Source organism: Jannaschia sp. S6380 (genome assembly GCF_023015695.1).
GTDB lineage: Bacteria > Pseudomonadota > Alphaproteobacteria > Rhodobacterales > Rhodobacteraceae > Jannaschia.
On the sequence record NZ_JALKAS010000001.1, the window covers coordinates 884,808 to 1,334,192 of the forward strand.

General features: G+C 67.5%; 444 protein-coding genes, 8 tRNA genes and 1 pseudogene (1 of these 453 cut by a window edge). 219 read left to right on the top strand and 234 right to left on the bottom strand.

Going from position 1 to position 449,385, the window contains the following annotated elements:
- Positions 1-167: 167 nt before the first annotated feature.
- Both aroB and MWU52_RS04595 read right to left on the bottom strand, forming a co-directional pair.
- Complete coding sequence (gene aroB, locus MWU52_RS04590; protein ID WP_246949912.1) at positions 168-1,262, bottom strand: 3-dehydroquinate synthase; 1,095 nt, start codon at positions 1,260-1,262, stop codon at positions 168-170.
- Positions 1,259-1,828, bottom strand: a complete 570-nt coding sequence (locus MWU52_RS04595; protein ID WP_246949913.1) for a shikimate kinase — start codon at positions 1,826-1,828, stop codon at positions 1,259-1,261. Before MWU52_RS04595 ends, aroB begins: the two co-directional genes overlap by 4 nt.
- Positions 1,829-1,913: 85 nt before the next feature.
- Here MWU52_RS04595 and MWU52_RS17940 point away from each other — a divergent pair, with 85 nt between their 5' ends.
- The 7 genes from MWU52_RS17940 to MWU52_RS04625 all read left to right on the top strand — a co-directional run bounded on the left by MWU52_RS17940 (position 1,914) and on the right by MWU52_RS04625 (position 7,676).
- Positions 1,914-2,042, top strand: a complete 129-nt coding sequence (locus tag MWU52_RS17940; RefSeq protein ID WP_281493904.1) for a hypothetical protein — start codon at positions 1,914-1,916, stop codon at positions 2,040-2,042.
- A complete protein-coding gene (locus MWU52_RS04600) occupies positions 2,032-3,537 on the top strand; it encodes a hypothetical protein (protein WP_246949914.1) in 1,506 nt (501 codons plus the stop codon). The genes MWU52_RS17940 and MWU52_RS04600 overlap by 11 nt, the downstream gene beginning before the upstream one ends.
- Positions 3,534-4,475 carry a tyrosine recombinase gene (locus MWU52_RS04605; RefSeq protein WP_246949915.1) on the top strand — a complete coding sequence of 314 codons (942 nt, stop codon included), beginning with the start codon at positions 3,534-3,536 and terminating at the stop codon, positions 4,473-4,475. Before MWU52_RS04600 ends, MWU52_RS04605 begins: the two co-directional genes overlap by 4 nt.
- A complete protein-coding gene (locus tag MWU52_RS04610) occupies positions 4,472-4,936 on the top strand; it encodes a YtoQ family protein (protein ID WP_246949916.1) in 465 nt (154 codons plus the stop codon). The genes MWU52_RS04605 and MWU52_RS04610 overlap by 4 nt, the downstream gene beginning before the upstream one ends.
- 62 nt (positions 4,937-4,998) lie before the next feature.
- Positions 4,999-6,312: an HlyC/CorC family transporter gene (locus tag MWU52_RS04615; protein ID WP_246949917.1), complete on the top strand. Its 1,314-nt coding sequence runs from the start codon at positions 4,999-5,001 to the stop codon at positions 6,310-6,312.
- A gap of 81 nt (positions 6,313-6,393) precedes the next feature.
- Positions 6,394-7,077, top strand: a complete 684-nt coding sequence (locus MWU52_RS04620) for a lysozyme inhibitor LprI family protein (RefSeq protein WP_246949918.1) — start codon at positions 6,394-6,396, stop codon at positions 7,075-7,077.
- The gene (locus MWU52_RS04625; protein ID WP_246949920.1) at positions 7,074-7,676 is read left to right on the top strand and encodes a hypothetical protein; all 603 of its coding nucleotides are present in this window, start codon (positions 7,074-7,076) and stop codon (positions 7,674-7,676) included. Before MWU52_RS04620 ends, MWU52_RS04625 begins: the two co-directional genes overlap by 4 nt.
- A 21-nt stretch (positions 7,677-7,697) precedes the next feature.
- Here the strand turns inward: MWU52_RS04625 and MWU52_RS04630 are convergent, their stop codons facing one another.
- Both MWU52_RS04630 and MWU52_RS04635 read right to left on the bottom strand, forming a co-directional pair.
- A complete protein-coding gene (locus MWU52_RS04630; RefSeq protein WP_246949922.1) occupies positions 7,698-8,801 on the bottom strand; it encodes a DUF2235 domain-containing protein in 1,104 nt (367 codons plus the stop codon).
- Positions 8,788-11,085 (bottom strand): xanthine dehydrogenase family protein molybdopterin-binding subunit, encoded by a 2,298-nt coding sequence (locus MWU52_RS04635; protein WP_246949924.1) that lies wholly within the window; start codon positions 11,083-11,085, stop codon positions 8,788-8,790. The genes MWU52_RS04630 and MWU52_RS04635 overlap by 14 nt, the downstream gene beginning before the upstream one ends.
- Before the next feature lie 138 nt (positions 11,086-11,223).
- On the opposite strand from MWU52_RS04635, the gene MWU52_RS04640 reads away from it, so the two are divergent.
- Both MWU52_RS04640 and MWU52_RS04645 read left to right on the top strand, forming a co-directional pair.
- Positions 11,224-14,346: a valine--tRNA ligase gene (locus tag MWU52_RS04640; protein WP_246949925.1), complete on the top strand. Its 3,123-nt coding sequence runs from the start codon at positions 11,224-11,226 to the stop codon at positions 14,344-14,346.
- The gene (locus tag MWU52_RS04645) at positions 14,343-15,332 is read left to right on the top strand and encodes a hypothetical protein (protein ID WP_246949926.1); all 990 of its coding nucleotides are present in this window, start codon (positions 14,343-14,345) and stop codon (positions 15,330-15,332) included. Before MWU52_RS04640 ends, MWU52_RS04645 begins: the two co-directional genes overlap by 4 nt.
- Before the next feature lie 3 nt (positions 15,333-15,335).
- Here MWU52_RS04645 and MWU52_RS04650 read toward each other — a convergent pair whose 3' ends face one another.
- Positions 15,336-16,046 carry a metalloregulator ArsR/SmtB family transcription factor gene (locus tag MWU52_RS04650; protein WP_246949927.1) on the bottom strand — a complete coding sequence of 237 codons (711 nt, stop codon included), beginning with the start codon at positions 16,044-16,046 and terminating at the stop codon, positions 15,336-15,338.
- Positions 16,047-16,241: 195 nt separating this feature from the next.
- Between MWU52_RS04650 and MWU52_RS04655 the strand changes: the two genes are divergently transcribed.
- Both MWU52_RS04655 and clpX read left to right on the top strand, forming a co-directional pair.
- Positions 16,242-16,883: an ATP-dependent Clp protease proteolytic subunit gene (locus MWU52_RS04655; protein ID WP_246949928.1), complete on the top strand. Its 642-nt coding sequence runs from the start codon at positions 16,242-16,244 to the stop codon at positions 16,881-16,883.
- Between the two features lie 201 nt (positions 16,884-17,084).
- Positions 17,085-18,353, top strand: coding sequence for an ATP-dependent Clp protease ATP-binding subunit ClpX (gene clpX, locus MWU52_RS04660; RefSeq protein ID WP_246949929.1), 1,269 nt, complete (start codon positions 17,085-17,087; stop codon positions 18,351-18,353).
- A gap of 328 nt (positions 18,354-18,681) precedes the next feature.
- Here the strand turns inward: clpX and MWU52_RS04665 are convergent, their stop codons facing one another.
- Positions 18,682-19,554 (bottom strand): AbaSI family restriction endonuclease, encoded by an 873-nt coding sequence (locus MWU52_RS04665; protein ID WP_246949930.1) that lies wholly within the window; start codon positions 19,552-19,554, stop codon positions 18,682-18,684.
- Between the two features lie 271 nt (positions 19,555-19,825).
- Between MWU52_RS04665 and MWU52_RS04670 the strand changes: the two genes are divergently transcribed.
- From MWU52_RS04670 to MWU52_RS04695, 6 genes are all read left to right on the top strand, one after another.
- Positions 19,826-21,031, top strand: a complete 1,206-nt coding sequence (locus MWU52_RS04670) for an FAD-binding domain-containing protein (RefSeq protein WP_246949932.1) — start codon at positions 19,826-19,828, stop codon at positions 21,029-21,031.
- A gap of 163 nt (positions 21,032-21,194) precedes the next feature.
- On the top strand, positions 21,195-22,253 hold the full coding sequence (locus tag MWU52_RS04675; protein WP_348645489.1) for an SPOR domain-containing protein: 1,059 nt from the start codon (positions 21,195-21,197) through the stop codon (positions 22,251-22,253).
- A 51-nt stretch (positions 22,254-22,304) separates the two neighbouring features.
- Positions 22,305-23,465, top strand: coding sequence for a D-alanyl-D-alanine carboxypeptidase family protein (locus tag MWU52_RS04680; protein WP_246949934.1), 1,161 nt, complete (start codon positions 22,305-22,307; stop codon positions 23,463-23,465).
- A 58-nt stretch (positions 23,466-23,523) separates the two neighbouring features.
- A complete protein-coding gene (tmk, locus tag MWU52_RS04685) occupies positions 23,524-24,120 on the top strand; it encodes a dTMP kinase (protein ID WP_246949936.1) in 597 nt (198 codons plus the stop codon).
- Positions 24,117-25,175 (top strand): DNA polymerase III subunit delta', encoded by a 1,059-nt coding sequence (locus MWU52_RS04690; RefSeq protein ID WP_246949937.1) that lies wholly within the window; start codon positions 24,117-24,119, stop codon positions 25,173-25,175. The genes tmk and MWU52_RS04690 overlap by 4 nt, the downstream gene beginning before the upstream one ends.
- 39 nt (positions 25,176-25,214) lie before the next feature.
- On the top strand, positions 25,215-25,997 hold the full coding sequence (locus tag MWU52_RS04695; RefSeq protein WP_246949939.1) for a TatD family hydrolase: 783 nt from the start codon (positions 25,215-25,217) through the stop codon (positions 25,995-25,997).
- Positions 25,998-26,001: 4 nt separating this feature from the next.
- On the opposite strand, the gene MWU52_RS04700 is transcribed toward MWU52_RS04695, so the two are convergent.
- The 5 genes from MWU52_RS04700 to MWU52_RS04720 form a co-directional block, all read right to left on the bottom strand.
- Positions 26,002-26,175: a hypothetical protein gene (locus MWU52_RS04700; RefSeq protein ID WP_246949940.1), complete on the bottom strand. Its 174-nt coding sequence runs from the start codon at positions 26,173-26,175 to the stop codon at positions 26,002-26,004.
- A gap of 155 nt (positions 26,176-26,330) precedes the next feature.
- Positions 26,331-27,044, bottom strand: a complete 714-nt coding sequence (locus MWU52_RS04705; RefSeq protein WP_246949941.1) for a YafY family protein — start codon at positions 27,042-27,044, stop codon at positions 26,331-26,333.
- Between the two features lie 4 nt (positions 27,045-27,048).
- Complete coding sequence (locus tag MWU52_RS04710; RefSeq protein ID WP_246949942.1) at positions 27,049-27,417, bottom strand: VOC family protein; 369 nt, start codon at positions 27,415-27,417, stop codon at positions 27,049-27,051.
- A 133-nt stretch (positions 27,418-27,550) separates the two neighbouring features.
- Positions 27,551-28,366 (bottom strand): cyclase family protein, encoded by an 816-nt coding sequence (locus MWU52_RS04715; protein WP_246949944.1) that lies wholly within the window; start codon positions 28,364-28,366, stop codon positions 27,551-27,553.
- A 113-nt stretch (positions 28,367-28,479) separates the two neighbouring features.
- On the bottom strand, positions 28,480-28,761 hold the full coding sequence (locus tag MWU52_RS04720; RefSeq protein WP_246949946.1) for an antifreeze protein: 282 nt from the start codon (positions 28,759-28,761) through the stop codon (positions 28,480-28,482).
- 121 nt (positions 28,762-28,882) lie between these two features.
- Here MWU52_RS04720 and pyrC point away from each other — a divergent pair, with 121 nt between their 5' ends.
- The 9 genes from pyrC (at position 28,883) to MWU52_RS04765 (ending at position 37,236) form a co-directional block, all read left to right on the top strand.
- On the top strand, positions 28,883-29,908 hold the full coding sequence (pyrC, locus tag MWU52_RS04725; RefSeq protein ID WP_246949948.1) for a dihydroorotase: 1,026 nt from the start codon (positions 28,883-28,885) through the stop codon (positions 29,906-29,908).
- Positions 29,905-30,585: an orotate phosphoribosyltransferase gene (locus MWU52_RS04730; protein WP_246949950.1), complete on the top strand. Its 681-nt coding sequence runs from the start codon at positions 29,905-29,907 to the stop codon at positions 30,583-30,585. The genes pyrC and MWU52_RS04730 overlap by 4 nt, the downstream gene beginning before the upstream one ends.
- Before the next feature lie 108 nt (positions 30,586-30,693).
- Positions 30,694-31,155, top strand: a complete 462-nt coding sequence (locus MWU52_RS04735) for a hypothetical protein (protein WP_246949951.1) — start codon at positions 30,694-30,696, stop codon at positions 31,153-31,155.
- Positions 31,156-31,259: 104 nt separating this feature from the next.
- Positions 31,260-31,817, top strand: coding sequence for an excalibur calcium-binding domain-containing protein (locus MWU52_RS04740; protein WP_246949952.1), 558 nt, complete (start codon positions 31,260-31,262; stop codon positions 31,815-31,817).
- Between the two features lie 102 nt (positions 31,818-31,919).
- Positions 31,920-33,398 (top strand): replicative DNA helicase, encoded by a 1,479-nt coding sequence (locus tag MWU52_RS04745; protein WP_246949953.1) that lies wholly within the window; start codon positions 31,920-31,922, stop codon positions 33,396-33,398.
- Positions 33,399-33,402: 4 nt separating this feature from the next.
- Complete coding sequence (locus tag MWU52_RS04750) at positions 33,403-33,807, top strand: RidA family protein (RefSeq protein ID WP_246949955.1); 405 nt, start codon at positions 33,403-33,405, stop codon at positions 33,805-33,807.
- Positions 33,808-33,839: 32 nt separating this feature from the next.
- Positions 33,840-35,192, top strand: coding sequence for a hypothetical protein (locus tag MWU52_RS04755; protein ID WP_246949956.1), 1,353 nt, complete (start codon positions 33,840-33,842; stop codon positions 35,190-35,192).
- A 32-nt stretch (positions 35,193-35,224) separates the two neighbouring features.
- Positions 35,225-36,274, top strand: coding sequence for an alanine racemase (gene alr / locus MWU52_RS04760; protein WP_246949957.1), 1,050 nt, complete (start codon positions 35,225-35,227; stop codon positions 36,272-36,274).
- A gap of 167 nt (positions 36,275-36,441) precedes the next feature.
- Positions 36,442-37,236, top strand: coding sequence for a DNA repair protein (locus MWU52_RS04765; RefSeq protein ID WP_246949958.1), 795 nt, complete (start codon positions 36,442-36,444; stop codon positions 37,234-37,236).
- 21 nt (positions 37,237-37,257) lie between these two features.
- Here MWU52_RS04765 and MWU52_RS04770 read toward each other — a convergent pair whose 3' ends face one another.
- The gene (locus MWU52_RS04770; RefSeq protein WP_246949959.1) at positions 37,258-37,662 is read right to left on the bottom strand and encodes a Rid family hydrolase; all 405 of its coding nucleotides are present in this window, start codon (positions 37,660-37,662) and stop codon (positions 37,258-37,260) included.
- 83 nt (positions 37,663-37,745) lie between these two features.
- On the opposite strand from MWU52_RS04770, the gene radA reads away from it, so the two are divergent.
- From radA to MWU52_RS04795, 5 genes are all read left to right on the top strand, one after another.
- A complete protein-coding gene (gene radA, locus MWU52_RS04775; RefSeq protein ID WP_246949960.1) occupies positions 37,746-39,113 on the top strand; it encodes a DNA repair protein RadA in 1,368 nt (455 codons plus the stop codon).
- A 24-nt stretch (positions 39,114-39,137) separates the two neighbouring features.
- Complete coding sequence (locus MWU52_RS04780) at positions 39,138-39,734, top strand: CvpA family protein (protein ID WP_246949961.1); 597 nt, start codon at positions 39,138-39,140, stop codon at positions 39,732-39,734.
- A 102-nt stretch (positions 39,735-39,836) separates the two neighbouring features.
- On the top strand, positions 39,837-41,309 hold the full coding sequence (gene purF, locus MWU52_RS04785; RefSeq protein WP_246949963.1) for an amidophosphoribosyltransferase: 1,473 nt from the start codon (positions 39,837-39,839) through the stop codon (positions 41,307-41,309).
- Between the two features lie 228 nt (positions 41,310-41,537).
- Entirely contained in the window at positions 41,538-42,722 is a 1,185-nt protein-coding gene (locus MWU52_RS04790) for a protein-S-isoprenylcysteine O-methyltransferase (protein WP_246949965.1), read from the top strand.
- A 4-nt stretch (positions 42,723-42,726) separates the two neighbouring features.
- The gene (locus tag MWU52_RS04795) at positions 42,727-43,245 is read left to right on the top strand and encodes a DUF1284 domain-containing protein (protein ID WP_246949967.1); all 519 of its coding nucleotides are present in this window, start codon (positions 42,727-42,729) and stop codon (positions 43,243-43,245) included.
- Positions 43,246-43,269: 24 nt separating this feature from the next.
- On the opposite strand, the gene MWU52_RS04800 is transcribed toward MWU52_RS04795, so the two are convergent.
- Positions 43,270-43,854, bottom strand: a complete 585-nt coding sequence (locus MWU52_RS04800) for a biotin transporter BioY (protein WP_246949969.1) — start codon at positions 43,852-43,854, stop codon at positions 43,270-43,272.
- Between the two features lie 101 nt (positions 43,855-43,955).
- On the opposite strand from MWU52_RS04800, the gene MWU52_RS04805 reads away from it, so the two are divergent.
- Positions 43,956-44,618, top strand: a complete 663-nt coding sequence (locus MWU52_RS04805; RefSeq protein WP_246949970.1) for an SDR family oxidoreductase — start codon at positions 43,956-43,958, stop codon at positions 44,616-44,618.
- Here the strand turns inward: MWU52_RS04805 and MWU52_RS04810 are convergent.
- Together MWU52_RS04810 and MWU52_RS04815 are read right to left on the bottom strand one after the other, a co-directional pair.
- Positions 44,615-45,007 carry a cell division protein ZapA gene (locus MWU52_RS04810; protein ID WP_246949971.1) on the bottom strand — a complete coding sequence of 131 codons (393 nt, stop codon included), beginning with the start codon at positions 45,005-45,007 and terminating at the stop codon, positions 44,615-44,617. The two genes, MWU52_RS04805 and MWU52_RS04810, sit on opposite strands and share 4 nt — an antisense overlap.
- Positions 45,000-45,371, bottom strand: a complete 372-nt coding sequence (locus tag MWU52_RS04815) for a hypothetical protein (protein WP_246949972.1) — start codon at positions 45,369-45,371, stop codon at positions 45,000-45,002. Before MWU52_RS04815 ends, MWU52_RS04810 begins: the two co-directional genes overlap by 8 nt.
- Before the next feature lie 133 nt (positions 45,372-45,504).
- Here MWU52_RS04815 and tkt point away from each other — a divergent pair, with 133 nt between their 5' ends.
- The gene (gene tkt, locus MWU52_RS04820) at positions 45,505-47,556 is read left to right on the top strand and encodes a transketolase (protein WP_246949973.1); all 2,052 of its coding nucleotides are present in this window, start codon (positions 45,505-45,507) and stop codon (positions 47,554-47,556) included.
- A 140-nt stretch (positions 47,557-47,696) separates the two neighbouring features.
- Positions 47,697-48,332 carry an NYN domain-containing protein gene (locus MWU52_RS04825; RefSeq protein ID WP_246949974.1) on the top strand — a complete coding sequence of 212 codons (636 nt, stop codon included), beginning with the start codon at positions 47,697-47,699 and terminating at the stop codon, positions 48,330-48,332.
- Here MWU52_RS04825 and MWU52_RS04830 read toward each other — a convergent pair.
- Positions 48,329-49,285 carry a DUF808 domain-containing protein gene (locus MWU52_RS04830; RefSeq protein ID WP_246949975.1) on the bottom strand — a complete coding sequence of 319 codons (957 nt, stop codon included), beginning with the start codon at positions 49,283-49,285 and terminating at the stop codon, positions 48,329-48,331. The genes MWU52_RS04825 and MWU52_RS04830 overlap by 4 nt on opposite strands.
- Before the next feature lie 197 nt (positions 49,286-49,482).
- Here MWU52_RS04830 and gap (MWU52_RS04835) point away from each other — a divergent pair, with 197 nt between their 5' ends.
- The 11 genes from gap (MWU52_RS04835) to MWU52_RS04885 all read left to right on the top strand — a co-directional run bounded on the left by gap (MWU52_RS04835) (position 49,483) and on the right by MWU52_RS04885 (position 60,242).
- A complete protein-coding gene (gap, locus tag MWU52_RS04835; RefSeq protein WP_246949977.1) occupies positions 49,483-50,481 on the top strand; it encodes a type I glyceraldehyde-3-phosphate dehydrogenase in 999 nt (332 codons plus the stop codon).
- A gap of 50 nt (positions 50,482-50,531) precedes the next feature.
- A complete protein-coding gene (locus tag MWU52_RS04840; protein WP_246949979.1) occupies positions 50,532-50,675 on the top strand; it encodes a hypothetical protein in 144 nt (47 codons plus the stop codon).
- 115 nt (positions 50,676-50,790) lie between these two features.
- Positions 50,791-51,789 carry a type I glyceraldehyde-3-phosphate dehydrogenase gene (gap, locus tag MWU52_RS04845; protein ID WP_246949980.1) on the top strand — a complete coding sequence of 333 codons (999 nt, stop codon included), beginning with the start codon at positions 50,791-50,793 and terminating at the stop codon, positions 51,787-51,789.
- A gap of 27 nt (positions 51,790-51,816) precedes the next feature.
- A complete protein-coding gene (locus MWU52_RS04850) occupies positions 51,817-52,995 on the top strand; it encodes a phosphoglycerate kinase (protein ID WP_246949982.1) in 1,179 nt (392 codons plus the stop codon).
- A gap of 64 nt (positions 52,996-53,059) precedes the next feature.
- Positions 53,060-54,607, top strand: a complete 1,548-nt coding sequence (locus MWU52_RS04855; protein WP_246949984.1) for a hypothetical protein — start codon at positions 53,060-53,062, stop codon at positions 54,605-54,607.
- Positions 54,608-54,680: 73 nt separating this feature from the next.
- Entirely contained in the window at positions 54,681-55,574 is an 894-nt protein-coding gene (locus tag MWU52_RS04860) for a fructose bisphosphate aldolase (RefSeq protein ID WP_246949986.1), read from the top strand.
- 130 nt (positions 55,575-55,704) lie between these two features.
- Positions 55,705-56,004: a septum formation initiator family protein gene (locus tag MWU52_RS04865; protein WP_246949987.1), complete on the top strand. Its 300-nt coding sequence runs from the start codon at positions 55,705-55,707 to the stop codon at positions 56,002-56,004.
- 102 nt (positions 56,005-56,106) lie between these two features.
- Positions 56,107-57,126: a pyruvate dehydrogenase (acetyl-transferring) E1 component subunit alpha gene (pdhA, locus tag MWU52_RS04870; protein ID WP_246949988.1), complete on the top strand. Its 1,020-nt coding sequence runs from the start codon at positions 56,107-56,109 to the stop codon at positions 57,124-57,126.
- Positions 57,126-57,515, top strand: a complete 390-nt coding sequence (locus tag MWU52_RS04875) for a hypothetical protein (protein ID WP_246949989.1) — start codon at positions 57,126-57,128, stop codon at positions 57,513-57,515. Before pdhA ends, MWU52_RS04875 begins: the two co-directional genes overlap by 1 nt.
- A 1-nt stretch (position 57,516) precedes the next feature.
- Entirely contained in the window at positions 57,517-58,893 is a 1,377-nt protein-coding gene (locus MWU52_RS04880; protein WP_246949990.1) for a pyruvate dehydrogenase complex E1 component subunit beta, read from the top strand.
- 11 nt (positions 58,894-58,904) lie between these two features.
- The gene (locus tag MWU52_RS04885; protein WP_246949991.1) at positions 58,905-60,242 is read left to right on the top strand and encodes a pyruvate dehydrogenase complex dihydrolipoamide acetyltransferase; all 1,338 of its coding nucleotides are present in this window, start codon (positions 58,905-58,907) and stop codon (positions 60,240-60,242) included.
- 21 nt (positions 60,243-60,263) lie between these two features.
- Here MWU52_RS04885 and cysE read toward each other — a convergent pair whose 3' ends face one another.
- The 20 genes from cysE to fabF all read right to left on the bottom strand — a co-directional run bounded on the left by cysE (position 60,264) and on the right by fabF (position 77,561).
- Positions 60,264-61,085 carry a serine O-acetyltransferase gene (gene cysE, locus MWU52_RS04890; RefSeq protein WP_246949992.1) on the bottom strand — a complete coding sequence of 274 codons (822 nt, stop codon included), beginning with the start codon at positions 61,083-61,085 and terminating at the stop codon, positions 60,264-60,266.
- Between the two features lie 66 nt (positions 61,086-61,151).
- Positions 61,152-65,012, bottom strand: a complete 3,861-nt coding sequence (locus tag MWU52_RS04895; RefSeq protein WP_246949994.1) for a glycoside hydrolase TIM-barrel-like domain-containing protein — start codon at positions 65,010-65,012, stop codon at positions 61,152-61,154.
- Between the two features lie 3 nt (positions 65,013-65,015).
- The gene (locus MWU52_RS04900) at positions 65,016-65,462 is read right to left on the bottom strand and encodes an NlpC/P60 family protein (protein WP_246949996.1); all 447 of its coding nucleotides are present in this window, start codon (positions 65,460-65,462) and stop codon (positions 65,016-65,018) included.
- Positions 65,459-66,328 carry a DUF2163 domain-containing protein gene (locus MWU52_RS04905; protein ID WP_246949998.1) on the bottom strand — a complete coding sequence of 290 codons (870 nt, stop codon included), beginning with the start codon at positions 66,326-66,328 and terminating at the stop codon, positions 65,459-65,461. Before MWU52_RS04905 ends, MWU52_RS04900 begins: the two co-directional genes overlap by 4 nt.
- On the bottom strand, positions 66,325-66,957 hold the full coding sequence (locus MWU52_RS04910; protein WP_246949999.1) for a DUF2460 domain-containing protein: 633 nt from the start codon (positions 66,955-66,957) through the stop codon (positions 66,325-66,327). Before MWU52_RS04910 ends, MWU52_RS04905 begins: the two co-directional genes overlap by 4 nt.
- Before the next feature lie 11 nt (positions 66,958-66,968).
- The gene (locus MWU52_RS04915; protein WP_246950000.1) at positions 66,969-67,619 is read right to left on the bottom strand and encodes a phage tail tape measure protein; all 651 of its coding nucleotides are present in this window, start codon (positions 67,617-67,619) and stop codon (positions 66,969-66,971) included.
- The gene (locus tag MWU52_RS04920; protein ID WP_246950001.1) at positions 67,612-67,815 is read right to left on the bottom strand and encodes a rcc01693 family protein; all 204 of its coding nucleotides are present in this window, start codon (positions 67,813-67,815) and stop codon (positions 67,612-67,614) included. The genes MWU52_RS04915 and MWU52_RS04920 overlap by 8 nt, the downstream gene beginning before the upstream one ends.
- Positions 67,812-68,132 carry a GTA-gp10 family protein gene (locus MWU52_RS04925; RefSeq protein WP_246950002.1) on the bottom strand — a complete coding sequence of 107 codons (321 nt, stop codon included), beginning with the start codon at positions 68,130-68,132 and terminating at the stop codon, positions 67,812-67,814. Before MWU52_RS04925 ends, MWU52_RS04920 begins: the two co-directional genes overlap by 4 nt.
- Positions 68,132-68,545, bottom strand: coding sequence for a phage major tail protein, TP901-1 family (locus MWU52_RS04930; RefSeq protein WP_246950003.1), 414 nt, complete (start codon positions 68,543-68,545; stop codon positions 68,132-68,134). Before MWU52_RS04930 ends, MWU52_RS04925 begins: the two co-directional genes overlap by 1 nt.
- A gap of 28 nt (positions 68,546-68,573) precedes the next feature.
- Positions 68,574-68,984 carry a DUF3168 domain-containing protein gene (locus tag MWU52_RS04935; RefSeq protein WP_246950004.1) on the bottom strand — a complete coding sequence of 137 codons (411 nt, stop codon included), beginning with the start codon at positions 68,982-68,984 and terminating at the stop codon, positions 68,574-68,576.
- A complete protein-coding gene (locus tag MWU52_RS04940; protein ID WP_246950006.1) occupies positions 68,981-69,319 on the bottom strand; it encodes a head-tail adaptor protein in 339 nt (112 codons plus the stop codon). The genes MWU52_RS04935 and MWU52_RS04940 overlap by 4 nt, the downstream gene beginning before the upstream one ends.
- Positions 69,319-69,867 (bottom strand): hypothetical protein, encoded by a 549-nt coding sequence (locus MWU52_RS04945; protein ID WP_246950008.1) that lies wholly within the window; start codon positions 69,865-69,867, stop codon positions 69,319-69,321. Before MWU52_RS04945 ends, MWU52_RS04940 begins: the two co-directional genes overlap by 1 nt.
- Before the next feature lie 162 nt (positions 69,868-70,029).
- A complete protein-coding gene (locus MWU52_RS04950) occupies positions 70,030-71,175 on the bottom strand; it encodes a phage major capsid protein (RefSeq protein WP_246950010.1) in 1,146 nt (381 codons plus the stop codon).
- Between the two features lie 30 nt (positions 71,176-71,205).
- Positions 71,206-71,733, bottom strand: a complete 528-nt coding sequence (locus MWU52_RS04955) for an HK97 family phage prohead protease (protein ID WP_246950012.1) — start codon at positions 71,731-71,733, stop codon at positions 71,206-71,208.
- 69 nt (positions 71,734-71,802) lie between these two features.
- Complete coding sequence (locus MWU52_RS04960; protein ID WP_246950014.1) at positions 71,803-72,105, bottom strand: hemolysin XhlA family protein; 303 nt, start codon at positions 72,103-72,105, stop codon at positions 71,803-71,805.
- Positions 72,102-73,265, bottom strand: a complete 1,164-nt coding sequence (locus MWU52_RS04965) for a phage portal protein (protein WP_246950016.1) — start codon at positions 73,263-73,265, stop codon at positions 72,102-72,104. Before MWU52_RS04965 ends, MWU52_RS04960 begins: the two co-directional genes overlap by 4 nt.
- A 36-nt stretch (positions 73,266-73,301) precedes the next feature.
- Positions 73,302-74,645, bottom strand: coding sequence for a terminase family protein (locus MWU52_RS04970; RefSeq protein ID WP_246952761.1), 1,344 nt, complete (start codon positions 74,643-74,645; stop codon positions 73,302-73,304).
- Positions 74,572-74,934 (bottom strand): hypothetical protein, encoded by a 363-nt coding sequence (locus MWU52_RS04975; protein WP_246950018.1) that lies wholly within the window; start codon positions 74,932-74,934, stop codon positions 74,572-74,574. The genes MWU52_RS04970 and MWU52_RS04975 overlap by 74 nt, the downstream gene beginning before the upstream one ends.
- A 189-nt stretch (positions 74,935-75,123) precedes the next feature.
- Positions 75,124-76,284 carry an endolytic transglycosylase MltG gene (gene mltG, locus MWU52_RS04980; RefSeq protein ID WP_246950020.1) on the bottom strand — a complete coding sequence of 387 codons (1,161 nt, stop codon included), beginning with the start codon at positions 76,282-76,284 and terminating at the stop codon, positions 75,124-75,126.
- Between the two features lie 20 nt (positions 76,285-76,304).
- Entirely contained in the window at positions 76,305-77,561 is a 1,257-nt protein-coding gene (gene fabF / locus MWU52_RS04985) for a beta-ketoacyl-ACP synthase II (RefSeq protein ID WP_246952763.1), read from the bottom strand.
- Positions 77,562-77,681: 120 nt separating this feature from the next.
- On the opposite strand from fabF, the gene MWU52_RS04990 reads away from it, so the two are divergent.
- Entirely contained in the window at positions 77,682-78,092 is a 411-nt protein-coding gene (locus MWU52_RS04990) for a hypothetical protein (RefSeq protein ID WP_246950022.1), read from the top strand.
- Positions 78,093-78,098: 6 nt separating this feature from the next.
- On the opposite strand, the gene MWU52_RS04995 is transcribed toward MWU52_RS04990, so the two are convergent.
- From MWU52_RS04995 to MWU52_RS05025, 7 genes are all read right to left on the bottom strand, one after another.
- Entirely contained in the window at positions 78,099-78,875 is a 777-nt protein-coding gene (locus MWU52_RS04995) for an enoyl-CoA hydratase-related protein (RefSeq protein ID WP_246950024.1), read from the bottom strand.
- Between the two features lie 66 nt (positions 78,876-78,941).
- Complete coding sequence (locus tag MWU52_RS05000) at positions 78,942-79,451, bottom strand: DUF2087 domain-containing protein (protein WP_246950026.1); 510 nt, start codon at positions 79,449-79,451, stop codon at positions 78,942-78,944.
- A gap of 163 nt (positions 79,452-79,614) precedes the next feature.
- Positions 79,615-80,067: a cytochrome c-type biogenesis protein gene (locus tag MWU52_RS05005; RefSeq protein ID WP_246950028.1), complete on the bottom strand. Its 453-nt coding sequence runs from the start codon at positions 80,065-80,067 to the stop codon at positions 79,615-79,617.
- Positions 80,064-82,031: a heme lyase CcmF/NrfE family subunit gene (locus tag MWU52_RS05010; RefSeq protein ID WP_246950030.1), complete on the bottom strand. Its 1,968-nt coding sequence runs from the start codon at positions 82,029-82,031 to the stop codon at positions 80,064-80,066. The genes MWU52_RS05005 and MWU52_RS05010 overlap by 4 nt, the downstream gene beginning before the upstream one ends.
- Before the next feature lie 70 nt (positions 82,032-82,101).
- Positions 82,102-82,608: a holin family protein gene (locus tag MWU52_RS05015; RefSeq protein ID WP_246950031.1), complete on the bottom strand. Its 507-nt coding sequence runs from the start codon at positions 82,606-82,608 to the stop codon at positions 82,102-82,104.
- The gene (locus tag MWU52_RS05020) at positions 82,599-83,210 is read right to left on the bottom strand and encodes a holin-associated N-acetylmuramidase (RefSeq protein ID WP_246950032.1); all 612 of its coding nucleotides are present in this window, start codon (positions 83,208-83,210) and stop codon (positions 82,599-82,601) included. The genes MWU52_RS05015 and MWU52_RS05020 overlap by 10 nt, the downstream gene beginning before the upstream one ends.
- 68 nt (positions 83,211-83,278) lie before the next feature.
- A complete protein-coding gene (locus MWU52_RS05025) occupies positions 83,279-84,487 on the bottom strand; it encodes a cytochrome b/b6 domain-containing protein (RefSeq protein WP_246950033.1) in 1,209 nt (402 codons plus the stop codon).
- A 136-nt stretch (positions 84,488-84,623) separates the two neighbouring features.
- On the opposite strand from MWU52_RS05025, the gene fabD reads away from it, so the two are divergent.
- The 14 genes from fabD to MWU52_RS05095 all read left to right on the top strand — a co-directional run bounded on the left by fabD (position 84,624) and on the right by MWU52_RS05095 (position 96,599).
- A complete protein-coding gene (gene fabD / locus MWU52_RS05030) occupies positions 84,624-85,583 on the top strand; it encodes an ACP S-malonyltransferase (RefSeq protein ID WP_246950034.1) in 960 nt (319 codons plus the stop codon).
- Positions 85,576-86,313 (top strand): 3-oxoacyl-[acyl-carrier-protein] reductase, encoded by a 738-nt coding sequence (fabG, locus tag MWU52_RS05035; RefSeq protein WP_246950035.1) that lies wholly within the window; start codon positions 85,576-85,578, stop codon positions 86,311-86,313. Before fabD ends, fabG begins: the two co-directional genes overlap by 8 nt.
- 167 nt (positions 86,314-86,480) lie before the next feature.
- Positions 86,481-86,717 (top strand): acyl carrier protein, encoded by a 237-nt coding sequence (locus MWU52_RS05040; protein ID WP_246950036.1) that lies wholly within the window; start codon positions 86,481-86,483, stop codon positions 86,715-86,717.
- 88 nt (positions 86,718-86,805) lie between these two features.
- Positions 86,806-87,678 (top strand): lysophospholipid acyltransferase family protein, encoded by an 873-nt coding sequence (locus MWU52_RS05045; protein ID WP_246950037.1) that lies wholly within the window; start codon positions 86,806-86,808, stop codon positions 87,676-87,678.
- A complete protein-coding gene (locus MWU52_RS05050; protein WP_246950038.1) occupies positions 87,675-88,484 on the top strand; it encodes an aspartate/glutamate racemase family protein in 810 nt (269 codons plus the stop codon). The genes MWU52_RS05045 and MWU52_RS05050 overlap by 4 nt, the downstream gene beginning before the upstream one ends.
- 11 nt (positions 88,485-88,495) lie before the next feature.
- Complete coding sequence (gene ccmE / locus MWU52_RS05055; protein ID WP_246950039.1) at positions 88,496-88,939, top strand: cytochrome c maturation protein CcmE; 444 nt, start codon at positions 88,496-88,498, stop codon at positions 88,937-88,939.
- A gap of 4 nt (positions 88,940-88,943) precedes the next feature.
- Positions 88,944-89,810, top strand: coding sequence for a DMT family transporter (locus MWU52_RS05060; protein WP_348645490.1), 867 nt, complete (start codon positions 88,944-88,946; stop codon positions 89,808-89,810).
- Positions 89,811-90,003: 193 nt separating this feature from the next.
- Positions 90,004-91,248, top strand: a complete 1,245-nt coding sequence (locus MWU52_RS05065; RefSeq protein WP_246950040.1) for a hypothetical protein — start codon at positions 90,004-90,006, stop codon at positions 91,246-91,248.
- A gap of 109 nt (positions 91,249-91,357) precedes the next feature.
- Entirely contained in the window at positions 91,358-92,275 is a 918-nt protein-coding gene (locus MWU52_RS05070; RefSeq protein WP_246950041.1) for a DMT family transporter, read from the top strand.
- Positions 92,272-93,144 (top strand): ATPase, encoded by an 873-nt coding sequence (locus MWU52_RS05075; protein ID WP_246950042.1) that lies wholly within the window; start codon positions 92,272-92,274, stop codon positions 93,142-93,144. Before MWU52_RS05070 ends, MWU52_RS05075 begins: the two co-directional genes overlap by 4 nt.
- A gap of 30 nt (positions 93,145-93,174) precedes the next feature.
- Complete coding sequence (gene metA / locus MWU52_RS05080; RefSeq protein ID WP_246950043.1) at positions 93,175-94,089, top strand: homoserine O-succinyltransferase; 915 nt, start codon at positions 93,175-93,177, stop codon at positions 94,087-94,089.
- Entirely contained in the window at positions 94,064-95,038 is a 975-nt protein-coding gene (locus tag MWU52_RS05085) for an alpha/beta hydrolase (protein ID WP_246950044.1), read from the top strand. Before metA ends, MWU52_RS05085 begins: the two co-directional genes overlap by 26 nt.
- Positions 95,039-95,112: 74 nt before the next feature.
- On the top strand, positions 95,113-95,985 hold the full coding sequence (ppk2, locus tag MWU52_RS05090) for a polyphosphate kinase 2 (RefSeq protein ID WP_246950045.1): 873 nt from the start codon (positions 95,113-95,115) through the stop codon (positions 95,983-95,985).
- Positions 95,982-96,599, top strand: a complete 618-nt coding sequence (locus MWU52_RS05095) for a TetR/AcrR family transcriptional regulator (protein WP_246950046.1) — start codon at positions 95,982-95,984, stop codon at positions 96,597-96,599. Before ppk2 ends, MWU52_RS05095 begins: the two co-directional genes overlap by 4 nt.
- A 26-nt stretch (positions 96,600-96,625) precedes the next feature.
- Here MWU52_RS05095 and MWU52_RS05100 read toward each other — a convergent pair whose 3' ends face one another.
- Positions 96,626-98,005: a M20/M25/M40 family metallo-hydrolase gene (locus tag MWU52_RS05100; protein WP_246950047.1), complete on the bottom strand. Its 1,380-nt coding sequence runs from the start codon at positions 98,003-98,005 to the stop codon at positions 96,626-96,628.
- A 114-nt stretch (positions 98,006-98,119) separates the two neighbouring features.
- On the opposite strand from MWU52_RS05100, the gene MWU52_RS05105 reads away from it, so the two are divergent.
- The 4 genes from MWU52_RS05105 (at position 98,120) to ispG (ending at position 102,722) form a co-directional block, all read left to right on the top strand.
- Positions 98,120-98,701 (top strand): 5-aminolevulic acid synthase, encoded by a 582-nt coding sequence (locus tag MWU52_RS05105; protein ID WP_246950049.1) that lies wholly within the window; start codon positions 98,120-98,122, stop codon positions 98,699-98,701.
- 108 nt (positions 98,702-98,809) lie between these two features.
- Positions 98,810-100,036 carry a 5-aminolevulinate synthase gene (hemA, locus tag MWU52_RS05110; protein ID WP_246950051.1) on the top strand — a complete coding sequence of 409 codons (1,227 nt, stop codon included), beginning with the start codon at positions 98,810-98,812 and terminating at the stop codon, positions 100,034-100,036.
- Between the two features lie 207 nt (positions 100,037-100,243).
- Positions 100,244-101,509, top strand: a complete 1,266-nt coding sequence (locus MWU52_RS05115) for a helix-turn-helix domain-containing protein (RefSeq protein ID WP_246950053.1) — start codon at positions 100,244-100,246, stop codon at positions 101,507-101,509.
- A gap of 73 nt (positions 101,510-101,582) precedes the next feature.
- Entirely contained in the window at positions 101,583-102,722 is a 1,140-nt protein-coding gene (gene ispG, locus MWU52_RS05120) for a flavodoxin-dependent (E)-4-hydroxy-3-methylbut-2-enyl-diphosphate synthase (protein WP_246950055.1), read from the top strand.
- A gap of 1 nt (position 102,723) precedes the next feature.
- On the opposite strand, the gene egtD is transcribed toward ispG, so the two are convergent.
- The 16 genes from egtD to MWU52_RS05200 all read right to left on the bottom strand — a co-directional run bounded on the left by egtD (position 102,724) and on the right by MWU52_RS05200 (position 118,198).
- Entirely contained in the window at positions 102,724-103,644 is a 921-nt protein-coding gene (egtD, locus tag MWU52_RS05125) for an L-histidine N(alpha)-methyltransferase (RefSeq protein ID WP_246950057.1), read from the bottom strand.
- Positions 103,645-103,648: 4 nt separating this feature from the next.
- On the bottom strand, positions 103,649-104,917 hold the full coding sequence (egtB, locus tag MWU52_RS05130) for an ergothioneine biosynthesis protein EgtB (RefSeq protein ID WP_246950059.1): 1,269 nt from the start codon (positions 104,915-104,917) through the stop codon (positions 103,649-103,651).
- 98 nt (positions 104,918-105,015) lie between these two features.
- Positions 105,016-106,335 (bottom strand): branched-chain amino acid ABC transporter permease, encoded by a 1,320-nt coding sequence (locus MWU52_RS05135; protein ID WP_246950060.1) that lies wholly within the window; start codon positions 106,333-106,335, stop codon positions 105,016-105,018.
- Positions 106,332-107,342, bottom strand: coding sequence for a branched-chain amino acid ABC transporter permease (locus tag MWU52_RS05140; RefSeq protein WP_246950062.1), 1,011 nt, complete (start codon positions 107,340-107,342; stop codon positions 106,332-106,334). The genes MWU52_RS05135 and MWU52_RS05140 overlap by 4 nt, the downstream gene beginning before the upstream one ends.
- 403 nt (positions 107,343-107,745) lie before the next feature.
- Positions 107,746-108,567: an ABC transporter ATP-binding protein gene (locus MWU52_RS05145; RefSeq protein WP_246950063.1), complete on the bottom strand. Its 822-nt coding sequence runs from the start codon at positions 108,565-108,567 to the stop codon at positions 107,746-107,748.
- A complete protein-coding gene (locus tag MWU52_RS05150; RefSeq protein ID WP_246950064.1) occupies positions 108,564-109,355 on the bottom strand; it encodes an ABC transporter ATP-binding protein in 792 nt (263 codons plus the stop codon). Before MWU52_RS05150 ends, MWU52_RS05145 begins: the two co-directional genes overlap by 4 nt.
- Before the next feature lie 69 nt (positions 109,356-109,424).
- Complete coding sequence (locus MWU52_RS05155) at positions 109,425-110,615, bottom strand: ABC transporter substrate-binding protein (protein WP_246950065.1); 1,191 nt, start codon at positions 110,613-110,615, stop codon at positions 109,425-109,427.
- A gap of 108 nt (positions 110,616-110,723) precedes the next feature.
- Positions 110,724-111,563: an ATP-binding protein gene (locus MWU52_RS05160; RefSeq protein ID WP_246950066.1), complete on the bottom strand. Its 840-nt coding sequence runs from the start codon at positions 111,561-111,563 to the stop codon at positions 110,724-110,726.
- Positions 111,560-112,408, bottom strand: a complete 849-nt coding sequence (gene tatC, locus MWU52_RS05165) for a twin-arginine translocase subunit TatC (RefSeq protein ID WP_246950067.1) — start codon at positions 112,406-112,408, stop codon at positions 111,560-111,562. Before tatC ends, MWU52_RS05160 begins: the two co-directional genes overlap by 4 nt.
- On the bottom strand, positions 112,405-112,890 hold the full coding sequence (gene tatB / locus MWU52_RS05170; protein ID WP_246950068.1) for a Sec-independent protein translocase protein TatB: 486 nt from the start codon (positions 112,888-112,890) through the stop codon (positions 112,405-112,407). The genes tatC and tatB overlap by 4 nt, the downstream gene beginning before the upstream one ends.
- A 24-nt stretch (positions 112,891-112,914) precedes the next feature.
- Positions 112,915-113,151, bottom strand: coding sequence for a twin-arginine translocase TatA/TatE family subunit (locus MWU52_RS05175; protein ID WP_246950069.1), 237 nt, complete (start codon positions 113,149-113,151; stop codon positions 112,915-112,917).
- A 54-nt stretch (positions 113,152-113,205) separates the two neighbouring features.
- Positions 113,206-114,723, bottom strand: a complete 1,518-nt coding sequence (locus MWU52_RS05180) for an NAD(P)/FAD-dependent oxidoreductase (RefSeq protein WP_246950070.1) — start codon at positions 114,721-114,723, stop codon at positions 113,206-113,208.
- Positions 114,720-115,886 (bottom strand): LysM peptidoglycan-binding domain-containing M23 family metallopeptidase, encoded by a 1,167-nt coding sequence (locus MWU52_RS05185; protein ID WP_246950072.1) that lies wholly within the window; start codon positions 115,884-115,886, stop codon positions 114,720-114,722. The genes MWU52_RS05180 and MWU52_RS05185 overlap by 4 nt, the downstream gene beginning before the upstream one ends.
- A gap of 43 nt (positions 115,887-115,929) precedes the next feature.
- Complete coding sequence (locus MWU52_RS05190) at positions 115,930-116,565, bottom strand: protein-L-isoaspartate(D-aspartate) O-methyltransferase (protein WP_348645491.1); 636 nt, start codon at positions 116,563-116,565, stop codon at positions 115,930-115,932.
- A gap of 9 nt (positions 116,566-116,574) precedes the next feature.
- Complete coding sequence (surE, locus tag MWU52_RS05195; RefSeq protein WP_246950076.1) at positions 116,575-117,366, bottom strand: 5'/3'-nucleotidase SurE; 792 nt, start codon at positions 117,364-117,366, stop codon at positions 116,575-116,577.
- Between the two features lie 46 nt (positions 117,367-117,412).
- Positions 117,413-118,198: an enoyl-CoA hydratase gene (locus tag MWU52_RS05200; protein WP_246950078.1), complete on the bottom strand. Its 786-nt coding sequence runs from the start codon at positions 118,196-118,198 to the stop codon at positions 117,413-117,415.
- 55 nt (positions 118,199-118,253) lie between these two features.
- Here MWU52_RS05200 and MWU52_RS05205 point away from each other — a divergent pair, with 55 nt between their 5' ends.
- Complete coding sequence (locus tag MWU52_RS05205; RefSeq protein ID WP_246950080.1) at positions 118,254-118,691, top strand: PaaI family thioesterase; 438 nt, start codon at positions 118,254-118,256, stop codon at positions 118,689-118,691.
- On the opposite strand, the gene MWU52_RS05210 is transcribed toward MWU52_RS05205, so the two are convergent.
- Together MWU52_RS05210 and MWU52_RS05215 are read right to left on the bottom strand one after the other, a co-directional pair.
- The gene (locus MWU52_RS05210) at positions 118,672-118,953 is read right to left on the bottom strand and encodes a hypothetical protein (protein ID WP_246950082.1); all 282 of its coding nucleotides are present in this window, start codon (positions 118,951-118,953) and stop codon (positions 118,672-118,674) included. The genes MWU52_RS05205 and MWU52_RS05210 overlap by 20 nt on opposite strands.
- Positions 118,954-119,082: 129 nt before the next feature.
- Positions 119,083-119,310, bottom strand: a complete 228-nt coding sequence (locus tag MWU52_RS05215; protein ID WP_246950083.1) for a hypothetical protein — start codon at positions 119,308-119,310, stop codon at positions 119,083-119,085.
- A gap of 111 nt (positions 119,311-119,421) precedes the next feature.
- On the opposite strand from MWU52_RS05215, the gene MWU52_RS05220 reads away from it, so the two are divergent.
- From MWU52_RS05220 to MWU52_RS05255, 8 genes are all read left to right on the top strand, one after another.
- The gene (locus tag MWU52_RS05220) at positions 119,422-120,855 is read left to right on the top strand and encodes a PLP-dependent aminotransferase family protein (RefSeq protein ID WP_246950084.1); all 1,434 of its coding nucleotides are present in this window, start codon (positions 119,422-119,424) and stop codon (positions 120,853-120,855) included.
- Positions 120,856-121,008: 153 nt separating this feature from the next.
- Positions 121,009-121,470 carry a 50S ribosomal protein L13 gene (gene rplM, locus MWU52_RS05225; protein WP_246950085.1) on the top strand — a complete coding sequence of 154 codons (462 nt, stop codon included), beginning with the start codon at positions 121,009-121,011 and terminating at the stop codon, positions 121,468-121,470.
- Positions 121,471-121,472: 2 nt separating this feature from the next.
- Positions 121,473-121,982, top strand: coding sequence for a 30S ribosomal protein S9 (gene rpsI / locus MWU52_RS05230; RefSeq protein WP_246950086.1), 510 nt, complete (start codon positions 121,473-121,475; stop codon positions 121,980-121,982).
- 164 nt (positions 121,983-122,146) lie between these two features.
- The gene (locus tag MWU52_RS05235; RefSeq protein WP_246950087.1) at positions 122,147-122,710 is read left to right on the top strand and encodes a hypothetical protein; all 564 of its coding nucleotides are present in this window, start codon (positions 122,147-122,149) and stop codon (positions 122,708-122,710) included.
- Positions 122,711-122,831: 121 nt separating this feature from the next.
- A complete protein-coding gene (locus MWU52_RS05240) occupies positions 122,832-123,689 on the top strand; it encodes an ABC transporter permease (RefSeq protein ID WP_348645492.1) in 858 nt (285 codons plus the stop codon).
- On the top strand, positions 123,689-124,486 hold the full coding sequence (locus tag MWU52_RS05245; RefSeq protein WP_246950089.1) for an ABC transporter permease: 798 nt from the start codon (positions 123,689-123,691) through the stop codon (positions 124,484-124,486). Before MWU52_RS05240 ends, MWU52_RS05245 begins: the two co-directional genes overlap by 1 nt.
- The gene (locus tag MWU52_RS05250; RefSeq protein ID WP_246950090.1) at positions 124,483-125,562 is read left to right on the top strand and encodes an ABC transporter ATP-binding protein; all 1,080 of its coding nucleotides are present in this window, start codon (positions 124,483-124,485) and stop codon (positions 125,560-125,562) included. Before MWU52_RS05245 ends, MWU52_RS05250 begins: the two co-directional genes overlap by 4 nt.
- A gap of 24 nt (positions 125,563-125,586) precedes the next feature.
- Positions 125,587-126,048 carry an SH3 domain-containing protein gene (locus MWU52_RS05255; protein WP_246950091.1) on the top strand — a complete coding sequence of 154 codons (462 nt, stop codon included), beginning with the start codon at positions 125,587-125,589 and terminating at the stop codon, positions 126,046-126,048.
- Here the strand turns inward: MWU52_RS05255 and rnd are convergent.
- The 4 genes from rnd to MWU52_RS05275 are packed head-to-tail and all read right to left on the bottom strand — an operon-like array spanning position 126,045 to position 129,414.
- The gene (gene rnd, locus MWU52_RS05260) at positions 126,045-127,202 is read right to left on the bottom strand and encodes a ribonuclease D (RefSeq protein WP_246952767.1); all 1,158 of its coding nucleotides are present in this window, start codon (positions 127,200-127,202) and stop codon (positions 126,045-126,047) included. The two genes, MWU52_RS05255 and rnd, sit on opposite strands and share 4 nt — an antisense overlap.
- 48 nt (positions 127,203-127,250) lie before the next feature.
- A complete protein-coding gene (gene purN, locus MWU52_RS05265; protein WP_348645493.1) occupies positions 127,251-127,868 on the bottom strand; it encodes a phosphoribosylglycinamide formyltransferase in 618 nt (205 codons plus the stop codon).
- Entirely contained in the window at positions 127,865-128,914 is a 1,050-nt protein-coding gene (purM, locus tag MWU52_RS05270) for a phosphoribosylformylglycinamidine cyclo-ligase (RefSeq protein WP_246950092.1), read from the bottom strand. The genes purN and purM overlap by 4 nt, the downstream gene beginning before the upstream one ends.
- Before the next feature lie 50 nt (positions 128,915-128,964).
- A complete protein-coding gene (locus MWU52_RS05275; protein WP_246950093.1) occupies positions 128,965-129,414 on the bottom strand; it encodes an ABZJ_00895 family protein in 450 nt (149 codons plus the stop codon).
- A gap of 56 nt (positions 129,415-129,470) precedes the next feature.
- Between MWU52_RS05275 and MWU52_RS05280 the strand changes: the two genes are divergently transcribed.
- Positions 129,471-129,547: transfer RNA gene (locus tag MWU52_RS05280), tRNA-Ile, on the top strand.
- A 19-nt stretch (positions 129,548-129,566) separates the two neighbouring features.
- On the opposite strand, the gene MWU52_RS05285 is transcribed toward MWU52_RS05280, so the two are convergent.
- Entirely contained in the window at positions 129,567-130,841 is a 1,275-nt protein-coding gene (locus MWU52_RS05285) for an ATP-binding protein (protein ID WP_246950094.1), read from the bottom strand.
- Here MWU52_RS05285 and MWU52_RS05290 point away from each other — a divergent pair.
- The 3 genes from MWU52_RS05290 to MWU52_RS05300 all read left to right on the top strand — a co-directional run bounded on the left by MWU52_RS05290 (position 130,840) and on the right by MWU52_RS05300 (position 134,080).
- Positions 130,840-131,724 carry an MBL fold metallo-hydrolase gene (locus MWU52_RS05290; RefSeq protein WP_246950095.1) on the top strand — a complete coding sequence of 295 codons (885 nt, stop codon included), beginning with the start codon at positions 130,840-130,842 and terminating at the stop codon, positions 131,722-131,724. The two genes, MWU52_RS05285 and MWU52_RS05290, sit on opposite strands and share 2 nt — an antisense overlap.
- 59 nt (positions 131,725-131,783) lie before the next feature.
- Positions 131,784-131,858, top strand: a tRNA-Asn gene (locus MWU52_RS05295).
- Positions 131,859-132,010: 152 nt separating this feature from the next.
- A complete protein-coding gene (locus MWU52_RS05300) occupies positions 132,011-134,080 on the top strand; it encodes a hypothetical protein (RefSeq protein ID WP_246950097.1) in 2,070 nt (689 codons plus the stop codon).
- 266 nt (positions 134,081-134,346) lie between these two features.
- Here MWU52_RS05300 and MWU52_RS05305 read toward each other — a convergent pair whose 3' ends face one another.
- Together MWU52_RS05305 and MWU52_RS05310 are read right to left on the bottom strand one after the other, a co-directional pair.
- Positions 134,347-134,637, bottom strand: a complete 291-nt coding sequence (locus MWU52_RS05305; protein ID WP_246950099.1) for a hypothetical protein — start codon at positions 134,635-134,637, stop codon at positions 134,347-134,349.
- An 840-nt stretch (positions 134,638-135,477) separates the two neighbouring features.
- Positions 135,478-135,780 carry a hypothetical protein gene (locus tag MWU52_RS05310; RefSeq protein WP_246950101.1) on the bottom strand — a complete coding sequence of 101 codons (303 nt, stop codon included), beginning with the start codon at positions 135,778-135,780 and terminating at the stop codon, positions 135,478-135,480.
- A 393-nt stretch (positions 135,781-136,173) separates the two neighbouring features.
- Between MWU52_RS05310 and MWU52_RS05315 the strand changes: the two genes are divergently transcribed.
- Genes MWU52_RS05315 through MWU52_RS05330 form a run of 4 tightly spaced genes read left to right on the top strand, consistent with a single transcriptional unit; the run spans position 136,174 to position 142,934 of the window.
- Positions 136,174-138,924, top strand: coding sequence for a DEAD/DEAH box helicase family protein (locus MWU52_RS05315; RefSeq protein WP_246950103.1), 2,751 nt, complete (start codon positions 136,174-136,176; stop codon positions 138,922-138,924).
- Complete coding sequence (locus tag MWU52_RS05320) at positions 138,921-140,471, top strand: restriction endonuclease subunit S (RefSeq protein WP_246950105.1); 1,551 nt, start codon at positions 138,921-138,923, stop codon at positions 140,469-140,471. Before MWU52_RS05315 ends, MWU52_RS05320 begins: the two co-directional genes overlap by 4 nt.
- Complete coding sequence (locus MWU52_RS05325) at positions 140,464-141,468, top strand: DUF4917 family protein (RefSeq protein ID WP_246950107.1); 1,005 nt, start codon at positions 140,464-140,466, stop codon at positions 141,466-141,468. The genes MWU52_RS05320 and MWU52_RS05325 overlap by 8 nt, the downstream gene beginning before the upstream one ends.
- Entirely contained in the window at positions 141,465-142,934 is a 1,470-nt protein-coding gene (locus MWU52_RS05330; protein ID WP_246950109.1) for a class I SAM-dependent DNA methyltransferase, read from the top strand. Before MWU52_RS05325 ends, MWU52_RS05330 begins: the two co-directional genes overlap by 4 nt.
- Before the next feature lie 317 nt (positions 142,935-143,251).
- Here MWU52_RS05330 and MWU52_RS05335 read toward each other — a convergent pair whose 3' ends face one another.
- The 5 genes from MWU52_RS05335 to MWU52_RS05355 all read right to left on the bottom strand — a co-directional run bounded on the left by MWU52_RS05335 (position 143,252) and on the right by MWU52_RS05355 (position 148,467).
- On the bottom strand, positions 143,252-144,697 hold the full coding sequence (locus tag MWU52_RS05335) for a hypothetical protein (RefSeq protein WP_246950110.1): 1,446 nt from the start codon (positions 144,695-144,697) through the stop codon (positions 143,252-143,254).
- Positions 144,697-145,989 (bottom strand): DUF4365 domain-containing protein, encoded by a 1,293-nt coding sequence (locus MWU52_RS05340; protein ID WP_246950111.1) that lies wholly within the window; start codon positions 145,987-145,989, stop codon positions 144,697-144,699. Before MWU52_RS05340 ends, MWU52_RS05335 begins: the two co-directional genes overlap by 1 nt.
- Positions 145,990-146,087: 98 nt before the next feature.
- Positions 146,088-147,707, bottom strand: coding sequence for an RNA-directed DNA polymerase (locus MWU52_RS05345; protein ID WP_246950112.1), 1,620 nt, complete (start codon positions 147,705-147,707; stop codon positions 146,088-146,090).
- On the bottom strand, positions 147,704-147,982 hold the full coding sequence (locus tag MWU52_RS05350) for a hypothetical protein (RefSeq protein ID WP_246950113.1): 279 nt from the start codon (positions 147,980-147,982) through the stop codon (positions 147,704-147,706). The genes MWU52_RS05345 and MWU52_RS05350 overlap by 4 nt, the downstream gene beginning before the upstream one ends.
- A gap of 302 nt (positions 147,983-148,284) precedes the next feature.
- Complete coding sequence (locus MWU52_RS05355; RefSeq protein WP_246950114.1) at positions 148,285-148,467, bottom strand: hypothetical protein; 183 nt, start codon at positions 148,465-148,467, stop codon at positions 148,285-148,287.
- A gap of 168 nt (positions 148,468-148,635) precedes the next feature.
- On the opposite strand from MWU52_RS05355, the gene MWU52_RS05360 reads away from it, so the two are divergent.
- A complete protein-coding gene (locus MWU52_RS05360; RefSeq protein WP_246950116.1) occupies positions 148,636-149,100 on the top strand; it encodes a hypothetical protein in 465 nt (154 codons plus the stop codon).
- Positions 149,101-149,181: 81 nt separating this feature from the next.
- Here the strand turns inward: MWU52_RS05360 and MWU52_RS05365 are convergent, their stop codons facing one another.
- Both MWU52_RS05365 and MWU52_RS05370 read right to left on the bottom strand, forming a co-directional pair.
- The gene (locus tag MWU52_RS05365; protein ID WP_246950118.1) at positions 149,182-149,382 is read right to left on the bottom strand and encodes a hypothetical protein; all 201 of its coding nucleotides are present in this window, start codon (positions 149,380-149,382) and stop codon (positions 149,182-149,184) included.
- Between the two features lie 180 nt (positions 149,383-149,562).
- The gene (locus tag MWU52_RS05370) at positions 149,563-150,138 is read right to left on the bottom strand and encodes a hypothetical protein (protein WP_246950120.1); all 576 of its coding nucleotides are present in this window, start codon (positions 150,136-150,138) and stop codon (positions 149,563-149,565) included.
- A gap of 322 nt (positions 150,139-150,460) precedes the next feature.
- Here MWU52_RS05370 and MWU52_RS05375 point away from each other — a divergent pair, with 322 nt between their 5' ends.
- The gene (locus MWU52_RS05375) at positions 150,461-152,437 is read left to right on the top strand and encodes an AAA family ATPase (protein WP_246950122.1); all 1,977 of its coding nucleotides are present in this window, start codon (positions 150,461-150,463) and stop codon (positions 152,435-152,437) included.
- Positions 152,437-152,850, top strand: a complete 414-nt coding sequence (locus MWU52_RS05380) for a DUF6634 family protein (protein ID WP_246950124.1) — start codon at positions 152,437-152,439, stop codon at positions 152,848-152,850. The genes MWU52_RS05375 and MWU52_RS05380 overlap by 1 nt, the downstream gene beginning before the upstream one ends.
- A gap of 445 nt (positions 152,851-153,295) precedes the next feature.
- Here the strand turns inward: MWU52_RS05380 and MWU52_RS05385 are convergent, their stop codons facing one another.
- Complete coding sequence (locus tag MWU52_RS05385) at positions 153,296-154,126, bottom strand: extensin family protein (RefSeq protein ID WP_246950126.1); 831 nt, start codon at positions 154,124-154,126, stop codon at positions 153,296-153,298.
- A complete protein-coding gene (locus MWU52_RS05390) occupies positions 154,123-155,079 on the bottom strand; it encodes a L,D-transpeptidase (protein ID WP_246950128.1) in 957 nt (318 codons plus the stop codon). The genes MWU52_RS05385 and MWU52_RS05390 overlap by 4 nt, the downstream gene beginning before the upstream one ends.
- A 101-nt stretch (positions 155,080-155,180) precedes the next feature.
- Here MWU52_RS05390 and MWU52_RS05395 point away from each other — a divergent pair.
- Both MWU52_RS05395 and MWU52_RS05400 read left to right on the top strand, forming a co-directional pair.
- Positions 155,181-155,254 (top strand) — tRNA-Gly (locus MWU52_RS05395).
- Positions 155,255-155,325: 71 nt separating this feature from the next.
- Positions 155,326-155,802, top strand: coding sequence for a thioesterase family protein (locus MWU52_RS05400; RefSeq protein ID WP_246950130.1), 477 nt, complete (start codon positions 155,326-155,328; stop codon positions 155,800-155,802).
- Between the two features lie 21 nt (positions 155,803-155,823).
- Here MWU52_RS05400 and pgi read toward each other — a convergent pair whose 3' ends face one another.
- The 4 genes from pgi to MWU52_RS05420 are packed head-to-tail and all read right to left on the bottom strand — an operon-like array spanning position 155,824 to position 160,762.
- Entirely contained in the window at positions 155,824-157,413 is a 1,590-nt protein-coding gene (gene pgi, locus MWU52_RS05405) for a glucose-6-phosphate isomerase (protein WP_246950132.1), read from the bottom strand.
- A 39-nt stretch (positions 157,414-157,452) separates the two neighbouring features.
- The gene (gene pgl / locus MWU52_RS05410) at positions 157,453-158,124 is read right to left on the bottom strand and encodes a 6-phosphogluconolactonase (protein ID WP_246950134.1); all 672 of its coding nucleotides are present in this window, start codon (positions 158,122-158,124) and stop codon (positions 157,453-157,455) included.
- Positions 158,125-158,126: 2 nt separating this feature from the next.
- Positions 158,127-159,578 (bottom strand): glucose-6-phosphate dehydrogenase, encoded by a 1,452-nt coding sequence (zwf, locus tag MWU52_RS05415; RefSeq protein ID WP_246950136.1) that lies wholly within the window; start codon positions 159,576-159,578, stop codon positions 158,127-158,129.
- A gap of 20 nt (positions 159,579-159,598) precedes the next feature.
- Positions 159,599-160,762: an anhydro-N-acetylmuramic acid kinase gene (locus MWU52_RS05420; protein WP_246950138.1), complete on the bottom strand. Its 1,164-nt coding sequence runs from the start codon at positions 160,760-160,762 to the stop codon at positions 159,599-159,601.
- Positions 160,763-160,810: 48 nt separating this feature from the next.
- Here MWU52_RS05420 and tyrS point away from each other — a divergent pair, with 48 nt between their 5' ends.
- On the top strand, positions 160,811-162,064 hold the full coding sequence (gene tyrS, locus MWU52_RS05425) for a tyrosine--tRNA ligase (RefSeq protein ID WP_246950140.1): 1,254 nt from the start codon (positions 160,811-160,813) through the stop codon (positions 162,062-162,064).
- 69 nt (positions 162,065-162,133) lie between these two features.
- Positions 162,134-162,328: a hypothetical protein gene (locus MWU52_RS05430; RefSeq protein WP_246950142.1), complete on the top strand. Its 195-nt coding sequence runs from the start codon at positions 162,134-162,136 to the stop codon at positions 162,326-162,328.
- Positions 162,329-162,401: 73 nt separating this feature from the next.
- Here the strand turns inward: MWU52_RS05430 and MWU52_RS05435 are convergent, their stop codons facing one another.
- The 6 genes from MWU52_RS05435 to MWU52_RS05460 form a co-directional block, all read right to left on the bottom strand.
- Complete coding sequence (locus tag MWU52_RS05435; protein WP_246950144.1) at positions 162,402-162,947, bottom strand: peptidylprolyl isomerase; 546 nt, start codon at positions 162,945-162,947, stop codon at positions 162,402-162,404.
- On the bottom strand, positions 162,940-163,440 hold the full coding sequence (locus MWU52_RS05440; RefSeq protein WP_246950146.1) for a peptidylprolyl isomerase: 501 nt from the start codon (positions 163,438-163,440) through the stop codon (positions 162,940-162,942). Before MWU52_RS05440 ends, MWU52_RS05435 begins: the two co-directional genes overlap by 8 nt.
- 103 nt (positions 163,441-163,543) lie before the next feature.
- Positions 163,544-164,269 (bottom strand): DUF533 domain-containing protein, encoded by a 726-nt coding sequence (locus tag MWU52_RS05445; RefSeq protein WP_246950148.1) that lies wholly within the window; start codon positions 164,267-164,269, stop codon positions 163,544-163,546.
- Between the two features lie 62 nt (positions 164,270-164,331).
- Positions 164,332-166,689 (bottom strand): TRAP transporter large permease subunit, encoded by a 2,358-nt coding sequence (locus MWU52_RS05450; RefSeq protein WP_246950150.1) that lies wholly within the window; start codon positions 166,687-166,689, stop codon positions 164,332-164,334.
- A 37-nt stretch (positions 166,690-166,726) separates the two neighbouring features.
- The gene (locus MWU52_RS05455) at positions 166,727-167,701 is read right to left on the bottom strand and encodes a TRAP transporter small permease subunit (RefSeq protein WP_246950152.1); all 975 of its coding nucleotides are present in this window, start codon (positions 167,699-167,701) and stop codon (positions 166,727-166,729) included.
- 110 nt (positions 167,702-167,811) lie between these two features.
- Complete coding sequence (locus MWU52_RS05460; RefSeq protein WP_246950153.1) at positions 167,812-168,897, bottom strand: TRAP transporter substrate-binding protein; 1,086 nt, start codon at positions 168,895-168,897, stop codon at positions 167,812-167,814.
- Between the two features lie 189 nt (positions 168,898-169,086).
- Between MWU52_RS05460 and MWU52_RS05465 the strand changes: the two genes are divergently transcribed.
- Both MWU52_RS05465 and MWU52_RS05470 read left to right on the top strand, forming a co-directional pair.
- A complete protein-coding gene (locus tag MWU52_RS05465; RefSeq protein ID WP_246950154.1) occupies positions 169,087-170,487 on the top strand; it encodes a cache domain-containing protein in 1,401 nt (466 codons plus the stop codon).
- A 17-nt stretch (positions 170,488-170,504) separates the two neighbouring features.
- Positions 170,505-171,146: a response regulator transcription factor gene (locus tag MWU52_RS05470; RefSeq protein WP_246950155.1), complete on the top strand. Its 642-nt coding sequence runs from the start codon at positions 170,505-170,507 to the stop codon at positions 171,144-171,146.
- Positions 171,147-171,155: 9 nt separating this feature from the next.
- Here the strand turns inward: MWU52_RS05470 and MWU52_RS05475 are convergent, their stop codons facing one another.
- Entirely contained in the window at positions 171,156-171,752 is a 597-nt protein-coding gene (locus MWU52_RS05475; protein ID WP_246950156.1) for a lytic transglycosylase domain-containing protein, read from the bottom strand.
- A 210-nt stretch (positions 171,753-171,962) separates the two neighbouring features.
- Here MWU52_RS05475 and MWU52_RS05480 point away from each other — a divergent pair, with 210 nt between their 5' ends.
- The 5 genes from MWU52_RS05480 to trpE are packed head-to-tail and all read left to right on the top strand — an operon-like array spanning position 171,963 to position 177,927.
- On the top strand, positions 171,963-172,472 hold the full coding sequence (locus MWU52_RS05480) for a single-stranded DNA-binding protein (protein ID WP_246950157.1): 510 nt from the start codon (positions 171,963-171,965) through the stop codon (positions 172,470-172,472).
- Between the two features lie 47 nt (positions 172,473-172,519).
- Positions 172,520-173,299, top strand: a complete 780-nt coding sequence (locus tag MWU52_RS05485) for a nucleotidyltransferase domain-containing protein (protein WP_246950158.1) — start codon at positions 172,520-172,522, stop codon at positions 173,297-173,299.
- Positions 173,300-173,324: 25 nt separating this feature from the next.
- Positions 173,325-174,518: an aminotransferase gene (locus tag MWU52_RS05490; protein WP_246950159.1), complete on the top strand. Its 1,194-nt coding sequence runs from the start codon at positions 173,325-173,327 to the stop codon at positions 174,516-174,518.
- 60 nt (positions 174,519-174,578) lie between these two features.
- The gene (locus MWU52_RS05495; protein ID WP_246950161.1) at positions 174,579-176,423 is read left to right on the top strand and encodes a peptidylprolyl isomerase; all 1,845 of its coding nucleotides are present in this window, start codon (positions 174,579-174,581) and stop codon (positions 176,421-176,423) included.
- Between the two features lies 1 nt (position 176,424).
- The gene (trpE, locus tag MWU52_RS05500; RefSeq protein WP_246950163.1) at positions 176,425-177,927 is read left to right on the top strand and encodes an anthranilate synthase component I; all 1,503 of its coding nucleotides are present in this window, start codon (positions 176,425-176,427) and stop codon (positions 177,925-177,927) included.
- Here the strand turns inward: trpE and MWU52_RS05505 are convergent.
- From MWU52_RS05505 to MWU52_RS05515, 3 genes are read right to left on the bottom strand one after another with little or no spacing between them, the layout of a single operon-like run.
- Positions 177,924-178,388: a DUF188 domain-containing protein gene (locus MWU52_RS05505; protein ID WP_246950165.1), complete on the bottom strand. Its 465-nt coding sequence runs from the start codon at positions 178,386-178,388 to the stop codon at positions 177,924-177,926. The two genes, trpE and MWU52_RS05505, sit on opposite strands and share 4 nt — an antisense overlap.
- On the bottom strand, positions 178,385-179,368 hold the full coding sequence (locus MWU52_RS05510; protein WP_246950167.1) for a hypothetical protein: 984 nt from the start codon (positions 179,366-179,368) through the stop codon (positions 178,385-178,387). The genes MWU52_RS05505 and MWU52_RS05510 overlap by 4 nt, the downstream gene beginning before the upstream one ends.
- A 2-nt stretch (positions 179,369-179,370) precedes the next feature.
- Positions 179,371-180,084: an aldolase/citrate lyase family protein gene (locus MWU52_RS05515; protein ID WP_246950169.1), complete on the bottom strand. Its 714-nt coding sequence runs from the start codon at positions 180,082-180,084 to the stop codon at positions 179,371-179,373.
- 118 nt (positions 180,085-180,202) lie between these two features.
- Between MWU52_RS05515 and MWU52_RS05520 the strand changes: the two genes are divergently transcribed.
- From MWU52_RS05520 to MWU52_RS05540, 5 genes are all read left to right on the top strand, one after another.
- Positions 180,203-181,210, top strand: coding sequence for a C4-dicarboxylate TRAP transporter substrate-binding protein (locus tag MWU52_RS05520; RefSeq protein ID WP_246950170.1), 1,008 nt, complete (start codon positions 180,203-180,205; stop codon positions 181,208-181,210).
- 95 nt (positions 181,211-181,305) lie between these two features.
- Positions 181,306-181,935 carry a TRAP transporter small permease gene (locus tag MWU52_RS05525; protein WP_246950171.1) on the top strand — a complete coding sequence of 210 codons (630 nt, stop codon included), beginning with the start codon at positions 181,306-181,308 and terminating at the stop codon, positions 181,933-181,935.
- The gene (locus MWU52_RS05530; RefSeq protein ID WP_246950172.1) at positions 181,936-183,354 is read left to right on the top strand and encodes a TRAP transporter large permease; all 1,419 of its coding nucleotides are present in this window, start codon (positions 181,936-181,938) and stop codon (positions 183,352-183,354) included. It abuts the gene before it with no gap.
- Positions 183,355-183,713: 359 nt separating this feature from the next.
- A complete protein-coding gene (locus MWU52_RS05535; protein WP_246950173.1) occupies positions 183,714-183,935 on the top strand; it encodes an EF-hand domain-containing protein in 222 nt (73 codons plus the stop codon).
- 347 nt (positions 183,936-184,282) lie between these two features.
- Positions 184,283-186,052, top strand: a complete 1,770-nt coding sequence (locus MWU52_RS05540; protein ID WP_246950174.1) for an acetolactate synthase 3 large subunit — start codon at positions 184,283-184,285, stop codon at positions 186,050-186,052.
- 58 nt (positions 186,053-186,110) lie between these two features.
- Here MWU52_RS05540 and MWU52_RS05545 read toward each other — a convergent pair whose 3' ends face one another.
- The 3 genes from MWU52_RS05545 to MWU52_RS05555 all read right to left on the bottom strand — a co-directional run bounded on the left by MWU52_RS05545 (position 186,111) and on the right by MWU52_RS05555 (position 187,786).
- Complete coding sequence (locus tag MWU52_RS05545; protein ID WP_246950175.1) at positions 186,111-186,488, bottom strand: hypothetical protein; 378 nt, start codon at positions 186,486-186,488, stop codon at positions 186,111-186,113.
- 261 nt (positions 186,489-186,749) lie between these two features.
- Positions 186,750-187,178 carry a hypothetical protein gene (locus tag MWU52_RS05550; protein ID WP_246950176.1) on the bottom strand — a complete coding sequence of 143 codons (429 nt, stop codon included), beginning with the start codon at positions 187,176-187,178 and terminating at the stop codon, positions 186,750-186,752.
- A 182-nt stretch (positions 187,179-187,360) separates the two neighbouring features.
- Positions 187,361-187,786 (bottom strand): hypothetical protein, encoded by a 426-nt coding sequence (locus MWU52_RS05555; RefSeq protein WP_246950178.1) that lies wholly within the window; start codon positions 187,784-187,786, stop codon positions 187,361-187,363.
- Between the two features lie 157 nt (positions 187,787-187,943).
- Here MWU52_RS05555 and ilvN point away from each other — a divergent pair, with 157 nt between their 5' ends.
- On the top strand, positions 187,944-188,507 hold the full coding sequence (gene ilvN, locus MWU52_RS05560; protein ID WP_246950180.1) for an acetolactate synthase small subunit: 564 nt from the start codon (positions 187,944-187,946) through the stop codon (positions 188,505-188,507).
- 55 nt (positions 188,508-188,562) lie between these two features.
- On the opposite strand, the gene coaD is transcribed toward ilvN, so the two are convergent.
- The 5 genes from coaD to MWU52_RS05585 all read right to left on the bottom strand — a co-directional run bounded on the left by coaD (position 188,563) and on the right by MWU52_RS05585 (position 191,270).
- A complete protein-coding gene (gene coaD / locus MWU52_RS05565; protein ID WP_246950182.1) occupies positions 188,563-189,057 on the bottom strand; it encodes a pantetheine-phosphate adenylyltransferase in 495 nt (164 codons plus the stop codon).
- A 54-nt stretch (positions 189,058-189,111) separates the two neighbouring features.
- Positions 189,112-189,435, bottom strand: coding sequence for a hypothetical protein (locus MWU52_RS05570; RefSeq protein ID WP_246950184.1), 324 nt, complete (start codon positions 189,433-189,435; stop codon positions 189,112-189,114).
- 1 nt (position 189,436) lies between these two features.
- Positions 189,437-189,874 (bottom strand): CBS domain-containing protein, encoded by a 438-nt coding sequence (locus MWU52_RS05575; RefSeq protein ID WP_246950185.1) that lies wholly within the window; start codon positions 189,872-189,874, stop codon positions 189,437-189,439.
- 126 nt (positions 189,875-190,000) lie between these two features.
- Positions 190,001-190,348 carry a hypothetical protein gene (locus MWU52_RS05580; RefSeq protein ID WP_246950186.1) on the bottom strand — a complete coding sequence of 116 codons (348 nt, stop codon included), beginning with the start codon at positions 190,346-190,348 and terminating at the stop codon, positions 190,001-190,003.
- 34 nt (positions 190,349-190,382) lie between these two features.
- Positions 190,383-191,270, bottom strand: coding sequence for a LysR family transcriptional regulator (locus MWU52_RS05585; RefSeq protein WP_246950187.1), 888 nt, complete (start codon positions 191,268-191,270; stop codon positions 190,383-190,385).
- A 105-nt stretch (positions 191,271-191,375) separates the two neighbouring features.
- Here MWU52_RS05585 and MWU52_RS05590 point away from each other — a divergent pair, with 105 nt between their 5' ends.
- On the top strand, positions 191,376-192,872 hold the full coding sequence (locus MWU52_RS05590) for a CoA-acylating methylmalonate-semialdehyde dehydrogenase (RefSeq protein ID WP_246950188.1): 1,497 nt from the start codon (positions 191,376-191,378) through the stop codon (positions 192,870-192,872).
- Positions 192,873-192,952: 80 nt separating this feature from the next.
- A complete protein-coding gene (locus MWU52_RS05595) occupies positions 192,953-193,285 on the top strand; it encodes a plastocyanin/azurin family copper-binding protein (RefSeq protein WP_246950189.1) in 333 nt (110 codons plus the stop codon).
- A 57-nt stretch (positions 193,286-193,342) separates the two neighbouring features.
- Here the strand turns inward: MWU52_RS05595 and MWU52_RS05600 are convergent, their stop codons facing one another.
- The gene (locus MWU52_RS05600) at positions 193,343-193,996 is read right to left on the bottom strand and encodes an FkbM family methyltransferase (RefSeq protein WP_246950190.1); all 654 of its coding nucleotides are present in this window, start codon (positions 193,994-193,996) and stop codon (positions 193,343-193,345) included.
- Between the two features lie 117 nt (positions 193,997-194,113).
- Between MWU52_RS05600 and MWU52_RS05605 the strand changes: the two genes are divergently transcribed.
- The 6 genes from MWU52_RS05605 to mmsB all read left to right on the top strand — a co-directional run bounded on the left by MWU52_RS05605 (position 194,114) and on the right by mmsB (position 200,398).
- The gene (locus MWU52_RS05605) at positions 194,114-195,304 is read left to right on the top strand and encodes a glycosyltransferase (RefSeq protein ID WP_246950192.1); all 1,191 of its coding nucleotides are present in this window, start codon (positions 194,114-194,116) and stop codon (positions 195,302-195,304) included.
- A gap of 115 nt (positions 195,305-195,419) precedes the next feature.
- Complete coding sequence (locus MWU52_RS05610; protein WP_246950194.1) at positions 195,420-196,001, top strand: L,D-transpeptidase; 582 nt, start codon at positions 195,420-195,422, stop codon at positions 195,999-196,001.
- A gap of 79 nt (positions 196,002-196,080) precedes the next feature.
- On the top strand, positions 196,081-197,223 hold the full coding sequence (locus tag MWU52_RS05615) for a carboxylate-amine ligase (RefSeq protein WP_246950195.1): 1,143 nt from the start codon (positions 196,081-196,083) through the stop codon (positions 197,221-197,223).
- A 58-nt stretch (positions 197,224-197,281) separates the two neighbouring features.
- Positions 197,282-198,421 (top strand): acyl-CoA dehydrogenase family protein, encoded by a 1,140-nt coding sequence (locus MWU52_RS05620; protein WP_246950196.1) that lies wholly within the window; start codon positions 197,282-197,284, stop codon positions 198,419-198,421.
- 64 nt (positions 198,422-198,485) lie between these two features.
- Entirely contained in the window at positions 198,486-199,529 is a 1,044-nt protein-coding gene (locus MWU52_RS05625; RefSeq protein ID WP_246950197.1) for an enoyl-CoA hydratase/isomerase family protein, read from the top strand.
- Positions 199,526-200,398 carry a 3-hydroxyisobutyrate dehydrogenase gene (gene mmsB / locus MWU52_RS05630; protein WP_246950198.1) on the top strand — a complete coding sequence of 291 codons (873 nt, stop codon included), beginning with the start codon at positions 199,526-199,528 and terminating at the stop codon, positions 200,396-200,398. Before MWU52_RS05625 ends, mmsB begins: the two co-directional genes overlap by 4 nt.
- On the opposite strand, the gene MWU52_RS05635 is transcribed toward mmsB, so the two are convergent.
- The 3 genes from MWU52_RS05635 to MWU52_RS05645 all read right to left on the bottom strand — a co-directional run bounded on the left by MWU52_RS05635 (position 200,395) and on the right by MWU52_RS05645 (position 201,111).
- Positions 200,395-200,850 carry a DUF2867 domain-containing protein gene (locus MWU52_RS05635; protein WP_246950199.1) on the bottom strand — a complete coding sequence of 152 codons (456 nt, stop codon included), beginning with the start codon at positions 200,848-200,850 and terminating at the stop codon, positions 200,395-200,397. The genes mmsB and MWU52_RS05635 overlap by 4 nt on opposite strands.
- Positions 200,851-200,931: 81 nt before the next feature.
- Positions 200,932-201,008, bottom strand: a tRNA-Asp gene (locus tag MWU52_RS05640).
- A 26-nt stretch (positions 201,009-201,034) separates the two neighbouring features.
- Positions 201,035-201,111, bottom strand: a tRNA-Asp gene (locus MWU52_RS05645).
- Between the two features lie 195 nt (positions 201,112-201,306).
- Between MWU52_RS05645 and MWU52_RS05650 the strand changes: the two genes are divergently transcribed.
- A complete protein-coding gene (locus MWU52_RS05650) occupies positions 201,307-202,056 on the top strand; it encodes an SDR family oxidoreductase (RefSeq protein WP_246950200.1) in 750 nt (249 codons plus the stop codon).
- A 26-nt stretch (positions 202,057-202,082) separates the two neighbouring features.
- On the opposite strand, the gene MWU52_RS05655 is transcribed toward MWU52_RS05650, so the two are convergent.
- The 3 genes from MWU52_RS05655 to MWU52_RS05665 form a co-directional block, all read right to left on the bottom strand.
- Positions 202,083-202,158: transfer RNA gene (locus MWU52_RS05655), tRNA-Val, on the bottom strand.
- Positions 202,159-202,189: 31 nt separating this feature from the next.
- The gene (locus tag MWU52_RS05660; RefSeq protein ID WP_246950201.1) at positions 202,190-202,798 is read right to left on the bottom strand and encodes a histidine phosphatase family protein; all 609 of its coding nucleotides are present in this window, start codon (positions 202,796-202,798) and stop codon (positions 202,190-202,192) included.
- A gap of 61 nt (positions 202,799-202,859) precedes the next feature.
- A tRNA-Val gene (locus MWU52_RS05665) sits at positions 202,860-202,934 on the bottom strand.
- A gap of 132 nt (positions 202,935-203,066) precedes the next feature.
- On the opposite strand from MWU52_RS05665, the gene MWU52_RS05670 reads away from it, so the two are divergent.
- A complete protein-coding gene (locus MWU52_RS05670) occupies positions 203,067-205,295 on the top strand; it encodes a fused MFS/spermidine synthase (protein ID WP_246950203.1) in 2,229 nt (742 codons plus the stop codon).
- Between the two features lie 78 nt (positions 205,296-205,373).
- Here the strand turns inward: MWU52_RS05670 and lon are convergent, their stop codons facing one another.
- The gene (lon, locus tag MWU52_RS05675) at positions 205,374-207,773 is read right to left on the bottom strand and encodes an endopeptidase La (RefSeq protein WP_246950204.1); all 2,400 of its coding nucleotides are present in this window, start codon (positions 207,771-207,773) and stop codon (positions 205,374-205,376) included.
- Between the two features lie 289 nt (positions 207,774-208,062).
- Here lon and MWU52_RS05680 point away from each other — a divergent pair, with 289 nt between their 5' ends.
- Positions 208,063-209,229 (top strand): sugar-transfer associated ATP-grasp domain-containing protein, encoded by a 1,167-nt coding sequence (locus MWU52_RS05680; protein ID WP_246950206.1) that lies wholly within the window; start codon positions 208,063-208,065, stop codon positions 209,227-209,229.
- 51 nt (positions 209,230-209,280) lie between these two features.
- Here the strand turns inward: MWU52_RS05680 and tgt are convergent, their stop codons facing one another.
- The gene (tgt, locus tag MWU52_RS05685; protein ID WP_246950208.1) at positions 209,281-210,411 is read right to left on the bottom strand and encodes a tRNA guanosine(34) transglycosylase Tgt; all 1,131 of its coding nucleotides are present in this window, start codon (positions 210,409-210,411) and stop codon (positions 209,281-209,283) included.
- A gap of 222 nt (positions 210,412-210,633) precedes the next feature.
- On the opposite strand from tgt, the gene MWU52_RS05690 reads away from it, so the two are divergent.
- From MWU52_RS05690 to MWU52_RS05700, 3 genes are all read left to right on the top strand, one after another.
- Positions 210,634-211,224: an outer membrane beta-barrel protein gene (locus MWU52_RS05690; protein ID WP_246950209.1), complete on the top strand. Its 591-nt coding sequence runs from the start codon at positions 210,634-210,636 to the stop codon at positions 211,222-211,224.
- A gap of 101 nt (positions 211,225-211,325) precedes the next feature.
- Entirely contained in the window at positions 211,326-211,691 is a 366-nt protein-coding gene (locus tag MWU52_RS05695) for an SUF system Fe-S cluster assembly protein (RefSeq protein ID WP_246950210.1), read from the top strand.
- Between the two features lie 64 nt (positions 211,692-211,755).
- Positions 211,756-213,426 (top strand): mechanosensitive ion channel domain-containing protein, encoded by a 1,671-nt coding sequence (locus MWU52_RS05700; RefSeq protein WP_246950211.1) that lies wholly within the window; start codon positions 211,756-211,758, stop codon positions 213,424-213,426.
- 52 nt (positions 213,427-213,478) lie between these two features.
- On the opposite strand, the gene MWU52_RS05705 is transcribed toward MWU52_RS05700, so the two are convergent.
- Positions 213,479-213,649, bottom strand: a complete 171-nt coding sequence (locus tag MWU52_RS05705; protein ID WP_246950212.1) for a hypothetical protein — start codon at positions 213,647-213,649, stop codon at positions 213,479-213,481.
- A gap of 90 nt (positions 213,650-213,739) precedes the next feature.
- Here MWU52_RS05705 and MWU52_RS05710 point away from each other — a divergent pair, with 90 nt between their 5' ends.
- From MWU52_RS05710 to tpiA, 3 genes are read left to right on the top strand one after another with little or no spacing between them, the layout of a single operon-like run.
- Positions 213,740-214,570 (top strand): LysR family transcriptional regulator, encoded by an 831-nt coding sequence (locus MWU52_RS05710; protein WP_246950213.1) that lies wholly within the window; start codon positions 213,740-213,742, stop codon positions 214,568-214,570.
- Between the two features lie 45 nt (positions 214,571-214,615).
- Positions 214,616-214,981: an iron-sulfur cluster assembly accessory protein gene (locus MWU52_RS05715; RefSeq protein WP_246950214.1), complete on the top strand. Its 366-nt coding sequence runs from the start codon at positions 214,616-214,618 to the stop codon at positions 214,979-214,981.
- Between the two features lie 51 nt (positions 214,982-215,032).
- On the top strand, positions 215,033-215,755 hold the full coding sequence (gene tpiA / locus MWU52_RS05720; protein WP_246950216.1) for a triose-phosphate isomerase: 723 nt from the start codon (positions 215,033-215,035) through the stop codon (positions 215,753-215,755).
- 23 nt (positions 215,756-215,778) lie between these two features.
- Here the strand turns inward: tpiA and MWU52_RS05725 are convergent, their stop codons facing one another.
- From MWU52_RS05725 to MWU52_RS05745, 5 genes are all read right to left on the bottom strand, one after another.
- Positions 215,779-217,221 (bottom strand): TRAP transporter large permease, encoded by a 1,443-nt coding sequence (locus MWU52_RS05725; protein ID WP_246950218.1) that lies wholly within the window; start codon positions 217,219-217,221, stop codon positions 215,779-215,781.
- A 3-nt stretch (positions 217,222-217,224) separates the two neighbouring features.
- The gene (locus MWU52_RS05730; RefSeq protein ID WP_246950220.1) at positions 217,225-217,977 is read right to left on the bottom strand and encodes a TRAP transporter small permease; all 753 of its coding nucleotides are present in this window, start codon (positions 217,975-217,977) and stop codon (positions 217,225-217,227) included.
- Positions 217,978-218,051: 74 nt separating this feature from the next.
- On the bottom strand, positions 218,052-219,053 hold the full coding sequence (locus tag MWU52_RS05735; protein ID WP_246950222.1) for a DctP family TRAP transporter solute-binding subunit: 1,002 nt from the start codon (positions 219,051-219,053) through the stop codon (positions 218,052-218,054).
- A gap of 202 nt (positions 219,054-219,255) precedes the next feature.
- The gene (locus tag MWU52_RS05740) at positions 219,256-220,473 is read right to left on the bottom strand and encodes a sigma-54 dependent transcriptional regulator (protein ID WP_246950223.1); all 1,218 of its coding nucleotides are present in this window, start codon (positions 220,471-220,473) and stop codon (positions 219,256-219,258) included.
- A gap of 16 nt (positions 220,474-220,489) precedes the next feature.
- Positions 220,490-222,163, bottom strand: coding sequence for an ATP-binding protein (locus tag MWU52_RS05745; RefSeq protein WP_246950224.1), 1,674 nt, complete (start codon positions 222,161-222,163; stop codon positions 220,490-220,492).
- An 80-nt stretch (positions 222,164-222,243) separates the two neighbouring features.
- On the opposite strand from MWU52_RS05745, the gene MWU52_RS05750 reads away from it, so the two are divergent.
- Positions 222,244-223,401, top strand: coding sequence for a cytochrome P450 (locus tag MWU52_RS05750; protein WP_246950226.1), 1,158 nt, complete (start codon positions 222,244-222,246; stop codon positions 223,399-223,401).
- 44 nt (positions 223,402-223,445) lie between these two features.
- Here the strand turns inward: MWU52_RS05750 and MWU52_RS05755 are convergent, their stop codons facing one another.
- From MWU52_RS05755 to MWU52_RS05765, 3 genes are all read right to left on the bottom strand, one after another.
- Positions 223,446-223,844, bottom strand: coding sequence for a hypothetical protein (locus MWU52_RS05755; RefSeq protein ID WP_246950228.1), 399 nt, complete (start codon positions 223,842-223,844; stop codon positions 223,446-223,448).
- 18 nt (positions 223,845-223,862) lie between these two features.
- Positions 223,863-226,769, bottom strand: coding sequence for an excinuclease ABC subunit UvrA (gene uvrA, locus MWU52_RS05760; protein ID WP_246950230.1), 2,907 nt, complete (start codon positions 226,767-226,769; stop codon positions 223,863-223,865).
- Positions 226,770-226,851: 82 nt separating this feature from the next.
- Entirely contained in the window at positions 226,852-228,003 is a 1,152-nt protein-coding gene (locus MWU52_RS05765; RefSeq protein ID WP_246950232.1) for an MFS transporter, read from the bottom strand.
- A 740-nt stretch (positions 228,004-228,743) separates the two neighbouring features.
- Between MWU52_RS05765 and MWU52_RS05770 the strand changes: the two genes are divergently transcribed.
- Positions 228,744-229,151 carry a hypothetical protein gene (locus tag MWU52_RS05770; RefSeq protein WP_246950234.1) on the top strand — a complete coding sequence of 136 codons (408 nt, stop codon included), beginning with the start codon at positions 228,744-228,746 and terminating at the stop codon, positions 229,149-229,151.
- 121 nt (positions 229,152-229,272) lie between these two features.
- Here MWU52_RS05770 and MWU52_RS05775 read toward each other — a convergent pair whose 3' ends face one another.
- Positions 229,273-229,422: a hypothetical protein gene (locus MWU52_RS05775; protein ID WP_246950236.1), complete on the bottom strand. Its 150-nt coding sequence runs from the start codon at positions 229,420-229,422 to the stop codon at positions 229,273-229,275.
- A 577-nt stretch (positions 229,423-229,999) separates the two neighbouring features.
- Between MWU52_RS05775 and MWU52_RS05780 the strand changes: the two genes are divergently transcribed.
- Positions 230,000-230,908, top strand: a complete 909-nt coding sequence (locus MWU52_RS05780) for a hypothetical protein (RefSeq protein WP_246950238.1) — start codon at positions 230,000-230,002, stop codon at positions 230,906-230,908.
- A 55-nt stretch (positions 230,909-230,963) separates the two neighbouring features.
- Here the strand turns inward: MWU52_RS05780 and MWU52_RS05785 are convergent, their stop codons facing one another.
- The 6 genes from MWU52_RS05785 to MWU52_RS05810 form a co-directional block, all read right to left on the bottom strand.
- Positions 230,964-231,929, bottom strand: a complete 966-nt coding sequence (locus MWU52_RS05785) for an IS1595 family transposase (RefSeq protein ID WP_246950240.1) — start codon at positions 231,927-231,929, stop codon at positions 230,964-230,966.
- Positions 231,930-231,997: 68 nt separating this feature from the next.
- Complete coding sequence (locus MWU52_RS05790) at positions 231,998-232,861, bottom strand: NAD(P)-dependent oxidoreductase (RefSeq protein WP_246950242.1); 864 nt, start codon at positions 232,859-232,861, stop codon at positions 231,998-232,000.
- Between the two features lie 134 nt (positions 232,862-232,995).
- On the bottom strand, positions 232,996-234,282 hold the full coding sequence (locus tag MWU52_RS05795) for a TRAP transporter large permease (RefSeq protein WP_348645494.1): 1,287 nt from the start codon (positions 234,280-234,282) through the stop codon (positions 232,996-232,998).
- Positions 234,279-234,824, bottom strand: a complete 546-nt coding sequence (locus MWU52_RS05800) for a TRAP transporter small permease subunit (protein WP_246950244.1) — start codon at positions 234,822-234,824, stop codon at positions 234,279-234,281. The genes MWU52_RS05795 and MWU52_RS05800 overlap by 4 nt, the downstream gene beginning before the upstream one ends.
- A gap of 97 nt (positions 234,825-234,921) precedes the next feature.
- Entirely contained in the window at positions 234,922-235,902 is a 981-nt protein-coding gene (locus MWU52_RS05805; protein ID WP_246950246.1) for a TRAP transporter substrate-binding protein, read from the bottom strand.
- A complete protein-coding gene (locus MWU52_RS05810; RefSeq protein ID WP_246950247.1) occupies positions 235,899-236,978 on the bottom strand; it encodes a 4-hydroxythreonine-4-phosphate dehydrogenase PdxA in 1,080 nt (359 codons plus the stop codon). The genes MWU52_RS05805 and MWU52_RS05810 overlap by 4 nt, the downstream gene beginning before the upstream one ends.
- A gap of 160 nt (positions 236,979-237,138) precedes the next feature.
- On the opposite strand from MWU52_RS05810, the gene MWU52_RS05815 reads away from it, so the two are divergent.
- The 3 genes from MWU52_RS05815 (at position 237,139) to MWU52_RS05825 (ending at position 240,569) form a co-directional block, all read left to right on the top strand.
- Positions 237,139-237,816, top strand: a complete 678-nt coding sequence (locus tag MWU52_RS05815; RefSeq protein ID WP_246950248.1) for a GntR family transcriptional regulator — start codon at positions 237,139-237,141, stop codon at positions 237,814-237,816.
- Between the two features lie 562 nt (positions 237,817-238,378).
- A complete protein-coding gene (locus MWU52_RS05820) occupies positions 238,379-239,965 on the top strand; it encodes a phage minor head protein (protein WP_246950249.1) in 1,587 nt (528 codons plus the stop codon).
- On the top strand, positions 239,958-240,569 hold the full coding sequence (locus MWU52_RS05825) for a contact-dependent growth inhibition system immunity protein (RefSeq protein WP_246950250.1): 612 nt from the start codon (positions 239,958-239,960) through the stop codon (positions 240,567-240,569). Before MWU52_RS05820 ends, MWU52_RS05825 begins: the two co-directional genes overlap by 8 nt.
- 274 nt (positions 240,570-240,843) lie before the next feature.
- Here MWU52_RS05825 and lpdA read toward each other — a convergent pair whose 3' ends face one another.
- The 4 genes from lpdA to MWU52_RS05845 all read right to left on the bottom strand — a co-directional run bounded on the left by lpdA (position 240,844) and on the right by MWU52_RS05845 (position 244,569).
- Positions 240,844-242,238 carry a dihydrolipoyl dehydrogenase gene (gene lpdA / locus MWU52_RS05830; RefSeq protein ID WP_246950251.1) on the bottom strand — a complete coding sequence of 465 codons (1,395 nt, stop codon included), beginning with the start codon at positions 242,236-242,238 and terminating at the stop codon, positions 240,844-240,846.
- A gap of 206 nt (positions 242,239-242,444) precedes the next feature.
- The gene (locus MWU52_RS05835) at positions 242,445-242,657 is read right to left on the bottom strand and encodes a hypothetical protein (RefSeq protein ID WP_246950252.1); all 213 of its coding nucleotides are present in this window, start codon (positions 242,655-242,657) and stop codon (positions 242,445-242,447) included.
- Positions 242,654-243,271: a DUF924 family protein gene (locus MWU52_RS05840; RefSeq protein WP_246950253.1), complete on the bottom strand. Its 618-nt coding sequence runs from the start codon at positions 243,269-243,271 to the stop codon at positions 242,654-242,656. The genes MWU52_RS05835 and MWU52_RS05840 overlap by 4 nt, the downstream gene beginning before the upstream one ends.
- 41 nt (positions 243,272-243,312) lie before the next feature.
- Entirely contained in the window at positions 243,313-244,569 is a 1,257-nt protein-coding gene (locus tag MWU52_RS05845) for an MFS transporter (protein ID WP_246950254.1), read from the bottom strand.
- Between the two features lie 206 nt (positions 244,570-244,775).
- Here MWU52_RS05845 and MWU52_RS05850 point away from each other — a divergent pair, with 206 nt between their 5' ends.
- Complete coding sequence (locus MWU52_RS05850; protein WP_246950256.1) at positions 244,776-245,621, top strand: PhzF family phenazine biosynthesis protein; 846 nt, start codon at positions 244,776-244,778, stop codon at positions 245,619-245,621.
- 8 nt (positions 245,622-245,629) lie between these two features.
- Here the strand turns inward: MWU52_RS05850 and queA are convergent, their stop codons facing one another.
- Positions 245,630-246,682, bottom strand: a complete 1,053-nt coding sequence (queA, locus tag MWU52_RS05855) for a tRNA preQ1(34) S-adenosylmethionine ribosyltransferase-isomerase QueA (protein ID WP_246950258.1) — start codon at positions 246,680-246,682, stop codon at positions 245,630-245,632.
- Between the two features lie 28 nt (positions 246,683-246,710).
- A complete protein-coding gene (locus MWU52_RS05860; protein ID WP_246950260.1) occupies positions 246,711-250,046 on the bottom strand; it encodes an AsmA-like C-terminal region-containing protein in 3,336 nt (1,111 codons plus the stop codon).
- Positions 250,047-250,108: 62 nt separating this feature from the next.
- On the opposite strand from MWU52_RS05860, the gene MWU52_RS05865 reads away from it, so the two are divergent.
- The 5 genes from MWU52_RS05865 (at position 250,109) to MWU52_RS05885 (ending at position 254,765) form a co-directional block, all read left to right on the top strand.
- Positions 250,109-250,576 (top strand): peroxiredoxin, encoded by a 468-nt coding sequence (locus MWU52_RS05865; RefSeq protein WP_246950262.1) that lies wholly within the window; start codon positions 250,109-250,111, stop codon positions 250,574-250,576.
- Positions 250,577-250,590: 14 nt separating this feature from the next.
- Positions 250,591-251,382: a ferritin-like domain-containing protein gene (locus MWU52_RS05870; RefSeq protein ID WP_246952773.1), complete on the top strand. Its 792-nt coding sequence runs from the start codon at positions 250,591-250,593 to the stop codon at positions 251,380-251,382.
- Between the two features lie 173 nt (positions 251,383-251,555).
- The gene (locus MWU52_RS05875) at positions 251,556-252,884 is read left to right on the top strand and encodes a M23 family metallopeptidase (RefSeq protein ID WP_246950263.1); all 1,329 of its coding nucleotides are present in this window, start codon (positions 251,556-251,558) and stop codon (positions 252,882-252,884) included.
- Positions 252,874-253,398 (top strand): polymer-forming cytoskeletal protein, encoded by a 525-nt coding sequence (locus MWU52_RS05880; protein ID WP_246950264.1) that lies wholly within the window; start codon positions 252,874-252,876, stop codon positions 253,396-253,398. The genes MWU52_RS05875 and MWU52_RS05880 overlap by 11 nt, the downstream gene beginning before the upstream one ends.
- An 11-nt stretch (positions 253,399-253,409) precedes the next feature.
- A complete protein-coding gene (locus tag MWU52_RS05885) occupies positions 253,410-254,765 on the top strand; it encodes a glycosyltransferase (RefSeq protein ID WP_246950265.1) in 1,356 nt (451 codons plus the stop codon).
- Here the strand turns inward: MWU52_RS05885 and prfB are convergent.
- From prfB to MWU52_RS05935, 10 genes are all read right to left on the bottom strand, one after another.
- On the bottom strand, positions 254,762-255,886 hold the full coding sequence (gene prfB / locus MWU52_RS05890) for a peptide chain release factor 2 (RefSeq protein WP_246950266.1): 1,125 nt from the start codon (positions 255,884-255,886) through the stop codon (positions 254,762-254,764). The two genes, MWU52_RS05885 and prfB, sit on opposite strands and share 4 nt — an antisense overlap.
- 74 nt (positions 255,887-255,960) lie before the next feature.
- Entirely contained in the window at positions 255,961-258,471 is a 2,511-nt protein-coding gene (locus tag MWU52_RS05895; protein ID WP_246952775.1) for a penicillin-binding protein 1A, read from the bottom strand.
- A 225-nt stretch (positions 258,472-258,696) separates the two neighbouring features.
- Entirely contained in the window at positions 258,697-259,872 is a 1,176-nt protein-coding gene (locus MWU52_RS05900) for an N-acetylmuramoyl-L-alanine amidase (protein WP_246950267.1), read from the bottom strand.
- Positions 259,869-261,020, bottom strand: coding sequence for an aminotransferase class I/II-fold pyridoxal phosphate-dependent enzyme (locus tag MWU52_RS05905; RefSeq protein WP_246950268.1), 1,152 nt, complete (start codon positions 261,018-261,020; stop codon positions 259,869-259,871). The genes MWU52_RS05900 and MWU52_RS05905 overlap by 4 nt, the downstream gene beginning before the upstream one ends.
- A 204-nt stretch (positions 261,021-261,224) precedes the next feature.
- The gene (locus MWU52_RS05910) at positions 261,225-264,197 is read right to left on the bottom strand and encodes a ribonuclease E/G (RefSeq protein WP_246950269.1); all 2,973 of its coding nucleotides are present in this window, start codon (positions 264,195-264,197) and stop codon (positions 261,225-261,227) included.
- A gap of 410 nt (positions 264,198-264,607) precedes the next feature.
- Positions 264,608-265,438 carry an endonuclease/exonuclease/phosphatase family protein gene (locus MWU52_RS05915; protein WP_246950270.1) on the bottom strand — a complete coding sequence of 277 codons (831 nt, stop codon included), beginning with the start codon at positions 265,436-265,438 and terminating at the stop codon, positions 264,608-264,610.
- A gap of 16 nt (positions 265,439-265,454) precedes the next feature.
- Complete coding sequence (locus tag MWU52_RS05920; protein WP_246950272.1) at positions 265,455-266,789, bottom strand: sigma-54 dependent transcriptional regulator; 1,335 nt, start codon at positions 266,787-266,789, stop codon at positions 265,455-265,457.
- A gap of 7 nt (positions 266,790-266,796) precedes the next feature.
- Positions 266,797-268,521, bottom strand: coding sequence for an ATP-binding protein (locus MWU52_RS05925; RefSeq protein ID WP_246952778.1), 1,725 nt, complete (start codon positions 268,519-268,521; stop codon positions 266,797-266,799).
- A 169-nt stretch (positions 268,522-268,690) separates the two neighbouring features.
- Positions 268,691-269,359 (bottom strand): phosphoribosylformylglycinamidine synthase subunit PurQ, encoded by a 669-nt coding sequence (gene purQ, locus MWU52_RS05930; protein ID WP_246950274.1) that lies wholly within the window; start codon positions 269,357-269,359, stop codon positions 268,691-268,693.
- Positions 269,360-269,368: 9 nt separating this feature from the next.
- Positions 269,369-270,403 carry an alcohol dehydrogenase catalytic domain-containing protein gene (locus MWU52_RS05935; RefSeq protein WP_246950276.1) on the bottom strand — a complete coding sequence of 345 codons (1,035 nt, stop codon included), beginning with the start codon at positions 270,401-270,403 and terminating at the stop codon, positions 269,369-269,371.
- Between the two features lie 102 nt (positions 270,404-270,505).
- Here MWU52_RS05935 and MWU52_RS05940 point away from each other — a divergent pair, with 102 nt between their 5' ends.
- Positions 270,506-270,955, top strand: coding sequence for a GNAT family N-acetyltransferase (locus tag MWU52_RS05940; protein ID WP_246950277.1), 450 nt, complete (start codon positions 270,506-270,508; stop codon positions 270,953-270,955).
- 57 nt (positions 270,956-271,012) lie between these two features.
- Here MWU52_RS05940 and MWU52_RS05945 read toward each other — a convergent pair whose 3' ends face one another.
- From MWU52_RS05945 to purC, 4 genes are all read right to left on the bottom strand, one after another.
- Positions 271,013-271,210 (bottom strand): CsbD family protein, encoded by a 198-nt coding sequence (locus MWU52_RS05945; protein ID WP_246950278.1) that lies wholly within the window; start codon positions 271,208-271,210, stop codon positions 271,013-271,015.
- A gap of 98 nt (positions 271,211-271,308) precedes the next feature.
- The gene (purS, locus tag MWU52_RS05950; protein ID WP_246950279.1) at positions 271,309-271,536 is read right to left on the bottom strand and encodes a phosphoribosylformylglycinamidine synthase subunit PurS; all 228 of its coding nucleotides are present in this window, start codon (positions 271,534-271,536) and stop codon (positions 271,309-271,311) included.
- Positions 271,537-271,557: 21 nt separating this feature from the next.
- Complete coding sequence (locus tag MWU52_RS05955) at positions 271,558-271,926, bottom strand: hypothetical protein (protein ID WP_246950280.1); 369 nt, start codon at positions 271,924-271,926, stop codon at positions 271,558-271,560.
- A gap of 96 nt (positions 271,927-272,022) precedes the next feature.
- Positions 272,023-272,784 (bottom strand): phosphoribosylaminoimidazolesuccinocarboxamide synthase, encoded by a 762-nt coding sequence (gene purC / locus MWU52_RS05960; protein WP_246950281.1) that lies wholly within the window; start codon positions 272,782-272,784, stop codon positions 272,023-272,025.
- A 131-nt stretch (positions 272,785-272,915) separates the two neighbouring features.
- On the opposite strand from purC, the gene MWU52_RS05965 reads away from it, so the two are divergent.
- From MWU52_RS05965 to MWU52_RS05975, 3 genes are all read left to right on the top strand, one after another.
- Positions 272,916-273,236, top strand: coding sequence for a DUF1476 domain-containing protein (locus tag MWU52_RS05965; RefSeq protein ID WP_246950282.1), 321 nt, complete (start codon positions 272,916-272,918; stop codon positions 273,234-273,236).
- Positions 273,237-273,383: 147 nt separating this feature from the next.
- Complete coding sequence (gene bmt, locus MWU52_RS05970) at positions 273,384-274,400, top strand: betaine--homocysteine S-methyltransferase (protein WP_246950283.1); 1,017 nt, start codon at positions 273,384-273,386, stop codon at positions 274,398-274,400.
- Positions 274,397-275,254 (top strand): endonuclease/exonuclease/phosphatase family protein, encoded by an 858-nt coding sequence (locus tag MWU52_RS05975; RefSeq protein WP_246950284.1) that lies wholly within the window; start codon positions 274,397-274,399, stop codon positions 275,252-275,254. Before bmt ends, MWU52_RS05975 begins: the two co-directional genes overlap by 4 nt.
- Positions 275,255-275,292: 38 nt before the next feature.
- Here MWU52_RS05975 and MWU52_RS05980 read toward each other — a convergent pair whose 3' ends face one another.
- Positions 275,293-276,339, bottom strand: a complete 1,047-nt coding sequence (locus MWU52_RS05980; RefSeq protein ID WP_246950286.1) for a PA0069 family radical SAM protein — start codon at positions 276,337-276,339, stop codon at positions 275,293-275,295.
- Positions 276,340-276,495: 156 nt separating this feature from the next.
- Here MWU52_RS05980 and MWU52_RS05985 point away from each other — a divergent pair, with 156 nt between their 5' ends.
- The 3 genes from MWU52_RS05985 (at position 276,496) to MWU52_RS05995 (ending at position 278,466) form a co-directional block, all read left to right on the top strand.
- Positions 276,496-277,197 (top strand): B12-binding domain-containing protein, encoded by a 702-nt coding sequence (locus tag MWU52_RS05985; RefSeq protein ID WP_246950288.1) that lies wholly within the window; start codon positions 276,496-276,498, stop codon positions 277,195-277,197.
- 79 nt (positions 277,198-277,276) lie between these two features.
- Entirely contained in the window at positions 277,277-277,888 is a 612-nt protein-coding gene (locus tag MWU52_RS05990) for a glutathione S-transferase family protein (RefSeq protein ID WP_246950290.1), read from the top strand.
- A gap of 74 nt (positions 277,889-277,962) precedes the next feature.
- Complete coding sequence (locus MWU52_RS05995; protein ID WP_246950291.1) at positions 277,963-278,466, top strand: superoxide dismutase family protein; 504 nt, start codon at positions 277,963-277,965, stop codon at positions 278,464-278,466.
- A gap of 3 nt (positions 278,467-278,469) precedes the next feature.
- Here MWU52_RS05995 and MWU52_RS06000 read toward each other — a convergent pair whose 3' ends face one another.
- Positions 278,470-278,973 (bottom strand): gluconokinase, encoded by a 504-nt coding sequence (locus MWU52_RS06000; RefSeq protein ID WP_246950292.1) that lies wholly within the window; start codon positions 278,971-278,973, stop codon positions 278,470-278,472.
- Positions 278,974-279,092: 119 nt separating this feature from the next.
- On the opposite strand from MWU52_RS06000, the gene MWU52_RS06005 reads away from it, so the two are divergent.
- The 8 genes from MWU52_RS06005 to grxD all read left to right on the top strand — a co-directional run bounded on the left by MWU52_RS06005 (position 279,093) and on the right by grxD (position 283,744).
- The gene (locus MWU52_RS06005; RefSeq protein WP_246950293.1) at positions 279,093-279,305 is read left to right on the top strand and encodes a hypothetical protein; all 213 of its coding nucleotides are present in this window, start codon (positions 279,093-279,095) and stop codon (positions 279,303-279,305) included.
- Position 279,306: 1 nt separating this feature from the next.
- Positions 279,307-279,633, top strand: a complete 327-nt coding sequence (locus MWU52_RS06010) for a YbjQ family protein (protein WP_246950294.1) — start codon at positions 279,307-279,309, stop codon at positions 279,631-279,633.
- Positions 279,633-280,262 (top strand): DUF1638 domain-containing protein, encoded by a 630-nt coding sequence (locus MWU52_RS06015; RefSeq protein ID WP_246950295.1) that lies wholly within the window; start codon positions 279,633-279,635, stop codon positions 280,260-280,262. The genes MWU52_RS06010 and MWU52_RS06015 overlap by 1 nt, the downstream gene beginning before the upstream one ends.
- A gap of 51 nt (positions 280,263-280,313) precedes the next feature.
- Positions 280,314-280,535 carry a hypothetical protein gene (locus MWU52_RS06020; RefSeq protein ID WP_246950296.1) on the top strand — a complete coding sequence of 74 codons (222 nt, stop codon included), beginning with the start codon at positions 280,314-280,316 and terminating at the stop codon, positions 280,533-280,535.
- Positions 280,536-280,608: 73 nt separating this feature from the next.
- The gene (purL, locus tag MWU52_RS06025; RefSeq protein WP_246950298.1) at positions 280,609-282,768 is read left to right on the top strand and encodes a phosphoribosylformylglycinamidine synthase subunit PurL; all 2,160 of its coding nucleotides are present in this window, start codon (positions 280,609-280,611) and stop codon (positions 282,766-282,768) included.
- A gap of 106 nt (positions 282,769-282,874) precedes the next feature.
- Positions 282,875-283,117, top strand: a complete 243-nt coding sequence (locus MWU52_RS06030) for a BolA family transcriptional regulator (protein ID WP_246950300.1) — start codon at positions 282,875-282,877, stop codon at positions 283,115-283,117.
- Positions 283,114-283,377 carry a hypothetical protein gene (locus MWU52_RS06035; protein ID WP_246950302.1) on the top strand — a complete coding sequence of 88 codons (264 nt, stop codon included), beginning with the start codon at positions 283,114-283,116 and terminating at the stop codon, positions 283,375-283,377. The genes MWU52_RS06030 and MWU52_RS06035 overlap by 4 nt, the downstream gene beginning before the upstream one ends.
- 4 nt (positions 283,378-283,381) lie before the next feature.
- Positions 283,382-283,744 carry a Grx4 family monothiol glutaredoxin gene (grxD, locus tag MWU52_RS06040; RefSeq protein ID WP_246950304.1) on the top strand — a complete coding sequence of 121 codons (363 nt, stop codon included), beginning with the start codon at positions 283,382-283,384 and terminating at the stop codon, positions 283,742-283,744.
- Between the two features lie 19 nt (positions 283,745-283,763).
- Here grxD and MWU52_RS06045 read toward each other — a convergent pair whose 3' ends face one another.
- The 4 genes from MWU52_RS06045 to MWU52_RS06060 all read right to left on the bottom strand — a co-directional run bounded on the left by MWU52_RS06045 (position 283,764) and on the right by MWU52_RS06060 (position 287,629).
- Positions 283,764-283,970 (bottom strand): hypothetical protein, encoded by a 207-nt coding sequence (locus tag MWU52_RS06045; RefSeq protein ID WP_246950306.1) that lies wholly within the window; start codon positions 283,968-283,970, stop codon positions 283,764-283,766.
- 109 nt (positions 283,971-284,079) lie between these two features.
- The gene (gene der / locus MWU52_RS06050; protein WP_246950308.1) at positions 284,080-285,543 is read right to left on the bottom strand and encodes a ribosome biogenesis GTPase Der; all 1,464 of its coding nucleotides are present in this window, start codon (positions 285,541-285,543) and stop codon (positions 284,080-284,082) included.
- Between the two features lie 50 nt (positions 285,544-285,593).
- Entirely contained in the window at positions 285,594-286,913 is a 1,320-nt protein-coding gene (locus MWU52_RS06055) for a PQQ-like beta-propeller repeat protein (RefSeq protein WP_246950310.1), read from the bottom strand.
- A 56-nt stretch (positions 286,914-286,969) separates the two neighbouring features.
- Positions 286,970-287,629: a hypothetical protein gene (locus MWU52_RS06060; protein WP_246950312.1), complete on the bottom strand. Its 660-nt coding sequence runs from the start codon at positions 287,627-287,629 to the stop codon at positions 286,970-286,972.
- A 184-nt stretch (positions 287,630-287,813) separates the two neighbouring features.
- Here MWU52_RS06060 and MWU52_RS06065 point away from each other — a divergent pair, with 184 nt between their 5' ends.
- The 3 genes from MWU52_RS06065 to MWU52_RS06075 all read left to right on the top strand — a co-directional run bounded on the left by MWU52_RS06065 (position 287,814) and on the right by MWU52_RS06075 (position 293,631).
- Positions 287,814-289,127, top strand: a complete 1,314-nt coding sequence (locus MWU52_RS06065; RefSeq protein WP_246950314.1) for an efflux RND transporter periplasmic adaptor subunit — start codon at positions 287,814-287,816, stop codon at positions 289,125-289,127.
- Positions 289,124-292,834 carry an efflux RND transporter permease subunit gene (locus MWU52_RS06070; protein WP_246950316.1) on the top strand — a complete coding sequence of 1,237 codons (3,711 nt, stop codon included), beginning with the start codon at positions 289,124-289,126 and terminating at the stop codon, positions 292,832-292,834. The genes MWU52_RS06065 and MWU52_RS06070 overlap by 4 nt, the downstream gene beginning before the upstream one ends.
- A gap of 467 nt (positions 292,835-293,301) precedes the next feature.
- Positions 293,302-293,631, top strand: coding sequence for a TfoX/Sxy family protein (locus MWU52_RS06075; protein ID WP_246950318.1), 330 nt, complete (start codon positions 293,302-293,304; stop codon positions 293,629-293,631).
- On the opposite strand, the gene MWU52_RS06080 is transcribed toward MWU52_RS06075, so the two are convergent.
- The 6 genes from MWU52_RS06080 to MWU52_RS06105 all read right to left on the bottom strand — a co-directional run bounded on the left by MWU52_RS06080 (position 293,628) and on the right by MWU52_RS06105 (position 298,999).
- Positions 293,628-294,395, bottom strand: coding sequence for a hypothetical protein (locus MWU52_RS06080; RefSeq protein ID WP_246950320.1), 768 nt, complete (start codon positions 294,393-294,395; stop codon positions 293,628-293,630). The two genes, MWU52_RS06075 and MWU52_RS06080, sit on opposite strands and share 4 nt — an antisense overlap.
- A 112-nt stretch (positions 294,396-294,507) precedes the next feature.
- Positions 294,508-295,137 carry a uracil phosphoribosyltransferase gene (gene upp, locus MWU52_RS06085; protein WP_246950322.1) on the bottom strand — a complete coding sequence of 210 codons (630 nt, stop codon included), beginning with the start codon at positions 295,135-295,137 and terminating at the stop codon, positions 294,508-294,510.
- Position 295,138: 1 nt separating this feature from the next.
- The gene (locus MWU52_RS06090; RefSeq protein WP_246950324.1) at positions 295,139-296,107 is read right to left on the bottom strand and encodes an adenosine deaminase; all 969 of its coding nucleotides are present in this window, start codon (positions 296,105-296,107) and stop codon (positions 295,139-295,141) included.
- Positions 296,104-297,291 carry a phosphopentomutase gene (locus MWU52_RS06095; RefSeq protein ID WP_246950326.1) on the bottom strand — a complete coding sequence of 396 codons (1,188 nt, stop codon included), beginning with the start codon at positions 297,289-297,291 and terminating at the stop codon, positions 296,104-296,106. Before MWU52_RS06095 ends, MWU52_RS06090 begins: the two co-directional genes overlap by 4 nt.
- Positions 297,288-298,604, bottom strand: a complete 1,317-nt coding sequence (locus MWU52_RS06100; protein WP_246950328.1) for a thymidine phosphorylase — start codon at positions 298,602-298,604, stop codon at positions 297,288-297,290. Before MWU52_RS06100 ends, MWU52_RS06095 begins: the two co-directional genes overlap by 4 nt.
- Positions 298,601-298,999, bottom strand: coding sequence for a cytidine deaminase (locus MWU52_RS06105; protein WP_246950330.1), 399 nt, complete (start codon positions 298,997-298,999; stop codon positions 298,601-298,603). Before MWU52_RS06105 ends, MWU52_RS06100 begins: the two co-directional genes overlap by 4 nt.
- 147 nt (positions 299,000-299,146) lie before the next feature.
- Here MWU52_RS06105 and MWU52_RS06110 point away from each other — a divergent pair, with 147 nt between their 5' ends.
- On the top strand, positions 299,147-299,620 hold the full coding sequence (locus MWU52_RS06110; RefSeq protein WP_246950332.1) for a YHS domain-containing (seleno)protein: 474 nt from the start codon (positions 299,147-299,149) through the stop codon (positions 299,618-299,620).
- 7 nt (positions 299,621-299,627) lie between these two features.
- On the opposite strand, the gene MWU52_RS06115 is transcribed toward MWU52_RS06110, so the two are convergent.
- Positions 299,628-300,542: an MBL fold metallo-hydrolase gene (locus tag MWU52_RS06115; RefSeq protein WP_246950335.1), complete on the bottom strand. Its 915-nt coding sequence runs from the start codon at positions 300,540-300,542 to the stop codon at positions 299,628-299,630.
- 125 nt (positions 300,543-300,667) lie between these two features.
- On the opposite strand from MWU52_RS06115, the gene gltX reads away from it, so the two are divergent.
- Together gltX and MWU52_RS06125 are read left to right on the top strand one after the other, a co-directional pair.
- The gene (gltX, locus tag MWU52_RS06120; protein WP_246950336.1) at positions 300,668-301,999 is read left to right on the top strand and encodes a glutamate--tRNA ligase; all 1,332 of its coding nucleotides are present in this window, start codon (positions 300,668-300,670) and stop codon (positions 301,997-301,999) included.
- 162 nt (positions 302,000-302,161) lie between these two features.
- Positions 302,162-303,391 carry a bifunctional alpha/beta hydrolase/OsmC family protein gene (locus MWU52_RS06125; protein WP_246950337.1) on the top strand — a complete coding sequence of 410 codons (1,230 nt, stop codon included), beginning with the start codon at positions 302,162-302,164 and terminating at the stop codon, positions 303,389-303,391.
- A gap of 6 nt (positions 303,392-303,397) precedes the next feature.
- Here the strand turns inward: MWU52_RS06125 and MWU52_RS06130 are convergent, their stop codons facing one another.
- Positions 303,398-304,870 carry a hybrid sensor histidine kinase/response regulator gene (locus MWU52_RS06130; protein WP_246950338.1) on the bottom strand — a complete coding sequence of 491 codons (1,473 nt, stop codon included), beginning with the start codon at positions 304,868-304,870 and terminating at the stop codon, positions 303,398-303,400.
- Positions 304,867-306,756 (bottom strand): AMP-binding protein, encoded by a 1,890-nt coding sequence (locus MWU52_RS06135; protein WP_246950339.1) that lies wholly within the window; start codon positions 306,754-306,756, stop codon positions 304,867-304,869. Before MWU52_RS06135 ends, MWU52_RS06130 begins: the two co-directional genes overlap by 4 nt.
- Positions 306,757-307,006: 250 nt before the next feature.
- Between MWU52_RS06135 and MWU52_RS06140 the strand changes: the two are divergent.
- The 5 genes and pseudogenes from MWU52_RS06140 to nthA all read left to right on the top strand — a co-directional run.
- A pseudogene (locus tag MWU52_RS06140) lies at positions 307,007-308,140 on the top strand (potassium transporter TrkG); the annotation flags it as partial.
- Positions 308,141-308,322: 182 nt separating this feature from the next.
- Complete coding sequence (locus MWU52_RS06145) at positions 308,323-308,751, top strand: TIGR01244 family sulfur transferase (RefSeq protein ID WP_246950340.1); 429 nt, start codon at positions 308,323-308,325, stop codon at positions 308,749-308,751.
- Positions 308,748-309,098: an SH3-like domain-containing protein gene (locus tag MWU52_RS17945; protein ID WP_281493910.1), complete on the top strand. Its 351-nt coding sequence runs from the start codon at positions 308,748-308,750 to the stop codon at positions 309,096-309,098. Before MWU52_RS06145 ends, MWU52_RS17945 begins: the two co-directional genes overlap by 4 nt.
- A complete protein-coding gene (locus MWU52_RS17950) occupies positions 309,085-309,360 on the top strand; it encodes an SH3-like domain-containing protein (RefSeq protein WP_281493911.1) in 276 nt (91 codons plus the stop codon). The genes MWU52_RS17945 and MWU52_RS17950 overlap by 14 nt, the downstream gene beginning before the upstream one ends.
- Complete coding sequence (gene nthA / locus MWU52_RS06155) at positions 309,360-309,995, top strand: nitrile hydratase subunit alpha (RefSeq protein WP_246950341.1); 636 nt, start codon at positions 309,360-309,362, stop codon at positions 309,993-309,995. The genes MWU52_RS17950 and nthA overlap by 1 nt, the downstream gene beginning before the upstream one ends.
- On the opposite strand, the gene MWU52_RS06160 is transcribed toward nthA, so the two are convergent.
- The 6 genes from MWU52_RS06160 to MWU52_RS06185 form a co-directional block, all read right to left on the bottom strand.
- Positions 309,992-310,969, bottom strand: a complete 978-nt coding sequence (locus MWU52_RS06160) for an ABC transporter permease (RefSeq protein WP_246950343.1) — start codon at positions 310,967-310,969, stop codon at positions 309,992-309,994. The genes nthA and MWU52_RS06160 overlap by 4 nt on opposite strands.
- The gene (locus tag MWU52_RS06165; RefSeq protein WP_246950344.1) at positions 310,962-311,969 is read right to left on the bottom strand and encodes an ABC transporter permease; all 1,008 of its coding nucleotides are present in this window, start codon (positions 311,967-311,969) and stop codon (positions 310,962-310,964) included. Before MWU52_RS06165 ends, MWU52_RS06160 begins: the two co-directional genes overlap by 8 nt.
- Before the next feature lie 13 nt (positions 311,970-311,982).
- Positions 311,983-312,411 carry a hypothetical protein gene (locus tag MWU52_RS06170; protein ID WP_246950345.1) on the bottom strand — a complete coding sequence of 143 codons (429 nt, stop codon included), beginning with the start codon at positions 312,409-312,411 and terminating at the stop codon, positions 311,983-311,985.
- An 81-nt stretch (positions 312,412-312,492) separates the two neighbouring features.
- Positions 312,493-314,208 carry a peptide ABC transporter substrate-binding protein gene (locus tag MWU52_RS06175; RefSeq protein WP_246950346.1) on the bottom strand — a complete coding sequence of 572 codons (1,716 nt, stop codon included), beginning with the start codon at positions 314,206-314,208 and terminating at the stop codon, positions 312,493-312,495.
- Positions 314,205-315,281 (bottom strand): oligopeptide/dipeptide ABC transporter ATP-binding protein, encoded by a 1,077-nt coding sequence (locus MWU52_RS06180; protein ID WP_281493912.1) that lies wholly within the window; start codon positions 315,279-315,281, stop codon positions 314,205-314,207. The genes MWU52_RS06175 and MWU52_RS06180 overlap by 4 nt, the downstream gene beginning before the upstream one ends.
- Positions 315,278-316,312 (bottom strand): ABC transporter ATP-binding protein, encoded by a 1,035-nt coding sequence (locus tag MWU52_RS06185; protein ID WP_246950347.1) that lies wholly within the window; start codon positions 316,310-316,312, stop codon positions 315,278-315,280. The genes MWU52_RS06180 and MWU52_RS06185 overlap by 4 nt, the downstream gene beginning before the upstream one ends.
- A gap of 206 nt (positions 316,313-316,518) precedes the next feature.
- Between MWU52_RS06185 and argE the strand changes: the two genes are divergently transcribed.
- From argE to MWU52_RS06200, 3 genes are read left to right on the top strand one after another with little or no spacing between them, the layout of a single operon-like run.
- A complete protein-coding gene (gene argE, locus MWU52_RS06190) occupies positions 316,519-317,691 on the top strand; it encodes an acetylornithine deacetylase (RefSeq protein WP_246950348.1) in 1,173 nt (390 codons plus the stop codon).
- Entirely contained in the window at positions 317,691-318,569 is an 879-nt protein-coding gene (locus tag MWU52_RS06195) for a mechanosensitive ion channel family protein (protein ID WP_246950349.1), read from the top strand. The genes argE and MWU52_RS06195 overlap by 1 nt, the downstream gene beginning before the upstream one ends.
- Positions 318,570-318,624: 55 nt before the next feature.
- The gene (locus MWU52_RS06200) at positions 318,625-319,785 is read left to right on the top strand and encodes a M20 aminoacylase family protein (RefSeq protein WP_246950351.1); all 1,161 of its coding nucleotides are present in this window, start codon (positions 318,625-318,627) and stop codon (positions 319,783-319,785) included.
- Between the two features lie 101 nt (positions 319,786-319,886).
- Here MWU52_RS06200 and MWU52_RS06205 read toward each other — a convergent pair whose 3' ends face one another.
- Both MWU52_RS06205 and MWU52_RS06210 read right to left on the bottom strand, forming a co-directional pair.
- The gene (locus tag MWU52_RS06205) at positions 319,887-321,449 is read right to left on the bottom strand and encodes an AMP-binding protein (protein WP_246950353.1); all 1,563 of its coding nucleotides are present in this window, start codon (positions 321,447-321,449) and stop codon (positions 319,887-319,889) included.
- Positions 321,449-321,928: a hypothetical protein gene (locus MWU52_RS06210; RefSeq protein ID WP_246950354.1), complete on the bottom strand. Its 480-nt coding sequence runs from the start codon at positions 321,926-321,928 to the stop codon at positions 321,449-321,451. The genes MWU52_RS06205 and MWU52_RS06210 overlap by 1 nt, the downstream gene beginning before the upstream one ends.
- Positions 321,929-322,030: 102 nt before the next feature.
- On the opposite strand from MWU52_RS06210, the gene moaA reads away from it, so the two are divergent.
- Together moaA and MWU52_RS06220 are read left to right on the top strand one after the other, a co-directional pair.
- Positions 322,031-323,032 carry a GTP 3',8-cyclase MoaA gene (moaA, locus tag MWU52_RS06215; RefSeq protein ID WP_246950356.1) on the top strand — a complete coding sequence of 334 codons (1,002 nt, stop codon included), beginning with the start codon at positions 322,031-322,033 and terminating at the stop codon, positions 323,030-323,032.
- Positions 323,032-323,505 carry a histidine phosphatase family protein gene (locus MWU52_RS06220; RefSeq protein ID WP_246950358.1) on the top strand — a complete coding sequence of 158 codons (474 nt, stop codon included), beginning with the start codon at positions 323,032-323,034 and terminating at the stop codon, positions 323,503-323,505. The genes moaA and MWU52_RS06220 overlap by 1 nt, the downstream gene beginning before the upstream one ends.
- A 3-nt stretch (positions 323,506-323,508) precedes the next feature.
- Here the strand turns inward: MWU52_RS06220 and MWU52_RS06225 are convergent, their stop codons facing one another.
- Positions 323,509-323,970, bottom strand: coding sequence for an Lrp/AsnC family transcriptional regulator (locus MWU52_RS06225; protein WP_246950360.1), 462 nt, complete (start codon positions 323,968-323,970; stop codon positions 323,509-323,511).
- Positions 323,971-324,107: 137 nt separating this feature from the next.
- On the opposite strand from MWU52_RS06225, the gene cysG reads away from it, so the two are divergent.
- The 6 genes from cysG to MWU52_RS06255 are packed head-to-tail and all read left to right on the top strand — an operon-like array spanning position 324,108 to position 329,506.
- Complete coding sequence (cysG, locus tag MWU52_RS06230; protein WP_246950362.1) at positions 324,108-325,490, top strand: siroheme synthase CysG; 1,383 nt, start codon at positions 324,108-324,110, stop codon at positions 325,488-325,490.
- Positions 325,487-325,807, top strand: coding sequence for a DUF2849 domain-containing protein (locus MWU52_RS06235; RefSeq protein ID WP_246950364.1), 321 nt, complete (start codon positions 325,487-325,489; stop codon positions 325,805-325,807). The genes cysG and MWU52_RS06235 overlap by 4 nt, the downstream gene beginning before the upstream one ends.
- A 1-nt stretch (position 325,808) precedes the next feature.
- The gene (locus MWU52_RS06240; RefSeq protein WP_246950365.1) at positions 325,809-327,461 is read left to right on the top strand and encodes a nitrite/sulfite reductase; all 1,653 of its coding nucleotides are present in this window, start codon (positions 325,809-325,811) and stop codon (positions 327,459-327,461) included.
- Complete coding sequence (locus MWU52_RS06245; protein ID WP_246950366.1) at positions 327,451-328,188, top strand: phosphoadenylyl-sulfate reductase; 738 nt, start codon at positions 327,451-327,453, stop codon at positions 328,186-328,188. Before MWU52_RS06240 ends, MWU52_RS06245 begins: the two co-directional genes overlap by 11 nt.
- Positions 328,189-328,192: 4 nt before the next feature.
- Positions 328,193-328,630, top strand: a complete 438-nt coding sequence (locus tag MWU52_RS06250) for a DUF934 domain-containing protein (RefSeq protein ID WP_246950367.1) — start codon at positions 328,193-328,195, stop codon at positions 328,628-328,630.
- A gap of 60 nt (positions 328,631-328,690) precedes the next feature.
- The gene (locus tag MWU52_RS06255) at positions 328,691-329,506 is read left to right on the top strand and encodes a ferredoxin--NADP reductase (RefSeq protein ID WP_246950368.1); all 816 of its coding nucleotides are present in this window, start codon (positions 328,691-328,693) and stop codon (positions 329,504-329,506) included.
- Positions 329,507-329,613: 107 nt separating this feature from the next.
- Here MWU52_RS06255 and MWU52_RS06260 read toward each other — a convergent pair whose 3' ends face one another.
- Entirely contained in the window at positions 329,614-330,558 is a 945-nt protein-coding gene (locus MWU52_RS06260) for a hypothetical protein (RefSeq protein ID WP_246950369.1), read from the bottom strand.
- 181 nt (positions 330,559-330,739) lie between these two features.
- Between MWU52_RS06260 and infC the strand changes: the two genes are divergently transcribed.
- Positions 330,740-331,285, top strand: coding sequence for a translation initiation factor IF-3 (gene infC / locus MWU52_RS06265; protein ID WP_246952781.1), 546 nt, complete (start codon positions 330,740-330,742; stop codon positions 331,283-331,285).
- A 104-nt stretch (positions 331,286-331,389) separates the two neighbouring features.
- Positions 331,390-331,833: a universal stress protein gene (locus MWU52_RS06270; RefSeq protein WP_246950370.1), complete on the top strand. Its 444-nt coding sequence runs from the start codon at positions 331,390-331,392 to the stop codon at positions 331,831-331,833.
- Between the two features lie 3 nt (positions 331,834-331,836).
- On the opposite strand, the gene MWU52_RS06275 is transcribed toward MWU52_RS06270, so the two are convergent.
- The 10 genes from MWU52_RS06275 to MWU52_RS06320 form a co-directional block, all read right to left on the bottom strand.
- Positions 331,837-332,631 (bottom strand): xanthine dehydrogenase family protein subunit M, encoded by a 795-nt coding sequence (locus MWU52_RS06275; protein ID WP_246950372.1) that lies wholly within the window; start codon positions 332,629-332,631, stop codon positions 331,837-331,839.
- Positions 332,632-332,642: 11 nt separating this feature from the next.
- Positions 332,643-335,087, bottom strand: coding sequence for a xanthine dehydrogenase family protein molybdopterin-binding subunit (locus MWU52_RS06280; RefSeq protein ID WP_246950373.1), 2,445 nt, complete (start codon positions 335,085-335,087; stop codon positions 332,643-332,645).
- Positions 335,088-335,207: 120 nt separating this feature from the next.
- A complete protein-coding gene (locus MWU52_RS06285) occupies positions 335,208-335,543 on the bottom strand; it encodes a VOC family protein (protein ID WP_246950374.1) in 336 nt (111 codons plus the stop codon).
- Between the two features lies 1 nt (position 335,544).
- Entirely contained in the window at positions 335,545-336,030 is a 486-nt protein-coding gene (locus MWU52_RS06290; protein WP_246950376.1) for a (2Fe-2S)-binding protein, read from the bottom strand.
- A gap of 58 nt (positions 336,031-336,088) precedes the next feature.
- Positions 336,089-337,087: a molybdopterin-binding protein gene (locus MWU52_RS06295; protein ID WP_246950377.1), complete on the bottom strand. Its 999-nt coding sequence runs from the start codon at positions 337,085-337,087 to the stop codon at positions 336,089-336,091.
- Positions 337,084-338,046 carry an XdhC family protein gene (locus tag MWU52_RS06300; protein WP_246950378.1) on the bottom strand — a complete coding sequence of 321 codons (963 nt, stop codon included), beginning with the start codon at positions 338,044-338,046 and terminating at the stop codon, positions 337,084-337,086. The genes MWU52_RS06295 and MWU52_RS06300 overlap by 4 nt, the downstream gene beginning before the upstream one ends.
- A 106-nt stretch (positions 338,047-338,152) precedes the next feature.
- Positions 338,153-340,324: an OmpA family protein gene (locus MWU52_RS06305; protein ID WP_246950379.1), complete on the bottom strand. Its 2,172-nt coding sequence runs from the start codon at positions 340,322-340,324 to the stop codon at positions 338,153-338,155.
- Between the two features lie 210 nt (positions 340,325-340,534).
- Positions 340,535-341,761: a VWA domain-containing protein gene (locus MWU52_RS06310; protein WP_246950381.1), complete on the bottom strand. Its 1,227-nt coding sequence runs from the start codon at positions 341,759-341,761 to the stop codon at positions 340,535-340,537.
- Between the two features lie 65 nt (positions 341,762-341,826).
- Positions 341,827-342,708, bottom strand: coding sequence for a MoxR family ATPase (locus MWU52_RS06315; RefSeq protein WP_246950383.1), 882 nt, complete (start codon positions 342,706-342,708; stop codon positions 341,827-341,829).
- 92 nt (positions 342,709-342,800) lie between these two features.
- On the bottom strand, positions 342,801-343,373 hold the full coding sequence (locus MWU52_RS06320; RefSeq protein WP_246950384.1) for a YceI family protein: 573 nt from the start codon (positions 343,371-343,373) through the stop codon (positions 342,801-342,803).
- Between the two features lie 226 nt (positions 343,374-343,599).
- On the opposite strand from MWU52_RS06320, the gene MWU52_RS06325 reads away from it, so the two are divergent.
- The 4 genes from MWU52_RS06325 to rplI all read left to right on the top strand — a co-directional run bounded on the left by MWU52_RS06325 (position 343,600) and on the right by rplI (position 345,525).
- Positions 343,600-344,046 carry a PRC-barrel domain-containing protein gene (locus MWU52_RS06325; protein WP_246950386.1) on the top strand — a complete coding sequence of 149 codons (447 nt, stop codon included), beginning with the start codon at positions 343,600-343,602 and terminating at the stop codon, positions 344,044-344,046.
- Between the two features lie 234 nt (positions 344,047-344,280).
- The gene (gene rpsF, locus MWU52_RS06330) at positions 344,281-344,634 is read left to right on the top strand and encodes a 30S ribosomal protein S6 (RefSeq protein ID WP_246950387.1); all 354 of its coding nucleotides are present in this window, start codon (positions 344,281-344,283) and stop codon (positions 344,632-344,634) included.
- Positions 344,635-344,646: 12 nt separating this feature from the next.
- Complete coding sequence (gene rpsR, locus MWU52_RS06335) at positions 344,647-344,874, top strand: 30S ribosomal protein S18 (protein ID WP_246950388.1); 228 nt, start codon at positions 344,647-344,649, stop codon at positions 344,872-344,874.
- A gap of 12 nt (positions 344,875-344,886) precedes the next feature.
- The gene (rplI, locus tag MWU52_RS06340; RefSeq protein ID WP_246950389.1) at positions 344,887-345,525 is read left to right on the top strand and encodes a 50S ribosomal protein L9; all 639 of its coding nucleotides are present in this window, start codon (positions 344,887-344,889) and stop codon (positions 345,523-345,525) included.
- Between the two features lie 74 nt (positions 345,526-345,599).
- On the opposite strand, the gene MWU52_RS06345 is transcribed toward rplI, so the two are convergent.
- Positions 345,600-345,986: a four-helix bundle copper-binding protein gene (locus MWU52_RS06345; RefSeq protein ID WP_246950390.1), complete on the bottom strand. Its 387-nt coding sequence runs from the start codon at positions 345,984-345,986 to the stop codon at positions 345,600-345,602.
- 148 nt (positions 345,987-346,134) lie between these two features.
- Between MWU52_RS06345 and MWU52_RS06350 the strand changes: the two genes are divergently transcribed.
- Together MWU52_RS06350 and MWU52_RS06355 are read left to right on the top strand one after the other, a co-directional pair.
- Positions 346,135-348,093 (top strand): bifunctional 2',3'-cyclic-nucleotide 2'-phosphodiesterase/3'-nucleotidase, encoded by a 1,959-nt coding sequence (locus tag MWU52_RS06350; protein WP_246950391.1) that lies wholly within the window; start codon positions 346,135-346,137, stop codon positions 348,091-348,093.
- Between the two features lie 86 nt (positions 348,094-348,179).
- The gene (locus MWU52_RS06355) at positions 348,180-349,370 is read left to right on the top strand and encodes a PQQ-dependent sugar dehydrogenase (RefSeq protein ID WP_246952784.1); all 1,191 of its coding nucleotides are present in this window, start codon (positions 348,180-348,182) and stop codon (positions 349,368-349,370) included.
- Positions 349,371-349,445: 75 nt separating this feature from the next.
- On the opposite strand, the gene tig is transcribed toward MWU52_RS06355, so the two are convergent.
- The 4 genes from tig to MWU52_RS06375 form a co-directional block, all read right to left on the bottom strand.
- A complete protein-coding gene (gene tig, locus MWU52_RS06360) occupies positions 349,446-350,771 on the bottom strand; it encodes a trigger factor (RefSeq protein ID WP_246950392.1) in 1,326 nt (441 codons plus the stop codon).
- Between the two features lie 175 nt (positions 350,772-350,946).
- On the bottom strand, positions 350,947-351,444 hold the full coding sequence (locus MWU52_RS06365; RefSeq protein ID WP_246950393.1) for a winged helix DNA-binding protein: 498 nt from the start codon (positions 351,442-351,444) through the stop codon (positions 350,947-350,949).
- Positions 351,445-351,533: 89 nt separating this feature from the next.
- On the bottom strand, positions 351,534-351,797 hold the full coding sequence (locus tag MWU52_RS06370) for a succinate dehydrogenase assembly factor 2 (protein WP_246950395.1): 264 nt from the start codon (positions 351,795-351,797) through the stop codon (positions 351,534-351,536).
- Positions 351,794-352,180, bottom strand: coding sequence for a helix-turn-helix transcriptional regulator (locus tag MWU52_RS06375; RefSeq protein WP_246950397.1), 387 nt, complete (start codon positions 352,178-352,180; stop codon positions 351,794-351,796). The genes MWU52_RS06370 and MWU52_RS06375 overlap by 4 nt, the downstream gene beginning before the upstream one ends.
- Before the next feature lie 75 nt (positions 352,181-352,255).
- Between MWU52_RS06375 and MWU52_RS06380 the strand changes: the two genes are divergently transcribed.
- From MWU52_RS06380 to MWU52_RS06395, 4 genes are read left to right on the top strand one after another with little or no spacing between them, the layout of a single operon-like run.
- On the top strand, positions 352,256-353,458 hold the full coding sequence (locus tag MWU52_RS06380) for a pyridoxal phosphate-dependent aminotransferase (protein ID WP_246950399.1): 1,203 nt from the start codon (positions 352,256-352,258) through the stop codon (positions 353,456-353,458).
- Between the two features lie 37 nt (positions 353,459-353,495).
- Positions 353,496-353,900, top strand: a complete 405-nt coding sequence (locus MWU52_RS06385) for a hypothetical protein (protein ID WP_246950401.1) — start codon at positions 353,496-353,498, stop codon at positions 353,898-353,900.
- A gap of 46 nt (positions 353,901-353,946) precedes the next feature.
- Positions 353,947-354,732 carry an exodeoxyribonuclease III gene (gene xth / locus MWU52_RS06390; RefSeq protein ID WP_246950403.1) on the top strand — a complete coding sequence of 262 codons (786 nt, stop codon included), beginning with the start codon at positions 353,947-353,949 and terminating at the stop codon, positions 354,730-354,732.
- A gap of 57 nt (positions 354,733-354,789) precedes the next feature.
- Positions 354,790-355,818: an aldo/keto reductase gene (locus MWU52_RS06395; protein WP_246950405.1), complete on the top strand. Its 1,029-nt coding sequence runs from the start codon at positions 354,790-354,792 to the stop codon at positions 355,816-355,818.
- 4 nt (positions 355,819-355,822) lie between these two features.
- On the opposite strand, the gene MWU52_RS06400 is transcribed toward MWU52_RS06395, so the two are convergent.
- The 3 genes from MWU52_RS06400 to MWU52_RS06410 all read right to left on the bottom strand — a co-directional run bounded on the left by MWU52_RS06400 (position 355,823) and on the right by MWU52_RS06410 (position 357,638).
- A complete protein-coding gene (locus MWU52_RS06400; RefSeq protein ID WP_246950407.1) occupies positions 355,823-356,275 on the bottom strand; it encodes a DUF1499 domain-containing protein in 453 nt (150 codons plus the stop codon).
- Between the two features lie 31 nt (positions 356,276-356,306).
- Complete coding sequence (locus MWU52_RS06405; protein ID WP_246950408.1) at positions 356,307-357,494, bottom strand: DUF4147 domain-containing protein; 1,188 nt, start codon at positions 357,492-357,494, stop codon at positions 356,307-356,309.
- Between the two features lie 59 nt (positions 357,495-357,553).
- Positions 357,554-357,638, bottom strand: a tRNA-Leu gene (locus MWU52_RS06410).
- A gap of 135 nt (positions 357,639-357,773) precedes the next feature.
- Here MWU52_RS06410 and MWU52_RS06415 point away from each other — a divergent pair.
- Positions 357,774-358,292 carry a Hint domain-containing protein gene (locus tag MWU52_RS06415; protein WP_246950411.1) on the top strand — a complete coding sequence of 173 codons (519 nt, stop codon included), beginning with the start codon at positions 357,774-357,776 and terminating at the stop codon, positions 358,290-358,292.
- Positions 358,293-358,501: 209 nt separating this feature from the next.
- Here MWU52_RS06415 and MWU52_RS06420 read toward each other — a convergent pair whose 3' ends face one another.
- Entirely contained in the window at positions 358,502-360,157 is a 1,656-nt protein-coding gene (locus tag MWU52_RS06420) for an NAD(P)H-hydrate dehydratase (RefSeq protein WP_246950412.1), read from the bottom strand.
- A gap of 154 nt (positions 360,158-360,311) precedes the next feature.
- Here MWU52_RS06420 and MWU52_RS06425 point away from each other — a divergent pair, with 154 nt between their 5' ends.
- Together MWU52_RS06425 and glnA are read left to right on the top strand one after the other, a co-directional pair.
- Entirely contained in the window at positions 360,312-360,650 is a 339-nt protein-coding gene (locus tag MWU52_RS06425; protein WP_246950414.1) for a P-II family nitrogen regulator, read from the top strand.
- A gap of 39 nt (positions 360,651-360,689) precedes the next feature.
- Complete coding sequence (glnA, locus tag MWU52_RS06430; protein WP_246950416.1) at positions 360,690-362,096, top strand: type I glutamate--ammonia ligase; 1,407 nt, start codon at positions 360,690-360,692, stop codon at positions 362,094-362,096.
- Positions 362,097-362,155: 59 nt separating this feature from the next.
- Here the strand turns inward: glnA and MWU52_RS06435 are convergent, their stop codons facing one another.
- From MWU52_RS06435 to MWU52_RS17955, 3 genes are all read right to left on the bottom strand, one after another.
- Entirely contained in the window at positions 362,156-364,600 is a 2,445-nt protein-coding gene (locus MWU52_RS06435; RefSeq protein WP_246950418.1) for an FAD-dependent oxidoreductase, read from the bottom strand.
- Complete coding sequence (locus MWU52_RS06440; protein ID WP_246950419.1) at positions 364,597-367,005, bottom strand: FAD-dependent oxidoreductase; 2,409 nt, start codon at positions 367,003-367,005, stop codon at positions 364,597-364,599. Before MWU52_RS06440 ends, MWU52_RS06435 begins: the two co-directional genes overlap by 4 nt.
- A 72-nt stretch (positions 367,006-367,077) precedes the next feature.
- Positions 367,078-367,200 (bottom strand): hypothetical protein, encoded by a 123-nt coding sequence (locus MWU52_RS17955; RefSeq protein ID WP_281493913.1) that lies wholly within the window; start codon positions 367,198-367,200, stop codon positions 367,078-367,080.
- Positions 367,201-367,330: 130 nt separating this feature from the next.
- On the opposite strand from MWU52_RS17955, the gene aroQ reads away from it, so the two are divergent.
- Positions 367,331-367,759, top strand: coding sequence for a type II 3-dehydroquinate dehydratase (gene aroQ / locus MWU52_RS06445; protein ID WP_246950420.1), 429 nt, complete (start codon positions 367,331-367,333; stop codon positions 367,757-367,759).
- Here the strand turns inward: aroQ and MWU52_RS06450 are convergent.
- Positions 367,744-368,898 (bottom strand): ROK family transcriptional regulator, encoded by a 1,155-nt coding sequence (locus MWU52_RS06450; protein ID WP_246950421.1) that lies wholly within the window; start codon positions 368,896-368,898, stop codon positions 367,744-367,746. The genes aroQ and MWU52_RS06450 overlap by 16 nt on opposite strands.
- Positions 368,899-369,043: 145 nt before the next feature.
- On the opposite strand from MWU52_RS06450, the gene MWU52_RS06455 reads away from it, so the two are divergent.
- The 4 genes from MWU52_RS06455 (at position 369,044) to MWU52_RS06470 (ending at position 372,649) form a co-directional block, all read left to right on the top strand.
- Positions 369,044-370,060, top strand: a complete 1,017-nt coding sequence (locus tag MWU52_RS06455) for a sugar ABC transporter substrate-binding protein (RefSeq protein ID WP_246950422.1) — start codon at positions 369,044-369,046, stop codon at positions 370,058-370,060.
- 128 nt (positions 370,061-370,188) lie between these two features.
- A complete protein-coding gene (locus MWU52_RS06460; protein ID WP_246950423.1) occupies positions 370,189-371,259 on the top strand; it encodes an ABC transporter permease in 1,071 nt (356 codons plus the stop codon).
- Positions 371,256-372,035 (top strand): ATP-binding cassette domain-containing protein, encoded by a 780-nt coding sequence (locus tag MWU52_RS06465; protein ID WP_246950424.1) that lies wholly within the window; start codon positions 371,256-371,258, stop codon positions 372,033-372,035. The genes MWU52_RS06460 and MWU52_RS06465 overlap by 4 nt, the downstream gene beginning before the upstream one ends.
- Entirely contained in the window at positions 372,032-372,649 is a 618-nt protein-coding gene (locus MWU52_RS06470) for a hypothetical protein (protein WP_246950426.1), read from the top strand. The genes MWU52_RS06465 and MWU52_RS06470 overlap by 4 nt, the downstream gene beginning before the upstream one ends.
- On the opposite strand, the gene MWU52_RS06475 is transcribed toward MWU52_RS06470, so the two are convergent.
- Both MWU52_RS06475 and MWU52_RS06480 read right to left on the bottom strand, forming a co-directional pair.
- The gene (locus MWU52_RS06475; RefSeq protein WP_246950427.1) at positions 372,646-373,935 is read right to left on the bottom strand and encodes a DUF2254 domain-containing protein; all 1,290 of its coding nucleotides are present in this window, start codon (positions 373,933-373,935) and stop codon (positions 372,646-372,648) included. The two genes, MWU52_RS06470 and MWU52_RS06475, sit on opposite strands and share 4 nt — an antisense overlap.
- Position 373,936: 1 nt before the next feature.
- Positions 373,937-374,665 (bottom strand): Crp/Fnr family transcriptional regulator, encoded by a 729-nt coding sequence (locus tag MWU52_RS06480; RefSeq protein WP_246950429.1) that lies wholly within the window; start codon positions 374,663-374,665, stop codon positions 373,937-373,939.
- 183 nt (positions 374,666-374,848) lie between these two features.
- On the opposite strand from MWU52_RS06480, the gene MWU52_RS06485 reads away from it, so the two are divergent.
- Entirely contained in the window at positions 374,849-375,013 is a 165-nt protein-coding gene (locus MWU52_RS06485) for a DUF1328 domain-containing protein (protein WP_246950431.1), read from the top strand.
- Positions 375,014-375,077: 64 nt separating this feature from the next.
- On the opposite strand, the gene MWU52_RS06490 is transcribed toward MWU52_RS06485, so the two are convergent.
- Positions 375,078-375,899, bottom strand: a complete 822-nt coding sequence (locus tag MWU52_RS06490; protein WP_246950434.1) for a response regulator — start codon at positions 375,897-375,899, stop codon at positions 375,078-375,080.
- A gap of 107 nt (positions 375,900-376,006) precedes the next feature.
- Here MWU52_RS06490 and MWU52_RS06495 point away from each other — a divergent pair, with 107 nt between their 5' ends.
- From MWU52_RS06495 to mnmH, 5 genes are all read left to right on the top strand, one after another.
- A complete protein-coding gene (locus MWU52_RS06495) occupies positions 376,007-376,171 on the top strand; it encodes a NepR family anti-sigma factor (RefSeq protein WP_246950437.1) in 165 nt (54 codons plus the stop codon).
- On the top strand, positions 376,168-376,737 hold the full coding sequence (locus MWU52_RS06500) for an RNA polymerase sigma factor (RefSeq protein ID WP_246950438.1): 570 nt from the start codon (positions 376,168-376,170) through the stop codon (positions 376,735-376,737). The genes MWU52_RS06495 and MWU52_RS06500 overlap by 4 nt, the downstream gene beginning before the upstream one ends.
- Positions 376,738-377,084: 347 nt before the next feature.
- Complete coding sequence (locus tag MWU52_RS06505) at positions 377,085-378,479, top strand: sensor histidine kinase (RefSeq protein WP_246950439.1); 1,395 nt, start codon at positions 377,085-377,087, stop codon at positions 378,477-378,479.
- Positions 378,479-380,023: a phospholipase D-like domain-containing protein gene (locus MWU52_RS06510; RefSeq protein WP_246950440.1), complete on the top strand. Its 1,545-nt coding sequence runs from the start codon at positions 378,479-378,481 to the stop codon at positions 380,021-380,023. Before MWU52_RS06505 ends, MWU52_RS06510 begins: the two co-directional genes overlap by 1 nt.
- A 287-nt stretch (positions 380,024-380,310) precedes the next feature.
- The gene (mnmH, locus tag MWU52_RS06515) at positions 380,311-381,351 is read left to right on the top strand and encodes a tRNA 2-selenouridine(34) synthase MnmH (RefSeq protein WP_246950441.1); all 1,041 of its coding nucleotides are present in this window, start codon (positions 380,311-380,313) and stop codon (positions 381,349-381,351) included.
- Here the strand turns inward: mnmH and selD are convergent.
- The 8 genes from selD to MWU52_RS06555 all read right to left on the bottom strand — a co-directional run bounded on the left by selD (position 381,348) and on the right by MWU52_RS06555 (position 391,496).
- Positions 381,348-383,516 carry a selenide, water dikinase SelD gene (gene selD / locus MWU52_RS06520; protein ID WP_246950443.1) on the bottom strand — a complete coding sequence of 723 codons (2,169 nt, stop codon included), beginning with the start codon at positions 383,514-383,516 and terminating at the stop codon, positions 381,348-381,350. The genes mnmH and selD overlap by 4 nt on opposite strands.
- Before the next feature lie 102 nt (positions 383,517-383,618).
- Entirely contained in the window at positions 383,619-384,647 is a 1,029-nt protein-coding gene (locus tag MWU52_RS06525; RefSeq protein ID WP_246950444.1) for a sodium:calcium antiporter, read from the bottom strand.
- Positions 384,648-385,005: 358 nt separating this feature from the next.
- On the bottom strand, positions 385,006-385,977 hold the full coding sequence (locus MWU52_RS06530) for an oligopeptide/dipeptide ABC transporter ATP-binding protein (protein ID WP_246950446.1): 972 nt from the start codon (positions 385,975-385,977) through the stop codon (positions 385,006-385,008).
- Entirely contained in the window at positions 385,974-386,957 is a 984-nt protein-coding gene (locus MWU52_RS06535) for an ABC transporter ATP-binding protein (protein ID WP_246950449.1), read from the bottom strand. The genes MWU52_RS06530 and MWU52_RS06535 overlap by 4 nt, the downstream gene beginning before the upstream one ends.
- On the bottom strand, positions 386,954-387,859 hold the full coding sequence (locus MWU52_RS06540) for an ABC transporter permease (RefSeq protein ID WP_281493914.1): 906 nt from the start codon (positions 387,857-387,859) through the stop codon (positions 386,954-386,956). The genes MWU52_RS06535 and MWU52_RS06540 overlap by 4 nt, the downstream gene beginning before the upstream one ends.
- The gene (locus MWU52_RS06545; RefSeq protein WP_246950452.1) at positions 387,856-388,830 is read right to left on the bottom strand and encodes an ABC transporter permease; all 975 of its coding nucleotides are present in this window, start codon (positions 388,828-388,830) and stop codon (positions 387,856-387,858) included. The genes MWU52_RS06540 and MWU52_RS06545 overlap by 4 nt, the downstream gene beginning before the upstream one ends.
- A 57-nt stretch (positions 388,831-388,887) precedes the next feature.
- Positions 388,888-390,453: an ABC transporter substrate-binding protein gene (locus MWU52_RS06550; RefSeq protein WP_246950454.1), complete on the bottom strand. Its 1,566-nt coding sequence runs from the start codon at positions 390,451-390,453 to the stop codon at positions 388,888-388,890.
- Between the two features lie 104 nt (positions 390,454-390,557).
- Positions 390,558-391,496, bottom strand: coding sequence for a LysR family transcriptional regulator (locus MWU52_RS06555; protein ID WP_246950457.1), 939 nt, complete (start codon positions 391,494-391,496; stop codon positions 390,558-390,560).
- Between the two features lie 99 nt (positions 391,497-391,595).
- Between MWU52_RS06555 and MWU52_RS06560 the strand changes: the two genes are divergently transcribed.
- Positions 391,596-393,230, top strand: coding sequence for an amidohydrolase (locus tag MWU52_RS06560; RefSeq protein WP_246950459.1), 1,635 nt, complete (start codon positions 391,596-391,598; stop codon positions 393,228-393,230).
- On the top strand, positions 393,227-394,051 hold the full coding sequence (locus MWU52_RS06565) for a CobW family GTP-binding protein (RefSeq protein ID WP_246950461.1): 825 nt from the start codon (positions 393,227-393,229) through the stop codon (positions 394,049-394,051). Before MWU52_RS06560 ends, MWU52_RS06565 begins: the two co-directional genes overlap by 4 nt.
- Before the next feature lie 63 nt (positions 394,052-394,114).
- Here MWU52_RS06565 and MWU52_RS06570 read toward each other — a convergent pair whose 3' ends face one another.
- From MWU52_RS06570 to MWU52_RS06585, 4 genes are all read right to left on the bottom strand, one after another.
- Positions 394,115-396,367, bottom strand: a complete 2,253-nt coding sequence (locus tag MWU52_RS06570) for a GH116 family glycosyl hydrolase (RefSeq protein ID WP_246950463.1) — start codon at positions 396,365-396,367, stop codon at positions 394,115-394,117.
- A 117-nt stretch (positions 396,368-396,484) separates the two neighbouring features.
- Positions 396,485-397,903, bottom strand: coding sequence for an FAD-binding oxidoreductase (locus MWU52_RS06575; protein ID WP_246950464.1), 1,419 nt, complete (start codon positions 397,901-397,903; stop codon positions 396,485-396,487).
- The gene (locus MWU52_RS06580) at positions 397,900-398,973 is read right to left on the bottom strand and encodes a 3-carboxy-cis,cis-muconate cycloisomerase (RefSeq protein WP_246950466.1); all 1,074 of its coding nucleotides are present in this window, start codon (positions 398,971-398,973) and stop codon (positions 397,900-397,902) included. Before MWU52_RS06580 ends, MWU52_RS06575 begins: the two co-directional genes overlap by 4 nt.
- Complete coding sequence (locus tag MWU52_RS06585) at positions 398,970-399,884, bottom strand: LysR family transcriptional regulator (RefSeq protein ID WP_246950468.1); 915 nt, start codon at positions 399,882-399,884, stop codon at positions 398,970-398,972. Before MWU52_RS06585 ends, MWU52_RS06580 begins: the two co-directional genes overlap by 4 nt.
- 133 nt (positions 399,885-400,017) lie before the next feature.
- On the opposite strand from MWU52_RS06585, the gene MWU52_RS06590 reads away from it, so the two are divergent.
- Genes MWU52_RS06590 through MWU52_RS06605 form a run of 4 tightly spaced genes read left to right on the top strand, consistent with a single transcriptional unit; the run spans position 400,018 to position 404,261 of the window.
- Positions 400,018-400,983 carry a tripartite tricarboxylate transporter substrate binding protein gene (locus MWU52_RS06590; protein ID WP_246950470.1) on the top strand — a complete coding sequence of 322 codons (966 nt, stop codon included), beginning with the start codon at positions 400,018-400,020 and terminating at the stop codon, positions 400,981-400,983.
- 55 nt (positions 400,984-401,038) lie between these two features.
- Positions 401,039-401,551, top strand: a complete 513-nt coding sequence (locus tag MWU52_RS06595) for a tripartite tricarboxylate transporter TctB family protein (protein WP_246950472.1) — start codon at positions 401,039-401,041, stop codon at positions 401,549-401,551.
- A gap of 5 nt (positions 401,552-401,556) precedes the next feature.
- Complete coding sequence (locus MWU52_RS06600) at positions 401,557-403,107, top strand: tripartite tricarboxylate transporter permease (protein WP_246950474.1); 1,551 nt, start codon at positions 401,557-401,559, stop codon at positions 403,105-403,107.
- Complete coding sequence (locus MWU52_RS06605) at positions 403,104-404,261, top strand: CoA transferase (RefSeq protein WP_246950475.1); 1,158 nt, start codon at positions 403,104-403,106, stop codon at positions 404,259-404,261. The genes MWU52_RS06600 and MWU52_RS06605 overlap by 4 nt, the downstream gene beginning before the upstream one ends.
- Here MWU52_RS06605 and tcuB read toward each other — a convergent pair.
- The 4 genes from tcuB to MWU52_RS06625 are packed head-to-tail and all read right to left on the bottom strand — an operon-like array spanning position 404,230 to position 409,776.
- Complete coding sequence (tcuB, locus tag MWU52_RS06610) at positions 404,230-405,396, bottom strand: tricarballylate utilization 4Fe-4S protein TcuB (RefSeq protein WP_246950476.1); 1,167 nt, start codon at positions 405,394-405,396, stop codon at positions 404,230-404,232. The two genes, MWU52_RS06605 and tcuB, sit on opposite strands and share 32 nt — an antisense overlap.
- A complete protein-coding gene (gene tcuA, locus MWU52_RS06615) occupies positions 405,393-406,808 on the bottom strand; it encodes an FAD-dependent tricarballylate dehydrogenase TcuA (RefSeq protein ID WP_246950478.1) in 1,416 nt (471 codons plus the stop codon). The genes tcuB and tcuA overlap by 4 nt, the downstream gene beginning before the upstream one ends.
- Positions 406,805-408,196, bottom strand: a complete 1,392-nt coding sequence (locus tag MWU52_RS06620; RefSeq protein ID WP_246950480.1) for an aldehyde dehydrogenase family protein — start codon at positions 408,194-408,196, stop codon at positions 406,805-406,807. Before MWU52_RS06620 ends, tcuA begins: the two co-directional genes overlap by 4 nt.
- Positions 408,196-409,776 carry a thiamine pyrophosphate-binding protein gene (locus tag MWU52_RS06625; protein ID WP_246950483.1) on the bottom strand — a complete coding sequence of 527 codons (1,581 nt, stop codon included), beginning with the start codon at positions 409,774-409,776 and terminating at the stop codon, positions 408,196-408,198. The genes MWU52_RS06620 and MWU52_RS06625 overlap by 1 nt, the downstream gene beginning before the upstream one ends.
- Before the next feature lie 126 nt (positions 409,777-409,902).
- On the opposite strand from MWU52_RS06625, the gene MWU52_RS06630 reads away from it, so the two are divergent.
- The gene (locus MWU52_RS06630; protein WP_246950485.1) at positions 409,903-410,583 is read left to right on the top strand and encodes a GntR family transcriptional regulator; all 681 of its coding nucleotides are present in this window, start codon (positions 409,903-409,905) and stop codon (positions 410,581-410,583) included.
- Here MWU52_RS06630 and MWU52_RS06635 read toward each other — a convergent pair.
- Complete coding sequence (locus tag MWU52_RS06635) at positions 410,565-411,347, bottom strand: alpha/beta fold hydrolase (RefSeq protein WP_246950488.1); 783 nt, start codon at positions 411,345-411,347, stop codon at positions 410,565-410,567. The genes MWU52_RS06630 and MWU52_RS06635 overlap by 19 nt on opposite strands.
- Before the next feature lie 38 nt (positions 411,348-411,385).
- On the opposite strand from MWU52_RS06635, the gene MWU52_RS06640 reads away from it, so the two are divergent.
- A complete protein-coding gene (locus MWU52_RS06640; RefSeq protein WP_246950491.1) occupies positions 411,386-412,144 on the top strand; it encodes a sulfite exporter TauE/SafE family protein in 759 nt (252 codons plus the stop codon).
- Positions 412,145-412,150: 6 nt separating this feature from the next.
- On the opposite strand, the gene MWU52_RS06645 is transcribed toward MWU52_RS06640, so the two are convergent.
- The 4 genes from MWU52_RS06645 to MWU52_RS06660 form a co-directional block, all read right to left on the bottom strand.
- On the bottom strand, positions 412,151-413,248 hold the full coding sequence (locus MWU52_RS06645; RefSeq protein ID WP_246950493.1) for a PrpF domain-containing protein: 1,098 nt from the start codon (positions 413,246-413,248) through the stop codon (positions 412,151-412,153).
- On the bottom strand, positions 413,248-414,003 hold the full coding sequence (locus MWU52_RS06650; RefSeq protein WP_246950496.1) for a hypothetical protein: 756 nt from the start codon (positions 414,001-414,003) through the stop codon (positions 413,248-413,250). The genes MWU52_RS06645 and MWU52_RS06650 overlap by 1 nt, the downstream gene beginning before the upstream one ends.
- Positions 414,000-415,274 (bottom strand): hypothetical protein, encoded by a 1,275-nt coding sequence (locus MWU52_RS06655; protein WP_246950497.1) that lies wholly within the window; start codon positions 415,272-415,274, stop codon positions 414,000-414,002. The genes MWU52_RS06650 and MWU52_RS06655 overlap by 4 nt, the downstream gene beginning before the upstream one ends.
- An 82-nt stretch (positions 415,275-415,356) precedes the next feature.
- Positions 415,357-416,229, bottom strand: a complete 873-nt coding sequence (locus MWU52_RS06660; protein ID WP_246950500.1) for a MurR/RpiR family transcriptional regulator — start codon at positions 416,227-416,229, stop codon at positions 415,357-415,359.
- Positions 416,230-416,350: 121 nt separating this feature from the next.
- On the opposite strand from MWU52_RS06660, the gene MWU52_RS06665 reads away from it, so the two are divergent.
- Genes MWU52_RS06665 through MWU52_RS06695 form a run of 7 tightly spaced genes read left to right on the top strand, consistent with a single transcriptional unit; the run spans position 416,351 to position 424,052 of the window.
- A complete protein-coding gene (locus MWU52_RS06665) occupies positions 416,351-417,127 on the top strand; it encodes an N-formylglutamate amidohydrolase (RefSeq protein ID WP_246950502.1) in 777 nt (258 codons plus the stop codon).
- Entirely contained in the window at positions 417,115-417,699 is a 585-nt protein-coding gene (locus MWU52_RS06670; RefSeq protein ID WP_246950504.1) for a TRAP transporter small permease subunit, read from the top strand. The genes MWU52_RS06665 and MWU52_RS06670 overlap by 13 nt, the downstream gene beginning before the upstream one ends.
- Positions 417,699-419,027, top strand: coding sequence for a TRAP transporter large permease subunit (locus MWU52_RS06675; protein ID WP_246950506.1), 1,329 nt, complete (start codon positions 417,699-417,701; stop codon positions 419,025-419,027). Before MWU52_RS06670 ends, MWU52_RS06675 begins: the two co-directional genes overlap by 1 nt.
- A 45-nt stretch (positions 419,028-419,072) precedes the next feature.
- Entirely contained in the window at positions 419,073-420,101 is a 1,029-nt protein-coding gene (locus MWU52_RS06680) for a TRAP transporter substrate-binding protein (protein WP_246950507.1), read from the top strand.
- A gap of 57 nt (positions 420,102-420,158) precedes the next feature.
- Positions 420,159-421,523, top strand: a complete 1,365-nt coding sequence (locus tag MWU52_RS06685; RefSeq protein ID WP_246952788.1) for a glutamine synthetase family protein — start codon at positions 420,159-420,161, stop codon at positions 421,521-421,523.
- 1 nt (position 421,524) lies between these two features.
- A complete protein-coding gene (locus MWU52_RS06690; RefSeq protein ID WP_246950509.1) occupies positions 421,525-422,907 on the top strand; it encodes an aldehyde dehydrogenase family protein in 1,383 nt (460 codons plus the stop codon).
- On the top strand, positions 422,904-424,052 hold the full coding sequence (locus MWU52_RS06695; RefSeq protein WP_246950512.1) for an iron-containing alcohol dehydrogenase: 1,149 nt from the start codon (positions 422,904-422,906) through the stop codon (positions 424,050-424,052). The genes MWU52_RS06690 and MWU52_RS06695 overlap by 4 nt, the downstream gene beginning before the upstream one ends.
- Positions 424,053-424,106: 54 nt before the next feature.
- Here MWU52_RS06695 and MWU52_RS06700 read toward each other — a convergent pair whose 3' ends face one another.
- On the bottom strand, positions 424,107-424,751 hold the full coding sequence (locus MWU52_RS06700) for a class I SAM-dependent methyltransferase (protein WP_246950514.1): 645 nt from the start codon (positions 424,749-424,751) through the stop codon (positions 424,107-424,109).
- 117 nt (positions 424,752-424,868) lie between these two features.
- Positions 424,869-426,122 (bottom strand): urate hydroxylase PuuD, encoded by a 1,254-nt coding sequence (locus tag MWU52_RS06705; RefSeq protein ID WP_246950516.1) that lies wholly within the window; start codon positions 426,120-426,122, stop codon positions 424,869-424,871.
- A gap of 102 nt (positions 426,123-426,224) precedes the next feature.
- On the opposite strand from MWU52_RS06705, the gene MWU52_RS06710 reads away from it, so the two are divergent.
- On the top strand, positions 426,225-427,190 hold the full coding sequence (locus MWU52_RS06710; protein ID WP_246950519.1) for a LysR family transcriptional regulator: 966 nt from the start codon (positions 426,225-426,227) through the stop codon (positions 427,188-427,190).
- On the opposite strand, the gene uraH is transcribed toward MWU52_RS06710, so the two are convergent.
- Positions 427,175-427,528, bottom strand: coding sequence for a hydroxyisourate hydrolase (gene uraH, locus MWU52_RS06715; protein ID WP_246950522.1), 354 nt, complete (start codon positions 427,526-427,528; stop codon positions 427,175-427,177). The two genes, MWU52_RS06710 and uraH, sit on opposite strands and share 16 nt — an antisense overlap.
- A gap of 149 nt (positions 427,529-427,677) precedes the next feature.
- Here uraH and puuE point away from each other — a divergent pair, with 149 nt between their 5' ends.
- Genes puuE through MWU52_RS06730 form a run of 3 tightly spaced genes read left to right on the top strand, consistent with a single transcriptional unit; the run spans position 427,678 to position 431,070 of the window.
- The gene (gene puuE / locus MWU52_RS06720) at positions 427,678-429,075 is read left to right on the top strand and encodes an allantoinase PuuE (RefSeq protein ID WP_246950525.1); all 1,398 of its coding nucleotides are present in this window, start codon (positions 427,678-427,680) and stop codon (positions 429,073-429,075) included.
- Complete coding sequence (locus MWU52_RS06725; protein WP_246950527.1) at positions 429,072-429,563, top strand: ureidoglycolate lyase; 492 nt, start codon at positions 429,072-429,074, stop codon at positions 429,561-429,563. Before puuE ends, MWU52_RS06725 begins: the two co-directional genes overlap by 4 nt.
- 52 nt (positions 429,564-429,615) lie before the next feature.
- Complete coding sequence (locus MWU52_RS06730) at positions 429,616-431,070, top strand: nucleobase:cation symporter-2 family protein (protein ID WP_246950530.1); 1,455 nt, start codon at positions 429,616-429,618, stop codon at positions 431,068-431,070.
- A gap of 112 nt (positions 431,071-431,182) precedes the next feature.
- Here MWU52_RS06730 and bhcD read toward each other — a convergent pair whose 3' ends face one another.
- From bhcD to bhcA, 4 genes are all read right to left on the bottom strand, one after another.
- On the bottom strand, positions 431,183-432,154 hold the full coding sequence (gene bhcD, locus MWU52_RS06735) for an iminosuccinate reductase BhcD (protein WP_246950532.1): 972 nt from the start codon (positions 432,152-432,154) through the stop codon (positions 431,183-431,185).
- A gap of 85 nt (positions 432,155-432,239) precedes the next feature.
- On the bottom strand, positions 432,240-433,400 hold the full coding sequence (bhcC, locus tag MWU52_RS06740; RefSeq protein ID WP_246950535.1) for a 3-hydroxy-D-aspartate aldolase BhcC: 1,161 nt from the start codon (positions 433,398-433,400) through the stop codon (positions 432,240-432,242).
- Between the two features lie 10 nt (positions 433,401-433,410).
- Entirely contained in the window at positions 433,411-434,397 is a 987-nt protein-coding gene (bhcB, locus tag MWU52_RS06745; protein ID WP_246952790.1) for a beta-hydroxyaspartate dehydratase BhcB, read from the bottom strand.
- Positions 434,397-435,575: an L-aspartate--glyoxylate aminotransferase BhcA gene (bhcA, locus tag MWU52_RS06750; RefSeq protein ID WP_246950538.1), complete on the bottom strand. Its 1,179-nt coding sequence runs from the start codon at positions 435,573-435,575 to the stop codon at positions 434,397-434,399. Before bhcA ends, bhcB begins: the two co-directional genes overlap by 1 nt.
- A gap of 152 nt (positions 435,576-435,727) precedes the next feature.
- Here bhcA and bhcR point away from each other — a divergent pair, with 152 nt between their 5' ends.
- The gene (gene bhcR / locus MWU52_RS06755; protein WP_246950541.1) at positions 435,728-436,582 is read left to right on the top strand and encodes an HTH-type transcriptional regulator BhcR; all 855 of its coding nucleotides are present in this window, start codon (positions 435,728-435,730) and stop codon (positions 436,580-436,582) included.
- On the opposite strand, the gene MWU52_RS06760 is transcribed toward bhcR, so the two are convergent.
- Together MWU52_RS06760 and MWU52_RS06765 are read right to left on the bottom strand one after the other, a co-directional pair.
- Positions 436,554-437,393 (bottom strand): bifunctional allantoicase/(S)-ureidoglycine aminohydrolase, encoded by an 840-nt coding sequence (locus MWU52_RS06760; RefSeq protein WP_246950543.1) that lies wholly within the window; start codon positions 437,391-437,393, stop codon positions 436,554-436,556. The two genes, bhcR and MWU52_RS06760, sit on opposite strands and share 29 nt — an antisense overlap.
- A gap of 149 nt (positions 437,394-437,542) precedes the next feature.
- Entirely contained in the window at positions 437,543-437,818 is a 276-nt protein-coding gene (locus tag MWU52_RS06765) for a DUF1289 domain-containing protein (protein WP_246950544.1), read from the bottom strand.
- 283 nt (positions 437,819-438,101) lie between these two features.
- Here MWU52_RS06765 and ugpB point away from each other — a divergent pair, with 283 nt between their 5' ends.
- From ugpB to MWU52_RS06785, 4 genes are all read left to right on the top strand, one after another.
- Entirely contained in the window at positions 438,102-439,412 is a 1,311-nt protein-coding gene (gene ugpB, locus MWU52_RS06770; RefSeq protein WP_246950547.1) for a sn-glycerol-3-phosphate ABC transporter substrate-binding protein UgpB, read from the top strand.
- A gap of 87 nt (positions 439,413-439,499) precedes the next feature.
- Positions 439,500-440,381: a sn-glycerol-3-phosphate ABC transporter permease UgpA gene (gene ugpA / locus MWU52_RS06775; RefSeq protein ID WP_246950549.1), complete on the top strand. Its 882-nt coding sequence runs from the start codon at positions 439,500-439,502 to the stop codon at positions 440,379-440,381.
- Positions 440,382-440,431: 50 nt separating this feature from the next.
- On the top strand, positions 440,432-441,268 hold the full coding sequence (ugpE, locus tag MWU52_RS06780; RefSeq protein WP_246952791.1) for a sn-glycerol-3-phosphate ABC transporter permease UgpE: 837 nt from the start codon (positions 440,432-440,434) through the stop codon (positions 441,266-441,268).
- Complete coding sequence (locus MWU52_RS06785) at positions 441,268-442,326, top strand: sn-glycerol-3-phosphate import ATP-binding protein UgpC (RefSeq protein ID WP_246950552.1); 1,059 nt, start codon at positions 441,268-441,270, stop codon at positions 442,324-442,326. Before ugpE ends, MWU52_RS06785 begins: the two co-directional genes overlap by 1 nt.
- A gap of 520 nt (positions 442,327-442,846) precedes the next feature.
- Here MWU52_RS06785 and MWU52_RS06790 read toward each other — a convergent pair.
- Positions 442,847-443,002 (bottom strand): hypothetical protein, encoded by a 156-nt coding sequence (locus MWU52_RS06790; protein WP_246950555.1) that lies wholly within the window; start codon positions 443,000-443,002, stop codon positions 442,847-442,849.
- A gap of 103 nt (positions 443,003-443,105) precedes the next feature.
- On the opposite strand from MWU52_RS06790, the gene MWU52_RS06795 reads away from it, so the two are divergent.
- Complete coding sequence (locus MWU52_RS06795) at positions 443,106-443,435, top strand: hypothetical protein (protein ID WP_246950556.1); 330 nt, start codon at positions 443,106-443,108, stop codon at positions 443,433-443,435.
- 236 nt (positions 443,436-443,671) lie between these two features.
- Positions 443,672-443,803, top strand: coding sequence for a hypothetical protein (locus tag MWU52_RS17960; protein WP_281493917.1), 132 nt, complete (start codon positions 443,672-443,674; stop codon positions 443,801-443,803).
- Positions 443,804-444,110: 307 nt separating this feature from the next.
- Here the strand turns inward: MWU52_RS17960 and MWU52_RS17965 are convergent, their stop codons facing one another.
- The 7 genes in view from MWU52_RS17965 to MWU52_RS06830 are tightly spaced (at most 21 nt apart) and all read right to left on the bottom strand, a layout consistent with a single transcriptional unit that may run on beyond the window.
- Positions 444,111-444,437, bottom strand: coding sequence for a PQQ-binding-like beta-propeller repeat protein (locus tag MWU52_RS17965; RefSeq protein WP_281494042.1), 327 nt, complete (start codon positions 444,435-444,437; stop codon positions 444,111-444,113).
- 6 nt (positions 444,438-444,443) lie between these two features.
- Complete coding sequence (locus MWU52_RS06805) at positions 444,444-445,886, bottom strand: PQQ-binding-like beta-propeller repeat protein (RefSeq protein ID WP_246950561.1); 1,443 nt, start codon at positions 445,884-445,886, stop codon at positions 444,444-444,446.
- 17 nt (positions 445,887-445,903) lie between these two features.
- Entirely contained in the window at positions 445,904-447,076 is a 1,173-nt protein-coding gene (locus tag MWU52_RS06810; protein WP_246950564.1) for an MFS transporter, read from the bottom strand.
- Complete coding sequence (locus MWU52_RS06815) at positions 447,073-447,777, bottom strand: hypothetical protein (protein WP_246950566.1); 705 nt, start codon at positions 447,775-447,777, stop codon at positions 447,073-447,075. Before MWU52_RS06815 ends, MWU52_RS06810 begins: the two co-directional genes overlap by 4 nt.
- A gap of 21 nt (positions 447,778-447,798) precedes the next feature.
- Entirely contained in the window at positions 447,799-448,422 is a 624-nt protein-coding gene (locus tag MWU52_RS06820; protein WP_246950568.1) for a glutathione S-transferase N-terminal domain-containing protein, read from the bottom strand.
- Position 448,423: 1 nt separating this feature from the next.
- A complete protein-coding gene (locus tag MWU52_RS06825) occupies positions 448,424-448,957 on the bottom strand; it encodes a nuclear transport factor 2 family protein (RefSeq protein ID WP_246950570.1) in 534 nt (177 codons plus the stop codon).
- Positions 448,958-448,975: 18 nt separating this feature from the next.
- Positions 448,976-449,385 carry the end of an amidohydrolase gene (locus MWU52_RS06830; protein ID WP_246950571.1) on the bottom strand. It continues 1,381 nt past the right edge of the window, so only the last 410 of its 1,791 coding nucleotides appear in the window; the start codon falls outside the window, past its right edge; the stop codon is at positions 448,976-448,978.

Consider the following 449,385-nt stretch of genomic DNA (forward strand, 5'->3'; position numbering starts at 1 on the left):
TACGCGCAATACTGGCAAGATTGGGGCCGCAATATGATAGGAACCGAACCAGCCAGACTTCATAGAGTCAGCTGGTGTTCTAATCGCGAACCGCAAACAGGGGTTCTTCACACCTTAGATTGACTTAACACGAAAGAATTTTGAAAAATAATGCTCCTGCCACGCCCTCAGGCCGACGCGCGCAGCGTTTCCAGAACAGCGTCCGCAGGCACCTTGTCGGTCACGAAGGCCTCGCCCAATCCGCGGGCCAACACGAATCGCAGCCGGCCGTCGATGACCTTCTTGTCCTGCCCCATCAGGGTCAGCAGCGTTTCCGCCCCGGGCAAATCGCCCGAGATGTCGCGAAGGTCGCGCATCATGTCCATCGACTGGAGGTGCGCGCGCACACGGCTTGGCGCTTCCTGCGCGCACAGGTCCAGCCGTGCCGAAAGATCGAAGGCCAAGGCGCACCCGATCGCCACGCCCTCGCCGTGCAGCAGGCGGTCGGAGTAGCCCGTCGCGGCCTCCAGCGCATGACAAAAGGTGTGGCCCAGGTTCAGAAGCGCGCGATCGCCCTGCTCGGTTTCGTCCCGTGCGACGATATCGGCCTTCATCTGCACCGAATGACGCACGGCTTCGGCACGCAGGTCGGGGTCGAATGCCAGGCGATCCGCGTGGCCCTCCAGCCAGGCGAAGAACTCGAGATCGCCCAGCAGGCCGTATTTCACCACCTCGCCATACCCGGCACGAAAGTCGCGCGGCGACAGCGTGTCCAGCACGTCGACATCAGCCAGCACCAGCACCGGTTGATGGAACGCGCCCACTAGGTTCTTGCCCTGCCGCGTGTTGATGCCGGTCTTTCCCCCAACCGACGAATCCACCTGTGCCAGCAAGGATGTGGGCACTTGGACGAAGCGCACGCCGCGCCGCAGGATGGCTGCCGCGAAACCGGCCAGATCGCCAATCACGCCGCCACCCAGCGCGACCACGACATCGCCCCGCTCGCAGCGCTGATCCAGCAGCCATTCGACGGTCTGCGTGAGACCGGCCCAACCCTTCGTCGCCTCCCCGGGCTCCAACAGCAGGGCCGAGGCGTCGATCGGTCCCAATCCCTCGCGCAGTCGATCGAGGTGCAGCCCCGCGACGCGCCTTTCCGTCACGACGAAGACGCGCGGTCGCCGCAACAGCGGGGCAATCCGGTCGCCGGCCTGACCCAGCAGATCGCGACCGATCAGCACGTCATACGCCCGATCGCCCAAGGGGACGTGCACGGTTCGGATCATCGCAGCACCTCCGCGCCGGCCAGCAGCGTGATCACGCGCCCGGCCATCTGGCCGATGGAGGCGGCCGCGTCGGCCTCCGCCACGAGATCGGCCTTTTCGTAATGCGGCGTCCGTACATCCAGCAACCGCAGCAGCGTTCCCTTCGGATCGTCGGTCATCAAGAGCGGGCGCGTCGTCTTGTGCCGCACCCGGTTCCACAGAAGCTCCGCATCCGCCTTCAGCCAGACCGACACGCCCGCCTCGGAAATAGCCGCACGGTTCTCGGGCCGCAGGAACGCCCCGCCCCCGGTCGACAGTATCCCCGGCCCTTCCGACAGAAGCCGGCGCAGCACCTCGGTCTCGCGGGCGCGAAAGAACGCCTCGCCGTCCCGCTCGAAGATTTCGGGAATGCTCATGCGCGCGGCGTCGACCATGGCAGCATCGGTGTCGCGAAACGGCACGTCCAGCATGTCCGCCAGGGCCGAGCCGACCGCCGTCTTGCCCGACCCCATCATTCCCACCATCACCACAGGTCGCGCCAGCCGCAGCTGCGTCCCGTCCGGCATCTTGTCGCCCATCGTTCGCATTGGGTTTGCATGCCCTGTCGGAAGACTGATTGCCAACTATATCTCGGCCCGCCACAATGGCGGCAACGATAACGCGCAGGCGAGCATGTTCCGGTTTCTAAAATACCTCCTGATCCTCCTGGCCCTCGGCACGCTGGGCCTCTGGGGGTATTCCTATCTCCTGGAACCCGAGATCGTACCGGTGAACGAGACGATCGAGATCGATGCGGGCTGACACACTGGCCCTCTGGCTGTTGCTGCCCGCGGTCGCGGCCTCGGCGCAAGACGGACCGGCCTCGGCGATTCCCTGGCTGTCGGACAGCCTGGCCGCCCCCCGCACCGCGCCGCGCGACGAACCCGCGGCGACCCCGCTGCGCGGAACGGATGTGACCGTGATGCCCCTCGGCGGCACGCGGCGCGATGCCGTCGGTCTTCTGGGCACTACGCTGACCGGCCTGCCGCGCGACACGTTCGCCGGCTCCGACCCCGCCCGGATCGCTCGCCTGATCGCGGATCAACCGGCCGAGGCGCTGCCGGCGATGCAGGACCTGGTGCAGATGCTGCTGCTGGCGGAACTCGACCCGCCGCGCGCGGCCAGCGACCCGGATGCGTTGTTCTTTGCACGGGTCGACGGCCTTCTGCGGCTGGGCGCGCTGGAACAGGCGCAGGCGCTGCTCGAGCGCGCCGGTGCCACGGACCCGGCGGCATTTCGGCGGTGGTGGGATGCCTCGCTGCTGACCGGATACGACGCGCGGGCCTGCGACGCGATGACGGCCAATCCGGGTGTGGCACCGACCCTGCCGGCGCGGATCTTCTGCCTGACGCGAACGGGCGACTGGGCGGCGGCGATGCTGACGCTCGACACCGGCCGTGCCCTAGGCGCCATTTCGGAGGAGGAGGATTTGCTGCTGGCGCATTTCCTCGACCCCGAATCCTTCGAGGGGGAGCCGCCCCCGATACCGCCGCGCCCGATGACGCCGCTGGCCTTCCGCTTGCTGGACGGCATCGGCGAGACGCCGTCGACATCCGGCCTGCCGCTGGCTTTCGCCGTCGCGGACCTGCGCGACACCGGCGGATGGAAGGCGCAGATCGCGGCGGCGGAACGCCTGGTACGGGTCCGCGCGCTCGACCCGAACCGGCTTCTGGCGCTCTATACCGAACGGCGGCCGGCGGCGTCGGGCGGGGTATGGGACCGGGCCACCGCGATCCGCGACCTGGATACGGCGCTGATGTCGGGGGATGCCGATGCGATCGGCAAGGCCCTTGGTCCCGCCGTGACCGCGATGGAGGCGGCAGGCCTTCTGGTGCCCTTCGCCACGCTCTACGGCGAACGGCTGGCCACGGTGGCGCCGCACGGCGCGGCTGCGGCGCAGGCCTTTCGCGTCGGTCTGCTGTCGCCCGCCTACGAACGCGTGGCCGGTGCGTCACCGCCGGACGACGCGGTGGCCCGGTTCGCGGCAGCCGTCGCCACCGGTCGGACCGACGCGCCCGTGCCGGACGATCCGTTGGCGCAGGCCGTGGCCGACGGCATGACCGGCACACCGCCCGAACATCTGACACGCCTGGCAGGCCAGGAACGGCTGGGCGAGGCCTTGCTCGAAGCGGCGCTGCTGCTGGCCGATGGCGCGGAGGCCGACAGGGGCGACATTGCCGACGCGCTCGCCTTCTTCCGCGCCGTGGGCCTGGTCGATGTCGCGCGCCGCGCGGCCCTGCAATTGCTGTTGGCATGACCTGGATCGACCGCTTCCTCGAGGCGCAGGCCGCCGAACGGGGCGCGGCGCTGAACTCCCTGCTGGCCTATCGCCGCGATCTGGAGGCGTTCGCCGACCATCTGCGGACGAAGGACCGGACCTTTGCCACCGCGACACGGGCCGCGATCGAGGATTATCTGATCGGTTGCGAGGCCGAAGGGCTGGCCCCGGCCACCCGCGCCCGGAGGTTGTCGGCGATCCGTGGCCTCTATCGTTTCGCGCATGAGGAAGGGTTGCGCGCCGATGACCCCGCGATCCGCATCCCGGGCCCCGCCAAACCGAAATCCCTGCCCAAGACCATGAGCAAGGCGGACGTTGAGGCGCTGCTGGAGGCCGCGGCGGAAATGGCGGACGATCATAGCGAACGCCTGCGCGATATCTGCCTGATGCAGCTCCTCTATGCGACCGGCATGCGTGTTACCGAACTCGTCGGTCTGCCCGTCGCGGCCGCACGGGGCGACCCGCGCATGCTGTTGGTGCGTGGCAAGGGCGGGAAGGAACGGATGGTCCCGCTTTCCCCCCCCGCGCGCATAGCCATGGCCGATTGGCTGGCGCACCGGGACGCGGCCGCCGCGCGCGACAAGGCCGAACGCGGTACCCCCGCGCCCACACATCTGTTCCCGTCGCGCGGCAAGGCCGGACATGTCACGCGGGTCTGGTTCCACGGTCGGCTCAAGCGGATGGCGGCCCATGCCGGTATCGCCCCCGACCGCGTCAGCCCGCATGTCCTGCGCCACGCCTTCGCCACGCACCTGCTGGCCGGGGGCGCGGACCTTCGGGCGATCCAGACGATGCTGGGCCATTCCGACATCTCGACGACCGAAATCTATACCCACGCCCTGGAAACGCGCCTGCGCGATCTGGTGCTGACGCATCATCCGCTGGCCCGGACGTCGAACGAAAGGCAGGTGCCATGACCCTTTCCGTCTATCTCTCCGGCGAGATCCATACCGATTGGCGCGATCGCATCATCGCGGGTGCGCGCGGGGCGGCGCTGGACGCGGCGTTCACCGCGCCCGTCACCGACCACGATGCCTCAGACGATTGCGGCGTGGCGATCATGGGGGCCGAGGTCGACAAGTTCTGGCACGACCACAAGGGCGCCAAGCTGAACGCCATCCGCACCCGCAAGGCCATCGCGGATGCCGACGTCGTGGTCGTGCGCTTCGGCGACAAGTACCGGCAGTGGAACGCGGCCTTCGACGCTGGCATGGCCGCCGCGATGGGCAAGTCGCTGATCGTGATGCACGGCCCCGACCATCAGCATCCACTCAAGGAGGTGGACGCCGTCGCGCTCGCCGTGGTCGAGACGTCCGAACAGGTGGTGCAGATCCTGACCTACGTCCAGACCGGCACCTTGCCGACAGCCGACGGTTAATTCCGCGCGCTGCGGACGGCGGCGGCTTGTCCGACCCGCCGCGGCGCCCCATAACCCCGCCCATGGAAAGCACCGTCGAGACGATCAACTGGGGGGCCACGCTGGGTACGGCGCTGGCGATCCTGTTCCTGCTGATGCTGTCGGCCTTTTTCTCGGGCTCCGAGACGGCGCTGACGGCGGCCAGCCGGGGCAAGCTGCGCAGCCAGGCCGACAAGGGCAGTACCGGCGCGACCCGCGCCCTGTCCGTGACCGAGGACAACGAACGCCTCATCGGCTCGGTCCTGCTGGGCAACAACATCGTCAATATCCTGGCCGCGTCGCTGGCGACCGCGCTTTTCACCGCGCTTTTCGGCGAGGGCGGCGTGGCGGTCGCGACGCTGGTGATGACGGCGCTGGTGCTGATCTTCGCCGAAGTGCTGCCCAAGACCTACGCCATCTCCAACCCCGAAACGGCCGCCGCCCGGGTCGCGCCCGTGATCGCCATCGTGGTGCGCATCTTCAGCCCCGTGGTCGGTGTCGTGCGGGCCCTGGTACGTGGGATCCTGCGGATCTTCGGCGTGGATATCGACCCCGACGCCGACATCATGTCAGCCCACGAAGAAATCGTGGGCGCCATCACCCTTGGCCATACAGAGGGCGGCGTCGAGAAAGAGGACCGCGATCGCCTTCTGGGCGCGCTCGACCTGGGCGATCGGTTCGTGGAGGAGATCATGCTCCACCGCTCGGGCATCGAGATGGTGGACGCGGCCACGCCGCCGGCCGAGATCCTCGACCAGGTCCTGTCCAGTCGCCACACCCGCCTGCCCGTCTATCGCGACGAGCCCGAGAACATCATCGGGGTGCTGCATTCCAAAGACCTGCTGCGGGCGATCGACCGGATGGTGCGCACCGATGCCGGCGGCATCGAGGCGGTCGCGCGCCTGGACGTGACCGGCGTGATGATGGAGCCGTATTTCATCCCCGAGACCACGACGCTGGATGACCAGATGCGCGAGTTCCTCAAACGGCACACGCATTTCGCGCTGGTGGTCGACGAGTACGGCGCGCTTCAGGGTCTCATCACGCTCGAGGACATTCTGGAGGAAATCGTGGGCGAGATCACCGACGAGTACGACCACCCCGAGGAGCCAGCCCTGGCCCCCGAAGCCGACGGCAGCTATCTGATCGACGGGGCCATGACGATCCGCGACCTGAACCGCGCCACCGACTGGGGCCTGCCCGACGACGAGGCGAACACGGTTGCCGGCCTCGTCATCCACGAGGCGCAGACGATCCCGACCACGGGTCAGGTCTTCAGCTTCCACAACTTCCGCTTCGAGGTCGCCGCGCGCGAAGCCAACCGGATCACCCAGCTGCGCATCCGCCCCCTGGGCTGAGGTAAGCCATACTTCGAACGGCGCCCCGCACGTGCTAGGGTGATCGGGACCTGCACCCGCATCCAGCACGAAGGTGCCCCCATGACCGGACGTATGGCCCTGGCCGCCCTCCTCGCCTGCCTTGCGGCACCGGCCGCGGCGCAGCAGCCCAGCTATGACTGCACCCGCGCCGGCACGCCCACCGAACACGCCGTCTGTGGCGACAGCGCGCTTGCCCGGCTGGACGTGCAGATGGCCGATCTCTACCGCGCGACCGCCCGACGGACCGAAGGGAACGCCCGGCGCGGATTGCGCGCAGAGCAGCTTCTCTGGCAGCAGTGGCGCAACACCTGCGGCGGCGACACGGCTTGTCTGGCACGCCGCTACCGCGAACGGATCGCCGATTTCGACCCCTCCGCCGCGGTCCAGCCGACGACGCCCGCACCGGGCGTCCGGCGCCTGCGCAATGGCCGGTGGGAGGTGGAAATGCCCGATGGCAGCATCCGCTGGACACCGCTCGACGGCGGCAGCGGCGGCATCATCTACCCCAATGGCAGCCAGCTTACGCTGCAATACGTGCAGGTTGACGTCGTTCCGGTGGAAATCCCGCCGCCGCCCACCGGTGGCGCCCCGTGGGTCGAGGCGATCGAGACGTTGCTCGTCCGGGTGGTCCGGGACTATCTGCCGCCGCAGGATCACCCGGCCTACGATGCGCTGCACGCCGGCTATCCACCGCCCGAACGTGTCGTGCGCCACATCGACGCCATCCGGATCCTGGGCCGATGACCACCCTTCTGCGCGCGCTCGCCGCCGTTCTGGTCCTGACGACGGGCGCCATCGCTCAGGACGACGTGGTCGACGTACCGGACGCCCAGGTCGATGCTTTCGAGGGCGAGCTGGATCCCGACATCCAGATTCCCGCCGAGAACATGAGCCTGATGGACGAGCTGGCCGAGGCCTTCGCCCCGCAGGATGAGCCGGTCCAGGTCGGCCCGGACGATTTCGACGACATGTCCTTCGGGGTTCCGATCTACGAGCCGGACCCCGAAACCGAGGCCGCCTACAACGAGGCCACGCGACGGCTCTACGAGTATCGGACGGCGCAGCTCGATCACCGGCTGACCGTCTTCCGCTGGCAACACATCTCCTCGCAGATCATCTTCTTCGTGGTGATCGGCGTGGTCGCCATGGGGCTCTACTTCTCGTGGATGCAGTTCCACGCCCCGCGCGAGGACGGACAGGCCGAGGCCATCACCACGATCGAGGCATCGAAGACCGGGGTGAAGCTTTCCTCACCGGTCCTGGGCGTCATCATCCTGGTGTTGTCGCTGGCATTCTTCTACCTCTACCTCGTCCACGTTTACCGGATCACCGAGATCGGATAGCACGCGGTGCAGGCCGCCGCGTCAGGCGGACGACCGGTCCATCTCCGGCGCGCCGTCCGCCTCGGCCGGCTGGGTCGGCGCATCGGCTGCGCCGCCCCAGGTCCGTACCGCCGATGCCGCACGGTGCGGCAAGGCCGAGGGGTGGATCGACTCGCTGGGGTCGACGCCCACCTTACGGCGCCGGCGCGACAGGAAGAACGGCCCGAACCCCCGCCAGTTGCCGACCGACGGCGCGCCCGCGTCGACAGGGAAACGGTCGCGCCACCCGTCGGGCAACGCCAGCCCCGTGTCTTCCAGCCGCGACAGCATCCAGACCAGCGGCACGTTCGCCAGCGGGCGCGACGCATCCTGTCCGTTCAACTGGCCGCCCAGATCGCCGTGCGTTCCGCGGAACCAGACCTGTTCCACGCTCCCCGTGCGCGTGCCATGCGTCCGCCAGCGGTCGAGCGTATAGGCGTTGCGGTTCTCGTCCAGCGCCATGGCGTGAAACCCGTGCAGCACCGACTGGCCGAGCCGGTGCGACCGGAAGGCATGAACATGCGGAAACAGACGCCACAGCAGGGGCCACCGGATGCCCACGGCCTGCACCGTGTCCAGCACGCCGACGGCGGTGATCTGCGCCCGGGTGTGGCAATGACGCGAGGCGAAGCTGCGGGCCGTGGGATGCGTCGGGTCGCTGCGATAATGCCAGTAGGCCTGATAGATCAGCGCCTCGGACGCGTATTCGGGCCGCAACAGGCCGACCCGGTCTATCATCCCGGCCAACGCCCGCACGGCATAGGCGCCGCGCGAATAGCCGATCAGGAACACACGGTCGCCGGGACGGTAGCGATGCGCGAGGAATTCGTAGGCGCGGCGGATCTGGTGGTTGATGCCGACCCCGGCCATCACCTCGGTCACGTGGCGCCAGCCGCGCCATTCGATCCCGGGTTCGTAATACAGGCAATGCGACGTCTCGCGATCCAGCAGGCGATAGATCAGGCCGACCGAGGTCTCGAACCCCGGCTGCAGCGACGAAAGCGTCCCGTCCAGCAGGACGACATGCGTCTGCGACTGCGGCGCGGGCCGGGTGATCGTCCCGTCGCCGCGCCGCCAGACGCGCCGTATCAGGTCATTCAGCCGCAATGGAACCCTTGGCGTCGTTCAGCATCGCCCAAACCCGCGACGGCGTGAACGGCATGTCCACCCGGCGCAGCCCCAGGTCCCACAGCGCATCCAGCGCGGCGTTCCCCACGGCCGCCATCGCACCCACGGTCCCGGCCTCGCCACAACCCTTCATGCCGAGGATGTTCGCCGTCGACGGCACCGGCTCGGAATGGAAGGCGATCATCGGCAACCCCTGGGCACGCGGCATTCCGTAGTCCATGAAGGACGCCGTCAGAAGCTGGCCGTCGGCATCGTAGACGACGCGTTCGCTGACGGCCTGACCGATGCCCTGGACGACGCCGCCATGCACCTGCCCTTCGGCCAGCATCGGGTTCATCAGGTTGCCGAAATCGTCGACCACGGTGTATTTCACAACCTCCAGGTTGCCGGTGTCGCGATCCACCTCGACCTCGCAGAGATGGCATCCGTTGGGATAGCTCCGCCCGGGCAGCTTCGTCGTCTCCCGCGTGCGCAGAAGTTCCGTCTCGCCCGCCGCGCGCGCCGCCGCTGCGGCTTCCAGCACCGTCATCACGCGGTTCGACTCCTTGGCGCGGAACGAGCCTTCCTCGAACGTGACCTCATCCACGTCCAGCAATCCGGCGACGAAGGGCGTGAACTTCTCAATCACGCGCATGGCCGTGCCCCGGTTCGCGGTGCCCTGCGTCGTGACCGATCGCGACCCGCCCGTGCCGCCGCCCTTGGCGATCCGGTCGCTGTCGCCCTGTACCACGTCGATCAGGTCGGGCGAGATGCCCAGATCGGTCGCGAGGAACTGTTTGTAGACCGTCTCGTGCCCCTGCCCGTTCGACTGCGTGCCGACATACAGCGTCACGCGCCCGTTTTCGGTGAATTCGATCTCCGCCGTCTCGTTCGGGTCGCCGAGGATCGATTCGATGTAGTAGCAGATGCCCAGCCCCCGCAACTTGCCCCGGGCCGCGCTGTCGGCCCTGCGCGCCTCGAACCCGGCCACGTCGCCCTCGGCCCGCGCGCGGTCCAGCACGCGGGGGAAGTCGCCCACGTCATAGGTCTCGCCCATGGCCGACATGTACGGAAACTGGTCCGGCTGGATGAAGCACTTGCGCCGCAGCTCGAACCGGTCAACGCCCAGCTCCTTGGCCGCGAAATCCATCGCGCGTTCCAGCACGTAGATCGCCTCGGGCCGCCCCGCGCCGCGATAGGCGTCGACCTGTGTGGTATTGGTGAAGATGCCGGTCGACGTCATGTAGCAGGCCTGCACGTCGTAGCAGCCCGGCATGACTTTCGAGAACAGCTCCGACTGGATGTGCTGGGCGTAACCGGAATTGTAGGCCCCCATGTTCGCCACGTTGTCCATCCGGTAGGCCACCAGCCGGTTTTCGTCGTCGAAGCCCAGCTTGGCGGTGCAGATCAGGTCGCGCCCGGCATTGTCCGACAGCATCGCCTCGGACCGGTCGGCCATCCAGCGAACCGGTCGGTCCAGCATGCGAGCGGCATGCGCCACCAGGATCGTCTCGGGGTAGTTCATCCCCTTCATCCCGAAACCGCCGCCCACGTCCGGGGTCGTCACCCGCACCGCGTCCGCCTCCAGCGACAGCGATCTGGCCACCTGGCCCTTGGTGCCCCAGACGCCCTGCCCGTTCACGCAGACATGCAGCCGCTCGCCTTCGGGCGCGGCCCAGGTGCCCCGCGGCTCCAGCGAGGCGCAGATGATGCGCGTGTCGTCCACCGTCAGCTCGACCACCCGAGCGGCGGCTGCCAGCGCCGCCTCGCAAGCGTCTTCGTCACCCTTGCCGTAGTCATAGACGACGTTGTCGTTCGCTTCCCCGTGCACGACCGGACCGCCCGGGGCCACGTCCAGCTTGACCGGCAGGTCGGCGAACTCCACCTCGATCGCCTCGGCCGCGTCACGCGCCTGTGCGAGGGAGTCGGCGATCACCGTCGCGATCCCCTCGCCCACGAACCGCACGCGTTCCTTGGCCAGCAGCGGGCGCTGCGGATCGGCCGCGCGCGATCCGTCACGGTTCTTGGCCACGGCGGTCGGCAGATGGTTCTCCACGCCGGCCTCGTCCAGCCGCGCGGCGGTCAGCACGGCCCGGACGCCGTCCATCTCCTCGGCTGCCTCGACATTCAGCGTCGTGATGTCCGCATGGGCGACGGGGGAGCGCAGGACATAGGCGTGCAACGCCCCCTCGGGCGCCGTGTCGTCGACATAGGCCCCGCCCCCGGTCAGCAGGCGCGGGTCCTCGGCGCGGCGGACGGACTGGCTTAGGCCGAACTTTTCCATGAGACGTCTCCGAAAGGCGGGCATGCGGGGTCGGACCGGACCTTAGCGCCCGGCGCCCCCGGCGCAAGGCGTGGCGCGCCCTTCCCCTGCCGGTCCCGTTTCGTTATCGCCTGCGGCAACAGACGAGAGGCCACCGAGATGGAAAAGACGTTCGACGCCAAGACAGCCGAGGCCCGCATCAGCCGGGAGTGGATCGATGGCGGCCATTTCCGGGCCGGCGCCAATGCCAAGCCCGGTGCCGAGACGTTTTCCATCGTCATTCCGCCGCCCAACGTCACCGGCGCGCTGCACATGGGCCACGCGTTCAACAACACGCTTCAGGACATTCTCGTCCGCTGGCACCGGATGCGCGGGCACGACACGCTTTGGCAGCCCGGCACCGACCATGCCGGCATCGCCACGCAGATGGTCACCGAGCGCGAGATGGCGAAGGAAACCGACATGACCCGCACCGAGATGGGGCGCGAGCAGTTCCTGGAACGCGTCTGGCAGCAGAAGACGAAATCGCGCGGCACCATCATCGGCCAGCTCCAGCGCCTCGGCGCTTCCTGCGACTGGGAGCGCGAGGCGTTCACCATGGGCGGTGCGCCCGGCGATCCGGGCGACACGCCCGGCGGCCAGGATTTCCACGGCGCCGTCATCAAGACCTTCGTCGACATGTACGAGAAGGGTCTGATCTATCGCGGCAAACGCCTCGTGAACTGGGACCCGCATTTCGAGACCGCCATCTCGGACCTGGAGGTCGAGAACGTCGAGACGCCGGGCCACATGTGGCATTTCAAGTACCCGCTCGCGGGCGGCGTCACCTATGAATATGTCGAACGTGACGAGGACGGCGCGGAGCTGTTTCGCGAGACGCGCGACTACATCGCGATCGCCACCACCCGCCCCGAGACGATGCTGGGCGACGGCGCCGTCGCGGTCCACCCGTCGGACGACCGCTATGCCGCCATCGTCGGTCAGCTGTGCGAGATCCCGGTCGGCCCGAAAGAGCATCGCCGCCTGATCCCGATCATCACCGACGACTACCCCGACCCCGCCTTCGGATCGGGCGCCGTCAAGATCACCGGCGCGCACGACTTCAACGACTATGCCGTCGCCAAGCGCGGCAACATTCCCTGCTACCGCCTGATGGACACGAAGGCCGCGATGCGGGCGGACGGTGCGCCCTATGCCGAAGCCGCCGAGATCGCCATGGCCGTCGCGAAGGGCGAGCGCACGCTGACCGAGGCCGAAACGGACGCCATCAACCTCGTCCCCGATCACCTGCGCGGGCTCGACCGGTTCGAGGCGCGGAAGGCCGTCGTGGACGAGATCACGACCGAGGGCCTCGCCGTCATGGTCCCCGCCACCGATCCGCGCCTCGGCAAGGGCGCCGCCTCCGCCGGCAGCCACGCCACGGGCGAGCCGCCGCTGGCCCCCGAGGAAGGCGGCGAGACCCGGACGGAGGCCGAAGAACTCGTGCCCCTGGTCGAGCCGAAGGCGATCATGCAGCCGCACGGCGACCGCTCCAAGGTGGTCATCGAGCCGATGCTGACGGATCAGTGGTTCGTCGACACCGACAAGATCGTCGGCCCCGCCATCGAGGCGGTCGAGAACAGCACGGTAAACATCCTCCCCGAAGCGGACAAGAAGGTCTACTTCCACTGGCTGCGCAATATCGAGCCGTGGTGCATCTCCCGCCAGCTCTGGTGGGGGCACCGGATCCCGGTTTGGTTCGGACCGCTGCGTCCCGACGAACATGCACGACAGGACTTCAGCAAGGGATCAAGGAGGTCGCTCACTTCGAAACAGTTTTGCGCTGAGACCGAAGAGGAAGCGCTCAAGCTCGCAAAGAGCTACTACGGATCAGATCGTGAAGTATTCATCACCGAAGGCCCCGGATGGCAGACCGTCGGTCGAGGGAAAGTCGGCATCGCCCGCGACCCCGACGTCCTCGACACCTGGTTCTCCTCCGGGCTCTGGCCGCTCGGCACGCTCGGCTGGCCCGACGACACCGAGGAACTGCGCCGCTACTTCCCCACCTCCGTCCTGATCACCGGCTTCGACATCCTCTTCTTCTGGGTCGCCCGGATGATGATGATGCAGACCTCCGTGTTGCCGGAAGAAAAGCCGCTCAAAGACCGCGTTCCCTTCAAGGACGTCTACGTCCATGCCCTCGTCCGTGACGAAAAGGGCAAGAAGATGTCGAAGTCGCTCGGCAACGTCCTCGACCCGCTCGACCTGATCGACGAATACGGCGCAGATGCCGTGCGCTTCACCCTCGCCGCGATGGCCGCGATGGGGCGCGACCTGAAGCTGTCGACCCAGCGAATCGCGGGCTATCGCAATTTCGGCACCAAGCTCTGGAACGCCGTCCGCTTCGCCGAGATGTACGAGGTCGATTTCGCGACCGGCAACCCGACGCAGGTCGCAGGCGGCGCACCGGTGCGCCAGACGGTGAACCGCTGGATAATGGGCGAGACCGCCCGCGTCCGCGAGGAGGTCGACGACGCCCTCGCCGCCTACCGGTTCGACGACGCCGCGAACGCGCTCTACCGCTTCGTCTGGAACGTCGTTTGTGACTGGTATGTCGAGTTCTCCAAGCCCGTCCTCCAAGGCGCGGACTCCGACGCCAAGGCGGAAACCCGGGCCGTCATGGGTTGGGTCCTGAACCGTTGCATGACGCTCCTGCATCCGTTCATGCCCTTCATCACCGAGGAGTTGTGGCGCGTCACGGGCCATGACGGCATGCTCGTCCACGGCGACTGGCCCGGAGACGAGGCAGCCGAAGCCGTCGATCCGCAGGCCGAAGCCGAGATTCGGTGGGTCATCGCCTTCATCGAGGCCATCCGTTCCGCCCGCGCGCAGATGAACGTCCCCGCCGGCGCCACGATCCCGGTCGTGGCCGTCGAATGGGACAACGACGCCCGGCAGGCCTTCGAAACCAATAAGGATATGATCGCAGCGCTTGCCCGCATCGAAGGATTAACCGAAGGGTCGTCGCCTAAGGGTTCCATCGCCGTGACCGCCAGCGGCGGCCGCTTCGCCCTGCCGTTGGAGGATGTGATCGATGTCGCCGCCGAACGCGCCCGGTTGGAGAAATCGCTGGGCAAGTTGCAGAAGGAGATCAAGGGGATGGAGGGTCGTGTGAACAACCCGAACTTCGCCGCCTCCGCCCCGCCCGAAGTGGTGGAGGAGACGCGCGCCAATCTCGCCGCGCGACAGGAGGACGCTGCCGCCGTACAGGCCGCCCTCGACAGCCTGGCCGAGCTGGGGTGACGTTCAACATACTGATCATAGGGCAGAAAGGTCGCCTCGCGCATGAGGCGGCCCTTTTCGCCGCGACCCTGCGACACAACGCGCCCAACTGGTCCGGTCGCCTGATCGTGGGCGAGCCGCAGCCGGGCGACCGCTGGCCCGACGACCCCCGCATCCCCGAGAGCCCGCAGCGCGATCTGCTGCGAAAGCTGGATGCGGAGATCGTGCCGTTCGAAAACCATCATTTCGGCGGCTACTACCCCAACGGCAACAAGATCGAGGGGCTGTCGGCCCTGCCGGACGACCCGTTCGTTTTCTTCGACACCGACACCGTGATCACGGGCGAACTGGACGGGCTGGCAATCGATTTCGATCGCCCCGCCGCGTCGATGAAGCGCGAGGATACCTGGCCGACAGTCGAACTTTATGGTCCAGGTTACAAGGAGATATGGGGCGTCCTTCACGCGCGCCTGGGCGGCGACCTGACTGAGACGCTGGATAAATCCTGGCCCGACGAGCACTGGCGGCGCTACCTCTACTTCAACGCGGGCTGGTTCCTCGGCGCCGACCCCGTCGCGTTTCACCGCGCGTTTCTCGACGCCGCGCTGATGATCCGCGACGATCCGCCCGAGGAGATCGCGTGCCAGGAACTCGATCCCTGGCTCGATCAGGCGGCGCTGCCGCTGGCCATCCACAAGTTGGGCGGCGGGCGGCCGGGCGCACGGGGTGGCATCGCCGACGGTGTGTTCGATGGAAGTCACAGCTTCCACTATCGTTTCGTGCCGCTGATGTACGCGACGGCGCCGGATCACGTGATCGCCGCGGTCGAGGCCGCCGTGGCCCCCAACGCCGTCAAGAAGGTCCTGAAGGACCACGAACCTTTCAAACGTTTCTTCTATCAGCCGAAGGGCACCAAGGCCCGGGCGCTGTTCGACCGCGAAGACCTGCCGCGCAAGGAGCAGGCGATCCGCAACCGCTTGCGACGCGAAGGTCTGTGGATCCGCTGATCCCTAGAAGTTCGACAGGCTGGACGCGGCGGCGGCGTTGAACCGCTCCAGCACGACATCCCACATCGCCTGCGTCGCATCCGTGTCGCGGTCATGGGCCACGATGACGCGGCTGCCGCCCGGCGCGGCCTGGAAATCGACGGTCACGCGGGATCCTTCGGGCGTGGCGAGGCGCCAGTCCATCACCAGCGTCTCGGGCGCGCGGGCCTGACGCACCACCGCCCAGTCGCCGCGCGTGCCGTCGTAGAGCACTTCGCGCAACGCGCCGCCGGTCACGGGGTCGAGGGCCACCACCTGCGGCAGGGCCCCCTCCGTCCGCGCGGAAAGCGAGACCCGCGCGACGGGCCACCAGATCGCCAGATCCTCGCAGAAGAGCTGCCACGCCTCGGCCGGGCTCAGCCGCGTGGTCAGGCTGCGGTTCAGGCCTTCCTGCCGTTCGGGCGCGGGTGCCTCCCGCGCGGACAACGCGCCCAGCCAATCGACCAGCGGCGCGGCCCCGCCCGGCGTCAGAGCATAGAGGTTGCGGGTGCCCCTGGCCTGGCGCGACACCAGGCCCGCATCGAGGAGCACGCGAAGATGCTGCGACACGGCGGGCCGCGAGACCGGCAATCCTTCCGCGATGCGGCCGACGGCGCAGGGCCCGTCGCGCAGTCGATCCAGCACCGCGCGGCGCGTCGGATCGGCCAGGGCCGTGAGGATCGCATCGTAAGCCATTGCGGACCCTATCCACCCGCCCGCGCGTCCGGTCAATCGCCGCGCGGCACCACGTTACGCTGCGGCATGCTTCCGCCCGCCCGGGCGCCGCGACTGCGCGAGACGGCGCCTTGAAGCCCCCGGCGGCGGCGCATAGGTTCGCCCCCGATGCCCGCCGCGACAGGCGCGGACAGGGCGGGACGCAAGGGACATCCGATGCACGATCCAGTCGACCATTTCCAGAACAACCTCGTGCCCATGGTGGTCGAGCAGACGAGCCGGGGCGAGCGTGCCTACGACATCTTCAGCCGTCTACTCAAGGAACGGATCGTTTTCATCAACGGTCCGATCCACAGCGGGATGACCCATCTCGTCGTCGCCCAGCTTCTCCACCTCGAAGCCGAGAACCCGACGAAGGAAATCAGCATGTACATCAACTGCCCGGGCGGCGAGGTGACGTCGGGCATGTCGATCTACGACACCATGCAGTACATCCGCCCGGCCGTTTCGACGCTGGTCTGCGGCATGGCCGCGTCGATGGGTTCCGTCATTGCGGTCGGCGGCGAGAAGGGCATGCGCTTCGCCCTGCCCAATGCCGAGATCATGATCCACCAGCCGTCCGGCGGGTCGCAGGGCGTGGCCGCCGACATCCTCATCTCGGCCCGCCATATCGAACAGACGCGGGAACGCCTCTATCAGCTCTACGTCAATCACACGGGCCAGGACTACGAAACGGTCCAGCAGGCGCTCGACCGGGACAAGTGGATGACCCCGCAGGAGGCCAAGGACTGGGGTCATATCGACGAGATCGTCGAGAACCGGGCCGATACGTCAACCCCGGACGATCCCAAGACCTGATCGCAATTTCGCATCGGGCCGCCGGCATCGTGAGCGGCGGCCCCGGCGCTTGCGCAAGGGCAGGATCGCGACGGGGATTTTGGCATTGTGGCCCCCCGTCGATCCGCCTAGGCTCGGGCGCAAATCGGATTTTAGCAGCGGGGACATCGGGCCCCGCGGTCGGTGGCAGCGGGCAGTGCCGCGCGGACCAAGGAGGCGACGATGGCCAGCAATTCCAGTTCCGGCGACGGCAAGAACACCCTCTATTGCAGCTTCTGCGGCAAGTCGCAGCACGAGGTGCGCAAGCTGATCGCGGGGCCGACGGTGTTCATCTGCGACGAATGCGTCGAGCTGTGCATGGACATCATCCGCGAGGAGACGAAGGCCCAGGGCCTGAAATCCACCGACGGCACGCCGACCCCGCGCGAGATCTGCGAGGTTCTGGACGACTACGTGATCGGCCAGGAACACGCCAAGCGGGTCCTCTCGGTGGCGGTGCACAACCATTACAAGCGCCTCGACAATTCCGGCAAATCCGACATCGAGCTGGCGAAGTCCAACATCCTGCTGATCGGTCCCACGGGCTGCGGCAAGACGCTGCTAGCGCAGACGTTGGCGCGGATCCTGGACGTGCCGTTCACCATGGCCGATGCCACCACGTTGACCGAAGCGGGTTACGTGGGCGAGGATGTCGAGAACATCATCCTGAAGCTGCTCCAAGCCTCCGAATACAACGTCGAGCGGGCGCAGCGCGGCATCGTCTACATCGACGAGGTCGACAAGATCACGCGCAAGTCGGACAATCCCTCGATCACCCGCGACGTCTCGGGCGAGGGCGTGCAGCAGGCGCTTCTGAAGATCATGGAAGGTACGGTCGCCTCCGTCCCGCCGCAGGGCGGGCGCAAGCACCCCCAGCAGGAATTCCTGCAGGTCGACACCACCAATATCCTGTTCGTCTGCGGCGGCGCCTTCGCCGGTCTGGACAAGATCATCGCACAGCGTGGCAAGGGCTCTTCCATGGGGTTCGGCGCCGAGGTGAAGGCCCCCGACGAGAAATCCGTCGGCGAATTCTTCAAGGATCTCGAGCCAGAGGATCTGCTGAAGTTCGGCCTGATCCCCGAATTCGTCGGCCGCCTGCCGGTGATCGCGACGCTGACCGATCTCGATCAGGACGCGCTGGTCATCATCCTGACCCAGCCGAAGAATGCGTTGGTCAAGCAGTATCAGCGCCTGTTCGAGCTGGAGGATGTGTCCCTCACCTTCACCGACGACGCCCTGACCGCCATCGCCAAGCGCGCCATCGAGCGCAAGACCGGCGCCCGCGGTCTGCGTTCGATCATGGAGGATATCCTGCTCGACACGATGTTCGAACTGCCGGGCATGGACACGGTCGAGGAGGTGGTGGTGAACGAAGAGGCTGTCCGCCGCGAAGTTAAGCCCCTGCTCATCCACTCCGACAAGGACACGAAAAAGCCGGCGACCGCGGGCTGAGGCACTGAGCCACGGCGCGTCGCGGTATTATCTTGCGCCTGCCTGGCCCGGTTCGATGCAGCAGATGGTCCGGTAGGGGCTGCCGCGATCCAAGGCGCGTGAGACCAAAGAGCACCAATTTCTGCGAAGCCTCCGAAAGCGTCTCGGGGGCCTATGTGTTACAGGTGCTAAAATGGGGATGTCCGCATAGCGGACGAAGCGCCAATTCGCGGCGGCTGCGCTAAAGTCGACCTTCGAGAAACCAAGATAGTCGGAGATGCAAGATAGTCGGAGATGATAGTGTCAGAATACACTAAAAAAGTATGAGCTTCGGTTCATCTTGCCCATGTCACCTCAGATCTATTCGATCTGCAACCTTGTAGTAGACAGCGCCCCCCTCACGTCGAGAAGCTTCAACATCAAACTTAAAAACTCCAACGAAGCGATAAAGCGTTCCGATCAGAGGTTCTTCGCGCCTTGCGAAAACTGCTCTGCGATGATCCTTCCAATTGCCATCTTTGCCAGACTGATATTGCGCATTACTACCTAGACGCTTTTCGACAATCATCGAACCATCGCTCGAAAGAGAGTTATCCCACTCACCATTTTGGTAAAGCCGAGGAAACCAAACCATCGCAAGTCCGGTCTCTTTTGGCGGTGTCCAGCCACTTCGCATGTGCGCTTTCAAGCTGACACCGAACAACTCGATTGCATCTGTGTGTTTGCGCAGCAAGACATCTTCTCTAGCGTCGATGTAGCCACGTTCCAGATGCGGTTTTGAGGTGAGTTCGTTATCGACATCCCAAGACTTCCAGCGACCTTGCTTTCGTTCTTCTTCAACTTTCGAAAGAATAAAACTGAGGAAATTATCAGTTTGACGCGCCAACTCAGCCAACGATATAAGTCTTCCATCTGAGCCCAAAACTCTGATCCGCGTCTCAATCAGATTGGTTTCCTCAACGATATCTCGCGATCTAAGATCATCTAGCCGTTTGTGGTTTTCACCTTCGTGTTGGGGCTCGTCTACCTCGAGAGACACATTGATCTGTGGAAAATACAAATCGAGCAAAGCCCGTCCGCTCGGACGCCGAACAAGCTGCTGAGACACAAGTTTAATATCGGTGCTACAAAGGTTGTGTATGATCCGGGAAACAACGAAGTGCTCGTATTGCTTGTGTTTTACCTTCGTTAACATGTTCAACAAATGTCGATCCTTGTTCATTTTTCTTTAATTCCTTAAGGTAGCTTGATGGAGGCTGTGGTGAGCTTCCTGTCATCCCTACGAGGTACCCAGATTTCGTGGTGCGGGCAACGTCGATTGCGGCCTGTCTAATTGGAGCAGACATTTGCTTGTCGTGCAGCGTCCGTCACTCTGGGCCCAAAGCCAACGTTCCCAGAACTCTACTGCACTTCCATAGCAGACGGCGGGGTTTTGGCCGCGTTCTTCCGTTTCGGCAGGGATATCTCGTGCCGCTGCGCTACTTTCGTCCGCCATGGATACCAGAACCACCCCCGTCTTCCCGCCAGACCGCATCAATGCGCTCTCTCGCCTAAAGGATTTCGTACCTCGCGCCGGCGCGGCCTATGCCCGTAACCGCGGCGATGACCTTCCTGGCCATTCCGCCGTTTCGACTCTGTCGCCCTACCTAAGTCACCGAATCCTCACCGAAGCCGAAGTGGCCCGCGCCATCCTCGACCGCCATTCGCGGACGGAGGCCGAGAAGTTCCTGTCGGAGCTTCTTTGGCGCGGCTACTTCGCCGGCTGGCTGGAGCGGCGGCCACGCATCTGGCCCGACTACCTGACCGGGTTGGATCGCGCCCGCGACCGGCTTGCCACCGAAGGCGGGCTGCGTGCCAGATGGGCGGCGGCCTGCGGCGGCGACACCGGCATCGCGCCGTTCGATCACTGGGCAGCCGAGCTGGTGCGGACGGGATACCTGCACAACCATGCCCGGATGTGGTTCGCGTCGATCTGGATGCACAGCCTGCAACTGCCATGGGAGCTGGGCGCCGATCTGTTCATGCGCCATCTGCTGGACGGCGATCCCGCGTCGAACACGTTGTCCTGGCGATGGGTCGCGGGGCTCCATACGGCGGGCAAGGTCTATGTCGCGGATGCGGAAAACATCGCGCGCAACACCGGTGGCCGGTTCATGGCGGCGCCCCTGCGCGCCGCGCTCGCCCGGCCCCCGATTGTCCCGCCCGAGGCACCGCCGCCGCCCGATCCCGCGCCTGCACCCGGCGGCGCCGACCTGCCTAGCCGGGGTCGGATCGGCTTGCTGCTGCACGAGGACGACCTCCATCCCGATTACCTTTTCACCCGCGGGCTGGCGCAGGCCGGAACGGCGGCCTTCCTCTCCACTGCCGCACGCTCGCCCGCCACGGTGGCCCCGGGCGTGCACGACTTCGCCCGGGCTCTCGCACAGGAGGCCGTGGCCCGCCACGCAGGCCAGGGCCCCGTGACCAGCGACCCCGAGGAGATCGCCCGCTGGGCTGCCGGCTTCGACCACATCGTGTCGCCATACGCGCGGATCGGCCCCGTCCGCGCTGCACTGGACGCATCCGGCATCGCGCCGATCCGGCCGATCCGCGCCTGGGACAGCGCGATCTGGCAGCACGCGGCACGCGGCTATTTCCGGGTGCGCAAGCGGATGCCCGACATATTGGCCACGATCGAACAGGATATGGGAAACGGATAGACGCAGGCTTCACAGGAAGTGTCAGTTGCGCTAACGTCACGCCAAGGCAGCACCGGTCAACGGCGCGCCAGGGCATGAGCAGAGCACGGGGCATAGGACAGTGCGACAGGCAACGAACCGCGGACCCGCGTCCGCATCCATTCCATTGATTTCCTCCGTCGCGTTGATCGGCCTCCTGGCCGGTTGTCAGTCCGGGCCGTTGGCCGGGGCGGGCGACGCGACGCGCGACGCGCCGATCTCGGGCAGCGTCCAGTTGATCGAGCGTGACGTGGAAGCGCCCGAAGTATTCAGCGCCGAGGACAGCGCGCTCTGGGACGGTCGCCCGTCGCTCGGCGGTGTCTGGGTCGCGGCCCCCGACGTGCGCGAGCCCGAACGGGTCATCATTCGCAACGCCGAGAACGGCAAGTTCGTCATCGGCGCCTTGTTCAAGCGGGAGCGTGACAACCCCGGCCCGGCCTTACAGCTTTCATCGGACGCGGCGGTCGCATTGGGCATCCTGGCCGGCGCGCCGACCACGATCGACGTCGTCGCCCTGCGGCGCGAGGAGGTGTCCGAGCCGACTGCGGCTCCGGCCTCCGTCGCGCCCAATGTGGCGACCGTTGCCGAGACGCCGCCGCTGAACGAGGAGATCGTCGAGGCGGAGACCCCGGTCGACACCGTTCCCGCGGGCGATGCCATCACCGCGGCCACCGCCGCGCTGGACGAGGTCGATGCGGCATCGGCCGAACCGGCGGCCGAGATCGCGGCCGGGCCGGGCCCCACGGCGGACGCCGCGCCCGAGCCGCGCCGTCGCGGCTTCTTCGGACGTCTCTTCAACCGCAACCGGGTGGAGCCGCCCGCCCCGCTGCCGGCCGCTGCGACCGCCGCGGTCGCGTTGCCGGCCGAACCCGTGGCCGAGAACGCCGCCGCGCCAGAGGTGACCGCGACCTCGCTGGACGCCGCGCCGGTGCAGACGGCCTCCGCCGCACCGGCGCGATCGGCGCCGGGCCTTGATCGCGCCTATGTCCAGATCGGCATCTTTTCGGTCGAGGAGAATGCGAACAACACGGCGACCGCCTTGTCGAACGCCGGCGTGCTTCCTACCGTGCTGGCCGAGGAAAGCCGTGGGCGGAAGTTCTGGCGCGTGATCGTGGGGCCGTCGACGACGTCGTCCGACCGGGCGGCGGTAATCCGCAAGGCCAAGGACCTGGGGTTCACGGACGCTTTCGCAATCAAGGGCTAGGGTCCATACGCCTGCCCTGAAATCGAGACCGTAAGCCACGGAGGCCCTGCCATGCTCCGCCCGTTGATCGCTGCCCTGCTGCTTGCGTCACCCACGCTGGCGCAGGAGTTCCAGACCCAGGCCGGGTCGGCCATCGTCGTCGACCACAACACCGGCCAGACGCTGCTGTCCAAGAACGCCGACGTGCCCCTGCCGCCGGCGTCGATGTCCAAGCTGATGACGCTGAACATGGTGTTCGAGGCGCTGGAGGACGGCCGCCTGTCGCTGGACACCGAACTGCCCGTCAGCGCGGAAGCGGCCAGCTACGGCGGGTCGACGATGTTCCTCGACCCGCGTGACCGCGTCACGGTCGAGGATCTTATCCGCGGCGTGGTCGTGCTGTCGGGCAATGATGCGACCGCCGTCCTGGCCGAGGCGCTGTCGCCCGACGGCACCGAGGAGGGTTTCGCCCAGATGATGTCGGAACGCGCCGTGGAGTTGGGTATGGAGAACTCCATGTTCCGCAATTCCAACGGCTGGCCGGCACCGGGGCATGTCATGTCCATGGCCGACCTGGCGATCCTTGCCGAACACATCATCACCGAATTCCCCCAGTACTATCCCTATTTCAACGAGCGGGAGTTCGCTTTCGATGGCCGTTCGCCGTCCAACCGGTTCAACCGCAACCCGCTGCTGCGCTTGGACATCGGTGCCGACGGCCTGAAGACGGGACACACGCAAGAGGCCGGGTACGGCCTTGTGGGAAGCGCCACGCAGGGGGACCGCCGGGTGACCTTCGTGCTGTCGGGTATGGAATCCGAGCAATCGCGCGCCGATGAGAGCGAGCGTCTGGTCAACTGGGCATTCCGTCAATTCGCCGAAGAGCGTTTGCTGGAAGGGGACGACACCCCCGTGATGACGGCCGAGGTGTTCATGGGGGAATCGCCCACGGTCCCACTCGCCCCCGAGGAAGGGTTGACCGTCCTCTTGCCGGTGACGGGCCGTCAGGCCGTGACCGGCGAGATCGCCTATGACGGCCCAATCGAAGCGCCGGTTAAGGCCGGCACGCGGCTGGCCACGCTGACGCTATCGCATCCGGGGATCGAGCCGATCGAGGTTCCGCTGATGGCGACCGAGGATGTGCCCCGCGCGGGCCCATTGCGCCGCGTCCAGATCGCCGGGGGCCTGGTCGCCGGCGATCTCCTGGGATCGGCACTAGCGCGGTTCGAATAGCACGGTTCGATGCTGTCGGCGGGTTGCGCGGCGCGGCGGCCCTGATAAGGCCATCGTCATGTTCATTTCGCTTGAAGGCATAGACGGGTCCGGAAAGTCGACCCAGGCCCGGCTCCTGGCGGACCGACTTGGCGCAGAGGGGCGCAAGGTCGTGCTGACCCGCGAACCCGGCGGCAGCCCCGGAGCCGAAGCTATTCGTCGTCTTCTGGTCGAAGGCGCCCCGGACCGCTGGTCGCCCGAGACCGAGATCCTGCTGTTCAACGCGGCCCGCCGGGACCATCTGGAACGTCTGATCCTGCCCGCCCTGGATCGCGGGGCCTGGGTCGTGTCGGACCGCTTCGCCGATTCGACGCGGGTGTATCAGGGCGCCACGCGCGGCGACCTGCGGGGGCTCGTCGACGGGCTGCATGACCTCGTGATCGGGCGGGAGCCGGACCTGACCGTCGTCATCGACATGGACCCCGAAATCGCCCTGCGGCGCGGCCTCGCGCGCGGCTCGGGCGAGGATCGGTTCGAGGAGTTCGGCCTGCCCTTCCAGCAGAAGCTGCGCACGGGGTTCCTGCGCCTAGCGCAGGACTTCCCCGACCGGATCCGCGTGATCGACGGAATGGCCCCGGCGGATGTCGTGGCCGAACGGGTCTGGGCCCTGATGTGAACGACGTTCCCGAACCCGACCGCCTGGGCGACGCGCCGCATCCCCGGCACACCGACCGCCTGTTCGGGCAGGAGGCGGCGGAGGCGACGTTCCTGCAGGCGTGGAACACCGGGCGGCTGCATCACGGGTGGCTTCTGACCGGCCCCCTAGGCGTCGGCAAGGCGACCCTTGCCTGGCGCATCGCCCGCTTTCTGCTGACCGATCCACCCGAACAGGCGACGTCGCTGGACCCGGTGGCGGATCACCCCGCCCTGCCCCGCATCCGCGCGCTTTCGGAACCGGGCCTCATGCTGCTGCGCCGCCCTTGGGACGAAAAGACCAAGAAGTTGCGCGCCGAGATCACGGTGGACGAGGCACGCAGGCTCGGCGGGTTCTTTGCAATGTCGGCGGGCGGGCGCCGGGTCGTCATCGTTGACGCGGCCGACGACCTGAACCGCAACGCCGCGAACGCGATCCTGAAGCTGCTGGAGGAGCCGCCGGCGCTGGCGACGCTGATCCTGGTCTCGCACCAGCCGGCGCGGCTGCTGCCGACGATCCGGTCGCGATGCCGCGTCCTGCGTCTGGGGCCGCTCGCGCCCGACGCGCTGGAGGCCGCCGTGGTGCAGGCGGGCGGCGCGCCGGAGGCGGCCTCGGCCCTGGCCGAGGGGTCCACGGGCGCCGCGTTGCTCCTGGCCGAAGGCGGTGCCGAGATCTACGAGACGCTGGTCGCGCTCTATACCCCCGGTCAAATGGATCGCGGCCGGGCCCGGCAACTGGCCGATGCCTGCGCCGGGCGCGCGGGGGCCGAACGCCTGGACGCCACGCTGGCGGCGATCGACCGGCTTTTGCATCGAACGGCCTGCGCGGGCCTGCTGGGCCCGCCGGACGATGCAACGGCCGCCGAAGCGGCCGTGCTGTCCCGCCTCGCCCCGCATGATGCCGCCGCGCGGGACTGGGCCGCGCTCTCGCAGCAGATCGCCGACAGGGCCGCCCACGCACGCGCCGTCAACGTGGATCCGGCAGCGATCGTCTGGGACGCGCTGGCGCGCATCGACGCGCAGGCGCGCCGCGTCTGAACCTTGCGCCGCCGCGCCGCCCGGCCTAGGTCGCGCGGCATGGAACCCAGGATCACCGACAGCCACTGCCATCTGGACTTTCCGCAGTTCGAGGGCGAGATTTCCGACCTTCTGGAACGGGCGGGGACCGCGGGCGTCCGCCGCATGGTCACGATCTGCACCAAGCTGCGCACCGCCCCGGCTGTCCGCGCCCTGGCCGACGCCCACGCCCCGGTCTTCTGGGCCGCCGGCACCCATCCCATGAGCGCCGCCGAAGAGCCGCTGGCCACGGTGGAGGATCTGGTCGAGCTGGCCGCGCATCCCAAGATGGTGGGGATCGGGGAGACGGGCCTCGACTATCACTACACGTCCGAGAGCAAGGCCATCCAGCAGGAGAGCCTGCGCATCCATATCGAGGCCGCGCGGCGAACCGGCCTGCCGCTCATCATCCATGCGCGCGACGCCGATGATGACATGGCCCGGATCCTGACGGAGGAGTATCGCGCCGGTGACTATTCCTGCGTGATGCACTGTTTCAGCAGCGGCCCGGATCTGGCCGCCGCCGCATTGGACCTGGGGTTCTACCTGTCGATGTCGGGCATCGCCGCCTTTCCCCGGTCGGGCGATCTGCGCGAGATCTTCGCGGCCGCCCCCCTCGACCGCATCTTGGTGGAAACGGACAGCCCCTATCTTGCGCCCCCGCCCCATCGGGGCAAACGCAACGAGCCCGCCTTCGTCAGTCACACCGCCCGCGCCGGAGCCGACGTGTTCGGCATCGACTATGCCGAGTTCGCCGCCGCGACGGAGGCGAATTTCGAGCGCCTTTTCTCGAAAGCGGTGTGAGCCGTCAGTGACAATGCAGCGGCTGGGAGCCGGCGTGGCAGCACTGGCCCGGTGGCGAGGATTTGCGGCACCCGCCGCCATGCGCGACGTCCCCGGCACTGGAAACGCCAGCCATCGGCACGGCCACCGAAACCTGCGGCAGCGTGGTCGCCAACATGGCGATCAACATGAACTTCATTACGCAACTCCCTGTATTCCGATCGCAACGTCATGATCGCGACCCGTTAACGGAGGTTAACGGCCCATTTCGACCGGATCATGGCGGGACGACGGCCGTCGTCACAAAGGCACCTTTTCATCCGTGGCGTTGCCAGACGCCGTGCGGAGCCGTGGTCAGCGATTGAATATATCGGGTGCCAGCGCGCATCCTTCCTCCTCGGCCAGTCGGGCCAGCAGGACGGGCAGTCCGCACGCGGGGGCGGGCGTGAACTGCTCCTTGGGTGTCAGGTCGCGAATGCGGTCGATGCGGAACATACGGAAATCGCCCCGCAGCTCGCACCAGGCGACCAGCGTCCAGGCCCGACCCCAGAACCACAGCGCCAATGGCTGCACGCGCCGTTCGGTCTGCCGGCCGACCTCATCGGCATAATCCAGCAGCAGCACCCGGCGGTCGCGGATCAGCGCGTCAACACGGTCCAGGCGTTCGCGCAACTCGGCGGATTGCCCCATCGACGGCGCGCCCAGGCGGTCCAACGCGGCGCGCAGCTCCTCGCGCCGGGGCACGACCGCCTCGATCTTGGCCAGGGCATCGCGGGCGCCGGCGGCCATTGCCGGCCCGCCCCATGCCACCGCCATTCGCGCGCCGAGGGCAAGGGCCGTGATCTCCGCTTCGGTGAACATCAGCGGCGGCAGGTCGTAGCCGGACCGCATGACGTATCCGACCCCGGCCGCCCCTTCGATCGGGACGCCCGAGGCCATCAGGTCGGCGATGTCGCGATAGATCGTGCGCTCGGAGACCTCCATCTCCTCGGCCAGGCGCGCCGCCGTGCGCAGCCGTCCGTCCCGCAGGATCTGAACGAGCCGGAAGAGGCGGTCGGCCCGGCGCATACGCTCAGCCCTCGAACAGGCCGATGGAGTTCCCGTCGAGATCCAGCGCATAGAAGAAGCGCCCCGCCGGGATCGGGATCGGGTCGCTCGTCACGCGCCCTCCGGCGTCGCGCACACGGTCCATGACCTCCTCCAGGGTGCCGGGCGCGGTGAGATGGATCGTGTTCCCCGTACCCTCCGGCGCGGGTTTGCCGGGATAGATATGGCCGGCCGCTCCGGCGTCGTTCATCCCGTCGCCCAGCGGCACCATCGGGTTCGGCCCGCTTTCGTCCATCTTCAACTCGCGGCCGAGAACGGCGGAATAGAAGGCGCGCGCGGCATTTAGATCGGTTGCCGGAATTTCGGTCCAGACGACCGTGTTCGCTTGTGTCATGTCGGTATCCTCGCTCTCAACGGCCCCGTCGATCGGGCCCGTGACGGCAGTATGGCATCCCCCTCCTGACAGCGTTCTGTCAGGAGTGTCGCGGTCGGGGCCGGCCCGGGCAAACCGGGCCGCCGAGCGTGGCTCAGATCATGGCGAAGATGCGTGCGGGGCCGCCCGTGCCGCCGCGATGCTTCGGCGCGCCGACCACCAGGGTCGCCCCGGCCGCCGGAACCTGCTCCAGCCCGGCCAGGCATTCGATGCCGTATCGCCCCGTCGGCAGCCAGGCGTAATGCGTGGCGAAATCGGACGACGGCCCGTGATCCAGCGACAGCGTGTCCACGGCCATCGCCGCAGCCGAGCTGCGCTCGAGCAGCAGGGCGGTCGCCTCGGGGTGAAAGCCGGGAAAGTGCATCGTGCCTTCGTCGTCGGCATTTCGGAACGCGTCGGTCGCGACCTTGTCGGCCCAGCCCGACAGCATCGCGACGCAGGCCCGGTCGGGGATGTCGCCATGTTCCGCGATCCACGCCTCAAGGTCATCGGGCGTGACCTGCGCATCGGCATCGGCGGCGGCCTTCTCGCGTATGTCGACCACACAGAGGGGCACGACCAGGTCGCCCACCTCCAACTCGTCCACCGAGCGGCCGTCGGCGGAGAAATGCAGCGGCGCGTCGATATGCGTGCCGGTGTGTTCGTTGAGCGAGAGCTGGAACAGGTTGAACCCGTTGTCAGCGAAGTTGAACGTCTGCTCCATCGCGATGCCGGGTTCGCCGAAATAGGTCGGAAAATCCGGCCCGTAGGCATGGGTCATGTCGAAGACGGACCCGTGCGCGTCGGCCCGCGCGGCCGTGCCCAGACCTGCGGCGGTCAGGCCCGCCCCGACGGCCAGCCCACCGCGGAACATGTCCCGCCGCGTCAGCATCCGTTCCTTGACCGAATTCATTACGCAAACATCGCACATGGCAATCTTCCCCCATTGCTTTGACCCTAGGTAAACCTCAGGCTGCTGTCCGGTGGGGCATCCTGTCAACTGCGTGCACGGGAATCTGCCCGGCGACCGGGGGGGCGCCCGCCTCAGCGCCGGTGCGCGAGGCGCCGGGAGTTGGCGCGCGTGGTGCGTCCGATCGGCGTCAGGGCCAGGCCGTAGGTCTGTGCAGGCGTCTTGCCCGAAAGCACCGCGCCCATCGCAGCCAGGCCCGACTGGGCGAAGGCCGTCTGCTTTTCGGTGATCATGCGCAGGTTCTCGCCCGGGGCGGCGGACCCGCCGGCCATCCCCATCACCCGCAGGCCGATCACCGTCTGTGCCTCGATCAGCATCTGGGTCGTCCGCATCTGAAGCCGTAACAGTTCGAGCATCCGCAATCTCCTGTGGTCGGGGGGGAACGCGCCGGGGGCGTCCCGGTTCATTCAAGGCCCTGCGACCGACGACCGACCTACGCCTCTGGTCAAGGCGGCACAAGCTGGGTAACCGGGCGTCATGGACAGCCTGACGATCCGCCGGCCCGACGATTGGCATCTGCACCTGCGCGACGGCGAAATGCTGCGACTGGTCGCGCCCGCGAGTCGCCATTTCGGTCGCGCGATCGTCATGCCGAACCTGGTGCCACCCGTGGTGACCGGCGACGATGCGCGGGCGTACCGCGACCGGGTGATCGCCGCGGGGTTCGCGAAACCGCTGATGACGCTGTATCTGACCGAGGGGACCGACCCCGACGACGTGGTGCGCGCGCATGCCGACGGGGTGATCCACGCGGTGAAGCTCTACCCCGCTGGGGCCACGACCAACTCCGCCTCGGGCGTGCGCGACATGGGTCGGGTCCGCCCCGTGCTGGCCGCGATGGAGGCGGCGGGCGTGCCGCTCTGCCTGCACGGCGAGGTGACGGCGGCGGAGGTGGACATCTTCGACCGGGAGGCCGCGTTCCTCGACCGGGTCCTGACGCCGCTGCGGGCCGCGCATCCCGGCCTGAAGCTGACGCTGGAGCATGTCACGACGTCGGACGCAGTCGACTGGGTCCGCGCACATCCCGGCGTGGGCGCGACGATCACGGTGCAGCACCTGATGGCGAACCGGAACGACATGCTGGCGGGCGGGATGCGGCCCCATTTCTATTGCCTGCCGATCCTGAAGCGCGACACGCATCAGGCAGTCCTGCGGCGGGCGGCGACGTCGGGCGAGGCGCAGTTCTTCCTCGGCACCGACAGCGCGCCGCATCCGACCCACGCGAAGGAGGCGAGCTGCTGCGCCGCCGGGTGCTTCACCGCGCCACATGCCTTGCCCCTACTGGCTCATGTGTTCGAGGCCGAAGGCGCGCTCGACCGGATGGAGGCGTTCGCGTCGCTGAATGGGCCCGCGCATTACGGCCTGCCGGCGAATGACGACACGATCACCCTGACCAAGGGCGAACCCCTGGACTTTCCCGAGCGGATCGAGGGGCATGGCCAGTCCGTCACCCTGTTCGATCCCGGCCATCCCGTCCACTGGCACGTCACGGAGCCCGCATGATCCCGACCAGTTTCCCCCCGAAGGAGGAGATCGCCCGCCTGACCGCCCGCGCCCTGTTGGAGGTCGAGGCCGTGCATTTCAACGCGCGCGAGCCCTTCACCCTCGCCTCCGGCCTGCCAAGTCCGACCTATATCGACTGCCGCAAGCTCATCTCCTACCCGCGCCTGCGCGCGACGCTGATGGATTTTCTGGCCGTCACCGTAATGCGCGACGCCGGGTTCGAGGCGTTCGACAATGTCGCCGGCGGCGAGACGGCGGGCATTCCCTTCGCCGCGTTCATGGCCGAGCGGCTGGCCCTGCCGATGACCTATGTGCGCAAGAAGCCCAAGGGCTACGGCCGCAACGCCCGGATCGAGGGTCTGATGATAGAAGGGCAGCGCATCCTGCTGGTGGAGGACATGACGACGGATGGCGGCAGCAAGCTGTCCTTCGTGGACGCGATCCGCGAGACGGGTGCTGTCTGCGCGCATACCGCCGTCATCTTCAGCTACGGCATCTTCCCCGAAATCACCGAAACGCTGGGCGATCACGGCGTGACGCTGCATGCGCTCGCGACTTGGTGGGACGTGCTGGCCGAGGCGAAGCGGCAGGGTCATTTCGATGCCGAGACGCTGGCCGGAGTCGAGGCGTTCCTGAACGATCCGCGCGGGTGGCAGGCGGCACGCGGCGGGGCCTGATCGCCCAACTCCGCCCATCGGACACCGCGCGCTTGACGCGAGGTCGGAAACCCGATTCCGTGGAGGTGCGGCGCGGCGTCGCGTCGGGTGACCATCGGGTGTCCAACAATGCGCGTCCTGTTGATCTGTATGCTCGTGTCGGGCCTTGCCGCGTGCGGGCCCCGCGGGGTTCCACCGCCCGAAGCCCGGATCGAGGCGCGGCGCATCAACGCCCTCGACGCGTCGGCCCTGTGGCGGATCCAGTCCAGCACCCGCGACCCGATCGAACTGGCGCAGGTCGAGGCCGAGCTGGGCAGCCGGGGTCAGTTCGCCTCCGGGTCGTCCTATCTGGGGCGTCGGACGCTGGCGGGCGCGGGCCGGGCGCGGTATCGCCGGCCGGCGCAGGACGATCCGTCGCTGGACGGCGTGAATTGCGACGATTTCCTGACCGATGCCGCTGCGCAAGCCGAGTTCCTGGGTTCGGGCGGGCCGCGCAACGACCGACACAAGCTCGATGACGACGGCGACGGTCTCGCTTGCGATTGGGCCGACGACCTGCGCCGCTCGGTGGTCGAGGCGCGGCGGCGCTGATCAGGGCAAGGGCAAGACGATCTTGACGGATCGATCCGCCACGCGCCGTGCGCGGTGACCGGGTCAATGATTGCAAATCAGGTGTCTATGGCCGAAGCTGTCATATGTCGTTCCGCCGTTCCGTCCTTGCCCTTCCGCTGATCCTGGCCGCTTGCGCCACGCCGCCCCCCGGCCCGGACGCCCCGGATCTGACGGCGCTGGACACGCGTTCGCTGTGGGCGATGCACGGGACGACGTCGGGCCTGGACCATCTCGCGGTTGAGGCGGAGCTGGGCGCGCGGGGTCAGACGATATCGGGCGCGTCGTATCTCGGTCAGCGGACGGCCGGCGGCGTCGGCCGTTCGAGCTATGCACGTGGCACGGTTTCGGGGACGGCGCAGGACAGGTTCAATTGCGGCGACTTCCTTTCGGCGGGAGCGGCGCAAGTAGCCTTTCTGCGGGCCGGCGGGCCGATGCGCGACCCGCACCGGCTGGACGCCGACGGCGATGGCTTCGCCTGCGAATGGGGAACGCGCGTTCGCACCGTGGCGCGAACCGCGACGCGCCCCGCGCGCATCATTGCCCGTCCACACAGCACGCCCTCATCCCGCTGCCATGTCGGACCGCGCGGCGGCACCTACACGATCACGTCGGGGGGCAACAAGAACTACGACGGCTGTTGACAGGGCGCCACCCGGACGATGTCCCCGCTTTCCACAGCCCCCGTGCGTTGCCCCGGACGGGATGTTGCCCTAGACCGACCCCGGGCAGAATGGGGCAGGCAGATGACGACGATCACACGACTGGACCAAGGCGTTCCCGCCTCGACGGACAGCAACCTGCCCCATAATATCGAGGCGGAACAGCAGCTTCTAGGCGCCCTTCTGTCGGACAACGACCTGTATGACCGGGCCGCGTCCATCGTCCGGTCGGAACATTTCTACGATCCGGTCCACGCCCGCATCTTCGATATCTGCGCCGCCCGCATCCAGAAGAACGCCCTGGCCTCGCCCGTCACGCTGAAGCCGTTCCTGGAGGAGGACGAGGGGCTGCGCGCGCTGGGCGGGCCGTCCTATCTGGTGACGCTGGCGGCCTCGGCCATCGCGGCCTATGCGGTGCGCGACTATGCGCAGATGATCTATGACCTGGCGATCAGGCGTGAACTGATCGCGTTGGGCCGCGACATCAGCGCCCAGGCCACCGACGTCACTGTCGAGCGCGAACCGTCCGACCAGATCACGGACGCCGAGTCGAAGCTCTACGCCTTGGCCGAACAGGGCCGCGCCGAAAGCGGCTTCCAATCGTTCCTGTCGGCGATCAAGCAGGCCGTCGACGTGGCCAATGCCGCCTATCAGCGGGACGGCGGGCTCGCCGGCATCTCCACCGGACTGATCGACATGGACAAGAAGCTGGGCGGCCTGCACCGCTCGGACCTTCTGATCCTCGCGGGGCGTCCGTCGATGGGCAAGACGTCGCTGGCGACGAACATCGCGTTCAACGTCGCCAAGGCATACCGCGCCGGCAAGACGTATGACGGCCGCGACGGCGCGGTCGAGGGTGGGGTCGTCGGGTTCTACTCGCTGGAGATGTCGGCGGAACAACTGGCGGCCCGTGTCCTGTCGGAGGCCGCCGAGGTGCCGTCCGAACAGATCCGGCGCGGCGACATGACGGAGGCCGAGTTCCGCCGCTTCGTCGAGGCGGCGAAGGCACTCGAATCCTGCCCGCTCTATATCGACGACACGCCCGCCTTGCCGATCGCGCAGCTCGCCGCCCGCGCGCGGCGGCAGAAGCGGACACACGGGCTGGACCTCTTGATCATCGACTACCTGCAACTTGTGACCGCGCCGGGCAAGGGCGACAGCCGCGTGAACGAAGTCTCGGCGATCACGCAAGGATTGAAGGCCATCGCCAAGGAGCTGGACATTCCCGTCATCGCCCTGTCGCAGCTTTCGCGCCAGGTCGAGAACCGGGAGGACAAGCGACCGCAGCTTTCGGATTTGCGCGAGTCCGGCTCCATCGAGCAGGACGCGGACGTCGTGATGTTCGTGTACCGCGAAGAATACTACAAGGAACGCGAGAAGCCGGGCGATCATCAGCTCGATAAGATGGCCGAGTGGCAGGCCGCGATGGAGGCCGTCCACGGCAAGGCCGAAGTCATCATCGGCAAGCAGCGCCACGGCCCCATCGGCACGGTGGACCTGGCGTTCGAGGGGCGGTTCACCCGGTTCGGCGACCTCGCGAGACCGTGGCAGGAAGGGCGCTGAGCCGATGCGAGTCGCCATCGTCCCGCCGTCGATGGGTGCCGTGACCTTGCCCCTTTCGCCGGCGATACGCTCGGGCGACCACCTGTTCCTGACCGGCATGACGGGCAGCGGCCCGGATGGTCGGATGGCGCCCGATCCGGAGATCCAGTTCCACGCGGCCTTCGACAAGATCGCCGAAACACTCGGCGCGGCTGGCCTGACCCTCGACGCCGTGGTCGAAATGACGAGCTATCACCTCGACCTCCGCACCCATTTCGACCTGTTCGAGGCGGTGTGCCGCGCGCGCTTCGCCGCCCCCTACCCGGCCTGGACCGCCGTCGAGGTCGCGGGCCTGCGCCGAGAAGGCGCGCTGGTGGAGGTCCGGGCGATCGCGCGGGCGACCGCCGACAGCAACCCGTCCGCGACTTGACGGACCGGCGGCGCGGGGCGTAGCGCCTCGGCATGCCAGAGAATTTCCCCACCATCGAATTCGTCAACCACGCCTCCGTCCTGATCCGGCACGGGTCCGTCGGCCTCCTCTCGGACCCGTGGTATTCCGGTCCGGCTTTTCACAAGGGCTGGCGCCTGCTGCACGAGACGCCGGAGGAAGCGGTGGCCGATCTGCTGACGCGGACGACGCATATCTGGATCAGCCACGAACACCCGGACCATTTCTCGGTCGGGTTCTTCAAACGCTGGGGCGACACGATCCGGTCCCGGGGAATCGCGCTTCTTTTTCAGAAGATCGACGACCAACGCGTGGCGGGCTTCCTGCGGGGGCAGGGCTTCGCGCTGACCGAGCTTCCGATGGGCCGCCCGCACGATCTGGGTGACATGACGGTCACCTGCCTCAAGGATGAGTTCTACGACAGCGCGCTGTCGGTGCGCGCCGGCGGTCGCCACATCCTGAACCTGAACGACTGCGCCGTGGGCGACCGCGATCGCGCGCAGGAGATCCGCGACGCGGTCGGACCGTGTGACATCCTGCTGACCCAATTCAGCTATGCCGCCTGGAAGGGCGGGCGCGACAACCGGGCCTGGCGGGTCGACGCCGCGCACGAGAAGCTGAACAACGTTCGCATCCAGGCCGAAGTGCTGGCGCCTTCGACGGTCATCCCCTTCGCGAGCTTCGTACGGTTCGCGCATGAGCGGAACCTGTACCTGAACGACGCCGCCAACACCGTAGCCGACGTCGAGACCGCCTTCGCCGATGCCGATTTCGACCTGCGCATCATGCGCCCGGGCGACGTGACGGACGGCACCGCCGATCCGGAGGCAAGCGCCGCCGCGCGCGACTGGTGGCTGGCGCAGTCCGACGAGCGCCCGCCGACGACCTATGACAGCGTGGACGAGGACCGCTTGCGCGCGTCCTTCGCCGGCTGGCGGCAGCGGGTCCATGCCAACAACAACGTCAACGCCATGCGGATCGCGCAGCGGCTCTCGCCCATACGTGTGCTCCAACCGGTAACGATCGCCTGCGACGACACGGGCGACACGTGGTGCGTCGATCCGGTGGCCGGGACGCTGGAGCGGACCGACGGGACCGCCGATCTGGCCATGCATTCCGAATCCCTCGATTTCCTGTTCTCCAACAGCTTCGGCTTCGACACGCTGACCGTGAACGGCACGTTCGAGGAAGCGTCGGAGGGCGGCTTCGCCCGCGTCGCACGGTCGCTGGCGATCGAGAACCTGAACAACTTGGGCCTGTCCTTCGGCCCGTCGCTGATCCTGCAGAAGCAGGTCCTCGCCGCGTTCTTCGACCGGATGCGCAAGGTTCGCCGCAAGATGCGCGCGAACCACGACGGAGCCGCTTGACGGCGCATTCGCCGCGTCCCATCACCCAGCCGATGGGAACGGGTACGCTGCATATCGATCTGGAGGCCATCGCCGCCAACTGGCGCGCGCTCGACGCCATGACCGGCGCAGATTGCGAGACAGCCGCGACCGTCAAGGCCAACGCCTATGGCCTGGGTGTGACGCAGGTCGCGCCGCGCCTGTTCCGCGAAGGGTGCCGCGCTTATTTCGTGGCGACCGCGGACGAGGGGCTGGAGCTGCGCCGCACCCTCGGCCCCGAGCCGCGGATTTATGCGTTCTACGGTCACATGCCAGGCGACACGGCCACGCTTCAGCGTGCGGACGTGGTTCCGATGATCTGCTCCCTCGATCAACTGGCCCGCCATCTCGAGGCGCTGCCGCGCCATCCCTTCGGCATCCAGCTCGACACCGGGATGAACCGCCTCGGCCTCAAGATGGCGGAATGGGCGGCGACGGCGGAACTGACGCTCAAGGCGCATCCGGTGCTGGTGATGTCGCACCTGTCGGACGGCGACGACCCCGAAAGCCCCCGCAACGCGGACCAGCTTGCCCGGTTTCACGAGATGACGGACGGAATCGAGGTTCCGCGCAGCCTGGCGGCGACCGGCGGTGTCCTGCTGGGGCCCGACTATCACTTCGACATGATCCGCCCCGGCGTGGGTCTCTACGGCGGGTTGCCCTTCGCCGCCGCCGAACCCGTCGTCACGCTGGAGGTGCCCGTGGTCACCTGCTTCGACATCGAACCGGGCGAGACGGTGGGCTATGGCGGCACCTGGAAGGCCCCCGCCCCGTCACGGGTCGCCACGATCGCGGCCGGCTATGCCGACGGCCTGCCCCGGACGCTGTCGTCGAACCTCGACGTGATGGCGGGGCCGGTGTCCTGCCCTGTCGTCGGCCGCGTCTCGATGGACCTGATCGGGGTCGACATCAGCCATCTGGACCGCGACCCCGAGCGGGTCACCGTCCTGGATGCGCATCGCGGGATCGATTCCCTGGCAGAGGCCGCGGGAACCATCGGATACGAGATCCTGACCGCCCTGGGCCGCCGATACGGCCGCCGATACCGTGGGCTGGACGCCTAGGGATAGGGGGTTGGCGGTATTCTGCCAGGCACATCTGGCTGGAAACACAGGGTTCACCGGAACTTGTTCGGAATTGGCCGCGTTTCATAGGCGGATTTCTGCTATGTCTGGAACATGGCTGTCAGGAACCCAAGACCCGACCGCCACCGCCACACGAGGGTTCGGCCATGAATGATACCTCTCGAAACGTCGCCATCGCGACGAGCTTGCTGCAGCAGGTCTGCAGTTTCCTTCTCATCCTCGCGGCGCTCGCGCTGACGGCGCTGACGGCGGCGGCGGCGGCGGGCATGATGCCGTGGCCCGACATTCCGGTCGCGCTCGGCGGGGCCGAGGTGGCGCAGGCGGGCATGTTCACGCAGATCGGCCTGACGCTGATCCTTCTTATCCTGGTGGGCTTCCTGCCGGCGAATTCGCGCATGCGGCGGCTGGAGCTGACCAATCGCGATTTTCACCTGTCCATGGACGACGTCACACGCGCCTACGCTGCCGTCCATGCGGCCGACCGCCAGAGTACCTTCCAGCTGAGCCGCGAATTCGACGCGATGCGCGACCGGATCGAATGGATGCGCAATCACCCGGAACTGGCCGATATGGAACACGACGTGCTGCAGGTGGCGGCCCAGATGTCGGTCGAGAGCCGCGACCTCGCGGAGATCTATTCCGACGAGAAGGTCGACCGCGCCCGGTCTTTCCTGCGCCAGCGGCAGCAGGAGGTCGAGGATTACCGCCAGCGGATCAGCATGGCGCAGGCCACCGTCCAGGAGATCAAGCGCTGGATGCAGGCCGTCTCGGTCGAGGAGGGGCTGGCCGAAAAACAGCTCGAACGCCTGCAGAAGGACTTGGCCGAGGTGACGGATGCCCTGAAGCTGACGGGCCACGACCGCGCCCAAAACGTGGTCGGCATCGAGCGGCCGCGTCGCAAAGGTCGCGCTGGCGAGGCGGTGGCGACCCCGGCAGAATAGACGTCCCGAACGGGGTGAGCGTCATCTGTCGCGGTCGGCGATGATGGCGTCCACCTCGATCTCGATCAGCCATTCCGGGTTCACGAACCGTGTCACGGCCATGATCGTGTCCACCGGGCGCGCATCCAGGCAGAAGGCCTTGCGCGCCTCGATCGCCTCCTTCCATCGTTCGATATCCGTCAGGATCAGGCGGGTCCGGACCACGTCCTCCAGACCTGCCCCCGCGGTCGCCAACACCTCCTGCGCAATCTCGAAGCAGCGCCGCGCCTGCGCATGCAGATCGCCTGGCCCGACCGTGCGGCCCTGAGCGTCGACGGGGGCCGTGCCGCCGACGGCCACATGTCGACCCACGCGGACAGCCCGGCTGAAACCGACGACGGCCTCCATCGGATTTCCGTTGCTGACGAGTTGGCGGTCGTAGGTCATGGTGTGATCCTCCGGCCCGCTTCCTGGCACGGACCACGCGGCCGGGACTTGCCTTCGCCACGCCCATGGACCAAACCGCGAACATGGCTAAACCCGTTACCCAGTTCGCCTGCACCGATTGCGGCGCCGTCCACAAGAAATGGACCGGCCGCTGCGACGGTTGCGGCGCGTGGAACACCATTCAGGAAGAAGTCCCGCTGTCGCAGGGGCCGTCCAGGAAATCGCTCGGCACGATGAAGGGCAAGCGCATGGCGCTGACCGATCTCGCGACCGAGGAAACGCCCCCGCCGCGCACGCTCTCGGGCCTGGCCGAGTTGGATCGCGTGCTCGGGGGTGGCCTGGTGCCGGCCTCGGCCACCCTGGTGGGCGGCGATCCGGGCATCGGCAAGTCCACCCTGCTGCTGCAGGCGGCCGCGGCTTTCGCGAAGTCGGGCCATTCGGTGGTCTATGTCTCAGGCGAGGAGGCGACGGCGCAGGTGCGGATGCGCGCGCAGCGGCTGGGCTTGGGCGACAGTGCCGTCCGGCTGGCCGCCGAGACGAACCTGCGCGACGTCCTGACCACGCTCGAAGCCGAGAAGCCCGACCTCTGCATCATCGACTCGATCCAGACGATGTGGGTCGATACGGTCGACAGCGCCCCGGGATCGGTCAGCCAGGTTCGCGCCTCGGCGCATGAGTTGACGAGCTTCGCCAAACGGTTCGGGACCAGCGTGATCCTGGTCGGACACGTCACGAAGGAGGGGCAGATCGCGGGCCCCCGCGTGGTGGAGCACATGGTCGACACGGTCCTCTATTTCGAGGGCGAGCGCGGGCATCAGTTCCGCATCCTGCGCGCGGTCAAGAACCGGTTCGGCCCCGCCGACGAGATCGGCGTGTTCGAGATGACGGGGATGGGGCTGGCGGAGGTCGCGAACCCGTCGGCCCTGTTCCTCGGCGACCGGGACGCGCCCGCCCCCGGATCCGTCGTCTTCGCGGGGATCGAGGGCACGCGTCCGGTGCTGGTCGAGATCCAGGCCCTCGTCGCCCCGTCCCAACTCAGCCAGCCCCGGCGCGCGGTGGTCGGATGGGACGGCAGCCGCCTGTCGATGATCCTGGCCGTGCTGGAGGCGCGGACGGGGATCAGCTTTCAGGGGCTCGACGTCTATCTGAACGTGGCCGGCGGCATCCGCATCTCGGAACCTGCCGCCGATCTGGCGGTTGCCTGCGCGCTCCTGTCGGCGCGCGAGGACGCGGCGATCCCGCCTGAGACGGTCGTTTTCGGCGAGCTGTCGCTGTCGGGGGCGCTCCGCCCGGTGGCGCAGGCCGAAAATCGGTTGAAAGAGGCCGCCAAACTTGGTTTTACCGCCGCCATGGCCCCCAAGGGGTGCAAGACGGGGGATGCGGGCGAGATGGGCCTGCGTCTGCTGCCGGATCTCACCACCCTCGTGGGCGAGGTCTTCGGGGCAGGCTGACACCCCCGCTGGCGAGGGAAGAGCATGGACGGATTTACCATCGTCGACGGCGCGGTCGCGGCCGTTATCCTGATTTCCGCCATCCTTGCCTATTCGCGCGGTCTCGTCCGGGAACTGATGGCCATCGTCGGCTGGATCGCGGCGGCGATCCTGGCCTTCACCTTCGCTGGCGCGGTCGAACCGCTGGTCAAGGAAATCCCGTATGTCGGCAACATCCTGGGCGACAGCTGCGAACTGGCTGTGATCGCGGCCTTTGCCGTGGTCTTCGCACTGGCCCTCGTCCTCATCAGCTTCTTCACGCCGCTTCTGTCGGGCGCGATCCGGGACTCGGTCCTCGGCCCGATCGATCAGGGGCTGGGCTTCCTGTTCGGCGTGTTGCGGGGCATACTGCTGGTCGCGGTGGCCTTCATCGTCTACGACCGGGTCAGCGTCGGCAACGATGTGCCCGCCGTCGACGAGAGCCGGTCGGCCGTGATTTTCGCCCGCGTTCGTGCCAATATCGAGGCGCAGATCCCCGAAGACGCGCCCGGCTGGATCCTGACCCGGTACGAGACGCTGGTGGGCGATTGCGGCGCGCCGGTCGAGGCGGACGGCCCGTCGCTCCCCCAGATCACCGAGTGACGCCGCGCCGGCGGTCATCACCTTGCGTGACAGATGGGTGACAGGCCCCGCGCGGCACCCTATGTCTGCGCCGAACGCCCGATCCCCGCAGGAGTCGCCCCGATGACCGATTGGCGCAGCACCCCGTTCGATCCCCTCTCCGACGGCGACAAGCTGAAGGAGGAATGCGGGGTCTTCGGTGTCATCGGCGTCTCGTCGGCCGCGAATTTCACCGCGCTGGGCCTGCACGCCCTCCAACATCGCGGCCAGGAGGCGGGCGGCATCGTCGTCCACGACCCCGACCACGGTTTCAATTCGGCCCGGCGCTTCGGCTACGTGCGCGACAGCTTCACCAGCCAGGACGTGATGGACACCCTACCCGGCCCCATCGGCATCGGGCATGTGCGGTATTCCACTTCCGGTTCCAAGGGGAACACGGCCATTCGCGACGTGCAGCCCTTCTTCGGCGAGTTCGCCATGGGCGGCGCGGCGATCGCGCATAACGGCAACATCACCAATGCCGACGCGCTGCGGAAGGAGTTGATCGAACGCGGCTCGATCTTCCAGTCGTCCAGCGATTCCGAGTGCATCATCCACCTGATGGCGCGGTCGCTGCAGCGCAACATTCCCGAACGGATGAAGGACGCCCTGCGTCGGGTCGAGGGTGCATTCAGCATCGTCGCCATGACGCGGACCAAGCTGATCGGCGTGCGCGATCCGCTTGGCGTGAGACCGCTGGTGCTGGGACGCGTGGGCGACGGCTGGTGCCTGGCCTCCGAGACCTGCGCGCTCGACATCATAGGGGCCGAGTTCCTGCGCGAGGTGGAGCCGGGCGAGATGGTCGTCATCACCGATGACAAGATCACCTCCCACCGACCGTTCGAGCCGCGCAAGTCCAGGTTCTGCATCTTCGAGCATGTCTATTTCAGCCGCCCCGACAGCATCCTGGGCGGTCAGTCCGTCTATTCCACGCGCGAGGCGATCGGGCGCGAGCTGGCCAAGGAAACGGCCGTCGAGGCCGACCTGGTCTGCCCCGTGCCCGACTCCGGCACGCCGGCGGCCATCGGCTATAGCCTCGGATCGGGCATTCCCTATGCGATGGGGATCATCCGCAACCAGTACATGGGCCGGACCTTCATCGAACCCAGCGAGTCGATCCGCAATATGGGCGTGCGGCTGAAGCTGAACGTGAACCGCGCGCTGGTGCGCGGCAAGCGGATTATCCTGGTCGACGATAGCGTGGTGCGTGGCACGACCAGTCGCAAGATCAAGGAGATGATCCTCGATGCCGGCGCGGCCGAGGTGCATTTCCGCATCGCCTCGCCGCCCACGGCCTGGCCCTGCTTCTACGGGGTCGACACGCCGCAGCGCGAGAAGCTTCTGGCCGCCACGATGACCGAGGAGGAGATGCGCCGCCATCTGGGTGTCGACTCGCTGCGGTTCATCTCGCTCGACGGGCTCTATCGTGCGGTGGGCGAAACGGGTGGCCGTGACCCGGACGCGCCGCAATATTGCGATGCCTGCTTCTCGGGCGATTATCCCGTGGAACCGGCCGACCAGCTGGAGCGCGGATTTCAATTGAAGGCCGCCGAATAGCGCCACCTCGGCCCGGTCTTTCCCTTTGCGGGCCATGATTTGGACAGGAAGCCCTGCGCAATCTCGCCCGAATGGCAGGATAGGCGGAGCTTGGGAAACACGGCCGACCGCCCTAGACATGAGGCGCGACGCATGACCCAACCTCCACGATCCGCAGTTGGTAACGGCACCGGCATCGCCGGTTCGATCGCGATCGCATCGTTGATCGCATGGGCGATGCGGACGGACATGCCCATCGCCATGGCCGCACTTGTGATCACCTTCGGCGGTGCGCTGGTGATGATCCTTTGGGACGTGCTGGTCGAAAAGGTCCATCTGCGCCCGTCGACGGGCATGGACTATTCCGCGCCCCGCGACACGCGCGAGATCCTTCCGATCGTGGGGGTCAAGGTACTCGGCCTGTATGCGACGCTGGGTCTGATCGCCCTGATCTACATGATCGTGCCGGTCTATTCCGACGAGAAGTTCGATCTGTACTTCCTGCTGTCCCGCTTCGTGATGCCGATGTTCCTGGCCCTGGCACCGCTCTACATCTTCCTCGTCACCCGCTACATGGTCGAGCCGCGCGACAAGCTCTGGCATTTCGGGCGCCTCCTCACGGGCGGACGGGCGGAGGTCGATCCGGCGCAAGTCAAGGACCACGCGCTTGGCTGGGCGATCAAGGGGTTCTTCCTCGCCTTTCTGGGCAGCATCGTGGTGCCGGTCTTCGGGATCGTCCTGATCCAGGACATCGAATCCGTAACCGAAGGGCTCGGGCCGTTTTTCCTCTTCGTCCTCAAGTTCATCCTGCTCTTCGACGTGGCGGTCGGGGGCCTGGGCTACCTGATGACGTTCCGCCCGCTCGACAGCCACATCCGTTCGGCCAATCCGCATCTTTCGGCCTGGGTGGTCGCGCTGATCTGCTACCCTCCGTTCGTCCTGATGGGAAAGGACGGCCCGCTGAACTACCACGAACACACGCTCAACTGGAGCGCCTGGCTGGAGGGCATGCCCACCCTCCTGGTCGTCTGGGGGCTGGCGCTGGCGGCGCTCACGTTCCTCTATTCCTGGGCCACGGTGATCTTCGGCATCCGCTTCTCGAACCTGACCCATCGCGGCATCGTCACGACTGGGCCCTACCGCTACTTCAAGCACCCCGCCTACCTCGCCAAGAACTCGTTCTGGTGGCTGATGGTCATGCCGTTCCTGACCACGGCCGACGATCCGATGATCGCGCTGCGCAACTGCATCCTGCTGGCGGCGGTGAACGCGGTCTACTACGCCCGGGCCCGGACGGAGGAGCTGCACCTGATGGCCGATCCGAATTATCGTGCCTATTCCGAATGGATCGCCGAGCACGGGCTGCTGCCGCGACTGCGCCGTCGCCTGACGGGTCGGGGCCCCAGGGACGACGTGCAGATCCCGGCGGAATAGGGTCGTGGACGACGCCGACCGGACAGCCCTGCCCGCATCACGTCTTGCCGATCAGGGCGGGTTGGGGCAGGTCGGGACGGCGATGACCCTACGCCTCCGCCGCCACCACATCCTGTGCTCCATCGGATTCGAAGGGGTGGGATACAGCGACGCCTTCACGGCGAACATGGGCCACATCGTCCACGGTCAGTTGCGCGCCGCGGATGGCGAGGCGGTCTCGATCCGCATCACCGACACCGCCGACTCGATCTGCGCGCCCTGCCCCAAGCGCCGCGGCCTGGGATGCGAGGGGCAGGACCTGATCGACCGGCTGGACGCCGCGCATGGGGCCGCACTGGACGTTCGGCCCGGGGATCGGCTGACCTGGGGCGCGTGCCTGGACCGCGTGCGGGCCCGCATCGTTCCCGGCGACCTCGACCGGATCTGCGAAGGGTGCAGCTGGCTCGAAGGCGGGATGTGCAAGCGTGCCGTTGCCAAGCTCCTCGCCGGAAGGAAGAAGGCCGCCCCCGAAGGGACGGCCTGACTTGCACGCCATGGCGCCGACCCTTTAGCCGCGCGAAGCCAGCAGACGGGCCCCGCCCCGCACGACCAGCGCGGCGAGGACGGCCTTGACCGCATCGCCGAGCAGGAACGGCAGCATGAAGGCCGACAGGACCGCGCCGAAGGACAGACCGGCCCACCCGGCCTCGATCCCCGCGGCTTGCGCAAGGCCGAGCGGCCAGGCCAGACCCGGCAGATAGAGTGCGGCCGACAGCGCCAGCGTCACAAGCGACAGACGCAGCGGGCCCGTCACCCCGCGATCGGTGGCGAGGCCGGCGAGGAACGCCATGGCGACGAACCCCAGCAGGAACCCCGCGGTCGGCCCGGCGAAGGCCGCGCCATTGGCGAAATTGGCGAGGACGGGCGCGCCCAGCATGGCCTGTCCCAGCCAAGTCAGAACGGTCAGCGCACCCAGGCGCGCGCCGTAGGCCAGGCCGATCGACAGGACGGCGAAGGTCTGCAGCGTCATCGGCACCGGGTAGAACGGCACGGTGATCTGGCTGGCGAGTGCGAGGATCGCGGTGCCGGCCAGCACCAGCGCCACCTGCTTGGGCAACGTCATGCGGCCGAATGCCATCGTGGTGAGCGTCATTTCGTGTTCCTTCGGAATGCCTGCGTCTGGGCCACCTTTTCCGCCGACGTCCCGGGGCTGTCAATCTTGATCCCGCCGCGGCACCGTGCCAACGGGGCGCCATGACGCAATTTCCCGAACTCGCCCTGGTCACCGGCGCCGCACGCGGACTGGGCGCCGCCATCGCCGAACATCTGGCCGCAAAAGGCTGCCACGTCGTCGCCGTCGCCCGAACCCAGGGCGCGTTGGAGGAACTGGACGACAGGATCCAGACCGCCGGCGGACAGGCGACGCTCGCCCCGATGGACGTGACCGATGCGGGCGCGATGCAGCATCTGTGCCGGGGGATCCACGACCGTTGGGGCGCGCTGCCGCTCTGGGTGCATACGGCCGTGCATGCACCGCCGCTGTCGCCGATGCCCATGGTCGACGAGAAAGACATGGCGAAGTCGGTGGACCTGAACGTCACCGCGCTCGCCCGTCTGATCGGATATGTCGGACCGCTTCTGCAGGCCGCGGGCGGCGGGCGGGCCGTGTTCTTCGACGACGACCGGCCGGCCAAGTTCGCCGGGGCCTACCTGGCGACGAAGGCAGCCCAGCGCGCGATGATCCGGTCGTGGCAGGCCGAGTCGACGACAGAGCGCGCGCCAAAGGTGGACCTGCTGACGCCGCGGCCGATGCCGACCGCCTTGCGCGCGCGCTTCCATCCCGGCGAGGATCGCGCCGCGTTGGCCGACATTCACCAGGAAGCGCGCCGGCTGATGGCCGAGATAGGGCTGGGCTAGCCGGTTTCGGCCAGGCCCCGCGCCTTGGCCGCGACCTCCTCGGCGCGGGCCGCCAGCGCGTCGATCCGGTCGAGCGCGGCCTGCGGCACCGCCTCGCGGATCTCGGGATCCGGTTTTGGATGGGCCTGCATCTCGTCGAGCAGCTGTGTCTGCTGGGCCAGCCGACGGTCCAGGGCGCGCAGTTCCTCCTCGGCCGAGATCGACTTGTCGGCCAACATCAGCCCGGCCATCAGCAGCATCCGGTCCTGCGTCAGCCGCGTGCCCGAGGCGGTCAGGACTTTCGCCTCCCGGTTCAGCAGTTCGGCCGCGGCGCTCAGGTATCCTTCCTCGCCGTCCTGGCAGGCAACGGTGAAGGATCGGCCCCCGATCTCGATGGTCATGTCAGGCATCGGTCGTCTCCAGGATGGGTTCCAGTTCGGCCAGCAGGGATTTCATCTCGGCCAGGTCCTGTGTGCGGGCGGCACGCAGCTCGGCGATCTCGGCCTGCAGCGCGGCGACGTCGGGGGCGTCGGCCTCCGCCGCCCGGTCGCTCTCGGCGCGCGCGACGGCATCGTCGAGGGCCTCCTCGCGGTCGCGGGCCTGCTGCTCCAGCGTGGCGATGGTCTGGCGCGCCTCCTGCAGTTCCGCCTCGGCGGCCTTCAGGTCGGCGCCGGCATCCGGGGCGGCCTGCACCGCGTCCAGCGCCTCCGACGCCGCGCCCAGCGCCGCCTCGAGCCGCGCGATCCGGGCGTCGAGTTCCGCTTGATCCGCCATATCCGCTCCGTTCCTTGCCGTTTCGTGCACAAGGGACCGCAATTGACCGCCGGTGTCAAAGCCCCCGCCGCATCGTCTTGCACGTTGGCCGGAGCCTGCTAGGACGGACGCGACAGCGACGGAGTGACATGACATGAGCGACCAGACCCCCGACCGGACCGATGCCGGCGTCGATCTCGATGCCCTCCGCGCCACCCACCCCGAGCATTGGCGCCGCGCCGCCGCCATCCGCACGCTGACCCTCGACGCCGTGGCCGCCGCGAAGTCGGGCCATACCGGGATGCCGCTCGGCATGGCCGACGTGGCGACCGTGCTGTGGGAAAAGCACCTGAAGTTCGACGCGAGCCGACCCGACTGGCCCGACCGCGACCGGTTCATCCTGTCGACGGGGCACGGCTCCATGTTGCTCTATTCGCTGCTGCACCTGACCGGATACCCCGAGATGACGCTGCAACAGCTGCGCGATTTCCGTCAGCTGGGCGGGATCACGGCCGGTCACCCGGAATACGGCCACGCGCCGGGGATCGAGATGACGACCGGGCCGCTGGGCCAGGGCATCGCCTCCTCGGTCGGCTTCGCCATCGCCGAGGAGATCCTGCGCGCCCGTTACGGCCGCAAGATCGTCGACCATCACACCTGGGTCATCGCCGGTGACGGCTGTCTAATGGAGGGGGTCAGCCAGGAAGCGATCACCCTTGCCGGCAAGCTGGAACTGTCCAAGCTGATCGTGCTGTTCGACGACAACGGCATCACCATCGACGGCAAGGTTTCGTTGTCGGACATCACCGACCAGCGGCAGCGCTTCAAATCGGCCGGCTGGGACGTGATCGAGATCGACGGACACGACCCCGTGGCGATCGACGCCGCGCTGACCCAGGCCAAGAAGGGCAAGAAGCCGACCATGGTGGCATGCCGCACGCATATCGCGCTCGGCTCCTCGGCACAGGACACGGCCAAGGGGCACGGCGCGTTGACCGATCCGGACGTGGTCGCGGCGACCAAGCGCGCCTACGGCTGGGACCAGGCGCCGTTCGAGATCCCGTCCGACCTCAAGACCGATTGGGAGTCGATCGGTGCCCGCGGCGCCAAGGACCGCGCCGAATGGGAGGTGCGGATGGCGGAACTCGGCGCGGGAAAGCGCGGTGAGTTCGAGCGTGCCTTGAAGGGCGAGCCGCCGCGCAAGCTGTCCGCGACGATCAAGGCATTGAAGCGCCAGATGGCCGAAAGCCAGCCCTCGGTCGCGACGCGCAAGTCGTCCGAGAAGGTGCTGGAGGTCGTGAATCCCATCATGGCCGAGACGGTGGGCGGATCGGCGGACCTGACAGGCTCGAACAACACGCTGACCGAGGGGTTGGGCATCTTCGACGCGGAGAACCGCGCGGGACGCTACATCTATTACGGCATCCGCGAGCACGGAATGGCCGCCTGCCTGAACGGCATGGCGCTGCACGGGGGCATCCGACCCTATGGCGGGACGTTCTTCTGCTTCACCGATTACGCGCGGCCGGCGATGCGGCTCTCGGCGTTGATGGGTTTGCCGGTCACCTATGTGATGACGCATGACAGCATCGGTCTGGGCGAGGACGGGCCCACGCACCAGCCGGTCGAACATCTGGCGATGTGCCGGGCCACCCCGAACACCCATGTCTTCCGCCCCTGCGACACCGTCGAGACAGCCGAGGCGTGGGAATTGGCGCTGACCTCGACCCGGACGCCATCGATCCTGTCGCTGACGCGGCAGAACCTTTCGACGCTGCGCAAGGATTACACCAACAAGAACATGGTGGCGCAAGGCGCCTACGTCCTGGCGGAGGCCGAGACCAAGCGCATGGTCATCCTGATCGCCACCGGGTCGGAGGTGGAGATCGCGATGAAGGCCCGCGACCTGTTGCAGGCCGACGGGATCGGCACGCGCGTCGTGTCCATGCCCTGTTGGGAGCTGTTCGAGCGTCAGGACGAGAAGTACCGCAAGAAGGTCCTGCCCGCCGGTCCCGTCCGCGTCGCCGTCGAGGCGGGCGCGCGCATGGGCTGGGATCGCTGGTTGACGGGCGAGCGGGGCAAGCGCGACAAGGGTGCCTTCGTCGGGATGGAGGGCTTCGGCGCCTCGGCCCCCTATGAGGAACTGTACGAGCATTTCGGGATCACACCCGATGCGGTGGCGAAGGCGGCGCGGGACCTGCTGTAGCGCCTGTTCGGGCAAGACCGTTTTTGCAGGCGGGTCGTGAAATGCGGCGCGCCTTTCGCGTCCACGGTCCGATTGTCGCCCAGATCGATTTCTATCCTCATTACATGAACGCGACCCTCGGACCCATCGCCCTGCCCCGAATGGCCGTCCTCGTGGAAGGCGAGAACCTGGGGAACGGTCACGCGCCCGTCGTGCGCGCTATCGCGAAACGACATGGCCGCCCCGACACACAGCGGGTCTATGGCAACATGGAACTGCTAAAGGGCTGGTCCGTCGAGCCCGGATTTCGAACGGTCCACTCCAAAACGGGCAAGAACTCGGCCGATATGATGCTTTGCCTCGACGCGATGGAGATGGCGCTGTCGGGCAAGTATCCGTCGATCATGATCGTCAGTTCGGACAGCGATTTTGAGCATCTGGCGCAAAGGCTCCGGGATTATGGCCTCCACGTGATCGGATTGGGCGAAGCGAAGGCCCCCGAGGGTTTCCAGATTGCGTGTTCGGAGTTCGAGACCCTGCCGCCTCGTGTGAAGCACGGCAGGGACGCATTGATAGATAGAGTGCGAAGGGTAGTGACCGACCTTTCCGGACCGAAGGAGGGGGCCAAGGTCACGGACGTGTCGGCCACGATGAACCAGCGCCATGACTTCAAGATCTCGAGCACGGAGGCGAGGAACTGGCATAGCTTCTTCCGCCACCATTCGGATCATTTTGACATCGACCCGCGCGGCACGGACGCGCGTGTTCGCCTGAAGCAGGCGGCATGCGACCGCTAATGCGCGGCCGCGTCCTTCTTGCCGGGCAGCAGCCCGACCAGCGGGATCAGGAGCAGCCCGATCGCCAGGCCAACGATCCCGTCCAGCACCGCCGTGACCAGCCATTCCACGAAGCCATGCGCGACCTGCACGGCGTCCGCCGTGGCGACGGCCACACCGTGGATGAAATCGTAGGGGCCGTGCCAGACGATCTCGCCCACGGCGTGGACGACGATATTGCCGCCGACCCAGATCATGGCCGCCGTGCCGATGATCGTCAGCACCTTGAGGAAGGTCGGCATGCCCCGCACGACGGCGCGGCCGATGGAACGGGTCGCTTCCAGCCGGGCGTTCTCGGCCAGGGCGAGGCCCACGTCGTCCGCCTTCACGATCAGGGCGACCGAGCCGTAGACGATCACGGTAATGACCGTCGCCGCGAGGCCGAGCACCGCCGCCTCGAACCAGATCGGAGAGCCGGGATCGATGGCGGCGAGGATGATGGTCATGATCTCGGCCGAGAGGATGAAGTCGGTCTTGATCGCGCCCTTGACGCGCTGCTCTTCCAGATGGGTGGCATCAAGCGTGGTCGTGGCCGGGTCGATATGGCTGAGGTCGTCATGCGGGACGAGCCAGTGATAAACCTTCTCCGCCCCCTCGAAGCAGAGATACAGCCCGCCCAGCAGAAGGAAGTAAGGGATCAGCCAGGGCGCGAACACCGATAGCAGCATCGCGATCGGCAACAGGATCACCAGCTTGTTGAAGATGCTGGCCCGCGCGATCTTCCAGACGATGGGCAATTCCCGTGCGGCCTGGAAACCGTGGACGTATTTGGGCGTGACGGCCGCGTCGTCGATCACCGCCCCCGCCGCCTTGGCGCCCGCCTTGGCCGCCTGCCCCGCGATGTCGTCGATCGAGGCCGAAGCGACCTTGGCGATGGCCGCCACGTCGTCGAGAAGTGCCAGAAGTCCGCTCATGCCGTCCGAATCCCAGTTTCAGTGCAGGACCACGATCTAGCCCGCGGCAGGCGGGGTCAACGCATCCGCGCGGCCCGGCGACCGGCATCCGTTAGCGCAACCGGTCGGGTTTATCGCTAACGCACGGAGCTTACGGGCCTTTTGCCCGTTGCCCATGCCGTTCCCGCCCCCTACGGCAGGAGAAAATGGGGGGGACCATGACGACCACCATCGGGATCAACGGCTTCGGCCGGATCGGACGCTGCACGCTGGCCCATATCGCCAGTGCCGGACGCAACGATGTCAGCGTGGTCCGCATCAACGCGACCGGGCCCATCGAAACGAATGCCCACCTGCTGCGCTACGACAGCGTGCATGGCCGCTTTCCGGGGCAGGTCCGTGTCGAACGCGACACGCTGGACCTGGGACACGGCCCGATCGAGGTCGCGTCGAGCTATGATCCGAAGACGCTGGACTGGTCCGGGGTCGATGTCGTGTTGGAATGCACGGGCCGGTTCAACGACCGCGATGCGGCCGCCGTCCACCTGACGCGGGGGGCCAAACGCGTGCTGGTCTCGGCACCTGCGAAACGCGCGGACTACACCGTCGTCTATGGCGTGAACCACCGCGGACTGCGTGGCGACCACCTGGTTGCGTCGAACGCGTCCTGCACGACGAACTGCCTCGCGCCATTGGCGAAGGTGCTGAACGATGCGATCGGGATCGAGAGCGGTGTGATGACGACGATCCATTCCTACACCGGCGACCAGCCGACGCTGGATCGACGGCATGACGACCTGTATCGCGCGCGGGCGGCCGCGATGGCGATGATCCCCACATCGACCGGCGCGGCCGAGGCCATCGGCGCCGTCGTGCCCGAACTGGCCGGCAAGCTTGCGGGAACGGCGCTGCGCGTGCCGACGCCGAACGTGTCGGCGGTTGACCTGACGTTCCAGGCATCGCGCGACATCTGCGCGGCCGACGTCAACGCCGTGGTGGCCGAGGCGGCGGCCGGGCATATGGGGGCCGTTCTGGCCTATGACCCCGAACCCAAGGTGTCGGTCGATTTCAACCACACCACCCATTCCTGCGTTTTCGCCCCCGACCAGACCAAGGTCGTCGGCCGGACCGTGCGGGTTCTGGCGTGGTATGACAACGAATGGGCGTTCTCCTGCCGCATGGCGGATGTGGCGGCGCATATGGGGCGGCTGATCTGACGGGCGGGGGCGGTTGCATCCGGCCCCGTCCACCCGCTAGCTGCGGCGCGATGCCGAACCTCGCGACTTTCCTGCCGGCGCTGTGCCTGATCGCCCTCGTCGCGGGCGACGTGCTGCTTTACGACGCGGCGCTGCTGACGTTCCTGGGGCGGCAACTGATCACGTTGACGGAGTATCTGGCCTTCTGGCGCTGAGACACCGTGCCGGCCCGCCGGTTGCGCCGCGACGTCCGCGCGTGCTAGCGCCGGAACCGTTAGCGATAACGACCCGTTGCCGCGAAATGTCACGTCACGTCCCCGGAGGATTTCCATGGTCAAGGTTGCAATCAACGGTTTCGGCCGCATCGGACGGAATGTCCTGCGGGGTATCGTGGAATCGGGTCGCGACGATATCGAGGTCGTGGCCATCAACGACCTGGGTCCGGTCGAGACCAACGCACATCTTCTGCAATACGACAGCGTCCATGGCCGTTTCCCGGTGGAGGTCACGACAGGCGACGACTGGATCGACGTAGGCCGCGGACGGATGCGCGTGACGGCCATGCGCAACCCTGCCGACCTGCCTTGGTCGGACGTGGATATCGTGATGGAATGCACCGGCATCTTCACCTCCAAGGAAAAGTGCCAGGCGCATCTGGAGAACGGCTCCTCCCGGGTCCTGATCTCAGCACCGGGCAGCGATGCCGACAAGACCATCGTCTATGGCGTGAACCACGACAGCCTGACGGCCGACGACGTCATCGTATCGAATGCCTCCTGCACGACGAACTGTCTGGCTCCGGTAGCGCATGTGCTGGACGACGCCATCGGGATCGAACGCGGGTTCATGACCACGATCCATTCCTATACCGGCGACCAGCCGACGCTGGATACGATGCACAAGGATCTATACCGGGCGCGCGCCGCGGCGCTCAGCATGATCCCGACCTCGACCGGGGCGGCCAAGGCCGTGGGGCTGGTCCTGCCGGGCCTGAACGGCAAGCTGGATGGCGTGGCGATCCGGGTGCCGACGCCCAACGTCTCGGTCGTCGACCTGACCTTCACCGCCGCGCGCGACACCACCCCCGAGGAGATCAACGACGCGATCCGCACCGCGGCCAACGGCAAGCTGAAGGGGGTGCTGGGGTTCACCGACAAGAAGCTCGTCAGTTCCGACTTCAACCACGACCCGCACAGCAGCATCTTCGCCACCGATCAGACCAAGGTCATGGACGGCCGGATGTGCCGCATCCTGTCGTGGTACGACAACGAATGGGGCTTCTCGAACCGGATGGCCGACACGGCCGTCGTCATGGGCAAGCTGATCTGATCACGCAAGGAACGGGGTGACGGCGGGATGACCTTCAAGACGCTGGACGACATGAATCTGCGGGGCAAGGTCGTCCTGACCCGTGTCGACGTGAACGTGCCGGTCGAGGATGGCCGCGTCACGGACACGACGCGGATCGACCGCATCGTCCCGACCATCCGCGATCTGCGGGCAGCGGGTGCCAGGACCGTCCTTCTCGCGCATTTCGGGCGGCCCAAGGGCAAGGTCGTTCCCGATATGTCGCTGCGCCAGATCGTGCCAGCCCTGAGCGAGGGTCTGGGCGTCGAGGTCGGGTTCGCCGATGGCGACTATGGCGACGCGGTCGGCAGGATGCAGGACGGGGACGTGCTGCTGTTCGAAAACGTGCGCTTCAACCCCGGCGAGGAGGCGGATGACGAGGGTTTCGCGCGCCGTCTCGCCTCGGTCGGGGATATCTACTGCAACGACGCGTTCTCGGCCGCGCATCGCGCGCATGCCACCACGCACGCGCTGGCCCGCCTGCTGCCATCCTGCGCCGGCCGCTCGATGGAGGCGGAGCTGACGGCATTGGAGGCGGCGCTCGGCACGCCCAAGCCGCCGGTCGCGGCCGTCGTGGGCGGGGCCAAGGTGTCCACCAAGCTGGACCTGCTGTCGAACCTGGTCACGCGGGTGCAGCACCTGATCATCGGCGGCGGCATGGCGAATACCTTCCTGGCGGCCCAGGGGATCGAGGTGCGCAAGTCGCTATGCGAACACGACCTGCTGGACACGGCGCGGCAGATCGCGGCCAAGGCCGAGACCGCCGGTTGCGCGATCCTGCTGCCCCGCGACGTGGTGGTCGCCGCCGAGTTCCGCGCCGACCCGCCGACGCGGACCGTCAAGGTGGAAGACGTGCCCGAGGGCCACATGATCCTCGATGCAGGCCCCGACAGCGTGGCCCATATCCGCACCGTTCTGGACGGCTGCGCGACGTTGGTCTGGAATGGGCCGCTCGGCGCGTTCGAGATGACGCCCTTCGATGCGGCCACGACCGCGGCGGCACGCCATGCGGCTGCGCTCACCCGGTCGGGCGACCTCATCTCGGTCGCGGGGGGCGGCGACACGGTCGCGGCCTTGCGGCACGCCGGCGTGGTCGACGACTTCACCTATATCTCCACCGCCGGCGGCGCCTTCCTGGAATGGATGGAAGGGAAGACCCTGCCCGGCGTCGCGGCCCTGTCGCAATAGGCCGTTGCGGGCCCTCCCACCCCTCCCCTAGGCTGGTGGCGAACGCCCTGCCCCGGAGATCGCCATGCGCCGCCTTCTGCTCTGCACCGCCCTTTCGGGCCTTGTCCCGCTGTCCGCTACCGCGCAGGAGCGGTCGTTGTGGGACTTCGTGAACCCCGACCGCATCGTCGCGCAGATGGTGCAGTACGGGCTGATCGCGGCGCGCACGCAGGTCGACCTGACCTATGGCGACCTGTCGGTCTCGCTGCTGGAAGGGCGCGCGGCGATCGAGGGGCTGGGGATGGTCCTGCCGCGCGAGATGACGGGCGCGGCCCCCTGCCCGATCGCATTCGGAACGGTGGAGATACTGGTGGACGATCCTATGTCGATCGACCGGGTCGCGGGGCGCATGTCGCTTCGCGATGTCGGGATCGGCGCGGAATGCATCCCGCCGCAGGCGATGCCGCTCCGCATGATGGCGACCGATGGACAGGTCCGCATCCCGGAAATCGAGGTCGAGTACGACTATGACGTGGGATCGGCCGGCCTGTTGGCCGCGATGCGCACGCGGGTGGAGGACATGGCCGCGCTGCAGCTGGACGTCGATTTCGACTACCTTTGGTTCCGGGGCGAGGAGCCGGACTTCGAGCCGGTCGGCCGCCTGCGCGCCGCAACGCTCATGGTGGAGAACCTTGGCGCGTGGGAAGTGCTGGCGCCGATCCTGCCACCGCCGCTCACGAACCCCGATGAGGCGGCCGCCTTCGTGACACGCATGGTCGGGAGCGCGCTCGAACAGCAGGCCGACGGTCCGCTGCCGAAGCCCGCCAAGGCCTTCGTGACGGAACTGGCCGAAGGCTGGGCGGCCTTCGCGACCGACCCCAAGCGGCTGGTGATCGAAAGCGGCTTTGCCCCCGACCAGCCCCGCCCCATCGACGGGGACCTGGTGGCAGCGATCGAGGACTCGCCGCTGGCCCTGATCGCACTTCTGGAGCCGCGTGTGGGCACCGACGCGGCGCGCGAACGGGATCTCATTGACCCCGGGCTGGTGCGTCGGGCCTGGACCGACGCGGCGGGGCTGAACATGTCCGAGCGTCGCGAGGTCGGACTGGCGCTTCTGTCCGGGGACCGCGCGCCGCGAAACCGCGCGCTGGCCCGCGACCTGCTGACCCCGTTGGCCGAGGCGGGCGATGGCGAGGTGGCGCTGCAGCTGGCGCGCGCGCTGGCCGAGACCGACCCCGAGGGAGCGTATGCGCAGGCCCTGGCCGCCGGTCCGACGGGCGCGCCGGGATTGCGCGGCCTGTTGGACCGGTTGGAAGCGGATCTGCCCTTTGCGACGCGGCTGCGCCTGCAATCGGCCGCGCCGGAGCCCGGGGCCCGCGACCTCGGCGCGCCCACGTCGGAGTTGCGGGCGCGCGCGGCCGCGCATCTGCGCGGTATCGGGGCTCCGCGCTCCCTGCGATCAGCACTGATCTATGCCAGCGTCGCGGCCGCGCGCGGCGACCGGACCGCCGCCGACCTGCTGGAACGTATCGACCGCGCGATCCCGTCCGACGGCATGGCGAACTGGGCCGATGTCGAGAGCGAAGCCGCCGCCATCGCCACCGAGGCTTGGCTCGCGCGCGAGACCCGTTAGCGCAACCAAGCTTGCCGCCACGCAACCGTCCAAATAGGCCGGATCCATCAGAACAGCCGAGCCGGAGACCGAGATGCCCGATCAGACCAAAGCCGCCAAGATCCGCGAAGGCCGGGGGTTCATCGCCGCGCTCGACCAGTCGGGCGGCTCCACGCCGAAGGCGCTCAAGCTCTACGGCGTGCCGGAAGATCGGTACGACGGCGAGGCCGAGATGTTCGACCTGATCCACGAGATGCGCGCCCGCATCGTCCGCTCGCCCGCGTTCAACGGCGACAACGTCATCGGCGCCATCCTGTTCGAGCAGACGATGGATCGCGCGTTCGAGGGCGAGCCTGCGTCCAGCTACCTGTGGGAACGGCGCGGCGTCGTGCCGTTTCTGAAGATCGACAAGGGCCTGCAGGACGCGTCGCAGGGCGTGAAGCTGATGAAGGACATCCCCGACCTGGATGCGACGCTGTCGCGCGCCAAGGCCGAGGGCGTCTTCGGCACCAAGGAACGCTCGGTGATCGACGCGGCCGATGCCGACGGGATCGAGGCGATCGTCGCCCAGCAGTTCGAGGTCGGCCGTCAGGTGCTGTCGCACGACATGGTTCCGATATTGGAGCCCGAGGTGACGATTTCGATCTCCGACAAGGCGGAGGCCGAGCGCTTGCTGCGCGAGGCGATCCTGCGTCATCTGGATGGCCTGTCGGATGGCGACCAGATCATGCTGAAGCTGACCCTGCCGGACGAAAGCAACTTCTACGCGCCCCTCGTCGATCATCCGCGCGTCCTGCGGGTCGTGGCACTGTCGGGCGGCTACAGCCGCGCCGAGGCGAATGCCCGCTTGGCCGAAAACCACGGCGTGGTGGCAAGCTTCAGTCGAGCCCTGACGGAAGGGTTGTCGGCCGACCAGGACGACGCGGCCTTCGAGGCGCGCCTGACGGACACGATCCAGAGCATCCGCGACGCGTCGGTCGCCGGCTGATCGGGGGCGTCGCATCCTTGCCGCACCCCGGCGCGCGGTTTCGCGCCCGGGCGGCAAGGTTGTTTATCCCCGCGCCGATTCCGACTAGGGTCGGGGGGAGCGCCCGGCAGAGGTGCGGATGAGGCAGAGCATGGCGATCCGACGCAAATTCAGAGGCTACGGCCTGATCCTTCCTCTCGGACTTCTCATCTTCGGGGGATATTTCGTCTTCGCCGCCGTGCAGGGGGAATACGGGGTTCTGCGCCGGGTCGAGCTGGAATCGGAGCGTGCCGTCCTCGAAGCCGAGTTGGCCCTGCTCGACGCGGAAGCCGAACGGATGCGCGAACGCACACGGCGCCTGTCCGACGACTATCTCGACCTCGACCTGCTGGACGAACGCGCGCGGCTTGTCCTCGGCTTGGCCCGCGCGGACGAGATTATCGTCGAATAGCGCGAAGCACCCTTCGTCCGGGTCGGGTCTTTCCCCCGCGGAACGTTTCCGATAGCGATAGTTTAACGTTGAACGATTCACCGATCGGAGGATCCGCACCAGATGGCCACCCGCAAACCTGCCGCCAAGGCGAAGCCGAACGTGTCCAAGGAAGACCTCGTTCAATACTACCGCGACATGCTGCTCATCCGCCGCTTCGAGGAGAAGGCCGGCCAACTCTACGGGATGGGTCTGATCGGCGGGTTCTGTCACCTCTATATCGGCCAGGAGGCCGTCGTGGTCGGGCTGGAGGCCGCGGCGAAGGAAGGCGACAAGCGCATCACCTCCTACCGCGACCATGGCCATATGCTCGCCTGCGGAATGGACCCGAAGGGCGTCATGGCGGAGCTGACCGGGCGCGAAGGCGGCTACTCCAAGGGCAAGGGCGGGAGCATGCACATGTTCTCGAAAGAGAAGCATTTCTACGGCGGCCACGGCATCGTGGCGGCGCAGGTGCCGATCGGGGCCGGGCTGGCGTTTTCCGACAAGTATCGCGGCAACGACAACGTCACCTTCACCTATTTCGGCGACGGCGCGGCCAACCAGGGGCAGGTCTACGAGGCCTACAACATGGCCGAACTCTGGGACCTGCCCTGCATCTTCGTGATCGAGAACAACCAATACGCCATGGGCACCTCGACCAAGCGGTCCACCAAGTCGCCCTCCTACTGGGAACGGGGTGCCGCCTACGGGATCGAGGGGGAGGAGGTCGACGGCATGGATGTCCTCGCCGTCAAGGATGCGGGCATGCGCGCGGTCGAATACTGCCGCGCTGGCAAGGGCCCGTACATCCTGGAGATCAAGACCTATCGCTACCGCGGCCATTCGATGTCGGATCCGGCCAAGTACCGCACCCGCGACGAGGTTCAGAAGATGCGCGAGGAACGCGACGCGATCGAGATGGTGCGGCAGATGCTGCTGACCGGCGATCACGCCACCGAGGATGACCTGAAGGCGATCGACAAGGAGATCAAGGAGATCGTCAACGAGAGCGCCGAGTTCGCCAAGGAAAGCCCCGAGCCCGCGGTCGAGGAACTCTGGACCGACATCTATGCCGAGGAAATTCCGCAGGAGGCCGTGTGATGCCGCGCTTCGAGATCCATGCGGGCGACGTTGCAGCGGCCAAGGCATTCTACGGCGGACTCTTCGACTGGTCATTCGAGCCCCTGCAGGGTGCATCCGACGATGTCGAATATTACGTGATCTCAGGCGGTGGCCTCTCCTCTAGCGGGGGCTTGTCCGGCGGTCTGCTGAAGCGGCCCGGCCCCGATCCCGCGCCGGGCGGCCCGATCCGCGGCAGCACGATGACGTTCGAGATCGAGGATTGCGACGCCAGCTACGCATGGGCTTTGAAGAATGGCGGAGGCCAAGCGCTTCCGCCGATGGGCTATCCGGACATTGGACGTGTCGCCTACGTGGAAGACGGTCAAGGCAACGTCGTTGGAATGGTCACGCCGGAAGGGGACAATTGATATGGCGACCGAAATCTTGATGCCCGCCCTTTCCCCCACCATGGAGGAAGGCACGCTCGCCAAATGGCTCGTCAAGGAGGGTGACACGGTGTCGTCCGGGGACATCCTGGCCGAAATCGAGACCGACAAGGCCACGATGGAATTCGAAGCCGTCGACGAGGGCACGATCGGCAAGATCATCGTCGCCGAGGGCACCGAAGGCGTGAAGGTGAATTCGCCGATCGCGGTTCTTCTGGACGAGGGCGAGAGCGCCGATGACGTCGACACGTCGAGCGCCCCGAAGGCCGAGGCCGAACCCGACAAGAAGACCGAGGCCCCTGCCCCCAAGCCGGCGGAGGCGAAGTCCGATGACGTTCCCAAGCCCGACCTGACCCCCGATTGGCCCGATGGCACCGAGATGGTCACGATGACCGTCCGGGAAGCCATCCGCGACGCAATGTCCGAGGAGATGCGTCGCGACGAGGACGTCTTCTTGATGGGGGAGGAGGTGGCCGAGTACCAAGGCGCCTACAAGATCAGCCAGGGGATGCTGGACGAGTTCGGCGACAAGCGCGTGATCGACACGCCGATCACCGAGCACGGCTTCACCGGCATCGCCGTCGGCGCGGCCTTCGGCGGGCTGAAGCCGATCGTGGAGTTCATGACCTTCAACTTCGCGATGCAGGCCATCGACCAAATCATCAACTCCGCGGCCAAAACGCTTTACATGTCCGGTGGCCAGATGGGCGCCCCGATGGTGTTCCGGGGGCCCAACGGCGCCGCCGCACGGGTCGGCGCCCAACACAGCCAAGACTATGCGGCATGGTACGCGTCCATTCCCGGGTTGAAGGTGGTGATGCCCTATTCGGCCGCCGACGCGAAGGGTCTGATGAAGACAGCGATCCGGGATGCGAACCCGGTCATCTTCCTCGAGAACGAGATCCTGTACGGGAAATCCTTCGAGGTCCCCAAACTGGATGACTTCACCGTGCCGTTCGGCAAGGCCAAGATTTGGCGCGAGGGAAAGGATGTCACCATCGTCAGTTGGGGCATCGGCATGACCTACGCGCTGCAGGCGGCGGACAAGCTGGCCGAAGACGGGATCGAGGCGGAGGTGATCGACCTGCGGACCCTGCGTCCGGTCGACTACGACGCGGTCATGGCTTCGGTGCAGAAGACCAATCGCTGCGTGCTGGTCGAGGAGGGGTTCCCCGTCGCCAGTTTCAGCGATCACATGGCCTCCACGATCATGCAGCGCGCATTCGACTATCTGGATGCGCCGGTCATCACCTGCACCGGCAAGGACGTGCCCATGCCCTATGCCGCGAACCTCGAGAAGCTTGCCCTCGTCACCACCGACGAGGTGGTCGAAGCGGTCAAGCAAGTCACCTACCGCTAGGGGATACTGTCATGGCAACTCAAATCCTGATGCCCGCCCTGTCCCCGACGATGGAGGAAGGCACGCTCGCGAAGTGGCTGGTCAAGGAGGGTGATACGGTCGCCTCCGGCGACCTTCTCGCCGAAATCGAGACCGACAAGGCCACGATGGAATTCGAAGCCGTCGACGAAGGGATCGTCGGCAAGATCATCGTTCCGGAAGGTACTGAAGGCGTGAAGGTGAACTCGCCGATCGCCGTTCTGGTCGAGGAAGGCGAAGACCCGGCAGGGATCGAGGACGCCGCGCCCGGCGGCTCGTCACATGCGGCACCGGCCGAACCTTCGCCGGCCACCGAACCCCAGAAGGGCTACGGCCGCGAAGAGGGCGGGGCTGACAAGGGCGCGGCCGAGAAGCCGTCCGCACCGGATCGTACCCAAGGTGATCGCGTCTTCGCCACGCCGCTCGCACGGCGCATCGCCAAGGACAAGGGGCTGGACCTGAGCGCCATCAAAGGCTCCGGCCCACGGGGACGGATCGTCAAGGCGGATGTCGAGAACGCCAAGCCGGATCAGACCAAGCCATCCGCCGCCGTCGAGACCGCCAGACCGGCCGATGGCCAGAAAACGGCGCTGCCCTCGGGCATGACGTCCGATCAGGTCGCCAAGATGTTCGAGGGTCGCGCTTTCGAAGAGATAAAGCTCGACGGCATGCGCAAGACCGTCGCCGCGCGCCTGACGGAAGCCAAGCAGACAATTCCGCATTTCTACCTGCGCCGCGACATCCAACTGGACGCCCTGCTGAAGTTCCGAAGCCAGCTGAACAAGCAACTCGAAAGTCGCAACATCAAGCTGTCAGTCAACGACTTCATCATCAAGGCCTGCGCCAACGCGCTTCAGCAGGTCCCGGACGCGAACGCCGTCTGGGCCGGCGACCGTATGCTGCGTCTGGAACCTTCGGACGTCGCAGTCGCGGTCGCCATCGAGGGCGGCCTGTTCACGCCTGTTCTCAAGGACGCGCATCAGAAATCGCTTTCGGCCCTGTCCGCCGAAATGAAGGACCTCGCCAGCCGGGCCCGCGAACGCAAGCTGGCCCCCCATGAATATCAGGGCGGCAGCTTCGCCATCTCCAATCTCGGGATGTTCGGTATCGACAACTTCGATGCCGTCATCAATCCGCCGCACGGTTCCATTCTCGCCGTCGGTGCGGGCGTGAAGAAACCAGTCATTGGCGCCGATGGCGAAATCACCGCCGCGACGGTCATGTCCGTCACGCTGAGCGTCGATCACCGGGTGATCGACGGCGCATTGGGCGCAGATTTCCTTAAGGCGATTGCCGAGAACCTCGAAAACCCGATGACGATGCTGGCCTGACGAAAGCGCGGGGCGCGGAAGCTAATCTTCCGCCCCCTTCACACCGACCAGCTGATCCATCGTGACCGAGGGCTGCGCGCATCCCGCCTCGCCGACGATGCGGGCGGGCACGCCGGCGACGGTCTTCATCGGCGGAATGTCCGCCAGCACGACCGAACCCGCCGCGATGCGCGAGCAATGGCCGATGCTGATGTTGCCCAGCACCTTCGCCCCGGCACCGATAAGGACGCCGTTCCCGATCTTCGGATGACGATCGTCGTCCTGCTTCCCCGTTCCGCCCAATGTCACGGAATGAAGCATCGACACGTTGTCCCCCACGACGGCCGTCTCGCCGATTACGATCGAATGCGCGTGGTCGATCATGATTCCACGTCCGATCCGCGCGCCCGGATGTATGTCGACGCCGTAGAGTTCGCTCACACGGGTCTGAACGAAATACGCCATGTCGCGCCGCCCGGCCAGCCAAAGCCAGTGACCCACGCGATACGCAAGAACCGCCTGGAACCCCTTGAAGAACAACATGGGCTGCAGCAGACGACTGCAGGCGGGATCCCTATCCAGGATCGCGACCATATCGGCCCGGGCCGCCTGGACGATCTCGGGATCAGCCGTAAAGGCCTTCTCTGCAAGCTCACGCAGAATCTGTTCGCTCATCTCGCTCGATGCCAATCGCTGCGCGAACCGATACGCCAACGCCTTCCCGATCGTATCGTGATGCAGGATGGACGTATGGATCATGCCACCCAGCAGGGGCTCCTCGCCGATGGCCTCACGGGCTTCGGCGACGACCTGTTCCCAGACCGGATCGAGCGATTGCACGGAATGTCTGTCAGCTGATCTCATCTGCAGGTCTCCTGTCGAAACTCGTCTTCGACACTATGCTTGCCTCCTCGGGATGACAAAGCGAAGTCACACCAAGGTGATCGACGCGAATTGTCCCACGCCGACCTCATCGGACATCTGCGCCACCCGTATCACGATCGGCTCGGTCTCGCCAATCGACGTGCGCAGCGCCGCAGCGTCGAACGCGAATGCCGGTTCTGCCACCGTCTCTTCCCTCAGGATTTCGCCCGCCTCTGTCTCCAATTGGACGAGATACCGCTCCTCGCGCTCGCCCAACGGAACATCATGCGCATTCCAGCCGTCTGTCCCGGTTCGCGAACGTCGGATCCAGCGCACCTGCACGTGATCACCCTCCTGCGATGTCCGCAAATGGACGGGCGAAAACGGGCGAAGGCCGTTCCCCTCCGCCGTCACGACGCGATGCTCGAAGGCTTCATGCCCTAGTGGAAGCGATGCCGGACCGATCCGAAGATGCCGATCCTGCCCCAGGGTTTCCAGAGGCAGGTCCATTTGCCGGACAGACCGATCAAGTATGACGACGCGGCTCCCGATCGGCCAGGTTCGCCCGGCCAGATGTTCCGTGCCCCGCTGACCACGAAGTCGTCGAGAAACGCTCCACAAGCCAGCGCCCACCGGCCGCGCGTGCCGAAACTGGACCACCTCCCATCCGGCAGGCTCACCCGAACCGATCGCCATCGCGTTCGCACCGGCCAGCATGGACCGATCGGATACCGACGAAAGTGACCCATCACCCATCTCGATCAAAAGCTCGGGTCCGTTGTCCCAGACCGATGGCGCCGCCGGCTCCAATACGCTGCGCGTGATGCCGATCTGCGAAGGTTCCTCCACCAGCAGGTTCAATTCGTAATCGCTGTCGTCGACCGCCATATGAACCGCGACCGTGCCCGGCCAGGGCCGCGCCGCCACCGCGACATAGGGTGCATGCGCGGTCCGCTCGACGCTCAGCGCAGGCAGGTCCAGGATCACGCTGTCGACCGGCAGCGGCGCGAAAGGTCGGAGCCGACCGGTGCCATCCTCCGCCTCGTCGCTGGGCTCGTAGAGGCCGCGTTCCGTCCGCACAGCCTTGACTCGACGGTCCGCACCATCCTCGATCCGGTCGACCCGCCAGAGATCCTCATGTCCCGCCAAACGCAGCAGATCGCCTGCCACGACATCTCTCCGCGACGGGGCGAGGGCGAATTCGACCGAGTCGCGCGATACATGCGTCTCGGACAGAAATCGCTCCGCGACGGCCTGCGCCTCCCCGCGGGTCAGCGACAAAGGAAGTTCCGTCTCAGACACCGGCAAGGTCTCGGTCCCGTGCAGAACTGCCTCCGCCACCCGCGTCTCGAAATCGCCGGCGGCGTCGATGTGGTGGACGACGACCCGCCGCGTCGTTTCGGCCTCCGGCCCACGCGCATATCGCAGGACATCCCCGTCGCCCCGAACCATCCGCTCGGCAGTCAACTCGACCTCACGCGCCTCGTCGCGCATCGAGAACACGATCCGCCCGCTCCGCTCCGACGCCTCGACGCCATGGGCCAGCAGCAGCGGCTGCAGATCAGCCCGGGCCGATTGGACTTCCGCCACGGAATAGCCACGCACCGACCCGCGAACCTTCGAGACGTCGAAGCGTTCCAGCCCGCTCGCCCGGCAAATCTCGGCGATCGCCGTCGACAACGGCTGCGTGGCGCTGCGCCCGGTCAGCCAATGCCCCCGCGCATGGTTCACCCCATCCGACCAGTAATCGCCAAGCTCCGGAAAATACGGCCACGGGCGCGTATCCCAGGCCCACGCCAGGCTATGCGCCATGTCGATCATGCGCCCGTCGAACTTCGGCGATTGCGGATTGCGCCTGGCATCGCCCCAGTAATCGACGAAGGCGCGAAGATACTGGATCTGCATCGTGTCGTCGCGCCGCCCGTTCGAATGGCGCGGCAAGGCGCTTTCGGACGATTTGGCATCAATGAACTTGTTCGGCTGGTTCGCCCCCTTGTCGATGGCCGCGCAGCCGTATTCGGTGAACCGGATCGGCTTCGACATTGGGATCCAGGCCGTCGGCATGGTACGCCGTTCCCCGTCGATCCGATCATGATGAGGTTCCGACCACCAGTTCCGCAAATCCTTGAACCGCCAAACCCAATCCTCGCCATGCGCGCCGTCGCGGATCGGCAAACGTCGCTGCGCGGCCCGCGCCTCCGGCGTGGGATAGTACCAATCGAAGCCTTCGCCCCCCTCGATATTCGACTGCAGGTAGTCCAGATCTTTGATCGATCCGAAGGCCGCATCCGCATGATCCCGGCCGTCGCGCCAATCGCCGAGCGGCATGTAGTTGTCGATACCGATGAAATCGATCGAGGGATCCGCCCAGAGCGGATCGAGGTGATAGTGCAGGTTTCCCGTATCCGCCGGGTGATATCCGAAATACTCCGACCAGTCCGCTGCGTAGCCGATCTTCGCATCCGGAAGGATCGCGCGAACGTCCCGTGCCAGCCGTTGCAGCGCGGCGACCGCCGGGAACGTGTTCCCAGGGCCCCGCACGCGCGTCAGGCTCCGCATCTCGGACCCGATGCAGAACGCCTCGACCCCCCCGGCTTCAGCGCACAGCGACGCGTAGTGCAGGATGAACCGGCGATAGTTCCAGTCCGAGTCCTCGCCGCCCGGGACCTCGCCGAAGAAACGCGCGACCTCGGCCTCCGCCGCCGCACTCCCATCCGTCGTCCCGTCCCGACCGGGGGCCAGCTCGCTGGTAATCCTGCCTCGCCATGGCAGGGCAGCCTGCTCCGCATTTCCCCATGGGTCGGGCAGCCCGTTCCCCGCCATCTGTTCCATCAGAATGAACGGGTAGAAGGTCACGTCGATATCGCGCGCATTCAGATCGCGGATTGCCTCGACTACCGATGCGTCGCTCGGCGTGCCGCCATAGACCGGGCGGCCATCCTTCAGCGGGACCTGTCCCGCCGCGTCCCGATCCAGACCCGCGACGCGCCAACGCTGCGGCTTGCCCTCGGCCGCCTTGTGCTCGACCCGCGGGTGAAGGCGGCACGCCCCGCACCGCAGATCTGTTCCGAACCACGAAACGATAAGCGACGTGGATTTCAGCTTCGGAAATTCTTCGGTCAGGTCACGCATTGCGACGCGGAAATCGGATACGCGTTGCGGCGTGTTGATGTTCGCCGACTCCTTCGCGCCATTTCCATGGTCATAATGAACCGACGTCGTGGCGAGCGCGAACTCCCCCGTTCCGGGCACCAAGGCGACGCCTTCGATCAGCTCGGACGGGGCCGGCACCTCCCCCTCGGCACGCGCGGCGCGCAGGACCTCGAAGGACAGGTTCGGCACCCGGTTGCCGTAGGGCGAGATATCCAGGTCCTCGATGACGACATAGGCCGTTCCCCGAAAGGCGGGCGCATGCCCTGCGCCCTCATGTGCCTCGATCAGGGCGTCGGGCAGCTGGGTGTCATCGCCCTTGTAGACCCGCATCTGGATGTCGTCCCGCGCGATCTCGCGCCCGTCCGCCCAGATACGTCCAACCCGCGTGATCTCCCCCTCGCAGAGCGCCACGGCCAGCGAAATCGAATAGCTAAAGCTCGTCTGTTTCGGTGCCTTCGGACCGCCCTTGCCCCCGCCACTCGACGAACTCCGATGCTCCTTGAAACGGGTGGCCCAGATGACCTGCCCGCCGATGCGGACGCGTCCCACGACACGGGGCAGGACGGCACCCTCGGACGCCCCGGTCAGGCGCAGGCGGTCGATGCGTCCGGTCTCGATCGCATCCGAGCCGCCGCCCATGATCGTCTGGTCGACGACCCGACCCAACGCGGCGCCCGCGGCACGGCCGATCACCGCGCCGCTCAGTCCCAGGAACGAGCCGCCCAAGCTGCCGCCGACCGCCGCACCCACGGCACCCAGTACGAGTGTGGCCATCTCTCAGCCCTCCTCAGATATCGTTTCGGGAAACCGGAAGCGCGCGGCGATCCGGCGCATCCAGGGCGTCGAGAGCGGGCTCTCCAGCACGCCATGTCCGCTGTAGGCATGTATGAAGGTCGGCACCGCGCCGATGCGCCCGACCAGGCCAAGATGTTTCGCGATCGATCCCTCGCGCATCCGAAACAACAACAGATCGCCGGGCCGCATCGGACAGCTGGCGGTCAGACGCGTCAGATGCCGATCGGCCGCCGCATGCAGGACCTCGTCCCCCTGTGGCTCGGCCCAATCCTGTGTGTAGGGCGGAACCGCCTGCGGCTCGGCACCATAGAGTTCGCGCCAGACCCCCCGCACGAGCCCGAGACAATCCGTCCCCGCCCCGCGCGCCGAAGCCTGGTGCACATAGGGCGTACCGATCCAGGTCCGCGCAATACTCACGACGCGGCTCATGATCGGCCCCCGTCGTTCCGACCGTCGCGCGTCGGATAGCTCATCAGCCAGTCATCACCGGGGATATGCGGGAAGCCGCGAAAATTCAGCATGTTGTCGAACTTCAGACGGCAGGTCTCGGCGCGCTTGTCGCAGCCGGCCTCCAGGCGCACCCGTGTCCCCGCGGCGACCTCGCAGCGCAAGGCCTGCCAAAGCGTGATCCGACGACCATCCTCGGCCCCGCGGTCCATCTTGACCCGCTCCGACATGCCCATTGCCGGACCGTCCAGAACTTCCAGGCGCCCGCGCTCGAACCATTTCGGCGCGAACTCCCGATGCGTGGCAAACCGATAGGTCGCATCGCGTTCCACCGTCTCGACAGTCGTCTCCAGAACGAAACTCGGTCCCAGCGCCTTGCGGCAGCGGCCATCGCCCAGCACCGCATCGCAACGACCCTGAAAGACGCGACCGCGCACGCGGTTCAACGCCTCCGCCAAACCACGCAGCTCGGCCGAGAACATCCCGCCGCCCCAGCTGATCTCGCCCAGCGACCCCTGGAACAGGATTTCCCGCATTTCGGTGTCTTCCCAGTTCACCAGCCAGGCCGTGACCTCCGCCGCGTCCCAGCGTCCGGCGCGCAGGTCCTCCTCGCGGATGACGTCGTGGCTCAGCGCGCCGTGCGCCTCGGCGTTGTCCACCGCCAGACCGGTTCCCGCCTGCAATGCGCCCGCCGCCAGACCCGACGACGCCCGGCATTCCACGCCGTCGATCCGGATAGGCGTGTCGTGATCGGTGAAGCCGAAGACCTGCCCGTCCCTGCGCTCTACCACCCAAGCGCGGCAGACGGTGCTTCCGCCGGCCGCCAGATGTTCGCCAAGCCCGGTCACAACCGCACCTCCAGAACCGGGACATCCGGTATCTCGCCGGCCTGGAAGCTCGCCACCGAAGTCAGAATCGAGTCTGTGTCGAAACGTACCGGCACATCGAACTCGAAACCGGCCGTGACATCCACGCCCAGATCGGGCGCCGTGGCGAAGATGACGCGCCCCGTGGTCGCGTCCACCTCGTAATGCACCGTGTCCTGCAGCTCGTCGTCCTCCAGTCCCACGCGCACGCTCCCTTCGACAGGCTTTACGATTGGGCGGACATAGGTCTCGACCCCCGAACGATAGGTCTTCGACAGCGCGAACACGGTGGTCGAGCCGTCCCCCTTGCCGATCAACTGATCGCGGAACGCGACCTCCCCCGACGGCCGGCATGATTTGAAATCAGCCCAGTCCTTCCAGCGGAACCCATGCAGGCGTCCCCTGCGCGCCTCGAAGAAGGCGATCATCTCGCCGACATCGTCCAGCGACCGCATCCCGACCCCGGCGTCATAGCGGCGGCGTGAATGCGCCCAGGGCGTGTTCCGCTCCTCGAACCCGTTGGCCAGCGTGACCACCTCGGTCAGGCGCTCGGGCCCGCCGATGGATCCCAGGGACATCCGGGGGGGAAATCGGATCTCGTGAAACGACATGTCTTGTTCCTTCAGCGGTTTCTGGATCCGCGCGACAGCGCGCGCGACATCTCGGCGGCGATCTGGCTGCGCGACCTGCGAAAGCCTTCGGCGTCGGGCGTGCTGATGTGCATCTGCACGTTCACCGACGACCCGCCCCCATGGGTCTGGACCCCCAGCCTGCCGTCGGGGCCCCGCGTCAGCGGCATGATGGCCTCGGGCCCGGCTTCGCCCATCAGGCCGGTGCCGCCGCGCATCGGAAACGTCGTCGGCCCGCCGATCACGCCGCCCTTGGCGAACGGCATCACCCGACCCTGGCTGAACGCCCCGCCCTCGGCGAAGGGCAGAACGCCCTCCAATCCGCTTGCAAGGGCGCCGCCAAGCGCCTGCCCGACCGGTCGCATCGCCGCGTTGTAGGTCGCGTTCAGCATCGAACGGGCCAGCCCCGACAGCGCGTCCGACAACTTTCGCCCATCGAAGACGACGCCATCGAACGCCCGCTTCAGCGACCCGCCGAACGACCGCGACAGACCCTGCACTTCCTTCTGGGTGTGCAGCATCTGCCCTTCCAGCGTGCCCAGTTCCGCCGTGAACCGCGCAACCACGGCCTCCGATCCGCCCAGGCGTGCCTCCAGCGCGTCAAGCGCGCCGTCGACACCGTCGAACTCGTCCCTGTCATCCATCGTCCATCTCCTGCTTGTCGGGGAACCGGGCGGCCAGCGCGTCCAGCCCCGCCCGATCCATCGGCAGACGTCCGTCGCCATGCCCCAAAAGAAAGGCCAGCTCCGCCGGCGTCAGCGCCCAGAACTCCGCGGGCCGCAGCCCCAGCCCGCGCATCCCGGCGGCCATCAGCGCGTTCCAGTCGAACCGCGCGCTCATGCCGGAAATGCGAAGGCCCGGCCGAGCAGAAGCGCCGCGACGCGCGTCGCCTCGACCGGACCGCCCTCGATCTCGGCGGACAGCAGGTCGCGGGCGTCGCCCTGCCACCCCCCGCCGCGCAGGCCGGCCAGCAACAGGCGCGCCACGTCGCGCGCCCGGAACCCGCCCGCCTCGAACCGGCCGACCAGCGCGACCAGGCTGTCGGCCTCCAGCTCGGCCTCCAACTCCGCCAGCGCCCCCAGCGTCAGCTTCAGCACCCGTCGTTCGCCATCCAGCACCAGGGCGACCTCGCCGGCGAACGGGTTCCCGCCCCCCATCAGAGCGGCGTGAAGATCATCTCGCCGGCCGAGGCCAGCGCGATTTCATAGGTGGCCTCACCGTCATGCGTGCCTCCGTATTCAAGCGAGGTGATCTGGAACGGCCCCTCCACGATGCCGAAATCGGGGATGATCACCTGGAACGCCGGCACCTCGCCGTCGAAGAACAGCTGCCGTGCCCGCGCATCCGTGTCCGCATCGCGAAAGATGCCCGATCCGCTGACCTGCGCCGATTTCACGCCGCCACCGCCCAGCAATTCGCGCCAGCCGCCCGCGCTTTCGGTCGACGTCACGTCGATCGACCCCGCATTGAACGTCAGCCGCGTCGCCCGCAGACCGGCCAGCGTCACGAATACGCCGGTGCCGTCCTGATCCACCTTCAGCAGAAGGTCCTTGCCCGCTTGCACACCCATCTCGTCTCTCCTTGAATTGAAGTCTCGCTCAGTTCCGGTCGTCCAGCCGCGCCCGGAACCACAGGTCGATCCGGCGCGTCCCCTCGCCCTCGTCGCGCTTGGCCTGCGCCTTCAGGAACCGCATCGACACCAGTCGCCCCCGGGCCAGCGGCATCGCCGCGCCCGACAGGATATCCGACACCCGCCCGGCCACCGCCTTGGCGGCCATGAATCCCTGGCGCCGGGTCACGACGCTAATGCGAACCTGATGGATGGCCCCACCGGCGGTCGCGTCCGAACGGTCGCTGGCCTTTTCCGGGCCCAGCGCCACGAACAGGTCGGGTGCGCGCTCAGGGACGGAATCGAACACCGCCCCCGCGACCAGCGCGTCCAGATCGGCATCGCCCGACAACCGGTCATAGACCGCCGATTGCAGGCTCTCGCTCATCGCATAGGTCATGCCTGTTCCTCCCGCGGGACTTCGCCCGCCAGGATCACCAGCTCATGCCGCGCGCCTTCGTGAACGGCCTGCACCTCGTAGGACCGCATCCCGTCCCGCAGACGGTCGCCCGGCTCCGGACGCATCGGGTCCCCTTCGGGCAGCCCATGCGTCACGATCCGCACCTGCAGGCGCGGCGTGCGCCCGAACTCCGTATGCCGCAGGGCGCCCGACCGCATGCGGACCGACGCCCAGAACGCACCGCGCACGACCCAGTCGCGCACGAACCCGCCGCCGCCATCGGCCGCGCGGGCCGGCACCACCAACGTCATGCGCCGCGTAAGGACCCGCCCCATCAGCGTGCCCCCCCGATGCGCAATGGCCGGAACGGCGCCATCATCGCCTCCGCCATCCGCCGCGCCTCGGCGTCGCCGCCCATGTCCAGCGCCTCCGCCAGCAACAGCGCCGCCTGACGCAACGGCCCCGGCACGTCGGACCAGACGCCATAGCCGGCCCGCACCCGCAACTGCAGGACCTCCCCGTCGCTCACCGCGCGCGCCAGAACGGCCTCCGTGCCCCGCGCTCCGGCCTCGACCGTCGCCGCATCCAGCGCGAACAGCGCGCCCGCGCGCGAAATCGCGGCCGACAATACCGCCTCGACCGGCGCAATGGGCAGCGGCACACGTCGCCCGCCCAAAACTTCGCCCGACAGCAGGAATTCGCGCGCGATCAGCGCCCGGCCCAACCGCCGTTCGACCGCCTCGATCCCGGCGCGAAGCCGCAGCCGCAGGCGATCCGCCTGACCGGGAACGACCTCGAACCCGTCCGCCAGTCGCATCTGCGCCGCCAGCTCCGCCAGCGGCAGCATTTCATCCGCGATCCCCTCGGAATCGATCACCGTCATCGTCATGGTCTCTCCGCCTGCATGTTCCTCGAAAGTCGACGGGGCCGGCACACATCGCGTGCGGACCAGGCCGGAAGCCCACCGGCCCCGCCTCCCCCCGCGCCGCCCGACCGGCGCGAAGGGGTCAGGGGCCGCCCCCCGCCAGGACGGCCCCCCTCCCCGTCAGACGACGGAGAACTTCAACAGCTTGATCGCGGCGAAGTCGGTCACGTCCCCACCCACGCGCTTGGTGGCGTAGAACAGGACATGCGGCTTGGCACTGAACGGGTCACGCAGGACGCGCAGATCGGGCCGCTCGGCCACGGTGTAGCCGGCCCCGAAATCGCCGAAGGCGACAGCGGTGGCATCCGCGCCGATATCGGGCATGTCCTCGGCGATCAGCACCGGATAACCCATCAGCTGCGCCGGCTGGCCCGCGGCCAGGCTGTCGGTCCACAGGAAGCGCCCATCGGCGTCCTTCATTTTGCGCACCGCACCCGCGGTCTTGGAGTTCATGACGAAGCTCGCGTTGGCGCGGTACTTCGCCCCCAGCGCATAGACCAGGTCCACCACGGCATCGGCCGGACGGCTCGCGTCGAAATCGCCCGAGGCGCCCGTCGCGACATAGCCCAGCAAGCCCCAGTTCCAGGACTGCTCCTCGACATGGCCATAGGTCAGGAAGCCCGTGGGTTTGTCGACGCCGTCGCCGTTGACGAAGGCCGCCGCCTCGGCGGTGGCGAAACGGTCGGCGATCCGACCGGCCAGCCAGCCCTCGATGTCGAACGCCGCGTCGTCCAGCAGGCGCTGCGACGCCTTGGGCATCGCCGACAGCTCGTGCAGCGGGATCGAGATGCGGTCGAACAGCGGGCTGTCGGTCTCGGCCGTGGCGCCGTTCTCGGTGGCCCAGCCGGCGCCGGTCTCGGTGCGGTCGACCAGCACGTCGAACGACGTGGCCTCGACGTTGACGACCGACGCGATCGACCGGATCGACGCCGACGACGTCAGGACCGACTTCACCGTCTCCGCGGTCTGCGGATCGACCAGGTATCCGCCCTCGGCCGACACGGCGGTGTTCATCGACTTGCCGTCCAGCGTCAGGGCACGCAGGCCGTCATCGTCGCCCGACCGCAGATAGGCGTCCATCGCCTTCTGATGCGGGGCCTCCACCATCTCGGCGGTGGAAAGCTGGGGACGTTGGCTTTGATAGGTCATGTTCAGGCGCTCTTCCTGTTGCTGCATCTTTTGGGTGATCTTCTGTTGGAAGCCTTTGAAATCGCTGACGAGCCCCGCCAGCGCTTCCGTGACTTCCCCGACGCCGTCATGGCTCATCGGGTTCTCCTTTGGATGGTTGCGGCGGCGTCAGTCGCGCGCCAGTTCCAGACGCGCGGACCGGATCGCCCGCGCCAATTCGCGCGAGGGGTCCGCCTTGGCCCCGACCCGCGCACTGGGCAGCATCGGGAACGTCACCAGCGACACTTCCCAAAGCTCCAGTTCCTTCAGAAGCCTGCGCCCCTGGTTGTCCTTGACGGCCCGCCGGACCGTATAGCCGATCGACAGCCCGTCCAGCGCGCCCGCCTCGATCAGTTCCGCCGCCTCGCGCGCCTTCTCCACGCCCGGCAGCAAGCGGCCCTTCACGAACAGGCCGCGCGCGTCCTCGCGGACCTCTTCCCAAACCCCGATCACGCAGGCCGGGTCGTGCTGCCACAGCATCTTGACGCGCCGCCCCTCGGCGCTGATCCGCGCCAGGCTGTCGCAATAGGCGCCCGCTTCGACCACGTCGCGGCCGGTATCCTCGACCCCGAACAGCGACGCGTAACCCGCGATGCGGGCACCTTCCTCCAGCCGCACGCCGGTCTCGGCGCGCGCGAACTTCCGTTCCACTTTCATGACTTTCTCCTCGTCCGGCCTGCCCCGCCAAGGGCAGCCGTGGCCCCGATTTGGTTCCCGTCGCCGCCCTCAGACGCCGACCGCATTCCCCTGCAACGCGACCGACACGAAGCCGCCGACGATCGCCGCCACGATCAGCCAGACCAGCCGCGAGATCAGCGCGTCGATGCGGTCCAGCCGGTTGTCGATCTGGTTGAACCGCGTCTCCAGCCGGATCTGCTTCTCGGCATCGACGGCGCGGTCCGTCTCCAACCGTGCGATCACCGTCTCGACACAGGCCAGCCGCTCCTCGGTCAGGCGGAACGCCGTCTCGGTGTCCTGAAACGGCGCGTACAGGAACCGCGATCCGCCGGTCCGTTCCGCCGCGCTCATGCGTCCGCGGGCGGCAGGCCCAGCATCCGCCGCTTCTCGTCCGCCGTCAGGAAGTCGGCGCCCGCGATCCGGGTCCATTCGGCATCCCGCTCCGCCTGCAACGCAGGCACCCGGTCGCGATCCGGCGCCAGCGCCATCGCCTCGCCCGAATGCTGGCCCAGCCAATGCGCCAGCGCCTCGCAGACCTTCGTCACCAGCGGCAGCACCGTCAGCCGATAGAACGCCCGGTTCGCCTCGACATAATTGGCATAGGTCGCGTCCCCCGGGATCCCCAGCAGCATCGGCGGCACCCCGAAGGCCATCGCGATCTCGCGCGCGGCGGCCTCCTTGGTCTGGCGAAACTCCATGTCCGACGGGCTGAACCCCATCGGCTTCCAGTCCAGGCCCCCGTCCAGCAGCATCGGCCGCCCCGCATTGCGCGCGCCCTGGTGATGCGCCTCCAACTCCATCGACAGCCGATCGAACTGATCGGGCGACATCTCCTCGCCGCCGTTGACGATCGCGCCCGATGGTCGCGCGGCGTTGTCCAGCAACCCCTTCGACCAGCGCGAGGCGGCGTTGTGCACGTCGATCGCCGCGGCCGCCGCCTGCATCGGCGACAACCCGTAATGGTCGTCCTGCGGATGGAACGCCCGCACGTGCAGCACGGGCGACACCTCGCCCACTTGGAACCGATGCTTGCGCCCCGACACGGTGTAGTCATACGCCACCGGCCAGCCATCGGTCCCAGGCACCACCGACATCCGGTCCGCGCGCAGCACGTGCAACTCGCGCGGCAGACCGCCCGGCCCCACCGCCTCGACGAAGGCGTTTCCCGACAGCAGGAACTGTCCGAACAGCGCCTCGAGGAACTCGCCGCGCCCCTGCGCCCCGTTGGGCCGCGACAACAGCGCCAGCAGCGGATGCACGTCCACCCGCCCCGCCGCGTCCGATGCCGCGACCGGAACCGCCGTCGCCGCCTCCGCGATCAGCTTCACCGCACGGAACCCGACCGGGTTCCCCGCGAACCCGACGCGCGTCAGCGTGCCTGCATCGCGCGGCGACCAGACCGCGCGCCCGGCCAATCCCATCGCCGCGACCCGACCCGTGGCCGAGGCCTTGGCCTCCGCCGGCCCGGCGTCCTTCCGCCCAAATCCGAACATTGCCCGTCCTTCCGTCATCCCAAAAAGAAAGGGCCCCGAAGGGCCCCCGTCATCTCAAAGCTGCCGAATGCTCGGCCCCGTCCGCTGCCCGTCCGGGTCCAGCATCGCCGCCCAAAGTGCCCAGACCAGCGCGTCTACCCGGTCCGGACTGCCCGAACCCCGGTATCCGCCGACCGTCATCCGGCACATCTGATCCTCCAGCGGCCCCAGCCCCCGCAGGTGCCGCACCCGGCCCTGCTCATAGAGCGCCGCCACCGGCTCCGCCCGCGCGCCCTTGGCCCGCCGCGCCGTCACCTTGCGATAGCTGACCAGCGGGGCCACCTGACGCAGCACCGCCTCGATCATGTCGCCGCCCTGGTTGCCCTCGGCCACCACGCGGTCCGCGCCCCAGCGGTCATAGGCCGCCGCCACCGCCATCGCCCATTCGCTGGGCGACGCCGCCGATACCGTCGCATCCTCCAGGACATAGGCCCGCCAATCCTTCGGCGGCCCCTGCGTCACCGCACCCACCACCACGATCCCGGTCTCGTCCGACGCGCCCGACGACGTCACCGCCGGGTCCACGCCCAAGATCACCCGGTCGAACGCCGGCACGTCCTCCACCCGCAGCGCGTCCAGCAGGCCGCTCGTCCAGAACGCCCCCTCGATATCCTCCAGCAACAGCCCTTCCAGCTCCTGCCGGCCCATCCGTGTGCCGCCATATCGCGCCATCACCTCGGCCAGGAACCCGCGCGCCAGGTTGGCGCGGTTGGCCTCGGTCGCGGCATGCGTGCTGACGGTGCCGGGCCGCCCCAGCATGTCCTTCAGCACGGGCACGTTCTTCGGCGTCGTCGTCACCACCGCCCGCGGGTTGTCCCCCAGCCGCAGACAGAACTGCAGCATGTCCCACGCCTCCTCGGCGCGCTTCCACTTGGCCAGCTCGTCGACCCAGGCCGCATCGAACTGCGGCCCCCGAAGCGCCTCGAAATCATGCGCCGAGAAAGCCTGCGCCTCCGCCCCGTTGGGCCAGATCAGCTTGCGATGCGTCGCCTTCCAGACCGGCCGCCGGTCGGGGGGCGAACATCTCAGGATGCCCGACTCCCCCTCGATCATCACGTCGCGGACCTGATCATACGTCTCGCCCACCAGCGCCACGCGCCGCGCGCGTCCTGCCTGCATGGCCCGCGCGCCCTCGACCTGCGCGCGCACCCATTCGGCCCCGGCGCGGGTCTTCCCCGCGCCGCGCCCTCCCAGAATCACCCAGGTCCGCCAATCCCCTTCGGGCGGCAACTGATGATCCAGGGCCCAGAAATCGAACAGATACGGCAGCGCCGCCGCCTCGTTGTCACTCAGTTCCCTCAGGAACGTCTCCCGCACCGCTCGCGGCGCGGATGCGATCGAGACGGCGCCCGATCTCAGCCCGCGCGGCGCAGAGGTCGATCCCCGCGCCCCCCCGTTCGATCCGTAGGGCATCCTTCACCTTTCCTTCCTCGGTCAGCACATTGCCGACCGCGCGGCCCAGATCCCGCTGGATCGCCTCCAGACCGGCCGCCTTGATTTCCTCGGGTGGCATGGCGTTGATCTGGCTGACCTTGCGTTCCACGGACACGCGAAGCGCCTCCATTCCGGCAAGGGCGGCCAGCACCCGCCCATATATCTTCGCGCCCATCGTTCCGACGACCGCGTCCCTCGTTCCCTCTTGTTCCATTCGGACAAGCTCCGTGCAGTTGGCATCATGGTCCGCACGACATCCGAAACGAGAGAGGCGGCCGGGGTTTCCCCCGCGCCGCCTCGCCCATTTCTTCCAGCTTGCCCTAAAGATGTTTTCGAGCGTTCGGTGGGTCAACAGGGTTTTTCACGCCCAACGCGAAAAACATGCAACCCACTGATACCGCGATTAATTCCCCGAGGTCGCCCCCCGCGCAGCCTCGATCGCGCGCCATTCGGCGACGTTCTCGTTATGCTCGGCCAGCGTCTCGGCGAAGGCATGCCCGCCGGTGCCGTCGGCCACGAAGAACAGGTAATCCGTCTCCTCGGGGTCCAGCGCCGCGCGGATGGCCTCGGCGCCCGGGTTGGCGATCGGCGTCGGTGGCAAACCGTCGATGCGATACGTGTTGTAGGGCGTCTCCCGCTCCAGCTCGCTCGCCCGGATGCCCCGGCCCAGCACACCCTGCCCGCCGGTGATGCCATAGATGACCGTCGGGTCCGTCTGCAGCCGCATGCCCTGCTCCAGGCGGTTGGTGAACACCGCCGCCACGCGCCGCCGTTCCTCGGGCACGCCGGTCTCTTTCTCGACGATCGACGCCAGGATCAGCGCCTCCTCGGGCGTCGTGATCGGCAGGCCCGGCGCGCGCTCGGCCCAGGCATCCGCCAGGATCCGCTCCTGCGCGACCCGCATCCGCTGGATCAGGTCGCCCATATCCGACCCGCGCGCCACCTCATAGGTGTCCGGCGCCAGCGACCCCTCGGGCGGCACCGGCACCTCGCCGGTCAGGAACTCAGCGCCCTTCAGGCCCTCGACCACGTCCCAGGACGTCAGGCCCGGCGCGACCGACACCCGCCAGGTGATCGGCACGTCCCGCTCCAGCAGCGCCTCGAAATCCTCGGGCACCGGCTCGTCCGGCGCGAAGGTCGCAATCTCGTTCGCTTCCGCCTGCCCCGGCACGCGTTCGCGCACCCGGATCTCGGGGCCCTGCGCGCGCAGCAGATAGGTCACCGAATACGGGAACACCGAAGGCCCACCCGCCGTCACGATCTCCAGCACCTCGGGCATCGAGGCCCCGGCCGGGATCTCGTAGGTCCCGAACTTCAGGTCGCCGGCCCGCTCGGCATAGCTGCTGCCGATGCGGAACAGGCTGCCCGACGACACGATCCCCGACTCTTCCAGACGTTCGCTCACACCGCGCAGCGACGCGCCCCGCGGCACCTCGAAAAAGGTCGCCTCGGCCAGCGGGCCCGGTTCGGCCCAGCGGCTCTTCCCGATCTGCACGATGGCGGCCAGACAGGCCACAAGGACCACGGCCATCGTCAGCGCGTTCGCGGCAATATGCTTCCACATCAGATGTTTGCGCCCCGAAGTTAAACCGCTCGGCCCATGACGAGCGATGCGTTCGTACCGCCGAACCCGAAGGAGTTCGACAGCACCGTCGCGATCTCCCGCTTCTCGGCGACCTTCGGCGCAAGCGACAGTTTCGACGGGGCCGCCGGCGTCTCCAGGTTCAGGGTCGGCGGCGCCACCTGGTCGCGCAGCGCCAGGACGCAGAAGATCGCCTCGACCGCGCCCGCCGCGCCCAGCAGGTGCCCGATGGCCGATTTCGTCGACGACATCGTGGCCTTCGACGCATGGTCCCCCATCATCCGCTCCACCGCGCCCAGCTCGATCGTGTCGGCCATGGTGCTGGTGCCATGCGCGTTGATGTAGTCGACTTGCCCCGGCTCCAGCCCCGCGTTCTTCAGCGCGGCACGCATCGACCGCTCGCCGCCCTCGCCGTCCTCGGACGGGGCGGTGATGTGATAGGCGTCGCCCGACAGGCCATAGCCCAGCACCTCGGCATAGATCTTCGCGCCCCGCGCCTTCGCGTGCTCGTACTCCTCCAGCACGACGACGCCCGCGCCCTCGCCCATGACAAAGCCGTCGCGATCCTCGGAATAGGGGCGCGACGCCTTCGTCGGGTCGTTGCCCCATTTCGTTGACAAAGCCTTGCATGCGTTAAAGCCGGCTATACCGATTTCCGAGATCGGGCTCTCGGCGCCGCCCGCGACCATCACGTCGGCATCGCCCAGCGCGATCAAGCGGGATGCGTCCCCGATGGCATGCGCGCCGGTGGAACAGGCCGTGACCACCGCATGGTTCGGCCCCTTGAAGCCGTAGCGAATGCTTACCTGTCCGCTAACGAGGTTAATCAAAGCCGAAGGGATGAAGAACGGCGACACCCGACGCGGGCCCCGCTCCTTCAACAGGACGGCCGTGTCCGCGATCGTCGACAGCCCGCCGATCCCCGAGCCGATCATCACGCCGGTGCGCAGCTTGCCCTCCTCGCCTGGCTGCCAGCCCGAATCCTCGACCGCCTGCACCGCCGCGGCCATGCCATACAGGATGAAATCGTCGACCTTGCGCTGCTCCTTCGGCTCCATCCAGTCGTCGGGATTGAACGTGCCGTCCGCGCCGTCCCCACGCGGGATCTCGCAGGCATAGGTCGTCGCCAGGTGCGACGCGTCGAACCGGGTGATCGGCCCCGCACCCGACTCCCCGTCGATCAGACGGCGCCACGTCTCCTCGACGCCGCTGGCCAGCGGCGTCACCATTCCCAGTCCCGTCACGACGACACGGCGCATCTGCATGGCCTTCTCCCCTTGCGTTCGTCCGGCCAATTACGCCGTCCGCGGACCAAGACGCAAGCCACGGGCCGTGCTAGTCTCGCCCCCACCCGCAATCCCGCCAACAGGGGGCATTCCATGATCCGCGTTTTCGCCTGCCTCGCTCTCGCGCTCGTCCCGCTCCTGCCGACGGCGGCACGGGCCGAAACCATCGTCAGCTACATGGCGACGATCGACGCCGCCGACCGGCGCAACTCGCGCGGTGCGCCGCTCGCCGATCCGGGCGCGATCCTCCAGCAGGACCGCGCGAACTATCACCGCTTCGGCATCCGCCAGTTCGGCGACCAGGACGACCCGTTCTTCGCCAACCGCGACCTGCGCGCGCAGATCCCCGGCCTCTATGCCCGCGGCCCTCGCGACAGCTGGTCCGACGGCGTCCTGACGGGGCCCTATGCCATAGACATCATCGTCTCGATCTGCGGTGCGCGCAGCCAGCCGACCCACCTCGTCGTGAACCCGGCCGATGCCGATGCCCACCCGGGCTGCTAGCCGGTCTCAGCGTCCCTCGAACCGGGCGGGCCGCTTCTCCAGGAAGGCCATCACGCCCTCCTTGAAATCGCGGCTGTTCCCCGCCTCGCCCTGCAGCTTGGCCTCCAGCATCAACTGCTCGGCCAGACCGTTCTCGAACGACTTGCGGATGGCGCGCTTGACGTTGCGATAGGCGAGGCTCGGCCCCGTCGCCAGTTGGCGCGCCCGATCGGCCCAATGCGCGGCAAACGCGTCGTCGGGCACCGCCTCCCAGATCATGCCCCAGTCGCTGGCCTGCCGTGCGCTCACCGGCTCCGCAAAAAGCGCCGCGCCCATCGCCTTGGCCATCCCCATCTGCCGGGGCAGCCAATAGGTCCCGCCCGCATCCGGGATCAGGCCGATCCGCGTGAACGCCTGCAGGAACACCGCCGATTCCGTCGCGATCACCACATCGCAGGCCAATGCCAGGTTCGCGCCCGCCCCCGCGGCGGCCCCGTTGACGGCGGCGATGGTCGGGATCGCGCAATCGAAGATCGCCATCAGCATCGGCTCGTACTCGTCGCGCAGCGTCCGCTCCATGTTGAGCGAGTTGACGTTCGCCCGGTCGCCCAGATCCTGCCCCGAACAGAACGCCCGCCCCTTGCCCGTCAGGACCAGCACGCGGGCCGAGCCCTCGGCCGTCTTGACGGCGTGCAGGATCTCGGCGCGCATCTGCGTGGACAGCGCGTTCATCACGTCGGGTCGCTCCAGCGTCAGGGTGGCGACACCCTCGCGCTCGCTCAGCCGGATCGTCTCGTATTCCATCGCCAGCCCCTTCCCTCTGTGCTCGCGGCGACCCTAGCAGAGCCGCCGCGCGGCGAAAGGGACACGTCACGGCACGATCAGGCGGATCAACGCGCGCTGCGTCGGGTCCGGCCGGCGATTGACCCGCCGATAGGCGCTGCCGTTGCGATTGCGCGTCAGCATCCCCTCGCCCACCATCTCGCGCCGGATGCCCGCTGCATCCCGGAACGTGCAGAGCGCATGGATCTCGGCGCTGATGGCGCGTTCGTCGCGCACCGCCCCCGGGTCCAGCCGCGCCCAGATCGGCCACAGGCACAAAAGGCGCAGGCTGCGCTTGGCGGGCCAGCCGATAAAGCGCCCCTGGGCATCGAACCGCGCCGCCGCACGCCGCACGCGCGCCAGGTCGGGCGGCGGCTCGCGCACGGTCTCGCCCCAGCCCGACGCGGCGCGAAGGTGCTGGAAATTGCGATAGCCCGCAGCGCGCGCGACGGCGTTCAGCATCGTCTGGTGCGACGGGGCCTCGGTCAGCTGGCCGCGCAGGGTGCGGGCGAACTGGTTCACGTCCTGCAGGACGAGCGGGATGGCATCCCTCGGCATGGTCTGTCTCCTGCCGCCATCGCTGCCCCTGTCGGGCCGGGGTGGCCGCCGATGCCCGCCGGATGGCGGAGAGAGGATCGACACATGATCCGTATCGTGCAGGTTCAGCATGCCCTTGCGGGTGGCGGCGCCTCGGTGAACTGCGGACCGTGGCGGGGCCGTATCACCGCTCGGACGTCTCGTCCAGCAGCGTGCGCAGCCGCGCCTCCTCGTCGGCGTCCAGCGTGGCCGCCCCGCCCCGTGCCTGCCGCGTGACCGCGACGACCGCCACCCCACCGCCGAGCAACAGCAGAAGCGCGGGCGCCAGCCACAGGATCAGGTTCGACCCGTCTGCCTGCGGCCGCAGCAGCACGTATTCGCCGTAACGGTCGACCAGATAGGCGATCACCTGCCCGTCCGTATCGCCCGCCATCAGCCGCTCGCGCACCAGCAGGCGCATATCGCGGGCCAGGTCGGCATTGCTCTCGTCGATGGACTCGTTTCGGCAGACAAGGCAGCGCAGCCCCTCCGACAGGTCGCGGGCGCGTGCCTCCAACGCGGGGTCGTCCAGCACCTCGTCGGGTTGCACCGCCCAGGCCGGCATCGCCAGGCAGAGCATCAGCGCAAGCCACCTCATTCGGCGGGGACCCCGCGCGGCAGCTTGCGCGCGCCGGCCGCCACGCGGTAGCGCCGGTCGCCCAGCGAGACGGCGCCCCCCAGCGCCATGATGATGGCCCCGCCCCAGATCCAGTTGGCGAACGGCTTGACATAGACCCGCACGGCCCACCCGCCGCCGGTCTGCGCGTCGCCGATCACGGCATAGACGTCGCGGGTGAAACCGCTGTCGATACCGGCCTCGGTCGTGGGCATACGCGCGACCGGATAGACCCGCTTCTCGGGGTAGAGGCGGCCCAGAGAACGCCCGCCCTCGGACGCATCCAGCGTAGCGCGCGTGGCGACGTAGTTCGGCCCGCGCACACGGTCGACGGCCTGCAACGTCACCTCGTAGCGCCCGACCGCCAGGCTGTCGCCGATGTCAAGGACGGCGATCTCCTCCTGCTGCCAGGCGGTCAGCGCGGCGACGCCGAAGATCGTGACGCCCAGGCCCCCATGGGCCAGCGCCTTGCCCCAATCCGCCCCCGGCAGGCGCGTCATCCGGCCCAGCCGCTCCGACCAGCGGCCCCGCCCGGTGCGCGTGGCCAGATCGACGCAGGCCCCCGCGACCAGCCAGACGCCAAGGGCCGCCCCCAGCGGACCGCCCAGGCTGCGCCCGGTCTGCATCGCCCAGACCAGGCCCAGCACCGCCAGCGCGAGGATCGCGACCGGGATCATCGGGCGCAGCGCGCGCGCGCGTCCACGTTTCCATGGCATGACCGAGCCCAGCGGCAGCAGCAGCCCCAGCGCGATGACGAAGGGCGTGAACGCCGCGTCGAAGAACGGCGGCCCGACCGACAGCGTCCGGTCGAAGGCCAGTTCCGCCACCAATGGCCAGACCGTTCCGACGAAGACTACGAAGCACGAGACCGCCAGCAGCAGGTTGTTCGCCACCAGCGCCGATTCGCGGCTGACCACGCCGAACACGCCGCGCGCCTGCATCACCGGCGCCCGGACCGCATAGAGCAGCAGCGCGCCCCCGGTGAAGAACGCGAGGATCGCCAGGATGAAGACGCCGCGTTCGGGATCGTTGGCGAAGGCATGCACGCTGGTCAGCACGCCCGAGCGGACGATGAACGTTCCGATCAGGCTGAACCCGAAGGCCAGGATCGCCAGCAGGATCGTCCAAGCCTTCAGCGCCTCGCGCTTCTCGACCACGATGGCGGAATGCAGCAACGCGGCGGCGATGAGCCACGGCATGAACGACGCGTTCTCGACCGGGTCCCAGAACCAAAAACCGCCCCAGCCCAGTTCGTAATAGGCCCACCATGAGCCCAGCGCGATGCCGATCGTCAGGAACAGCCACGCGGCCAGCGTCCAGGGCCGCACCCAGCGGCCCCAGGCGGCGTCCACCCGTCCCTCGATCAACGCGGCGACGGCGAAGCTGAAGGCCATGCTCAGGCCCACGTAACCCAGGTAGAGGAATGGCGGATGGAACGCCAAGCCCGGGTCCTGCAGCAGCGGATTGAGATCCTCGCCGTTGAAGGGCGGCGATTCGAGGCGCAGGAACGGGTTGGATGTGAACAGGATGAAGGCGTAGAACGCGACGCCCACGCTGGCCTGCACCGCGAGGACGCGGGCCCGGAGGGTCTGCGGCAACTGTCCCCCGAACCACGCCGCCGCCGCACCGAACAGCGCCAGGATCAGCACCCACAGCAGCAGCGAGCCCTCGTGGTTCCCCCAGACGCCCGACACCTTGTAGAGCATCGGCTTGTCGGTATGGCTGTTCAACACCACGAGGCGGAGAGAGAAATCCGACGTCACGAACGCATAGGTCAGCGCCGCGAAGGAGAACCCGACCAGCAGGACCTGGACGATCGCGGCGGGTGAAGCGACAGCCATCCATCCCGTCCAGCCACGCCACGCGCCCACCATCGGCACGACCGTCTGGACGAGGGCCACCGAAAAGGCGGCGATCAGGGCGAAATGGCCAAGTTCGGCGATCATGCCCCCCAGTTACGCGAACGCCCCGCCGCGGCCAATGGGGCGCGACGGGGCGTCACAGGTCAAATTCGCGTCAGTCGCGGTCGCCGCGCCAGTCGTGAAGCGCCGGATTGTCGATGGCCGCGGGCGGATCGGCATCCTCCTCCGGTGCGTGCCAGGCCGACATGCGCGGCGCCGGAAGCGGCGGCGGCGGCGTGGGACGGCGGACGTAGTGCATCTCACGCGCGCCGAAATAGAAGCCCACGATCGCGCCCAATAACCACCAGAGCGGCTCGGGCACGTGCGCCAGGCCCTGCATCCGCGCGGAAAACCCCGCCGGCTCGGACATGGCGTAGACGAACAGGCCCAACGTCCCCAGCGCCAGCATCGGCCGGGGCAACCGGTTCAGCCCATCGACGCAGCGGTCGAAAAGGCTCCTCCGTTCCAGCGCGAATTCGGCGCCCAACTGCTCCAGCGCAGCCCGTTGCGCGGCGTGTTCCAGGCGCTGACCCTTGGTCGCGTTGGGCACGAAGACCTCGCCGATGTCCCGTGCCGCCCGGCCCAGGGTGCCGATCGCGCCGATCCCGCGCATCAGTCCCATGCCGCCACTCGCGCGCGGTGCTCTGCGTCGGTCAGGTGATAGCGGGGCGAGATGAACTCCTCGGCGCGCCGGATCCAGCCGCCTTTGCCGCCATCGCGCCGCCGCGCGTATTTGCGCGAAGACGGGCGCCGGTCGGCCAGCGCATAGTACCAGTTGCGTCGTGCGATCCCATAGGCGTCGGCCAGATGGTCGGGGGCCGCGGCCACGGCGGCGCGGGCGGCGGCGGCCGTGCGCGGACCGATGACCCCGTCGACGGCCACGCGCTGCCCCATCTGGCCGAGCAGCCGCTGCAGGATGCGGATGGCGTTCGACCCGGCATTGACCTGCATGTCGAAGACCGACGGCTGCAGGCATGCGGGCAGCGAGTCGATCCGCACGCGATGGAAATAGTGGTCGACGAAAATGTCGACCGCCCGGCGCCGCGGCAGCGCCTGGACATCCACCGCATCGACATCGCCGTCGCGGTCGAGGTCCAGCCCCAGCGCGCGCATCGTGTGGATGGTGACGCCGTGATTGGTCGCCCCGCCCGGATCGTCCGGATCGTTGACGTAGCCACCCTCGCGGGCAACGATTTCTTCTGCGATGGCACGAACCGTAGGCATGGCCCGACCCTCCCATGCTCTCGGTTTCAGGAAGTCCCGAAAGCTGGGGAGGAGCGGTTAACGAGGTGTTACGAATCCGGCGCGCCGCGCGTCGCCGTCAGCGCGACATCGACCGTGACGCCGAAGCCCACGTTCGACTCGTCCGGATAGGCCGCGCCGATACCGAAATCGCGGCGGTCCAGGTCCACCTGCCCCGCCATCACGGCGCGGTCGCCCTCGATCTGCAAGGTGAACGGCAATGTCAACGGAACCGAAGCGTCGCGGATGACAAGATCCCCCTCGGCCAGGTAATCCGCGCCATCCGGCCGGATCACGGCGTCGAAACGGGCCGTCGGATGCGCTTCGGAGGCCAGAAACTCCCCCGAGATCGCCTGCGTCGTGACCGAACCGAGCGTGAGCGAGCCCGTCGCGATCGAAACCTCGACCGTGCCCAGCGTTCCGTCGTCCCGCGGCGTCTCGTCGAAGTCGATGGCGGCCTGCCAGTCGGCGAAGGACCCGGTGACCGCGCTTCCGATCTGCGTCACACTGATCGAAAGCGTCCCCCCCTCCACCGTCCAGTTCGAGGTGCCGGCCACGCTGGCCTGGCCGGGGGCGGCCACCGTCCCCTCGGGCACCAGGGCCAGGGCCACGACCAGCGTTCCGGCCCAGACGGCCAGCGCCGTCACCACCGGAAGGGCCTTGCCGCCCCGCGCCGGGACCTGGCCCGGATCGGCCCCGCGCCATATCCGCGCGAAGGTCAGGTCGCGGTCGATCAGGACATGCTTCAGGGTGCCCGCGATGTGCAGGACCAGTGCGCCGACCAGGACCTTGACGAAGGTCGTGTGCAGCGTCGCCAGGATCTTCGCCAATTCGGGGTCCTTGGGCACGAAGGGCAGATCCTGCCCGAACGGCCACCAGATGGGCGCGAAGCCCGTCGCGGCCGCATGTTCCGACCAGCCCAGCAGCGGCACCAGCACCAGCGACCCGTAGAGCAGCCAGTGCACGGCGGCCGCCGCGAACCCTTCCAGCCCGCCATGGAGCGGTCGCGGGCGCGGCTGCGACAGCGCCCAGCCAATCCGGGCCAGCGCCACCAAGAAGATCGTGACGCCGACCGTCTTGTGGAACGAAAACAGCCACGCCTTGCGGGCCAGCGCCGCGTCGGTATCGAAGCCCGCGTCATGCGCCAGCTTGCCCAACACCAGCGCCGTCAGGATCAAGACGGCGATGACCCAGTGAAAGGCCCGTTCCACCCAGCCATAGGTGGCGATCGTGTTCGTCGCTTCGCGTCTGCGCGTCATGGTGACCCCGTCTCTGTCCGCCCCATACCTAGCGCATGTGACGAAATCCTTAACCGCCCATTCGCGCACAGGGCCCGTGCAGGGTTCACAGCGCGGGATGCGACCGCTAGACCCGTCGAAAACCGGAAGGTGCACGATGAGCAGAGCATTCGTCTTCCCGGGCCAGGGCGCCCAGACCATCGGCATGGGCCGCGATCTCGCGCTGGCCTATCCCGCCGCGCTTCACGTGTTCGAGGCCGTGGACGAGGCGCTGGGCGAGGCGCTCTCGACCCTGATCTGGCAGGGGGAGGCGGACGCGCTGACACTGACGCGCAACGCGCAGCCCGCGCTGATGGCGACGTCGGTCGCGGCCCTTCGCGCGCTGGAGGCGGAGGGCCTGTCGGTCGCCGACCATGCCGCCTTCGTCGCCGGGCATTCGCTGGGCGAATACAGCGCGCTGGTCGCCGTCGGGTCGATCACGCTGGAGGATGCCGCCCGCCTGCTGCGCACGCGCGGCGAGGCGATGCAATCGGCCGTCCCGGTGGGCGAAGGCGCGATGGCGGCGCTGCTGGGCCTTGACTTCGATGCGGCGAAGGCGGTCGCGGACGAGGCCGCGCAGGGCCAGGTCTGCCAGGCCGCGAACGACAATGATCCGGGCCAGGTTGTCGTCTCCGGCCAACGCGAAGCGGTCGAACGCGCGCTGGACATCGCCAAGGGCAAGGGCGCCAAGCGCGCGATGCTGCTGCCCGTATCGGCCCCGTTCCACTGCGACCTGATGGCCCCCGCCGCGGGCGTCATGGCCGAGGCGCTGGACGACGTCGACATCCGCGACCCGTCGGTGCCGCTGATCGCCAACGTCACGGCCAGCCCCGTGACCGACGCCCGCGATATCCGCGCGCTGCTGGTCGATCAGGTCACCGGTTCCGTCCGCTGGCGCGAGAGCGTGATGCGCATGGCCGCCGAAGGCGTCACCGAGATTTGGGAGATCGGCGCGGGCAAGGCCTTGTCGGGCATGATCCGCCGCATCGACAGGACGCTGGAGACCCGCGCCGTCGGCACGCCCGAACAGGTGGCCGAGGCGGCGAAATCAGTTGAAGAAGGACCTGCAAATGTTTGACCTGACAGGGAAGTGCGCGCTGGTGACCGGCGCGTCGGGCGGTATCGGCGCGGCCATCGCGCGCGCGCTCCACGCGCAGGGCGCGACCGTCGGCCTGTCGGGCACGCGCGAGGATCCGCTGAACGCCCTGGCCGGCGAGCTGGGCGACCGCGCCCATGTGCTGCCCTGCAATCTGTCGGACGGCGACGCCGTGAACGCCCTGCCCAAACAGGCGGCCGAGGCGATGGGATCGGTCGACATCCTGGTCAACAATGCGGGCATCACCCGCGACAACCTGTTCATGCGCATGTCCGAGGAGGAATGGGCCGACGTCCTGAACGTCAACTTGACCAGCGCGTTCCGCCTGTCCAAGGGGGTGATGCGCGGCATGATGAAGGCCCGCTGGGGCCGCATCGTCAACGTCTCGTCGATCGTCGGCGCGACCGGCAATCCGGGACAGGCGAACTATGCCGCATCCAAGGCCGGCATGGTCGGCATGGGCAAGTCGCTGGCCTATGAAGTCGCGTCGCGGAACATCACCGTGAACACGGTGGCCCCCGGCTTCATCGCCACGCCGATGACCGACAAGCTGACCGACGACCAGAAGGCCAAGATCGACGCGCAGATCCCCGCCGGCCGCATGGGCCAGCCCACGGAGATCGCGGCCGCCGTGGCCTATCTCGCCTCGCCCGGCGCGGCCTACGTCACCGGCGCCACGATCCACGTGAACGGCGGCATGGCGATGCTTTGAAGGGCGCGAGACAAATAATTTGCCATCCCTTGCGCCCGTGATATAGGCGGCGCACATTATCCGGGGGGTGTCGCCGACACCCCTGTCCGATCCCTTCGGACGGCCCGGCATGGGGTCCGATCCGTGCCACAAGACGCCCCGCGCGGGCCACGACACGAGGTAGAGACATGAGCGACAACATCGAGGAGCGCGTCCGCAAGAAAGTGGTCGAGCATCTGGGCGTCGAAGAGGAAAAGGTGACGGAGAACGCTTCGTTCATTGACGATCTCGGCGCGGACTCGCTGGACACGGTCGAGCTCGTCATGGCGTTCGAGGAGGAGTTCGGCATCGAAATCCCCGACGATGCCGCCGAGTCGATCCAGACCTTCGGCGACGCCGTCAGCTTCATCAAAGCCAACTCGTAAGTCGCAGTCGCGGCCGAGACGTTCGAAGGGCGCCCCGCGGGGCGCCTTTTCACTTTCCGGTCACGTCGCCATTGATAGGATCGGGCGCATGATCCGCGACGCAACCCGCGACATCACCTATGCCCATTCCGCGCGCACCCGCCGCGGCCGCGCCGTGATCCGCGGGCTCGAGTCGCTGACGGGGCGGCCGGATCTGCTGCGGCGCGCACGCGGCTATGAACGCGCGGTGGCCGATGGTGCCGATTTCTGGGAAGAGATGTGCCGCCGTTACGGCCTGCGTCTCGAACTGGTTTCCGGCGGGCTGGACCTGATCCCGGCCGAGGGGCCGGTCGTGCTGGTGGCCAACCACCCCTACGGCATCCTCGACGGGTTGATGCTGGCGCTGATCCTTTCGCGGACACGGCCGGACGGGTTCCGCATCCTGGCCAACGACGTGTTCCTGCGCGCGCCGGACCTGGGGCGGACCCTGCTGCCGGTCAGCTTCGACGCGACGCGCGGCGGCCAGACGCGCAACCTGGCCATGCGAAAGGCGGCGATCGCCTTCCTGCGGGACGGCGGCGCCATCGGCGTCTTTCCCGGCGGCGCCGTCTCCACCGCGGCGCGCCCATTCGGCCCGGCGCGCGATCCCGAATGGGGCGGCTTCACGGCGAGGCTAATCCACGCCTCGGGCGCGACCGTCGTCCCGATCCATTTCGAAGGCGCGAATTCGCGCCTGTTCCACCTAGCCAGCCATGTCCATTCGACGCTGCGCCTGGGCCTTCTGCTGCGCGAATTCCGCGCCCGCACGGACGGACCCGTGCGCGTCACCGTCGGGCACCCCGTCCCCGCGCCGGAAATCGCGCGGCACGGCGGAAACCGGCGCGCGCTTATGGCCTTCCTGCGCGAACGGACCTACAGCACCGGTCGGGAAAGCCCGGATCCGGGGTTCGACTTCGAAACGCAAAAGGCGGGATGCACATGAGCGTCGGCATCTTCGACAGCGGCCTGGGCGGCCTGACCATCTGGGAGGCGGTGACCCGCCGCCTGCCCGATCTGCCCGTCACCTATTACGGTGACAATGCCCACGCCCCCTATGGCGTGCGCGAGGCCGGGGACATTCACGACCTGACCCGCGCCGCGGTCGAGGACATGTGGGACAAGGGTTGCGACCTGGTCGTGCTGGCCTGCAACACCGCTTCGGCCGCCGCACTGCGCCGGATGCAGGAGGCGGGCGTGCCCGACGGCAAGCGCGTCCTCGGCGTGTTCGTGCCCCTGATCGAGGCATTGACCGAGCGCGGATGGGGCGACAACTCCCCCCCGCGGGAGGTGGCGGTGGGCCAGGTCGCGCTCTTCGCCACCCCGGCCACGGTCGCCAGCCGCGCCTTCCAGCGCGAACTGGCCTTCCGCGCCATCGGCGTCGATGTCGAGGCGCAAGCCTGCGGCGGTGTCGTGGACGCGATCGAGGACGGCGACATGATCCTGGCCGAGGCGCTCGTGCGCAGTCATGTCGACGCGCTGCGCCGCAAGATGCCGCGCCCCGATGCGGCGGTCCTGGGATGCACGCATTATCCGTTGGTGACCGAAGCGTTCCAGCGCGCGTTGGGACCGGAGGTCAAGGTGTTCAGCCAGGCCGATATTGTCGCCGAGAGCCTGGCCCATTACCTGTCACGCAGGCCCGCCATGGCCGGCGACGGGCCGGGTCGGATGCTGACCACTGGCGATCCGGAACGCGTGTCGGCCCGCGCGACGCAGTTCCTGCGCCGTCCCCTGACGTTCGAGTCCGCCTGAGAGGTTCCGCCATGCGTTCGCTCAAGAAGACACGCCGCATCCAGGTCATCGCCATCGCCGCGGTGGCCCTGGCCGGATCCACCGCGCTGATGGGCTATGCCTTCCGCGACGGGATCAACTTCTTCCGCTCGCCCAGCCAGGTGGCGGAGGCGCCGCCGCCGCCCTCCGAGGTGTTCCGCATCGGCGGTCTGGTCGAGGACGGCAGCCTGATCCGCGGCGAGGGCACCGAGGTCAGCTTCCGTGTCACCGACGGCGGCGCGTCGATCCCCGTGACCTATGACGGCGTCCTGCCCGACCTCTTCGGCGAGGGCGAGGGGATGGTCGGCACCGGCCGCTATCTGGACGACACGTTCCAGGCGACCGAGATCCTGGCGCGCCATGACGAAACCTACATGCCCAAGGAGGTCATCGACGCCTTGAAGGAACAGGGCGTCTATCAGCCCCCCGAAAGCTGAGATCTTGACCCCCGACACGCTTCGCGCCCTCCTCTGGATGACGGGGGGCATCGCCAGCTTCACGACCATGGCCGTGGCCGGCCGCGCCGTCAGCGTGCAGCTCGACACGTTCGAGATCATGCTGTTCCGGTCCTGCACCGGGCTGGTGATCGTGTCGGTGCTGGCGGTCGCCACCGGACGGCTGGCCGAGATACGGACCGCCAACCTGGGCGCGCATACCGTGCGAAACATCGCCCATTTCACGGGCCAGAACCTGTGGTTCCTGGCGATCACGCTGGCGCCGCTGGCGCAGGTCTTCGCGTTGGAATTCACCTCGCCGCTCTGGGTGCTGTTGCTGGCGCCGTTGATCCTGGGCGAGCGCGTGCGCGGCATCCAGGTTGCGGTGGCCTGTCTGGGCTTCGCGGGGGTCCTTCTGGTGGCACGACCCTTCGGCGGGGCGATCTCGCCCGGGCTGGTCTGGGCCGGACTGGCGGCAGTGGCCTTCGCGCTGACGAACCTGCTGACGCGACGCCTGACACGGCACGAGACGGTGACCGGTATCCTGTTCTGGCTGACCGCGCTGCAACTGGTCTTCGGTCTGGTCTGCGCGGGCTTCGACGGCGACATCGCCCTGCCCCGCGGCACGGCGCTGACCTGGGTCGTCCTGATCGGGATCGCCGGGCTTTGCGCGCATTGGTGCCTGACGAATGCACTGCGCCTCGCGCCGGCCTCGACGATCATGCCGGTGGATTTCGCGCGGCTGCCCCTGATCGCGGTGATCGGGGCGCTGTTCTACGCCGAACCGCTGGAACCGCTGACCCTGATCGGGGGCGCGATCGTCTTCGCGGCGGCCTGGGCCAACCTCCGCCTCGCGACACGCCAAACCGGCTGAAGCTGTTGCGGCCGGGCCATAGTCGCGCGCGAAGGGGGGTGTCACGAACCCGTGACGTAGGGTCCGATTTGACCGAATCCCCCCATCTGCGCATCGCTCGGACATCACATGCCGCGATCGGGGGCGTACCCCGCCGATCCGGCGCCGCCCGTCAGGAGGAGATCGACGGGCCCCCAAAGGGATGAGGACACCCATGAACCGTTTCGCACTCGCCGTCGTCGCGACCTTCACCACCGCCGCCACCGCCCATGCCGGGGGTCTGGACCGGTCGGGCCAGGGCATCGACGCGCTGTTCGAGGAAGGCAACTATGCCGAGGTGACCTTCGGCTTCGTCGATCCTTCGGTCGACGGCACCGACGACATGGCGGGCTTTCTGTCCTCGGGCGGCCCGGCGGCCAACCCGTCCTTCGGCAGCGATACCGGCAACGTCGCCGACAGCTTCCTGACCGTCGGCGCGGCCTTCAAGTACCAGTTCAGCGAGGCGGTCTCCTTTGCGCTGATCGTGGACGAGCCCTACGGCTCCGACATCAGCTATCCGGAGAGCGGCAACACCGTGGCCTCGCTGGTCGTGCCCGGCGTTCAGGTCGAGGGCAGCGCCCTGGGCGGGACCGAGGCGGTGGTCGACAGCTACGCCGTCACCGCGCTGGGCCGCTACGAGTTCGGCAACGGCTTCAGCATGCATGGCGGCCTGCGCTACCAGGAAATCTCGGCCAATGTGACGCTCAGCGGCCTCGCCTATGGCGGGCTGAACGGCTACAACGCGGGCTTTTCCAGCGACGGGGCGTTCGGCTACGTCGTCGGCGGCGCCTACGAGCGGCCGGACATCGCGCTGCGCATCGCGCTGACCTACAACTCCAAGATCGACCATGAGCTGTCGACCAAGGAAAGCGTCAGCGGGATCCCCGTTTCTGTCCTGAGCGGCGGCGCGCTGGGCGAGACCAGCACCACCGACATCACCGCACCGGAAAGCCTGAACCTCGAGTTCCAGACCGGTGTGGCCAGGGATACGCTGGTCTTCGGCTCCATCCGCTATGCCCGCTACGAGGACACGATCGTCTCGCCGGTCTTCTTCGACCAGCAGGTCGAGGCGATTTCGGGCACGACGAACAACAGCCTGACCGACATCGAGAACTCCACCGATTTCGAGATCGGCGTCGGCCGTCGCTTCACCGACAAGTTTTCCGGCTCCATCGCCTTCGGCTATTCCAGCTCGGGCGATGACGACCTGGTTTCGCCGCTGGCCCCGACCAACGGCTCGCGCTCCATCGCGGTCGGCGGCTCCTACCAGGTCACCGACGCGGTCAAGCTGACCGGCGGCGTGCGCTACACCGACCTGCGCGACGCGCGCCCCGAAACCGGCACGCCCGACACGGCCCGCGCCGATTTCGACGGCAACGATGCCATCGCCGTCGGCCTGAAGATCGGCTACAGCTTCTGATACCGGCGATACTTCCCGCCTTCGACGCCCCGCCCGATCCGGCGGGGCGTTCTCGTTTGGCGCAGGTTCCGGGTGGCCCGCGGCGCAGCCGACGGCTAGCAATACCGTCATGAGCCATCGCGACATGCCCAACCGCGCCTGGGGCGAACTGATCCTGCTGTCCTTCATCTGGGGCGGCAGCTTCCTGTCGATCCGCATTGCCCTGGACGAGATCCCCTTCGTCACCAGCGTCGCGTTCCGCGTGGGCCTGGCCGCGCTGGTGCTGTGGGCATACGTCCTGCTGCGCCGCCTGCCCGTTCCCCGTGCGCCCCGCATCTGGCTGGCGCTGGGCGTCATGGGCCTGCTCAACAACGTGCTGCCCTTCTCGCTGATGGCCTGGGGGCAGTTGCATATCGAAACCGGCCTGACCTCGATCCTGAACGCGGGCACGGCCGTGTTCGGCGTTCTGGCCGCGGCGATCTTCTTGGCCGATGAACGGCTGACGACGCGCCGGGCGGTGGGCGTCCTGCTGGGGTTTCTGGGTGTGGCCACGGCCATCGGCCTCGACGCGCTGGCCAGCTTCGATTTGCGTTCCGCGGCGCAGCTGGCCGTCGTCGCCGGCACCATCAGCTATGCGTTGGCCGGCGTCTGGGCACGCACCCGGCTGCAGGGCCTGTCGCCACAGGTCGCGGCCGCGGGCATGCTGACGGGGTCAAGCCTGGTGATGATCCCGGTCGCACTCTGGATCGACGGGCCGATCCTGCCCACCCGGCCCGACACGATCCTGGCCATTGCCTATTACGCGGTAATCGCGACGGCCTGCGCGTACCTGCTCTATTTCCGGGTGCTGGCCATGGCCGGCGCCGGCAACCTGATGCTGTGCACGCTGCTCGTCGCGCCGGTCGCAATCCTGCTCGGCGCGTGGGTCCGGGACGAGGCGCTTGGCGCACAGGTCTATCTGGGTTTCGGGCTGCTGGCGCTGGGGCTGGTCATCCTGGACGGGCGCCTGTTGCGCACGCTGCGCGGGGCCGCTACCCGGAAGGCATGATCTACGCGACCGAACAGGATTGGCGGACCGCCCGCGACAAGCGCGTGACCTTCTTCGGCATGTCGGGCCTGGGCAAGACGCATATGGCGCGGATCCTGCGCGGGGCCGGCGACTGGTTCCACTACTCGATCGACTACCGCATCGGCACGGCCTACATGGGCGAGCACATCAACGACAACCTCAAGCGCGAGGCGATGCGCGTGCCGTTCCTGGCGGGGCTCCTGCGCTCGGACAGCATCTATATCGGCTCGAACATCACGTTCGAGAACCTCGACCCGCTGTCCACCTATCTGGGTCAGCCGGGCGACCCCGCGCAGGGTGGCCTGCCGATGCCGGAATACGAGCGACGACAGACGCTGCATGTGCGCGCCGAGATCAACGCGCTTCTGGACACGCCCCATTTCATCGAGCGCGCCCGCGACATCTATGGCTACGACCAGTTCGTCTGCGACACCGGCGGCTCCATCTGCGAGGTCGTGGACCCGCACGACCCCGCCGATCCCGCGCTCCGGGCGCTTCACGACACGACGCTGATGGTTTGGATCGAGGGCACCGAGGATCACGTGCAGACCCTGGTCGACCGCTTCTCGTCCGCGCCCAAGCCGATGTGCTATCGCCCGGAATTCCTGACCGAGCAGTGGCGGGATTACCTGCGCGTGTCCGGCGTGTCGGCCGACCGGGTCGACCCGAACGCCTTCGCGCGCCACGCCTATGCCGCCGCCATCACCGAACGGCATCCGCGCTATGCCGCGATGGCCGCGAACTGGGGCATCAGCGTCACCGCCGCCGAGGTCGCCGCCGTCCGCGATGCCGCCGACGTGATCGCGCTTGTGGGCGAGGCCCTTGGCAGGCACCGCGCCGCCGCCTAACTCTGCCCGGCCCGAGAAGACGGAACCCCGATGCCCATCATCCTGCCCCACGACCTGCCGGCCCATGACGTCCTGTCCACCGAGGGGGTCATGGTCATGTCCGAGGACGATGCCGTGCGTCAGGACATCCGCCCGCTGAAGATCGGCCTGCTGAACCTGATGCCGATGAAGATCACGACGGAGACGCAGTTCGCCCGCCTGATCGGCGCCACGCCGTTGCAGATCGACCTGACGCTGGTTCGCATGACCGAGCACCAGTCACGCCACACCGCGCCCGAGCATATGGAGACGTTCTACCGCTCCTTCCAGGAGGTCCGGGACCAGAAGTTCGACGGCTTTCTGATCACCGGCTCGCCCATCGAGCACCTGCCCTTCGAGGAGGTGACTTATTGGGACGAGTTGCGCGAAGTGATGGACTGGACGCAGACCAACGTGCATTCCATCTTCGGCATCTGCTGGGGCGGGATGGCGATGGCCTGGCATTTCCACGGGGTGCGGAAGCATATCCTGCCGCAAAAGGCGTTCGGCTGCTTCCGCGTGGGCAACGAGGCGCCCGCCTCGCCCTATCTGCGTGGGTTCTCGGACGATTGCGTCATCCCCGTCAGCCGCTGGACCGAGGTGCGCCGCGACGAAGTGGAGGCAGCGGGAATGAAGGTGCTGCTGGGCAGCGAGGAGACCGGCCCCTGCCTGATCGAGGACGCGGCCCACCGCGCGCTGCACATCTTCAACCATTTCGAGTACGACAGCGACACGCTGCAGGCCGAGTATCGGCGCGACGTGGCCAATGGCACGCCGATCAACGTCCCGGGCAATTACTTCCCCGATGACGATCCGTCGCGGCCGCCGCTGAACCGGTGGCGCAGCCATGGCCATCTCCTGTATGGCAACTGGATCAGTCAGATATACGAGACGACACCTTATGATTTCGCGCAGATCGGCCGTTAAGGGCGGGGTCGCGACGGCGCTCGCCGCGATCGGCGGCACAGCCATCGACCGGCGTGCCGCCGCCCGCGAGGCCGCGTTCGAGGCCGCCTTCCCGCCCGAGGGCGACATCCTCGACGTGGGCGGCGTCCCGGTGCACGCCGTCATCCGCGGCACGGGGCCGGACCTGGTGATGATCCACGGCGCCTCGGGCAACAACCGGGATTTCACCTTCGACCTGATCGACCGTCTGTCAGACCGCTATCGCTGCATCGCCTTCGACCGGCCGGGGCTGGGCTATACCGGCCATGTCGATCCGGCCTATCGCGCGGCCTTCGCCACCCAGGCGGAAACGCCGGCCGAGCAGGCCGCGCTGCTGGCGGGGGCCTATGGGCAAGTCGGACGCGGCGTACCGCTGGTTCTGGGTCACAGCTTCGGCGGCACGATCGCGCTGGCCTGGGGCCTGGATCACCCGGCCCGCGCGCTGATCCTTCTGGCCGCGGCGTCGAACCGGTGGAAGGGCGGGCTGGGGCCGATCTACGCGGTCAACGCCTCCGCCCCCGGCGGGGCCATCGCGGTGCCCTTGCTGACGGCCACGGTGGGCGACGATCGCCTGCGCCAGATTACCGAAGGTATCTTCGCCCCGGATCCGATGCCGGACGGGTATTTTCAGCATGTCGGCGCGCAACTGACGCTCCGGCGGGACAGTCTGCGCGCCAACGCCCGGCAGGTGAACGGCCTGAAGCCGCATATCGTCGGGATGGAAGGCCGCTACGACGCGCTTCGTCTGCCGATCGAGATGGTGCACGGCACCGCCGACACGATCGTGCCACCGGAGACCCACGCCCATCCGTTCAAGGCGATGGTGCCGCATGCGAACCTGACCATGCTGGACGGCGTCGGCCACATGCCGCATCACGCCGACCCCGAGGCGGTGATCGCCGCCATCGACCGGGCCGCCGCCGCGGGCTGATCCGCGCGGGCCAGGTCCGGGCTGGCCCCGGGGTCGCCGCGCGGCCTATATCTATGCGTCAGAGGAGAATTCCCATGCCCAAGCCCTTCGACGCCGCCATCACCAAGTTTTTCGAGAGCGAGGTCCCCAAGGACATCCGCAAGGCCATCGAAAAGGCCGGCAAGAAGGACATCGTGACCGATCCGTTTCCCTATGACGACTGGATGGACAAGGACGACTACGAGGAGCAGCTGCATGCGCTGCAGATCGAACTGGTCAAGTGCCAGTCCTGGGTCGCCGCCTCGGGCACGCGGGTGGCCGTCGTGTTCGAGGGGCGGGACGCGGCCGGCAAGGGCGGCACGATCAAGCGTTTCCGCGAGAACCTGAACCCCCGTGTCGCGCGCACCGTGGCGCTGTCCAAGCCGTCGGACCGCGAGGCGGGGCAGTGGTATTTCCAGCGCTACGTACAGCATCTGCCCACCGCCGGAGAGATCGTGCTGTTCGACCGATCCTGGTACAACCGCGCCGTGGTCGAGCATGTGTTCGACTTCTGCACGCCGGAACAGCGCCGGACGTTCTTCGCGCAGGTCCCCCGCTTCGAGGAGATGCTGGTCGAGGACGGCATCATCCTGGTCAAGCTGTGGCTGAACGTCGGACGGGCCGAGCAGTTGCGGCGTTTCCTCAAGCGCGAGGACGACCCGCTGAAGCAGTGGAAGCTCAGCTCGATCGACGTGAAGGGCCTGTCCCGCTGGGATGCCTATACCGATGCCATCTCCGAGACCTTCGAGCGCACCCATACCGACGCGGCACCTTGGTGCGTCGTCCGGTCCGACGACAAGCGGCGCGCGCGGCTGAACGCGATCCGCCTCGTGCTGTCGCGGATCGAATATGACGGTCGGGACGACAAGGCGCTGCGCATCGACGACCGGATCGCGGGCGGGCCCGAACTCTGGCTGCACGGCGCGTGACGAAGCGCGGCTATCACCACGGCAACCTGCGCCAGGCGCTGGTGGATGCCGCGCTGTCGCTGATCGAGGAGAAGGGCCCCACCGGCTTCACCCTGTCGGAAGCCGCCAAGTCGGCCGGGGTCACGCCCGCCGCCGTCTACCGTCATTTCGAGGGGCGCGAGGATCTGATCGTGGAATGCGCGCTGCAGGGTCATGCGATCTTCGGCGACCTGATGGAATTCGCCTACAAGGGCGGTCAGCCCTCGGCGCTGCAGGCGTTCGAGGCGACGGGCCGCGCCTATCTGGCCTTCGCGCGCAAGTATCCCGGCCACTACATGGCGATGTTCGAAAGCGGCCTGTCGCGCCATGCCACGCCCGAGCTGGCGCGCGCCGTCGCCCGGTCGCGCGGCATCCTGGAACAGGCGGCCGAACAGCTGTCCGAACACATCCCCGAGGATCGGCGCCCCCCCGCCACGATGTTCTCGTCCCATATCTGGGCGATGAGCCATGGCGTGGTCGAACTGTTCGCGCGCGGGAACCCGGGCGGCAACGTCCCCTTCCCGCCCGAGGACTTGCTGGAGGCCGGGATCGGCATCTACCTCCGCGGCCTGGGGCTGGTGGCGCCCGACAAGTAACGCATCGCTTTCAGGGCGGCCCGGGCCTAATCGGCCAGCCGGCCCAGGATCCGCGCCCAGCTGCGGATGCCTTTCCGAAAGCTTTCGACGTCGTATTTCTCGTTGGGCGAATGGATCTGGTCATCGTCCTTCGCGAACCCCGTCAGAAGCGACTCCATCCCCAGCACCGACTGGAAATACCCCGCGATCGGGATCGAGCCGCCCCCGCCGACGAAGGTCGCCTGCTGGCCCCACTCCTCGGTCAGTGCGGCCTGCGCGGCGGCGAAGACGGGTCCGTCCACCGACATGGCGGAGGCCGGCCCCGCGCCGTGGCCCTGAAACGTCACGTGGCAATCGGGCGGCATCTGCGCGATCACCCAGTCGCGGAACGCCTCGCGCAGGCGCAGCGGGTCCTGCCCGCCGACCAGCCGAAAGCTGACCTTGGCGTGTGCCTTCGACGGCAGGACGGTCTTGAACCCCTTGCCGGTATAGCCCGACCAGATGCCGTTGATCTCGGCCGTGGGGCGCGACCACAGCATCTCCAGCCCGCTGCGGCCGCGCTCGCCGGCGGCGTGGCTCAGCCCGACCTCACCCAGGAACGCCTCGGTCGAAAAGCCCAGATCGTCCCATCCGGCCTTCACGTCGTCCGGCAACTCACCCACGCCGTCATAGAATCCGGGAACCTGGACCCGGCCCTGGTCGTCATGCAACCGGCCCAGGATCCGCGTCAGCACGCGCGCGGGGTTCATCGCTGGGCCGCCGTATTGCCCGGAGTGGAGGTCGCGGTCCGGCCCCTCGATCGTCAGTTCCTCGCCCAGCAACCCGCGCAGCGTCGTCACGATGGCGGGGATCCGGTCGTCATGCAGGCCCGTGTCGCAAATCAGCGCGATCTCGGCCTTCAGCTCCTCCCGGTTGGCTTCCAGGAACGGGACGAGAGAGGGGGAGCCCGACTCCTCCTCGCCCTCGAACAGCACGCTGATCCGGCAGGGCAGCGCGCCGGTCTCGTCCTTCCAGGCGCGGCAGGCTTCCAGGAATGTCATCAGCTGGCCCTTGTCGTCGGACGCGCCCCGCGCCCGGATGACGGCACCGCGGGGGGTCTGATCGATCGCGGGGTCGAACGGATCGCGGTTCCACAGGCGGCGCGGGTCGACCGGCTGCACGTCGTAATGGCCGTAGAAGAGCACGTGCCGCGCGCCCGCGCCGCCATGCGCCACGACCATCGGATGGCCGGGCGTCGCGCGCTTGGACGCATCGAAGCCCAGATGCGTCAGCTCGGCCACGAGCCAGTCCGCCGCCGTCTCGCAATCGTCGGCATGGGCCGGATCGGTCGAGATCGACGGGATGCGCAGCAATTCCATCAGCCGGTCGAGCGCGCGGCCCTGTCCGGCGTCGATACGGTCGAGGATGGCGTCGATGGGATGGGACATGGGGCCTCCGGTGCGGACATGGGGTGATGCGCAGGTTGATCCGCCGCGCCAAGGCTGTCCAGTCCCGGACGGACCCGCTAAAAGCGGACGAACGCCCCTTGACGGAGATCGAAGATGATCCGCCCCGCCCTCCTCGCGCTGTCCCTTGCCCTGCTCGCGCCCCTGCAGGCCACTGCGCAGGCCGTCCCCGATCAGGCCACAGCCAGGCAGGCGCTGTTCGAGACGCGGAGCGCACAGATCGTGGTGCAGCGCCATCCGTTCCTGTCCGAGATCGACCTGGCCGCGCTGCAGGAAATGCCGAAGGTCGCGCAGTTGAAGTACTACGGCGCGCTGGCCGCCGCGCCCGACGCGGGTTTCCAGTCGGAGACGACGCGCGGCGCCTTCAACTTCCATTCCATCGACGCGGCCCGCGCCGCCGCCGTCGCCGGCTGCGACGCCGCGCGCCGGGGCGGCCGGCCTTGCGTCGTGGTGGCCGACATCCTGCCCCGCCGCTATGCGCCCGGGCGGCCCCTGACGCTGAGCCAGGATGCGTCCGCCACGGTCGTCGGGCGGGGGTTCCGCCGCGCGGGAACGGACGCCACGCTGGCCATCTCGCCCACGACGGGCGCATGGGGTCTGGGCGACGGGGCGCAGGCCGCCATCGCCAGCTGCGCGGCGGCGGGCGCGCGCGATTGTGAACTGGCCGTGACCCGCTAGGGACGCGACCTGCGCGACAAACTGTGATCTGGATCAATGTGCGCGGGGACGCTAGATGCGACGGATGCGGCAGGCACCGGACTGCCCCCGGGGGGAGAAGACGAGCATATGACGGATTACGGAGCGGCCCTGGACCGCGCGATCAGCACCCTGCACGAGGAAGGCCGCTACCGGACCTTCATCGACATCGAGCGCCGTCGCGGCCAGTTCCCCCACGCCATCTGGACCCGGCCGGACGGGTCTGAGACCGAAATCACCGTCTGGTGCGGTAACGACTACCTGGGCATGGGCCAGCATCCGGCCGTCCTCGCGGCGATACACGAGGCGGTGGACGCCGCCGGCGCCGGTTCGGGCGGCACGCGCAACATCAGCGGGACCACGATCTATCATAAGCGGCTGGAGGCGGAGTTGGCCTCGTTGCATGGCAAGGACGCCGCGCTGGTTTTCACCTCCGCCTACATCGCCAATGACGCAACGCTGTCGACGCTGCCCAAACTGTTCCCGGGCCTCATCATCTATTCCGATGCGCTCAACCACGCTTCCATGATCGAAGGCGTGCGACGCAACGGCGGTGCCAAGCGCATCTTCCGTCATAACGACCTGGCCCATCTGCGCGAATTGCTGGCCGCCGACGATCCCGCCGCCCCCAAGCTGATCGCGTTCGAGTCGATCTACTCGATGGACGGCGATTTCGCCCCGATCGCCGAGATCTGCGACCTGGCCGAGGAGTTCGGCGCGCTGACCTATCTCGACGAGGTCCACGCGGTCGGCATGTACGGCCCCCGCGGCGCCGGCGTGGCCGAACGCGATCGCTTGATGCACCGCATCGACATCGTCAACGGAACGCTGGCCAAGGCCTACGGCGTGATGGGCGGCTACATCGCCGCAAGCGCGCGGATGTGCGACGCGGTGCGGTCCTACGCGCCGGGCTTCATCTTCACCACGTCGCTGCCGCCGTCGATCGCGGCGGGTGCGGCGGCCTCGGTCGCGCATCTCAAGCGTGACCAGGCGCTGCGCGACCTGCATCAGGAACGGGCCGCGTCGCTCAAGCTGCGGCTCCGCGGGCTGGGCCTGCCCATCATCGACCATGGCAGCCATATCGTCCCCGTCCACGTGGGCGACCCCGTCAAGTGCAAGATGATCTCGGACCGGCTGCTGTCGGATCACGGGGTCTACGTGCAGCCGATCAACTTCCCGACCGTCCCGCGGGGGACCGAACGGCTGCGCTTCACGCCCTCGCCGGTTCACACGCCGCCCATGATCGACGCACTGGTCCGCGCGATGGACGATCTTTGGTCGCATTGTGCGCTGAATCGCGCGCAAGCCGTCGGCTGAGACTTGACGTGCATTGTCCGTGACATGCTGCTAGTCTAGCTATGGCAGCAGAGTACCGATGGGGAGTCGGGGCTCGGATCATAGGCGGAAACGCGCACGAGAACGAGGCGCGTCCACAGATTGCGGGGCAGGCCCATCATGTTCGGCCGGAAAGCGAAGTTCCTTTCGAAGGCAGAGACCCCGGAAAGGGGTTACGACAGTTTCCCCATGCGGCTCGGCGACGAGATGCGGGGCGAGCGGGCGACGCTCGGCAAGTCGCTCATGGACGTTCAGCGGGAGTTGCGGATCAAGGCGAGCTATATCGCCGCGATCGAGAACGCGGATCTCTCGGCCTTTGACTCGCTGTCTTTCGTGGCCGGCTATGTGCGCAGCTACGCGCGTTATCTCGACATGGACCCCGAAACCGTCTTCGCCCGCTTCTGCGAAGAGTCGGGCTTCGGCGGGTTCTCGGCGCTCAAGCCGATGGAGTCCGAGGTCGCGCGCCGTGCGGCGATCTTCGATCAGCCGATCTCGGCCAAGAAATTCGGGCGCAAGTCCAAGGGTCCGCAGCCGGTCCTCGTGCCCAAGGCGGTCGACCCGATCCTGGGCGCCAGCAACCCGTTTGCCAACAAGGCCACGCCGGTCTTCGCCGGCTTCGAACCCGGCGCGCTGGGGTCGCTGGCGGTACTGGCGCTGCTCGTGGGCGGGCTGGGCTATGGCGGCTGGACCGTCGTGAAGGAAATCCAGCGCGTTCAGGTCGCGCCGGTCGAACAGGCCCCCGAACTGATCGCCGAGCTTGATCCGCTTGCGCCGCAGAACCCCGTCCTCGCCTCGCCCGAGGAGAACGGAGTCCAGTCGCCCACGCAGGACGCGCTGGCGCGGCTGTATCGGCCGCAGGCCCTCGATGCGCCCATCCTGACCGCGCGCGACGCGCCGATTTCGACCATCGCGCCGGGCACCGTCGGCGCCCTCGCCACGGTCGAGCCGTCGGGCCTGCAGGGCCCGGATGCCACGCTGATCGCGGCGTCGGTGGCCAATTCGGTCGACCTCGCGCTGGCCGATGCGCTGGGCGAGCCGGACGCGTCCGACACCCCCGCCACGCCCCCCCGCGTTCTGGCCGAGGAGCCGGAGGCCGTGGTGCTGGTCGCCGTGCGTGCCGCCTGGGTCCGTGTGAAATCGGCCGAAGGCGATACGCTTTTCGAGAAGATCCTGGAGCCGGGCGAGACCTACGAGGTGCCGATCGCCGAAGCGCCCGCGACCTTGCGGACAGGCAATTCCGGCGCGGTCTACCTGTCCGTCGACGGCAACACCTACGGTCCCGTCGCGCCGGGCGTGCAGGTCGCGTCGAACATTCCGCTGACGGCAGAAGCCGTGCGCGCGGATTTCGCCATCGCCGACCTGGATGGCGACAGCGATTTGGCCCGCGTGGTGGCCGAGTTGGGCGCGACGCCGGAACTGCCCGGCGACGAAATTCCCGCGCCGCCGATCGAATAGGCGCCTCACCGCGCGGTTGCGCCCCGCGCGCCGCGGCCCTAGCTGTCAGGCGAACCCGATCCGAAGGTCTCGCATGTCCGACGCGCTCCATTCCATCCGTCCATGGCGGCAGATCGACCGGCGCGTCAGCCGCCGGATCATGGTGGGCGACGTCCCCGTGGGCGGAGGTGCCCCGATCACCGTCCAGACGATGACGAACACGCTGACCACCGACGTGGCCGCCACGGTGGCGCAGGTCCAGGCCGCGGCCGAGGCGGGTGCCGACATCGTCCGCATCTCCGTTCCCGACGAGGCGTCGTCGAAGGCCCTGCGCGAGATCGTGAACGAAAGCCCCGTCCCCATCGTGGCCGACATTCACTTCCACTACCGCCGCGGGATCGAGGCGGCGGCGGCAGGTGCGGCCTGCCTGCGGATCAATCCGGGCAATATCGGCAGCCCCGACCGCGTGCGCGAGGTGATCGCCGCGGCCCGTGATCACGGCTGCTCCATCCGCATCGGCGTCAATGCCGGTTCGCTGGAAAAGCACCTGCTGGAGAAATACGGAGAGCCCTGCCCCGACGCCATGATCGAGAGCGGCTTGGATCATATCCGCATCCTCGAGGACAACGACTTCCGCGAATACAAGATAAGCTGCAAGGCGTCCGACGTCTTCATGGCCGCCGCCGCCTATCAGGGCCTGGCCGAGCAGACCGACGCGCCGATCCATCTCGGCATCACCGAGGCGGGCGGGCTGACCTCCGGGACGATCAAGTCGGCCATCGGTCTTGGCAACCTTCTGTGGATGGGCATTGGCGACACGATCCGCGTGTCCCTCTCGGCCGATCCGGTCGAGGAGGTGAAGGTCGGCTACGAGATCCTTAAATCGCTGGGCCTGCGGCATCGGGGGGTCAACATCATCAGCTGCCCCAGTTGCGCGCGGCAGGGGTTCGACGTCATCAAGACGGTCGAGGCGCTGGAGAAGCGGCTGGAACACATCAAGACGCCCATGTCCCTGTCTATCATCGGATGCGTGGTGAACGGCCCGGGCGAGGCGCTGATGACCGATGTCGGCTTCACCGGCGGCGGCAGCGGGTCCGGCATGGTCTATTTGGCGGGCAAGCAGTCGCATAAGCTGTCGAACGCACAGATGATCGACCATATCGTCGAACAGGTCGAAAAGCGCGCCGCGGCGATCGAAGCCGAGACCGTGGCTACCGGCCAAGCCGCCGAATGACCTAGCGCGGCCGCAGGATCGCGACCGCGAACCGCTCGCGGTCGTCGGTCAGCATCCGCTCCACCCGCCAACCGGACTGCCCGGCCAGATGCGACAGGGATGCGGTCGTGTACTTGCGACAGCTTTCGGTGTGGATCGTCTCGCCCTTCGCGAACCGGATTTTCGTTCCGCCAAGCCTGACCCCCTGGTCGCACCGCGACACCAGATGCATCTCGATCCGATTCCGGTCGGCCTTCCAGCGGGCCTCGTGCCGGAACGCCGGCAGGTCGAAATCCGCATGAACTTCGGCGTTCAACCGACTGAGAATGTTCAGGTTGAATGCCGCCGTCACCCCTTGGGCATCGTCATAGGCCGCGATCAGTTCCGCCGGGTCCTTGACCAGATCGACGCCGAGGACGAAGGCACGGATGTCGGACCACCCCGCCGCGCCGCGAAGCAGGGCGACCGCTTGCTCCTCGCCTAGGTTGCCAATGGTGGAGCCGGGGAAGAACCCGACCTTCGCCAGACCGTCGACCGCCACCGGCAGGTCGAGCGGGCGGGTGAAATCGCCCACGACCGGGTGGACGGCAAGCGCCGGATAGCGGCGGCGCAGGTCGTCGGCCGTCGCGTGCAGGAACTCGGCCGAGATATCCATCGGAACATAGGCGCCAAAGTGACCGCCCGCATCCAGAAGGATCCGCGTCTTGACGCTGGCGCCCGACCCAAGCTCCACCAAGGCGCCACCGGGCGGGACGAGGCCCGCCAGGTCGGCGGCGTTGTCCCGCAGGATGGCCGCCTCGGTCCGGGTGGGGTAGTATTCGGGCAGTTCGGTGATCCGCTCGAACAGGTCACTGCCGCGCTGGTCGTAGAACCATTTGGGCGGCAACGACTTGTCCGGCGCCGAAAGCCCGGCGAGCGCGTCCTTCAACAGATCGGCATTCACGCGGTCAGACGTCCCGCGCGAGCCGGAGGCCCATCATCTGCCACCGCTGATGCGGATAGAAGAACGTCCGGTATGTCGCCCGCATCTGCCCCCGCGCGGTTGCGCAGGACCCGCCACGCAGGACGATCTGGTTGACCATGAACTTGCCGTTGTATTCGCCCAAGGCCCCTTCGGGCGGCCGGAAACCCGGATAGGGCGTAAAGGGCGACGCGGTCCATTCCCAGACATCGCCCCAGATGCCGGGCCCCGGCATCGGCCGCAGCTGTCCGTCATCCAGGAAATTTCCCGCGATCGGGACATCGCGGAACGCCACCTCGTGCTCGGCCTCCGTGGGCAGGCGCGCGCCCCGGTCCCATCGGGCGTCGGCCCAGCGGGCGAAGGCCGCCGCCTCATGATAGCTGACATGCACCACGGGGGCGTCCAGCGCGACCGGCTGCGGCCCGCGCAGGGTATAGGTCCACCAGTCACCGTCCTGACGCCACCAATAGAGGGGGTGCGCCCAATCTTCGCGCGTGGCGATGGCGTGGCCCTCCATGAACCAGTGCCGGGGGTCGGAATAACCGCCATCCTCCATGAAGGCGATCCAGTCGCGGTTGGTGACGGGCCTGTCCGCAATCTCATAGGGGTCCAGATGGATGCGGTGGCGGGCGCCTTCGCAATCATAGGCGAAGCCGGGGCCGTCATGGCCGATCCAGACGGATCCCCCCTCGTGCCGGGTGAAGGTCAGCGGCACCTCCGCAGTGACCGGCAAGGGGGCCGGGTCGCGATAGATCGGCATCAGCGGGTTGAAGGACAGGCCGTGCAGCAGGTCGGTTACGAGCAGTTCCTGATGCTGCATTTCATGGTGACAACCCAGTTCGACCAGACCCGCGATCCCTTCCCGATCGTCGCGTCCGCCGTCCAGAAGGTCCGCCAGGGCCGCGTCCACGTGCCGACGGTAGGCCGCGACCTCGGCGCAGTCCGGGCGCGAGATCATGCCCCGCCGGTCGCGTGCATGACGCGGACCGGCCTGGGTGTAGTAGCTGTTGAATAGGAACGCGAAACGGTCGTCGGGCGATGCGTAGTCCGGCTTGTGCGGCTTCAGGATGAACTCCTCGAAGAACCAGGTCGTGTGCGCCAGGTGCCATTTGACGGGCGAGGCGTCCTCCATCGACTGGAGCATCATGTCCTCGGGGCGCAGCGGCGCGGCCAATCGGTCCGTGCGCGCGCGTGTGGCCTGGAACAGCGAGAGCGCCTCGGGCGGTGCGAGCGGGGCCGGTGCGTGCTGCGGCATGTCTGGGCCTTCCTGCTGGCGATGCGTCAGATCACCAACCTAGCCCGGCACCCCCGGTTCCGTCGTCACCGTTGCGTGACATCCCGCATGTGCGCGGATCAACGCTCGGGCAGCAACCCCTTGGGCGAAAAGCGAAGCACCAGCAAAAGCACCACACCCATCAGCGCAAGACGCGTGTGCTGCGCAGCCTCCTGCAGGTGATCCTTGAGCCAGAACCCGTCCGGCATGCCCGCCGTCAGATAGGTCATGCCGAGAGGTCCGAAATATTCCACCTGCACCCAGAGCCACCAGATCAGGAAACCGCCGAGGACCGAGCCCCAGTTGTTGCCCGACCCGCCCACGATCACCATGACCCAGATCAGGAACGTATAGCGCAGCGGCTGATAGCTGGTCGGCGTCAACTGGCCATCGAACGTGATCATCATCGCGCCGGCCAGCCCCAGGACGGCCGAGCCCAGGACGAAGATCTGCAGATGCCGCGCGGTCACGTCCTTCCCCATCGCCTCGGCCGCGACCTCGTTGTCGCGGATGGCGCGCATCATGCGGCCCCAGGGCGAGGTCAGCGCCGCCTGCGTCAACCAGATCAGCAACAGCAGGACCAAGGCGAAGAAGCCCGCATAGGCCAGCTTGACGGCGATGGTCGATGCCGTGACCGGATCGAAGCCGAACTCGGTTGCCGCCTCGGTGAAGACTTCGGAGTTCTGAAGGTCGATTTCGTAGGGAACGGGACGCGGCAGGCCGATGACGTTCTTGACGCCCCGAGCCAGCCAATCCTCGTTCTTCATGACGGCGATGATGATCTCGGCGATGCCCAGCGTGGCGATGGCCAGATAGTCCGACCGCAGGCCCAGCGCCGTCTTGCCGATGATCCACGCCGCCCCCGCCGCCAGAACCGCGCCGGCCGGCCAGGACAACAGCGTGATCCAGCCGCAATCACGGTAGTCGGCGCAGAAGTTCAGCCCGCCGATATTGCCTGCGGAAGCGGGGTTCACCGCCTCGACCGCGATCACGCCGGGGTCGAGGATGGCGCGAAAGACGAAGAACCCAACCAGCAGCACCGCTGCCGTAATCCAGCCATGGTAGCGTCCGCCCCGGCGCCAGGCGTAGATCGCCGCCGCGACGACCGCGACGCCCGCCAGCAAGCCCAGCACGATGCGCCCGCCCCCGGCCGAGACCGCCTCGAAATTCGGGGGCATGGACACCAGAACGGCGCCCAGCCCGCCCAATGCGACGAACCCCATGACGCCCACGTTGAAAAGGCCGGCATAGCCCCACTGGATGTTCACGCCCAGTGCCATGATCGCGCTGATGAGGCCCATGTTGAAGATCGTCAGCGCCAGGTTCCAGGACTGGAACACCCCGGTGGCCACGAACAGCAGCGCGACCAGCGCAAACAGGAGGACGGCGCGCGTGTTCATACAGATTTCCCCGCAAACAGGCCCGTGGGACGGAACAGAAGGACGATGATGAGGATGACGAAGCTGACCGCGAACTTGTAGTCGGTCGACAGAAGCTGGACGAGGCCGTCGGGCTCCAATGCCTCGGGCAGGGCATAGCCCAGCACCTTCTTGAGCGGATAGGTGATCGTGACCTCGGCGAAGGCAATGACAAATCCGCCCGCGATGGCGCCCAGTGGCGAACCCAGGCCGCCCACGATGGCGGCGGCGAAGATCGGCAACAGAAGCTGGAAATAGGTGAACGGCTTGAACGACTTGTCGAGCCCGTAGAGCGTGCCCGCGATCGTCGCCAGCGCGGCGACCATCAACCATGTGTACATGACGACCCGTTCGGGATTGATGCCCGACAGCAAGGCCAGATCCTCGTTGTCGGAATAGGCGCGCATCGACTTGCCGGTGCGGGTGCGGTTCAGGAACCAGAACAGGATGGCGACCACCACGACGGCGACGACCACGGTGATGACCTGCGTCGTCTTGATGGCCAGCCCTTCATCCAGACCGGTCATCGTCTTGAAGTCGCGGGCCGAGATGACGAACCGTTCGCCGTCGGCGAAACGCTGGTCGTCGGGCCCGATGATGAAACGCACGACGCCGTTGTAGATGAACATCACGCCCAGGGACGCGATGACGAAGGTGACCGGCACGGCCTTCTTGGCGCGGTAGAAGCGATAGACCAGACGATCTGTGCCGAGCAACAGCAGCGCCGTGACCGCGATGCCGACCGGAAGCGCCAGCAGCGCCGTGGGCAATGGGCCCAGGCCGATGCCCGCCGCCTGCAAGCCCCAGGTGGCGAGGATGACGGACATCGTGCCGAAGGCCATCGTGTCGCCATGCGCGAAGTTCGAGAAACGCAGGATGCCATAGATCAGCGTCACGCCCAGCGCGCCCAGCGCAAGCTGCGAGCCATAGGCGGTCGCGGGGACGAGAACGAAGTTGGCGAAGGCCACGAGGGCGTTGAGCGGTTCCATCAGAAAAGTCCCTCGCATCGGTCGACATAGGTCCGTCGGCTACGCGGGTAGTCTACGTAGCGCCGCGGTATCTCAACGACGGACAATCGGACAACTTCCCCGTCGGTCACGATCGATCCATGGCTTTCGCCATCCCTGAACTGGATCGTCGGCCCGACCGTGCGCACTTCATAGGTCGCATCGCTCGTGCGAACGTGATCGACGACAGAGTTTCCCGGAAAGCGTCGCACTTTGAGTTTCCGTCCATCGATCGTGAGGAATTCCGATTCCGCATCCGACCATTCGATGCGTATCGGAACGCAGTCCCGCCCGTTCTCGCAAACTGCCGGCAAGGTGCACGACCCTGCCACGGCCATTCCCGGACCGATCAGCGCCGCCGCGACTATCGTCGAACCCAGAACTCTCATCCCCCCAGGAACGACCGACGGACTTCCTCGTCCGCCAGCAGTTCCTTCCCCGTACCGGTATGTGCGTTGCGGCCCTGCACCAGGACATAGCCGCGATCCGCGATCTCCAGCGCCTGACGCGCGTTCTGCTCGACCATCAGGATCGGGATGCCGGTGCGGCTGACCTCGATGATCCGGTCGAAGAGTTCGTCCATGACGATGGGGCTAACGCCCGCGGTGGGCTCATCCAGCATCAGTACCTTGGGCTTGGTCATCAGCGCGCGGCCGACGGCAACCTGCTGGCGCTGTCCACCCGACAACTCGCCCGCGGGCTGGCGGCGTTTCTCCTTGAGGATCGGGAACAAATCATAGACCTGCGCCATCGTGTCCCGAAAGTCGTCGCGGCGGATGAAGGCGCCCATCTCCAGGTTCTCCTCGACCGTCATCGAGGTGAAGATGTTCGACGTCTGCGGCACGAAACCCATGCCCTTGGCGACCCTGTCCTGCGGCGACAGCGCGGTGATGTCCTCGCCATCCAGACGCACGCTGCCCTTGTTGAGGTTCAGCATGCCGAAGACGGCCTTCATGCCGGTCGACTTGCCCGCCCCGTTGGGCCCCACGATCACCGCGATCTCGCCGGGGTCGACGGCGATGGTGCAGTCGTGCAGGATGTCCGGCCCGCTGCCATAGCCGCCCGACATGCTGTCGCCGATCAGGAAGGCGTTCGTCGTCTCGATCCGGTCGGCGGGGGCGGTGCCCTGCGACAGCGTCCCGCCGCCGGGCCGGGTGATCGACCGATCCTTGTTGCCCCGGTCGTCCTGCCAGGCGTTGCGGCTCATGCGCCCGTCTCCGCCAGCTGATCCTTGTTCTTCAGACCGGTGCCCAGATAGGCCTCGATGACCTGCTCGTTGGCCTTGATCTCGGCCAGCGTTCCTTCGGCCAGAACGTGCCCCTCGGCCATCACGATGACCGGGTCGCAGATGCGGCCGATGAAATCCATGTCGTGCTCGATCACGACGAAAGTGTATCCCCGCTCGCGGTTCAGGCGCAGGATCGCGTCGCCTATTGTGTTCAGGAGCGTCCGGTTCACGCCGGCGCCGACCTCGTCCAGGAAGACGATGCGGGCGTCGACCATCATCGTGCGCCCCAGCTCCAACAGTTTCTTCTGGCCGCCCGACAGGTTGCCGGCCTTCTCCTCGGCCAGGTGGCTGATGGTCAGGAAGTCCAGCACTTCGTCGGCCTTGGCGGCGAGGGCCTCGTCCTCCTCGCGGATGGCGCGGCGCTTGAACCATGCGTTCCAGAGCGTCTCCCCCAGCTGGTCGCCGGGCACCATCATCAGGTTCTCGCGCACCGTCATCGACGAGAATTCATGCGCGATCTGGAACGTGCGCAGCAGGCCCTTGTGGAACAGTTCGTGCGGGGGCAATCCGGTGATGTCCTCGCCCGCCATCGTGACCTTGCCGGAGGTGGGTTTCAGCACGCCCGCGATCACGTTGAAAAGGGTGGTCTTGCCCGCCCCGTTCGGACCGATCAAGCCGGTGATGGACCCTTCGGTGATGCGCAGCGTCGCGCCGTCCACGGCGCGGAAGCCGCCGAAATGGCGATGAAGGTCCGTGACCTCGATCATTCGACTCTGTCCCCCTTGCGAAACGGCCCCGGTCGTTGCCGGGGCCGCCCAGTCGTCATTCGGCGCGGATCAGCGGTAGCCGACCACCGCCAGCTTGCCGTCCTCGAACGTGATCTGGCGATAGTTGCCGGCGGACTCGCCCGGTCCGATCAACTCGACCGCCGAGGCGCCGACATAGTCGACATCGCCGCCATCGGCGATGATCTGGAGCGCCTTGCCCAGCTCGCCGGGCATGATCTCCTCTCCCGGGGCGTTGGCGACGTCCATGATATGCTGCTTGTAGGCCGCCGGATCGGTCGAACCCGCCGCCTGCATCGCCAGCATGATCAGGGCCGCGGCGTCATAGCTCTCGGCCGAGAAGGGCTGCGTGCCGTCGTAGCCGGCCTCGGTCGCCATGTCCTGATAGGCCTGCGCGCCGGGCGAATCGGTGCCCGGGTTGGCGCCCAGCGAGCCGTCGATCTCGGACCCGAAATTGTCCTCCAGCGCCTGGCTCACCATGCCGTCGGGGAAGTAGAACATGTCGAACGCGCCGGAATCCAGCGCCGCGCGCACGATGCCCGAACCGCCCTGGTCGACGTAGCCCGCAACGATCAGAAGATCACCGCCGGCAGCCGCCAGCGCACCCACTTCGGCCGAGTAGTCGGCCTTGCCGTCCTCATGCGCGGCGGAAATCGTGACGGTGCCGCCCGCCTCCTCGATATTGGCCTGGATCGCATCGGCCAGACCCTTGCCATAGTCGTTATTGGTATAGGTCAGCGCGACCTCGTCGATGTCGTTCTCCTGAAGGATGTCGGACACGATCACGCCCTGGCGTGCGTCCGAAGGCGCGGTGCGGAAGAACAGGCCGTTGTCCTCGGCCGTCGACAGGCCGGGCGACGTGGCCGAGGGCGACACCATCACGACGCCGTTGGGCAGTGCGACATTCGACAGCATCGCACCGGTCACGCCCGAGCAGTCGGCGCCGACAATGCCGGCGACGCCGTCGGTGGTGATCAGGCGTTCCGTGGCCGAGGTGGCGGCGGCGGCGTCGATGCAGGTGCTGTCGGCGCGAACCGGTTCGACCGCGGCGCCATCCAGCAGGTTGCCGGATTCGGTGACTTCCTCCATCGCCATCTCGGCGCCGGCGGCCATCGTGGGCGCGAGCGATTCAAGCGGGCCGGTGAAGCCCAGCACGACGCCCAGCTTGATGGGGGAATGGGCGTCGGCGAACGCGCCCGTCGCGGCGAGGGTCGCGGCCGAGGCCAGCAGAAACTTCTTCATCTTGATCTCCCTATTGGTGGCCCGATGCTGGGCCTTGCCGCTGGCGACCCTAAGACGTGGTATTTCGCTTGGAAAGGTCCGATCTGGCCTTACGAGGCAGAATCGACGTCAGACGCGAATGCCGTGGCGTCCGGCCAGATCGGTGAAGAACTGCCAGGCCACCCGACCGGACCGCGCACCGCGCGTGGCCTGCCATTCGATCGCCTCGGCCCGCAGGACATCGTCGGCGACGGTCAGGCCGAACGCGTCGCAATATCCCCGGATCATCGACAGATAGCTGTCCTGATCGCAGGCGTGGAACCCCAGCCAGAGGCCGAACCGGTCGGAGAGCGAGACCTTCTCCTCCACCGCCTCGGACGGGTTGATGGCGCTGCCGCGCTCGTTCTCGATCATGTCGCGCGGCATCAGGTGGCGGCGGTTCGACGTGGCGTAGAACAGCACGTTCTCGGGCCGCCCCTCGATCCCGCCGTCGAGCACTGCCTTGAGCGACTTGTAGGCCGCGTCGTCATGGCTGAAGCTCAGGTCGTCGCAATAGAGGACGAAACGGTGCGGCGCGTCCCGCAGCAGGTGCAGCAGACGGCCGACGCTTCCGATATCCTCGCGCTGCAACTCGACCAGCTTGAGGTCGGTCGCTTCAAGTTCACCGTGCACCGCCTTGACCAAGCTCGATTTTCCCATGCCCCGCGCCCCCCAGAGCAGGGCGTTGTTCGCCGGCAACCCGTCGGCGAAACGGCGCGTGTTGGCGAGCAGCGTGTCGCGGGCCCTGTCGATGCCCACCAGCAGGTCCAGGGGAATGCGGTTGACCGTCCCGACGGGCACGAGGCGGTCGGGATCGGCATCCCAGACATAGGCGGTGGCCGACCAATCGGGCGCGGGCGACGGCGCGGGGGCCAGACGTTCGAGCGCGTCCGCGATGCGGTGCAGCGACACGTCGGCGCCGTCCGTCAAAGGGCTTCGTCCTCGTCCAGCAACCCCTCTTCGCGCATCCGCTGCAGGCGCTGACGCTCAACCATCCGCACCAGCCAGATGGATACCTCGTAGAGGCCGTAAACCACCACGAAGAGGATCAGCTGGGTGATGACATCGGGCGGCGTCACCAGCGCGGCCACCAACAAGATGCCGACCACGGCATATTTACGCACCCCGCCCAACCCCTCGGCCGACACGAGACCCGCCTTGCCCATCAGCGTCAGTAGGACGGGTAGTTGGAAGCAGAGGCCGAAGGCGACGATCATCTTGAGCGAGATATCCAGCGACTCGTTCACCTTGCCTTGGAAGACGATGCCGATACCGCTTTCACTGACCCCCTCGACCCCGTCCGCGACCAACGCCGCCAGCAGCGACGCGGCATCCGCGAAGCCCAGGAAGAACTGCATCGCCAGCGGAACGACGATGTAGTGGGCAAACGACGCGCCCAGCAGGAACAGCAGCGGCGACGCAATCAGGAACGGCAGAAACGCGCTCTTTTCCTGCTTGTAGAGGCCCGGCGCCACGAAACGCCAAAGCTGATGCGCGATCACCGGGAACGACACCATCAGCGCGGCCACGACCGAAACACGGATCAGGGTGAAGAAATACTCCTGCGGGGCGGTGTAGATCATCGTCGGGTTCGGGTTGCCCAGCCGGCGCATCGTGTCCTCGATGGGCAGCAGCAGGAACTTGAGGATCGGCTCGGCCACGATGAAGCACAGCACCATCGCGGCCAGGAACGCCGCGACCGATCGGATCAGACGCGTCCGCAATTCCGCCAGATGCTCGATCAGCGGGGCGGAGCTGTCGTCGATCTCGCTCACGACTTGGCCTTCGCGGTCTCGGGCGCCGGATCGGACGTCAATTCGGGTTCGGGCGCGGCCGGGTCGGGTATCAGATCCGGCTCCTCGGACAGTTCCGCCGCCTCGGCGTCCCGGCGGGCCTGCGCCTTGGCGGCGGTCGACGCCTCGATCTTGGCCTTGGCCGCGGCGCGGTCGGGCGACAGGCCGGGCGTTCCGTCCGGCGCGTCCGGCGACCAGGCCGACAGATCGCCCGTTGCGTCCTTCAAGGCATCCATGCCGTATTTCTTGGGGTTCGTGACCTTGCGCAGATCGCCGGCGATGTCGCCCACGCCTGACTGGTCAGCGGCATCATTCATCGCTGTCTGGAACTCGCGCGCCATGCGCCGGGCCTTGCCGGTGAACTCGCCCAGCGTGCGGAACATGCGCGGCAGGTCCTTGGGGCCGACCACGATCAACGCGACGACCCCGATGACGAGAAGCTCACTCCAGCCGATATCGAACATGAGGTCCGCCCCCTGAAGCCAGGATCAGACCTTGTCCTTCTCGGCCGCCTCGGGCGTGACGTCGCGCGCGGCGGTGCCGTCGGCCAAGGCCGGATCGGCGGTCGAATCGTCGTCCTTGGATCCGTCGCTGACGCCCTTCTTGAAGGCGGTGATCCCCTTGCCGACCTCGCCCATGAGCGAGGAGATCTTGCCGCGTCCGAACAGCACCAGCACGACCACGGCGATGAGTAGAAGGCCCGGAAGGCCGATATTGTTGAGCATCTGAAAACTCCCTCAGGCACGGGGCCCAGGCCCCGGTCGCAACTCCGCCTTTACTTACGCGTTCAGGGGCGGAGTTGAAAGAACCCTCTCGGGATTTTGCACGGGCGCGCCGGCCCGACCGAAGGTCATCGCGTCGGTCACCGTCCCGGCACCCAGCAGGCGCCGGTCGACGATGTAGTTCTGCAGCATCCGCCAGGGCGCGCGGTCGGTCTGGCGCGGGATCCTGTCGCGGGCCCGTTCGAGGTAGCCAGACGACAGCTCGAACGTCGGTCGAACGGGCAGATCGGGCGGCGGCGCATCGGGCACCGCCCAGTCGAACCCGCCTTCGTCCATATGGTCCAGCAGACGTCGGGTATAGCGCGCGATCAGCTCGCATTTCAGCGTCCAGGACGCGTTGATATAGCCCAGCGCCATCGACAGGTTCGGCACGCCCGAATACATCACGCCCTTGTACGCGAAGGCCCGACCGATATCGATCGGCACGCCGTCGCGCGACAGTGTCGCGCCACCCGCGACCTGAAGGCGCAGGCCCGTGGCCAGGACGATCGCGTCCGCCGCGATATCGCGGCCCGACCGCGTGCGGCCCCCCCGCGCCGTCACCGCGTCGATCCGATCGGTCACGATCGCGGCGCGCCCGTCCCGCAAGGCGTGGAACAGATCGCCGTCGGGCACGATGCAGAGGCGCTGGTCCCAGGGGTCGTAGGCGGGCGTCAGATCCAGGTCCGGGTCGACGGCCGACCCGGCCGCCCGGGCCGCCGCGCGACGGATCAGCCGCGCGATCATGCCGGGCGCGCGGCGCGAGGCTTGGTAGAACCCCATCGTCAGCAGAATGTTCTTCCAGCGGGTCAGCGCATGCCCCCGGCGTTCGCCGAAGACGCGGCGCAGGCCGTTCGCCACGCGGTCCGTCGATGGCATCGCGACGATATGGGTGGGCGAACGCTGGAGCATCGTGACATGTGCCGCCGACCGCGCCAGTTCCGGCACCAGCGTCACCGCCGTCGCGCCGGAGCCGACGACGACGATCCGTCGGCCGGCCGGATCGAACCCTTCGGGCCAGTGTTGCGGATGCAGGACCGGGCCGGCGAAAGCGTCCAATCCTGGAATGTCCGGGCGGTGACCCCGCGCATAGTCATAGTATCCCGTGCAGAGATACAGCCAGCGACAGGTGACCTGCTGCGTCACCGTCTCGCCGGTGTCGCCCATTTCGAAGGTCAGGCGCCAGCGCGCGACATCCCCCTGCCAGTCGGCGGCGACCAGGCGGTGCCGGAACCGGATCTTGTCGTTCAGGCCAAGGTCGCGCGCCGTGTCGCGGACATAGGACAGGATGGCGGGGCCGTCGGCGATGGCCTTCTCGGAGGTCCAGGGACGGAAGCCGTAGCCCAGTGTCGCCATGTCGGAATCGGACCGGATGCCGGGATAGCGGAACAGGTCCCAGGTGCCGCCGATACCATCGCGCGCCTCGAACAGGGTGACGCTGCGGCGGGCGCCGTCCCGCGTCAGGTGATGGGCCGCGCAGATCCCCGAGAGGCCCGCGCCCACGATCGCGACGTCGCAGTCGACCTGTCCGCTCACCGCAGGAGGGGGGCCGGATCGACCGCGTCGAAGCCGCGGCGCACCTCGAAGTGCAGGAAGGACGGGTCGCCGCCGCCAACACTCGCGAGGCGTTGCCCGGCCGTGATCGAGTCGCCCTTCTCCACGGTGATGTCCTTGATGTTCGCATAGACCGTCAGCAACCCGTCGGCATGGCGCAGCACCAGGATCGGCACCTGATCGGTGTCGCGGGTGATCGCAGCCACAGTGCCCGCCGCGGCGGCCTGGACGGCCGTGCCCTCGGCGGCACGAAAATCCACGCCCTCGTTGCGGTCGGAGAACGGGCGCAGCACCTCGCCCGCGACCGGACGGCTCAGCCTCGTCGGACCGGAGGCCGCAGGCTGCGGCGCGGCCGGCGCGACCGGCTCGGCGGTGCCGCTGGCATCGGTACGGAACTGGTCGAGGTTCGGGCTGGGCGGGAGCGGCTCTGCCTCGACCGTCTCGGGCAGCGCGGAACTGGCCGAGGGCGGAACCGGCGTCGCCGTCCCCTGCCCCGGATCCGGCGCCGCAACCGCCGTGGCGCCGTCAGGCGCAATCACCAGCGGGATCAGCAGGTACTGCCCCTCGCGCACGGCGAGGTCGGGCCCGAGGCCGTTCCACTCCGCCAGCGACGACGGGCTGACACCGTAAAGGCGCGCGATGGAGAAGGCCGTCTCGCCCCGCGCGACGCGGTGGCGCACCGGCTCCTGCCCGGGCTGGACGGTAACGGCGGGCCGTGCGGCCCCAGGCGCGGCGCGATCTATCGCCGCGCCCGCGATGGTGGTGATGTCGGGCCGCCCACCCGGCGTGGACGCGCCCGTGACCCGGCGCGGCAGGGCCAGCACGGCATCCGCGTTCAGCCGCGCATCGGGCGTCAGGCCGTTGAACCGGGCCAGTTCCCCGGCGCCGATGCCGACGCGTCCGGCCACGTCCGCCACGGTGTCGCCGCGGCGTGCCACGGCGACCTGGTAGTTCGGATAGGTGATCAGCCCGCGCGCGTCGGGTTCGGGCCGCTCGGCCGGGCTGACCGTGACGCCGCCCGACGTGCCGGCATCGTCGCGCAGGTCGAAATCGAGGTTTCCCGATTGAAACTCCGAACACCCCGCAATGATCGTCGCGCCAAGAAGAATGCCCGCCCAGCGGGTCCGCTTGCCTGTCCCGGACATCGCTGTCCCCCTTGTCTGCCCCGTTTGCGGGATGCCACGCGCTTCAGTCGTGTTCCACCCCTTCGACCAGCGGCACGAAGCGCACCGGACTCAGTTCGTCGTATTCGTACCCGTCCGCGGTGCGCGTCACCTTGATCAGGGTCTGCACGTGATCGGACACCCCGACGGGCAGCACCATGCTACCGCCGATGCGAAGCTGTGCCAACAGCGGTCCGGGCGTGTCCTCGGCGGCGGCGGTAACCAGGATGCGGTCGAAGGGGGCCTGCTCCTCCAGACCGTGACTGCCGTCGCCGGTGATCTGGGTGATGTTGGTCAGGCCGAGTGCGGCGTGGTTCACGCGCGCCAGCCGCGTCAGGGCACGGTGACGTTCGACGGTATAGACGCGGCGGGCCAGCTTCGACAGGATCGCGGCCTGGTAGCCGGTGCCCGTACCGACCTCGAGAACCTTGTCGCGGGGCTGCGGGTCGAGCGCCTGCGTCATCAGGCCCACGACCGAAGGCTGGCTGATGGTCTGCCCCGACGCGACCGGCAGGGGCACGTCCTCGAACGCGCGCGCGGCGAAGGTGGGGCTGACGAAGCGGGCCCGGTCGACCTGCTCCATCGCGGTCAGGACGCGCATGTTCGTCACCCCGCGGGAGCGGAGCGCGACGAGAAGGCGCATGGTGTCCTCGGGCGTCATGCCTGTCCGTCATCCATAATCGTCGAGCACCCCTTGCAGATCCCCTAACGCGGCGCGGCAGGTCAGGTCGCAGCGCATCGGCGTGACCGACACCCACCCGTCGAGATTCGCGCGCACGTCGGTGCCGTCCTGCGTCGTCTCGCCCTGTGCGCTGCCACGGATCCAGAGGTATTCGCGCCCCGAGGGCGCGGTCTGCGGACTGACGCCCATGCGTCCGTCGCCACGATAGCCCTGCGCCACGGCGGCCAGTCCACGCACCTTGCCCGCCGCAACGGGGGGGAAATTCACGTTGTAGAACAGCTTGTAGTCGTCGCCGCCCCAGGGTGCGTCCTCCATCAGGCGCGTGACGCAGGCCGCGCCGTGGGTGGCGGCCGCTTCGAACGGATCGTCCAGATCGACATTGCCCGGGCCATAGAACTGCGACAGCGCGATGCCGCGGACGCCCTGCAGCGCCGCCTCCATCGCCGCGCCAACCGTGCCGGAATAAACGGTGTTCTCGCCCGCATTGTTGCCCCGGTTGACGCCGGACAGGACCAGATCGACCGGTCCGTCGACCAGATACCCAAGCCCGGCCAGCACGCAATCGGCGGGCGATCCCTCCAGCGCGAAACGCCGCGCCTCGAGCTTCGAGATCATCGATGGCTTGATGTAGTTGATGCAGTGGCCCACGCCCGACTGCTCGAACGCGGGCGCGACGGTCCAGACCTCGCCATCGGCGCCGGCGACGTTGCAGGCGATCTCGTGCAAGGTCGCCAGACCCGGGGCACCGATGCCGTCGTCGTTGGTGATCAGAATGCGCATGCGGTCTTTCCCTGCCCGGTCCTCGCAACGCATTACGGCGGGCGGGTCACTGCGTCCAGCGGGGGGCGCGCTTTTCGAGGAAGGCCTGTATCCCCTCTGCCGTATCGTCATCCGACAGATTGGCGACCATCGCGTCGCGGGCCAGTCGATAGGCGTCTTCGACCGGCATCTCGGCCTGGGCATGGAAGATGCTCTTGCCGACACGCACCGCACCCGGCAGCTTCTTCGCCAGATGCGTGGCGTAGTCGTCGATACATTCGTCCAGCGCGTCGGACGGCACGGCGCGGTTGACCAGCCCGGCCTGCACCGCCTCTTCGGCCGACAGGAACCGACCCATCGACAGCATCTCGAACGCGCGCTTGCGGCCGACGTTCCGCGTCAGCGCGACCATGGGGGTCGAGCAGAACAGACCGATATCCACCCCGTTCACGCCGAAACGCGCGTCGGCGGCGGCGACCGCAAGGTCACAGGTCGCGACGAGCTGGCAGCCCGCCGCCGTGGCAAGGCCATGGACACGCGCGATGACCGGCTGGGGCAGGTTGCGGATCTGCGCCATCACCGCGGCGCAACGGTCGAACAGGTCGGCGAAGGCGGCCGCGCCCCCGTCTTCGGCCTGACGCATCGCCTGCATCTCGCGCAGGTCGTGGCCGGCGCAGAAGGCCCGGCCCTCGGCGCGCAGGACAACGACCCGCGCGTCACCGGAGCCGATTTCCGACAAGGCGTCGCGCAGCGCGGCCAGCATGGCGTCCGACAGCGCGTTCAGCGAACCGGGTGCGTTCAGCGTCAACGTGGCGATCGGGCCGGTTTGCCGGTGTTGCAGGATGTCGGACATTTGCGATCCCCTTTGCGAACGGTAATCAGGGTGCGAGTCGCGACGGAGGAAAGCAATGCTCAAGATGGACGCGCCCGCGCTGGAGGCGTTCCTCGCCCGCGAATTTCCACAGGTGAACGGCGATTTCACCGTCGAGCGGGTCGACGACGACGGCGTCGCGGTGCGCTTGGCGGTCGGCGAGCGGCACCTGCGCCCCGGGGGCACGGTCTCGGGCCCGTCGATGTTCGCGCTGGCCGATGTCGCGATCTACCTGGCGATCCTGTCGCGACTGGGGCCCGTCGCGCTCGCGGTCACGACGAATTGCGCCATCGACTTCATGCGCAAGCCGGCCGCTGCGACCGACCTGATCTGCGACGCGCGCCTGCTGAAGCTGGGGCGGGTGCTTGCGATCGGGGATTGCCTCATTCGGTCCGAGGGGCGCGACGCCCCGGTCGCACGCGCGTCGCTGACCTATTCGATCCCGCCGGCGCCCGTCACTCCGACCGGCAGTTGATCGCCGCGATCCGGTCGATATCCGCCGGCTCGACGGTATTGAACACCGCGACCCCGGTTCCCGCACTGACGGTGGAATTGGCGATCGGATCGCCCGCGGCATCCTCGGCCAGGCAATACAGGACGCGGCCTTCGGATGGCGGCACGGCACATTCGATCCCCCCGTCCGTGGCGCGACAATCAAGCGCGTCATCGTCCTGCGCGAAGGCAGGCGCAGATGACAGGAAGGTAAGGAGGAGGGCGATCGGGGCAAGGCGGTGCATCGGAATCTCCGTATCTGGTGTGCAGGAGACGAACGCCCGACCGCGCATGACCGGTTCCCGATCAAAAAAGGGGCCGGGTGCGCGTCGCGCGACCCGGCCCAGGGGGGGAAGAGTTCGGATCGGCGGCCGTCAAGCGCGCCAGAATGGCTTGGTCGTCTCGTGCAGGACCTCGGCCGTGGTCAGCCCCAGATCGCCGTAGCGCAGGGGGTCGAGGTCACGCAGCACCTGACGCGTGCGGGCGCGCGTCTCCCACCGGGCGAGCGTGGCACCAGCATCCATCAGAAAGGTCGCGACGGGCGATGCCTGCATGGGGGCATGCACGTTCAGGGCGGGATGATCGAAGGCAGGGGCGGCCATGGCGGATCTCCTCTTGGGCGTAACCTTGCTGTTGTGTCGATACAATATTGATGCTACCGATACAGGACATAGATACAATTTCTGAGCATCTGGCGCCAGCGATACTTTGTTATGGATACAATCAACGACCGGAATGTCCTGCATGTCGATTTCGGCGGTGACGAGCGACCGAAATACGTGGTGCTCGAATCCGCCGTCAGGGCCGCCATTTCGCGCGGCGATCTGCCCTGCGGCACGCGCCTGCCACCGGTGCGCGAACTGGCCTGGCGGATCGGCGTGACGCCGGGCACGGTCGCGCGGGCCTATTCGCGGCTGACCGATGCCGGTCTCCTGCAGGCTGCCGTCGGTCGCGGAACGTTCGTGGCCGAACCCGACGCGCCGGCCCCCCTCTATCGCGAGTTCGAGGCACTGGCCGTCGATTCGCATCCGCACGGCACCGGTGGCGACGTGCACGCGGTGTCGATGCTGTCGCCGACGCTGCCATCGGTCGGGCAGGCGCGCCTGATCCGACGCCTGATGGGCGAGATCGCGGATGATCCGCCATCGGGCCTGATGCACTACCCGGTCCACGAGAACCTGCGGTCCGCCCGCCAGGCCGCGCGCGACTTTCTGGACCATCCCCTTCTCGGTCCGCTGGAGGTCGACGACGTCACGCTGACCCATGGCGGGCAGCAGGCGATCTCGCTCGTGCTGCAGGCGGTGCTGACCGGCCGCCGCCCGATCGTGCTGGTCGAGGAGTTGTCCTATCCGGGCTTCCGGCGCATGGCCGAGATGCTGCGCGCCGAGGTCGTGGCTGTGCCGATCGACGCGCAGGGCATCATACCCGAGGCATTGGCCGAACTGGCCCGCCCCGCCGACGCGCAGATCCTCTGCCTGTCGCCCGACGTCCAGAACCCGACCTGCACCACCATGCCCGAAGCCCGGCGGCGGGCGATCGCGGCGGTGGCGCGGGACTGCGACCTGCAGATCCTGGAGGACGACTGCTACATGATGGGTCCGCCGACCCTGCCCACCCTGCGCCTGATCGCGCCGGAGCGGACGTGGCACATCGCCTCCATCGCCAAGACGATCACCCCCTCGTTGCGCCTGGGCTTCGCCATCGCGCCGCCGGGCCGCCGGCTGGCGCTGCGACGGGCGGCGGAATACAACTCCTTCGGCGTCGGCACGCCCTTGGCGGACCTGACGGCGGCGCTTCTGCCGCACCCGGACCTGCCCGGCCTCATGACCCAGGCGCGCGAGGTGGTCGGCACCTATGTCCGCGCGGCGGTCCGCATCCTGGAGGGGCACGACCTGTCCTGGCGCGAGGATGTCTCGTTCCTGTGGCTGACCCTGCCCGATGGCTGGCGCGCCAGCGCCTTCGTGCGCGCCGCCGAGGAGGTGGGCGTCAAGCTGCGCGCAGCCGAGGAATACGCCGCGCGCGAGGCCAATGCCCCCCATGCCGTCCGCATCGCGGTCAACGCCGGCGTTAATCTTTCCAGCTTCGAGGCCGCGATCGGGCGGTTGCGCACGCTTCTGGACGGCCCGACGGAACGGATCGGGGTCTAATATTGGGGTAAAATATAACCCCATAGTCAAGTTGTTGATTTAGCTTGATAAATCTTGTCTAGCCGGCATTGACACCGCCGCGAAGCTAACTATAAGCCGCCCGATCCGGGGCGTGCCTGCCCCACCGTCATTCACGTCAGATAGGGCAAGGCAATGAAGACCTTCACCATGACCCCCGACGCGATCGACAAGAAGTGGATCCTGATCGACGCCGAAGGCATCGTTCTGGGACGCCTCGCCTCGATCGTCGCCACGCGCCTGCGTGGCAAGCACAAGCCGACCTTCACGCCGTCCATGGACATGGGCGACAACGTGATCGTGATCAACGCCGATAAGGTACAGATCACCGGCAACAAGCGCGAGAAGCCGAACTACTGGCACACCGGCCATCCCGGCGGCATCAAGTCGCGCACCACGCAGCAGATCCTCGACGGCAAGCACCCCGAGCGGGTCGTCATGCAGGCCGTCAAGCGCATGCTGCCCGGCAACAAGCTGTCGCGTCAGATCATGACGAACCTGCGCGTCTACGCCTCGGCCGACCACCCGCACGAGGCGCAGTCGCCCGAGGTGCTGGACGTCCGTTCGATGAATCCCAAGAACACCCGGAGCGCGTGATCATGGCCGAGCAAATCAACTCCCTCGAAGACCTCAAGGGCGCCGTCGACACCTCCGCCGCGCCGTCGGGCGAGGGTGAGGTCCTGCTGGACACCTCCGCCCCGCGCGAGCCCGTCCGCGACGAACTCGGCCGTTCCTACGCGACCGGCAAGCGCAAGGACGCGGTCGCTCGCGTCTGGATCAAGCCCGGCTCCGGCAAGGTCACGGTCAACGGCAAGGACATCAACAAGTACTTCGCCCGCCCCGTGCTGCAGATGATCCTGAAGCAGCCGTTCGAGATCACCGACCGCGAAGGCCAGTTCGACGTCATGGCGACCGTGAAGGGCGGCGGCCTGTCGGGTCAGGCCGGCGCGGTCAAGCACGGCGTCTCGAAGGCCCTGCAACTGTACGAACCCGGGTTGCGTGCGCCGCTCAAGGCGGCGGGCTTCCTGACCCGCGACAGCCGCGTGGTGGAGCGCAAGAAGTACGGCAAGGCCAAGGCCCGCAAGAGCTTCCAGTTCTCCAAGCGCTGACTGCCATACCGGACCCGTCCCGGGGACGGTGTCGAACAGGAAAGGCGTGCCCTAAAGGGCGCGCCTTTCTCGTTTTTTCGGCTGGGTCGTGGCGTCCGGACGATCGGAATGCCAATCACAGCGAAGGGGCCCCATGCCGGGGTCCGATAATGAAAGGTTCGACCATGAAGACCCCCGTGATTTCCGTAATTCTGCTTGCCCTGGTCGCGGGGTGTAACAGCAACGGGGATGATAACGGCCTAGACGACGTCGCGAACCTCGTCTCGGCGGACCTGGACTCCTATCGCGACGAAGGGGAGCGCCTTTCCGACGAGTACGAAGATGCGCGTGCCACGCCGATTGCGGACCTTCCGACCGGCTCCGCCACCTATACGGGCGTCGGTGTGATCGACACCAATCCGGATGGCTTCGACGACGAGGGCGTGATCGGCCGATCCGTCGTGCGCGCCGATTTCGATGACGGCACCGTCACCGCCGAACTTGGTGACTTCCTCGATATCGACGGTGACGATGTGGACGGCCGCGTCGAGATCGAGGATGGCGATCTGTCCAACGGCGTGATCACCGGCGCGCTGTCGGGTGATCTGGCCGGCGGCGACGTGAGTGGCTCCAGCCTCGGCGAGATTTCGGGCGCAAACGGCGAAGCGGTCGGAATTCTCATTAACGGACGGATCGACGGGGGCGATCTCGACGGCAATTTCGACGGGGCCATTATCGCCGACCGCTGATCGGGGGCCGCTCCACAGGGTTACCCCGGCCGATACACATGCCGGGGCCGCCCGGCGCGGCGGGGGCTTGCCCCCTGCCCCGCCATCGCGCAATCCTCGGGGCATCTTGCCGGGGGTGCCGTTGGACCAGGACAGAAAACGCGGGCTGACGCTGATCGCGCCGCCGCTGATCTATGCGCTGGCGCTTCTGGCCGGTCCCTTGCTGGCCATCCTGATGTTCAGCTTCTGGACGCAGGACTATCTGACCATCGACCGGACGCCGACGCTCGCCAACTACCGCGAGGCGCTGACCGATCCGATCTATCGCACGATCATGCTGCGCAGCCTGTGGATCAGCGGGGCCGTCACGCTGGTCACCGTGATCCTGGCATTCCCGGTCGCCTACTACGTCAGCTTCCGGGTGCGCCCCGATCGCAAGTCGCTCTGGCTGTTCCTGATCACCATCCCGTTCTGGACCAGCTATCTGCTTCGGATTTTCCTGTGGAAGGTGATTCTGGGCTACAACGGCGTGCTGAATTCCTCGCTCACCGGGCTGGGCCTGATCGACGAGCCGCTGACCTTCATCCTCTACAACGCGAACGCGGTCATCATCACGCTCAGCCACGCCTTCGCGCCCTTCGCGATCCTGCCGATCTTCGTCGCGCTGGAAAAGATCGACCGCAACCTGCTGGAAGCCGCCCGTGACCTGGGCTGTGGCGCGGTCACGACCTTCTTCCGCGTGACCCTGCCACTGGCGATGCCGGGCGTGGTCGCGGCGCTGCTGATCGTGTTCATCCCGACGGTGGGCGACTACGTCACGCCCGAACAGGTGGGCGGGTCGAACGGCAAGATGATCGCGAACATGATCCAGACGCAGTTCCTGGGCCTCAACAACGCGCCGATGGGGGCCACGCTGGCGGTGATCGCGATGATGATCGTCACCGTCATCTCGCTGGCGGTGGTGTGGTTCGCGCGGCGGCTGGCCGGGGGGCGGACCTGATGCTGCGAATCTACGTCATCGCCTTCATGGCGTTCCTTTACGCACCGATCCTGCTGCTGCCGGTCTTCGCGTTCAACGACGGCACGGTCATCGCGTTTCCGCTCGACGGGTTCACCACGGAATGGTTCGCCGCCCTGCGCACCAACCGGGAGCTGCATTCGGCGCTCTTCAATTCGCTGACGGTGGCGGTGTCGTCGTCGGTGCTGGCGGTCCTGCTGGGGCTGGCGGCGGCGCGGGCGAACGTGCGCTATCGCTTTCCGGGCAAGGCCGCGGCGATGGGCCTGATCATGCTGCCGCTGGTCCTGCCCGAGATCATCGTGGCCACGTCGCTGCTGGTCGTGGCGGTTCGGTTCTTCGGGTGGTCGCTCTCGCTCTGGACGGTGGTGGCGGCGCATGTCCTGATCTGCACGCCCTTCGCGATCGCGATCCTGAACGCCAGTTTCCAGGCCCTCGACCCCGCGATGGAGGAGGCGTCGATCGACCTGGGCGAGACGCGCGCCTCGACCTTCCGTCTGGTCACGCTGCCGCTGGTGATGCCGGGCATCGTCGCGGCGCTGCTGATCTGCTTCACCATCTCGCTGGACGAATTCATCATCGCCTTCTTCCTGACCGGGTCGGACACGACCCTGCCCGTCTATATCTGGTCGCTACTGCGCTTCCCGCGCGAGCTGCCGGTCATTATGGCGCTGGGCACGATCCTCGTGATCCTGTCGATCCTGATCCTGACGCTGGCCGAATGGAACCGACGCCGCGGGCTGCGCCGCGCCGGCGTGAAGGACACCGGAGGGTTCCTTTGACGACACCGACCGATCCCCTGATCCGCCTGCGCGGCATCCAGAAGTACTATGGCGACTATCACGCGCTTCGCGGGATCGACCTGGACATCCAGCCGGGCGAGTTCTTCAGCCTGCTGGGCCCCTCGGGTTGCGGCAAGACCACGCTCCTGCGCGTGATCGCGGGGTTCGAGGACGTGTCCGAGGGGACGGTGGTCCTTTCGGGGCAGGACATGACGGGAGTGTCGCCCAACAAGCGGCCGACGAACATGGTGTTCCAGTCCTACGCCATCTTTCCGCACCTGACGGTTGCCCAGAACGTGGCGTTCGGCCTGCGGAAGGCCCGGGCAAGCCGCGCGGAGAAGGCCGCGCGCGTGGAGGAAGCGTTGGCGATGGTCGGCCTTGCCGGCTATGGCGACCGCGCCGCGCATGCATTGTCCGGCGGCCAGCGGCAGCGCGTGGCCCTGGCGCGCGCGCTGGTCCTGCGGCCCAAGGTCCTGCTGCTGGACGAGCCGCTGAGCGCGCTGGACAAGAAGATGCGCGAACAGATGCAGGTGGAGTTGATCCGCCTGCAACGGCAGGTCGGCATCACCTTCATCCTTGTCACCCACGATCAGGAGGAGGCGCTGGTCATGTCGGACCGCATCGCCGTCATGTTCGAGGGCGAGATCGCGCAACTGGCCGAGGCGGAGGCGCTCTACCGCCGTCCCGAAAGCCGCCGGGTGGCCGAATTCATCGGCGTCATGAACTTTCTGCCGGCCTTCCTGGACGGGGACGACGTGGATGTCTCGGGTCTGGGCCGGATGCCGCTGGCGGAGATGCAATCGACGGCCGCGACCGATGGCAAGCCGGTCGCCGGCTTCCGCCCCGAGACGGCGACGCTGCTGTTTCCCGGCCAGGACGCCCCCGACCGGGTCGCCGAGGGAACCGTCGCCGAGGTGGTCTATTACGGCGACATGACCTATTACGACATGGTGCTGGACGGTTGTGACAAGCCGGTCCGGATTTCCATGCGCAACGTGTTCGGGCGCCCGGTCCTCGACCTGGGCACGCGGGCGCGGTTGGCCTGGTCGCCCGGTGCGGTCACCCTGTTCCGCTGACACGACATCCTGGACGGAGAAGAGATGCGACGAACGATCCTGCTGGCCCTGCTGCTGTTCCTGCCGATCTCTGCGACCGCGCAATCGCTCTATGTCCGCGAGACGGAGACAGGGTATCTGAACCTGCGCGACGGGCCCGGAACCCGCCACGACGTGTTGCGGCGCCTGTCCCCCGGCGACCGGGTCGAGGTCGAAGAGACGATGGGCCGCTGGGCGCGTGTCAGGGGCCCCTCCGGCAATCGCGGCTGGGTGTCGTCGGATTACCTGGAACGCGCACCGCGGGCCACGGGCGATCCGCTGTTCGTGGCGCTGCCGGGAGGTGGGCATCTGAACCTGCGGGCGGGCGCGGGAACGGGGCATCCGATCCTGCGTCGGATCTACGCGGGCGACCGGCTCGTCCCGCTGGGACGGCAGGGCGACTGGATCCGGGTGCGCCATGCCACCGGCGCGATCGGCTGGGTGCACGGCGCCTACGTGAGCCGCTAAAGCGGCACGATCCGCACGTTCTGTCCCTTGCAGGCAAGGGCGATGCGCCCTTCGCAAAGGCGCAGGGCATCGTCGCCGAACACCTCGCCCCGCCAGCCGCGGGCCCAATCGCCATCGCGCGCGCCCGCGGCGATGTCGTCCAGATCGGACGTGGTCGCGACCAGCTTGGAGGCCACGCCGGCCTGCTCCGTCTTGGCCTTCAGCAGCACGCGCAAAAGGTCCGCCAGCGCACCGTTGATCTGGTCGCGGGATTTCTGGCGCGGAACCTCGGGCAGGTCGTCCTTCTCGACTGCCAGACCGCGCGAGACCGCCGCCAGAATACCATCGGCGATCGGACCCTTGCGCGCCTCGCGCAGCAACAGGCGGGCCTTTCCCAACTCGCCCGCGTCATTGGGTTTCAGCGCCGCGATCTCCAGCAGCGCGTCGTCCTTGTAGACGCGGTTGCGGGGCACGTCGTTCGACTGCGCGTATTCCTCGCGGAAGGCGGCCAATTCGCGCGCGATGGCCAGATAGCGGGCGTTCGGATTGCGCGTCTTGAGGCGCTTGTAGGCCTCGCGCGGCTCCACCCGATAGGTCGCGGGGTCGCGCAGGACGTCCATCTCCTCTTCGACCCAGGCGGTGCGACCGGTCTTCTCCAACTCGGCGGCGAGAAATTCGTAGATCACCCGAAGATGCGTCACGTCGGCCAGCGCATAGGTCTTCTGCGCGTCCGACAGCGGCCGGCGCGACCAGTCGGTGAAACGGCTCGACTTGTCGATCTGGGCCCGCGCGACCTTGCGGGCCAACGTCTCGTATCCGACCTGCTCGCCGAAGCCGCAGACCATCGCCGCGACCTGGGTGTCGAACAGCGGCTGGGGGATCGTGTTGCCCTCGATCGCGAAGATCTCCAGATCCTGCCGGGCGGCGTGAAAGACCTTCACGACGCCCGGGTCGCGGAACAGCTCGTAGAGCGGCCCGAGGTCGATCCCTTGGGCCAGCGGGTCGACCAGGACGGCATCGTCCTCGCCATTGCCGGGATAGGCCAGTTGGACGAGGCACAGCTTGGAATAATAGGTCCGCTCGCGCAGGAATTCGGTGTCGACGGTGACATAGGGTGCCCGTGCGGCATCGGCGCAGAACGCGGCCAATGCTTCGGTCGTGGTCAGGGTCGTGATCTTGGATGCAGGAATTGTCTTGGCCTTTCGGACGGAATCCGCCCCCCTCTAGGCGATTCCGGCAGGCGGGGGAAGATCGACCAGCCGTCGGTCGCCCGCCGCAAAGCGCCGCAGCACCGCGGGGTAGAGACGATGCTCCTGCGCAAGCACGCGCGCGGCGAGCGTCTCGGCGGTGTCGTCCGCCCGGACCGGGACGCGCGCGCGCCCGAGGACGGGGCCGTCATCCAGCTCGGGCGTGACCTCATGCACGGTGCACCCGGCCTCGGCATCGCCGGCCGCGATGGCGCGGGCGTGGGTGTCCAGCCCGCGATACTTCGGCAGAAGCGAGGGATGGATGTTCAGCATCCGGCCCTGCCAGCGGCGCACGAACGGGGGCGTCAAGATCCGCATGAAGCCCGCCAGCGCGACGATATCGGGCGCCACCCCGTCCAGTACCTCCTGCAACGCCGCCTCGAACGCGGTCCGGTCAGGATGGGCCCGGTGGTCGACCACGGCGGTGGCCACGCCGCGTTCCACGGCCCGGGCCAACCCGCCCGCACCCGGGACGTTGGAGAGCACCAGGCAGGGCCGGGCCGGATGGTCGCCCGCCATGCTTTCGACCAGCCGCACCATGTTCGACCCGCCGCCCGAGATCAGGACCGCGACGCGTTTGGGCCGCTCGCTCACCAGGCGGGGTCGCCTTCGTAGCGCAGGCCGGCCCCGGCTGCGACCGTGCCGATACGCGCGACGCGTTCGCCCTGCCCCGCCAAAAGCTCCTGCAGCGCATCGGCCCGGTCCGGCGCGCAGATCACGACCATGCCGATGCCGCAGTTGAAGGTCTTCAGCATCTCATCCGGTGCGACCCCGCCCGCATGGGCCAGCCAGCCGAACACCGCAGGTGGCTGCCAGGCGCGCAGGTCGATCACGGCGCCCAGATCCTCCGGCAGCACGCGGGGCAGGTTCTCGGTCAGGCCGCCGCCGGTGATGTGGGCCAACGCATGCACACCGCCCGCGCGGATCGCCTCCAGGACCGGCAGCACGTAAAGGCGCGTGGGCGTCAGCAGGGCCCGGCCCAGAGCCATGTCGGCAAAGGGTGCGGGATCCGCCCAGTCGAGCCCCGCGCGCTCGGCCACGCGGCGCACGAGGCTGAAGCCGTTGGAATGGACGCCATCCGAGCCGAGGCCAAGCAACACGTCGCCTTCGGCCACGTCGCGGGGCAAGGCGCCGCCGCGTTCCATCGCACCGACCGCGAAGCCCGCCAGGTCGAAATCGCCCGCGTGATACATGCCCGGCATTTCGGCCGTCTCGCCACCGATCAGGGCACAACCCGACGCGGCGCAGCCTGACGCGATGCCCTCGATCACCTGCGCGGCCTCGTCTGTGACCAGTTTGGCCGTGGCGAAATAGTCCAGGAAGAACAGCGGTTCCGCCCCCTGGCAGATGAGGTCGTTGACGCACATCGCGACCAGATCGACGCCCGCGGTCGAAAGCTGCCCCGTGTCGATCGCCAGCCGCAGCTTGGTCCCGACCCCGTCCGTCGCGGCCACGAGGATCGGATCGTCGTAGCCCGCGGCCTTCAGGTCGAACAGCGCGCCGAACCCGCCCAGACCCGCCATCGTGCCGGGCCGTTCGGTGCCACGGGCCGCCGGCTTGATCCGGTCGACCAGCGCGTTTCCGGCATCGATGTCCACGCCCGCATCGGCATAGGTCAGGCCGGGCTTCGTGTCGGTCATGGCGGTCCCCTTGCTGCTTGCGCGCGGGCTATCAGGGCGGCGATACGGCATCAACGCCCCTTGAGTGCACCCCTCGCGCCCATGCCTATGAACCAGCGGTTCACGAGGCCTGCCACGATCGCCAGCACCAGCGAGAAGGCCAGGATGATCACCATTGCTTGCATCCCTGCGGGTTCGCCCACGGCAGCGCTGTAGGTGGCGAGGCCGAAGAACCCGATCCCAAGCTGGATCGCCCCGTAGAGCGCGCCGCCGACAAGGGCCAGACGCCAGGCCGCGCGCGCCTCTGGCGCGACACCGATCTTGTTTGCCCAGCGGTTGCCGGTGAGCAAGGCGGCGAGCATCGGCGGTATGATCGCCACCGCACCGGGCGGCAGGTCAAAGGCAAGCAAGCTGCCCATCGCCACGTCGAGCGCCATCAAACCAACCATCGCCAATATCAGGACCAGCAGATAGTGCCCGAGAAAGGGCGTACGGGCGGTCTTCGGGGTGATCGTGGTCATTCCGGTCTCCAGTCGGCTTGACCGCGGCGCGCGGTCTGGTATCGCCTAGACCACGGGGGCCTGTAGCTCAATTGGTTAGAGCAGGGCGCTCATAACGCCTTGGTTGCGGGTTCAAGTCCTGCCGGGCCTACCAAGACCCCCTGCCCCTCGTCTCAGCGCGGCACGACGATCTCGGCCTTCAGCCCGCCCAGGTCCGAGCGCCCCAGACGCAGCGCCCCGCCATGCGCGCGGGCCACGTCGCGCACGATGCTCAGCCCCAGACCCACATTGCCCGCCGTGTTCGACCGCGCATCGTCCAGGCGCGAGAACGGACGCATCGCGGCCTCATACGCGTTCTCCGGGATTCCGGGGCCGTCATCTTCTACCGCCACGACGATCGCGCCCGCCCCGGATTGCAACGACACCCGGACGCGGTCGCCGTAGCGGCCGGCATTCTTGACGAGGTTCGCGACCGCGCGGCGCATCCCCTCGGGGTAAATGTCCGCGTCCAGTTCGGGGCCCGTCAACTCGACCGGTCGGTTCGGCATCGCCATCTCGGCTGCATCGCGCAGCAGCGGTTTCAAGGCCACGCGCGCGCGTTCGTCGGTGGCGCTTTCACGTGCAAATTCTAGGAAGGTGTCGATGATCCGCTCCATCGCCTCGACGTCGCCGGCCAGTTCGGCCGATTGCGGCACGTCCATCATCGAGAGTTCCAGCTTCATGCGCGTCAGCGGCGTCCTCAGGTCGTGGCTCACGCCCGAGAGGAGGAGGGTGCGCTGTTCGATATGACGCTCGATCCGGGCGCGCATGTCCAGAAAGGCCGTGCCCGCCGCGCGCACTTCGGTCGCGCCGGTCGGGCGATAGTCGGCGTGCTGCCCGCGCCCGAACGCCTCGGCCGCGCGGGCCAGGCGCCGGATCGGCCGGATCTGGCCGCGCATGAACAGAAACGACACCGCCGTCATCAGGATCGCCGTCGCCACCATCAGCACCAGCAACTGATGCGGATTGGCCGCCGACACGTTGTGCCGGTCGAACCGCATCCCGGTCCCGTCCTCGAACCCCAGCGCCACGCGCTTGCGCACCGAAACCGTGTCCACCGCCACCAGGTCGGGGAAATCCTCGCGCAGCTGCTCGCGCATGGCGCGGGCCGACAGGTCCCAGAAACGGATGCGACTGGCGGCGGGCGGCGCGCCCAGGTCGATATCGAGCGCATCAGCCAGATCAGGGTGTTCGCGCGCCAATGCGATCTCGCGCGCCATGTTCGACGTCATCTGGACCGTGACATCCTCGTAGTGTCGTTGCAGGAACATGACCGCGACGGCCAGCTGGATCGTGACGACCGGCACGATCAGGATCAGCGCCGCGCGCGCATAGAAACTGCGCGGCAGCCAGCGGGGCGACGCACCGCGGGGCGGCCGATCGCGCAGGGCGGTGGGGGAGGCATCCATGGCACAAGGGTATCCCGGCCACGAAACGGGCGAAAGCGGGCTGATGCGCCTGCGCGCGCCCAATCCGTCGCCGATGACGGCCGATGGCACGAACAGCTACGTCCTGGGCCATGACGACGTCGCGATCATCGACCCCGGCCCGGCCATCGCGGACCATCTAGACCGGATCGTCGCGGCCGTCGGGGGCCGCCCGGTCGTGGGCATCTTCGTGACCCATTCGCATCTGGATCACTCGCCCGGCGCGCGCCCGCTGACGGAGCGGCTGCGCGCCCCGGTCATGGGATTCGGCCCCTCCGCGGCCGGCCGGTCGGCGATCATGGCGCGGCTGTCCGGTCTGGCGGGGGGCGAAGGCGTCGACGCGGATTTCGACCCGGAGGTCCGCCTTCGGGACGGCGAGCAGGTGGACGGCGACGGATGGAGCCTGCGGGCCCATTGGACGCCAGGTCACATGGGCAATCATCTGAGCTTCGAATGGTGCGAGGCGCGGGTCGTCTTTACCGGCGATACGGTGATGGGATGGGCCAGCACGATGATTTCGCCACCCGATGGCGATCTGGGGCAGTTCATGGCTTCGCTCGATCGGCTGGAAGCACTGGACGCCCGTCGTTTTCACTCCGGACACGGTGCCCCGATCGACACCCCTGCGGCACGATGCCGGGCCCTGCGCGCACACCGTCAGGGGCGCGAGGCGGCGATCCTCGACGCGATGGATGGACCCGTCCGTATCCCCGACCTCGTCGCCCGGATCTACGCAGACACGCCCCCGACGCTGCACGCGGCCGCAGCACGCAACGTGCTGGCCCACCTGATCCATCTGGCCGAACGGAACCATGTCAAGGCGACGCCCGCCCCGCTGCCCGAGGCGATCTGGCGGCGAACCTGAAAAAACCGCCCCGCCCCCTTGCGCGCCCGGCCCGCCTTGGCTAGTTCCGCCCTCGGTATTCCGGCGTAGCTCAGCGGTAGAGCAGTTGACTGTTAATCAATTGGTCGTAGGTTCGATCCCTACCGCCGGAGCCAATTTCCCATCAAGCTACTGAAAACGCGTGATTTTCGGATTTAGCTCCGAACGCCTTTTGAGGTTTCTGCGCTCTGCTGACACACAGATGTCACAACGCGCGCACTTCGAGTGAACAGGTCAGGCCATCGGTGTCCCTCTTCCGGAGGGCATCATGCGATCCCAAACCTACCTCTATCGTCAGGGCCGCCACTATCATTTTCGGCGGCGCGTTCCGGGGTTATCCACATCTATCCGTCCTGTGCGTATCGCCCTGGGGACGACAGATGAAAAAACGGCGCATACGTGGTCCCGAACGCTGATTACAGAGTTCGAAGCCATGCTGGACGCCTTTCTTTTCGTCATCGACCCGCTCCCCGAAGAGCTGATCGCGCATTACTTTGATGCGCGACTGAAGCAGGCTTTGGATACCTTGCGTCGGCAATCCCGGATGGAACGGATGTCGGAGCGGAAAGCCACCCTGGCTATGGCCGTTCCAATCCAACGTGTCGTTTTGACCAGCCTACTGACCGACGGTCTTGGCGATGCCCTTCCACCGTCGCATCTTGATGCGACCTGGTCTTCCCACGAAGTGAAGGCCGCGGTCGACCTCTACGCAAGGGAGGTTGCCGTCCTTCGGGATTCCGGGTCGCGCAAGGCCATCCTAGGAGAGTTCGAGGCTCTCACGAGATTGAAACCGAGATCTTCCGAGCACGAATACCAGGTTATCGAAGCCCATCTACATGCACGACTTGCAGCCCTCGGCGCGGAACACGAAGGTCAGAGTATCCGGGCAAAGGTTTTCGAAGACCGCGCAAAAGAGCTAACTTCTTCACAGGGACTCTTTCACCCGGTGGAAACGCGGCATCCTGAACCGCATCCGATGGTTGTCACTCATCCACCGGTACAAAACGCATCGCCTCCGCCCCTCGACACCCTTGCGGTTCCCGGCACGGAAGATGAGGAAACCGCATCGGCGTTTCAGCCTAGCCCACCCTTAACCGAAGGCGTTGCAGAGATTGAGGGTCCCATCACCGTCGAAAAACTCCGGGTACAGCTGACCCAAGCCGAACACATCGCCAAGGAGGGTGCGCCCAGACCGGACGGGGCTGATATTTCCAGCGTTTTCTGGCGTATGGCTCTTGTAGACGGCTTTACCAACCAGACTATCGACCAGCGAGTGACTGGTGTTCGATTGTTTTGCTTGGTTACTGGCCTTCAGCGCGTTGACCAAATTCGTCAGCACCACCTGTCCAGTTTCCGCGACGCTCTTGCCGAGTTCCCGTCTAACTTCTTGCGGTCCGAACATGATGCCAAGAAAACTTTCGAGGAGATCAGATACGAAGCCAGACATTCGTCGAAGCCAACCAAGGCACTGAGCGGAACGACACGCAAAAGGCACACCAAGACGATCGAACTGCTTTTGGAAAGAGCTGAGTCCGAAGGCCATCAGGTCGATCAAAACCTGAGCATCAAGAAAATCAAGCCCAAGCTGAAAGGCGCGGGCAAAAAGCACAATCGTCGCCCCGCGTTCAGGTTCCCGGAGCTTCAGAAGGTTTTCGATCACACTCTGTGGCAAGGTGCTAAAAGCAAAGGCCGTCGGCATTTTCCTGGCGATGTCATCACGAAGGACTGTCGATACTGGATTCCCTTGGTCTTAGCATACACTGGCGCGCGGCGCGCCGAAATCGCCGGTCTCCTCGCCTCAGATATCCAAAAGCGAGACGGGCACGATTGCATTGTTATTCAGGCAAACGAATACCGCGGCATCAAGGGTGAAGAGCCCGGCGAAACTGATCCCACGAAAAAGAAGACCAGGGTGGTTCCAGTGCATCCACACCTCATCGAACTTGGGTTTCTCGAGTTTTCGGAGAAGCAAAAGCGGGGGCGGAGTCCTCTTCTCTTTCCTGATGTCGTACCCAAGCCGCGAAAAGATTCGAAAAGAGCGCTCGCTCCTGATCCAGCCATGATGGTCGAAAAATTTGGCGAGTCGATTGATGATATGTGGCGGAACAGCCTCGAGAAGACATTGGATGGAAATCCACGGGGCTTGGTCATGCACTCGTTGCGCCATTACGTGAACAACGCGTTCCTTTTCGACAAGCACCTGAAGGCACCGGTGCGACTTGATTTGGTAGGCCACGTTGATGACGAAAAGGAAAATACGAACAGGGATGTCTACCGCGATGAGTCTCCGATGCAGCTGAAGGTGGAAGCCATTAATCTACTCCCGCGGATTTTCTAGTCATAGGTCCCCTGGAACTCGCGGACTATGATCATCGCCCTCGAGATGAACACCTTGCCGAGCACATCCCGTGGACGAACAAAATACCTCGATCAGTTCGGACAGGGGCCGTGACCGGTTGGCACCGTCCTCGATGAGACACGCTTCAGTCATGTCAATAATCAGTCTTTCGCCGTCTGAAACCGATACCATGAGGGCGGTTCCCCGATGGACGTGGCGGTGACGCACACGGACTCCACAACTACGAGCCACGGCATGTAACCGCATCACCCAGTCGTATCGCGTTCGGGGTCGCCCAAAAGGAAGGCGATCGATTGCTTCATCTGCTCCATCTCGCGACGGAGCTGGGACATCTCTAGGGTCAGCTCTTGAAAGGCTTTTGTCTGCTGTTCCATCGCCTCCTCGTTGCGGATCAACAAACCGATCAGGCGCTCGGCGAACTCCATTGTGACGTCCGTCTGCTCGGGATCGAGGAGCTGCAGGAGCGGGTGAAGCGTCCGCACGTCCTGCCGCGTCAGGTCGAGTTTGCGATGAGTGAGAGTGTGGTTGTCGAGCATTTCGGTCAAGGTCAGGTCCTTTATCGAGGTTCATGAGGTTTGGATTTTGTCGAAAGAGGTCGGCGGCACGCCGAAACAGGAGCGCTATACCCGCCAATCGCAGGCGGGCCGCCAGGACGAGCCGCCGCAAAATCATGGTCGATGCGAATGCGTGACCCGCGTCTCGAGGGTTCACGCCCCGTCCGGTCAAGATGTTGGACGGAACCAGAAAGCCTGGACGATCAGGAGACGGCTCAATCCGCCACGGCGATCTCCGAGCCTTCAGTGCCATGTTCAGATCTATCATAGTGGCGGGACGCGCGGTGTTCATCACGGCGTTTAGATCTGAGGCCAGCCATGCCGCCTGACCCGCATGCCGCTGAGACCGCTTGGTAACGTGTGCCGATAGGACCCGTTTCGGATCTGGCCTCCATTGTGGCTCGGGCAGCCCAAGTCGCTGGCATAGGTCCCTTTCGAGCGCGTCCGTCGAGCGAACCGACGTGGCGATCTCGAGGGGTCGACCGCTAAACGTCTGACGGGCAGATACGATATGAACGTGGTCACAGCGGGTGTCTTCACCACCCCACAAGGTCCAGGGAACCATTTCGGGTGGGAGCCCACTGCGCGTCAGGACAAAGCGCGCGACATCCGCCCAAGTTGAGTGGCTCAGTTCGGCACCCGCCGGCATCGAGAGCGTCATGTGAACGACGCCATTGCCGTCCGGACGCTCGAATGGCCTCAGCAGTCCGCGAGCCTGTCGCCAAGTCAGGACTGGCAATGAGCCGTATAAAATCTGACCATCTTTTGCGAGGTAACCATAGATCGAGGATACCTTATTATGAAACGTCGTGTACCTTCTCATTAAGCATTCCGATCAATGACAGATCTTAGAGCCGCTCGGGCTTCCCGACCAATCGCAAGGATATCTCGCCGCTTCAGCAGGTGGACGCGACCGGTCTCTGCACGGTTGAGCTGATGCAGCGCGAAGCTGATCCGGGCCAGTTCAGCCGCGATCACATCGTCTGTTTCGCCGTCGTGGTGGAGCGCGGCATATGTCATGAACTTTGCCCGTGTTCCGAAACCGTTCTTGCGGGCGATAGCATCTATCTGATCCGCAACTTCCTGCGGCTGGCGAACGGAATAGGATATGATCTTCTCGGACATGGCTCGAACCTCGTTGGTAGGACTTTGTTCTACCGGTTTGGTTCAGCTGAGTGAAAACGATGCGTGCCTCTGCAATTTCGACTGGCGCTAGGGAGGATGCCCAGTCGCCTTGTTTTTCAGGTTAAAATCAACCGAGCTATACAATCCCATTGCGAAATTAATTGCTTAGAGAAAGAGCTGCCTCTCAATTTCGGAAAATAAATTTCACGGGCGAAATGAGAAAATGACGCCACGCTTTAGGTTCTAAGATCAGGACTGACTGAGAGAACTTGTTAAACGATCACCTAAACCTCATCGGCCCGCTTGCTGATGCGTATTGTTAAACGACTTCCGATTGCACTCCTGAGGCGCAGGCGACATGATGGGGAAAAGCAATACCTTAGTGAGTTTTCCTTGAGCCACGACCTCAACCAAGATCCAGAACAGATTGCCCGAGACCGCATCGATGAACGCCTGCGCGCGGCGGGCTGGCAAGTCCAGGACAAGGGCGCGATCGACTTCTCCGCAGGCCTCGGTGTGGCTGTCCGGGAGTACCAGACGGACGTCGGTCCGGCGGACTACGTCTTGTTCGTCGATCGCCAGGCCGCAGGTGTAGTCGAGGCGAAGCAAGACGACCTGGGTGTGCGCCTAACATCCGTGGAAGAACAGTCTGAGGGGTACGCCAACGCCAAGCTGAAATGGATCCAGAACAGTGCGCCCTTGCCGTTTCTCTACGAGGCAACTGGAGAGATCACGCGCTTCACAAGCGGGCTAGATCCTGCCCCTCGCTCCCGGGAGGTCTTCACCTTCCATCGCCCTGAAACTCTGAAAGCATGGCTCGCCAACCCGGCATCTCTCCGCACCGGGATCACAGCCCTGCCAGAGTTGAAGACCGACGGTCTGCGGGCCTGTCAGATCACAGCGATCACCAACCTTCAGGCCTCACTTAAGGCAAACCAGCCCCGCGCTCTCGTCCAGATGGCAACTGGATCGGGCAAGACCTTCACCGCGATCACCCAGGTCTACCGCCTTCTGAAACACGCAGGCGCCAAGCGCATCCTGTTCCTGGTCGATACCAAAAACCTGGGCGAGCAGGCTGAGCAGGAATTCATGTCGTTCTTGCCCAACGACGACAACCGGAAGTTCACCGAGCTCTACAATGTCCAGCGCCTGACAAGCCCTTCCATCGCAGGCGACAGCCAGGTTGTGATCTCAACAATCCAACGGATGTATGCGACGCTCAAGGGCGAGGAACTGGCCGAGGGCGCAGAGGATGAAGGCGGCGCGGCGACGCCCAACTACCGCAAAAAGCCCCTGCCAGTCGTTTACAACCCGAAGCTCCCACCCGAGTACTTCGACGTCATCGTCATCGACGAATGTCACCGCTCCATCTACGGGCTCTGGCGGCAGGTCCTGGACTACTTCGATGCCTTCCAGATCGGCCTCACCGCGACCCCGGACAATCGCACCTTCGGTTTCTTCCAAAAGAACGTCGTCAGCGAATACACCCACGAGAAGGCCGTGGCGGACAAGGTTAACGTCGGCAACGAGATCTACCTGATCGAAACGCAGATCACCAAAGCCGGTGAGACCCTCAAGGCCAAGCAGCTGATCGAAAAACGCGAGCGAGACACCCGGGCCAAACGCTGGGAAAGCCAGGAGGATGAACAGGCCTACGCCGCCACCCAGCTTGACCGATCTGTCGTGAACCCCGACCAGATCCGCACGGTCATCCGCACCTACAAGAAAAACTGGCCCGACATCTTCCCGGGCCGCAAAGAGGTGCCCAAGACGCTGATCTTCGCCAAGACCGACAGCCACGCGGACGACATCATCCAGACCGTCCGGCAGGAGTTCGGCCAGGGCAACGACTTCTGCCGCAAGATAACCGGCGGGGCGAAGAACCCCAAGTCCTCGCTCGCGGCCTTCCGAAACAACTACGACCCGCGTATCGCCGTCACGGTGGACATGATAGCCACCGGGACGGACGTGAAGCCGCTGGAATGCCTGATCTTCATGCGGGACGTGAAATCCAAGAACTACTTCGAACAGATGAAGGGGCGCGGCACCCGGGTCGTGAAACCCGATGACCTGCGAAAGGTCTCCCCCTCCGCTGAGGCCAAGACACACTACGTGATCGTCGATGCCGTGGGCGTCACCAAATCGCTCAAGACCGCCAGCCAACCGCTCGACACCAAACCGTCGATCCCGTTCAAGGACCTCGCCATGGGGCTGATGATGGGCGACCGGTCGGAGGAGACGGTCAGCTCGCTGGCCGCCCGGCTGGCGCGGCTGGATCACAAGCTAGGAGCGGAGGAGCAAGCGCAGATCACAGAGGCCGCAGGCAAATCCCTAACGGCTATCGTGCGCGATCTGTTCGACGCCATCGACCCTGACAAGGTGGAGGCCGATGCCAAGGCCGCAGGCCATGCGGAGCCGGACGATGCCGCAATGAACGCCGCGCGGGACGAACGGGTGCGGCAAGCGGCCAATGTCTTCACCGGCCCGCTCATCACCACGCTGGAGACGATCCGCCGCGACACGGAACAGACCATCGACCATGACAACATGGACACTCTCCTGCGCGCGGAATGGGCGGGCGACGCGGATGAGAATGCAAAGACCATCCAGCAGGACTTCGAGACCTACCTGACCGAGAACCGCGATGAGATCGAGGCGCTGACCATCTATTTCAACACCCCTGCCCGGCGGTCCGAGGTGACGCTGTCCATGCTTAAGGACGTGCTGACCCGCTTGAGGCAGGACCAACCCCACCTCGCGCCGCTGACCGTCTGGCGCGCCTATGCGCATCTGGACGATTACAAGGGCGACGACCCGGCCAGCGATCTGACCGCGCTGGTGGCGCTGATCCGGCGGGTGACGGGGCTGGATCAGACCTTGACCCGCCATTCCGACCGGGTGCGGCGCAGCTTTCAGGATTGGGTGCTGAAGCGCCATGCGGGCAAGGGTGAGAAATTCTCTGACGCGCAGATGGACTGGCTGCGCATGATCCGCGACCACCTGACCGCCAGCTTCACCATCGAGCGCGACGACCTGGAGCTTGCACCCTTCGACACCCACGGCGGCATGGGGCAGATGTATGCGCTGTTCGGCGGTGAGATGGATGCGGTGATGGCTGAGATGAATGAGGCGCTTTCGGCATGAGGAAGTTGCCCTCTGATTGGTGCGCCACATCAGTTGCGGCGCTCTCAGAACCTTTACGTTATGGATACACGGCAAGCTCTAATGCCGAGGCCGACGGACCGAAGTTCTTACGGATTACAGACATTCAAGATGGACGCGTGATCTGGTCTGGTGTGCCGCGCTGCGAAATTGGAGACGACAAGCTCGAACAGTTTCTCTTATCTGCTGGTGATCTGGTTTTCGCACGGACTGGCGGCACCGTCGGTAAGAGCTTCCTGATCCGAGACACTCCAGAACCTGCTGTCTTCGCATCATATCTTATAAAGGTTTCCCCCGCCGCAGGTATCGAGCCAACCTATCTTTACTGGTTTTTCCAGTCTTTGAGCTATTGGGAGCAAATCGGCCTTAAGAAAGGCGGGCTTCAGGGCAATGTCAATGCAAAGACGCTAGGCTCAATCGAATTGCCACTTTGTCCGACCAACGAACAACGCCGCATCGTGGAGAAGATTGAGGCGCTGTATGAGGAGATCGACGCAGGCGTCGAGAGCCTCAGGACGGCGCGGGTCAAGCTGGGGCTGTATCGCAAATCCCTGCTGAAGTCCGCCTTCGAGGGCCGCCTCACCGCCGATTGGCGCGCGCGGAATACAGACAAGCTGGAGCCCCCCGAAACCCTCCTCGCCCGCATCCAGTCCGAACGCGACACCCGCTACAAGGCCGCCCTCGACGCCTGGCAAACCGCCCTCACCGACTGGCGCGCGAACGGAGAGCAAGAGAAGAAGCCCGCGAAGCCGAAGCGGTTGGCGGACGTGAAACCCCAGCACATTTCCGATGAGGTTTGCCCGACTTTTCCCGATGGATGGGGATCTAGCAGACTTGGCAACCTGAACGTCACAGTCTCGGATGGCCCATTCGGCTCGAATCTCAAGACAAGCGATTATACGGATTCAGGGGTACGCGTAATTCGCCTAGAAAACATCGGGCACGGCGAATTCCTCGAAGGAAAGCGATCATTTGTTTCTGAAGACAAGTATCAGACAATCAAGAAGCATTCGGTCTACCCGGGAACAATCGTCGTATCGTCCTTCGTCACAGAAGCCGTTCGTTCCTGTGTCGTTCCAAGCAGCATTCCTCTGGCCATAAACAAGGCTGACTGTTTTGCGGTCGTCATTGCAGGCCACGAAATCAGCATCGAGTATAGTGCTTACTACTTGCAAAGCCTTCAAGTTTTTAGGCAGGTCGAAGACCTCGTTCATGGAATTGGCAGGCCGAGGATCAACACCACTCAGTTGAAAGAGCTGCACTTTCCAATCTGCTCCCCCGCCGAACAAACTGAAATCGTCCGCATCCTCGACGAAAAGCTCTCCGCCGCCGACGCCATGGAGGCCGAGATCGACGCCGCCCTCACCCGCGCGGACGCCCTACGCCAATCCATCCTGAAAAAAGCCTTCTCCGGCAAACTCGTCCCCCAGGACCCAAACGACGAACCCGCCTCCACCCTCCTCGCCCGCATCCAAGCCGCCCGCGCCGCCGCGCCAAAGGCTAAGAAACGAAAGACCACCAATGCCTGACGTCGTCAGTTTTCAAGATGCCATTAAGGCGACAGAGGGCGACGACAAGGCGCTCCTGATCGGCAACGGCTTCTCGGCGCAATACTTCAACTACACTAACCTTCTGGCAGAGACCCAGTTGAAAGATGATAGCCCGATCAAGGCATTATTCGACCAGCTTGGCACGGTCGATTTCGAGGCTGTCATCCGCGCTCTCGAAGACGCCTCCGTGGTAGAACGGGCGTATGGCAATGCCGACCATGCAGACCAGCTGGTTGGGGACGCCCAGATTGTCCGAGAAGCCCTGGTCGCTGCGGTCAACGCGACACACCCGGCACATCGAGAAGACCTCGATTTTCAATACGAGAGCGCAGCCGCCTTCCTCAAGCATTTTTCGAAAGGCCAAGTCTTCACCCTGAACTACGATCTGTTGCTCTATTGGGTGAACCTTGAAAAAAGTCTTCTTACCGATGGGTTTGGCCTAGGTAGCTACGTCGAAGACGGTCGGTTCAAAGGGCCATTCAAAGAAGGAGCCTATTGCCGAACCTTCAACCTGCACGGAGGACTTCATCTTTTCCAAGATGAGATCGGCGAGGTCTACAAGGCTTTGAACTATGGTGATGGCGTTATTGCTAATATTACGCATGAAATCGCCGATAAAGGACGCCTGCCGCTCTACGTCGCCGAAGGATCTTCGAAGTCTAAGCTGCGGAAGATCAACTCCGTCGAGTATCTCCGCCATTGCTATCGTACACTGCAGGAGACCACCGGCTCCGTCTTCGTATTCGGACACAGCGCAGATTCTAACGACGCGCATGTCTATCACGCGATATTCGGCTCCAAAGCCAAACACGTCTATTTCGGCGTTTTCCAACCGAGTAACGACAAAGTCGCGTCCCTGGATGCGGAACTGGCCAGATATAAGAAGCTCGGAGGGGACGACGTCAACTATACCTTCTTTGATTCCGAGACCGCACACGTCTGGGATGGACCGCCAGCAGAAGAAGAAGCCTCATGAACACCTCAGCCATCGTCAGCCGCGTCATGTCCTTTCGCAACACCCTGCGCGATGACGGTGTTGGCGCGGGCGACTACCTGGAACAGCTAACCTACCTCATCTTCCTCAAGATGGCCGATGAGTACAGCAAGCCGCCCTATAACCGTGACGTCGGCGTGCCAGAGAACTTCGCCTGGCCCACCCTGACCGCCCGGCGCGGCGCTGAGCTGGAGGCGCATTACGTCCGCCTGCTGCGCGAGCTTGGCTTGTTGCCCGGGATGCTGGGGCAGATCTTCACTAAGTCCCAGAACAAGATCACCGACCCGGCCAAGCTGTTCCGCCTGATCGACATGGTAGACGGCGTGACCTGGGTCACCCTCGGCGCGGACCTCAAGGGCGACATGTATGAGGAAATCTTGGAGGCGGACGCGGCCGACAAGAAATCCGGCGCGGGCCAGTACTTCACTCCCCGCCCCCTGATCCGCACAATGGTCGAATGCGTCCGACCCGAACCTGGCAAGACGATCGCCGACCCGGCCTGCGGCACGGGTGGCTTCTTCCTGGCCGCGCAGGAGTTCCTGACCGATCCCGCACACCACGCTCTCGACCGAGACGAGAAGAACTTCCTGAAACATAGCACGTTCTTCGGAAATGAGATCGTGGCTGGAACGCGGCGTCTATGCCTGATGAACATGTTTCTGCACGGCATCGGCGACATCACTGGCGATAACCTGATTTCCCCGGCCGATGCGCTGATTTCGCCGTCGTCCGACACGGTCGACTACGTCCTCGCCAATCCGCCCTTCGGCAAGAAAAGCTCCATGAGCTTTACGAACGCCGAGGGGGAACAGGAAACCGATGATCTGACCTATAACCGTCAGGATTTCTGGGCCACCACGTCGAACAAGCAGCTGAACTTCGTCCAACACATCCGTACCATGCTGAAAACCACGGGCCGCGCCGCCATCGTGGTTCCGGACAACGTGCTGTTCGAAGGTGGCGCTGGCGAGACGATCCGGCGGCAGCTGATCCAGACAACTGATCTACACACCATCCTGCGCCTGCCGACCGGCATCTTCTATGCGCAAGGCGTCAAGGCCAACGTGATCTTCTTCGACAACCGCGCCGCCAGCCCAGATCCGCAGACATCGAAGATCTGGTACTACGACTACCGGACAAACGTGCATCACACCTTGAAGCAACGCCCGCTGACATATGCCCACCTCGAAGAGTTCGTGCGATGCTATAACCCGGACAACCGGCATGAAAGAGCGGCAACCTGGAGTGAACAGAACCCGGACGGGCGTTGGAGATCTTTTGACCGCGACGAAGTTCTCTCTCGCGACAAGGCAAGCCTCGATGTCTTCTGGCTGCGCGATGCCTCGATGACGGATCTGGACAACTTACCCGAACCCGAAATCCTCGCCGAGGAGATCATAGACAACCTGCGCGCCGCTCTTAATAGTTTTGAAGCTGCCAGGGTGTGAGGGCGGAAAGCCGACATTCGCTGCAGGCGCCAGAGTTCTAATCCGTATCTCCAAAACAGACATTCACGGGACAAGACCGTTGGCCAAAGTTGACGAGATGACGTCGCGAGTATGTACCCAATGCGAAATCCACGTGTCCGGTTCTCTGACGACACAAGCTTCCAAAGCTTTAGTTACGGCTTCGATTCCCGTTACCCGCTCCAACCGCAACATCGCGTAAACGCTACGATGTACCACTACTTGCAGCGAAGGAGGCCACGTGAGCGGTCGCGCCGGGGTTGCGATTTGGTTACAGATGCTCCGCCGCTGCAACCCGGCTACATGAAAAAGCTGTAGCGCGTCTGCACCCGGTCGTCCTCGCCCACGTACTTGAGAATCTTGCCGACCTTGCGCGACGCCGCGATGGTGATGGGGTCGCGGTTATCGAATTGCGTGTTGTTCCAGTTCATCTTGCTCAGGGCCAGTATCTCGGCGGCGTTGTGTGTCACAGGTTGCGAGGGGGCCTGCGAGCGGATCATCAACGGCTTGGGAATGTACATGCCGGTGTAGGTCTTGAAGAAGTCCACGCCGCCCCGGCTGTAGAGCACGGCGCGGTCGCGATCCAAGCGCAGCAGTGTGCCGCGCAGAGGCGGAAACTGCCCGTCGCGGAACAGGCGGAAGGCGCACGGGGCCACCGCCATGCAGTCCAGATTGTCGATACGGCATTCTTCCACGGCAGCGTCGAAGCCCGCCATCTCTTCGGGGTGGAAGGGCGATGTCTTGTGCAGCACCACCCGCGCTGGATACTGCGCGTGCTGGTCGTAGTATCGCTGCATCGAGCGAGACAGCAGGTCGTGCGCGTGGGCCTCGGTCATGTAGGGCCGCCGGTCGTCCGACAGCTTGGCAGCCCGCCCGCCGCGCAGGATCATGCCTTCGCCGCGCTCGTCGAACATCTGAGCGGTGCTGGTGTCCAGATACTCGCCGCTGTGCGACTCGTGGAAGCTGATGCCCACGAAGCAGGATCGCATCTGCCGGGAGTCCCGCGCCAGCCGCCACGGCAGGCCGCCCGCCTTGTAGTACAGCGCCGTGAACAGGTTCCACGCGCGGGTGGCGTCCTCCTGCACCTCGCGGAAACTGTCAGTTTTCGTCTTCCGAGGAATCTTGATCGTAGGGTCGTACAGCGTCGGCCAGAAGATCTGAATTGGCAGGCCGAAGTCCATCGCCGCGATCTTGAGACGCGCGCGAAAGTCCACGCCTGAAGGTGCCGCCCCGCTTTCCACCACCTCGTCGTCGTCGTCGGTCACATTCACTGCCGCTATCACGTCCAGCGGCAAGCCGATCAGCACGACGTCCGGCCAAGTGTTGCCCTCGGCCAATGCTCGCAACTCCGCGACGAACAGGTCGGCGTAACGGTCCGCAAGGTTTAGCGGGTTACTGTTCTTCAGCTTGTGCAGCGCTCGCGCCGGTATGGTGCGGGTGTCCTGCTCGTCGCAGGTGAACGCCACGCGGAAGGGGCCGTCAGCCGTGCAGCCGGGGAACGGCGGATACAGGTTGGTCAGGCGCGTGTCGGCCTTGCCCTCGATGCCAGCGGCGCAGCGGGCGAACCAGCCCTGCGTCCCCTCCACCGTCTCCGTGTCGCCTATAAGGCCGACCCGCACGGCGGTCGGCGCACCGGTCTGTCCCGCGTCGAGCGGGCCGTAGTCCATAAGTCCGAACCGGATGTCGATGTGGCGGTGGGCCTGCCCGAACTCCAATTCCGGTTCCGGCAGGTGGGACAGCTTCATCACAGCAGCAGCCCCTCCGTATCTGCCGGGGTGGCGCGCACGGGCTTCCATAGGTCGTCGGGAACGCCGAAGTCCGCCACTAGCTTGTCGGCGGGCGCGAACGTCAGATACGGGTACGGTTGCCGGAACATGTCTTCCTGCTCGTCGACGCACAGGTAGGCGCGCCACATGCCGAATTGCCCGCGCACGTCGGGGTTCCATTCCATGCGCTTGATCTTCGACAGGTGTTCGCCGCCGTAGCCGTCCTTCTCCCTGCCGTCGCGGGTGAAGTGATAGGTCGGCGTAATCTGCACGAACCAGTCGTCCGCGATGCGGATGAATTGCCACTTGAACGCCGAGTGCCGCCAGAACCCCTTGTACTGCTTCGCCACGAAGCGGTCGGCGTTCTTCTTTTCCGCGAAGTAGGTGATCTTGCGATCCCGCTTGCCGGGGTTCGGGCGGAAGTACATCGCGTAGTGGTCTCGGTCGTAGAGCATGTCGCGGCTGACCATCTGCTTCATGGCGCGATTCAGCAGGTCCACGAAGTCCCGTTCCCTGTCCGGGTCGTCTGACAGCGCCCACTCCGAAACGTCGAACTCTTCCATCGCGCCGGTGTCGCAGACCTCGCGCCACGGCGGAGCGTCCAGATTGCGGAACGAGAGTACCGCCCCTCCGCGCAGGATGGCCTCCCTCGGCGGATAGGGGTCGCGTTCCTTCAACCTGCGCCAGAATTCACCAACGCTCTTCGCGTCGGTCGGAGCCCAGTACAGCGTCGTGGCCATAGCAGATACGCGCAGCAGGTTGGTCGTCAGCTCTTCGCTCCGGCGCGGCGCGGAATAGTAGCTGCCGGGGCGCGCGGTCGCGGCCACCTCGCGCAGTGCCCGCGCGGCCTCGGCGGTGAACAGGTCGGCGGTCTTGTCGAACTGCACCTTGCGGCTGGCGCGGTTCTGCGGATCGGCGAACCACGTCCGCACGTCCTTCCAGTAGGCGCGATCTTTGGTCAGATCGACCACGATCAGCACCACGGGCGCGGTGCCGAACGTCCAGTAGTCGATGTCGCGCTCGTCGCAGGGCCAGTGGAAGCCCGCCTCGGAGTCTCCGGGCAGGCGGTTGCCGGTGGCCTTGCTCTGGAATTGGACGATCTGATTGGCCACCTCGCCCGTTTCCGGGTCGCGGATTTCGATAGAGCCGTCGATACCGGCCTCCACCCCGCCGGTCTCGTAGATCAGGTATTCCATAGCGGCCACGACCTTGCGGATGTGCGCGATGCCCTGTTCACCTTTTATCCCCGAACGGGAAATCTTCTTGGCCAATGCTCGAAACCACTAACTATTGATCGTTGGCTAGGAGCACATACTATAAGATGTGCCTGCTGTTCCTTCAACCACTCACAACGCCAGGAACGTACCGATTAGGACTTGGCCCACTTCGCAAGCACTTTGTCGAAAGCTCTTTCTTGCGGAAAACGTCCAAGAAAATACTTCTTCTCATCTGCGGGCAGCTCAGAGCAGGAATAGATAAACGCTCTTCGTTGCCAGATGTCCATTTGTGCAAAAGAATCTTTTAGTTCGCGAAGCCAGTCAACGCCTCCACCGTTTCTGGCGGCGAGGATGATCTCTCGCCTGATAAATGGGTCAGCATGCTGAAAAAGGCCAATCAGATCAGAGATGTGATTAAGCGTCGGATTGCGCGAAAACAAGCTCAGCAAGGAAAGGCGAAAATACTCATTCTCTCGAAATTCATCGTCTGTTACCAAGCCAAGCAAGTTCCGCCCGATACCCACCCAGTCCTCTTGTTCGACACTCTGTACGGATGCAAGGTAGTTACAGATTCCTGCGAGACACGGTGTTAGTTCAGAAATCCGCTCGATAGATACTTCGATGGCACCAGGATGGCCTATCTGGGCGAGCCGACGATAAAACCAGCGAAGACGAATGAAGTCGGTAGGTACAGTGTCGAGGTACTCGGATATGATTCCTGCGATATCCGACTTCCGTAGCTTGGACCAGTCTTCGGGCGAGACCGAATTGTACGAAATCGTCTTATATGGATTCCCGCCAGAGTACCTCTTTATAAGACTTAGAAGCCGCCGTTCATTTCGATTGATTGGCCGGTCCTCCACCATGCTGTTGCTTAGAGTGGCGAAATCCGCCGGGGCCATAAATCGGGTCTTGTGCCGCTGGAGTGTGAGACGCTGTTGTTGATCGAGCACTTTCGCAACAAGGTTCAACGCTTTGCGCGCCCTGCTATGTGAACTACAGAAAACAAGGATGTCGTCAGCGTATCGCAGAAATGATAAGCCCTGTGCGCTCAAACTGTTATCGACCGGAATCAGCGAGGCCTCGGCAAAGAGATGTATGGCGTGCGGGCCAACCGGGACACCTCGCGAGACGCCTGCGGTCGTACTTTCCAGTAGTTTGATCACCCATTTCGTTGCTTGGTTCGGAAAGCCAGACGCGATTAGCTGATTCTCCACAACGTGGTGGTAAATCTGGTTGTAGAAGTCGGCAATGTCGCAGTACAGAACCACACTACTTGTCGCGCTTAATTCCTTTGCTTTTGCCCAAAAATCATTCCAGCCAGATTGGCTTTGGTATAATCCATGTTCCTGAGTGGGCTGGAAGCGATAGCTGAACACTGTGTCTTCCGGCAGTCGCCTCTGCTCGATCCCGGCTCCAAATTGATGGGCGATGGCCGATAGGATTATCGCATCTTGCGGATCGAGTTGTGTAGCCTGCCGATACGATATTTCATCCTTTGGGACAATGAAGCGCCGCGAGGCGCTTGGTTCTAGCTGGTTCAAATCCTTTCCTGACAACGCGGAAACGAGTTCACCCTTCAGGCTTGTCGCGGCCCTCATTTCCAAAAGCTTCGGAAACAGATCGCCGTCGGAATGATCCGCAACAAAGTCGATTGCCCAGGTGACCGAACCTGCATCAATGGTCACAACGAGTCCTCTCAAAGCCCCTCTTCGACAAGTTGAGCGCAAAGGCTTTGGAGAAACAATGACTTTCTGGGTGGCGGGGATCACCGATAGGCCGCCAGCCGCAACAGGGGACAGTCCTCAAGCGACCGTTCCAGCCGCACGTAGATCGTAAGCGGGCCGAGGGACTCATGGCCGGATGGCAGCTGAATGTCGGGTAGGGTCAGTCCGTCTTTGGCGAGCGAGGGGATGCCACCGGCACACAGGGAATGGCCGCCCATCGCAGCGGGGTCCATGCTCAACTCCTGCGCCGCGCGCATTACCACTCGGTCCACTGCGCCGTCGCGCAGGCGGTTCGGGCGCACGTTGCCGTGACGGTCCAAGCCCCGAAACTGCGCCTCGCCGGGGGCCATGCCCGCCGCCTCCACTCACCTCTCCAAGACCAGCGCGGTGCAGAAACGCGGGGCGCTGCGCCGGTACCCGGCAGTGCCGGACGTTCGTCCCAAACGCAGCGAAGGCCCGGATTGTCCCGAACAGCCGCCTTCTGGCCGTCCGTAAAACTGCGGCCTGCATGACTGGCTGGTTTGGGGTAGCTGCTATGCGGCGTCCGCTCTCACGGCCAAGGTCTGCTTAGGGCCGGAAGCAGTGTAAACCTCTAAAAAGCCCTTGGTTGTCCGCTTTTGCTTCAGTCTATCCACTCTCGAACATCATAGCCCTGGTCGCGCAGGCTTTGCTTCAACACCCGCCGTACCATCTCAGGTCGAGAAGGCTGGTCGTCGGCTTTGTCTATCAGGTCATCAATTGCTTCAAGCGTGGCAGCATGAAGCCTTACCATGATCGCCTTGGTGTCTCTCTTCGGCGGTGCCATCTTACTATCCTTATTGATATCGATCTTGATAGCACGCCTACCACTACGTCGCGAGAAAATTCACAAAGGCTCTTGCGATACTAATATTAATATCATATACAGTATCAGGCGTGAGGGAGTTGCACCTCCCAACACGCCCTAACCATCAAGATCTATGAGGAGATCATTATGGCTGAGAACGTCTCTATCACGTCCCCCGGCACTACGAAACTCGATGCATCCGTGTCGGACCGCATCGCCCTTCATGTCACTAATGCGCTTTACGAAGAGGCGCTGAAGGCGGACTGGGCTTTTCACGCTTCGAAACTGTCACAGGATTCCGTTCAGGGCGCGGATCTTGGGCATGAAGCCGCATGTGCCTGGGCGAGCTGTATCGAAGCCTTGCGTGATCTGCAGGACATGTCCGAAGTCGATCCGCGGATTGCCGATGCCGCAGCCCATCTTGAAGCGATGATGCCGCCTGTCATCCCGGACATCGCTGAAATGGGAACGCGTTTCTCCTCATTGGTGGAAGAGGCAAAGTCTGTCCGGGAACGGCACCCCGAATTGGCAGAGGTGCTGCAGCAGACAGGCTGCCTGATCCATGTTCACGGTGCCAACTTGGAGCTCATGTCTTTGCGCCAAGCTGCCTGAACATACCTCCCTGATAGTGCGGTGACTACATCAGTCGGTCCGTCTTGGATCGACTGAACATCCTGCTGCACTTCCCTCTTTTTATGCACTGACGCCGCCCGCCTTGAGGATGGCGAACATTGCCAGCTGTCCGGAGTTCAAATGCCGACAACTAACGTACTCTATCCGTTCAAGATCGCCGGGGCGTACCCGCGGCTGTTCTGGGGCCCGATCCAAGACAACTGGCGCGAAGCAGCCCACCGCAAAGGCTTCATCTTGCTCGGCCGCGGCGGTGAAGGCCATCAAACGCTCGTTCTCGGCTGTCGAAACTGCGGCGAGCCACTCCTACGTCGGACCAATGTGGTGCTTCAGAGCGACATTCAGTGCCGTTCTTGCATCCGACGGCCCTACGACGAAGCTGCGGCCCGGTTCGGTGCCACAGTTCTCGGGCGGGACCCAAAGGGTGGGCGCCATGACCGCATCCTAGAATTGCGCTGTGGCCATACGAAAACCCTGCAGCGAAATCAGATCTTGAAGGTCGGCAGGGGCGAGGTCGATGTCGATTGCGAGATTTGTCGTCACAAACGTTACGACGATGAAGCCAAAGCAAATGGCTGGACGTTCGTCAGGCCTGCATCGGATCGTCAGAGCTATGCCCTCTACCGCCACAAGTGCGGCTTCGAACACGAAGCTCACATCGGAAACATGCGCGTTGGCCAATGCGCTTGTCCGGAATGCGGGCCCAAGGAAGGCCCGGTATTGTCCGGGATTTACATCTTCCGGATCGACCTGCCCGGACTCCCTGTTGTCAAACTCGGACACAGCCATCGGCACAATGATCGGCTTCGCCGCGACTTGAAGATCGCGGCCGATGTCCACACGGAAGTTCTTCGGTATCATCCCATGCGGACCAAATATCTTGCCCGGACGCAGGAAGAATCCGCGCATAATTTCCTGAAGGTTCGGCACCCGGAGTGGATCGTGCCGAAACGCCTCTTCGGTGACGCGATCGCCGTCAAATCCGAAATCTACCGCCCCGAAGCTTTGCCCACGATCCATCGTCTCCTAGACGAGATCGCACTCCGGCATCCGGCCCCGACTCCGGACACTTCCGGCCAGTCCTAACCATCTCCCATTCTCGGACCCTTCAACAATGTCTCCATCATCAATGAACATGCGCGCCAGCGCGCCCTCGTCGCACGCCCGGACACGGGCCCTTACTTACCGCCTCACGCGGGCGATCATGGATCGCCATCGTGAGAGCCACGGCGACGAGCTTTCCAAATCGTGGGGTGCGGACAACGCACCCCGCCCGTCACGGCTCCCGGACATCGCACGCTTGCTCGCAGTCTCCGGACAAGGCGTACCGACGGCGACCCAAATGTCGCCGGAGGAAATCACAGACGCGATCAAATCCGGCATCGATCCCTACGCCGACGCCATCGACGGCACAGCCGTACGTCAGGCCCTTCATCCGCCGCTCACGGACCTTCTCTGCGCGATCCATCTCGCGCGCTGGTTCTCGGACAGTGATCCGTTGATCGGGCCGTTTCCCCCTGGGCTGACGCTGATCCGGGTCGCAGATCTCGCGCTGCGGGATCGGCTCGAGGACGCGATGCAGCTCGTCCTACCGTTTGCGTGGGAAGCGCTAACGCCTGGACCGAAGTCATTCCCGGACAATGCCGTGCTCGTTACCCTCGAGAAGGCGAGCAGCTTCAGCAAGTCGGACCCGCGCGAGAAGTTCCGCGAGAGCCTGGACGACGCGCTCGCGAAGGGCCTTGGCGTCGTCGCCCTTGCTACGGAACCGTCGGACCTCTCCGAGGGCGGCCGCATGCTGCTTGTCCGGGATGTCACTTGGCCCGTGTTCGACGGCGGCGCCGTCATCGAACTCCTCCGCGCAACCCACAGTGCCACTGGCGAGGTTGCTGAGGCCGAACTCCGTGCGCGTTTGTCCGAGAATGGCAAAATTGCCAATCTGCCGTGGCCTGTCGTGAACCACGCATTTCACGCCAGGACGAGCTTAATCGTCGCAGACCGCCTCTCTGCAGCCCGGCTCCCGGCCAATCCGACGCCGCGGCGCACGCTGGACGATGTCTGTGGGCTGCCCGAGGTCACTGGCGAGCTACGGCACCTCGTCGAGGATGTCCGGGAATGGCAGGCCGACCAGCTCGATTGGTCCGACGTCTCCGCCAGCATCCTGCTCCATGGACCGCCCGGCACGGGCAAGACGATGATCGCGGAAGCCCTCGCCGGAAGTGCTGGAGCAACCTTCGTTTCCACGTCCTATGCCGAGGCGCAAAAAGCCGGACATCTGGGCGATTATCTCCGGACAATGGGGCAGCAGGTCGATAGCGCCATCGCCAACGCGCCGTCGGTCTTTTTTCTCGACGAACTCGACAGTTACCGTGCGCGCCATAAGTCCGGGAACCATTTCTCGAGCTATATGCATTCCGTGGTCAATGGACTGTTGGAGCAGTTGACGAAGCTCAACGAGGCCCCGGGCGTCATCGTCATCGCAGCAACCAACCACCCCAACATCATCGACCCAGCCCTGATCCGCGCAGGTCGTTTCGATAAGAAAATCGCCATCGGCTCCCCGAAAAAAGATGGTATCGAGGCCATCCTGTCCGGACATCTCGGAACAGACGCGATCCCCCTTGGCGACCTGTCGCTCCGTCTCGTCGGCCTGTCCGGTGCAGACGTCGCGGCCATTGCGCGCGCAGCGAAGGGAGCGGCGCGGCGAGCGCGGGAGCCCCTCGCGCTCTGCCACGTCCTCGCCGTCGTCGATCAACGCGTGTCAAACCCCGACCTGGAGCACATCCGCCGGAAGGCTATCCATGAGGCCGGTCACGCCGTGGTCGGCCATGTTCTCGGACTCAAGTCCGGACACCGCATCTTCGTGGCCGCCGTCGGCGGCGGCTACGACTCGCCCGTTCCTCCGGTCATGACCCCGGACATGGCCGATCGCGAATTGGCCATGCGGATGGGCGGCCGGGTCGCGGAAGTCACTTTCCTCGGATCGGTATCAACGGGATCGGGCGGCAGTGAACACTCCGACCTTGGCGGAGCCACTGACCTCGCAATCGACCTTGAGCAAGAGTACGGCTTCGGATCGTCTCTTCTCTACAGCCCAGTGGCCCCGGGGGATCGCCACCGGATGCCGGACGAACTGCGGGACCGTGTCGAACGGCGTTTGCGCGGGGCCGAGGAATGCGCACGCGCCGTTGTTGAAGCCAATCGGCACCTCGTTGAACGCGTCGCCGACGCGCTCATCGAACACCGCGAGCTCGACGGAGACGAGCTGCTCCGGCTCCTCACCCGCGACGAGGTAGATCGCCCCATCGAGGAGGCGTCTTGATGCTCGACCCGCGCCCGTTCCAAAACTACGGCCTTCTTGTCCGCATGCACGACTGGCTAACTGATCCTGTTCCGGAAGACCTGTCATCCGCGCCTAAACTGTCGGACTACACCATCGCGGTAGATGGCATGGGCCTGCTGCGCCTCGTCGCCCAAGTTTGCGGCCACCCACGGCTTGGCGACAGCTGGATCACCACCAGCCCAATCTGGCAGATCGACCCGCAAGGAATGTTCGCGAGGACATCCAGCCGTTGGTATCGACTGTCCGGAGGGTTCCGGGAAAGCATAGAAGCCAACGCAGACCCCAAGACTATAGCGATGGCCGAACAATTTCTGTCGACGACAGATGCTATCGCCCACTTGGGTTACATCCGATCAATAGTAGACAGGGAGCTTCGTAGACGAGCCAACTAGAGGCATCCGCTGCCCAGAGACCTTTGCATCAAGCCTGCACCGCGGATATCACTCCGATGGCACACCGCTGTCACAACACCAACTCAGGACACCGATACTGATCTAAAATATCCAGCGTTTTCAACGCGCTAAATTCGCGTGCGGAAACTAGCTCCGATCCCTACCGCCGGAGCCAATTCTCTGAAAATATTGAAAACGTCCGTGCCGCGACAGGTCGAGTTTTTGCGCAGAATTTCTCACCTACCTGCTTTTGGGCAACGGAACGGCAATTTTCGGACCACTGTTACCTTGCCGTAGGGTAATAATCCTACCCTAGTGATCCGCCTGCCCTTGTGTATCAAAGACCGAGGTGATCCCCGCCGGGGTCAAGGCAGGGTCCTCTTTCCATCTAGTGGGTTCCGGGGTCGCGCCGAGCGAGATCACGGGCGTCGGCGATATCTCCGGTTCAGTCCCCCTCGCCCGCGCCCTGTTCGCACAGGCGGAAGCCCGAGTTCCGTGCCTTGATGTCGATATGCAGGTGGTCATCGTGATAGGGGTCCGACCCCGGTCCCAGAACCGTGGCGAAATCCACGCAGGCGGCCGCGCGGACAGCGTCTTGGAACGACTCCTCCATGGTGCCGTCGCGGGCGCGCGGCACGATGGGCAACGGATCGCCGGCCGAGAAGGTGAACCCCATCAGGTCGAAGGCATTGCCGAACGCATGTTCCGACAGCTTGCCGTCGGGCTGGTTGTTGCGGCGCCGGCAGTTGTAGCCCGTACCGTTCTGCAGCGCCGTGACGGCTCCTCGGTTCAGGCGTTCGGCGGCGGGCAGGACGAAATCCTGCGTCCAATCGGCAAGGCTCCGGGCCGTCGGGCAGCGTACCGTAGCCGGCGGCTCGACCACGATACCAGGCAGGATCTCGGTCACCTCGATCGGCCGCAGGATTCCGCAATCGGCGTCCTCCTCGGGCACGATCGGCTCGACCTCGGAATAGACCGTACCCATCTCGTCGAGCGCGGCGAGGCAGGCCGCGTAGTCGGCATCGTCCAGCTTCAACGTCTCGCGGACGGAAGGACCCGCCTCTTCTGGCAGTCCCGGCAAGGCGTCTTCCGCCTCGGGGGCGGCATCGCCGTCCGCTTCGACCTCACCGGCAGCGTCTGTCTCAGTATCGGCACCTTCGTCCGGCGGTCGCTGCACCGGTTCGGGCGAGGTCTCGGGCGCCGAGTCCTGTGCCATCAACGGCGATCCGGCAAAGATCAGGAAGGCGGCGAGGCAGGAGAGCGGTTGTCGGATCATTCCATAAACTCCACTTGGGTTCCCTGTTCGACCAGATGGGCCAGTTCCTCGATGTCCCAGTTCGCGAAACGCACGCAGCCGTGGCTGCGGTGTTCGAACAGCTTGGCGGGCGTGTCCGTCCCGTGCAGGCCGTAGGTCGGTTTGGACAGATCCAACCAGACCGTTCCGACCGGCCCGTTCGGCCCCGGGGGCAATGTCAGCGCCTCGTCCACGCCGTCGGTCTTGAAATTCACGTCCGGGTCGTACGTATAGGTCGGATCCATCGCGGTCGCCGTGATCTCCATGGTGCCGCTGGGCGACGGCGTGCCGTCCGAGCCGATCGCGACGGGATAGCTGGTGATCATCTCGCCATCGGCGTCGAAGGCCACCGCGCGGCGGTCGGATTTGCGGATCTCGATCCGCGCGACGTCGGCCTCCAGCCGCGGGCCGGGTGCGGCGACGGTGATCGTCTCGCCGGGTTGGAAGGCGGCGTCCGGGTTCAGGGCGACCAGCACGTCCTCGTCCATATGGAACCGCTCGGCCAGCTTCTCTGACACGCGAACATATCCCAGTTTTTCCATCTCGGCCTTCTTCGCCACGTGGTCCGGGATCTCCGCCACGAGGCCGGACGCATCCTCCTCCGTCACCGTGTAAGGCTGGATCACCGGATCGGCAGACCCGCCGCCAAGGGCATCCCAGACCTCCGGGTCGAGGATACCGTCGACCTCAAACCCCTCCCGCGCCTCGAATGCCTTCAGGGCGCTTTCGCTCATCCCGCCCTTGTAGCCGTCGATGATCCCGGGCGAGATACCGGCGCGGTCCAGAAGGACCTGAACCTGGACCGTCAGCCCCGATTGCCCATCCGGCAGGTCGCCACCGCCATAGGTCGCGCCGCGGATGTCGTCGGGCGTCAAGGCGGCCGCAGGCAGGGCCAAGCAAACGGTGGCCAGAGTGGCGGCTAAACTGGTTCTCATGTCGTCCTCGATCGGTTGTGCATTCGGGGAACGCGCGGGACGGCCATCCGGTTCGCCCTTGAGGCCGTCGAGATCGTGTGGCATGACCCGCCGGACGGAGCGCGGGTATGGTGAAAAGGTATCACGCGAGCTTCCCAAGCTTAAGTTACGGGTTCGATTCCCGTTACCCGCTCCAGAATATTCAATGTCTTATCGGAAGTTCTTCATGTTGATCCGGGCGTTGCGGCGGCATCAGGGCGATCGGACATGACGCTGCCTTTCTTGACCCCGCTGGACGTGCCGACGCTGCGGGCACAAGGCGTGCCGGCGCCCTTCGTCTTCGGCCAGGCGGACCGCGTCCGCTTTCACGAGCTGGACGTCCTCGACCACGTCAACAACGCGCGATACCTGTCCTGGTTCGAAACGTTCCGCATCGCCTATCTGCGTGCCTACGGGATCAGCGATTACGCGGGCGAACGGCCGGTGCTGGTGCTCAAATCCGTGTCGGTGGACTACAATGCGCCGCTCCACCTCGACGATGCCTATATCGTCGCGGGACGAACCCGCGCCTTCCGAAACACGTCCTGGACGATGGAATACGGCGTGTTCGCCGGCGGGCGTCTATGCGCGTCGTCCGAGGCGGTGATCGTCCTCATGGAAAGCGATTTCGTGACCCGCAAGCGCCTGCCCGCGCGTTACACCCGCGCCTTCATCGATCGCGACGGCGCGCGGTTCGAAGGCTGAGCGGCCGCCGCCCGCCCGCGATCAGGATCGCCAGTCGCGGATCTGGCCGAGCAGGCGACGGGTGGACGCGTCCTTTCCGGACAGGTCCCCGTCCTCGACCAACGGCGCCAGGGACGTCGCCAGTTCCTTGCCCAATTCGACCCCCCATTGATCGAAGCTGTTGATGCCCAGCATCACCCCTTCCGCGAACACGCGATGCTCGTAGAGGGCGACGATACCGCCCAGCGTCTCCGGATCGAGGCGCGGATAGATCAGGGTGGTCGATGGACGGTTGCCGGCGAAGACGCGATGCGCGGCCTGACGCTCCAGCTCCGCCCCGTCGTATTTTCCGGCAAGGCCGGCGCGGGCCTCGGCATGGCTGCGCCCCTTGAGCAGGGCCTCGGACTGCGCAAGGCAATTCGCGATCAACAGGCGGTGGTGATGGTCCAGCGCCGGTTCATGCCCCTGCGCGGCCAGCAGGAATTCGCATGGGACGGGCTCCAGACCCTGATGGATCAACTGATAGAACGCGTGCTGTCCGTTTGTCCCCGGCTCGCCCCAGACCACGGGGCCCGCTGGGCCAGGCAGCGGGTCGCCCGCCATCGTCACGCCCTTGCCGTTCGACTCCATCTCCAGCTGCTGCAGATAGGCGGGCAGCCGTGCCAGCCGGTTGTCATAGGGCAGGATCGCGCGGGTCGGATAGCCGCAGACCTGATGATGCCACAGCCCCTGCAATGCCAGAAGGATCGGCAGGTTGTCGGCGGGCGGCGCGTCGCGGAAATGGTCGTCCATCGCCCGCGCGCCGCGCAGGAAGGCGTCGAAATTGCCCGGCCCTATGGCGATCATCAGCGACAGCCCGATCGGCCCCCAGACGGAGTAGCGCCCGCCCACCCAATCCTCGAACCCGAAGACCCGCGACGGATCGATCCCGAAGGCGGAGGTCTTGTCGGTGGCCGATGACAGCGCGGCGAACTGTGCGCCGGGGTCCGACACCGTCTCGGCCATCCAATCGCGCGCGGTCTCGGCATTGGTCAGCGTCTCGATCGTGGTGAAGGTCTTGGATGCGACGATGACGAGGGTCGTCGCCGGGTCCAGCCCCTTGACCGTTTCGGCCCAGTCGGCGCCATCGACATTCGACACGAAATGCGTCCGCGGCCCGTCGTGATAGGGCGCAAGCGCAAGCACCGCCATGGCCGGACCCAGGTCCGACCCGCCTATCCCGATATTGACGACGTCGGTGACCCGGCCGCCCGCCGCCTGGAACACGCCGGTACGGACATCGCCGGCAAAATCGCGCATCCGGTCCAGCGTCGTTCCGACCTCGGCCATGACATCGGCACCATCGACGGTCACCGACCGCTCACCGCGCAGCGCGGTGTGCAGGACAGCGCGACCCTCGGTCTCGTTGATACGGGCGCCGTCGAACATGGCGTCGCGCCGATCCGGCACGATGTCGGCCACCGAAAGCAGGCGGTCGAGGGCGGGCCCGGTGATCGACGTCTTGGACATGTCGAACAGGAACGGACCGCTCTGCCGGACCATGCGGTCGGTCCGGCTCTCGTCGGCCAGAAGATCGGCGATGCGGGCGCCGCGCATCCCGCGCAGATCGTCCAAGGCGGTCCAGATCGTCATTCGGCGCTCCTCCGGCTGGTCGTTTCAGGGGGCGGGCGGTCAGGGCGCCCAATGCACCGTCGCATCGCCCAGCAGCGCGGCGATGGGCATGTCCATCGGGTCGGCGTTCCGCGCCCGTTCCAGGACGTCCCGCTTCTCCGCGCCCATCACCAGCAGATGTGTGTCCATGGCATCTGCCAGCACAGGGCGCGTCAGGGTGATCCGCGGATCCTCGGCGCCTTCGGCGCGCATCGCCATCAGGACAGGCGCATCGTCGGCCATCGCCGCACGCAGGCGGTCGCCGTCGGGGAACAGGCTGGCCGTGTGGCCATCGGTGCCCATGCCGAGCAACAGCACGGAAATCGGAAGTTCCGCGTCGAAGGCGGGGGAGAGGTCCGGGATGCCGTCCTCAGGCGTGGGGGCGTCGTTGACCATGGGGACGTGCACCGCGGACGCGGCGCGGTCGGTCAGCAAAGTCCGTTTCAGCAAGCTGGTATTCGACCGCTCATGCCCCTCGGGCACCCAGCGTTCGTCGTTCAGGAAGACGTGCACCCGTTCCCATTCGAGGTCCACGCCCGAAAGCGTGCGGAACACCTCGCCGGGGCTGGAGCCGCCGGGCACGCAGAAGCTCGCATGGTCATGCGTCAGAAGGCAGTTCTTCAGCGCCGCCGCCAATTCGTCGGCCAGCCCCATGGCCAGCATCTCGCGGTCGGGATAGCTGCGGAAATCCATCGTCAATCCTCCAGGTCGCGCCAGCGGCGTCCATCGCGATGCATCAGCGCCAGCGCCTCCTCCGGGCCCGACGACCCCTGCGAATAGCTGGCGGGCTTGTCGCCCCGCGCCTCCCATCCGTCGATGATCGGGTCGGTCCAGGCCCAGGCCGCCTCGACCTCGTCGCCACGCATGAACAGCGTCTGGTTGCCCCGCATCACGTCCATGATCAGGCGCTCGTAGGCATCGGGGATCTCCTCGCCGTCGGGGCCCAGGGCGTCGGCGAACGTCATGTCCAGCGGCACGTTCACCAGACGCATCCCGCCCGGCCCCGGTTCCTTGATCGTCACCGACAGGTCCATCCCCTCGTCCGGTTGCAGCCGGATGGTCAGGGCGTTGGCCTTCGACGCGTCGTCCCGGTCGAAGATGGAATGCGAGGTTTCCTTGAACTGGATCACGATCTCGGACAGGCGCCGCGACATGCGCTTGCCGGTGCGCAGGTAGAACGGCACGTGCTTCCAACGCCAGTTGGAGATATTCACCTTCATGGCGACGAAGCTCTCGGTCTTCGACGCCGGGTTCTCGGCATCCTCGGCATAGGACGGATCGGCGCCGGCCTTGTACTGCCCGCGCACCACGTCGCGCGGGTCGACGGGATCCAGCGCGCGGATCACCTTCAACTTCTCATCGCGCAGCATGTCCGCGTCATAGCGGTTCGGCGGCTCCATGGCGGTCAGGCACAGAAGCTGCATCAGGTGGTTCTGCACCATGTCCCGCATCGCGCCCGACTTGTCGTAGTAGCTTCCCCGCCCGCCGACGCCCACCGTCTCGGCCACGGTGATCTGGACGTGGTCGATATAGCGTTCGTTCCAAAGCGGCTCGAACAGGACGTTGGCGAAGCGGACGGCCATCAGGTTCTGCACCGTCTCCTTTCCGAGGAAATGGTCGATGCGGTAGATCTGCGTCTCGGCGAAACTGGCGGCCAGATCGTCGTTCAGCTTGCGTGCCGTGTCCTGGTCGGTGCCGAACGGTTTCTCGACCACCAGGCGCGAGTTGTCGCAGGCGATCCCGTGGCCACGCAGCTTCTCGGCCAGGGGGCCGAACAGGCTGGGCCCGACCGAGAAGTAGAACGCCTTGACTACATCGTCGCGAACCGACGCCTTCAGCTCCTTCCAGCCGCCCTCGCCCTTCGCGTCGATGGGAATGTAGCTGCATTGGCCGCAGAAGGCGTCGATCATGGACGCGTCGTGCTTGTCCTTCGATACGAATTCGTCGATCGCGCCGCGCACCTCGTCACGGAACCCGTCATCCGACAGTTCGGACCGCGCTGCCCCGATGATCCGCGCGTCCTCGGGCATCTGGCCGGCCACGAACCGGCGGTAGAGCGAGGGGAGGATCTTGCGGGTCGCCAGGTCGCCCGTCGCCCCGAACAGGACGAGGTCGAACGTATCCACCGGTATCGTGCGCGAGACCATATAAGCCGCTCCTGTTATCGCTAACGGGCCTTCGCTATCCGCCCTCGTTCCCTGTGTCTAGCACTCGTGGGCAGATCGTCCACCGCGCCTTCGGGCCGGCTGACGATGCCGCCGCCGACGGCCGCGCCCACGCCCGTGGTGCCCGGAAAGCTTGTGGGCAACCCGCGCAGCACGCGGACCGCCAGGAACGCGAAGGCCTGCGCCTCCAGCATATCGCCGTCGAGGCCGACGGCCTCCACCGGCTCGGGGCGAACCGGCAGCGTGGCAAGTGCTTCCATGATTGCGGGGTTCCGGCGGCCGCCCCCGGTCACCCAGAGACGCGATGGCGGGATCGGGCATTGGGTCAACGCATGCCGGACGCTGGCCGCGATCACCGCGACCCAGGTGGCGGCGGCGTGGCTGGGCGGGAGGGCGTCGATCCGGGCACCCGCCTGGCGCCACGCATCGCGGTCCAGCGATTTTGGCGGCATGCGGAAGAAGAACGGATGGCGCAGGAAGGCGTCGACCAAGGCCATGTCCGCCTCCCCCTCCCGGGCCAGATGGCCGTCCCGGTCGAAGGGCTGTCCCAGCCAGTCCATGCACAGGTCGTCGATCGGCGCGTTGGCCGGGCCGGTGTCGAACGCCAGGAGCGCGCCCGGCTCGGCCATGCCCCGCCGCGGATCGGCCCAGGTCAGGTTGCCCACGCCGCCCAGATTCAGGATCGCGACCGGTTCGGCGGCGCCCACATGGCGCGCGCAGGCGTGATGGAATGCGGGCGCAAGCGGTGCCCCCTCCCCGCCCAAGGTCACGTCGGAGGTTCGGAAATCCCAGACCACCGGCCGGCCCAGCACCTCGGCCAGAAGCGCGCCGTCGCCCGTCTGATGCGTCCGGCGCCTCTCCGGGTCGTGGGCCAGGGTCTGGCCGTGGAAGCCCACCACCCGCGCCTCGGCAAAGCGCGACAGCAGCCGGGCATGCACGGTCTCGACCACCTCGGCGGCGGCGGGCACGTCGGGCCCGTCCTGCCACTGGCCGAGGGCCGCGCGCAGGCGGGCCCGCTCGGCCGCCGAATAGGGCAGATAGCCGGTCGCCCCGAACCCCTCGATCGTCTCGCCGTCGGTGATCAGCTCGGCCGCGTCGACCCCGTCGAGCGACGTGCCGGACATGGCCCCCAGCGCGCGGATCGCCTCCATCGTCTTTCCCTTCATTCCATCCCGCGCTAAGGCGGGTCACGCACCCGAAATACCGGAAGTCCCATGACCTACCACCCCAAATCAGACTTCATGCGCGTGATGATCGAGCGTGGCTTCCTGGCCGACTGCACCGATTATCAGGGCCTGGACGAGGCTTTCTCGGCTGACGTGGTGCCGGGCTATATCGGGTTCGACGCGACCGCGTCCTCGCTGCATGTCGGCTCGCTGATCCAGATCATGATGCTGCGCTGGCTGCAGAAATGCGGCGGCCAGCCGATCGTCCTGATGGGCGGGGGCACGACCAAGGTGGGCGACCCCAGCTTTCGCGCCGACGAACGCCCGCTGCTGACGCCCGACCAGATCGGGCGGAACGTCGCCGGCATCCGCGAAGTGTTCTCCCACTACGTCCGCTTCGGCGACGGCCCGACCGACGCCATCATGGCCAACAACGACACTTGGCTGGCCGATCTGAACTATCTCGACTTCCTGCGCGACGTGGGCCGGCATTTCAGCGTCAACCGGATGCTGTCCTTCGAGTCGGTCAAGTCCCGCCTCGACCGCGAACAGTCGCTGTCGTTTCTGGAATTCAACTACATGATCCTGCAGGCCTACGACTTCATGGAGCTGCACCGCCGGCATGGCTGTCTCCTCCAGATGGGCGGCAGCGACCAGTGGGGGAACATCGTCAACGGTATCGACCTGACGCGGCGCATCCTGGACGACCAGGTCTTCGGACTGACCTCGCCGCTTCTGACGACGTCGGACGGCAAGAAGATGGGCAAGTCGCAGAACGGCGCGGTCTGGCTGAACGCCGACCTGCTGTCGCCCTACGAATTCTGGCAATTCTGGCGCAATACGTCCGATGCCGATGTCGGCCGCTTCCTGAAGCTCTACACGGAGCTTCCGCTGGACGAATGCGACCGCCTCGCCGCGCTGGAAGGGTCGGCCATCAACGACGCCAAGATCCGCCTGGCCAACGAGGTCACGACCTTGTTGCACGGCCCCGAGGCCGCCGCCAACGCCGAAGCGACCGCCCGCGAGGTGTTCGAGCGGGGCGGCGCCGGCGACGACCTGCCGACCGTCACCCTGACCGACGAGGAGGTGACGCACGGCATCTCGGTCGTGCAGCTGATCGTGCGCGCGGGCCTCGCGAAATCCGGGAAGGAGGCGAAGCGCCTGATCGCCGAGGGCGGTGCCCGGATGAACGACACCGCGCTGACCGATCCGGGCCTGGTGCTGGACGCCGGCGCGCTGGCCGTGCCGACCAAGCTTTCGGCCGGACGCAAGCGGCATGCGCTGGTGCGTCTCGCCGACTGACGGAACCCCCGCCCCGCTGTCGGGGTTGGGTCTCCGACCGCCACAACCATGCCCGTGAGGAGCCCCGCCATGAGCGCACCCGAAACCAATGTCGAGAAACAGCGCCGCCGTCATGCGGGGCCGATCATCGGCATCACCGCCGGCCTGATCTTCGTCGCGATCATCCTAGTGGCCTATCTATTCTTCATCGCCAGCCCCGACGACGAGATCGTCGAGGGCACGCAGGCCGAAGACCCGGTCGTGGTCGCCCCCGCGGCCGACTGACGAGGAATTTCCCCACGAAAAAAGGGCCGCCCTTCGCCGGGCGGCCCTTGTCATGTCCGGCGTGGCGATCCGGTCACTCGGTGACACGAACATCGGTCATCACGTCGGGGTCGACGGTGACCGCGCCGTTGCCGCCCGTGCCGCGCCGGATCGCGTCGACCACATCCATGCCATCGGTCACCCGGCCGACGACCGTGTACTGGCCGTCCAGGTGCGGGGCGGGCCCGAACATGATGAAGAACTGGCTGTTGGCCGAGTTGGGGGCGGCCGAACGCGCCATGCCGATCACGCCACGCTCGAACGTCTCGTCCGAGAACTCGGCCGGCAGATCCGGACGGTCGCTGCTGCCGGTACCGGCCAGCGACAGGTTGCCGCCCTCGCGGCCATGCTGCACGTCGCCGGTCTGGGCCATGAACCCGTCGATCACCCGGTGGAACACGACGCCGTCATAGGCGCCGGCCTCGGCCAGCGCGGTGATCTGCGCGACGTGGGCCGGTGCCAGGTCTTCCAGCAGGTCGATAGTGATGGTGCCCTCGGCCTCGCCCGCGACGTCGATCTCCAGCCCGGCGGCAAAGGCGGGCGAGGCGGTGATCAGGAAAGCGGCGACCACATTACGCATCGGCGGCCACCTTGACGCTGATCATCTTGTCGGGGTTCGCGGGCGGCTCGCCCCGGGCGATCTTGTCGACATGCTCCATCCCCTCGATGACGCGGCCATAGACCGTGTACTGCCGGTTCAGGAAATGGTTGTCTGAAAAGTTGATGAAGAACTGGCTGTTGGCCGAATCCGGGTTCTGCGACCGGGCCGCGCCCAAGGTGCCGCGGTCATGCGGGATGCCGCTGAACTCAGCCTTCAGGTCCGGCTTGTCGCTGCCGCCGGTGCCGGCGCGCGACGTGTTCCCGCCGTCCTTGCCGTGCTCGACATCGCCGGTCTGCGCCATGAACCCGTCGATCACGCGATGGAACACCACGCCGTCATAGGCGCCTTCGCGGGCCAGTTCCTTCATGCGTTCGGCATGGCCCGGGGCCACATCCGGCAGCAGTTCGACGACGACGTTCCCATCCTTCAACTCGATGATGACGGTGTTCTCGGGGTCTTTGATCTCGGCCATCTGGGCCTCCTTTTTCGGTCCGCGTCAGAGCTAGGGCATCCCGGGCGGAAGGAAAAGACGTGGCGCGGCCCCGGCGCGCAGGCCGGCCGGGGGCCGCCCGCGATCAGACCGGCTTGCCTGCCGTATGGTGCAGGCGCGACACCTCCTGCGGGTCGAGCGCCAGGGCCGTGGCGAACCGGTGCAGGAAATCGCGCTCCGCCGGGTGGTCGGGGTCGATGGCCGTGAGTGCTGCGGCATACACCTCCGCCTCGTGGCCGCGCGGCACGTCGCGGGCCAGCGATTCCGGGTGCACGGGCTCGGACAGGGCCGCTTCCAGCGCGGCGCGATCCTCCTCGGTGTCGGCCTCGCCCAAGATCTCCCGCAGGACGGCGCGTTCCCCGTCGTCGATCTCTCCGTCGGCACGCACGGCCTGTCCGATGGCACGAACCATCGCGGCGGCCGTTGCCTCGTCCTGCGGGCCCTTGTCGGCCATTTGCGCTAGGTCGTCCGGATCGCGATCGCCCGCACCGCCCAGCGCCGCCGATCCGCCCGCCATCGCGGCCAAGCCGCCGAGCAGGCCGCCCATACCGCCCTGCGACGCACCACCGGTGCCCTGCCCCCCGGTCAGCGCGCCCAAGAGGCCGCCGAGACCACCGCCGGCACTGCCGCCCCCGCCCTGGAGCCCGGCCATCAGGCCACCGCCGGCGGCGCCCTGCGCCCCACCACCGCCGCCTTGCTGCGACAACATCTGCTTGACCCCTTGCAGCCCCCCGCGCGCGCGGAAGGCTTGGTAGCCCTTGGCTGCGGCGAAGGCGATGGCCATCTTCATGGCGGTGCGCTTGAGCGACATGACGAACTCTCCCTGTTTGGTGCCAGGAAGGATAGCGGTCCGCGCCCCGGGGGCAATCGCGGTCAGCCGGACGGCAGCAGGTTCGGCACGATGGTGACGATCGCCGGGAACATCCACAGGATCAAAAGGCCCAGGACCTGGATCAGGACGAAGGGCAGCACGCCGCGATAGATATGGCCCGTCGTGACCCCTGCGGGCGCCACCCCGCGCAGATAGAACAGCGCGAAGCCGAAGGGCGGCGTCAGGAAGGACGTCTGAAGGTTCACCGCGATCATGATCGTCACCCATTTCGGATCGAAGGTTCCGCCATAGATGACCGGCCCGACGATCGGCACGACGATGTAGATGATCTCCAGGAAGTCGAGGACGAAGCCCAGGACGAACAGGACCAGCATGACGATCAGGAACACCTTCAGCTCGCTGTCGAAGGAGCGCAGGAAGTCCTGGATGTAGTGTTCCCCGCCGAAGGAGATCAGCACGAGGTTGAGGAGCTGCGAACCGATCAGGATGGTGAACACCATCGACGTGACCTTGGCCGTCTCGCGCACGACGGGGCCCAGGATACCGGTTCGAAGCAGAACCCAGCTGGCATAGAGCAGGCCAAGGAACGCGGCGTGATAGGCCAACTGCGCGATGACCATCGCGATCACGTCGCCCGGGGTCGTCGTGTCCAGTCCGGTCCGCAGGTCGAAATTCACCCCGAAGAGGAGCATGACGACCAGCGCCAGCGAGGCGAGCAGGATCCAGGCGCCGCCCGACCCTTCCTCCTGCAGCTTGCGGTAGGCGGCCAGCATGATCGCGCCGCCGGCCCCCAGCGCCGCGGCGGGCGTGGGGTTGGTGATCCCGCCCAGGATCGAGCCCAGCACCGCCACGATCAGGACGAGCGGCGGGAAGACGACGCGCAGCAGCTCGTTCCGCGACAGGCGGGCGAAGGCCGGGACGACCCCGACCAAGGCGATCGCCAGCGGGATCGACATCACCAGGAACGTCGTCCCGGTCGAGGTGGTCGGCCCGATCAGCAGCGCGTCGATCACGAAGGCCAGCGCGACGCCCGCCGCGCCGATCAGCAGCGGACGCGCGTCGGCCAGCGGGTCCACGCCGCGTGCGACCGAAAGCACCAGCGCCAGCGCCAGGAACAGGACGGTGATGCCCACGCCGATGGGGGCGGCGCCCGCGATGGCGGCATTGCGCGCCTCGATCAGTTCCTCGGCCGAGAGTTCGCGCGCGAGTTGCACGCCGCCAGCGCCGTCGATGGTCGCCTGTTGGGCCAGCGCCAGATCCCAGGCGGCCTGGCCGTGCAGTTCGATCATGGCGGCCTGGCAGGCGGCCGAGACGTTGGTGCGCAGCGACGCAGTGTCGCCCGCCTCGCTAAAGCTGCTGACGGCGACGTCCTGCGCGCCGATCAGGCCGACCAGGCCCAGCCCGATCGCGCCCAGGATCAGGGCACCCGGAATCGCCAGGAACCACAGGAGCGAGTCGTTGCGCGTCATCGTGGTGCCGCGGACCTCCTCGAACGTGACGGCCGGCGCCTTGGATGGGTTCAGGAGCGCGAAGCCGAAGGCATAGGCGCCGTAGAGGAAGGCCAGGAAGATGCCCGGCAGCAGCGCCGCCTGGAACAGCGTACCGACGGAAACCACCGCCGGCTCGCCCAGATATGTCAGCGCATCGGAGCAGCCGACATTGGCCGCGCGGGCCTCCTGCGCGGTGGAATAGATGTCGCCGGCCAGCGTGCCAAGAAGGACGATGACGATGGAGGGCGGGATGATCTGTCCCAACGTGCCGGAGGCCGCGATCACGCCGGTCGCGAGTTCGGGCGAGTAGTTGTTGCGCAGCATCGTCGGCAGCGCCAGTAGGCCCATCGTCACGACGGTCGCGCCCACGATGCCGGTCGACGCGGCGAGGAACGCGCCCACGATCACGATTGACACGGCCAGGCCGCCCGGAAGCGGGCCGAAGACCCGCGCCATCGTGGTCAGCAGGTCGTTGGCGATCTTGGAGCGTTCCAGCGTGATGCCCATCATCACGAACATCAGGACCGCCAGCAGCGTCTCGATCGACGCGCCGGCAATGACGCGTTCGTTCATGCGGTTGACGATGAAGCCGATGTTGCGGTCGAGCGCGGTTTCCCAGCCCTGGGGGAACAGCGCCTCCTCCACCCGTGGAAGTTCGGGGAAGCGGAATACCGATATCGTGTCGCGCGCGACCCCGTCCGCGATCAGCGCGGCATATTCGGCCGATCCGGTATCGATGGCCTGGTGGATCAGGATGCCCGCGCTGTCCAGCGCGGCGATGATCGCGAAGCTGATCGTGCCGGCGCCCGCGATGGCGAAGGCAACCGGGAAGCCGGACATGATCCCGCCGAAGAGGCAGAGGAACACGATGATCAGGCCGATCTCGACCCCGTCCAGTCCGAAGAGCATTTGCGTCGTCCCCCAGGCGTTTCGCCGCCTCTAGTGCTTAGTGAATTTCCGCGACCCGCTGCGCGTCCTCGTCGCCGAGGATGTCGCGATCCAGATAACGGCCCGCGCTCAGCTCGCCCTCGCGCAGTTCCAGCCAGCTGCGCCAGAAGAACACGCAGGCCTGGGCGAAGGCGGTGGCGACGAAGGCCAGGATCAGGATCTTGAAGAGGAAATACGCGTCGAATCCGTTCGGGCTGAATCCGATCGTCTCAACGTTCCAGCGCATCGCCCGCGCCTTCATCAGCATCCGGTCCAGCGGATCGCTGGCCGACGTGGCCGGCGTGATCAGACTGCGCCACAGGAAGAACCACGAGTAGAGCCACATCAGGATCAGCGCGGGCATCATGAAGATCACGCTGCCGAACATGTCGATGATCCGCTTGGTTCGGTGGCCCACGGCCGAATAGACCAGATCCACGCGCACGTGGCCGCCCTGGATGAAGGTCCAGGCGACGCAGAGGCACACGATCATCGCGTTATAGAGCTTCAGTTCTTCGGAGTACCACGACAGGTCGCGGGTGAAGGTGGTGCCGAATGGTCCGACGCTGATCTCCGAGACGCGGAAGATGCGTTGCAGGAAGACGATCATGATCTGCTGCATGACCATCAGAAAGCCTGCCCAGGCCGCGATGCGGCCGGTCCAGTTCAGCACGAATTCCGACCCGCGGACGAGCCCCCAGCCGAAGCGGCGCGACAGTCCGACACCGATGGTCAGGGCACCGAATATGATCAGAAGGACGAAGAACAGCTCGACGCTGGCGCCGTAATAGACGAAGCGCAGAACCGCCTCGCCGTCGGACCAGTTCAGCCAGCTGCCGGGCGAGGCGAGCGCGAAGACCAGGTTGAACGGTGCCTCGAACAGGTTGCCCAGAAACCACTGGATCGGGCCGCCGGCCTCGAACGCGTCGAGACAGGATTGCGTGCCCTCGACCGTCGGCGCGAACAGCCCCGTGCATTCCGCGTCCTGCTCCATCACCGCTCCCCCGTGATAAGTTCGTCGTCATGGGCGCGACCGGGTCCCATGGCTCCGTCGCGCGCCCGAACCGGCCCCGCCCCGACAGTCCGGAGCGGGGCCGTCGGAGGTCAGCTCAGAATGCGGTCGCGCTGGGCGCGATAGGCGCTTTCGGAGGTCGAGATCCATTCCGACGACTTGCGCATCGAGTCCATCGCGCTGTCGTAGATCTTCTTGTAGAGTTCGTCGCCCATGTTCTCCTGGTGGACCTCCATCGAGGCGGCACCCATGGCTTCCCAGACATCGTCGGGGAACTGACGCAGCGTGACGCCGGCCGATTGCAGCCGCTCCAGCGCCGAGCCGTTCTCGGACAGGAACTGTGCGAGGTTCCACTGGTGGCACTCGGCAGCGGCGATCTCGATGATCTTCTGCTGCGCGGGGGTCAGGCTGTCATAGACGTCGCGGTTCGTGGCCACGGACAGACCGGCGCCCGGCTCGTGGAAGCCGGCGGTATAGTAGGTCTTGGTGATTTCCTGGAAGCCGGCCTTCTCGTCGGCCCAGGGGCCGATCCACTCGGTCCCGTCGATGGCACCGGAGGCCAGCGCCTGGTACACTTCGGAGCCGGGCAGGTTCTGGACCGAGGCACCCATCTTGCCGAGCGCCTGACCGCCGAGGCCGGGCATGCGGAACTTCAGCCCCTGGAAATCGGCGGCCGAGGTGATCTCGTTGCGGAACCAGCCGCCCGCCTGCGCGCCGGTGTTGCCGCCGAGGAAGGATTTCAGACCGAAGATCTGACCCAGCTCGTCATGCAGTTCCATGCCGCCCATGTGGTAGTACCAGTTGGCCAGCTCCTGCGCGGTCATGCCGAAGGGCACGGCGGTGAAGAAGGCATAGCCCGGATGCTGACCCACGAAGTAGTAGTCCGCCCCGTGATACATGTCGGCCTGACCGGAGGTCACGGCGTCGAAAACCTCGAACGCGCCGACCAGTTCGCCGGCGGCCTTGAGGTCGACGGTCAGCTGGCCGTCGGACATGGCGGTGATGCTGTCGGCCACGCGCTGGGCGCTGTCATGCACGCCGGCGAGGCCGCGGCCCCAGGTCGTGACCATGGTCAGCGTGCGATTGCCCTGCGCATAGGCGGGCGCGGCCAGTGCGGCGGCTCCGGCGGCGGCACCCGCACCGATCGTGGAATTCTTAAGGAATGAACGGCGGTCCATTATATTCCCCCCTGTTGGATTTCTTGGTCTTCCCACCCTCCCGGCAGGACGACGGCCCCCTTTGCGGGGCGTGCCGCGACGTTAGTGATCGACGGGACGGAGTCAAATACCCGAAAACACGTAGGCCCCCGCACCGGGCGCGCGCGATGCGCTGGCGCTCGGGGTGCGGTTGGGGTCTAATCGCATCCCATGCGCCTGCCCCGCCTGTCCTACGGCCAATCGCTCTTTGCGCTGGCGACCGTGCCACTGATCCTTGCGGCGGCGGCGATCGCCGCGATGGTCGCCATCCAGTCCGAGCGAACCGCCGCGCGCGAGATCGCCCAGCTGGAAGCGACCATGATCCAGGCCAAGCGGCGCGAGTTGCGCAACTACCTGCAACTAGCGCGGACGGCCTTCATCACCATCTACGGCAACGCCGCGCCCGACGATGCCGAGGCCAAGCTGCGCGTCACGCAGATCCTGTCGGCGATGGTCTATGGCCAGGACGGGTTCTTCTTCGTCTACGACTACGACGGCACCAACATCGTGGCCCCGCGCCAGACCTGGCTCATCGGGCGCGACTGGTCGGGCATGACGGATGCCGCCGGCGTGCCCGTGACCGACCGCCTGATCGAGCTGGCGCGGGCGGGATCCGGGTATCACACCTACGAATGGCGAAAGCCCTCCACCGGCGAGGAGGCGACGATCATGACCTATGTCATGGGCCTGCAGGACTGGCGCTGGGCGATCGGCACGGGTGTGTTTCTCGACGACGTGCTGGCGCAGGGGGCCATCGCGCGCGCCGAGGTACGGGCGCGGGTCACGACGCAGTTCATGTGGATCGGGGGCATCACACTCGCGGCGTTGCTGCTGGTCTTCGCGTCCGGTTGCCTGATCACGATCCGCGAGCGCCGGCTCGCGGACGCCAAGCTGAAGCAGCTGACGCAGCGCGTCCTCGACACGCAGGAGGAGGAACGCGGCCGCGTCGCGCGCGAGCTGCACGATTCGATCAGCCAGCTCCTCGTCGGCATCCGCTACAAGCTGGAACTGGCGCGCCGCCTGACCACGCGGGGCGAGCCGGCGGCCAGGGGCGCGCTCGACGGGGCCATCGCAGGGTTGCAAGGTGCCCTTGGCGAGGTTCGCCGGATCAGCCAGGACCTGCGCCCCGACGTCCTGGACGACCTCGGTCTCGGTCCGGCGCTCAAGTCGCTCTGCGAGGCATTCCAGACCCGGACCGGCATCGGGGTGGAGTTCCGCACCGTCGTCTTCCGCAACCGCCTCGACATCGAGGCGAAGACCGCCCTCTACCGCATCGCACAGGAGGCGCTGACCAATATCGAGCGGCACGCCGCCGCACGCCACGTCACCGTGCGGCTGTTCGGACATCGCCGGGGCGCAACCCTGCGCATCACCGATGACGGGCGCGGCATCGCACGCCGGACCGGCGGCCTGGGCCTGCGCAACATGGCCGAGCGGATCGAACAGCTCGACGGCATCCTCCGCATCGGTCCCGACGCGGATGGGCGCGGCACCGTGATCGAGGCGAGCGTTCCGCTGACCCACCTGCTGCCCCCCGACAGCGGCGAGGCGGTTCCCCACGCCGCCGAATGACGCTAGGAGGCGCGGCCATGTCAGATCCGATCCGCATCCTGATCGTCGACGACCACCCGATGGTCGCGGATGGCATCCGCGCGCTGCTGGAGACCTATGACGACATCCGCGTCGTGGGCACGCTGTCGAACGGGCGGGCGGCGATCGAGCAGGCGGACCGGCTGCGCCCCGATGTCATTCTGCTCGACCTCAACATGCCCGAGATGAACGGCCTGGCCGCGACCGAGATCCTGCGCGAACGCCACCCCGAGATCGCGGTCCTGATCCTGTCGATGCACGACGCGCCGGAATACGTGGCGACGGCCCTGCGCCACGGGGCCGCGGGCTATTGCCTCAAGGACCAGCCCACCGAGGAGATCCGCCGCGCGATCGACGTCGTCCGCGACGGCGGGCGGTACCTCTGCCCAGGGGCCGAGAGCGCCGTCCAGCCTGCCGCCGACGGATCGGAACCGCTGACCTCGCGCGAGCAGACCATCCTGCTGCTGTTGGCGCAGGGCCGGTCGAACAAGCAGGTGGCGCACGATCTCGACATCTCGGTTCGCACGGTCGAGACGCACCGCAAGAACCTCAAGCGCAAGCTGGGCATCTCGTCGACCGCCGGCCTGACGCGCTATGCGCTGGAACATGGCGTCCTGCAGGGCACCGGCCTGCTGCCTTGAAATGGCCCGTCAGCCGCGGCCCATGATGGCGCGGACGTAGCCCTGCGTCTCGCGATAGGGCGGGATGCCACCGTGACGTTCCACCGCGCCGGGTCCCGCGTTGTAGGCGGCCAGCGCCAGACGCCAGGTGCCGAACTTGCGATATTGCAGCGCAAGATAGCGCGCGCCCCCTTCCAGGTTCTGTCGCGGATCCCGCGGGTTGACGCCCAGCCGCGCGGCCGTGCCGGGCATGAGCTGCGCCAGACCCAGCGCGCCCTTGCGCGACACCGCCGCCGGGTTCCAGCCCGATTCCTGGCGGATCAGCCGCAGGAACAGATCCTCGGGGATGCCATGGCGGCGGGCCGCGTCGCGCGCCGGGCCGACATATTCGGACCGCTGGCTGCCGCGATAGCGCGGGATGGCCTCGCCCGCGGACGCGGTGGCCGCCTCGGGCGCGGTCGGCAGCAGACGTCGGGAATGGGCGTATTGCGACGAAAGGCGGCGATCCATGAGCGCGGTCTGGTTGGCGAAAAGGTCGGTCCGCGAGCGGGTCGAGAACGTCTGCGCCGCAACCAGGTCAGGCAGGAACACCGCGAGCGAAATCGCGCCGAGGCAAAAGAAACGCATACCGATCAACACCCTGTCCGTTCCATATCCCGTCGGCGCCCCTGTTGCCGGACCGTCCGCACGGGGAAATCGTTAACGGAGAATCGGTTCCGGGCCAAGCCTGGGGCCCGAAGGCGGGGGCGGGGTTTTCGCTTTTGCTTCGCCGACGACACCTTTAGTTAACCCCTCGGTGCTCAGGTGCGCCGAGGGAATCGAGAGACGAGGGGCGAGATGGCCGGCAGCGTGAACAAGGTAATCCTGATCGGCAATCTGGGCCGTGACCCCGAGGTGCGGACCTTCGGGAACGGCGGCAAGGTATGCAACCTGCGCATCGCCACGTCCGAGAGCTGGCGCGACAAGAACTCGGGCGAGCGCAAGGAGAAGACCGAATGGCATTCGGTCGCGATCTTCAACGAGGGGCTGGTGCGCATCGCCGAGCAGTACCTCAAGAAGGGCTCCAAGGTATATCTCGAAGGGCAGTTGCAGACCCGCAAGTGGCAGGACCAATCCGGCGCCGACCGCTATTCGACCGAGGTCGTGCTGCAGGGTTTCAACGGCACGCTGACCATGCTCGACGGCCGCGGCGAAGGCGGTGGCGGTGGCGGCGGCGGCGGATATGGCGGCGGCAGTGGCGGCGGCTATGACGACCGCGGCGGCAATTACGGCGGCGGCGGCGGATCGCAGGGCGGCTATGGCGGCGGCAGCGGCCCCTCGGACATGGATGACGAGATCCCGTTCTGAGCGGGGTGGACACGCACGCCGAGGGAGCCGCCCCGGTTTCGACGGGGATGCGCGCGAAGATCGCAGCCGAGATCGACCGGATCGAAAGGACGGAGGACGTTCGCGTCCTCCTCGCCGTCGAGTCGGGTTCCCGTGCCTGGGGCTTCCATTCTACCGACAGCGATTACGACGTGCGGTTTATCTATGTCCGCCCGGTCGACTGGCACCTGTCGCTCGCCCGGAAACGCGACGTGATCGAAGAACCGATCGACGATGAGCTTGACGTCCCGGGCTGGGACCTGGCCAAGACGATCGGCCTCGCGATGCGCTCCAACGCCGTGGTCGCGGAATGGCTGCAGTCGCCAATCGTCTACCGTGCCGATCCCGTGGCGGTCTCGGATCTCGAGAGCTTCTGCCGCGCGGCACTTTCGCGTCGCCCCGTCACTTGGCACTACCTGTCGCTGATGGAGCGGCAATTGTCGCGGCTGGCGGGACCGGCGGGTGGCATCCGCCTGAAGCGGTATTTCTATTGCTTGCGTCCGGCGCTCGCGCTGCGCTGGATGCGGCTGCGGGGCGAGGGAATGCCGCCGATGGACATGTCCAGCCTGGTGGCGGGATGCGACCTGTCGCGCGAAATCGCGCAGGCGACCGACATGCTCGCCCAGCGCAAGAAGACCATTTCCGAACGTGGCGAGACGGGCGAGCCGCAACCGCTGATCGACGCGCTGATCGTGGCCGAACGGCACGCGGCGCGCGACTGGCTGGCCCGGACCGACGAAACCGGCGCGCGGCCGGATTTGCTGGTCCGGGCCGACGAGATCCATCGCCGCCATGTCCGCGCGGCCTGACGAGTCCCCGCCGGAGGAGGCGACGATGCAAGTGACCCCGACCTTGGCCGCGACGCCCGCTCCGCCGGTGATGGAGGCGCGCCGCTGGATCGAGGGGGTGGCCTTCCCCGCGGACCGGCCGCTTCTGAACCTCAGCCAGGCCGCGCCCGCCGATCCCCCGCCGGAGCCGCTGCGCCGCGCCATCGCGGAGATCGCGTTGACGGACGCGGAGGCGCATCTTTACGGCCCGGTCCTGGGACTGCCGGAATTGCGGGCGCGCGTCGCCGCCGACTGGTCGCGCGCCTATTCCGGCGATGTCGCGCCCGCGCAGGTGGCGATCACGTCGGGCTGCAACCAGGCCTTCACCGCCGCCATCGCGACGCTGGCCGGCCCCGGCGACAACGTCATCCTGCCCGCGCCGTGGTACTTCAACCATCGCATGTGGCTGCAGATGTCCGGTGTCGCCCCCCGTGTACTGGAGGCCGGCGCGGACCTGTTGCCCGACGCGGAAGCGGCCGCCGCGCTGATCGACGACCGGACGCGGGCGATCGTGCTGGTCAGCCCGAACAATCCCGGCGGCGTGGAATATCCGGCCGCGACCCTGGCGGCGTTCCGCGACCTGGCCCGGTCGCGCGGCATCGCCCTGATCGTCGACGAGACCTATCGCGATTTCGACGCGCGCGACGGCGCCCCGCACGACCTGTTCGCCGATCCCGACTGGGACGACACCCTGATCCAGCTCTACTCCTTCTCGAAGGCGTACCGCCTGACCGGACATCGGGTCGGCGCGATCTGCGCTTCGCCCGCACGGCTGGCCGAGGTCGAGAAATGGCTCGACACGGTGACGATCTGTCCCAACAGCATCGGCCAGCGCGCGGCGCTCTGGGGGATGGAGAACCTGTCCGACTGGCTCGCCGGCGAACGGCGCGAGATCCTGGCCCGGCGTGCGGCGATGATCGACGGGTTTACGGCCCTGCCCGACTGGACGCTGCTGGGCTGCGGCGCCTATTTCGCCTATGTCCGCCACCCGTTCGACGCCCCGTCGGACGACGTTGCGCGCGATCTGGTCCGGCGGGCGTCGCTTCTGGTGCTGCCGGGCACGATGTTCGGACCGCTGCGCGCCGAGGGCGGGACGGGCCGTGCCGAGGCGACTTTGCGGATCGCCTTTGCCAACGCCGATCTGGCCGGCATCACGACGCTGTTCGACCGCTTGGCGGAGGTGTCGCGCGGCGCGCCTTGACCCCGCTTGCCCCCGTTCGGCACGCACCCTATCAACGCGCGGACCACCAAAGGGGGCATCATGGCCGAGCAACGTCGCAAGAAGAAGTCGAACGCCCTGGTCTGGGCGATCCTGGGCCTTCTGGTGCTGGCACTTGGCGGATTCGGGATCGGCGGCTTCGGCGGTTCGCTGACGAGCGTGGCGCGGGTCGGCGACCGCGAGATCACGGTCCAGGACTATGCCAACGCGATCCAGTCCGAACAGGCGCGCCTGCAACAGCAGACGGGCCAGCGCCTGACGCTGCAGCAGATGCAGATGTTCGGGCTCGACCGGCAGGTGATGGAGCGATTGCTGGCCGGCGCCGCGCTGGAGCACGAGGCGGACCGCGTGGGACTGTCGGTGGGCGATGCCGTCGTGGTGGAACGGATCCGGCAGAACCCCGCCTTCGGCGGTGTCGACGGGACGTTCGACCGCGAGGGCTACAGCTTCGCGCTGGACAACGCCAACCTGGACGAGGCCCGCTACGAGGCGCGCGTTCGCGACGAGATCGCCCGCGAGTTGCTGCAGGCGGCCGTCGTGGGGGGAACTGCGGTGCCCGACGCCTATGCCGACGCCATGGCCGCCTGGATCGCGGAGAGCCGGGACATCACCCTGGCCACGGTCACCGAGGCCGACCTGCCGGGCGGAACCGTGGCGCCCACGGAGGACGACCTTCGCGCCTTTCATGACGAGAACCCCGAGCGGTTCGAAACGCCGGAGCGGCGCGCGATCACCTATGCGTGGCTCGCACCCGACCGTCTGGCCGGCGAGATCGAGATGGACGAGGACGCGCTGCGCGACCTCTATGAGCAGGGCGCCGACGAATATCGTCAGCCCGCGCGCGTGCTGGCCGAGCGCCTGGCCTTCGCCGATGGGACCGAGGCGGCCGAGGCGCGCGCCGCGCTCGACGCGGGCGAGATCACGTTCGATGCGTTGGTGGCGGAGCGTGGGCTGACCCTCGATGATGTGGACCAGGGCGAACTGGCCCGCGACGACCTGGACGCCCCGCTGGGCGAGGCGCTGTTCGCGCTCGACGAGCCGGGCCTGGTCGGCCCGGTAGAGACGGATCTGGGTCCGGCGATCTACCGCGTGAACGCGGTTCTCGACGCGACGGAGATCCCGTTCGAGGATGTGCGCGACGACCTTGCCCGCAGCTTTGGCATGGAAGCCGCCCGCCGCCGCATCGCCGCCGCCCGCGAGGGGATCGACGACCTGCTGGCCGGCGGCGCCACGCTGGAGGAGCTGGGCGGCGAGACCGACATGATCGTCGGCAAGATGGAATGGGATCCCACGGTCTCGGACGGCATTGCGGGCTATGAGGCGTTCCGCGCCGCCGTGCAGTCCGTCGAGGCGGGCGACTTTCCCGAATTGCTGGAACTGGCCGATGGCGGCCTCTTCGCACTGCGTCTGGACGAGGTCATCGCGCCCACCACTCCCCCGCTGGAGGAGATCCGCGAGGAGGTGGAGCTGGCTTGGACGGCCGACACGCGCCGTTGGCGCCTGTTCGAGCAGGCGTCCGAACTGGCCCGGAACCCGACGCGCGACATCGCCGGCCCCCCCGAGGTTCTGACCGGCCTCGTGCGGGACGCGCCGCTCGAAGGCACGCCCCCTGCCCTTCTGGACCGCGTCTTCGCCGCCGAACCCGGCGAGGTCTTCGCCTTCGAGGGGGACGACCAGCGCGCCTATGTCGTGCGCGTCGACGCGGTGAACGCGGCCGATCTGAGCACGGGCGAGGCCGCCAACCTGCGCGAGGCCATCGTGTCGCAGACCCGCACCGAGATCGCGGGCGACCTGTTCGAAGGATACCGGCGCGCCATCCAGACCGAGGCGGGGTTCGAGATCGACGCGCAAGCCCTTGCCGCCATCCAGACGCAGCTGGGCGGCTGAGATGATCGCCCCCGATTTCGCGACCTTCGAGGCCGGCTTCGCATCGGGGGAAAACCAGATCCTCTGGATGCGTCTGCCCGCCGACCTCGACACGCCGGTCAGCCTGATGCTCAAGCTGGCCGAGGCGCAGCCGCATTCCTTCGTGCTGGAATCGGTCACGGGGGGCGAGGTACGCGGCCGCTATTCCATCGTCGGCATGCGCCCCGACCTGATTTGGGAATGCCGTGGCACGTCCAGCCGCGTGAACCGCGCTGCCCGATACGACCCCTCGGCTTGGGAGGATGCGGGCGAACCGCTGGAGGCGATCCGACGCCTGTTGGACGAAAGCCGGATCGCCCTGCCCGACGATCTGCCCGCGGCCTGTGCGGGGCTGTTCGGCTATCTGGGCTACGACATGATCCGGCTGGTCGAACGCCTGCCCGACGTGAACGCCGACCCGCTGGACCTGCCCGACGCGATGCTGATGCGTCCCTCGGTCGTGGCGGTTCTGGACGGGGTGAAGGGCGAGGTGATCCTGGTCGCGCCGGTCTGGAACCGGGGCGAGGGGACGGCCCGCGCGGCCTATGCCCGGGCCGCGGAACGGCTGCAGGACGCTTTGGCCGCGCTGGGCCGCGCCGTGCCCGAGCCGCGCGACATGGCCGAGCCGTTCGACCTGGGCGATCCGGTCTCGAATTTCACCAAGGTCGATTACAAGGCGGCCGTCGAGAGGGCGCGCGACTACATCGCCGCGGGCGACGTCTTCCAGGTCGTGCCCTCGCAACGCTGGACCTACGACTTTCCGCTGCCGCCGTTCTCGCTCTACCGGGCGCTGCGGCGGACGAACCCGTCGCCCTTCATGTTCCATTTCGACATGGGCGGGTTCCAGATCGTCGGGGCGAGCCCCGAGATCCTGGTCCGCGTCTTCGGCGAGGAGGTTACCATCCGCCCCATCGCCGGCACCCGGCCACGCGGCGCCACGCCCGATGCGGACCGCGCGCTGGAGACGGAACTGCTGGCCGACGAGAAGGAGCGGGCCGAGCATCTGATGCTGCTGGACCTGGGCCGAAACGACGTGGGACGGGTAGCCAAGACCGGCACCGTGCGCCCGACCGAGACTTTCGTGATCGAACGCTACAGCCACGTGATGCATATCGTCTCGAACGTGGTGGGTGAGCTTTCGGCCGATCACGACGCCCTGTCGGCGCTGCTGGCCGGTCTGCCGGCGGGGACGGTGTCGGGCGCGCCCAAGGTGCGGGCGATGGAGATCATCGACGAGCTGGAGCCCGAAAAGCGCGGCGTCTATGGCGGCGGTGTCGGCTATTTCTCGGCCGGGGGCGACATGGACATGTGCATTGCCCTGCGGACGGGCGTGGTGAAGGACGGTAAGCTTTACGTTCAGGCCGGCGGCGGCGTGGTCCATGACAGCGACCCCGACGCCGAATGGCAGGAGACGGTCAACAAGTCCCGCGCCCTGCAACTGGCCGCGTCAGAGGCCGGGCGCTTCGTGCCCCGCGGCAACCGCTAGGCCGGATCGCGCGCCATTCGCGTCAGGATCCGGTCAAGCGCATTCTTGAACGCCGCGCGGTCGCGCGGGCCGAACGGCCGCTGCCCGCCCCCCTGCCCGCCGGTCATGCCCTCCATCCCCGGCCGCAGCTCATGCATCAGGTCGCGGGTTGCCACAGTCTCGCCGATGCTCTCGGGCGTGAACTCCCGCCCCCGCGGATCCAGCGCCGCACCCCCGGCCTTCAGCACCCGCTCGGCCAGCAATATGTCGGCCGTGACGGTGACCGTGCCGGGCTTGGCCACAGCGGCGATGGCGTCATCGGCCGCGTCGAACCCCTCGCCGGCCACGAACAGGCGGATAAGCGGATTTTCGGTCAGGCGCAGATAGCTGCCGGCGACGAAGATCGCCTGGATGTTGCGGCGGAGCGCCGTTTCCGTAATCTCGCGTTTGACGGGGCAGGCATCGGCGTCGATCAGGATCATCGAAAATGTCCTTCGTCGAAGGGGATCATGCGTTCGCCCGCCGTCGTCGCGATGCACAGGCCGTCCGGCACCGGGGCCACGGAGCGCACATCGTGATGGCCCGGAAGCCGTAATATGGCATGCGGGATGACATGGCGCCCTTCCCGCAGCACCGTGGCCACGCCTTCGGCCGCGACCCGCGACCGACCGGACAGCGCGGTGGCGAAACCTTCGGCGCCGGCGCAGATACCGTCTTCGATGCCCAGCAGACCGTCCGATCCCGACCAGATGCCGCCGCGCGCACCGTTCGAGAACCACAGGTTCGTGACGGGCAACTGCTCCGCTCGGCGCAGCGTCAGGATCGTGTCGCCCTCGGCCTCGCGCCTGAGCGCCGTCCAACCGAGCCCGGGATCGGCGACAATGGTCGCGAAATCTTCGGCCTGGCCTTCGGGATAGGTGCGGACATCCCGGCCATCGACGATCCAGGCATCGGACCGTGCGTTCGGGGTCAGAAACGGGACCTCGGACGCGAAGGTCAACACCGCGCGCGGGGGTGGTGCGGATATCCGGCCGCCGCCGGCCAGGTGAAAGATCGGATGGTGGGCGAAAGTCACCGGCGCGGTCAGGTCCAGAACATGGGTTTGGTACAGCACCGGATGATCGTCGCGGACCGCGATAGTCGCCGTGATGTGCCCACGCGCGAAGGCGCAGGTCGCGCGAACGGCAGCGGGTCCGGCACGAAGCACGCGCCAGGGCCGGTTCGCCGGTGCCCCGTGCGGCGGTCCACCATCCACGTCGTCACGGCCGAACGGGGCGCAGACGAAGGTGCCACCCAATCGCCGGTCGACGAGTGGAATGCGCGCGTCGGATTGCACCTCCGGGTCCGCGCGCCATGGTGCGGCCCACAGGACAGGCGCGCCGCCGATCCGAAGCTCTGGCAGGTGCCCGGTCGCAACCTCCCACGTCGCGCGGATTCCGCGCGCGGCCAGCGTCCGCGCCATGGTCATAAAAGCGCGCGCATACCCTGCGCCAGGACGACGGCGTCCGACCCCATCGCGACCGCGCGGGCGCCCGCGCCGATCCAGCGGTCGGGGTCGGCGGCGAAGATGCCGGGCACGGGGCCCGCCGCCGCGATCCGGGTGATCGCATCCGTCAGCGCGGCATGCACCGCCGGATCCGCCGCGTCGGTGCCCATGTCGGCGGCCAGGTCGGCCGGTCCGAGGAACACGCAGTCGACGCCCGGCACGGCGCAGATCGCCTCCAGCGCGTCCAGCGCGGCCCGGCTCTCGGCCTGCACCCAGACCGAAACCTCCGCGTTCGCGCGCCCGGCATAGGCGGCATCGAGCGAATACATCCCCGCCCGCGCGACGAAGGCCCCCATGCCGCGCACGCCCTCGGGCGGATAGCGACAGGCCGCGACCGCGCGCGCCGCCGCCCCGGCGTCGTCGACCATCGGCACGAGGACGGTGCGCGCGCCGAGATCCAGCGCCTGCTTCAGCAGCCAGTCCTCGTTCGCCGGCACGCGCAGGATCGCATCAGGCGCCGCGATCAGGCGGCGGCGGATGTCGCCCGGATCCCAGGGCCCGTGCTCGCCATCGATGACGAGCCAGTCGAACCCGGCACGCGCCGCGATCTCGGCGGCCTCGGGGCCGGGCAGGTTCTGCCACAGGCCCCGCGTCACCGCCCCGGTCGCCAACTTTTCGCGCAAAGCATTCATCGCACGGGCGTCGCATGACGGGCGCGGTCCTTCAACCCTTGCCCGGTGCGCACCCCTGACCTAGCCTGCGCCGGGAACCGCGCGATTTGAACCGGCGCGGCACACGGGAGGACCCACTATGAAGTATCTGTCCACGGCGTCGATCGCCGCCTTGACCCTCGCCTTCGCATCCGAAGCCGTCGCGGTCGAATGGAACGTCTCGGTCTGGGGCAAACGTCGCGCCTTCACCGAACATATCGAGCGCATGGCCGAGATCGTGGCCGAGGAATCCGGCGGCGACTTCACCATGAACGTGAGTTATGGCGGCCTGTCCAACAACCGCGAGAACCTGGACGGCATCAGCATCGGCGCCTTCGAGATGGCGCAGTTCTGCGCGGGCTATCACCGCGACAAGAACCGCGCGATCACCGTGCTGGAGCTGCCCTTCCTGGGCGTCCAGAACCTGGAGCAGGAAGTCGCAGTCGCCCGCGCCGTCTACGACCACCCCGCCGTGCAGGACGAGATGGCGCAGTGGAACGCCCGCATCCTGATGACCAGCCCCATGCCGCAATACAACATCGTCGGCACCGGCGAGCCGCGCACCACCGTGGACAGCTTCGACGGCATGCGCGTGCGCGCCACCGGCGGCATCGGCGAGATCATGGAGAGCGTGGGCGCGGTGCCGACGTCGGTCACGGCGACGGAGGCCTACAACGCGATGGAATCGGGCGTGGTCGACGCGGTCGCCTTCGCCCAGCATGCGCATCTGTCCTTCGGCACGATCGACATCGCCGACTGGTGGACCGAGAACCTGAACCCCGGCACCGTGAACTGCCCCGTCGTGGTCAACACCGATGCCTACGAGGCGCTGTCGGACGAGCACAAGGCCATCCTGGCGAGTGCCGCCGAGCGGGCGATCGAGCACTATCTCGAGAACTACGCCGTGCTTCTGGAGGGATGGGAGGCGACACTGGCCGAGAAGGGCGTCGAGAAGGTCACCGTGGACGAGGCCGAGATCGCGCGCCTGCGCGAAGGCGCCCAGCCCATCCACGAGGCTTGGATCGAGGATGCGACGGCCAACGGCCTGCCCGGCCAGGAACTCTACGACCTGACCATTCAGGCCGTCGAGGCGAACGCGCCGAGCTGACCGCCCCCGGCAGGACCCGTACGCGACGGGTCAGGCCATAGATCCTGCGCGTCCCCGATAGCCCGGGGGCGCGCGCCCCACCCGCGCGAGGTTCCATGGCCACATCCTCCAACGTCCTGACGGACGACACGCGCCTGTCGCGCGGCGATCGGGCCCTGCTGCGCGTCGAGGCGGCGCTGAACCTCGCCTCTGGCGTCACGATCTTCGCGCTGGTGCTGCTGGCCATCGCCAACGTGCTGCTGCGCAAGCTTCTGAACATGCCGATCCCGGGCTATATCGACTGGACCGAGCAGTTCATGGCCGTCTTCGCCTTTCTCGGCCTGGCCTATGTGCAGCGCGAGGGCGGGCATATCCGGATGGACCTGATCGTCGGCCGGCTGCGGCGCCGGATGCTGTGGCTGTTCGAGTTCCTGTCGGTCGTGTTCATGCTTCTGGTCACGACCGCGCTCATCTACGGCACCTGGTTCCATTTCCTGCGCTCCTTCGACTGGAATGCGCCGAACTGGTCCACCGACAGTTCGATCGACATCGCGCTGCCGCTCTGGCCGGCCAAGATGGCGGTGCCAGTCGCGCTGGTGATCCTATGGCTGCGGCTGGCGCTGCAGATCTGGGCCTATGGGCGGGGACTCCGCACCGGGGCCGAGCGGATCGTGGCCGTGCCCCTGCCGCAGGACCCCGCCGAACTCGCCAGCCAGGAGGCGGCCTCGGTCGCCGGGGCCGACTGAATGGACCGGTTCGTGGACATGAAGGCGCTGTTGGTGGATGTCTCCATCTTCGAGCTGTCGCTGTGGCTGTCGGGCCTGCTGCTGGTGCTGGTCCTGATCGGCGTGCGCGTGGCCTTTGCCGCGGCCTTCATCGGCTTCATCGGCCTGTGTGCCTTCTTCATGCAGAAACAGGGCTTCGACCGGGGGCTGGTGACGGCGGCCAAGCTGACCGGGCAGATCCCCCATTCCAAGGCGACGTCCTATGCGCTGTCGCTGATCCCGACCTTCATCCTGATCGGCTACCTGGCCTATTACGCCGGGCTGACCCGCTACCTGTTCGAGGCCGCGAAACGCTGGATCGGCTGGACGCCGGGCGGCCTGGGCGTGGCCACCGTCTTCGCGACCGCGGGGTTCGCGGCCGTCTCGGGCGCGTCGGTCGCGACCTCGGCAGTCTTCGCCCGCATCGCCATCCCCGAAATGCTGCGCGAGGGCTACGACAAGCGTTTCGCGGCCGGCGTGGTCGCGGCGGGCGGCACGCTGGCCAGTCTGATCCCGCCCTCGGCGATCCTGGTCATCTACGCCATCATCGTCGAGCAATCGGTCGGCAAGCTGCTGCTGGCGGGGTTCCTGCCGGGCCTCGTCTCGGCCCTGATCTATGCCGGGCTGGTGATCGGCCTGGCGCGGCTGCGCCCGTCCCTCGGACCGGCGGTGGGCGGTTTCACCTGGGGTCAGCGGTTCGCCGCCCTGCCCGGCGCGCTGCCGATCCTGCTGGTGGTCTTCATCATCGTCTATTCGATCTATTTCGGCTGGGCCACGCCGACCGAGGCCGGCGCGCTGGGCGCGGGTGTGGTGCTGGCGATGGCCGTCTGGCAGGGCATGCGCTGGCGGCAGTTGCACGGCGCGCTGATGGAGGCGGCGAAGCTGACGGTGATGATCTTCGCGATGATCTGGGGCGTGCTGATCTATGTCCGCTTCCTGGGCTTCGCCAAGCTGCCCGAGGCATTCGCGGACTTCATCACCGGGCTGGACATGGGGCCGTACCAGATCCTGTTGATGATCCTTATGGCCTATGTCGTGCTGGGCATGTTCATGGATGCGATCGGCATGCTGATCCTGACGCTGCCGATCACCTTTCCCGCCGTCATGGCCCTGAACGGAGCGGTGGGCGACGCCCCCGGCGCGCTGGGCATGACGAACGAGGAGGCAGCGATCTGGTTCGGCATCATAGTCGTCAAGATGGCGGAGCTGTGTCTGATCACGCCGCCCATCGGCCTGAACTGCTTCGTCGTGGCCGGGGTGGCGCAGGATGCGAAGATGGACATCTCGGTCGAGGACGTCTTCCGCGGCGCATCGCCCTTCTTCGTCGCCGATGTCGCCACGGTCGCCGTCCTGATTGCGTTCCCGGGGATCGTCCTGTGGCTGCCGGGGCTGATGGGATAGATGCCGACGGTCCGTGCCCGGGCCAGCCGACAAGGGTCCGTGCGACCCATCGCATAAGCCAGTTCCCGCAGGTCGTGGCGCCCCGCTCGGCGGTCCCTCGCGCAGGTCCGATACGACTCGGAGGCAGGCCTCTCAGGCGGGGGCCTGCCGGTTGGGGGCATGGTCGGCGGAGCGTTCCCGCCAGTCCGGCCCGCGCCCGTTTGGCCGCGCGGATCGGTGCCGAAAGGCGATGGCCGAAGGGGCGGTGGCGCGCGCGAAAGCGCCCGGTCGCGACCCGCCCCTCACACCGGACAGCTCGGCATGGCCAACTCTCCCCGACGCGGAAATCGCGTCGAACCCAACCAACAGGGAGAAGACAGATGAACAAGCTTACCACGGTCACGGCCGCGCTTCTGCTGATGGGCGCCCCCGCCTTCGCGCAGGATGCGGACGGGGATGGCAACGTCTCGCTCGAGGAACTGCAGGCGGCCTATCCCGAGGTCACAGCCGACGCGTTCGCCAGCATGGACACCGACGCCGACGGCGTACTGAGTGCCGATGAGCTACAGGCGGCGATTGACGCGGGCATGCTCGAGACCTGACGCACATCCCCTGCCGGTCCGCGTCCTCTCCGCGGGCCGGCCCCTCCCCGGCGTGGCACCCCGCGTCGGGGATCTCCTGTCCGCCCTGACAACCCACGCGGGGATACCGACGTAATAAGTGCAAAAATTCGTTGTCTTACGCGAAATATTCTCCGCCCCTGTTGACGCCCCTGCGACGGTCGCTAAAAGTCGAACCCGTAACGGAGCCAACAGATGACCACGCTTCTCGTAATTCTTGGATCAGGGTGCATGGGTCGCACATAGCGGCATCCATAACTGGAACCATGCGCCCCCGGAGCTGACCCCTCCGGGGGTTTTTCGTGAAAGCGCCTGAGGGGAACAGGACGATGAACAAACAGATGTCGGGCAAGCAGATGACGGGCGCGCAGATGGTCGTGCGCGCGCTCAAGGATCAGGGGGTCGACGCGGTCTTCGGGTATCCGGGCGGGGCCGTCCTGCCGATCTATGACGAGATCTTTCAGCAGAACGAGATCCGGCATTTCCTCGTCCGCCATGAACAGGCCGCCGTGCACGCCGCCGAAGGCTATGCCCGCTCGACCGGCAAGATCGGCGTCGCGCTGGTCACTTCGGGCCCCGGGGCGACGAATGCCGTCACCGGCCTGACGGACGCACTGATGGATTCGATCCCGATCCTCGTTATCTCGGGCCAGGTTCCGACCTTCATGATCGGCTCGGACGCGTTCCAAGAGGCGGACACGGTCGGCATCACGCGCCCCTGCACCAAGCATAACTGGCTTGTGAAGGAGACCGACACCCTGGCCCCCGCCCTGCACGAGGCGTTCCACGTCGCCACCAGCGGGCGGCCCGGACCCGTGCTGGTCGACATCCCCAAGGACATCCAGTTCGCCAACGGCACCTATGTCGGCCCCAAGCAGATCGAGACGTCGCATTACCGCCCCCGGCTCAAAGGCGATCCGGACGAGATCGAGCGGATGGTCGAACTGATCGAGACGGCGGAACGCCCGGTCTTCTATACCGGCGGCGGCGTCATCAATTCGGGCCCCGCGGCCAGCCAGCTGTTGCGCGAACTGGTGCAGGGCACCGGCTTTCCGATCACCTCGACCCTGATGGGGCTGGGCGCCTATCCCGCCTCGGGCGAGGCGTGGCTGGGCATGCTCGGGATGCATGGGCTCTATCAGGCGAACATGGCGATGCATGGCTGCGACCTGATGATCAACATCGGCGCGCGCTTCGACGACCGGATCACCGGCCGGCTGGATGCATTCTCGCCGCACTCCCGCAAGGTCCATGTCGATATCGACCCCTCCTCCATTAACAAGGTGGTCAAGGCCGATGTCCCGATCCTGGGGGATGTGGGCCACGTGCTGGAGGACGCACTCAACCTGTGGAAGTCGCGCGGACGCAAGACGAACACGGCCGCCTTGCAGAAATGGTGGGCCCAGATCGAGCAGTGGCGCGCAGTCGATTGCCTGGCCTTCGAACAGACCGGCCCGACCATCCGCCCGCAGCACGCCGTCGCGCGGCTGGAGGCGCTGACCAAGGACCGCGATCGCTACATCACGACCGAGGTCGGCCAGCACCAGATGTGGGCCGCACAATACATGGGGTTCGAGGCGCCGAACCGCTGGATGACGTCCGGCGGCCTGGGCACCATGGGCTACGGCCAGCCGGCGGCGATGGGTGTGCAGGTGGCGCATCCCGACAGCCTTGTCATCAACGTCGCCGGCGAGGCGTCTTGGCTGATGAACATGCAGGAAATGGGCACGATGGTGCAGTACGGGCTGCCGGTGAAGCAGTTCATCCTGAACAACGAACGCCTGGGCATGGTCCGTCAGTGGCAGGAACTGCTCCATGGCGAGCGTTATTCCCAAAGCTGGTCCGAGGCCCTGCCCGATTTCGTCAAGCTGGCCGAGGCGTTCGGCGCCAAGGGCATCCAGTGCTCGGACCCCGCCGACCTGGACGATGCGATCATGGAGATGATCGACCATGACGGGCCCGTCCTGTTCGACTGCCTGGTCGAGAAGCACGAAAACTGCTTCCCGATGATCCCGTCCGGCAAGGCCCATAACGAGATGCTGATGGCCAACGCCGCGACGCAGGGGCAGATCACCGCCACGGGCGCGGTTCTGGTCTGAGCCAAGGGACGGGGCGCGCGCGGACGCGGCGCCCCGTTTCGTCTGGGTGGCTGCGGCGTCAGCGCGCCAGCATGCCGTCCTCGGCCATGTCGGCCTCGATCGCGGCGGTCTCGGCCGCCTCGATGGCACCGGACCCGTCCACGTCGTAGCGGTTGAACAGCAGGGCATTGTACTCCGCCTCGTCGACGCCGCCATCGCCGTTCAGGTCCATGTTGGCGTATTCCCCCACCGTGCCGAGGCCCGAGTCCCACTCCGCCGCGTCCAGCTGTCCGCTCTGGTCAAGATCGAAGGTGGCATAGGTGCCTTCGGCCGAGAAGCCGGTCACGAACTCCTCGGGCGTAAGGATCGTGTCGCCATCCACGTCCCAGGCCGTCTGGGCCAGGGCGGGCATGGCAAGGGCGGCGGCGATGGTGGTCAGGGTCATCATGCGTTTCATGCGTTCTCTCCTGTCGGGCCGGGACGTGATGCCCCGGCTGCACCGCAGATGTGCCCCCCGCCCGCCCGTCCCGCCACGGGTCGGGCCACCCGTCCACGGATCGGCCCCTTGCCTGCCGATGCCTCGGCGGCGAGGCGCGCGGAATGCGTCGTCTTTCCGCCGACCCCGCGCCGATCGGCACTGGCCCGCCCATTCCGACGGTTGGCCGCGCATGAAAAAGGGCGGCCCCGAAGGACCGCCCCATCATTCGCCACGACCGGCTTACAGGTCGAAGAGACCGTCTTCGCCCATGTCCTCATCGACATAGGTCATCTCGTTCTCGTCGAGCATGCCCGAGCCGTCGGCATCGTAGGTGTCGAACCAGCTCGTGTTGTACTCTTCCTCGTTCAGCAGGCCGTCACCATCGGCGTCATAGTCCGAGAACGCGCCCATTTCGTACTCGCGCTCCTCGAACACCGTCTCGCGGTCCGTGAATGCGGTGTCGTACTCCATCTCCGACAGGAAACCGTCACCGTCGCTGTCGTAGGTGGTGAACTTACCGCCTTCGGTGAAGCCGGTGTTGAACTCGTCAGCGGACAGCGCCGCATCGCCGTCCAGATCCCACTCGGGGGTCATCATCTGGGCCGCCGCCGGGCTGGCCATGGCAAGCGCCAAGGCGCCGGGGATAAGGAATTTCTCGATGGATTTCATCTGATCGTCTCCCTTGGTTCGCAGGTTTGAAGGGGCGAGACAGGCCCCGCCCTATCATGATCCATCAATGCTCGAACCCGGGGGGTATGTTCCGCCCACGTCGAGAAAAATTTTGTTGGTCGGCACCCAAGGAAAAGGGCGGCCCGATGGACCGCCCCGATCATTCGTGATGAGTGCTGGAATTACAGCCCGAAGACACCATCCGTACCGAAATCGGTCTCGATCTGCTGCAGCTCCTCGCCTTCGATCACGCCCGAGGCATCGGCGTCGTAAGTCAGCAGGAAGCCCTCGGCATACTCCTCCTCGGACACGAGGCCATCGGCGTTCAGGTCCCAGTCGGTATAGGTGAACCCGGTATAGCCCAGCTCGGCGAAATGGACCTCGGCATCGCCGAAGGCCGCGTCATACTCGCCCTGGCTGAGATAACCGTCCCCGTCCGTATCATAGGTCGCGAGCGTCGCGACATTGTCGAAAAGGTTGCGGAACTCCGCGCCCGTCAGTTCCCCGTCGCCATCGACGTCATAGCTCTGGAGAACGACCTGTGCGGTGGCCGGCGCGGCGAGCGAAAGGGCAAGGGCGGATGCGGTCAGAAACTTGGTGGCAGTCATGGAAGGACTCCTAAACTTCGATTGCAGGTTGGGCCGTCCGACATCGTCGGCGGCTCGTGACGACACAATGCACAGCCCCCGGGGGATGGTTCCGACGCCCTTTCCATGTTCGGCGAAAAGCTGCAGATACGATGGCGCGCACCATCAGGGGGAATCCATGTCGCCGCTCAAGCTGAAGAAAGGGTCGACCAGCCATTCGGCCTACAACCTGCGACCGACCTTTTCGGACACGCAGGAGCGGCACACGCTCGCCGTGATCGTCGACAACGAGGCCGGCGTGCTGGCGCGCGTCATCGGCCTGTTCTCGGGGCGCGGCTACAACATCGAAAGCCTGACCGTGGCCGAGGTGGACCATGAGGGGCACACGTCGCGTATCACGGTCGTTACTACCGGCACGCCCCAGGTGATCGAGCAGATCAAGGCCCAGCTTGGCCGGATCGTCCCCGTCCACGAGGTGCATGACCTCACGGTCGAGGGGCCCGCGGTCGAGCGGGAACTGGCGCTGTTCAAGGTGCACGGCACGGGCGACAAGCGGATCGAGGCGCTGCGCCTGGCCGAGATCTTCCGCGCCAACGTGGTCGACTCGACCCTCGACAGCTTCGTGTTCGAGATCACGGGCGATGTCGGCAAGATCGACGCCTTCGCCGAACTGATGCGCCCGATCGGCCTGGTCGAGATGGCCCGCACCGGCGTCGCCGCCCTGTCGCGCGGCAACGAATAACGCCTGTTGCGGCTCGCCCCGCCGGAAGCCGCGTGGATCAGTCGCGAAACCCCGATCAGCCGCCGAAATGACGGGAGAGCGCCGCCTCCACCGGGGGCGTGACGAAGCCGGACACATCGCCGCCCAGGCGTGCGATCTCCTTGACGAGCTTGGAGGCGATCGCCTGATGCTCGGCCTCGGCCATCAGGAACACGGTCTCGATCTGGTCATCGAGGATCCGGTTCATGCCGACCATCTGGTACTCGTATTCGAAATCGGCCACGGCGCGCAGCCCACGGACGATCATCTGGGCGCCGACATCGCGGGCGCAGTCGATCAGCAGGTTCTCGAACGGGTGTGCGACGATCTCGGTGCCGGTACGCGCCGACCAAAACGCCGCCTCCGCCTCGACCATCGCGACCCGTTCCTCCAGCGGGAAGAGCGGACCCTTGTCGCGATTGATCGCAACGCCGATGACAAGGCGGTCGACCAGGGTGCAGGCGCGTTTGATAATGTCGATATGGCCTTTGGTGATCGGATCGAACGTGCCGGGATAAAGGGCGGTGCGCATCGGGCCATCTCCGCAAGAAAGTTGCGCCACGCCTGACATGCGACGCCCGGCGGATCAAGCGCGTCGCGCGTATCGCCATCGGAGGCTCTGCTCGTTCAGTTGCCGCAGGTCGGCCTCCCCGGAAAGGACCGCTTCGCCCAGGGCGGTTGCGCGCGACAGAACCGCATCGGACGCGTAGGCATAGGCGGGCCGCCCTTCGATGGCGTCGTACCAGACGCCCCCGGTGGCATGGTCCAGCAGGATACGTTGAAAGCAGTGGTTGAACCGGACCGGCCAGTCCGAGCGCGCCGCCGTGGGCAATTCGCGGTCGGTCAGGTCGCGCCAGCGACGTTCCAGCCGCGCGCGCGCCGATCCATCCTCGGCCGGTGGGCCGGGCATGTCAGCCGTGGCCGGAGATCATCGCCTCCAGCGCGTCCTTTTCCATCGACACCTCGCTCAGCCGAGCTTTGACCACGTCACCCAGACTGATGAGGCCGACGAGGAGTCCGTCCTCCTCGACCGGCATGTGGCGGAAGCGCCCCTCGGTCATCGCCGACAGGATCTTCTGCGCATCGTCGCCGGGCGCGCAGGTTTTCAGATCACTGGTCATCAAATCGCTGACCTTGTGTTCCAGGATCTTGGTGCCGTCGGCATTCAATTCGCGAACGATGTCACGCTCCGACAGGATGCCGTCGGCATGCCGTCCGTCGCCGCTGACGACCAGCGCACCGATCCGCCGCGCCGAAAGTTCGGCCACCGCGTCGGCAATCGTCGCCGATGGGTCGATCGTCAGAACGCCCTTGTGGGCCTTGGAATTCAGGATCTGGGTGACAAACATTGCGGGCCTCCGTGCAAAGCGACCATGTGGGAAGCGTCGCGCCCCGCCCCGGACGTGTCAAGCGCGGTGAACCGGGGCGGCGGCTTCGGCGGGCATCCCAGGGCCGTCATGCCTGGTCACGCGCATCTACGGGATGATCTTTCCGCGCAGGGCCGCTGCGGGGCGGTTCACGCAATTTACCCCGGCCGCCGACACCGCCGCACGTCGCAGCCGCAGCCAGCCTTCGGCATCCACGGGGCGCGGCCAGTCGTAGATGCTGTCGATCTGGGCGAAATGCAGCGCGGGCAAGGCAGAGCCACGCCAGACTAGGCTGCGCTGTTCGGCCCGGGACTGACCATCCTGCCGGCCGTCGACGATGGCATGGGCCAGGGCCATCACCTCGGCGCAGGTAACGGGATCGGGTTTCGGAGCCGCGCGCCATGGCGCGCATCCGGCCAACACGATCAAGGAAAACAGGACGAGGGCGAACTTCATGCCCCCCAGATGGGCGACGAAGGTTGAGAATTCGTCAACCGGCCGCCGCTTCCAGGCGATCGACTTCGCGGCGCACGCCATCGGTGAGCAGATCTGCCGTCCGACGGACCAGCAACGTGTCCGCGTCGCGATGCCGGCACAGATGAAAACTGCGTCGCAAACCCACGGCCCCCGGAAGGACGCGCTGCAGTTCGGGCGCCGAGGGAAGCATGAAGTCATGGACCACGCCGATCCCGCCTCCGGCCCGGATAAGCCCCAGTTGCACGGCCGCCGAATTCGACGCGAGCCCCGGCGTGTCGGCCCCGACTTCGGCCAGGTAGTCCAGATCGGTGTCGAAGATCATGTCGGGGATGTATCCCACGATCGCGTGCCGGCCGAGGTCGGCGCGCAAGTGGATCGGCGGATGCGCGGCCAGGTAGTCCGCCTGCGCCGCCAGCCCCAGCCGATAGTCGCAAAGCTTGCGGACCATCAGCCGCCCGGCGGTGGGCGCGCTGACGGTGATGGCCAGATCCGCCTCCCGCCGGCCCAGGTCGAGGATCCTGGGAAGCGCCACCAGCTCCAGCGTCAGGTCGGGATGGGCCCGCCGCATGTCCGCAAGGACTTTCGGCAGGACGTGGTTGGCCACCCCGTCGGGCGCCCCGATCCGTACGCGCCCCCGTAACCGGTCGTCCTGCGCCAGGGCGGAGATGCCGGCGCGCGCCCGATCCTCCATGCCCTCGGCATGGGGCAGCAGGCGTTGGCCTGCGTCGGTCAACGCATAGCCGCGGGGCGACTTCAGGAACAGCGCCGCGCCGGCCTGCCGCTCCAGCCGCGCGGCACGGCGGCTGAGGGTGGCTGGATCGAGGCGAAGGCCCCGTGCGGCCTCGGCCAGCGACCCCGCACGCGCGATGCCGAGGAATATGCGCAAGTCATCCCAATCCATTCGACCCCATATACCGACAAAATCGCAAGACTACCCTGCCCGACTGCCCCTGTCGCGACAAGGCGTTAACGACTAGGTTGCGCGTGAAGCTGAGGGAGGCACGACATGCAGAATATCGGGCACTGGATCGACGGGGCGCAGGTCGACGGGTCGGGCCGCACGGCTGACGTCTACAACCCCGCCACGGGCGAGGTGCAGGCCAAGGTGGCGCTCGCGTCGTCGCAGGAAATGGACCGCGCGGTCGAGGTCGCCGCCGCCGCGCAGCCGGCCTGGGCGGCCGTGAACCCCCAGCGCCGCGCCCGCGTCCTGATGAAATTCGTCGAGCTGCTGAACCGCGATATGGACAAGCTGGCCGAGGCGCTGTCGCGCGAACACGGCAAGACCCTGCCCGACGCGAAGGGTGACGTCGTGCGTGGCCTGGAGGTCGTCGAGTTCTGCATCGGCGCACCGCATCACCTGAAGGGCGATTTCACCGACAGCGCGGGCCCCGGCATTGACATCTATTCCATGCGCCAGCCGCTGGGGGTGACCGCCGGCATCACGCCGTTCAACTTCCCCGCCATGATTCCGATGTGGATGTTCGCGCCCGCCATCGCCTGCGGCAACGCCTTCATCCTGAAGCCATCGGAGCGCGATCCGTCTGTTCCCATGATGCTGGCCGAACTGATGGAGGAGGCGGGCCTGCCCGAGGGCATCCTGCAGGTCGTCAACGGCGACAAGGAGGCGGTGGACGCGATCCTGGACCACCCGGTGATCCAGTCGGTGGGCTTCGTCGGCTCCACCCCGATCGCGGCCTATATCTACGAGCGTGCCTCCGCGAACGGTAAGCGCGCGCAGTGCTTCGGCGGCGCGAAGAACCACATGATCGTCATGCCCGACGCCGACATGGACCAGGCCGCCGACGCGCTGGTCGGGGCCGGCTATGGCGCGGCGGGCGAGCGGTGCATGGCCATCTCGGTCGCCGTTCCGGTGGGCGAGGCAACCGCCGACAAGCTGATCGAGAAGCTGGTGCCGCGGATCGAGAAGCTGAAGGTCGGGCCCTACACGGCGGGCGACGACGTCGATTTCGGCCCGGTGGTCACGGCGGCGGCCAAGGACAACATCCATCGGCTGATCCAGTCGGGCGTTGACGCGGGGGCCGAACTCGTCGTCGACGGGCGCGATTTCAAGCTGCAGGGCTACGAGGACGGGTTCTTCGTCGGGCCGCACCTGTTCGACCGGGTCACGAAGGACATGGAGATCTACACCAAGGAAATCTTCGGCCCCGTCCTGTCCTGCGTCCGCGCCGAGACCTACGAGGAGGCGCTAGGCCTCGCCATGGACCACGAATACGGCAACGGCACCGCGATCTTCACCCGTGACGGCGACGCCGCGCGCGACTTCGCCAAGCGGGTGAACGTGGGCATGGTGGGCGTGAACGTGCCGATCCCGGTGCCGCTGGCCTATCACACGTTCGGCGGCTGGAAGAAGTCGATGTTCGGTGACCTGAACCAGCACGGGCCGGACGCCTTCCGCTTCTACACGCGCACCAAGACCGTGACGGCGCGCTGGCCGTCGGGCATCAAGGAGGGCGGAGAGTTCTCGATCCCCGTGATGGAATAGATCACATTCGCGTAGACGGGATTGATCGTCAAATGACGCCACGTCATGTTGCGCGGGGACAGTGAGAGAGGACCCCGCACATGCCGATCACCCGCCGCGCGCTTCTGAGCGCCACCATCGCCACGCCTTTCGTCGCGACCTTCGCCACCCGCGCCCATGCCGCGGCGCACCAGGTCACGATTCAGAACTTCGCGTTCAATCCGGCTTCGCTGTCCGTCTCGCCCGGCGACACGGTCACGTTCACCAATGCCGACAGCGCGCCGCACACCGCGACGTCCACCCAGGACGGCGTCTTCGACACCGGCCGCCTGCGCGCCGGGCAATCGGCCACGATCACGATCGGCTTCACCGGTACGGCCAGCTACTTCTGCGAAGTCCATCCCAGGATGCGGGCGTCGATCACGTCCGGCTGAGGGCGGATCGGAGAGCGGGAACCCGTTATCCGCGGCATTCCCGGTCGCGGCGGGCACTCAGGGCCAATTGAAGTCGAAGCGATCCTGAAGGCCGAGGGCCGCGATCCGCGCCTCCACCCGGTCGCGTTCGGGGCGCAGCGCCGGGATCCGGTCCTCATGCGTTTCGACGTAGATTTTGTCGATCTGTCCGATCGCGGGTGTCTCGACCAGGTCGGCGATCACGCGGTACTCCGCCCCCTCGATATCCATCTTGACCAGCCGGACCCGCTTGCCCAGCCCGGTCACGAAATCCGCCAGCCGGATCGTCTCGACCTCGGCCCCTGTCTCGTAGGTCACGTTCGCCTTGTCCGTGACGAGCGTGGAGCCCTCGGTGAACTTCCCCTCGGCCGCGTCGTCGAAGAACAGCCGCGCGGTCCCGGTCTCGTCGGACACCGCCTTGTTCATCGTCTCGATTCGGGGATAGTTCCGGGTATTGTGACACAGCGCCCGGTATGTCTCGGGATGCGGCTCGAACGCATAGACCCGCCCGGCGCGTTGGGCGAATTCCTGGCTGACTTGGCCGATATGAGCGCCCAGGTCCAGCACGACGTCCGCCCGGGTCAACGTATCGGCCACGCCGCGCACGAACAGGTCCTCCTGCCGCAGGATTGCGCGCGGCATGCGCCAGCCGCGGTCGCGCGCGATGCGGCGGAGTGTGCGTTTCAGACCCATGCGTCATTCCCTTCGGTTCGCGCGGCGATAGCGCGTCCGGCCCCGCGCCGGCAAGTGACTTGCGGGAACCGCCGCCTCCGGCTATCGCCGGTTTCCGTGCGCACCGGGGGCGACGTGATGGACGAAATACCGACCAATCCCAGGACCTGCCTCTTCGTGGGCAGCCATCCGCTGCCCGGCCAGACCTTCGTGAACCGGCACATCGAACACATGTTCGGCGGCAACACCTGCATCATCTCGACCGACGCGTCCTCGGGCGAAAACCCTTACGGCAAGGCGATCCACGACATCGCGGCGTCGCGCACGCGGGGGCTGGCGAATATCCTGGGCATCGCACCACGCCTGCGCAACCAAAAGCTCTACGGCACCTCCCACGTGCCCTTCGGAAGCGGCAAGGCGGCGCTGGAGCGGTTCCTGATCGACGAGGGCGTCGAGATCATCCTGTGCGAGTTCGGCAGCCGCATCGCCAAGATCGCCCCGCTTGCGCATGAGATGGACATCCCGTGCTTTTCCTACTTCCGCGGGCGTGACGCGACGGAGGAGTTGCGCAAGCCCCGGCGTGCGCGCGGTTATGTCAACCTGCTGCCGATGCTGGACGGGATCTTCGCGGTCAGTCAGTACCTGCTGGATCAGCTGGAGGCGGCGGGCCTGCGCCATCCGAACGCCCATGTCATCCCCTCGGGCGTCGACATCCGCAAGTTCCGCCCCGCCGAAAAGGTCCCGCGCAGTTGCCTGGCCGTCGGGCGGATGGTCGAGAAGAAATCCCCCCTGACGACCCTGCGCGCCTTCGCCGACGCCACCCGCGACATTCCCGACGCGCATCTGCGGTTCATCGGCGACGGCCCCCTGCTGGCGCCCACGCGCAAGCTGGCGGCGGACCTTGGCGTGACCGACCGCGTCACCTTCGACGGCGCGCTGCCGCATGATCGGGTCCGCGAGGCGCTGGCGACGTCTAAAGTGTTCCTGCAACATTCCGTGGTCGGCCCCTCGGGCGATGCCGAGGGGCTGCCGACGGCGATACAGGAGGCACTGGCCTGCGGCTGCATCATCGTCTCCACCCGCCACGCCGGCATCCCCGAGGCGGTCGACCACGGCGTCAACGGCTGGATGTCCGAGGAACACGACCTGCCCGGCTTCACCGCCCTGATCCGCGAGGCGCTGAGCGGGGACCATTCCGACATGACGCAGGCCGCGCGGCGAACGGCGGAGGAACGCTTCGACAACGCGGTCCTCTTGCGGCAGGTCGAAGACGTGCTGCGCGACGGGCTGGCCGCGCACCGGATGAAACGGAACCCCGGCCGCGCGTGATCGGATGCGCGGCGAATTGCCGATCGGGCGCCGGACTGGCGCGAACGTGAACGCGCCGGCCCTTAACTCATGGACGCAGGGTTGATACCTCAGCGCAAAGCAAGGAGCAGTTTCGATGACCGATCGCCGTACCCTTTTGCTGACCGCCGCCGCAGCTCTGGCCGCGCCCGCGCTCGCCCGTGCGCAATATACCGCCGAGCAGTTCGGCGGCGAGGCGCAGCCGGATTTCAGCCGCCGCAACACCTCCAGCTTCCGCATGATCGACTGGCGCGACCATTTCGACACGCTGGGCGTGGCCACCATCATCGCCGACACCCGCTCGCGCGCGCTGCATTTCTGGTCGGGTGACGGGTCGGACTATCGTCTTTATCCGACCTCTGTCCCGATGTCCGAGGAACTGACCCGGCGCGGCTATTCCGAGATCGTGCGCAAGAAGGTCGCGCCGAGCTGGACACCCACCGCCAGCATGCGCGAACGCGACCCCGATCTGCCGGTCACCATCGAAGGCGGCGATCCCGGCAACCCGCTGGGCACGCATGCGATGTATCTGGACTGGCCCGCCTACCTGATCCACGGCACCCACGACACGCGCAAGATCGGACGGCGGTCGTCCTCGGGCTGCATCGGTCTCTATAACGAGAAGATCGCCGAGCTTTACGCGCTCACCCCGATCGGCGCGCAGGTCCGCCTGATCTGAGGCACCGGTCCCGCCGCGCCCCGACGGCTGGACATCCCCCCGCCGGCCGCTAACCTGCGGAGGATTGGGGGGTTTCCGCATGCGGGACGAGCCGGCCTTCACCATAGGGATCGAGGAGGAATACCTCCTCACCTCGGCCGAAACCGGGGCATTGGCCGCGGCGCCCGACGCGCTGATGGCGGCGTGCCGGGAGGCACTTGGCGACCAGGTGAGCCCCGAATTCCTGGACTGCCAGATCGAGGTCGGAACACGCGTCTGCGCCGACGTGACCGAGGCCCGCTCGGAGTTGCGCCGCCTGCGCCGGACCATCGCGACGTTGGCCGGCGAACACGGGTTGCGCCCGATCGCCGCGTCCTGCCATCCGTTCTCGGACTGGAAGGATCAGCATTTCACCGCGCAGCCCCGCTATCGAAAGCTTGCCCGCGACCTGCGCGTCGTCGCGCGCCGAATGCTGATCTGCGGCATGCACGTCCACGTCGGCATCGAGGATCGCGAGACGCGGATCGACCTGTGCAACCAGGCCACCTATTTCCTGCCGCATCTGCTGGCGCTGTCGGCCTCCTCGCCGTTCTGGCAGGGCGAGGATACGGGTCTGTCCTCCTATCGCCTGAGCGTGTTCGACAACATGCCCCGCACCGGCCTGCCCCCGCACCTGGACGGCTGGCGCGACTGGCAGGGCTCGGTCGATCTGCTGGTGGAACTAGGCGTGATCGAGGACGCCTCGAAGATATGGTGGGATTTACGGCCCTCGCACGCCTTTCCGACGGTCGAGTCGCGCATCTGCGACGTCTCGCCCCGGCTGGAAGACGCGCTGACGCTTGCGGCACTGACGCAGGCGCTGATGCGGGCGCTCTGGCGGCTCTCGAAATCGAACCGAAGCTGGCGGCGCTATGACCGGTTCCTGCTGGCCGAGAACCGCTGGCGGGCGCAGCGCTATGGCACGCGCGATGGGCTGATCGACTTCGGACGGGGCGAGATCGTGCCAATGGCGGATCTGGCGGAGGAACTCCTCGACCTCGTGGCCGAAGATGCCGACGCCCTGGGCGGCCTGCCCGAGGCGCGGCGGGCGGCCGATATCGTCGCGCGCGGCACCAGCGCGGCCCGGCAGCGCGCCGCCCATGCAAAGGCGCGCGAGGCCGGCGCCGATGATGCGGAGGCGATGCGCGCCGTGGTCGACCACCTCGCAATCGAGTTTCGCGAGGGACTGAACGGCTTGCCCTGACGCGCAAGCGGTCGCATAATTGAACGGTCGTTCGATTTCAGGCTGGGAGGGCCGACGGATGGATTTCGCACTTTCCGAGGAGTCGCAGGCGATCTTCGACATGGCCCGCGACGTCGGCCAGGCCGAGATCGCCCCCCACGCCCGCGCATGGGAGGCCGAAGGAGAAATCCCCAAGGACCTGTGGCCCAAGCTGGCGGAATTGGGGTTCGGCGCCCTTTACGTGTCGGAAGACCAGGGCGGAACGGACCTGACCCGTCTGGATGCCACCCTCGTGTTCGAGGCGTTGTCGATGGCTTGCCCATCGGTCGCGGCATTCCTGTCGATCCACAACATGTGTGCCAAGATGATCGACGCCTTCGGGTCCGACGACCTGAAGGGGCGGATCCTGCCGGATGCCGTCGCGATGAAGACCGTCCTGAGCTATTGCCTGACCGAACCCGGCAGCGGCTCGGACGCCGCCGCGCTCAAGACCCGCGCTGCCCGCACGAACGAGGGCTGGCGCCTGACCGGGACCAAGGCGTTCATTTCGGGCGCAGGGTATTCGGACGCCTATATCGTCATGGCCCGCTCGGGCGAGGACGGGCCGCGCGGCGTGTCGGCATTCGTGGTGCATGACGGGGCCGAGGGCCTGTCCTTCGGCGGGCTCGAGGACAAGATGGGCTGGCGGTCGCAGCCCACGCGCCAGGTGCAGCTCGACGACTGTGCCGTGCCGTCCGCCGATCTGCTGGGCGAGGAGGGGCACGGCTTCCGCTACGCCATGCAGGGCCTCGACGGCGGCCGCCTCAACATCGCCGCCTGCTCGCTGGGCGCGGCGCAACAGGCGCTGGACATGACGCTGGCCTACATGGCCGAGCGCCGCGCCTTCGGGAAGCCGATCGATCAGTTCCAGGCCCTGCAATTCCGCCTGGCCGACATGGAGATCGAGCTGCAGGCCGCCCGAATCTTCCTGCGCCAGGCCGCGTGGAAGCTGGACACCGGCGCGCCGGATGCGACGAAATTCTGCGCCATGGCCAAGAAGCACGTCACCGAAACCGGCAGTCGTGTCGTCGATCAGTGTCTGCAACTTCATGGCGGCTATGGCTACCTCGCCGATTACGGGATCGAAAAGCTCGTCCGCGACCTGCGCGTCCACCAGATCCTGGAAGGCACGAACGAGATTATGCGCCTGATCGTCGCGCGGGGGTTGATCGCGGCGTGAGGCGGGGCGAGGGGCCAGCCCCTCGCGCTCCCCGAGGTATTTTCGGCCAGAGGAAGCAGACACGGTGAACGACGACATCCACATCCGCACCGAAGGCCGGGCCGGGCGGATCACGTTGAACCGCCCGAAGGCCCTGAACGCGCTGACCTGGGAGATGTGCCTCGCCGTCGAAGAAGCGTTGGACGATTGGCGCTTGCGCGATGACGTTCATGTCGTCTTGATCGACGGGGCGGAGGGACGCGCCTTTTGCGCCGGCGGCGACATCGTGGCGATGTACGAGGCCGGCCGCGAAGCCCGCTGGGACTACGGCCAGCGGTTCTGGGCGGACGAGTACCGCATGAACGCCAAGCTGTTCCATTTTCCGAAGCCGGTGGTGACCTTCTTGCATGGCTTCACCATGGGGGGCGGCGTGGGTGTCGGCTGCCATGGGTCGCACCGGATCGTGCGCGACGACAGCCGGATCGCGATGCCCGAATGCGGCATCGGCCTGGTGCCGGATGTGGGCGGATCGCTTCTGCTGGCGCGGGCGCCGGGGCGTCTGGGCGAATACCTCGGGATGACGGGCGCGCGTATGGGCCCCGGGGATGCGATCCATGCCGGGTTCGCGGACCATTACATCCCGGAAGGATGGGATGCGCTGAGGGCGGATCTGATCGAGACGGGAGATGTGGCCGCGGTCGACGCCACCGCGCGCCCTGCCCCCGATGCGCCCTTGGCCGCCGACCGTTCGCGGATCGACACGCTATTCGCTGGCGAGACGCTGGGCGACATCGCGCGCGCCGTGGCGGATGCCGACGGTCCCGTCGGCGATGCCGCGCGCGGCGCGCTGGGACGCAACGCGCCGCTTTCCATGGCATGCGCAGTCGAGATCCTGCACCGGCTGGGCGACGACCCGACGATCGAGGCGGCGCTGGGACAGGAGGCGCGCTTCACCTTCCGCGCCGCCGAACATGGCGACTTCGTTGAGGGCATACGCGCCCAGATCATCGACAAGGATCGCGCGCCGCGCTGGCGGCACGACGGCCCGCAATCCGTCACCGGGGCCGATGTTTCGCGAATGCTTCGCCCGCTCGGCCCGCTGGCGCCAAACCTGGAGACATGGAAATGAAGATTGGATTCATCGGACTCGGCAACATGGGCGGCCCGATGGCCGCGAACCTCGCCACGGCCGGGCACGACGTGACGGGCTTCGACACGGCCGCGGCGGCGCCCGAGGGCGTAACGGTCGGACGATCCGCCGCCGAGGTCGCGGACGGGGCCGAGGTGGTGGTGACGATGCTGCCCAACGGCCAGATCTTGCGCGCCGTCGCCGAGGAGATCGTTCCGGTCATGGCGAACGGCGCGGTGTTCCTGGATTGCTCGACCGTCGACGTGGAGTCGGCCCGTGCGGTCGCGGAGATAGCGGCGGCACGGGGCCTTCTCGCGCTCGACGCGCCGGTGTCGGGTGGCGTGGGCGGGGCGGCTGCGGGCAGCCTGACCTTCATGGTCGGCGGATCAGACGCTGCGCTGGCCATCGCCGCCCCGCTTCTGGACACGATGGGTGCGCGTACGGTGCATTGCGGGCCGTCGGGCAACGGTCAGGCCGCGAAGATCTGCAACAACATGATCCTCGGCGCGACGATGGCCGTGACCTGCGAGGCCTTCGCATTGGCCGACAAACTGGGTCTGGATCGTCAGGCAATGTATGACGTTGCCTCCACCTCCTCGGGGCAGTCCTGGTCGCTGACCACCTATTGCCCGGCCCCCGGGGTCGGGCCGACCGCGCCGTCCGACAACGACTACAAGCCCGGCTTTGCCGCCGAGATGATGCTGAAGGACCTGCGCCTGTCGCAGCAGGCCGCCGAGGCGGCCGACGCGGCCACGCCGATCGGTGCCGTGGCGACGGAGCAATACGCCCAGTTCGTCGAGGCGGAGAATGGCAAAGGCCGTGATTTCAGCGCGCTTCTTCCTCGGTTGGAACGACGCGGCCGCGGCTAACCGGCGGCTGCGACGCGTGCCAATGCGTTGCGTGCGACCAGGATGTGGAACGGCATGACGGCCATCAGATACAACCGGCCGCCCGGATTGTGCGTATGTACCCAAGTGGCCAGATGGATCCGGCCACCCTCCGACAGCAGCGAGATGCGGAAATCGAGGTGTCTGTCGTCGAACCCGGCCACGAGCTCGCCGGCGTCCTCGCGCAGGACGGGAAACGGGCCCAGCATGTCGGGACCGGCCGGGCCGCTTTGCGACAGGCCGAATGGCGCGGTGAGCGCATGTCTTAGCCGCAAAAGCGCGTGAACCCAGGGCGGAAAGGCCACCACGATCTCGGCCGCCGGTCGCGGACCCAGCGTCGAGGCGACCGAATAGCAGTCGAGGAAATCCGCCGGCCCGCAGAGCGCATGAAGTTCGCTTCCCGCCGGCAATCGTGTCGCCATGACCTGGGACATCGAGGCATCCATCCTTTCGACGCCATGCTAGCAGCCGCCCGGGCGACACGCATCGGACAGGATGACGCGGAAAGGGACGGATGGCGCGGTTGACGGGGCTCGAACCCGCGACCCCCGGCGTGACAGGCCGGTACTCTAACCAACTGAGCTACAACCGCGCAGTGTCGGACCGTTGGGGCAGCGATGGCGCGGTTGACGGGGCTCGAACCCGCGACCCCCGGCGTGACAGGCCGGTACTCTAACCAACTGAGCTACAACCGCCCACTGCCCGCCGGTGGCCCGGCGTGAGCGCGGGTTTATGGTGCGTAATGCAGCGCGTCAAGCGGCTGCGGCGGATTTCGGGACCACGGGCGACAATACTTGGCAATGGGCCGAAATGCCCGCCGGATCGCAACGGCGACGCTTGTGCCGCCGCGGCCGAACCTGTCAACTCGGCACCGCCAGGGGAGGAATGTCATGCAAAAGACCGCCATCGTCACCGGAGCCGCCCGCGGCATCGGGCTTGCCACGACCAAGCTGTTCCTGGCCGAAGAGCGGCGCGTGGTCATGGTCGACAACGACGTGCCCGAATTGACCCGCGCGGCCGAGGGCCTGTCGAACGCGATCGCCCTGCCCTGCGACGTGTCGGACGCCGATGCGGTCGCCGGGCTGGTCGGAGAGGTCGAGCGCGCGATAGGCCGCGTCGATGCCCTGATCAACAACGCCGGCATCGCCGATTTTGGCCCGATCGAGGAGACGGGATTCGACCGCTGGCGCGCCGTCATGGCCACCAATCTGGACGGCGTGTTCCTTATGAGCCAGGCTTTCACGCCCGCGCTGAAAGCCACGCGCGGCGCCATCGTCAACATCGCGTCGATCAGCGCCCTGCGCGCCTCGACCCTGCGCGTGGCGTACGGAACCAGCAAGGCCGGCGTCGCGCACCTAACGCAGCAGCAGGCGGTGGAACTGGGCGAACACGGCATCCGCGCCAACTGCGTCTGCCCCGGCCCCGTTCGCACCAAGCTGGCCATGGCGGTCCACACGCAAGAAATCATCGACGCCTATCACGATGCGATCCCGTTGAACCGCTACGGCAACGAATCCGAGATCGCCGAGGCGATCGTCTGGCTCTGCTCGGACAAGGCGAGTTTCGTGACCGGGCAGCGGCTGGCCGTCGACGGCGGGTTCGAGGCGACCGGAATCGGGCTGCCGGCCCTGCGGGAATGACCGCCACGTCCGGAACATGGGGCGGTTGGTGGGTGGTGAGGGGCTCGAACCCCCGACATTCTCGGTGTAAACGAGACGCTCTACCAACTGAGCTAACCACCCGCGCGGGCCGCGGATACCGCGGCGGGACGGGTCAATCAAGCGTTGCCGCGGGGTCGGCCGCGTCTTCGCGTGCGGGGCGCAGGCAAGTTTCCGTTCCGCCTGCGATCCGCCACGCGATCCCTTGCCCGCCCGGGAGATCTGCGAAACTCGCACGTGGACGGCCGAGGGCGAGCGTGCGGATCATGCGCCCCGTGATGCCGTGGGTGACGAGGATCGTCGGCCGCGCGAGATTAAGAAGGAGCGGGGCGACGCGATCGAAGACCTGCGCGACGCGCTCTCCGTTCGGCGCGCGATCGTAGAGGTCGAAGCCGCCGGTCGCCGCCGGCAACCCGAGTTCGACGCGCAAGTCCGCCGGCCGACGCCCGGACCAGTCGCCGACGTCGATCTCGGCCAGTCGCGGATCGGTTGGCAGGTCGGCCCCGAAAGCCAGTTCCGCCGTGTGCCTGGCGCGCCGCTGCGGACTGACGAGGATATCATGTGTCCCGCGCCCGAGGCCAAGCCGGGCGCACATCGCACCGATCGCGCGGGCCTGGGCGCGACCCTCGGGCGTGAGCGGCGAATCGCGGGCGCCCTGCCAGATCCCCGCGAGGTTCCATTCGGTCTGTCCGTGACGGATGACGATGATCTCGGGGAACGACATGGCGCGAGTGATGCCGAGCCTCGCCCGGTCGCGCAAGCGTTCGTCATCGGAGGAGGGGGCGTGGTGGGTGATGAGGGATTTGAACCCCCGACATCTTCGATGTGAACGAAGCGCTCTACCACTGAGCTAATCACCCGTCGGCGCGGAGGTAGCTCAAACCCAAGATCGGTTCAACAAACAAATCTCAGCAAACTTGCGACCAACAATTGCCGCGATTGCGGATCATCAGGGCCGGAACGGAAACGCAATTCATCGATGGCAGGCCCCTGTGACCCATACGAGTATCGACCCCCCCGCACCGTCCCTTCTAGGGACCCGGCATGGCGCCCGCGCGATTGTCCTTTTCACCGGAACGATCCTGCTGAGCGCGTCGCTTCTGTTCTTCGTTCAGCCGCTCTTCGCCAAGATGGTCCTGCCGCGGCTGGGCGGGGCCCCGGCGGTTTGGACGACGGCGATGCTGTTCTTCCAGACCTGCCTGCTGATCGGGTACCTCTACGCACATCTCCTCATCCGCTTCGTCCCCCCGCGACGGCAGCTGATGATCCACGGCGCCTTCTGGATCGCGGCCCTGTTCTTCCTTCCGCTCTCGGTCGGGGAGGCCAGCGTCTCGTTCGAGGGCGGCGCGACGTCCTGGCAGGCACTCGCCATCTTCGCCACCGGCGTGGGCGTCCCGTTCACGATGCTCTCGGCGAATGCGCCGCTGATCCAGTCCTGGTACTCCCGCACCGGCGGGCCGTCGGCGGACGATCCCTATTTCCTCTACGGCGCCAGCAACGCTGGATCGCTGTTGGCCCTGCTGGGCTTTCCGCTTCTCGCCGAACCCCTGATGGGAACGGCCTCGATTTCGATCATGTGGAGCGCGGGGTTCGTACTCCTGGGTGGTCTCCTGCTCGGCAGCGGCCTGATGGCCGAAAACCGGACGGTCCAGACGTCGCACTCCGTCGCGTCGACGGACGCGCCGCGGCCCGGCGCGCGGACGGTCCTGTCATGGATGTTCCTTGCCTTCGTGCCCTCGTCGCTGATGCTGGTCGTCACCACGAAGATCAGCACTGACCTGGGATCGTTCCCCCTTGTCTGGGCGATCCCGTTGTCGATCTATATCCTGACGTTTATTCTGGCCTTCAGCAACCGACCGCTGATCTCGGATCGTGTCACGTTCTGGATGTTCCCGCCGGCCATCGCCGCCCTCGTGTTCGTGACGACGCGGTCCTTCAACCTTAACCTGTCGCTCCTCGCCATTCTCGGACTGTCCTTCGCACTCTTCGCCGGGGCGCTGCTGTGTCACCGCCGCCTCTATCGCATGCGGCCGGACGCGAGCCACCTGACGTTCTTCTATGTCATCGTGTCGATCGGTGGCGCTTTGGGCGGGTTCTTCAACCTGATCGTCGCGCCCCTGCTCTTCGATACGCTGGCCGAGGTGCAGGTCACCGTCGTGGCCGTCGCCGCCGCATGCTGCTTCGGCGTGGCCCGCGGCCCGATCCCCCGCATGGTGGCCCTGGCGGCCCTGGCGGCGACCGCCGTGCCGGCCACAATCTTCGGCGGCGTCGCGTTCGGGCTATCGCTCGACAGCAGCCGCGTTTTGGGCGCAATCGTGTTCTTCGTGATGCTGGTCGCACTGGCTTCGCGCCCGATTGTCCTTACGGGTTTTGTCGCGCTGCTTGTAATGGGTGACTACGTCATATTCGGCGACGCACCGCTGTTCCGCGATCGCAGCTTCTTCGGCCAACATGTGGTCGAGCAGCGCGACGACGGTCAGGTCATTTACCGGCACGGCACCACCATCCACGGCGCGCAAATGGCCGGCGAGACAGGCGTGCCCCGGGCGCTGACCTACTACAGCGAGGGCAGCCCGATGGCCCAACTGGTCAACGCGCCGATCAGCGGCCCCGGCGCCGGCATCGGGATCGTGGGCCTGGGCGTCGGGTCGCTCGCCTGCTATGCCACGCCCGGCCAGGACTGGCAGTTCTACGAGATCGACCCGATGGTCGTGCAGATCGCCACGAACCCGGCGCTGTTCACCTTCATGCAGACCTGCGCACCCGACGCCCCCATCCATATCGGGGACGCACGCACCGTGCTGGCGACGCAGACGCTGACCTACGATCTGCTGGTGCTCGACGCGTACAGCTCGGACGCGGTGCCGGTTCACCTGCTGACCCGTGAGGCGTTCGACATCTATCTGGATCGGACGACCGAGGGGGGCATCTTCGCGCTTCATATCTCGAACCGCTACTACGACCTGGCCGGCCCGATCGCCCGAATCGTGCGGGACATGGGGCTGACGGCGCGGATCGCCCACGACTACCCCGATGCGGACCGCGAGACGGCGGGGGCGACCGGCTCGGTCGTGGTGGCCGTCGCCCGCTCCGCCGAGGATCTGGAGCGCCTTCCGGGTGACGTCTGGCAAGCCCTGCCCGCCGACGACCGCACGGCCTGGACGGACGATCATGCGAACCTGCTGGGCGCCCTCGACGCATTGAACGGCTGGGAAGACTGAGATCGGCCCAATGGGCAAACGATACATGAAAAAGGGCCCCGCCAAGCGGGGCCCTTTCGGCATCCGGCGACCGATAGGTCAGTGCGCCGTGGCGCCGCGACCCGGCTGATCGGCCGATTTCGCGGCCAACGCCGCGGCTTCCTCGGCGGCCTCGTCCCATTCGATCCCTTCGGGCGTGGCGACCAGCGCCAGCTTCAGAACCTCGGACACGTGGGAAACCGGAACGATCTCGAGGCCGTCCTTCACGCTATCGGGCAACTCGGCGATGTCCTTCTCGTTCTCCTCGGGGATGAGAACGGTCTTGATCCCGCCCCGCAGTGCCGCCAGCAGCTTTTCCTTCAGGCCGCCGATCGGCATGGCATTGCCGCGAAGCGACACCTCGCCCGTCATGGCGATATCCTTGCGCACCGGAATCTGCGTCAGGGTCGAGACGATGGACGTCACCATCGCCAGACCCGCCGACGGTCCATCCTTGGGCGTCGCCCCGTCGGGCACGTGGACGTGGATATCCATCGTGTCGAACTTCGGCGGCTTGATCCCGATGCTGGGCGCAATCGACCTGACATAGCTGGATGCGGCGTCGATCGATTCCTTCATCACGTCGCCCAGCTTGCCGGTGGTCTTCATCCGACCCTTGCCCGGCAGCTTCAGCGCCTCGATCTGCAACAGGTCGCCGCCGACGCTGGTATAGGCCAGGCCGGTCACGACGCCGATCTGGTCCTCCTTCTCGGCAAGGCCGTAGCGATACTTCTTGACGCCCAGGAAATCGTCCAGGTTCTCGGTCGTCACATGGACCGAAGTCTCCTTCCTGCCGACGATCCGGGTGACCGCCTTCCGCGCGATCTTGGCCAGCTCCCGCTCCATGTTCCGCACGCCCGCCTCGCGGGTGTAGGTGCGGACCATTTCGTGCAGGACGGCGTCGTCGATCTCGAACTCGCCCTTGCGCAGGCCGTGGTTCTTGATCTGCTTGGGCAGCAGATGCTGCTTGGCGATCTCGACCTTCTCCTCCTCGGTATAGCCGGCGAGGCTAATAATCTCCATCCGGTCCAGAAGCGGCGACGGCATGTTGTAGGAGTTGGCCGTGGTCAGGAACATCACGTTCGACAGGTCGTACTCGACCTCCAGGTAGTGATCCACGAACGTGCCGTTCTGCTCGGGGTCCAGTACCTCCAGCATCGCGCTGGCCGGATCTCCGCGGAAATCCTGGCCCATCTTGTCGATCTCGTCGAGCAGGATCAGGGGGTTCGTCGTCTTGGCTTTCTTCAGCGCCTGGATGATCTTTCCGGGCATGGAGCCGATATAGGTCCGCCGGTGCCCGCGGATCTCGGACTCGTCGCGCACGCCGCCCAGCGAGATGCGGATGAACTCCCGCCCCGTGGCCTTGGCGACCGACTTGCCCAAGCTCGTCTTGCCCACGCCCGGCGGTCCGACGAGGCACAGGATCGGCCCCTTCAACTTGGCCGAGCGCGCCTGAACGGCCAGGTATTCCACGATCCGTTCCTTGACCTTCTCCAGGCCATAGTGATCGCGATCAAGGACTTGCTGGGCCTTGTTGATGTCCTTCTTGACCCGGGACTTGGTGCCCCACGGGATCGACAGCATCCAGTCCAGATAGTTGCGCACCACGGTCGCCTCGGCCGACATCGGAGACATGTTCTTGAGCTTCTTCAGCTCCGTCTCGGCCTTCTCGCGGGCTTCCTTCGACAGCTTGGTCGCCGCCACGCGCTCTTCCAGTTCGGCCACCTCGTTCTGGCCATCCTCGCCGTCGCCCAGCTCCTTCTGGATCGCCTTCATCTGCTCGTTGAGGTAGTACTCGCGCTGCGTCCGCTCCATCTGCGACTTCACGCGGGACTTGATGCGCTTCTCGACCTGCAGGACGCTCATCTCGCCCTGCATCATGCCGAACACCTTCTCCAGGCGCTCGGACACGGTCAGCATCTCGAGCAGTTCCTGCTTCTGCGCCACCTCGATACCCAGGTGACCGGAGACGAGGTCGACCAGCTTGGCCGGATCGCGCGACTCCGCGACGGCGCCCAGGGCCTCCTCGGGGATGTTCTTCTTGATCTTGGCGTAGCGCTCGAACTCCTCGCCCACGGACTTCATCAGCGCGTCGATCGTCGGCTCGTCGCCCCGGGTCTCCTCCAGCGGGGCGGCCTCGGCCTCGAAGAACGACTCGTTGTCGAGGAACCGCGTAATCTTCACGCGCGAACGCCCCTCGACCAGCACCTTGACCGTGCCGTCGGGCAGCTTGAGCAGTTGCAGCACGTTGGCCAGTACGCCGACACGATAGATGCCGTCGGCCTCCGGCTCGTCGATGGCGGGGTCGATCTGGCTGGAGAGCAGGATCTGCTTGTCGTCCTGCATCACTTCTTCAAGCGCGCGGACCGAGCGGTCGCGCCCAACGAACAGCGGCACGATCATGTGCGGAAACACCACGATGTCACGCAGCGGCAGCACGGGATGGGTGGAAGTCGTCATGTCTGTCTGTCCTTTCGCAAAGGTCCCCTGCCCCGGTCTCGGCGGCGTCGGGCGACCTTCCGTTGTCGGGATCAGATGTGGTGATGCGACAGCCGACCGTCAACGTGCAAGTTTTGTTCGCATCCCGACGCGGATCCCGCAGGGCACGCCGCCGCCATGCGGCGGCCTACCCCCGAATGGGTCGAGCGGAACCCGATTGGCGGGCAGGTCGCCATGAAAACGCCTCACTCTCACTCACGGAAAGACACGATCACGGCGGACAAGACGCACTGTATTTGCGGAGAGCCACATGTCTGTTCAGCCAAGTCCGACAGCTTTCACGATCGACCGGATGCCATCGGACGTGCCGACGTCGCTCGGCTACGGTCACCTGCTCAGACATGCGGCGCAGGCCTCTGGGCGTTCGGTTATCGAGATCACGAAGGAGTTCCGATCGCTTGAGAAAGGGCCCGGCAAGCTTACCCTCGCGGAATACGTGAGATACGGACTCCATCACGCGGACAGGTTCGATGACGAAGGACGCGCCGCGTTCATTCATGGGAACCTGCATTGGCCGGTCGCCCATGCCTGCAATGATCGCAAGTGGTTCGGGGCGGCAGAGGACAAGATCCTGACAGAGATGATCTTGCACGCGGGCGGCATACCGGTACCGCGCACGCTCGGCGTCTTCGACACCACGTCGAGACGCTATCCGGGACAGAAGGCCCTCCGGACGCCGGACGATCTTCGCGAGGTCATTCTTGCCAATGCAACCGATGGGGTGTTCTGCAAGCCGGTCGCCGGGATCATCAGCGCCGGTGCGTTCAGGGTGGAACAGGCGCTTCGAGATACGATAAGGCCGACGGGCGCCGATCCCATGGATTGGGACGGCTTCGCGACGAACTACCTTGGCGGGCACGCCTATCTCGTTCAGACGCAGCTTGAAAACGACGGGTCCATTCTTCCATGGACGTCGGCACTCGCGACTGTTCGGACGTCGACGATCATGATGCCGGACCGGACGCTGTCGCCATTCGCCCTTCTGAAGATTCCACAGGGAAAGAACGTCGCAGACAACTTCTGGCGCGCGGGGAATCTGGCTTGCGGCCTGGACGTCGATAGCGGTCGCGTTCAGAGGATCGTACGCGACGGCTCTCCGGAATTGGACCTCTTGCCCGATCATCCCGACATTCCGGGCCTGATGGGCCTGAAGATGCCCCACTGGGATGCCTTGCGCGATATCGTGGCCGAAGTCGCGCGACTGTTCGCGCCCCTTCGCTATCATTCCACCGATATCGCGCTGACGCCCGATGGCCCGGTCGTGGTCGAGGTGAATTACGGCGGCTCCATGGAGCTGGTTCAGACGGGATGCGGGAAAGGTTTCCTGACCCCCGAAGTGCGGGAGCTGTTCGAGTCTTGCAACGCGGTATCCGGCAAACCCAAGAGCCGCAGGTTCGGGTTCCTGCGCCGGCGCTGATCGCCATTCGAACAAGTATGGCGCCGGTCGATCCGAAGCTGGGTCCGTGCCTTACAGCGGCGCGATGTCGCCCGCCACTCGCGCCGCGTGGAATTCGACCTGCCATGACGCAAACGTTCCCGATGCGATCGCCTCGCGCATTCCGGCCATCAGGTCCTGATAGTAGTGCAGGTTGTGCCAGGTCATCAGCATCGATCCGATAATCTCTTTCGACCTTGAAACATGGTGCAGGTAGGCGCGGGAATAGCCGCGGCAGGCCGGACAGCCGCAGGCCTCGTCCAGCGGGCGCGGGTCGTTGGCGTGGCGCGCGTTGCGGATGTTGACCACCCCGTGCCGGGTGAAAGCCTGCCCCGTGCGGCCCGATCGGGACGGCAGCACGCAATCCATCATGTCGATCCCGCGCGCCACGGCGCCGACGATATCGTCCGGCTTGCCCACCCCCATGAGGTAACGGGGCCGATCCTCGGGCAGCTGGCCCGGGGCATAGTCCAGACAGTCGAACATGGCCGCCTGCCCCTCGCCCACGGCAAGTCCGCCGACCGCGTATCCGTCGAACCCGATCTCGCGCAGGCGCTCGGCGCTCTCGGCGCGCAGGTCCGGCTCCAGCCCGCCCTGCTGGATGCCGAACAGCGCGTGGCCAGGCCGGTCCCCGAACGCGGCCTTGGACCGCGCGGCCCAATCCATCGACAGGCGCATGGATGCCGCGATCCGGTCGCGGTCGGCGGGCAGGCTGGGGCATTCGTCGAAGCACATCACGATGTCGGAGCCCAAAAGCCGCTGGATCTCCATCGACCGCTCCGGCGTCAGGCGGTGCTTCGACCCGTCGATATGGCTCTTGAACGTCACCCCGTCCGCGTCGAGCTTGCGCAGCGCGCCCAGCGACATAACCTGGAACCCGCCCGAATCCGTCAGGATCGGCCCGTCCCAGTTCATGAACCGATGCAGCCCGCCCAGCCGGTCGATCCGCTCCGCCGTCGGGCGCAGCATCAGATGATAGGTATTGCCCAGCAGGATGTCGGCCCCCGTCGCGCGCACCGATCCGGGCAGCATCGCCTTGACCGTCGCCGCCGTGCCCACGGGCATGAAGGCCGGCGTGCGGATATTGCCGCGGGGCGTGCGGATAATGCCGGTCCGGGCGGACCCGTCGCTGGCACCGCGTTCGAATCGAAAGGCGTTCGCCATCTTGACCTCGGGCTGTCGGAACCGGGCGCCGCCCTAGCACCGCCGTGCCGCCGCCGCCAGCACCCGGCGACTGTCCGCCCGTTGTGATCGACCTTCGGCGACAACCGGCTGAAATTTCGCCCGGCGGGGAACAGACCCTGCCATTCGCCCGTTTCGCCGCCATGTGAACGACGCGGTTCGGCAACGACCGACCGCAACGGACCTGCAAGAAGGAGCATTCCGATGACACGCACCGTACTTACCCTCGCAGCCCTGACGCTGGCGACGCCCGCCCTGGCGGGCAACATCGCCCCCGCGCCGCTGGAGCCGGCCCCCGTCTTCGTCGAACCCGCCGCACCGCTCTACAACTGGGGTGGCGGCTATATCGGTGGCCAGGTCAGCTATGCCGACATCGACACCAGCGGTGACGTCGACACCGACGGCGACGGCGCCCTCTATGGCCTGCGCGCGGGCTACGACTACGATTTCGGCCGCGCCATCCTCGGTGGCCTGGTGCAGTATGACTTCGGCGAGATCGAACTGGACGACACCGATGTCGAGGTCGAGGACGTTCTGCGCCTCGGTGTCCGCGGCGGTTTCCACTCCGGCGCGAACCTCTTCTACGCCACGGGTGGCTATGCCGAAGCCGATACGAACGATCTGGGCAAGGCCGAAGGCTATTTCGCCGGACTCGGATATGAGCGCTTCGTGACCGAGAACGTGACCATCGGCGCCGAAGCGCTGTACCACGAGTTCGACGATTTCGACGATACGGACGCCGATATCGATGCCGACGCCACGACCGTCGGTCTGAACATCAACTATCGCTTCTGATCGCCCAATTGCCGGACAGGGGGCGCGTCCGCCGGGCGCGCCCCCTTTACGCTGCCCGGCATAATCCTTATCTTTTCGCTCGACCAATCACGGGACAACCCATGACCGCCGAGCCGACAGACCGACTGGAAGGCGCACCCCTGATCGCGCCCTCGACCACCGACCATCCGATGCATGAACCCATCGTCGATGCCTGCCGAAGCGTGTTCGACCCGGAAATCCCGGTGAACATCTATGATCTGGGCCTGGTCTATACGATCGACATAACCGCCGAGAACGACGTCCGCGTGATCATGACGCTGACCGCCCCCGGCTGCCCCGTCGCCGGCGAGATGCCGGGTTGGGTGGCCGATGCCGTGTCGGGCGTGCCGGGCGTGCGCACCGTCGATGTCGACCTGACGTGGGAGCCGCCCTGGGGCATGGAGATGATGTCCGACGAGGCGCGTCTCGAACTCGGGTTCATGTGACGCACGGTCCGACCCGGCGCCGCCCCGCCATGGAACCGCGCCCCCGCGCCGACGTTTGCCGGACATGATCCGCACCGCCCTGTTCGCCCTCGCCCTCGCGGCCTCCCTCGTGGCGGGCCTCGTTACGGCGGCCGAGGCCGAGGACCCGTTCTTCGAACTCGGGGCACTCAATGCCGGGCTGGACGATCCGCCCGACCGCATCGACCGGCGTACGCCCCGCGCGGCGATCGTCTCGCTCCTGCGGGCGGCGAAAGATGGCGACTGGGCGGCGGCCGCGCATCTGCTGGAGCTGACCGACATCCCCGAGGCGGAGCAATCCGTGACAGGCCCGGTCCTCGCCGCGCAACTCCATGCGATCATCGACCGGAAGGCCCTGCTGGACTGGGGCCGCCTGAACGCGCGGCCCGATGCGTTGCAGATCACCGGTGGCAAGACCGACGCCCAGGCCGGCGAGCCGCGACGCTCGCTCCTGTTGCGCGAACTGCCGCTGGACTATGCGCCCGCCTCGGTGCGGCTGAACCGCATCAAGGCCGGCGATGCCGATCCGGTCTGGGTCTTTCCGCGGGAAACCGTGGCCGACCTGCCGGACCTGTACCGCGTCTACGGCCCGTCGCGGCTGGAAAAGCTGTTACCGGCGCCGATGCGCGATGACGCCTTCTGGGGCCTGATGTGGTGGGAGTTGATCGGCGTGCCGCTGCTGCTGGTCGCGGCCGGGATGTTGGCCTGGGCACTGCATCGATCGCTGCGCGCCATCGGGCGCCACGCCACCCACCCGATGACGGCGGCGATATTCCGCGCCGTGCGTACGCCCGTAATGGTCGCGGGCGTTACGACACTGGTCTGGTATGTGACGCGGCACGTCTTCGTCTTCTCGGGCAACATCGACATTCTCATCTCGCCGCTGATCGCGATCGGCTTCGTCACCGCGCTGCTGATGCTGATCGTCAACGTGGTCGAGGTGGCGCTGGATACCCTGATCGCACCGGGCGAGGACGTCGACCTGACCCGCGCCGAACAGGCCGAGTCGCGGACGCTGGCCACGCGGCTGAACGCCGCGAAGCGCATCCTCGTCGTCGTCGTGTTCTTCATCGGGGCGGGCGTCGTGCTGTCGACGGCGAACTTCTTCCAGGGGATCGGCCTGTCGCTTCTGGCCTCGGCCGGGGCGCTGACGCTGATCCTGGGCTTCGCGGCCCGCGACGTGCTGGGCAACATCATGGCGTCGCTGCAGATCGCGTTGAACCAGTCCGCGCGGGTGGGCGACCGGGTCGTCTACAAGGGCGAGCTTTGCCACGTGGAGCGCATTCACCTGACCTTCGTGCAGCTGCGCGACTGGGACGGAACCCGACTGGTCGTCCCGGTCGAGGAGTTCGTCTCGGAGACGTTCTCGAACTGGTCGCTGCAGGATCCGGCGATGCTGCGGATCCTGAAGTTCAAGCTGGACCCGCGCGCCGATATCGACGCGCTGCGCGAAGCGTTCCGGGAGATCCTGGAGGAGGTGAGCGCCTCCGATCTGGGCGCGCAGCTCGGCGATCTGGAAGACGCGTCCGTCAACGTCGCCGGTCAGGACGTTTTCGGCATCGACGTCTGGTTCAGCACGCCCTGCACCGACCCCAACACCTCGTGGGAGGTCGCGTGCACCGTGCGCGAACGCCTTGTCGCGCGCGCCACCGAGATCGAGAAGTCGCGCGAAGATCCGATCTTCCCCACCGCCGTCGCCGCGGACGCGGCCGCCTGATGCGCCTTGCGCGAGGGAGCGGGGTTGCCCGGCCGCAGTCGACCGATGGGCCTCAGCCGAGGCGCCGACGGCCCGCCACCCGCAGGGCCAGCCAAAGCCGCCAGCGGGCGCGCGGCCGGGCCTGTAGCCGCAGGCGTTCCATGTCTGCCTTGCGGGCGGCGAAGATGGCCAGTTCGCGTTCGTATTCGGTCGTAGGCTCGGTCGGTCGGAATGCGGGGATCATGGGGCCTGCTCCTGTTTTCGATGTCTGATCCCAAGATGGCACCAAGCGGGCGGATTGCAGCCCGACATCGTCGCAACTAGCCTTTCATCCATGTCCGATCCCATTGCCTGGAACGATATCGCGCTCTTCGCCACCGTCGCGCGCACCGGCTCTCTCGCGCGGGCGGCCGCGCAGACGGGCGCCTCGACGGCCACGCTGTCGCGCCGGATGACGGCACTTGAATCGCGTATGGGACGGCGGCTTTTCCGGCATGGCGCGCAGGGCTACGCGCTGACCGAGGACGGACACGCGCTGCTCGACCGGGCCCAGCGAATGGAGGAGGCCGCGACCGACATCGCCAAATGGCGGGCCACGGCGACCGGTCCGGCCCGCATCCGTATCACAGCCGGCACCTGGACGTCACAGGCCCTCGCCGCCGGCGTTGCCGCCTATTGGTCGGTGGAGGCGGACTGGATCCCCGAATTCGTCCATTGCGACCGCGACCTCGACATCGCGCGGCGCGAGGTCGACATCGGCATTCGCAACCGCCGGCCCGAACAGCCATGGCTGGCCGGTCGGCGAACGGCGCGCGTGCGATATGCCGTATACGGCGACCCGGGAACCGACCGCTGGATCGGCCCCTCGCATGACAGCGCACAGACCCCTTCGGGCCGCTGGGTCCTGGAAACGCATGGCGGCGAGATCGCGACCACCGTCAATGATCCACGCTGGGCCCTGGCGCTGGCCCGGGCCGGGATGGGCCGGATCGTGCTGCCGATGTTCATCGGCGAGGAGAGTGGCCTTGCACGCCTGTCGAAGCCGATCGACGCGCTGGAGCACGAGGAATGGCTGGTCTCGCATCACGAGGCGCGGCATGACGCACCCATCCGGGCCGCGCTCGATGCATTGGCCGGGTTTCTGACGGCGCGCTTGCCCCCTTGAGACCGGCCGCCCGGCGCCATAACTTGGGGGTGAAGGAGCCCGCCCATGTTTTCCATCCCCGGCCAGTCCCCCGTGACCGTCACCGACGCCGCCGCCACGCAAATCGCGCGTCTGATGGCCCGGACCGACGCCGCCGGCCTGAAGATCGGGGTCAAGAAGGGCGGCTGCGCAGGCATGGAATACACGATGGATTACGTGTCCGAGGTCGATACCCATGACGAGGTGGTCGAGGTCGGCGACGCCCGCGTGATCATCGCGCCGATGGCGCAGATGTTCCTGTTCGGGACCGAGATCGATTACGAGACGTCGCTGCTGGAATCCGGATTCCGCTTTCGCAATCCGAACGTGGTGGATGCCTGTGGATGCGGCGAGTCGATCAAGTTTGACGCGAAACTGGACGGCGCCACCTAGGCAGCGCCGCCCCGCATGCTATCCCTTGCGCCGAAAGCAGGAGGATTTCGCATGCCGAAGAAGATCGCCGCCGGAAACTGGAAGATGAACGGGCTGGTCTCGGACCTGACCGAGGTGCTGGAGATCGACGGCGCGATAGACGGTCTGGATTGCACCACGATCATCTGCCTGCCCGCCACCCTGATCTATGCCGCCGATGGCGACCCGCGCAAACGTGTCGAGATCGGGGGCCAGCATTGCCACCCGTCGCCGTCGGGGGCCCATACCGGCGATGTCTCCGCGGAGATGTTGGCCGAGGCAGGCGCCGCCTATGTCATCACCGGGCATTCGGAACGGCGTGCGGACCACCGGGAGACGGACGCGGACATCCGCGCCCAGACCGAGGCCGCGTGGCGCGCGGGCCTGACCGCGATCCTCTGCATCGGCGAGACGCTGGAGCAGCGCGAGGCGGGCCGGACGCTGGACGTCTTGGGCGCACAGCTGAACGGATCGCTGCCCGAGGGCGCGACGCCCGAGAACGCGATCGTCGCCTACGAACCGGTCTGGGCCATCGGCACCGGCAAGGTCGCGAGCCCCGATCAGGTGGCCGAGGTCCACGATGCCCTCCGCGCGCAGGTCGGGCCGGAGATGTCGCTGCTCTACGGCGGATCGGTCAGGGCGAACAACGCGGCGGAGCTATTCGCCCTTGCGAACGTGGACGGCGCGCTCGTCGGCGGTGCCAGCCTGAAGGCCGCGGATTTCGTCCCCATCGTCGAGGCATTGGCCCGGAGTTGAGAAGGGGGCCGAAGCCCCCGACCCTATTGGATGATCAGTTCCGGACCCATGACCAGCGTGGGCAACCAGATGGAAATCGCCGGGATGTAGGTCACCAGCAGCAGAAACACGAAGAGCACCGCCAGGAAGGGCAGTGCCGCGCGGACAACCGCCATCATCGACATGCCCGCCACGCCGGACGTCACGAACAGGTTCAGACCGACGGGCGGTGTGATCATTCCGATCTCCATGTTGACGACCATGATGATACCCAGGTGGATCGGGTCGATGCCCAGCTCGATCGCGATCGGGAAGACCAACGGCGCCACGATGACGAGCAGGCCGGACGGTTCCATGAACTGGCCGCCGATCAGCAGGATCACGTTCACCACGATCAGGAAGGTGATCGGCCCCAGCCCCGCCGACAGCATGGCGTTGGCGATATGCTGGGGGATCTGCTCGTCCGTCAGAACGTGCTTCAGGATCAGCGCATTGGCGATGATGAACATCAGCGTGATCGTCAGCTTGCCCGCGTCCAGCAGCGTGTCCCGCGTGTCGCGGTGGAAGAACGCCGTCAACAGGGCATGCGGGTGCCGCAGCAGCGATTTCGGCGTCCCTATCGGTGCATGCAGCGGGCCGTCGACGATCGCCGCGCCGACCGACTGCGTGCGCCGTGGGGCCAACGGGCCGATGTCGCGATAGACGAACATCGCCACGATGAAGGCGTAGACGGAGGCGACGGCCGCGGCCTCGGTCGGGGTGAAGATGGCGCCGGTCACACCGGGAATGCCATAGATGCCCAGCATGATGATCGCAATCAGCATCAGGCCCCAGAACGCGTCGCGGAACGACGCCCCGACCTCGCCCCAGCCGGCGAAGTCGCCCTTGGGCATGTTCCGCTTCACCGCGATCACGTAGATTGTCACCATCAGCATGAAACCCGCCAGCAGGCCCGGGATCACGCCGGCCAGGAACATCCGCCCGACGGAGACGTCGGTGGCCGAGGCATAGACGACCATCACGATCGAGGGCGGGATCAGGATGCCGAGCGTGCCCGCGTTGCAGATCACGCCGGCGGCGAATTCCTTGGTGTAGCCGGCCTGCTTCATGGCCGCGATCACGATCGTGCCGATGGCGACCACGGTGGCGGGCGAGGAACCCGAGAGCGCCGCGAACATCATGCAGGCGAAGACGCCCGCGATGGCGAGCCCCCCGCGCAGGTGCCCCACGCAGGCGATCGAAAAGCGGATGATCCGCCGCGCCACACCGCCCGTCGACATGAACGACGAGGCCAGGATGAAGAACGGGATCGCCAACAGCGTGTAATGCCCGGCCATCGCCTGGTAGAAGCTCTGCGCGATGGACGCGAGCGAAGTGTCGGAGAACGTCAGCAGGAAGAAGATCGAGCTGAAACCCAGGCTGACCGCGATCGGCACGCCCAGCAGCAGCAGGCCGATGATCATCACGAAGAGGAGGACGACTTCCATGGCTCAGACCTTTCCGGTGCGGTTGGCGGTCGCAATATAGAGACCGGTGGCATCCTGCGGATCGACCGGATCGTCGCGCAGCGCGGCGGCGGCCTCCTCCACGTCCTCTTCAGCCTCGTGGCTCACGATGAGGGACGCACGGGTGCCGCGGACGATACCGACGGCCGCCTGTGTCGCCCGGAACAGGATCAGCGCTGACCCGATCGGAAGGATGATGTAGGGAATGACGCGAGGCAGCTTCTCGTATTCCTCGCCCTGATTGATCAGCGGCTCCAGCCAACCGAACAGCCAGCGCATCGGCGGCACCTGGTCGGTGACATACCAGGCCTGGTCGCGCGTCTCCTCGAACCCGGTCGGCAGCCATTCGTACGGGCCGGTGGTGCGATCCAGCGCGGCATAGGGCGCCCAGTAGTCCCACGACCCCTTCAGCAGCAGGAACGCGTAGATCAGCGTCACCGCCGCCGCCAGCAGGGCACAGAGGCGTTTGCCGCGACTTGGCAGGATGTTGGTCAGGGCGTCGACGCCCAGATGCGCGGTCACCTTGAAGGCATAGCTGACACCGAAGATGACCAGCCACGCGAACAGGATCAGGATCACCTCCAGCGACCAGATCACGGTCGCGCTGAAGACATAGCGCAGCACGACGTTGACGAATGTCAGAAGCGTCATCAGTCCCAGCAGGACCGCGATCGCGGTTTCCTCGAAGCCGTGGACCGCGCGGCCCAGGCGGCTCTCCGGCTCGTAGCGCTTCGCCATCGTGATGACCTCCCCCTGTCGGATACTCCGGGCCGACCGCAGGGGTGGCCCGGAGCGTTTGCGTTCGATCGAGATCAGCTGCCCGAGTTGTAGGTCAGCGCGGTGTCGATCACGTCCTGGCCGATGCCGTCGGCGAACTGCGCCCAGACGGGCTGCATCGCGTCGACCCAGGCTTGGCGCTGTTCGGGCGTCAGCTCCCGCACCTCGCCGCCGGCGTCGATGATGGCCTGCTTGGCCTCGGCGTTCACGGCTGTCGATTCCGCGTTCCGCGTGGCCGTGACCTCTTCGAGGATGGTCAGCATCTGGTCGCGGACCTCGGGCTCCAGGCTGTCGAGGAAGTCGACGCTGGTGACCACGAGGTAATCGAGGATCGCGTGGTTCGTCTCGGTCGAGCCGTCCTGAACCTCGAAGAACTTCTGACCGAAGATGTTCGACCAGGTGTTCTCCTGCCCGTCGACGACACCGGTCTGCAGCGCGCCGTAAACCTCCGAGAAGGCCATCGGCTGCGGCGACACGCCGAGTTGCTCCATATAGGCCACGATCACGTCCGAAGGCTGGACGCGGAATTTCAGACCGTCGACATCGCTCGGCATCTCGATCGGCACGTTGGCCGACATCTGCTTGAGGCCGTTATGCCAGAATGCCAGCCCCTGCAGGCCACGCCGCTGCATCGAGTCGAGCAGTTCGGCGCCATCCTCGGACTGCTGGAAGGCATCGACGGCGTCGACATCCTCGAACACGAAGGGCAGGTCGAACAGCTGGAAGACCTTCGTGAACGCCTCGAACTTCGACAGCGAGGGCGCGGCCATCTGCACATCGCCCTGCAGCATCGCCTCCAGCACCTGATCGTCGTTGTAGAGGGTCGAGTTCGGGAAGACCTCGACGCACATCGTGCCGTCCATCTCCTCGTTCACACGATCCTGGAACAGCGACGCGGCGATGCCCTTGGGATGCTTGTCGGTGTTGGTCACATGCGCGAACTTGACGACGATCTCGCCATCGTCGCAAGCGGCCAGGCCGGCCTGCGCGGTCACGGTCAGCGCCAGTGCGGTGGCGGCGGTTGTCATGAATTTCATTGATGTCTCTCCCTGTTGCGACGCCAGAAGGCGCTTGCCGCATGACGGTATCAGGGGGTTTCGTACGGTAAAGGCGTATCTTTTCGCTGAAGAGAATACATTTCTATCAGTGCATTACACGGTAATCTTCATTCGGATCACTTGCGGCGTGCGAAAAACCACACGTCGGCCGACACTGTCTTGTGCGGATTTCCGCCCAGACTCAGTCGTCCCTGAAATCTTCCGCCCGCAGGCCGTGCCGCGCGAGCTTATCATAGAAAGTCTTGCGCGGCAGATCGAGGTCACGTGCCGCCATCGTGGCCTGCCCGCCATGGCGCGTCAGCGTTTCGATCAGGATCGCCCGTTCGACCGCGCGCATCCGGTCGGCCAGCCCCGCGCGCTGCGCCCCGGGCTCGTCGCCGAGCCCCATCGCATAGCGCATCGCGTGGTTCATCAGGCCGCGCGCGTTGCCGGGCCAGTCACGCGCCATCAGGCGGGCCTGAACATCCGGTGGCACCTCGGGCACCGGCAGGTCCGCCTGTTCGCAGGCCAGCGCCAGATAGTGCCGGAACAATACCGGGATATCTCCCGGACGCTCGCGCAGCGGCGGGATGTACACGCGCAAAGCTTCCAGCCGGTAGTAGAGATCGGGCTGCAGCGTCTCCGCCAAGGCCAAAGGCGCGACGTTCGTTGCCGCCAGCAGACGCGCCGCCGCCTCGTCACCTTCGTCGGGCAAGCGGTGCTGCAGGGCCGCCGGCAGCGCGTCCACGTGATCCAGAAACAGGCTGCCCCCTTCGGCCAGCTTCAGCGCATCTGCCAGCGACACGGCGTCGAGCGCGGGGGCGGCGCGTTTGACGAACGGCCCCGTGGCGCGCGACGAAAGCAAGTGGATGACCTCGGCCACCTTGGACGTGCCGGTCCCCGGCTCGCCATGGATCAGGACGGCACCGGCGCCCCGCGCGACCGTCCGGGCGGTGTCGCGCAACAGGCCGGCCTGTGGCGATACCCCGGTCAGGATCCGGGCCGCGGCATCGCCCCCTTCCAGCGCCCCCCGGGCATGGCGTGCCTCCAGCGTCGTCCGGCGCAGGGCCAGCGCCCGCCGCACGGTCGCGACCAGTTCGTCCGGGTCGCAGGGCTTTTCGAGAAACGCGAACGCCCCTTCGGCCACGCCGCGCAGGGCCGTCGGCACATCCCCCTCCCCGGTCAGCAGGATCACGGGCAGATCGGGATCGGCCCGCCGCGCATGGGCCAGCAGGTGAAAGCCGTCGCGGCCGGGCATCCGGATGTCGCTGATCACGATGCCCGCCAAGTCGCGCGTCAGCCGCGGTTGCGCGGCCACGAAGCTGCCGGCCTGCGCGACCGTCAGATCCGCCAGCTCCAACGTCTGCGACAGTGCCTCGCGGACATGGGCATCGTCCTCGACCAGTAGGACATCCGTCATGGCACGCCACCCCCGGTCACGCGGCGGCCTCGACACTGGCCGGCCGCAGCGTCACGGTGAACGCGGCCCCGTCCTTCACGTTCTCACCGCGGATCTCGCCGCCGAAGCCGGCCACGATACCGTAGCTGATCGACAGGCCAAGCCCCAACCCCGCGCCGACCTCCTTGGTGGTGTAGAACGGGTCGAAGATATTCGCCGGGTTCGCCAGACCCACCCCGGTGTCGCGGACGGTGATGCTCGGCGGGTCGGCGCGCAGGGTCACCGTCAAGACGGCGGGGTCGCGGTCACGCATGGCGTCGATGGCATTGCCGATCAGGTTCACCAGGACCTGCCCCAGCCGCACCTCGCCCCCCATGGCCAGCACCGGGCCGGGGGCCAGATCCAGCCGCGTCTCGATCCCGGCTTCGCGACGGCGGGTCTCGGTGATCTCCAGCGCGGCTTCGATCACGTCGGCCAGATCGGTCTCGACGGCGGGCTGGCGTTCGGCGCGGGCGAAGGCCGACAGGTTGCGGATGATGCGCCCCATCCGGCCGGCCAGCGCGTCGATGCGCGTCAGGTTGCCGGATGCCGCATCGGTGTTTCCCCGCGCGAGGAAGGTGCCGGCATTCTGCGCGAAGCTGCGGATCGCCATCAGCGGTTGGTTCAACTCGTGGCTGATGCCGGCCGACATCTGGCCCAGCGCCGACAGCTTGCCGGCCTGGACCAGATCGGCCTGCGCGCGCGTCAGCCGCGCCTCCGCCTCGCGCCGCTCGCGCACCTCGTCGGTCAGGCGCGTATTGGCCGCCGTCAGCGCCTCCGTCCGCTCGGAGACCCGCGCCTCCAGCGTCTGGTTCGCACGTGCCAAAACGCGACGCCGCTCCCACAGCACGACGAGCGCCGCGCCCAGCGTCAGCAGCGCCGCCCCCGCCGCCAGCGCCCGGGCCAGCGCCAGATCGCGCGCCGGGGCCGTCGACATCAACAGCTCCGCCGTCAGGCCCAGCGTCGCCAATGGCAGCTCCAGATGCAGCGCCTCGTGCGGGACGTAGCGGCCCGCCTCGATCCGGCGAATGTCGTGCCCTTGCAAGGGGGTCAGCACCTGCGGCGGCGGCCCGCCCAGCAGCTCCTCGCGGTTGGACACCACGACGCGCCCTTCGGCATCGGTGAAGTAGATCGCCTGCGGATCGCCGCGCCAGCGCCGCTCGATCACGCCCAGATCGCGCGCGACGGCCACCGCGCCGGCCACGCGGCCGTCGGGGCCGAAGACCGGCGCGGCATGGATCATCGCCCGACCCTCGGGCGCGGGCCCGAAGCCTAGCGCCCCCTGGCGGGCCCGCTGAAGCCAGACCGCGTTCGGAACGGCGTCGCGCATGCCGGTGCCGGCGGTGATCACCTCGCCCCGCGCGTCGACCAGCCAGATGTCGGAGGCGCCAGCCCGGTCGGCGAAACCCTGCAGGACCAGCGCCGCGCCGGTCAGGTCGCGCCCCCCCGGCGCGGCCAGCCAACCCAGGAGGCGCGGATCGTCCGACAACAGGACGGCCAGATCCCGCGATCTTTGCAGCTCCAACCGCAGGCGGTCGGCGGCGAGGCTCAGGTCGGACCGGCCCTTGGCCTCCAGCGCCGACAGCGCGGTGCCCAGCGTCGTCCACCACACGACCCCGGCCAGGGCGGAGGCCGCCCCAAGCGTCAGCAGGATGATCAGCGCGCGATACATGCGCCCACGCTAGGCCCGGCGCGCGTCGGGGCCAAGCCCGCTTGCACTTCGCCGCGCCAGGCGCCACCCCTGACCGCGAGATGCAGAGCTTCGCGCAATCCCCGACCGATCCGGCCTTCGTGCAGGACCCGTACCCGTTCTACGACCGGCTGCGCGCCGCCGGGCCGCTGGCTTTCTGGACGGCGTACGACATGCCGGTTGCGACTTCGCATGCGGTCGTCTCGGCGTTGTTGCGCGATCGCCGCTTCGGGCGGGAGGATCCGTTCCCGCCGGAGCGGCCGCCGCACCAGGCCGGGTTCTGGGCCGTCGAGGACCATTCCATGCTGGAGCTGGAACCGCCGCGCCACACCCGCCTGCGCGCGCAGGTCCTGCGGGCGTTCACGTCCCGCCGGATCGCCGCGCTCGGGCCCGAGATCGCAGCGCTGGCGCATGAACTCGTCGACGCGTTCCCCGCCGGCCCGTTCGACCTGCTGGACGCCTTCGCCCGGCCCCTGCCAGTCCGCGTCATCGCACGCCTGCTGGGTGTGCCCGAGGACGACGCACCGCGGCTACTCGACTGGTCGAACGCGATGGTCGGCATGTACCAGGCCGGACGGGATCACCGGGCCGAAGTCGCGGCCGCGCGCGCCGCCACCGAATTCGCGGCCTATCTTGCCGACATCTTCGCGCGGCCGCCCGGCGACGGCCTGATCGCCGATCTGCTGGCGGTCGAGCGCGACGGCAAGCTCCGCCGTGCGGAGACGACGGCGACCTGCATCCTGCTGCTCAATGCGGGTCACGAGGCGACGGTGCACACGCTGGGAAACGGCGTGGCGGGGATTTGTTCGGCCGGGCTTTGGGGTGCACCCGTCACGCCCGACCTGGTCGAGGAGGTGCTGCGCCACGATCCACCGCTGCACATGTTCACCCGCTATGCGATGGAGGAGGTCGAGGTCTTCGACCACGGCTTCGCGCGCGGCGATCAGGTCGGCCTCCTGCTGGGGGCCGCCAATCGCGACCCTGCCGTGTATCCGGCACCGGGTCGCTTCGATCCGACCCGGTTTCCCGCTGCCCCCGCGCCGGTCAGCTTCGGCGCTGGGCTGCATTTCTGCCTCGGCGCCCCGCTGGCACGGTTGGAACTGGTGGAAGGCTTACGGGTGCTGGTGGAACGATGCCCGGGACTGCGGATAATGGAGCCCACGACCTATGCCGATATCTACCACTTCCATGGGCTGGAGCGACTTCCGGTCCATCGGTAGTCTTGGCGAACGGTTCTGGCGGAGGAGGTCGGTGAGGCCGTGATCTAGGGGCGATACGAACCGGGATCCAAGCCCATCTTCCTGGCGAAGGAGGAACAGTACTTGCTCCAGTCCTTCATATCCGCGGAGAATACCCAGCCCACACCGCGGCGGCTCCACTCGTGATCCTTCGCGACGGCCAATCGATCGAGATAGGCATCGGGTTCGTCACGACCCTCCGATACGGCCTGCTCGCGCGCGACCATCGCCATGTCGTGGGCATAGCGCGCCATAGCGGTCTTGACGCGCCCGTTTTGCGTATTCTCCGCGATCCAGAGCATGTGCGCGCGACATGACATGGCGTTCTCGCTGAACGGAGCGGCACCTGCCGGCAGCGCCAGCAAACCGAAAATGAAGGCGGAACAAAAAGTTCGGTTCATGCCGCCTTCAAAGCGAACCAACATGTCGATTTCGTGGCCGGCCTACTCCGCCGCCACCTTTCGCGCGGCCAGCATCGGCTTCAGATACCGGCCCGTGTGGCTTTCGGCGACCGTCGCAATCTGCTCGGGCGTGCCGGTGGCCACGATCTCGCCGCCGCCGTCGCCGCCCTCGGGGCCGATGTCGATGACGTGATCGGCGGTCTTCACGACGTCGAGGTTGTGCTCGATCACGACGACCGAGTTCCCCTGGTCCACCAGTTCGTGCAGCACTTCCAGCAGCTTGCGCACGTCCTCGAAATGCAGGCCCGTCGTCGGCTCGTCGAGGATGTAGAGGGTCCGGCCCGTGGACCGCTTCGACAGCTCCTTGGACAACTTCACGCGCTGCGCCTCGCCACCCGACAGGGTCGTCGCCTGCTGGCCCACCTTGATGTAGCCAAGGCCCACCCGCATCAGCGCGTCCATCTTCTCGCGGATCGACGGGACCGCCTTGAAGAAGGCCTGCGCGTCCTCAACCGTCATGTCGAGCACATCGGCGATGCTCTTGCCCTTGAAGTGGATCTCCAGCGTCTCGCGGTTGTAACGCTTGCCCTTGCAGGTCTCGCACTCGACATAGACGTCCGGCAGGAAATGCATCTCGATCTTGATGACGCCGTCGCCCTGGCACGCCTCGCAGCGCCCGCCCTTGACGTTGAAGCTGAAGCGCCCGGGCTTGTAGCCCCGCGCCTTCGATTCCGGCAGGCCCGCGAACCAGTCGCGGATCGGGGTGAAGGCGCCCACATAGGTCGCCGGGTTCGACCGGGGCGTACGCCCGATGGGGCGCTGGTCGATATCGATCACCTTGTCGAGATGCTCCAGCCCCTTGATCGTCTCGCAGGGCGCCGGCGTCTGGCGCGCGCCGTTCAACTTCATCGAGGCCGTCTTGAACAGCGTCTCGATGGTCAGGGTCGACTTGCCGCCGCCCGACACGCCGGTCACGGCGACGAACTGGCCCAGCGGATAGTCCACCGTCAAGCCCTTGAGGTTGTTGCCGGTGGCTCCGACCACCTTCACCTTCTTGCGGTTGCCCTTGCGCCGCACGGCCGGCACGGCGATCTCGCGCCGTCCGGCCAGATAATCGCCGGTCACGCTGGCGGGATTGGCCTCCAGTTCCGCGGGCACGCCCTGGGCCACCACCGTGCCGCCATGCACGCCGGCCCCGGGACCGATGTCGAAGACGTAGTCCGCCTCGCGGATCGCCTCCTCGTCATGCTCGACGACGATGACGGTGTTGCCCTGGTCGCGCAGGTTCTTGAGCGTCGTCAGCAACCGGTCGTTGTCGCGCTGATGCAGGCCGATCGAGGGTTCGTCCAGCACATACAGCACGCCCGTCAGGCCGGAGCCGATCTGGCTGGCCAGCCGGATGCGCTGGCTCTCGCCGCCCGAAAGCGTGCCGGCGTTCCGGCTGAGCGTCAGGTATTGCAGGCCGACATTGTTCAAGAACCCGAGCCGCTCGCGAATTTCCTTCAGGATGGCGCGCGCGATCTCGTTGTTCTGCTTGGACAGATGCGACGGCACGGCGTCGCACCAGGCCAGCGCCTCGGCGATCGACATCTGCACGACCTGGCCGACATGCATCCGCTCGTCCCGCCGGCCCTTCGCCGCCGGGCCGATCTTGACGGCCAGCGCCTCGGGCCGCAGGCGATAGCCGCCGCAGGCGCCGCAGGGGCGGTTGTTCTGATACCGCTCGAACTCCTCGCGGACCCAGGCGCTGTCGGTCTCGCGATAGCGGCGTTCCATGTTGGGGATGACCCCCTCGAACACGCGCGTGACCTCGTAAATGCGCCCGCCCTCGTCGTAGCGGAACTTGATCTTGTCGCGCCCCGAGCCGCGCAGGAACACCTGCTGGATCTCGGGCGGCAGGTCCTTCCACGGGGCCTTCTTGTCGAATCCGTAATGACGCGCGATGCTGTCGATCGTCTGCGTGAAATAGGGCGACTTCGTCTTGTTCCAGGGCGCCAACGCCCCCTTGGCCAGCGGCAGCGTCACGTCGGGCACCACCAACCGTTCGTCGAAGAAAAGCTCGGCCCCCAGCCCGTCGCAGGTGGGACAGGCGCCGAACGGGGCATTGAAGCTGAACAGGCGCGGCTCGATCTCGGGGATAGTGAAGCCGCTGACCGGGCAGGCGAATTTCTCGCTGAACGTGTGGCGCTCGGGCGCAGGTGCGGCTTCGCCGTCGACCGGTGACCTGGGCGCCGTCTCGAGAATGGCGATGCCGTCGGCCAGGTCGAGCGCGGTGCGGAAGCTGTCGGCCAGCCGGGTCTCCAGCCCCTCGCGCACGACGATGCGGTCGACGACGACGTCGATGTCGTGGCGGAACTTCTTGTCGAGCTCCGGCGGGTTGTCGAGGTCGTGGAACGCGCCATCGACCTTCACCCGCTGGAAACCCTGCTTGCGCAGCTCCAGCATCTCCTTGCGGTACTCGCCCTTGCGGTCGCGCACGATGGGGGCCAGCAGATAGCCGCGCGTCCCCTCCTCCATCGCCATGACGCGGTCGACCATGTCCTGCACCTGTTGCGCGGTGATCGGCTCGCCCGTCTCGGGCGAGTAGGGCGTGCCCGCGCGCGCGAACAGAAGGCGCATGTAGTCGTAGATCTCGGTCACCGTGCCGACGGTCGAGCGCGGGTTCTTCGACGTCGTCTTCTGTTCGATGCTGATGGCGGGCGACAGGCCGGTGATGTGGTCCACGTCCGGCTTCTGCATCATGTCGAGGAACTGGCGCGCATAGGCCGACAAGCTCTCGACGTAGCGGCGCTGACCCTCGGCATAGATCGTGTCGAAGGCCAGCGAGGACTTGCCGGAACCCGAAAGCCCGGTGATCACCACCAGCTTGTCGCGCGGGATGTCGACATCCACGCCCTTCAGGTTGTGCTCGCGCGCGCCGCGTACCTCGATGAACTTCTGCTCGGCCATGTCGCCCCCAAAGCTGCAAACGCACTACGTAGGAACGGTCGCGGCGGTGACAATCCGACGGCGCGGGAATCCTGTGGAACGTTTACGGAACATTTACCATTTCGATCCGGGATGCGCCAGAGGCGCCGCGCCCGGACCAGACGACCAGTACCAGCCCCGTCAGCGACGTCCCCACGATCAGCCAGATCAGGGCCGGTGTGCCGTGGACCGCGAAGATGGCGGCGAAGACGGGCGTGCCCAGCACGGTGCCCACGTTGCCCAGCTGCGCGATGGCACCGGTCGCCCGCGCGCGGTCGCCCCCGGTCGCGTTCCAGGCCGCAATTGCGGCGAAACTGGCGCCTGGGATCAGCCCCATGAACAGAAAGCTGACCAGCGCCGCGCCGGGCAGCCCCGCCATCAGGCCCAGCGCGCCCAGCGCGGTGCCCGCATAGCCGACCGCGCCGACGTGATGCGGCGCGAACCTGCGGCAAAGGGCCCCGCCCGCCAGCGTCGTGGTCAAGGTCATCAACGGCAGCACCGTGCCGAGGGATGGGCGGTCCAACGCCACGGGCAGGAAGGCAACGGCGGCGACGAACAGGAAAGTATAGCAGACGAAACCCAGCCCCGGCGCCATGTAGCGGATGTTGCCGTAGATCGCGCGATGCACCGCCAGCGGATTCAGCGGGACGGCCGACATCGACATCCGCGGCACACGCGACCACAGCACCGCCGCCAGCGCCAGCAGCATGCCCCCATGCAGCGCGAACAGAAGCGACAGCCCGCCCGCCGCCAGCAGGAGCGGGAACACCTGCGCCGATATCGCGAGCGACGCGCCGAAGAACACCGCCCAGAGCCCCATGACGAGTGGCCGGTCGCGGTCGTTCGCGGCGGCGGCCATGACCGGCGGTCCGCCGACCACGAGCGCCAGATGGGCCAGCCCCTCGACCCCGCGCGAGAGCGCGAACAGCCAGAACGGCGGCATGGCCGCCTGGACCAGCGACATCGCCCCGCCGAGGACCAAGCCGCCCAGGAACGTCCGCCCGACCCCCAGCGCGGCCGCGAGCCCCCCGGCCATCGGACCGAGGATCAGGCCCATCAACCCAACCAGCGAGACCAGGAAGGACACGCCCGTGATCGGCCGCGCGAAGGCGGCCGCCACTTCGGGCAGCGTCAGGACGATCTTGCCGAACTGCGCGGCAGCGAGGAGTCCGCCAAGAAAAACGAGGGCGACGAGGCCCCAGCGCGTGGATTGCATGGCCCCCTCCGTGACAGAGGGCGGGCCCCGTGACCATAGCCGATGGGCCCCTCACTTCGCCCGGAACGCGACCTCGCGGCAGCCATCAACGCCGCAGGCAAACCGGCGCGGTGGCTGTCGGATGTCAGGCAAAACCGACTTCTCCGTCATATCGCTGACCCAGCTCGCGCGTTCGGACGGAAAAGCGGCCGGTCGTGCGTAGCGCAGCGAACTGCCGGTTTGAACCCAACCTGTTCCTTGGATTCTCTCGCTGCTTGCGCTCGCAGCGTCAAGATCGCCGCGTGAGCGAGAAGACTGGTGCCGCTATGCAGCGGAAGAAACGGTCACTTATGCAGATCACAGCGAGGGTCGGACGTCCAACTCACAGATCTCGGGACAAATTGATCATTCGCTGAACTCGTTCAGTGGCAGCTTTCGAACCATGGCGGCCACCGAATGTGAGGAGCCGCAGGCGCCACGCCTGCAACAAAAACGCTCGTCTGGTCTAAGGATTTTTGGCAAAGCCGGTACTCGCGCTTAGTGCGACGAATTCAAAGGGAGAGTCCTTCCCAGCCATTGCAAATTTGTGCTGCAAGCGCACTCAGCACCAACTCAAACCGGACCAGGACTCGAGCCGCAGCGGTGTTCAGATCAGGTCTCAAAGTTCAATATGCCGCGCCTTTCTTGGGCGATTGTATATTTGACAAACCGAGCGCGGAGTCCAAGATGTAGGCACTGATTCTTATCGGAGCACAAGATCAATGGTTTCACTGAGCGTTGGATTGAGCATCGGGTCCGTCACGACCATGAGCCCAGCGGAGCAGTCAGATGCGCCGGAACAGGTGATCAAGTCGGCGATCAAAGAACGGCACCACATTCGCGCCGTCCGCGATGGGGTTGGGCTTCTCCTCCAGCCCTACGCGCTGCGCGTCGTTAAGGGGGCTACCATCCTGACTGGTGTTGTCGTTTTCGTTGATGGCGCGCCCGAAGGCGAGTGGCGGCCTGTTGATATCCCCATCTGCAGCCTTTCGGGCGTGGAGGTCTATGACGAGACATTCATCCCCTCCGATGCATTCGATGGCGACAGTCTCACCGGCGCGATCGTGGCGCTCGTTGATGCGGTCGATCCGTTTGAGGATCGCAGTGAAAGCGTCGCGAGCAACAGTTAGGGCCACCTCGGCTGGGAGGTTGTCAATGGCGCTGCGGGCAACCGCGGCGTCCCACTGAATTTTTCCAAGATCACCCGGAACCTGTCGCATAGCATGATTGTAAGATCGAGTAGCAAGCCACTCAACTGTTAGAGGCGTCCTTGCTTTTGTCGTCTGGCTTCTGCTTCGCCAGCTTCCGCAGCTTCTCGTTGAACCGCGCTTCGTCATCGTCCGTCTCTAGCTGGCGGGCGGCTTCCTTGAAGCGATCGAGTTGGGATTTTTCGGTTTCCATGACGCAAGCATAGTCCCTGCGAACGCGTACAAAAAGAGGCGACCCAAAAGTCGCCCCAAGTCAGGTTTCATCCAAGTTTCCGCTACCGAGCCGCTATCGCCTAGCTCAGCAGCGCCCGATCATCGTCTCAGCCTAGGCCGGGCGGCTGCGCCAGTGAGCGCAGACGAACTCCAGACGACCAAAGCGGATGCGATGATAAGCGTGAACAAACACGTCTTTCATGCCCTATCTCCTTCGTAGAAGGGTTTCCCTTGATGTGGGGCGCAAGAAGTGTCAGATTCTGAGGGCCACCAAAGAACTGACGGGCCTGCGCCCCGATGATCTACACCACGAAAGCCGGTCCCGTCGGGGCCGGTTTTCTTGTTTCTCCCCTGCGGTCAGGCTTGCGCCCGGGTGTCCTTCCGCAGGGGCCGGTCCGGTCTCGTCACTGTGCCGCTCCATCAACATCTTGGGACGTGAGCCCGAGGCCAACTATAGGCGGTGACCCGAACCCCCGTCAACTGCGAAGTAACGACCGTTGCTCTTTCCTGCGGATTGCAGTAAAGAAGGCGACGTGACGAGCAACGGAGTCCCGGTCGTGAACAAGAAACCCATACGCAGCCCGTCTTATCCGAGCATGGCTCTCTCGGACGCCGTCGAGGCAGTTCGGAAGATCGAGGCGGAGTACGTGACCTCCGCCGTCGATCGCGAAATCGCCGCTAAACTGATTGGCTATTCGTCCTTGAGCGGGCCCGCCAACAAGGCTCTGGCCGCCCTTGCATCCTATGGCCTCGTAGAGCGAGCCGGAAAGGGCATGATGAAGGTCTCTGGGCGCGCGCGGGCAATCCTGCACCCTGATTCCGAAGACGAGAAGACTGAGAACCTTCGCGCAGCCGCCCTTGAGCCCCGATTGTTTCAGGACATCAAGGAGCGATTCCCGGACATCGCGATACCGCCGGAGGCGGGCGTGATTAACTATCTTCGCCGTGAAGAATTTAATCCGTCCGCTGTTCGTCCTGCCGCAAAGGCTTTCCTCGAAACAATGGCATTTGTCGAGACATTGCGTGAAAGCGATAGTCATGTTCCCGATGGTGATACTGGCGCAGAATCGTACTCACCGGACGATGACACCACGTTCGGCGGCGCGTCCGTGGGTGACCTGATCCAGTGGGAAAACCAGGGTGCGCTACAGCTTGAAAAGCCTCGCCGCGTGCGCGCCATCTCTGCAGATGGGCTGTGGGTTGCGGTAGAGGGTAGCGACACAGGGATACCCATGAGCCAAGTCATAGTCGAAACTCCCGCGCCGCCAATGCCACCCCAGTTCCCGCCAGAGCAGCCTGCGGTGGCGGAGGCAGTTCCGAAGGGCTTCTCCGAGTGGTTCCGCGCGAAGGTAGGGCCGGACAAGCTGGTCACGATCAACTTCAAGGGCGAAGGTGAGATCGGCCCGAAGGAAATCGAGAAGATGATCCGGGTCCTTGAGGCGCAGAAGTTGGCCCTAGAGGATTGAACTACCCAGTCGGGCCAAGCGCAGGGCGGGGTATCACCCCCGCCCTTTCGCTTTCTTAGTCAGGTCTTGCGTATGTCAGCCGCTTGCCGGTCGCGCCGCGCAAAGCGATCTGACCGCGCTCCGCATCGTCCACACCATTGGCAACGCGGTGGTTGTAACGGAAGTCAAACTCAGCCGCGTATCGGTGCAAGTGTTGCTTTCCGCAGTGCTGGTACACACCCTTCATGCCGCGCTTGAAGATGCTGTAAAAGCCTTCAACCGTGTTCGTGTGAACCTCGGGCGCCTCGCGGCGGACATACTCACCGGCGCTGTGCGTGGTCCAATCGTGGCCGCTGAAATCGCCGCTGGTGGCGAGGCCCTGGTACTGACGGGCCTCATCGGTCAGCACAAACGCCTCGCGGCTGATGTTCTCGCGCAGGATCGGGACCAGCGTGGACTTCTTGATGTCATCCACAACGATAGAGCGGGCTTGCTTCGTCTCGCGATCCACAAGCGTCAGAACCTTCATCTTGTGGTCGCCGCCACGGGCGTTCGGGGCCTTCGTGACGCCGGGCTCTTTGCCGATGAACGTCTCGTCAACTTCGACCGCGCCGCCATTGCTACCGAATGGGGCCAGATCGCCGGAACGCATACACTCGCGGATCCGATGGGTCAGGAACCAAGCGGATTTGTAAGTGATGCCCAGAACGCGGTGAAGCTGGTGGCTGCTGATGCCCTTCTTGCTCGACACCATCAGGTGAATGGCCTGGAGCCACAGGTGAAGCGGCAGGTGGCTTTCCTCAAAGATAGTGCCCTTGCGAACAGTAAATTGCTTGCGGCACTCGCGGCACTTCCACAGGCCGTGACGCACCTTGCCCTCGGGGCTCTTCTTGCTGGGCTTGGTGCGGACGCCTTCCAGCTTGCCAGCGCGATCCACAACGCCGCAGTGCGGGCAGACCGGACCATCGGGCCACAGCATGGACTCGACGTGCGCGAAGGCGGCGGCTTCGTCGTGCATGTAGGCGGCGGACAGAACGGACATGGCGGAGACCTCTCGCGTGTTGAGTTAGATATAGGTCTGCCGGGTGGGTTTGTCAAATATACAATCGCCTATTGTTTCGATTGCAGCAGGCGGCTGACGAATTGCTGCCCGCGCCCGTGCGCCACCTCTCGCTCTAGGCGATCGCGGACGACCTGCACCGTCCAGCCGCGTTCGTCCGGGTCGAGAAGCGCGGCGGCGTATCGAAGATCCTTCGCTGCATTTCCGATGGTGAAGCGGCTGCCGTCGAAATCGCCTTCCAGGGCCGGTAGCACCGCCTTTTCCAACGTGCCGGATTGTGCCGCACCACCGCGCATCGCCTCCGCCAATGGCTCCCACGCGACGCCGTGACGGGTCGCCAGGTTGAACGCCTCGGACAGCAGCATCATCGTGCCCTGACTGACGAGGTTGTTCAGCAGCTTTGCGGTGTGGCCCGTCCCGGTTTCACCGAAGCGGAAGACCGCCTTGGAATAGGCGCCGACCACGTCGCGGACACGGTCGAATGCCGTCTCAGGGCATCCGACGAGAGAGGTCAGCTTACCGCACTCGGCTTGGGGTGGGCCGCCGGTGACCGGCGCATCGGCGAAGGTCGCTCCGGTGCCGCCAACCGCCGCGGCGACCCTTCGAGTCACGACCGGATCCGACGTTGTCGCGTCGATCCAGAGCAGGCCCGGCCGCAAATGCCCGGCGACACCTTCGGCGATCGCCTCGACTGCGCTTGCATCGGGAACGCAGGACAACAGGACATCGTGCCCGGCCACCAATGCGGCGAGATCGCTTGCTTCCGATGCGCCTTCGGCCAGCAGCGCATCGACCGTCGCGCGCTCACGATGTGCGAAGACCGTGACCGCATGTCCGGTCCGCATCAGGCTTCGGGCCATGCCGCCGCCCATCATCCCGGCTCCAATGAGACCGATGGCCGGACGTGTCGTCATCGAGAAATGACCGTGTCGCACGGTCCGTCGGTCATCGTCGCCAGGGAATCCGCAGTCTGGCCCGAAGCTTGCGACGACCGCAGGCAATGTCCGGTCTTGGTGGAGGCATTGCGTCTGGATCCCATGAGCGGCCCTTAGGTTCTATAGAACACGTCCACCAGCCAGAGCGGCACGGCGGGCACATAGGTAACGATCAGCAATACGAAAACCAGAACGGCGATGAAGGGAAGGTTCGTCTTCGTCGTCGCCCAGACATCGGTCCTGGCGATGGAGCAGGCGGTAACCAGGACGCTCGCCACCGGCGGCGTCTGTTGTCCGAGCGCGATGTTCAGCGTCAGAAGGATGCCGAAATGGACGGGGTCGATGCCGAGCTGGTTCACCAGCGGCATGAAGATCGGAACCGTCAGAATGATTGCCGCCGCGCCGTGCAGTACCATGCCGATGAACAGCAGAAAGACATTGATGATCATTAGGACGAGAAACGGGTTTTCCGTCAGCGTCGTGATGCCCGCGGCCAGTTTCTGCGGCATCTGCGTTTCCGTAAGATAAAGCCCCAGAACGGCCGAGGATGCGACCAGCAACATGACCACCGATGTCTGCAGAACACCATCGATGAGCGCGTCGTAGAGTTTGCGCAGGTTCAGTTCGCGGTACACCAGAAGGCCGATGAGAAGCGCGGCGAGGACCGCGATTCCAGCTCCCTCCGTCGCGGTGACGATACCGCCGAAGATCCCGCCCAGGATGATGATCGGCAACATCAGTGCCCAGGCCGCCTCGCGCGTGGCGTGGGCGAGGCGGCACAGCGAAAAGCCGTCCTCGCGCGGAAGGTCGTAGCGAACCGCGAAGTAGTAGCACATCCCCATAAGCAGCGACGCCCCAAGAAGGCCGGGAACGATGCCGGCCACGAAAAGCTGCACGATCGACGTATTCGACAGCGCGCCGTAAAGGATCATCGGAATCGACGGAGGAATGATGATCGCCAGCGATGCGGTCGACGACGTGATCGCGGCCGCGAAGCGCGGCGAATAGCCCTTGCGCTTCATCGCCGGGATCAGGACCGAACCGGTCGCCGCCACATCGGCCACGGCCGAGCCGGAAATCTCGGCGAAGAACAGAGACACGCCCACATTCACCATCGCCAGCCCGCCGCGCACGAAGCCGATCAGGGCCGAGACGAAAGCGATCAGACGGGTCGAGATTCCGCCCGTGTTCATCAATGCGCCCGCAAGAATGAAAAGCGGGATCGCGATGAGCGGAAAGCTGGTGGCGCCGTCGAACAGCGACAGCGCCGCGTTCAGGAACCCCAGCGATCCGTTCAGCAGCCAAACGCCGATCAGAGCGCTGGCAAGGATCGACACCGCAATGGGCACGCCGACCGCGATCAGCAGGAACATCGACGCGAGGACGAGCGCCTCGGTCACGGGCGGCGCCCCGTACGCGACAATTCCGCTTCGGCCCGCGCGATTTCGTACGCAATCTCGTCGCTTTCGGGGTCGGTGCCCGTGCGCACCGATGCGCGGCGTTCCGGCAGAGTTAACAGGCGCGCCAGCATCATCAGCGCCGCCGCGACGGGCAGTATTCCCTGTACGAAGGTCCGTGGCACAAAGCGGAGCGTCGTCATCGTCTCGGAGCCGAAGAAATTCAAGATCGCCCAGCCGCCCCAGACGACCACGGCAAAGGTGGCGAGGAAGATCGCCTCGATCACCCAGAAAAGCGGCATCCGCAACGGCAGCGGCAGGCCGAAAAGCAAACCGTTGAAGCCAAGGTGCGCATTGCGAAGCACGGCCAGTGCCGCACCCGTGAACGTTATCCAGGCCAGGAGGACGGAAGACACCTCGTCGTACCAAATTAGCGACGCGCCGGAATACCGGAAGCCGACTCCCATGAGCACGATGCAGGCGAGTACCACGGTGATCGCCAGCGTCGCAATCTGCAGACCGACATCAAGCGTGCGGATGGCCACTGCGCGCATGTCGGAAGCTCCTTTCGGGGGTGTAGGTCTTCAGGGATTGGGAACGACACGCGATCCTCGCGCGCCGTCCGGTTTCATTCGGGCAGGATCAGGACCCCTCCGCCAGGGCCATGGCCTCGTCTATCATCGCCTGCCCGTTCTCGACCTCTTCCGCGAACTTTTCGTAGATCGGCTTGGACGCCTCGACGAACGCAGCGCGATCCGCTTCGTTAACCTTCATACCGGCCTCGGTCAGGGTGGTCAGCAGATCCTCGTCCTCCTTGGCACCCTGTTCGCGCGCCCAAATCGCGACTTCCTGTGCCGTTTCGGCGAGGATCATCTGCACCTCCGGAGCGAGCTTCTCGAACGTGTCGATGCCGACGGTCGGATAGGCGGGCGAATAGACGTGACCGGTCATCGACAGGTATTCCTGAACTTCTTGGAACTTTGCCCCCGCGATGTTGGTCAGCGGGTTCTCCTGCCCGTCGATCACGCCGGTCTGCAGGGCGACGAACACCTCCGAAAACGCCATCGGCGTCGGATTGGCGCCCCATTCCTGGAACATGGAAACCCGCCATGACGAATTCGGCGTTCGGATCTTCAGGCCTTCCAGATCGGCGGGCACATTGATCGGACGCTCGTTGTTGGTGATCTGGCGGAAGCCGTTCTCCCACACGGCAAGGGGGCGATAGCCCTCGGCCTCGGCTGCGGGAACCAGGGTGCCCTTGAACAACGTCTCGTCCATGCGCGCCAGATGATCCCTGTCGGAGACGAGGAACGGCAGATCGAAGATGGCGTATTCAGGGGCGATCTCCGGCATGACGGACGACGGCAATGTGATGTGCATCGTTCCCAGCCGGATTTTTTGGAGCATGTCCTTGTCCTTGCCCAGTTGCGAGCTGTCGAAGACCTTGACCTCGCCCAGGTCACCGAGCTTCTCGTTCGCCCGGCGCTGGAATTCATAGGCCGACTGCCCCTGCAGCGAGTTCGGCGTGGCGGAGATGCCAAAGATGATCTCCTCCTGCGCCAAGGCTGCGTTGCCCAACGCGATTGTAACGGCGACCATTGCGCTCAGGTTCGTATTTTTCATGTCGTCCTCCCAGATTGACCTGTTTTGTCAGCGTCTGCTGACGGCTCTAGTTCCCGACGCGGGCCGGGGGGCGTTTTGGATTGGCCGCGCGCCCAAGCAGGTTTGTTTTTCAGTGCCGCGATAAGGTTTTCGCATGTCACGTCGTCGGTTTGCCTTGCCGAGGAGCGCCCGGCCAGACGCAGACCGAGATCCAGCGCCGCCAGCGTCGCGCCGGTATCCGCGACGCCATGTCCGGCGATGTCGTAGGCCGTGCCGTGTGCGGGTGTGACGATGGGAAAGCCGTAGCCCGCGATCAGCGTGACGCCGCGATCGAAACCGATGAGCTTCATCGCGATCTGGCCCTGATCGTGGAACATGGTCAGGACCGCGTCGAATTCGCCTTTCAACGCGCGTACGAAGACCGTGTCCGATGGCACGGGTCCCGTAACCGCCATTTGACGGGCCATCGCGCGCTCGACCGCAGGTAGGATGATGTCCTCGTCCTCTGTGCCGAAGTTGCGTCCATCGCCGGCATGCGGATTGAGCGCTGCGACACCGATGCGCGGCCGCTCGATGCCGGCGTCCTGCATCACCTCCACGGTCAATTTCAGGCTGTCGAAAATACGGTCTGCGCTCAATGTCCCGGCGACTTCCCGCAAGGGGATATGTGACGTGACACGGGCATTCCATACCTCGTCCAGTACATTGAATTCCCGGCCGGACCGGGGCGCATCCAGCACCGCATCCACAAATCCGATTTCGTCCACATAGTCGGACTTGGCCATCCGCATCGCGGCCTTGTTGAAAGGTGTGAATGCGACGGCATCCGCCAGACCGGCTTTTGCCGTCAAAAGCGCGGCCCGAAAGTTCTCGAGCGCCGCCGCGCCGGATGTTGCGGTCGCCATGCCGATCGTCGCGTCGCCGGGATCGAGGGTGCCCAGATCAACCAGTACGTTGCCGTCGATCCGCTTCCGTAGGTCATCGGGACCGATCACCGGAAGGTCCAGGTTTATCCCCGCCTGCTGCGCGCCCAGGCCCAGTGCCCGCCGGTCGCCAAAGACAAGCATGTCCACACCATCGCGCGGTTCGGACAGCATTCGGGCCGCTAACTCCAAGCCGATCCCGCCCGCGTCACCAAGCGCTAGTGCTATTCCGCGACGATCCGTCATGGCTCCTCCATTTGTATACAAAATACATAATTGGTCTCGGATGACAAGTCTGATAATGATAGAGACAGTTCAGGATCAGGAGTTCAGCTTGCCCGACAACCATCGCACCCCGATCCATGCCATCCAGAAACGGAGCCTGCATGATCAGGCCGTGGAGCAGATCCGCGATCTGATCATCGAAGGACATCTGGAGCCGGGGCACCGTATCGATGAGGCCGCGCTAACGACGGAGCTGGGCATATCGCGCACGCCTTTCCGCGAGGCCCTTCGAACCCTTGCCGCCGAAGGTCTGGTGGAAATCCGTCCCTCTCGGGGAAGCCGGGTAAGGAAGCTCGCCGCCGAGGAGGTTCACAGCATGCTTGAGTTGCAGGCCCATCTTGAAAGCCTTGCGGGTCGCCTCGCCTGCGAGCGCGCCACGGACCCAGAAATTGCCGAGCTGCTCGATCTGCATGACCGAATGATCGCACTCTATGACGCTCGTGACCGGCTGCCCTATTACAAGCTGAACCAGGCGTTTCACACACGACTGGCCGAGGTCTCGGGCAACAGCGCGCTGGCAGAAACGCAGCGTAGCCTCCAGGCCCGACTGAAACGCATCCGCTTCATCGGGAATCGTCACCCGGAGTTCTGGGAAGCTGCGGTGCAGGAGCATGAAGAGATGGCCGATGCCCTACGAATAAAGGATGGCCGCCGACTTGCCGAGACAATGGAACGGCACCTGAAGAATACGTGGGATCGAGTCCGCAATGTCGTGACTTCCGAATAAGAGTAAACGTGTCGGTGCGACCGCTCCGATACGAATTTAGCGTATCGCAGAGTCAAAATTCCCGGTTCCCATCGGAGATATTCCATTTCGTAGATGATGGCCGAACGTGACCGTGAGGACGGCCCAAGCAACGAAAAATGTCTTAACTTGCGAGGCGACTAGGACGTCCGCATTCTTTCCGTATGATCGTGCCCGCTTTCTGATGCGGATCGTCGGATCGCGAATGTCGGCTTCCGGCCCCTTCGCGACGCGGCTCGACGCGGCGACCGCCCGGCATGCTGCGCTGCAACCGAGGTCCGGAAGGAGCCCACTTTTCCAAGTGATATGGCGCGGACGAACGGCGGTTTCAACGGATTGCGCTGTGGCCGCAGCGTGGTGTTCCGTATGGTCCTAGGCCCACCCAGCGGAGCGTGCCGAAAGCCTGCAAAGGCCCTACTGTAACGACCAAACCGTTTAGCCCAGTCGTGCTGCAAAGGTGCACCCTAGCGGCTCGGTATAGTAACGGTCCGTTAACTGCTCCGAGCTGACATTCGGACCCCGACGATTCACGGGGTTCGCTCACATGATAACGACCAGCTACGACCGCTTCCTGCGCAGCGGCGGCAATGGCGAGTTCGTCGTGCCGCTCCGGGGCGGGCTGTGGCCGGTATCCTCGGGCGGCTACGCGACCAAGGCAGATATACCTGGCATGGCCGCCGCACGCGCGGCCTTCCACGACCGGCTGAAGCAAGCGGCCGATCGGAACCGGCGCGATCTGCGAGAGGCGCTGCTCGCCCAAGGCTGGGCCGTGCCCGAGGCAGCCCTCGCACCGATCGAGGGCGACGTGGCCGAAGCGCTCCGCCTCTGGGAAGAACGGACTCTGTCGATCTGGGAGGAATGGGCCGCCCGCCCCGATCGCATAGCCACGATCCGGCGCATGATGGAGGACGACCTCCTCCGGGCCTTCGAGAACCTCGTCAACGAGCGCCGCCAACGCGGGCTCGGCATCGATCAGTACGTCTGGGAGTCGCGCGACGACGAGCGCGTCCGTGACCTTCACGCGGAGCACGACGGCAGGACGTTCGACTGGGACGCCGCGCCAGAGGGCGGCCATCCGGGTCAGGCGCACAACTGCCGCTGCTGGGCGCGGCCGGTCCTGATCGAGGAGCCGGACTGGGTGCCGGAAACCGGATTCGCGCATCTCGGGCGGCGGGCGCTGGCGGAAGGAGAGGGCTTCGCGGAGGCCATCGTCGAGACCGGCGAGGCGATGCTCGACGGCCTTCTGGCGCTGCCCGGTCAAGTTAGGACGGCAAGGCGGTTCACGCAGCTCACCGCGCGAGAAGCGGCCGGCACGCTCACGCCCGAAGAGGCGCGCGAGCTGGCCGAGATGCGCGCTGGGATCGAGGCCGCGCTCAACGCCATCGCCGAGGCGTTCCAAGACGCGCCGGAGATCGCGGGGGCGCTCAAGGACTACGTCCTCGCCGTCGAGGCGCGGGTCGGCATGGTCGACGAGGCCTACCGCGCTGGCCTGGCCACCGAGGAGCAGCTCCTGAAGGCGATCCGGGACCGGGCGCATCTGGAGACCCTCGTCCTCGTGAACGTCCTGCCCGCAGGGCTCGCGGTCCGGCTGCTACGCCGCCGGGGCCGGGACGGCGACCTCGACGACCGCGACGGGCTGCTGGACGACCTCCTCGAGGAGACGGCGGCCGCGCGCCGGTATCCCTCAGCGCCGGACTGGGACGTCGCGGACAATCCCGGCATCGTCTGGGGCGGCCCGATCCGCGAGCAGGGCGACCCATGGGAGGACTTGCTCGAAATCGCGGCCAATCTCGGCGAGCGCTCGCCCCCGAACTTCCCCGTCTACGACTTCGTCGACCGCGCGGCGGGGCATGCGGTCAGCGCCAAGACGCTCTGGACGACAGGGCCGAGCTACCTGCGGCGACCGTCACAGATCTTCGGGCGCCTCAAAGCCTATGTCGATCAGATGCAGCGGTTCGAAGGTGGCAACCCAGAAGGGTTCCGACTTTTGCCCAACGAGATCGAGAGCCGAGAGATGATCCTCGGCATCCCTCTCGAAACGACCCCTGAGCAGATCGTTCAGATCACCCGCGCGATCGAGTACGCTGCCGAGCGCAGCATCACCATGACCGTGAGGTTCGTCGATGGATGATCGAGAGAAGCGCGTCGCGCGCTTGCGCGAGCGGATGAAAGACAATCCGTCATGGCAACGCATGGCGGACAAGTCCCGCAGAGAGGCTGAGGAGCGTCGCCGCAACGCAAAGCCCCTTGCGGAGCGACGCGAAGCGTCCATCGACCTGTTCCGTCAGTTCGTCCGCGTAAGGTCGCAGGCCGTCTACACTCTGAGCTGCCCCGATCCGGAGGGCTACCGCGCGTTTCTTGACGCCGACGTGGATGGGCCGACCCTCGTACGGCATACGCGTGCGGCCCTCGCGGCGAGCCGCTTCATCCGGCCAGATCATCCGGAGTTCGACCGTCTGATCAGGTTCCCAGGACCGGCGGAAATGAAAGCTCTGGAAGCCGAGAACCTTGCCAGGGCGGGCGTGAAGACGCGCGGCGCCCTATATCGGGACGCCGCTCATTTGGCGATCCGGTTGCAGGACGCGCAAATCGATCTGCGTCCGATGCGCTACCGTCGCGCGGCGACGTGGGAAGGCATCCGCGGCGTGGCGACCGTCCTGCCGGAGGACGTGGATGACGAGACGTTCGGCGCGGCGATCCTGGACGCGATCGATACCAGTCGGGCGGCGCGGTGAAGCCCATGCGGCGACGGTGAAACCGTTCCAGACGTATGCCTTACTGCAACGAGCGGACCTTCGCACAGACAAGCAGAACAGCAGCATTGTCCCGCAAACCCGACACCCACCCCCACGCGCCGCGAAGGTCCGGTTTGGGTCGGAAATTTCTGGTCGCCCGGTCAAGATTGGCTGACCTGACCAACTGACAAGAAACAGAATGGCCGTTGTCCCGCATCCGGGATGCGTGTCATTCGACATTAGCGTAGAGCGCTCCCGGACCGACCGACCACCCTCAGAAATGGATCGCGCGCCCATCCGCATCCAGCACGCTCTCGTGCATCATCTCGCTCAGCGTCGGATGCGGGAAGACCGTGTGCGCGAGGTCCTCCTCGGTTGTCTCCAACTGTCGTCCCACGACGTAGCCCTGGATCAGCTCCGTCACCTCGGCGCCGATCATGTGGGCACCCAGCAACTCGCCGGACTTCTTGTCGAAGATCGTCTTCACCATCCCCTCGGGCTCGCCCAGGGCGATGGCCTTGCCGTTGCCGATGAAGGGGAAGTGCCCGACCTTGATGTCGTGCCCCGCTTCCTTCGCCTTCGCCTCGGTCAGGCCGACGCTGGCGACCTGCGGGTGGCAGTAGGTGCAGCCGGCGATGCTCTCGGGGCGCACGGGGTGGACGTCGTTCTTGCCCGCGATCAGTTCGGCCACCATGACGCCTTCGTGGCTGGCCTTGTGCGCCAGCCAGGGCGCGCCCGCGATGTCGCCGATGGCATAGACACCCTCGACCCCGGTGCGGCAATATTCGTCGGTCACCACGTGCGACTTCTCGACCTTCACCCCGGCCTCCTCCAGGCCCAGACCCTCGACATTGCCGACGATGCCGACGGCGCTGATGACGGTGTCGAACTCGTGCTCCTCGGCCTTGCCGTTCGACTCGATGGTGGCGATCACCTTGTCCGACTGGCGGTCCAGCGACTTGACGATGGCCTTCTGCAGGATTTTCATCTTCTGCTTCTCGAATTGCTTCTTGGCGAATTTCGAGATTTCCTCGTCCTCCACCGGCAGGATGCGGTCCATCACCTCCACCACCGTCGTCTCGGCGCCCAGCGTGTTGTAGAAGCTGGCGAACTCGATGCCGATCGCGCCGGACCCGATCACCAGCAGCTTCTTGGGCATGTGCGGCGGCTGCAGCGCGTGCTTGTAGTTCCAGACCCGCTCGCCATCTGCCTCCAGCCCCGGCAGGTTCCGCGCGCGTGCGCCGGTCGCGACGACGATTGCGGGCGCCGTCAGCTCCTCGGTGCCCTTGTCGGTCTTGACGGAGACCTTACCCTTTCCGGCGAGTTTGGCCTCGCCCATGATCGTCGTGACCTTGTTCTTCTTGAACAAGTGCCCGATTCCGCCCGACAGCTGCTTGGCCACCCCGCGCGACCGCTTGACCACCGCGTCCAGGTCGTAATCGATTCCGTCCGCCTTCAGCCCGAACTCCTTGGCGCGGTGCATCAGGTGGAACACTTCGGAGGAGCGCAGCATCGCCTTGGTCGGGATGCAGCCCCAGTTGAGACAGATGCCGCCCAGATGCTCGCGCTCGATGCATGCGACCTTCAGGCCGAGCTGCGTTCCGCGGATCGCGGCAACATAGCCGCCGGGACCGGCGCCGATCACGATCATGTCGAATTGCTGGGCCATGGGGTCCTCCACCGAAAATCTCTTGGAACCTAGCTAATCGACCGGGCCAGCCGTGGAAAGGGCGCGCGGCGGTTGGCCGCCCTTCCCGCCCCGCATGGCTGCGTTCAGGCGGTCGTCGCGCCCGCGAAACAGCCGAACCGCGTCGCCCGGATGCCGAGGAAGCCAAGAACATGAACGCCCAGGCTAGGCCGTCCCATTTTTCGCGTTCAGTTTCGCGGCACGTCGGGATGCGCGGCCTTCCAGCGGACCCACCCGACGAACAGGACCGCAGCACCGGCCAGGGCGACGAAATAGCCGACGGGCACCAGCCAGACCGGAAGACCCGTCGCCATCACGACGAACTTGAGCGCGAAGCCCAAGACGATGGCCACCAGCGCGCCCCAGGCAACGGGCGAATGGGTAAGGTAGCTCCGCGTCATGACAAATCCTCCTTGGCCGATACGGTGTCCGCCGATCCCTGGTTCCCGGCCTGCAGCTCCCGCACCACCGCGCCATAGCCGCCATCCGCGAGGAACGCCGCCTCGCGTTCGGAACTGGTCCGGCCCAGCGCTTCGTTGCGGAACGGAAAGCGGCCGAAGGTCCGGATCACCTGGCGATGGGCCCGGGCGTGCAGCAGGGTCTCGGGCGCGTCCATGCGCGAGCAGATCAGCCGAACGGCCCGCTCCTGGTCGGCCAGGCATTCCGAATGCTCGAACGGCAGATAGAAGAACTGCCGCCCGGGCTCCTCGATCTGCAGGTCGAACTTGCGGTCGACGGCGCGCGTGGCGATGCGGCGGGCCAGTTCATCGGTGGCGAAGGCGTCCGGCGTGCCGCGGAACATGTTGCGGGGGAACTGGTCGGTCAGGATCAGGAAGGCCAGGCTGCCGCGCGCATTCTTGAACCAGGTGTCGATCCCGCCACGGCGGGCCGCCTGCCAAGTCACTTCGAACCGGTCGCGGATGCGCGCATCCAGCGCGTCGTCCTGCCGGTACCAGTCCTCCGGGCCGCAATCCTCCAGCCAGAATCGAAGAACGTCGTCGGGATCGTGGGTCATAGGGTCCTCCTGCGGATCAACGCCGCCGACGGGGCGCGGTTTCATTGCGCCTCGTTCGCCTGCGCCTCCTCCTCCCATTCGTCGACGACACCCGCGATCGTGACCGGCGTCGTCGCCATCGGCGACATCGCGACATAGCTGCCGGTGTCGTCCGGTATGACGGCCGCGCGACGCCACATCCGCCAGATCGCATAGACCGCCAGCGCCAGCATCAGCGCACCGATGAACAGGAAGAACCCGCTCGGCCCGAAGGTCGCCATCAGCCAACCCGTCAGGACGGGCCCGCCGACCGCGCCGAGCCCGTTGAGGAACAACAGCCGCGCCGAGGCCGAGGCCATGTCCTCGTAGTTCAGATAGTCGTTGGTATAGGCCAGCAGCAGCGCATAGAGCGGGTTGGCCATGCCCCCGACCAGGAACGCCGCGACCAGCAACCCGGTAAAACCCCCGGCGCCCGATGCGCCCAGCACACAGGACAGCGTGCCCACGATCGCGCCCGCGACCACCATCTGACGCCGGTCCAGCCGGTCGGATGCCCAGCCCACCGGGTACTGCAGGATCATGCCGCCCGTGTACATCGCCGACACGAACAACGCGATCTGGTTGCCCGAAAGGCCCGCCTGCGCCCCGAAGACGCCTGCCATGCCGAAGATGGCCGAGAACGCGGCACCCAGCAGGAAGACCCCGACGAAGCCCAGGGGCGACACGTGATACAATTCGCGGAACGACATGGGCTTGGTCGTCTCGAACGGGGGCACGGGCGTGGCCGAAAGAAGGATCGGCGCGAAGGCCAGCGACACGAGGACCGAGACGGTGACGAACAGGATGTAGTCGCCCGGATCGCCCAGCGTGAAGATCGCCTGCGCGGCGACGATGCCCACCATCTGCGCGATCACGTAAAGCGACAGGGCGCGACCCCGGACCTCGTTCGTGGTGGTGTTGTTCAGCCAGCTTTCCGAGACGATGTACACGCCGCAAAAGCAGAACCCCAGCAACAGCCGCAGCCCGACCCAAGGCAGCGGGTGCGCCAGCGCCGGGTAGAGGATCAGGCCGGCGCTGGCCAACGAACCGAGGGCCGCGAAAACGCGAACATGGCCGACCCGCCGGATCATCCCGGGGACAAGTTGGGAGCCCAGGAGGAAACCGGCAAAATAGGCGGACATCACGATCGACGTGGCCGAGGTGGAGAACCCCTCCAGCTCCGCGCGGACGCCCAGCAGGGTGCCCTGCATCCCGTTGCCGATCATCAGGAGCGTGATGCCGATCAGGAGCGGCCAGGAATTGCGGATGACGATCAGCATGGGGGGCTCGCGGTCGGGGTGGCTTCGATCCGCCCCTATGCCTCGCGATGCGACACGTCCATGGCGAAAACGTCGTCCCGATGCCCAAAGGCGGCACCACGCCGGACAGTGATCGCACCCCGTGATCGGCAGCATGATGGAACGTCGTTTGCCTGTTCGGCGTCGCGGGCGCAGGAAGGCATCGTCCCCGAGTGATGGAGCCTTTAATGACCGATCCGATCCGCATCGCCGCGTTCACCGATGGCCCGCGCGGGGGCAACCCCGCCGGCGTCGTGATCGCCGACACCTTGCCCGATCGCGCAACCATGCAGAATATCGCCCGTGCCGTCGGTTATTCCGAATCTGCCTTCGCCATGCCCGACGGGGACGGCTGGCGGGTGCGCTACTTCGCGCCCGACGGCGAGGTGGCGTTCTGCGGCCACGCCACCATCGCCCTCGGCAGCGTGCTGGGACAAAGGTGCGGCGCGGGACGGTTCGCCCTGTCCCTGCGCGACGACGCGATCTCGGTCGAGGCGGCGCAGGACGACGACATCTGGTCCGCGACGCTGACCTCTCCGGCCACCCGGTCGGCGCCGCTGGCGGCTGAACTGCGGTCCAAGGTGCTGAACCTGTTCGACCTGGCGGAGGGCGATCTGGATCCCCGCCTGCCGGAAACCCGGGCCCATGCCGGCGTGGATCACGCGGTGCTGCTCCTGCGCGATCGCGACCGCCTCGCGCGCATGGACTACGATTTCGATGCGGGTACCGCCCTGATGCGAGATGCGGGCTTGACCACCATCTCGCTGCTGCACGCCCGGGACGGGAACAGCTTCGACGCCCGAAATGCTTTCGCCATCGGCGGGGTCGTCGAAGACCCGGCCACCGGCGCCGCCGCGGCTGCGCTGGGCGGCATGCTGGTCGATCTGGACTGGCCGGGCTTGGCCGATGGCGGCGAATTGCTGATCCGGCAGGGCGACGACATGGGTGCCCCGTCGCGGATCCGGGTGCGTGTCACCGGTCAGCCCGGCGCGCCCGTGCTCGTCAGCGGAACGACCCGTGTCATTGCCGATTGACCGCGCGCCTACGCCCCCGGCAACAACAGCGACGCGTCCCCGTAGCTGAAGAAGCGATAACGTTCCGCGACCGCGTGGGCGTAGGCCGCCAGCATCCGCTGCCGCCCCATCAGCGCCGAGACCAGCATCAAGAGGGTCGAGCGCGGGAGATGGAAATTGGTGATCAGCCCATCCGTCACGCAAAAGTCGTAGCCCGGATAGATGAAGATATCGGTCTCGCCCCGAAACGGCGCGATCGTGCCGCCGGCGGCCGCGCTCTCGATCAGGCGAAGCGCGGTCGTGCCAACGGGGATGACACGCCCGCCCTCGGCCCGGGTCTGCGCGATCGCCGCGGCGGCTTCGGGCGTGACCTCACCCCATTCGGCATGCATCCGGTGGGTGGCCACGTCGTCGACCTTGACGGGCAGGAATGTGCCGGCGCCGACATGAAGGGTGACTTCGGTGAACGCGACGTCATGGTCGCGCAGGGCCGCCAGCAGGGGCGCATCGAAATGGAGGCTGGCCGTGGGTGCGGCAACGGCCCCGGCATGACGCGCCCAGATCGCCTGATAGTCGTCCATATCGGCGGCGTCGGGCGCGCGCTTGGCGGCGATGTAGGGCGGCAAGGGCATCTTGCCGGCCGCATGAAGAACGCCCTGCAAGTCCCTGTCGCCGCTATTGAACTCGAGCACGACATCGGTCTCCGCCTTCTCGGATACGGTCGCGGTCAGCCCGGCTGCGAAGGTGACCCGGTCGCCCGTCCGCATCTTCCGCAGCGGCTTGCCCAGCGCGCGCCAGCGACCATCCGGCAGGGCTTCGGTCAGCGTGAACTCCACCTTCGCGCGCCCGGACCCGTCGGAGGTGTCGCGATGGCGGATGCCGTCCAGTCGTGCCGGGATGACCTTGGTGTCGTTCAGCACCAGCCGGTCGCCCGGACGCAGCCAACGCGTCAGGTCCGTCACCGCCGCATCGGTCAGCCGGTCGCCCTCGGCTACCAGAAGGCGCGCCGAGGACCGCGGACGCGCGGGGCGCGTGGCGATCAGGTCGTCGGGCAGTTCGAAATCGAAATCGCTCAGCTTCATGCGCGCCGACTAGCAGGCCGGTGGCCGCTCAGGAAGGCGGCGGCCTGCGGAAGATCTCGCGAAAGATGCCGGGCGTCAGGATCGAGAGCGGGTTGACCGCCACCGACGGGTCTGCCGCCGATCCCGTCAGGCGGTAGGTGAAGCCGAACAGCCCCTCGTCGCGCCGCGCGAAGAGTGCCCCGAACAGCCCGTTCACCAGGTAGATGGGCGAGATGACACCCTGCAGGTCCATCCGCTTGCGCGTCAGGTCGTAGGTGCCATCGGCCGTGATCGACATGCTGGGCCCGACCGCGCTGGCCCGGCGGATGACGATATCGTTCGGCCGCAAGGTGAAGTCGGTCTCGACGCTGGTGAAGAACAGCCCCTCGCCCGTCAGTTGCTCCAGGATGCCCACGACGGACAGCGCCTGCAGCAGCGAGGCGAGCGCCGGCGCGTTGCGAACGCGGACGTCGCCCATGCGTACGGCGCCGGCGTAATTGCCCGTTCGGTCGGTCGGGCGCAGCGTCAGCGTGATCGACCCGCCCCGCGCGTCCCGGAAAAGGCCGGCCGAGCGCAGCACCCCGCCGGCATCCGCGCCGCGCACCTGCACGGCGGATCCGCGGCCGTCGGGCACCACGACCCCCTCGATCGGGGCGCCGCCGTTCAGGCGGGCGGTGAAATCCCCGGCTCCGTTGCGCAGGCGGGCACGCAGGTCGGTCAGCGCGATGCCCTCCGAGATGGTCAACCGCGCCAGCGCGATGTTCAGCGGGCTGCCCTCGCCGCCGTCGCCACCGCCGCTGCTAAGGAGTGCACGGCGCAGGTCCGCCTGCCCCCCGCCGATGGTGATCGCCGGGGCCGCGCCACGCCCGCGCCCCGTCAGCGTCAGCGGTCCGCGGAACCAGCCGGTATCGACCCGATCGAAGCGGGCCGCGTCGAGGATCCCGCCCGCCCGCAGCGCGATCCGCCCCGCCGCCGTCAGACCGGGAGCGTCCAGGCGGATGGCGGTCACGTCGGGGACATCGCCCAGTGTCGCCGCGACGGCGAAGGTGGCGCTGCGGTCGCGGGGCTTGGTCCAGCTGATGGCCGGAAGGCCGACGGCCATGCCGCGCAGGTCGCTTTCGACCGACAGGCGGGGCGGGCGCCCGGGCGGCAGGACGATCTCGACCTTTGCCGTGGTCTCTCCGGCCAGGGTCAGGGCCTCCAGCGCCAACCCCAGGCGGCGCAGTCCATCGGGCCCGACGCGGGCGGTTCCCTCGACGCGACCCGGCGTGGGCAAGGGCACGGGCGGGGCGGGCGGGGCGTCGGGATCGATCGCCTCGGTCGAGGGGGGCGGCAAGGGCTGCCGCCAGCGTCCGCTGAACGGAACGCCTTCGAGCGTGGCATCGCCCGCGATCTGCACCGCGGTGGCATCGACCGAAAGCGAAAGGCGCGGCGCGGCCAGCACGCGACCGGGGATCAACCGGCGGCTTTCCACGTCGCGCAGCGTCGCCGCGACGTCATAGACAATGTCGGCCGGCGCGTTTCCCCGGCGCAAGGGCAGGTTCGCGGTCACCCGCGCTTCGGCCCGACCGGTCGCCAGGTCGCGGGTCTTGTTCAGCCGCTCCAGAAGGCGAAAGGGTCGATTGTCCAGCAGTGTCAGGATCTCGCCGATCCGCCCCCGGGCATGCAGGTCGATCTCGCCGGTGGCGGGACGCGCGGCCGTGTCGGGGATGGTGAACGTCGTGCCCGCGATGTCGACAAGGCCCGGTGCCTCCGCCGCATCGGGGGCCCCGTCCGGCCCGATCGCCGGGACAGTGCCCTCATCCACGCGCAGCACCAGCCGCGCTCCACTGAGCTGCGCCGCGCCGGTGACGTCCCGGGCGGGCGGCATGAAACGCATGTAGCGGAACGATCCGCCGGTGAAGTCGAAGCTGGCCGCCGCTTCGGGCGGCGTGCCGGGACGCAGCCGGATCAGTCCCGTCGCGTTCAGCGCCCGCCCCCCGAGCAGATTGTTGGTGAACCACCCGCGCGACTGCGCCAGCAACTCCGGCGGCCAGAGGGCGGTCAGGTCGGCCACGCTCATCTCGGGCACGGTCAGCGTCAGCGACCCATCCACGCCTTCGGGCACGAAGGCCAGCCGCCCCGAGGCGCGCGCCGTGCCCGAAGGCCCGGCGAGCATCGCCTGTCCAACGTTCAGGGCCAGCGGGCGCTGGGTCAGGCGCGCCTCGAATACGCCCTGCTCGAACGCCACGCGGCGATCGAATACACCCTCGGGGTCGAGGGTCGTGGGCCCGAGGCGCAACTGCGCCTGAACCGGGCCGGTCAGCCCGTCCTCCAGCAGGATCTGACCCTCGGCGCGCAGGGACACCTCGTCGGAGGAGGCCGCGATCTCGCCCAGGCCGATGCGGCCCGATCCCGGAAGCCAGTCGAAGGCCAGCACCGCCCGGTCCAGCGTCATGCGCGGCCGGTCGGTCGCCACCAGACCCCGGCCCTCCACCCGCCCGCGCAGTGGTCCGGGCGTGCCGTCCGGGGCCACGCTCATCGTGGCGCTGGCTGACACGTCGCCCCGCACCAGCGTCAGCGCGGGCACGGCCGGCAGTGCCGCGGACAGGCCCGGCAGCGACAGGTCGGTCACGACGACGCGCGCGTCGGCCCCCTGCCCCGATCCGGCCGCGTTCAGTCGCCGCGTCAACGTGACCGCCCCCCGCGCGACTTGGCCGCCCAGCCGGAGGCCCGAAGTCAGCGACAGGCGCACGACGTCCCCTTCACGTCGCCAGGCGAGTTGCCCGTCCTGCACGGTTTGCGACAGGCCCGTCACCGCGTCGCGGAACCGGATCACGACGCCGTCGACCACGACCTCCGACAGCTCGGCGATGGCCGGGGTGGCGAGGGCGGCGTCGAGTGTCTCCAGCGCTTCGGCCCAGGTGCCCGGCAGCGCCCCGCCGCCCGAACCGAAGGCCAGGGAGAATCGGCCGTCGGCATCGCGCGTCACGTCGATCGCCAGCCCCTCGACCGAGATCCGCCGGGGCCGCAGCTTCCCACGCACCAACGCCCCCGCATCGAGCGACATATGCGCATCCGGCACCGCGACCGTGGCCGCACCGTCCGGCTCCACCAGGGCCGCGTCGCGTAGGCGAAAGCGCAGCGCGTGCGCCTGCATGTCATAGGCCAGTGCCACCTCGCCCAGATCGAGGGCACGGGGCGCGAGCGACCGGGATATCCGCGCCTCGGCCCGGGCGACGGCCCAATCCGGCAACGCGATCGGCGCCCGCGTCAGCCGCCAGGCCGTGCCACCGAGAAGCCCCGCCAGGATCACGAGCGCCAGCAGCACGACACGGATCGCGCGGCGCTTCCGATCGGGGGGCGTCTGGGTCATGTTGGCGCGAACCTCGGGGTGAGGGTCCATCTTGACCCGCCCCGGGCCGGGTTCCAAGTCCCACCGGACATCACAGCCATTGGGAGATCGCCATGCCACAGGACATCACACCCGGAACGCCGGCCCCCGACTTCGACCTGCCCACCGCCGGGGACGGCCGCGTCGCCCTGTCGAACCTGCGGGGGCGCAAGGTCGTGCTCTATTTCTACCCCAAGGACGACACGCCCGGCTGCACCAAGGAGGGCATCGCCTTCTCCGAGGCGCTGGACGATTTCGAGGCGGCGGGCGCCACCGTCGTCGGCGTGTCCAAGGACCCGGTGGCCAAGCACGACAAGTTCGCCGCCAAGCATGACCTGAAGGTGCTGTTGGCCTCCGACGCGGACGGCACGACCTGCGAGGACTACGGCACCTGGGTCGAGAAGAACATGTATGGCAAAACCTATATGGGGATCGAGCGGGCGACCTTCCTGATCGACGGCGAGGGCATCGTGCGCGAGGTCTGGCGCAAGGTGAAGGTCCCCGGCCATGTCGATGCCGTGCTGGAGGCCGTTCGCAGGTGACCACGCTCAGCGCGATGGCCGTCGAGGTGCTGACGACCCCCGACCCCCGTGCCAAGGCCGCGTTGTCGCGTCGGCACGCGGCGGCCTGGCGCGCTGCGCGGGCGGGCGGTGCGCCGATCCCGGTCGGGGCGGTGTCGCCTCCGCCCCGTCCGTCGCGCCCCGATGCGCCGGAACTGCTGCCGCCCCGCGACGTCCCGCGCCGCAAGCCCGGCACGGTCGCGGGGCGGATCGCGTTGCTGCATGCCGTCGCGCATATCGAGTTGAACGCCGTCGACCTGCACTGGGACATCATCGCGCGGTTTGCCCATGTTCGGCTGCCGCCGGGCTTCCACGACGACTGGACGCAGGCCGCCGACGACGAGGCCAAGCATTTCGGTCTGATGGCCGATTGCCTGGAGGCGGCGGGGTCCCATTACGGCGCCCTGCCCGCCCATGCCGGCATGTGGCGCGCCGCCGAGGAGACGGAGGGCGACCTGATGGCGCGGCTGGCCGTCGTGCCGATGGTGCTGGAGGCGCGGGGGCTGGACGTGACGCCGGGCATGATCGACGTGTTCCGCCGCGCGGGCGAGGATGGCGCGGTCTCGGCCCTCGAGACGATCTATGCCGAGGAGGTCGCGCATGTCGCCTATGGGTCGAAGTGGTTTCATTTCCTCTGCGGCCGACATGATCATGACCCCAAGGACATGTTCCACGATCTGGTCCGCCGGTATTTCCACGGCCCCCTGCGCCCACCCTTCAACGAGGAGAAGCGCGCGGATGCGGGCCTGCCGCCCGATTTCTACTGGCCGCTGACCGATTCGGTCTGATGATTTCCCGGCGGGAATCTGCCGCGAACGCCCGATTCGGGGGCGGCTGCGGTTGCCTCTCTTCCGGCGGTTCCATAGAAATCGCGGGAACTTGAGCCTTCGTGACAAGAGGGCCACGGGGAACGGGACCGCGACGTGGGACAGACGTTCGGCCACAACATAGGGAGACAGACGTGAAGCAACGCCTGTCGGACAGACTGAACGCACGTCTGGAACGTCACCTGCCGGAGCAGCGACTGTTTCTGAAATCCGAGGAAGGCACGCGTTTCGTGCGCATGCGCCCCCTGACGCAGGCGAGCGTCCTTCTAGGCGGCGCGCTCGTTCTCGGCTGGACCGTCGTGGTCACGTCGTTCTTCCTGATCGGAACGGTCGCATCCGGGTCCGCCCGCGACCAGACGGCCCGCGCGCAGATCGCCTACGAGACCCGGCTGGCCGCACTGTCGTCGGAGCGCGACATCCGCGCCGCCGAAGCCGAGCAGGCGCTGGACCGGTTCTATTCGGCGCTCGACGAAGTCTCGAAAATGCAGGGCACCGTGCTCGCGTCCGAACAGCGCGTGCGCGAGCTGGAGACCGGGATCGAGGTCATCCAGCGCACCCTTCGCCGCACCGTCGCCGAACGCAACGAGGCGCGCGACCAGATTGACACGCTGGAAGCCAGGCTGGAGGACGCCCCGGAAGCCGCGGCCCTGGCCGAGCGCCTCGCCGCCGATTCCGCCGCGACCGCCGAGGCACTGGCCGAGGTTCTGGATGCCACGGCCCTGGCCCGCGACGAGGCCGTCGTGGTGGCGATGGGCGCCGATGCCGAGATTTCGCGAATGGAGGCGATGGCCGAGGTCGTGGCCGACCGCAACGATCGCATCTTCAGCCGCCTGGAAGAGGCGCTGGAAACCTCGATGGCCCCGCTGGAGCGGGTGTTCGACCGCGCCGGCATCTCGTCGGACGCGATCCTCAGCACCGTGCGCAGCGGCTATACCGGCCAGGGTGGTCCGCTGGAACCGGTCGTCGTCTCGACGCGCGGCGGCCCCGTGATGCCCGATACCGACACCGCCCGGGCAAACCGCCTGCTGGATCGGATCGAGGACGTGGACATGTACCGGCTCGCCGCAGAGAGCCTGCCGCTCGCCCATCCCGTGAACGCGCCTCATCGGCGGACATCGGGATTCGGGCCGCGTTGGGGCCGGATGCATTCGGGCATGGATTTCGCGGCGAGCCGCGGCACGCCGATCCTCGCCACCGCCGAAGGCACCGTGACCCACGCCGGCTGGCAGTCGGGCTATGGCAAACTGGTCAAGATCCGACACCCGCTGGGCTTCGAGACGCGCTACGCGCATCTCAGCTCGATCAATGTCCGGGTCGGGCAAAGGGTCTCGCGCGGCGAGAACATCGGTGGTATGGGGACCACCGGACGGTCGACCGGCGTGCATCTCCACTATGAGGTCAGGCGAAACGGTCAGGCCCTGAACCCGGTAACCTTCATAAACGCAGGTCAGGATGTTTTCTAAATCGAAAGTCAATCAGCCCGGGGGCGACACCTCCGACAAGCCTTCCGCACCGACGGGCGGCAGCACGCCGCCCGCTTCGCAGCCGCCCACCAAACCGGCGAGCCTTGAGTTGGGCGCGGGCCAGGCGGCGATGAAATCCAAGGTCGCGGCGTCGTCGCTGTCGTCGGATCTGATCATCAAGGGCGACATCAAGACGTCCGGCGACATCCAGGTCGAGGGCGAGGTCGAGGGCAATATCCAGGCCCACCTCCTGACCGTCGGCGAAGGCGCCGTCGTCCGGGGCGAGGTGATCGCCGACGACATCGTCGTCAACGGCCGCGTCATCGGTCGCGTTCGCGGCCTGAAGGTCCGGCTGACGTCGACCGCGCGCGTCGAGGGCGACATCATCCACAAGACCATCGCCATCGAATCCGGCGCGCATTTCGAGGGCGCGGTCCAGCGGCAGGACGATCCGCTGGGCGGGGCACCGAAATCCGGTGCCGTGCACAAGCCCGTGGAGGCCCCCAAGGGCTGAGTCGCGACAACATGGACGAACATCAGCGGACCCCGCCCCTGCAATGGAGCGGGGTCTCGCGTCTGCCGGGGCTGGAGGGACGCATCCCCGACCGGGCCCGGCGTGCCATCGTGCTGACGACGCTGGGATCGCTGGGCGATCTCTATCCGGTCCTGTCGATCGCCCGCGCGCTGACCGACCGGGGGATCGAGGTCCGGCTGGCCCTGTCGCCCGAGGATTGCGACATGGCGCGCCGCTGGGGGCTGCTGGCGACGCCGATCGGGCCGTCGCAGGCCGAAATCTGTGACCGGCTGGGCCTGACGCGGGACGAGATCGCGGCCGCGGTCCTGCGCGACCCGACCCCGCTTCTGCGCAACGTCGCCATTCCCATGCTGCCGGAGCTGGTCCCCGAGATGGAGGAGGTCTGCCGCGGCACGGCCTGCGTCGCGGCGACATCCTTCGCCCTTTTCGCGCCCCTGGCCGCCGAACGCCTGGGGTTGCCATTCGTACCGCTCGTCCTGCAGCCGATGTTGATGTTCTCGCCCCTCGATCCGCCGCGCGGCCGGGGCGTCGGCCTGTCGGTGCCGCAGCCGCGAACCGGTGCCGCGCGCTTGTGGAACCGCGGCGTGATGGGGGCCGCGCGCGGCATCCTCCGGCTTGCGCATAAACGCCCGTTGTCGCGGGTCCGCGCAGGGTTGGACCTGCTGCCGCAGCCGGGGACGCCGCTGCTGGATCACGGGGCGCGCGTGCCGTTGCGGCTGGGCCTCTGGTCGCCGCGCTTCGCCCCCCTGCCCGCAGATCGACGCGACGAATGGCGCGCGGTCGGCTTCCCGCCCGCGCCCGAGGGCGAGCTGACGCCCGAAGCGCAGTCGTGGCTGGATGCCGGACCGCCCCCGCTCATCATCACCCTGGGCAGCATCGCGCAGTCGCTCGGTGGATCGGAGTTCTGGCCCGAGGCCGTCAAGCTGGCCAGGGCGCTGGGCGTCCGCGCCGTCCTGCTGCACGGCAAGGCCGAGGTCCCCAGCGGCCCCGACATACTGGCATTGCCCTACGCCGCGCACGCCCCCCTGTTTCCGCAGGCGGCCGCGATCCTGCACCATGGCGGCATCGGAACGAGTGCCGAGGCGCTGCGCGCCGCGCGGCCGCAGATGGTCGTGCCGGTCGGGGGCGATCAGCCCGACAATGCCGCGCGGCTGGAACGTCTCGGCGTGGCCGTCACCCTGCCCGTCCGGCGCTTCGCCGCGGACAGGGCGATCGCCCCTCTGCGCGCCCTTCTCGACCGGTTCGACTACGCCGCAGCCGGCGAACTGGGCCGTGCCATTGCCGAGGAGGACGGCGCACGGCAGGCGGCGTTCCTGCTGGCGAACGTGGTGGACGGCGTGCGCTAGCCGCCCGTGGCGTCGGCCCGGCTCTTGCCCGAGGCGTCCGATGCAAGAACCGAGGCCATCACCCCGTCGAGTGAACCATCGAGGATCCCTTGCGTGTCCGACGTCTCGTAGCCGGTGCGCAGATCCTTGACCATCTGATAGGGTTGCAGGACGTAGGACCGGATCTGGTTGCCCCAGCCGGCATCGCCCTTCGCCTCATGGGCGGCGTTGATCTCGGCGTTCCGCCGGTCCAGCTCCATCTGGTACAGGCGCGATTTCAGCGCCTTCATCGCGATATCGCGGTTCTGGTGCTGCGACTTCTCGGACGACGTCACGACGATGCCGGTCGGAATGTGGGTGATCCGCACGGCGGAGTCGGTGGTGTTCACGTGCTGGCCGCCCGCGCCCGACGACCGATAGGTGTCGATGCGGATGTCGTTCGGCGCGACCTCGATCTCGATATCGTCGTCCACGACCGGATAGACCCAGACCGAACAGAAGGACGTGTGCCGCCGGGCCGAACTGTCATAGGGGCTGATCCGCACGAGGCGGTGGACGCCCGATTCCGATTTCAACCAGCCATAGGCGTTCTTGCCGCTGATCTTGTAGGCGGCGGACTTGATGCCCGCCTCCTCGCCCGGGGTCATGGATTGCAGATCCACGTCGTAGCCGCGTTTTTCGGCCCAGCGCGTGTACATCCGCGCCAGCATGTTGGCCCAGTCGCAACTCTCCGTTCCGCCCGCGCCGGAATTGATCTCGAGGAAGGTGTCGTTGCCGTCGGCCTCGCCGTCCAGCAATGCCTCCAGCTCCTTCTCGGCCGCGGTCTCGACCAGGCGCGCGATGGCGACCTCGGCCTCGGCCACGACCTCGGCGTCGTCCTCCATCTCGCCCAGCTCGATCATCTCGACATTGTCGCGCGTCTCGCGTTCCAGCGTCTCGATCCCCTCGATCGCGTCCATCAGCGCCTGGCGGTCGCGCATCAGCTTCTGCGCCCGCTCCGGGTTGTCCCAGAGGGTCGGGTCCTCGATCATCGCGTCGAATTCCTCGCGCCGATGGGGCGCGGTCTCCCAGTCCAGGCGCCGCTTCAGAAGGGCGACCGACTTCTCGATGGTCTCGACATTGTTCTGGACTTCCGCGCGCACCATTGCCTCCGAAGGACGGACCGATCGACGGCTGACCTAACCCCTGCCCGCCGCGGCGGCAAGGCGGCCGGGCGTCAGTACAGCCCCCCCGAGGACAGCGTGCCGAAGGTGGCGCGGCCCGGCACGACGACCGTGCGGCCTGTGGAGGTCTCCACCTGCACCGCGCTCGCCGGCTGGTCGTCGCTTTCGCCACGCCCGAACAGCGGCAGATCCCCGGCCATGGCGAAGCCGCCGTCGATGACGGTGCCGCCACCCAGACCGATGAACGGGTCCTCGCCATCGCGGAAATACTCGGCCACGACGTTGGGGCCCGACGCGTCGTCGGGCAGGCGCGCGCCGGTGAAGCGGTCGATCTTGACGAAATGCCCGCCTTCGGGGACCTCGAACGGACCGGCGCCGTATTTCTTGATCGCCTCGCGCATGAACTCCTGGAAGACGGGGCCGCACATGCCGCCGCCCGACGCTCCCCGGCCCATGCTGCGCGGGCGATCGTAGCCGATATAGCACCCCGCCACGATGGTGGACGAGAAGCCGACGAACCAGACATCCTTCGCATCGTTGGTCGTGCCGGTTTTGCCCGCGATCGGAACCGGCAGGTTCACCGTCTTCGAGGCCGTGCCGCGATCGACCACGCCTTTCATCATCGACGTCAACTGATAGGCGGTGATGGCGTTCATCACCCGTTCGCGATTCGACACGATGCGGGGCCCCAGTCCTTCGGGGAGCGAGGCGAACTGCTCGCATTCCTCGCAACTGCGTTGGTCGTGCTTGTAGACGGTGCGGCCGTAGCGGTCCTGGATGCGGTCGACCAGCGTCGGCTCCACCCGCTCGCCGCCATTGGCGAACATCGCGTAGGCCGCGACCATCTTGTAGAGCGTCGTCTCCTGGGAGCCGAGAGAGTTCGCCAGAAGCTCGTCCATCCGGTCATAGACGCCGAACCGTTCGGCATAGCTGGCGACGGTGCCCATGCCCACGTCCTGTGCCAGACGCACCGTCATCAGGTTGCGCGACCGCTCGATCCCCGTGCGCAGGGGGGCCGGACCGTAGAAGCGGTTGGACGCGTTCTTCGGCCGCCAGATCTCGCCGCCCGCGCGGATCTCGATGGGGGCGTCGACGACGATCGTGTTGGGCTGATAGCCGCTGTCGAGCGCGGCCGCATAGACGAACGGCTTGAAGCTGGACCCGGGCTGACGCGTGGCCTGCGTCGCCCGGTTGAAGACCGAATGCTGATAGCTGAAGCCACCCTGCATCGCCAGGACACGGCCCGTGTTCACGTCCATCGCCATGAAACCGCCCTGCACCTCGGGCACCTGTCGCAGCGACCAGCGGATCAGGTCGCCCGAGGCATCCTCGGTCATGCGGCGCACGTGGACGACGTCCCCGGGCTCGAAATTGTCGAAGAAATTGCCGCGCATCCATTGGATGTCTTCGCGCGGGACGCTGACGGTCCCATCCACGTCCTCGGCGCCCAGGGTCAGGGTCTGGTCGGCCACGTCAAGGACCACGGCGGGGTGCCAGCGACTGTCCAGATCGATATCGCGCGCCACGTCGGCCTTCGACAGCGCCTCGCGCCAGGTCTCCTCCGCCGCAAGGGCCTCGGCCGGGATGGTCTTGCCGGTGCCGCGCCAGATCCCGGACGAGCGGTCGTACTGCTCCAGCGCGCTGCGCAGGGCCCGGGCGGCGACGTCCTGCATCTCGGCGTCGATGGTGGCGCGGACGTTGAAGCCCTGGGTAAAGAACTCCTCCTCGCCGAAGTCCCGCGTCAACTGGCGCCGGATCTCGTCGGTGAAGTAGTCGCGCGGCGGCAGCGCGGCGCGGAACGGCTGATAGTGGCCGGACTGCACGGTCAGGAGCGGCTTCGCCTGCGCCTCCTCCATCTCGGCGCGGGTGATATAGCCGTTCTCGAACATCTCACGCAACACGAGGTTGTTGCGGCGGTCGATGGCGCGTTCGGCTTGGCGAACCGGATGATAGTCGGACGGCGCCTTGGGCAGGATGGCCAGATAGGCGGCTTCCTCCAGCGTCACTTCGGCCAGCGTCTTGTTGAAATAGGTCTGCGCGGCGGCCGCCACGCCATAGCTGTTCTGCCCCAGGAAGATCTCGTTGAGGTAGAGTTCGAGGATCGCTTCCTTGTCCAGCGTCTCCTCGATGCGCGAGGCGAGGATGATCTCCTTGATCTTGCGTTCCGCCGACCGGTCCGACGACAGCAGGAAGTTCTTCATCACCTGCTGCGTGATCGTGGATGCGCCGCGCAGGCGCTTTCCTTGCGCGGCGTCGATGGCGGCCTTGATCATGCCCATCGGGTCATAGCCGGCATGGACATAGAAGGCGCCGTCCTCGGCCGAGATGAAGGCCTGCTTGACCAGGTCCGGGATCTCCTGGGCGGGCGTGAACAGACGCCGTTCCCGTGCGAATTCGTCCATCAGGCGACCTTCGCTCGAATAGATCCGGCTGATCGTGGGCGGCGTGTACTGGGCCAGCTGCTCGTGGTTCGGCAGGTCGCGACCATACATCCACAGCACGCCCCCGATCGTCACGGCGGCGGCGATGACGCCCAGTGTGACCGCCGAAAAGATGCCGCCCATGATCGACAGCAGGAACAGCCCCGTCGCCGTGGCAGCATTCCATAGGGTCGTGCCGACCGCCCTGATCGCCGTCTTCGCCATCTCGTCCGTCCTGCCCGGTGGTTCCGCGCCCGAGATATACGCCCGCCGCCGGAGCAGGTCAAAGCGATGGCGGCGTCGGGGCAGTCCGCCGCGCATGGCGGAGATGAGGTTCCGCGTTCAATTCCACGTGAGGCCGGAGCGCGACTATCGGCGCAGGCGCAGCGCCTCGACCGCGTCGGCCTCGGCCCAGGCCTCGATACCCCGCGCAATCGCCGTGGCCATGCGCGCGCGCCATTCGGGCGAGGTGAGGTTGGCCAGGTCCTGCGGATCGGACATGAAGCCCAGCTCCAGCAGGACGGACGGGATATCGGGCGCCTTGAGGACGGTGAAGCGCCCGCCCAGTCGCGGTCGCTTATGAAGGCGCACGCCCTCTGCGGCCAGCGACGTAACCAGGGCATCCGCCAGCATGGAGGCACGGGGCGCCGTTTCCGCGCGCGCGAGTTCAACAAGTATCTGCGCGATCTCGTCACCCTGTTCGGGCAGCGTCACACCCAGCAGCAGGTCGCTGCGGGCATGGCGTTGTGCGATCTCGGCGGCCAGGGCATCGCCGTTCCCGCTCGACAGCGTGTAGACCGTCGCGCCCTGCGCGCCCCCGCCCTCGACCGCATCGGCGTGAAGCGAGATCATCAGGTCCGCCCCCGCCGCCCGCGCGATCGAGGTGCGGCCGCGCAGGCCGACGAACTCGTCGCCCTCCCGCGTCAGGACGACCGTGTGGCCCTCCCGGCGCAGCACCTCCGCCAACTCGCGCGCGAAGCGCAGCATCATGTCCGCCTCGGTCGCGCCGCCCCGCTCGGCCCCCGGGTCGACGCCGCCATGGCCTGGGTCGAGCGCAATGACGAGCGGCCCGTCGCCCGTCTGGCGCGGGCGGATCACCGTCTCCACCGGTTCGGGATCGTGGTCCCAGCCTTGCGACACGAGCGGCCCGGTTCGCCCCGCCCCGTCGCTCAGCAGGACGTTGATCCGCGGCGTGTCCCCGGTCGTCATCCAGGCCCGTTCGATATGTGCGGGGCCGTGCAATTCGACCGACAGCCGCGACCAGCCCGGCCCGATCCGGCCGGAAAGTACCGGCCCGAACGCGGCGAAGGCGGTGGTGTCGAGGCCGGTCCAATCGACCTCGGACGTGTCCAGGATCAGCCGCCAGGGATCGACCTCGACGAAGACGCGCCAAGGCACCGGCTGGGCCAGTGCGATGCCGATCTCGGCCCCGCGCCGCATCTCTCGCGCCTCCACGCCCAGGACGGGCGCCCGGGCGTTGAACTCATGCGCCGAAGGGGCGCCGCCGGCCAGGCAGGCAATCAGGAGCAGGGCCAGCCGGATCATCGCGACCCCATGAAGGCGGCCAGGCGGTCCAGCCCCTCCTCGATATCTTCGGTCGCGCGCGCATAGCTGAACCGCAGCGTCCGAGCCCCGCGCCCCGGGTCGAAATCGACCCCCGGCGTGACGGCCACGCCCGCGCGATCCAGGATTTCGGCCGCCAGCGCCACACTGTCCCCGGTCAAATCCGACACATCCGCATAAACGTAGAAGGCCCCGTCCGGCGGCGCGATCCGCGGAAAACCGGCGCCCGGCAACCGGTCCAGCATAAGCTGACGGTTGCGGGCGTAGATCGACAGGTTAGCAGTCAGCTCCGCCTCGGCGTCCATGGCATGCAACGCGGCGACCTGCGAGGCGTGGGGCGCGCAGATGAACATGTTCTGGGCCAGGCGTTCCAAGGTGCGGACATGACCCTCGGGCACGACCATCCATCCGATCCGCCACCCGGTCATGCTGAAATACTTGCTGAAGGAGTTTACGACGTAGACGTCGTCCGACACCTCCAGCGCACTGACCGCGCGGTCGCCGTACTGGATGCCATGATAGATCTCGTCCGAGATGAAGGCCGTGCCTTGCGCCTGGCAGGCGTCGATCAGGGTGGCCATCGAGGCGCGATCCAGCATCGTCCCCGTCGGGTTCGACGGCGAGGCCACGATCAACCCGGCCAGATCGTCCGGCAAATCAGTGGCGCGCGGCTGGAACCGATCCTCCGCCCGCGTCTCGATGCCCACGTCCCGCAGGCTCAGCGCGCGCAGGATCTGGCGGTAGGACGGATACCCCGGCAGCCCCAGGCCGACCCGGTCACCCGCATCGAAAAGCGCCGTGAACGCCAGCAGGAACGCGGCCGAAGAGCCGGCCGTGACCACCACGCGGCCCGGGTCCAGATCGACGTCGTACCAGTCGCGATAAAGGCGTGCGATGCGCGCGCGAAGCTCCGGCAGGCCCAGCGCGACGGTATAGCCGAGCGGTCCCGCCCCCATGGCGGCGGCAAGGGCGTGGCGGGCGGCGGTCGGGGCGGGCGTGCCCGGCTGGCCCACTTCCATGTGGATGACGCGACGGCCCGCCGCCTCGGCGCGCCGGGCCGCTTCCATCACATCCATCACGATGAACGGATCCACCTGCGAGCGGTCGGATAACCGTGTTGCGCCTGCCATGCAGCCCTCCGATACTTGGCGGCACAGATGCCCCGGCCGGCGCGCCGGGGTCAATGCGTCCGGTGGCGGACGACCCGGGGCCAGTGGCGTTCCGCCCGCGTGGCCGAATTCGGGCCCGACGAAGGATCCGATCCGGCACCTGGCCCTGAAACGGAAAACGGGGCGCCCTGCGACGCCCCGTCCCGCGGTTCGAAAGGCGGTCGGTCAGCCGCCGAAGGACCACCAGCCCTTGCGTTTCGGCTTGGCCGGAGCCTCGGCAACGACCTCCGGCATGTCGGGTTCCGGCTCGGAACGCTCCGGCTCGGCCTGCGCGCCCGAACCGCCGGCGTCGTCTTCGACTGTCGGTTCGGTCGACGGCGCCGGTGCCTTGGCACGGGTGCGCGGCTTGGCCTTGGGCTTCTCGGCTACCGGGGTCTCCTCCGCCGGGGCCTCCGCCGCCTCGGGTGCGGCATCGGGGGCGGCCTCCGGCACGTCGGCCGCCTCGGCCGCCCCGCCTTGATCCGAAGTGGTCGGCTTCTTTGAGCGCGACCGGCTGCGCGAGCGGGACTTCGACTTGGGCGCCCCGTCCTCCGCCGCGGGCGCGTTCGCCACGTCCCCTTGGGTGGCCCCGGCCTCGATCGGCTCGGCCACCTCGGCGCCCTGCGCCGCCTCGGCCTTCGGGTCCTCCGTGCGATCCTGCGTCGCGTCGTCGCCGTTTCCGCCCTTCTTGCGGCGCGACCGGCGGCGGCGCTTCTTCTTCGGCGCGCCGTCATCTCCGCCATGGCGCTCGGCCCGGACCTCGCCGCCCTGATCGGCGTCGTTCGCGGCAGGCGCCTCGTCCTCGATCACATCGCCATCGGCGTCGTCCGCCTCGTCCTCGGCCGAGGTCCAGGACGTGTCCATCTGAATCACGTTCGAAGGCTTCGGCACAATGCGGGTGGCCGTCTTGAACTTCTCGATGGCGTAGTCGGGCGCGACCATCGACGGCTCGGCCACCACGCGCACGGCCATGTCGTAGCGCGCCTCGATCGCTGCGAGATGCTCGCGCTTCTCGTTCATCAGATAGTTGCAGATGTCGACCGGGACCTTCAGCAGCACTTCGCGGGAGCGCTTCTTGACGCCTTCCTCCTCGATCGCACGCAGGATCTGCAACGCGACGGAATCGTCGGACCGGATCAGGCCCGTTCCATGGCAATGCGGACAGGCCTGCGTCGTCGCCTCCAGCATTCCGGGGCGCAGCCGCTGGCGCGACATCTCCAGGAGGCCGAAGCCCGAGATCCGGCCCACCTGGATGCGGGCGCGGTCGTTCTTCAGCGCGTCTTTCAGGCGCTTCTCGACGGCGGCGTTGTTCTTGCGCTCGTCCATGTCGATAAAGTCGATGACGATCAGCCCGGCCAGGTCGCGCAGGCGCATCTGGCGCGCCACCTCGTCGGCGGCTTCCAAGTTGGTCTTGGTCGCCGTCTCCTCGATCGAGCCTTCCTTGGTGGCCTTGCCCGAGTTCACGTCGACCGCAACCAGCGCCTCGGTAATGCCGATGACGATATAGCCGCCGGACGGCAGCTGCACCGTCGGATTGAACATCGCCGCCAGATAGCTCTCGACGCCGTGCTTGGCGAAGAGCGGCTGCCCGCCGGTCGGGTGCTGCTTCACGTTCTTCGCATGCGACGGCATGATCAGCTTCATGTAGTCCTTGGCGTCGCGATACCCGGCCTCGCCCTCGACGATCACCTCGTCGATGTCGCGATTGTAGAGGTCGCGGATCGAGCGGTGGATGAGGTTCCCCTCCTCGTAGATCGGCGCGGGCGCAATCGACTTGAGCGTCAGTTCGCGCACCTGTTCCCACTGGCGCTGAAGGTATTCATAGTCGCGCTTGATCTCGGTCTTGGTACGCTTGGCGCCCGCGGTCCGCACGATCAGGCCCGCGCCCTGCGGCACGTCGATCTCGGACGCGATCTCCTTGAGCTTCTTGCGGTCGGCGGCGTTGGTGATCTTGCGGCTGATCCCGCCGCCCCGCGCGGTGTTGGGCATCAGCACGCAGTACCGGCCGGCCAGCGACAGATACGTCGTCAGCGCGGCGCCCTTGTTACCGCGCTCCTCCTTGACGACCTGCACCAGCATGATCTGGCGGACCTTCACGACCTCCTGGATCTTATACTTGCGCGCGCGCGTCCGCGTCGGCCGGGCCGGGCGGATGTCTTCGGCGGTGTCGTCGTCGGCCACGGTCTCGACGGCGGAATCCTTCTCGGCCGGTTCGGCCGGCTTCTTGCGGCTGCGCGAACGGGATTTCCTGGGCGCGGACTCGGACGGGGCGTCCTCGACCGGGGTTTCGACGGTGCTGTCCGATCCCAGATCGACCGTCTCCATTCCCATCGGCTCGGGCAGGGCCTCGACCTCGCTGGCGCCCTCGGTTCCTTCGGACTGGACGGCAGGATCGGCGTCGGGCGTGGCCTCGGTGGCGCTGGCACCCTTGTCGTCGCTGACGGTCTCGTCTTCCAGGCCGGCACTTTCCGCGATGGTCCGGGCGGGACCGCCATCGTCTTCGCTTTCATCGCCCGCGTCCTCGCTACCCGAGGGGGCGGCGGCCGCCTCGGAAAGCTCGGCGGCGCTGCCGCTCACGACGCCCTCGTCCTGCACCTCGTCCGCGGCGATCGCGGCCTTGGCCGAGGGTTCCTCCTCCGGCGACGGCGCCGGGGCGTCCGATCCGTCGCCGTTATCGGTCGCGCTTTCGTCGGCGGATGCATCGGCGGATTCGGGCGTTTCCGACTTCTTACGCGAGCGCGAACGCGACCGGCTGCGCGAACGGGACTTTTTGGGTTTCGCCTCTTCGTTTCCGGATTCGGCGTCGGCCTCGGCGTCCGCGGCTTCGTCGGCCTCGGCTTCGGCGTCGTCGGCATCCTCCTGATCGCGGGCGAGCGCGCGCTCCTCGGCCAGGATCGCGTCACGATCGGCCTTGGGGATCTGGTAGTAGTCGGGATGGATTTCCGAGAAGGCCAGAAAGCCGTGACGGTTCCCGCCATAGTCGACGAACGCGGCCTGCAGCGACGGCTCCACGCGCGTCACCTTCGCCAGATAGATATTGCCTGCAAGCTGTCGCCTGTTCAGGCTCTCGAAGTCGAACTCCTCAACCTTGTTTCCGTCTGCCACCACGACCCGGGTCTCTTCCGGGTGGGTGGCGTCGATCAGCATTTTCTTCGCCATTTTGCTTTCCGCGACAGCGGACCCGTGCCCCGGGGGGCGCGCGTCTGGCATGTCGTCTTGATGGGGCGCGCGCAGGCGACAGGTCAGCGGGGCGGCCTGGCCGCGTCCCGTCCGTCGCTGTCATGTCCTGCGTCATCGCGGCTCTCAGTTCGATCCGCGCGCCGTGCCCCGTCCGGGGCCCCGCGGCGGGTCCGTTCACTGTCCGGTGTCGTGTGTCCGGACGTCTCTCCGGGAGGCGCGAGGCCGTCCCGCAAACTTTCCCCGATGCGCGGACCGTGTTCGGCGCCGATGGATGCACGGGAAAGAATCCTAACCGGTCCCGACCGCCGACCTTCCGGCGGCACGACCGTGCGACCTATGTGTGACAATCCGGCCCGGATGGCAATGGCCGATCCGGTTCGATGGCCGGCTCAGCCGGTGTCGACCGACAGGATCAGCGGTCGGTGGTCCGACAGGAGCGGTCGCGCCGGCACGTCGAACCCGGCGACGGAGACGCGGTCGTTGACCAGGACGTAGTCCGCATGCCGCGCCGCGCCTTCGTAAAGGTCGGTCCGCGTGTCCGTGATGCCGTTCTCGACCACGAGGTCGCGAAGCCCGGCCTCGGCCAGGATGTCGAAGGTCTCGGACCCCGGAAGCACGTTCAGGTCGCCGGCCAGCACGACGCCCTCGCCCTGTCCGGCCAACCCGTCCAACATCGCGCGGATACGCCGGGCCTGCGCCCCCCGCGCCGGGGTGTCGCCCTTGCCGTCAGGGTCGCGAAGCCCGTGCAGGTGGCCCACGACCAGCGTCTGGCCGGTGGCCGGGTCCTCGACACGCATGACCTGCATCGCGCGGGGCACCGGCTCCGGCCCCCAGCCGTCGCGGCGAAAGCGGCCGTGGACGAAGCCCTGCATGCGCTCGGTCACGGCCAGATGCGGGGCGACCCAGCAGGCGATGCCGTGCTCGGACCGCCATTGCCGCCCGTTCACGTCGGTCAGCGGGCCGCGGGCCGCGCCCGCGAACCAGGGCTGGTGTCCGGGCAGGCAGGCCGAGATGTCGGCGAACAGGTCCGACCGCTGGTCGAGCTGGCGAAAGGGATCGACATAGCGCAGCCAGGGCGGCGACTTGCGCGGGGCCCGCGTCACTTCCTGCAGGCAAAGGATGTCGGGGCGTTCGGACGTGATCCAACCCTGCAGCGCGGGCCAGCAGCGTCCGCCCCAGGCGTTCAGGCTGACGATCCGGTGCACGCCCCCGTCGGACAAATCCACCCCCCGCCGGTCAGAGGTAGTTCGACCGGCTCAACCCGTATTTCGCCATCTTCTCGTTCAAGGTCCGGCGCGGCAGGGACAACTCCTCCATGACGCCGGCGATGGATCCGCGATGACGGCGCATGGTGTTGTCGATCAGCATCCGCTCGAACGCCTCGACATATTCCTTCAGCGGCTTGCCCTCGGTCGTGACCTGGACGGTCTCGCCCTGCTCCTGCGTATCGGACATCAGAAGCGACGAGATCGAGCCCGTCCCCCGGCGCTGCTGCAGCACCGCGCGTTCGGCCAGGTTGATCAACTGCCGTACGTTGCCCGGCCAGGGCGCCTGCAGCAGTTGCGCGGCCTCCTGCGCGGAGAGCTGGGGCGGCGTCGCGCCGTATTCCTCGCCGAAGCTCTCGGCGAAATGCGTGAACAGCGTCAGCACGTCCTCGCCCCGGTTGCGCAGGGGCGGCAGGACCAGCTTCATCGCCGCCAGCCGGAAGAACAGGTCCGGCCGAAGCGCGTCCTCCAGCGTCTTCTCGGGGTCGGAGCCGTTGTGGATCGCCACGATCCGCGTCTCGGCCGGGGTGCCCTGATCGTTGATGAACGTCAGGAGCCGCGCCTGCAACGCCAGCGGCAACGCTTCGATATCCTCGAGCACGAGCGTCCCGCCGCGCGCTTCCTCGACCAGCGGCAGGCCGCCTTCGGTCACGGGGCCGAACAGCTTGGCGCCCAGTTCCTCCTCGCCCAACGCCGCGCAGGAGGTCAACGCGAAGGTCTTCCCCGCACGGGGGCCCACGGCGTGCAGCGCGTGCGCGACCAGCGTCTTGCCGGTGCCGGTCTCGCCGTCGATCAGCACGTGGGTGTCCGCCTGGCCCAGGTCCAGGATGTCCTCGCGAAGACGCTCCATCGCCGGGGACGTCCCGATCAGCTTGCGCATCAGGACGGTCCCGTCCGACAGCTCGCGCCGCAGGGCCCGGTTGTCCAGCGTCAGCTTGCGCGCCTGCGCGGCACGGCGCGCGAGATCGGTCAGGCGGTCGGGGTTGAACGGCTTCTCCATGAAGTCGTAGGCACCCAGCTGCATCGCCTCGACCGCCATCGGCACGTCGCCATGCCCCGTGATCATGATGACCGGCAGGCTGCTGTCCGCGCTCATCAGGCGCTTGAGGAACTGCATCCCGTCCATGCCCGGCATGCGGATGTCCGAGATAACGACACCCGGATAGTCAGACGTGATCTTCTTGAGCGCCTCCTCGGCACTGCCGTAGGTTTCGGTGGCGAAGCCCGACAAGGCCAGCCACTGGCTGATCGACTGCCGCATGTCCGTTTCGTCGTCGACGATCGCGATCCTGGTCTGCTCGGCCATGTGCTTCCTACTCGGCTGCGTCGAGGGCTATGTCTATCGCGGGCAGCCGGACTTCAAAGACCGCCCCGCCGCGTATTGCGTTCCGGGCGGTCAACCGCCCACCCATGTCATTGATGATCCCCGAGGAGATGGCCAGCCCCAGGCCGACGCCCTCACCCGGCTTCTTGGTGGTGTAGAACGGTTCGAACAGCTTTTCGGGGTCCTTCAGGCCGTGGCCCGTGTCGCGCACCGAGAGCGAAACCTCCTCGCCCGCCGTCAGCAGGATGTCGAGCTCCTTTTCCTCCGCCCCCTGCATCGCGTCGAGCGCGTTGCGCACCAGGTTGATGATGACCTGTTCCAGCCGCAAGCGATCGACCATCACCATGACCGGCGTGTCGGGGATGATCTGGCTGAGACGCACGGTCTCCTGCCGCAGCTGTGGCTCCATCAGGGTCAGCGCCGCCGACAGGGCGTGCCGCACGTCGACCGCCTCGAACGCCGCATCGCCCTTGCGGGCATAGGATTTTAGCTGCCTCGTAATCGCGCCCATCCGGTCGATCAGGTCGTCGATGCGTTGGAAGCTCGACAGGGCCTCGTCCGACCGGCGCCGCTGCAGCAGAAGGCGCGCGCCGGCCAGATAGGTCTTCATTGCGGCCAGGGGCTGGTTCAACTCGTGGCTGACGGCGGCCGACATCTCGCCCAGCGCGGCCAGCTTGGACGACTGCGCCAGCGACTGCTCGGTCTCCTTCAGCTCCTCCTGCACGCGCTTGCGCTCGGCGATCTCACTCGACAGCCGGTCGTTCAGCCGCCGCAGTTCCACCGATTCGCGTTGAAACAGCAGCGAGCGTAGCTGCGACCGCCGGTTCAGCAGGTAGAACCCCAGCGCCAGCAGCAGCGCGAAACCCATGATGATCAGCGCCAAGACGCCGTTCACCCGTTCGCGCACCGATTCGTAGCTGGTGAAACTGACCAAGCGCCAGCCGCGGAACGGCACGCGCGTTTCCATCTGGATCAGGGCCGAGCCGGCCAGGTAGCCCTCCTCGATCCCGGGGCCGAACGCGCCGGTCGTCGCCAGCGCACGCTCCAGCGCGGACGGCACCGACGTGGCCTCGATCGCGTCCTCCAGCGGCTGGCCGCGCCAGCGCGGTTCGGTCGACAGGATGACGATCCCGCTCGCATCGGTGACGGCCACGGCGGCCGTCGTGCCGCGCCAGCGGCTCTCGAACTGCGACAGGTTCACCTGCACCTGCAGCACGCCCAGCTGGCGCGCGCCGTCCTGCACGACGCGACTGAAGCTCGCCTCGTAAGCGCCTGTCCTGTCGGGAAAGATCGTGAAGACGGTGTCCGTCGTATCCACCGCCTCGGTGAAGAAGGGGGTTTCGCCGTAGTTCTTGCCCAACTCCTCCCGGTCGGTGGCGGCGACGGTGCGGCCATCCATGTCCATCAGCCGGATCGAGGCCGCGCCGATCTCGTCGACGTAGGAGATCAGCCGCTGGCTGGAGGCCGAGAAATCGCGCGCGTTCAACGCCTGGATCAGGGTCGGATCGCGCGACAGCAGCAGGGGCACGACCGAATTGCGCTGCAGCTCCGACAGGATCGCCCCGGCATAGAGCGACTGTCGCAGTTCCGCCCGCTGGCGGGTCGTCTCGACGAAGCGTTCGGTCAGCAGGCTGTTGGCAACCCAGATCGCGACGCCTGCGGCGACGATCATCGCGACGATGCCGACCCGCACGGTCCAGGACAGCCGCGGCATCACGCGCTCGGCGCCGGTGCCGCCCGGGGTCGTCGGCGCGGCGGGCCGCAGTCGGATCAGGTCGCGCAAGGACATGAAACGTCTGTAACCAGCAGCCGACCATCCCTCAAGGATGCGGCCGCGGCATCGGCGGGCGCACGCCTTGCGCCATTGGGGCCTGCCGGCGGGATCAGGCCGAAACGAGGGCCTGCGCCAGCCCCCGGAACAGAGCCGCGCCGTCGGTCCCGCCGTGCAGCGGTTCGGCCGCGCGTTCGGGATGGGGCATCATGCCCAGCACCCGCCGGTTCGCCGACAGCACCCCCGCGATCCCGTCCGTCGACCCGTTGGGCGTCGACACGTAGCGGAACGCCACGAGATTCTCGCCGTTCAGACGGCGCAACGTCTCGTCATCGGCGGTGTAGTTGCCGTCGTGATGGGCGATCGGGATGTCGATGGTCTGGCCCAGGTCATAGGCGGCGGTGAAGGCGCTCTCGGTCTCCTCCACCCGCAGGGGCACCGTCTGGCAGATGTATTTCAGCCCGCCGTTGCGCAGCAATGCCCCGGGCAACATGCCGGCCTCGCACAGGATCTGGAAGCCGTTGCAGGGCGCGAAGACGTAGCCGCCACGATCCGCATGCGCGACCAGCGCGCGCGCGATCGGCGAACGGGCCGCGATCGCGCCGCAGCGCAGGTAGTCGCCATAGCTGAACCCGCCGGGCACGCCGACCACGTCGGTGCCCTCGGGCAGGTCCGTGTCCTTGTGCCAGACCATCGTGACGTCGAACCCGGCCCCGCGGAACGCGACGGCAAGGTCCCGGTCGCAGTTCGAGCCGGGGAAGACGAGGACGGCAGCTTGCATGGCGGGGTCCTAACGCGAGAAATCCGTGATGACCGCCACGCCGGGCGGGGTCGGCCCGTCGAAGGCCGCCAATTCGCCGGACACGTCCGACAGCGCCACCTCGCGGGCGATGAGCGGGGACATATCGACCACACCCCGCGTGATCAAGCCGAGGAGCGATGGATACCGCCAGGACGGCATGCCGCGCGTCCCGTAAAGCGCGAGATTGCCGGCATAGACGACGTTCATGTCCACTTCCATCCTTGCATGCCGTCCGACGGGCATGCCGACCTGGACATGCCGGCCGAGCGGTCGCAGGCAGCGCAGCGACGCCTCGACCGTGACGGGAATGCCCAGCGCCTCGACGCTGACATGGGCGCCGCCATCGGTGATCTCGCGGATCTCCGCCGCAGTGTCGGGGCCTGCCATGACGGCCGCGTCGACACCCAGCGACAGCGCGTGGTCCAGCTTCTCCTGCACGACGTCGACGACGACCACATGCGCGCCGAGCGCCCGGCCCAGCAGCGCCGCGGACAGGCCGACACCGCCCGTCCCGTGAACCGCCAGCCATTCGCCGGCCCGCAGGGCCGCACGGCCCGTCAGCGCGTGCCAGGACGTCGTGACGCGGCAGCCAAGACTGGCCGCGATCGTGGGGGAAAGCCCGTCGGGCAAACGCGCCAGGTTGTGATCGCGCGGGACGGCCACGTACTCGGCAAAGGCGCCTGGCTCGCTGAAGCCCGGAAGGCGTTGGTCGGGACAGGTGTTTTGGTGGCCGGACCGGCAGGCGGCGCATGTCCCGCAGGCCAGGATGAACGGCGCGACCAGAACGTCGCCCTTGGCGAACTGCGCGTCGGGGCCGGCCTCGACCACTTCGCCGCAATATTCGTGGCCGCCGATCTGGCCCGGCTTCACCCGGGGGTTCTCGCCTGTCCAGCCATGCCAGTCAGACCGGCAGATGCCGCAGGCCGCCACGCGCAGGACGACCCCGTCGGACGGGCAGTCGGGCTCGGGCACGTCCTCGACGGTCAACGGCTCGCGATAGGTGTGCAGGACGGCTGCGCGCATGATCTCTCCTCCGGCTGCGACGCAGGATGCCGGGCGCGCGGCGATTGTAAAGCGCGCCGAGGCGGTCGAAGATATCCGGATGGACAGAATATGCGGCAACCGATGATCCGGATCGAGGTGGCCGGGCCGTCCGACCTGTCGGCGGTGCGCGCCTGTGCCGAGGCCGCCTATGCCGGCTATATCCCCGTGATCGGGCGACGGCCGGCACCGATGGACGCCGATTTCGCCGGGCTGATCGCGTCACGTGCCGTCCATGTGGCCCGAGACGCGAGCGGCGTGGCGGGGTTCGTTGTCTATGTCCGGCGGTGCGATCACATGCTTCTGGAGAGCGTGGGCGTCGATCCGGTGGCGCAGGGGCGGGGCATCGGCCGCGCGCTTGTCGCACATTGCGAGGTGGCCGCTGAACGCGAAGGCCTGCAGTCCGTCCGCCTTTATACCAACGCCAGAATGTCGGCGAACCTGCGGCTTTACCCCCGGCTGGGCTATCGGGAGACCGAACGACGACAGGAGGACGAGTTCGATCGGGTCTATTTCCAGAAGGACCTGCCCTGACGAAAACGGCCCGCCCCCGGAGGGACGGGCCGGAGCCTCGCGTGGCAGCGCGTCAGCTCAGAGCGAGTCGATCCATTGATCGACCTTCCGCTTCGCGGTCTCCTTGTCGTCGCCGTAGCGTTCCTGGATCTTGCCCTCGAGGACCTCACGATCGCCTTCAGCCTGTTGCAGGTCGTCGTCCGTGAGTTCGCCCCACTGCTGTTTGGCCTGACCGGAAAACTGCTTCCAATTGCCTTTGACTTGATCCCAATTCATCGCATGCCTCCTGTTGCAGGTTGGTCTGAGGTATCAACGCGACAAGGGCGCCTCGCGTTCCCGCGGCGCGCATCGCGATCATGCGGGGCCGGCACTCCCTACATCTCGATGCGGTAGCTCTCGATCACGGTATTGGCGAGCAGCTTTTCGCACATGGCGGTCACGTCCGCCTCGGTCGTGCCCTGGGCCAGGTCCAGCTCGATCAACTTGCCCTGGCGGACGCCCTCGACACCGTCGAAGCCCATCGCGCCCAACGCATGCCGCACCGCCTCGCCCTGCGGGTCCAGAACGCCGTCCTTCAGCATCACCGTCACACGTGCCTTCATCGCCATCGTCCCCCGGGTCGCTCAGATGGTTTCGCGAACGACGGACGACCACCCTTCGTTGCGCCAGCCGCATCCCGCGGCCAAATCCGTCAACACCGCGTCGAGCCTGTCGAAATCGGCGGCGTAGGGGCTGGCCTCGATCGTCATCACGAGGTCCCCTTCGGCCCCCGTGGTCACCGAGGCGGGCAGCTTCGTCAAGCCGAGTTCTTCGATCTTCGCCGCGAGATCCGCCGGCTTGGACGCGAACAGCCGGGCACGGCGAAAGCCGAAATCGATACGTCGTGGCGACAGACCGTCATCCCCCTGTGCGCGCAGCATGCGGCGCAACATGTCGTTTGCGTCCACTAGCGCCGTACCCGTAGCGCGGCCGAAATCGTCGCGATGCAACATGATTGGACTCCGCCCTCGAACCTCTCGGAATCGAAGGTTGCCGCCCTTCGCGGGCGACAGCGGGGCGACAATGCGGTCGGATCGCGGCGTTCGTCGCTAATTGATGAGGGTCGGACGCGTGACCGGCCCCGAATTGGTCGGCAACACGCCCAACCGGCGCGCCACTTCGGTATAGGCGTCGGCGAGCGATCCCAGATCGCGGCGGAACACGTCCTTGTCCAGCTTCTTGCCGGTTTCGATATCCCACAGTCGGCACGAATCGGGGCTGATCTCGTCGGCGAGGATCAGGCGCTGATAGTCGTTGTCCCAGACGCGGCCGATCTCGATCTTGAAATCCACCAGCTTGATGCCGACGGCCAGCATGCAGCCGGTCATGAAGTCGTTGACCCTGAGCGACAGCGCGATGATGTCGTCGAGATCCTGCTGCGTGGCCCAGCCGAAGGCCAGGATATGTTCCTCGGCGACCAGGGGGTCGCCCAGCTTGTCGTCCTTGTAGCAGAATTCGATGATCGGGCGGGGCAGCGGCGTCCCCTCCTCGATGCCCAGCCGCGCGGACAGGGTCCCGGCGGCCACGTTGCGCACGATCACCTCCAACGGGATGATCTCGACCTGGCGGATCAGCTGTTCGCGCATGTTCAGCCGCTTGATGAAATGCGTCGGCACTCCGATCTGGCCCAGCCCGACCATGAAGAACTCCGACAGGCGGTTGTTGAGCACGCCCTTGCCGTCGATCACATCCTTCTTCTGCGCGTTGAAGGCGGTCGCGTCGTCCTTGAAATACTGGACGAGGGTTCCCGGCTCGGGGCCTTCGTACAGGATCTTGGCCTTGCCTTCGTAGACCTTCTTGCGACGGGCCATGCTCTCTCCGGGGGGCGGGTGCGGTTCGTGCGCACATAAGCGACCGGCGCGGCTTTGCCAAGCGAAGCGGCTTGCGGGGGGCGGCCGGCCTGCGCATATCGGTAGCGGACGCAACACGGAAAGGGACCGCGATGGCCAGCTTCGACGACCGCAAGAAGAGTTTCGAGAGCAAGTTCGCCCATGATGCCGAGCTTCAGTTCAAGGTCGAGGCGCGGCGCAACCGCCTGCTGGGCGAATGGGCGGCCGAGATCCTGGGCAAGGAGGGCGAGGCCAAGTCCAAATACGCCAAGGAGGTCGTGCGTTCCGATTTCGAGGAAGCCGGCGACGAGGACGTGATGCGCAAGGTGTCCGGCGACCTGGGCGAAAAGGTCCCGGCCGCCGAGATCCGCGCGAAGATGGACGCGCTGATGATCGAGGCCAAGGAGCAGGTCATGAACGAATTGCGCGACTGACCGCATGTCGGGCCGCCTGTCCCGCGGCGAGCGGTCCGACCCGTCGCGCCGACATGCGCGGCACTAATCTTCCAGATGAATGAAATGCGTTTGCGCGCCCGGGCCCGGTGCGCGAAAAGGTCCGACCTTGCCCGGCGGAGATGACGGATGCCCGATGCCCTGACCGACCTCCTGCGAACCCGCGACTGGCTGCTGGCCGACGGGGCCACCGGGACGACGCTGTTCAACATGGGCCTGATGTCGGGCGATGCGCCCGAACTCTGGAACGAGACCGAGACGGACAAGGTGCGCGCGCTCTACCGTGGCGCGGTCGAGGCCGGGTCCGACCTGTTCCTGACGAACACCTTCGGCGGCAACGCCGCGCGTCTGAAGCTGCACGGGGCCGAGGCCCGGGCGGGCGAGCTGAGCCGGATGGGTGCCGAGATCGGCCGGGAGATCGCCGATGGCGCCGGCCGGCCGGTGATCGTCGCGGGATCCATGGGCCCGACGGGCGAGATCATGGCGCCGATGGGGCCGCTGACCCACGAAGCCGCGGTCGAGATCTTCCACCAGCAGGCCGACGGTCTGAAGGCGGGCGGCGCCGATGTCCTTTGGGTCGAGACGATCAGCGCGCCCGAGGAGCTGCGCGCCGCCGCCGAGGCCGCGGCCCTGGCCGACATGCCCTGGTGCGTCACCATGAGCTTCGACACCGCCGGCCGGACGATGATGGGCACCACGTCCGAGGCGATGACGCGCCTGATCGGCAAGCTGGACCACAAGCCGGTCGCCTACGGCGCGAATTGCGGGACCGGCGCATCCGACCTGATCCGCACGATCATGGGGTTCGGCGCGACCGACCGCCCGCTGATCGCCAAGGGCAACGCGGGCATTCCGAAATACGTGGACGGGCACATCCACTATGACGGCACGCCGGACCTGATGGCCCACTATGCCGTGCTGGCCCGCGATGCGGGTGCCACGATCATCGGCGGCTGCTGCGGCACCACGCCGGAGCATCTGCGCGCGATGCGCACCGCGCTGGAGACGCGGCCGGCCGGCGGGGCGCCCGACCTGGACGACGTGGTGGCGCGGCTGGGCGCGTTCTCGTCGGACAGCGACGGCACGGACGGGCGCGCGCCGACGCGGGACCGCTCCGGCAACCGGCGGCGGCGCGCGCGGACATGATGCGAACCATCGGGCTCGTCATCGCGGGGCTTGCGGCGCTTTGCGTCCTGGGCGGCCTGACCGGCCATCTTCACCCCGCCTTCGACAGCCTTGGCATCGCGATGCCCTATGCCGGGTTGGGCCTGCTGGCGCTCGCGGCGTTGCTGCGCCTCGGCCCCGTTCCGCGCCTTGCCATCGGCGCGATCGGTGTCGCGGGCCTGCTGCCGGTGGCCGCAGCCGCGATCGGATCCGACCCCGAGGGTCGCAACACCCTGCGCTTGTTGCAGCACAACCTCTCCATCGAAAACGATGCGCCCGGGTTGCCCGCTCGCGTGGCGGGTCACGATGTCGTCACCCTTCAGGAAGTGCAGGGCGCCGCGTCCGATCTCGCCGACCTGCCCGCGGAATGGGTGCTGCGGACCTGCGGCGGCACCGCCATCGCCAGCCGGCTGCAACGCCTGTCCGATGGGTGCCTGAACGACGGTCACGCCTGGATGCAGGTCGCCGCGCCTGGCGGGCCGGTGACGGTGCTTTCGCTTCACCTGCATTGGCCCTGGCCCGCGCGGGGCGACAGGCAATCGCGTCAGATCGTGCGCCTGGTCCCCGCAATTCGTGCCCTGCCCCGGCCGCTCGTCGTTGCGGGCGATTTCAACCAGATGCCCTGGTCCGATGCCGTTGCCCGCGTGGCCCGGGCGGCCGATGCCGACGTGGCGCCCGGGCTTCGCGTGACGCTTTCGCTAATGGACGGGTTGGCACCGCTGCCGATCGACCACGTCCTGATCCCGCGGAACTGGACGGCCGAGGTCGAGCGGGCGGGGCGGCACGGCTCGGACCACGTGGCGCTGTCGGCCCGGCTTCTGCGACCGGCCTCGTGACAGGGGTCGCGATCGGTGGGGGCGGCTGCGCAGGCGCGTCAGAACAGCGACATCTGCGCACCCGGCACCGCGAACAGGTCGGTCCGCAACGGCGGAAGCCGCCGAGCGAGGCCCAGCGAGGTGCAGGCCCGGTCGAAACGGCGCTGCAGCAGATCCGCATGCACGCCGCGCCCGCGCATCCGGTGCCCGAAGCCTGCGTCATAGAGCTTGCCGCCGTGGAACTCGCGAACGCGGTTCAGCACCTTTCGCGCACGGTCCGGCAAATGCGCGCGCAGCCATTCCTCGAACAGCGGCGCGACCTCCAGCGGCAGGCGCAGCGGGATCATGCTGGCCGCCTGCGCGCCGGCATCGCGCGCGGCTGCCAGGATCGCCTCGACCTCGTGATCGGTCAGCCCCGGAATGGTGGGCGAAACCATGACCCGCACCGTCACCCCTGCCTCGGCCAGCCGCTCGATCGCGCGCAGGCGGCGCGATGGTACGGGCACGCGCGGCTCCAGCTTGCGGGCCAGCGCGTCGTCCAGCGTCGTGACCGACAGGCCCACGCGGCAAAGTTCCGGCCCCATCTCGGTCAGGATGTCGATGTCGCGCTCGACCATCGTGCCCTTGGTCGTGATCCCGACGGGATGGGCATGGTCGCGCAACACCTCCAGCAGGCCCCGCATGATCCCGCGATCGCGCTCGATGGGCTGATAGGGGTCGGTATTGGTGCCGATCGCCAGCATCTTCGGGACGTAGCCCTTCGCCGACAACTCGCGGCGCAGCGCGGCCGCCGCATTCGGCCGCGCGATCAGCCGCGTCTCGAAGTCGAGGCCGGGAGAGAGGCCCAGCCAGGCATGCGTGGGGCGCGCATAGCAGTAGATGCAACCATGCTCGCAGCCACGATAGGGATTGATCGATCGGTCGAAGCCCAGATCCGGCGATTTGTTGGTCGAGATGACCCGTCCGACCCGCTCCTCCCGGACTTCGGTCGCTATACGTTCGGGAAGGGGCGCGTCGCGCGTGTGACGCTCGTATCGGCCGTTGGCGTTGGACCGCGCCCCGCGTCCCCGCGGAACCACCGGATAATCGTGACGTTCCAGTCCCATGCCGTCCTCCGAAAAACGACCCGTGCAATGAGAACATAAATAGAACATTAATCATGGTTCGGCAAGCGGCGTCGCGCCATGCGCGCCCGATGTCGCTTTCCGCACCGACCCGACGGCCCGCGGGGCCCAAACCAGACTTGCAATCCGGAGATCTTCATGGCCGACGAAGAAGAGATCATCCTTTCCGAGCTCGACGACGACGAGCTTGTCCAGCAGATGTTCGACGACCTCTATGACGGTCTCAAGGAGGAGATCGAGGAGGCCGTGAACATCCTGCTCGAACGCGGGTGGGCGCCTTACGACATCCTGACCAAGGCCCTCGTCGGCGGCATGACCATCGTGGGCCACGACTTCCGCGACGGAATCCTCTTCGTGCCGGAGGTTCTGCTGGCGGCGAACGCGATGAAGGGCGGCATGGCCATTCTGAAGCCGCTGCTTGCGGAAACCGGCGCGCCGCGCGTCGGCAAGATGGTCATCGGCACCGTCAAGGGCGACATCCATGACATCGGCAAGAACCTGGTGTCGATGATGATGGAGGGCGCCGGGTTCGAGGTTGTGGACCTGGGCATCAACAATGCGGTCGAGGCCTATTTCGAGGCGCTGGAATCCGAAAAGCCGGACATCCTGGGCATGTCGGCCCTGCTGACGACGACCATGCCCTACATGAAGGTCGTCATCGATTCGATGAAGGAGAAGGGCATCCGCGACGACTATATCGTGCTGGTCGGCGGCGCCCCCCTGAACGAGGAGTTCGGGCGCGCCATTGGGGCGGACGCCTATTGCCGCGACGCCGCCGTCGCGGTCGAGACGGCGAAGGAATGGATGGCGCGCAAGCACAACCAGGTGGCCGCGGGCTGACGACCCCCGGCCGCGCGGGCCTTTCCAATCCTGCGCGCGCCGCTCATGGTCGCGGCATCCCATGAACGGAGACGCCGCCATGACCCCCGTGCTGCACCTGGCCCCCGGAACCATCTCGCTCTGCGTCCATGCTGCGCTAGCCGAGGCGAACCTGCCTCACGAGTTGCGATGGCTGGACTTCAAGGCCGGCGCCCAGCACGGGGCGGACCACCTGGCGCTGAACCCCAAGGGCCGCGTGCCCGTGCTGGTGACCGACGATGGACCGCTGACCGAAGCCGCCGCGATCTTGGAATGGATCGCCGAAACGGCCTATCCCGACCTGATGCCCGCGGACCGGTGGCAGGCGGCGAAGGCACGAGAGATGATGCTCTATCTCGCCTCGACCGTGCATGTGAACCACGCCCACAAGCTGCGCGGGTCGCGTTGGGCCGACGACACGGAAGCCCATGCGGCGATGAGGGCCAAGGTTGCCGAGAACATGGCCGAGAACGCTGCCTATCTGGAGGATCGGCTGACCGACGACTGGGTGGTGGCCGACTTCTCGGCCGCCGACCTTTACCTGTGGAACGTGACGCGCTGGCTGCCGGGCGACGGCGTCCCGCTGGAGGGGTATCCGCGTCTGGCGGCGCATCACGACCGGGTCGCGGCCCGACCGGCGGTGGCCGGCGTGATCGCCCTGCACGGCGGCTGAAGGCACGGCGGCGAACTTTCTGCGGGGCGGGCGCGTTGGGCGTCGCAACACCTGCTTCTGACCGGAGATCCCCCATGCGCATTCTGACGCTCGCCCTGCCCCTCGCCCTGATCGCGGGCCCTGCCCTGGCCGATGCCCATGTCGGCCCGCGGCTGACCGGCACCATCCTGAACCCGGCGGGCGAGAACATCGGATCCGTTTCCCTCTTCGATACGGCGTCGGGCGTGATCCGGGTGAACGTGCAGGCGACCGGATTGTCGGCGGGCGGCCACGGCGTCCACCTGCACGAGACCGGCCTGTGCGAAGGCGATTTCTCCTCCGCGGGCGGTCACATCGCGGGTGATGCCAATCACGGTCTGGTCGAGGGTGGCCCCCATCCGGGCGACCTGCCCAACGGCTTCGTCGAGGAGGACGGCGTGTTGTCGATGGAGGCGCTGACCGACCGCATCACGATGGATGTCCTGATGGATGGCGACGGCTCGGCGTTGATCATCCATTCCGGGCCGGACGATTACGAAAGCCAACCGGCCGGCGATGCGGGCGACCGGGTGGCCTGCGCCGTGCTGGCCGCGCCCTGACGGTCAGTCGGCGGGACGGGCGCGCAACCGGTCGACGGCCAGGCGCAGCAGTTCCGCGGGCGGGCGTTCGATGTCCAACTCGATCGACCGCTCCCCCGGACCCGGCGGCTCCAGCGTGGCAAGCTGGCTTTCCAGCAACGAGACGGGCATGAAATGTCCCTCTCGCCGGGTCATCCGCTTCGCGATCAGCTCGCGCGGCCCGGTCAGATGCACGAACACCACTGGCCCCGCCGCATCGCGGATCCGGTCGCGATAAGCGCGCTTGAGCGCCGAACACGCGACCACCATCGTCCCCTCGCCCCCCGCCAGTGCCCGCCCGATCCGGTCGAGCCACGGTGCGCGGTCGCGATCGTCCAGCGGCTCCCCCCGCGCCATCTTGTCGACATTGGCTTGCGGGTGAAGATCGTCCCCGTCGATGAAGCGGCCGTGCAATGCCTCGGCGAGTTTCGAGCCCATCAGGGTCTTGCCGGTGGAGGTCACGCCCATGACGACGATCTTCGTTCCCATATCCGTATCCTTCCAAACCGGGTCGAAGCCATGCTGACGCCTCCGGTCCGACAGTCAATCGGGATTGGCACATCGGCCGAACATCCCCATATAGGACGAGCACAACATCGGAGAGCGCGATGCCCCTGGACCGACTTGTCCTGATCCTCGTGATCGTGGTCGCCGCCGCGGCGGCGACGATCTGGCTGGCGGCGATCGTCGCGGCCAGCTTCGCGATGCCCATCGGCCTGGGCGCGCTGATTCCGGCCATCCTGGTCGGCTACGTGGTCTGGCGCGTGGTCGCCGACCGCCTGAACAGCCGCGACGACGATCACTACGACCGGATGGACTGATATGGCCCGCGACATCCTGCTGACGACGACCGATACGATTCCGGGCCGCGATATCGCCCATACGATCGGCCTGGTGAAGGGTTCGACCGTGCGTGCCAAGCATATCGGGTCGGATATCGTGGCCAGCCTGCGCAACGTGGTGGGGGGCGAGGTCAAGGAATACGCCTCGCTTCTGACCGGCGCGCGCGAACAGGCCATCGACCGCATGGTCTCCGCGGCCCGGCTGCTGGGCGCGGATGCTGTCGTGGGTATCCGGATGGAGACGTCCACCATCACGCATGCCGCATCCGAGGTGATGGCCTACGGCACGGCGGTCAAGCTGGGTTAATGACCGATCGCGCGCGGACCCAGGAGGGCCTGCCGGCCACCGGGTCCGGGCGGATCCTGATCGTCGCCTGCGGCGCGCTCGCGCATGAGATCCTGGCGATCAAGGCGGCGAACGGGCTCGACCATATCGACCTTCATTGCCTGCCCGCGATCCTGCACAACCGCCCCGACCGGATCAGCCCGGCGGTCGAGGCCGCCCTGGCCGAACGTGCGGGCGGCTATGACGGCGCCTTCGTGGCCTATGCCGATTGCGGCACGGGCGGCGCGCTGGCCGCCCTCTGCGAACGGCTGGGGGTCGAGATGATCGAGGGGCCCCACTGCTACGCCTTCTTCGAGGGACAGGACGCTTTCGCGCGGCGCGACGAGATTGACGCATTCTACCTGACCGATTTCCTGGCCCGACAGTTCGACGCATTCGTGACGCGCCCGCTCGGCCTGGACCGCCATCCCGAGCTGCGGGACATGTATTTCGGACATTACCGTCGCCTGGTCTATCTGGCCCAGACCAACGACATGGACCTGACCGACAAGGCGCGGGCCGCCGCCGCTGCTCTGGGGTTGGCTTTCGAGCGGCGGTATACCGGGTTGGAACCGTTCGCGGAGGTGCTGCCGCGGCAGTCGGAAGGTTGAAATCCGACAACCGGTTCGGTATACATAGGTATACTATAGGAGCTCGATGTGATGGATACAGTTTCCGACGTTCTGCATCGCGTCCGCGCCGAACTGCGACAGGCCCGCACGCTTCTTCGCCAGGAAATCGCGGCCTATCCCACGCCGATCGCGGGGTGCGATGTGCAGTTCAATCATCTACTGGCGGATCGGCGCCGCATCGACGGGGCACTCGCCGCGCTGGATCGGGCCGTCTTCATCCCCACCCCCCGCCAGACGATGCCACCCGGCTGATCGGCGCGTACGCCGGCCCTTTGCCTCGCGCGGCGAAGGCGCTAGACGGCTTCGACGCCAGCCGGAGACGTGCATGCAGGATCCCGCCATCACCCCCGACCTGATCGCGGCCCATGGCCTGAAGGACGAGGAATACGCCCGCATCCTCGAGATCATCGGACGGGAACCGACCTTTACCGAACTTGGCATCTTCTCGGCGATGTGGAACGAGCATTGCTCCTACAAGTCGTCGAAGAAATGGCTGCGCACACTTCCGACCGAGGGGCCGCAGGTCATTTGCGGGCCGGGCGAAAACGCCGGCGTCGTCGACATCGGCGATGGCCAGGCCGTCGTCTTCAAGATGGAGAGCCACAACCACCCCTCCTACATCGAACCCTATCAGGGGGCTGCGACCGGCATGGGCGGCATCCTGCGCGACGTGTTCACCATGGGCGCACGCCCCGTCGCGGCAATGAACGCGCTGAGTTTCGGGGCGCCCGATCATCCGAAGACGCGGCGGCTCGTCCATGGCGTGGTCGAAGGGATCGGCGGCTATGGCAACTGCTTCGGCGTGCCCACCGTGGGCGGCGAGGTCCGATTCGACGCAAGCTATGACGGCAACTGCCTGGTCAACGCCTTCGCCGCCGGGATCGCCGATGTGGACGCGATCTTCTATTCCGCCGCGTCCGGCGTGGGTCGTCCGGTCGTCTATCTCGGCGCCAAGACGGGCCGCGACGGCGTCGGCGGCGCGACGATGGCCAGCGCCGAGTTCGACGACACGATCGAGGAGAAGCGCCCCACGGTGCAGGTGGGCGACCCCTTCACCGAAAAGCGCCTGATGGAGGCGACGTTGGAACTGATGGCGACGGGTGCCGTGGTCAGCATCCAGGACATGGGCGCGGCCGGCCTGACCTGTTCGGCCGTCGAGATGGGCGACAAGGGTGGCCTCGGCATTCGGCTGGACCTCGATGCCGTGCCGGTGCGCGAGGCGGAGATGACCGCCTACGAGATGATGTTGTCCGAAAGCCAGGAGCGGATGCTCATGGTGCTCGACCCCGCGCATGAGGACGCCGCGCGCGCGGTGTTCGAGAAATGGGACCTGGATTTCGCCATCGTCGGCGAGACCATTGCCGAGGATCGCTTCCTGATCGTGCATGGCGGCGAGACGCGCGCCGACCTGCCGCTGTCGACCTTGGCCAGCAGCGCGCCCGAATACGACCGCCCATGGCAGGAGACGCCCGCCCCTGCCCCCCTCGAACCGGTGGAGGAGGTCGATCCGATCGAGGGCCTGCGCGCCCTGATCGGCAGCGTGAACCACTGCGCGCGCGACTGGGTTATCCGGCAATACGACACGCAGGTCATGGGCGACACGGTCGCGCTGCCCGGCCTCGATGGCGGCGTGATCCGGGTGCACGGCACGACCAAGGGTCTGGCCTTCACCGCCGACGTCACGCCGCGCTACGTCGCCGCGAACCCCGTCGAGGGCGGCAAGCAGGCCGTCGCCGAGGCCTATCGCAATCTCGTGGCCAAGGGCGCGCGGCCATTGGCCACGACGGACAACCTGAATTTCGGCAACCCTGAAAAGCCCGCGATCATGGGCCAGTTCGTCGGCGCGATCGACGGGATCGGGCAGGCCTGCCGCGCGCTCGACATGCCGATCGTGTCGGGCAATGTCAGCCTCTACAACGAGACCGACGGCAAGGGCATCCTGCCCACGCCGACCATCGGCGCCGTCGGCCTGATCGAAGACCTGGACCAGCGGATCGCGTGGCCGGTGACCGACCGAATGATCGCGCTGCTGCTTGGCCCCGAAGGGACGCATCTGGGCCGCTCGGCCCTTCTGGCCGAACATCTGGGCCGCGACGAGGGCGATGCCCCGCCCGTCGACCTCGAGATGGAGCGCGCGCACGGGGAGTTCATCCTCGCCAATCTCGACAGCATCTGGGCCTGCACGGACCTGTCGGATGGTGGCCTGGCGCTCGCCGCCTTCACCCTGGCCGAGGCGCACGGGTTGGCCGTGACGCTGGATGTGGAGGGGACGGCGGCGCTTTTCGGTGAGGATCAGGGCCGCTATCTGATCGCCTGCACATTCGACGCGGCGGAGGCGCTGATGGTGGCGGCGGGGCAGGCCGACCTGCAATTGCAGATGGTCGGGCAATTCGGCGGAACGGAGGTCAAGTTCGGCGGCTCCGAGGCGCCGCTGGCCGAACTGTCCGCCCTGTATCGCGGGACTTTCGAGATGATGTTCGGCTGAACAGGCACCGCGCGGGCGGAAATCACCGTTTCCCGCCCGTAGCGGGGTGGTCCCCTCCGCCGTCGATGTCTACATTCCAGTTCATACCTGAGACGGAGCGTCATTCATGGCCATGCAGGCACAGGATATCGAGGCCTTGATCCGCGAGTCCTTCCCCGATGCGAAGATCACGATCACCGACCTGGCGGGCGACGGCAACCACTACGCCGCCGAAGTGATCGACGCGTCCTTCGCCGGGCAGACCCGGGTCCAGCAGCAGCGCGCCGTCTATGCCGCGCTGAAGGGCAAGATGGACGGCGCCCAGGGCGAGCTGCACGCGCTGGCGCTGACGACGCGGGCGCCGGAATGACGCTGGCCTCCGTCATCATCGGCGGCATCATCCTCGCTGTCCTGATCGTCCGGGCGGTCTGGATCATGCGCGCCGAGGCCGGCGAAGACGGTGGCGGCCGCCCCCGTGGCGTCCGGCCAGGGACGGGTTATACCGAGATCGAGAGCAACTACTTTTCCGGCGTGGGCGGCGGCAGCCAGATGATAACCCGCGTCCCGCGCGATCCACAGGAATACGCCCGCGCCTTCGTTCCGAAGCGCGGCGGCAAGCACAGGAGCTGACGACATGGCCGACACCAAGACCCAGATCGACGACATCGTGAAATCGAAGGACGTCGTCCTGTTCATGAAGGGCACCAAGGCGATGCCGCAATGCGGATTCTCCAGCAAGGTCGCCGGGGTCCTGAACTACATGGGCGTCGAATACTCCGACGTGAACGTCCTGGATGACGCGGATATCCGCCAGGGCATCAAGGACTACTCCGATTGGCCCACGATTCCGCAACTCTACGTCAAGGGCGAGTTCGTCGGCGGATGCGACATCATCACCGAGATGACGCTCTCGGGCGAGTTGGACACCATGCTGGAACAGAACGGCGTGGCCTTCGACAAGGATGCCGCCGACAAGATCCGCGAAGCCAACGCCTGACGGCCCGGCGCGCGCCGCGCTATTCGTCGCTCAGACCGTGATCGCAGAAATCGGTGCACATGAGGTCCTCGCTCAGCAGTTGATCGCGGATATCCGCGGTCTGCTTCGCCGTGCCGTTCAGCACGAAGTTCGTGACCACGAGCATCAGCGCGACGACCAGCGCCGTCATCAGCGACCATTCAACCGTGCTCGCCCCATCCTCGGCAGCCAGGAATTCCCGTATCATGTCGCGCCCTTTCGACTTTCTTCGGTTGCCTACGGGTGCAGGTCGGCGGGATTGTGACGGCCCGGCGTCCTCTCGCTGACGTTTTCGCGCAAGCGGTTCGATAGGCGCATCAATCGGGGCGCCTTCCGTGGGTGTGCTTGCGCAGGCGCGACGGCTCCGCCCGCTTGCGCCCCTTGAACGGGTTCGCATCCCCCTGCCCGCGCAAATGCAGCCGGATCGGCGTGCCCGGCATGTCGAAATCCACCCGGAGCCCATTCACCAGATATCGCGAATAGCTGTCGGGGATCGCATCGGGATGCGAGCACATGACGACGAAGCCGGGCGGACGCGTCTTGACCTGAGTCATGTAGCGCATCTTGATCCGCTTGCCCTGCGGCGCGGGGGGCGGGTGCTGTTCCAGCATACCGGTCAGCCAGCGGTTCAGCGCGGCCGTGGGGATACGCCGGTTCCAGGTTTCGTGCGCCTTCAGGATCGCCGCCTGCAGCCGATCCAGCCCCCGCCCCGTCTTGGCCGAAACGGTCACCAGCGGCGCCCCGCGCAGCTGCGGCAGCAAACGCTCGAACGACTCCTTCAGGGCGGCCAGCTTCTCCTGCCGGTTTTCCTCCAGATCCCATTTGTTGACGGCCACGACGACGGCGCGGCCTTCGCGCTCGGCCAGATCGGCGATGCGCAGGTCCTGGGTCTCGAACGGGATCTCGGCATCCAGCAGGACGACGATCACCTCGGCGAACTTGACCGCGCGCAGCCCGTCGCTGACCGACAGCTTCTCCAGCTTTTCGACGACCTTCGCGCGCTTGCGCATGCCGGCCGTGTCGAACAGACGCGTCGGCACGCCGTCCCAGTCGAAATTGACCGATATGGAATCGCGCGTAATCCCCGCCTCGGGCCCGGTCAGCAGGCGTTCCTCGCCGATGATGCGGTTGATGAGCGTGGATTTCCCGGCGTTCGGGCGACCGACCACGGCGATCTTCAGCGGACGTTTGGCCGTTGGGACCCAGTCCGCCTCCTCGCCCTCTTCATCCTCGTCGACCGTGATGTCGGTCTCGGCCTCCTCCTCGATACGGATCGCCTCCGCGGCCGCGATCTCGATCATCGGACGCAGCATGCCGGCCAGTTCGGCCATCCCCTCGCCATGCTCGGCCGACAGGGCCAGCGGCTCGCCCAGGCCCAGGCCATAGGCCTCCAGCAGCCCCGCCTCGGCCGCACGACCCTCCGCCTTGTTGGCGGCCAGCAGGACCGGGCGTCCCTTCCGACGCAGGATGTCGGCGAACACCTCGTCCGCGGGCGTTACCCCGATCCGGGCATCGACGACGAACAGCGCCGCGTCGGCCATATCGACCGCACGTTCGGTCAGGCGGCGCATGCGACCCTGCAGGCTGTCGTCGGTGGCTTCCTCCAACCCGGCGGTGTCGATGACGGTGAACCGCAGATCGCCCAGCCGCGCGGCCCCCTCGCGCAGGTCGCGGGTCACGCCCGGCTGATCGTCCACCAGGGCCAGGCGTTTGCCGACCAGACGGTTGAACAGGGTAGACTTGCCGACATTGGGCCGGCCGACGATGGCAAGGGTGAACATGGCGCGCTCCGCGCTGGAAACTCAGACGCGGCCCCTAGCGCATCCGCGTATCAACGGAAAGCGTGAAGCGTGCCGGACTGACCCACGACATAGAGCGCGTCGCCGAACGCGATCGGGCGCGACGCGGCCCCCGAAGGGATTTCCGTCTGCGCGACCGGCACGCCGGTCGTCGGATCGAAACCGCGCAGACCGCCATCGGAGGAGGCCACCCAGAGCCGCCCACCCGCCAGAACGGGGCCGAAATGCGCGTAGATGCCTTCGCGCCGCTTGGGACGACCATTGCGATAGAACGGCAGGTCCGTGCGCCACAGCACCTCACCCGTCGCCGCATTCAGCCGGATCAGCTGCGCCCGATCCGTGACCGCGAAGACCGAGCCGCCCGCGACCGCGAGCGGCGAGACCGCCCCTTCATCCGCCGTCCAGCGCCGCTCGCCAGAGGCGGCCGACAGGGCGACCATCCGGCCGGCCGACGTGCCTGCGAAGACGACTCCTCCGGCAACGACCGGGTCGCCGGTAATGTCGCCCACGTCGTTATAGGCCACGCCCCGGCGTTCGCCGGACACGTTCGCGCCCCAGACCCGGATGCCGGACTGGCGCAGCGTGGCCAGCACCTCGCCCGATCCGAAGGGAAAGATGACGGCGCGGTCGGTCACGGCGGGCGCGGGCGCCGTCGCCATGACCGCGGCCGCCGGCGCGGCGGGCAGTTCCCACCTGATGCGACCGTTCGCGGCGTCGATCGCCCAGGCCCGGTTGTCCCGGCTGACGACATAGACGAGGTCGCCGGCCACCTTGGGCGTGGTGATCGGGGCGTCCAGGCGCTGCACCCAGCGTTTGGCGCCCGTCGCCGCGTCGAGCGCGTGCAGTTCGCCGTAACCCGTGGTCGCGAAGACCGTGCCGCCGGTCACGGCCAGCCCGCCCCCGGACGCATCGCCCGCACGCTCGTATCCCGGGACCAGGCTGCGCGCCCAGAGCGTCTCGCCCTGCGTCGAGGTGGCGCGGATGCCGACCGTGGCATCCAGCGTGAAGATGCGGCTGCCGTCGGAGACCGGGTCGGCGGTGATCCGCAGACGGCGCGACTCGCCCGTGCCGATATCGGCGGACCAGACCCGCCGGGGCGCGGTCGACAGCGTCGCATGGCCCGGATCGTTCAACAGGTTGCCGACGCGCATCCGCCAGTCGGGCAGGCGGCGCGGCGCGGCCAGCGACAGGGCGGGCGCGGGTCCGGTCGCGGCCGCGGCGGCGATCACGCCCACGCCGCCGGCGGCATCCGCGCGAACAGGCAGACGTTCGCCCGGAAGGATCACCTCGTCCTCGGCGCATCCGACGAGGGTCAGACCGGCGCACAGAAGGACCGCTGCGAAAGACCTCATGGCTCTGCCCCCGTTGCGACCCGCATCGGGGTCCGTCATCCGCCCCGCTTCCGGCTTCATGCCGGTTCGGGCGAGGCGCCCAGCGCCACAATCAACTGCAAGGCCCTTCGGCGCAAGGCTTCCGTCGCCTCGGCATCCTCGGTCAGGATGCGCAGAAGCGTCAGCGCCGTCGCCTCGTCGCCGGCCTCGAGCGCGCGCAGGGCCTGCAGCTCGACCGCGATGGGGCGATAGGGCGCGCCCGGCGCGGCCAGCTCCTCCAGGATGGCGCCATCCTGCGCGGCATCCCCGGTTCCCCCGGCCAGCATGGCCTTGACCAGCGCCAGATGGCGATAGGTCACCGACAGCTCCTCCGCGTCGGCCAGGGCGAGCAGTTCGGCCCGCGCGGAGGCCGCATCGCCCCCCTCGCCGTTCAGCGTCGCCGTGGCCCGCAGAAGCGTGAGGATCGCGGCCTGCTGCGCATCCGCCGGCTCGATCCCGGCCAGCGCCGCGCGCCGGGCGGCCATGTCCTCGCCTTCCAGCGCGTCGAGCAGGGCCGTCCCGAACACCTGCGCGCGATCCTCGGCCTGGGCGCGACGCCATTCGTTGAATGCGGCGCCGCCGACCAGCAGCAGGATCAGCAGGATCGCGACCCAGCCCCAGCGGCGCATCAGCGCATAGAGGCGATCGCGCCGGACCTCCTCGGAGACCTCGTTGATGAAACTTTCCGGGTTGGACATGGCTCCGGCCCCCCTGTCTTCGGCGTCGGCGCTTCCTATCGCAGCGATGGCGGGGGGCCAAGCGACAAAGACGGCCCGCAGGGTTGCCGTCGACGTAAGCTGTCTGTAAAAAGTGAACCAACCGGTTCAGATGGACGTAAGCGAATCGAACCACCCCTATTCGAGCCCCTTCGAAAGGCCCAACATGCGCTTGTTTCCGATCCTGATCGCGGGTCTCGTCTGCGTTGCGCTCTTCTTCGTGGTCCTGGAACGCGAGGCCCTGCTCGGGTTCGCCCGGGACATGACCGGCGAGGCCGCCGCCGCCCAGGGCACGCCCCCCGAGGAGGAGGTCGTGGCCGAGCCGGTGGCCATCTCCGACACCGCAACGGATGCCGCGTCCGATCCCGTGCATGTCGTGGCCATGCGCTCCGTCGCCCGCGAGGTGCCGGATGCGGTCATGGTCCGCGGACAGTCGGAGGCCGCGCGCGAGGTCGTCGTCATGGCCGAGACGACGGGCACGGTCGTATCGGAGCCACTTCGCAAGGGGGCCTTCGTCGAGGCGGATCAGCTTCTGTGCGAACTCGATCCCGGCTCGCGCGGGGCCACCCTGTCGGAGGCCGAGGCCCGGCTGGCGGAGGCGCAGGCCCGCGTTCCCGAGGCCGAGGCGCGCATCCCCGAGGCACAGGCCCGTGTGGCCGAGGCCGAGGCCCGCCTGCAGGAGGCCCGCATCAACCAGAACGCCGCCAGCCGCCTATCGGAGGGCGGCTTCGCCTCCGACACGCGCGTCGCCAACGCCGATGCGGCGCTGCGTTCGGCCGAGGCCGGCGTGACGGCCGCCTCGACCGGGCTGGAGACAATGCAGGCCGGCATCAAGTCGGCCCGCGCGGGCGTGCAAGCCGCCGAGGCGGCGGTGGAACGCGCGCGTCTGGATATCGAGAAGCTTCGTATCAAGGCCCCGTTCGCGGGCCTGTTGGAGACCGACACCGCCGAGCTGGGCGCGCTGCTGCAACCGGGCACGCCCTGCGCGACCGTCGTTCAGCTGGATCCGATGAAGCTTGTAGGCTTCCTGCCCGAGGCGCAGGTCGATCGGGTCGCCGTCGGCGCCATGGCGGGCGCGCGGCTGGCATCGGGTGTCGAGGCACAGGGCGAGGTCACCTTCCTGAGCCGGTCCGCCGACGATTTGACGCGCACCTTCCGGGTGGAGGTGACCGTGCCCAACCCGGACCTGGAGATTCGCGACGGCCAGACGGCCGAGATCCTGATCGAAACGCCCGCCACGGTCGCGCACATGATCCCCGCATCCGCGTTGACGCTGAACGACGAGGGACAGCTCGGCCTGCGCATCATCGAGGACGGGCTTGCCGGTTTCACGCCGGTCACGCTGGTTCGCGACACGGTCGACGGCGTACTGCTGTCCGGGCTGCCCGCCACGGTCGAGGTGATCACGGTCGGGCAGGAATACGTCACCGACGGTGTCCCCGTGCGGGCCACCTTCGCCGAGCCGGAGGCCACGCAATGACCGGCATCGTCGACTGGGCCGCCGGCCGCGCCCGCATGGTGCTGGCCTTCGTCGTGCTGTCGATCGTCGCCGGCACGGTCGCCTATATCTCGCTGCCCAAAGAGGGCGAGCCGGATATCGACATCCCCGGCATCTTCGTTTCGGTCCCCTTCCCCGGTATCAGCGCGTCCGATTCCGAAAAGCTGCTGGTCAAGCCGATGGAGACGGAGCTGAAGGAGCTGGACGGCCTGAAGGAAATGACCGCGACCGCCGCCGAAGGCTATGCCGGCATCTTCCTGGAGTTCGAGTTCGGCTGGGACAAGGGCGCCACCATCGCCGATGTCCGCGACAAGATGAACAAGGCCGAGGCGGATTTCCCCTCGGGCGCCGAGCAATACACGATCGACGAGATCAATTTCTCGGAATTTCCCATCCTTATCGTCTCGCTGGCCGGATCGGCGCCGGAACGGACGCTGCTGCGCCTGGCCGGAGACCTGCAGGACCGGTTGGAGGCGATGCCCCCGATCCTGGAGGCCGGGCTGGCCGGGCATCGCGACGAGATGCTGGAGGTGCTGATCGATCCGCTGGCACTCGAGGCGTACAACGTCACCGCGGGCGAACTGGTCAACGTGGTCACGCAGAACAACCTGCTGGTGGCCACCGGTTCGGTCGAGACGGCATCGGGCGCGTTTCCCGTCAAGATCCCCGGCTCCTTCGGAGAGGCGCGCGATGTCTATGACCTGCCCGTCAAGACGGATGGCGACCGCGTCATCACCCTGGGCGACCTGGCCCAGATCAACCTGACCTTCGAGGATCGCGAAGGCACTGCGCGCTATAACGGGGCCACGACCGTCGCCTTGCAGGTGGTCAAGCGCAAGGGTTTCAACATCATCGAAACCGCCGCGCAGGTGCGCGACGAGATCGACCGCGAGACCGCCTCCTGGCCCGAGGAGCTGCGCCAGGCGGTCGACGTGACCGTGACGCTGGACCAGTCCCGCACCGTCCGCTCCATGGTCTCGCAACTCGAAGGGTCGGTGCTGACCGCCATCGCGCTGGTGATGATCGTGGTCCTGGCCACGCTTGGCACACGGTCCGCGCTGCTGGTCGGCTTCGCGATCCCGACCTCGTTCCTTCTGTCCTTCGCGATCATGGCGGTGATGGGAATCACGATCTCGAACATCGTCATGTTCGGGCTGATCCTGGCCGTCGGCATGCTGGTCGACGGCGCAATCGTCGTGGTCGAATACGCCGACAAGCGCATCTCCGAAGGCACCGGCCCGATGCGCGCCTATACCGAGGCGGCCAAGCGCATGTTCTGGCCCGTCATCTCATCGACGGCCACGACGCTCTGCGCCTTCCTGCCGATGCTGTTCTGGCCGGGCATCCCCGGGGAATTCATGGGCAACCTGCCTGTGACGCTGATCTTCGTGCTGTCGGCCTCGCTCGTCGTGGCGCTGGTCTACCTGCCCGTCCTTGGCGGCGTCGCCGGACGCATCAGCCGCATGTTCGAAGGGGGGGCGAACTTTCTGCGCCGGACGCTGCCTTGGGTCGTCCGCGCCGCGCTGGCGGCCGCGTCGGCCTGGCTGATGATCGTCGCGATCCTGCAGGTGCTGAATCCCGCCTATCTGCTGCCGCCGCTCGACAATCCGCCACTGCCGATGTTGTTGCTGGGACCGGCGCTGTTCCTTCTGGCCTGCGGCGCGCTGTCGACCACCTTGGGGTCGGTCACCTTCAAGCGCGAGGCGCGCCGCGTCCGTGCCGGATATCGGCGCAGCCCGTTCGGCCATTTCATCAACCTGATCGTCGGCAACCCGTTGGGCCCGATCGTCGCCGTGGGCGTCGTCGGATTTACCGTGGTTTCGGTTTTCGGCTATTTCGGGTCCAACAATAACGGCGTCGAGTTCTTCGTCGAAAGCGAGCTGGAGCAGGCCAATATCTTCGTCCGCGCGCGCGGCAACCTGTCGCTGGAGGAGAAGGACGCGCTGCTGGCCCGCGCCGAACGCATCGTTCTCGACACGCCGGGCATCCAGTCCGCCTTCGCCTTCGCGGGCGAAGGCGGGCTGTCGTCAGGCGGCCCCGGTGCCGCGCAGGGACCGGGCGACACGATCGGCCAGATCCAGATCGAGATGGTGCCGTGGGAGGACCGCCCCACCGTCGACGAGCCTTGGCTGGACCTGTTCGGCCTCACGATCGACCGCACGGTGGTCGACCCGGCCTTCGACGGCGATGCGATCGCCGACGACCTGCTGGCGCGTCTGCGCAGCCTGCCCGGGATCAAGATCGACCTGTCGGCGCAGGATCGCGGACCGGCCCAGGGCAAGCCCGTCCATCTTCGCCTGAAGGGCGAGAACTGGGCCGACCTGCAACAGGCGACCGCCGACATGGCCGCGCGTTTCGAGGACATGCCCGGCCTCATCGACGTGGAGGATTCGCTGCCCCTGCCCGGCATCGACTGGGAGATCGACGTCGACGTCGAGAAGGCCGGCCGCTTCGGCGCCGACGTGGCCACCGTGGGCGCGATGGTCCAGATGGTCACCCGCGGTATCCTGCTGGACACGATGCGGGTCGAGACCTCCGACGACGAGATCGAGATCCGCGTCCGCCTGCCCGAAGAGGACCGCGTGCTGTCGACGCTCGACACGCTGAAGGTGCGCACGATGGACGGCCTCGTGCCGCTTGCGAATTTCATCGAACGGCGCCCCGTGCCGCAGCTCGCGCAGATCGACCGGGTGGACGGCGAACGCTTCTTCGACGTCAAGGCGGATGTCGCACCGGGGCTGGTCGTGACCCCCGATGGCGAGGTCGTTCCCGAAGGTCAGGGCGACGGGGCCCCCGTCACCGCGAACGAGCGCATCGCGCAGATCACTGCCGCGCTCGAGTCCGGCGACATTCTTCCCGAATCCGTCGCCTGGGAATGGACCGGCGACCAGGAGGAGCAGGCCGAGAGCCAGGCCTTCCTCGGACAGGCCTTCATCGGCGCGCTGGGGCTGATGTTCGTAATCCTGCTGGCGCAATTCAACTCGATCTACAATTCCGTGCTGGTGCTGCTGGCCGTCGTCCTGTCCACGACCGGCGTGCTGATCGGCATGCTGGTGATGGGGCAGCCCTTCTCGATCATCATGACCGGCACGGGGATCGTCGCGCTGGCCGGGATCGTCGTGAACAACAACATCGTGCTGATCGACACATACCAGGAATATTCGCGCTACATGCCCCGGCTCGAGGCGATCACGCGTACCGCCGAGGATCGCATCCGCCCCGTCCTGCTGACGACGCTGACGACGATGGCGGGGCTGGCGCCGATGATGTTCGGGCTGTCCTTCGACTTCATCCGCGGCGGCTATTCGCTGGGCTCTCCGACGGCGCTGTGGTGGATTCAGCTTGCCACCGCGGTGGTCTGGGGGCTGGGCGTGGCGACGGTGCTGACGCTGATCTTCACACCGGCGATGCTGGCCGCGCGGGTTTGGCTCGCGATCTATGTGCGCGCCATTGGCCGCGGTCTCGGGCGTCTGGGCTTCGACCGGGGGGGCCGTGCCGCGCAGGACTGGGCGCTGCGTCGACAGGCCCGGCGGGTGCCGGTGCCGACGCTCTTGTGGTCGGAGGCCGAGTTCGAGCCGGAACTGCCGCTGGAGGACGCCAGCACCCCCCGGGACGGCGCGCAGATCGTCGCCGTCGACCCGGACCGCCGAGACCCGCCGCCCGATGCGCCCCTACAGGCTGCCGAATAGACAACCCGCACCGCCGCCGAATTGTGCGGTCATGAGATTGCGATCATGTCTCCCTGCGGGCCGGTTCGGCAAGTTCGTTTCGTTTTACCCGTTTCGGGCAAAATTTCTGCGGCTGCACCTTGGCGGTTTCTGCACTGCGGCTTAACTTCGTTCCAAGGCGTCCGGGTCTTCCTCCTCCCTGACCTCGATGTCTGAAAAAGGCGCGGCCTCGTTCCACTCCTCCCGGGACGAGGCCGCATTTCGGACAAGATCCGGCCCAAGGATCGGCTTTGTTTCCTGATACGGCACAATTACCCTCAACCTTCATGGCCGGAGCCGACCCATGATCCATCCCGCCCCCACGCAGAACGCCATTCCCCCGCAAGCCCCCGTCAAGCGCAAGCCGCGCCCCGCCCCGGTGCGTTTCACGGACTGGGCTTCGATCTAAGCGACTGGACGACGCGACCGGAACGGGCCTGAATGTCGCGATGGACGACCGGTCGCTCCTTGAGTTGCGAAACATCGGCCCCGCCATGGCGGCGGCCTTCGGACGTGTGGGAATCGACACCGTCGGACAGCTCCGGGACCTGGGGACGGATGCCGCCTATGAACGGCTGCTGGCCGACGGGTCGCGGCCGCATTTCATCGCCTACTACGTGATCGAGATGGCGCTGCAGGGCCGTCCGTGGAACGACTGTCAGGGCGAGGAGAAAGCTGCCCTGCGCAAGCGGTTCGACGCCATCAAGGCCCGCCGTGCGAATCCCGACCGCGACGCGTTCGAGGCAATGATGAACGCGATCGGCGTGATCGATCCCTAGCGCGCGACCCGGATCACGGGCTGCAAACGGCGCGGCGTCTGATTCGTCCACACACCCTGAGTCTGGTAGTCGCCCTGCAACGTTCGCGGCCCCCGGGCGGGATTGATGCGCCCATCGCTCCAGGCGGCACGGTATCCCGCCGGCGGCTGCGGGACATGGAACGTGTGCTTGGCCACGGGCACCACCACCGTCCGATCGGCACGGGTCGCGACGACGGGCGCCCGCAGGCGGTCGGGGCTGGGCGTCGCAGCGTCGATGCGGCGCGCACCGGCAGGTTCGGCCACGCGGATGACGACGGCCCCGCCGATGGTGCGGCCGGGAATGGCCGGCGTCGTGGTGACACGCGGCACGGCCGCGACCGGCGCCTGGGGACGCGGCGCGGCCTCCGGGGTTCCGGGCGTGCGCATGATCGCGGGTGCGGGGTCGGCCAGGCTCTCGGCCGCGACACGGGCCGCGGCCGCCGCCGGACGACGACGCAGGACGGGCTCGACCGCGCGGACCGGCGCTTCGGGCACATCTGCCGCCGCAGCGACGGATGGCGTCTGGCCGCAAACGACGGTGCGATCGCGGTTCACCTGTGGCACCCAACGGGTCGCGCCGCCGATCCCGGCGCGGATGAACACGCATCCCTCGCTGTCGACATATCTGTCACCCTCGAAGCTGGCGGCGGGCGTCTCGGCCGGGCCGGGCGTGTTGGCGACGGTTCGTGTCTGCGCCTCGGCCAGCCCCGCAAGGCTCATCATCGCGCAGCCGATCGCTGCCATCGCAAATGGGCGGTTGGTCGCCATCTCGCATCCCCCAAGGTGCATGGTTCCGTCCGGCCACCCTGCCCCCGGCCCTCTCCGAAAGTAAACCACCCGGTCCTGCAATGACGGCTTATTTCGTGCCGAACATCCGGTCGCCCGCATCCCCTAGTCCCGGAATGATGTATCCGCGGTCGTTCAGGCGTTCGTCGACGGCGGCGGTGACGATCGGCACATCGGGATGCGCGTCCTTCATCCGCGCGATGCCTTCGGGTGCGGCCAACAGGCACAGGAACCGGATATCCTTCGCGCCCTTCGCCTTCAGGAGGTCGATCGCCGCGGCCGAGGAATTGCCCGTCGCCAGCATCGGATCGACCGCGATGACCAGCCGCTCGTCGAGCATCTCGGGTGCCTTGAAGTAGTACTGCACCGGCTCCAGCGTCTCCTCGTCGCGGTAGAGGCCGACAAAGCCCACCCGCGCGGAGGGGACCAATTCCAAGATCCCGTCCAGGAGTCCGTTCCCCGCCCGCAGAATCGACACCAGCGCCAGCTTGCGCCCGGCCAGGACCGGCGCGTCCATCGGTTGCATCGGCGTTTCGATCGCCCGCGTCGTCATCGGCAGCTCGCGCGTCACCTCGTAGGCCAGGAGCTGGCTGATCTCGCGCAGCAGTTGCCGGAACACGGCCGTCGGCGTGTCGCGGTCGCGCATCAGGCTCAGCTTGTGTTGCACCAGCGGGTGCGTGACCACGGTCAGATGATCCATGTCAGGGCTCCAGTTTCGCTAGCAGGGCGGCACGCGTGGCATCGTCGCAGAAGGCGGCGCGCACGGCGGTCTGGTTGATGACGCGGAAGTGGTCCTCGCCCCAGCCGAAAGCGCGTTCCAGCCCGTCGTATTCATCGCGCATCGTGGTGTGGAAGAACGGCGGATCGTCGGTCGACACCGTGATCGGGACGCCGGCGGCCATGATCCGCTCGATCGGATGGGCCTCGATGCGTGGATAGACGCCCAGGGCGACGTTCGATCCGGGGCAGACCTCCAGCGTCACGTCCTCGTCGGCCAGCCGCTTCAATAGGGCCGGATCCTCGGCCGCGCGGACACCGTGGCCGATCCGGCTGACGCGCAAGGCATCCAGCGTTTCGCGCACCGAGGCCGGGCCGCCGAATTCCCCCGCATGCGAGGTCAGGCCCAGCCCGGCCTCGCGCGCGCAGTCGAAGGCCCAGGCGAAATCGGCCGCGTGGCCCATTGCCTCGTTCCCGCCCATGCCGAAGCCGGTGATGAAACCGCCCGCCGTCTCGGCCGCGCAGCGGGCCGTCTGGCGCGCCTTGTCGGGTCCGAAATGGCGAATGCAGGTGACGATCCCTCGCATTTCGATCCCGTCGACGGAGGCCGCCGCCTCCTGCATGGCGGCGAGATATTCGCGCCAGGCCGACACGTCGCGGCCGCCGCAGAAATCGGGGCTGAGGAACATCTCGGTGTAGATCACGCCTTGCTCGCGCGATGCCTCCAGCACAGAGATCGTCAGTCGGGCATAGTCCTCGGGCGTCCTCAAAACCGCCGTCGCGGCCTCGTAGACCTGAAGGAACCCTGCGAAATCATCGTAGGCATAGGCCCCGCGCGCGTCGAAGACGCCGGACAGGCGCATCCCCTTCTCGTCGGCCAGACGGCGGATGAATTCGGGCGCGGCGGCGCCCTCCAGATGCAGATGCAATTCGATCTTCGGGTCGAACGTCACAGGAAACTCCGCCCCGGGCCGACGGTCGGGATATCGAGATGCGCGCAGATCGTCGCCGCGACGTCGACGAACCCGACCTGCCCCGCCTGCCCCGTTGCCCCTGCGCAGACGACCGGCACGCGTTCGCGCGTGTGGTCCGAGCCGCGCCAGGTCGGGTCATTGCCGTGATCGGCGGTGAAGATCATCAGGTCCCCGTCGCGCAGCCCATCCAGGATCGCCGGCAGGCAGGCGTCGAACCATTCCAGATGGCGGGCGTAGCCCGAGACGTCGCGGCGATGGCCGTAGACGCTGTCGAACTCGACGAAATTGGCGAAGGTCAGGCTGCCATCGGGCATATCGCGCAAGGCTTCGCCCAGATGGCGCATGAGGTCCTCGTCGGACCCTTTGACCACCGTGTCGATCCCCCGCATCGAAAAGATGTCCCCGATCTTGCCGATCGCATGGACCCGACCGCCCGCGCCCGCGACGGCGTCGCAAAGCGTGTCGGCCGGGGGCATGATCGCGAAGTCCTTGCGGTTGGCCGTGCGCATCCAGACACCGTCGCCCACGAAGGGCCGGGCGATGACGCGACCGACGCGCATCTCGTGCAGCGTGGGCGCGATGGCCGCACAAAGGTCCAGCAGGCGCTGCAGGCCGAAATGCTCCTCATGCGCGGCGATCTGGAACACGCTGTCGACACTGGTATAGCAGATGGGCCAGCCCGTGCGGATATGCGCGTCCGCCTCTTCCTCGATGATCAGGGTGCCGCTGGAATGACGGTTGCCCAGGATGCCGTCCGTCCCGGCCTCGCGCTTGACCAGTTCGACCAGTTCGGGCGGGAAGCAGGGGTCGGTTTCGGGGAAATAGTGCCAGTCCCACGGCACCGGCAGGCCCGCCAGTTCCCAGTGGCCCGAAGGCGTGTCCTTGCCGGGGCTCACTTCGGTCGCCGCACCCCAAAGGCCCGCGGGTTCGGCGGAAAGCCCCGGCGTCTCGGCGCCCGAGGCCAGACGGACCGCCGCGCCCAGCCCAAGCCCGTCGAGGTTGGGCAGGCGCAACGGCCCGGTCCGCCCCTCCTCGGCCCGGCCTTCGGCGCAGGCCTGGGCGATATGCGCCAGCGTGTTCGCGCCCGCGTCCCCGAAATCGGCGGCATCGGGCGCGCCGCCACATCCCAAGCTGTCAAGAACGATCAGGAAAGCCCGGCTCATCGGATCGTCTCCTGCACGAGGGGGGGCGGCGTCACGGCACCGCTTTCCATCACGATGGCGTGGGCCACTCGTTCGGCGGCGACACCCGCGGCATCGCTGTCGCGGGCATGGACGCGGGCCAAAGGCTGACCTTCGGTGACGACGGCGCCCAGTTGCGCGATGTGGCTGATGCCGACGGTCGCGTCGATGCGGTCATCCTCGCGCCGGCGCCCGCCGCCAAGGGATACGACCACCTCGCCCAGCGCACGCGCGTCGATCCGGCCGACCACGCCGGGCCGGTCCGCGCGCAGCTCGGCCACGACGGGGGCCGCGGGCAGGCGATCGCGCCACCGCTCCAGGAAGTCGACCGGCCCGCCCTGCGCCTGAACCATGCGGCCGAACACCTCCGCCGCGGCGCCCGAGGTCAGCGCCGCCTCGATCTTCGCGGCACCGGCGTCGGCATCGCAGACCAGCCCGCCCAGCGCCAGAGCCTCGCCCCCCAGCGCCCGGACGAGCGACACCAGGCGGTGCGAGCGGCGCGCATGCGGCTCGGTCAGCGTTTCCATCGCGGCGATCACCTCCAGCGCGTTTCCGCAGGCCGTCGCGGCGGGCTGCGACATGTCGGTTACGATGGCCGACGTCATGACCCCGTTCGCCTGTCCCGTCTCGACCAATGCCTGCGCCAATGCGCGTGCCGCACCCGGATCGGCCATGAACGCGCCCGAGCCGGTCTTGACGTCCAGGACCAGCGCCTCGATCCCCTCGGCCAGCTTCTTGGACAGGATCGATGCGACGATCAGGTCCAGGCTCTCGACCGTGCCGGTGACGTCGCGCACCGCATAGAGGCGCCGGTCGGCCGGGGCGATGTCGCCGGTGGCACCGACGATGGCGCAGCCGACGCGGCGGACGATGTCCTGCAACTCGTCGGTCTGCATCTCGGTCCGCAGCCCGGGGATCGCGGCCAGCTTGTCCAACGTGCCGCCCGTGTGCCCCAGCCCCCGCCCCGAGATCATCGGAACGTAGGCGCCGCATGCGGCCAGCGCCGGCGCCAGGATCAGCGAAACGCAGTCGCCCACGCCACCCGTCGAATGCTTGTCGATCACCGGGCCCGGCAGATCCCATTGCAGCACCTCGCCCCCGTCGCGCATGGCGCGCGTCAGCGCCGCGCGCGCCTCGGGCGTCAGCGGCGTGCGGCAGATGCCCATGGCGAACGCGCCGGCCTGCGCGTCCGACACCGCACCATCGGCCAGACCGGCCGCGAAGGCCGTCAGATCGTCGGACGAGGGCGTCCGGTCCCGGCGTAGATCGGACAGAAGGTCGCGCGGGCCGCTCACGCCATGTGGCCTGCGTCGAAGGCGCCGGGCAGAAGCGCCGCGATCGTCGTCGCCCGTTCCGCCCCGTCGACGGTGGCCAGCGTCACGGCCACGTCGCCCGCGCCGAACTCGGCCAGTTTCTGGCGGCATCCCCCGCAGGGCGGCACCGGCGCGGGCGAACCGGCAACGACATAAACCTCCGCCAGGCGCGTCTCGCCCTCGGCGACCATCGCGGCGATGGCCCCGGCCTCGGCGCATGTGCCCTCGGGATAGGCGACGTTCTCGACGTTGCAGCCGCGGTAGACCCGGCCGGAGGCGGCGCGGATCGCGGCGCCGACCTTGAACCCGGAATAGGGGGCATGTGCATTCCCGCGAACCGAAAGGGCGGCCTCGCGCAGTTCGGACGTCTGGGTCATTCGGGCCTCCGGGATCGCGGGTCTGTCCACTCTGCTAGGCCCCCGGACGACCCGGATGCAAGCCCCGAGGCTCGCGCAGCCGTGACGCGGCTTGATTGGCGTCGCGTCACGGAACGCGGCAGATCGGGACCAAGGAAAGGATGCATCATGGACCGCAGGACCCTTCTCATCGGCGGGGCCACCGCCGCCTTCGCGACCACGGCCGCCGCGGGCTTGCTGCTGCCGCGCGGCCTCGCGCCGGCGCAGGTGTTCACGCGGGACGGCTACGCGCTGGGCGGGACGGACCCGATCGCCTATTTCACCCACGGCCGCCCGATCGCAGGCGACCCGACCGTGACCCATGACTGGGCGGGCGCCCGGTGGGCGTTCGTCGACGCCATGCACCGCGCCGAGTTCGCCGCAGCCCCGCAAACCTTCGCCCCCCGGTATGGCGGTTTCTGCGCCTGGGCCGTTGCGGCGAAGGGTGCGCTCTATTCCACGCAGCCGGCGAACTGGGCCATCGTGGACGGTGCGCTGTATCTGAATTTCGACGACGCGGTCCAGGCGCGGTGGGACGCGGATCGCGCGGGGTTCATCCGCCGGGCCGACGCACGCTGGCCCGGGATCGTCGCGCAGGCCTGAGCCCGCCTCAGAACATCATCTGATAGCTCTCGGGGACCCAATGGAAACCGTCGCCCCGCGCCTCGACATAGCCTACGGCCGGGAACGGCATGTGATAGCCGATCATCGGCATCCGCTCGGCCGCCAGCATGCCAAGCACGCGGCGGCGGCTCTCGGCGGCGGCGGACTTGTCCATGTCGAACTTCACCTCCCAATCGGGATGGGCCAGCGACCAGACATAGTGATTGGCCAGGTCCGCCGCGATCAACATCGATTTCTCGCCACTGGACAGGCGGAACGCGGTGTGGCCGGGCGTGTGCCCATGCGCGGCGACCGCGGTGATGCCCGGCGCGGCATCCTGGCCGTCCGACAGAAAGGTCATCCGGTCGGCCAGCGGCATCACCGATGACGTGAACCCCTCGGACGGGTTCGCCTGCCAAGCGTCGTATTCCACCTGCGACGTCGCATAGGACGCGTTGCCGAAGGTCGGGGCACCGCCGCGCATCAGCCCGCCGATATGGTCGCCGTGCATATGCGTCAGGATGACGGTGTCGACGTCATCGGTGGCATAGCCCGCCGCCTCGACCACGCCGGCGATGCCGTCGCCGGACTGGCCGGTGTCGAACAGGATCAGGCTCTCGCCCGTATTCACCAGCGTCGGCGTGAAGAAGAACTGGTTCACATCCGACGGAATGAACGCCTCGCGCGAGACCCGCTCGAAGGTCTCGGCATCGACGTTCATGCCGAAGATCTCCTGCGGTGGGGTCGGATTGGTCACCGTGTTGGCCAGCAGCGTCGTCACCTCCATGTCGCCCAGCATGAAGCGGCGCACGTTGCGGATCAGGTCGCCCTGCATCGGCGCGGCGGCGCGGGCGGGAAGGGCCGCGGCCAGCGGCAGGGCGGCGGTGGCACCAAGTGCCGCGCGGCGGGTCAGCGTGGTCATCAGGTCTCTCCCCATTGGTTTGGCCGCTAAAGGTAGCCCGCACCGGTCGCGCCGCCACATCACGTCCGCGCGAGGCTGGACAGCCCCCGGCCCCGGTGGCACATCGCACGCCAAAGGAGCCCACCATGCCCGAGCCTGTGACCGTCACCCGTTTCGCCCCGTCCCCCACGGGGTATCTGCATGTCGGCAACCTTCGCACGGCGCTGATGAACTGGATGATCGCACGCAAGGCCGGCGGCACGTTCATCCTGCGGCTGGACGACACCGACCCGGAACGGTCACGCGGCGAATACGCCGACGCCATCCGCGAGGACATGGAGTGGCTGGGCCTGACTTGGGACAGGGAGGAGCGGCAATCCGCCCGCCTCGACCGCTATATGGCGGCGGCCGATCGGATGCGCGGCGACGGACGCCTCTACGAGGCGTTCGAGACGCCGGGCGAGCTGGACCTGAAGCGCAAGAAGCAACTGAATATGGGGCGCCCCCCCGTCTACGACCGCGCCGCGCTGTCGCTCTCCGAGCAGGAGAAGGACCGCCTGCGCGACGAACGTGGCGGTCACTGGCGGTTCAAGCTGGACCAGAGCCGGATCGAGTGGACGGACGGGGTGCTGGGCCCGCTCAGCATCGATGCGGCCAGCGTCAGCGATCCGGTCCTGATCCGCGGCGACGGGCAGGTCCTTTACACGCTCGCCTCGGTCGTGGACGACACGGATATGGGCGTCACCCATGTCGTGCGCGGGTCCGACCACGTGACGAACACGGCGACGCAGATCCAGATCATGTCCGCGCTGGGTCACGACCACCCGTCCTTCGCGCACCATTCGCTGCTGACCGGCCCCCAGGGGGAGCCGCTGTCCAAGCGCCTGGGCACGCTGTCGCTGCGCGACCTGCGCGCCGCCGGGATCGAGCCGATGGCGCTTCTGTCGATGATGGCGCGCCTGGGGTCGGGCCAGGCCGTCGACCTGCGCGCCACGCCCGAGGAACTGGCCGCCGAGTTCGACCTGTCGGCCTTCGGCGCGGCGCCTACGCGGTTCGACGTGGCCGACCTGACGCCGCTGACGGGCAACTACCTGCAGTCGCTGCCCCTTTCGGCGGTCGAGGACGACATCGCCGCGCTGGGCGTGCCGGCGGAGTTGCGCGAACGCTTCTGGTCGGTGGTGCGCGACAACATCTCGACCCGGGCCGAGATGGCGGATTGGTGGGCTCTGATGACGAAGGGTGCCGAGCCGATGATCGACGCCGAGGACCGCCCGTTCGTGGCCGAGGCGTTGGACCTGCTGCCCGACCCGCCGTTCGCGGACACGACCTGGTCGGACTGGACGGGCCGGGTCAAGGACGCAACGGGCCGCAAGGGCAAGATGCTGTTCATGCCGCTGCGCCACGCCATGACCGGTCGGCGGAACGGCCCCGACATGGGCGATCTGATGCCGCTGTTGCAGCGCAAGCCCCGGATCTGAACCCCGGAGGTCGGCGGGCCCCGCCCGGCGACGTTACAACCGCACACGCCCGGACCGGCCCACGCGCACGATGCGTAACGTGCGCGTCATGTAGCGCCCCACGGCCTTGCCGGATCGGGGTTCGCGGCCCCATCCTCTCCCCAACCCGAGAGGACAGCACATATGCGCACCGAACGTTTCACCTTTGCCGGACATGACGGCAGCGAGCTCGCGGCCCGTCTGGACATGCCCGACGGCCCGCCCCTGGCGACGGCGCTGATGGCGCATTGCTTCACCTGCGGCAAGGACATCCCCGCCGCCCGCCGGGTGGCCGCGCGTCTGGCGGGCCTCGGGATCGCGGTCCTGCGCTTCGATTTCACGGGGCTGGGCCATTCCGGCGGCGAGTTCCAGAACACCTCGTTCACGTCGAACGTGCGGGATCTGGTGCTGGCCGCCGAGGCATTGGCCGGACGCGACATGCCGGTCGGCCTGCTGATCGGGCATTCCCTGGGGGGCGCGGCCGTGCTTCGCGCCGCCCATGACATCCCGACGACCCGCGCCGTGGCCACCATCGGTGCCCCGTTCGACCCGGGCCATGTCACCCACAACTTCGCGGGCGCGCTCGAGGCGATCGCGCGGGACGGTTCGGCCGAGGTGCAACTCGGGCCCCGAAAGCTGCGCATCGGGCGGGATTTCGTCCGCGACGTCACCGGCACCCGGCTGGAGGAGGCAATCGCGTCGCTGCGCCCCGCCCTTCTGGTCATGCATGCGCCGCGCGACGAGACCGTGGGCATTGACAACGCGACGCGCATCTTTACCGCCGCCCGCCATCCCAAGAGTTTCGTGACGCTGGACGATGCCGATCACCTGATCACGCGCGCGGCAGATGCGGATTATGCCGCCGACGTCATCGCGGCCTGGGCTACGCGCTATCTGGAACTGCGCCGACCCGCCCCGCCCGTCGGCGCACCCGAGGGCGTTACCCGCATCAGCGAAGCCGATGCGGGCGGTTTCGCGCAGGACATCGTGGCGTCCGGCGGCAAGCACCACCTGATCGCGGACGAGCCGCTCTCCTATGGTGGAACGGATCGCGGGCTTTCGCCCTATCAATTGCTGGCGGCGAGCCTGGGGGCCTGCACGTCGATGACGCTGCGGATGTATGCGCGACGCAAGAAATGGCCGTTGGAGACCGTTACCGTCGATGTCAGCCACGACCGGATGCACGCGCAGGACGCGCCGTCGTCCGGGGCCGAGCGGATCGACCGCTTCCGCCGCGAGATCACGATCGGCGGCCCGCTGGACGAGGCGCAGCGCAGCCGTCTGCTGGAGATCGCCGATCGCTGCCCCGTGCATCGCACGTTGGAGACGGGCGCGCGGGTCGAGACCGTCCTGCACGTCCCCGCGGACGCCTGAGGCGCGTCAGAGCGCCTGATCCAGATCGGCGCGCAACGCGGCCAGACGCGCCAGGCAGACCCGCCCGGCGGCGCGCGTCGCCTCGGGCCGGCCGGACCGGGCGGCGTGGTTCAACCGCCGCGCGGCCGACAGGGTGGGCAGCGCCCCCACCGCCGTGGCCAGCGAAAGAAGGATATGCGTCTGCGCGTGGACGGCCTCGACATCGTCCATGGACAGGGCGTTGGTCAGGTGCCGTTCCACCATCTGCAGATCCTCGCGCATCCGGGCGAGAAGCTGATCGCGGTACTCCGGCCCGGCCGCCGACATCAGATCGGACAGCGTCGCGGCCGAAAACGCGGGCGCAAGCTCGGGCGCCCAGCCCGATGCGTCCGGCCCGGCGGCCACGAAATGGCGGATCGTCTGGCCGAACGTCTGGATCGAGCCCAGCGGCTTGGCCAGGATGCCGTCGGCCCCGGCCTCGGTGATCAGGTCGCGGTTCTCGCGGATGTCATGCGACGTCATCGCCACCATCGACATGGGCGGCGCGATCCCGCGCGCCTGCCGCAACCTTTCGGAGCGCATCACTTCCAGCCCGCCCAGCGTCGGCATCTCCAGGTCGATCAACGCGATGTCGAAGCGCTCGCGGGCCAGCCAGTTCAACGCCTCGATCCCGTCGGCCGCCAGTTCGCATTCGGCCCCCATCTGCGCCAGCATCCCCTGGACGAGCGTGCGGTTCGTCGCGGAATCGTCGGCGACAAGAACGCGGACATTCGACAGGTCGGGCAGACCGTCGGCGTCGGGCGCGTGCCGCTGCCAGCGCGCACGCGGCAAGGTTAGCGTGACGCGCGCGCCACCCTCGTTCCGGTTCTCGGCCACAAGCCTTCCGCCCAGCTGGTCGGCATGGGCCCGCGCGATATGCAGCCCCATGCCCATGCCCGGCGCGGCATCGGATCCGCGCGCCTCGGCGTCGAAGACATTGGGCAGGATCTCCGGGTCGAAGCCCGGCCCGTCATCGGACACGCAGATCGAAAGCGCGCCGTCGTCATACAACTCCGCCCCCAGGCGCACCTGTCCGGCCCCGGCATGGCGCAGCGCATTGCTCATCATATTGGCGACGATGCGGCGCAGCGGCAGCAGGCCGACACGGACCGTGGCAGGCAAGTCCGGCGCGCAGTCCAGCGCGACTTCGATGCCGGTGCCATGCGCCGCCCCGCGCCAGCGCCGCACCTCGTCATCCAGGAACCGCAGCAGGTTCAGGTTTCCGACGTGGTCGGACTCGTCGGACGGGGCGCTGCCCAGCAATTCCTCGACCAGGCGGGCCAGCAGTTCGGACGCGGCGTGCACCCGGTCCACCTGGGTCCGTGCGTCGCGGGGAAGTGCCGCGATGTCGATCAGGCGCAGCCCCCCGATCACGTCCGACATCGCGGACCGGATATCATGCGCCAGAAGCTGCGCCGCATCCGGGGACGCGGCATCGCCGCGTGGGCCGGACCCGCTCACCGCCCCGGCAGGCCCAGCCGGCCCAGCGCGGTGCCGATCTCATCCAGGATCGTCGGGTCGTCGATGGTCGAGGGGGGCGGAACATCCTCGCCATCGGCGATCCGGGCCATGGTCGCGCGCAGGATCTTGCCGGACCGCGTCTTGGGCAGGCGATCCACCACGCAGGCCGAGCGGAACGCCGCCACGGGGCCGATCCGGTCGCGGACGAGCGCCACGCATTCGGCCGCGATCTCGTCCTCGGGGCGGTCGACGCCGCGGGTCAGGCACAGAAGACCCACCGGCATCTGGCCCTTGAGGGGGTCCGACACGCCGATCACGGCGCATTCGGCGACGTCGGGATGGGTCGCCAGAACCTCCTCCATCGCGCCGGTGGACAGGCGGTGGCCGGCGACGTTGATGACGTCGTCCGTGCGCGCCATGATCCACAGGTACCCGTCGGCATCGACCACGCCGGCGTCCCCGGTCTCGTAGTAGCCGGGAAAGGTCGAAAGGTAGGATGCGCGGAACCGATCCTCGGCGTTCCACAAACCGGGCAGCGTGCCGGGCGGCAGCGGCAGCTTGATCGCGATCGCGCCCAGCGTGCCGGGCGGCAGCGTCTCGCCGGCCTCGTTCAGGATGCGCACGTCGTAGCCGGGCATCGGCACCGCCGGCGATCCGATCTTGACCGGCAGCGCGCCCAGTCCGACGGGGTTGCCCGCGATGGTCCATCCCGTCTCGGTCTGCCACCAATGGTCGATCACCGGCTTGCCGGTCACGCGGGCGATCCAGTCGATCGTATCCGGGTCGGCCCGTTCGCCAGCCAGGAAGATCGTCCGCAGGCGCGAAAGGTCGTGGCCGGCCATCTGCGCCGCATCCGGATCCTCGCGGCGGATGGCGCGGAAGGCGGTGGGGGCGGTGAAGAACACGGCCACGTCGTGATCGGACATCACGCGCCAGAAGGTCGACGCGTCCGGCGTGCCGACGGGCTTGCCCTCGAACACGACGGTCGTGCAGCCGTGGATCAGCGGCGCATAGCAGATATAGCTGTGGCCCACGACCCAGCCCACGTCGGAGGCGGCCCAGAACACCTCGTCGGGGTCGACGCCGTAGACGTTGGTCATCGACCAGGCCAGCGCGACCAGGTGGCCCCCGGTGGGGCGGATCACGCCCTTGGGTGCCCCCGTCGTCCCGGACGTATAGAGGATGTAGGCCGGGTGGCTGCCCAACACGGGCACGCAGTCGACCGGGTGGGCGGCCGCGACGGCCTCGTGCCAATCCACGTCATCGGGCCCCATCTCGGCCCGCAGCGTGTCGCGCTGAAGGATGAGGCTGAACCGCGGACGGTGCCGCGCCTCGGCCAGCGCGGCATCCAGCAGCGGCTTGTAGGCGACGGTGCGCGACGGCTCGATCCCGCAGGATCCGGCGATGATGGCGACCGGCTCCGCGTCGTCGATGCGCACGGCCAGCTCGCGCGCGGCGAAGCCACCGAACACGACCGAATGGATCGCGCCGATCCGGGCGCAGGCCAGCATCGCCTCCAGCGCCTCGGGGACCATGGGCATGTAGATGACGACCCGGTCGCCCTGCCCCACGCCACGTTCGACCAGCGCCCCCGCCAGCCGCGCCACGCGGTCACGCAGCTCTGCATAGGTCACGTGCGCAATGGTATCCGTGACGGGGCTGTCGTAGATGATCGCCGTCCGGTCGCCACGTCCGGCGTCGACGTGGCGGTCCACGGCGTTCCAGCAGGTATTGACCGTTCCGTCGGCGAACCATTCCGGCACCGGCCCGCCCAGATCGTGCAGGGCCTTCGACGGCGGACGCTTCCAGTCGATTGCCGCCGCCTGCTCCATCCAGAAGCCCTCCGGGTCGGTCTGCGCCCGCTCCCATTCCCGCTGCCAGCCCATCGTGCCCCCCTAGCGATGCCCCGCCTTCGTTGTAGTGGCCCGCCGCCACCGGGTGCAAGCCGCGCGCGGCGGTCGAGATCGGGCCTGCCTTGCCGGCGCGGTGGCGTAGCTAGTCGCGTTGCACACACGGATCCGGACCATGGCCCTCGACACATTCCGCCGCACTTGCGTCAGGGGCTGGGCCCGCTGGCGGGCAATCCTGCGGCACACCTCCCCGCCCAAGCTCCTGCTGATGGGCTATCTGAGCTTCATGATCCTCGGCTGGGCGCTCCTGTCGCTGCCGGTCGCGCAGGAGGGTCCCGTCGCGGCCATCGACACGCTCTTCATCGCCACCTCGGCGGTCTCGACCACGGGTCTCGTCACCGTCGATCCGGGCACGAGCTTCACCTTTTTCGGCGAGGTCGTGATCCTCGGGCTGATCCAGATGGGCGGGCTGGGCTACATGACCATCGGCTCGTTCATCGCGCTGCATCTGGCCGGCCGGTTCGACCGCTTTCGCGCAGCAACGACACGCAACGCCTTTCACCTGCCCGAGGGGGTCGACCCGGCCTCGTTCATCCGCGCGGTCGTCGTCTTCACCCTGATCTGCGAGGTCGCGGGCGCGATCGCCCTCTACGTCATGTTCGAACGCGCGGGCGTCGACCGGGCCGCCTGGTCGGCGATCTTCCATTCCGTCTCGGCCTTCGCGACCGCGGGATTCAGCCTGAACGCCGACAGTTTCGAAGGTTTCCACGACCACGCGGGCATCAACATCGTGATCGCCATCCTGTCGCTGCTGGGGGCGATGGGTTTCCTGATCGTCGTGGACTTCTGGCGCAACATGCTGGGGCGGACACGATACCTGGGCTTCACGTCCAAGGTGATCTGGCGCATCACGCTCAGCTTCCTGATCGTGGGGACGGCGATCCTGTTCGTGGCCGAACCCACCTACCATGCCCTGCCGCCCGAGGATCGGCTGCTCGCCAGCTTCTTCCAGGTCATGACCGCCTCGACCACGGTCGGGTTCAATACCACCCCCATCGGATCGCTGGCCCCGGCGATCATCGTCGTGATGTTCTTCCTGATGATCGTCGGCGCCTCGCCCGCCGGCACCGGGGGCGGCTTGCGCACCACGTCCTTCGCCGCGCTGGTGGGGCTGGTCCGCTCCACGCTGAAGGGGCGCGAGCGCATCCGCTATTTCAAGCGCGAGATCCCGCTCGGGCGGTTGCAGACGGCGACGGCTTCGCTGGCCTACTACTTCGCCCTGCTGATGATCGGAACGTTCCTGCTGCTTCTGGCCGATCCGCGTCTGCCTTTCGACGCGGTCATGTTCGAGGCGATCTCGGCCATGGGCACGGTCGGCCTGTCGATGGGCATCACCGGTGATCTGCCGGGCCTGGGCAAGCTGGTCATCATCGTGCTGATGACCGCCGGCCGGGTCGGCATCCTGACTTTCGGCATGGCGCTGGCATCCCATGACGAAAGCCGCGACGAGGAGGCCGACAACGAGCTGGTGATCTGGCCGCGGCGCTTTACCTCTCCGGCCGGTGCGGGCATCCTCGCGGGCACGCACCACCGGAGGATTTCATGGACATCCGCGCCCTCGACGACCGCGTCGCCGTCGCGCCGCAGCTCGACCCCGCAGACATGGGCGCACTCGCCGGTGACGGCGTCACGACAATCATTTGCAACCGCCCCGATGCCGAGGTCCCGCCCGCCCACCGCGCGGCCGCAATGCAAGAAGCCGCCGAAGGCGCGGGGCTGGCCTTCGTATTCAACCCGGTCGCGATGCCGCAACTCACCCTGCAGGCGGTCGAGGAACAGGCGGACGCGATCGACGGTGCGGACGGCCGCGTCGTCGCCTATTGCGCGTCGGGCACGCGGTCCGCCGTTCTTTGGGCGTTGGCGATGGCGGGACGGATGCCGCCGGACGACATCCTCGGGGCGACACGCGCGGCCGGGTTCGAGCTGGACGGCCTGCGCCCGCAGATCGACGCCTTGGCGGCCCCGCGATGACCGGGGGGCGGCCGACGGGACGGCGGTGGCACGACATGGGCGGCGATCTGGCTGGGCCGGTGCCGCAGGACGACCACGACTTCGCGCTTTGGGAAAAGCGGATCGACGCCCTGGTGGTACTGTCCGGGGGCAAGGGCCTCTTCACCGTCGACGGGCTGCGGCGCGTGCTGGAAGACATGGGCGAGGAGGCGTTCGAGACGATGACCTATTACGAACGCTGGGTCGCGTCGCTGAACCAGAACCTGCTGGAGCGCGGCGTCTATACCGTCGCCGAACTCGGGCAACGGATGGCCGAGGTGCGGGCCCGGGGCGACACCTACGGGCGCGCGACCGATGCCGACATTTGATCCCGACACCCCGGTGCGCGTGCGCACGATGTTCCCGCCAGGACACGTCCGAACCCCGGCCTATCTGCGCGGATGCCCCGGTGTGGTGGAACGCGTGCTCGGTCCCTTCGGCAACCCCGAAGAGCTGGCCTATGGCCACGCGCCGGCGTCCCTGCCACTCTACCGCGTGAGGTTCCGCATGGGCGATGTCTGGCCGGACGCCGACACGCCCGACGACACGATCGACGCGGAAATCTACGCCCATTGGTTGGAGCCGATCTGATGCCGCATGACCATCACGACCACCTCTCGCCTTCGGGCCACCCGTACCGTGCCGATCAGGACGGGCCGCTGACCTATTGGCAGACGATGGAGATCGCGATCCGCGAATTGTTGATCGAAAAGGGCGTGGTCACCGCATCCGAGGTCGCCGCGCAAGTCGACGCGATGGACGCCCGTTCGCCCGCGCAAGGAGCTGCCGTCGTCGCGCGGGCCTGGACGGACCCCGCCTATCGCGACCGCCTGCTGGCCGACGCCCCGGCCGCCTGCGCCGAGGTCGGTTGCGACGTCGGGCCGCTGCGCCTGATCGCGGTCGAGAACACGCCCCAAGTCCACAACGTCGTCGTCTGCACGCTCTGTTCCTGCTATCCACGCGACCTGTTGGGCCTGCCGCCCGACTGGTACAAGTCGCGCGAATACCGGTCCCGCACGGTGCGGGAGCCGAGGAAGGTCCTGTCGGAATTCGGACTGGACCTGTCGCCCGACGTGACCGTCCGCGTCCACGACTCGACAGCGGACATGCGCTATCTCGTCGTGCCCGCCCGCCCCGCCGGGACCGACGGCCTGGACGAGGTTGCGCTGGCCGAACTGGTCACCCGCGACAGCATGATCGGCGTAAGTGCGGCGAAGGCCCCCTAGCGCCCCCGGATCCGCGGGTCCAGCGCGTCGCGCAGGCCATCGCCGACATAGTTGATCGACAGCACCACCAGGCTGATTGCAGCCCCCGGCCAGAACGCGCGACCGGGATAGAGTTCCAGGTAGGGCACGCCGTCGTTCAGCAGACGTCCCCAGGTCGGGAAGTCGGGCGGAAAGCCCAAGCCCAGGAAGGACAGCGCGCTTTCGGTGATGATCGCCGTGGCGATGCCCAGCGTGGCCGACACCATGATCGGCGAGAGGACGTTCGGCAGGACGTGCCGCGTCACGATACGGCGCGACGGCGTGCCGATGGAGCGCGCGGCCAGCACGAACTCCCGCTCCTTCAGGGCCAGGACGTCGCCGCGCACGATGCGTGCGGTCTGCATCCACGAGGTGATGCCGATGGCCGAGACGATCAGGATGAAGATGCCGGTCTCGATGCCGAACACGGCCGTCAGCGGTTCGCGGAACAGAAGCACCATCACCAACAACAGCGGCAGCAGCGGCAGCGCCAGGAACAGGTCGGTGAACCGCATCAGCGGGCCATCCAGCCGGCGGAAATAGCCCGCCAGCACCCCGATCAGCGTGCCCAGCAGCAGCGACAGCGCCATCGCCGTCATGCCCACCGCCAGCGACACGCGACCCCCCTGGATCATCCGGGCGAAGATGTCGCGGCCGAGCTGATCGGTGCCCAGCGGATGGCCCCAGCTCATGCCCTGGTTGCGGGAGCGGATGTCGGTCTGCGTCGGATCGAGCGGCCAGATCAGCGGCCCCAGGACGACCAGCAGGACGATCGCCAGGAACACCGCGGCCCCGGCCATGGCGCCCTTGTGACTGCGAAACTGGTCCCAGACGTCCCACCATTGGCTGCGCGCGCGGGTCAGCAGGACGGGTTCGGCCCCGGCGACCGGGGCGGAGGCCGCGACGGTGCCGGGCTCGGCCCCCACCGGGGTGGTCGGGTCGCGGGCGTCAGTCATAGCGTATCCGAGGGTCGAGGATGCCGTAGAGGATATCGGCGATCAGGTTGAACAGGACGATCAGCACCGCGAAGATGAAGGTCAGCGTCTGCACCATCGGCAGGTCGTTGGCCTGGATCGCGCTGATCAGAAGCTGGCCGATGCCGTTCACCTTGAAGACCTGTTCGGTGATGATGGCGCCGCCGAAGATCGACGGCACGCCCAGCGCGATGACGGTCACCACCGGGATCATCGAGTTGCGCAGCACGTGGACCAGAACGACGGTCTTTTCCCGCAGGCCCTTGGCCCGCGCCGTGCGGACGTAATCCTGGTTGAGGTTGTCCAGCATCGAGGCGCGCATGAAACGTGACAGCTGCGACGTGATCTGCAGCGCCAGCACCATGACCGGCAGGAACATCTGGCGCACCTGCTGGCCGAACGCCTCCCACGAGTCGACGACGAGGCGGGTGTCGTAGATCGAGGGGAACCACTGCAGTTGCACCGCGAAGATGATGATGACCAACACGCCCGAGAAGAAGGGCGGAACCGAGAAACCGACCATCGTGACGAAGGTGCCCGCCTGGTCGAAGACGGAATACTGCCGATAGGCCGAATAGATGCCGACCGGAATCGCGATCAGGATCGCGACGACATAGGCCGTGCCCACCACCCAGAGCGTCTGGGGGATGCGCTCGGCGATGGCGATGAAAACGGGCGCGCGGTTCTGCCAGGAGATGATGCGCAGCTCGCCGGCCGCGAAGCTGGTGCCGAACAGGGCGTCGACGACGTTCAGCGGCTCGATCCAGAAGAACTGCTTGATCCACAGAAGAAACCGGATCGGCGCCGGCTCCCCCAGGCCCAGGGCCTGCCGCATCTGTTCCTTCACTTCGGACGGAACGGTCAGCGGTACGTTGGCCATCGGATCGCCCGGCGCCAGTTCCAGCAGCAGGAAGATCACCAGTGCGATGAACAGAAGCGTCGGGATCGCGAAGAGCAGGCGACGGAGGGTGAAGGTCAGCATGGCGCGGACGTCCTCATGGCTCTAGCACCCCACCGGATTGCGGGGCGAAGTTGCAGTCCCCGGTGACGGCGGCGGGTCGGACCGCCGACCTTTCCGACAGGGTCACGCGGAAGTAGCGCGGGGCCTCGGTGCCCGGTCCGGAAATGCCGGGACGGATCGAAAGCCCCTCGATGAAACCGCCACCGTCCCTGAGGTAGAGACCCTGCCGGTACCTCTCGAACTCCTGCATCCGCCGGCCACTGCCGAAGGCGAAGAAGAGGCGCTCCGAGTCGTCGATGAAGATCCGCCCCGTGACCGACCTCCTATTTCCATCGGCCCCCGGCATCTCGAAGCGGCAGACGTGAAGATCGCCGCTGCCCTGCGCCATCGCGGGCCGGTCGGCGGCCAGCAACAGCAGCGCCGGCAGCGCCAGGAACAGTCGTCTGAGCGTGGAGGTCGGCATCCGGCGTTCTCACTCCCCTCGTCCGAGGTGGGTATCGGGTCGGGGCGGCGCGGACGCCGCCCCGGATGGCTCAGGCCGCGATCACTCGCCCATGCGGTACCAGTCGGCGATGTTCCACAGCTCGCTGTCCCAGACGTTCAGCTTGATGCCGCCCAGGTCGTTGGCGTGGGCCGACAGGCGGCCGCGGTGGACCAGCGGGATCATCCCGCCGCGCTGCACGATCATGTCGTTGAGCTGCTTGGCGATCTCGGCGCGCGCCTCGATGCCCGAGGTCTTGGCCAGTTCCGCCCAGAGCGCGTCGTACTCCTCGTCGCAGAAGCGCGAGATGTTCTCGCCCTGCCACTGCGTCGCGGGCGTCGGCGCCTTGTCGCACAGGCCGTTTGCCAGATAGGCCTGCGGGTCCGTGCCGTTGAAGGTGTTGGCGTACATCTCCACGTCGGCATAGAACTTCTGGAAGGTGTCGGGCGAACCCGCGTCCCCGCCGAAGAAGACCGAGCCCGAGATGTTGCGAAGCTCGACCGCGAAGCCGATCTCCTCCCACCATTCCTTGATCAGCGCCTGGAAGTCCTGGCGAACCGCGTTGGTCGAGGTCTGGTAGAGCATCCGCAATTCGACGCCGTCCTTCTCGCGCACGCCGTCACCGTCGCTGTCGACCCAGCCGGCCTCCTCCAGCATGGCCTTGGCGCCTTCGATGTCCTGCGTGGAGCAATCCATCGACGTCGAGGCGAAGACCTCGGGGGCGGGCACCCAGTTGCAGCCGACCTTGCCGGCCTGGCCATAGCCGATCTCGACCAACAACGGCCGGTCGATGGCCATCGACAGCGCCTGATACACCGCCGGGTCGCTGAGGAACGGATGCGGGCGGATCACCGAGCGTTCGTCGGGGCCGAGCGCCGGATCGGGGTTGGTGTTGTTGAGCATGATCCGCTCGACCAGGGGGCCGAAGCCCGCGACCGGCGTGCCGAGGCCGCCCGCTTCCATCTGAGCGACGACGTCGGGCGCAAGCTGCAGGTTCCAGGCATAGTCGAACTCGCCCGTCTGCATGACCGCGCGGCCCGCCGCCTCGGCGTCGCCACCGCCCTTGAAGTTGACGGATGCGAAGGCCGGCTTGCCCTCCTCGCGGTAGTTCGGGTTGGCGGAATAGGCGATCACGTCGTTGGTGCGGAACTCGTCCACAACGAACGGGCCGGTGCCGATCGGGCCGAAATTCTCGTCGGTGCAGGTCGAGGCCGCCGCGCCCACGCAATTCTCGAACTGCGCCTTCTGCAGGATTGGGCTCTCGCCGCCGGTGAAGGCGGTGTAGGGATAGGGCGTCGGTTCCTTGAAGTTGATGACGACGGTCAGGTCGTCGGGCGTCTCGATGTTCTCGACCGACTCGAACTTGGTGATCTGCGCACAGCCGCCTTCGGGGTTGGTGCAGTAATCATAAGTGAACTTCACGTCCGCGGAGGTGAACGGCGTGCCGTCGGACCAGGTGATCCCCTCCTTCAGCTTCCAGGTCATCTGCGTCAGGTCTTCGCTGATCCCGCCATTCTCGACCGTCGGGATTTCCGCGGCGAGCCAAGGCTGGATCGTGCCGGTCTCGTCGAAACGGGCCAACGGCTCCAGGATCAGCGAGGCGGCCTCCACGTCCTTGGTGCCGCCCGACAGGAACGGGTTCAGGGTCGACGGGGCCTGCCAGTAGATGATGCTGACCTCGCCGTCGCGTCCACGCTCGCCCTCGTGGCCGTCGGCATGAGCCATCGGCGCCAGGACGAAGCTCGCGGCCGCGCACATCAGGGCTGACTTGGTGTTCATGTTCGTACTCCTTGTTGGGTGCTCGATCCCTCGCCGGGGACCTCTGTTCGCGCGGGTCGAGCCGCGTCTTGCACGGGTTTCCCCGTATCCTTTGCGGACGCGTCGTGCAGGTGGCACGCCGCCCAATGCCCGGGCCGGACCTCGCGGAAGGCGGGGTCGACGGTCCGGCAGATATCCATCACCTTAGGGCATCGCGTGCAGAAATTGCAGCCCTCGGGCGGGTTCGCGGGGCTGGGCACGTCGCCCTGCAACACGATCCGGTCGCGCTTCTGCCCGGCCTTGGCGGGGTCGGGTTCGGGTACAGCCGACAGCAGCGCCTCGGTATAGGGGTGCAGGGGTTCGGAATAAAGCGCGTCACGCGGCGCCAATTCGACTACCTTGCCCAGATACATGACCGCAACTCGGTCGGCGATGTGGCGCACCATCGAAAGGTCGTGGCTGATGAATAGGTAGGTCAGGCCAAGGCGGTCCTGCAACTCCTCCAGCAGGTTCACCACCTGTGCCTGGATCGACACGTCGAGTGCGGCGATCGGTTCGTCGCAGACGATGAACTTCGGGTTCAGCGCCAGCGCCCGGGCGATGCCGATCCGCTGCCGCTGCCCGCCCGAGAATTCGTGCGGGTAGCGGTTCACGAAGGCCCGGTTCAGCCCCACCTGATCCATCAACTCCTCGACCCGTGCCCGCCGGTAGGCGCGCGACATGCCGGAATGTTCCGTCAGCGGCTCGCCGATGATCGACCCCACCGTCATGCGCGGGTTCAGCGAGGCCTGCGGATCCTGGAACACCATCTGCATCGTGGGGCGGATGTCGCGCAGCGCGTCCTGCGTGCCCGCGCCGATGGATCGTCCGTCGATCGTGATCTCGCCGCCCGTGATGTCGTAGAGCCGCAGGACGGCGCGCCCGCAGGTGGACTTGCCGCACCCGCTCTCGCCCACCAGGCCCAGGGTCTCGCCCTCCAGGATGTCGAAACTGACGCCGTCGACGGCCTTCACCGCGCCAACCTGCCGTCGCAGAAGGCCGGCATAGATCGGAAAGTGCATCTTCAGGTCGCGGACCTGCACCAGCGGCTTCATGCGACCGCCTTTCCGCTGTGCGCCAGGGGGTGGAAGCAGGCGACGTCGTGACCTGGGGCCACCACCTCCCGCACGGGGTTTTGCGCATGGCACCGGTCGAAGGCCAGCGGACAGCGGTCGCGGAACGGGCAGGCGTCGGGTGCCGCGCCCAGGATCGGCGGCTGCCCGTCGATCACCTGCAGCTTCTCGGCCCGTTCGCCGGAAACGGAAGGGATCGTCTTGAGAAGCGCGCGCGTATAGGGATGGCGCGGGTCGTTGAACAGCGGATGGACAGGCGCCTGTTCGACCACCTGGCCGCCATACATGACCAGCACCCGGTCCGCGATGCCCGCGATCACGCCCAGATCATGCGTGATCCAGACGATCGCCATGCCGAGGCGCCCGCGCAGATCCTCGATGATCTCGAGGATCTGCGCCTGGATCGTCACGTCGAGGGCGGTCGTCGGCTCGTCCGCGATCAGGACCTTCGGATCGCAGGCCAACGCGATGGCGATCATCACCCGCTGCCGCATTCCGCCCGAGAACTGGTGCGGATAGTCCGACAGGCGCCCCGCTGCGCCCGGAATGCCGACCAGTTCCAAGAGTTCGACCGCGCGGGCCTTCGCCTGCTTCTTGTTCAGCCCCATGTGCCGCCGGATCGGCTCCATGATCTGGAAGCCGACGGTGAAGACCGGGTTCAGCGACGTCATCGGATCCTGGAAGATGAACCCGACCTCGCCGCCGCGCACCTCGCGCAGTCGCGCGGGCGACGCCTTGAGCAGATCCTCACCGTCCAGCAGGACCTCGCCCGCGCGCACCTCGGCCGGCGGGCTGGGCAGAAGGCCGATCAGCGACATCATCGTCACCGACTTGCCGGACCCGGACTCGCCCACCACGCCCAGCAATTCGCCGGGTTTCACGTCGAAGCTGACGGAGTTGACGGCATGGACCTCGCCGCCGCGCGTGCCGAAGACCGTGTGCAGGCCACGCACGTCCAATACGTTTCGGGCGGCGCCGTCTTCGGGCCTGTCCCGGGTGTCGCCATCCGGCATCCACCACTCCCTGTCGTTCCCGCGCCCACGGGGCACGTCCCCGGCGGATCGTTCGCGCCCGCCATCTTGCGTGCACGCTAGCAGACCGGGATCATCCCGCAAGCCGTTTGCCCGATCCGCGGGCGATCCCGTGTATCCGCCCGTTTCCCGGGCACCTCGGCTTGACCTTCGCCCAAGCCCGCAGCACGGATGGGTACGGAGGCACCATGACCCTGACCCCGATGACCCTGACCGCGCGACAGATCATGGAACGGCTCGTGGCCTTTCCCACGGTCAGCCGCGACTCGAACCTCGCGCTGGTGGATTGGGTCGAAGACTACCTCGCGTCCCATGGGGTAAGCGCCCGACGGGTCTATGATGCGACCGGCGGCAAGGCCGCGCTCTATGCCAATGTCGGGCCGAAGGTTGCGGGCGGCGTGGTCCTGTCGGGCCATACCGACGTGGTTCCGGTCGACGGCCAGGACTGGACCTTCGAGCCCTTCGCCGTGACCGAGAAGGACGGCCGGTATTACGGTCGCGGCACCTGCGACATGAAGGGGTTCGACGCGCTGGCACTCGCCATGGTGCCCTATGCGCTGGAACGCGGCGTTTCGCGGCCGCTGCAGATCGCACTCAGCTACGACGAGGAGGTGGGCTGCGTCGGCGCCCCGCCGATGATCGACGACATGGTGACCCACCTGCCCCGCGCCGCCGCCGCCATCATCGGCGAGCCCTCGATGCTGCGCCCGGTGACGGGCCACAACGCATCGACCATCACCGACATCCATGTCCACGGCTACGAGGTCCACTCCTCGAAACTGCCGCAGGGCGTCAGCGCCATCCACGAGGCGGGGCGCATCCTGCAATGGGTGAACGACTGGAACGCGAAGATCTGGGCCGAAGCGCCGGACCCGATCTCGGCCATGTTCGACCCGCCGCACACGACCACCCATGTCGGCATGATCCAGGGTGGCACCGCGCACAACATCACGGCGAAGGACTGCACCTTCAAGCTGGGCTTCCGCGTGCCCGCGGGCGACGACATCGACCGGCACCATGCCGCGCTGTCGTCTTTCCTGACCGAACTCGACGCGGACCTGCGGGCGCGGCACCCGGAGGCCGGCGTGACGTGGAACACCGCGCTCGGCGTACCCGGCCTGAAGCCCGAGACCGACGGCGCCGCCGAGGCCCTGATACGACGCGTCACCGGCGACAACGGCACGCATGTCGTCACCTACGGCACCGAGGCAGGCCAGTTCCAGGAACGCGGCTATTCCGCCGTCGTCTGCGGCCCCGGCGACATCGCGCAGGCGCACCAGCCCGACGAATGGATCGCCGTGGACCAGTTCCGCAAGGGCGAGGCCTTGCTGCGGCGCGTCGTCGACGGATTGGTCGACTGATGGAGGAGGATGCCGAATCCGGCGTCGAACAGGTCGATGCCGATCCGGGGCTGATCTTCGAGAAGATCGACGCATGGGTGGACGGATTCTTTCGACTGTTGCCCAACCTGGTCGTGGCCCTCGTGGTTCTGGCCATCGTCGTGGCGATCGGGCTGGCCGTGCAATGGGGCGCCAGGCGGTCCCTGCGCGGGCGCCAACGCGAGGATCTGGGCGCCGTCATGGGCAGCCTGGTCAAATGGGCCATCTGGATCTCGGGCGGGATGCTGGCCCTGACCATCGTGGTGCCGTCGATCCGGCCCGGCGACCTGATCGCGGGCCTGGGCATCGGCTCGGTCGCCATCGGCTTCGCGTTCAAGGACATCCTGCAGAACATGCTGGCCGGGATCCTGATCCTGATCCGGCAACCGTTCGAGGTTGGCGACCAGATCGTCGCCGGCCCCTACGAGGGAACAGTCGAACACATCCAGACCCGCGCCACGCTGATCCGAACCTATGATGGCCGCCGCGTCGTCATACCGAATTCGGACGTCTACACCGACGCCGTGACCGTCAACACCGCCTTCGGCGCGCGCCGCAGCCAGGCCGACTTCCCCATCGCGCTCTCCGACGACTGGCCCCGGGGCGTCGAGGTCGCGCTGGACGCCGCGCGGAGTGTCGATGGCGTGGTTTCGGACCCGTCGCCGGATGCGCAGGCGCTGGAGATCGGCGACCTGTCCAAGGTCATCCGCGTCCGCTGGTGGACCGATCCGACGCAGGCCGAGGTCGTCCACACCGGATCGCGCGTCCGCCTCGCGGTCGAGGGCGCGCTGCGCGACGCGGGCTTCACCATTCCGCGCCGGACCGATCTACACCTGGACGGGCTTCCGAAAGACCCGTGACCCCTTGCGGCCCCGCCGGCGCGCGCGCAGCATGAACGCCGAAGGAGACCCCATCATGCCCGTCAAGAACCGTTTCGCCGAACTGCTGCCCGAAATCACCGCCTGGCGCCGCGACCTGCACGAGAACCCCGAGATCCTGTTCGACACGCACCGCACCAGCGGCATCGTCGCGGACAAGCTGCGCGAATTCGGATGCGATGAGGTGGTCGAGGGGATCGGTCGCACCGGCGTCGTGGGCGTGATCCGGGGCCGACAGGACGGCGACAAGGTCATCGGCCTGCGCGCCGACATGGACGCCCTGCCGATCCATGAGCAGACCGGCAAGGAATACGCGTCCAGGACCGCGAACGCGATGCATGCCTGCGGCCATGACGGCCATACCGCGATGCTGCTGGGTGCGGCGAAATACCTGGCCGAGACGCGAAACTTCGCGGGAACGGTCGTGGTCATCTTCCAGCCCGCCGAGGAGGGCGGCGGCGGCGGCAAGGAGATGTGCGACGACGGCATGATGGACCGCTGGAACATCCAGGAGGTCTACGGGATGCACAACTGGCCCGGCAAACCCGTGGGTCAGTTCGCCATCCGCCCCGGCGCCTTCTTCGCCGCGACCGACCTGTTCGAGATCGAGCTAGAGGGCAAGGGCGGTCATGCCGCCAAGCCGCAGGAGGTGGTGGATACGGGTCTGATGACGGCCCACCTGATCACCGCGTTGCAAAGCATCGTGTCGCGCAACGCCGATCCGGTGGATCAGATCGTGGTGTCCGTCACGTCGATGGAATCCTCCTCGAAGGCTTTCAACGTCATCCCGCAACGCGTTGAACTGAAAGGAACCGTCCGCACGATGTCGCCCGGCATGCGCGACCTGGCCGAAAAGCGTATCCAGGAGATCAGCGCCGGCATCGCGGCCACCTTCGGCGGCACCGCGAAAGTCGGGTATCACCGCAACTACCCGGTTATGGTGAACCACGAGGAGCAGACGCAGTTCGCCGCCGAGGTCGCGAAGGCCGTCTCGGGCGGATGCGAGGATGCACCGCTGGTCATGGGCGGCGAGGATTTCGCCTTCATGCTGGAGGAACGGCCCGGCGCCTATATCCTGGTAGGCAACGGCGAAACCGCTCCGGTGCACCACCCCGAATACGACTTCACCGACGACGCGATCCCCGCCGGATGTTCCTGGTGGGCCGAGGTGGTCGAACGGCGGATGCCCGCGGCCTGATCCCTGCGTCTCTCCAGCCGGAGGACGGGCATGGCGGAACGCGCTTCCCCTTCCTCTGGCGTCAAATACCTCGGGGTCCGGGGCTGGCCCCGGTCCGGCGTTCAGGTCTCGCGCAATGCCCGGCGCATGACCTTGCCCGTCGCCGTCATCGGCAGCGCATCGACGAACCGTACATCGCGCGGCGCCATATGCGGGCTCAGCCGCGCGCGGACCCAGTCGATCAGATCCGCGGCCAGCGTCTCGGAACGGTCGGGCGCGACGACGAAGGCCGTCACCGCCTCGCCCCGGTCCGCATCCGGCAGACCGACGACCGCGCAGGTCACGACATCGGGATGCGCCACGAGACAGGTCTCGATCTCCGCCGGGCCAATGCGGTAGCCGGACGATGTGATCACGTCATCGTCACGGCTGACATATGTGATCACGCCACCCTTCTCGACCCGGCCCAGATCGCCGGTGCGGAGCCACCCCGCGCGCCATTTCGCCGCCGTATCTTCGGGCTTGTTCCAGTAGCGCAAGAAGGTCGCGGGCGACCCCTTTGCGCAAATCTCGCCAACGTTTCCGGGCGCGACCGCATGGCCGTCTTCGTCCTGCACCTCGACTTCTACCCCGGGGACCGCGCGGCCCAGCGTTCCGGAAATGACGTCCTGTGTTCCCGCGCATGACGCCATCACGAGGTTGCATTCCGTCTGGCCGTAGATCTCGTTGATCGGCGCGCCGAGCGCCTCCCGCCCCCAATGCAGCAGGCCGGCACCCAGGGCCTCGCCTCCCGACATGACCGCGCGCAGGGTCAGCCCGTCCGGCGGATCGGTCCGACGCAGCATCTTCAGCGCGGTGGGTGGCAGGAACGCCGCCGTCACCCTTTCGGCGGCCATTAGGTCCCAGGCTTCCCGCGGATCGAACTTGCCGAACCGCTTCGCGATCAGCGGCACGCCGAACCACAGGCACGGCATGGCCAGGTCCATCAGTCCGCCGATCCAGGCCCAATCCGCCGGCGTCCAGCCCACATCGCCGGGTCGGGGGAACCCTTCCAGCGCCGTCTCGACGCAAGGCAGATGCCCGAGCAGGAACCGATGCGCGTGCAGGACACCCTTGGGCGTGCCGGTCGTGCCCGACGTGTAGATCATCATCGCGGGGTCATCCGCCGCCGTGTCGCAAGTCAGGACCGGACCGCCGTCCGGCAGGTCGTGCAGATCGTCTACATCGATCCGGAGGCCCAGGTCCGGCAGGTCCAGCCCGGTCAGACGGGCCGCGCCGTCGGCATCGCAGAGGATCGCGCGGGCGCCGGAATCGCGCAGCCTGTATTCCAGCGCCTCGGGGCCGAACAACGTAAACAGCGGCAGCGACACGGCCCCCAGCTTCATCGCCGCGAAATGAGCGACCATGACTTCGGCACGTTGCGGCAGCAGGATCGCGACCCGGTCGCCGCGTCCCACGCCGCCCCGCGACAATGCATTGGCCAGCCGGTTCGACATCCGATGAAGTTCGCCATAGGTCCACGCACGGCGGCCCCGTGACAGATCGACGATGGCGGCCCTGTCCGGCTCCCGCTCGGCCCAGACATCGCAGCAGCCCGCCGCGATGTTGAAGCGTTCGGGGATGGACCAGCGGAACGACGCGCGCATCTCCTCCCAGGGGGCGAGGCGCGCGATCGTGCGTCGCATCAACCCGCGCGGGCCAAGGTGACCGGGTGCAGACCCGCCAGCGGAAGGCCCAACGCCTGCAGCGCCGAAAGCGAGATCTGCGGCCCGCCGTCGGACCCGAGCGGGCGAAGGGTGACGGCGATCGCCTCGCCATCGCCGGTGCGTACCGTGCCCGGCGCCTCGGCCGAGACGAGATCCGACTTGACCCAGAGCCCGCCATCCGTCGGGTCGCCCAGGGCCACGGTGACCTGACCCAGTTCGCCCCCCGCAGGTGCCGCGGCCGCCGCGGCGCGTGCCTCGTCCTTCTCGGCCTCGGATACCGTGTCGAGCGCGGCCGCCGACGTGGACGGCCCCTGCAGCACGGCCGCGGGCGACGCGGATGAGGCGGGTGCAGGCGCGACCGGGGCCGGCTCCGGCGCCGTCTCGGCTGACCGGTTGCCGAACGGAAGCTGCGCGCAGGCGGCGAGCATCAGGGGCAGGAACAACAGGATACGGGACATCGGCGGCGACTTTCGCAGGTGACGGTCGGCCCCATCCTAGCGCGCGTCACGCCGGTGTCAGCCCCACTTGTGGCGCCGCTCCGCGGGGCGTAGCGTTTGACGATGACCGCACCGCTGATCGACCCCTTCGCCCGCCGGATCGACTACCTTCGGGTGTCGGTCACGGATCGCTGCGACTTCCGCTGCACCTATTGCATGGCGGAGCACATGACCTTCCTTCCGAAGAAGGAGCTTCTGACGCTGGAGGAGTTGGACCGGATGTGTTCGGCCTTCGTCCGGCTGGGTGTCCGCAAGCTTCGCATCACCGGGGGGGAGCCGCTGGTCCGCAAGGGGATCATGACATTCTTCGACGGCATGTCGCGACATCTCGGCTCCGGCCTGGACGAGCTGACGCTGACCACGAACGGCAGCCAGCTCGACCGCTTCGCACAGCCGCTCTGGGATGCGGGGGTGCGGCGGATCAACGTCTCGCTCGACACGCTGGACGACGCCAAGTTCAAGGCGATCACCCGCTGGGGATCGCTCGAAAAGGTCCGGCGGGGGATCGCGGCGGCGCAGGCCGTCGGCATGCGGGTCAAGATCAACGCGGTGGCGCTGAAGGGCTTCAACGAGGACGAGTTGTTCGACCTGCTTGCATGGTGCGCGGTTGAAGGGATGGACCTGACTTTCATCGAGGTCATGCCGATGGGCGACATGGGCGAGGTGCAACGCCTCGACCAGTACTGGCCGCTGAAGGATTTGCGCGCGCGGCTGGCGGGGCGGTTCACGCTGACCGACCTGGCGCATCGCACCGGCGGGCCGGCGCGATACGTGCGGGTGGAGGAAACCGGCCAGCAGGTCGGCTTCATCACGCCGCTGACTCATAACTTCTGCGAAAGCTGCAACCGCGTGCGTGTGACCTGCACGGGCGAGCTTTACATGTGCCTGGGGCAGGAAGACATGGCCGACCTGCGTGGGCCGTTGCGAGCGTCCGAGGCGGATGGCCCGCTGGAACACGCGATCCGCGCGGCGATCGCGCGGAAGCCCAAAGGACACGATTTCGACTATTCACGACAGGCGGTCGCCGGTCAGGTCACGCGGCATATGAGTCATACGGGCGGATAATGGACCATTTCATCAAGCTGATCCTGCTGCGTCACACCAAGTCGGACTGGACGGACCCGTCCCTGCCCGACCGGGAGCGGCCCCTGAACGAGCGCGGTCGGTCCGCGGCCGCCAAGATGGGCGAGTGGCTGCGGTCGCGGGGTCACCTGCCCGACCTCGTCCTGTGTTCCGATGCCCGACGCACGCGCGAAACGCTGGAGGGCCTGGGTCTTCCCGAAACGCAGACGGAATATCGTCCCGACCTCTATCTGGCCGATGCCGAGACGATCCTGTCGCTGGCCCGGGCGCAGACGGTGGGCTGCGTGTTGATCGTGGGTCATAATCCCGGCATCGGTGCAGCCGCCGAAATGGCCTGCACCACGCCCCCCGTCGCGCCGGAGTTCACCCGCTATCCGACCGGCGCCTGCACCGTGGTCGAGATCGACGGGGAGCCGGGCCGCTGGCTCGACTTCGCCACGCCGCGCGATCCATGACCCTCAGACCGGCAGGGCAACGGTCGACTTGATCTCCTCCATCGACAGGAGCGCGGTGACGTTGAACACCCGCACCTCCGATATCAGCGCCTGGTAGAACACGTCATAGGCGCGGGCATTGGCGACGCGGACCTTCAGGATGTAGTCGATCTCCCCCGCAAGCCGGTGCGCCTCCTGCACCTCCGGCCGGGCGCGAAGGGCGGCGAGGAACTTGGCCTGCCAGGCGGACTCGTGCTCGGACGTGCGGATGAGGACGAAAAAACAGGCTTCCAGTCCAAGGGCTTCGGGGTCGAGGATGACGGTCGTGGCCCCCATCACACCCGCCTCGCGCATCTTGCGGATGCGGTTCCAGACCGGGGTTTTCGACGACCCGACCTGACGCGCGATCTCGTCCAGCGATTGCCCCGCATCGGCTTGCAGTGCGCGAAGGATCTTCCGATCCAGATCGTCCAGTCGGGCAGCCATTCGCGTTTTCCCTCTTCTTCGGAACATCGTCCCATTGGATGACGATTAGCAGATCGAACGTCCCTGTTACCAGCCGCCCCCTGTCGGAATACCGGAACGATGTTCTATATCTGACGCAAGACAGTCGGAGCCGCGCCATGAACCATTTTCCCGTCTTCCTGGCCCTCGAAGGGCGGCGCGTCCTGGTCGCGGGCGGTGGCGATGCGGCGGTGGCCAAGCTGCGGCTGCTGCTGAAGACCACGGCCCGGATCACCGTCGTGACGAAGTCCCCCGCCCCCGAGATCGCCGCCTGGGCCGCCTATGGCCGCCTGACCCTGATCCGCCGCGCGCAGGAGCCGGGCGACGCGCTCTGCTGCGTGATCGCCTATGGCGCGCATGAGGATGCCGCGCTGGATGCCCGGACCCTGCGCCTGGCTTCCGCCGACGGCGCATTGGTCAATATCGTCGACAACCTGGAGGCGTCGCAGTTCATCACCCCGGCCATCGTCGACCGCGACCCGGTCGTCGTCGCCATCGGAACGGAGGGCGCGGCCCCCGTTCTGGCCCGAAAGATCAAGGCGGAGCTGGAGGCATCGCTGCCGGCGCAGCTCGGCCTGCTCGCCCGGATCGGCAAGGGCTTCCGCCGCGCTGCCGATGCCTTGCCAATGGGTGCGGTACGCCGTCGGTTCTGGGCCGCGTATTACGACCAGGCCGGTCCGCGCGCCGCCGAGGCAGGCGAGGATGCGATCCGCGCGACGCTGGACGACCTGCTGAAGACGCATCTGGCCGCCGAGACCCGGCCCGGCCATGTCGACCTCGTCGGTGCGGGACCGGGCGATCCGGAACTGCTGACGTTGAAGGCGCGCAACGCGCTCGACCGTGCCGATGTCGTGATCCATGACCGGCTGGTGGCCCCGGCGATCCTGGAACTGGCCCGCCGCGAGGCGATCATCATCGACGCCGGCAAGGAGGGGTTCGGCCCCTCCACCCCGCAGGAAGACATCAACGCGCTGCTGGTGCGGCACGGTCTGGACGGCAATCACGTCGTTCGCCTCAAGTCCGGCGACCCGACGGTCTTCGGACGATTGGACGAAGAGATCGAGGCGCTGGATGCGGTCGGCCTGTCATGGACCATCGTGCCCGGCATCACCGCCGCCTCCGCCGCCGTGGCTGGCATCGGACAGAGCTTGACGAAGCGTGGCCGCAACGGTGCCGTCCGCTTCCTGACCGGACACGACATGAAGGGGTTCGCGGACCAGGACTGGACGGCCCTCGCCCGACCGGACGCCGTGGCGGCGATCTATATGGGCAAGCGCGCGGCCCGGTGGATGCAGGGCCGGCTGATGATGCACGGTGCCGCGCCCGCGACGCCTGTGACCATCGTCGAAAACGCCAGCCGCCCCGATCAGGCGATCCATGCCGCGACGCTTGGCACCCTGCCCGACAGCCTGTCTGACGTTGGCGGCCCGGCCGTCCTTTTGCACGGCCTCGCCCCGCGCGCCGCTGCCCACGCCATCGAGACACGGGAGATCGCGCTATGAGCCGCCGCCCCTTCACCCCCAAGGTCGTCACCGCCAACCTGCTGCGCGAGGGCGACGTCGTCTATCTGACCGCGCGCGACGAATGGGTTCGGACCCTGTCCAGGGCCGAGTTGATCGAGGACGAGGCCATCGCCCAGCTTCGCCTGCTGGATGCCGAGCGCCAACCCGAGATCGTCGTCGGCGCCTATCTTGCGGATGTGAAGGCCGGACCCGACGGCCCGGAGCCGCTGCATTTCCGCGAGGGGTTCCGGGCCACCGGTCCCTCCAACTACGCCCACGGCAAGCAGGCCAACACGTCCCTCAAGGCGGAGTCCTGAGATGTATCACTACGACGATTTCGATCGCGCCTTCCTCGCAACCCGCAACGCGCAATTCCGCGCGCAGGTGGAACGCCGCCTCGATGGCAGCCTGACCGAGGACGAGTTCAAGCCGCTGCGCCTGATGAACGGGGTCTATTTGCAACTGCACGCCTATATGCTGCGCGTGGCAATTCCTTACGGGACGCTTTCGTCCAATCAGATGCGCGTGCTGGCCGAACTGGCCGAGCGGTGGGACAAGGGCTACGGCCACTTCACCACGCGTCAGAACATCCAGTACAACTGGCCGAAGCTGGTCGACATTCCCGACATGCTGGACCGTCTGGCCGATGTCGGGCTGCACGCGATCCAGACCAGCGGCAACACGATCCGCAACGTGACGGCCGACCATTTCGCCGGCGCCGCCGACGACGAGGTCGCAGATCCGCGCCCGGTGGCCGAGCTGCTGCGCCAATGGTCGACCGATCACCCGGAATTCCAGTTCCTGCCACGCAAGTTCAAGATCGCCGTCACCGGCAGCTCGAACGACCGTGCCGTGACCCGCGCGCACGACATCGGGCTGGTGATGAAGGATCTGGACGGCCAGGTCGGGTTCGAGGTGCTGGTCGGCGGCGGTCTGGGCCGCACGCCGATGATCGGCAAGACCCTGCGGGACTTCCTGCCCAAGGCCGACCTGCTTCCGTTCGTCGAGGCGATCGTGTCGGTCTACAACCGGTTGGGCCGGCGCGACAACAAGTACAAGGCCCGCATCAAGATCACCGTCCACGAGACCGGGATCGACGCCATCCGCGACCAGGTGGAAGCGCGGTTCGCCGAGTTGCGGCCGCTGTTCACGGGGGTCGATCAGGACCTGCTCGCCGGGATCGAGGCGCAATTCGCGCCGCCCGCGTTCCGTCCGTCTTCCGCCCTGCCGCCGGTGCTCGATCCGGTGCTGCAAAGCTGGCTCGACACCAACGTCACCGACCACCGGCGGGCGGACCATGCGGTCGTGACCGTCTCGCTCAAGGCGCATGGCGCCACGCCGGGCGACGCGACGGCCGACCAGATGCGCCTGATGGCGGACATCGCGGAGCGCCACGCCTACGGGGAACTGCGCATCAGCCACGAGCAGAACGTCATCCTGCCGCATGTCCGCCGCGCCGACCTGCCCGCCATCTATGCCGCCTTGCGGAATGCGGGCCTCGGCACCGCGAATGTGGGGCTCGCGTCGGACATCATTGCCTGCCCCGGCATGGATTACTGTGCGCTGGCCACCGCGCGCTCGATCCCCGTCGCGCAGAAGATCGCCACGCGGATCGACGAGATGGGCGTGGAGCACGACATCGGCGCGCTGAAGATCAAGATATCGGGCTGCATCAATGCCTGCGGGCACCACCATGTCGGCCATATCGGGATCCTGGGCCTCGACCGCGCGGGGGTGGAGAACTATCAGATCACGCTGGGCGGCGACGGAACCGAACGCGCGACCATCGGCGAACGCGCCGGGCCGGGCTTCGCCTATGACGAGATCGTGCCCGCCGTCGAACGCCTGGTCCTGGCCTATCTCGACCTTCGCGACGCACCGGACGAAACCTTCCTCGACGCCTATCGCCGCCTCGGCCCCGCGCCGTTCAAGACCGCCCTCTATCCGCAGGAGAAGCGCGATGCCGCTTGATGCCCACGCCCTCGTCGCCGCCCGCGCGGCGACCCTGAACGCCGACCTCGTCGGCTCCGGCCCGCAGGCGATGCTGGACCGGACATTGCGCGACGCGCGCCTGGGCGACATCGCGCTGGTGTCGTCCTTCGGTGCCGAATCCGTGGTCCTTCTGCACATGGTGGCGCAGGTCGACCGGGCGACGCCGATCCTGTTCCTGGAGACGGGGATGCTGTTCGCCGAGACCCTGGCCTATCAGCGGCAGGTGGCGGACGACCTGGGCCTGACCGATATCCGCGTGATCCGGCCCGACAACACCGACCTGTTCCTGCATGACCCCGAGGGCGACCTGCATGGCCGCGACCCGGACACATGCTGCGCGATCCGCAAGACCAAGCCGCTGGAGCTTGCCTTGCAGGAGTTCGACGGCTGGATCACCGGGCGCAAGAGGCACCAGACCGAGGACCGCGCCGACCTGGTCCCGTTCGAGGTCGAGGTCGGCAAGCTGCGCATCAACCCGCTGGCCGATTGGACACCCGCCGACATCGCAGCGCATATAGACGCCCACGACCTGCCCCGTCATCCGCTCGTGGCGCAGGGCTTCGCGTCGCTCGGCTGCGCACCCTGCACGACCAAGGTGGCGCCGGGCGAGGACCCGCGCGCGGGCCGGTGGCGCGGACGTCAGAAGACCGAATGCGGCATCCATTTCGCCGGAGGCCGCGTCTGGCCCACCGCACCACGAGGATAGCGCCATGCCCATCGTGACCGATACGGGTTTCGCGCCCGACGACCTGAACGCGTGCTTTGCGCCCTCGGACGCGCTGCCGGCGAATGGCCCGCTTGCCGTCGATATCGCGCCCGACGCCGACCTGGACCCTTTGCTGGTCCGGCTGCCGGAGGTGACGGCGATCCGCGTCGCGTTCCCGTCCTTCGCCGATGGGCGTGGCTTTACCGTCGCGCGCGTGCTGCGGCGGGCGGGGTTTGCCGGGCGCCTGCGCGCGGCCGGCCACGTCATCGCCGACCAATACGCCATGGCCCGCCGGGCCGGTTTCGACGAGGTCGAGATCGACGACGCCCTTGCCGCGCGCCAGCCTGAGGATCAGTGGCTCGCCCGCGCCGATTGGCGGGCGCACGACTATCAGGATCGTCTCGGCCGCCGCCGCGACGCCCGGCCGCAAGCCCCCGCCTAGAATCTCCCGCGACAAATCCATAGAGGTGCGGCCGACGCCGCAATCGAAGCCATGAACCAGATGACCGCCACGCCGACCGCCGCCCCCGTCCTGCCCGATGCCCAGACCGTGACGTCCGTGACCCACTGGACCGACAGGCTGTTCAGCTTCCGCGTCACGCGGCCCGCCTCGCTGCGCTTTCGGTCGGGCGAGTTCGTGATGATCGGGTTGATGGGCGACCCGGACCCGAAGACCGGGCGGCAGAAGCCGATCCTGCGGGCCTATTCCATCGCCTCGCCTGCCTGGGACGACGAGTTGGAGTTCTATTCGATCAAGGTTCAGGACGGCCCTCTGACGTCGCGGTTGCAGCATATCCAGCCGGGCGATCAGATCATCCTGCGCCCCAAACCCGTGGGCACGCTGGTCCACGACGCGCTCCTGCCCGGCAAGCGGCTTTGGTTCTTTTCCACCGGCACCGGGTTCGCGCCCTTCGCCTCGCTCCTGCGCGAACCGGAGACGTGGGAAAGCTATGACGAGGTCATCGTGACCCATACCTGCCGCGAAGTGGCGGAACTGGAGTATGGCCGGCGCCTGATCGCGGACCTGCGGCGGGACGAACTGATCGGGGAGTTGATCGGCGACAAGCTGAAATACTATCCGACCACAACACGCGAGACGTCGCCCGTGATGGGCCGGATCACCGACCGGCTACGCGATGGCAGCGCTTTTGCCGATCTCGGCGTCGATGGCATTGCCCCCGAGACGGACCGCGCGATGGTCTGCGGATCGCTCGATTTCAACGTCGAGATGAAAGAGGTCCTGGAGGGGTTCGGCCTTGAGGAAGGCGCGAACTCCGATCCCAAGCACTACGTCGTCGAAAAGGCATTCGTCGGCTGAACCGCCAGGGACATTCCGCCTGAGGGAGGCGGGAACGACCGGAAAACGCATGATAAAAAGGCCGCGCGGGTATGTCCCACGCGGCCCTTTATCGGGTCATTCGCGTATCACTCGGTCACAAGGCGGTTCTGCAACTGCTCGATGATGCCCGAGATCAGCTCGGGATTGTCGCGCGCGCCTTCGATCCCCGTGCGGAGGGTCTGCTTGGTCACGGCGTTCAGGTCCGACTCGTCGACATAGATCAGGAGGGCATCGGCATCGAAGCCTTCCTCCGTCAGCAGCGTATCGAGATCGGCCTCGCCGGCGGCGGCATCGCCCTCGACGGGTTGGATCGCGACGGTGCCAGTCGTGACGTCGGCTTCGGTGCCTTCGACTTCGCCGTCCAGTCCTTCGATCGCGACCTCGTCGGTCGCCTCCTCGATGGCGTCGCCCGTGGCCTCGACCGCGTCGCCGGCGGCATCGGCCGTGGCTTCCGCGGCTCCCTCGACCGTCTCGGCGGCATCTTCCACCGCTTCGCCCGTGGCGTCGGCTGCGTCGTCCAAGGCCTCGCCGGTGGCGTCGGCCGCATCGTCAACGGCCTCGACCGTCGCGTCAACCGCGTCGCCGGTCGCCTCGGCCGCATCGTCCGCGGCTTCGGCCGTGGCATCGGCCGCGTCGTCGACGGCCTCGGTGATCGGAACGGTCGTCTCCGTCACCTCACCCTCCGCGTCGGCGGCGATATCGGGGGCTTCCTCGGTCAGGGGAACGGTCGTTTCCACGACGTCGCCCTCGGCCTCCTCGGTGCCTTCCAGCGCGGCCTCGGCCTCCTCCTCGGTCGGCAGGTCGACATCGGCGCCTTCCACGACTGCCTCGGTGTTGGTCTCGGGCTCCAGATCGGGGGCGGGCTCGACGACCACGACCTCGGCATCGTCGACGACTTCCTCCTCGGTTACCAGCGGACCGTCGACGGGGGCATCCGCGACCTCGCCGGCCTCGTCGAAGCGGCCGATGACGATCCAGGCCAGGACGGCCACGACGAGGACCGCGAGCCCTACGATCAGATTTCGCGACATGGGTAATCTCCTTCATGCGGTTGTGCGTGCCCGGCCCTTGAACCAGTGCCATCGCAGGTTCAATCCGAAACACCCCCCGGTTGTTCCCCGGGGCAGGCGACCGCCGCTTCCGGCTTGAAGAAACGAATGGCTGCGGCTACGTAGTTGCCCTGTCAGCAACGTCCCTGGAAGGACCACGACCATCGCCCGAAGACCACACAACGCGCCCCCGCAGCGCGACACCGGACCCCGCGTCAACGACCGCATCCGCGCCGTCGAGATTCGCCTGATCGGCGCCGATGGCGAAAACGTGGGCGTCGTCAGCCCCGCCCGCGCCCGCCAGCTGGCCGAGGATGCCGGCCTCGACCTTGTCGAGATCAGCCCGAACGCGACGCCGCCCGTCTGCAAGATAATGGATTTCGGCAAGTTCAAGTACGAGACCCAGAAGAAGGAATCCGAGGCGCGCAAGAAGCAGAAGATCATCGAGGTGAAGGAGGTGAAGTTCCGCCCCAACACCGACACGCATGATTACGACGTCAAGATGCGCAACGTCTTCAAGTTCCTGGAGAACGGCGACAAGGTGAAGGTCACCCTGCGCTTCCGCGGCCGCGAAATGGCCCACCAGAACCTGGGCCGCGAACTTCTGGAACGGGTCGCCGACGACACCAAGGAAATCGGCAAGGTCGAGAACTTCCCCAAGATGGAAGGCCGGCAGATGGTCATGATGATCGGCCCGACCCAGCGCTGAACCACCAGCATATCGAACCGACACGCGGGCGCGCCTTGATGCAGATCAGGGCGCGCCCGCTGCGTTTTGCGCAGTCTTCCAACCGTTGAAAGCCGGAGGATGACATGCCGTTCGAGACGATCCTGCTGAGCTATGACGGCTCGCCCCATGCGCGGCGCGCGCTCGACGCGGCCGTCGAACTGGTCCGGGCGACGGGCGCCGACCTGCACGTGGTCAGCACGCCCGAACCCGCCATGCCCGCCATCGTGGTCGCGCCCTACGGGGATATCGCCACGATGCCGTTGACCGAGGAACAGATCGAAGAGGCCGCCGCGGCCATCCGCGAAGATGTGCTGGCCGCGGCGCGGGCGGCGGGCATCGCCGAGCCCGACCTGCATGTTCGGCGCGGCGATCCGGTGGCGAATGCCATGTCGGTCGCCGACGCGACGGGCGCCGATCTGATCGTGATGGGACGGCGCGGGCTGGGCGCCTTGGGCTCGCTCGCGCTCGGGTCGGTCAGCCAGGCGATCACGCACCGCGCCAGATGCGCCTGCATGACCGTCATCTGACCATCAGCCGGCCGCCTTCACCGCCCGGGCCGTCATCACGCCGACCAGATGTGCCCGATAGGCCCCGTCGCCGTGCAGGTCCGAGATCATGCCGCCGGCGTCCGGCGCGGCAAGGGAACGGACCGCGTTTTCGGACCAGTCGGAAGCCAGTGCCTTCTCCGCCTCGGTCCAGCGGAACACGCCGTCCGACGACGCGCCGGTGATCGCCACCCGCACCCCGTCCGAGAACTTTGCCACGAAGGCCGCGACCAGCGGGAAGCGGCTGGCGGGCTGGATGAACTTTTCATAGGCGGCGCGTTCGGGCACGGGGAATTTCACCTCGGTGACGATCTCGCCCTCTTCCAATGCGGTCGTGAACATGCCCTGGAAGAAGTCTCCCGCCGCGATCTCCCGGTCGTTGGTCACGATCGTCGCGTTCGAGGCCAGCGCCCCCGCCGGATAGCAGGCCGACGGGTCGTTGTTGGCGAGCGAGCCACCGATCGTTCCGCGCGCCCGCACCGCCGGGTCGCCGATTCGCCCGGCCAGAGAGGCAAGCGCCGGATAGCTGTCGGCGCAGCCCTTCTGCACTTCGGCATGGGTCGTGCCGCCGCCGATGCAGATTCGTCCGTCATCGTCGGTGCAGATGCCGCGGATCTCGTCGATGCCGGACAGCGCCACCAGGGTTTCGGTCATCGCAAGCCGTGCCTTCATCGTCGGCAGCAGCGTCTGCCCGCCGCCCAGCGCCTGCGCGTCTTCGCCTTTCAGGGCGGCGACGGCATCCTGCAGGGTCGACGGCTTTACCAGTTCGAACTCATACATCGTCTCTCTCCTCAGGCCGGTCCGCCGACCGTTCGGTCGTGGGTTGTGTTGGAACTATGCGCCGCGGGCTGCGCCGATCCCTGGTTCGCGGTGCCGCCCTGCATCGCATGCCAGACCCGCGCGGGCGTCAGCGGCATGTCGATATGCGGCACGTCGTGCCCCCCCGAATGCAGCGCGTCGATCACGGCGTTCACGACCGAAGGCGGTGATCCGATGGCCCCCGCCTCGCCGCAGCCCTTCACGCCGAGCGGGTTGTGGGTGCAGGGCGTCTGGCAGGACGAGTCCACCTGGAACATCGGGAAGTCATGCGCCCGCGGCATGGCGTAATCCATGTAGCTGGCCGACAGGAGCTGCCCGTCCGCGTCATAGGCGCAATTTTCCAGCAGGGCCTGCCCGATCCCCTGGGCCAGCCCGCCATGGACCTGCCCCTCGACGATCATCGGGTTGACCACATTGCCGAAATCGTCGGCCGCGGCGAAAGCCACGACGTCGACCTTGCCGGTCTCGGGGTCCACCTCCACCTCGCAGGCATAGGCGCCGGCGGGATAGGTGAAGTTGTTCGGGTCGTAGAACGCCGTCTCCTCCAGCCCGGGCTCGATATCCTCCAGCGGATAGTTGTGGGGCACGTAGGCCGCGAGCGTCACGTCGCCCCAGGCCACGGACTTGTCGGTGCCCGCAACGGTGAACTTGCCGTCCTTCAGTTCGATATCCTCGTCCGACGCCTCCATCAGGTGCGCGGCGATCTTGCGGGCCTTGGCGATGATCTTCTCGGTCGCGCGATAGATCGCCGACCCGCCCACGGCCAGCGATCGCGAGCCATAGGTACCCATGCCCATCGGCGTGTTGGCGGTGTCGCCATGCACGATCTCGACCTGATCCTCGGGGATTCCGATCATGTCGGCCACGACCTGCGGGAAGGACGTCTCGTGCCCCTGCCCGTGGCTGTGGCTGCCGGTCATCACCACCAGCCCGCCGGTCGCGTTCACGCGGACCGTCGCCGACTCGTAGAGCCCTGCCCGCGCGCCGAGCTGGCCGACCAGGTGCGACGGCGCGATGCCGCACGCCTCGATATAGGAATTGATGCCGAGGCCGCGCAGCTTGCCGCGGGCCTCGCTCTCCTGCCGCCGCGCCGCGAACCCGTCGCGGTCGATCATCGACAGCAGCTTGTCCATCGTCGCGTTGTAGTCGCCGGTGTCGTATTCCACCGCGACCGGCGTGGCATAGGGGAACTCGGTCACGTAGTTTTGCCGCCGCAACTCGACCGGATCGACGCCCAACTCGCGCGCGGCCTTGTCGATCACGCGTTCCAGCTGGAACGTGGCCTCGGGCCGGCCTGCGCCGCGATAGGCATCGACCGGCACGGTGTTGGTGAAGACCGCCTTCACGTTCACGTATATCACAGGCGTCTTGTAGTTGCCCGCCATCAGCGTGCCGTGCAGCCAGGTCGGCACCGATGGCGCGAAGGTCGACAGATAGGCGCCCATGTTGGCATGCGTTTCCGTGCGGATCGCGGTGAAGTTGTGGTCGGCGTCCAGTGCCAGTTCGATCCGGGTGACGTGATCGCGGCCATGCGCGTCGGACATGAAGGCCTCGCCCCGCGTCGAGGTCCACTTGACCGGACGCTCCAGGGCCTTGGCGGCGAAGGTGCAGAAGGCTTCCTCCGCGTAATGGAAGATCTTGGTGCCGAAGCCCCCGCCCACGTCCGGCGCCACGACGCGCAGCTTGTGCTCGGGAATGCCGAGGACGAAGGCCCCCATCAGCAGGCGGATCACATGCGGGTTCTGCGACGTGGTGTAGAGTGTCGACTCGCCGCTGTGCCCGGCATAATCGCCCACCGCCACGCGCGGCTCCATCGGGTTTGCGATCAGGCGGTTGTTGACCAGCTCCAGCGTGGTGACATGGGCAGCCTCGGAAATCGCCTTGTCGACCGCCTCCTTGTTCTCCTGCACGAAGCCCCAATCGTAGCAGAGGTTCGACGTCAGGTCGTCATGCACCTTGGGCGCACCTTCGGCCAGCGCGGACTTCATGTCGATGACGGCGGGCAGATCCTCGGTCTCGACCACGATGGCCTCGGCGGCGTCACGGGCCTCCTCGCGCGTTTCGGCCACGACCGCGGCGATCGGGTCACCGACATGGCGCACCTTGCCCTCGGCCAGGATCGGGTGCTTGGGCTCCTGCATGGGATTGCCGTCGATCGAGGTGATCTGCCAGCCGCAGGGCATGCCGCCCACACCTTCGAAATCCTTCGACGTGAAGACCCGGATCACACCCGCCATCCCCTCGGCAGCAGACGTGTCGATCGACTGGATCCGCCCATGCGCCACGTCCGAGCGCAGGAAAACGACATGCGCCTGCCCGGCCACGTTGATGTCGTCGGTATAGCGGCCCTTCCCGGTCAGAAATCGAACGTCCTCGCGCCGCTTGGGGCTGGCGCCAATTCCGGTGTCCTTGGGCATATCGTGGTCCTCCCTGGGCGGCGCGCCGCCGGTTGTCTCGTGGTGGGGGCGCGGCTCCTCCCTTCCGCGCCCCCGCGGGGTCGATGGCAGCCTCAGCGCCCGCCCCCGTTTCCGCAGGCGTCAGTCCGGCCGCTGATGCAGGCCGAAACGTGCCCCCCGCGGGTCCTTGCAGGTCGCGAAGCGACCCAGCGGGCCGGCATTCTCGATCCGGCCCATCAGTGTTCCACCCAGTTCCGCGACCCGCGATGCCGCCGCGTCGATGTCGGGGACCGCAAGATTGGGCACGACGCAAGGCGCATCCCCGCCATTCAGCCCGACCTGCCGCGCGCCATCCTCGAAATAACCTGCGCCCGCATCGTCCATCGCGACCCAGGGCCAGTCGAACAGCGCGCCGAAGAACGCCTTCGCCGCCGCCGGGTCGTCGCTTCCGATCTCGATGAAGTCGGGTGCGGTCATGCTATTCCGCCGCCACCGGCGCGACGTCCTGCCCCGAGGCCGCCATCACCGCCTTGACGATGTTATGGTAGCCCGTGCAGCGGCAGATATTGCCCTCGAGATAGTGGCGGACCTCGGCCTCGGACGGCTTCGGGTTCTCCTTCAGAAGGGCCGCCGCCGACATCACCATGCCCGGCGTGCAGAAGCCGCATTGCAGCCCGTGATAGTCCTGGAACGCCTGCTGGATCGCACTCAGGCTGCCATCGGTGCCCGCCATCCCCTCGATCGTCGTGACCTCGGCGCCGTCGACCTCCTGCGCGAGGACGGTGCAGGCCTTGACCGGTTCGCCGTCCAGATGGACGACACAGGCACCGCATTGCGACGTATCGCATCCGACATGCGTACCGGTCAGGCGCAGCCCCTCGCGCAGCCAGTCGACCAGCAGGGTCCGGCCCTCGGCCTCGGCACTGCGGGGCTTGCCGTTCACGGTCATGGTGACCTTGCTCATCATCTCGTCCTCCCTCGTCCCGCGATCAGTCAAGCACAGGACCGACCACCGGGAAACCTCAATTTTTCCCATGACTCCCGCTGGGGCGCATCGGGTCACGCAGCTGGGGCCGGGTCGGGATTTCCTTCAGCAGGCCCCCGACCCCCATCGCCGCGATCTCCGCATCGGTGACCGGAATGCCGCAGATCGCCCGCTCCAGGATCCAGTCGGCCCCGTTCAGCGCGGGGGACCGCGCACAGCCCGGCAGGCCGACCACATGCGCGCCGTCCAACTTCCCCAGCATCATGAGGTTGCCCGGATCGACCGGCATCCCGAACCGCGTGACCGTCCCGTCCGCGCGGCGCAGCGCGGCCGGCGCCACGTCGCCCAAGTCCGACGTGGCCGAGGCGGTCAGGATCAGCCGCAGCGGCGCATCCACCCGTTGCAGGGCCGCCGCCAACGGCGCGACGTCATGGGGCACCTCGTGCACGTCGCAGGCGACCCCCATCCGGTCGAGGCGCGTGGTCACCGCGGCGGAGGCCGTAGCGCCGCCCGGCAGCGTCGTGACGATCAGCGCCGCGCGCCCGATCACCGGCGGGCACAGCGACAGCGCGGCGGTGGCCGCGGCCATCGCCTCCGCCAGCCGGTCGGCCCCGACGGCGTAGGAGATGATCTTGACGGTCGCTGCCATGGTCCCCGCCGCCACCCGCTGCCAGGGCGGCAGGGTCGCGATGGTGATCAGCGGGTCGACGACGTTGGCCGCGGTGATCGCCGCGCCGTCCACGGCCAGGATGCCCGGCCCATCGGCATGAAGGTTCGCCCGCCCCGTCGCAGCCTCACGCACGGTCAGGCCGCGCCCGGCCAACGCGTGGGCGAGACGGGCAGCGGCCGCGTTCTCCGGCACGTCGCCGGGATCCAGCCGGGCGACGGTGACCCGGGTCAGACCGGCCCCGCGCAGCCGATCGATCGCATCGCGGGTCAGGATCTTACCCTTGCGCAGACGACCGTCCGGCAACGCGACCGAATGGGCCAGCACGGCCCCCTCGGCGCGATCCAGGGGGACGGGTCCGAACCTCATGGCTGGCGCAGGGCACGGGTCATGGCGGCCAGGATCGCCACCGCGATCTCGCCCGGTGTCCTCGACCCGATATCCAGGCCGATAGGCGCGTCGATCCGCGCGATCCGCTCGGGCGCGACGCCGGCCTGGGTAAGGCGGTCCACCCGCTTGGCATGGGTCCGCGTCGACCCCAGGGCGCCCACATAGAAAGCCGCGCTTTCCAACGCGACTGTCAGGGCCGGGTCGTCCAACTTGGGGTCGTGCGTCAGCAGGACGACGGCCGTGCGCGCATCCGGCGAAAGCGCCGACATCGCGGCGTCGGGCCAGTCATGGGTCAGCGCGGTGTCGGGAAAGCGGGCCGTCGAGGCGAAGGCCTCGCGCGGGTCGATCACCGTGGGCGCGTATCCCGCCAGCCGTGCCATCGGCACCAGCGCCTGGGCGATATGGACGCCGCCCACCACGATCAGGCGCAAGGGCGGTGCGTGCAGCGTCACGAAGGTTCGGCCGTCGGGCGCGAAGGCCGACCGGTCCTCGCGCAGGTGGTCGGCGACATCCTCGGTCAGATGCGTGGCGCCGGTTTCGATATCGATCACTTGCCCGACGGCCACCCCACTGCCCCGCGCGGCGACAAGATCGGCCAGGACATCCGGGGGCAGCGTGCCGCCCACCGGCTCCAGCAGGATGCGGATCGTCCCGCCGCAGGCCAGGCCCACGGCAAAGGCTTCGTCGTCGCTGACGCCGTATTCCAGCACCCGGTGCCGACCGTCCGCGAGCGCGTCCATAGCTTCGGCCACCACCGCACCCTCCACGCACCCGCCCGAGACGGAGCCGACCAGCTCCGCCTCGCCCGAGATGGCGAGCTGCGCGCCGCGCGGCCGGGGGGCGCTGCCCCAGGTTTCGATCACCGTGGCCAGGACCGCGCCTTTGCCGGCACGATGCCAGTCGAGCGCGGCGGCGGGCGCGTCGTCGAGTGCGGACATGAATAGACCCTCCGCCGATCACGATGGCGGAGGGTCGAGGTGCGAACAAGTCTTTGCTATGTGGACGCGCCCCTGGGGGATCGTCCGGGAAATTCCGTTCCGGCGCCTAGTTGGCCGCGGCGGTCTGCAGCAGGCCGGTGATCTGGCGCACGGTAGCCCGGCGATTGGCCCGTTCGTCCGTCTGCGTCGGCACCTTCAGGAACTGCTCGCCATAGCCCTGAACGACCATGTTTTCGACCGGTACGCCGAAATACTCGTTCAGCGCCAGCGCCAGTGTCTCGGCACGCCGGTCCGACAGCGCCAAGTTATAGGCGGCATCGCCCACGGCGTCGGTATGCCCCTCGATCAGAAAGACCTCGCGCGGATTTTCGCGGATCGCGGCCAGCACCTCGCGCGCCAGACCGGTCAGGTTTCCGGCCTGCTCGGGCGAAATCGCCGCCGAGCCCGACGCGAAGGTCACGGTATCGACCTCGAAGGCCGGCGCCAACGCACGGACCTGCGAGATGTTGCGCACCTGGGCCAGGCTGAACCGGCGGTCCAATCCCGCCTCGCGGTTCAGGGCGGCGCGCAACGCGTCGTCGCCCCCGTCCGACCGCGACGACACGATCGGCGCGGGCAGCGTGGCGACGTCCACCGGCTCCACGGCGGCGGTGTCGTCGATCAGCGTGTATTCGGTCCCGTCCGTCTCGACCAGCTTACGGCGCAGGACGCGCAGCGACGCGTCGCGGATGGTCACGATCCGGCTGCCGTCGGGGCGGATGACGGTGGTGCGGGTCGAGCCGTCGTCGAACCGCTCGGTCCGCACCTCGTTCCCGCTCTGCCGCAGCAGCGCATCATCGTCCTTGAGCACCTGTAGCCCGCCATCGTCGCGTTGAACTACGACCCGGTCGCCCGAGTTCGAGACGACCCGGTTCCGGTTCGCCAGCACGGTTCCGACGGCAAGCGCACCCAAGGCGCCCAAGGCGATCTTCTGGTTGCGCGAAAGCCCGTCATCGTCATCGTCGTCCCGATCGGTCACGACGGCCTGGGTCGTGAAATCCTGGTCCGAGGTGCGCACGTCCTCCTCGGCGATGACCTGCTCTTCCACCTCGGCGGCCTCGGCATCGTCCGACGCGGCGGCGGCGGCCGTCCCCTCGTTGGGATCGGTCAGCGATTCCAACGCGCGGCTGGCCTGATCACGGGCGACCTCCTGCTCCTCGGTCAGTTCCGGCTCCGGCTGGGCTGCGACCTCCTCGGCGATCTCGCTCTCCGTCGGGGTCTCGACCAGCGGGGTCACCTCGGCCTGCGGAGTGTCCGTCTCGGTCTCCTCGGCGGTGGCATCCTGCGCCGCTTCCTCGGATGCGGCGTCCTCGGTTGCCGCCTCCTCGCTGGTGGCCTCCTCGGCTGCGGCTTCCTCGGCAGCCGTCTCCTCTGTTGCCATTTCCCCGGCATCCGTTTCCTCGGCGCCCTCCTCGGTCGCGGTGTCTTCTTCGGTCGCGACCTCGTCCTGCAAGGCTTCGGCACCGTCCTCCGTGCCCTGTGTCGCCAACTCCTCGCCGGTGCCGTCGACCGGCTCCCCGGTATCCTGGGCCTCGTCGATAACCTCATCGACGGCCTCCTCGGCCTCGGCCTCCGCTTCGACCTCTGCCTCGGCGTCTGCTTCAGCCTCCGCCTCTGCCTCGGCCGCATCGGCTTCCAGCTGCTCGGCGATCGACTCCTCGGTCACCTCCTGAACGTCCGCATCCGGCGCGGCCTCGGGCGCGGTGTCCTCGGCGGTTTCCTCCGCCGTCTCGGGCGCGTCTTCCGTCAGGACCTCCGCCTCCGCCTCGGCTGCCTCAGCGTCTTCGGCGACCTCGCCTTCGACGGCTTCCACCTCGACGGGCTGCGCGTCCTCGGCGTCGGCGCTCTCTTCGACAACCTCCTCGGCGATTTCGGGCTCGACGGCCTCGGCATCGTCCACGGCCTCGCCGCCTTCGACGGCATCACCGCCGTCGACAGCCCCCTCGCCATCGATGTCGACGACCCCCTCGGCATCGCCCTCGACAGCGCCGCCTTCGACCATATCTTGCTCGATCTCCTCGACTGCGGCTTCGGTCCGCTCGGCCACGCAATTCGCCAGGGCCTCGGCGTCCCCCTCGAACTCGGCCGTGCATGTCGCCAGGATCTCGTCGGCGATCGCCTCGCCCTCCTGCGCCATCAGCGGCGCGCCGGGAACCAGCAGCGAGAGGCTTGCAACAAGGGCGGTCGCCTGGCGCACGGGATTGCGCGGCATGGTCAGGTTTCTGGGGGTACGGGGCATGGTGCCCTCCTTTGGAATGGCTCGATCCTTCGGGGGATAGAACGCCACGCCTGATGGGCAGTTCCAGCCTCGGGGGGTGTTATCGGATAACAGGCCGACCCCCGCCGACGGCCGGCGGATCCTGCGCATCACGAGCCCGCGAACGGCCGGACGGGGGCGAACCCTCGCGGTCGGTTCCCCGGGGGCAATCCGGCCCGAACTCCCGCGCGGTCAGCCGCGCAGGCGCTGCAACTCGCCCTCGTCGCCGGGCCGGGACAGCGCATCCGCGACCCCCTCCAGCGCGGCGATCGAATGACCGGCGCGCAGGCAGTCCACATGCGGCAGCAACGCGCGGATCCCGGCGGCGCGGGGCGCGAACCCGTCCCATCGCAGCAGCGGGTTCAGCCAGATGACGCGCCGTGCGGTCAGATGCAGGCGCCGCGCCGCCCGGGACAAATTCTCGGGATCGCCACGGTCGAGACCGTCAGTGACCAGCAACACGACTGCACCCTGCCCGAGAACCCTGCGCGACCAGTCACGGTTGAACACGTGCAGCGCGTCGCCGATCCGCGTGCCGCCTTCCCAATCCTGCGCCTCGGCGCCGGCGGCGGCCAGCGCCGCATCGACGTCGCGTCGCCGCAGGTGACGGGTGATGTTCGTCAGCCGGGTGCCGAAGGTGAAGGCGTGAACCTCGGCCCAGCCCGGACCTTGCCGGTTCGCGACCGCATGGAGGAAATGCAGCAACGCCCGGCTGTAGGACGACATCGACCCCGATATGTCGCAAAGCGCCACGAGGTTCGGCCAGCGAATTCCGCGGCTTGCGTACCGAAGTTCATGCAGATCGCCGCGCCGCATGGCGGACCGCAGCGTGGCCCGCCGATCCACCCGCCCCGACGTTGCCGCCTGCAGCCGCCGGGTCGGAAGGGGGCGGACCGGCAGCCGAAGGCACGCCAGCATGCGCTTGGCCTCCGCGATCTCGGCCGTCGACATCTGTTCGAAGTCGAGCGTCCGCAGCCGTTCGCGTCCGCTGGCGGTGGCGGAAGCGTCGATATGGAGTTCCTCGGACGGCGCTTCGCCCTGCGGCTCCGCCGGGGGCCGGTCCAGCAGCGCCTCGGCGGCACGCTTTTCGGCCGGTTTCGGCGGTCGCGCCTCCTGCACGTCGCGGATCGTGGGCGTCAACAGCCCCATCATGTGCTCCAGATGACGCGGATCGCGCCAGTAGAGGCGGAAAAGCTGTCGGAACGTCGCCCGCTCCTCGGGCCGGCGAACGAACACGGCTTCGAGCGTATGCGCGAAATCCTCCCGATCGGTGAAACCCGCAACCTCCACGGCCCGTGTCGCGAGGATCAGGCGATCCGGCCCGGCCGAGAGCCCCGCCCGCCGCAATGCCGCCGCGAAATGCGCGATGTTACCCGCCAACTTGGGGTTCTGCGGCAGATCGAGGGGGGGCTGCGCCATGGCCGTCGATCCGGGGGGCTAACCCCCCGGACCCCCCAAGGTATTTGCCGCCAGAGGAAGGAGCTTCATGTCGCCAACTCCGCCCGGACCTCATCGAGGATGCGCTTGGCCGACGATCCCTGAAGCTTCTGGATGTCGTCCTGATATTTGAGAAGCGCGCCCAGCGTGTCGGCAATGACCGCGGGCGACAGCTCGATCATGTCCAGCGCGAGCAGGCACTTGGCCCAGTCGATCGTCTCGGCCACGCCGGGTCGCTTGAACAGATCCTCGCTCCGCAGTCGCTGGACAAAGGCCACGACTTCGCAGCTCAGGCTTTCGGCGGCCTCGGGCGCGCGGGCGGCGAGGATCTGCATCTCGCGGGCGTGATCGGGATAGTCGACCCAGTGATAGAGGCAGCGGCGCTTCAGCGCGTCATGCACTTCGCGCGTGCGGTTCGACGTCAGGATCACGATCGGCGGGGCGGGCGCGGTGACGGTTCCCGTTTCGGGGATGGTGACCTGATAGTCGCTCAGCGCCTCCAGCAGGAACGCCTCGAACGGCGCGTCGGTGCGGTCGATCTCGTCGATCAGCAGGACGGGCGGGCCGGCATCGTCGGGACGCATCGCCTGCAACAGCGGGCGCGCGATCAGGAAGTCGTCGCCGAACAGGTCGGGCGGTGCCTTTCCGATCGCTTCGGCCTGACGGATGGCGACCATCTGAGCGGCGAAGTTCCATTCATAGACGGCACTCGCGGCATCGAGGCCCTCGTAGCATTGAAGCCGGATCAGACGCCGCCCGAGACTGGCCGCCACGGCCTTGGCGATTTCCGTCTTGCCGGTGCCGGCCTCGCCTTCGAGGAACAGCGGGCGGTCAAGACGCAGGGCCAGAAACAGGACCGTCGCCAGCGCCCGGCCGCAGATATAGTCCTGCCGGGCCAGCGCGGCCTGTACTTCGTCGATCGAATTCATGGCCGCATGGGGCATGTTCGGGCAATTGCGGTCAACCGCCGATGACGTTCCGCGGGAGCACCCATCAGCCCCCCGCGAAACGTCGGCTCGCGTCAGGCGTCGGCCTGCTGCGCCTCGATCGAGATCATCACTTCGACCTCGTCCGAGACGAAGGGCGCGAACGCACCGGCATCGAATTCCGAGCGCAACAGCGTCGTCGTCGCGTCGAAGCCCAGCCAAGGTTTGTTCTGCTGGGGGTGGTCGGCGGCCTGGTTCAGCGTCGCGTCCAGCACGACCTCGTTGGTGACGCCGCCGAGCGTCAGGTCGCCGGTGATCCGCGCGGTGTCCTCGCCCGTCACCTCGATCCCGGTGGACACGAAGCGGACGGTGTCGTTGGACGCGGCGTCCAGGAAGTCGGCCGACGCGAAGTGCTCATCGCGTTTTTCCCAGCCCGTGAACATGGCCGATGCGGGGATCGAGACGTCGACGGACGAGCTCGCGGGGTTCTCGGCGTCGTATTCGATCGTGCCCTCCCAGCCCGAGAACATCCCCCAGGTCGTCGAGAACCCCAGATGTTCGTAGTTGAAGACCGTCTGACTGTGGCTCGGGTCGAGCGTGTAGGTCACGGGCTCGGCAAGGGCCGGGGCGGCAAGAAGGACGGTGGCGGCAAGGGTGGAACGGAACATCCGGAAAACTCCAATGCTGGCTTCGGAAACGCCTCCTACCCTCGCGCAAGACGGAGCGACGGGAAACCACACGCCGCTCAACACATCGTGTGCGGCGGCGCACCGCCCGGCCGGCCCGTCCGGTCGCACCTTACGCAGCGTTCCGCCCTATCACGAGGAATGTCCGGAACTATCGCGGGGGGGTCTGACGTTGAAGGGCAATACCAACTGCACAAGGAGACCTGCAATGCTTCGCATCCTCACTTCCGCCGCCCTGGCCACCTCGCTTGCGGCCCCGGTTTTCGCCGACGCCCATGTGATGAACATGGACGACCTGATCCGCACCCGCGACATCACGGGCGGCCCCGTCTATTCCATCGCCAACGAGTACGACGAGGACCGCTGGATGGACCTCGATGACCGTGACTACTACGGTTACGAGAACTACGGCTACGGCACCGATTACGACCAGATCGGCGAAATCGAGGACATCATCCTCGACAAGAGCGGTCAGATGGTCGGCCTCGTGGCCGAAGTCGGCGGATTTCTCGACATCGGCGACAAGCACGTGATGGTTCCCGTCGGCGACCTGCGCCTGGTCGCGGTCGACGACACCAGCTACAGCTATGTGACCCGCCTGAGCGAGGAACAGCTGGAAGAGTTGCCGTCGGTCGACGAGGGCTGGTTCGACTGATCGCCACGCATCAGCGGAACGATTTGGGGGAGGTCTCGCGACCTCCCCTTCTTCGTGCGCGACCGATCTTCGCCGTGCACCGCGCAGGTGCCCGGCACGACCCCTTGCGTCGGGGTCGCAAATCTCTATACCCCGCCCATCCCGCCACGACGATTCACCGCGTGGTCTCTCGTGTCCGGCAGGCGGGGTTCATCGCCGGGCTATGAAACGCGCGCAGACAAGTCAGGAGTGAACATGCCGCTCTACGAGCATGTGATGATTTCGCGGCAGGATCTGTCCACCGCGCAGGCCGAGGGCCTCGTCGAACATTTCAGCACCGTCCTCGCGGACAACGGCGGCAGCGTCGTCGACAGCGAGTACTGGGGCGTCAAGACGATGGCCTACAAGATCAACAAGAACCGCAAGGGGCACTATGCCTTCCTGCGCACCGACGCGCCGTCGGATGCCGTGCAGGAGATGGAGCGCCTGGCCCGCCTGCATGACGACGTCATGCGCGTGCTGACCGTCAAGGTCGACGCCCATGAGGAAGGCCCCTCGGTCCAGATGCAGAAGCGCGACGAGCGGGATTCCCGCCGCGAACGCCGGTAAGGAGAGAGACGAATGGCTGCCAAACCCTTTTTCCGCCGTCGCAAGTCCGATCCGTTCGAGGGGCCGAACGCCCCCAAGATCGACTACAAGGACACCCGCCTGCTGCAACGCTACATCAGCGAGCGCGGCAAGATCGTCCCGTCCCGCATCACGGCCGTCTCGGCCAAGAACCAGCGCCGCCTCGCCAAGGCGATCAAGCGCGCGCGGTTCCTGGCCCTGCTGCCCTACGCCGTCAAATAAGGAGCGCCTGACATGCAAGTGATCCTTCTGGAACGCGTGGCCAAGCTGGGCCAGATGGGCGAGGTCGTCGACGTCAAGCCCGGCTACGCCCGCAACTTCCTGCTGCCGCAGGGCAAGGCGCTGACCGCGTCGGACGCCAACGTCAAGGCGTTCGAGGGCCGCAAGGCCCAGCTCGAGGCCGACAACCTGGAAACCAGGAAGGAGGCCGACGCGCTCGGCACCAAGCTGGACGGTGAGCAGTTCATCATCATCCGGCAGGCCTCCGATGCCGGTGCCCTCTATGGTTCGGTGACGACTCGGGATGCGGCAGACGCCGCGACCGAGGCCGGCTACACCATCAATCGCAGCCAGGTCGCGCTGCAGGCGCCGATCAAGTATCTGGGCCTGCACAAGGTGTCCGTCCGCCTGCATCCTGAGGTCGAGATCGAGATCGAGCTGAACGTCGCCCGTTCGCCCGAGGAGGCCGAGCTTCAGGCCGCGGGCAAGTCGATCCAGGAACTGGCCGCCGAGGAAGAGGCCGCCGCCGAGTTCGAGATCTCGGAACTGTTCGATGATATCGGCGGTGCCGCCGACGAGTTCGGCGACGACGGCGACAGCGGCCCTGTCACCACGCCCGAGAGCGACGACGGCGAGGAACAGCCCCGCGACTGAGCGCGCCATGTCCATCTAGGAAGGGCCACCATTGTGGTGGCCCTTTTTCGTTGCGGTGCGGCCCGCGTCGGGGATCACAGGTTCTGCGCGGCCTTCCTGCAATCCGCGGCGCATTCGCGGCACATCTTGGCACAGCGGCGGCAATGCGCATCGTCGTGCTGTTCGCACATGTCGGCGCAGGCATCGCAGGCCTGCGCGCAAAGTTCCAGCATTGAACGGATCACGGCCTCGTTCCGGCCCGTCCGGCGCGAGCCTACGCGGTAGGTGGCCGTGCAGATGTCGGAGCAGTCGGCACAGAGCCGGATGCACGCGCCCCGCGCCTCCTCCTCGGCCGCGCAGGCGTCGGCGCAGGAATTGCAGATCGCGGCGCAGTACATCGCGTGCCGCACGGCATCGCCTAGATACTCATTGTCATGGCCGGCGACTTCGGGATGTTCGGCAATCATTTCCTTGATGGACATCGGTTTTCCCCCGTGTGGTGACGACGGATCAACCACAAGACCGCCAAGTCGTTCCGACCTGGTGCCCCTCGTTTCGGGTCGTCACGCAAATCGCATCCGAACGTGTATCCTGCCGATGCGACTCATTCCCTGCCACCGGAGTTCTTCGATGTCCCTCACCCGACGCACATTCCTGACCACGACGGCCTTCACCGGCCTGGCCCTCGTCCACCCGTTCGCGGCGCGCGCGCAGGCCAACCAGGCGCATCTGCGCATTGCCGAGACGACGGACCTGCATGTGCATGTCTGGCCCTATGACTACTACGCGGACAAGCCGGTCGACACGGTCGGCCTGGCCCGCACCGCCGCCCTGGTCCAGGACGTCCGCGCCGAGGCCGGGAACACGCTCGTCCTCGACAATGGCGATTTCCTCCAAGGCAACCCGCTTGGCGATTTCATGGCCTATGAACGCGGCCTCAAGGCGGGCGACGTCCACCCGGTCATCGCCGCCATGAACGCCGTCGGCTTCGACGCCGCGACCATCGGCAACCACGAATTCAACTACGGGCTGGAGTTTCTGGAAAAGGCGCTGGCCGGCGCGGGTTTTCCCGTGGTGCTGGCCAACATCGTGCGCGAACAGGGCGCGCAGCCGACCGACGACACCACGCTCGTCCCGCCCTATGTCATTCTCGACCGCGAATTGACCGACGGCGCAGGGCAGACACATCCCATCCGCATCGGCGTTATCGGGTTCACCCCGCCGCAGGTCATGCGCTGGGACCGGCGGCACCTGGAGGGGAACGTCTCGGCCCGCGACATCGTGGCCACCGCCGAAGCCTGGGTGCCCCGGATGAAGGAGGAGGGCGCCGACATCGTCGTGGCGCTGTCCCACTCGGGGATCGGCCCGGCCGACCACGAGGAGATGATGGAAAACGCCTCCGTCCCCCTGGCGGCCGTGCCGGGGATCGACGTCGTCCTGACCGGCCACCACCATCGGGAGTTTCCGGGCGATGCCTATGCCGACGTCCCGAATGTCGACGCAGCCGCTGGCACGATCCACGGCAAGCCCGCCGTGATGGCCGGTTTCTGGGGCAGCCACATGGGGCTGGTGGACCTGATGCTGGAACGCGAAGGCGGCGAATGGCGGATCGCGGCGTCGACCTCGGAGTTGCGGCCAATCGCCCTTCGCGGCGAAGACCGGAGCTGGACGCCCCAGGTCGAAAGCGTCGACGCCGTGCTGGCCGCGACGGAGGCGGATCACCAGGCCACGCTCGACTACGTGCGCCGCGCCGTGGGCAAGACCGACGCGCCGTTGCATTCGTACTTCGCGCTGGTCGCGGACGATCCGTCGGTCCAGATCGTGTCGATCGCGCAGAAATGGTATGTGGAGCAACTGCTCAAGGGCACGGCGAACGAGGGGTTGCCGGTGTTGTCGGCGGCGGCCCCGTTCAAGGCCGGGGGCCGGGGCGGACCGGACTACTACACCGACGTGCCGGCGGGCGACGTGGCGATCCGGAACGTGGCCGACCTGTACCTCTACCCGAACACCGTGCGCGCGGTGAAGATCACCGGTGCCCAGGTGAAGGACTGGCTGGAGCGGTCCGCCGGCATCTTCAACCAGGTCCAGCCGGGTGCCACGGATGCCCCGCTCCTGAACCCCGACTTCCCGAGCTACAATTTCGACGTGATCGACGGGGTCGAATACCGTATCGACCTGAGCCAGCCATCGAAATTCGACAGCGAGGGCGCGTTGATCAACCCCGATGCCAACCGGATCGTCGACCTGACCTATCAGGGCGCGCCGATCGACCCGGAGGCCGAGTTCATCGTCGCCACCAACAACTATCGCGCCGGTGGCGGCGGCAGCTTCCCGGGGGCCGACGGGTCGACCACCGTGGTCGAGGCGCCCGACACCAATCGCGACGTCATCGTCCGCTATATCGTGGAACAGGGCACGATCAGCCCATCGGCCGACGCGAACTGGACCTTCGTTCCGATGGACGGAACGTCGGTCCTGTTCGAGACCGGGCCATCCGCCGCCGCCTATGCCGCCGGCGTGCCCGGCGTCACGCTGGAGGCGCTGGACACCAATGAGGACGGGTTCCTGCGCTATCGGATGTCGCTCTGACGCGTGACTTTCGCGGCGGGTCGGGGTGACCCGGGCCCGCCGCGCACTACCCTCCGTGACATCTGCAAACACCTGTTCCGGAGGCCCTGATGCGCTACCTTGCCCTGACCCTCGCCCTGATGCCCGCCGCGGCGTTCGCCCAATTCTTCACCTGGGGCGAGCGCAACACCGATTTCCCGCCCGCCTTTCCCGAACAGTTCCGGGCGGAACTGGTCTCATCCGATGTGTCCCTGACGACCGAGACGCTGGCCGGCGGGCTGGTCCATCCCTGGGGGATCGCGACCCTGCCCGAGGACGCCGGCTGGCTTGTGACCGAACGTGCCGGCCGGCTGCGCCATATCGCGCCGGACGGCACGATGTCGGACCCGCTCTCCGGCGTGCCCGAAGTGCTGGCCCAGGGTCAGGGCGGCTTGCTGGACGTCGCGCTGGGCCCGAACTTCGCCGAGGACCGGATGATCTATCTGACCTATGCCAAGCCGATGGGCGACGGACTGTCGGCCACCGCCGCCGCGCGGGGGGCGTTGTCCGAGGATATGACGGCGCTGGACGGGATCGAGGATATCTTCGTCCAGGACCCGCCGGACGACACGGCCAAGCATTTCGGCAGCCGGATCCTGTTTCCGGGTGACGGCACGGCGGTCATCACCACGGGCGAGCACTCATCGATGGAAACGCGCGTCTATGCGCAGGACCTGGACAAGACCTACGGCAAGGTCATCCGCGTCAATCTCGACGGCTCGATCCCGCCGGACAATCCGTTCGTGGACGACCCGAACGCCGTCGACAGCATCTGGTCGCTGGGTCACCGAAACATCCAGGGCGCGGCCTATGACGCGGACGGCACGCTCTGGACCATTGAACACGGGCCGGCGGGCGGGGACGAGCTGAACCGGCCCGAACCGGGGCTGAACTACGGCTGGCCGGTCATCAGCTATGGCGAACAGTACAATGGCGGCCCCATCGGATCGGGGGAGGCCGTGCAGGAAGGGATGGAACAGCCCGTCTATTTCTGGGACCCGGTGATCGCGCCGGGCGGAATGGCCTTCCATTCCGGCGAGGCCTTCGCGGACTGGAACGGCGACATCCTCGCCTCGTCGCTCTATCCCGGCGGGGTGGTCCGCCTTTCGTTGAACGCGGATGACCTCGTGGTGGAGGAGGAGAGGCTGCTGCGCGATATCGGTCGCGTGCGCGATGTGGAGGTTCAGCCCGACGGGACGTTCCTGATCCTCACCGATTTCCAGAACGGCGCCGTCATTCGCGTCGCGCCGGGGGGCTGATCCGGCCAACGGACACGGGCCAAACGAAAGGGGCGCCCCGAAAGGCGCCCCCGACATCCGTGAGATCATCCGATCTCAGGCTTCTTCGAGCTTCTCGACCTCGGCCTGAAGCTCCTCTTTCGAGACGGACTTCTCCGTGACCTTGGCGCGGTCGAGGATCAGGTCGATCACCTTGTCCTCGAACAAAGGCGCGCGCAGTTGCTGCTGGGCCTGCTGGTTCTGCTGGATGAACTGGAAGAACTCCCGCTCCTGGCCCGGATACTGACGCGCCTGCGTCATGATGGCCTGCGTCATCTCGGCATCGGTGACCTCGACGCCCTCCTTCTGGCCCAGCTCGGCCAGCAGAAGGCCCAGGCGCACGCGACGCTCGGCCAGCTTGCGATGCTCCTCGGTCGGCTCGATCTTCTCGTGATCGTGGCCCTGCACCTCCGGATGCTCCTCGTGCCATAGCTGGTGCGCGATCTGCTGGGCTTCGGCATCGACCAGCGAAGGCGGCAGGTCGAAGGTCACCAGCCCGTCGAGCTGGTCCAGAAGCTGCCGCTTCACGACCTGGCGCGCCGCGCCCTGATATTCCGCCTGCAGCCGCTCGGAGATCTGACCCTTTAGCGCATCGAGGTCCTCGGCGCCGAACTGCTTGGCCATCTCGTCGTCGATCTTGGCCTTGGCAGGCTTCTTCACCTCCTTGACGGTGCAGTCGAAGACGGCGGCCTTGCCGGCCAGATGCTCGGCTTGGTATTGCTCGGGGAAGCTGACCTCGACGGCCTTCTCCTCGCCGGCCTTCGTTCCGACCAGTTGCTCCTCAAAGCCGGGAATGAAGGAGTTCGAGCCGAGGACGAGGGGATAATCCTCGGCCGTTCCGCCCTCGAACGCCTCGCCGTCGACCTTGCCGACGAAATCGATGACCACTTGGTCGCCATCGGCGGCCTTTCCCTTCTTGGTCTCGAAGGTCTGCGCGTTCTCGGCCAACCCCTCCAGCGCCTCCTGGATGTCGGCCTCGGCTGGCTCCACGGTCAAGCGATCGACCTCGACATTCGAGAAATCGACCTCCGGCACGTCGGGCAGCGCCTCGTAGGACAGCGCGACCTCGACATCGTCGCCGGCCTTCCAGTCCTGGTTGGCCATCTCGACCTTGGGCTGCATCGCGGGCCGGTCGCCCGAATCCTCGAAATGCCTGGACATCGCGCCGTCGATGCTCTCCTGCATCGCCTCGCCCATCAGGCGCTGGCCGAACTGCTTCTTCAGCAGGGCCATCGGAACCTTGCCCTTGCGGAACCCCTTCATCTCGATCTCGGGCTGCGCCTCGACCAGCTTCTGGTCCACCTTGGCGTCCAGATCGGCGGCGGGGACCTTGATGGTGTAGCCGCGCTTGAGGCCTTCGTTCAGGGTCTCGGTCACCTGCATGGGATCATCCTTCCGTGCTGTCCTGCGGCCGGGTCCGTCCGGTCGCCCGCAAATGCGAAAATGCCCCGCCGAATGGGCGGGGTCCAAGTCGAGGCCGTCTCTATTTGCCGAGGTGCCGGGGCGCAAGCGGCTTTCCCCGCCCCGGCGGCATGCGGCGCCGGGGCGGGAAGAAGCCCTAGTAGATGTACCGGATCTGGTCGGCCCAGTACCGCTCCACCCGGCGCAGGGTGCCCACGATTTCCACCAGGCCGGCATCGGACAGGACACCGGTATGGCGGATCCCGTCGGCATGGCGGGCGAACAGCGCCTCGACGGCGTCGCGCACCTCGCGTCCCTTGGCGGTCAGGCGGACGCGGACGGCCCGACGGTCGATCTCGCAGCGCTGGTGGTGCATGTAGCCCATCTCCACCAGCTTCTTGAGGTTGTAGCTGACGTTGGACCCCTGGTAGTAGCCGCGGCTCTTCAATTCGCCGGCGGTCACCTCGTTGTCGCCGATGTTGAACAGCAACAGGCCCTGGACCGAGTTGATCTCGAGCAGGCCCAGACGCTCGAACTCGTCCTTGATGACGTCCAGCAGAAGTCGGTGCAGACGTTCCACCAAGGTCAGGGCATCCAGGTAGCCGGACATGAAGTCCGGCTGGTTGCGGGTTTGAAAATTCTCCAGTCGGCTCATGCGGTCGCCCTGCTCTCTCGATGTCGATGAGAGGGTTAGACCCGGAAATTCCTGCGATTTCGTTAAACGCTATAGAAAAAATATGTCGATCAGCGGGCGATGCCGGGAACCCTGCGTGACAGCTCGGCCATCAGGGGGGCGAACCGTACCGGCGGCTCCGCCTGACCCGTGACCCAGGCGAAGAGGTCGTGGTCGTTCTCGCCCAGCACGGCCTCGAAGAGCGCGACCTGCCCTTCGTCCATCCGGTCAAGTTCGGCGTCGGCATATCCGCCCAGGATCAGGTCCATCTCCTTGATACCGCGACGCCAGGCACGGATGCGCAGGCGCTTCAGCCGCGGATCGGTCGCCGTCACGCCTCGCCGTCCAGCCGCGCGCGCAGCCGTCCTTCAAGCGTACGCAGCCGGTCCGTCAGCTGCGACGCGTCGCGGCGCATTCGCTCCACCTCGGCCAGAAGGTCGCCGTCGCGCATCGACGGGCTGACCGCCGGGCCGTCGCCCACACCCGTCATCAGCCAGACGAGCGACACGTTGGTCAGCCCCGCCAGCATCGAGACGCGGTTGGCGCGCGGCTCCGTCCGGTCGGCCTCCCATGCACGAATGGTCTTGGACTTCACGCCCAGTCGCTCGGCCAGTTCCTCGACCTCCAGGCCCGCGGCCTCGCGCGCGCCGGTCAGTCGGTCGCCGAACGTTGTGGACGCGGGGTCGTACCAGTCGACGGATTCGGCGGTATCGGTCATCGCGACGCTCCTTGATTGCTGGATGCGCGCAACCTAGGACGGGTCCGACCCGCTGCCAACCCGGAGACCGACCCAATGGCGTTCCTGTCCGACACCCTGTCCCGCGTGAAGCCGTCGCCCACCATCGCGGTCACGACCAAGGCGCAGGAGATGAAGGCCGCCGGCCGCGACGTCATCGGCCTGGGCGCCGGCGAGCCGGATTTCGACACGCCGCAGAACGTCAAGGATGCCGGCGCGCGCGCGATCGCCGAAGGGCGGACCAAGTACACGGCCGTGGACGGCATTCCGGAATTGAAGCAGGCCATCCGCGACAAGTTCGCCCGCGACAACGGCCTGGATTATGACATGGGGCAGATCACCGTCGGGACGGGCGGCAAACAGGTCCTATACAACGCCTTCATGGCGACGCTGAACCCGGGCGACGAGGTAATCGTCCCCGCGCCCTACTGGGTCAGCTATCCCGACATGGTGCTGCTGGCCGGCGGGAAACCCGTGATCGTCGAGGCGGGGATCGAGACCGGGTTCAAGCTGACGCCGGACGCGCTCGAGGCGGCGATCACGCCCCGGACCAAGTGGATCATCTTCAACTCGCCGTCGAACCCCACCGGTGCGGGCTATACCGCGGCAGAACTGAAGGCGCTGACCGACGTGCTGATGCGTCACGACCATGTCTGGACGCTGACGGACGATATGTACGAACATCTGGTCTTCGACGGGTTCGAATTCGCTACGCCGGCGCAGGTCGAGCCGGGCCTGAAGGACCGGACGCTGACGGTGAACGGCGTCTCCAAGGCCTATGCGATGACCGGCTGGCGCATCGGCTATGCCGGCGGACCCGAGGACCTGATCAAGGCCATGCGCAAGATCCAGTCGCAATCGACGTCCAACCCCTGCTCCATCTCGCAATGGGCGGCGGTCGAGGCGCTGAACGGCCCGCAGGATTTCATCGAACCCAACAACGCGACCTTCCGCCGGCGACGCGACCTGGTCGTGGCGGGCCTGAATGCCTGTCCGGGCATCGAATGTCCGGTCCCCGAAGGCGCGTTCTACGTCTATCCGTCGATCGCGGGATGCATCGGCAAGACGACGGCGGGCGGAACCCGGATCACCAACGACGAGACCTTCGCCACCGCCCTGCTGGAGGAGGAGGGCGTGGCCGTCGTGTTCGGCGCGGCCTTCGGCCTCAGCCCGCATTTCCGGGTCAGCTACGCAACCTCCGACGAAGCACTCGAGGACGCCTGCGCGCGCATCCGGCGGTTCTGCGAGGGGTTGTCGTGATCCGCCGCGGTCCGATGGCGGTGCGCAGGGTGGCGCCGTGACCGCCGGCGGCCTTCCCCCCTACTACTTCCGCGTCAAGGAGAACGGCGCCATCGTCTTCCGCGTCGATGCCGAGAACCGTCAACAGCGGCTGGAACTGGACCAGATCGCCACCGTCAACGTCAACAACGGTCAGGTGAAACCGCAGGGCACGACCGAACTGACCGAGGCCGACAGACAGGCAATCGAAAACTGGATGGCCGCGCGACAGGCCACGCTGGCCGCCCGCGAGCTGGATGAGATCGACCGGGCGATCGACACCCTGAACCTGACCGCGCACTGGGCCCAATCGCGGGCCACCGACGCGCAGCTGGAGGCGGTGACCGATCGCCTGTTGATGGCGATGCACGACTTGCGAACGGTGCTGGTGCGCAAGCGGGCCGACCGGGTGCTGGACGACTAGGACTGCCTCAGACGCCCCGAACACCGCTGGCACAAGGAACGCCGCCATGAAGATCGCGACCTACAACGTGAACGGGATCAAGGCCCGCTACGGCACGGTGGCCGAATGGCTGCGCGCGGATGCCCCGGACGTCGCCGTCCTGCAGGAGATCAAATCCATCGACGACGCCTTCCCGCGCGAGGTGGCCGAGGATGCGGGCTACGACCTGCACCTGCACGGGCAGAAGGGGTTCAACGGCGTCGCCCTCCTGTCCAAGAAACCGCTGGAGGATGTGTCCCGCGGCCTGCCCGGCGACGCCGACGACGAACAGGCCCGCTATATCGAGGGGACCGTGATCGGCGATGCGGGTGCGGTCCGCATCTGCGGCCTGTACCTGCCCAATGGCAACCCGGCGCCGGGGCCGAAATACGACTACAAGCTGGCCTGGATGGCGCGGCTGGAGGCGCGGGCGCGCGAGCTTCTGGCCGAGGAGGTCCCGTTCCTGATGACCGGCGACTTCAACGTCATCCCCGAGGACATCGACGTCGCCCGGCCCGAGGTGATGCGCGACGATGCCTTGATGCTGCCCGACACGCGTGCGGCCTGGCGCCGGCTGATCAACCTCGGCCTGACGGAGGCATTCCGCGCGCGCCACCCGGGCCAGCCCGGACATTATTCCTTCTGGGACTATCAGGCCGGCGCCTGGGACCGGAACCACGGCCTGCGGATCGACCACTTCCTGCTATCGCCCTGGGTTGCCGACCGGATGCGCGATTGCACCATCCAGGCCGAGATGCGGGGGCGCGACAAGCCGTCCGACCACGTGCCGGTCTGGCTGGACCTCGACATCTGACGTCCGGGCCGCGTCGCCCCCGTCCCATCCGAAACTAGAACCGAACCGGAGCCTCCGATGCGCCAAGTGCCCCTAGGACGACACGACACGATTTCCGAGATCATGCTCGGCACCATGACCTTCGGCACGCAGACCCCCGAGGCCGACGCCCACGCCCAGATCGACATGGCGGTGGAGGCGGGCGTTACCTGGCTGGACACCGCCGAGATGTATCCCGTGAACCCCGTCCGTCCCGAGACGCTGGGTCGGACCGAGGAGATCATCGGCAATTGGGTCGGGCGCGGCAATGGCGGGCGGATACGCATCGCAACGAAACATTCCGGCGAAGGGTCCTCGGCCCGTGGCGGCGCACCGATCACGGCCGAGAGCATCCCCGAGGCGATCGAGGGATCGCTGCGCCGATTGCAGAGCGACGCCATCGACCTGTACCAGTTCCACTGGCCCAACCGGGGGTCCTTCCAGTTCCGCAAATACTGGTCCTATCGCCCCGAGGGCGAGCGCGACGCGATCCTCCAGAACCTCGCGGACTGCACCGGCGCCCTGGAACGCGAGATCGCGCGCGGCACGATCCGCGCTTTCGGCCTGTCCAACGAGTCGACCTGGGGCATGGATCAGTGGCTGCGGCTATCGGGCGACGGCCCCGTCCGGCCGATGTCGATCCAGAACGAATACTCGCTCCTCTGCCGCCTGGCCGACACCGACCTGACCGAGATGATGGCGCATGAACAGGTCACGATGCTGGCCTTCTCGCCGCTGGCCGCGGGCATCCTCACCGGCAAGTACCAGGGCGGTCGCGTGCCGGCGGGGTCGCGCAAGTCGATCAACGAAGGGCTGGGCGGGCGGTGGACCGACCGGGTCGAGCCGACGACCGGGGCCTATCTGGACCTGGCGCGCGAACACGGGATCGACCCCGTCCACATGGCCCTGTCCTGGCTTCAGACCCGGCCCTTCGCCTGTTCGGCGATCTTGGGCGCCACGACGACGGCGCAACTGGCCCACGGCCTCGAGGCGCAGGACATGGCGTTGTCGGAGGAGTTGATCGCGGCGATGGACGACCTCAACAAGGCCCACCCCCTGCCCTACTGACGCGTCAGCCCACCGGCAGCGCCGCCAGCCACCGTTCGACGCGGGCGGCGTTGACACCCAGATCCGACTGACCGAACCGCGACCGCGAGAATATGGCCATCCGGCTGCCCGTGCCATCCGCCATCGCGCGGACGGAGATCGCGTCGGGAAAACCCATGAGACGCGACCGCTGGACATAGGTGACCCACAGATCGTCCGGCGTGCCCGCGATGCGCTCCGTTCCGGGCTCGGCCATCGCCGCCTTGTCGAGGCGGCGCATCAGGTCCAGCGGCGCAATCGGCGATACCGCCGGCGGGCGGTCGCCGCCATCGGCCACCAGATAGTCGTTCGACCGCCCGGTGCGTGTCCCGTCGAACGGATCGACGTGCCAGATATCGGGAGGCATGCGCGCGCGGCGAAAACCCTGCGGCAGCGCGGCGGCCGCGCCCAGCGCGACGAGGAGGGTTCGGCGTATCATGGTGCCGCAGGTAGCACGCGGGTGGCCGCTGTCACCCCATCCGAAGGATCTGCAGATCGGCGACGTTCGTGCCCGTCCCGCCCGTGATCAGCAGATCGCCCGCGGCGGCGAGCATCGGATAGCTGTCGTTCCGCGCGAGCCCTGCCGCGACGTCGTGCCCGGCCGCGGCGATCCGGTCCAGCGTGCCGTCATCGACCACGGCGCCGGCGGCGTCGGTCGGCCCGTCGCGGCCGTCCGTCCCGCCCGACAGGAAGGTCCACGGCCGCCCGATGTCCCGCAACGCACAGGCTACCCGCAGGGCCAGTTCCTGATTGCGCCCCCCGCGCCCGTCGCCGCGCAGGATCACCGTCGTCTCGCCCCCCCACAGCGTCGTTCCCGGACCGGCCCGCGCGGCGGTCGCGACCCGCGCCGCCGCATCGGCGACATCGCCTTCCAACGGATCGGAAGCCACCGTCGCGTCCGGCGCGGCCGCCGCCATGGCCAGCACCGACAGACGGTTCGACCCGATCAGACGCAGACGGCCCTCGGGCGTGGTCGGCGGTGGTGGCCGGGAAAGTGCCATGCGACAGCTTTCCGGCATCCTGTCCCAAAGGCCATGCCGAACCAGCAGGTCCTTCGCCGCCGCCGGGGGACCGAGCGGCGGCACCGTGGGCCCCGACGCGATCGCCGCAGGATCGTCACCCACGACGTCCGACAGGATCAACGCCTCGATACCTCCGGGGCCGGCCGCCCGGGCCAACCCGCCCCCCTTCAGGCGGCTCAGGTTCTGGCGCACCAGGTTCATCGCGCCGATATCCAGCCCCGCCCCGAGCAGCAGCCGGGACACCTCCGCCTTGTCGGCCAGGGTGACGGCCGCGACCGGCGCCACGGCCAGCGCCGACCCCCCGCCCGAGATCAGCGCGAGGATCCGCCTGCGCGCCTGCGCTGCGGCCGTCAGCATCGCTTCACCGGCGGCGAGCGAGCCGTCATCCGGAACGGGGTGTCCGCCGATCATGACGTGCACGCCGGCCAGATCGCGGGCGTTCTCGGCATTCGTCACCGCGAGGCAGGGCACGTCGGGAAAGGCGTCGCGTGCCGGTTCCGTCATTGCCAGCGCCGCCTTGCCCAACGCCAGGATCGCATTCGGGCGCGAGACGTCCGAAAGGGCAGCCGACACGGCGGCGGCAGGCTCGGCGCGGGCCAGGCCTGCCTTGAAGATGTCGATAAGCTCGTCGCGCATTGCCCCCTCGAATGGGGCGCCCCGATGACCCCGTCCGGTCCCGGCCCCGGAGGGGACGGTGGTGCGGGTGAAGGGACTCGAACCCCCACGCCTCGCGGCGCCAGAACCTAAATCTGGTGCGTCTACCAGTTCCGCCACACCCGCCCGTAGCGGGCCATAGCACCATGCAAATCGGATCGGAAGGGCCGCGAAGAGTCCCCGCACCCGCCAAGATCACGCCGCATTCGACGCGCAGGAATGCCGTACTGCCAGCCCTGTCATCAGTTCGGAGTCACCGCCATGGCCGTCCAGCTTCGCCAGAATGCCGAGTCGCTCGCACGCACGGGCGCCGCGCCCGTCATGGCCGCCCCCCGATCGTTCAAGGGCGGCATCGCAGGCGGCACCGTCATACGGACCGCGCGCGGCGAAATCCCGGTCGAGGCGCTGACCTCCGGCGACCGCATCGCCACACGCGAACGCGGCATGGCCGTTCTGACGGGCGTCCAACGCCTGACCGCGCCGGCCTGCGCCATCCGCACCGACAGCCTCGGCCTCGGGCGGCCGGAACGGCACACGACAGTTACGGCTTGCCAGCACGTTACCGTCCGCGATTGGCGGGCCGAGGCCCTGTTCGACATGGGTGCCGCCCTCGTCCCCGCGTGCCGCTTGGCCGACGGACGACAGATCGCGGCTTTCGGCAATGCAGAATTCTATCGTCTGACGTTCGACGCACCGCTCACGATCTATGCGAACGGGTTGGAGATGCCGACCGGCCGGACGGAAACCGGGGTCGTCGAAATGGTCGACGGCGAAGACTAGCAGTTCGAGGTCCAACGACTTCACTTCGGCGGGCCCGGTCGCGATGGCGGTCGGGCCCTTTCACGTCGTCTGCGCGGTATCGTCCGACGCCGCCGCCAGCTCGGGCAGATGGGGGCGGCCCCACAGAAGGGGTTTGCGCGCCGACCTTCGCAGGACTGCCGCATCGGCATTCCGGTCGCAAATCGCATTCGATGAACGAGCGCCCATGGTCAGGCGCGGTCCGGTTCAGGCGGACGATCCAGATCGCGCAGGACCTGCGGCAACATCTCCGGCAGGTCCTCGGCAATCAGTCCGGGGCCGAACGCGCGCGCGGCCTCGACATGCAGCCAGGCGGCACTCGTGGCGGCGGACAAGGGTGGCAGACCGCGCGCCAGCAGCCCCGCAACCATCCCGGCCAGAACATCGCCCGTGCCTGCGGTGGCGAGCCAGGGGGCCGCGCGCGCGTAGACCGCCGCGTTGACGAAAGCCGTCCCCGCCGCGTCGGCGATGACGGTATCCGGGCCCTTGAACAGCACGGTGCAACCCGCCCGCGCCGCCGCATCGCGGGTGGCGTCGATCTTGGAATATCCGGCCACGTCGTCACGCAGGCGTTCGGCGATGTCGGGGAACAGGCGCGCGAACTCGCCCGCATGCGGGGTAAGGACGCAGGCGGGATGCAGGTCCCAGTCGTCGCGCCGCGCGAGAAGCGTCAGCGCGTCGGCGTCGAGCACGCAGGCCCGTCCGGACGCGACGGTCGTCGCGACAAGGGCCCCGGCCCCGTCATGCGTGCCAAGCCCCGGGCCGAGGCAAAGCGCGTTCAGCCGGCCATCGTCCAGCAGGTCCGACAGCGCCGCGGCGTCATCGCATCGACGCAGCATCAGCGCGGTGATCTGCGTGGCGCATTCCATCATCGCCGCGCCGGGTGCCGCAAGCGTGACAAGCCCCGCCCCGATGCGCAGCGCCGCCCGCGCGGCCAGACGGGCCGCCCCCGTGCGACCCGCCCCTCCCGTCAGGATCAGGGCATGCCCGTGATCGTATTTGTGGCCGGTGGATTTCAGGATTTCGGCCAAAGCGGGATACGAAACATCGGCCCCCCGACCGGCACGGATCTGCCGCACCGTCGGTGCCAGAAGGATCCGGCCCCCTGCCCCTTCCCCGATATCGGACGGGCCGTGGTCCATCGCGACCTGCGCCCTCGCCAACCCGATGTCGGCCACGTGGAGGCGACCGCAGCGTTGCGGCCCCAGGGCCAGCACATGACCCGGCTTGCGCGTATGAAAGGTGACGGTCAGGTCGGCATCGAAGACCTGCTCGCCCAAGGGCATCCCCGTGTCGGAGTTCAGACCGGACGGAACGTCGATGCAGACCAACCGGGGGCGCCGGTCGAGCGGGATACGCTCGCGGAGTTTCACTATTCCTGCGACCGCCGGCGGAAGCGCACGGCTTTGGCCGATCCCGAACACCGCGTCGATCCAGAGGGCTGCGGCGGTGTCCGGAAAGCTCTCTGCGTCGGTGACGTATTCAGCCGGATCGTCCGGTGGACCAGGCAGCGGGCGGACATTCCCGTTCTCCATCCAGCGCTCATAGTTGGCACGCGCATCGGGGGGCAGCTTATCGGCTGCCCCGTACAGGAACACCTCGACCTTCCAGCCCCTCCAGCACAGCAGCCGCGCCACGACGAATCCGTCGCCGCCGTTGTTGCCCGGCCCGCAGAACACGACGGCACGGTCCGGTACGGTGGCGAGATCGGGCCATTCCGCCTCGATCGCCGCGACGACCCCCTCTCCCGCACGCTCCATCAACCAGGATCCGGTGACCGCGCCCGAGTCGATGGCCGCGCGTTCGAGGGCACGCATCTGGGCGGCGGTCAAAAGGGCATCGGACATGGGATTCTCCGTCTGCACAAGAAAGAGGCGCTTCGCCCAAATCGGCGACAGCCCGCCCGGATTTGGCCGTCTGCCGGGTGCCGGCCGATCCTTACGCGATTGCCCCCCCCGGTCCAGCCTGCGAAGTCACCCGGGACGCCGCGGGAGGGATGCGATGAAGAAGATCGAAGCCATCATCAAGCCGTTCAAACTGGACGAGGTGAAGGAGGCGTTGCAGGACATCGGCATCCAGGGCCTGTCCGTCACCGAGGTGAAGGGCTTCGGACGCCAGAAGGGTCATACCGAACTCTATCGCGGTGCCGAATACGTCGTCGATTTCCTGCCCAAGGTGAAGATCGAGGTGATCCTGCCCGACGATCTGGTCGAACAGGCCATCGAGGCGATCATCGAAGCGGCGCGCACCGACAAGATCGGCGACGGAAAGATCTTCGTCTCGCCCGTCGAACAGGTCATCCGCATCCGCACCGGCGAGACCGGCGACGACGCCATCTGAACAATCACGCACCGGACACATACCACGAAGGGGAAACCAATGAGCAACGCGTCCGTTCTCAAGCTGATCAAGGACGAGGAGGTCGAATACGTCGACATCCGCTTCACCGACCCGCGCGGCAAGCTGCAGCACGTGACCATCATCGCCGATCTGGTCGACGAGGACTTCCTGGAGGAGGGCTTCATGTTCGACGGCTCGTCCATCGCCGGGTGGAAGTCGATTGACCAGTCGGACATGAAGCTGATGCCCGACACCGAAAGCGCCTATCTCGACCCGTTCTACGCCGAGAAGACGCTGTGCGTGCACTGCTCCATCTCGGAGCCCGACACCGGCGAGGCCTATGACCGCGACCCGCGCGCGACCGCCGAGAAGGCCGAGGCCTATCTGCAGGCGTCCGGTATCGGCGACGCGGCCTATTTCGGCCCCGAGGCGGAGTTCTTCCTGTTCGACGACGTCCGTTTCTCGAACACCATGAACAAGGTCTCGTTCGAGGTCGACGCGGCCGATGCGGCCTGGAACACCGACAGCGAATACGAGATGGGCAACATGGGCCACCGGCCCGGCGTCAAGGGCGGCTACTTCCCCGTCAACCCGACCGATGCCTCCCAGGACCTTCGCTCCGAGATGCTCTCGACGATGAAGCGCATGGGCATGAAGGTCGACAAGCACCACCACGAGGTCGCGTCCTGCCAGCACGAACTCGGCCTGATCTTCAGCTCGCTGACCAAGCAGGCCGACGAGATCCAGAAGTACAAATACGTGATCCACAACGTGGCCCACGCCTATGGCAAGTCGGCCACGTTCATGCCCAAGCCCATTGCGGGCGACAACGGCACCGGCATGCATGTCAACATGTCGATCTGGAAGGACGGCAAGCCGCTCTTCGCCGGCGACCAATATGCCGACCTGTCGATGGAGGCGCTGTATTTCATCGGCGGCATCCTGAAGCACGCCAAGGCGTTGAACGCGTTCACGAACCCGGCGACCAACAGCTACAAGCGCCTGATCCCGGGTTTCGAGGCGCCGGTGCTGCGCGCCTATTCCGCGCGCAACCGCTCGGGCTGCGTGCGCATCCCGTGGACCGAGAGCCCCAAGGCCAAGCGCGTCGAGGCCCGCTTCCCCGACCCGGCGGCGAACCCCTACCTGGCATTCGCGGCGCTGCTGATGGCCGGCCTCGACGGGATCAAGAACAAGATCCACCCGGGCGAGCCGTCCGACAAGGATCTTTACGACCTGCCCCCGGAGGAGCTTGCTTCCATCCCCACGGTCTGCGGCAGCCTGCGCGAGGCGCTGGAGGAACTGGAGAAGGATCACGAGTTCCTGCTGGCCGGCGACGTGTTCACCCGCGACCAGATCGACGGCTACATGGAGCTGAAATGGGGCGAGGTGCACGCCTATGAGCACACGCCCCACCCGATCGAGTATCAGCTCTACTATTCCTGCTGATCCCGGTCCGGCGGATTGCGGAAGGGCGGCCGATGGGCCGCCCTTTTCGTGTCTGCGGCCTACATCTTCAGGCGCATGCCCTTGGGGTCGTACATCGGGGCGAAGGATGCGTCCGCCGGCATCCGGCGGCCCGCGACCTCGATCGCGAACTCCGACGCCAGCAGATCGGCGACGCTTTCGCCCGCGCAGGGCACGTAGCCCAGGCCCATCGCCCCGCCCAGATGGTGCCCGTAGGCGCCCGACGTGATGTGTCCGACGATCCGGCCATCCCGGACGATGGGCTCGTTGTGATAGAGCATCACCCGCGGCGCGCGCAGACGGAACTGCAGGATGCGGCGTTCGGGCCCGGTCTCGCGTCTGCGCAGCACCGCGTCCCGCCCGATGAAATCGCAGCCCTTGCCGGTCTTGACCGCGAAGCCCAGCCCCGCCTCGACCACGTGGTCGGCCGGGGTGATGTCGTGGCCCATGTGGCGAAAGGCCCGCTCCATCCGGCAGTTGTCCATCGTATGCAGGCCGACGGGCCGCGCGCCCGTATCCGCCGCCAGCAAGGTCTCCAGCACATGCGCCGCCATGTCGGCCGGGACATACAGCTCCCACCCCAACTCCCCCACGTAGGAGACACGATGCGCGCGGGCCAGGGCATATCCCAGTTCGATTTCGCGCGCGGTTCCGAAGGGGAAGGCGTCGTTGCCGAAATCGTCCGGGCTGATCGCGGCCATGACGTCGCGGGCCGAAGGGCCCATGACGGCCAGGACCGCCTCGGCGGCGGTCATGTCGGTGATGACGACGCGGGCATCGCCGACATGCCGGCGCAGCCAGGCCTCGTCCTTCACCCGCGCGGCTGCCGGCGTGACCATCAGGAACGCCGTTTCGGACAGGCGCGTGACGGTCACGTCGGCCTCCACCCCGGCGCGGGAGTTCAGCATCTGCGTATAGACGATCCGGCCGGGCGGGACGTCCATGTCGCCACCGCAGACCCGGTTCAGGAAGGTCGCCGCATCCGGTCCTTCGATCCGCAGCTTGCCGAAGGACGACATGTCGTAGAATCCTGCGCCCTCGCGAATGGCCCGATGCTCGCGGGCGGCGTTGTCGAACCAGTTCTGCGGCCCCCAGGCGTATTCGTATTCGCGGGGTTGGCCGGGCTCGGCGAACCAGTTCGCCCGCTCCCACCCCGCAAGCTCGCCGAACACCGCGCCGAGGTCGGACAGATGCGCGTGGAACGGCGACCGACGCACGCCACGCGCGGTGGTCTTCTGTCGGAAGGGCCAGTGATCGGCGTAAAGGAGGCCCAGCGTTTCCGACGCGCGGTCGCGTAGATAGCGACGGTTGCGCTGGAACGGCTGGTTGCGCGCCACATCGACATCCACCAGGTCGAACGGCGCCTCGCCCTCCTGCATCCACTGGGCCAGCGCCATGCCAGCGCCCCCGGCGGACTGGATGCCGATCGAGTTGAAACCGGCCGCCACCCAGATGTTCGCGACCTCGGGCGACGGGCCCAGATGATAGGAATCGTCCGGGGTAAAGCTCTCGGGCCCGTTGAAGAAGGTGTGGATCCCCGCCTCGGCCAGCATCGGCAGGCGCGCGATCGCCTGCTCCAGGATAGGCTCGAAATGGTCGAAATCCGGCGGCAATTCGTCAAACTCGAAATCGGCCGGGATCCCCGCCATACCCCAGGGTTTCGCCTTCGGCTCGAACGCGCCTAGCAGGATCTTGCCCGCATCCTCCTTGTAGTAGGCGCATTCGTCGGGGACGCGCAGCACGGGCAGCCGCTCCAAACCCGCGATGGCCTCGGTGACGATATAGAAATGCTCGCAGGCATGCAGCGGCACGTTGACCCCGGCCATGCGCCCGACCTCATGCGCCCACATGCCGGCACAGTTCACGACGTGATCCGCCGCAATCGTTCCCGGCTCCCCGGCCAGGTCATAGCGGACGCCCCGCGCGAGCCCGTCAGCCACGTCGATCCCGGTGACGCGAACGCCTTCGGCGATGCGCACGCCGCGACGGCGCGCACCCTTGGCCAGCGCATGCGAGATATTGGCCGGATCCCCCTGCCCATCGCCCGGCAGCCAGACGCCACCGGTCACGCCGGTCAGGTCCATCGCGGGATAGCGGGCGGCGATCTCGGCGGGCGACAACTCCTCCACATCGACGCCGAAGGCCCGCGCCATGGAGGCGTTGCGGCGCAGCTCCTCCAGCCGCGCATCCGTCAGCGCGACCGAGACGGACCCGGTCGTCCGCAGGCCCGTCGCCACGCCGGTCTCGTCCTGCAGCCCCGCGTAGAGGTCGGCGGAGTACTTCGCCAGCCGCGTGGCCGGTGCCGAGGCGCGCAGCTGCGCGATCAGGCCAGCGGCGTGCCAGGTCGTGCCGCAGGTCAGGCGCTTGCGTTCAAGAAGCACGACGTCCGTCCACCCGAGGCGGGCCAGGTGATAGGCGACGGAACAGCCGATGACCCCGCCCCCGATGATGACGACACGCGCCTGGCGCGGAAGTTCGGGCGTCATGCGCGGAGCCTTTCGTTCGCCGGATCCCAGAGCGGGGCGTCGGCGTGGACGGTCGCCGGGACACGGCGGCCGAAGATCTCCACCTCCACGGCTGTGCCGGGCGGGGCGGCGGCCTGGTCCAGCATGGCCAACGCCACCGGCGCGCCGATCCGGTGCCCGAACGCGGCCGACGTGACCTCGCCCACCAGGGCGTCGCCATGCCAAACGGGCGACATGGGGCGGGGGTCGTATCCGCAATCCGCCAGGGTCAGCGGGGCCAAGGCGCGCTTGGGCTCGGGGCCCTTCGCCTCGGGGCGGATGAACCGGTCGGATCCGACCTCCCGCAGGGTATAGCCGGGCGAAAGGTCCGTGCCCCAGGCGCGATACGCCTTTTCGATCCGCATCGAGTCGAGCGCCCACATCCCGAACGGGACTGCGCCATTCAAGGCGTCATGAATTGCATGAAGATCACCGCGCAACGCATGGATTTCCCAGCCAAGCTCCCCCGCGAAACTGACACGGTTCAGCCGTGCAGCGCACCCGGCGACCCGGGCCTCCTGAACCGACAGCCAGGGCAGGTCCAGGTCGGCATCGGTCACCGGCGCCAGCAGGTCGCGAGATGCCGGGCCGGTCAGCAGAAGGCAGGCGAGATCCTCGCTCCGGTCGCGCAACGTCAACGTGTCGGGTACATCCCGTGCCAGCAGATCGCGATCATGGTCGCGCGCGACGGCCGCCGTGATCAGCGTGAATGCGTCCGGCCCGGTGCGCGCAACCGACATCTCGGTGGCGAAGCGGCCCGTCGGGCCGGCGAAATAGGCCAGCGTCATCCGCCCCTCCGCCGGCAGCCGTCCGGCGACGCGGCCGGCCAGCCAGTCGGACGCGCCCGTCCCCGACAGATCGAACCGGGAAAAACCCGACAGGTCGATGATGCCGCACCCATCCCGAACCGCCGTGACCTCTTCGGCCACGCGGGCGTGCCACGGGCCGTCGCGGCGCCAGGTCTGGGTCGCATCCCAACCGGTGTCGTCGCCCGGACGCTGGAACCATAGGGCCCGTTCCCAGCCACCAAAACTGCCCATCACGGCACCCTTCGCCAGCCAACGGTCGTGGAGGGGCGAGGTCAGGCGGTCCGCCCCGGCGGGCCAGCGCATATGCGGAAATTGCATCGCATATTCGTGGCCATAGACCTCCTCGGCCTTGGCGCGTGCATAGGCGGGGTCGCTGGCATAGGAACCGAAGCGGCGGGGATCGACGTCCCAGCAGTCCCATTCCGTCGCGCCGGTCGTGATCCAGTCGGCCAGCACCTTGCCCGCCCCACCCGCCTGGGCGATGCCGAAGGTGAACACGTTCGCGTCCCACGCGTTCGCCACGCCGGGCATCGGGCCGATCAAGGGCAGACCGTCGGGCGTATAGGGGATGGGGCCGTTGATGACGCTGCTGACGCCCGCCGTGGCCAGCGCGGGCATCCGCTCCATCGCGTCGGCCACGTAATCCTCGATCCGGTCCAGATCCTCCTGCCAGAGCTGGAAGCTGAAATCCTCCGGCATGGTTCCGTCGGCCCATTCGGACCGGCAGTTCCGTTCGTAGGGCCCAAGGTTCAGGCCGGTCTTTTCCTGCCGCAGGTAGTAGCTGACATCCGGGTCGCGGATCATCGGCAGCTTGCGACCGTTGGCCTGCGTCCAATCCGCGATCTCCGCGATCGGCTCGGTCAGCAGGTACTGGTGCGACATCACCGCCATCGGCAAGGGCGGGCGGCCATGCGGCGCGAACCATTCGGCCACGCGGGCGGCGTAATACCCGGCGGCGTTGACGACATGGTCGCAAGATACCTCGCCCTGTTCGGTCTCGACGACCCAGGCGGCGCCCTCCCGTCGCACGCCGGTGGCCGGACAATGTCGGACAATCCGCGCGCCCAGGTCGCGCGCGCCCTTGGCCAGGGCCTGCGTCAGCTGGGCGGGGTCGATGTCGCCGTCCTCCGGGTCCCACAACCCGCCCTTCAGGTCGTGGATCTCGACGAAGGGGTTCGCCCGGCGAATGTCGTCGGGGGTCATCATCTCCATCCGCAGGCCCTGCATCGCCCCCATGGCGCGGACGTGCTCGAACTCCTGCATCCGCTCGTCGCTATGGGCCAGCCGGATGGCGCCGGTAACGTGATAGTTCATCGGATAGCCCACGGCATCGGCCAGCCCGCGATAGAGCGCCATCGAATACCGCTGGATGTTCATCACGGTCCAGCTGCCCGCGAAGTTCGGACAGTTGCCGGCGGCGTGCCAGGTCGACCCGGCCGTCAATTCGTTGCGTTCCAGCAGGAGGCAATCGGTCCACCCCGCCCGCGCCAGATGATAGAGCGCCGAGACGCCGACCGCGCCCCCGCCGATGATGACGACCCGCGCCTGGCCGGGGAGGGTCCTGTTCGTATCGTTCATGGAGATGCTCGCCTTTCGGGGCCCGCGGGCCCGACGCCGCCTGCGGCCGCGACCCTTGGGCGGCGGCGCGGTTCAGATCCGTCGCGCGTGATCCGGCGGGGCCTTCATCGCCCACATCACCGCGACCGCCGCCGGAACGCCCCTGCGGGCGCCGAGGGCGAAGATGCGGTGCGGTGTGAGTCGCGGGCGGAGCATGACCCAGCGTCGCCGCGCCGGAACGCGCCGTCAAGTCCTGCGACATTCCCGCCATAGCCCACCGCGCAGGATCACGGGACGGTTTGGATCGGCGCGCCCCTGCGCTATGCCCACCCCGACGGAGGCGCCGATGACCGAAATACTCGTGCTGAACGGACCGAACCTGAACCTGCTCGGCCAGCGGGAACCCGATATCTACGGCGCCGCCACGCTGGCCGATGTCGAGACGTCGTGCCGGGCGCTGGATCTGGCCGAAGTGACGTTCCGACAGTCCAACCACGAGGGGCAGCTCGTCGACTGGATCCAGGAGGCGCGGGGCACCTTCGATGCGATCGTCATCAACCCGGGCGCCTACAGCCATACGTCGATCGCGATCCTCGATGCGCTGTCCGCCTTCAAGGGCCGCGTGGTGGAGGTGCATGTCTCGAACATCCACCGGCGCGAGGCGTTCCGGCATCATTCCTATGTCTCGAACCGGGCGGATGCGGTGATCGCGGGGCTGGGGGTCGAAGGGTATCTCGCCGCGCTGCGCTGGCTTGCCGGTCAGGGCGACAGGTAGCCCTCCATGATCGGCTGATAGGCCGACCCGAGCGCCCCTGCCATCACACCCAGCGATCCTTCCACGACATCCGGGCGGCGGATGCCGCGCGTGTCCGCCCGCGCCAGCCGCGCGCGGGTGACCGCCACCAGACGGGTGCGCACCGCGTCGGGAAAGGAGCCGTCGATCACCACCCGGGGCAACGACAGCACGGCCGTCGTCGCCACGATGGCCATGGCCAGATGGCGGGCCGTCACCGAGATCCAATCGTCGAGCGCCTCGCCGAAGCCCGCCCATTCCATCGTGGTCAGATCCGCCCCGGGCCGGATCTTCCCTTCCTCGGCCAGCCGTCGTTCCAGCAGGTAGATTGATGCGTGGTCGATCAGCTGATGGCCGGCCGTATCGGGGTCCCGCAGGGGCAGCGAGCCGAACGCCCCCGCGTTTCCATCCGGGCCCTGGTGGATGCGGCCGTTCAGGACGATGCCCCCGCCGACGAACGCGCCCACGTAGAAATAGGCGAAGTCGCCCGGCCCCGCGCTCGCGCCGAAGGCCTGCTCCCCGGCGCAGGCGAGCGTCGCGTCATTGCCGACGATGACCGGAAGCGCGGATAGCGCCGCGATCTCCGCCGCCAGGTCGAACGATCGCCAAGCCCGCATCTCGCCGGGCGGGGCACCCAGCTGGTCGTGCCAGTTCCACAGCTCGAACGGCGTCGCGACGCCGATTCCGGCCAGGCGGGCCGTGCCCCCGGGCAACGCGGAGCGCAGGCGTCGCACGGCTTCGCCTGCGAACCCGGTCACGCTGCTGGGCGTCGGATAGGCGTAGTTCAGCACCTCCCGCCCGCGCAGACGACCCACGAGGTCGATGGCCACCATATCCACCCGCCGCCGCCCGATCCTGAGGCCCAGCGAGAACAGCCCATCGGGGTTCAGGGCCAGCGGCACCGAAGGCTTGCCCACGCGCCCACGCACCGCCGGTCGGCGCAGCAGCAGGCCATCCGCCTCGAGCGCGCGGGACACGACGCTGGCCGATTGCGCCGACAGGCCGGTCGCGCGGGCGATCCCGGCCCCCGCGAGCGGCCCCATCCGGCGAACCGTCGACAGGATCAGGCGTTCCGTCGGGCTTCGACGCCCGGCATGGGCGGGGGCGGAACTCTCGGGCACGGCGCCCTCCGGCAATGGGGACCCGGGCAGAATGACCGGTCCGGCATATAAATCAACTAGATTTACATATTGACGGAGGCAGGCGGAATCTGACACGCTTCGATCAGTCCGTGTGCCATCGCCGCGGAACATCTGGGAGGATAGAATGAAGAAGTTGCTTGCCGGGTCGGCCGTGGCCGCCCTTTCGATGACGGGTGCCGCGTTCGCCGACGCCCATGGGACGACCGCCTGCCTGATCACCAAGACCGACATCAACCCGTTCTTCGTCAAGATGCGCGAAGGCGCCACGGCCAAGGCCGAGGAACTGGGCGTGTCGCTGCAATCCTACGCCGGCGAGGTCGATGGCGACCACGAGGCGCAGGTCGACGCGATCGAGACCTGCATCGCCGCCGGCGCCAAGGGCATCCTGATCACCGCATCCGACACCAAGGCCATCGTCGAGCCGCTGCGGGCCGCCCGCGATCAGGGCATCCTCGTCATCGCGCTCGACACCCCGCTGGAGCCGATCGATGCGGCCGACGCGACCTTCGCCACCGACAATTTCGAGGCGGGCCGCCTGATCGGCGCCTGGGCCGCAGCTTCGGTCGACGACCCGGAGAACGCCAAGATCGCCATGCTGGACCTGGCCGAAAGCCAGCCTTCGGTCGGTGTGCTGCGCGATCAGGGGTTCCTGACCGGCTTCGGGATCGACGTGAAGGACCCGAACCGTTGGGGCGACGAGGACGACCCCCGCATCGTCGGCAACGAGGTCACCGCCGGCAACGAGGAAGGCGGCCGGACCGCGATGGAGAACCTGCTGCTGCAGGACCCGGAAATCAACGTGGTCTATACCATCAACGAACCCGCCGCCGCCGGCGCCTATGAGGCGCTCAAGGCGATGGGTCGCGACGGCGAAGTCCTGATCGTGTCGGTCGACGGTGGCTGCCCTGGCGTGCAGAACGTGGCCGACGGCGTGATCGGCGCGACGTCGCAGCAATACCCGCTGCTGATGGCATCCCTCGGGATCGAGGCGATCGCGCAGTTCGCCGAGGACGGAACCGTCCCCGAGCCGACCGAGGGGCTGGACTTCACCAATACCGGCGTGAACCTTGTGACCGACGCGCCGGTGGACGGGGTCGAGTCGATCTCGGTCTCCGAAGGACAGGATCGCTGCTGGGGCTGACGACCCAGCGGCGGGTCGCCCCCTTGCGGGGCGGCCCCGCGCCGACATGAGCGCTGCGCGGACGGCGCCGCGCGGGCCTGGCGGGCGAATGCGCCCGGCAGGCCCCGCATTCCACGGAAGGGAGCCAGATGGCCGAGACCACCGAAACGGGCACCGCGACGGAACGGGTTGCCGAGTTCGAGCACGGCCGGCACGGCCCCCTGGCCCGCGTCCAGCACGTCCTGCACAACGCACCGACCCTCGTGCCCATCATCATCCTGGCGCTGTCGGTTGTGGCCTTCACGGTCGCCACCGACGGGCGGCTGCTCACCGGTCTGGCGATCAAGATCACGCTTGAGCAGACCGCGATCATCGCGATCCTCGCCTGCGCGCAGACCCTGATCATCCTGACGGCGGGGATCGACCTGTCGGTCGGCGCCGTCATGGTGCTGGCCTACGTCATCATGGGGCATCTGGGCGTCACCTACGGCGTGCCGGCCCCGCTCTCGATCCTGGCGGGGATGCTGGTGGCGATGGCGCTGGGTTGCGTGAACGGCCTGCTGGTAACCCGCGTGCGCCTGCCACCGTTCATCGTGACGCTGGGCATGTGGCAGATCGTGCTGGCGACGGTGTTTCTCTATACCGGGTCGCAATCCATCCGCAGTCAGGACATCGACGCGGCCGCCCCGATGCTCAAGGTCTTCGGCGAGCGGGTCGAGATCGGCGACTGGTCGCTGCGCATCATGGGGGCGCCCACGATCTATGCGGTGGTGCTGGTGGTGCTGCTGTTCGCGACGTTCTGGTACGTGCTCAACCGGACGGCCTGGGGGCGCCATGTCTATGCCGTGGGCGACGACCGGGAGTCGGCCGAGCTGGCCGGCGTGCGCGCCGACCGCGTGCTGCTGTCGGTCTATGTGGTGGCCGGTGCCATCGTCGGCCTCGCCGCCTGGGCCGCCATCGGGCGGGTCGGCTCCATCTCGCCCTCCAGCTTCGCCGAGGCAAATCTCGACAGCATCGCCGCCGTCGTCATCGGCGGCACCTCGCTGTTCGGCGGGCGCGGCACGATCCTCGGTACGCTGTTCGGCGCGCTGACGGTCGGCGTCTTCTCGACCGGCCTGAAGCTGGCGGGCGCGAACCCGCAATGGGTCCTGTTCGCGTCCGGCTGCCTGATCATTCTGGCCGTGGCCCTGGACCAATGGATCCGGAGGATTTCGACATGAGCGACCCCATCCTGAAGGCGCGCGGCCTGGTCAAGCGCTATGGCCGGGTCACCGCGCTCGATCATTGCGACTTCGACCTCTACCCGGGCGAGATCCTGGCCGTCATCGGGGACAACGGGGCGGGGAAGTCATCGCTTATCAAGGCGCTGTCGGGGGCGGTCGTTCCCGATGCGGGCACCATCGAACTGGAAGGGCGGCCTGTCCGCTTCACCAGCCCCAACCAGGGCCGCGAGGCGGGGATCGAGACCGTCTACCAGACGCTTGCCATGTCGCCCGCCCTGTCCATCGCCGACAACATGTTCATGGGCCGCGAGCTGCGGAAATCCGGCCCGCTGGGCAAATGGTTCCGCATGCTGGACCGTTCGGGGATGGAGAGATTCGCGCGCGACAAGCTGAGCGAGCTGGGCCTGATGACGATCCAGAACATCAACCAGCCAGTCGAGACGCTGTCGGGCGGCCAGCGTCAGGGCGTCGCCGTGGCCCGTGCCGCGGCCTTCGGATCGAAGGTCATCATCCTTGACGAGCCGACCGCCGCGCTGGGAGTCAAGGAAAGCCGCAAGGTGCTGGAGCTGATCCAGGATGTGCGGTCGCGCGGCATCCCGATCATCCTGATCAGCCACAACATGCCGCATGTGTTCGAGGTCGCGGACCGGGTGCACATCCACCGCCTGGGCAAGCGCCTGACGGTGATCGACCCGAAGGCGCACAGCATGTCCGACGCCGTCGCCTACATGACCGGCGCCAAGCTGCCCGAGGGCGTCGCGGAGCCGGCGTGACCCCCCTGCCTGACGTCGCCCGGCGCATCCTCGCCCTGCCCGCCGGGCGCCGGCTGGTGGCACTGGCCGGTCCGCCGGCGGCGGGGAAATCGACGATGGCGGCGGAACTGGCCCACGCGGTCTCCGCGCTGGGTCGGCCGGCCCAGGTGGTCCCGATGGACGGCTTTCACCTGGACAATGCGACACTGGACCGGATGGGCCTGCGCGACCGCAAGGGCGCCCCCGAGACGTTCGACATCGAAGGCCTGACATCGCTGGTGCGCGCCGTGCGCGGGGGTGGCACGCATCCGTTCCCCGTTTTCGACCGCACGGCGGATGCGGTGATCGCCGATGGCGGCACGTTGACTGCCGAGATTGCGATATTTGAAGGCAATTATCTCCTCCTCGACGCGGACGGCTGGCGCGCGCTGCACCCGCTCTGGGACATGACGGTCGCCCTGACCCCGCCCGAGATCCTGCTGGAAGCACGGCTGATCGAGCGATGGACGTCGCATGGCCTGCCCCCGGAAGCGGCACGCGCGCGGGCGGCGCGAAACGATCTGCCGAACGCGCGCCTCGTGCTCGGCGGGTCAATCCCGGCGGACATGGTGATGGGGCAGCCGACCGGAGGCTAGATGCCCCTGACCGCGTCCTGCCCTTTCCCGTCGCGCAGACCGTCGCGGAAGGTCCGAAACGTTTCCAGATGGGGTCCGGGGGGCAGTTCCGCCTCGATCCGGTCCAGCGTCCAGCCGACATGCCGGTCGCAGAGCGGGTCGCTCGACGTGTAGGGCCGGGCGTTCTCGAAGGACCGGTCCAGCAGGCCGCGGAAGGTCGGCTGGGGCAGATGGACCGGGCCTTCCTGCCGCCCGGCCAGCCCGTCACCGGTGGCGCCGCCTGCCACGATGCCCGCGCGCATCCAGTTGACGCAGGCGATGGCGGTGAACGGATCGTTCACGCCGGGCGAGAGCGCGCGCGCCGCGATCTCGACCAGCTGATCCATCAGGAACAGCACGTTCTGCGTCTCGGTCGGCCCCTCGCCCATGGCCATGCTGCCGCGCATGTCGCGCTCGACCTCGTCGGACACCAGACCGCCCCAGATCCGCAGCATCACCGTCTCCTGGCTCAGGAACGTGCCGACGGGGTGGGGCACGTCGATACCGTACCCCCCCTCCTCGGCAGCCGAGCGGAGCTGGTCGAGGTCGATCGCCTGCAGATACCCCGCCCGACCCGCGACGAGCGTGGCATCGGGTGGCGTCGGGGGCGGCCGAAAGCCGTCATCGCCGATATCGGACTGCGCCTCGGCAAGGCGTGTCACCTCCTCGATCAGGCGGCGCCCGAGGCCGGCCGTGATCTTCGAGATGTCGATCATCTCGGGAATGTGGTGGACGAAATAGATCACCACGCCGATGCAGATGAGCGTCAGCGCCAGGGCCAGCATGATCGACAGATGGGGCACGAAGACCTGCTGCGGCGCGTCCTCTCCGTCGTGTATCGCGCGCAGGATCACGACGTTGTAGACGAACGTCGCGATGAGGATACCCAGCGACCACTGGTTCACCCGGTCGCGCATGAAGTTCCCGATCAGCCGCGGCCCGAACTTGCCCGAGGCGAAGGACACCGCGACCAGCGTCATCGAGTACATTACGCCGGTCACACCGAAGATGGACTGCGCCAACACCGACAGCAGCGCCCGCGCGCCCTCGGGCTGCATCGCGCTGCCGGGCAGGTCCGGCGGCGTGCCGTCGACGGTCAGCGCGGTGTCGATCCAGACGGCCAGCGCCCCCAGCAGGACCGCCCCCAGCGTCAGCGCACCGGGGATAAACCAGTAGCTGGCCCGCAGATCCGACATCACCTTGACCAGCAGGCCACCCAGATGAAGGTCCGGAAAGCCCTTGCGGTCGCCTTGCCCGGAACCTGCCACCCTAGAACAGCGGCCTGGGCGCCGGCGTGGCCGAGACGCCCGAGGCGGCCTTTTCCAGCTTGGCCAGATCCGGCACCGTCAGGACACCCTCGCTCCAGTTCGCAAGCTGCATTTCCCGCAACCGGGCGAGCGTCTTATTGGTGTGTACCAGCGACAGTCCCAAGGCATCCGCCAGGTCCCGCTGACGGAACGGCAGCTCCATCACCCCGTCCATGGCCAACCCCACCATCGCGCCCCGGCGGTAGAGTTTGACCAGCGCCCAGGCGATCGCCGCGCTTGCCGATCGCTGGCCGATGGTCGACATCGCCTCGCCCAGGAAACGCTCCTCGGACGAGGCCAGCCAGGTCAGGTCGAACGCCCGGTCGGGATGCGACCGGAACAGGTTCCACAACTCCCCCCGGTCGAAGACGCAGAGCGTCATGCGCGTGGTCGCGCGGACCGAATGGCCCATCTCGCCCATCACGCCGGCCTGAAGGCCGATGAAATCGCCCGGGAACACGAAGCTGAGGATCTGACGGCTCTGATCCTCCAGGATCTTGTATCGCAGCCCCAGGCCGTGCAGCGCGGTAAAGAGCTGCGGGCTGTTCGACCCCTCCATCAGGATTTGGGTCTGCGGCTCCACCGTGAGTTCGCCCACCTTGAACCGCTGCTGAAAGCGCAGCTCCTCCTCCGTCATGGGCAGGAAGGCGTCTCGTCGGCGCAGGGGGCAGTTCACGCATTTAATGGCCATGGCCCCTCCGCGATCGGCAGCGATCAAACCTAATCGCATTTTTATTCAATGCATAGCGCCGAGTGACAACGTCCATTCGCCGGCCTCATGCGGAATCTTGCGGGTCACGGAACTTTCGCAACCATATATGGTTGTCATGTCGATGTCATAGAACATAGCCGCCAATACAGGACGGGCCACGCCATGCTTTCATGGGCGATCATCTTCCTCTCAGTCTCGCTGATTTCAGGACTGTTCGCCTTTGCGGGGATCGCGGGTGCGTCCGCCGGCGTGGCCCAGGTGCTGGCGCTGGTGTTCGCGGGGCTGTTCGTCGGCGCCGTGGCCTTGGATGCGGCAAGGGATTCCTGACGCGCGGAACGTCGAAGGGCCGGCGCGACGGATCGCCCGGCCCAATCGGTCCATGACATGACGGTCAGGCGCGCAGCGTCTCGGTCGACGAGAAGAACATCGCCTGGCTGACGGCCGACTGCACCTGATCTTCCTTGTAGGGCTTCGAGATGAGGAATGCCGGTTCGGGCCGGTCGCCGGTCAGCAGGCGTTCGGGGAATGCCGTGATGAAGATCACCGGCGTGTCCGGCATCGCCGTCAAAAGGTCGTTGACCGCGTCGATCCCGGAGGAATTGTCCGCCAGTTGAATGTCGGCGAGGATCAGGTCCGGCCGCTCCCGGTTGCCCAGATCGGTGGCCTCGCTGCGGGTGCGGGCGACGCCGGTGACGGTGTGGCCCAACTCCTCGACGATGGCACTCAGGTCGGCGGCGATGATCGGTTCGTCCTCGATCACCATGATGCGGCCCGTGGTCGCGGCCTCCATGTCGGAGCGAGCGGTGGCGATCAAATGCCGCACTTCATCGCGGTCGGTGTGCATGATCGTGGCGATATCGTCGATCGAGAACTCCTCGACCGTCGAGAGAAGCAGCGCCTCGCGCGTGTTCGGCGTCAGTTTCCCCAAGAGGTGCTGCGCGCGACCCGCCGCGCCAGGGGACTGGTCCTCCCCCTCGGGCGTCGGATTTCCTGTGGAACTCCAGATGGCATGAAAGCATTTGTACAGCACGACCCTCGCGCGCGTGTCGTGTTCGAATGCGGACCGATCCTCGAGGATCGCCTCCAGGGTGGCGATGGCATAGCGGTCGCCGCTAGCCTGGGAGCCGGTCAGCGAGCGTGCGTACCGGCGGAGATACGGAAGTTCCCCGGCAATGCGATCAGAAAGATTGACCGCGTTTTCTGTTGTATCCATGTTTTTCTGTCCCCGGACGAATTTTTCTCGGAACCAAACGGACGCGGTGCCGTTTGGGTTCCAGAGCCAGCAAGAATAATACGTCTTTCCGAGGGTGCAACTTGATCATGACCGAACCCGAGCAGGATGATGCCGACCGGGTATCGAAGCTTATCGACCAGAACCTGAAGCTGGTCTATTCCGACCTCGTGCAAGAAGAACTCCCGGACCGGTTCAAGGATCTGCTCGCCGTACTCAAGGCGCAGGACGCCGAGGAAAGCGACGACAAATGACCGCCAAGCCGAGCGGGGCCGACCCCCGAGAAGCGATGCTGGATCACCTTCCGGCACTACGGGCCTTTGCGCTCAGCCTGACGCGCAACGGCGCCACCGCCGACGACATGGTGCAGGATACCGTGGTGAAGGCCTGGACCAACATGGACAAGTTCCAGCCCGGCACCAACATGCGCGCCTGGCTGTTCACGATCCTGAGGAACACCTATTACTCCAGCCGCCGCAAGCTGAACCGTGAAGTGTCGGACCCCGAGGGGACGATGGTGGCGAACCTGTCAGTGAAGCCCGATCATGACGGTCACCTGAACCTCACCGATTTCAAGAAGGCGTTCGAGACCCTGCCGGATGAGCAGCGCGAGGCATTGATCCTCGTCGGCGCCTCCGGCTTCAGCTACGAGGAAGCGGCCGGAATGTGCGGCGTCGCCATCGGCACGATCAAGAGCCGGGCCAATCGCGGCCGCGCCAGGCTGACGGAACTTCTCCAACTCGATGGCGACTCTCCGATGGAGATGACCGACAATGCGACCATGGCGGTGGTGGCCGGAGGCGGGAGCGTTCTGCGCTGACCCCCGCGGACAAGATCCCCGACCCCTGGTACGAAAGCCTCAAGGTCAGACTGGCGGCCCTGCTCTCCCTTGCGCTGCTCCCGATCGGACTAATCGCGGTCCTGCAGACACAGAGCGTCGCGCTCAAGGCACAGGACAATGCCGAACTGGCGCTTCTGGCCCTAACGGAACAGGCTGCCTTCCAGGAGCGGCTCGCCGTTCGGGAGGCCGTCGGCACCGCGGCGGCCCTCTCCGCCGTCATCCCCTCCTTCGTCGATGATCCCGACCGCTGCAGCGCCTATCTGAGGGGCATCGTCGAGGACAACGACCGTTTCAGTTTCCTGGGGTACATTCCGGTCGACGGGCGGATGACCTGTTCCTCCTACGGGCAGGTCGTGGACTTCTCGGACAGCCCGGAACTGGCCGCGGCGATCGACAATCCGGTCTCCTCGATCCGCGCCAATCCGAACGGGCCCCTCAGCGGGACGTCCATCCTGGCAGTGGCGGAACCGGTCTTCGGCGGCACGGGCGACCTTCTGGGATTCGTCAACGTCTCCATCCCCCACGAAAGCCTGCGTGCCGAGCGCCTGACGGAGGGCGAGGATCAGGTCGACGACGCGCTGGTCGAACTCGTGACCTTCAACGCACGGGGCGAGCCGATCACCGCGCTGGGCTCGCTCGACGCCATCCCCGATCTGCTGCCCGAGGGGGTCTCGCTGGCCAGCATGGCCTATCCCGATGCCCAGGCCCTGACCGCCGCGGCGCCCGGTGGTGCCCCCCGCATCTATACCGTCGCCCCGATCACGCGCGGACAGTTCTATGTCCTGGGCATCTGGGACGGCACCGCGACGCTGGCGCGCCAGACCGATGGCGACATCCTGACGAGCCTCTTTCCAGCCCTGATGTGGGCGGTCAGCCTCGCCGTCTCGCTTTTTGCGGTGCATCAACTCATCACCCGCCACCTGACCCGGCTGGGCCGGCAGATGGCGCTGTTCACCGCCGCGCGGCGGATCCCCAGGCTGACCTCCGACGGCAACCCGCCCAGCGAGATCAAGCGGATCCAGCGGGCGTTCCACGACATGACTGAGGCGCTGATCCGCGACGAGGCGTCGCTCGAGAACGCCGTCCGCGAGAAGAGCGTTCTGGTCAAGGAAATCCATCACCGGGTGAAGAACAACCTTCAGCTGATCTCCTCGATCATCAACCTTCAGATCCGCGACGTCGAAGGGTCCGAGGCCAAGCATGCCCTGCGCCAGACCCAGGATCGCGTGCTCGGCATGGCGACAATCCATCGCGACCTCTACCAGACCGATGACACCGGCCTCGTGAATGTCGGCCACCTGATCGAGGAGGTGGTGCGCAAATCCATCGACTCCGCGCTCGGCGGCGACACGATCGCGCTGGACCTTCGGATCGAGCGCGTGTGGCTGTTCCCCGATCAGGCGGTCCCCATGTCGCTGCTGACCGCCGAGGCGGTGATGAACGCCATCAAGCACATGCCCCCCATCGGAACCGAACATGCCCGTGAAATGTCGGTGCGCTTCCATGAGGATGACGACCGAACCTGTCATTTCTGCCTGTCCAACACGATGCTTCCGCGCGTCGAGGAGGAACGCCGCAGCACCGGGATGGGTCGCAAGCTGATGCGCGCCTTCGCGACCCAGCTCGACGCCGAGATCGAGAGCCGGGAGGCGGACGGGTGGCACCACCTGACCGTCACCTTCCGCGCGTCCGATTTCACGCCCGCGCCCGGGACCTACTGATGCCGCCGGGATCGGCCGCCGGCGAACCCGAGATCCTGCTGACGGCGGCCGAGGCGTTCCCGGAATTCGAACGGCTGTTCCTGAACGCCCGCGATCGGGTCTCGGTCGCCATGCGCATCTTCGACCCGCGAACGCGGCTTCACGCGCCGGAAGGACGCGCGATCGGCACGGACTGGTTCGACCTCGTGGTCCACACGTTGCGGCGTGGCGTCCGCCTGCGGATGATCATCAGCGATTTCGACCCGATCGTCCGGCCAGATTATCACCAACGGGCCACCCGCTGCCGTCGCCTGCTGCTCGCCGCGGGCGAGGTCTCGGGGAACCCGCACCTGCTTTCGGTCACCGCGGCCATGCATCCGGCGCGCGTCGGCCTGCTGGCCTCGCTGTTCCTGTGGCCCCGGGCGCGCGGCTACCTCAAGACGACCGAGGCGGAGCTGAACGCCCTGTCGCCGGCCCGACGGCGACGCCGGATCAGCGAGCTGCCGGCGCTGCGGCCCTATTTTGACGTCACGCCCGAAGGTGTGCGTCTGCGCCCCCTCGTCCTGCCGCGACTGAACGCCGTGACGCACCACCAGAAGCTCGCCGTGGCCGACGAGGAACGCCTCTATATCGGCGGCCTCGACCTGAATGACCGGCGGTTCGACACGCCCGACCACGACCGCCCGGCCAGCGAAACCTGGCACGACACGCAGGTCCTGCTGCAGGGCGCCGTGGCCGGCCAGGCCGACCACCACATCCGCACGTTCCTGGACGTGGTCGAGGGAAAGGCTGCGGCGCCCGATCTCCCCGACCTCCTGCGGACGCTATCGGCCCGGCGGAAATTCTCGGCACCCTATATCTCGCCCAAGCCTGTCCTGGCCAAGATCGCGGACGCGCATCTGGCGCGGATCGGAACGGCGCGAAAGCTGATCTACCTGGAAAGCCAGTTCTTCCGCGACCGGGCCCTGGCGCGCGCGCTGGTTCGGGCGGCGCGACGCAATCCCGGGCTGAACCTGCTGCTCGTGCTGCCCTCGGCCCCCGACGACGTGGCCTTTCGGGGCAATACCGGACGCGACGCCAGATACGGCGAATACCTGCAGGCCAAATGCGTGCGCATGCTGCAAAGGGGCTTTGGCCGGCGCATCTTCATCGCCAGCCCGGCACAGCGCAAGTCGGCGGCGGCACGGAACCGGACCGTGGCCCATGGCGCGCCGATCATCTATCTGCATGCGAAGGTGTCGATCTTCGACCGCGACAGCGCCATCGTGTCGTCGGCCAACCTGAACGGTCGCAGCTTCCGCTGGGATACCGAGGCGGCAGTGGAGTTGACGGACCGGCCCGTCGTCGACCGGTTGCTCCGTCGCTGCATGACGCATTGGTATGCGGGCGAGATTCCCGAGGCGTTCCTCGACCCCGCGACGGCCGTGGCATCCTGGCGGGCGCATGCGCGCGCCAACGTCGCGCGGCGCCCCGAGGATCGGGAGGGCTATCTGCTGCCTTATCGTTCGGGGCCGGCGCGACGGTTCGGACGCGATCTGCCGGGCATTCCCGAAGATATCGTCTGATCGGAACGCCACGAAAACGGACCGCGCGCCGGGCGACGGATGCGGGGGGCTCCATCGGCGGACACGCGATCCTGGACCGCATGCGCGCGATCCGGAGCCGCATCGGAAGATGTCAGAGGGACGACGCCCCGGCTGTTTGCGGCCGGGCGACGATCCGAAGGGTTCCGTAGCGGAAACGCAGCCAAGCGCCATCGGGTTCCACCATTACGGCGCGGATCCTCGCCCGGGGTCGCGGATCCGCCGGGGAGGGGCTAGATGCAGACCGCGAACCGCCCCGGGATGACCAGATGCCGCATATCCTGACCGCCCTGCCCCTGACCGGGCTGCCCTTCGACGAGATCATCGACGTTCGCGCCCCGGCCGAGTTCGCGGAGGACCACATTCCGGGGGCCGTCAACCTGCCCGTCCTGTCGGACGCGGAGCGCGCGCGCGTCGGCACGCTCTATGTTCGCGAGGACCGGTTTCTGGCCCGCAAGGTCGGCGCGGCGCTGGTCGCCCGCAACGCCGCGCTGCATATCGAGGGCCCGTTGGCCGACCGCGACGGCGGATGGCGGCCTCTGGTCTATTGCTGGCGGGGCGGCCAGCGGTCCAACTCCTTCGCCACGATCCTGTCGCAGATCGGCTGGCGCGTCGACGTCGTCGAGGGCGGCTATCGCAGCTATCGCCGGCTGGTGGCGGCGCGGTTGTACGAGGACGCGTTGCCGCACCGGCTGATCCTGATCGATGGAGGGACGGGGACGGGCAAGACCGAGTTGCTGCATGTCATCCGGCGGGCCGGCGGTCAGGTCGTCGACCTCGAAGGGCTCGCCAACCACCGCGGGTCGAATTTCGGTGGCCTTGCCGACCCGCAGCCGTCGCAGAAGATGTTCGAATCCCGCCTCGTGCATGCGCTGGACCGGCTGGACGACCGACAGCCCATCTTCTTGGAAGCCGAGAGCAACGCCATCGGGCGCGTCCGCCTGCCCCCCGCACTCTGGTCGGCGATGGCCACGGCCGAGGTGATCCGGCTGCAGGCGCCGGCCGCGGCGCGGGGCCGTTTCCTGACGACGACCTATCCCGATCTGACGGCCGATCCCGACCTGCTGGCGCGCCGGATCGACAGCCTGCGTCCCTATCATGCCAGGGATGTGATCGACGAATGGCACGCGCTGGCGAGGGGTGGGCAGCATGCCGAACTGGCCGCGGACCTGATCGCACGGCATTACGATCCGCGCTATCGCAACCACGGCAAGGACCGGACGGAACTGGGCCGAATAGAGCTGCGCGACATGTCGCCCGCCGACCTGGCACGCGCCGCCGACCGCGCCATCGCGATGGCCGGCGGCTAGACGCAGCGCAGCCCCGGCGCGGTCGTCATCGTGCCGATCCGCGCGGCGGCGTGTCCCGCATCCCGCAACCGGCGTAGCAGATCCCCGGCCGCGTCCGGCGCGACCGCCGCCAACAGGCCGCCCGCTGTCTGCGGATCGTGAAGCAGAACCCCACGCGGCCCCGATGCCCCCGACACCGGCGCCGCGCGCGCGTTCGCGTGATGGATGGCCGAGCGAACGCCCGCCTCCGCCAGCGTCAGCGCACCGTTCATGATCGGGACCGCCTGCAGGGTTATCTCGGCACCCGTGCCGCTGGCCCGGCAGATCGCGTCCAGATGACCGGCCAGGCCGAAGCCCGTGACGTCGGTCATCGCATGCGCCCCCCGCAAGATGGTCGCCGCATCCCCTTGCGGCGCGGCCATCAGGCGCAACGCCGCCATGACGTCGCGCCCATCGGCGCGCCCCGCCATCTCGGCCGCCAGAAGGGTGCCGCTGCCGATCGGCCGCGTCAGCAGGATCGCGTCGCCCGCGGATGCCCCCGCATGACCGATCGGGTTGCCCGCATGCAGCCCCGTCAGCGTGAACCCCACCGTCAGCTCCGCCCCCATGCTGGTATGTCCGCCCACCAGGTCCGCCCCCGCGGCGGCCATTACGTCGGACGCGGCCTCCATGACCTCCGCCAAGGTGCGTGTCTGCAGGCGCGGGGACATGCGCGGCAGGATGATGGTGGCCAACGCCGCCTGCGGCACCGCGCCCATCGCCCAGACGTCGCCCAGGGTGTGGACCGCCGCGATGCGGGTCATCAGCGCCGGATCGTCCGTGAAGCCGCGCAGATGGTCGGTGGTCAGAACCTGCCGTCCGTCGCCATGCGCCAGGATGGCGGCGTCGTCGCCGGGTCGCGACAGCACGTCATCGCGCGCGGGCGGCGGCAAGGCGGCCAAGGCCGCGCGCAACGCGTCCGGCCCGACCTTCGCGCCGCAGCCGCCGCAAAGCGGCAGCGACGGACCTTCTTCCGCCAGATCGTCCACGATCCGGTCGGGCAGGTCCGGCGCGGCCATGGCCGGCAGGTCCGTCAGCTTGCGCATGAAGGCGCGGTCGATCCGATCCTTCCACCGCCATATCAGGTCGCCCGACGCGACGAGGCCCGCCTTTTCGGCCAGCGCCGTCTTTCCACCCAGCGAGACCAGCTTCAGATAGCGCCGTTGCGGCCGGAACGGGCGGCGGCGGCCCTCTCCCAGCGCGGCCCTGAGGTTGTGATGCAGGATGGGCGCCGCGCGAACGGCATAGACCCCCGCCTTGGGCCGGGGCGCGTGGGTCAGATGTGCGCAATCGCCGGCGGCGAACAGGTTGGCGACCCCCTCCACCCCCAGGTCGGGTCCGACGCGGATGAACCCGTCCGTCAGCGGCAGACCGGTCGCGGCCAGCCATTCATGCGGTCGCGCGCCCGCGGCCCCGGTGACGAAGGCGGCGGGCACGTTTTCGCCCGTGTCCAACGCGACGTGATCGGCGGCCACGGCGGTCGCCGTCACCCCGGTGCGGACCGTCACGCCGCGTTCTTCCAGCGCCGCGCGCAGCCGTCGCCGGGCACGAGGGCCGACGCCCGTCAACTGATCGGCGGACTCCAGCAGGGAGACGCGCGCCGTCGGATCGACGGCGGCGAGCGCGTGGGCCATCGCCATCGCCAGTTCCATTCCCGCCACGCCGCCGCCGATCACGACCGTGTCGCCCGGTGCCCCCTCGCCGACGGCGCCCAGATGCTTCCGCCACCCGTCCGCGAAACCCTGAAGCGGCTTGGCCGGCGTGCCGTGGGCGGCGAACCCCTCCAGCGCCGGCATGTCGGAATGGATGCCGATATCGATCGAGGCCACGTCATAGGCCACCGTTCCGCGCCCTTCGACCGTCAGGGTGCCGGCATTCGGGTCGAGCCCGGTCACCGCCCCGTCGATCAGCCGTGCGCCCGCGAACCGCGCCAGCCGGACGAGGTCGATGTCCAGTTCCTCGCGGGTATAGTGACCCGCGACATGGCCGGGCAGCATGCCGGTATAGGGCGCCGTCGGTCCGGGGTTGATCAAGGTGACCCGCGTTCCGGGCAGCGGATCCATGCCCCAGCGCCGCAGGACCAGTGCATGCGCATGTCCGCCGCCCACCAGGACGAGATCGCGTGTCAGGGGAATCTGGGGCTGCATGGCGGGCCTTCTGCGGGGCGGCGGGTGTCCGGCTTCGGGTCCTGCCCCCTGCCGGCGGCCCGGTCAATGTCGACGGACCCGCGATCCTGTCGGATCACGCGGTCAAATCAGGATCTGAACGACGATCGCGCCGCCATAGACCGTCAGCAGCGCCACGCTTTCCAGCCCGATGCCCGCCGGTCCGTCCTTCTGCCGCAGGATCTGCCCCATCAGCAGGATCACGGTCATGACCAGCCCGATCCCCAGCCAGAACAGGTCCTGCGAGGACACCGCATGATAGAGCGACCCGTCGCGATATCCGGCATCCGAGATCGCCAGGAACAGCGTGTCGAAGGTGTTGCCGCCCACGATGCCGCCCACGGCCAGTTGCAGCGCCCGCCGACGAACGGCGGCCAGCGTCGTAACCAGTTCGGGCAGTGACGTCGCCACCGCCGTCAGCAGGGCCCCGACCAGCGATGCGCTCAGCCCGAGGCGATCGGTCATCTGGCCCCCGGCCTGCGCCACGATCCATCCGGCCGCGCCCATCAGCGCCATCAGGCCCGCGAACTCGGCCGCGATGGCGGCGGTGGACCGCGACGGGTCGTCGTCCTGCTCGGGGTCATCGGAGCGGGTGCCCGCCGTCTGCACCGGCTTCCACATCGGAAATTCGCGCACCGTCCGCGTGGCCCGCAAGCCCCAGATATAGAGGACCGGCAGTGCGAATGACACCGGGTGCAGGCCCAGGAACGTCACCTCGGGCCCGGCAAAGGCCAGCACCGGCAACGTGAGCAGCAAGACCAGCAGCGCGCCCTGGAACACGTTGGCCAACTCCGCTGCCGCATGTTCCAGATTGGCACGTCGGTGCAGCAGGTCGGCCAGTGCCAGGAACGCCGTCTGCGCGGCGATACCCCCCACCGCGTTCGAGAACGCAAGGCTCGCGCGGCCGTCGAGGGCGGAGGTGAACGAAACCACCGTGCCCGAAAGCGACGTGGCCGCGCCCAGCAGGACCGCGCCCACCAGCGCCTCGCCCAACCCGGTGCGGTCGGCCAGGCGGTCCGCCAGACCGGCCATCCGCATCCCCGCCCCGAGGATCAGCCCCGCCGCGACCGCGAACGCGCCGAAAAGGGCCGGGTTGGAGAGGTCTGCGATCATCGCTCGGGTCCTTGCGGCATCGGCCGTATGGGTCGGAAGGGCCAGGCCGAGGGGACCCGGAAAGGCGCATTCGCGCCCAACATGCCGCCCGCGCAAGGGACATGGCCACCCGCAAACGTGCCGTATTGCAGAAAAATCATGGCGGTCATGGCCGCGCATCCATCGGTCGGCAGATCGCCGGTGCCGCCGACCAACCCATCGGTGGCTGCGATCCCGGTGGCGGGTCCGCGATGGACGATGGCGGTCCCGCATGCGCCCCGATCAAGATGCCACAAGCCCACGGACCGGGGCGTCGCAGCCCAAATGGCGGGCCGTTTGGCCAGCCCGCGTGGGGCCTGCGCGGGCCCGAGGGGCGCCATCAGCTCTCTGGCGGTCCGGCGAAGTGACAGGCGGCCAGATGGTCCCCGGCGGGGTCCAGCGGCGGGGCGTCCCTGCGACACAGGTCGCGCACCCTCGGGCAGCGCGAGGCGAAGTTGCATCCCGGCGGCAGGTTCAGCGGGTCGGGCGGATCGCCGGGGATCAGCATCCGGTCGCCCCTGCGCCGCCGGGCGCGGTCGACCGACGGCACCGCCGACAGCAGCGCCTGCGTATAGGGGTGCTGCGGCGCGTTGAAGACCGACAGCCGGTCTCCCTGTTCGACGATCCGGCCCATGTACATGACGGCGATGTCGTCGCACATGTGCTGAACCACGCCCAGATCGTGGCTGATGAACAGGTATGTCAGGCCCAGTTCGCCCTGCAGCCGGCGCAGCAGGTTCAGGATCTGCGCCTGCACGGCCACGTCCAGCGCGCTGACGGCCTCGTCGCAGATGATCAGGCGCGGGTTCGTGGCCAGCGCGCGGGCGATGCCGATACGCTGGCGCTGCCCGCCCGAGAACTGGTGTGGGAACAGATGCATCTGCTCGGGGCGCAATCCGACCTGCGCGAAAAGCTCGGCCACGCGGTCGGCGCGCGCGTCCGGCGGAACCGTGCCCAGCGAGTCCATCGGCTCGCGTACGATGGCCCCGGCGCGCAGCCGCGGGTTCAGCGAGGAATACGGATCCTGGAAGATCACCTGAACCTTGGCGCGCGCACGGCGCAGATCCTCCCCCTGCAGGGACAGGAAGTTGGCGCCGTCCAGCGTGACGCGCCCCGCCTGCGACGCGACCAGCCGCGCGACGGCCAGCGCCGCCGTGGTCTTGCCCGACCCGCTTTCGCCCACGATGGCCAACGTCCGCCCCGCCTCAAGGTCGAAGGACACGTGGTCCACCGCCGTCAGATACGCCTTGCGCCCCCAGCCCCGGCCGATGGGAAAACGCACGGTCAGATCGCGGACGGAGAGCAGGGTCATACGATGTCGGCCTTCCAGCAGGCCGCGCGCTGGCCGGTGGGAAACACCTTCTCGACCGGCCGGGCAGTGCGGCAGCGGTCGTCGGCCAAGGGGCAGCGCGAGGCGAACAGGCAGGCATCGGCGCCGAACGCCGAGAGCGGCGGCACGATCCCCGGCACCTCGGTCAGGTCGGGGCGCGCGGCGGTCAGCTCGGCCACCAGATGCGGCACGCAGGAGATGAGGCCCTTGGTATAGGGGTGGCGCGGGCTGTCGATGACGGGATCCACCGGCCCTTCCTCGGCCAGGCGACCGGCATACATGACGATGACGCGATCCGCCATTTCCGCGACAGCGCCCATGTCGTGGGTGATCAGGATGATCGCGGTTCCGGTCTCGCGCCCCAGGTCGCGCAGCAGATCGAAGATCTGCGCCTGCACCGTCACGTCGAGCGCCGTCGTCGGCTCGTCCGCGATCAGCATCTTGGGCGCGCAGGCCAGCGCGATGGCGATCATCACGCGTTGCCGCTGCCCGCCCGACATCTCGTGCGGATAGGCGTCGACGCGGCGCGCGGCGTTCGGGATGCGAACCTGGTCCAGCAGCTCGACCGCACGCGCGCGGGCGTCGCGGTTGGACATGCCGCGATGGCGACGCAGCACCTCGGCGATCTGCTCCCCCACGGTATAGACCGGGTTGAGCGAGGTCATCGGCTCCTGGAAGATCATGCTGACTTCGTTGCCGCGCAGGCCGCGCAGTTGCGCGTCGGACATCCGGGTCATGTCCTGTCCCTCGAACAGGATGCGGCCGCCGGCGACCCGTCCCACATCCGGCAGAAGCCCCATGATCGCCAGCGCGGTCATAGACTTGCCGCAGCCGGATTCGCCCACGAAGGAGAGCGTCTCGCCCGGGTTCAGGATCAGCGACAGATCGTCGATCACCGGCGCGGCCCGATCGCGCAGGTCCAGTTCGATCCGCAGGTTCTCGACGGACAGAAGCGGCGTCATCGGCGCCTCAGCTTGGGGTTGAGCGCGTCGTTCAGCCCGTCGCCCACCAGGCTGATGCAGAGCACGGTGACGAAGATCGCCAGACCGGGGATCGTGACGGTGAAACTTGCGTCGAGGATGTATTCGCGGTTCGACCCGATGATCTGGCCCCAACTCGCGACGTTCGGATCGGTCAGCCCCAGGAACGACAGTCCCGCCTCGAACAGGATCGCCGACCCGACCATCAGCGCGGCCTGCACGATGATCGGCGGCAGGGCATTGGGCAGGATCACCCGAAAGATCAGCGACCCGTTGCGCACGCCGCCGGCCCGCGCGGCGGTGACGTATTCCAGCTCGCGGATCCGCAGGAACTCGGCCCGCGTGATCCGCGCGACGGCCGGCCAGGAGACGAGGCCGATCGCCAGCGTGATCATCGGCAGCGATGCCCCGAACAACGCCACGATCACCATCGAGAACAAAAGCGTCGGCAGGACCTGGAAGAACTCGGTCAGGCGCATCAGCGCCTCCTCGACCAGCCCGCGATAGAACCCGGCGAGCGCCCCAACCGTGATGCCGATGGTCACGGTCACGAAGGCCGCCGCCAGACCGATCGTGATCGACACGCGCGCCCCATGGATCAACAGGCTGGTGATGTCGCGGCCCAGATAATCGGTGCCCAGCAGATACCCTTCCTGCCCCGGCGGGGTGAAGGGCGCCCAGACCATGTCGAACGGGTCGCCCGGATAGACATACGGCCCGACGATCGCGACCGCCACGATGGCCATGAGCACGATCAGGGCCGCAACGGCCGCGTGGTTGCGGCGGAACATCTCGAACGCCTCGGCGAAGGGGCTGCGCGCGGCGGGGGGTTCGGGTTCGGCCACGGTGGCGTTGTCGATCCGGGGTTCGTCGGCGATCCTCATTTTCCGCGCACCCGCGGGTCGATCGCACGCAGCGCCAGGTCGGTCAGGAGGTTGCCCACCACGACGACGAGCGCCGAGAAGAACAGGATCCCCAGGATCGTCGGCGTGTCGCGCGCGAGGATCGACGTCAGGGCGAGCTGCCCCAGCCCGGGCCAGGAGAACACGGTCTCGACCAGCACGGCGCCCGAGACGACGGCCGAGAACTGCAACCCCGCCAGCGTGACCACCGGCGGCAGCGCGTTCTTGAGCGCGTGCTTCAGCGTGACCTCGCGCGGGGTCAGGCCCTTGGCGCGCGCCGTGCGCACGTAGTCGGACCCCAGCACCTCGAGCATGGAAGCGCGGCAGAGGCGCGAGTAGAGCGCCACGAAGATCGAGGCGAGCGTGATCATCGGCAAAAACAGGTGATGGGCCACGTCGAGCGCGCGGGCGAACCACCCTCCCTCGACGGTCACGTCCACCATGCCGGCCACCGGAAACAGCGGGATCTTGAGCGAGAACGCGATGAGCAGCAGGATGCCCGTCCAGAAGACCGGCGCGGCATAGCCGAACAGCGCGAACAGCGTGACGACATGGCTGAGCAGGCCATTGGGATTGCGCGCCGAGAAGACGCCCAGCAGCACGCCCACCACCAGCGCCAGCACCTGCGACGCGACAACCAGCAGCAGCGTCGCCGGCAGCCGTTCCAGGATCAGGTCGACGACGGGACGGTTGTAGAAGTAGCTCTGCCCCAGATCGAAGCTGAGGACGCGCAGGACGTAGCGCCCGAGCTGCACGAGGAAGGGCTGGTCCAGGCCGTATTCCGCGCGGATCTCGGCCATCAGTTCGGCATCGGCGCCCCCCATGGAGGCGGCGATCGTGTCGGCCACGTCGCCGGGCGCCAGGTTTATCATCGAAAAGTTGAGGATCAGGACCGCGACCAGCAGGAGCGCCGCGTAGAGGATCCGCTGTGCGATTGTCACCGCGATCGCCATGTCCGTCCCCCGTTCAATCCAAGCCCGCCCCCGGATGGGGGGCGGGCCGGCGTGCCGTCACTCGTCCAGCCAGACCCGGTCATAGGGCGCCGACGACGCCCAGATGCCGCGCGGCGCGTTCATGACCTTGGTGGAATGGGCCGTGTGATAGGGCAGCGTGTTGGTCCAGTAGACGGGCAGATCCTCGGCCAGGATCTGCTGGAACTCGGCGTAGAGTTCCCTGCGCTTCTCGGGGTCGGTCTCCTGCCCGGCCAATTCCATCAGTTCGTCGACGCGCGGATTGGCGTATTGCTGGGTGTTCGACCAGATCACGCCCTCCTTGATGTTCTCGCTGTCATAGGTCCGGTGGACGCCGATCACCGGGTCGCCCCAGTTGAAAACCGTATCCCACGTCATGTCGAAATCGTGGTTCGAGATCTTGGCCGCCCAGGTCGGGAAGTCGACGAAGCTGTTGACGGTCACGTCGATGCCGACCTTGGCCAGCGACGCCTTGGTGAACTCGGCCTGCGGCTTGGTGGTCGCGTTGCCGTAGTCGATGGTCAGCGCGAAGCGCGTGCCGTCGTCGCCGCGCGGATAGCCGGCCTCGTCCAGGAGCGCGTTGGCGCGGTCGAGGTCCAGATCATAGGTCTCCGTCGTGTCGTCATAGAGCGGCGAGCCGGGATGGATGCCGGTGTTCGCCGGCTGGCTGACGCCCAGCATGATCGCATTCAGGATGAAGTTCCGGTCGATCGCATAGGCAATGGCCTGACGTACCTTCGGGTCGGCGGTCGGGCCGTCGGCACCGGTGTTGAAGGCCAGCCAGTTCAGCGCCCCGATCGCGGCATAGCCGTCATCGGTGACGACCAGATCGGCGTTCTCCTCCATCCGGCGGATGTTGCGCACGGTGTTCTCGAAGGTCGACAGGTGCAGCTCGCCGTTCTCCAGCCCGATGGTCCGGGCCGATGCATCCTTGATGATCCGATAGACGATGCGGTCGAGATAAGGGCGGCCGTCGATGAAAAAGTCGTCGAACCGCTCCAGGATGACATGCTGGTCGGCCGTGAACTCCACGAACTTGAACGGGCCGGAGCCGACAACGTCCTCGGAATTGCGCGGATGCGATTTCGGATCCTGCCCGTCGCCATAGACGTGTTCCGGAATGATCGGCATCAGCTGCGACGACATCGCCAGCAGCAGCGCCGGGTGCGGCTGCGACAGACGCAGGATGGCGGTGTGCTCGTCGGGGGTCTCGACCTCGGTCACGGGGGCGAACATCGTCTTGAAGGGGTGGTTCTCCTGGATCACGCGGACGGAGAAGGCCACGTCGGACGATTTGATCGGCTCGCCGTCATGGAAAACCGCGTCCTCCACCAGGTTCAGCGTCATGGAAAGCCCGTCGTCGGACCACTCCCAGGAATCGGCCAGATAGGGCTGCGGCTCCCAGTTCTCGTCGTAGCGCAGCGGCGTCGCGAAAAGCTGCGCACCGGGCGCACCGGTGACGATCCCGGACTGGACGGCCGGGTTCAGGTGACGCGGCGTGTTGTTGAGCGTCGTGATCAGCGTGCCGCCCGGGACCGGATCCTGTGCGAAGGCCGGCATCGTGGTGGTTGCGAGTACCGCAAGCGTCGCAAGAAATCGTTTCACGTCCATGTCTCCTCTGTTGGGCCCGTCATTTCGACAAGGCCTTTTCCCCGAGGTTAGGCAGTGGCGCGGAGGGCGGAAAACTGCTTTATGATGGAAAGCTTCCGCTAGTTTTTGGGGGAACGGACGGCCAGATGTTCGAACCCGCCCGCGGCGTGCATCTCGGCGACTGTCTGCCGGAACGCCGCCACCGCCTTGGGCGGACGGGTGCCCGAGGGCGTCGCCATACCGAACCGACGCGCCGGCACCTCGCCGCGCAGCGGCACGGCGCGGAACCGTGCGTCGTCCTGCACGTATCCGGGCGGGCGCGCGTTCAGCAGCGTAAACCCCAGCCCCGCCGCGACCAGCGTGCGGATCATCTCGACCGAGCTGGAAGCGTGCACGACGTTCGGCGCCAGACCCACCCTGCGGAACAGGTCGGTATAGTAATCCCGCGTCCGCGCCAGCGACAGCGCGATCATCGGACGCCCCTCCAACTCGGACAGTGCCAGGGTTCGCCGCCCCGCCAGCGGGTCACTCAGCGGCAACAGCGCATAGGCCGGCGCGTCGACCAGCGGCGCGAACTCGGCCCCGGCACCCACGACCTCCTCGTAGGTAAAGGCGAGGTCGGCGCGTCCGCCGCGTATGTGGTCGATGGCCTCGTCCATGTCGCCCTCGACCAACCGGACGTCGACGCTCGGAAACTCGGCGGCAAAGGCACGCAGCAGCGCGGGCAGGAAGTTCGCCGCCGCCGAGGCGAAGCACGCCACGCGGACGACGCCAGTCGCCACGCCGCCGACCGACCCCAGCTCCGCTCGGAACGCCGCGGCCTGGTCGAGGAACCGCGCGATCAGTGCCAGCGCCTCGACCCCCGCGGGCGTGGGCCGGATGCCGCGCGCCGGGACACGCGTGAACAGATCGAACCCCAGGCGCGTTTCCAGCCCGTCGATCGCGGCGGTGATCGAGCTTTGGCTGATGGCGAGCGATTCCGACGCCCGCGCGATCGAACCCAGCCGTCCGGCGGCCTCCACATAGGTCAACTGCTTGAGCGAGACGTCGTGAATCATTCCCCTACCTTCTGTGGCTTTGTCGCAGGGTAATTCCAGTTTCTCGGGGTTTGGAAGCCCGCTAGCCTCGACCGCATCACGATCCGAGGGGTCCAGCGCATGACGATCACCATCTACCGGGCCGCCAGAATCATCACGATGAACCCCATGAACCCCGAGGCGACCCACGTCGCGGTCCGCGACGGCCGGATCCTGGGCGCGGGCCCGCTGGAGGACCTGACCGGCTGGGGCCCGCACACGGTCGACAACCGTTTCGCGGACAAGATCCTGATGCCGGGACTGGTCGAGGGGCACTGCCACCTGATGGAAGGCGCGCTCTGGGCGCATACCTATGTCGGATATTTCGACCGGACGGCCCCGGACGGCACCGTGCATCGCGGCTGCAAGACGCTGGACGATGTGCTGGACCGCCTGAAGGGTGTCGCGGCCGAAGGCGGCGACGGCCCGCTGGCGGCCTGGGGCCTGGACCCGATCTATTTCGACACCGGCCGCGTCGGACGCGACCAGCTGGATGCGGTGACGCAGGATCGCCCCATCGGCATCATGCACGCATCGGGGCACATCCTGAACGTGAACTCCAACGCGCTGGACCTTGGCGGGCTGATGCGCGCGGGCGTCAACCACCCGGGCGTGCCGCTAGGGGATGACGGCCTGCCGACCGGGGAATTGAAGGGCCCGGACGTGATGTCGCCCGTTTCGATCCATGTCGGGTTCGACCGCGACATGCTGGCCTGCGACGAGGCGGGGATGTGGAAGTTCGCGCGGCTCTGCATCCGGGCGGGCGTGACCACGGCGACCGACCTCGCCGCCCGCCTGCTGGACGAGGCCGTCGAACTGATGCTGAAGGTCACTGGCGACCGACGCTTTCCCGCCCGGATCGTGCCGCTCCGATATCATCACGGCGTCGCGCCCGAGGACCTGATCGCACATGCCATGCGCCTGCGCCCGCGCTCCACCGACAAACTACGGCTCGGGCGTATCAAGGTGGTGGTCGACGGCTCGATCCAGGGATTTTCGGCGCGGCTGCGTGAACCGGGCTACTACAACGGGGCGCCCAACGGGTTGTGGTACATCACGCCCGAACATCTCGACTACATCCTGCGCCACGCGCTGGCCGACGACCTGCAGGTGCATACGCATACGAACGGCGACCAGGCCACACAGCTCGTCCTCGACACGATCGAGAGGGTGCTGCGCGACCATCCGGCGCGCGACCACCGGACGACGCTGCAGCATTGCCAATTGGCCGACACCGCGCAGTTCCGGCGGATGGCGCGGCTGGGCATGTGCGCGAACCTCTTCGCGAACCACCATTTCTACTGGGGCGACCAGCACTATGCGCTGACCGTGGGCCCCGAGCGGGCGGAGCGGATGAACGCCGCCGCGACCGCATTGCGCGAAGGGGTGCCGATGGCGATCCATTCCGATGCGCCGATCACGCCACTGGGGCCGTTCTTCACCGGTTGGGCCGCCTGCACGCGGCAGACGGCGTCGGGGCGCACGCTGGGCGCACGCGAAAGGATCACGCTCGACCAGGTGCTCTACGCGATCACGCTGGGCGCGGCGTTCACGCTCAAGCTGGATGGCGAGGTCGGCTCGATCGAGGCGGGCAAGCGCGCCGATTTCGCCATCCTGGAGGACGACCCCTACGAACTCGGCGCCGAGCGCCTGCGCGACATGCGCGTCTGGGGCACGGTCCTGGGCGGCGACGTGTTCGAGGCCGCGGCCGCATGACCCTGCCGCTGACGATCCTTGGGGGGTATCTCGGGGCCGGCAAGACGACATTGGTCAACCATTTGCTGCGCCATTCAGGGCGTCGGCTGGCGATCCTCGTGAACGAGTTCGGCGACCTGGCCATCGACGCCGACCTGATCGAGGCCGAGGAGGACGACCTGATCGCGCTGGCCGGCGGCTGCGTCTGTTGCAGCTATGGCGACGACCTGACGGAGGCGCTAATCGCCCTATCCCGCCGCGTGCCCCTGCCCGAACACATCGTGCTGGAAGCCTCGGGCGTCGCAATGCCGGGGGCGATCGCCGCCACGGCGGGCTTGATCGACGACCTGCGGATCGCGGGCATCGTCGGGCTGGTCGATGCCACCCGTATCGACGCGCTGCTGTCCGACGAATACCTCTCCGACACGATCGCGCGACAGGTCGCGGCGGCCGATCTGCTGGTGGTGACGCGCACCGACCTGGTACCCGCGGACGCGGCGCGGACCCGGCTCGCGGCGCTGGCCCCGGGCGCCCCCGTCGTCGTGGGCGGCGGGGCGCCGGAATGCGACATGATCCTCGCCGATCTGCATGGTGCCACGCGGCATGACGGCAATGGCCATGGGGCCGCACATCGCAGCCGCGTGCTGCCGATGGATGCCCCCGTCGATCCGCAGCGGTTCGCCCGCGCGCTTGGCGATGACCCGAAGGTGGTGCGCGCCAAGGGCCATCTGCGCGGATCCGACGGCCGGACCATGACGCTGCAACTGGTCGGGGACCGGTTCGATCTGGCGGCGGCCCCGGAGGGCGCATCGCCGGGCATCGTCGTCATCTCCGTCCCTTGATGGGCGCGTGACGGGTTCATCCGGTTCGCTCCGGCATCCTTCCCCACGGCGGAAAACGGACCCTCAGGTCATCCACCAGATCGAAAGCGGGCGCATGTTCAGGATCGCGCGCGCGGTCGGCGTTTCCACGTCGAAGGCGGCGGGCGACTGGAAGGCCAGGTTCCGCCGCTCGTGGAGTTCGCGGTAAAGCGCGCGGCGCAGGGTATCGGCCTCGGCGCGCAGATCCCATTCCTCCAGCTGTGCGGCGAAGCTGAAGTTGAAACCGGGCTGGATTTCGGAAGTCTGGAAGCTGCGGTCGTCGGCATGCGGCAGAAGATGGCGCGCCGTGGGCGGAATGTCGGCCAGCGACACCGCGCCCATGCCCCTTCCCGCAATCTCGAAATTGCGGGCGAAGACCGATCGCAGCGAGGCCCGCGCATGGGCGTTCGAGACAACGTCGCCCAGTCCGAAGCGCCGCGCCAGGAACGGGCCAAGCAGCCCCTCGATGAAGGACGCGTCCGAAAACGGCCCATCGGTGTCGACGCGAAACCGCGTGCCGTCGAACAGGCGCGCGGCATAGCTTTCGCGCGCGGCCTCGGCTTGCGCCGACCAATCCGCCGCGCGCCCCGCCTCGCCCGCTTCGGCCGCCATCCGCGCGCCGGCCAGCAGCGCCGCGATCCAGAGGCCGCCGCAATAGCTCGACGGCCCGGACATGGGGATGTTGTCGAAGGTCTGGTCCGGTGTCCCGTCATTCTCGATCAACCCGTCGCCGTCACGGTCGAACCGCTGCAGGTGGTCCAGTGCGGCCGCGACGGCCGGGAAATGGTGTCGGCGCCAGTCCGCGCCCATCCGTTCGCCGTCGCGCCACAGGCACAGAACCAGGTCGCAGTTCAGGTCCTTCCAGACCGTCGCGTCGCGATAGGTGTACGCGTTGGGCGTGACGAACGGATCCTCGCCCGGCCCGCCCAGATCGTGCGGACAGCTGCCGGCGGGGTTCAGGGCGAACGTCTCCCGCGTCCACTGATGCAGGCGCGGCGTGGGATCGCGGGCCAGCAGATGCGCGGCGAAGTCGCGGCTGACCATGGCCGACAGCGCGGGCTCGAACAGGGCGACGGCCTCGGCGGCATAGATCCACAGATCCAGCGTATCGTAGAGGGCGTAATCGTGGCACTCGATCAGGCCGAAATGCGCCCGCCCGTCCGGTGAGTCCCGCGCCGAGGTCAGCACGGTCAGGCCATCGACCAGGAAATACAGCTCGTTCAGGGCCATGCCCGCGCGATGCGGCTCCGGCCCCAGGCGCTCGGCCGTGGCGTCATGCCAGGCCGCGATCCGCCTCTGCCAATCGTCGGCACGGGAGAGGGCGTGTTCGCAAAGCGCCGTCGCCCCGTGCCCGTCACGACCCCAATCGTCGGTGTGACTGCGCCACCAGCGCCGACCCTGGCCGAAGGTGATGACCGGCAGATCCCAGGCCAACGCGAAATCCACCTCCCGGCTCTCGCCCGGTGCGAGCGTCATCCGCGCCGAGACCGCGCCCGCGGGCAGCCCGGGCGAGACCTCGCGGAACCCGCCCTCGGTCACGAATTCGGGCAAGTCCCGCGGCAGATCACCGGTGTCCCGCAATGCCCGCCAGAGCGCCGCGCCATCCGACCGCGCGTCGAAGCATACCGTTCGGCCCGTCGTCAGGCCCACGCCCGGCCGCACCGCCAGACCCCATTCGCCGTCCCCCTCCGGCGGCGTGTCACCGGTGCGGCGGCGGTCCAGGATCACGCCGGTGAAATCCGCGGCATCCATCGCGCGGTTCTCCAGACCGGCGGCCACGCGATCGACAGGCCCTTCGCCGAAATCGCCGAAACGGCCGTTCATGTTGGCCATCAGGAAGGCCAGCGTGACATCCGCCGGCCGCGATCCGCCATTCGTCAGCCGCCACCGGAACAGCGCCACCGGCAGAACCGACGCCATCATGTCGCCCGGCGCGACGGGCGAGAACGACAGACATTCCGCCGCGATGCGCGACAGCGCCGCATGGTCGTGCCAGGCAAAGGGGAACAGGCCGGCCCAGGCGGGGGACGACACCTCCCATTCGAAGGCCCCCAACGGGCCGTCCGGCGGGGCCGGCTGCAGGGCGCGTGCCGTGGCGATGGTGCCATCATCGACGCGCAGCACGAAGCCGTTCGCCGGCTCCGCCATATGCCGGACGCCGCCGCCCTTGATCGTCCAGCGTGTGAACCGCCCGTCCGAGGCGCGGGTGATGCCGCCGGTTCCGATACCGCCCAAAGGCACGCCGGTGCCGTCGATCGGCGCGAACAGGCCGGGCGTCTTGGGTTGGGACCGCGTCAACGCGTGCCCGGCCCCGCGACGAAGCGCGGCAGGGTGGGGAACGTGCCGGTCGTTCCGCATGGCCCTAGCCCGTTCGCGCAGCGGTCGGGTGACCGGCGGAACCTGCGGATGCGCGCCTCATGTCCGCGCCGCCAAGATCGCGCCGGGGTTCATGATGCCATGCGGGTCCAGCGCATCCTTGACGGTCCGCATCGCGGCCAGTGCGGCAGGGTCATGCAGGCGCGCCATCTCGCCCGCCTTCAGGCGACCGATGCCGTGTTCGGCGCTGATCGCGCCGCCCATCGCCACCACCAGATCGTGCAGGCGGGACGACAGCTCCGCCCGGATCTCGGCGTAGTCCGCGCGGGTGCGTCCCGCCGCGGGAAAAAGGTTGTAGTGCAGGTTGCCGTCGCCGACATGGCCGAACGTATTGAACCGCAGGTCCGGCGCGATCGTCCGCATGGCGGCCCGGCCCTCGGTGATCAGGTCGGGAACGCATTCCAGCGGGACCGACACGTCATGCGATGCCACGGGTCCGATCGCGCGGTTCGCCTCGGGGATGGCGTCGCGCAAGGCCCAGAAATCCGCGCGCTGCCCTTCGGAGCGCGCGACGACGCCGTCGCCGACCAGCCCCTCCTCCATCGCGGCGGCGGCCACGGCCTCCAGCGTGTCGGTCGGATCGTGGTCGAAGCCCGACACCTCGACCAGCACCGACCAATCCGGGGCATCCGCCAGCGGCGTGCGGACCTGCGGCAGATGTTCGGCCACCCAGCGCAGGCCCTGCCCGTCGATCAGTTCGCACCCCGTGACCTGGTCGCCCACCCGCCGACGCAGGCGCGCCAGCAGATCCAGCGCGGCCCCGGGCCGGGGAATGGCCAGGAAGGCCGAAGCGACATGCGCGGGCTTCGGAAACAGGCGCAGCGTGGCCGCCGTGATGACGCCTAGCGTCCCTTCGGCCCCGATCAGCAGATTGCGCAGGTCGTAGCCCACGTTCGATTTTCGCAGGCGATGCGCCGTCGCCATCAGCGCACCGTCGGGCAACACCGCCTCGACCCCCAGGGTCAGGTCGCGCATCGTGCCATAGCGCAGGACGGCCGTGCCGCCGGCATTCGTCGACAAAAGCCCCCCGATCCGCGCCGAGCCGCGCGACCCCAGCGTCAGCGGAAAGATTAGGTCCGCCTCCTCGGCGGTGGCATGAAGATCCTGCAGGATCGTCCCCGCGCCCACGGTCGCCGTGCCCGCCGCCGGATGCAGGGCGCGGACGCCGTCCAGCCGACGCGTCGAGAGCAGAAGGGGCGGCACGCCATCGCCAAGCTGTCCGCCCACCAGACCCGTCCAGCCGCCGTGCGGGATCAGCCCGACGCGATGTTCGGCGCAGGCGCGCACGATCCGCTGCACCTCCGTCACGGTGCGCGGCGTGGCCACGGCGCGTGCGGTGCCCACGAGCAGCCTGCGTGGCTCGGCGGCGTGCCACGGCTCGACGGGTTGGATCGTGCCGGGCAGCAGCCGCGCGTCGAGATGTTCCAGAAAGGCGCCGTCGGCGGGGGAAAGGGTCATGGCGTGCCCATCTCCTCGATCTGCCCGGCAAGCTGTTCGGCCAGGACCAGCGCACGCCCCGCGGCGGCCGCGAGCGGCGGCAGGATCAACCATTCCAGCGCCCAGGCCGCGCCGGAACGCTCGTTCTCGTGGATCATGGCCTGGTGCATGCCCCCCACCTGCACGGCCGCGAAACGCCCCAGGGTGATCAGCGTCTCGGGCGCGACGGGGTTCTGCTTGTGCGCCATCGCGCTGGACGCTCCGCCGCCCGACAGGCGCAGCGTCCCGATGCCCTGCTGCGTCATCAGGCACATGTCCTGACCCATCTTGCCCAGACTGCCCGCGATCCGGGCCAGAACGCCGGCATAGTCGGCCAGGTCGCCGCGCATCGCGTGCGGCGCCCGCGCCGGCAGGTTCAGGTCAAGCTGTCGGGCCAGGTGCCGCGCGATGGCGTCGCCATGTTCGCCCGTCGCGGCCCGGTTTCCCGCCGCACCGCCGAACGACACCACCTCCACCCGTGGGCGCAGTTCGGCCAACCGGGTCGCGTGGCCGAGGAGGGGCAGCCGCCAGATCGCAATGCGGTCGGCCACGGTGATCGGCACGGCCGCCTGCATCCGCGTCCACCCCATCAGGGGCCGATCGCCCAGGCGGTTTTCGACCCCAGCCAGCGCGTCGCTCACATGCCGCAGCCGTGCGCCCAGCAGGTCGGTCGTCGCGCGCAGCGTCAGCGCCAGCGCGGTGTCGATCACATCCTGCGAGGTCGTGCCGTGATGCAGCGCCGGGCTGTCGCCGATCCGATCCTTCAGCAACCGAACCAGTTCCGGCACGGGGACGCCGTCGCGCCCCGTGCCCTGCGCCAGCGCCCCGGGCCGGATGTCGGCGGCCTCGACGGCCTTGGCCACGCGCTTCGCCTCCTCCGCCTCGGCCAGGCCGACCGCGCCCAAGGCGCGCGACCAGGCCGCCTCGAACCGCAGCATGTGGCGCAGGCTGGCATCGGCCGACCAGATCGCGGCCATGTCCGGGTCACCGAACAGCCCGCCCAGCCAAGGGTGGGCGAAGGCCGAGATCGAGGAGGCGTCGCGATCGCTCATGTCGGCAGGTCCGTCAGTCCGTTCTCTCGCAGGAATGTTTCGGCGCGCCGATGCGTGATGTCCACCAAGTCGCGCGCCTCCTCGCTCAGTTCCTGACCGCGCAGGAAATGCATTCCGAAGGCCACGGGGAAATACGGCGCGACCGGTACCGTCACCACGTCGTCGGCGAAGGCCATCGGCGACAGCGGATCGCAGATCGTCACCCCCGCCCCGAGCGCGACGAGATGACAGACAAGATTGGCCTGGCTCACCTCCACCGCGGGAACCAGGACCTGGTTCGCGCGGTCGTAGATCGCCGACATCTGCTGTCGCATCAGGGCGCCGGGGCCCAGGGCCAGAATGCGCTCCCCGGCCAGGTCCTCGACCGCCAGTTGCGCGGCGCCCGCCAGACGGTGACCGCGCGGCAGGACGACCATCGCGGGCACCTCCATCAACAGGCGCGTGTCGATATCGCGGTGATGCGCGGGCATCGTGCTCAGCCCCAGGTCGAAGCGCTGGCCCGTGATCCACGTCTCCAGGAACCGGCGCGGCTGGATGTCGACGGTCAGGACGACGTCGGGGTGGGTGCGGCTGAACTCGGCCACGACGGGGGCGGTGATCGCCGCGCTCAGCCGGGGCATCGAGACGAGGCGCAGACGCCGCCGCACGCCGTTGCGCAACTCCTCGGCGTAATCCTCGATCCGCGACAGACCGGACAGGACCGGCTGCACCTCCTGCAGGAAGGCGCGGCCGATGGCGGTGGGCTGCAAGCGGCGTCGCGACCGATCGAAGAGGACGAGGTTCAGATCCCGCTCCAGCCCCGCGATCAGACGCGAAAGGGCGGGTTCGGACATGTGCATCAGATCGGCTGCCGCGGCGAGCGAGCCCCGTTCGATCACCAGTTGGAATCCTCTGAGCGCCTCGGGTCTCATTGCCGCCGTCTCTTGCGATATACGCAACTAAACCCGTATTCTTAGAAATTGTAAATGTAGTGGTCCTGTGCAAGCCTTCGACCGTGCGATCGGCGTGGGAGGCGTCGATCCAACGGATCATGGGAGGATCAAGATGACACGAACTCTGCTCGGCACGACCGCCGTTCTGCTGGCCACCGCGGGCGCGGCGATGGCGGACTATCCCGAAAAACCCATCCGCCTGATCGTCGGCTTTTCGGCCGGGGGCGGCACCGACACCTCGGCGCGCGGTTTCGGCAGCTTCACCGCCGAGGCGCCGTCGATGAACGGCATGCCGATGGTGATCGTGAACCAGCCCGGGGGGTCCGGCCTGCAGGCTGCGCAAACGGTGGCCGATGCGGATCCCGACGGCTACACCCTCTATATCATCAACAATGGCACCATGGCGGCGACGACGCTCAGCACCGAAGGGGTGGAGTTCGACCCGCGCGAGGACCTGACCAACCTTGGTTGCGTCACGCAGCTCGTCACCGGCCTGCAGGTGCCGGCCGACCATCCCGCCGAGACGGCCGCGGACTGGGTCCAGGCCGTCAAGGACAGCGGCGAGACGGTGCGCTGGTCGACCTCGGGTGCCGCGACGATGCATGCGCTGGTGGGGCACCTGTTCCTCGACACCAACGAGATCGAACATCAGGTCGTGCCGTTCCGCGGCGGATCGAACGCGCGCAACGCGCTGGCCGCCGGCGACGTCACCGCCAGTTTCAACGGCAACCAGCTGGTCGAGGGGTTCGAGGACCAGATCAAGGTCCTGGGCGTGCCCGCGGCCGAGCGCGACCCGGCGAATGCCGACATCCCCACCTTCGCCGAACAGGGGCTGGAAGGGCTGAACGTGACCGGACCGATGTGCGTCTACGGACCCGCCGGCCTGCCCGATGAGGTGGTCGCCGACGTGTCCGCCGCCGTCGAGGCCGTGACCGAGATCGAGGGCTTCGGTCGCTTCATGGGCCGCTCGGGCCTGGCGGCGATGCATCTGAACCCCGAGGACGGAGCCGAGAATCTGGACCGCCTGTTCGAGGTCTTCACGCCCGTCGTTGAATCCGTGGCCGCCGCACAGAACTGACGCGACGCCCCCCGGGCGTCCGCGCCCGGGGGGGCCGCCACCGGAGGATCCGCGCGTGAGCTATCGCAGCCGCATCGACCTGGGCGTCGCCTGCGTCGTCGTCCTGATCGGTCTTGTCCTGGGCGCCGAGGCCCTGCGGATCGACCCGAAATCCTACGAAGCCGTCGGCCCGCGCGCCGTGCCGCTGTTCCTGGCCTGCGCGATGGTCATGGGCGGCCTGCTGGTGGGCGCATCCGCCTGGCGCGTGCGCCGGACCCGCGCGCCGGCCGAAACGGACGCGGATTACGGGTTTCGCGACAGTGACCTGGCCCGTGTCGCCGCCGTCATCGGCGTCGGCCTCGTCTATCTGATCGCGTTCTGGGCGCTCGGCTATTTCGGGGCGACCATCATCGCGATGGCCCTGATCCTGGTGGTCTTCGGCAACCGCAACCCGCTGACGATCATCGGCGGGGCGATCCTGGCCGGCCTCGTCTATCAGGTCGTGTTCATGGGGGCGATGGGCCTGCTCGATCCACGCGGCGCGCTGGTGGACGTGCGCCCCGTCACCTCGATCTTCACGCCGGAGTAGCTGCCATGTCCGACCTTCTGGGCGGCTTCGCCATGCTGTTTTCGAATACCGAGGCGGTGTTCTTCACCTTCCTCGCGGCCTTCGTCGGCATCGTATTCGGCGCGCTTCCGGGCCTGACGGCCAGCGCCGCCATTGCCATGCTGCTGCCGCTGTCGTTCTACCTCGGCCCCTTGCCGGCGCTCGCGTTCCTCTACGTGATCGGCAAGTCGGGCCGCTACGGCGGATCGATCGCCGCGATCCTGTTCAACACGCCGGGCACCACGGCCAGCGCCGCGACGATGCTGGACGGGCACCCGATGGCCAAGTCGGGTCGTCCCGGCAAGGCGCTGAAGACCGCGACCGTATCCAGCGTGTTCGGCGATTACGTGGGCGAAATCATCCTCATCTTCGGCGCCGTCTTCATCGCCCAATACACGCGGACCTTCGGACCGACCGAGTATTTCGCGATCTACCTGATGGCGTTCCTGGTGATCGGGTCGGTCGTGGGCGACAGCGTGATCAAGGGGCTGCTCTCGACGGTACTGGGCGCGATCGTGGCCCTGATCGGGCTGGACACGATCACCAATACCCCGCGCATGACCTTCGGCATCGGCGACATGCGGGACGGCATGTCGCTGGTGCCCCTGCTGATCGGCGTCTTCGTCGTGTCCGAGATCATCATCCAGGCCGAGCGCATGGCCAAGGCCAAGGTCCTGGATGCCGGGCTTGCCGTCTCGGCCGCCCAGGACCGGCTGACCTGGACCGAGTTCCGGGGCCTCCTGCCGCTGCTCATGCGATCGTCGCTGATGGGCAGTTTCATCGGCATGATGCCCGGCCTCGGCTCCTCGGTGGCATGCTTCGTGGCATATGGCGAGGAGCGGCGCCGCGCGGCCAATGGGGACCGCTGGGGCACCGGCGTGATCGAGGGGATCGCCGCCCCCGAATCCGCGAACAACGCCGTCTCGGGGCCGTCGATGATTCCGCTGCTGACGCTGGGCGTGCCGGGCTCGACCGTGGCGGCGGTGCTGATCGGGGTGTTCCTGATCCACGGCATCCAGGTCGGGCCGCTGATCTTCTCGGAGACGAACATCATCATCGATGACACGACGGGCGACTTCTTCTCCTCTCGCGAACTGGTCTATGCGCTGTTCGCGGCCGGCCTGCTGGGCATCGCGGCCTACGGGCTGATGGGATACTGGGGCGGCCCGCTGATCGGCCGGACGATCGCCCGCGTGCCGCAGCGGATCCTCTACCCGATCATCTTCCTGACGGCGATGGCGGCCAGCTATTCGGCGCGCGCCTCGCTCTTGGACGTGGGCGCGGCGCTGCTGTTCGGGGTCGTCGGCTACGCGATGCGGCGGACGCAGTTCAGCCCGGCCGCCTTCGTCATCGCCTTCGTCCTGGCCGACCGGATGGAGGAGAGCTTCCGCCAGGCCCTTTTGCTGAGCGATGACGGCGCGCTCATCTTCCTGCGCGAGCCGGTGGCCGCGTCCTTCCTCGTGATCGGGATCGGTGTGACGGCGTTTCGCGGCCTCGCCTCGGCGCGGCGGGCCAAGCGCATGGCGGTCGCGCCGTGACGGGGCCGCTGGCCGGGCTGCGCGTCGTCGACTTTACGCATGTCCTGGCCGGCCCGGCCTGCGCCTACATGCTGGGCTGCCTGGGCGCCGAGGTGATCAAGGTAGAGGGTCCGCGCGGCGACGCGATGCGCCATCGCGGCGGCACCGACCCCGTCCGCGCGGCGCACGGGGCCTCGACGGCCTATCTGGCGCAGGCGGCGGGCAAACGGTCGGTGGTGCTCGACCTCGAGACGCCTCGCGGGGCCGAGGCGATGCGCCGCCTGCTCGCCCGCGCCGACGTGCTGGTCGAAAACCACCTGCCCGAAACCGCCCGCAGCCTCGGCATCTCGCCTGAGGAAACGGCGCAGTTGAACCCCCGCCTGATCCATTGCGCGATGACGGGCTATGGCCGTGGCAGCGAGATGGCCGACACCCCCGCCTATGACGTGAACATCCAGGCCGCCACGGGCCTGATGGAGATGACCGGCACCGCCGAAAGCGGCCCCCTGCGGGCCGGGGCGCCGGTCATGGATTACGGCACGGCGCTCGCCGCCGGGTTCGCCATCTGCGCCGCGCTGGTCGAGCGGGAGCGGACCGGGCGCGGCGGCCTGGTCGACGTGTCGATGTTCGAGACCGGTCTGACCCTGATGGCCAGCACCGTGACCGATCTGACGGCGACGGGCAACGTCCCGACCCGGCGCGGCAATGCCGCCAATTCCCGTTCGCCCGCCGCCGGCTCGTTCCCATGCGCCGATGGCATCCTGAGCGTCGGCGTGAACGAGGCGCATCAGTTCGCCGCACTGGCCCATGCGATCGGACGGGGCGACTGGCTGGACGATCCGCGATACCGCGACGCGGACGCCCGGCGCAAGAACGGTGCCGCACTGGCCGCCGAACTGGGCGAGGCCCTCGCCACGCGCCCGGCCGAGGAATGGGAGGCCATCTTGCGGCGGGCCGGGGTTCCCGTCGCACGTCAGCGAAGGCTGGACGAGGCAATCGCCCTGCCCCATCTGGTCGCGCGTGGCTTCCTCGCAGGGCTGGGCGACGGCGATGCACAGGCGACCACCCTGCCCTTTCGCATCGGCACGCACCGCCCGGGCCCGGCCTTCCCGCCCAGCGCGTTCGGCGCCGATACCGATGACATCATGGCCGAGCTGGGCCTGCCCCCGGATTGACGGCCCGGCCCGGTGTCTCCACAGGGGCTTCGGCCTCGGGCACGCGGGACTGGCGCTGTTCATGCGCATGGCGGACGAGGGCGGCCGTCCGATAGATGCCGTGCACGAACTTGCCGTAGGGCATCGTCAGGAAGAACGCGAAGACTGTCCCCAGATGCACCGCCAGCAGCGGTCCCATCACCGGCGTTGCGCGCAGCCAGTAAAGCGCGAGGCCCGTCACGCCCAACAGGAGCAGCGTCCAGGTGAACGCGGCCCCCATCCTCGCATCGGAGGCCATGCGCAGCGCCGGATCCCGCCGCGCGCGCTGGGCGATCAGACCGGCCGCACCCGCCGTCAGCAACAGGCCGCCCGGCACACCCAGGATCTTGGGCGGCGCATACCAGGGATAGGGCGCCGGCCAATCCGCGAAATAGTGCAGCACCGTGCCCGAGGCCGTGGACGCGAAGCACAGCGCGAACCCCCAGAACGTCCAGTGATGGAACCGCCGGCGCCATGGATCGGGCCGCTCGCCCGCCGTCATGCAGCCCATGCCGCCGCCGCTCAGGTTGCGCAGAAGAATGGCGTCGCCCATGGCCGCGCGAAGGTCGCCGAGCGTGATCGGCAGGGGCCCCGCCGCCCGCCAGAACCGACGGACCCCCATCGCGATCGCCAGCAGCGCGAAGGCGAAGACGGGCAGGAATACCGCGACCATCGCGCCATGCGGCATTACCGCATAGAAATCGCCGGCCGCCCCGCCTTCGCCGCGCCCCGCAAGCGCGAACAGGAACGCCGCGACGGCAACCGAGACCAGCACGGCGACGACCGCCCCGTTGCGGCGGAACAGCATCGCCGGGCCCGAAGGCCAGGCGAAGCGGGCATAGCTTTCCTCCCGCAGGTCGGCCATGGCAGCGGGGACGTTGACGGCGAACGGATGCGGCGGCGCGTATTGGCAGTCGTAGTGGCAGGCGCCGCAATTGTGGCAGAGGTTCGCGAGGTAATCCGCCGTTCCGCCCGCATGGTCGCGCCGCAACTCCATCGCCGGAAAGACGGCGCATAGCCCTTCGCAGTATCGGCAGGCATTGCAGATCTGCATCTGGCGGGCCACCTCGGCCCGGCTGGCGGTGGCGAGCGCGGCGAGATCGGGCGTGTCGGTCACGATGCCACCCCGTCGCGGGCGTTGCGCAGCGCGCCCGCCGCCTGCGTGCCCGCGATGCGCCCGAAGACGGTGCCGATCGTCATGCCGATGCCGGCCAGATAGCCTTGGCCCAGCACGTTCCCCGCCATGATCTCGCCCGCCGCGAAGATGTTGGGAGACGGTGCGCCGCCGAACAGCACGCGCGCGTCGCGGTTCACCCGCAGCCCCATATAAGTGAACGTGATACCGGGTCGCAGGGTATAGGCGCGGAACGGCGGGTCGGTGATCGGCCGCGCCCAGTGCGTCTTGGGCGGCGAGAGACCCTCCGTCCGGCAATCGTCATGGATTGTGTGGTCGAACCGCCCCGGCAAGCACGCGGCATTGAAGGCGTCAACGGTCGCGCGCAGGGCAGCGGGGTCAAGGCCGATCTTCCTGGCCAGCCCCTCGATCGTGTCGGCGACCTCGGGCGGGAAGACCGAGGGCATGAACAGATCGGCGGGTTTCGCATCGATGACGACATGGCCCACCTGGTCGGGCTGCGCCGCCACCAGCCGACCCCAGATGGCGTATCGCTTGGGCCAGAACTCCTCGCCCTCGTCATGGAACCGAGTGCCGTCGCGGTTCACCACGATCCCGAAGGGCACACAGTCGAGCCGGGTAACGATACCCCCGTCGAATTGCGGCGCGCGCCCGTCCACCGCGACGGCATGGCACTGATCGACCGTTCCCACCCGGTCGGCGCCCGCATCCAGCATCGTCCGCAGCACGCCGCCCGTGTTGTAGGGCGTACCCCGGATGCGGAAATTCGCGGCCGCATCGCCCCAGCCTTCGCGCAGCCAGTCGATATTGGCCTCGAACCCGCCCGAGGCGGCGACGAAGGCCCGTGCGGGGACACGTTCACGCACCGGGGCGTGGCCTTCCCACCCGGCCTCGGTCGTGGCCGAGAGGAAGAAGCCGTCCTCGATCTCGATCCCGGTCACGCGGGTGCCATAGCGCAGGTCCACGCCCAGATCCTCGGCCATCCGGCAGAGCGCGTTCAGCATTGAACGCCCGCCGCCCAGGAAGAACGCGTTGGTCCGCCCGAGGCTCAGCGTGCCGCCCAGCGACGGCTGGAAGCGCACGCCCTGCGCCTCCAGGAAGTCCCAGATCTCGGCCGACCGCTCAAGCGTCAGGCGGGCCAGTTCGGGGTCCGTGTTCCCATCGGTCACGCGCAGCAGGTCGTCCATGTATTCGTCGACCGGATAGGGTCCGGTCAGGATGCCGTTACCGGCATCATGTGCCACGCGGCAGTTGCGGGTATGGCGTGTGTTGCCCCCGCGCATGGCCTTTGGCGCCGCCTCGACCACGCGCACATGGGCCCCGGCCCGCGCCGCGCAGATCGCCGCGCAAAGCGCCGCGTTGCCCCCGCCCGCGATCAGGACGTCGACGCTCATGCCGGGCCGGCGATGGTCACGAGGCGGATCTCGGACATCTCGCGGATAGCATAGGCGGGCCCCTCCTGGCCGAAACCGCTGGCCTTGACGCCGCCATAAGGCATCAGGTCGAGGCGCGAGGAGGACGCCTCGTTGATGTGGACGCCGCCGACATGCAAACCCCGCGCCGCGGTCAACGCCGCGTCGATGTCGCGGGTGAAAACGCCGGTCGCGAGGCTGTAAGGCGTGGCGTTGACGTGCGCGATGGCCTCCGCCAGGCCGTCGACCGGCAGGATGGCGCAGACCGGGCCGAATGCCTCCTGCGTCAGGAAGGGCTCGGCGGGGGTCTCGATGACCGTCGGCGGCATCAACGCCCCATCGGCCGTTCCGCCCAGCAGCACCCGCGCCCCGGCGACCAGGTCGACCGCCCGCGCCGCCGCCTCGGCGGAGATCATCGGCCCGATATCGGTCTCCGGGTCCGACGGGTCGCCGGTCACGAGGCGCCGGGCGCATTCCACGAACCGGTCGCGAAAATCCGCGTGCACGCCCCGTTGCACATAGAGCGTCTGGATCGAGGTGCAGACCTGTCCCGCCTTGCGGAAGGCGGCGGCCGTGCATTTCGCGACGGCGCGGTCCAACGCGGCATCGTCAAGCACGATGGTCGAGGCGATGGAGCCCAGTTCCATCTGCGTGCGCCGCAACCCGGCCGCCCTATGGATGGCCGCCCCCGCGGCGGTCGAGCCGGTGAAGGCATAGAACGCGGGGCGCGCGTCGGCGAGCAGGGTCTGGACCAGTTCGGGCCCGCCGTTCAGCATCTGCGCCGCGCCCGCCGGCCAACCCGCCGACAGCAGACATTCCATCAGGATGGCCGCGGGCCCCGGCGTCCGTTCCGAAGGCTTCAGCAGAAGCGCGTTCCCGGCCGCAAGCGCCGGCCCGACCTTGTGGCAGACGGTGTTGAGCGGGGCGTTGAACGGCGTGATCGCCACGACGATGCCCACCGGGACGCGAAGCGTGAATCCCAGGCGCCCGGGCTGCGCCACCTCGGTCGGGACCATCGCGCCTGTCAGGCGCGTCGCCTCCTCGGCGCAGAGGGTCAGGGTGGTCAGCGCCCGGTCGACCTCTCCGGCCGCGTCGCGGATGGGAAAACCCGCCTCGGTCACCAGGGCCGCCAGCATATCTTCGCGCCTGCCGTCCAGCGCGTCACGCGTGCGCATCAAGGCCTTGGCCCGGTCGCGCGGACCAATCGGCGCGGCCGCGTAATCCGCCGCCGCCGTCAGCGCATCCGCCACGTCGCCCGCCGACGCGACGTGTTGCCGGTAGACGCTGCGCTGGCTGAACGTGTCGCGGACGTCGATTGATCCTTCGCCCGCCTCGCGCCATTCGCCGGCCACCAGGTTCGCGCCGCGCATCAGAACTGCGCCGCATATTGCGCCGGGTCGATCCGGGCGCCGATCACCAGCGGGACGTCACCGGGATCTGCGGCGAGGGCATCGGCCAGCGCGATTTCGGTCTCGACCGTGATGCCATTGCAGCCCATCGACGCGGCCAGGGGCTCGATCGCGGTCTCCTCGATGACGGTGCCGACGGAGGCGACCTGCCGGGCCATCTGCTTCAGCTCGATCCGGTTGAGCGAGTTGTCGACGAAGACCACGACCTTGATCCCCAGCCGCAGCGTCGCGGCCAGGCGCAGCTCGCCCTGGACCATCGCCAGGCCGCCATCACCGGTGAAGCACAGGACCGGGGCCGCGGGGTACAGCCGCTTGGCCGCGATTGCCGCCGGCAGCGAGAATCCCATGGAGCTGAGCCCGTTCGTCATCAGCAGGCGGCGAGGTGCCGTCGGATGCCAGCCCTGCCCCACCAATAACTTGTGCGAGCCGACATCCGCCGTCGCGATCGTGTCCTCGGGCATCGCGCCGCGGGCCAGACGGATGACGTCGCTCGGGTTCAGGACGCCGGCGACGCGCCCGGCTTCGAAGGCGGCGGAAAGCGCGTCGCGATGGGCGGCGATGTCGGCCTCGGACAGCCCATCGCGTGCGGGCAGCGCGTCCGTCAGTGCGGCCAGGATGCCGCGAATGGGGCCGACGATCTCGGTCTCGGCGGCATAGATCTGGTCGGTGTTGGGCACCGCGTCGACATGGATGACGGGGGCCGCGACGCGCCAGGGCTTGATCAGTTCCACCGCGTCGAAACCGGCGCAGAGGATGCAGTCGGCGGCGCGCAGGAATTCCCACATCAGGGCGTTGCACGCCATGTCCAGCGTTCCGGCGAAGCGCGGATGGGTTTCGGGCACACATCCCTTGGCCATGGGCGAGGCGATGATGGCCGCCCCGATCCGATCGGCAAGCGCCGCGATTTCGGGCCCTGCGCCGGCCTGCATGGCAGCGATGCCGAACAGGATGACCGGCCGCCGCGCCCGCTCCAAACGCGTCCGTGGGGCCTGCCCACCCCGCAGGCCATAGGTCACGTCGGGCGGTGGCTGGACCGCGTCGTCCGCCGCCTCGGCCGTGACGTGATCGGCGTGCATATTCAGATGCACCGGGCCGGGTCGGGGCGCGACAGCAACCGCATGGGCCTTGCGCAGGACGTGCCCCACCGTGTCGGGGGTCAGGTCGGCGACCCACTTCGCGACGGGGGCGAACAGGGCCCGCTGGTCCACGACCTGATGGGTGAAGGTCGGCGCGCGGACGGTGTCGATCTGGCCCGATATCGCCACCATCGGCACGCGGTCCAGATGGGCGTTCGCGACCGCGTTCACCAGGTTCGTCGACCCCGGACCGAGGGTCGACAGGACGACCCCCGGCCGCCCGGTCAGCATGCCCTGCGCCTGGGCCATGAAGCCGGCCGTGCCCTCGCGCCGGGCCAGGACGAATTCGAGCCCGGCCGTGCGGCAAGCCTCCAGGAAGCCCACGGAGGGGTCGCCGGGATAGCCGAAGACGGGGCCGAAATCAGCGGCTTTCAGGTAGCCGGCCGTGACATCCGAGAGGTTCACGCGTGCAGCTCCTTCCCAAGTCGTCCGGGATTGGATACAAATGTATTCAATCTGAGGCAAGCCTGTTTCGTGGTGCCCGGGGACGGGTACGGACAGGCCTGAGCGAGAGAAAGGAACGACTCCGGGATGCCCGAGCAAAGGACCGAAGCGGACCGGCCGGCCCGCACCACCAGCGCCGCCGGCGCCTACGAGGCGTTGCGCGCGCGCATTGTCTCGGGCGGGCTGAAGCCGGGCGACCGCATCCGCGAGGTGGAACTGGCGCAGGAGATGGGCCTGTCGCGCACCCCGGTTCGCGAGGCGATCAAGCGGCTGGAACAGGACGGGCTGATCCGGCACGCGCCCCACAAGGGCGCGGTCGTCCGTGCGCTGGATCCGCAGTCGATGAACGAGCTGTATCTGGTGCGCGAGGTGCTGGAAGGGACGGCCGCCGGACTGGCCGCGCAGCATGCCAGCACCGCCGAGATCACCGCATTGGAGGAGCTGCTGGCCACGCAGCCGCCCGAAGGTCAGGACGATGGCGGGGCCGAGGCCGCGCGACGCAATGCCATCTTCCACGACGCCATCGGTCATGCCGCGCACAACCGGCACCTGCTGCATGCCATGGACGGGCTGTCGGGGGCCATGGCTCTGCTCGGCCCGACGACCCTGTCGATGCCCGGCCGGATCCCGGTCGCGATGGAGGAACACGCCGCGATCCTGCACGCCATCTCTGCCCGCGATGCCGGGGCGGCCGACGCGGCCGCGCGCGCCCATATCCGGGCGGCGCACCGGGCGCGGCTGCACCTGCTTTACGGTATCGGCGGGTGATGCGCGGCGACGTATTCGATGATGCGGCGGGTCATCTCCTCCGGACGCTCGACCGGCGGCAGATGTCCGGCGCCGTCGATCACCGCATGCGACCCCGCGGGCAACCCATCGGCCAGCGCGGCCATCGCCTCCGGCGTGGTCGAGACGTCCTCGGCCCCGCCTATGCACAGGGCCGGACAGGTCACCTGCGCCAGAACCCCCGAAAGGTCCGTCCGGCCCAGGGCACGGCAGGCCGCGAGATAGCCATCGACCGGCTGCCGGGCCAGCGCATGCCGCGCGCCCGCGACGATCTCGGGCGCGCGGCGGGCGAATTCGGGCGCGAACCAGCGTTCGATCTGCTCGGCCGCGACGGGGTCCATGCCTTCGGCGCGCACCCGCTCGGCACGGGCGGCATAATACGCCTCCGACCCGATCCGCGCCGCGGTATCGGCCAAGATCAGGCCCGCCACCCGGTCGGGCCCCAGGCACGCCGCCCGGATCGCGATCTGCCCCCCGATGCTGAGGCCCGCGAACCAGGCCCTGTCGGGGGCCAGCGCCAGCGCATCGCGGGCGAAGTCGTCCATGTCGTCGGCCGCGCCGCCGCTCAGCCCGTGGCCGCGCAGTTCCGGCAGGGTGAACCCCCAGGCGGACGGCAGGCGGGCAGCGACCTCTTCCCAGGCCCAGATGCCGGTGCCCAGCGCGTGCAGGAACATCAGATGCGGCGCTTGGCCCTCGGCCTCGCGGTGCCGGACCCGCAGGATCGTGCCGTCGACGGATCGAAACATGGCCCCATGCTGGCCCGGCGGATCGGGGGATACAAGCCATGGACGTAAGCGCCATCGCCGCGCTTGGCCCGGGCGTGCTGGCCGGCGTGTTGGCCGCGGCCTTCGTCACCTCGGTCGTGCATGGGGCGACCGGGATCGGGGGCGGCTTCCTGATGGCGATCCTTCTGGCCGAGCTGATCGGCGTGAAGCCGGTCGTGCCCGTCCTGGCCGTGGCCCTGACCATGAGCGGGGTCGCACGCCTGTTCTTCAACCGCGACGCGATCAGCGGGCGCGCCCTGGCGCTGGTGGCGGGCACGGCGCTGCCCGCCGTCATCTGCGGGGCGCTGGTCTACGGCCTGCTGAACGCCACGACCGTCGCGATCCTGCTGGGCACGACCATCTTGGCCAGTGTTCCGATGCGGCACTGGGCCCGCCGGCGCCAGGTGGTCGCGGGGCCGCGGTCCCTGATGGGGGCGGGCGGGGTCTATGGCTTCATCTCGGGCGCGTCGGTGGGCGCGGGGATGCTGCTGATCCCGTTCCTGCTGGGATACGGTCTGTCGCGGCGCTATTTCGTCGGCACGCTCGCGGCGATCGCGCTGGCGATGAACGTGACGCGCACGGCGGTCTTCGGCGGGACGGACATGCTGGGGAATGGCTGGCTCGAACTGGGGATCCTGTGCGGACTGGCCACCTTGCCGGGGAACTGGTTGGGCCAGCGATTGCTGCGCGGGATGGGCGACGGGCGGCACGCGGTGGCCATCGACGTGCTGACGGTGTTCGGCGGGCTGAATTTCTTTCGGATCGCCCTGACGGGATGACCGATGTCAGGCGGGCGGGCGGGGAAAGACGCGGCCCTCGGCGATCTTGCGGGCGGTGCGGACCACGGCCATGTCGACCCCCGCCCCCGCAGGATCGGGGTCGAAGCGGTTCACCTCCACCAGGATGCGGCCCGATGCGTGTTCGATGGCACAAGTGACCCCGGCACGCGGCGCGGCCAGGCCGTCCGCGACCGTGTCCGGCAGGGCGATGCACGCGGCGGTGCATTGCGCGCCCGTCACGGCGACGGTCGGATGACACCGCCAAGGCGTGAAATAGCGCACCGTCGCCGTCCCCCCGTGCCGCGGCGGGGACAGGAGCGCAAATTTCGGCACGACCGATGCGGCCGGGTCGGGCATGCCCATCCGCGCGGCGGCCGTGCGGCGGATCCCCTCGATCCTATCCAGAAGCGCGGGCATCGCATCCAGCTCCGCCGGGGTCTCGGCACCGCTCAGACCCAGATCGGCGGCGCGGGCGAAGACGACGGGCATGGCGAGGTCGACGCAACTGACGTCGACACCCTCGATCCGGTCCGTCGCCTGCCCGCTGGGCAGCAGCTTGCCGGTCAGCGCGCCCACCGTGTTGCGGAAGTTCAGAAGGACGGGCGCGGCCCGTCCCGGCACCCCGTCGATGGCGCAATCGCCGGCGTAATCCGACATGCCGTCCGGCGTCCGGATGCGAGCGTCGACGAGCGCGCCGGTATTCACGGCATGGATCACGACCGACGTCTCCGGGCCCGTGGCCTCCACCAGCCCGAACTCGATCGCGGCAGGGCCGACGGCAGCCAGCATGTTGCCGCAGGTCGGGGCATAATCGACGATCCGATCCTCCACCCCGACCTGCGCGAAGAAGTAGTCGATATCCGCGCCGTCCCGGTCCGCGCGCGACAGCATGACCACCTTCGTCGTCACCGACGCCCCGCCGCCCACGCCGTCGATGTTCAGCGGATGCCCCGCGCCCACGATGTCGAGGAGGAGCGCCGTCAGCGCATCACGATCCGCTGGAAGGTCGGCGCGGCGCAGGCAGGGGCCGCGCGACGTGCCGCCGCGCATCAGAAGGAAGGGAATGCCCGTCGTCCCGGGCGGGCCGCCACGAAGGCCGGGCATCACAGCTGGGCCGTCGTGACGTTCCACTCGGACAGTTCCTCGGGGGTCAGGATATAGATCTCGTCGGCGGGCGTGGCGAGGGCGGGACCCATGATCCGCAGGTCGATCCCCATGGCCGACAGATGGTCCAGGACCTCGGCCTGGCCCTGCTGGATATCCTCGACCGCGAGAAGGGCCGGCAGGATCGTCGACGCGCCGTAGCTGTGCTGGTGGACGCCCAGGCGGGCCGCGTCCCCGACCCTGCGCGTCATGCCGCCGGCGAAGACGTAGGGACAGGCCGACAGGCAGACGGCGCCGTCGGGCAGCCGCGTACCGGCGCCGACGTCGCGGATCGCGCGGCCGATCTGGACGGCGTCGGCCACGCTGCCGCCCGGGCTATCCAGCAGGACGGTCGCCGGGCGGGTGCGGCGCAGCGCGTCCGCGATGCGCGCGCCATCCCCCGCGGCGATCGCGCCGCGCAGCGACAGCGTGGGGCCGGCCTCGTCCGCGACCTCCTCGGCGATCAGGCGGCGGGGCATGTCGGGGTCGACACCGGTTCCGGGGTGGGCGGGATCCCAGGGCCGATAGCGGCGGGTCTGGTCGCCGGGCCGGGTCGGACGATCCAGTTCGGGCGCAAGCGACGGGGCGGCAATGCGCGGAAGGATCGGGCCGAGGTCCAGAAGGATCAGAAGTGCGGCGAGGACGAGTTGCCCGCCCAGCAGCCAGCGCAGCGTGCGGCGTTCGGGACTGGCAATCGGGCCCGGCGCATCGGTCATTCGGCGGCCTTGCGCGGCGGGGCCGGTCCGTCGTCGTCGCCCGCGAGGATGCGCATGGCCGGGCCGGTGCGGTCCTCCCCCTCCATCTCGCGCAGGGCCAGCACGGCGGCGCGAAGTTCGGCCACTGTCATGGCGTCCTCGGGTTCGGCGGGGTCGCGCCCGGCGCGGATGGCGGCCTGCGCGACCGCGACGATCAGGACCAGCACCGCCGGCAGCAGGTCGATCGCGATGGCCCCCGCCCAGGACGGCGCGAAGTTGCGGGCATAGCGGATGACCGCGTCGGCGGTCGAGATCGGGGTGTAGATCACCTCGGACGGGGGTTCGAGGGCAAGCACCTCCGACGCGGCGGCCTGCAGCGTCTCGGCCCGCCGGCCCAAGACCTCCAGCAGCGAGGTGATGGTAGCCTGCTGCGCGGCCTGCCCGCCGGCATCGCCAGCGTCGAGTCGCGGCAGCACGACCGACTCGGCCAGGTCGCGCGCGGCCCGGTCGACCAGCGGGGCCACCGACAGCTGCCGCAGCGTGGTGATGACGCCGGCCAGGCGCACGGCCTCCTCGGAGAACTCGACGGCACGGTCGTCGACGCTGCCGGGCGCGACGGTCAGCGCGCGCATCCGGCTGAGTATGGCGTTGCCCTCGGCGAAGGCCGCCGCGACGGGCGCGTCCTGCGCGGCGATCAGCGCCTCGAGCGCGGCCAGCTCGTCGGACTTCTGCGTCAGCACCCGGAACACCGCCCCGCGCCCCGCGAGCCCCGACAGGCCGCCGCCCGCCTCCTGCTGGGACAGGTCCTCGAACCCCTGACGCGTCCGGCCGATGTCGAGACCGAGCGCCTGGCCCTGCAGCGTCACCTCATGCGCGCGTTCCAGCGACGCCTGGTAGTCCTGCACCGTCCGGGCGAGGTGCTGCTCGACCGCGGCCGATCCGGCCAGCGCGGCGGCGTTCAGCCAGGACGACATCGCCACGATGGCCGCCGACCCGATCGCCATCGCGAGCAGCAGCCACAGCCGCGTCGCCGCCGTCCGCATCGCGGGCAGAAGTCGCAGCAGATAGGACCAGAAGACGAAGATGCCGGTCGAGACGGCAGCGCTGTAGGCCACGGCGGCGAAGAGCGACAGCGCCCCGCCATCGTCCAGCAGGCCGCGGACGCCGAGATAGGTATAGACCCCCGACGCGACCGCCAGAACGCCCAGCGCCGCCGAGGTGAAGCTGTCGAGCCAGCCCAGATGATGCTCGACCTCGCGCGCGTGGCGCAGACCTTTGGTGTCACGGGTCATGGACGTCCCCCTGCCCCGAGGATGGCCGCCGCCCGCGGCAATGACAAGCCGCCCCGCCCGCGTCCGGCGCGGCCCCGCCCGGTCAGGTGAACTTGCGGAAGAGCCGGGTCTGGTCGAACATGTCCTCCAGCGTCTGCATCCGGTCCTTGGTGTCCGACCAGTCCAGATCCTGCACCGCGGCGATCATTGTCTCGACCAGCAGGAGGGTCGCCGCCGCGGAATCCCAGGCCGAAGGCGCGACGATCCGGCCGCTGAGCGTGATGTCGGCCAGGCCGTGCACCGGCGAGCGCCACTGGTCGGTGAACAGGATCAGCTTGGCGCCCCTTGCGTGGGCCATTTCGGCCAGTTTGAGAGTGTTGTTCTCGTACCGGCGCATGTCGAACAGCACGAACACGTCGCCGGGTTCCACGTTCAGCAGGTAGTGCGGCCAGGCGTTCGAGGTCGACTGGATGTGCGTGATCCGGGGGCGGATCACCTGCAGGTGCAGGAACAGGTATTCGGCCAGCGTGTGCGTGATGCGGCCCCCGACGATATAGAGGTGACGGTCGGCATCGGCCACCAGCGCGCAGGCGGCATCGAACAGGTCCGGATCGATCTGCGCCAGCGTGTGACGGATGTTGTCTATCACCGCGTCGGTGAAGCGGTTGAGCATGTGGCCCGACGGCGCCGCCCCGGCCCAGGTGTCGTGCCGGGCGATGGGGTTGCGGGCCTTCGCCTTCAATTCCTCGCGCAGATCGGCCTGGAATTCGGGATAGCCGCCGAAGCCCAGCTTCTGCACCATCCGCGCGACCGTGGGCACCGAGACGTTCGCATCCTTGGCCAGCGCCGTCAGCGGGCCGAGCCCGGAGGCCGGATAATTCTCGAGGATCGAATGGGCCAGTTGCCGCTCCGCCCGGGTCAGGTCGTCGAGCCGCGCCTGGATGCGGTCGGAGATGGTCATTGCACCGTCTGTCATCGCACGGCCCCTTATTCTGATCGGAAATATATCAGGATCGCCGCTCGTGGAACAGAATTATCAGAAATCTGTTGACAGGTTCCGTTAACCATCAGCACCTTTCGGGCATGGGGGAACGGTGATGCATCGCGACGCGGAGCTATCGGAGGGGCCGGTTCGGGTGATCCGTCCCGGCGGCACGTCGTCCGTCCTGCTGGTCTGCGAACATGCCAGCGCGTTCATCCCGCCGGAATTCGCGAACCTGGGCCTGTCGACCGAAGCGCGGCGGAGCCACGCGGCCTGGGACCCGGGCGCGCTGGCGGTGGCCGAAGGGCTGTCGGCGCGGCTGGACGCGGCTCTGGTGTCGGGAACGGTGTCGCGGCTGGTCTACGACTGCAACCGCCCGCCCGATGCGCCCGACGCGATGCGCGAGCGGAGCGAAGTGTTCGACGTGCCGGGCAACCGAAACCTGAGCGCGGCGGACCGCGCGGCCCGGGTGCGGGTCTTCTATGATCCGTTCCGCGCGGCGCTCGCGGACCGGATCGCGCGGGCCGAGGCGCCGGTGATCGTGACCCTGCACAGTTTCACGCCCGTCTTCCACGGCCAGAGGCGCGCGGTCGAGATCGGTGTGCTGCACGACAGCGACGCGCGGCTGGCCGATGCGATGCTGGCCGTCGCGGGCGATCATACCGATGCGGTAGTGCGGCGGAACGAGCCCTATGGCCCCGACGACGGCGTGACGCATACGTTGCGGGCGCACGCGGTCGCGGGCGGGCATCCCAACGTGATGCTGGAGATCCGCAGCGACCTGATCGCGACGAAGGCCCAACAGGCGGCGATGGCCGGAATGCTGGCCGGCTGGCTGGCGGCGGCCTTTACGATGACCGGGCTGGCGGGGGCGGTGCGATGCACAGGCTGATGCACGGCTTCATCCGCACGGTGGACGGTGCGAACCGCCGGGTCGGGCGCATCGTGATGTACGGGATCTTCATGCTGATGGGCGTGCTGCTCTGGTCGTCGGTGTCGAAGACGTTCTTCGTCCCCTCGCTCTGGACGCTGGAAATGGCGCAGTTCCTGATGGTCGGCTATTACGTCCTGGGCGGACCCTATTCGATCCAGATGGGGTCGAACGTGCGGATGGACCTGCTCTATGGCGGCTGGTCGGCGCGGCGGAAGGCGTGGTTCGACCTGATCACGGTGTGCTTCCTGATCTTCTACCTGTGCGTCCTGCTCTATGGCGGGATCAGCTCGACGGCCTACGCGCTGGGCTATTTCGGCAGCGAGCCCTTCACCTTCTTCGGCGGCCTTCTGACCGGGGCCGAGGGGGTCGGGCATGCCGAGCGCTCCTCGACCGCGTGGCGCCCGTATCTGTGGCCGATAAAGGCGGTCATGGTGCTGGGTCTCTTCCTGATGCTGCTCCAATGCCTGTCGGAGCTGTTCAAGGACGTGCTGCGGCTGCGGGGCGAAACCCTCGATGGCGAGGCGACCTGATGCCGTATGAGCTGATCGCCACGCTGATGTTCTCGTCGATGATGCTGATGCTGCTGACGGGGCAGCGGGTGTTCGGCGCCATCGGCTTCGTGGCCGTGGTCGCCGCGCTGCTGCTCTGGGGCGACCGGGGCGGGTTCGACATCGGGTTCTCGGCGGCGATGAAGCTGATGAAGTGGTATCCGCTGCTGACGCTGCCGATGTTCATCTTCATGGGCTACGTCTTGTCCGAGAGCCGGATCGCCGACGACCTCTACCGCATGTTCCACGTCTGGATGGGCGGATTGCGCGGCGGGCTGGCCGTGGGAACGATCGGGCTGATGGTCCTGATCTCGGCCATGAACGGGCTGAGCGTCGCGGGGATGGCCATCGGGGCCACGATCGCGCTGCCGGAACTGCTGCGACGGGGCTACGACAAGCGGATGGTGACGGGGGTGATCCAGGCGGGATCGTCGCTGGGCATCCTCGTGCCGCCATCGGTCGTGCTCGTCCTCTATGCAATGATCGCGCGGCAACCGGTGGGACAGCTCTGGCTGGCGGGGGTCGTGCCCGGATTGATGATGGCGGCGCTGTTCGTGGCCTATATCGCGATCCGCTGCCGGTTGAACCCGGCGCTCGGCCCCGTCCTGTCGGCCGAGGATCGCGACATGCCGCGCGCCGAGAAGCTGCGCCTGCTGCGTGCCGGACTCCTGCCGCTGGTGATCTTCGCGGCGATGATGGTGCCCTTCGTCAACGGCTGGACGTCGCTGGTGGAATCCTCGGCCATCGGCGCGCTCGCCGCCTTCCTGGCCGCGATCCTGAAGGGGCGGATGACGCGCGAGGTGTTCGAGAACTCGGTCCGCAACACGCTGGGCATAACCTGCATGTTCATGTGGATCATCCTGGCGGCGCTGGCCTTCGGCGCGGTGTTCGACGGGCTGGGCGCGGTCAAGGCGATCGAGTCGCTGTTCACCGAGCAGTTGAACCTGTCGCCCTGGACGATCCTGATCCTGATGCAGCTGAGCTTTATCCTGATGGGCACGTTCCTCGACGACACCGCGATGCTGGTGATCGTAGCGCCGCTTTACGTGCCGCTGGTGGGGGCGATGGGGTTCGACCTGATCTGGTACGGGATCCTGTATACGATCACGACGCAGATCGCGTACATGACGCCGCCCTTCGGCTACAATCTGTTCCTGATGCGCGCGATGGCCCCGCCCGAGATCGGGCTGCGCGACATCTATGCCTCCATCACGCCCTTCGTGGCGGTGATGGTCCTCGCGCTGGCCCTGGTGATGACCTTTCCGGGCCTCGCGACCTGGCTTCCCGACCACGTCTATCAGCAGCCCTAGAAGAGCCGACGAACCGGCCGGAGAACCCAACGAAGGAGAGAAAGCATGACGACGAGACGCAAGTTCATCGCGGGGGCCGCGACCGCCCCCGCCGCGCTGGCGACGCCCGCCCTGGCGCAAGGCACGATCACCTGGCGGATGCAGACCTATGCCGGGGCTGCGCTGGCCGAGCACGTGGTGCAGGGCATGGTCGACAACTTCAACAAGATCGCCGGCGACCGGATGCAGATCGAGTTGTTCTATGCCGACCAGCTGGTTCCGACGGGCGAACTGTTCCAGGCGATGCAGCGCGGGACCATCGACGCGGTGCAGTCCGACGACGATTCCATGGCGTCCCCCACCGAGGTCACGGTGTTCGGCGGCTATTTCCCCTTCGCCTCGCGCTACTCGCTCGACGTGCCCGTCCTGTTCAACCAGTACGGCCTGAACGAGATCTGGGCCGAGGAATACGAGAAGGTCGGCGTCAAGCATATCAGCGCGGGCGCCTGGGATCCGTGCCATTTCGCCACCAAGGACCCGATCCAGTCGCTGGCCGATCTGGAGGGCAAGCGCATCTTCACCTTCCCGACCGCCGGGCGCTTCCTGTCGCAGTTCGGCGTCGTGCCGGTGAACCTGCCATGGGAGGATATCGAGGTCGCGGTGCAGACCGGCGAGCTGGACGGCATCGCGTGGTCCGGGATCACCGAGGATTACACCGTCGGCTGGGCGGATGTGACGAACTATTTCCTGACCAACAACATCTCGGGCGCCTGGGCCGGGTCGTTCTTCGCCAACATGGAGCGGTGGAACGAGTTGCCCGAGGATCTGCAGACGCTGTTCCGGGCCTGCTGCGACCAGTCGCACTACTATCGCCAGTACTGGTACTGGGGCGGCGAGGCACGGCTGCGCGTCCATGGCGAGAAGCTGGAACTGACTTCCATCCCCGACGGCGAATGGGCCAAGGTCGAGAACGCCGCGCGCGAGTTCTGGGAGGAGATCGCCGCCGAGAGCGACACCAAGCGCCGGGTGGTCGAGATCTTCAAGCAGTACAACGCCGACATGGAGAAGGCCGGGCGGCCCTATCGCTACGGTTGACCCGTTGCCGGAGGCGCCTTCGCGGGCGCCCCCGCCTCTCAACGAATGGATAACGACATGCCCGGTACGCTCAGCTTCGACGACCTGAAATCCCGCGTGGCCGATGGCGGCATCGACACGGTGCTGGCCTGCCTCGTCGACATGCAGGGGCGGCTGATGGGCAAGCGGTTCCACGCCGCGAACTTCGTCGAGACCTCCCATGCGGAGACGCATTGCTGCAACTACCTGTTGGCCACCGACCTGGAGATGGCGACGCCGCCGGGATACGCGGCCGCCGGGTGGAAGGCAGGATATGGCGACTACGTCATGCAACCCGACCTCGACACGATCCGGCCGGTGCCCTGGCTGGAGGGGACGGCGATGGTGCTGTGCGACGTGCTCGACCACGACACGCATGCGCCGGTGCCCCATTCGCCGCGCGCGATCCTGAAGCGGCAGATCGCGCGCCTGGCCGAGTTGGGGTTCGAGGCGCAGATGGCGACCGAGCTGGAGTTCTTTCTGTTCGAGCGGAGCCTGGACGAAATCCACAAGTCCGGCTTCCGCGACCTGACCCCGATCAGCGGCTACAACGAGGATTACCACATCCTTCAGACCACAAAGGAGGAGGGGGTGATGCGCCCCCTGCGCAACCACCTGTTCGCCGCCGGCCTTCCGGTCGAGAACACCAAGGGCGAGGCGGAGGCGGGACAGGAGGAGTTGAACATCCGCTATGCGCCGGCACTCGACTGCGCCGACCACCACACCATCGCCAAGCACGCGGTGAAGGAGATCGCGTGGCAGCAGGGGCACGCGGCGAGCTTCCTGCCGAAATGGCACCCCAGGCGGACCGGGAGTTCGAGCCACGTGCACCAGTCGATCTGGCAGGACGGGGCGAACGCGTTCCACGACCCCGATGGCGAGTTGGGCATGTCCGACACGATGCGGCATTACATGGCCGGCCTGATCGCGCATTCGCCGGATTACACCTATTTCCTGGCGCCCTACGTCAACAGCTACAAGCGGTTCGCCAAGGGCACCTTCGCGCCGACCAAGACGGTCTGGTCGGTCGACAACCGCACCGCCGGGTTCCGCCTGTGCGGGGCCGGAACCAAGGGCGTGCGGGTCGAATGCCGGATCGGCGGATCGGACCTGAACCCCTATCTGGCGCAGGCGGTGATGCTGGCCGCTGGAATCGACGGGATCGAGCGGAAGCTGGCGCTGGCGCCCGCCACGGCCGGCGACGCCTATGAGGACGCGAAGGCGGCGAACATCCCGCGCACCCTGCGCGACGCGACGGAGACGTTGCGAGGCTCCGACTTCATGCGGCGCGCGCTCGGGGACGAGGTGGTCGACCACTATACCCGCGCCGCCGAATGGGAGCAGGAGGAGTTCGACCGCGCCGTCACCGACTGGGAAATCGCACGCGGATTCGAGAGGGCCTGACATGAGCATCACCTGCATCTCCCCCATCGACGGGTCGGTCGTGGCCGAACGCCCCACCCTGTCGCGAGCCGACGCCGACGCCGCCGTATCCCGTGCCCGGGCCGCACAGGCAGACTGGGCCGCGAGGCCGCTTTCCGAGCGGATCGACCTGGTTCTGGCCGGGGTCGCCAAGGTCGGCGCGATGAACGACGAGATCGTACCGGAACTCGCGCGGCAGATGGGGCGGCCGGTACGGTATGGCGGCGAGTTCGGCGGCTTCGAAGAGCGCGCGACGCACATGGCCGGCATCGCCGAAGGCGCGCTGGCCGACGTCGTGGTGGAAGATAGCGAGGCGTTCCGGCGGGTGATCAAACGGGTCCCGCACGGCGTCGTGCTGGTCGTGGCACCGTGGAACTACCCCTACATGACGGCGATCAACACGGTCGCGCCCGCCCTGATCGCGGGCAATGCGGTGATGCTGAAGCATGCGTCGCAGACCCCGCTGGTGGGCGAGCGGATGGTGGCCGCGTTCCATGCCGCGGGCGTGCCGGAGGACGTGTTCCGGAACGTGTTCCTGGACCACGACACGACCTCCGCACTGATCGCCGCGCGGGCCTTCGGGTTCGTGAACTTCACCGGCTCCGTCGAGGGCGGGCGCGCGATCGAGCGAGCGGCGGCGGGGACCTTCACGCCGGTCGGGCTGGAGCTTGGGGGCAAGGATCCGGGCTACGTCATGGAGGACGCGGATCTGGACGCCGCCGTCGACACGCTGATCGACGGGGCGATGTTCAATTCCGGGCAGTGCTGCTGCGGGATCGAGCGGATCTATGTGGCGGCGCCGCTGTTCGACGCCTTCGTCGAGAAGGCGGTGGCGATCGTGAACGGCTACAGGCTCGGTGATCCGCTGGACCCGGAGACGACGCTGGGCCCCATGGCGCATGTCCGCTTCGCCGAGGAGGTGCGCGCCCAGACGCGCGAGGCCCTGGCCGACGGCGCCCGTGCCCATATCGACCCGGCCGACTTTCCGCGCGATGGCGGCGCCTATCTGATGCCGCAGATCCTGACGGACGTGACCCACGACATGCGCGTGATGCGGGACGAGAGCTTCGGGCCGGTCGTCGGCATCATGCCCGTCGTGGATGACGACGAGGCGGTCCGCCTGATGAACGACAGCCGGTTCGGGCTGACCGCGTCGCTCTGGACCCGCGACGCGGCCCGGGCGGAGGCGATCGGCGACCGGATCGAGACCGGGACGGTGTTCCTGAACCGCGCCGATTACCTCGACCCCGCGCTCTGCTGGACGGGGTGCAAGGAGACGGGGCGCGGCGGGGGCCTGTCGGTCATCGGCTACCAGAACCTGACCCGGCCGAAATCGTACCACCTGAAGAAGGCGCGCACCGCATGATCCCGACCGCGAACTGGTCCTACCCCACATCCGTCCGTTTCGGGGCCGGGCGCATCGGCGAGATCGCCGAAGCCTGCACCGCCGCAGGGATCACGAAGCCCCTGCTGGTCACCGATCGCGGGCTGGCGGGGATGGCGATCACGACGCGCACGCTCGACCTGCTGGAAGCGGCGGGGCTGGGCCGCGCGGTCTTCGCCGAGGTCGACCCGAACCCGCATGAGGGCAATGTCGAGGCGGGCGTCCGCGCCTATCGCGAGGGCGGCCATGATGGCGTGGTCGCGTTCGGCGGCGGCTCGGGCCTCGACCTGGGCAAGGTGGTGGCCTTCATGGCCGGACAATCGCGCCCGATCTGGGATTTCGAGGATATCGGCGACTGGTGGACCCGCGCCGATGCCGGGGCCATCGCGCCCATCGTCGCGGTGCCCACCACCGCCGGAACCGGATCGGAGGTCGGTCGCGCCTCGGTCATCACCAATTCCGGGACGGCGGAGAAGAAGATCATCTTCCATCCGAAGATCCTGCCCGCCATCGTCATCTGTGACCCAGAGCTGACGGTGGGAATGCCGCGCACGATCACGGCGGGCACCGGTCTCGATGCCTTCGCGCATTGCGTCGAGGCGTATTGCTCGCCGCATTACCACCCGATGTCGCAGGGCATCGCACTGGAAGGGATGCGGCTGGTGAAGGAGTACCTGCCCCGCGCCCATGCCAACGGCACCGACCTCGAGGCGCGCGCGCATATGATGTCGGCGGCGATGATGGGCGCGACCGCGTTCCAGAAGGGGCTGGGCGCGATCCACGCATTGTCACATCCGATCGGGGCGATCCATCATACGCATCACGGCACGACGAACGCGGTTTGCATGCCCGCCGTGCTGCGGTTCAACCGATCGGCCATCGAAGGCCCGCTGACGCGCGCGGCGGCATATCTGGGGATCGACGGGGGCTTCGACGGGTTCCGCCGCTACGTGGACGAACTGAACGCGGTGCTGGGCATCCCCACCTCGCTGGCGGGGCTGGGCGTGACCGACCCCGATATCGACCGGATCGTGGCCGGGGCCTTGGCCGACCCGAGCACCGGCGGCAACCCGGTCGCGATGACGGCGGAGAACACCCGCGCGCTGCTTCTCGAACTGGTGGGTTGACCGCGGGCCGAAAGCGGGGAGCCATGTCCTGCCTCGTCGGACCCGACCGTTCCGTCAGTCTTCCGGCCGATGCGCGACGATATACGGGCTGAGCCGGCCCTTGCCGAAATAGGACGTGCTTTCGATCACGAACCCGGCTTGGCGCAGGTGGCCGCGCAACGCCTCGGCCTTCAGGAACGTCACCGGCGGTGCCTTGCCGACCAGCCGCATCGCGCCGACCGCCAGGCGCAGCAGGACCGTCCGGTCCGCGAGGCAGGGCGTTTTGGAAAGGAACAGGCCGCCGGGCCGGAGCTGGTCATGGATCCGCGAAAGCGCGCCCGGCAGATCGGGAACCAGATGCAGCAGGCTGAACGCGCAGATGACGTCGAAGGGCTGTCCGGGGATCGTCTCCATGATGTCGGCCTCACGGAACGAGACGTTCACCGGGGCATCGCCGCCCAGCTTGGACCGCGCGATCGCGATCATCGTGCCCGATCCGTCCACCGCGGTGACATGCGCCACGCGGGGCGCCAGGCGCAGCGCCGTGCTGCCCGTCCCGCAGCCCAGTTCGAGGACGCGGTCCGTCGACTCCAGCCGGTCCGCGACGTCGGCCAGCTTCGCCTCATAGGCGGCGGGGTCGTCGACGGGTCTGCGGGCATATTTGTCGGCGATCCGGTCCCAGAAGGTGATGGCGGGGTCGGGTGAGGTCGGGCCTGGCATCGCACGTCTCCGTTCCTTCGGCGGCACGGGCGGATGCAATCACCGCCGTTTCCGGCAAGCATACACGGTTTCGCGAGTCCGGCGCCGTCTGTCGGCACAATCGATGCGCCTCAGGGGTCAGTCGATGCCGGCCACCGACATGCCGCCCGCCTCCCGGAACCAGTCCCGGATCGCGGCGCGCTCCTCCCCGGACATCTCCGTCAGGTTGGCGGGGGGCATCGCATGGCTGACGCCGGCCTGATAGTAGATCTGCTGTGCCTGTGCGGCGATGTCCTGGTCGGTTTCCAGGTGGACCGCCTTCGGCGCCCAGTACATGCCGGGCCAGACCGGTTCACGTGCATGGCACATGGAGCATCGGCCACGAACCGCGATCGCGGCCTCGTCGAAGCCCGGTGCCTGGGCGAAGCGCAGCGCGACGGGCGTCATCTCGGCCGCCTCCAGCCCCTCGTAGTCGCCATCCCAGGACGAGGCCGTCGACAGCCAGGCCATGACCACAAGCAAAACCGCCGTGGCACCCCAGGTCCAGGCCGGTCCCTGCCCCGTGGCATGCAGGGTGTTGAAGTAGTGCCGGATCGTCACCCCGGTCAGGAAGACGAGACACGCGATGATCCAAGCATACTCCGTGCCGAAGGCCAGCGGGTAGTGGTTCGACAGCATCAGGAACAGCACCGGAAGCGTCAGGTAGTTGTTGTGGGTCGAACGCAGCTTGGCGATGGCGCCGTATTTCGGGTCGGGCGTGCGGCCGGCCTTGAGGTCATCGACTACGATGCGCTGGTTCGGCATGATCACGAAGAACACGTTGCCCGTCATGATCGTGGCCGTCATCGCGCCCAGATGCAGCAGCGCCGCGCGGCCGGTGAATATCTGGTTGAGCGCCCAGCTTGCCACGACGATGCCCGCGAACAGGACCAGCATAACCACCGTCGCATTCGATTTCAGCGGCGAGCGGCAAAGCGCGTCGTAGCCGACCCATCCGATGGCGATGAAGGCAGCCGATATCCCGATCGCCTGCCATGTGGCCAGGTCCGCCTTGGCCGGGTCGATCAGGAACAGCTCGGCCCCCGCCCAATAAACGATGGCCAGAAGCGCGGCGCCGGACAGCCAAGTCCAGTAGCTTTGCCATTTGTGCCAGGTCAGATGCTCGGGCAGGCGCTCGGGCGCGACCAGGTACTTGGTCGTGTGATAGAAGCCGCCGCCATGGACCTCCCACTCCTCGCCATAGGCGCCCTTGGGCATGCCCTGCGCCGGTTTCAGCATCAGATCGAGGGCGATGAAATAGAAGCTGGCCCCGATCCACGCGATGGCCGTGATGACATGCAGCCACCGGACCCCGAAGGCGAGCCAGTCCCACATGATCGCAAGATCGTACATCGCGCATCCCCTCTGCATGGCGGTCCGCCGACAAGCCTACGGCAGTCGCCCGCCCTCCTCTATCCGATGGACCGGGAAAGCACTTTCAAATAGTCACGAAGGATGTCCTATTTCGACAACCTGACCACCTTCATCCGCATCTACGAACTGGGCAGCATGTCCGCCGCCGCCCGGGATCAGCGGATCTCGCCCGCGGTGGCATCGGCGCGCCTGGCCCAGCTCGAGTCGCGGCTGGGGGTCCGGCTGTTTCAGCGCACGACCCGGCGCCTGTCGGCGACCGAGCAGGGGCGGCTGTTCTATGCCGGGGCCTGCAAGATCCTGGATGCGGTGACCGAGGCCGAGGGCGATATCGGCGAGGTGACGGCCAATCCGCGCGGCGATCTGCTGGTGGCCGCGCCGCTTTGGTTGGGGCGGCGGATGATCGCGCCGCATGTGCCGGCGTTCCGCGCGGCCTATCCGCTGGTTCATGTTCGCCTTCGGCTGAGCGACCGGCGGCTGGACCTGACGGCCGAGGGGCTGGACCTGGCCTTTCACGTGGGCCACGCCGAAGACAGCGACCTGCGCATCCGCAAGGTCGCCGAATGCCGCCGTGCGCTGTGCGCGGCTCCGTCCTATGTCGCGGCGTACGGCCGGCCCGCCAACGGTGACGAGATCGCACGCGGACGCCACGCCTGCCTGAACCTGCGCTTCCCCGGCGCGACCGAGTTCCGCTGGACCTTGCGGGGCGCCGAAGGCCCCGAGACGTTCGAGGTGAGCGGCCCGTTCGAATGCGACGATGGCGACGTACTGACGGATTGGGCACTGGACGGGCACGGGATCGCGCTCAAGCCCGTTTTCGAGATCGCCGCCCACCTGCGCTCGGGCGCCCTCGTCGAAGTCTGCACCGAGACGCCGCCCCTGCCGGTGCAGGTGTCGGTCCTTTATACCCACCGCCGCCATCAGGACCCGAAAGCGCGCCTGTTCATGGATTTCATGATCCAACGCCTACGGGCGGACCTCAACGCGGATCCGATGGAGGAGCTGGCCGCGGCGGACGGCCGAGCTGCCGCGGATCAGGACCCGCGATAGGTCGAATAGCCGAACGGGCAGAGCAGGAGCGGCACGTGGTAATGCGCGGCCTCGGACATGCCGAAGCGCAGCGGCACGATATCCAGGAATCGCGGCGTCTCGGCCGCGGTGCCGGCGGTCGTCAGGTAGTCGCCGCAATGAAACACCAGTTCGTAGGTGCCGGTCGCGAAGTCCCCCTCCGCCAGGATCGGCGCGTCGGTCCGGCCGTCGGCATTCGTCGCGGCCTCGCCCACACGCGTACGGTCGTCGCCATCCAAACGGAACAGTTCGATGCGTATCCCCTCGGCCGGTCGGCCGAGCGCCGTGTCGAGAACGTGGGTCGTCAGATATCCGGCCATTTCTGCATCCCTTCCTGCGGTCCGGGCCGATCATACGCGCGCTTGTCCGCGCTGGAAGCCGGAACGGAACGAGACACCGTCAAACCGATCTTGAAAGTCCGGGCGGCGAAAACGTCGTATCGTCGCGCGAAGCCGTTGAGGAGACCGTCGTGAACCGCTACCCCCGCGACCTGCATGGATATGGCACCGCCCCGCCCGAGGCCAACTGGCCCGGCGATGCGCGCATCGCGGTCAGCCTGGTCCTGAATTACGAGGAGGGGGGCGAGAACAACATCCTGCACGGGGATGCGGCCTCCGAGGCGTTCCTGTCGGAGATCACGGGCGCCCAGCCCTGGCCGGGGATGCGGCACGCCAACATGGAGTCGATCTACGAATACGGTGCGCGCGCCGGGTTCTGGCGGCTGCACCGGATGCTGTCGGACCTGCCGGTGACCGTGTACGGCGTGGCCAGCGCGTTGGCGCGTTCGCCCGCGCAGGTGGCCGCCATGCGCGATGTCGGATGGGAGATCGCGTCGCATGGCCTGAAGTGGATCGAGCACAAGGACATGCCCGAGGAGGAAGAGCGCGCCGCCATCGCCGAGGCGATCCGCCTGCATGCGGAGGTGGTCGGAACCCCGCCCGTGGGGTGGTATTGTGGCCGCTCCTCGGAAAACACGGTCCGGCTCGCGGGCGAGACCGGGCAATTCGCCTACGTCTCCGACGCCTATGCCGACGACCTGCCCTATTGGGTCGAGGTCGGCGACCGCGACCAGTTGATGCTGCCCTACACGCTGGACGCCAACGACATGCGCTTCGCGATCCAGGCCGGTCATCCCGACGGCGCCAGTTGGGAGCGGTACCTGCGCGACAGCTTCGACTGCCTTTATCGCGAAGGCGGACGGATGATGTCGATCGGCCTGCATTGCCGCCTGGCGGGCCGCCCCGGCCGGGCCGAGGCGCTGCGCCGGTTTCTCGACTACATCCGCGGGCATGACGGCGTCTGGATTGCCACGCGCGAACAGATCGCGGCGCATTGGGCGGCTGCGCATCCCCATCGGCGGCGCGACCGGCCGTCCGCGATGGACCGCGACACCTTCGTCGGGCGCTTCGGCTCCGTCTTCGAGCACAGCCCCTGGATCGCGAAACGCGCCTTTGAACTGGAGCTTGGCCCGGCGCATGACGTCGCGACCGGCCTGCATTCCGCGCTGGCCCGCATGTTTCGCACGGCGTCCGAGGCGGAGCGGCTGGGCGTCCTGACCGCGCACCCGGATCTGGCCGGAAAACTGGCCGCCGCGGGGCGCCTGACGGCCGAGAGCACGTCCGAACAGGCCGGCGCGGGCCTCGACCTACTGACGGATGCGGAACGCGCGGCGTTCCAGGACCGCAACGCGGCCTATGTCGAGAAACACGGCTTTCCCTTCATCATCGCCGTCCGCGACCACGACAAGGCGGGCATCATGGCCGCCTTCGACCGTCGCATCGGCAACGATCGCGCCACCGAGTTCGCCGAGGCCTGCCGCCAGGTCGAACGCATCGCCCTGCTGCGCCTGCGGGACATGCTGCCGTGACCCGCATCATTCAGGCCGCCGCCCTGAATGCGAGGGCCTTCGCCCCCTTCGGCGATGTCCTCGAAGTGGCGGGCGCCCCCGACAAGCTGATCAATGCGGGGCTTTGCGGGCGGCACCACGACCGCGCGACGCTCGACTTCGCGGACGGGCGCGCGGGCATCAGCCTGTTCGACGCCACGCCGCGCGCGCTGCCCTACACGCTCGACCTGCTGGAGCGGCACCCCGAGGGCAGCCAGTGCTTCGTCCCGATGCATGGCAACGAATGGCTGGTCACGGTGGCGCCCGACAGGGGTGGCGTCCCCGGCGATCCGGTCGCCTTCCTCGCCGCCGCCGGACAGGCCGTGAACCTTCATCGCGGCACCTGGCACGGCGTGCTGACGCCGCTCCACGCGCCCGGCCTCTTCGCGGTGATCGACCGCATCGGCCCCGGCCCCAATCTTCAGGAATATCGCCTCGACCCGCCCATTCAGGTCGAACGGGGCGCCTAATCAAACCCGGTCGGGAGGACCGGGACCAGCGAACCAGAGGGAGAACGAAATCATGGCAGACACGTCCATCGGGACGCCGGAGCAACTCCGCGACCCGAATTACACACCCCCGCTTCACAAGGCCGTGCCGCTGGGCATCCAGCACGTACTGGCCATGTTCGTCTCGAACGTGACGCCCGCGATCATCGTGGCCGGCGCGGCGGGCTTCGGCTTCGGGTCGAATTCGCCGGACTTTCCCGAACTGCTCTACCTGATCCAGATGTCGATGCTGTTCGCGGGCATCGCCACACTGTTGCAGACGATCACCGTCGGCCCCGTGGGTGCGGCGCTGCCCATCGTGCAGGGCACATCGTTCGCGTTCCTGCCGATCATGATCCCGCTGGTCGCCGGCAAGGGCGTCGACGCGTTGGCCGCACTGTTCGGCGGTGTCATCATCGGCGGCCTGTTCCACGCCATCATCGGCACGTTCATCGGCAAGATCCGCTTTGCCCTGCCGCCACTGGTCACGGGCCTCGTCGTCACGATGATTGGCCTCGCCCTCGTCCGCGTGGGCATCCAGTACGCTGCCGGCGGGGTGCCCGCCATCGGAACGCCGGAATACGGTTCGCTCCTGAACTGGTCGGCCGCGCTGGTCGTGGTGGCGGTGACGCTGGGGCTCAAGTTCTTCACCCGCGGGATGCTGGCCGTGTCGGCGGTGCTGATCGGCCTTCTCGTCGGCTATGTCTACGCGCTCTTCACCGGAATCCTTACGACCGAGGCGATCGCGACCTCGTGGGAGCGGTCGGCCGCCTTCGCGTTGCCGATGCCGTTCAAATACGGGTTCGAGTTCTCGGTCGCCGCGATCCTGGGTTTCTGCCTGATGGCCTTCGTCTCGGCGATCGAGACGGTGGGCGACGTGTCGGGCATCACCAAGGGCGGCGCCGGACGCGAGGCGACGGACAAGGAGATCACCGGCGCGACCTACGCCGACGGCGTCGGCACCGCGCTGGCCGGCATCTTCGGCGGCTTCCCGAACACGTCGTTCAGCCAGAATGTCGGCCTGATAGCCATGACCGGCGTGATGTCGCGCCATGTCGTGACCTGCGGCGCGATCTTCCTGATCGTCTGCGGCCTGATCCCGAAGGTGGGCGGCGTCATCCGCACCGTCCCGATCGAGGTGCTGGGCGGCGGCGTGATCGTGATGTTCGGCATGGTCGTGGCCGCCGGCATCTCGATGCTGTCCGATGTCGACTGGAACCGCCGCAACATGGTGATCTTCGCGGTCGCCCTGTCGGTCGGACTGGGCCTGCAGCTGGAGCCGGGCGCGGTGCAGTACCTGCCCGACTGGGCGCGCGTCCTGATGGTGTCGGGCCTGTTGCCGGCGGCGTTCATCGCGATCGTGCTGAACCTCATCCTGCCCGAGGATCTGGCCGCCGAATCCACCGAGGAGGTGGCGGGTGGCATGGCCGGGCACGAGAGCTGGGGCAAGCAGCCCGAAGGCGTGCCGCTGGAAACGCCGCGGCACTGATCCGCGGCACCTGATCCGGGTGTGATACGGCCCCCGCCTTTCCCGGCGGGGGCCGCTTTTATTCCGCTCACTGAATAGCCGGTTCCGAAGATCGAGCGGACCTATGCGAAGGTCAGAACGTCAACTCGACCGCCACGCCGGTCTCGACTGCCCGCTCGACCACGGCGGCGGCCACGGCGAGGTCCTGCAGACCGACGCCGGTGCCGTCGAAAAGCGTGATCTGGTCGTCCGACGTGCGCCCCGGATGATCGCCGTTGATAACGGCGCCGAGTTCGGTCACGTCGCCCTTCGCGATCAGACCCTGGCCGACCGCGTGCTGCGCCTCGCCGATGCTGACGGATTGCGCGACCTCGTCGGTGAAGACCGTGGCACGGGCCAGCAGCGCGGCCTCGACCTCCTGCTTGCCCTTGGTATCCGTGCCCATGCAGGCGACGTGGGTGCCCGGGCGGACATGCGCCGACATCAGGCTGGGCGCGTTCGAGGACGTGATCGAGACGATGACATCGGCCTGCGCGCCCAGCTCCTCCAGCGTGGCCTCCTCGAAGGGCAGGCCCAGTTCGGCCGCGCAATCGGCAAGGCGCGACAACATTTCCGGGTGGTAGTTCCAGCCGACGACCTTCTCGAAGTCGCGCTGGCGCACGGCGGCGCGCATCTGGAACACCGACTGGTGTCCGGCGCCGATCATGCCCAGGACCTTTGCGTCCTTGCGCGCCAGATGCGCGATGGACACCGCCGAGGCGGCGGCCGTGCGCAGCGCCGTCAGCAGGTTGCCGCCCACCATCGCCTTGGGCTTTCCCGTCTCCGGGTCGAACAGGAACACCGTCGACTGGTGATTGATGAGATCCCGGCGCGACAGGTTGTGCGGCCAGTAGCCGCCGGCCTTGAGGCCGAGCGCGCCGCCCACGGCGTCCACGCCACCCTTGAAGCCATAGAGCGCTTCCTCCGGCCCCGGCAGCGCCTCGCGTATGACGGGGAAGTTGCGGGCGTCGCCGCGCGACATCGCGGCGAAGACCGCCTCGACCGCGTCGAACGCATCCTCGGCGGTCATGAGGTCGGCGACCCTGGTTTCAGGAACAATCCACATAGGTCCTCATCTTGCTCGGAAATACCTCGGGGGTCCGGGGGCCGCGCCCCCGGCGGGCCGGACCGGCGAAAATCCGATCCAGAGATCAATACGCCTTGCCGCGCGCCGACACCGGCCAGAGCGTCTCGACCTTCCCGCCGCGCACGCCGACATACCAGTCGTGGACGTTGCAGGTCGGATCGCAATGACCCGGCACGAGCTTCAGCTTGTCATTGACCTTCAGCACGCCCTGCGGGTCGGCGACCACGCCATGCTCGTCGGAGCATTTGACGTATTGGACGTCGTCGCGCCCGAAGATCGTCGGCAGGCCGCTGTCCACGGACTGCGCCTTCAGACCCGCGTCCACGATGGCCTTGTCGGCCTTCGCGTGGGACATGACCGAAGTCAGGATGAACAGCGCGTTCTCCCACTCGCCGTCGTCGATGCGGTTGCCGTCCTTGTCGAGGATGCGCCCGTAATCGGCATCCATGAAAGCGTAGCTGCCGCATTGCAGCTCGTTGTAGACGCCCGAGCCGCTCTCGAAATAATAGCTGCCCGTGCCGCCGCCGCCGACGATGTCGCAGTCCAGCCCGCGGGCCTTCAGCGCGTCGACGGCGTCGCGGACCATGTCGATGGCCACCTGCGTCTTGGCGCGCCGCTCCTCGTAGCTGTCGAGGTGCTGCATCGCGCCCTGATAGGCCTGGATGCCACTGAACGTCAGACCCTCCGCCGCGTCGATGGCCTTTGCCAGCGCCACCACCTCCTCGGTCGTCGTCACGCCGCAGCGCCCGGCGCCGCAGTCGATCTCGACCAGGCACTCGATACCGGTTCCCGCGTCGGTCGCGCCTTTCAACAGGTCGGCCACGTTGGCCAGGTCGTCCACGCAGCAGATCGTGCGCGCGCCGAGCTTCGGCAGGTTCGCCAGACGCCTGATCTTGGCCGGGTCCGTCGCCTGATTGGACACCAGGATGTCCGTGATGCCGCCACGGGCGAAAACCTCGGCCTCCGACACCTTCTGACAGCAGACGCCGCAGGCGCCGCCCATCTCCTGCTGCAGCTTCTGCACGTCGACGGACTTGTGCATCTTGCCGTGACTGCGATGCCGCATCCCCCTGGACCTGGCGTAGTCGCCCATCTTGGCCACGTTGCGCTCCAACGCGTCCAGATCCAGCACCAGGCAAGGGGTTTGGATGTCCGCCTCGTCCATGCCCGGCAGGGCGGGCACGTCGTAGCCGACCTCCAGGTCGTCGCGGTTCAGGTCCTTCATCATGTCCTCCTCAGCCCCGCATCCAGGGCAGCTTGTCCAGATCGACGTTTCCGCCGGTGATGATCACGCCGACGCGCTTGCCCGCGAAGGCGTCCTTGTTCTTCAGGATGACAGCCAGCGGCACCGCGCAGCTGGCCTCCATCACGATGCGCAGATGCTTCCAGGTCAGCTTCATCGCGTCGACGATCTCCTCCTCGGAGGCCGTGTAGATTTCCGAGACGTGGTTCGAGACGAAGTGCCATGTCAGTTCCTTGAGAGGCACCAGCAGGCCGTCGGCGATGGTCTTGGGCGCATCGTCGGCGATGAGGCGGCCCGCCTTGAAGCTGCGATAGGCATCGTCGGCCTGTTCCGGCTCGGCCGCGATCACCTGCGTGTCGGGCGACAGGGTCGCCAGCGTGAGACACGTGCCCGAGATCATGCCCCCGCCACCGATGGGCGCGACCACGGCGTCGAGCGCGCCGCCGTCGATCTCGGCCACCTGCTCCATCATCTCCTTCGAACACGTCCCCTGCCCCGCGATGACGCGCGGGTCGTTATAGGGATGCACGAAGTCGCCGCCCGTCTCGGCCTGCACCTCGGCGAAGGTCGCCTCGCGCGAGGTCGTGGACGGCTCGCATTCCGTGATCCGGCCGCCGTAACGCGCGACCGTATCCTTCTTGGCCTGCGGCGCCATGCGCGGCATGACCACGTGGCACGGGATGCCCCGCCGCATGGCGGCGTAGCTGAGGCAGGAGGCGTGGTTGCCGCTGGAATGCGTCGCGACCCCCAGCTTCGCCTGCGCGTCCGACAGCCCGAACACCGCGTTGCTGGCACCGCGCACCTTGAAGGCGCCGGGCTCCTGGAAGTTCTCGCACTTGAAGAACATCTCGCAGCCCGCAAGCCGGTTCAGGTGGGCGCTCGTCAACACCGGCGTTCGCCGGATATGCGGCTTGATGCGTTCATGCGCCGCCAGCATGTCCTCATAGGTCGGGACCTCGATGCCGTTTGCGTCCTTCATCACGCAGCCGCCTTCTGCTGCTTGCCGCCGTGGCGGTAGAACGCCTGCGCCGCCGCCACGCCCGATCCCAGCGTCACGTCGAGGCCCAGATCGGCCATCACCATCTCGGCCGTCGCCAGCCCGGACAGCATCATCGCATCCGTCAGCATGCCCAGATGCCCGATGCGGAACACTTTGCCCGCGACCTCGCCCAGCCCCACGCCGAACGCCATGTCGTAGTCCCGCGCTGCCACCGTCACGATCTCGGTGGCATCGAACCCCTCGGGCGTGCGGATGGCCGAGACGCTGTCGGACTGCACCTCGGGCGACGCGGCGCAAAGGTCCAGCCCCCAGGCATCGACCGCGCGGCGCACCCCTTCGGCCATGCGGTGATGGCGGGCGAAGACGTTCTCCAATCCCTCCGACAGCAGCATGTCCAGCGAGACGCGCAATCCGTTCATCAGGCCGACGGGCGGCGTGTAAGGGTAGGCGCCGCCGGCATAGCCCTTCGCCATGTCGCCGACGTCGAAGAAGGTGCGTGGCAGCTTGGCCGCCCGCGTGGCTGCCATCGCCTTCTCCGAAAAGCCCACGATGGCCAGCCCCGCCGGCAGCATGAACCCCTTCTGCGAGCCCGTCACCGCGACGTCCACGCCCCACTCGTCCATGCGGAAATCCATCGACCCGATGGAACTGACCCCGTCGACCAGTAACAGCGCATCGGACCCGGCCGCGTCCGTCGCACGGCGGATGGCCGCGATGTCGGAGACCACGCCGGTCGCGGTCTCGTTATGCGTGGCCAGCACCGCCTTGACGTCGCCCTCGCGCAGCGCCGCCTCGTAGGCGTCCGCCGGCAGGCCGTGGCCCCAGGGCACCTCGATCACCTGCACGTCCAGCCCGTGCCGCCGACACATGTCGATCCAGCGATGGCTGAACATGCCGTTGCGCCCGACCAGCACCCGGTCGCCGGGCGACAGGGTGTTGGTGATCGCCGCCTCCCACCCGCCGGTACCGGTGGACGGAAAGATGAAGATCTCGGCGGTCTCGGACTTCAGCACCGTCCGCACGCCGTCCAGACAGGGATGCAGGATCTCGGCGAAAGCGGGTGAGCGGTGGTCCATCGTCGGCACGTGACAGGCCAGGCGCACCGCCTCGGGCATGTTCGTGGGGCCGGGAATGAAGACGGGGTTCTGGCTGGTCATCGGGTCCTCCGCTGGTCGGAACACGGGCGAGCCTAGCCAAACCGGAAACCGATTGACAGTTTTCTGAAAATCGCTTTCATTATTTTCAGATACTCGATTATTCTCATAATCTCCATGGCTTGTCGTTTTTCAGACGTGCGCCGGACAGATCCATGAAAGAAATTTCCGACATGTCGAAGAACGATCCGCGCCCCCGCGGCCGCCCGCGCGCCTTCACCGACCGGACCGAGCAGAACACGATCAAGACACTCGACCGGGCGATGCATGTCCTCTCTACCCTGTCCCGGCTGGAGGACGCGACCCTCACCGCGCTGGCCGAAGCCACCGGCGACCCGGCCGCCAGCGTCTATCGCGTGCTGATCACCCTGCAGGCGCATGACATCGTGGAACTGGAGCCGTCGGACCAGACCTGGCATGTCGGATCGGGCGCGTTCCAGATCGGGTCGGCCTTCCTGCGCCGCACGTCGCTGATCGACCGGGCGCGGCGTCCGATGCGCGACCTGATGGAGGCGACGGGCGAGACCGCCAATCTGGGCATTCACCGCGACGGCGAGGTCCTGTTCGTCGGACAGATCGAGACGCGGGCCCCGATCCGCGCGTTCTTTCCGCCCGGCACGCGGGCCGACCTGCACGCATCGGGTATCGGCAAGGTGCTGCTGGCCGCGATGACCGAGGCGCGCCGCAGCGCCCTGCTGCCGGATCCGCTGCCGGCCTATACCGATCACACTTTGTCGGATGCATGCGCGCTGGCGGATGACCTCGGCCGGATCGCGGCGCGCGGCTATGCCGTCGACGACGAGGAGCGCAACGCCGGCATGCGCTGCATCGCGGCCCCGGTGCGCAACCTGCATGGCGAGGTGGTGGCGGGGTTGTCGATCTCGGGCCCCGCAAGCCGTGTCACCCCCGACCGGACGGAGACGCTGGCGCGCGCGGTCGTGGCTGCCGCCGCCGACCTGTCAGAACGCCTGGGCGCGCGACCTAGAGCGTCAGGGGCGCGTGGCGATTGACGTCCTTGTAGAGCAGGTAGCGGAACGGCCCCGGCCCGCCGGCATAGCAGGCCTGCGGGCAGAACGCGCGCAGCCACATGAAATCGCCCGCCTCGACCTCAACCCAGTCGTCGTTCAGGCGATAGACGGCCTTTCCTTCCAGCACGTAGAGACCATGCTCCATCACGTGCGTTTCCAGAAAGGGGATCACGCCGCCCGGCTGGAACGTGACGATGGTGACATGCATGTCATGTCCCAGATCCGCCGGGTCGACGAAGCGCGTCGTGGCCCAGGTGCCGTTCGTGTCGGGCATGACCGACGGCTCAACCTCGGCATCCGAGGTGAAGACCGCCGCTGGAACGTCGATCCCGTCGGCCTTCTGATAACGCTTGCGGATCCAGTGGAATCGCGCGGCGATGTCGCCTTCGTTGCGAAGCGTCCAGCTCGCCCCCGGCGGCAGCCAGGCATAGCCGCCGGGATCCAGCCGGTGCGCATCGCCCCCGAGCCGGATCGTCACCGCCCCCTCCATCACGAAGATCGCGGCCTGCGCGTCGGTCTCCGCCTCGGGGTGGTCGGACCCGCCGCCGGGCTGAACCTCCATGATGTACTGGCTGAACGTCTCGGCGAACCCGGTCATCGGGCGCGCCAGCACCCATAGACGCGTCTCGTCCCAATGCGGCAGGAAGCTGGTGACGATGTCGCGCATCGTGCCGCCCGGAATAACGGCATAGGCGGTCTTGAACACGGCCCGGTCGGTCAGAAGCTGCGTCTGCGGCGGATGCCCGCCATGGGGGGCGTGATACGGCCGGCTGTCGCGGTGCGCGCGGGACATGGGAAAACCTCGGGCATTTGGACCTGCTTTCAGTATCCGGGCGGACGCGGGCGGATCGTAGCCGTCACCGGACCGAAGGACCTATCCGGCGATCTTGAAGATCGGACGCGCGGGTGTGGGCCAAGGCCGCCGCCCGCCGCCCCGAACACCTAACCGGCGCGCCGAACCGGCTTAGGCACGGCCACGCCCTTCCTGAGGCACCGTTTCACATAGGCCGCCCGCCGATGGCCGTACCGGCCCATCTGCGCCTGCTGGGCCAGCACCAGGGCGACGAAGCCCGCCCCCTCCGCCCGTCCTGCCTTGGACGCGGCCTTGCCGACCTTCTTCTGCGCCTTCGTCATCGAGCAGCCGATGCAATGCGTCCCGGCCGGGCCGGATCGCTTGAACTTGCAAACATCGATGCAGGGGGTCGGGGTCTTCGGCATGATCGTCCCTTCGACTTGGCCACGGGGTGCAACGCGGCCCGCCGCCTTTCGGATCATTCGAAGATTGCGTCCGGAGGCCGATGGGCGTCAGGACATTCGCCCGCAGCCGGCGCGCCCATGCGGTCAAGCCGCCCAGACGCGCAGGGCGACCGATCCCGTTCGTGCCCCCGCAGACGCAACTTGCAGTCCGTCCGCTGCGGTGTTGCTATACAAGTCGGAGAAACCGGCGCGGCTCGAACCGCGCGCGGGTTCTTCACGCGCTTGAGGTTTCAGGGAGGAAATCATGAGAAGATATCTAGTATCGACCGTATCGGCCGTACTTCTGACGGGCACGGCCGCGCCGTCCTGGGCGGCGGAGATCGAGTTCTGGCACGCCTTCACCGGCCGCCTGGGGGACCTCGTTGCCGAACAGGTCGAGACGTTCAACGCGTCACAGGACGAACACAGCGTCGTCGCCTCGCACAAGGGCAACTATTCCGAGACGCTCAATGCCGGGATCGCCGCGTTCCGGGCGGGCGAGCAGCCGGACATCCTGATGGTGTTCGAGGTCGGCACGGCCACGATGATGAACGCCGCGGGCGCGATCAAGCCGATCCACGAGGTCATGGCCGAGGCTGGGATGGAGTTCGACCAGTCGAAATACATCGGCTCGGTCAAGGGGTACTACACCTCCGCGGACGGCAACATGCTGTCGCTGCCGTTCAATTCGTCCACGCCGGTCCTTTGGGTCAACCGCAACAAGCTGGAGGAAGCGGGGATCGACCCGGACACCGACCTGTCGACCTGGGAAAACGTCAGCGCGGTCCTGGACCAACTGAAGGAGGCCGGCGTCGACTGTCCGATGACCACCGCCTGGCAAAGCTGGATCCACCTGGAAAACTTCTCGGCCTATCACGACGTGCCCTTCGCGACGCAGGCCAACGGCTTCGGCGGCACCGATACGGAGTTGGCGTTCAATTCCGATGCGCAGGTCGCCCACATCTCGGCGATGGGGGATTGGGCGCAGGACGGCAAGTTCATCTATGCCGGCCGCCGCAACGAAGGCGGGGCCAACTTCCGCGCGGGCGAATGCGCCCTCTTCACGGAATCGTCGGCCGGATATGCGGGCATCAGCTCGGAGGCGGAGTTCGAATTCGACGTCCGCCCCCTGCCCTATTGGGAAGCCGTCGCGGGCGAGCCGCAGAACACGATCATCGGCGGCGCCTCGCTGTGGGTGATGGAAGGTCAGACGCCGGAGGAATACGAGGCGGTCGCGGCCTTCCTCGACTTCCTCTCCTCGCCCGAGATACAGGCAAAGTGGCATCAAGACACGGGCTACCTGCCGATTACGGCCGAGGCGGGCGAGCTGACCCGCAGCCAAGGATTCTACGACGAGAATCCCGGCACGGACGTGGCCGTCATCCAGATGACCGCGAAGGAACCGACCGACAATTCCAAGGGCCTGCGCCTTGGATCGTTCGACCAGATCCGCGGCATCATCGACGAGGAGCTGGAGGCCGTCTGGGCTGGCGACAAGGACGCGCAGACCGCGCTGGACAGCGCCGTCGATCGCGGCAACCAGCTGTTGCGCCGCTTCGAGCAGGCCAGCCAGTAGCCGTCGGGCGAAAGCGTGCATGAGATCGGCAGCGGCCAGGCCCTGGCCGCTGCCGGCGGAAACCGGCATCCCGCAGGGGTTTGAGCATTGGAAAAGCGCGTCACGTTCAAGGGCTGGCTGCTGCCGCTTGCGCTGGTCTTTCCGCAGGTCCTGATTTCCGCCGTTTTCTTCTTCTATCCGGCCGCGCAGGCGATCTGGCAGTCCCTCTTCATCCCCGACCCGTTCGGCCTGTCCAAGCAATTCGTGGGCCTGGGCAACTTCGCCTACCTGCTGGACGATCCGTTCTACCGTGCGTCGTTCTGGACGACGGCGGTTTTCTCGACGCTGGTCACCGTCGTCTCCATGGTGCCGGCGCTGTTCCTGGCGGTGCTGGCCGATCGCCTCATCAAGGGGGCGGGTGTCTATCGCACGCTGCTGATCTGGCCCTATGCGGTCGCGCCGGCGGTCGCGGGCGTGCTGTGGCTTTTCATGTTCAACACGCGGGTCGGCGTGGTGTCGTGGTATGTCGGCCTGCTGGGCTATGACTGGAACCACGTCCTGAACGAGGCCGAGGCGATGGGCCTGGTGGTCGTCGCGTCGGCCTGGGGGCGGATCAGCTACAACTTCCTGTTCTTCTTCGCCGCGCTCCAGGCGGTGCCCAGATCGGTGATTGAGGCGGCGGCCATCGATGGCGCACATTTCTGGCGCCGGTTCTTCGACATCGTGCTGCCGCTCCTGTCGCCCACGACCTTCTTCCTGCTGGTGGTAAACGTCGTCTATTCCTTCTTCGAAACCTTCGGCGTGATCCACACCATCACTTCGGGCGGGCCGCAGCAGGCGACGACGATCCTCGTCTACAAGGTCTTCAAGGACGGATTTGTGGGCCAGGATCTGGGGTCGTCGGCAGCGCAGTCGGTCATCCTGCTCTTCATCGTCGGCGCGCTGACGGTGCTGCAGTTCAAGTTCGTCGAAAAGCGAGTGCATTACTGATGACCGAGGCCGTCAAGATCGCACCCGTCGATGCCGAGCCGCCCCCCGGCATGGTCGAGAAACGGGGCGGCGCCTTGTGGCTGACCCATGCGCTGATGATCCTGGGCGTGCTGATCGTCTTCTTCCCGATCTGGCTGGCCTTCGTCGCATCGACCGTGACCCAGGCCGAGATCGTGTCGCCGCCGATGCCTTTGCTGCCGGGCGACCGGCTGGTGGAAAACTACAGCCGCGCCCTCCTGTCGGGCGTGAACGTTCCGGTCGCCACGATGCTCTTCAACTCCTCGGTCATGGCGCTGGGCATCGCGCTGGGCAAGATCGCGATCTCCCTGCTCTCGGCCTTCGCCATCGTCTATTTCCGGTTTCCGGGGCGCACGACGTTCTTCTGGATGATCTTCATCACCCTGATGCTGCCGGTCGAGGTGCGCATCGTCCCGACCTACGAGGTCGTCGCGGGCTTCGGAATGCTAAACTCCTATTCCGGCCTGATCTTCCCGCTGATCGCGTCGGCGACGGCGACATTCCTGTTTCGGCAGTTCTTCATGACCATCCCCGACGAGCTGGCCGAGGCCGCGCGCGTCGACGGGGCGGGTCCGATGCGCTTCTTCTTCGACATCGTCCTGCCGATGAGTCGGACGAACATCGCCGCACTCTTCGTGATCCTGTTCATCTACGGGTGGAACCAGTACCTCTGGCCCCTGCTGATCACCACCGATCCCGAGATGAACACCATCGTGATGGGCATCAAGCAGATGTTCCCCTCGGGCGACGACACCGCCGACTGGCCCGTTATCATGGCGACGTCGATCCTGGCGATGATCCCGCCGGTCATCATCGTCGTGTCGATGCAGAGGCTCTTCATCAGCGGGCTAGTGGACAGTGAGAAGTAATGGCTGAGATAAGTCTCGAGAACGTTCGCAAGCGGTTCGGCGACACCGCCGTGATCCACGGCGTGGATGTCGACATCGCGGATGGCGAGTTCATCGTCATCGTGGGCCCCTCCGGCTGCGGGAAGTCCACGCTTTTGCGCATGGTCGCCGGGCTGGAGAGCGTCTCCTCCGGCGAGATCCGGATCGGCGGGAACCGCGTCAACGAGATGGAGCCGATGGAGCGGGACATCGCGATGGTGTTCCAGAACTACGCGCTCTATCCGCATATGAGCGTGCGCGAGAACATGGCGTACAGCCTGAAGATCGCCGGCCTGTCCAAGTCGGATCGAAACGCGAAGGTCGCGGAGGCGGCGAAGCTGCTGCAGCTCGAGGACTATCTCGACCGCAAGCCAAAGCAGCTTTCGGGCGGTCAGCGCCAGCGGGTGGCGATGGGCCGCGCCATCGTGCGCGAACCGGCGGTGTTCCTGTTCGACGAGCCGCTGTCGAACCTCGACGCCAAGCTGCGCGTGCAGATGCGGCTGGAGATCAAGGAGTTGCAGTCGAAGCTCGGGATCACCGCGCTCTACGTCACCCACGATCAGGTCGAGGCGATGACGATGGCCGACCGCATGATCGTGATGAACAACGGCGTGGTGGAGCAGATCGGCACGCCGCTCGACGTCTACGAACGCCCGCGCACCCTGTTCGCCGCGCAATTCATCGGCTCGCCCGCCATGAACATCGTCAACGGGACGGCCGCCGGGGGAAGCGTGTCGCTGCCGGGCGGGTCGTCCCTGCCCCTGGCGACTGCGCATGAAGGCGCGGTGAAGGTCGGCATCCGCCCCGAACACGTTCAGCCGGACCCGGACGGCCTCGTCGCACTGAATGTCCAGCTGGCCGAACCGCTGGGCGCGAACACGCTGCTTCACGGTCGCCTCGAAGGGTCCGGGCAGCCCTTCACCCTCAGCCTGTCGGGCGTCCATCAGCCGCGCCCGGGCGACGCCGCGCTGAAGTTCTCGATCGACGCGGCGCGCGTGCATCTCTTCGATCCGTCCACCGGGGAACGGCTGGACGTCTGACCGCGCGGGCCCGGTTTGAGCGGGCACCCCTGCCGAATTGCGGAACCGGGCGGCCGTCGGAAGCCGGACCATTCAATCGGCCAGGCGATCATCCCGCCGCGACGCACGCCAAGCCGGCCTCGCCATGCACGGCCTCGTCGCATCCGTCGCAGCATGGACGTGAGAGGAGAACGAAGCGAAGCTTGAGAGTGACGCGTGCCGTGCGCGATCAGCGAGGAAAGCCGCAGCGAACGGGCAGCAGAGTTTTACAGGGGCATTGCGATCCGGACGAGCTCTGGCGGAACACGCGGATCACTCCTCATCTCGTCATGGGTCAGCACCAAGGTCGCGAACTGGCCGGCGTCGCCAGCCGCGCCTGAGCCATCATGCTGTCCACGCGCGACGACACGACCCGTCGGATCGGTCGATGCGATTGCGCGTTCGTGCTCGGACAGGCTTCGGGGCAGATTCCAGGACAGCCACGGCAATCCGGTGCCGCCGGCCAATGCCGGCGCGGCATGATCCGGGTCAGGCGCCAAGACTACGCCGCCTTGATGCGCTCCACCAGCTTTCGGTCGAGAACACGTTCCGACCTGCGTAGGCGGCGGGCAACGGTGGTGGGATCCGAGCGCAGCTGTTCGGCGGCGCGGGCAACGTAGCCGCCCTCGGTCCAAGCGAGGCCGTCGCTGGCGCGCATGCCGCCTTCCGCGTGTATGCAGGAAGGCTGCCAGGTTCTGCATACTTGCCGGTGCCCGTCGGGCCGATCCTCGTTCCTGTCATCCGCCAGGAGGCGCATTCCGATGAAGACCGGCCGAACTCCTACCACCGCCGCCCCGCCCGAGGAGGGATGGGATGTCCTCGGCCCGAACGACGTACATGTAAGGGGCTGGGCGTTCGGCATCTACGTCGCGGCCGCCCGGCCCGGCGGGTCCAGGACCGCGGATGCGTCCGTCGCCAAGCGCGTCCGCGAAACGTCGTTGGGGCCGGCGATGAAGATGCAGTCCGACAAGCTGCTCACGAACTCGTTGGAAGAGCTTAAGCCCTGCAACGAAGTCGGAAAGCCCCATCCCCGCAAGGTCAAGGGCGACGCATCCAGGAGGGCCGTCCGCGCCCGCGCGGCGGTGGCCTGATCCACACCCCCAGGAGTGAGACCATGGCACGTCTCGCAACCGCCCACGCGAGCGGACTGATCGCGGATGCCTCGCCGACGGCTGCATCGGAACGGCCTGTGCACGTGTCCTCGCCGTCGAGCCCGGGCGCATGTTTGCTTGCGACGTTGACATGGGACGCTCGACCGTCCCGCTGCCAATGAAGGACTTCTTCGTGGTCTGGACCCCGAAGGACAAGGGGCCGCGACGGCACGCTCGTGACCGCGCCCGTTCACTATGACGGGGCGCAGAAAGCGGGTGGCCGGGCCGCTGCGGCCGTGGCGGGCGCGCTGGCCGTGGACTTCCGCTATTTCGCCAACGTCCAAGGTGGCAGCTACTTCGAGATGTGACGCGGCGTCGTCGCAAGAAAGACACCGCCATGCAGGTCCGTCTCTGAACCGCCTTGATCGCAACACGCGCCGCGCCGGGATCGGCCTTCGGCATCGTCATTGCCGACGGCACGCTGGGCTTGGCAGTCCGTCTCGGCGAACGTCGTCTGGTCGGCACGTTCGCGCGATGGGCGGCGGATGTGGAGGCTGGAACCTTGTGTTCGTCGTCATCGCGCGATCGACAACCCGGGGGAGACCCAGTGAGGCAGTCCACCCCTGGCTGTCAAATGTTACGGCGCCTTGCGCGGCCTTTCGCCCGGAGAGGTCGTCAGTCCGGCAGCCCCAAGACGGTGATCCGCGCCGGGCCGCCCTTCCATGGCCAGATCGGGGAGTTCATGCCAGACGCCACGGCGATGAGTTGACGGCCCCCTCCACTTCCGTCGTCGGTATAGGTGATCACGCCGCCGCCGATGGGGCCTCCGACGGCATAAGTGGCCAATTGTGCCCCGTTCACCGCGTCGAAGGCGTGGAGCGTCCCATTCAGGTCGCCGGTCAGGACGATCCCGCCCGCCGTCGGCGTGACGCCCGCGATCAGCGGCGTGGGCGCATGCCAGACCCAGGCGACCTCGCCGGTATCGGCATCAATGGCGTTCAGCCAGCCCTACGACTCTTCGGCCGGGTCGCTTTCGCCGAAGGCATGGTCCTCAGCCATCTCCTCGGATACGCCCGACCAGGCCTGCCCCAGCGACAGCGAGACCGCGTTCTCCGGATCGGCGATGGTCACGGTCGTGCAGCGGTCGACGGAGCCGACATAGGCCAGATTGGTGTCCGCGTGGTAGGCCGGTCCGTTCCACATCACGCCGGCGGTGGTGCCGGGGCAGAAATAGGTGCCGTTCGGCCCGAGCGGCGCGTCGACGTTCAGCATCGTCGTCACCGCGCGGGTGAAACGCTTGTTGGGCGGCACGGCGCTGGCGGGCTGTCCGCCGCCGGGCGCGGCCTCGCCGGTGGCGCCGGTTCCGCCGACGTCGTCCTGTCCGCCGATGTCGCCGATGGACACATCCTCGAAGGCGTGGAGGTTGCCGTCCTTCGCGCCCGCCAGCACCGTCCGCGTCCCGTCGGCCGTGGTCACGACGGCGGGCGCCGCCGAAGCGTCCCAATCGTGGAAATCCTCGGGGACCATCAGGTGATGGCGCACGTAGCTGCCATCCTGTGCGTCGAGCACGGTGATCGAGTTCGTCATCAGGTTCGCCCCCTCGCGCAGGGACGAGATGAAGTCCGGCGCCGGGTTGGCCGTCGGCACGTAGAGCAGGCCGCGCCCGCCATTCGCCGCCGGGTCGAGCGTGTAGGACGTCCAGGAGGCCCCGCCGGTGATCGGCTCGTCCACGTCCACGTTCCAGGTGGTCGGATCACCCGTCGTCGCATAGCCGTCGGTGGCGTCGTTGCTGATCGGCGCGTCGACCAACGTCAGCGTGCCCACGTTCTGCTCCTTGGGAACGAGGAACGTCTCCCAGACGGGGTCTCCCGACGTGGCATCGAACGCATAGACCCGCCCCTTGACCCCATAATTGTCGCCGCCCGCGTTGCCGACAAAGACCTTGCCGTCCCAGGCGACGGGGGCGGCGGGAATTGTCTCGCCCTTGTCGGTGATCCCGATCTGGACCTCCCAGAGCAACGCGCCGGTCGCGGCGTCGAGCGCGATCAGCCGCCCGTCCTGCAGCCCCCGGAACAGCCGACCGTCGAGAAGCGCCGCACCGCGGTTCACCCGCAGGGGTCCCGCGCGCTGATAGTCCAGCGTGGTGCGCCAGCGTTCCTCGCAGGTGGCCGCGTCGATGGCGAAGGTGTCGAACTCGGTCGTGAAGAACATCGTGCCGGAGGCGACGATGGGCCCGGTCTGGAACGAGGTCGTCAATCCGGTGTCATAGGAACAAATCTGGCGCAGCGTGCCGACGTTCTCGCCGGTGATCTGGTCCAGCGGGCTATAGCGGTCCGACAGGAGCGCGCGGTTGTAGGAAGGCCAGTCGCCCGGCGCGACATCCTGAGCCATCGCGGGCGCAGCGGAGGCGATCATCGCGATGACAAGACGGGGGGTGGTCGATGGAAACATGGTCAGGTCCTTTCGTTTTAGGGTACTGCGTGGGCCAAGGGCCCGCGCGCCGCAAAGCCCGCCGCAAGCGCCAGGAGGAGTCCGGCCCCCACGGCGAACGCCGCATTGCTGCCGAACGACGCGATCAGCGTCTGCGTCGCGAGCGGCGAGGCGAACTGGCCCATGAACAGGCAGGTCGTCATGACGCCCACGACCCGGCCTCGCGTGGCCTCGGTGGCGACGTCGCCGGCCAACGCGTTGAGGCCCGGCAGCAGCAGGCCGAAGCCGCAGCCGAACAGCGCCAGCCCCGCGACGACGGTCAATGGGGTCGGCGCGATCGCGACGATGCCGTAGCCCGCCGCCATCAGTCCGAACGTCGCCGCGAACACGATGCGGCGCGGAAGCCGCCGGGCGACCCGACCATAGATCGCGGAGGCGGCCGCGCCGGTCGCCTTGGTCGCGGCGACGGCGACCCCCGACAGCGTCCCGGAGGAGGTCCCCATCTCGGCCAGATGGAACGGGATCTGCACCGGCACGAGGTAGAAGATGACCATCGAGGCGAAGGCCAGGCCCGCCAGGCCGGCGACCCGCCCCCGGGCCAATGGAACGGGGTTCGGATCGTCCGCCTGCGGGGCGCGTCGTTCCGGCTCCGGCAGATGCAGCCATGCGAGGATCAGGATCGGAAGGACCAGCGCGTAGATCGCGAACGGCCCGCGCCAGGAGACGTCCGCGAGCAGCCCACCGGCCAACAGGAACACGATGCCGCCCAGCCCGGAGAACGCGGCCTGCCGGCCCAGGACCTCGTCACGCCGGGCGCCGTCGTAGTAGTCGGTGATCAGCGTTATCGATGCGGTCATGACGATGCCCACGGCCACGCCGAGCAGTGCGCGCGACGCCAGCAGCGCCCAGATCGACGAGACCAACCAGCCGGCCGGACCCGCCACCAGATAGAGCGCGATCGCCACGAGCAGCAGCTTCCGCCGTCCGAACCGGTCGACCGCCGCGCCGGCGAGCGCCGCCGTCGGTGCGGTGAAGAGCGCGGGCGTCGTGAGAACGAGGCGCGCGAGCAGGGGGCCGTTCGGCCCGGCGGCGATCTCCCGCTCGACCGCCGGCAGGGATGGCGAGATCGTCGCCCCCGCCATGATGGTCATCGTCCCCGCCGGCAACAGCGTCCAGAGCCGCATGTCCGGTGTGTCCGGGCCGATGCTCATTTCCCGCACGGGTCCATGGGTTCGCCCTCCCAGATGTTGCGAACCGCCGCGTCGAAGCGTTCGTCACCCAGGTCGCGGCGCAGGCACCATCGTCCGTGGAGCGGCAGGATCGCATCCAGCCGGGGCAGCCGGTCGAAGAGCCGTTCCATCGCGTCGCAGAACACCGCGCGGGCGTCGTCCGACATGATCGGGCGTTGCAAGCGCGGATCGTCCGGCCCGTGGTCCGGACCGGGGCCGACCGCGCTGTCGCCGGCCATCAGGATATGCGCTTCGGGCAGGTGCAGCAGGATCGAGCCGGGCGAATGGCCCGGCATCTCGATCACCTCTGCCCCGTCGAGTGCTCGGTGAGCACGCGGGTCCTCCAGTCCGACGTCCAGCTTTGACGGCGCGTCCTGCGCCTGATCGGCGGGGTGCATCAGGAACGGCGCGCCGGTCATGTCGCCCAAGTCGCCGAACGCATCCCCCGATTCCGCCAGGTCGCGATGGGACAGGACATGCGCGACCACGGGGGCCCGGGTCTGGATGGCGCGCACCGCGCCCGTCACCCAGGAGACCGGCGCGTCGAACAGGATCGTCCCCTCGCCGTGCCGGATCGCGTAGGAGTTCAGCGGACGTTTCGATCCGCCCGAGACGGAACCCTTCTGCGGAAGCATCGTGACCGGTCCCAGGACCGGCTGCGGGTCGGGATCGTAGAAGCGCATCGGCGTGTCCTCCCAAGGATGTCAGTCGGTGACGGGATCAAGCCCCTCATCGGTCAAGGCGGTCCGAACCCCCTCGTCCTTCTCCAGTTTCGCGGCGAAGGCCCGAAGCGCCGGCCAGCCGTCGAGATCGGCATCGATCTGCCCGGTCCAGCGGCACATCACGTAGAGATAGGCGTCCGCGACGCTTCGACCGCCTTCCAGCACGTGGTCGCGGCCGCGCATCCGTTCGTCCCAGCGTGAGTAATGATCCCGGACGCGGGTTTCGGCGGCATCGCGCACCGCATCGTGGCATCCTTCGTCCGAGACGAAGCGGCCCGGAACGTGGAGCGGCGCGAAGGCCGGGTGGAACTCGCCCGTCAGTTCGGACAGCGCCTCGGCCAGAAGGCCCCGCGGCAGGCCAGCTGGCGGCAGTAGGTTCGCGTCGGGATATTCCTGTCCGATATGAAGAAGGATCGCCGCCGCCTCGGTCAGGGTGCCCTCGGACGTCGCTAGCGCCGGCACCTTACCCTTGGGATTGACTGCAAGAAAATCGTCGCCGTGGACCTCCCCCATCGTCAGCCGGACGGTTTCGTAATCGGCCCCGGCCCATTCCAGCGCGATATGGCAGGACAGCGCGCAAGAGCCGGGCATGTAATAGATCTGCATCCTACTGCCCCCCGAACATGGCCGGATCCTGATCAAGGATCAGCTCGCGGGAGGAAAAGCGCCAGCCGCCCTCGGTGCGGACAAGCTCATCCTCGAAGCGGACGGTGGCCATCATCGCGGGCCCGCCCTCGTTCATGGTCCGCCCCACGATCACGAGGTAGCAGGTCTGCCGCGCCGTATCCCCGTCGACCGCGATCACCGCGTTGGTGATGAGGTGCCGGGTGCCACCCATACCGGCCATCTGCCCCATGAAGCCCGAGACCCAGTCGCGGTAGCCGTCGCGGTCGTCGTAGTTTCCGAAGGGAGAGGTGAACGAAATCTCGTCGGCCCAGGTGGCCATGTGCGCGTCGAGGTCGCCCTCGTCGAAGGCGTTCTCGAACTGGTTCGACAGCTCGACGATGGCGATATGATCGGCGGCGGTCTGCGCATCGGCGCCGACGGCGTCGATGGACAGGCGCAAGCCGTCCTGCGCGGCGGCCACATGCGGCATGGCAAGGGCTGCGAGGGTCGCCAAGGCTTTGATTATATGTGTCATGGAAGCTCTCCGTCGGGGTCAGGATTGGTGGCCGCCGAACCGCCGAACGGGGGACCAGTCGGGCAGGATCTGGGGCAATGCGGGAAGAAGGTCGGCATAGGGGCCGTCGGCGTGGGTCGCCTGCCCGCCGACGAGGGTGAGCAGGCTGAGCGTGGCGACCATCTCATCTGTCGGGATGGTCAGCACGTCACGATCCAGCACGGCGAGGTCGGCATACTGGCCGGGCGCGAGGCGGCCCTTGCGGGCCTCGTCGCCCGAGAACCAGGCCGAGCCCACGGTATAGAGCGACAGCGCCTCAAGCCGCGTCCGGCGATGACGCGGCGCCAGGAGGACGGTGCCGCCCACCGTTCGGCCGGTCACCGCCCAGTCGAAGGCCGTCCAGGGATGGTACGACGCGGCCCGCGTGCCGTCGGTGCCCAGACCCAGCG

Excerpts from the sequence above, each read along its gene's own strand:
- aroB (WP_246949912.1), bottom strand. The coding sequence starts at position 1,262 with ATGATCCGAACCGTGCACGTCCCCTTGGGCGATCGGGCGTATGACGTG.
- MWU52_RS04595 (WP_246949913.1), bottom strand. The coding sequence starts at position 1,828 with ATGCGAACGATGGGCGACAAGATGCCGGACGGGACGCAGCTGCGGCTG.
- MWU52_RS17940 (WP_281493904.1), top strand. The coding sequence starts at position 1,914 with ATGTTCCGGTTTCTAAAATACCTCCTGATCCTCCTGGCCCTCGGCACG.
- MWU52_RS04600 (WP_246949914.1), top strand. The coding sequence starts at position 2,032 with ATGCGGGCTGACACACTGGCCCTCTGGCTGTTGCTGCCCGCGGTCGCG.
- MWU52_RS04605 (WP_246949915.1), top strand. The coding sequence starts at position 3,534 with ATGACCTGGATCGACCGCTTCCTCGAGGCGCAGGCCGCCGAACGGGGC.
- MWU52_RS04610 (WP_246949916.1), top strand. The coding sequence starts at position 4,472 with ATGACCCTTTCCGTCTATCTCTCCGGCGAGATCCATACCGATTGGCGC.
- MWU52_RS04615 (WP_246949917.1), top strand. The coding sequence starts at position 4,999 with ATGGAAAGCACCGTCGAGACGATCAACTGGGGGGCCACGCTGGGTACG.
- MWU52_RS04620 (WP_246949918.1), top strand. The coding sequence starts at position 6,394 with ATGACCGGACGTATGGCCCTGGCCGCCCTCCTCGCCTGCCTTGCGGCA.
- MWU52_RS04625 (WP_246949920.1), top strand. The coding sequence starts at position 7,074 with ATGACCACCCTTCTGCGCGCGCTCGCCGCCGTTCTGGTCCTGACGACG.
- MWU52_RS04635 (WP_246949924.1), bottom strand. The coding sequence starts at position 11,085 with ATGGAAAAGTTCGGCCTAAGCCAGTCCGTCCGCCGCGCCGAGGACCCG.
- MWU52_RS04640 (WP_246949925.1), top strand. The coding sequence starts at position 11,224 with ATGGAAAAGACGTTCGACGCCAAGACAGCCGAGGCCCGCATCAGCCGG.
- MWU52_RS04650 (WP_246949927.1), bottom strand. The coding sequence starts at position 16,046 with ATGGCTTACGATGCGATCCTCACGGCCCTGGCCGATCCGACGCGCCGC.
- MWU52_RS04655 (WP_246949928.1), top strand. The coding sequence starts at position 16,242 with ATGCACGATCCAGTCGACCATTTCCAGAACAACCTCGTGCCCATGGTG.
- clpX (WP_246949929.1), top strand. The coding sequence starts at position 17,085 with ATGGCCAGCAATTCCAGTTCCGGCGACGGCAAGAACACCCTCTATTGC.
- MWU52_RS04665 (WP_246949930.1), bottom strand. The coding sequence starts at position 19,554 with ATGAACAAGGATCGACATTTGTTGAACATGTTAACGAAGGTAAAACAC.
- MWU52_RS04670 (WP_246949932.1), top strand. The coding sequence starts at position 19,826 with ATGGATACCAGAACCACCCCCGTCTTCCCGCCAGACCGCATCAATGCG.
- MWU52_RS04680 (WP_246949934.1), top strand. The coding sequence starts at position 22,305 with ATGCTCCGCCCGTTGATCGCTGCCCTGCTGCTTGCGTCACCCACGCTG.
- tmk (WP_246949936.1), top strand. The coding sequence starts at position 23,524 with ATGTTCATTTCGCTTGAAGGCATAGACGGGTCCGGAAAGTCGACCCAG.
- MWU52_RS04695 (WP_246949939.1), top strand. The coding sequence starts at position 25,215 with ATGGAACCCAGGATCACCGACAGCCACTGCCATCTGGACTTTCCGCAG.
- MWU52_RS04700 (WP_246949940.1), bottom strand. The coding sequence starts at position 26,175 with ATGAAGTTCATGTTGATCGCCATGTTGGCGACCACGCTGCCGCAGGTT.
- MWU52_RS04705 (WP_246949941.1), bottom strand. The coding sequence starts at position 27,044 with ATGCGCCGGGCCGACCGCCTCTTCCGGCTCGTTCAGATCCTGCGGGAC.
- MWU52_RS04710 (WP_246949942.1), bottom strand. The coding sequence starts at position 27,417 with ATGACACAAGCGAACACGGTCGTCTGGACCGAAATTCCGGCAACCGAT.
- MWU52_RS04715 (WP_246949944.1), bottom strand. The coding sequence starts at position 28,366 with ATGTGCGATGTTTGCGTAATGAATTCGGTCAAGGAACGGATGCTGACG.
- MWU52_RS04720 (WP_246949946.1), bottom strand. The coding sequence starts at position 28,761 with ATGCTCGAACTGTTACGGCTTCAGATGCGGACGACCCAGATGCTGATC.
- pyrC (WP_246949948.1), top strand. The coding sequence starts at position 28,883 with ATGGACAGCCTGACGATCCGCCGGCCCGACGATTGGCATCTGCACCTG.
- MWU52_RS04730 (WP_246949950.1), top strand. The coding sequence starts at position 29,905 with ATGATCCCGACCAGTTTCCCCCCGAAGGAGGAGATCGCCCGCCTGACC.
- MWU52_RS04735 (WP_246949951.1), top strand. The coding sequence starts at position 30,694 with ATGCGCGTCCTGTTGATCTGTATGCTCGTGTCGGGCCTTGCCGCGTGC.
- MWU52_RS04740 (WP_246949952.1), top strand. The coding sequence starts at position 31,260 with ATGTCGTTCCGCCGTTCCGTCCTTGCCCTTCCGCTGATCCTGGCCGCT.
- MWU52_RS04745 (WP_246949953.1), top strand. The coding sequence starts at position 31,920 with ATGACGACGATCACACGACTGGACCAAGGCGTTCCCGCCTCGACGGAC.
- MWU52_RS04750 (WP_246949955.1), top strand. The coding sequence starts at position 33,403 with ATGCGAGTCGCCATCGTCCCGCCGTCGATGGGTGCCGTGACCTTGCCC.
- MWU52_RS04755 (WP_246949956.1), top strand. The coding sequence starts at position 33,840 with ATGCCAGAGAATTTCCCCACCATCGAATTCGTCAACCACGCCTCCGTC.
- alr (WP_246949957.1), top strand. The coding sequence starts at position 35,225 with ATGGGAACGGGTACGCTGCATATCGATCTGGAGGCCATCGCCGCCAAC.
- MWU52_RS04765 (WP_246949958.1), top strand. The coding sequence starts at position 36,442 with ATGAATGATACCTCTCGAAACGTCGCCATCGCGACGAGCTTGCTGCAG.
- MWU52_RS04770 (WP_246949959.1), bottom strand. The coding sequence starts at position 37,662 with ATGACCTACGACCGCCAACTCGTCAGCAACGGAAATCCGATGGAGGCC.
- radA (WP_246949960.1), top strand. The coding sequence starts at position 37,746 with ATGGCTAAACCCGTTACCCAGTTCGCCTGCACCGATTGCGGCGCCGTC.
- MWU52_RS04780 (WP_246949961.1), top strand. The coding sequence starts at position 39,138 with ATGGACGGATTTACCATCGTCGACGGCGCGGTCGCGGCCGTTATCCTG.
- purF (WP_246949963.1), top strand. The coding sequence starts at position 39,837 with ATGACCGATTGGCGCAGCACCCCGTTCGATCCCCTCTCCGACGGCGAC.
- MWU52_RS04790 (WP_246949965.1), top strand. The coding sequence starts at position 41,538 with ATGCCCATCGCCATGGCCGCACTTGTGATCACCTTCGGCGGTGCGCTG.
- MWU52_RS04800 (WP_246949969.1), bottom strand. The coding sequence starts at position 43,854 with ATGACGCTCACCACGATGGCATTCGGCCGCATGACGTTGCCCAAGCAG.
- MWU52_RS04805 (WP_246949970.1), top strand. The coding sequence starts at position 43,956 with ATGACGCAATTTCCCGAACTCGCCCTGGTCACCGGCGCCGCACGCGGA.
- MWU52_RS04810 (WP_246949971.1), bottom strand. The coding sequence starts at position 45,007 with ATGCCTGACATGACCATCGAGATCGGGGGCCGATCCTTCACCGTTGCC.
- MWU52_RS04815 (WP_246949972.1), bottom strand. The coding sequence starts at position 45,371 with ATGGCGGATCAAGCGGAACTCGACGCCCGGATCGCGCGGCTCGAGGCG.
- tkt (WP_246949973.1), top strand. The coding sequence starts at position 45,505 with ATGAGCGACCAGACCCCCGACCGGACCGATGCCGGCGTCGATCTCGAT.
- MWU52_RS04825 (WP_246949974.1), top strand. The coding sequence starts at position 47,697 with ATGGCCGTCCTCGTGGAAGGCGAGAACCTGGGGAACGGTCACGCGCCC.
- MWU52_RS04830 (WP_246949975.1), bottom strand. The coding sequence starts at position 49,285 with ATGAGCGGACTTCTGGCACTTCTCGACGACGTGGCGGCCATCGCCAAG.
- gap (WP_246949977.1), top strand. The coding sequence starts at position 49,483 with ATGACGACCACCATCGGGATCAACGGCTTCGGCCGGATCGGACGCTGC.
- MWU52_RS04840 (WP_246949979.1), top strand. The coding sequence starts at position 50,532 with ATGCCGAACCTCGCGACTTTCCTGCCGGCGCTGTGCCTGATCGCCCTC.
- gap (WP_246949980.1), top strand. The coding sequence starts at position 50,791 with ATGGTCAAGGTTGCAATCAACGGTTTCGGCCGCATCGGACGGAATGTC.
- MWU52_RS04850 (WP_246949982.1), top strand. The coding sequence starts at position 51,817 with ATGACCTTCAAGACGCTGGACGACATGAATCTGCGGGGCAAGGTCGTC.
- MWU52_RS04855 (WP_246949984.1), top strand. The coding sequence starts at position 53,060 with ATGCGCCGCCTTCTGCTCTGCACCGCCCTTTCGGGCCTTGTCCCGCTG.
- MWU52_RS04860 (WP_246949986.1), top strand. The coding sequence starts at position 54,681 with ATGCCCGATCAGACCAAAGCCGCCAAGATCCGCGAAGGCCGGGGGTTC.
- MWU52_RS04865 (WP_246949987.1), top strand. The coding sequence starts at position 55,705 with ATGGCGATCCGACGCAAATTCAGAGGCTACGGCCTGATCCTTCCTCTC.
- pdhA (WP_246949988.1), top strand. The coding sequence starts at position 56,107 with ATGGCCACCCGCAAACCTGCCGCCAAGGCGAAGCCGAACGTGTCCAAG.
- MWU52_RS04875 (WP_246949989.1), top strand. The coding sequence starts at position 57,126 with ATGCCGCGCTTCGAGATCCATGCGGGCGACGTTGCAGCGGCCAAGGCA.
- MWU52_RS04880 (WP_246949990.1), top strand. The coding sequence starts at position 57,517 with ATGGCGACCGAAATCTTGATGCCCGCCCTTTCCCCCACCATGGAGGAA.
- MWU52_RS04885 (WP_246949991.1), top strand. The coding sequence starts at position 58,905 with ATGGCAACTCAAATCCTGATGCCCGCCCTGTCCCCGACGATGGAGGAA.
- cysE (WP_246949992.1), bottom strand. The coding sequence starts at position 61,085 with ATGAGATCAGCTGACAGACATTCCGTGCAATCGCTCGATCCGGTCTGG.
- MWU52_RS04895 (WP_246949994.1), bottom strand. The coding sequence starts at position 65,012 with ATGGCCACACTCGTACTGGGTGCCGTGGGTGCGGCGGTCGGCGGCAGC.
- MWU52_RS04900 (WP_246949996.1), bottom strand. The coding sequence starts at position 65,462 with ATGAGCCGCGTCGTGAGTATTGCGCGGACCTGGATCGGTACGCCCTAT.
- MWU52_RS04910 (WP_246949999.1), bottom strand. The coding sequence starts at position 66,957 with ATGTCGTTTCACGAGATCCGATTTCCCCCCCGGATGTCCCTGGGATCC.
- MWU52_RS04915 (WP_246950000.1), bottom strand. The coding sequence starts at position 67,619 with ATGGATGACAGGGACGAGTTCGACGGTGTCGACGGCGCGCTTGACGCG.
- MWU52_RS04920 (WP_246950001.1), bottom strand. The coding sequence starts at position 67,815 with ATGAGCGCGCGGTTCGACTGGAACGCGCTGATGGCCGCCGGGATGCGC.
- MWU52_RS04925 (WP_246950002.1), bottom strand. The coding sequence starts at position 68,132 with ATGGGGGGCGGGAACCCGTTCGCCGGCGAGGTCGCCCTGGTGCTGGAT.
- MWU52_RS04930 (WP_246950003.1), bottom strand. The coding sequence starts at position 68,545 with ATGGGTGTGCAAGCGGGCAAGGACCTTCTGCTGAAGGTGGATCAGGAC.
- MWU52_RS04935 (WP_246950004.1), bottom strand. The coding sequence starts at position 68,984 with ATGACCTATGCGATGAGCGAGAGCCTGCAATCGGCGGTCTATGACCGG.
- MWU52_RS04940 (WP_246950006.1), bottom strand. The coding sequence starts at position 69,319 with ATGGGGCGGGTCCTTACGCGGCGCATGACGTTGGTGGTGCCGGCCCGC.
- MWU52_RS04945 (WP_246950008.1), bottom strand. The coding sequence starts at position 69,867 with ATGACGGTGATCGATTCCGAGGGGATCGCGGATGAAATGCTGCCGCTG.
- MWU52_RS04950 (WP_246950010.1), bottom strand. The coding sequence starts at position 71,175 with ATGAGCCATGACGGCGTCGGGGAAGTCACGGAAGCGCTGGCGGGGCTC.
- MWU52_RS04955 (WP_246950012.1), bottom strand. The coding sequence starts at position 71,733 with ATGAAAGTGGAACGGAAGTTCGCGCGCGCCGAGACCGGCGTGCGGCTG.
- MWU52_RS04960 (WP_246950014.1), bottom strand. The coding sequence starts at position 72,105 with ATGAGCGCGGCGGAACGGACCGGCGGATCGCGGTTCCTGTACGCGCCG.
- MWU52_RS04965 (WP_246950016.1), bottom strand. The coding sequence starts at position 73,265 with ATGACGGAAGGACGGGCAATGTTCGGATTTGGGCGGAAGGACGCCGGG.
- MWU52_RS04975 (WP_246950018.1), bottom strand. The coding sequence starts at position 74,934 with ATGGAACAAGAGGGAACGAGGGACGCGGTCGTCGGAACGATGGGCGCG.
- mltG (WP_246950020.1), bottom strand. The coding sequence starts at position 76,284 with ATGTGGAAGCATATTGCCGCGAACGCGCTGACGATGGCCGTGGTCCTT.
- fabF (WP_246952763.1), bottom strand. The coding sequence starts at position 77,561 with ATGCGCCGTGTCGTCGTGACGGGACTGGGAATGGTGACGCCGCTGGCC.
- MWU52_RS04990 (WP_246950022.1), top strand. The coding sequence starts at position 77,682 with ATGATCCGCGTTTTCGCCTGCCTCGCTCTCGCGCTCGTCCCGCTCCTG.
- MWU52_RS04995 (WP_246950024.1), bottom strand. The coding sequence starts at position 78,875 with ATGGAATACGAGACGATCCGGCTGAGCGAGCGCGAGGGTGTCGCCACC.
- MWU52_RS05000 (WP_246950026.1), bottom strand. The coding sequence starts at position 79,451 with ATGCCGAGGGATGCCATCCCGCTCGTCCTGCAGGACGTGAACCAGTTC.
- MWU52_RS05005 (WP_246950028.1), bottom strand. The coding sequence starts at position 80,067 with ATGAGGTGGCTTGCGCTGATGCTCTGCCTGGCGATGCCGGCCTGGGCG.
- MWU52_RS05010 (WP_246950030.1), bottom strand. The coding sequence starts at position 82,031 with ATGATCGCCGAACTTGGCCATTTCGCCCTGATCGCCGCCTTTTCGGTG.
- MWU52_RS05015 (WP_246950031.1), bottom strand. The coding sequence starts at position 82,608 with ATGGGACTGATGCGCGGGATCGGCGCGATCGGCACCCTGGGCCGGGCG.
- MWU52_RS05020 (WP_246950032.1), bottom strand. The coding sequence starts at position 83,210 with ATGCCTACGGTTCGTGCCATCGCAGAAGAAATCGTTGCCCGCGAGGGT.
- MWU52_RS05025 (WP_246950033.1), bottom strand. The coding sequence starts at position 84,487 with ATGACGCGCAGACGCGAAGCGACGAACACGATCGCCACCTATGGCTGG.
- fabD (WP_246950034.1), top strand. The coding sequence starts at position 84,624 with ATGAGCAGAGCATTCGTCTTCCCGGGCCAGGGCGCCCAGACCATCGGC.
- fabG (WP_246950035.1), top strand. The coding sequence starts at position 85,576 with ATGTTTGACCTGACAGGGAAGTGCGCGCTGGTGACCGGCGCGTCGGGC.
- MWU52_RS05040 (WP_246950036.1), top strand. The coding sequence starts at position 86,481 with ATGAGCGACAACATCGAGGAGCGCGTCCGCAAGAAAGTGGTCGAGCAT.
- MWU52_RS05045 (WP_246950037.1), top strand. The coding sequence starts at position 86,806 with ATGATCCGCGACGCAACCCGCGACATCACCTATGCCCATTCCGCGCGC.
- MWU52_RS05050 (WP_246950038.1), top strand. The coding sequence starts at position 87,675 with ATGAGCGTCGGCATCTTCGACAGCGGCCTGGGCGGCCTGACCATCTGG.
- ccmE (WP_246950039.1), top strand. The coding sequence starts at position 88,496 with ATGCGTTCGCTCAAGAAGACACGCCGCATCCAGGTCATCGCCATCGCC.
- MWU52_RS05065 (WP_246950040.1), top strand. The coding sequence starts at position 90,004 with ATGAACCGTTTCGCACTCGCCGTCGTCGCGACCTTCACCACCGCCGCC.
- MWU52_RS05070 (WP_246950041.1), top strand. The coding sequence starts at position 91,358 with ATGAGCCATCGCGACATGCCCAACCGCGCCTGGGGCGAACTGATCCTG.
- MWU52_RS05075 (WP_246950042.1), top strand. The coding sequence starts at position 92,272 with ATGATCTACGCGACCGAACAGGATTGGCGGACCGCCCGCGACAAGCGC.
- metA (WP_246950043.1), top strand. The coding sequence starts at position 93,175 with ATGCCCATCATCCTGCCCCACGACCTGCCGGCCCATGACGTCCTGTCC.
- MWU52_RS05085 (WP_246950044.1), top strand. The coding sequence starts at position 94,064 with ATGATTTCGCGCAGATCGGCCGTTAAGGGCGGGGTCGCGACGGCGCTC.
- ppk2 (WP_246950045.1), top strand. The coding sequence starts at position 95,113 with ATGCCCAAGCCCTTCGACGCCGCCATCACCAAGTTTTTCGAGAGCGAG.
- MWU52_RS05100 (WP_246950047.1), bottom strand. The coding sequence starts at position 98,005 with ATGTCCCATCCCATCGACGCCATCCTCGACCGTATCGACGCCGGACAG.
- MWU52_RS05105 (WP_246950049.1), top strand. The coding sequence starts at position 98,120 with ATGATCCGCCCCGCCCTCCTCGCGCTGTCCCTTGCCCTGCTCGCGCCC.
- hemA (WP_246950051.1), top strand. The coding sequence starts at position 98,810 with ATGACGGATTACGGAGCGGCCCTGGACCGCGCGATCAGCACCCTGCAC.
- MWU52_RS05115 (WP_246950053.1), top strand. The coding sequence starts at position 100,244 with ATGCGGCTCGGCGACGAGATGCGGGGCGAGCGGGCGACGCTCGGCAAG.
- ispG (WP_246950055.1), top strand. The coding sequence starts at position 101,583 with ATGTCCGACGCGCTCCATTCCATCCGTCCATGGCGGCAGATCGACCGG.
- egtB (WP_246950059.1), bottom strand. The coding sequence starts at position 104,917 with ATGCCGCAGCACGCACCGGCCCCGCTCGCACCGCCCGAGGCGCTCTCG.
- MWU52_RS05135 (WP_246950060.1), bottom strand. The coding sequence starts at position 106,335 with ATGAACACGCGCGCCGTCCTCCTGTTTGCGCTGGTCGCGCTGCTGTTC.
- MWU52_RS05140 (WP_246950062.1), bottom strand. The coding sequence starts at position 107,342 with ATGGAACCGCTCAACGCCCTCGTGGCCTTCGCCAACTTCGTTCTCGTC.
- MWU52_RS05145 (WP_246950063.1), bottom strand. The coding sequence starts at position 108,567 with ATGAGCCGCAACGCCTGGCAGGACGACCGGGGCAACAAGGATCGGTCG.
- MWU52_RS05150 (WP_246950064.1), bottom strand. The coding sequence starts at position 109,355 with ATGATCGAGGTCACGGACCTTCATCGCCATTTCGGCGGCTTCCGCGCC.
- MWU52_RS05155 (WP_246950065.1), bottom strand. The coding sequence starts at position 110,615 with ATGAAGAAGTTTCTGCTGGCCTCGGCCGCGACCCTCGCCGCGACGGGC.
- tatB (WP_246950068.1), bottom strand. The coding sequence starts at position 112,890 with ATGTTCGATATCGGCTGGAGTGAGCTTCTCGTCATCGGGGTCGTCGCG.
- MWU52_RS05175 (WP_246950069.1), bottom strand. The coding sequence starts at position 113,151 with ATGCTCAACAATATCGGCCTTCCGGGCCTTCTACTCATCGCCGTGGTC.
- MWU52_RS05185 (WP_246950072.1), bottom strand. The coding sequence starts at position 115,886 with ATGTCCGGGACAGGCAAGCGGACCCGCTGGGCGGGCATTCTTCTTGGC.
- MWU52_RS05190 (WP_348645491.1), bottom strand. The coding sequence starts at position 116,565 with ATGACGCCCGAGGACACCATGCGCCTTCTCGTCGCGCTCCGCTCCCGC.
- surE (WP_246950076.1), bottom strand. The coding sequence starts at position 117,366 with ATGCGCATTCTGATCACCAACGACGACGGCATCGGTGCCCCGGGTCTG.
- MWU52_RS05200 (WP_246950078.1), bottom strand. The coding sequence starts at position 118,198 with ATGTCCGACATCCTGCAACACCGGCAAACCGGCCCGATCGCCACGTTG.
- MWU52_RS05205 (WP_246950080.1), top strand. The coding sequence starts at position 118,254 with ATGCTCAAGATGGACGCGCCCGCGCTGGAGGCGTTCCTCGCCCGCGAA.
- MWU52_RS05210 (WP_246950082.1), bottom strand. The coding sequence starts at position 118,953 with ATGCACCGCCTTGCCCCGATCGCCCTCCTCCTTACCTTCCTGTCATCT.
- MWU52_RS05215 (WP_246950083.1), bottom strand. The coding sequence starts at position 119,310 with ATGGCCGCCCCTGCCTTCGATCATCCCGCCCTGAACGTGCATGCCCCC.
- MWU52_RS05220 (WP_246950084.1), top strand. The coding sequence starts at position 119,422 with ATGGATACAATCAACGACCGGAATGTCCTGCATGTCGATTTCGGCGGT.
- rplM (WP_246950085.1), top strand. The coding sequence starts at position 121,009 with ATGAAGACCTTCACCATGACCCCCGACGCGATCGACAAGAAGTGGATC.
- rpsI (WP_246950086.1), top strand. The coding sequence starts at position 121,473 with ATGGCCGAGCAAATCAACTCCCTCGAAGACCTCAAGGGCGCCGTCGAC.
- MWU52_RS05235 (WP_246950087.1), top strand. The coding sequence starts at position 122,147 with ATGAAGACCCCCGTGATTTCCGTAATTCTGCTTGCCCTGGTCGCGGGG.
- MWU52_RS05245 (WP_246950089.1), top strand. The coding sequence starts at position 123,689 with ATGCTGCGAATCTACGTCATCGCCTTCATGGCGTTCCTTTACGCACCG.
- MWU52_RS05255 (WP_246950091.1), top strand. The coding sequence starts at position 125,587 with ATGCGACGAACGATCCTGCTGGCCCTGCTGCTGTTCCTGCCGATCTCT.
- purM (WP_246950092.1), bottom strand. The coding sequence starts at position 128,914 with ATGACCGACACGAAGCCCGGCCTGACCTATGCCGATGCGGGCGTGGAC.
- MWU52_RS05275 (WP_246950093.1), bottom strand. The coding sequence starts at position 129,414 with ATGACCACGATCACCCCGAAGACCGCCCGTACGCCCTTTCTCGGGCAC.
- MWU52_RS05290 (WP_246950095.1), top strand. The coding sequence starts at position 130,840 with ATGGCACAAGGGTATCCCGGCCACGAAACGGGCGAAAGCGGGCTGATG.
- MWU52_RS05285 (WP_246950094.1), bottom strand. The coding sequence starts at position 130,841 with ATGGATGCCTCCCCCACCGCCCTGCGCGATCGGCCGCCCCGCGGTGCG.
- MWU52_RS05300 (WP_246950097.1), top strand. The coding sequence starts at position 132,011 with ATGCGATCCCAAACCTACCTCTATCGTCAGGGCCGCCACTATCATTTT.
- MWU52_RS05305 (WP_246950099.1), bottom strand. The coding sequence starts at position 134,637 with ATGCTCGACAACCACACTCTCACTCATCGCAAACTCGACCTGACGCGG.
- MWU52_RS05310 (WP_246950101.1), bottom strand. The coding sequence starts at position 135,780 with ATGTCCGAGAAGATCATATCCTATTCCGTTCGCCAGCCGCAGGAAGTT.
- MWU52_RS05320 (WP_246950105.1), top strand. The coding sequence starts at position 138,921 with ATGAGGAAGTTGCCCTCTGATTGGTGCGCCACATCAGTTGCGGCGCTC.
- MWU52_RS05325 (WP_246950107.1), top strand. The coding sequence starts at position 140,464 with ATGCCTGACGTCGTCAGTTTTCAAGATGCCATTAAGGCGACAGAGGGC.
- MWU52_RS05330 (WP_246950109.1), top strand. The coding sequence starts at position 141,465 with ATGAACACCTCAGCCATCGTCAGCCGCGTCATGTCCTTTCGCAACACC.
- MWU52_RS05335 (WP_246950110.1), bottom strand. The coding sequence starts at position 144,697 with ATGAAGCTGTCCCACCTGCCGGAACCGGAATTGGAGTTCGGGCAGGCC.
- MWU52_RS05355 (WP_246950114.1), bottom strand. The coding sequence starts at position 148,467 with ATGGCACCGCCGAAGAGAGACACCAAGGCGATCATGGTAAGGCTTCAT.
- MWU52_RS05360 (WP_246950116.1), top strand. The coding sequence starts at position 148,636 with ATGGCTGAGAACGTCTCTATCACGTCCCCCGGCACTACGAAACTCGAT.
- MWU52_RS05365 (WP_246950118.1), bottom strand. The coding sequence starts at position 149,382 with ATGGCCTTCACCGCCGCGGCCGAGCAAGATGAAGCCTTTGCGGTGGGC.
- MWU52_RS05370 (WP_246950120.1), bottom strand. The coding sequence starts at position 150,138 with ATGGATCGTGGGCAAAGCTTCGGGGCGGTAGATTTCGGATTTGACGGC.
- MWU52_RS05375 (WP_246950122.1), top strand. The coding sequence starts at position 150,461 with ATGTCGCCGGAGGAAATCACAGACGCGATCAAATCCGGCATCGATCCC.
- MWU52_RS05380 (WP_246950124.1), top strand. The coding sequence starts at position 152,437 with ATGCTCGACCCGCGCCCGTTCCAAAACTACGGCCTTCTTGTCCGCATG.
- MWU52_RS05385 (WP_246950126.1), bottom strand. The coding sequence starts at position 154,126 with ATGATCCGACAACCGCTCTCCTGCCTCGCCGCCTTCCTGATCTTTGCC.
- MWU52_RS05390 (WP_246950128.1), bottom strand. The coding sequence starts at position 155,079 with ATGAGAACCAGTTTAGCCGCCACTCTGGCCACCGTTTGCTTGGCCCTG.
- MWU52_RS05400 (WP_246950130.1), top strand. The coding sequence starts at position 155,326 with ATGACGCTGCCTTTCTTGACCCCGCTGGACGTGCCGACGCTGCGGGCA.
- pgi (WP_246950132.1), bottom strand. The coding sequence starts at position 157,413 with ATGACGATCTGGACCGCCTTGGACGATCTGCGCGGGATGCGCGGCGCC.
- pgl (WP_246950134.1), bottom strand. The coding sequence starts at position 158,124 with ATGGATTTCCGCAGCTATCCCGACCGCGAGATGCTGGCCATGGGGCTG.
- zwf (WP_246950136.1), bottom strand. The coding sequence starts at position 159,578 with ATGGTCTCGCGCACGATACCGGTGGATACGTTCGACCTCGTCCTGTTC.
- MWU52_RS05420 (WP_246950138.1), bottom strand. The coding sequence starts at position 160,762 with ATGAAGGGAAAGACGATGGAGGCGATCCGCGCGCTGGGGGCCATGTCC.
- tyrS (WP_246950140.1), top strand. The coding sequence starts at position 160,811 with ATGACCTACCACCCCAAATCAGACTTCATGCGCGTGATGATCGAGCGT.
- MWU52_RS05430 (WP_246950142.1), top strand. The coding sequence starts at position 162,134 with ATGAGCGCACCCGAAACCAATGTCGAGAAACAGCGCCGCCGTCATGCG.
- MWU52_RS05435 (WP_246950144.1), bottom strand. The coding sequence starts at position 162,947 with ATGCGTAATGTGGTCGCCGCTTTCCTGATCACCGCCTCGCCCGCCTTT.
- MWU52_RS05440 (WP_246950146.1), bottom strand. The coding sequence starts at position 163,440 with ATGGCCGAGATCAAAGACCCCGAGAACACCGTCATCATCGAGTTGAAG.
- MWU52_RS05445 (WP_246950148.1), bottom strand. The coding sequence starts at position 164,269 with ATGTCGCTCAAGCGCACCGCCATGAAGATGGCCATCGCCTTCGCCGCA.
- MWU52_RS05450 (WP_246950150.1), bottom strand. The coding sequence starts at position 166,689 with ATGCTCTTCGGACTGGACGGGGTCGAGATCGGCCTGATCATCGTGTTC.
- MWU52_RS05455 (WP_246950152.1), bottom strand. The coding sequence starts at position 167,701 with ATGGAGCAGGACGCGGAATGCACGGGGCTGTTCGCGCCGACGGTCGAG.
- MWU52_RS05460 (WP_246950153.1), bottom strand. The coding sequence starts at position 168,897 with ATGGACCGCCGTTCATTCCTTAAGAATTCCACGATCGGTGCGGGTGCC.
- MWU52_RS05465 (WP_246950154.1), top strand. The coding sequence starts at position 169,087 with ATGCGCCTGCCCCGCCTGTCCTACGGCCAATCGCTCTTTGCGCTGGCG.
- MWU52_RS05470 (WP_246950155.1), top strand. The coding sequence starts at position 170,505 with ATGTCAGATCCGATCCGCATCCTGATCGTCGACGACCACCCGATGGTC.
- MWU52_RS05475 (WP_246950156.1), bottom strand. The coding sequence starts at position 171,752 with ATGCGTTTCTTTTGCCTCGGCGCGATTTCGCTCGCGGTGTTCCTGCCT.
- MWU52_RS05480 (WP_246950157.1), top strand. The coding sequence starts at position 171,963 with ATGGCCGGCAGCGTGAACAAGGTAATCCTGATCGGCAATCTGGGCCGT.
- MWU52_RS05485 (WP_246950158.1), top strand. The coding sequence starts at position 172,520 with ATGCGCGCGAAGATCGCAGCCGAGATCGACCGGATCGAAAGGACGGAG.
- MWU52_RS05490 (WP_246950159.1), top strand. The coding sequence starts at position 173,325 with ATGCAAGTGACCCCGACCTTGGCCGCGACGCCCGCTCCGCCGGTGATG.
- MWU52_RS05495 (WP_246950161.1), top strand. The coding sequence starts at position 174,579 with ATGGCCGAGCAACGTCGCAAGAAGAAGTCGAACGCCCTGGTCTGGGCG.
- trpE (WP_246950163.1), top strand. The coding sequence starts at position 176,425 with ATGATCGCCCCCGATTTCGCGACCTTCGAGGCCGGCTTCGCATCGGGG.
- MWU52_RS05505 (WP_246950165.1), bottom strand. The coding sequence starts at position 178,388 with ATGATCCTGATCGACGCCGATGCCTGCCCCGTCAAACGCGAGATTACG.
- MWU52_RS05510 (WP_246950167.1), bottom strand. The coding sequence starts at position 179,368 with ATGGCGCGGACGCTGGCCGCGCGCGGAATCCGCGCGACGTGGGAGGTT.
- MWU52_RS05515 (WP_246950169.1), bottom strand. The coding sequence starts at position 180,084 with ATGAATGCTTTGCGCGAAAAGTTGGCGACCGGGGCGGTGACGCGGGGC.
- MWU52_RS05520 (WP_246950170.1), top strand. The coding sequence starts at position 180,203 with ATGAAGTATCTGTCCACGGCGTCGATCGCCGCCTTGACCCTCGCCTTC.
- MWU52_RS05525 (WP_246950171.1), top strand. The coding sequence starts at position 181,306 with ATGGCCACATCCTCCAACGTCCTGACGGACGACACGCGCCTGTCGCGC.
- MWU52_RS05530 (WP_246950172.1), top strand. The coding sequence starts at position 181,936 with ATGGACCGGTTCGTGGACATGAAGGCGCTGTTGGTGGATGTCTCCATC.
- MWU52_RS05535 (WP_246950173.1), top strand. The coding sequence starts at position 183,714 with ATGAACAAGCTTACCACGGTCACGGCCGCGCTTCTGCTGATGGGCGCC.
- MWU52_RS05540 (WP_246950174.1), top strand. The coding sequence starts at position 184,283 with ATGAACAAACAGATGTCGGGCAAGCAGATGACGGGCGCGCAGATGGTC.
- MWU52_RS05545 (WP_246950175.1), bottom strand. The coding sequence starts at position 186,488 with ATGAAACGCATGATGACCCTGACCACCATCGCCGCCGCCCTTGCCATG.
- MWU52_RS05550 (WP_246950176.1), bottom strand. The coding sequence starts at position 187,178 with ATGAAATCCATCGAGAAATTCCTTATCCCCGGCGCCTTGGCGCTTGCC.
- MWU52_RS05555 (WP_246950178.1), bottom strand. The coding sequence starts at position 187,786 with ATGACTGCCACCAAGTTTCTGACCGCATCCGCCCTTGCCCTTTCGCTC.
- ilvN (WP_246950180.1), top strand. The coding sequence starts at position 187,944 with ATGTCGCCGCTCAAGCTGAAGAAAGGGTCGACCAGCCATTCGGCCTAC.
- coaD (WP_246950182.1), bottom strand. The coding sequence starts at position 189,057 with ATGCGCACCGCCCTTTATCCCGGCACGTTCGATCCGATCACCAAAGGC.
- MWU52_RS05570 (WP_246950184.1), bottom strand. The coding sequence starts at position 189,435 with ATGCCCGGCCCACCGGCCGAGGATGGATCGGCGCGCGCGCGGCTGGAA.
- MWU52_RS05575 (WP_246950185.1), bottom strand. The coding sequence starts at position 189,874 with ATGTTTGTCACCCAGATCCTGAATTCCAAGGCCCACAAGGGCGTTCTG.
- MWU52_RS05580 (WP_246950186.1), bottom strand. The coding sequence starts at position 190,348 with ATGAAGTTCGCCCTCGTCCTGTTTTCCTTGATCGTGTTGGCCGGATGC.
- MWU52_RS05585 (WP_246950187.1), bottom strand. The coding sequence starts at position 191,270 with ATGGATTGGGATGACTTGCGCATATTCCTCGGCATCGCGCGTGCGGGG.
- MWU52_RS05590 (WP_246950188.1), top strand. The coding sequence starts at position 191,376 with ATGCAGAATATCGGGCACTGGATCGACGGGGCGCAGGTCGACGGGTCG.
- MWU52_RS05595 (WP_246950189.1), top strand. The coding sequence starts at position 192,953 with ATGCCGATCACCCGCCGCGCGCTTCTGAGCGCCACCATCGCCACGCCT.
- MWU52_RS05600 (WP_246950190.1), bottom strand. The coding sequence starts at position 193,996 with ATGGGTCTGAAACGCACACTCCGCCGCATCGCGCGCGACCGCGGCTGG.
- MWU52_RS05605 (WP_246950192.1), top strand. The coding sequence starts at position 194,114 with ATGGACGAAATACCGACCAATCCCAGGACCTGCCTCTTCGTGGGCAGC.
- MWU52_RS05610 (WP_246950194.1), top strand. The coding sequence starts at position 195,420 with ATGACCGATCGCCGTACCCTTTTGCTGACCGCCGCCGCAGCTCTGGCC.
- MWU52_RS05615 (WP_246950195.1), top strand. The coding sequence starts at position 196,081 with ATGCGGGACGAGCCGGCCTTCACCATAGGGATCGAGGAGGAATACCTC.
- MWU52_RS05620 (WP_246950196.1), top strand. The coding sequence starts at position 197,282 with ATGGATTTCGCACTTTCCGAGGAGTCGCAGGCGATCTTCGACATGGCC.
- mmsB (WP_246950198.1), top strand. The coding sequence starts at position 199,526 with ATGAAGATTGGATTCATCGGACTCGGCAACATGGGCGGCCCGATGGCC.
- MWU52_RS05635 (WP_246950199.1), bottom strand. The coding sequence starts at position 200,850 with ATGTCCCAGGTCATGGCGACACGATTGCCGGCGGGAAGCGAACTTCAT.
- MWU52_RS05650 (WP_246950200.1), top strand. The coding sequence starts at position 201,307 with ATGCAAAAGACCGCCATCGTCACCGGAGCCGCCCGCGGCATCGGGCTT.
- MWU52_RS05660 (WP_246950201.1), bottom strand. The coding sequence starts at position 202,798 with ATGTCGTTCCCCGAGATCATCGTCATCCGTCACGGACAGACCGAATGG.
- lon (WP_246950204.1), bottom strand. The coding sequence starts at position 207,773 with ATGACGACTTCCACCCATCCCGTGCTGCCGCTGCGTGACATCGTGGTG.
- MWU52_RS05680 (WP_246950206.1), top strand. The coding sequence starts at position 208,063 with ATGTCTGTTCAGCCAAGTCCGACAGCTTTCACGATCGACCGGATGCCA.
- tgt (WP_246950208.1), bottom strand. The coding sequence starts at position 210,411 with ATGGCGAACGCCTTTCGATTCGAACGCGGTGCCAGCGACGGGTCCGCC.
- MWU52_RS05690 (WP_246950209.1), top strand. The coding sequence starts at position 210,634 with ATGACACGCACCGTACTTACCCTCGCAGCCCTGACGCTGGCGACGCCC.
- MWU52_RS05695 (WP_246950210.1), top strand. The coding sequence starts at position 211,326 with ATGACCGCCGAGCCGACAGACCGACTGGAAGGCGCACCCCTGATCGCG.
- MWU52_RS05700 (WP_246950211.1), top strand. The coding sequence starts at position 211,756 with ATGATCCGCACCGCCCTGTTCGCCCTCGCCCTCGCGGCCTCCCTCGTG.
- MWU52_RS05705 (WP_246950212.1), bottom strand. The coding sequence starts at position 213,649 with ATGATCCCCGCATTCCGACCGACCGAGCCTACGACCGAATACGAACGC.
- MWU52_RS05710 (WP_246950213.1), top strand. The coding sequence starts at position 213,740 with ATGTCCGATCCCATTGCCTGGAACGATATCGCGCTCTTCGCCACCGTC.
- MWU52_RS05715 (WP_246950214.1), top strand. The coding sequence starts at position 214,616 with ATGTTTTCCATCCCCGGCCAGTCCCCCGTGACCGTCACCGACGCCGCC.
- tpiA (WP_246950216.1), top strand. The coding sequence starts at position 215,033 with ATGCCGAAGAAGATCGCCGCCGGAAACTGGAAGATGAACGGGCTGGTC.
- MWU52_RS05725 (WP_246950218.1), bottom strand. The coding sequence starts at position 217,221 with ATGGAAGTCGTCCTCCTCTTCGTGATGATCATCGGCCTGCTGCTGCTG.
- MWU52_RS05730 (WP_246950220.1), bottom strand. The coding sequence starts at position 217,977 with ATGGCGAAGCGCTACGAGCCGGAGAGCCGCCTGGGCCGCGCGGTCCAC.
- MWU52_RS05735 (WP_246950222.1), bottom strand. The coding sequence starts at position 219,053 with ATGAAATTCATGACAACCGCCGCCACCGCACTGGCGCTGACCGTGACC.
- MWU52_RS05740 (WP_246950223.1), bottom strand. The coding sequence starts at position 220,473 with ATGACGGATGTCCTACTGGTCGAGGACGATGCCCATGTCCGCGAGGCA.
- MWU52_RS05745 (WP_246950224.1), bottom strand. The coding sequence starts at position 222,163 with ATGTATCGCGCGCTGATCATCCTGCTGACGCTTGGGGCGGCCTCCGCC.
- MWU52_RS05750 (WP_246950226.1), top strand. The coding sequence starts at position 222,244 with ATGCAGAGCTTCGCGCAATCCCCGACCGATCCGGCCTTCGTGCAGGAC.
- MWU52_RS05755 (WP_246950228.1), bottom strand. The coding sequence starts at position 223,844 with ATGTTGGTTCGCTTTGAAGGCGGCATGAACCGAACTTTTTGTTCCGCC.
- uvrA (WP_246950230.1), bottom strand. The coding sequence starts at position 226,769 with ATGGCCGAGCAGAAGTTCATCGAGGTACGCGGCGCGCGCGAGCACAAC.
- MWU52_RS05765 (WP_246950232.1), bottom strand. The coding sequence starts at position 228,003 with ATGCAATCCACGCGCTGGGGCCTCGTCGCCCTCGTTTTTCTTGGCGGA.
- MWU52_RS05770 (WP_246950234.1), top strand. The coding sequence starts at position 228,744 with ATGGTTTCACTGAGCGTTGGATTGAGCATCGGGTCCGTCACGACCATG.
- MWU52_RS05775 (WP_246950236.1), bottom strand. The coding sequence starts at position 229,422 with ATGGAAACCGAAAAATCCCAACTCGATCGCTTCAAGGAAGCCGCCCGC.
- MWU52_RS05785 (WP_246950240.1), bottom strand. The coding sequence starts at position 231,929 with ATGTCCGTTCTGTCCGCCGCCTACATGCACGACGAAGCCGCCGCCTTC.
- MWU52_RS05790 (WP_246950242.1), bottom strand. The coding sequence starts at position 232,861 with ATGACGACACGTCCGGCCATCGGTCTCATTGGAGCCGGGATGATGGGC.
- MWU52_RS05805 (WP_246950246.1), bottom strand. The coding sequence starts at position 235,902 with ATGAAAAATACGAACCTGAGCGCAATGGTCGCCGTTACAATCGCGTTG.
- MWU52_RS05810 (WP_246950247.1), bottom strand. The coding sequence starts at position 236,978 with ATGCTGTCCGAACCGCGCGATGGTGTGGACATGCTTGTCTTTGGCGAC.
- MWU52_RS05820 (WP_246950249.1), top strand. The coding sequence starts at position 238,379 with ATGATAACGACCAGCTACGACCGCTTCCTGCGCAGCGGCGGCAATGGC.
- MWU52_RS05825 (WP_246950250.1), top strand. The coding sequence starts at position 239,958 with ATGGATGATCGAGAGAAGCGCGTCGCGCGCTTGCGCGAGCGGATGAAA.
- lpdA (WP_246950251.1), bottom strand. The coding sequence starts at position 242,238 with ATGGCCCAGCAATTCGACATGATCGTGATCGGCGCCGGTCCCGGCGGC.
- MWU52_RS05835 (WP_246950252.1), bottom strand. The coding sequence starts at position 242,657 with ATGACGCGGAGCTACCTTACCCATTCGCCCGTTGCCTGGGGCGCGCTG.
- MWU52_RS05840 (WP_246950253.1), bottom strand. The coding sequence starts at position 243,271 with ATGACCCACGATCCCGACGACGTTCTTCGATTCTGGCTGGAGGATTGC.
- MWU52_RS05845 (WP_246950254.1), bottom strand. The coding sequence starts at position 244,569 with ATGCTGATCGTCATCCGCAATTCCTGGCCGCTCCTGATCGGCATCACG.
- MWU52_RS05850 (WP_246950256.1), top strand. The coding sequence starts at position 244,776 with ATGACCGATCCGATCCGCATCGCCGCGTTCACCGATGGCCCGCGCGGG.
- queA (WP_246950258.1), bottom strand. The coding sequence starts at position 246,682 with ATGAAGCTGAGCGATTTCGATTTCGAACTGCCCGACGACCTGATCGCC.
- MWU52_RS05860 (WP_246950260.1), bottom strand. The coding sequence starts at position 250,046 with ATGGACCCTCACCCCGAGGTTCGCGCCAACATGACCCAGACGCCCCCC.
- MWU52_RS05865 (WP_246950262.1), top strand. The coding sequence starts at position 250,109 with ATGCCACAGGACATCACACCCGGAACGCCGGCCCCCGACTTCGACCTG.
- MWU52_RS05870 (WP_246952773.1), top strand. The coding sequence starts at position 250,591 with ATGGCCGTCGAGGTGCTGACGACCCCCGACCCCCGTGCCAAGGCCGCG.
- MWU52_RS05880 (WP_246950264.1), top strand. The coding sequence starts at position 252,874 with ATGTTTTCTAAATCGAAAGTCAATCAGCCCGGGGGCGACACCTCCGAC.
- MWU52_RS05885 (WP_246950265.1), top strand. The coding sequence starts at position 253,410 with ATGGACGAACATCAGCGGACCCCGCCCCTGCAATGGAGCGGGGTCTCG.
- MWU52_RS05895 (WP_246952775.1), bottom strand. The coding sequence starts at position 258,471 with ATGGGCGGCATCTTTTCGGCGGTCACACTGGGCGTCATCGCCGCCGCC.
- MWU52_RS05900 (WP_246950267.1), bottom strand. The coding sequence starts at position 259,872 with ATGATCCGGCTGGCCCTGCTCCTGATTGCCTGCCTGGCCGGCGGCGCC.
- MWU52_RS05905 (WP_246950268.1), bottom strand. The coding sequence starts at position 261,020 with ATGGCAGGCGCAACACGGTTATCCGACCGCTCGCAGGTGGATCCGTTC.
- MWU52_RS05910 (WP_246950269.1), bottom strand. The coding sequence starts at position 264,197 with ATGGCGAAGAAAATGCTGATCGACGCCACCCACCCGGAAGAGACCCGG.
- MWU52_RS05920 (WP_246950272.1), bottom strand. The coding sequence starts at position 266,789 with ATGGCCGAGCAGACCAGGATCGCGATCGTCGACGACGAAACGGACATG.
- MWU52_RS05925 (WP_246952778.1), bottom strand. The coding sequence starts at position 268,521 with ATGCCGCGGCTGTCCTGGACCGTGCGGGTCGGCATCGTCGCGATGATC.
- purQ (WP_246950274.1), bottom strand. The coding sequence starts at position 269,359 with ATGCAAGCTGCCGTCCTCGTCTTCCCCGGCTCGAACTGCGACCGGGAC.
- MWU52_RS05935 (WP_246950276.1), bottom strand. The coding sequence starts at position 270,403 with ATGCGCGCAGCCGTCCTGCACACCTATCGCGAGCCGTTGACCGTCGAG.
- MWU52_RS05940 (WP_246950277.1), top strand. The coding sequence starts at position 270,506 with ATGATCCGGATCGAGGTGGCCGGGCCGTCCGACCTGTCGGCGGTGCGC.
- MWU52_RS05945 (WP_246950278.1), bottom strand. The coding sequence starts at position 271,210 with ATGAATTGGGATCAAGTCAAAGGCAATTGGAAGCAGTTTTCCGGTCAG.
- purS (WP_246950279.1), bottom strand. The coding sequence starts at position 271,536 with ATGAAGGCACGTGTGACGGTGATGCTGAAGGACGGCGTTCTGGACCCG.
- MWU52_RS05955 (WP_246950280.1), bottom strand. The coding sequence starts at position 271,926 with ATGTTGCATCGCGACGATTTCGGCCGCGCTACGGGTACGGCGCTAGTG.
- purC (WP_246950281.1), bottom strand. The coding sequence starts at position 272,784 with ATGGCCCGTCGCAAGAAGGTCTACGAAGGCAAGGCCAAGATCCTGTAC.
- MWU52_RS05965 (WP_246950282.1), top strand. The coding sequence starts at position 272,916 with ATGGCCAGCTTCGACGACCGCAAGAAGAGTTTCGAGAGCAAGTTCGCC.
- bmt (WP_246950283.1), top strand. The coding sequence starts at position 273,384 with ATGCCCGATGCCCTGACCGACCTCCTGCGAACCCGCGACTGGCTGCTG.
- MWU52_RS05975 (WP_246950284.1), top strand. The coding sequence starts at position 274,397 with ATGATGCGAACCATCGGGCTCGTCATCGCGGGGCTTGCGGCGCTTTGC.
- MWU52_RS05980 (WP_246950286.1), bottom strand. The coding sequence starts at position 276,339 with ATGGGACTGGAACGTCACGATTATCCGGTGGTTCCGCGGGGACGCGGG.
- MWU52_RS05985 (WP_246950288.1), top strand. The coding sequence starts at position 276,496 with ATGGCCGACGAAGAAGAGATCATCCTTTCCGAGCTCGACGACGACGAG.
- MWU52_RS05990 (WP_246950290.1), top strand. The coding sequence starts at position 277,277 with ATGACCCCCGTGCTGCACCTGGCCCCCGGAACCATCTCGCTCTGCGTC.
- MWU52_RS05995 (WP_246950291.1), top strand. The coding sequence starts at position 277,963 with ATGCGCATTCTGACGCTCGCCCTGCCCCTCGCCCTGATCGCGGGCCCT.
- MWU52_RS06000 (WP_246950292.1), bottom strand. The coding sequence starts at position 278,973 with ATGGGAACGAAGATCGTCGTCATGGGCGTGACCTCCACCGGCAAGACC.
- MWU52_RS06005 (WP_246950293.1), top strand. The coding sequence starts at position 279,093 with ATGCCCCTGGACCGACTTGTCCTGATCCTCGTGATCGTGGTCGCCGCC.
- MWU52_RS06010 (WP_246950294.1), top strand. The coding sequence starts at position 279,307 with ATGGCCCGCGACATCCTGCTGACGACGACCGATACGATTCCGGGCCGC.
- MWU52_RS06015 (WP_246950295.1), top strand. The coding sequence starts at position 279,633 with ATGACCGATCGCGCGCGGACCCAGGAGGGCCTGCCGGCCACCGGGTCC.
- MWU52_RS06020 (WP_246950296.1), top strand. The coding sequence starts at position 280,314 with ATGGATACAGTTTCCGACGTTCTGCATCGCGTCCGCGCCGAACTGCGA.
- purL (WP_246950298.1), top strand. The coding sequence starts at position 280,609 with ATGCAGGATCCCGCCATCACCCCCGACCTGATCGCGGCCCATGGCCTG.
- MWU52_RS06030 (WP_246950300.1), top strand. The coding sequence starts at position 282,875 with ATGGCCATGCAGGCACAGGATATCGAGGCCTTGATCCGCGAGTCCTTC.
- MWU52_RS06035 (WP_246950302.1), top strand. The coding sequence starts at position 283,114 with ATGACGCTGGCCTCCGTCATCATCGGCGGCATCATCCTCGCTGTCCTG.
- grxD (WP_246950304.1), top strand. The coding sequence starts at position 283,382 with ATGGCCGACACCAAGACCCAGATCGACGACATCGTGAAATCGAAGGAC.
- MWU52_RS06045 (WP_246950306.1), bottom strand. The coding sequence starts at position 283,970 with ATGATACGGGAATTCCTGGCTGCCGAGGATGGGGCGAGCACGGTTGAA.
- der (WP_246950308.1), bottom strand. The coding sequence starts at position 285,543 with ATGTTCACCCTTGCCATCGTCGGCCGGCCCAATGTCGGCAAGTCTACC.
- MWU52_RS06055 (WP_246950310.1), bottom strand. The coding sequence starts at position 286,913 with ATGAGGTCTTTCGCAGCGGTCCTTCTGTGCGCCGGTCTGACCCTCGTC.
- MWU52_RS06060 (WP_246950312.1), bottom strand. The coding sequence starts at position 287,629 with ATGTCCAACCCGGAAAGTTTCATCAACGAGGTCTCCGAGGAGGTCCGG.
- MWU52_RS06065 (WP_246950314.1), top strand. The coding sequence starts at position 287,814 with ATGCGCTTGTTTCCGATCCTGATCGCGGGTCTCGTCTGCGTTGCGCTC.
- MWU52_RS06070 (WP_246950316.1), top strand. The coding sequence starts at position 289,124 with ATGACCGGCATCGTCGACTGGGCCGCCGGCCGCGCCCGCATGGTGCTG.
- MWU52_RS06075 (WP_246950318.1), top strand. The coding sequence starts at position 293,302 with ATGGACGACCGGTCGCTCCTTGAGTTGCGAAACATCGGCCCCGCCATG.
- MWU52_RS06080 (WP_246950320.1), bottom strand. The coding sequence starts at position 294,395 with ATGGCAGCGATCGGCTGCGCGATGATGAGCCTTGCGGGGCTGGCCGAG.
- upp (WP_246950322.1), bottom strand. The coding sequence starts at position 295,137 with ATGGATCATCTGACCGTGGTCACGCACCCGCTGGTGCAACACAAGCTG.
- MWU52_RS06095 (WP_246950326.1), bottom strand. The coding sequence starts at position 297,291 with ATGAGCCGGGCTTTCCTGATCGTTCTTGACAGCTTGGGATGTGGCGGC.
- MWU52_RS06105 (WP_246950330.1), bottom strand. The coding sequence starts at position 298,999 with ATGACCCAGACGTCCGAACTGCGCGAGGCCGCCCTTTCGGTTCGCGGG.
- MWU52_RS06110 (WP_246950332.1), top strand. The coding sequence starts at position 299,147 with ATGGACCGCAGGACCCTTCTCATCGGCGGGGCCACCGCCGCCTTCGCG.
- MWU52_RS06115 (WP_246950335.1), bottom strand. The coding sequence starts at position 300,542 with ATGACCACGCTGACCCGCCGCGCGGCACTTGGTGCCACCGCCGCCCTG.
- gltX (WP_246950336.1), top strand. The coding sequence starts at position 300,668 with ATGCCCGAGCCTGTGACCGTCACCCGTTTCGCCCCGTCCCCCACGGGG.
- MWU52_RS06125 (WP_246950337.1), top strand. The coding sequence starts at position 302,162 with ATGCGCACCGAACGTTTCACCTTTGCCGGACATGACGGCAGCGAGCTC.
- MWU52_RS06135 (WP_246950339.1), bottom strand. The coding sequence starts at position 306,756 with ATGGGCTGGCAGCGGGAATGGGAGCGGGCGCAGACCGACCCGGAGGGC.
- MWU52_RS06145 (WP_246950340.1), top strand. The coding sequence starts at position 308,323 with ATGGACATCCGCGCCCTCGACGACCGCGTCGCCGTCGCGCCGCAGCTC.
- MWU52_RS17945 (WP_281493910.1), top strand. The coding sequence starts at position 308,748 with ATGACCGGGGGGCGGCCGACGGGACGGCGGTGGCACGACATGGGCGGC.
- MWU52_RS17950 (WP_281493911.1), top strand. The coding sequence starts at position 309,085 with ATGCCGACATTTGATCCCGACACCCCGGTGCGCGTGCGCACGATGTTC.
- nthA (WP_246950341.1), top strand. The coding sequence starts at position 309,360 with ATGCCGCATGACCATCACGACCACCTCTCGCCTTCGGGCCACCCGTAC.
- MWU52_RS06160 (WP_246950343.1), bottom strand. The coding sequence starts at position 310,969 with ATGACTGACGCCCGCGACCCGACCACCCCGGTGGGGGCCGAGCCCGGC.
- MWU52_RS06165 (WP_246950344.1), bottom strand. The coding sequence starts at position 311,969 with ATGCTGACCTTCACCCTCCGTCGCCTGCTCTTCGCGATCCCGACGCTT.
- MWU52_RS06170 (WP_246950345.1), bottom strand. The coding sequence starts at position 312,411 with ATGCCGACCTCCACGCTCAGACGACTGTTCCTGGCGCTGCCGGCGCTG.
- MWU52_RS06175 (WP_246950346.1), bottom strand. The coding sequence starts at position 314,208 with ATGAACACCAAGTCAGCCCTGATGTGCGCGGCCGCGAGCTTCGTCCTG.
- MWU52_RS06180 (WP_281493912.1), bottom strand. The coding sequence starts at position 315,281 with ATGAAGCCGCTGGTGCAGGTCCGCGACCTGAAGATGCACTTTCCGATC.
- MWU52_RS06185 (WP_246950347.1), bottom strand. The coding sequence starts at position 316,312 with ATGCCGGATGGCGACACCCGGGACAGGCCCGAAGACGGCGCCGCCCGA.
- argE (WP_246950348.1), top strand. The coding sequence starts at position 316,519 with ATGACCCTGACCCCGATGACCCTGACCGCGCGACAGATCATGGAACGG.
- MWU52_RS06195 (WP_246950349.1), top strand. The coding sequence starts at position 317,691 with ATGGAGGAGGATGCCGAATCCGGCGTCGAACAGGTCGATGCCGATCCG.
- MWU52_RS06200 (WP_246950351.1), top strand. The coding sequence starts at position 318,625 with ATGCCCGTCAAGAACCGTTTCGCCGAACTGCTGCCCGAAATCACCGCC.
- MWU52_RS06205 (WP_246950353.1), bottom strand. The coding sequence starts at position 321,449 with ATGCGACGCACGATCGCGCGCCTCGCCCCCTGGGAGGAGATGCGCGCG.
- MWU52_RS06210 (WP_246950354.1), bottom strand. The coding sequence starts at position 321,928 with ATGTCCCGTATCCTGTTGTTCCTGCCCCTGATGCTCGCCGCCTGCGCG.
- moaA (WP_246950356.1), top strand. The coding sequence starts at position 322,031 with ATGACCGCACCGCTGATCGACCCCTTCGCCCGCCGGATCGACTACCTT.
- MWU52_RS06220 (WP_246950358.1), top strand. The coding sequence starts at position 323,032 with ATGGACCATTTCATCAAGCTGATCCTGCTGCGTCACACCAAGTCGGAC.
- MWU52_RS06225 (WP_246950360.1), bottom strand. The coding sequence starts at position 323,970 with ATGGCTGCCCGACTGGACGATCTGGATCGGAAGATCCTTCGCGCACTG.
- cysG (WP_246950362.1), top strand. The coding sequence starts at position 324,108 with ATGAACCATTTTCCCGTCTTCCTGGCCCTCGAAGGGCGGCGCGTCCTG.
- MWU52_RS06235 (WP_246950364.1), top strand. The coding sequence starts at position 325,487 with ATGAGCCGCCGCCCCTTCACCCCCAAGGTCGTCACCGCCAACCTGCTG.
- MWU52_RS06240 (WP_246950365.1), top strand. The coding sequence starts at position 325,809 with ATGTATCACTACGACGATTTCGATCGCGCCTTCCTCGCAACCCGCAAC.
- MWU52_RS06245 (WP_246950366.1), top strand. The coding sequence starts at position 327,451 with ATGCCGCTTGATGCCCACGCCCTCGTCGCCGCCCGCGCGGCGACCCTG.
- MWU52_RS06250 (WP_246950367.1), top strand. The coding sequence starts at position 328,193 with ATGCCCATCGTGACCGATACGGGTTTCGCGCCCGACGACCTGAACGCG.
- MWU52_RS06255 (WP_246950368.1), top strand. The coding sequence starts at position 328,691 with ATGACCGCCACGCCGACCGCCGCCCCCGTCCTGCCCGATGCCCAGACC.
- MWU52_RS06260 (WP_246950369.1), bottom strand. The coding sequence starts at position 330,558 with ATGTCGCGAAATCTGATCGTAGGGCTCGCGGTCCTCGTCGTGGCCGTC.
- MWU52_RS06270 (WP_246950370.1), top strand. The coding sequence starts at position 331,390 with ATGCCGTTCGAGACGATCCTGCTGAGCTATGACGGCTCGCCCCATGCG.
- MWU52_RS06275 (WP_246950372.1), bottom strand. The coding sequence starts at position 332,631 with ATGTATGAGTTCGAACTGGTAAAGCCGTCGACCCTGCAGGATGCCGTC.
- MWU52_RS06280 (WP_246950373.1), bottom strand. The coding sequence starts at position 335,087 with ATGCCCAAGGACACCGGAATTGGCGCCAGCCCCAAGCGGCGCGAGGAC.
- MWU52_RS06285 (WP_246950374.1), bottom strand. The coding sequence starts at position 335,543 with ATGACCGCACCCGACTTCATCGAGATCGGAAGCGACGACCCGGCGGCG.
- MWU52_RS06290 (WP_246950376.1), bottom strand. The coding sequence starts at position 336,030 with ATGAGCAAGGTCACCATGACCGTGAACGGCAAGCCCCGCAGTGCCGAG.
- MWU52_RS06295 (WP_246950377.1), bottom strand. The coding sequence starts at position 337,087 with ATGAGGTTCGGACCCGTCCCCCTGGATCGCGCCGAGGGGGCCGTGCTG.
- MWU52_RS06300 (WP_246950378.1), bottom strand. The coding sequence starts at position 338,046 with ATGTCCGCACTCGACGACGCGCCCGCCGCCGCGCTCGACTGGCATCGT.
- MWU52_RS06305 (WP_246950379.1), bottom strand. The coding sequence starts at position 340,324 with ATGCCCCGTACCCCCAGAAACCTGACCATGCCGCGCAATCCCGTGCGC.
- MWU52_RS06310 (WP_246950381.1), bottom strand. The coding sequence starts at position 341,761 with ATGGCGCAGCCCCCCCTCGATCTGCCGCAGAACCCCAAGTTGGCGGGT.
- MWU52_RS06315 (WP_246950383.1), bottom strand. The coding sequence starts at position 342,708 with ATGAATTCGATCGACGAAGTACAGGCCGCGCTGGCCCGGCAGGACTAT.
- MWU52_RS06320 (WP_246950384.1), bottom strand. The coding sequence starts at position 343,373 with ATGTTCCGTTCCACCCTTGCCGCCACCGTCCTTCTTGCCGCCCCGGCC.
- MWU52_RS06325 (WP_246950386.1), top strand. The coding sequence starts at position 343,600 with ATGCTTCGCATCCTCACTTCCGCCGCCCTGGCCACCTCGCTTGCGGCC.
- rpsF (WP_246950387.1), top strand. The coding sequence starts at position 344,281 with ATGCCGCTCTACGAGCATGTGATGATTTCGCGGCAGGATCTGTCCACC.
- rpsR (WP_246950388.1), top strand. The coding sequence starts at position 344,647 with ATGGCTGCCAAACCCTTTTTCCGCCGTCGCAAGTCCGATCCGTTCGAG.
- rplI (WP_246950389.1), top strand. The coding sequence starts at position 344,887 with ATGCAAGTGATCCTTCTGGAACGCGTGGCCAAGCTGGGCCAGATGGGC.
- MWU52_RS06345 (WP_246950390.1), bottom strand. The coding sequence starts at position 345,986 with ATGTCCATCAAGGAAATGATTGCCGAACATCCCGAAGTCGCCGGCCAT.
- MWU52_RS06350 (WP_246950391.1), top strand. The coding sequence starts at position 346,135 with ATGTCCCTCACCCGACGCACATTCCTGACCACGACGGCCTTCACCGGC.
- tig (WP_246950392.1), bottom strand. The coding sequence starts at position 350,771 with ATGCAGGTGACCGAGACCCTGAACGAAGGCCTCAAGCGCGGCTACACC.
- MWU52_RS06365 (WP_246950393.1), bottom strand. The coding sequence starts at position 351,444 with ATGAGCCGACTGGAGAATTTTCAAACCCGCAACCAGCCGGACTTCATG.
- MWU52_RS06375 (WP_246950397.1), bottom strand. The coding sequence starts at position 352,180 with ATGACCGATACCGCCGAATCCGTCGACTGGTACGACCCCGCGTCCACA.
- MWU52_RS06380 (WP_246950399.1), top strand. The coding sequence starts at position 352,256 with ATGGCGTTCCTGTCCGACACCCTGTCCCGCGTGAAGCCGTCGCCCACC.
- xth (WP_246950403.1), top strand. The coding sequence starts at position 353,947 with ATGAAGATCGCGACCTACAACGTGAACGGGATCAAGGCCCGCTACGGC.
- MWU52_RS06395 (WP_246950405.1), top strand. The coding sequence starts at position 354,790 with ATGCGCCAAGTGCCCCTAGGACGACACGACACGATTTCCGAGATCATG.
- MWU52_RS06400 (WP_246950407.1), bottom strand. The coding sequence starts at position 356,275 with ATGATACGCCGAACCCTCCTCGTCGCGCTGGGCGCGGCCGCCGCGCTG.
- MWU52_RS06405 (WP_246950408.1), bottom strand. The coding sequence starts at position 357,494 with ATGCGCGACGAGCTTATCGACATCTTCAAGGCAGGCCTGGCCCGCGCC.
- MWU52_RS06415 (WP_246950411.1), top strand. The coding sequence starts at position 357,774 with ATGGCCGTCCAGCTTCGCCAGAATGCCGAGTCGCTCGCACGCACGGGC.
- MWU52_RS06420 (WP_246950412.1), bottom strand. The coding sequence starts at position 360,157 with ATGTCCGATGCCCTTTTGACCGCCGCCCAGATGCGTGCCCTCGAACGC.
- MWU52_RS06425 (WP_246950414.1), top strand. The coding sequence starts at position 360,312 with ATGAAGAAGATCGAAGCCATCATCAAGCCGTTCAAACTGGACGAGGTG.
- glnA (WP_246950416.1), top strand. The coding sequence starts at position 360,690 with ATGAGCAACGCGTCCGTTCTCAAGCTGATCAAGGACGAGGAGGTCGAA.
- MWU52_RS06435 (WP_246950418.1), bottom strand. The coding sequence starts at position 364,600 with ATGACGCCCGAACTTCCGCGCCAGGCGCGTGTCGTCATCATCGGGGGC.
- MWU52_RS06440 (WP_246950419.1), bottom strand. The coding sequence starts at position 367,005 with ATGAACGATACGAACAGGACCCTCCCCGGCCAGGCGCGGGTCGTCATC.
- MWU52_RS17955 (WP_281493913.1), bottom strand. The coding sequence starts at position 367,200 with ATGCTCCGCCCGCGACTCACACCGCACCGCATCTTCGCCCTCGGCGCC.
- aroQ (WP_246950420.1), top strand. The coding sequence starts at position 367,331 with ATGACCGAAATACTCGTGCTGAACGGACCGAACCTGAACCTGCTCGGC.
- MWU52_RS06455 (WP_246950422.1), top strand. The coding sequence starts at position 369,044 with ATGAAGAAGTTGCTTGCCGGGTCGGCCGTGGCCGCCCTTTCGATGACG.
- MWU52_RS06460 (WP_246950423.1), top strand. The coding sequence starts at position 370,189 with ATGGCCGAGACCACCGAAACGGGCACCGCGACGGAACGGGTTGCCGAG.
- MWU52_RS06465 (WP_246950424.1), top strand. The coding sequence starts at position 371,256 with ATGAGCGACCCCATCCTGAAGGCGCGCGGCCTGGTCAAGCGCTATGGC.
- MWU52_RS06480 (WP_246950429.1), bottom strand. The coding sequence starts at position 374,665 with ATGGCCATTAAATGCGTGAACTGCCCCCTGCGCCGACGAGACGCCTTC.
- MWU52_RS06485 (WP_246950431.1), top strand. The coding sequence starts at position 374,849 with ATGCTTTCATGGGCGATCATCTTCCTCTCAGTCTCGCTGATTTCAGGA.
- MWU52_RS06490 (WP_246950434.1), bottom strand. The coding sequence starts at position 375,899 with ATGGATACAACAGAAAACGCGGTCAATCTTTCTGATCGCATTGCCGGG.
- MWU52_RS06495 (WP_246950437.1), top strand. The coding sequence starts at position 376,007 with ATGACCGAACCCGAGCAGGATGATGCCGACCGGGTATCGAAGCTTATC.
- MWU52_RS06500 (WP_246950438.1), top strand. The coding sequence starts at position 376,168 with ATGACCGCCAAGCCGAGCGGGGCCGACCCCCGAGAAGCGATGCTGGAT.
- MWU52_RS06505 (WP_246950439.1), top strand. The coding sequence starts at position 377,085 with ATGACCTGTTCCTCCTACGGGCAGGTCGTGGACTTCTCGGACAGCCCG.
- MWU52_RS06510 (WP_246950440.1), top strand. The coding sequence starts at position 378,479 with ATGCCGCCGGGATCGGCCGCCGGCGAACCCGAGATCCTGCTGACGGCG.
- mnmH (WP_246950441.1), top strand. The coding sequence starts at position 380,311 with ATGCCGCATATCCTGACCGCCCTGCCCCTGACCGGGCTGCCCTTCGAC.
- selD (WP_246950443.1), bottom strand. The coding sequence starts at position 383,516 with ATGCAGCCCCAGATTCCCCTGACACGCGATCTCGTCCTGGTGGGCGGC.
- MWU52_RS06525 (WP_246950444.1), bottom strand. The coding sequence starts at position 384,647 with ATGATCGCAGACCTCTCCAACCCGGCCCTTTTCGGCGCGTTCGCGGTC.
- MWU52_RS06530 (WP_246950446.1), bottom strand. The coding sequence starts at position 385,977 with ATGACCCTGCTCTCCGTCCGCGATCTGACCGTGCGTTTTCCCATCGGC.
- MWU52_RS06535 (WP_246950449.1), bottom strand. The coding sequence starts at position 386,957 with ATGACGCCGCTTCTGTCCGTCGAGAACCTGCGGATCGAACTGGACCTG.
- MWU52_RS06540 (WP_281493914.1), bottom strand. The coding sequence starts at position 387,859 with ATGAGGATCGCCGACGAACCCCGGATCGACAACGCCACCGTGGCCGAA.
- MWU52_RS06545 (WP_246950452.1), bottom strand. The coding sequence starts at position 388,830 with ATGGCGATCGCGGTGACAATCGCACAGCGGATCCTCTACGCGGCGCTC.
- MWU52_RS06555 (WP_246950457.1), bottom strand. The coding sequence starts at position 391,496 with ATGATTCACGACGTCTCGCTCAAGCAGTTGACCTATGTGGAGGCCGCC.
- MWU52_RS06560 (WP_246950459.1), top strand. The coding sequence starts at position 391,596 with ATGACGATCACCATCTACCGGGCCGCCAGAATCATCACGATGAACCCC.
- MWU52_RS06565 (WP_246950461.1), top strand. The coding sequence starts at position 393,227 with ATGACCCTGCCGCTGACGATCCTTGGGGGGTATCTCGGGGCCGGCAAG.
- MWU52_RS06575 (WP_246950464.1), bottom strand. The coding sequence starts at position 397,903 with ATGACCCTTTCCCCCGCCGACGGCGCCTTTCTGGAACATCTCGACGCG.
- MWU52_RS06580 (WP_246950466.1), bottom strand. The coding sequence starts at position 398,973 with ATGAGCGATCGCGACGCCTCCTCGATCTCGGCCTTCGCCCACCCTTGG.
- MWU52_RS06585 (WP_246950468.1), bottom strand. The coding sequence starts at position 399,884 with ATGAGACCCGAGGCGCTCAGAGGATTCCAACTGGTGATCGAACGGGGC.
- MWU52_RS06590 (WP_246950470.1), top strand. The coding sequence starts at position 400,018 with ATGACACGAACTCTGCTCGGCACGACCGCCGTTCTGCTGGCCACCGCG.
- MWU52_RS06600 (WP_246950474.1), top strand. The coding sequence starts at position 401,557 with ATGTCCGACCTTCTGGGCGGCTTCGCCATGCTGTTTTCGAATACCGAG.
- tcuA (WP_246950478.1), bottom strand. The coding sequence starts at position 406,808 with ATGAGCGTCGACGTCCTGATCGCGGGCGGGGGCAACGCGGCGCTTTGC.
- MWU52_RS06620 (WP_246950480.1), bottom strand. The coding sequence starts at position 408,196 with ATGCGCGGCGCGAACCTGGTGGCCGGCGAATGGCGCGAGGCGGGCGAA.
- MWU52_RS06630 (WP_246950485.1), top strand. The coding sequence starts at position 409,903 with ATGCCCGAGCAAAGGACCGAAGCGGACCGGCCGGCCCGCACCACCAGC.
- MWU52_RS06635 (WP_246950488.1), bottom strand. The coding sequence starts at position 411,347 with ATGTTTCGATCCGTCGACGGCACGATCCTGCGGGTCCGGCACCGCGAG.
- MWU52_RS06640 (WP_246950491.1), top strand. The coding sequence starts at position 411,386 with ATGGACGTAAGCGCCATCGCCGCGCTTGGCCCGGGCGTGCTGGCCGGC.
- MWU52_RS06645 (WP_246950493.1), bottom strand. The coding sequence starts at position 413,248 with ATGCCCGGCCTTCGTGGCGGCCCGCCCGGGACGACGGGCATTCCCTTC.
- MWU52_RS06650 (WP_246950496.1), bottom strand. The coding sequence starts at position 414,003 with ATGACCGATGCGCCGGGCCCGATTGCCAGTCCCGAACGCCGCACGCTG.
- MWU52_RS06655 (WP_246950497.1), bottom strand. The coding sequence starts at position 415,274 with ATGACCCGTGACACCAAAGGTCTGCGCCACGCGCGCGAGGTCGAGCAT.
- MWU52_RS06660 (WP_246950500.1), bottom strand. The coding sequence starts at position 416,229 with ATGACAGACGGTGCAATGACCATCTCCGACCGCATCCAGGCGCGGCTC.
- MWU52_RS06665 (WP_246950502.1), top strand. The coding sequence starts at position 416,351 with ATGCATCGCGACGCGGAGCTATCGGAGGGGCCGGTTCGGGTGATCCGT.
- MWU52_RS06670 (WP_246950504.1), top strand. The coding sequence starts at position 417,115 with ATGCACAGGCTGATGCACGGCTTCATCCGCACGGTGGACGGTGCGAAC.
- MWU52_RS06675 (WP_246950506.1), top strand. The coding sequence starts at position 417,699 with ATGCCGTATGAGCTGATCGCCACGCTGATGTTCTCGTCGATGATGCTG.
- MWU52_RS06680 (WP_246950507.1), top strand. The coding sequence starts at position 419,073 with ATGACGACGAGACGCAAGTTCATCGCGGGGGCCGCGACCGCCCCCGCC.
- MWU52_RS06685 (WP_246952788.1), top strand. The coding sequence starts at position 420,159 with ATGCCCGGTACGCTCAGCTTCGACGACCTGAAATCCCGCGTGGCCGAT.
- MWU52_RS06690 (WP_246950509.1), top strand. The coding sequence starts at position 421,525 with ATGAGCATCACCTGCATCTCCCCCATCGACGGGTCGGTCGTGGCCGAA.
- MWU52_RS06695 (WP_246950512.1), top strand. The coding sequence starts at position 422,904 with ATGATCCCGACCGCGAACTGGTCCTACCCCACATCCGTCCGTTTCGGG.
- MWU52_RS06700 (WP_246950514.1), bottom strand. The coding sequence starts at position 424,751 with ATGCCAGGCCCGACCTCACCCGACCCCGCCATCACCTTCTGGGACCGG.
- MWU52_RS06705 (WP_246950516.1), bottom strand. The coding sequence starts at position 426,122 with ATGTACGATCTTGCGATCATGTGGGACTGGCTCGCCTTCGGGGTCCGG.
- MWU52_RS06710 (WP_246950519.1), top strand. The coding sequence starts at position 426,225 with ATGTCCTATTTCGACAACCTGACCACCTTCATCCGCATCTACGAACTG.
- uraH (WP_246950522.1), bottom strand. The coding sequence starts at position 427,528 with ATGGCCGGATATCTGACGACCCACGTTCTCGACACGGCGCTCGGCCGA.
- MWU52_RS06730 (WP_246950530.1), top strand. The coding sequence starts at position 429,616 with ATGGCAGACACGTCCATCGGGACGCCGGAGCAACTCCGCGACCCGAAT.
- bhcD (WP_246950532.1), bottom strand. The coding sequence starts at position 432,154 with ATGTGGATTGTTCCTGAAACCAGGGTCGCCGACCTCATGACCGCCGAG.
- bhcC (WP_246950535.1), bottom strand. The coding sequence starts at position 433,400 with ATGAAGGACCTGAACCGCGACGACCTGGAGGTCGGCTACGACGTGCCC.
- bhcB (WP_246952790.1), bottom strand. The coding sequence starts at position 434,397 with ATGAAGGACGCAAACGGCATCGAGGTCCCGACCTATGAGGACATGCTG.
- bhcA (WP_246950538.1), bottom strand. The coding sequence starts at position 435,575 with ATGACCAGCCAGAACCCCGTCTTCATTCCCGGCCCCACGAACATGCCC.
- bhcR (WP_246950541.1), top strand. The coding sequence starts at position 435,728 with ATGAAAGAAATTTCCGACATGTCGAAGAACGATCCGCGCCCCCGCGGC.
- MWU52_RS06760 (WP_246950543.1), bottom strand. The coding sequence starts at position 437,393 with ATGTCCCGCGCGCACCGCGACAGCCGGCCGTATCACGCCCCCCATGGC.
- MWU52_RS06765 (WP_246950544.1), bottom strand. The coding sequence starts at position 437,818 with ATGCCGAAGACCCCGACCCCCTGCATCGATGTTTGCAAGTTCAAGCGA.
- ugpB (WP_246950547.1), top strand. The coding sequence starts at position 438,102 with ATGAGAAGATATCTAGTATCGACCGTATCGGCCGTACTTCTGACGGGC.
- ugpE (WP_246952791.1), top strand. The coding sequence starts at position 440,432 with ATGGTCGAGAAACGGGGCGGCGCCTTGTGGCTGACCCATGCGCTGATG.
- MWU52_RS06785 (WP_246950552.1), top strand. The coding sequence starts at position 441,268 with ATGGCTGAGATAAGTCTCGAGAACGTTCGCAAGCGGTTCGGCGACACC.
- MWU52_RS06790 (WP_246950555.1), bottom strand. The coding sequence starts at position 443,002 with ATGCGCGCCAGCGACGGCCTCGCTTGGACCGAGGGCGGCTACGTTGCC.
- MWU52_RS06795 (WP_246950556.1), top strand. The coding sequence starts at position 443,106 with ATGAAGACCGGCCGAACTCCTACCACCGCCGCCCCGCCCGAGGAGGGA.
- MWU52_RS06805 (WP_246950561.1), bottom strand. The coding sequence starts at position 445,886 with ATGTTTCCATCGACCACCCCCCGTCTTGTCATCGCGATGATCGCCTCC.
- MWU52_RS06810 (WP_246950564.1), bottom strand. The coding sequence starts at position 447,076 with ATGAGCATCGGCCCGGACACACCGGACATGCGGCTCTGGACGCTGTTG.
- MWU52_RS06815 (WP_246950566.1), bottom strand. The coding sequence starts at position 447,777 with ATGCGCTTCTACGATCCCGACCCGCAGCCGGTCCTGGGACCGGTCACG.
- MWU52_RS06820 (WP_246950568.1), bottom strand. The coding sequence starts at position 448,422 with ATGCAGATCTATTACATGCCCGGCTCTTGCGCGCTGTCCTGCCATATC.
- MWU52_RS06825 (WP_246950570.1), bottom strand. The coding sequence starts at position 448,957 with ATGACACATATAATCAAAGCCTTGGCGACCCTCGCAGCCCTTGCCATG.